398 protein-coding genes, 9 tRNA genes, 3 rRNA genes and 3 pseudogenes (1 of these 413 only partly in view) are annotated in these 457,941 nt (G+C 72.0%); 149 read left to right on the top strand and 264 right to left on the bottom strand.

The genetic code is table 11. The annotated features are described in order from the left end of the window. Positions 1–375 precede the first annotated feature (375 nt). The 9 genes from aroB to OIU81_RS30525 form a co-directional block, all read right to left on the bottom strand. A complete protein-coding gene (gene aroB / locus OIU81_RS30565; protein ID WP_329152989.1) occupies positions 376–1,467 on the bottom strand; it encodes a 3-dehydroquinate synthase in 1,092 nt (363 codons plus the stop codon). Continuing rightward, positions 1,464–2,021: a shikimate kinase gene (locus OIU81_RS30560; protein WP_329152987.1), complete on the bottom strand. Its 558-nt coding sequence runs from the start codon at positions 2,019–2,021 to the stop codon at positions 1,464–1,466. The genes aroB and OIU81_RS30560 overlap by 4 nt, the downstream gene beginning before the upstream one ends. Next, positions 2,018–3,202, bottom strand: coding sequence for a chorismate synthase (gene aroC / locus OIU81_RS30555; protein WP_329152986.1), 1,185 nt, complete (start codon positions 3,200–3,202; stop codon positions 2,018–2,020). The genes OIU81_RS30560 and aroC overlap by 4 nt, the downstream gene beginning before the upstream one ends. A gap of 130 nt (positions 3,203–3,332) precedes the next feature. Then, positions 3,333–4,160, bottom strand: a complete 828-nt coding sequence (locus OIU81_RS30550) for a shikimate dehydrogenase (RefSeq protein WP_329152985.1) — start codon at positions 4,158–4,160, stop codon at positions 3,333–3,335. Further along, complete coding sequence (mltG, locus tag OIU81_RS30545; protein WP_329152983.1) at positions 4,160–5,857, bottom strand: endolytic transglycosylase MltG; 1,698 nt, start codon at positions 5,855–5,857, stop codon at positions 4,160–4,162. The genes OIU81_RS30550 and mltG overlap by 1 nt, the downstream gene beginning before the upstream one ends. A 127-nt stretch (positions 5,858–5,984) precedes the next feature. Next, positions 5,985–6,449: a Holliday junction resolvase RuvX gene (gene ruvX / locus OIU81_RS30540; protein ID WP_329155466.1), complete on the bottom strand. Its 465-nt coding sequence runs from the start codon at positions 6,447–6,449 to the stop codon at positions 5,985–5,987. 14 nt (positions 6,450–6,463) lie between these two features. Then, the gene (gene alaS / locus OIU81_RS30535; protein WP_329152981.1) at positions 6,464–9,133 is read right to left on the bottom strand and encodes an alanine--tRNA ligase; all 2,670 of its coding nucleotides are present in this window, start codon (positions 9,131–9,133) and stop codon (positions 6,464–6,466) included. After that, positions 9,133–9,477 carry a DUF6167 family protein gene (locus tag OIU81_RS30530; RefSeq protein ID WP_329152980.1) on the bottom strand — a complete coding sequence of 115 codons (345 nt, stop codon included), beginning with the start codon at positions 9,475–9,477 and terminating at the stop codon, positions 9,133–9,135. The genes alaS and OIU81_RS30530 overlap by 1 nt, the downstream gene beginning before the upstream one ends. Positions 9,478–9,485: 8 nt before the next feature. Continuing rightward, a complete protein-coding gene (locus OIU81_RS30525; RefSeq protein ID WP_329152978.1) occupies positions 9,486–9,920 on the bottom strand; it encodes a DUF948 domain-containing protein in 435 nt (144 codons plus the stop codon). Positions 9,921–10,099: 179 nt separating this feature from the next. On the opposite strand from OIU81_RS30525, the gene OIU81_RS30520 reads away from it, so the two are divergent. Continuing rightward, positions 10,100–12,373: an ATP-binding protein gene (locus OIU81_RS30520; RefSeq protein WP_329331351.1), complete on the top strand. Its 2,274-nt coding sequence runs from the start codon at positions 10,100–10,102 to the stop codon at positions 12,371–12,373. Between the two features lie 26 nt (positions 12,374–12,399). Here the strand turns inward: OIU81_RS30520 and rpsD are convergent, their stop codons facing one another. Continuing rightward, positions 12,400–13,011: a 30S ribosomal protein S4 gene (gene rpsD, locus OIU81_RS30515; RefSeq protein ID WP_030987289.1), complete on the bottom strand. Its 612-nt coding sequence runs from the start codon at positions 13,009–13,011 to the stop codon at positions 12,400–12,402. A 182-nt stretch (positions 13,012–13,193) separates the two neighbouring features. Between rpsD and OIU81_RS30510 the strand changes: the two genes are divergently transcribed. Further along, a complete protein-coding gene (locus tag OIU81_RS30510; protein ID WP_329152973.1) occupies positions 13,194–13,949 on the top strand; it encodes a DUF2470 domain-containing protein in 756 nt (251 codons plus the stop codon). Between the two features lie 39 nt (positions 13,950–13,988). Here the strand turns inward: OIU81_RS30510 and OIU81_RS30505 are convergent, their stop codons facing one another. The 4 genes from OIU81_RS30505 to OIU81_RS30490 all read right to left on the bottom strand — a co-directional run bounded on the left by OIU81_RS30505 (position 13,989) and on the right by OIU81_RS30490 (position 18,477). Next, positions 13,989–15,413, bottom strand: coding sequence for a replication-associated recombination protein A (locus OIU81_RS30505; protein WP_329152972.1), 1,425 nt, complete (start codon positions 15,411–15,413; stop codon positions 13,989–13,991). 87 nt (positions 15,414–15,500) lie between these two features. Beyond that, positions 15,501–16,142, bottom strand: a complete 642-nt coding sequence (locus OIU81_RS30500; RefSeq protein ID WP_329152971.1) for a vitamin K epoxide reductase family protein — start codon at positions 16,140–16,142, stop codon at positions 15,501–15,503. 347 nt (positions 16,143–16,489) lie between these two features. Further along, positions 16,490–17,752 (bottom strand): histidine--tRNA ligase, encoded by a 1,263-nt coding sequence (gene hisS, locus OIU81_RS30495; RefSeq protein ID WP_329152969.1) that lies wholly within the window; start codon positions 17,750–17,752, stop codon positions 16,490–16,492. Positions 17,753–17,763: 11 nt separating this feature from the next. Further along, complete coding sequence (locus OIU81_RS30490; RefSeq protein ID WP_329152967.1) at positions 17,764–18,477, bottom strand: MBL fold metallo-hydrolase; 714 nt, start codon at positions 18,475–18,477, stop codon at positions 17,764–17,766. A gap of 170 nt (positions 18,478–18,647) precedes the next feature. Here OIU81_RS30490 and OIU81_RS30485 point away from each other — a divergent pair, with 170 nt between their 5' ends. Both OIU81_RS30485 and OIU81_RS30480 read left to right on the top strand, forming a co-directional pair. Further along, complete coding sequence (locus OIU81_RS30485) at positions 18,648–19,469, top strand: peptidylprolyl isomerase (RefSeq protein ID WP_329152966.1); 822 nt, start codon at positions 18,648–18,650, stop codon at positions 19,467–19,469. A gap of 249 nt (positions 19,470–19,718) precedes the next feature. After that, the gene (locus OIU81_RS30480; protein WP_329152965.1) at positions 19,719–20,948 is read left to right on the top strand and encodes a DUF349 domain-containing protein; all 1,230 of its coding nucleotides are present in this window, start codon (positions 19,719–19,721) and stop codon (positions 20,946–20,948) included. 63 nt (positions 20,949–21,011) lie between these two features. Here OIU81_RS30480 and OIU81_RS30475 read toward each other — a convergent pair whose 3' ends face one another. The 15 genes from OIU81_RS30475 to pgsA all read right to left on the bottom strand — a co-directional run bounded on the left by OIU81_RS30475 (position 21,012) and on the right by pgsA (position 37,053). Beyond that, on the bottom strand, positions 21,012–23,654 hold the full coding sequence (locus OIU81_RS30475) for a RelA/SpoT family protein (protein ID WP_329152964.1): 2,643 nt from the start codon (positions 23,652–23,654) through the stop codon (positions 21,012–21,014). A 172-nt stretch (positions 23,655–23,826) separates the two neighbouring features. Next, a complete protein-coding gene (locus tag OIU81_RS30470) occupies positions 23,827–24,375 on the bottom strand; it encodes an adenine phosphoribosyltransferase (RefSeq protein WP_329152963.1) in 549 nt (182 codons plus the stop codon). Beyond that, complete coding sequence (gene secF / locus OIU81_RS30465; RefSeq protein ID WP_329152961.1) at positions 24,372–25,490, bottom strand: protein translocase subunit SecF; 1,119 nt, start codon at positions 25,488–25,490, stop codon at positions 24,372–24,374. Before secF ends, OIU81_RS30470 begins: the two co-directional genes overlap by 4 nt. 1 nt (position 25,491) lies before the next feature. Continuing rightward, positions 25,492–27,276 (bottom strand): protein translocase subunit SecD, encoded by a 1,785-nt coding sequence (gene secD, locus OIU81_RS30460; protein WP_329152958.1) that lies wholly within the window; start codon positions 27,274–27,276, stop codon positions 25,492–25,494. 149 nt (positions 27,277–27,425) lie between these two features. Further along, on the bottom strand, positions 27,426–27,971 hold the full coding sequence (yajC, locus tag OIU81_RS30455; RefSeq protein ID WP_329152956.1) for a preprotein translocase subunit YajC: 546 nt from the start codon (positions 27,969–27,971) through the stop codon (positions 27,426–27,428). A gap of 162 nt (positions 27,972–28,133) precedes the next feature. Then, positions 28,134–29,225 carry a Holliday junction branch migration DNA helicase RuvB gene (gene ruvB / locus OIU81_RS30450; RefSeq protein WP_329152955.1) on the bottom strand — a complete coding sequence of 364 codons (1,092 nt, stop codon included), beginning with the start codon at positions 29,223–29,225 and terminating at the stop codon, positions 28,134–28,136. A gap of 79 nt (positions 29,226–29,304) precedes the next feature. Next, a complete protein-coding gene (gene ruvA, locus OIU81_RS30445; RefSeq protein WP_329152953.1) occupies positions 29,305–29,925 on the bottom strand; it encodes a Holliday junction branch migration protein RuvA in 621 nt (206 codons plus the stop codon). Beyond that, positions 29,922–30,500 (bottom strand): crossover junction endodeoxyribonuclease RuvC, encoded by a 579-nt coding sequence (gene ruvC, locus OIU81_RS30440; RefSeq protein ID WP_329152951.1) that lies wholly within the window; start codon positions 30,498–30,500, stop codon positions 29,922–29,924. The genes ruvA and ruvC overlap by 4 nt, the downstream gene beginning before the upstream one ends. 150 nt (positions 30,501–30,650) lie before the next feature. After that, positions 30,651–31,403, bottom strand: coding sequence for a YebC/PmpR family DNA-binding transcriptional regulator (locus OIU81_RS30435; RefSeq protein WP_329152949.1), 753 nt, complete (start codon positions 31,401–31,403; stop codon positions 30,651–30,653). A 63-nt stretch (positions 31,404–31,466) separates the two neighbouring features. After that, positions 31,467–32,057 (bottom strand): pyridoxal 5'-phosphate synthase glutaminase subunit PdxT, encoded by a 591-nt coding sequence (pdxT, locus tag OIU81_RS30430; RefSeq protein ID WP_329152947.1) that lies wholly within the window; start codon positions 32,055–32,057, stop codon positions 31,467–31,469. An 8-nt stretch (positions 32,058–32,065) separates the two neighbouring features. Then, positions 32,066–32,977: a pyridoxal 5'-phosphate synthase lyase subunit PdxS gene (gene pdxS, locus OIU81_RS30425; protein WP_329152945.1), complete on the bottom strand. Its 912-nt coding sequence runs from the start codon at positions 32,975–32,977 to the stop codon at positions 32,066–32,068. Between the two features lie 96 nt (positions 32,978–33,073). Next, positions 33,074–33,658, bottom strand: coding sequence for a hypothetical protein (locus tag OIU81_RS30420; protein ID WP_329152944.1), 585 nt, complete (start codon positions 33,656–33,658; stop codon positions 33,074–33,076). A 503-nt stretch (positions 33,659–34,161) separates the two neighbouring features. Next, positions 34,162–35,322 carry a glycosyltransferase family 4 protein gene (locus OIU81_RS30415; protein WP_329152943.1) on the bottom strand — a complete coding sequence of 387 codons (1,161 nt, stop codon included), beginning with the start codon at positions 35,320–35,322 and terminating at the stop codon, positions 34,162–34,164. Further along, the gene (locus OIU81_RS30410; RefSeq protein ID WP_329152942.1) at positions 35,319–36,293 is read right to left on the bottom strand and encodes a phosphatidylinositol mannoside acyltransferase; all 975 of its coding nucleotides are present in this window, start codon (positions 36,291–36,293) and stop codon (positions 35,319–35,321) included. The genes OIU81_RS30415 and OIU81_RS30410 overlap by 4 nt, the downstream gene beginning before the upstream one ends. Positions 36,294–36,393: 100 nt before the next feature. Next, positions 36,394–37,053 (bottom strand): phosphatidylinositol phosphate synthase, encoded by a 660-nt coding sequence (gene pgsA, locus OIU81_RS30405; RefSeq protein ID WP_329152941.1) that lies wholly within the window; start codon positions 37,051–37,053, stop codon positions 36,394–36,396. 277 nt (positions 37,054–37,330) lie between these two features. Here pgsA and OIU81_RS30400 point away from each other — a divergent pair, with 277 nt between their 5' ends. The 3 genes from OIU81_RS30400 to OIU81_RS30390 all read left to right on the top strand — a co-directional run bounded on the left by OIU81_RS30400 (position 37,331) and on the right by OIU81_RS30390 (position 43,046). After that, positions 37,331–39,529 carry an elongation factor G-like protein EF-G2 gene (locus OIU81_RS30400; RefSeq protein ID WP_329152940.1) on the top strand — a complete coding sequence of 733 codons (2,199 nt, stop codon included), beginning with the start codon at positions 37,331–37,333 and terminating at the stop codon, positions 39,527–39,529. 186 nt (positions 39,530–39,715) lie between these two features. Further along, a complete protein-coding gene (locus OIU81_RS30395) occupies positions 39,716–41,395 on the top strand; it encodes a hypothetical protein (protein WP_329152938.1) in 1,680 nt (559 codons plus the stop codon). A gap of 70 nt (positions 41,396–41,465) precedes the next feature. Beyond that, positions 41,466–43,046 (top strand): IS1182 family transposase, encoded by a 1,581-nt coding sequence (locus OIU81_RS30390; RefSeq protein ID WP_329154803.1) that lies wholly within the window; start codon positions 41,466–41,468, stop codon positions 43,044–43,046. 117 nt (positions 43,047–43,163) lie between these two features. On the opposite strand, the gene OIU81_RS30385 is transcribed toward OIU81_RS30390, so the two are convergent. The 3 genes from OIU81_RS30385 to OIU81_RS30375 form a co-directional block, all read right to left on the bottom strand. Further along, positions 43,164–44,372: a YncE family protein gene (locus OIU81_RS30385; RefSeq protein ID WP_329152936.1), complete on the bottom strand. Its 1,209-nt coding sequence runs from the start codon at positions 44,370–44,372 to the stop codon at positions 43,164–43,166. Further along, positions 44,372–45,166: a polysaccharide deacetylase family protein gene (locus OIU81_RS30380; protein ID WP_443074070.1), complete on the bottom strand. Its 795-nt coding sequence runs from the start codon at positions 45,164–45,166 to the stop codon at positions 44,372–44,374. The genes OIU81_RS30385 and OIU81_RS30380 overlap by 1 nt, the downstream gene beginning before the upstream one ends. A gap of 103 nt (positions 45,167–45,269) precedes the next feature. Beyond that, a complete protein-coding gene (locus OIU81_RS30375) occupies positions 45,270–45,827 on the bottom strand; it encodes an HIT family protein (protein ID WP_329152934.1) in 558 nt (185 codons plus the stop codon). A gap of 61 nt (positions 45,828–45,888) precedes the next feature. Between OIU81_RS30375 and OIU81_RS30370 the strand changes: the two genes are divergently transcribed. Further along, positions 45,889–46,536: a potassium channel family protein gene (locus OIU81_RS30370; protein WP_329152933.1), complete on the top strand. Its 648-nt coding sequence runs from the start codon at positions 45,889–45,891 to the stop codon at positions 46,534–46,536. A 54-nt stretch (positions 46,537–46,590) separates the two neighbouring features. Here OIU81_RS30370 and thrS read toward each other — a convergent pair whose 3' ends face one another. The 3 genes from thrS to OIU81_RS30355 form a co-directional block, all read right to left on the bottom strand. Next, positions 46,591–48,573: a threonine--tRNA ligase gene (thrS, locus tag OIU81_RS30365; RefSeq protein WP_329152931.1), complete on the bottom strand. Its 1,983-nt coding sequence runs from the start codon at positions 48,571–48,573 to the stop codon at positions 46,591–46,593. 112 nt (positions 48,574–48,685) lie between these two features. After that, entirely contained in the window at positions 48,686–49,864 is a 1,179-nt protein-coding gene (locus tag OIU81_RS30360) for a hypothetical protein (protein ID WP_329152929.1), read from the bottom strand. Then, positions 49,864–50,451 carry a DUF4365 domain-containing protein gene (locus tag OIU81_RS30355; protein WP_329152926.1) on the bottom strand — a complete coding sequence of 196 codons (588 nt, stop codon included), beginning with the start codon at positions 50,449–50,451 and terminating at the stop codon, positions 49,864–49,866. Before OIU81_RS30355 ends, OIU81_RS30360 begins: the two co-directional genes overlap by 1 nt. 200 nt (positions 50,452–50,651) lie before the next feature. Here OIU81_RS30355 and OIU81_RS30350 point away from each other — a divergent pair, with 200 nt between their 5' ends. Beyond that, positions 50,652–51,377, top strand: a complete 726-nt coding sequence (locus OIU81_RS30350) for a 3'-5' exonuclease (RefSeq protein WP_329155463.1) — start codon at positions 50,652–50,654, stop codon at positions 51,375–51,377. 114 nt (positions 51,378–51,491) lie between these two features. Here OIU81_RS30350 and OIU81_RS30345 read toward each other — a convergent pair. The 4 genes from OIU81_RS30345 to OIU81_RS30330 all read right to left on the bottom strand — a co-directional run bounded on the left by OIU81_RS30345 (position 51,492) and on the right by OIU81_RS30330 (position 52,783). Then, positions 51,492–51,563 (bottom strand) — tRNA-Val (locus OIU81_RS30345). A gap of 116 nt (positions 51,564–51,679) precedes the next feature. Beyond that, complete coding sequence (locus tag OIU81_RS30340; RefSeq protein WP_329152925.1) at positions 51,680–52,141, bottom strand: SRPBCC family protein; 462 nt, start codon at positions 52,139–52,141, stop codon at positions 51,680–51,682. 87 nt (positions 52,142–52,228) lie between these two features. Further along, positions 52,229–52,300: transfer RNA gene (locus OIU81_RS30335), tRNA-Val, on the bottom strand. A gap of 54 nt (positions 52,301–52,354) precedes the next feature. Beyond that, on the bottom strand, positions 52,355–52,783 hold the full coding sequence (locus OIU81_RS30330) for a TIGR02611 family protein (RefSeq protein WP_329152924.1): 429 nt from the start codon (positions 52,781–52,783) through the stop codon (positions 52,355–52,357). A 190-nt stretch (positions 52,784–52,973) separates the two neighbouring features. Here OIU81_RS30330 and OIU81_RS30325 point away from each other — a divergent pair, with 190 nt between their 5' ends. Continuing rightward, positions 52,974–53,387, top strand: coding sequence for an SsgA family sporulation/cell division regulator (locus OIU81_RS30325; protein ID WP_003959770.1), 414 nt, complete (start codon positions 52,974–52,976; stop codon positions 53,385–53,387). Positions 53,388–53,614: 227 nt separating this feature from the next. Beyond that, positions 53,615–54,181: a CGNR zinc finger domain-containing protein gene (locus OIU81_RS30320; RefSeq protein ID WP_329152923.1), complete on the top strand. Its 567-nt coding sequence runs from the start codon at positions 53,615–53,617 to the stop codon at positions 54,179–54,181. A gap of 55 nt (positions 54,182–54,236) precedes the next feature. Here the strand turns inward: OIU81_RS30320 and OIU81_RS30315 are convergent, their stop codons facing one another. Both OIU81_RS30315 and OIU81_RS30310 read right to left on the bottom strand, forming a co-directional pair. Beyond that, the gene (locus OIU81_RS30315; RefSeq protein ID WP_006607510.1) at positions 54,237–54,392 is read right to left on the bottom strand and encodes a hypothetical protein; all 156 of its coding nucleotides are present in this window, start codon (positions 54,390–54,392) and stop codon (positions 54,237–54,239) included. A 68-nt stretch (positions 54,393–54,460) separates the two neighbouring features. Continuing rightward, entirely contained in the window at positions 54,461–54,922 is a 462-nt protein-coding gene (locus OIU81_RS30310; protein WP_329152920.1) for a hypothetical protein, read from the bottom strand. 195 nt (positions 54,923–55,117) lie between these two features. On the opposite strand from OIU81_RS30310, the gene OIU81_RS30305 reads away from it, so the two are divergent. After that, positions 55,118–55,645, top strand: a complete 528-nt coding sequence (locus OIU81_RS30305) for a DsbA family protein (RefSeq protein ID WP_329152918.1) — start codon at positions 55,118–55,120, stop codon at positions 55,643–55,645. Between the two features lie 31 nt (positions 55,646–55,676). On the opposite strand, the gene OIU81_RS30300 is transcribed toward OIU81_RS30305, so the two are convergent. Genes OIU81_RS30300 through OIU81_RS30290 form a run of 3 tightly spaced genes read right to left on the bottom strand, consistent with a single transcriptional unit; the run spans position 55,677 to position 58,413 of the window. Beyond that, positions 55,677–56,507, bottom strand: a complete 831-nt coding sequence (locus OIU81_RS30300) for a GNAT family N-acetyltransferase (protein WP_329152915.1) — start codon at positions 56,505–56,507, stop codon at positions 55,677–55,679. A 35-nt stretch (positions 56,508–56,542) separates the two neighbouring features. Then, positions 56,543–57,367 (bottom strand): aminotransferase class IV, encoded by an 825-nt coding sequence (locus OIU81_RS30295; RefSeq protein WP_329152914.1) that lies wholly within the window; start codon positions 57,365–57,367, stop codon positions 56,543–56,545. Beyond that, positions 57,364–58,413 (bottom strand): chorismate-binding protein, encoded by a 1,050-nt coding sequence (locus tag OIU81_RS30290; protein ID WP_329155462.1) that lies wholly within the window; start codon positions 58,411–58,413, stop codon positions 57,364–57,366. Before OIU81_RS30290 ends, OIU81_RS30295 begins: the two co-directional genes overlap by 4 nt. A 196-nt stretch (positions 58,414–58,609) precedes the next feature. Between OIU81_RS30290 and OIU81_RS30285 the strand changes: the two genes are divergently transcribed. The 5 genes from OIU81_RS30285 to OIU81_RS30265 all read left to right on the top strand — a co-directional run bounded on the left by OIU81_RS30285 (position 58,610) and on the right by OIU81_RS30265 (position 59,080). Then, positions 58,610–58,682 (top strand) — tRNA-Gly (locus OIU81_RS30285). 35 nt (positions 58,683–58,717) lie between these two features. Continuing rightward, a tRNA-Cys gene (locus OIU81_RS30280) sits at positions 58,718–58,791 on the top strand. A 1-nt stretch (position 58,792) separates the two neighbouring features. Then, positions 58,793–58,864 (top strand) — tRNA-Val (locus OIU81_RS30275). 38 nt (positions 58,865–58,902) lie between these two features. After that, a tRNA-Val gene (locus OIU81_RS30270) sits at positions 58,903–58,974 on the top strand. A 34-nt stretch (positions 58,975–59,008) separates the two neighbouring features. Next, positions 59,009–59,080 (top strand) — tRNA-Val (locus tag OIU81_RS30265). A 135-nt stretch (positions 59,081–59,215) separates the two neighbouring features. Here OIU81_RS30265 and OIU81_RS30260 read toward each other — a convergent pair. From OIU81_RS30260 to OIU81_RS30250, 3 genes are all read right to left on the bottom strand, one after another. Further along, positions 59,216–59,521, bottom strand: coding sequence for a TFIIB-type zinc ribbon-containing protein (locus OIU81_RS30260; protein WP_329155460.1), 306 nt, complete (start codon positions 59,519–59,521; stop codon positions 59,216–59,218). 74 nt (positions 59,522–59,595) lie between these two features. Then, positions 59,596–60,513, bottom strand: coding sequence for a phosphotransferase family protein (locus tag OIU81_RS30255; RefSeq protein WP_329152912.1), 918 nt, complete (start codon positions 60,511–60,513; stop codon positions 59,596–59,598). 327 nt (positions 60,514–60,840) lie between these two features. Further along, a complete protein-coding gene (locus OIU81_RS30250; protein ID WP_329152910.1) occupies positions 60,841–61,050 on the bottom strand; it encodes a hypothetical protein in 210 nt (69 codons plus the stop codon). A gap of 608 nt (positions 61,051–61,658) precedes the next feature. On the opposite strand from OIU81_RS30250, the gene OIU81_RS30245 reads away from it, so the two are divergent. Beyond that, on the top strand, positions 61,659–62,999 hold the full coding sequence (locus OIU81_RS30245; RefSeq protein ID WP_329152909.1) for a serine/threonine-protein kinase: 1,341 nt from the start codon (positions 61,659–61,661) through the stop codon (positions 62,997–62,999). A 16-nt stretch (positions 63,000–63,015) separates the two neighbouring features. Here the strand turns inward: OIU81_RS30245 and OIU81_RS30240 are convergent. The 13 genes and pseudogenes from OIU81_RS30240 to OIU81_RS30180 form a co-directional block, all read right to left on the bottom strand. Continuing rightward, positions 63,016–63,357, bottom strand: a pseudogene (locus OIU81_RS30240) (TrmH family RNA methyltransferase); the annotation flags it as partial. A gap of 311 nt (positions 63,358–63,668) precedes the next feature. Beyond that, positions 63,669–64,151, bottom strand: a complete 483-nt coding sequence (locus OIU81_RS30235) for a nuclear transport factor 2 family protein (RefSeq protein WP_329152908.1) — start codon at positions 64,149–64,151, stop codon at positions 63,669–63,671. Between the two features lie 9 nt (positions 64,152–64,160). Next, positions 64,161–64,898 (bottom strand): SDR family NAD(P)-dependent oxidoreductase, encoded by a 738-nt coding sequence (locus OIU81_RS30230; protein ID WP_329152907.1) that lies wholly within the window; start codon positions 64,896–64,898, stop codon positions 64,161–64,163. Between the two features lie 242 nt (positions 64,899–65,140). Further along, positions 65,141–65,836, bottom strand: a complete 696-nt coding sequence (locus tag OIU81_RS30225; protein WP_329152905.1) for a type 1 glutamine amidotransferase domain-containing protein — start codon at positions 65,834–65,836, stop codon at positions 65,141–65,143. A 739-nt stretch (positions 65,837–66,575) separates the two neighbouring features. After that, the gene (locus OIU81_RS30220; RefSeq protein WP_329152903.1) at positions 66,576–67,466 is read right to left on the bottom strand and encodes a TrmH family RNA methyltransferase; all 891 of its coding nucleotides are present in this window, start codon (positions 67,464–67,466) and stop codon (positions 66,576–66,578) included. A gap of 55 nt (positions 67,467–67,521) precedes the next feature. After that, entirely contained in the window at positions 67,522–68,760 is a 1,239-nt protein-coding gene (gene cobA, locus OIU81_RS30215; RefSeq protein ID WP_329152901.1) for a uroporphyrinogen-III C-methyltransferase, read from the bottom strand. Between the two features lie 168 nt (positions 68,761–68,928). Next, complete coding sequence (gene cobT, locus OIU81_RS30210) at positions 68,929–73,065, bottom strand: nicotinate-nucleotide--dimethylbenzimidazole phosphoribosyltransferase (RefSeq protein WP_329152899.1); 4,137 nt, start codon at positions 73,063–73,065, stop codon at positions 68,929–68,931. Between the two features lie 236 nt (positions 73,066–73,301). Beyond that, positions 73,302–74,522: a precorrin-6y C5,15-methyltransferase (decarboxylating) subunit CbiE gene (cbiE, locus tag OIU81_RS30205; protein WP_329152898.1), complete on the bottom strand. Its 1,221-nt coding sequence runs from the start codon at positions 74,520–74,522 to the stop codon at positions 73,302–73,304. A gap of 189 nt (positions 74,523–74,711) precedes the next feature. Beyond that, positions 74,712–75,347: a GNAT family N-acetyltransferase gene (locus tag OIU81_RS30200; protein ID WP_329331338.1), complete on the bottom strand. Its 636-nt coding sequence runs from the start codon at positions 75,345–75,347 to the stop codon at positions 74,712–74,714. A gap of 287 nt (positions 75,348–75,634) precedes the next feature. After that, positions 75,635–76,516, bottom strand: coding sequence for a MetQ/NlpA family ABC transporter substrate-binding protein (locus OIU81_RS30195; protein WP_329152894.1), 882 nt, complete (start codon positions 76,514–76,516; stop codon positions 75,635–75,637). 73 nt (positions 76,517–76,589) lie between these two features. After that, complete coding sequence (locus OIU81_RS30190) at positions 76,590–77,324, bottom strand: methionine ABC transporter permease (protein WP_329152892.1); 735 nt, start codon at positions 77,322–77,324, stop codon at positions 76,590–76,592. After that, complete coding sequence (locus tag OIU81_RS30185) at positions 77,321–78,412, bottom strand: methionine ABC transporter ATP-binding protein (RefSeq protein WP_329152890.1); 1,092 nt, start codon at positions 78,410–78,412, stop codon at positions 77,321–77,323. The genes OIU81_RS30190 and OIU81_RS30185 overlap by 4 nt, the downstream gene beginning before the upstream one ends. 381 nt (positions 78,413–78,793) lie before the next feature. Further along, positions 78,794–79,438 (bottom strand): HAD family hydrolase, encoded by a 645-nt coding sequence (locus OIU81_RS30180; RefSeq protein ID WP_329152888.1) that lies wholly within the window; start codon positions 79,436–79,438, stop codon positions 78,794–78,796. Positions 79,439–79,555: 117 nt separating this feature from the next. Here OIU81_RS30180 and OIU81_RS30175 point away from each other — a divergent pair, with 117 nt between their 5' ends. Then, positions 79,556–79,924, top strand: a complete 369-nt coding sequence (locus OIU81_RS30175; protein ID WP_329152886.1) for a hypothetical protein — start codon at positions 79,556–79,558, stop codon at positions 79,922–79,924. Beyond that, the gene (locus tag OIU81_RS30170) at positions 79,917–80,378 is read left to right on the top strand and encodes a hypothetical protein (RefSeq protein WP_329152884.1); all 462 of its coding nucleotides are present in this window, start codon (positions 79,917–79,919) and stop codon (positions 80,376–80,378) included. Before OIU81_RS30175 ends, OIU81_RS30170 begins: the two co-directional genes overlap by 8 nt. Positions 80,379–80,432: 54 nt before the next feature. Here the strand turns inward: OIU81_RS30170 and OIU81_RS30165 are convergent, their stop codons facing one another. Together OIU81_RS30165 and OIU81_RS30160 are read right to left on the bottom strand one after the other, a co-directional pair. Next, positions 80,433–80,975 carry a GNAT family N-acetyltransferase gene (locus OIU81_RS30165; RefSeq protein WP_329152882.1) on the bottom strand — a complete coding sequence of 181 codons (543 nt, stop codon included), beginning with the start codon at positions 80,973–80,975 and terminating at the stop codon, positions 80,433–80,435. 320 nt (positions 80,976–81,295) lie between these two features. Next, complete coding sequence (locus tag OIU81_RS30160) at positions 81,296–82,435, bottom strand: glycerophosphodiester phosphodiesterase (protein ID WP_329152881.1); 1,140 nt, start codon at positions 82,433–82,435, stop codon at positions 81,296–81,298. A gap of 297 nt (positions 82,436–82,732) precedes the next feature. On the opposite strand from OIU81_RS30160, the gene OIU81_RS30155 reads away from it, so the two are divergent. Continuing rightward, positions 82,733–83,401: a lysophospholipid acyltransferase family protein gene (locus OIU81_RS30155; RefSeq protein WP_329152879.1), complete on the top strand. Its 669-nt coding sequence runs from the start codon at positions 82,733–82,735 to the stop codon at positions 83,399–83,401. A 77-nt stretch (positions 83,402–83,478) separates the two neighbouring features. Here OIU81_RS30155 and OIU81_RS30150 read toward each other — a convergent pair whose 3' ends face one another. From OIU81_RS30150 to OIU81_RS30125, 6 genes are all read right to left on the bottom strand, one after another. Beyond that, positions 83,479–85,449: a bifunctional metallophosphatase/5'-nucleotidase gene (locus tag OIU81_RS30150; RefSeq protein ID WP_329152877.1), complete on the bottom strand. Its 1,971-nt coding sequence runs from the start codon at positions 85,447–85,449 to the stop codon at positions 83,479–83,481. 233 nt (positions 85,450–85,682) lie between these two features. Further along, positions 85,683–87,302, bottom strand: a complete 1,620-nt coding sequence (locus tag OIU81_RS30145; protein WP_329152876.1) for an MFS transporter — start codon at positions 87,300–87,302, stop codon at positions 85,683–85,685. After that, complete coding sequence (locus tag OIU81_RS30140; protein ID WP_329152873.1) at positions 87,299–87,850, bottom strand: TetR/AcrR family transcriptional regulator; 552 nt, start codon at positions 87,848–87,850, stop codon at positions 87,299–87,301. The genes OIU81_RS30145 and OIU81_RS30140 overlap by 4 nt, the downstream gene beginning before the upstream one ends. 174 nt (positions 87,851–88,024) lie before the next feature. Continuing rightward, positions 88,025–89,467: an argininosuccinate lyase gene (argH, locus tag OIU81_RS30135; protein WP_329152871.1), complete on the bottom strand. Its 1,443-nt coding sequence runs from the start codon at positions 89,465–89,467 to the stop codon at positions 88,025–88,027. A 150-nt stretch (positions 89,468–89,617) separates the two neighbouring features. Beyond that, the gene (locus OIU81_RS30130) at positions 89,618–90,811 is read right to left on the bottom strand and encodes an argininosuccinate synthase (RefSeq protein WP_329152869.1); all 1,194 of its coding nucleotides are present in this window, start codon (positions 90,809–90,811) and stop codon (positions 89,618–89,620) included. Positions 90,812–90,939: 128 nt separating this feature from the next. Next, positions 90,940–91,317 carry a DUF488 domain-containing protein gene (locus OIU81_RS30125; RefSeq protein ID WP_329152867.1) on the bottom strand — a complete coding sequence of 126 codons (378 nt, stop codon included), beginning with the start codon at positions 91,315–91,317 and terminating at the stop codon, positions 90,940–90,942. Between the two features lie 142 nt (positions 91,318–91,459). On the opposite strand from OIU81_RS30125, the gene OIU81_RS30120 reads away from it, so the two are divergent. Further along, a tRNA-Pro gene (locus tag OIU81_RS30120) sits at positions 91,460–91,533 on the top strand. Positions 91,534–91,710: 177 nt separating this feature from the next. Here the strand turns inward: OIU81_RS30120 and OIU81_RS30115 are convergent. The 7 genes from OIU81_RS30115 to OIU81_RS30085 all read right to left on the bottom strand — a co-directional run bounded on the left by OIU81_RS30115 (position 91,711) and on the right by OIU81_RS30085 (position 99,177). After that, on the bottom strand, positions 91,711–92,787 hold the full coding sequence (locus OIU81_RS30115; protein WP_329152865.1) for a mechanosensitive ion channel family protein: 1,077 nt from the start codon (positions 92,785–92,787) through the stop codon (positions 91,711–91,713). Positions 92,788–93,049: 262 nt separating this feature from the next. Further along, a complete protein-coding gene (locus OIU81_RS30110; RefSeq protein ID WP_329152863.1) occupies positions 93,050–93,592 on the bottom strand; it encodes an arginine repressor in 543 nt (180 codons plus the stop codon). An 8-nt stretch (positions 93,593–93,600) separates the two neighbouring features. Next, positions 93,601–94,836, bottom strand: a complete 1,236-nt coding sequence (locus tag OIU81_RS30105; RefSeq protein WP_329152861.1) for an acetylornithine transaminase — start codon at positions 94,834–94,836, stop codon at positions 93,601–93,603. Further along, positions 94,833–95,780, bottom strand: a complete 948-nt coding sequence (gene argB, locus OIU81_RS30100) for an acetylglutamate kinase (protein ID WP_329152859.1) — start codon at positions 95,778–95,780, stop codon at positions 94,833–94,835. Before argB ends, OIU81_RS30105 begins: the two co-directional genes overlap by 4 nt. Positions 95,781–95,874: 94 nt before the next feature. Continuing rightward, on the bottom strand, positions 95,875–97,053 hold the full coding sequence (argJ, locus tag OIU81_RS30095; protein ID WP_329152857.1) for a bifunctional glutamate N-acetyltransferase/amino-acid acetyltransferase ArgJ: 1,179 nt from the start codon (positions 97,051–97,053) through the stop codon (positions 95,875–95,877). An 82-nt stretch (positions 97,054–97,135) separates the two neighbouring features. Continuing rightward, positions 97,136–98,164 carry an N-acetyl-gamma-glutamyl-phosphate reductase gene (gene argC / locus OIU81_RS30090; protein WP_329152854.1) on the bottom strand — a complete coding sequence of 343 codons (1,029 nt, stop codon included), beginning with the start codon at positions 98,162–98,164 and terminating at the stop codon, positions 97,136–97,138. A gap of 164 nt (positions 98,165–98,328) precedes the next feature. Beyond that, positions 98,329–99,177 carry a helix-turn-helix transcriptional regulator gene (locus OIU81_RS30085; RefSeq protein WP_329152852.1) on the bottom strand — a complete coding sequence of 283 codons (849 nt, stop codon included), beginning with the start codon at positions 99,175–99,177 and terminating at the stop codon, positions 98,329–98,331. 101 nt (positions 99,178–99,278) lie between these two features. On the opposite strand from OIU81_RS30085, the gene OIU81_RS30080 reads away from it, so the two are divergent. Then, positions 99,279–99,992, top strand: a complete 714-nt coding sequence (locus OIU81_RS30080) for an SDR family NAD(P)-dependent oxidoreductase (RefSeq protein ID WP_329152850.1) — start codon at positions 99,279–99,281, stop codon at positions 99,990–99,992. Positions 99,993–100,123: 131 nt separating this feature from the next. Here the strand turns inward: OIU81_RS30080 and OIU81_RS30075 are convergent, their stop codons facing one another. Then, positions 100,124–101,506, bottom strand: coding sequence for a flavin monoamine oxidase family protein (locus OIU81_RS30075; RefSeq protein WP_329152848.1), 1,383 nt, complete (start codon positions 101,504–101,506; stop codon positions 100,124–100,126). A 226-nt stretch (positions 101,507–101,732) separates the two neighbouring features. Then, on the bottom strand, positions 101,733–102,134 hold the full coding sequence (locus OIU81_RS30070; protein ID WP_329152847.1) for a DUF5997 family protein: 402 nt from the start codon (positions 102,132–102,134) through the stop codon (positions 101,733–101,735). A 58-nt stretch (positions 102,135–102,192) separates the two neighbouring features. Here OIU81_RS30070 and OIU81_RS30065 point away from each other — a divergent pair, with 58 nt between their 5' ends. Beyond that, the gene (locus OIU81_RS30065) at positions 102,193–102,990 is read left to right on the top strand and encodes a LysR family transcriptional regulator substrate-binding protein (protein ID WP_329152846.1); all 798 of its coding nucleotides are present in this window, start codon (positions 102,193–102,195) and stop codon (positions 102,988–102,990) included. Between the two features lie 84 nt (positions 102,991–103,074). Here the strand turns inward: OIU81_RS30065 and OIU81_RS30060 are convergent, their stop codons facing one another. Beyond that, positions 103,075–103,266, bottom strand: a complete 192-nt coding sequence (locus OIU81_RS30060; RefSeq protein WP_329152845.1) for a DUF1059 domain-containing protein — start codon at positions 103,264–103,266, stop codon at positions 103,075–103,077. A gap of 172 nt (positions 103,267–103,438) precedes the next feature. On the opposite strand from OIU81_RS30060, the gene OIU81_RS30055 reads away from it, so the two are divergent. From OIU81_RS30055 to OIU81_RS30045, 3 genes are all read left to right on the top strand, one after another. Beyond that, positions 103,439–104,527 carry a class I SAM-dependent methyltransferase gene (locus OIU81_RS30055; RefSeq protein WP_329152844.1) on the top strand — a complete coding sequence of 363 codons (1,089 nt, stop codon included), beginning with the start codon at positions 103,439–103,441 and terminating at the stop codon, positions 104,525–104,527. 137 nt (positions 104,528–104,664) lie between these two features. After that, positions 104,665–105,426 carry a response regulator transcription factor gene (locus OIU81_RS30050; RefSeq protein ID WP_329152842.1) on the top strand — a complete coding sequence of 254 codons (762 nt, stop codon included), beginning with the start codon at positions 104,665–104,667 and terminating at the stop codon, positions 105,424–105,426. Between the two features lie 76 nt (positions 105,427–105,502). Next, a complete protein-coding gene (locus tag OIU81_RS30045) occupies positions 105,503–105,955 on the top strand; it encodes a YybH family protein (protein ID WP_329152840.1) in 453 nt (150 codons plus the stop codon). 29 nt (positions 105,956–105,984) lie between these two features. Here OIU81_RS30045 and OIU81_RS30040 read toward each other — a convergent pair whose 3' ends face one another. From OIU81_RS30040 to OIU81_RS30020, 5 genes are all read right to left on the bottom strand, one after another. Continuing rightward, on the bottom strand, positions 105,985–106,347 hold the full coding sequence (locus OIU81_RS30040) for a DUF4333 domain-containing protein (RefSeq protein WP_329152839.1): 363 nt from the start codon (positions 106,345–106,347) through the stop codon (positions 105,985–105,987). Positions 106,348–106,352: 5 nt separating this feature from the next. Next, positions 106,353–107,132 carry a hypothetical protein gene (locus tag OIU81_RS30035; protein WP_329152837.1) on the bottom strand — a complete coding sequence of 260 codons (780 nt, stop codon included), beginning with the start codon at positions 107,130–107,132 and terminating at the stop codon, positions 106,353–106,355. Between the two features lie 196 nt (positions 107,133–107,328). After that, on the bottom strand, positions 107,329–107,898 hold the full coding sequence (locus OIU81_RS30030; protein WP_329152835.1) for a histidine phosphatase family protein: 570 nt from the start codon (positions 107,896–107,898) through the stop codon (positions 107,329–107,331). A gap of 43 nt (positions 107,899–107,941) precedes the next feature. Further along, positions 107,942–108,394, bottom strand: a complete 453-nt coding sequence (locus tag OIU81_RS30025) for a GNAT family N-acetyltransferase (RefSeq protein ID WP_329152833.1) — start codon at positions 108,392–108,394, stop codon at positions 107,942–107,944. 85 nt (positions 108,395–108,479) lie between these two features. Continuing rightward, positions 108,480–109,973, bottom strand: a complete 1,494-nt coding sequence (locus tag OIU81_RS30020; protein WP_329152831.1) for an aminotransferase-like domain-containing protein — start codon at positions 109,971–109,973, stop codon at positions 108,480–108,482. Between OIU81_RS30020 and OIU81_RS30015 the strand changes: the two genes are divergently transcribed. Both OIU81_RS30015 and OIU81_RS30010 read left to right on the top strand, forming a co-directional pair. Then, positions 109,972–110,928 (top strand): DMT family transporter, encoded by a 957-nt coding sequence (locus tag OIU81_RS30015; protein WP_329152829.1) that lies wholly within the window; start codon positions 109,972–109,974, stop codon positions 110,926–110,928. The two genes, OIU81_RS30020 and OIU81_RS30015, sit on opposite strands and share 2 nt — an antisense overlap. Before the next feature lie 205 nt (positions 110,929–111,133). After that, the gene (locus tag OIU81_RS30010) at positions 111,134–111,343 is read left to right on the top strand and encodes a DUF1918 domain-containing protein (RefSeq protein ID WP_329152827.1); all 210 of its coding nucleotides are present in this window, start codon (positions 111,134–111,136) and stop codon (positions 111,341–111,343) included. A gap of 69 nt (positions 111,344–111,412) precedes the next feature. Here the strand turns inward: OIU81_RS30010 and OIU81_RS30005 are convergent, their stop codons facing one another. Further along, positions 111,413–112,642, bottom strand: coding sequence for a glycoside hydrolase family 10 protein (locus tag OIU81_RS30005; protein ID WP_329152825.1), 1,230 nt, complete (start codon positions 112,640–112,642; stop codon positions 111,413–111,415). Between the two features lie 160 nt (positions 112,643–112,802). On the opposite strand from OIU81_RS30005, the gene OIU81_RS30000 reads away from it, so the two are divergent. Beyond that, a complete protein-coding gene (locus tag OIU81_RS30000) occupies positions 112,803–113,672 on the top strand; it encodes a 3-hydroxybutyryl-CoA dehydrogenase (protein ID WP_329152823.1) in 870 nt (289 codons plus the stop codon). 117 nt (positions 113,673–113,789) lie between these two features. Here the strand turns inward: OIU81_RS30000 and OIU81_RS29995 are convergent, their stop codons facing one another. The 4 genes from OIU81_RS29995 to OIU81_RS29980 are packed head-to-tail and all read right to left on the bottom strand — an operon-like array spanning position 113,790 to position 118,219. Next, positions 113,790–114,809, bottom strand: coding sequence for a 3-oxoacyl-ACP synthase III family protein (locus OIU81_RS29995; RefSeq protein WP_329152821.1), 1,020 nt, complete (start codon positions 114,807–114,809; stop codon positions 113,790–113,792). After that, a complete protein-coding gene (locus OIU81_RS29990; RefSeq protein ID WP_329152819.1) occupies positions 114,806–115,459 on the bottom strand; it encodes an SRPBCC family protein in 654 nt (217 codons plus the stop codon). Before OIU81_RS29990 ends, OIU81_RS29995 begins: the two co-directional genes overlap by 4 nt. After that, positions 115,431–117,203, bottom strand: coding sequence for a thiamine pyrophosphate-binding protein (locus tag OIU81_RS29985; protein WP_329152817.1), 1,773 nt, complete (start codon positions 117,201–117,203; stop codon positions 115,431–115,433). Before OIU81_RS29985 ends, OIU81_RS29990 begins: the two co-directional genes overlap by 29 nt. Further along, positions 117,200–118,219, bottom strand: coding sequence for a GlxA family transcriptional regulator (locus OIU81_RS29980; protein ID WP_329152815.1), 1,020 nt, complete (start codon positions 118,217–118,219; stop codon positions 117,200–117,202). Before OIU81_RS29980 ends, OIU81_RS29985 begins: the two co-directional genes overlap by 4 nt. 581 nt (positions 118,220–118,800) lie before the next feature. Here OIU81_RS29980 and OIU81_RS29975 point away from each other — a divergent pair. Beyond that, positions 118,801–119,058 carry a hypothetical protein gene (locus OIU81_RS29975; RefSeq protein WP_329152813.1) on the top strand — a complete coding sequence of 86 codons (258 nt, stop codon included), beginning with the start codon at positions 118,801–118,803 and terminating at the stop codon, positions 119,056–119,058. Between the two features lie 30 nt (positions 119,059–119,088). Here OIU81_RS29975 and OIU81_RS29970 read toward each other — a convergent pair whose 3' ends face one another. From OIU81_RS29970 to OIU81_RS29960, 3 genes are all read right to left on the bottom strand, one after another. Beyond that, a complete protein-coding gene (locus OIU81_RS29970; RefSeq protein ID WP_329152810.1) occupies positions 119,089–119,619 on the bottom strand; it encodes an NUDIX domain-containing protein in 531 nt (176 codons plus the stop codon). Between the two features lie 60 nt (positions 119,620–119,679). Then, positions 119,680–121,017 carry a transcriptional regulator gene (locus tag OIU81_RS29965; protein ID WP_329152808.1) on the bottom strand — a complete coding sequence of 446 codons (1,338 nt, stop codon included), beginning with the start codon at positions 121,015–121,017 and terminating at the stop codon, positions 119,680–119,682. 125 nt (positions 121,018–121,142) lie between these two features. Beyond that, complete coding sequence (locus OIU81_RS29960) at positions 121,143–121,736, bottom strand: TetR/AcrR family transcriptional regulator (protein WP_329152806.1); 594 nt, start codon at positions 121,734–121,736, stop codon at positions 121,143–121,145. An 81-nt stretch (positions 121,737–121,817) separates the two neighbouring features. On the opposite strand from OIU81_RS29960, the gene OIU81_RS29955 reads away from it, so the two are divergent. Further along, positions 121,818–122,756: an oxidoreductase gene (locus tag OIU81_RS29955; RefSeq protein WP_329152805.1), complete on the top strand. Its 939-nt coding sequence runs from the start codon at positions 121,818–121,820 to the stop codon at positions 122,754–122,756. Here the strand turns inward: OIU81_RS29955 and OIU81_RS29950 are convergent. The 8 genes from OIU81_RS29950 to infC all read right to left on the bottom strand — a co-directional run bounded on the left by OIU81_RS29950 (position 122,731) and on the right by infC (position 131,923). After that, positions 122,731–123,948, bottom strand: a complete 1,218-nt coding sequence (locus OIU81_RS29950; RefSeq protein WP_329152803.1) for a PP2C family protein-serine/threonine phosphatase — start codon at positions 123,946–123,948, stop codon at positions 122,731–122,733. The genes OIU81_RS29955 and OIU81_RS29950 overlap by 26 nt on opposite strands. Before the next feature lie 360 nt (positions 123,949–124,308). Further along, positions 124,309–126,834, bottom strand: coding sequence for a phenylalanine--tRNA ligase subunit beta (gene pheT, locus OIU81_RS29945; RefSeq protein WP_329152801.1), 2,526 nt, complete (start codon positions 126,832–126,834; stop codon positions 124,309–124,311). Next, a complete protein-coding gene (gene pheS / locus OIU81_RS29940; protein ID WP_329152799.1) occupies positions 126,834–127,958 on the bottom strand; it encodes a phenylalanine--tRNA ligase subunit alpha in 1,125 nt (374 codons plus the stop codon). The genes pheT and pheS overlap by 1 nt, the downstream gene beginning before the upstream one ends. Before the next feature lie 217 nt (positions 127,959–128,175). Then, positions 128,176–129,336: a sensor histidine kinase gene (locus tag OIU81_RS29935; protein WP_329152797.1), complete on the bottom strand. Its 1,161-nt coding sequence runs from the start codon at positions 129,334–129,336 to the stop codon at positions 128,176–128,178. Between the two features lie 83 nt (positions 129,337–129,419). After that, positions 129,420–130,274 (bottom strand): TrmH family RNA methyltransferase, encoded by an 855-nt coding sequence (locus OIU81_RS29930; RefSeq protein ID WP_329152795.1) that lies wholly within the window; start codon positions 130,272–130,274, stop codon positions 129,420–129,422. 132 nt (positions 130,275–130,406) lie between these two features. Further along, complete coding sequence (rplT, locus tag OIU81_RS29925; protein WP_329152794.1) at positions 130,407–130,790, bottom strand: 50S ribosomal protein L20; 384 nt, start codon at positions 130,788–130,790, stop codon at positions 130,407–130,409. 104 nt (positions 130,791–130,894) lie between these two features. Further along, positions 130,895–131,089 carry a 50S ribosomal protein L35 gene (gene rpmI, locus OIU81_RS29920; protein ID WP_006607578.1) on the bottom strand — a complete coding sequence of 65 codons (195 nt, stop codon included), beginning with the start codon at positions 131,087–131,089 and terminating at the stop codon, positions 130,895–130,897. 123 nt (positions 131,090–131,212) lie between these two features. Beyond that, positions 131,213–131,923 (bottom strand): translation initiation factor IF-3, encoded by a 711-nt coding sequence (gene infC, locus OIU81_RS29915; protein ID WP_093482313.1) that lies wholly within the window; start codon positions 131,921–131,923, stop codon positions 131,213–131,215. Between the two features lie 332 nt (positions 131,924–132,255). On the opposite strand from infC, the gene OIU81_RS29910 reads away from it, so the two are divergent. Beyond that, entirely contained in the window at positions 132,256–132,636 is a 381-nt protein-coding gene (locus OIU81_RS29910; protein ID WP_329152788.1) for a DUF1844 domain-containing protein, read from the top strand. Between the two features lie 83 nt (positions 132,637–132,719). Here OIU81_RS29910 and OIU81_RS29905 read toward each other — a convergent pair whose 3' ends face one another. From OIU81_RS29905 to OIU81_RS29890, 4 genes are all read right to left on the bottom strand, one after another. Continuing rightward, positions 132,720–133,490, bottom strand: coding sequence for an MIP family channel protein (locus tag OIU81_RS29905; protein WP_329152786.1), 771 nt, complete (start codon positions 133,488–133,490; stop codon positions 132,720–132,722). 117 nt (positions 133,491–133,607) lie between these two features. Then, positions 133,608–134,342 (bottom strand): SseB family protein, encoded by a 735-nt coding sequence (locus OIU81_RS29900; RefSeq protein WP_329152784.1) that lies wholly within the window; start codon positions 134,340–134,342, stop codon positions 133,608–133,610. Between the two features lie 77 nt (positions 134,343–134,419). Continuing rightward, entirely contained in the window at positions 134,420–135,589 is a 1,170-nt protein-coding gene (gene mycP / locus OIU81_RS29895; protein WP_329152782.1) for a type VII secretion-associated serine protease mycosin, read from the bottom strand. Beyond that, positions 135,586–136,878, bottom strand: coding sequence for a hypothetical protein (locus OIU81_RS29890; RefSeq protein WP_329152780.1), 1,293 nt, complete (start codon positions 136,876–136,878; stop codon positions 135,586–135,588). Before OIU81_RS29890 ends, mycP begins: the two co-directional genes overlap by 4 nt. 201 nt (positions 136,879–137,079) lie before the next feature. Here OIU81_RS29890 and OIU81_RS29885 point away from each other — a divergent pair, with 201 nt between their 5' ends. Beyond that, entirely contained in the window at positions 137,080–138,378 is a 1,299-nt protein-coding gene (locus OIU81_RS29885) for an amino acid deaminase/aldolase (protein ID WP_329152778.1), read from the top strand. Positions 138,379–138,409: 31 nt separating this feature from the next. On the opposite strand, the gene OIU81_RS29880 is transcribed toward OIU81_RS29885, so the two are convergent. The 4 genes from OIU81_RS29880 to OIU81_RS29865 all read right to left on the bottom strand — a co-directional run bounded on the left by OIU81_RS29880 (position 138,410) and on the right by OIU81_RS29865 (position 143,414). Further along, positions 138,410–139,678: a haloacid dehalogenase-like hydrolase gene (locus tag OIU81_RS29880; RefSeq protein ID WP_329152775.1), complete on the bottom strand. Its 1,269-nt coding sequence runs from the start codon at positions 139,676–139,678 to the stop codon at positions 138,410–138,412. A gap of 112 nt (positions 139,679–139,790) precedes the next feature. Continuing rightward, a complete protein-coding gene (locus OIU81_RS29875; protein ID WP_329152772.1) occupies positions 139,791–140,576 on the bottom strand; it encodes a 3-oxoacyl-ACP reductase in 786 nt (261 codons plus the stop codon). Positions 140,577–140,661: 85 nt separating this feature from the next. Then, on the bottom strand, positions 140,662–142,035 hold the full coding sequence (locus OIU81_RS29870; protein ID WP_329152771.1) for an aldehyde dehydrogenase family protein: 1,374 nt from the start codon (positions 142,033–142,035) through the stop codon (positions 140,662–140,664). 11 nt (positions 142,036–142,046) lie between these two features. Beyond that, complete coding sequence (locus OIU81_RS29865; RefSeq protein WP_329152769.1) at positions 142,047–143,414, bottom strand: glutamine synthetase family protein; 1,368 nt, start codon at positions 143,412–143,414, stop codon at positions 142,047–142,049. 73 nt (positions 143,415–143,487) lie between these two features. Between OIU81_RS29865 and OIU81_RS29860 the strand changes: the two genes are divergently transcribed. From OIU81_RS29860 to OIU81_RS29850, 3 genes are all read left to right on the top strand, one after another. Further along, a complete protein-coding gene (locus tag OIU81_RS29860; protein WP_329152767.1) occupies positions 143,488–144,219 on the top strand; it encodes a FadR/GntR family transcriptional regulator in 732 nt (243 codons plus the stop codon). Positions 144,220–144,384: 165 nt separating this feature from the next. Then, a complete protein-coding gene (locus OIU81_RS29855; RefSeq protein ID WP_329152765.1) occupies positions 144,385–145,938 on the top strand; it encodes an amino acid permease in 1,554 nt (517 codons plus the stop codon). 13 nt (positions 145,939–145,951) lie between these two features. Then, a complete protein-coding gene (locus OIU81_RS29850) occupies positions 145,952–146,647 on the top strand; it encodes a gamma-glutamyl-gamma-aminobutyrate hydrolase family protein (protein WP_329152764.1) in 696 nt (231 codons plus the stop codon). Between the two features lie 37 nt (positions 146,648–146,684). Here the strand turns inward: OIU81_RS29850 and OIU81_RS29845 are convergent, their stop codons facing one another. Continuing rightward, complete coding sequence (locus OIU81_RS29845) at positions 146,685–147,617, bottom strand: LysR family transcriptional regulator (RefSeq protein WP_329152762.1); 933 nt, start codon at positions 147,615–147,617, stop codon at positions 146,685–146,687. Positions 147,618–147,713: 96 nt separating this feature from the next. Here OIU81_RS29845 and OIU81_RS29840 point away from each other — a divergent pair, with 96 nt between their 5' ends. Then, positions 147,714–148,865 (top strand): TDT family transporter, encoded by a 1,152-nt coding sequence (locus OIU81_RS29840; protein ID WP_329152759.1) that lies wholly within the window; start codon positions 147,714–147,716, stop codon positions 148,863–148,865. A gap of 18 nt (positions 148,866–148,883) precedes the next feature. On the opposite strand, the gene OIU81_RS29835 is transcribed toward OIU81_RS29840, so the two are convergent. The 4 genes from OIU81_RS29835 to OIU81_RS29820 all read right to left on the bottom strand — a co-directional run bounded on the left by OIU81_RS29835 (position 148,884) and on the right by OIU81_RS29820 (position 154,265). Next, positions 148,884–149,621: a helical backbone metal receptor gene (locus tag OIU81_RS29835; protein WP_329152757.1), complete on the bottom strand. Its 738-nt coding sequence runs from the start codon at positions 149,619–149,621 to the stop codon at positions 148,884–148,886. A 75-nt stretch (positions 149,622–149,696) separates the two neighbouring features. Beyond that, positions 149,697–150,128, bottom strand: coding sequence for a hypothetical protein (locus OIU81_RS29830; RefSeq protein ID WP_329152755.1), 432 nt, complete (start codon positions 150,126–150,128; stop codon positions 149,697–149,699). A 320-nt stretch (positions 150,129–150,448) separates the two neighbouring features. Further along, complete coding sequence (locus tag OIU81_RS29825) at positions 150,449–153,049, bottom strand: ABC transporter permease/substrate binding protein (protein ID WP_329152753.1); 2,601 nt, start codon at positions 153,047–153,049, stop codon at positions 150,449–150,451. Then, positions 153,042–154,265 carry a quaternary amine ABC transporter ATP-binding protein gene (locus tag OIU81_RS29820; RefSeq protein WP_329152751.1) on the bottom strand — a complete coding sequence of 408 codons (1,224 nt, stop codon included), beginning with the start codon at positions 154,263–154,265 and terminating at the stop codon, positions 153,042–153,044. Before OIU81_RS29820 ends, OIU81_RS29825 begins: the two co-directional genes overlap by 8 nt. 228 nt (positions 154,266–154,493) lie before the next feature. On the opposite strand from OIU81_RS29820, the gene OIU81_RS29815 reads away from it, so the two are divergent. The 4 genes from OIU81_RS29815 (at position 154,494) to OIU81_RS29800 (ending at position 157,936) form a co-directional block, all read left to right on the top strand. Next, positions 154,494–155,408 carry a 5'-3' exonuclease gene (locus OIU81_RS29815; protein ID WP_329155458.1) on the top strand — a complete coding sequence of 305 codons (915 nt, stop codon included), beginning with the start codon at positions 154,494–154,496 and terminating at the stop codon, positions 155,406–155,408. 48 nt (positions 155,409–155,456) lie between these two features. Next, the gene (locus OIU81_RS29810; protein WP_329152749.1) at positions 155,457–156,314 is read left to right on the top strand and encodes a siderophore-interacting protein; all 858 of its coding nucleotides are present in this window, start codon (positions 155,457–155,459) and stop codon (positions 156,312–156,314) included. Between the two features lie 243 nt (positions 156,315–156,557). Beyond that, positions 156,558–157,199: an ArsR/SmtB family transcription factor gene (locus OIU81_RS29805; protein WP_329152747.1), complete on the top strand. Its 642-nt coding sequence runs from the start codon at positions 156,558–156,560 to the stop codon at positions 157,197–157,199. Positions 157,200–157,201: 2 nt separating this feature from the next. Then, entirely contained in the window at positions 157,202–157,936 is a 735-nt protein-coding gene (locus tag OIU81_RS29800; RefSeq protein WP_329152746.1) for an SRPBCC family protein, read from the top strand. A gap of 131 nt (positions 157,937–158,067) precedes the next feature. On the opposite strand, the gene OIU81_RS29795 is transcribed toward OIU81_RS29800, so the two are convergent. The 11 genes from OIU81_RS29795 to OIU81_RS29745 all read right to left on the bottom strand — a co-directional run bounded on the left by OIU81_RS29795 (position 158,068) and on the right by OIU81_RS29745 (position 169,489). After that, a complete protein-coding gene (locus OIU81_RS29795) occupies positions 158,068–160,884 on the bottom strand; it encodes a DEAD/DEAH box helicase (protein WP_329152745.1) in 2,817 nt (938 codons plus the stop codon). 245 nt (positions 160,885–161,129) lie between these two features. Further along, positions 161,130–162,095: a twin-arginine translocase subunit TatC gene (tatC, locus tag OIU81_RS29790; protein ID WP_329152744.1), complete on the bottom strand. Its 966-nt coding sequence runs from the start codon at positions 162,093–162,095 to the stop codon at positions 161,130–161,132. Positions 162,096–162,158: 63 nt separating this feature from the next. Continuing rightward, on the bottom strand, positions 162,159–162,455 hold the full coding sequence (tatA, locus tag OIU81_RS29785) for a Sec-independent protein translocase subunit TatA (RefSeq protein ID WP_189101385.1): 297 nt from the start codon (positions 162,453–162,455) through the stop codon (positions 162,159–162,161). A gap of 231 nt (positions 162,456–162,686) precedes the next feature. Continuing rightward, on the bottom strand, positions 162,687–162,890 hold the full coding sequence (locus tag OIU81_RS29780; RefSeq protein ID WP_329152742.1) for a hypothetical protein: 204 nt from the start codon (positions 162,888–162,890) through the stop codon (positions 162,687–162,689). Positions 162,891–162,906: 16 nt separating this feature from the next. After that, complete coding sequence (locus OIU81_RS29775) at positions 162,907–163,173, bottom strand: hypothetical protein (protein WP_329152740.1); 267 nt, start codon at positions 163,171–163,173, stop codon at positions 162,907–162,909. Positions 163,174–163,213: 40 nt separating this feature from the next. After that, positions 163,214–164,164, bottom strand: a complete 951-nt coding sequence (locus OIU81_RS29770) for a helix-turn-helix transcriptional regulator (protein ID WP_329152738.1) — start codon at positions 164,162–164,164, stop codon at positions 163,214–163,216. 16 nt (positions 164,165–164,180) lie between these two features. After that, positions 164,181–165,149: a helix-turn-helix transcriptional regulator gene (locus tag OIU81_RS29765; RefSeq protein ID WP_329152737.1), complete on the bottom strand. Its 969-nt coding sequence runs from the start codon at positions 165,147–165,149 to the stop codon at positions 164,181–164,183. Between the two features lie 139 nt (positions 165,150–165,288). Then, a complete protein-coding gene (locus tag OIU81_RS29760) occupies positions 165,289–165,663 on the bottom strand; it encodes an FKBP-type peptidyl-prolyl cis-trans isomerase (protein WP_329152735.1) in 375 nt (124 codons plus the stop codon). 68 nt (positions 165,664–165,731) lie between these two features. Further along, positions 165,732–166,721, bottom strand: a complete 990-nt coding sequence (locus OIU81_RS29755) for an FKBP-type peptidyl-prolyl cis-trans isomerase (RefSeq protein WP_329152733.1) — start codon at positions 166,719–166,721, stop codon at positions 165,732–165,734. 137 nt (positions 166,722–166,858) lie between these two features. Beyond that, positions 166,859–168,220, bottom strand: a complete 1,362-nt coding sequence (gene pafA / locus OIU81_RS29750) for a Pup--protein ligase (protein ID WP_329152731.1) — start codon at positions 168,218–168,220, stop codon at positions 166,859–166,861. 9 nt (positions 168,221–168,229) lie between these two features. After that, positions 168,230–169,489, bottom strand: a complete 1,260-nt coding sequence (locus OIU81_RS29745; protein WP_329152729.1) for an MFS transporter — start codon at positions 169,487–169,489, stop codon at positions 168,230–168,232. A gap of 120 nt (positions 169,490–169,609) precedes the next feature. Here OIU81_RS29745 and OIU81_RS29740 point away from each other — a divergent pair, with 120 nt between their 5' ends. After that, positions 169,610–170,770 (top strand): LacI family DNA-binding transcriptional regulator, encoded by a 1,161-nt coding sequence (locus OIU81_RS29740; RefSeq protein ID WP_443074069.1) that lies wholly within the window; start codon positions 169,610–169,612, stop codon positions 170,768–170,770. Positions 170,771–170,814: 44 nt separating this feature from the next. Here the strand turns inward: OIU81_RS29740 and prcA are convergent, their stop codons facing one another. From prcA to arc, 6 genes are all read right to left on the bottom strand, one after another. After that, the gene (gene prcA, locus OIU81_RS29735; protein WP_329152727.1) at positions 170,815–171,669 is read right to left on the bottom strand and encodes a proteasome subunit alpha; all 855 of its coding nucleotides are present in this window, start codon (positions 171,667–171,669) and stop codon (positions 170,815–170,817) included. A gap of 66 nt (positions 171,670–171,735) precedes the next feature. Next, positions 171,736–172,581: a proteasome subunit beta gene (gene prcB, locus OIU81_RS29730; protein WP_329152725.1), complete on the bottom strand. Its 846-nt coding sequence runs from the start codon at positions 172,579–172,581 to the stop codon at positions 171,736–171,738. Continuing rightward, positions 172,533–172,832 carry an endonuclease VII domain-containing protein gene (locus tag OIU81_RS29725; protein WP_329331318.1) on the bottom strand — a complete coding sequence of 100 codons (300 nt, stop codon included), beginning with the start codon at positions 172,830–172,832 and terminating at the stop codon, positions 172,533–172,535. The genes prcB and OIU81_RS29725 overlap by 49 nt, the downstream gene beginning before the upstream one ends. Before the next feature lie 192 nt (positions 172,833–173,024). After that, positions 173,025–173,243 carry a ubiquitin-like protein Pup gene (locus tag OIU81_RS29720; protein ID WP_189101404.1) on the bottom strand — a complete coding sequence of 73 codons (219 nt, stop codon included), beginning with the start codon at positions 173,241–173,243 and terminating at the stop codon, positions 173,025–173,027. Positions 173,244–173,432: 189 nt separating this feature from the next. Further along, the gene (gene dop, locus OIU81_RS29715; RefSeq protein ID WP_443074068.1) at positions 173,433–174,944 is read right to left on the bottom strand and encodes a depupylase/deamidase Dop; all 1,512 of its coding nucleotides are present in this window, start codon (positions 174,942–174,944) and stop codon (positions 173,433–173,435) included. 279 nt (positions 174,945–175,223) lie between these two features. Beyond that, on the bottom strand, positions 175,224–176,990 hold the full coding sequence (gene arc, locus OIU81_RS29710) for a proteasome ATPase (protein ID WP_329152719.1): 1,767 nt from the start codon (positions 176,988–176,990) through the stop codon (positions 175,224–175,226). Positions 176,991–177,239: 249 nt separating this feature from the next. Here arc and OIU81_RS29705 point away from each other — a divergent pair, with 249 nt between their 5' ends. Next, positions 177,240–177,533 carry a ferredoxin gene (locus tag OIU81_RS29705; RefSeq protein WP_329152717.1) on the top strand — a complete coding sequence of 98 codons (294 nt, stop codon included), beginning with the start codon at positions 177,240–177,242 and terminating at the stop codon, positions 177,531–177,533. A 45-nt stretch (positions 177,534–177,578) separates the two neighbouring features. On the opposite strand, the gene OIU81_RS29700 is transcribed toward OIU81_RS29705, so the two are convergent. From OIU81_RS29700 to OIU81_RS29690, 3 genes are all read right to left on the bottom strand, one after another. Further along, a complete protein-coding gene (locus OIU81_RS29700) occupies positions 177,579–178,163 on the bottom strand; it encodes a hypothetical protein (RefSeq protein ID WP_443074067.1) in 585 nt (194 codons plus the stop codon). 240 nt (positions 178,164–178,403) lie between these two features. Continuing rightward, a complete protein-coding gene (locus OIU81_RS29695) occupies positions 178,404–179,354 on the bottom strand; it encodes a tRNA (adenine-N1)-methyltransferase (RefSeq protein WP_329152715.1) in 951 nt (316 codons plus the stop codon). 89 nt (positions 179,355–179,443) lie between these two features. Further along, the gene (locus OIU81_RS29690) at positions 179,444–180,703 is read right to left on the bottom strand and encodes a site-2 protease family protein (RefSeq protein WP_329152713.1); all 1,260 of its coding nucleotides are present in this window, start codon (positions 180,701–180,703) and stop codon (positions 179,444–179,446) included. Between the two features lie 175 nt (positions 180,704–180,878). Between OIU81_RS29690 and OIU81_RS29685 the strand changes: the two genes are divergently transcribed. After that, entirely contained in the window at positions 180,879–181,967 is a 1,089-nt protein-coding gene (locus OIU81_RS29685; protein WP_329152711.1) for a RecB family exonuclease, read from the top strand. A gap of 68 nt (positions 181,968–182,035) precedes the next feature. After that, a complete protein-coding gene (locus OIU81_RS29680; protein ID WP_329152709.1) occupies positions 182,036–182,707 on the top strand; it encodes a response regulator transcription factor in 672 nt (223 codons plus the stop codon). A gap of 98 nt (positions 182,708–182,805) precedes the next feature. Here the strand turns inward: OIU81_RS29680 and OIU81_RS29675 are convergent, their stop codons facing one another. The 4 genes from OIU81_RS29675 to metH form a co-directional block, all read right to left on the bottom strand. Further along, positions 182,806–184,404, bottom strand: a complete 1,599-nt coding sequence (locus OIU81_RS29675; RefSeq protein ID WP_329152707.1) for an ABC transporter substrate-binding protein — start codon at positions 184,402–184,404, stop codon at positions 182,806–182,808. An 89-nt stretch (positions 184,405–184,493) separates the two neighbouring features. Beyond that, positions 184,494–186,101 (bottom strand): ABC transporter substrate-binding protein, encoded by a 1,608-nt coding sequence (locus tag OIU81_RS29670; protein ID WP_329152705.1) that lies wholly within the window; start codon positions 186,099–186,101, stop codon positions 184,494–184,496. A 363-nt stretch (positions 186,102–186,464) separates the two neighbouring features. After that, on the bottom strand, positions 186,465–187,178 hold the full coding sequence (locus OIU81_RS29665; protein ID WP_329152703.1) for an HAD family hydrolase: 714 nt from the start codon (positions 187,176–187,178) through the stop codon (positions 186,465–186,467). A gap of 206 nt (positions 187,179–187,384) precedes the next feature. Further along, positions 187,385–190,912: a methionine synthase gene (gene metH, locus OIU81_RS29660; protein ID WP_329152701.1), complete on the bottom strand. Its 3,528-nt coding sequence runs from the start codon at positions 190,910–190,912 to the stop codon at positions 187,385–187,387. Between the two features lie 261 nt (positions 190,913–191,173). Here metH and OIU81_RS29655 point away from each other — a divergent pair, with 261 nt between their 5' ends. From OIU81_RS29655 to OIU81_RS29635, 5 genes are all read left to right on the top strand, one after another. Continuing rightward, the gene (locus OIU81_RS29655; protein WP_329152699.1) at positions 191,174–191,938 is read left to right on the top strand and encodes an IclR family transcriptional regulator; all 765 of its coding nucleotides are present in this window, start codon (positions 191,174–191,176) and stop codon (positions 191,936–191,938) included. A 229-nt stretch (positions 191,939–192,167) separates the two neighbouring features. Beyond that, entirely contained in the window at positions 192,168–192,956 is a 789-nt protein-coding gene (locus tag OIU81_RS29650; protein ID WP_329152696.1) for an MIP/aquaporin family protein, read from the top strand. A 49-nt stretch (positions 192,957–193,005) separates the two neighbouring features. Continuing rightward, positions 193,006–194,547: a glycerol kinase GlpK gene (glpK, locus tag OIU81_RS29645; RefSeq protein ID WP_329152694.1), complete on the top strand. Its 1,542-nt coding sequence runs from the start codon at positions 193,006–193,008 to the stop codon at positions 194,545–194,547. Positions 194,548–194,549: 2 nt separating this feature from the next. Then, a complete protein-coding gene (locus OIU81_RS29640) occupies positions 194,550–196,154 on the top strand; it encodes a glycerol-3-phosphate dehydrogenase/oxidase (protein ID WP_329152692.1) in 1,605 nt (534 codons plus the stop codon). Positions 196,155–196,389: 235 nt separating this feature from the next. Continuing rightward, positions 196,390–197,061, top strand: a complete 672-nt coding sequence (locus OIU81_RS29635) for a FadR/GntR family transcriptional regulator (RefSeq protein WP_329152691.1) — start codon at positions 196,390–196,392, stop codon at positions 197,059–197,061. A 34-nt stretch (positions 197,062–197,095) separates the two neighbouring features. Here the strand turns inward: OIU81_RS29635 and OIU81_RS29630 are convergent, their stop codons facing one another. From OIU81_RS29630 to OIU81_RS29600, 7 genes are read right to left on the bottom strand one after another with little or no spacing between them, the layout of a single operon-like run. Beyond that, positions 197,096–197,929 (bottom strand): amidohydrolase family protein, encoded by an 834-nt coding sequence (locus OIU81_RS29630; RefSeq protein ID WP_329152688.1) that lies wholly within the window; start codon positions 197,927–197,929, stop codon positions 197,096–197,098. Continuing rightward, on the bottom strand, positions 197,929–198,924 hold the full coding sequence (locus OIU81_RS29625; protein WP_329155450.1) for an aldo/keto reductase: 996 nt from the start codon (positions 198,922–198,924) through the stop codon (positions 197,929–197,931). Before OIU81_RS29625 ends, OIU81_RS29630 begins: the two co-directional genes overlap by 1 nt. 41 nt (positions 198,925–198,965) lie before the next feature. Continuing rightward, on the bottom strand, positions 198,966–200,000 hold the full coding sequence (locus OIU81_RS29620) for an ABC transporter permease (protein WP_329152686.1): 1,035 nt from the start codon (positions 199,998–200,000) through the stop codon (positions 198,966–198,968). Continuing rightward, the gene (locus OIU81_RS29615; protein WP_329152685.1) at positions 199,997–201,601 is read right to left on the bottom strand and encodes a sugar ABC transporter ATP-binding protein; all 1,605 of its coding nucleotides are present in this window, start codon (positions 201,599–201,601) and stop codon (positions 199,997–199,999) included. Before OIU81_RS29615 ends, OIU81_RS29620 begins: the two co-directional genes overlap by 4 nt. Next, positions 201,601–202,632, bottom strand: coding sequence for a sugar ABC transporter substrate-binding protein (locus OIU81_RS29610; protein WP_329152683.1), 1,032 nt, complete (start codon positions 202,630–202,632; stop codon positions 201,601–201,603). The genes OIU81_RS29615 and OIU81_RS29610 overlap by 1 nt, the downstream gene beginning before the upstream one ends. Before the next feature lie 37 nt (positions 202,633–202,669). Next, entirely contained in the window at positions 202,670–203,467 is a 798-nt protein-coding gene (locus OIU81_RS29605) for an SDR family NAD(P)-dependent oxidoreductase (protein WP_329152681.1), read from the bottom strand. Beyond that, on the bottom strand, positions 203,464–204,822 hold the full coding sequence (locus tag OIU81_RS29600; RefSeq protein ID WP_329152679.1) for an enolase C-terminal domain-like protein: 1,359 nt from the start codon (positions 204,820–204,822) through the stop codon (positions 203,464–203,466). Before OIU81_RS29600 ends, OIU81_RS29605 begins: the two co-directional genes overlap by 4 nt. 261 nt (positions 204,823–205,083) lie before the next feature. On the opposite strand from OIU81_RS29600, the gene OIU81_RS29595 reads away from it, so the two are divergent. Further along, on the top strand, positions 205,084–206,199 hold the full coding sequence (locus OIU81_RS29595) for a PAC2 family protein (RefSeq protein ID WP_329152677.1): 1,116 nt from the start codon (positions 205,084–205,086) through the stop codon (positions 206,197–206,199). A 76-nt stretch (positions 206,200–206,275) separates the two neighbouring features. Here OIU81_RS29595 and OIU81_RS29590 read toward each other — a convergent pair whose 3' ends face one another. The 5 genes from OIU81_RS29590 to OIU81_RS29570 all read right to left on the bottom strand — a co-directional run bounded on the left by OIU81_RS29590 (position 206,276) and on the right by OIU81_RS29570 (position 213,144). Continuing rightward, positions 206,276–209,332, bottom strand: coding sequence for an NPCBM/NEW2 domain-containing protein (locus OIU81_RS29590; protein ID WP_329152675.1), 3,057 nt, complete (start codon positions 209,330–209,332; stop codon positions 206,276–206,278). A 142-nt stretch (positions 209,333–209,474) separates the two neighbouring features. Beyond that, a complete protein-coding gene (gene mshC / locus OIU81_RS29585; RefSeq protein ID WP_329152673.1) occupies positions 209,475–210,704 on the bottom strand; it encodes a cysteine--1-D-myo-inosityl 2-amino-2-deoxy-alpha-D-glucopyranoside ligase in 1,230 nt (409 codons plus the stop codon). Between the two features lie 131 nt (positions 210,705–210,835). Beyond that, positions 210,836–211,771, bottom strand: coding sequence for an SCO1664 family protein (locus OIU81_RS29580; RefSeq protein WP_443074066.1), 936 nt, complete (start codon positions 211,769–211,771; stop codon positions 210,836–210,838). Then, positions 211,735–212,325: a DUF3090 domain-containing protein gene (locus tag OIU81_RS29575; protein WP_329152671.1), complete on the bottom strand. Its 591-nt coding sequence runs from the start codon at positions 212,323–212,325 to the stop codon at positions 211,735–211,737. The genes OIU81_RS29580 and OIU81_RS29575 overlap by 37 nt, the downstream gene beginning before the upstream one ends. Positions 212,326–212,445: 120 nt before the next feature. Further along, positions 212,446–213,144: a histidine phosphatase family protein gene (locus OIU81_RS29570; RefSeq protein WP_329152670.1), complete on the bottom strand. Its 699-nt coding sequence runs from the start codon at positions 213,142–213,144 to the stop codon at positions 212,446–212,448. Between the two features lie 59 nt (positions 213,145–213,203). On the opposite strand from OIU81_RS29570, the gene corA reads away from it, so the two are divergent. Further along, the gene (gene corA / locus OIU81_RS29565) at positions 213,204–214,199 is read left to right on the top strand and encodes a magnesium/cobalt transporter CorA (protein ID WP_329152668.1); all 996 of its coding nucleotides are present in this window, start codon (positions 213,204–213,206) and stop codon (positions 214,197–214,199) included. 36 nt (positions 214,200–214,235) lie between these two features. On the opposite strand, the gene OIU81_RS29560 is transcribed toward corA, so the two are convergent. Beyond that, positions 214,236–215,024, bottom strand: coding sequence for a ferritin-like domain-containing protein (locus tag OIU81_RS29560; protein WP_329152666.1), 789 nt, complete (start codon positions 215,022–215,024; stop codon positions 214,236–214,238). A gap of 284 nt (positions 215,025–215,308) precedes the next feature. After that, complete coding sequence (locus tag OIU81_RS29555) at positions 215,309–216,364, bottom strand: LLM class F420-dependent oxidoreductase (protein WP_329152664.1); 1,056 nt, start codon at positions 216,362–216,364, stop codon at positions 215,309–215,311. Positions 216,365–216,491: 127 nt separating this feature from the next. Between OIU81_RS29555 and OIU81_RS29550 the strand changes: the two genes are divergently transcribed. Together OIU81_RS29550 and OIU81_RS29545 are read left to right on the top strand one after the other, a co-directional pair. Next, positions 216,492–217,475, top strand: a complete 984-nt coding sequence (locus tag OIU81_RS29550; protein WP_329152663.1) for an aldo/keto reductase — start codon at positions 216,492–216,494, stop codon at positions 217,473–217,475. Beyond that, positions 217,472–220,258, top strand: coding sequence for a helix-hairpin-helix domain-containing protein (locus OIU81_RS29545; protein WP_329152661.1), 2,787 nt, complete (start codon positions 217,472–217,474; stop codon positions 220,256–220,258). The genes OIU81_RS29550 and OIU81_RS29545 overlap by 4 nt, the downstream gene beginning before the upstream one ends. Before the next feature lie 136 nt (positions 220,259–220,394). Here the strand turns inward: OIU81_RS29545 and OIU81_RS29540 are convergent, their stop codons facing one another. After that, the gene (locus OIU81_RS29540; RefSeq protein ID WP_329152659.1) at positions 220,395–221,069 is read right to left on the bottom strand and encodes a hypothetical protein; all 675 of its coding nucleotides are present in this window, start codon (positions 221,067–221,069) and stop codon (positions 220,395–220,397) included. Positions 221,070–221,116: 47 nt separating this feature from the next. Between OIU81_RS29540 and OIU81_RS29535 the strand changes: the two genes are divergently transcribed. After that, the gene (locus OIU81_RS29535; RefSeq protein WP_006607658.1) at positions 221,117–221,305 is read left to right on the top strand and encodes a DUF5703 family protein; all 189 of its coding nucleotides are present in this window, start codon (positions 221,117–221,119) and stop codon (positions 221,303–221,305) included. 87 nt (positions 221,306–221,392) lie between these two features. Here OIU81_RS29535 and OIU81_RS29530 read toward each other — a convergent pair whose 3' ends face one another. The 3 genes from OIU81_RS29530 to OIU81_RS29520 form a co-directional block, all read right to left on the bottom strand. Beyond that, positions 221,393–222,187, bottom strand: coding sequence for a chaplin (locus OIU81_RS29530; RefSeq protein WP_329152657.1), 795 nt, complete (start codon positions 222,185–222,187; stop codon positions 221,393–221,395). Between the two features lie 175 nt (positions 222,188–222,362). Beyond that, entirely contained in the window at positions 222,363–222,596 is a 234-nt protein-coding gene (locus tag OIU81_RS29525) for a chaplin (RefSeq protein ID WP_329152655.1), read from the bottom strand. Between the two features lie 142 nt (positions 222,597–222,738). Further along, entirely contained in the window at positions 222,739–224,064 is a 1,326-nt protein-coding gene (locus OIU81_RS29520) for a M20/M25/M40 family metallo-hydrolase (protein ID WP_329152653.1), read from the bottom strand. Between the two features lie 308 nt (positions 224,065–224,372). Here OIU81_RS29520 and OIU81_RS29515 point away from each other — a divergent pair. Beyond that, positions 224,373–224,457 (top strand) — tRNA-Leu (locus OIU81_RS29515). Between the two features lie 75 nt (positions 224,458–224,532). Here the strand turns inward: OIU81_RS29515 and OIU81_RS29510 are convergent. Beyond that, complete coding sequence (locus OIU81_RS29510) at positions 224,533–225,405, bottom strand: helix-turn-helix transcriptional regulator (RefSeq protein WP_329152652.1); 873 nt, start codon at positions 225,403–225,405, stop codon at positions 224,533–224,535. Positions 225,406–225,565: 160 nt separating this feature from the next. On the opposite strand from OIU81_RS29510, the gene OIU81_RS29505 reads away from it, so the two are divergent. The 4 genes from OIU81_RS29505 to OIU81_RS29490 all read left to right on the top strand — a co-directional run bounded on the left by OIU81_RS29505 (position 225,566) and on the right by OIU81_RS29490 (position 229,465). After that, positions 225,566–226,999 carry an MFS transporter gene (locus OIU81_RS29505; protein ID WP_329152651.1) on the top strand — a complete coding sequence of 478 codons (1,434 nt, stop codon included), beginning with the start codon at positions 225,566–225,568 and terminating at the stop codon, positions 226,997–226,999. A gap of 129 nt (positions 227,000–227,128) precedes the next feature. After that, complete coding sequence (locus OIU81_RS29500; RefSeq protein WP_329152650.1) at positions 227,129–228,094, top strand: pseudouridine synthase; 966 nt, start codon at positions 227,129–227,131, stop codon at positions 228,092–228,094. Positions 228,095–228,266: 172 nt separating this feature from the next. Beyond that, a complete protein-coding gene (locus OIU81_RS29495; RefSeq protein WP_329155448.1) occupies positions 228,267–228,941 on the top strand; it encodes an HAD family hydrolase in 675 nt (224 codons plus the stop codon). A gap of 95 nt (positions 228,942–229,036) precedes the next feature. Continuing rightward, positions 229,037–229,465 (top strand): NUDIX hydrolase, encoded by a 429-nt coding sequence (locus OIU81_RS29490; RefSeq protein WP_329152649.1) that lies wholly within the window; start codon positions 229,037–229,039, stop codon positions 229,463–229,465. A 67-nt stretch (positions 229,466–229,532) separates the two neighbouring features. Here the strand turns inward: OIU81_RS29490 and OIU81_RS29485 are convergent, their stop codons facing one another. Continuing rightward, complete coding sequence (locus tag OIU81_RS29485; protein WP_329152647.1) at positions 229,533–231,149, bottom strand: ABC-F family ATP-binding cassette domain-containing protein; 1,617 nt, start codon at positions 231,147–231,149, stop codon at positions 229,533–229,535. 468 nt (positions 231,150–231,617) lie between these two features. Here OIU81_RS29485 and OIU81_RS29480 point away from each other — a divergent pair, with 468 nt between their 5' ends. The 3 genes from OIU81_RS29480 (at position 231,618) to OIU81_RS29470 (ending at position 234,120) form a co-directional block, all read left to right on the top strand. Then, positions 231,618–232,016 carry a (2Fe-2S) ferredoxin domain-containing protein gene (locus tag OIU81_RS29480; protein WP_329152644.1) on the top strand — a complete coding sequence of 133 codons (399 nt, stop codon included), beginning with the start codon at positions 231,618–231,620 and terminating at the stop codon, positions 232,014–232,016. A 143-nt stretch (positions 232,017–232,159) separates the two neighbouring features. Next, complete coding sequence (locus tag OIU81_RS29475) at positions 232,160–232,963, top strand: response regulator transcription factor (protein WP_329152641.1); 804 nt, start codon at positions 232,160–232,162, stop codon at positions 232,961–232,963. Further along, the gene (locus OIU81_RS29470; protein ID WP_329152639.1) at positions 232,960–234,120 is read left to right on the top strand and encodes a sensor histidine kinase; all 1,161 of its coding nucleotides are present in this window, start codon (positions 232,960–232,962) and stop codon (positions 234,118–234,120) included. Before OIU81_RS29475 ends, OIU81_RS29470 begins: the two co-directional genes overlap by 4 nt. Positions 234,121–234,170: 50 nt before the next feature. On the opposite strand, the gene OIU81_RS29465 is transcribed toward OIU81_RS29470, so the two are convergent. The 6 genes from OIU81_RS29465 to OIU81_RS29440 all read right to left on the bottom strand — a co-directional run bounded on the left by OIU81_RS29465 (position 234,171) and on the right by OIU81_RS29440 (position 240,677). Further along, positions 234,171–235,487: an MFS transporter gene (locus tag OIU81_RS29465; protein WP_329152637.1), complete on the bottom strand. Its 1,317-nt coding sequence runs from the start codon at positions 235,485–235,487 to the stop codon at positions 234,171–234,173. Next, entirely contained in the window at positions 235,484–236,107 is a 624-nt protein-coding gene (locus OIU81_RS29460) for a winged helix-turn-helix domain-containing protein (RefSeq protein ID WP_329152636.1), read from the bottom strand. Before OIU81_RS29460 ends, OIU81_RS29465 begins: the two co-directional genes overlap by 4 nt. Positions 236,108–236,194: 87 nt before the next feature. Continuing rightward, a complete protein-coding gene (locus tag OIU81_RS29455; RefSeq protein ID WP_329152634.1) occupies positions 236,195–236,932 on the bottom strand; it encodes a cytochrome b/b6 domain-containing protein in 738 nt (245 codons plus the stop codon). After that, the gene (locus OIU81_RS29450) at positions 236,916–237,668 is read right to left on the bottom strand and encodes a molybdopterin-dependent oxidoreductase (RefSeq protein ID WP_329152632.1); all 753 of its coding nucleotides are present in this window, start codon (positions 237,666–237,668) and stop codon (positions 236,916–236,918) included. Before OIU81_RS29450 ends, OIU81_RS29455 begins: the two co-directional genes overlap by 17 nt. An 81-nt stretch (positions 237,669–237,749) precedes the next feature. Beyond that, on the bottom strand, positions 237,750–238,739 hold the full coding sequence (locus OIU81_RS29445) for a hypothetical protein (protein ID WP_443074065.1): 990 nt from the start codon (positions 238,737–238,739) through the stop codon (positions 237,750–237,752). 282 nt (positions 238,740–239,021) lie between these two features. Then, entirely contained in the window at positions 239,022–240,677 is a 1,656-nt protein-coding gene (locus OIU81_RS29440; RefSeq protein WP_329152629.1) for an FAD-binding dehydrogenase, read from the bottom strand. A gap of 208 nt (positions 240,678–240,885) precedes the next feature. On the opposite strand from OIU81_RS29440, the gene OIU81_RS29435 reads away from it, so the two are divergent. The 7 genes from OIU81_RS29435 (at position 240,886) to OIU81_RS29405 (ending at position 246,842) form a co-directional block, all read left to right on the top strand. After that, positions 240,886–241,779: a DMT family transporter gene (locus OIU81_RS29435; protein WP_329152627.1), complete on the top strand. Its 894-nt coding sequence runs from the start codon at positions 240,886–240,888 to the stop codon at positions 241,777–241,779. A gap of 64 nt (positions 241,780–241,843) precedes the next feature. Then, complete coding sequence (locus OIU81_RS29430) at positions 241,844–242,377, top strand: NUDIX domain-containing protein (protein ID WP_329152625.1); 534 nt, start codon at positions 241,844–241,846, stop codon at positions 242,375–242,377. A gap of 43 nt (positions 242,378–242,420) precedes the next feature. Further along, on the top strand, positions 242,421–242,831 hold the full coding sequence (locus OIU81_RS29425; RefSeq protein WP_329152623.1) for a YidH family protein: 411 nt from the start codon (positions 242,421–242,423) through the stop codon (positions 242,829–242,831). 120 nt (positions 242,832–242,951) lie between these two features. Then, on the top strand, positions 242,952–243,251 hold the full coding sequence (locus OIU81_RS29420) for a DUF202 domain-containing protein (protein ID WP_329155446.1): 300 nt from the start codon (positions 242,952–242,954) through the stop codon (positions 243,249–243,251). A gap of 130 nt (positions 243,252–243,381) precedes the next feature. Continuing rightward, positions 243,382–244,410, top strand: coding sequence for an MBL fold metallo-hydrolase (locus tag OIU81_RS29415; RefSeq protein ID WP_329152622.1), 1,029 nt, complete (start codon positions 243,382–243,384; stop codon positions 244,408–244,410). Positions 244,411–244,567: 157 nt separating this feature from the next. Then, positions 244,568–245,620, top strand: coding sequence for a phosphotransferase family protein (locus OIU81_RS29410; RefSeq protein WP_329152620.1), 1,053 nt, complete (start codon positions 244,568–244,570; stop codon positions 245,618–245,620). A gap of 7 nt (positions 245,621–245,627) precedes the next feature. Beyond that, positions 245,628–246,842, top strand: a complete 1,215-nt coding sequence (locus OIU81_RS29405; protein ID WP_329152618.1) for an acyl-CoA dehydrogenase family protein — start codon at positions 245,628–245,630, stop codon at positions 246,840–246,842. Between the two features lie 67 nt (positions 246,843–246,909). Here the strand turns inward: OIU81_RS29405 and OIU81_RS29400 are convergent, their stop codons facing one another. The 3 genes from OIU81_RS29400 to OIU81_RS29390 all read right to left on the bottom strand — a co-directional run bounded on the left by OIU81_RS29400 (position 246,910) and on the right by OIU81_RS29390 (position 250,111). Beyond that, positions 246,910–247,515, bottom strand: coding sequence for a TetR/AcrR family transcriptional regulator (locus OIU81_RS29400; RefSeq protein ID WP_329155445.1), 606 nt, complete (start codon positions 247,513–247,515; stop codon positions 246,910–246,912). A gap of 29 nt (positions 247,516–247,544) precedes the next feature. Continuing rightward, entirely contained in the window at positions 247,545–249,206 is a 1,662-nt protein-coding gene (locus tag OIU81_RS29395; RefSeq protein ID WP_329152616.1) for an AMP-binding protein, read from the bottom strand. Positions 249,207–249,340: 134 nt separating this feature from the next. Further along, positions 249,341–250,111, bottom strand: a complete 771-nt coding sequence (locus OIU81_RS29390; protein ID WP_329152615.1) for an SDR family oxidoreductase — start codon at positions 250,109–250,111, stop codon at positions 249,341–249,343. Between the two features lie 251 nt (positions 250,112–250,362). Between OIU81_RS29390 and OIU81_RS29385 the strand changes: the two genes are divergently transcribed. Beyond that, positions 250,363–251,640 (top strand): exo-beta-N-acetylmuramidase NamZ family protein, encoded by a 1,278-nt coding sequence (locus tag OIU81_RS29385; RefSeq protein WP_329152614.1) that lies wholly within the window; start codon positions 250,363–250,365, stop codon positions 251,638–251,640. On the opposite strand, the gene lspA is transcribed toward OIU81_RS29385, so the two are convergent. The 3 genes from lspA to OIU81_RS29370 form a co-directional block, all read right to left on the bottom strand. Continuing rightward, positions 251,631–252,224: a signal peptidase II gene (gene lspA / locus OIU81_RS29380; protein WP_443074064.1), complete on the bottom strand. Its 594-nt coding sequence runs from the start codon at positions 252,222–252,224 to the stop codon at positions 251,631–251,633. The two genes, OIU81_RS29385 and lspA, sit on opposite strands and share 10 nt — an antisense overlap. Before the next feature lie 130 nt (positions 252,225–252,354). Beyond that, entirely contained in the window at positions 252,355–253,377 is a 1,023-nt protein-coding gene (locus tag OIU81_RS29375; RefSeq protein ID WP_329152613.1) for a LysR family transcriptional regulator, read from the bottom strand. Positions 253,378–253,661: 284 nt separating this feature from the next. Next, the gene (locus OIU81_RS29370; RefSeq protein ID WP_329152612.1) at positions 253,662–256,487 is read right to left on the bottom strand and encodes a penicillin acylase family protein; all 2,826 of its coding nucleotides are present in this window, start codon (positions 256,485–256,487) and stop codon (positions 253,662–253,664) included. 338 nt (positions 256,488–256,825) lie between these two features. Here OIU81_RS29370 and OIU81_RS29365 point away from each other — a divergent pair, with 338 nt between their 5' ends. The 3 genes from OIU81_RS29365 (at position 256,826) to OIU81_RS29355 (ending at position 259,920) form a co-directional block, all read left to right on the top strand. Further along, the gene (locus OIU81_RS29365) at positions 256,826–257,440 is read left to right on the top strand and encodes a hypothetical protein (protein WP_329152610.1); all 615 of its coding nucleotides are present in this window, start codon (positions 256,826–256,828) and stop codon (positions 257,438–257,440) included. A gap of 89 nt (positions 257,441–257,529) precedes the next feature. Then, positions 257,530–258,237 (top strand): 3-keto-5-aminohexanoate cleavage protein, encoded by a 708-nt coding sequence (locus OIU81_RS29360; protein WP_329152607.1) that lies wholly within the window; start codon positions 257,530–257,532, stop codon positions 258,235–258,237. A 243-nt stretch (positions 258,238–258,480) separates the two neighbouring features. Beyond that, the gene (locus tag OIU81_RS29355; protein ID WP_329152605.1) at positions 258,481–259,920 is read left to right on the top strand and encodes an amidase; all 1,440 of its coding nucleotides are present in this window, start codon (positions 258,481–258,483) and stop codon (positions 259,918–259,920) included. 49 nt (positions 259,921–259,969) lie between these two features. On the opposite strand, the gene soxR is transcribed toward OIU81_RS29355, so the two are convergent. Further along, positions 259,970–260,551 (bottom strand): redox-sensitive transcriptional activator SoxR, encoded by a 582-nt coding sequence (gene soxR / locus OIU81_RS29350; protein ID WP_329152603.1) that lies wholly within the window; start codon positions 260,549–260,551, stop codon positions 259,970–259,972. A gap of 142 nt (positions 260,552–260,693) precedes the next feature. Between soxR and OIU81_RS29345 the strand changes: the two genes are divergently transcribed. Together OIU81_RS29345 and OIU81_RS29340 are read left to right on the top strand one after the other, a co-directional pair. Beyond that, positions 260,694–261,155: a MaoC family dehydratase gene (locus OIU81_RS29345; protein ID WP_329152601.1), complete on the top strand. Its 462-nt coding sequence runs from the start codon at positions 260,694–260,696 to the stop codon at positions 261,153–261,155. A gap of 52 nt (positions 261,156–261,207) precedes the next feature. Next, the gene (locus tag OIU81_RS29340; protein ID WP_329152599.1) at positions 261,208–261,867 is read left to right on the top strand and encodes a DUF4328 domain-containing protein; all 660 of its coding nucleotides are present in this window, start codon (positions 261,208–261,210) and stop codon (positions 261,865–261,867) included. A 16-nt stretch (positions 261,868–261,883) separates the two neighbouring features. On the opposite strand, the gene OIU81_RS29335 is transcribed toward OIU81_RS29340, so the two are convergent. Next, positions 261,884–262,516: a TetR/AcrR family transcriptional regulator gene (locus OIU81_RS29335; protein ID WP_006607696.1), complete on the bottom strand. Its 633-nt coding sequence runs from the start codon at positions 262,514–262,516 to the stop codon at positions 261,884–261,886. Between the two features lie 154 nt (positions 262,517–262,670). Here OIU81_RS29335 and OIU81_RS29330 point away from each other — a divergent pair, with 154 nt between their 5' ends. Then, entirely contained in the window at positions 262,671–263,318 is a 648-nt protein-coding gene (locus OIU81_RS29330) for a TetR/AcrR family transcriptional regulator (protein ID WP_329152594.1), read from the top strand. A gap of 28 nt (positions 263,319–263,346) precedes the next feature. Here OIU81_RS29330 and OIU81_RS29325 read toward each other — a convergent pair whose 3' ends face one another. The 4 genes from OIU81_RS29325 to OIU81_RS29310 form a co-directional block, all read right to left on the bottom strand. Further along, positions 263,347–264,447: a zinc-binding dehydrogenase gene (locus OIU81_RS29325; RefSeq protein ID WP_329152592.1), complete on the bottom strand. Its 1,101-nt coding sequence runs from the start codon at positions 264,445–264,447 to the stop codon at positions 263,347–263,349. A gap of 108 nt (positions 264,448–264,555) precedes the next feature. Next, positions 264,556–265,950 (bottom strand): aldehyde dehydrogenase family protein, encoded by a 1,395-nt coding sequence (locus OIU81_RS29320; protein WP_329152591.1) that lies wholly within the window; start codon positions 265,948–265,950, stop codon positions 264,556–264,558. Between the two features lie 202 nt (positions 265,951–266,152). Then, a complete protein-coding gene (locus OIU81_RS29315) occupies positions 266,153–267,601 on the bottom strand; it encodes a CitMHS family transporter (RefSeq protein ID WP_329152590.1) in 1,449 nt (482 codons plus the stop codon). A gap of 205 nt (positions 267,602–267,806) precedes the next feature. Beyond that, complete coding sequence (locus OIU81_RS29310; protein ID WP_329152588.1) at positions 267,807–268,469, bottom strand: TetR/AcrR family transcriptional regulator; 663 nt, start codon at positions 268,467–268,469, stop codon at positions 267,807–267,809. 139 nt (positions 268,470–268,608) lie between these two features. Here OIU81_RS29310 and hmgA point away from each other — a divergent pair, with 139 nt between their 5' ends. Together hmgA and OIU81_RS29300 are read left to right on the top strand one after the other, a co-directional pair. After that, complete coding sequence (gene hmgA, locus OIU81_RS29305) at positions 268,609–269,964, top strand: homogentisate 1,2-dioxygenase (RefSeq protein WP_329152586.1); 1,356 nt, start codon at positions 268,609–268,611, stop codon at positions 269,962–269,964. A 16-nt stretch (positions 269,965–269,980) separates the two neighbouring features. Then, complete coding sequence (locus tag OIU81_RS29300; protein WP_329152585.1) at positions 269,981–270,727, top strand: GntR family transcriptional regulator; 747 nt, start codon at positions 269,981–269,983, stop codon at positions 270,725–270,727. A 602-nt stretch (positions 270,728–271,329) separates the two neighbouring features. Here the strand turns inward: OIU81_RS29300 and OIU81_RS29295 are convergent. Continuing rightward, positions 271,330–272,721 carry an MFS transporter gene (locus OIU81_RS29295; RefSeq protein WP_329152584.1) on the bottom strand — a complete coding sequence of 464 codons (1,392 nt, stop codon included), beginning with the start codon at positions 272,719–272,721 and terminating at the stop codon, positions 271,330–271,332. 220 nt (positions 272,722–272,941) lie between these two features. Here OIU81_RS29295 and OIU81_RS29290 point away from each other — a divergent pair, with 220 nt between their 5' ends. After that, positions 272,942–274,192, top strand: a complete 1,251-nt coding sequence (locus tag OIU81_RS29290; protein ID WP_329152581.1) for a type ISP restriction/modification enzyme — start codon at positions 272,942–272,944, stop codon at positions 274,190–274,192. Positions 274,193–274,439: 247 nt separating this feature from the next. Here the strand turns inward: OIU81_RS29290 and OIU81_RS29285 are convergent, their stop codons facing one another. The 3 genes from OIU81_RS29285 to OIU81_RS29275 all read right to left on the bottom strand — a co-directional run bounded on the left by OIU81_RS29285 (position 274,440) and on the right by OIU81_RS29275 (position 276,421). After that, positions 274,440–274,703, bottom strand: coding sequence for a hypothetical protein (locus OIU81_RS29285; protein WP_189100352.1), 264 nt, complete (start codon positions 274,701–274,703; stop codon positions 274,440–274,442). A gap of 272 nt (positions 274,704–274,975) precedes the next feature. Then, entirely contained in the window at positions 274,976–275,782 is an 807-nt protein-coding gene (locus tag OIU81_RS29280) for an SGNH/GDSL hydrolase family protein (protein WP_329152577.1), read from the bottom strand. A 243-nt stretch (positions 275,783–276,025) separates the two neighbouring features. After that, entirely contained in the window at positions 276,026–276,421 is a 396-nt protein-coding gene (locus tag OIU81_RS29275) for a cupin domain-containing protein (RefSeq protein ID WP_329152575.1), read from the bottom strand. Between the two features lie 53 nt (positions 276,422–276,474). Between OIU81_RS29275 and OIU81_RS29270 the strand changes: the two genes are divergently transcribed. After that, positions 276,475–277,491 carry a GlxA family transcriptional regulator gene (locus tag OIU81_RS29270; RefSeq protein ID WP_329152573.1) on the top strand — a complete coding sequence of 339 codons (1,017 nt, stop codon included), beginning with the start codon at positions 276,475–276,477 and terminating at the stop codon, positions 277,489–277,491. A gap of 44 nt (positions 277,492–277,535) precedes the next feature. On the opposite strand, the gene OIU81_RS29265 is transcribed toward OIU81_RS29270, so the two are convergent. Further along, positions 277,536–278,246, bottom strand: coding sequence for a YoaK family protein (locus OIU81_RS29265; RefSeq protein ID WP_329152571.1), 711 nt, complete (start codon positions 278,244–278,246; stop codon positions 277,536–277,538). Between the two features lie 247 nt (positions 278,247–278,493). Here OIU81_RS29265 and OIU81_RS29260 point away from each other — a divergent pair, with 247 nt between their 5' ends. From OIU81_RS29260 to OIU81_RS29235, 6 genes are all read left to right on the top strand, one after another. Next, a complete protein-coding gene (locus tag OIU81_RS29260) occupies positions 278,494–278,922 on the top strand; it encodes a hypothetical protein (RefSeq protein WP_329152569.1) in 429 nt (142 codons plus the stop codon). A 1-nt stretch (position 278,923) separates the two neighbouring features. Next, positions 278,924–280,042 carry a GNAT family N-acetyltransferase gene (locus OIU81_RS29255; protein WP_329152568.1) on the top strand — a complete coding sequence of 373 codons (1,119 nt, stop codon included), beginning with the start codon at positions 278,924–278,926 and terminating at the stop codon, positions 280,040–280,042. 451 nt (positions 280,043–280,493) lie between these two features. Continuing rightward, positions 280,494–281,309 carry a glycosyltransferase family 2 protein gene (locus OIU81_RS29250; protein ID WP_329152567.1) on the top strand — a complete coding sequence of 272 codons (816 nt, stop codon included), beginning with the start codon at positions 280,494–280,496 and terminating at the stop codon, positions 281,307–281,309. Then, on the top strand, positions 281,306–282,361 hold the full coding sequence (locus OIU81_RS29245; RefSeq protein WP_329152566.1) for a glycosyltransferase family 2 protein: 1,056 nt from the start codon (positions 281,306–281,308) through the stop codon (positions 282,359–282,361). The genes OIU81_RS29250 and OIU81_RS29245 overlap by 4 nt, the downstream gene beginning before the upstream one ends. A 29-nt stretch (positions 282,362–282,390) precedes the next feature. Next, positions 282,391–283,161, top strand: a complete 771-nt coding sequence (locus OIU81_RS29240) for a polysaccharide deacetylase family protein (protein ID WP_329155443.1) — start codon at positions 282,391–282,393, stop codon at positions 283,159–283,161. Positions 283,162–283,206: 45 nt separating this feature from the next. Beyond that, complete coding sequence (locus OIU81_RS29235) at positions 283,207–286,581, top strand: hypothetical protein (RefSeq protein ID WP_443074063.1); 3,375 nt, start codon at positions 283,207–283,209, stop codon at positions 286,579–286,581. A 45-nt stretch (positions 286,582–286,626) separates the two neighbouring features. Here the strand turns inward: OIU81_RS29235 and OIU81_RS29230 are convergent, their stop codons facing one another. Then, positions 286,627–287,820: a xylan 1,4-beta-xylosidase gene (locus tag OIU81_RS29230; RefSeq protein ID WP_329152565.1), complete on the bottom strand. Its 1,194-nt coding sequence runs from the start codon at positions 287,818–287,820 to the stop codon at positions 286,627–286,629. A 280-nt stretch (positions 287,821–288,100) separates the two neighbouring features. Here OIU81_RS29230 and OIU81_RS29225 point away from each other — a divergent pair, with 280 nt between their 5' ends. Then, entirely contained in the window at positions 288,101–289,213 is a 1,113-nt protein-coding gene (locus tag OIU81_RS29225; RefSeq protein ID WP_329152564.1) for a DUF5925 domain-containing protein, read from the top strand. A gap of 33 nt (positions 289,214–289,246) precedes the next feature. On the opposite strand, the gene mgtA is transcribed toward OIU81_RS29225, so the two are convergent. Both mgtA and OIU81_RS29215 read right to left on the bottom strand, forming a co-directional pair. Then, positions 289,247–290,614 carry a magnesium-translocating P-type ATPase gene (mgtA, locus tag OIU81_RS29220; protein ID WP_329152562.1) on the bottom strand — a complete coding sequence of 456 codons (1,368 nt, stop codon included), beginning with the start codon at positions 290,612–290,614 and terminating at the stop codon, positions 289,247–289,249. Next, a complete protein-coding gene (locus tag OIU81_RS29215) occupies positions 290,551–291,966 on the bottom strand; it encodes an HAD-IC family P-type ATPase (protein WP_329152560.1) in 1,416 nt (471 codons plus the stop codon). Before OIU81_RS29215 ends, mgtA begins: the two co-directional genes overlap by 64 nt. Before the next feature lie 542 nt (positions 291,967–292,508). On the opposite strand from OIU81_RS29215, the gene OIU81_RS29210 reads away from it, so the two are divergent. The 7 genes from OIU81_RS29210 (at position 292,509) to OIU81_RS29180 (ending at position 300,141) form a co-directional block, all read left to right on the top strand. Further along, the gene (locus OIU81_RS29210) at positions 292,509–293,186 is read left to right on the top strand and encodes a response regulator transcription factor (protein WP_329152558.1); all 678 of its coding nucleotides are present in this window, start codon (positions 292,509–292,511) and stop codon (positions 293,184–293,186) included. After that, positions 293,176–294,567, top strand: a complete 1,392-nt coding sequence (locus tag OIU81_RS29205) for a sensor histidine kinase (RefSeq protein ID WP_329152556.1) — start codon at positions 293,176–293,178, stop codon at positions 294,565–294,567. The genes OIU81_RS29210 and OIU81_RS29205 overlap by 11 nt, the downstream gene beginning before the upstream one ends. A gap of 121 nt (positions 294,568–294,688) precedes the next feature. Continuing rightward, positions 294,689–295,957 carry an LCP family protein gene (locus OIU81_RS29200; RefSeq protein ID WP_329152554.1) on the top strand — a complete coding sequence of 423 codons (1,269 nt, stop codon included), beginning with the start codon at positions 294,689–294,691 and terminating at the stop codon, positions 295,955–295,957. Further along, entirely contained in the window at positions 295,945–297,435 is a 1,491-nt protein-coding gene (locus tag OIU81_RS29195; protein WP_443074062.1) for an FtsW/RodA/SpoVE family cell cycle protein, read from the top strand. Before OIU81_RS29200 ends, OIU81_RS29195 begins: the two co-directional genes overlap by 13 nt. Before the next feature lie 171 nt (positions 297,436–297,606). Beyond that, complete coding sequence (locus OIU81_RS29190; RefSeq protein WP_329152551.1) at positions 297,607–298,596, top strand: hypothetical protein; 990 nt, start codon at positions 297,607–297,609, stop codon at positions 298,594–298,596. 20 nt (positions 298,597–298,616) lie between these two features. Continuing rightward, on the top strand, positions 298,617–299,282 hold the full coding sequence (locus tag OIU81_RS29185; RefSeq protein ID WP_329152549.1) for a hypothetical protein: 666 nt from the start codon (positions 298,617–298,619) through the stop codon (positions 299,280–299,282). After that, positions 299,266–300,141, top strand: coding sequence for an inositol monophosphatase family protein (locus tag OIU81_RS29180; RefSeq protein WP_329152547.1), 876 nt, complete (start codon positions 299,266–299,268; stop codon positions 300,139–300,141). The genes OIU81_RS29185 and OIU81_RS29180 overlap by 17 nt, the downstream gene beginning before the upstream one ends. A 19-nt stretch (positions 300,142–300,160) precedes the next feature. Here the strand turns inward: OIU81_RS29180 and OIU81_RS29175 are convergent, their stop codons facing one another. Further along, on the bottom strand, positions 300,161–301,303 hold the full coding sequence (locus OIU81_RS29175; RefSeq protein WP_329155439.1) for an SLC13 family permease: 1,143 nt from the start codon (positions 301,301–301,303) through the stop codon (positions 300,161–300,163). A 120-nt stretch (positions 301,304–301,423) separates the two neighbouring features. On the opposite strand from OIU81_RS29175, the gene OIU81_RS29170 reads away from it, so the two are divergent. From OIU81_RS29170 to OIU81_RS29160, 3 genes are all read left to right on the top strand, one after another. Then, on the top strand, positions 301,424–307,399 hold the full coding sequence (locus OIU81_RS29170; RefSeq protein WP_329152545.1) for a TIR domain-containing protein: 5,976 nt from the start codon (positions 301,424–301,426) through the stop codon (positions 307,397–307,399). A 281-nt stretch (positions 307,400–307,680) separates the two neighbouring features. After that, a complete protein-coding gene (locus tag OIU81_RS29165; RefSeq protein ID WP_329152543.1) occupies positions 307,681–308,508 on the top strand; it encodes an FAD binding domain-containing protein in 828 nt (275 codons plus the stop codon). After that, entirely contained in the window at positions 308,505–311,222 is a 2,718-nt protein-coding gene (locus OIU81_RS29160) for a molybdopterin-dependent oxidoreductase (RefSeq protein WP_329152542.1), read from the top strand. Before OIU81_RS29165 ends, OIU81_RS29160 begins: the two co-directional genes overlap by 4 nt. A gap of 5 nt (positions 311,223–311,227) precedes the next feature. Here OIU81_RS29160 and OIU81_RS29155 read toward each other — a convergent pair whose 3' ends face one another. The 5 genes from OIU81_RS29155 to OIU81_RS29135 all read right to left on the bottom strand — a co-directional run bounded on the left by OIU81_RS29155 (position 311,228) and on the right by OIU81_RS29135 (position 316,469). Then, positions 311,228–312,187, bottom strand: a complete 960-nt coding sequence (locus OIU81_RS29155; protein WP_329152541.1) for a pirin family protein — start codon at positions 312,185–312,187, stop codon at positions 311,228–311,230. 69 nt (positions 312,188–312,256) lie between these two features. Next, positions 312,257–313,033, bottom strand: coding sequence for a dimethylargininase (gene ddaH / locus OIU81_RS29150; RefSeq protein WP_329152540.1), 777 nt, complete (start codon positions 313,031–313,033; stop codon positions 312,257–312,259). A gap of 50 nt (positions 313,034–313,083) precedes the next feature. Then, positions 313,084–313,473, bottom strand: a complete 390-nt coding sequence (locus OIU81_RS29145; RefSeq protein WP_329152538.1) for a GntR family transcriptional regulator — start codon at positions 313,471–313,473, stop codon at positions 313,084–313,086. A gap of 165 nt (positions 313,474–313,638) precedes the next feature. Continuing rightward, on the bottom strand, positions 313,639–315,489 hold the full coding sequence (gene asnB / locus OIU81_RS29140; RefSeq protein ID WP_329152536.1) for an asparagine synthase (glutamine-hydrolyzing): 1,851 nt from the start codon (positions 315,487–315,489) through the stop codon (positions 313,639–313,641). 248 nt (positions 315,490–315,737) lie between these two features. Next, positions 315,738–316,469 carry a class I SAM-dependent methyltransferase gene (locus OIU81_RS29135; RefSeq protein ID WP_329152535.1) on the bottom strand — a complete coding sequence of 244 codons (732 nt, stop codon included), beginning with the start codon at positions 316,467–316,469 and terminating at the stop codon, positions 315,738–315,740. Between the two features lie 193 nt (positions 316,470–316,662). Between OIU81_RS29135 and OIU81_RS29130 the strand changes: the two genes are divergently transcribed. The 4 genes from OIU81_RS29130 to OIU81_RS29115 all read left to right on the top strand — a co-directional run bounded on the left by OIU81_RS29130 (position 316,663) and on the right by OIU81_RS29115 (position 322,854). Further along, complete coding sequence (locus tag OIU81_RS29130) at positions 316,663–319,251, top strand: SpoIIE family protein phosphatase (protein WP_329152533.1); 2,589 nt, start codon at positions 316,663–316,665, stop codon at positions 319,249–319,251. A 115-nt stretch (positions 319,252–319,366) separates the two neighbouring features. Then, positions 319,367–320,722 carry an acyltransferase family protein gene (locus OIU81_RS29125; protein WP_329152531.1) on the top strand — a complete coding sequence of 452 codons (1,356 nt, stop codon included), beginning with the start codon at positions 319,367–319,369 and terminating at the stop codon, positions 320,720–320,722. 356 nt (positions 320,723–321,078) lie between these two features. Then, a complete protein-coding gene (locus OIU81_RS29120) occupies positions 321,079–322,092 on the top strand; it encodes a lytic polysaccharide monooxygenase (protein WP_329152529.1) in 1,014 nt (337 codons plus the stop codon). Positions 322,093–322,266: 174 nt separating this feature from the next. Then, entirely contained in the window at positions 322,267–322,854 is a 588-nt protein-coding gene (locus tag OIU81_RS29115; protein WP_329152527.1) for a TetR/AcrR family transcriptional regulator, read from the top strand. Positions 322,855–322,924: 70 nt separating this feature from the next. Here OIU81_RS29115 and OIU81_RS29110 read toward each other — a convergent pair whose 3' ends face one another. Continuing rightward, the gene (locus OIU81_RS29110) at positions 322,925–323,776 is read right to left on the bottom strand and encodes an esterase/lipase family protein (protein WP_329152525.1); all 852 of its coding nucleotides are present in this window, start codon (positions 323,774–323,776) and stop codon (positions 322,925–322,927) included. Between the two features lie 395 nt (positions 323,777–324,171). On the opposite strand from OIU81_RS29110, the gene OIU81_RS29105 reads away from it, so the two are divergent. Beyond that, on the top strand, positions 324,172–324,828 hold the full coding sequence (locus OIU81_RS29105; protein WP_329152523.1) for a pyridoxamine 5'-phosphate oxidase family protein: 657 nt from the start codon (positions 324,172–324,174) through the stop codon (positions 324,826–324,828). Between the two features lie 78 nt (positions 324,829–324,906). Here the strand turns inward: OIU81_RS29105 and OIU81_RS29100 are convergent, their stop codons facing one another. Together OIU81_RS29100 and OIU81_RS29095 are read right to left on the bottom strand one after the other, a co-directional pair. Beyond that, positions 324,907–326,010 carry a DNA polymerase Y family protein gene (locus OIU81_RS29100; RefSeq protein ID WP_329152521.1) on the bottom strand — a complete coding sequence of 368 codons (1,104 nt, stop codon included), beginning with the start codon at positions 326,008–326,010 and terminating at the stop codon, positions 324,907–324,909. Further along, a complete protein-coding gene (locus OIU81_RS29095; RefSeq protein WP_329152519.1) occupies positions 326,007–329,636 on the bottom strand; it encodes a DNA polymerase III subunit alpha in 3,630 nt (1,209 codons plus the stop codon). Before OIU81_RS29095 ends, OIU81_RS29100 begins: the two co-directional genes overlap by 4 nt. Before the next feature lie 221 nt (positions 329,637–329,857). Between OIU81_RS29095 and OIU81_RS29090 the strand changes: the two genes are divergently transcribed. Then, positions 329,858–330,892, top strand: a complete 1,035-nt coding sequence (locus tag OIU81_RS29090; protein ID WP_329152518.1) for a DUF3533 domain-containing protein — start codon at positions 329,858–329,860, stop codon at positions 330,890–330,892. Next, positions 330,889–331,212 (top strand): nuclear transport factor 2 family protein, encoded by a 324-nt coding sequence (locus tag OIU81_RS29085; protein WP_329152516.1) that lies wholly within the window; start codon positions 330,889–330,891, stop codon positions 331,210–331,212. Before OIU81_RS29090 ends, OIU81_RS29085 begins: the two co-directional genes overlap by 4 nt. Positions 331,213–331,266: 54 nt before the next feature. Here the strand turns inward: OIU81_RS29085 and OIU81_RS29080 are convergent, their stop codons facing one another. After that, a complete protein-coding gene (locus OIU81_RS29080; protein ID WP_329152513.1) occupies positions 331,267–332,037 on the bottom strand; it encodes an SDR family NAD(P)-dependent oxidoreductase in 771 nt (256 codons plus the stop codon). A gap of 104 nt (positions 332,038–332,141) precedes the next feature. Between OIU81_RS29080 and OIU81_RS29075 the strand changes: the two genes are divergently transcribed. Further along, entirely contained in the window at positions 332,142–332,900 is a 759-nt protein-coding gene (locus OIU81_RS29075) for a TetR/AcrR family transcriptional regulator (protein WP_329152510.1), read from the top strand. Between the two features lie 413 nt (positions 332,901–333,313). After that, positions 333,314–333,754 (top strand): subtilase-type protease inhibitor, encoded by a 441-nt coding sequence (locus tag OIU81_RS29070; protein WP_329152508.1) that lies wholly within the window; start codon positions 333,314–333,316, stop codon positions 333,752–333,754. Between the two features lie 89 nt (positions 333,755–333,843). On the opposite strand, the gene OIU81_RS29065 is transcribed toward OIU81_RS29070, so the two are convergent. The 7 genes from OIU81_RS29065 to OIU81_RS29035 all read right to left on the bottom strand — a co-directional run bounded on the left by OIU81_RS29065 (position 333,844) and on the right by OIU81_RS29035 (position 341,695). Further along, complete coding sequence (locus tag OIU81_RS29065; RefSeq protein ID WP_329152506.1) at positions 333,844–334,920, bottom strand: S1 family peptidase; 1,077 nt, start codon at positions 334,918–334,920, stop codon at positions 333,844–333,846. A 501-nt stretch (positions 334,921–335,421) separates the two neighbouring features. Beyond that, positions 335,422–336,366, bottom strand: coding sequence for a slipin family protein (locus tag OIU81_RS29060; protein ID WP_329152504.1), 945 nt, complete (start codon positions 336,364–336,366; stop codon positions 335,422–335,424). A gap of 226 nt (positions 336,367–336,592) precedes the next feature. Then, a complete protein-coding gene (locus tag OIU81_RS29055) occupies positions 336,593–337,501 on the bottom strand; it encodes a S1 family peptidase (protein ID WP_329152502.1) in 909 nt (302 codons plus the stop codon). 310 nt (positions 337,502–337,811) lie between these two features. Next, entirely contained in the window at positions 337,812–338,414 is a 603-nt protein-coding gene (locus tag OIU81_RS29050; RefSeq protein ID WP_329152500.1) for a GTP-binding protein, read from the bottom strand. Then, on the bottom strand, positions 338,398–338,739 hold the full coding sequence (locus OIU81_RS29045; RefSeq protein ID WP_329152499.1) for a DUF742 domain-containing protein: 342 nt from the start codon (positions 338,737–338,739) through the stop codon (positions 338,398–338,400). Before OIU81_RS29045 ends, OIU81_RS29050 begins: the two co-directional genes overlap by 17 nt. Then, positions 338,736–339,161: a roadblock/LC7 domain-containing protein gene (locus tag OIU81_RS29040; RefSeq protein ID WP_329152497.1), complete on the bottom strand. Its 426-nt coding sequence runs from the start codon at positions 339,159–339,161 to the stop codon at positions 338,736–338,738. Before OIU81_RS29040 ends, OIU81_RS29045 begins: the two co-directional genes overlap by 4 nt. Further along, positions 339,158–341,695, bottom strand: a complete 2,538-nt coding sequence (locus OIU81_RS29035) for a sensor histidine kinase (protein ID WP_329152494.1) — start codon at positions 341,693–341,695, stop codon at positions 339,158–339,160. The genes OIU81_RS29040 and OIU81_RS29035 overlap by 4 nt, the downstream gene beginning before the upstream one ends. A gap of 397 nt (positions 341,696–342,092) precedes the next feature. Between OIU81_RS29035 and OIU81_RS29030 the strand changes: the two genes are divergently transcribed. Beyond that, positions 342,093–342,545: a cell division protein SepF gene (locus OIU81_RS29030; protein WP_329152493.1), complete on the top strand. Its 453-nt coding sequence runs from the start codon at positions 342,093–342,095 to the stop codon at positions 342,543–342,545. 120 nt (positions 342,546–342,665) lie between these two features. Here the strand turns inward: OIU81_RS29030 and OIU81_RS29025 are convergent, their stop codons facing one another. After that, entirely contained in the window at positions 342,666–343,889 is a 1,224-nt protein-coding gene (locus OIU81_RS29025) for an acyl-CoA dehydrogenase family protein (RefSeq protein ID WP_329152491.1), read from the bottom strand. Between the two features lie 130 nt (positions 343,890–344,019). Next, positions 344,020–345,660 (bottom strand): MFS transporter, encoded by a 1,641-nt coding sequence (locus OIU81_RS29020; RefSeq protein ID WP_329152489.1) that lies wholly within the window; start codon positions 345,658–345,660, stop codon positions 344,020–344,022. Between the two features lie 210 nt (positions 345,661–345,870). Between OIU81_RS29020 and OIU81_RS29015 the strand changes: the two genes are divergently transcribed. Further along, a complete protein-coding gene (locus OIU81_RS29015) occupies positions 345,871–347,064 on the top strand; it encodes a hypothetical protein (protein WP_329152488.1) in 1,194 nt (397 codons plus the stop codon). Positions 347,065–347,330: 266 nt separating this feature from the next. After that, positions 347,331–348,365, top strand: a complete 1,035-nt coding sequence (locus OIU81_RS29010) for a phosphatase PAP2 family protein (protein ID WP_329152487.1) — start codon at positions 347,331–347,333, stop codon at positions 348,363–348,365. Between the two features lie 104 nt (positions 348,366–348,469). Here the strand turns inward: OIU81_RS29010 and OIU81_RS29005 are convergent, their stop codons facing one another. Next, entirely contained in the window at positions 348,470–348,685 is a 216-nt protein-coding gene (locus OIU81_RS29005; protein ID WP_329152485.1) for an I78 family peptidase inhibitor, read from the bottom strand. Positions 348,686–348,697: 12 nt separating this feature from the next. On the opposite strand from OIU81_RS29005, the gene OIU81_RS42415 reads away from it, so the two are divergent. Next, a complete protein-coding gene (locus OIU81_RS42415; protein ID WP_443074061.1) occupies positions 348,698–348,832 on the top strand; it encodes a twin-arginine translocation signal domain-containing protein in 135 nt (44 codons plus the stop codon). 379 nt (positions 348,833–349,211) lie between these two features. Continuing rightward, positions 349,212–350,891, top strand: coding sequence for an aa3-type cytochrome oxidase subunit I (ctaD, locus tag OIU81_RS29000; RefSeq protein ID WP_329152484.1), 1,680 nt, complete (start codon positions 349,212–349,214; stop codon positions 350,889–350,891). Here ctaD and OIU81_RS28995 read toward each other — a convergent pair. The 4 genes from OIU81_RS28995 to OIU81_RS28980 form a co-directional block, all read right to left on the bottom strand. Further along, positions 350,782–351,813, bottom strand: a complete 1,032-nt coding sequence (locus OIU81_RS28995) for a helix-turn-helix transcriptional regulator (protein ID WP_329152483.1) — start codon at positions 351,811–351,813, stop codon at positions 350,782–350,784. The two genes, ctaD and OIU81_RS28995, sit on opposite strands and share 110 nt — an antisense overlap. A gap of 71 nt (positions 351,814–351,884) precedes the next feature. After that, positions 351,885–352,862, bottom strand: a complete 978-nt coding sequence (locus tag OIU81_RS28990; RefSeq protein WP_329152481.1) for a hypothetical protein — start codon at positions 352,860–352,862, stop codon at positions 351,885–351,887. Continuing rightward, positions 352,859–354,118: a glycosyltransferase family 4 protein gene (locus OIU81_RS28985; RefSeq protein ID WP_329152479.1), complete on the bottom strand. Its 1,260-nt coding sequence runs from the start codon at positions 354,116–354,118 to the stop codon at positions 352,859–352,861. Before OIU81_RS28985 ends, OIU81_RS28990 begins: the two co-directional genes overlap by 4 nt. Positions 354,119–354,540: 422 nt before the next feature. Then, positions 354,541–355,152 (bottom strand): transglycosylase family protein, encoded by a 612-nt coding sequence (locus OIU81_RS28980; protein ID WP_329152478.1) that lies wholly within the window; start codon positions 355,150–355,152, stop codon positions 354,541–354,543. 284 nt (positions 355,153–355,436) lie between these two features. On the opposite strand from OIU81_RS28980, the gene OIU81_RS28975 reads away from it, so the two are divergent. After that, positions 355,437–356,246, top strand: coding sequence for a hypothetical protein (locus OIU81_RS28975; protein ID WP_329152477.1), 810 nt, complete (start codon positions 355,437–355,439; stop codon positions 356,244–356,246). A 119-nt stretch (positions 356,247–356,365) separates the two neighbouring features. Continuing rightward, a complete protein-coding gene (locus OIU81_RS28970) occupies positions 356,366–356,704 on the top strand; it encodes a hypothetical protein (protein WP_329152476.1) in 339 nt (112 codons plus the stop codon). Between the two features lie 25 nt (positions 356,705–356,729). On the opposite strand, the gene der is transcribed toward OIU81_RS28970, so the two are convergent. From der to aroH, 5 genes are all read right to left on the bottom strand, one after another. Continuing rightward, entirely contained in the window at positions 356,730–358,190 is a 1,461-nt protein-coding gene (gene der, locus OIU81_RS28965; protein ID WP_329152474.1) for a ribosome biogenesis GTPase Der, read from the bottom strand. A 70-nt stretch (positions 358,191–358,260) separates the two neighbouring features. Then, positions 358,261–358,941 carry a lysophospholipid acyltransferase family protein gene (locus tag OIU81_RS28960; RefSeq protein WP_329152471.1) on the bottom strand — a complete coding sequence of 227 codons (681 nt, stop codon included), beginning with the start codon at positions 358,939–358,941 and terminating at the stop codon, positions 358,261–358,263. Further along, complete coding sequence (gene cmk, locus OIU81_RS28955; protein ID WP_329152470.1) at positions 358,938–359,678, bottom strand: (d)CMP kinase; 741 nt, start codon at positions 359,676–359,678, stop codon at positions 358,938–358,940. Before cmk ends, OIU81_RS28960 begins: the two co-directional genes overlap by 4 nt. 86 nt (positions 359,679–359,764) lie before the next feature. Then, the gene (locus OIU81_RS28950) at positions 359,765–360,850 is read right to left on the bottom strand and encodes a prephenate dehydrogenase (protein WP_329152468.1); all 1,086 of its coding nucleotides are present in this window, start codon (positions 360,848–360,850) and stop codon (positions 359,765–359,767) included. Further along, on the bottom strand, positions 360,847–361,209 hold the full coding sequence (aroH, locus tag OIU81_RS28945) for a chorismate mutase (protein WP_329152466.1): 363 nt from the start codon (positions 361,207–361,209) through the stop codon (positions 360,847–360,849). The genes OIU81_RS28950 and aroH overlap by 4 nt, the downstream gene beginning before the upstream one ends. On the opposite strand from aroH, the pseudogene OIU81_RS28940 reads away from it, so the two are divergent. Further along, a pseudogene (locus tag OIU81_RS28940) lies at positions 361,153–361,647 on the top strand (nucleotidyltransferase domain-containing protein); the annotation flags it as partial. The gene aroH and the pseudogene OIU81_RS28940 overlap by 57 nt on opposite strands. 13 nt (positions 361,648–361,660) lie before the next feature. Here OIU81_RS28940 and OIU81_RS28935 read toward each other — a convergent pair. The 11 genes from OIU81_RS28935 to OIU81_RS28885 all read right to left on the bottom strand — a co-directional run bounded on the left by OIU81_RS28935 (position 361,661) and on the right by OIU81_RS28885 (position 374,889). Further along, positions 361,661–362,614, bottom strand: a complete 954-nt coding sequence (locus tag OIU81_RS28935) for a nucleotidyltransferase domain-containing protein (protein ID WP_329152464.1) — start codon at positions 362,612–362,614, stop codon at positions 361,661–361,663. Next, a complete protein-coding gene (locus tag OIU81_RS28930) occupies positions 362,607–363,620 on the bottom strand; it encodes an ADP-ribosylglycohydrolase family protein (RefSeq protein WP_329152462.1) in 1,014 nt (337 codons plus the stop codon). Before OIU81_RS28930 ends, OIU81_RS28935 begins: the two co-directional genes overlap by 8 nt. 102 nt (positions 363,621–363,722) lie before the next feature. Further along, positions 363,723–364,931, bottom strand: a complete 1,209-nt coding sequence (locus OIU81_RS28925) for a pseudouridine synthase (protein WP_329152460.1) — start codon at positions 364,929–364,931, stop codon at positions 363,723–363,725. After that, a complete protein-coding gene (gene scpB, locus OIU81_RS28920) occupies positions 364,931–365,635 on the bottom strand; it encodes an SMC-Scp complex subunit ScpB (RefSeq protein ID WP_329152458.1) in 705 nt (234 codons plus the stop codon). The genes OIU81_RS28925 and scpB overlap by 1 nt, the downstream gene beginning before the upstream one ends. Further along, positions 365,632–366,678, bottom strand: coding sequence for a segregation and condensation protein A (locus tag OIU81_RS28915; RefSeq protein ID WP_329152456.1), 1,047 nt, complete (start codon positions 366,676–366,678; stop codon positions 365,632–365,634). The genes scpB and OIU81_RS28915 overlap by 4 nt, the downstream gene beginning before the upstream one ends. Before the next feature lie 93 nt (positions 366,679–366,771). Then, positions 366,772–367,404: a hypothetical protein gene (locus OIU81_RS28910; RefSeq protein WP_329152454.1), complete on the bottom strand. Its 633-nt coding sequence runs from the start codon at positions 367,402–367,404 to the stop codon at positions 366,772–366,774. Next, positions 367,401–368,414: a ParA family protein gene (locus OIU81_RS28905; RefSeq protein ID WP_443074060.1), complete on the bottom strand. Its 1,014-nt coding sequence runs from the start codon at positions 368,412–368,414 to the stop codon at positions 367,401–367,403. Before OIU81_RS28905 ends, OIU81_RS28910 begins: the two co-directional genes overlap by 4 nt. Positions 368,415–368,903: 489 nt before the next feature. Next, positions 368,904–370,019: an alanine dehydrogenase gene (ald, locus tag OIU81_RS28900; protein ID WP_329155437.1), complete on the bottom strand. Its 1,116-nt coding sequence runs from the start codon at positions 370,017–370,019 to the stop codon at positions 368,904–368,906. Positions 370,020–370,187: 168 nt separating this feature from the next. Then, entirely contained in the window at positions 370,188–372,335 is a 2,148-nt protein-coding gene (locus tag OIU81_RS28895) for a tetratricopeptide repeat protein (RefSeq protein ID WP_329152452.1), read from the bottom strand. Between the two features lie 174 nt (positions 372,336–372,509). Beyond that, a complete protein-coding gene (locus tag OIU81_RS28890; RefSeq protein WP_329152451.1) occupies positions 372,510–373,136 on the bottom strand; it encodes an NUDIX hydrolase in 627 nt (208 codons plus the stop codon). 97 nt (positions 373,137–373,233) lie between these two features. Beyond that, a complete protein-coding gene (locus OIU81_RS28885) occupies positions 373,234–374,889 on the bottom strand; it encodes a CTP synthase (protein ID WP_329152449.1) in 1,656 nt (551 codons plus the stop codon). A 408-nt stretch (positions 374,890–375,297) separates the two neighbouring features. On the opposite strand from OIU81_RS28885, the gene OIU81_RS28880 reads away from it, so the two are divergent. Next, on the top strand, positions 375,298–377,139 hold the full coding sequence (locus tag OIU81_RS28880; RefSeq protein ID WP_443074059.1) for a glycoside hydrolase family 15 protein: 1,842 nt from the start codon (positions 375,298–375,300) through the stop codon (positions 377,137–377,139). 70 nt (positions 377,140–377,209) lie between these two features. On the opposite strand, the gene OIU81_RS28875 is transcribed toward OIU81_RS28880, so the two are convergent. After that, positions 377,210–378,388 (bottom strand): beta-1,3-glucanase family protein, encoded by a 1,179-nt coding sequence (locus OIU81_RS28875; protein ID WP_329152447.1) that lies wholly within the window; start codon positions 378,386–378,388, stop codon positions 377,210–377,212. 254 nt (positions 378,389–378,642) lie between these two features. Between OIU81_RS28875 and OIU81_RS28870 the strand changes: the two genes are divergently transcribed. Then, positions 378,643–379,704 carry a LacI family DNA-binding transcriptional regulator gene (locus OIU81_RS28870; RefSeq protein WP_329152445.1) on the top strand — a complete coding sequence of 354 codons (1,062 nt, stop codon included), beginning with the start codon at positions 378,643–378,645 and terminating at the stop codon, positions 379,702–379,704. 86 nt (positions 379,705–379,790) lie between these two features. After that, positions 379,791–381,413 (top strand): PucR family transcriptional regulator, encoded by a 1,623-nt coding sequence (locus OIU81_RS28865; protein WP_329152443.1) that lies wholly within the window; start codon positions 379,791–379,793, stop codon positions 381,411–381,413. Positions 381,414–381,449: 36 nt separating this feature from the next. Here OIU81_RS28865 and OIU81_RS28860 read toward each other — a convergent pair whose 3' ends face one another. The 5 genes from OIU81_RS28860 to recN all read right to left on the bottom strand — a co-directional run bounded on the left by OIU81_RS28860 (position 381,450) and on the right by recN (position 390,008). Beyond that, entirely contained in the window at positions 381,450–382,127 is a 678-nt protein-coding gene (locus OIU81_RS28860; RefSeq protein ID WP_329152441.1) for a LysE family translocator, read from the bottom strand. A 231-nt stretch (positions 382,128–382,358) separates the two neighbouring features. Then, the gene (locus tag OIU81_RS28855) at positions 382,359–383,522 is read right to left on the bottom strand and encodes a glycosyltransferase family 4 protein (protein ID WP_329152440.1); all 1,164 of its coding nucleotides are present in this window, start codon (positions 383,520–383,522) and stop codon (positions 382,359–382,361) included. Positions 383,523–383,888: 366 nt separating this feature from the next. Continuing rightward, the gene (locus tag OIU81_RS28850) at positions 383,889–385,334 is read right to left on the bottom strand and encodes an LCP family protein (protein ID WP_329152438.1); all 1,446 of its coding nucleotides are present in this window, start codon (positions 385,332–385,334) and stop codon (positions 383,889–383,891) included. A gap of 231 nt (positions 385,335–385,565) precedes the next feature. After that, positions 385,566–387,662, bottom strand: coding sequence for a bifunctional polysaccharide deacetylase/glycosyltransferase family 2 protein (locus tag OIU81_RS28845; protein ID WP_329152436.1), 2,097 nt, complete (start codon positions 387,660–387,662; stop codon positions 385,566–385,568). 609 nt (positions 387,663–388,271) lie between these two features. Next, positions 388,272–390,008 (bottom strand): DNA repair protein RecN, encoded by a 1,737-nt coding sequence (recN, locus tag OIU81_RS28840; RefSeq protein ID WP_329155433.1) that lies wholly within the window; start codon positions 390,006–390,008, stop codon positions 388,272–388,274. Positions 390,009–390,320: 312 nt separating this feature from the next. Here recN and OIU81_RS28835 point away from each other — a divergent pair, with 312 nt between their 5' ends. Next, the gene (locus OIU81_RS28835; RefSeq protein ID WP_329152435.1) at positions 390,321–391,859 is read left to right on the top strand and encodes a S41 family peptidase; all 1,539 of its coding nucleotides are present in this window, start codon (positions 390,321–390,323) and stop codon (positions 391,857–391,859) included. A 39-nt stretch (positions 391,860–391,898) separates the two neighbouring features. Here the strand turns inward: OIU81_RS28835 and OIU81_RS28830 are convergent, their stop codons facing one another. Genes OIU81_RS28830 through OIU81_RS28820 form a run of 3 tightly spaced genes read right to left on the bottom strand, consistent with a single transcriptional unit; the run spans position 391,899 to position 394,094 of the window. Then, positions 391,899–392,840: an NAD kinase gene (locus OIU81_RS28830; RefSeq protein WP_443074058.1), complete on the bottom strand. Its 942-nt coding sequence runs from the start codon at positions 392,838–392,840 to the stop codon at positions 391,899–391,901. Continuing rightward, complete coding sequence (locus OIU81_RS28825; RefSeq protein WP_329152433.1) at positions 392,837–393,652, bottom strand: TlyA family RNA methyltransferase; 816 nt, start codon at positions 393,650–393,652, stop codon at positions 392,837–392,839. Before OIU81_RS28825 ends, OIU81_RS28830 begins: the two co-directional genes overlap by 4 nt. Before the next feature lie 7 nt (positions 393,653–393,659). Further along, positions 393,660–394,094, bottom strand: a complete 435-nt coding sequence (locus OIU81_RS28820) for a hypothetical protein (RefSeq protein ID WP_329152431.1) — start codon at positions 394,092–394,094, stop codon at positions 393,660–393,662. A 74-nt stretch (positions 394,095–394,168) separates the two neighbouring features. On the opposite strand from OIU81_RS28820, the gene OIU81_RS28815 reads away from it, so the two are divergent. Further along, positions 394,169–394,516 (top strand): SCP2 sterol-binding domain-containing protein, encoded by a 348-nt coding sequence (locus OIU81_RS28815; protein WP_329152430.1) that lies wholly within the window; start codon positions 394,169–394,171, stop codon positions 394,514–394,516. Here the strand turns inward: OIU81_RS28815 and OIU81_RS28810 are convergent. The 3 genes from OIU81_RS28810 to OIU81_RS28800 form a co-directional block, all read right to left on the bottom strand. Continuing rightward, positions 394,500–395,351, bottom strand: coding sequence for an ABC transporter ATP-binding protein (locus OIU81_RS28810; protein WP_329152429.1), 852 nt, complete (start codon positions 395,349–395,351; stop codon positions 394,500–394,502). The genes OIU81_RS28815 and OIU81_RS28810 overlap by 17 nt on opposite strands. Positions 395,352–395,449: 98 nt before the next feature. After that, entirely contained in the window at positions 395,450–396,469 is a 1,020-nt protein-coding gene (locus OIU81_RS28805; protein WP_329155430.1) for a FecCD family ABC transporter permease, read from the bottom strand. Positions 396,470–396,648: 179 nt separating this feature from the next. Then, on the bottom strand, positions 396,649–397,698 hold the full coding sequence (locus tag OIU81_RS28800) for a FecCD family ABC transporter permease (RefSeq protein ID WP_329152428.1): 1,050 nt from the start codon (positions 397,696–397,698) through the stop codon (positions 396,649–396,651). A 65-nt stretch (positions 397,699–397,763) separates the two neighbouring features. Between OIU81_RS28800 and OIU81_RS28795 the strand changes: the two genes are divergently transcribed. Then, the gene (locus OIU81_RS28795) at positions 397,764–398,792 is read left to right on the top strand and encodes an ABC transporter substrate-binding protein (RefSeq protein ID WP_329152427.1); all 1,029 of its coding nucleotides are present in this window, start codon (positions 397,764–397,766) and stop codon (positions 398,790–398,792) included. A 146-nt stretch (positions 398,793–398,938) separates the two neighbouring features. Further along, a complete protein-coding gene (locus tag OIU81_RS28790; RefSeq protein ID WP_329152425.1) occupies positions 398,939–399,868 on the top strand; it encodes a siderophore-interacting protein in 930 nt (309 codons plus the stop codon). 67 nt (positions 399,869–399,935) lie between these two features. Here OIU81_RS28790 and OIU81_RS28785 read toward each other — a convergent pair whose 3' ends face one another. Continuing rightward, positions 399,936–400,961, bottom strand: a complete 1,026-nt coding sequence (locus tag OIU81_RS28785) for an HAD-IIA family hydrolase (protein ID WP_329152424.1) — start codon at positions 400,959–400,961, stop codon at positions 399,936–399,938. 174 nt (positions 400,962–401,135) lie between these two features. Here OIU81_RS28785 and OIU81_RS28780 point away from each other — a divergent pair, with 174 nt between their 5' ends. From OIU81_RS28780 to OIU81_RS28760, 5 genes and pseudogenes are all read left to right on the top strand, one after another. Then, a complete protein-coding gene (locus OIU81_RS28780) occupies positions 401,136–402,401 on the top strand; it encodes a DUF1015 domain-containing protein (protein WP_329152422.1) in 1,266 nt (421 codons plus the stop codon). Positions 402,402–402,555: 154 nt separating this feature from the next. Further along, on the top strand, positions 402,556–404,088 hold the full coding sequence (locus OIU81_RS28775; RefSeq protein WP_329152421.1) for a pyridoxal phosphate-dependent decarboxylase family protein: 1,533 nt from the start codon (positions 402,556–402,558) through the stop codon (positions 404,086–404,088). Then, positions 404,078–405,441: pseudogene (locus OIU81_RS28770) on the top strand (lysine N(6)-hydroxylase/L-ornithine N(5)-oxygenase family protein). Before OIU81_RS28775 ends, OIU81_RS28770 begins: the two are co-directional and overlap by 11 nt. Then, positions 405,438–406,073, top strand: a complete 636-nt coding sequence (locus OIU81_RS28765; protein WP_329152420.1) for a GNAT family N-acetyltransferase — start codon at positions 405,438–405,440, stop codon at positions 406,071–406,073. The pseudogene OIU81_RS28770 and the gene OIU81_RS28765 overlap by 4 nt, the downstream one beginning before the upstream one ends. Beyond that, a complete protein-coding gene (locus OIU81_RS28760; protein WP_329152419.1) occupies positions 406,070–407,875 on the top strand; it encodes an IucA/IucC family protein in 1,806 nt (601 codons plus the stop codon). Before OIU81_RS28765 ends, OIU81_RS28760 begins: the two co-directional genes overlap by 4 nt. Before the next feature lie 89 nt (positions 407,876–407,964). Here OIU81_RS28760 and OIU81_RS28755 read toward each other — a convergent pair whose 3' ends face one another. The 6 genes from OIU81_RS28755 to OIU81_RS28730 form a co-directional block, all read right to left on the bottom strand. Beyond that, on the bottom strand, positions 407,965–408,723 hold the full coding sequence (locus OIU81_RS28755) for a hypothetical protein (RefSeq protein ID WP_329155427.1): 759 nt from the start codon (positions 408,721–408,723) through the stop codon (positions 407,965–407,967). Further along, complete coding sequence (locus OIU81_RS28750) at positions 408,660–409,910, bottom strand: hypothetical protein (protein WP_329155623.1); 1,251 nt, start codon at positions 409,908–409,910, stop codon at positions 408,660–408,662. Before OIU81_RS28750 ends, OIU81_RS28755 begins: the two co-directional genes overlap by 64 nt. Before the next feature lie 223 nt (positions 409,911–410,133). Next, a 5S ribosomal RNA gene (gene rrf / locus OIU81_RS28745) occupies positions 410,134–410,250 on the bottom strand. A gap of 113 nt (positions 410,251–410,363) precedes the next feature. Next, positions 410,364–413,482 (bottom strand): 23S ribosomal RNA (locus OIU81_RS28740). Positions 413,483–413,785: 303 nt separating this feature from the next. Then, positions 413,786–415,314: ribosomal RNA gene (locus tag OIU81_RS28735) — 16S ribosomal RNA — on the bottom strand. The 16S, 23S and 5S rRNA genes sit together here, the layout of an rRNA operon. Positions 415,315–415,949: 635 nt before the next feature. Further along, positions 415,950–416,600, bottom strand: a complete 651-nt coding sequence (locus OIU81_RS28730; RefSeq protein WP_329152417.1) for a DNA-3-methyladenine glycosylase — start codon at positions 416,598–416,600, stop codon at positions 415,950–415,952. Between the two features lie 167 nt (positions 416,601–416,767). Between OIU81_RS28730 and OIU81_RS28725 the strand changes: the two genes are divergently transcribed. From OIU81_RS28725 to OIU81_RS28715, 3 genes are all read left to right on the top strand, one after another. After that, positions 416,768–417,550, top strand: coding sequence for a sporulation protein (locus OIU81_RS28725; protein ID WP_329152416.1), 783 nt, complete (start codon positions 416,768–416,770; stop codon positions 417,548–417,550). 42 nt (positions 417,551–417,592) lie between these two features. Then, positions 417,593–418,132 (top strand): YbhB/YbcL family Raf kinase inhibitor-like protein, encoded by a 540-nt coding sequence (locus OIU81_RS28720; RefSeq protein WP_329152413.1) that lies wholly within the window; start codon positions 417,593–417,595, stop codon positions 418,130–418,132. 415 nt (positions 418,133–418,547) lie between these two features. Further along, complete coding sequence (locus OIU81_RS28715) at positions 418,548–419,051, top strand: HNH endonuclease (RefSeq protein ID WP_329152411.1); 504 nt, start codon at positions 418,548–418,550, stop codon at positions 419,049–419,051. Positions 419,052–419,099: 48 nt separating this feature from the next. Here OIU81_RS28715 and OIU81_RS28710 read toward each other — a convergent pair whose 3' ends face one another. The 4 genes from OIU81_RS28710 to OIU81_RS28695 form a co-directional block, all read right to left on the bottom strand. Continuing rightward, positions 419,100–419,867, bottom strand: a complete 768-nt coding sequence (locus OIU81_RS28710; RefSeq protein WP_329152408.1) for a sulfite exporter TauE/SafE family protein — start codon at positions 419,865–419,867, stop codon at positions 419,100–419,102. Between the two features lie 63 nt (positions 419,868–419,930). Next, positions 419,931–420,869, bottom strand: a complete 939-nt coding sequence (locus tag OIU81_RS28705; RefSeq protein WP_329152406.1) for an SPFH domain-containing protein — start codon at positions 420,867–420,869, stop codon at positions 419,931–419,933. A 101-nt stretch (positions 420,870–420,970) separates the two neighbouring features. Next, on the bottom strand, positions 420,971–421,384 hold the full coding sequence (locus OIU81_RS28700) for an NfeD family protein (protein ID WP_329155426.1): 414 nt from the start codon (positions 421,382–421,384) through the stop codon (positions 420,971–420,973). A gap of 146 nt (positions 421,385–421,530) precedes the next feature. Further along, on the bottom strand, positions 421,531–422,343 hold the full coding sequence (locus OIU81_RS28695; RefSeq protein ID WP_329152404.1) for an ABC transporter ATP-binding protein: 813 nt from the start codon (positions 422,341–422,343) through the stop codon (positions 421,531–421,533). 90 nt (positions 422,344–422,433) lie between these two features. On the opposite strand from OIU81_RS28695, the gene OIU81_RS28690 reads away from it, so the two are divergent. After that, on the top strand, positions 422,434–423,240 hold the full coding sequence (locus OIU81_RS28690) for a hypothetical protein (RefSeq protein ID WP_329152402.1): 807 nt from the start codon (positions 422,434–422,436) through the stop codon (positions 423,238–423,240). A gap of 123 nt (positions 423,241–423,363) precedes the next feature. Here OIU81_RS28690 and OIU81_RS28685 read toward each other — a convergent pair whose 3' ends face one another. The 4 genes from OIU81_RS28685 to OIU81_RS28670 all read right to left on the bottom strand — a co-directional run bounded on the left by OIU81_RS28685 (position 423,364) and on the right by OIU81_RS28670 (position 426,077). Beyond that, complete coding sequence (locus OIU81_RS28685; RefSeq protein WP_329152400.1) at positions 423,364–423,609, bottom strand: chaplin; 246 nt, start codon at positions 423,607–423,609, stop codon at positions 423,364–423,366. Between the two features lie 156 nt (positions 423,610–423,765). Next, a complete protein-coding gene (locus OIU81_RS28680) occupies positions 423,766–424,011 on the bottom strand; it encodes a chaplin (protein WP_329155424.1) in 246 nt (81 codons plus the stop codon). Between the two features lie 187 nt (positions 424,012–424,198). Continuing rightward, positions 424,199–424,834, bottom strand: a complete 636-nt coding sequence (locus OIU81_RS28675; RefSeq protein WP_329155422.1) for a response regulator transcription factor — start codon at positions 424,832–424,834, stop codon at positions 424,199–424,201. Between the two features lie 85 nt (positions 424,835–424,919). Next, positions 424,920–426,077 (bottom strand): GAF domain-containing sensor histidine kinase, encoded by a 1,158-nt coding sequence (locus OIU81_RS28670; protein WP_329152398.1) that lies wholly within the window; start codon positions 426,075–426,077, stop codon positions 424,920–424,922. 186 nt (positions 426,078–426,263) lie between these two features. On the opposite strand from OIU81_RS28670, the gene OIU81_RS28665 reads away from it, so the two are divergent. The 3 genes from OIU81_RS28665 (at position 426,264) to OIU81_RS28655 (ending at position 429,621) form a co-directional block, all read left to right on the top strand. Beyond that, positions 426,264–427,130, top strand: a complete 867-nt coding sequence (locus OIU81_RS28665; RefSeq protein ID WP_329152396.1) for an SDR family NAD(P)-dependent oxidoreductase — start codon at positions 426,264–426,266, stop codon at positions 427,128–427,130. Continuing rightward, complete coding sequence (locus tag OIU81_RS28660) at positions 427,127–428,245, top strand: S-adenosylmethionine:tRNA ribosyltransferase-isomerase (protein WP_329152394.1); 1,119 nt, start codon at positions 427,127–427,129, stop codon at positions 428,243–428,245. The genes OIU81_RS28665 and OIU81_RS28660 overlap by 4 nt, the downstream gene beginning before the upstream one ends. 596 nt (positions 428,246–428,841) lie before the next feature. After that, positions 428,842–429,621 carry a transglycosylase SLT domain-containing protein gene (locus OIU81_RS28655; protein WP_329152392.1) on the top strand — a complete coding sequence of 260 codons (780 nt, stop codon included), beginning with the start codon at positions 428,842–428,844 and terminating at the stop codon, positions 429,619–429,621. Between the two features lie 97 nt (positions 429,622–429,718). Here OIU81_RS28655 and OIU81_RS28650 read toward each other — a convergent pair whose 3' ends face one another. Continuing rightward, positions 429,719–432,283: an ABC transporter ATP-binding protein/permease gene (locus OIU81_RS28650; RefSeq protein WP_329152390.1), complete on the bottom strand. Its 2,565-nt coding sequence runs from the start codon at positions 432,281–432,283 to the stop codon at positions 429,719–429,721. A gap of 533 nt (positions 432,284–432,816) precedes the next feature. Between OIU81_RS28650 and serB the strand changes: the two genes are divergently transcribed. After that, on the top strand, positions 432,817–434,064 hold the full coding sequence (gene serB / locus OIU81_RS28645; RefSeq protein ID WP_329152388.1) for a phosphoserine phosphatase SerB: 1,248 nt from the start codon (positions 432,817–432,819) through the stop codon (positions 434,062–434,064). Positions 434,065–434,208: 144 nt separating this feature from the next. Here serB and OIU81_RS28640 read toward each other — a convergent pair whose 3' ends face one another. From OIU81_RS28640 to OIU81_RS28625, 4 genes are all read right to left on the bottom strand, one after another. After that, positions 434,209–434,727 (bottom strand): SixA phosphatase family protein, encoded by a 519-nt coding sequence (locus OIU81_RS28640; RefSeq protein WP_329152386.1) that lies wholly within the window; start codon positions 434,725–434,727, stop codon positions 434,209–434,211. Positions 434,728–434,810: 83 nt separating this feature from the next. Continuing rightward, the gene (locus OIU81_RS28635; RefSeq protein ID WP_329152384.1) at positions 434,811–435,071 is read right to left on the bottom strand and encodes a hypothetical protein; all 261 of its coding nucleotides are present in this window, start codon (positions 435,069–435,071) and stop codon (positions 434,811–434,813) included. A 140-nt stretch (positions 435,072–435,211) separates the two neighbouring features. Then, positions 435,212–435,328 carry an SGM_5486 family transporter-associated protein gene (locus OIU81_RS28630; RefSeq protein ID WP_254068946.1) on the bottom strand — a complete coding sequence of 39 codons (117 nt, stop codon included), beginning with the start codon at positions 435,326–435,328 and terminating at the stop codon, positions 435,212–435,214. A 16-nt stretch (positions 435,329–435,344) separates the two neighbouring features. Next, on the bottom strand, positions 435,345–436,703 hold the full coding sequence (locus tag OIU81_RS28625; protein WP_329152380.1) for a CynX/NimT family MFS transporter: 1,359 nt from the start codon (positions 436,701–436,703) through the stop codon (positions 435,345–435,347). Positions 436,704–436,846: 143 nt separating this feature from the next. On the opposite strand from OIU81_RS28625, the gene OIU81_RS28620 reads away from it, so the two are divergent. Next, positions 436,847–437,530 (top strand): FadR/GntR family transcriptional regulator, encoded by a 684-nt coding sequence (locus tag OIU81_RS28620; RefSeq protein ID WP_329152379.1) that lies wholly within the window; start codon positions 436,847–436,849, stop codon positions 437,528–437,530. Positions 437,531–437,702: 172 nt separating this feature from the next. Here OIU81_RS28620 and fabI read toward each other — a convergent pair whose 3' ends face one another. Both fabI and fabG read right to left on the bottom strand, forming a co-directional pair. Then, complete coding sequence (gene fabI / locus OIU81_RS28615; protein WP_329152377.1) at positions 437,703–438,473, bottom strand: enoyl-ACP reductase FabI; 771 nt, start codon at positions 438,471–438,473, stop codon at positions 437,703–437,705. A 5-nt stretch (positions 438,474–438,478) separates the two neighbouring features. After that, a complete protein-coding gene (fabG, locus tag OIU81_RS28610; protein ID WP_329152375.1) occupies positions 438,479–439,183 on the bottom strand; it encodes a 3-oxoacyl-[acyl-carrier-protein] reductase in 705 nt (234 codons plus the stop codon). Positions 439,184–439,465: 282 nt separating this feature from the next. On the opposite strand from fabG, the gene OIU81_RS28605 reads away from it, so the two are divergent. Continuing rightward, positions 439,466–440,998, top strand: a complete 1,533-nt coding sequence (locus OIU81_RS28605; protein WP_329152373.1) for a TldD/PmbA family protein — start codon at positions 439,466–439,468, stop codon at positions 440,996–440,998. 136 nt (positions 440,999–441,134) lie between these two features. Here the strand turns inward: OIU81_RS28605 and OIU81_RS28600 are convergent, their stop codons facing one another. Both OIU81_RS28600 and OIU81_RS28595 read right to left on the bottom strand, forming a co-directional pair. Continuing rightward, the gene (locus tag OIU81_RS28600; RefSeq protein ID WP_329152371.1) at positions 441,135–441,353 is read right to left on the bottom strand and encodes a DUF397 domain-containing protein; all 219 of its coding nucleotides are present in this window, start codon (positions 441,351–441,353) and stop codon (positions 441,135–441,137) included. After that, positions 441,350–442,189 (bottom strand): helix-turn-helix domain-containing protein, encoded by an 840-nt coding sequence (locus tag OIU81_RS28595; protein WP_329152369.1) that lies wholly within the window; start codon positions 442,187–442,189, stop codon positions 441,350–441,352. Before OIU81_RS28595 ends, OIU81_RS28600 begins: the two co-directional genes overlap by 4 nt. Positions 442,190–443,024: 835 nt before the next feature. On the opposite strand from OIU81_RS28595, the gene tgmA reads away from it, so the two are divergent. From tgmA to tyrS, 7 genes are all read left to right on the top strand, one after another. After that, entirely contained in the window at positions 443,025–443,258 is a 234-nt protein-coding gene (gene tgmA, locus OIU81_RS28590) for a putative ATP-grasp-modified RiPP (protein ID WP_329152367.1), read from the top strand. A 1-nt stretch (position 443,259) separates the two neighbouring features. Continuing rightward, a complete protein-coding gene (gene tgmB, locus OIU81_RS28585; protein WP_329152366.1) occupies positions 443,260–444,207 on the top strand; it encodes an ATP-grasp ribosomal peptide maturase in 948 nt (315 codons plus the stop codon). After that, complete coding sequence (locus OIU81_RS28580; RefSeq protein ID WP_329152364.1) at positions 444,204–445,361, top strand: methyltransferase domain-containing protein; 1,158 nt, start codon at positions 444,204–444,206, stop codon at positions 445,359–445,361. Before tgmB ends, OIU81_RS28580 begins: the two co-directional genes overlap by 4 nt. Positions 445,362–445,446: 85 nt before the next feature. Then, positions 445,447–445,797: a hypothetical protein gene (locus OIU81_RS28575; RefSeq protein ID WP_329152363.1), complete on the top strand. Its 351-nt coding sequence runs from the start codon at positions 445,447–445,449 to the stop codon at positions 445,795–445,797. Positions 445,798–446,224: 427 nt separating this feature from the next. Then, complete coding sequence (locus OIU81_RS28570; protein ID WP_329152362.1) at positions 446,225–446,467, top strand: hypothetical protein; 243 nt, start codon at positions 446,225–446,227, stop codon at positions 446,465–446,467. A gap of 263 nt (positions 446,468–446,730) precedes the next feature. Continuing rightward, on the top strand, positions 446,731–448,176 hold the full coding sequence (locus OIU81_RS28565) for a metallopeptidase TldD-related protein (protein WP_329152360.1): 1,446 nt from the start codon (positions 446,731–446,733) through the stop codon (positions 448,174–448,176). A gap of 142 nt (positions 448,177–448,318) precedes the next feature. Continuing rightward, the gene (gene tyrS / locus OIU81_RS28560; RefSeq protein ID WP_329152358.1) at positions 448,319–449,722 is read left to right on the top strand and encodes a tyrosine--tRNA ligase; all 1,404 of its coding nucleotides are present in this window, start codon (positions 448,319–448,321) and stop codon (positions 449,720–449,722) included. Positions 449,723–449,831: 109 nt separating this feature from the next. Here the strand turns inward: tyrS and OIU81_RS28555 are convergent, their stop codons facing one another. Then, the gene (locus tag OIU81_RS28555) at positions 449,832–450,110 is read right to left on the bottom strand and encodes a GlsB/YeaQ/YmgE family stress response membrane protein (protein WP_329152356.1); all 279 of its coding nucleotides are present in this window, start codon (positions 450,108–450,110) and stop codon (positions 449,832–449,834) included. Between the two features lie 211 nt (positions 450,111–450,321). On the opposite strand from OIU81_RS28555, the gene OIU81_RS28550 reads away from it, so the two are divergent. Next, a complete protein-coding gene (locus OIU81_RS28550; protein WP_329152354.1) occupies positions 450,322–450,696 on the top strand; it encodes a DUF3099 domain-containing protein in 375 nt (124 codons plus the stop codon). A gap of 210 nt (positions 450,697–450,906) precedes the next feature. Then, positions 450,907–451,161: a hypothetical protein gene (locus tag OIU81_RS28545; protein WP_329152352.1), complete on the top strand. Its 255-nt coding sequence runs from the start codon at positions 450,907–450,909 to the stop codon at positions 451,159–451,161. A gap of 12 nt (positions 451,162–451,173) precedes the next feature. On the opposite strand, the gene moaA is transcribed toward OIU81_RS28545, so the two are convergent. From moaA to OIU81_RS28530, 3 genes are all read right to left on the bottom strand, one after another. After that, positions 451,174–452,163 (bottom strand): GTP 3',8-cyclase MoaA, encoded by a 990-nt coding sequence (gene moaA, locus OIU81_RS28540; protein WP_329152351.1) that lies wholly within the window; start codon positions 452,161–452,163, stop codon positions 451,174–451,176. Between the two features lie 221 nt (positions 452,164–452,384). Further along, positions 452,385–454,022 (bottom strand): solute symporter family protein, encoded by a 1,638-nt coding sequence (locus OIU81_RS28535; protein WP_329152349.1) that lies wholly within the window; start codon positions 454,020–454,022, stop codon positions 452,385–452,387. After that, entirely contained in the window at positions 454,019–454,363 is a 345-nt protein-coding gene (locus tag OIU81_RS28530; protein WP_329152347.1) for a DUF485 domain-containing protein, read from the bottom strand. The genes OIU81_RS28535 and OIU81_RS28530 overlap by 4 nt, the downstream gene beginning before the upstream one ends. A 219-nt stretch (positions 454,364–454,582) precedes the next feature. Between OIU81_RS28530 and OIU81_RS28525 the strand changes: the two genes are divergently transcribed. Further along, positions 454,583–454,822 carry a hypothetical protein gene (locus OIU81_RS28525; protein ID WP_329152345.1) on the top strand — a complete coding sequence of 80 codons (240 nt, stop codon included), beginning with the start codon at positions 454,583–454,585 and terminating at the stop codon, positions 454,820–454,822. A gap of 142 nt (positions 454,823–454,964) precedes the next feature. Further along, positions 454,965–456,479 carry a S8 family serine peptidase gene (locus tag OIU81_RS28520; protein ID WP_329152344.1) on the top strand — a complete coding sequence of 505 codons (1,515 nt, stop codon included), beginning with the start codon at positions 454,965–454,967 and terminating at the stop codon, positions 456,477–456,479. A gap of 136 nt (positions 456,480–456,615) precedes the next feature. On the opposite strand, the gene OIU81_RS28515 is transcribed toward OIU81_RS28520, so the two are convergent. Further along, positions 456,616–457,659: a zinc-dependent alcohol dehydrogenase family protein gene (locus tag OIU81_RS28515; RefSeq protein WP_329152342.1), complete on the bottom strand. Its 1,044-nt coding sequence runs from the start codon at positions 457,657–457,659 to the stop codon at positions 456,616–456,618. 63 nt (positions 457,660–457,722) lie between these two features. Beyond that, a protein-coding gene (locus tag OIU81_RS28510; protein ID WP_329152340.1) for a lysoplasmalogenase crosses the window boundary here: on the bottom strand, positions 457,723–457,941 show its 3' end. The gene runs 492 nt beyond the window's last position; 219 of the gene's 711 nt are visible here — the last part of the coding sequence; its start codon lies off the right edge, out of view — the gene reads right to left on this strand; its stop codon occupies positions 457,723–457,725.

Genomic DNA, 457,941 nt, shown 5'->3' with positions numbered 1-457,941 from the left:
GCCGTTGTGCCCCACAGCTCGGTGTGGGTGGTGCTGCTGCGAACCGTACCCTCCCGGGCCCGGGAACAGGAGAGATCCCTGCCCCGGCGCTCAGCACATGAACGGCCGGGACAGGACGGAAGTGCCCTGGTGGCGCGTCAGATGTGCGGCCGGACGGCGCACGGAGCAGGAGGAGGCAGGGCGCCGGGATGCCTGGCGCCCGGTTCGTCGCGTACGGGACGCGGGGGCGCCGCCGTCAGCCGGGGGGTGCCTCCCGTGGGCCGTACCCGGAGTGCGGGAGGCACCGGGGTGGGGACGACGGGAGCGGGACGCGGGCCCGAGCGGCCGGAGCCGGGCCCCGGCGCGGTGCCGTACGGGCGCGCCGGGGCGGACGGCTCAGGCCGCGATCTCGGCGTGGGCGGCGAGCAGCATGGCCGGGTCCGGGCCCTCCAGAACGGTCGGCTTGGCCAGGCCGTCCAGAACGATGAAGCGCAGCCGGTCGCCACGGGACTTCTTGTCGACCTTCATCGTCTCCAGCAGCTTGGGCCACTGGTCACCGCGGTAGGTCAGCGGCAGCCCGACAGCCTCCAGGACGGTGCGGTGCCGGTCGGCGGTGGCATCGTCCAGGCGGCCGGCGATCCGGCCGAGTTCGGCGGCGAAGACCATGCCCACGGAGACGGCCGCGCCGTGCCGCCAGTTGTAGCGCTCGTTCTTCTCGATGGCGTGCGCCAGGGTGTGGCCGTAGTTGAGGATCTCGCGCAGGCCGGATTCCTTGAGGTCGGCGGAGACCACCTCGGCCTTGACCCGGATCGCCCGCTCGATCAGCTCGGCGGTGTGCGCCCCGTCCGGGCGCTTGGCACCCTCCGGGTCCGACTCGATCAGGTCGAGGATCGCCGGGTCGGCGATGAAGCCGGCCTTGATGACCTCGGCCAGACCGGAGACGTAGTCGTGCACCGGCAGCGAGTCGAGCGCGGCCAGATCGCAGAGCACCCCGGCCGGCGGGTGGAAGGCGCCGACGAGGTTCTTGCCCTCGGCGGTGTTGATGCCGGTCTTGCCGCCGACCGCCGCGTCCACCATGCCCAGGACCGTGGTCGGCACCGCGATCCAGCGCACCCCGCGCAGCCAGGTCGCGGCGACGAAACCGGCCAGGTCGGTGGTGGCGCCGCCGCCGACGCCCACGAGCACATCGCTGCGGGTGAAGCCGGACTGGCCGAGCGCCTTCCAGCAGTACGCCGCGACCTCGGCGGTCTTGGACTCCTCGGCGTTCGGCAGCTGGATCGCGACGGCCTCGTAGCCCTGGGAGGCCAGGTCCTCGCGCAGCGCCTCACCCGTGGCGGCCAGCGCCTCCGGGTGCAGCACAGCGACCCGCTTGGCCCCCGCACCGATCAGGCCCGGGAGTTCACCGAGCAGCTGCCGCCCGACGAGCACCTCGTACGGGTCGGTGCCCGCCGTGCCGCCGACCTGGATACGGGTGGCCTGCTCCGTCATGCCTGTTCCTCCCTGTGGGCGGCCCGCGGGGCGTCTCCCCCGGCCGGCCGTAGCTCCAAAGCGTCCAGGATCGCCTCGGCGACCTGCTCGGGGGTGCGCTCCCCCGTTTCGATCACGGCGCGCGCGACCTGTGTGTACAGCGGGCGGCGCCGCTCCATCAGCTCGCGCCACTGCTTGCGCGGGTTGACGGCCAGCAGCGGGCGGGGCGCGTCGAGGCCCACCCGCTTGACGGCGTCGGCGAGCTGGACGTCCAGGAAGATCACCGGCAGCCCGGCGAGCAGCGCGCGGGTGCCGTCGTCCAGGATGGCGCCGCCGCCGAGCGAGAGCACGCCCCGGTGACCGTCCAGGGCGTCGCGGACGGCCGCCCGCTCCAGCTCACGGAAGTGCGGCTCGCCCTGGTCGATGAAGATCTCGGCGATCGGCCGACCGGCCGTGGCGACGACATCCGCGTCGGTGTCGCGGTAGCCGACGCCCAGCCGCTCGGCGAGCAGCGCGCCCACCGTGGACTTGCCGGCCCCGGGCGGGCCGATCAACACGACGGCCGGCGACGTCACTTGATCGCCAGGTTGTCGAGGAAGCTGCGCACGTTGCGGCGGGTCTCGGGCACGCTGTCGCCGCCGAACTTCTCCAGTACCGCGTCCGCCAGCACGAGCGCCACCATGGCCTCGGCGACGATGCCGGCGGCCGGCACGGCGCAGACGTCCGAGCGCTGGTGGTGTGCCTTGGTCGCCTCGCCGGTGCTCACATCGATGGTCGCCAGCGCTCGCGGCACCGTCGCGATCGGCTTCATCGCGGCGCGCACCCGCAGCAGCTCGCCGGTGGTCAGCCCGCCCTCGGTGCCGCCGGAGCGGCCCGTGCTGCGCCTGATCCCGTCGTCGGTGGAGACGATCTCGTCGTGGGCCTTCGAGCCCGGCACGCGTGCCAGGTCGAAGCCGTCGCCGACCTCGACGCCCTTGATCGCCTGGATGCCCATGAGGGCCGCGGCCAGCCGGGCGTCCAGTCGCCGGTCCCAGTGGACGTGCGAGCCGAGCCCCACGGGCACGCCGTAGGCCAGCACCTCGACCACACCGCCGAGGGTGTCGCCGTCCTTGTGGGCCTGGTCGATCTCGGCGATCATCGCCTTGCTCGCGTCCGCGTCCAGGCAGCGCACCGGGTCGGCGTCCAGCTTCTCGACGTCGGAGGGCTTGGGGAGGACCCCGTACGGGGCCTTGGCGGCGGCCAGCTCCACGACATGCGAGACGATCTCGATGCCGGCCGTCTCCTTGAGGAAGGACCGGGCGACCGCGCCCAGGGCGACCCGGGCGGCGGTCTCGCGGGCGGAGGCGCGCTCCAGGACCGGACGGGCCTCGTCGAAGCCGTACTTCTGCATGCCGGCGAGGTCGGCGTGGCCGGGGCGGGGGCGGGTCAGCGGCGCGTTACGGGCCAGTGCGTCCAGCACTTCCTGGTCCACCGGGTCGGCCGCCATCACCTGCTCCCACTTGGGCCACTCGGTGTTGCCGACCATCACGGCCACCGGCGAGCCCAGCGACAGACCGTGCCGCACCCCACCCAGGAACGTGACCTCGTCCTGCTCGAACTTCATCCGCGCACCGCGGCCGTAGCCGAGCCGGCGCCTCGCCAGTGCGTCCGCCACCAGCTCCGTGGTGATCGGGACCCCGGCCGGAAGGCCCTCCAGCGTCGCCACGAGTGCGGGGCCGTGCGACTCCCCCGCCGTCAGCCAGCGCAACCTGCTCAACGGTGCTCCTCATGTACTGCTCATCCGCGTACGGTCTCCCCCCGATCCTCCCACGTCGCACCGACAGGGCGGCGCCCAGTCCAGGGTGCGGACCCGTACGTGCGGGGCGGGGCCGGGCGGACCGGGCCGGTCAGCGGGCGGCGAGTGCCGCCTCACCGGCCCGGCGCATCGCGGCGAGCGGCGCCGGCGAGTGCCCCGTCATCTGCTCCACCTGCAGGACGGCCTGGTGGACCAGCAGGTCGAGGCCGCCGACCACGGCGCCGCCGCGGTCGGCCCAGGCCGCGGCCAGCGCCGTCGGCCAAGGCTCGTACAGGACGTCGAAGAGGGTGCCGGGCCGCGCGGGGACGGCGGCGGCGAGCGCGTCGGTGGTACCCGCCGGGGTGGTGGCGACGGTCAGCGGCGCCTCGAAGGCCGCGGCGGCGTCCTCCCAGGGGGCGGTGCGGACCGGGACGCCGAGCCGCTCACCCCAGCCGCGCATCTGTGCGGCGCGGGCGTCGCTGCGGACATACGCGGTGACCTCGCCGGTGCAGATCCGGGCGAGGGCGGCGAGCGCCGAGGAGGCGGTGGCACCGGCCCCCAGCACCGAGGCCCGCTCGACCCGTTCCACGCCGCGCTCGCGCAGTGCGGCGAGCATGCCGGGAATATCCGTGTTGTCGCCGAGGCGGCGCCCGTCGCCGGTGAGGACGACGGTGTTCACCGCCTCCACCGAGGCCGCGGTCGGGGTGATCTCGTCGAGCAGCGGGATCACCGCGCGCTTGAGCGGCATGGTCAGCGACAGACCCGCCCAGGTGGCGTCCAGGCGCTCCATGAAGGCGGGCAGGGCCGCTTCGTCCACGTCGTGGCGACCGTACGTCCAGTCGCCCAGGCCCAATTCCCGGTAGGCGGCGCGGTGCAGCACCGGAGAGAGGGAATGGGCGATCGGGGAGCCGAGCACCGCGGCTCGACGGGTGGTGCTCATTACCTGGCTTTCTCGTGTTCCTTTTCGTAGATGCGCCGGTTGCGCTCATGCTGTTCGTTCGTCTCGGCGAACAGCGTCTTGTCCGGGCTGATCGAGACGAAGTAATACCAATTGCCCTTGGCCGGGTCGATGGCCGACTTGAGCGCCACCTCACCGGGGTTACCGATCGGGCCCGGCGGCAGTCCCTTGAACTTGTAGGTGTTGTACGGGTCGTTGAAATTCCGCAGATTGTCGACGGACCCGGTGTCCAGGGTGCTCTGGGATTTCGCGTAGTTCACCGTCGAGTCGAAGTCCAGCAGACCGTAGGTCTCGGTGTTGTTCGGCTTGAGACGGTTGTAGACGACCCGTGCGACCTTGACGAAGTCGTGCTTGTACTTGCCTTCGGCCTGCGTGAGGCTGGCGACGGTCAGCAGCTGCATCGGCGAGGAGAGATGGAGCTTTCGGGCATTGCCCTCCAAGTCGTACCGCTGGTAGACCTGGTTCGCGCGCGCCACCATCTGCTTGAGCACCGCGGCCGGCTTCGCGTCGCCGCCCACGCTGTAGGTGGACGGATAGAGGAAGCCCTCCAGCGGGTCCTTTATCTTCGAGGAGTCATTCGCCCAGGACGGCAGTCCGAGGTTCTTGGCCTCGCTCTTGGCGACACCCTTGGTCGTGCCCGCCTTGAGACGGAGCTTGGTGTCGATGAGTTTGTAGACCTCGGCGGAGCGCAGGCCTTCCCGGATCGTGAGGCCGTTACGGCTCTTGGGATCCAGCATCATCTCGATGGCCGCGGCGCCCGACATCTTCGTGCGGAGGCTGTACGTCCCCGGTTGCAGGCTCTGCGCCTTCTTGTTCTCCCCGGCCGCCTCGGTGAAGGCACCGGCGCTCTTGATGACGCCCTTGTCCTGGAGAATCTGGCCCATTTCCGAAAGCGGCGAACCGTCCGGAATGTCGACCTGGATCGCGCCGGATCCCTTGCCCTGGTAATCGGGGGCCGAGCCGAAGTGGCTCATGATGAAGTCATAACCGAAATATCCGACGGCGCCCGTGGCCCCGGCGAAGAGCAGGGCGACGACCAGACAGGCCCGGCCGCTGCGCCGTTTGTTCTTCTTTCCGCGGCGCTCGCGCCCGCCCCGGCCGTCCTCGCGGGGATCACGGTCGTCGGGGTCGTCGCGGTCATCGTCGGCATGGTCCGCGAAGAACGCGTGCTCCGGCTCCGGCTCGCGCGGCTCCGGCGCGGCCCGCCAGTCGTCACCGGGGTCCTCGTCGTAGTGCGGCTCCTGCTGCTGCGGATGCGGCGGCGGTGGCTGGTACTGCGGCTGCGGCTGTGTCTGCTGCATCTGCTGGGCCTGGTGCGCCTGCTGGGCCTGCTGGGCCTGCTGGGCCTGCTGACGCAGCGGATCCGGCTGCTGCTGCGGATAGCCGTCCGGCGCGCCGTAGTAGTCGGTGCTCGCGCCGCCGTACGGATCGGCCGGCTGGTACTGCTGCCCGTAGGGGTCGTACGGGTCGTACGGCAGCTGTCCGCCCTGCGAGCCGTCCCAGCCCCCGTGGTACTGCTGCTGGGGGTAGGGGTCCGGCTGCTGCTGGGGGTGCGGGGCGGACTGCGGGCCGCTCCACTGGGGCTGCTGGGCCTGGCCTCCGTGAGGACCCTGGTCTCCGTAGAGCGGGTCCTCGGGGTGCCACGGTTCGGAGCCGTAGCCCCGGCCATACTCGGTCATCGATCCCCTAGAGCCGAGAGGCGGTGCGCTCCGGCCTGGCAGCGCGCTTGCTGTACCTGGTCCGCCTCTACTTGCACGCGCGGCTGTTCGAACGCCGCACATCGCGCGGAACGTTACCGTACCGCGATCAGATGACCACTTCGACGCTCTCTCCCGGAGGAGCCCCCGAGACGCGCTCGGTCTCCAGTGCGCTCTGCAGGATGACCACCGCCGCGGCCTGGTCGACCACCGAGCGGCCCTTCTTGCTCCGCACCCCCGAGGCCCGCAGTCCCTGGGTCGCGGTCACTGTCGACATCCGCTCGTCGACCAGCCGGACCCCTACGGGTGCGACATTCCGGGCCAGCTCCTGGGCGAAGGCCCGGACCTTGGCCGCGGCCGGCCCCTCTCCCCCGTTGAGGGAGCGGGGCAGACCGACCACGACTTCGAGGGGTTCGTACTCCTCGACGATCGCCTTGAGCCGGCGGTGCGCTGAGGGGACATCACGCCCCGGGACGGTCTCGACGGGGGTGGCGAGGACCCCGTCGGGGTCGCACGAGGCGACCCCGATACGGGCATCCCCGACATCCACCGCGATGCGCCGGCCGCGTCGCATCTCACTCACGCGCGTCAGGCCGCCTCGGCCACGAGGCGCTCGACGGCCTCCAGGGCCTCGGGCACCGCGGCGGCGTTCTGACCGCCGCCCTGGGCGACGTCGGGCTTGCCGCCGCCACCGCCGCCGAGCGTCTTGGCGGCGGCACGGACCAGGTCACCGGCCTTGATGCCGCGCTCACGGGCGGCCTCGTTGGTGGCGATGACCGTCACCGGGCGGCCATTGGCCACTGTGAAGAGCGCCACAACGGCGGCCCGGCCGCCCTGGATCCGCCCGCGGACGTCGAGCACCAGCTTGCGCAGGTCGTCGGCGGAGGTGCCGTCGGGGACCTGGCCAGCGGCCAACGCCACGCCGCGGACGTCCTTGGCGCCCTCGGCCAGCCCGGCGGCGGCCTGCAGCACCTTCTCCGCGCGGAACTTCTCGATCTCCTTCTCGGCGTCCTTCAGCTTGGCCAGGACGCCGGAGATCTTCTCCGGGAGCTCCTCCGGACGTCCCTTGACCAGCTCGGTGAGCTGGGAGACGACGGTGTGCTCGCGGGCGAGGAACTTGTAGGCGTCCACGCCGACCAGTGCCTCGACGCGGCGTACGCCGGAGCCGATGGAGGACTCGCCGAGCAGCTTCACCAGGCCCAGCTGGGCGGTGTTGTGGACGTGGGTGCCGCCGCACAGCTCCTTGGAGAAGTCGCCGATGGTGACCACGCGGACCCGGTCGCCGTACTTCTCGCCGAACTCGGCGATGGCGCCCTGCTTCTTGGCGTCCTCCATGCTCATGACCTCGGCGTGCACATCGAGCTCACGGGCCAGCACGTCGTTGATCTTCTGCTCGACGTCGGTGAGGACCGTGCCGGGCACGGCGGCCGGCGAGCCGAAGTCGAAGCGGAAGCGGCCCGGGGAGTTCTCCGAACCGGCCTGGGCGGCCGTCGGGCCGAGGGCGTCACGCAGCGCCTGGTGGGTGAGGTGGGTGGCGCTGTGGGCGCGGGCGATGGCGCGCCGGCGGGTGATGTCGATGATGGCGTACGCGGCGGAGCCGACCACCACCTCACCGACCTGGACGACGCCCTTGTGGACCGTGACGCCGGGCACCGGCTGCTGGACGTCGCGGACCTCGACGACGGCGCCGGAGTCCAGCTTGATCCGGCCGGTGTCGGCGAGCTGGCCGCCGCCCTCGGCATAGAAGGGGGTGCGGTCCAGGACGACCTCGACCTCGTCGCCCTCGTGGGCGGCAGGGGTCGGTACGCCGTTGACCAGCAGGCCCACGACGGCGGACTCGCCCTCGGTGGCGCTGTAGCCGGTGAACTCCGTCGCGCCGGACGTGTCGGCGACCGCGCGGTAGGCGGACAGGTCGGCGTGGCCGCTCTTCTTGGACTGGGCGTCGGCCTTGGCGCGCTCCCGCTGCTCCTTCATCAGGCGGCGGAAGCCGTCCTCGTCCACCGACAGGCCCTGTTCGGCGGCCATTTCGAGGGTGAGGTCGATCGGGAAGCCCCAGGTGTCGTGGAGCAGGAAGGCCTTGTCGCCGGGCAGGACCGTGGAACCGGTGGCCTTGGTGTCCGTGACGGCGGTGTCGAGGATGTTGGTGCCGGCCTTCAGGGTCTTGACGAAGGCGGCCTCCTCGGCGAGGGCGACCGTCTCGATGCGGCGGCGGTCCTCCAGCAGCTCGGGGTACTGCTGGCCCATGGTCTTGATGACCACGTCGAGCAGCTCGCCGACGACCAGCCCGCTCGCGCCGAGCAGGCGCATGTTGCGGATGGCGCGGCGCATGATGCGACGCAGGACGTAGCCGCGGCCCTCGTTGCCCGGGGTGACACCGTCGCCGATGAGCATCGTGGACGTGCGGATGTGGTCGGCGACCACGCGCAGCGAGACGTCACTGTCGTGCGAAGTGCCGTAGTGGACGCCGGTCAGCTCGGTGGCCTTGTCGATGACGACACGCAGGGTGTCCGTCTCGTACATGTTCGGGACGTCCTGCAGGATCATCGCCAGGCGCTCGAGACCGAGGCCGGTGTCGATGTTCTTGCTGGGCAGCTCGCCGAGGATCTCGAAGTCCTCCTTGCTCGTGCCCGCACCCCGCTCGTACTGCATGAAGACGAGGTTCCAGATCTCCACGTACCGCTCGTCGTTGACGGCCGGGCCGCCCTCGACGCCGAACTCCGGACCGCGGTCGTAGTTGATCTCGGAGCACGGACCGCACGGGCCCGGGACGCCCATGGACCAGTAGTTCTCCGTCTTGCCCAGGCGCTGGATGCGCTCCTTGGGCACCCCGACGACCTCGTGCCAGATGCGCTCGGCCTCGTCGTCGTCGAGGTAGACGGTGATCCAGAGCTTCTCCGGGTCGAGGCCGTAGCCGCCGTCGGCCTGCGAGCCGGTCAGCAGCTCCCAGGCGTACTTGATGGCGCCTTCCTTGAAGTAGTCGCCGAAGGAGAAGTTGCCGCACATCTGGAAGAACGTGCCGTGCCGGGTGGTCTTGCCGACCTCTTCGATGTCCGGCGTGCGCACGCACTTCTGCACGCTGGTGGCGCGCGGGGCGGGCGGCTTGACCTCGCCGAGGAAGTACGGCTTGAAGGGGACCATGCCCGCGTTGACCAGCAGCAGCGTCGGGTCGTCCGCGATGAGCGACGCCGACGGCACGACGGTGTGCCCGCGCTCCTCGAAGAAGCGCAGCCAGCGCCTGCGGATTTCAGCCGACTCCATCAGTGGTCCTCTTTCCCAGTCGGTCCGGTCAGACCGTGCGGTCCGGTTGTTCTCGTGGTGCGGTACTGCGGTTCGAGCACCGCGCGACGCGGTGCGGGCAGCTCGTGCACCTCGGCCGGTTCACCGAGTCCGAGGGCTTCGTGCAGCTGCTCTTCACGGTCCGCCATTCCGGTCCGTACGTCCAATGCAAATTGACGCAGCCGGTGTCCGGTCTCGACGGCCTTGTCCGCGGCCTGCGCGGCGAGGCTGTCGGGCTGCAGCTTGCGCAGCTTGCGGTGGACCTTGTTGGTGGCCCACACCCCGGCGGCGGCGCCGGTGGTGAACCAGAATGCGCGGCGGAACATCGCGGTGATCAGTCCTTGGAGCGGCGGTTGCGGCGCCCGCCGCGGCGGGCGCCGGACAGGGTACGGCCGGGGATGACGGTGCGCTGCGGCGCCGGTTCGCCCTTCTTGCCGATCGCGCGGCGCACCCCGTAGCCGAAGGCCGCCATCTTGACCAGCGGGCCCCCGAAGGCGGAGGAGACGGTCGAGGAGAGCGCGGAGGCGTTGGCGGTGACCTCCTGGACGTCGGCGGCGATGGCGTCGACGCGGGCCAGCTGGGAGTGGGCGGAGCGGACGGTCGCGGACGCGTCGGCGAGGAGGGGTACGGCCTTCTCGGACACCTCGGCGACCATCTTGGTGGTCGCCTTGAGCGTCTGCGCGAGCCTCACCAGCACGAGGGCGAGGAACGACACGAGGATCGCCCAGAAGACGGCCACGAGGATCCCGGCCACCTCTCCACCGGACACGTTGGCACCACTCTCCGACTGCTCTGGGTCTGGTTTCGTCCTGCTCGAACGGCAACCTTGACCTTATCGCGCCGCGACGCTCGGCCCGCACCGCGTTCCCGGTGGCGCGCAACGGATGCCGGGGGATTCCGGCAGCGTGATTGTACGGTCCGCATCTCGCCGAGTACGCTCCGTGTGCCATGCGACGCCTCACGCGCCCCGGCCCCGCCGCCCGCCCCTCCCCCGAGCCTCTCCGGGCGCCGGGCAGGCCCGGGAATCTCCCCGCGGAACTCAACCGCTTCATCGGCCGCGACGACGAACTGGCCGCGCTGGCACGGGAGCTGGAATCCGCCCGGCTCGTGACCCTCACCGGCGTCGGCGGCGGCGGGAAGACACGTCTCGCCGGGCATCTCGCCGCGATCTTGCAGGATCGCTTCTGCGATGGGGTGTGGCTGGTCGAACTGGCCTCGTTGCGCGAGGCGCACCTGATGGACCACGCCGTCGCCGAGGTCCTGGCGCCGGCCGGCCTCGGCGGCCGCCCGGTGCGAGCCGCCCTGTGCGAGCAGCTGGCCGACCGTGAGCTGCTGCTCGTCCTCGACGGCTACGAGCACCTGGTCGACGCCTGTGCCGGGCTGACCGCGGAGCTGCTGCGGCGCGCCCCCGGGCTGCGGGTGCTGGCCGCCGGGCGCCGGCCGCTGGGGCTCAGCGGGGAACGGATCGTGCCGCTCGCGCCGATGAACACCGCCGACGCGACGGCTCTGTTCGCCGACCGCGCCGCCTCGGTCGTCGCCGGCTACACCGTCGGGCCGTCCGACGAGGCGGCGGTCGGCGAGCTCTGCGACCGGCTCGACGGCATTCCGCTCGCACTGGAGCTGGCGGCCGGACGGCTGCGCGCCCTGTCCGTGCACCAGGTGCTGCACCGGCTCGACGACCGCTTCCGGCTGCTGACCGGCACCCGCCCGCGGCACTCCCCCGGGCTCTCGGCTCCTCCCGCACTCTCGGCTTCGCTCCAGCGGGCGGTCCCCCCTGCGCAGGGGGGACCCCCGCCCCGCCACCAGACCCTGCGCACCGCGATCGGCTGGAGCCATGAGCTGTGCACCCCCGCGGAACGGCTGCTGTGGGCGCGGCTGTCGGTCTTCGCCGGGCAGTTCGATCTGGAGGCGGCCGAGTACGTCTGCTCGGGCCCGGAGCTGCCGGCCGATGAACTCCTGGACGTCCTCGCGGAGTTGGTCGCCCAGTCGGTACTGGTGCGCGAGGAGACCGCGGCCGGGGTGCGCTACCGGATGCTGGACACCGTACGGGTCTACGGCGCGGGCTGGCTGACGGCGACCGGTGACGGCGAGCGGCTGCGGCGCCGGCACCGCGACTGGTATCTGGGGCTGGCCACCTGGTGCGAGCTGGACTGGTTCAGCCCCCGGCAGGCCGAGATCGCGGCCCGGATCGAGGCCGAACTGCCCAATCTGCGGGTGGCGCTGGAGCAGAGCATGCAGAGCCCCGGCGATTCGCATCTGGGCCAGTATCTGGCCGGAACGCTGTGGTTCTACTGGGTGGCCTGCGGGCGGCTCGCGGAGGGCCGGCACTGGCTGGACCGGGCGCTGGAGCTGGAGAGCGAGCACGACGACGCACGGATGAAGGCGCTGTGGGTGGCCGGTTATGTCGCGGTGCTCCAGGGGGACACCGTCGCGGCCCTGGGGACCCTGCAGGAGTGCCGGGACGAGGCCGAGCGGACCGGCAACGCCACCGCCGCCGCGTACGCGCTGCACCGCACCGGCTGTCTGGCGCTGGTCTGTGACGACATGCCGCGCGCCGAGCGGCTGCTGCGCCGGGCGCTGCGCCGCTACCGGGAGATCGGCGAGCTCAACAGCACCGTGCTGATGGGGCAGGTGGAGCTGGCGATGGCGCTGACCTTCCAGGGCGAGCTGGCGGACGCGGTGCGGCTGTGCGAGGGCGTCCTGGAGGTGTGCGAGGACCACGGAGAGCGCTGGACACTGGCGTACGCCCAGTTCGTGCTGGCCTACGCGGCCTGGTCACGAGGGGACGGCGGGCGGGCGCGGGCGCTGCTGGAGAAGTGCCTGGCCATCGAGCACTCCTTCCGCGATCTGCTGGGTGCGGTGCTGGCGATCGAGCTGCTGGCGCAGGTGACGCTGGGCGAGGGCGATGCGGCGGAGGCGGCGGTGCTGCAGGGCGCCGCGGGACGGCTCTGGTCGTCGGTCGGGCTGCCGCTGTTCGGCTCGCGCCACTTCCATCAGCCGCATGCGCGGTGTGCGGAGCAGGCGCGCGAGCGGCTGGGGTCCGAGCGCTACGAGCACTGCCTGCGGGTGGGCGGGCGGCTCGATCTGGACGCGGCGGTGGCCCGGGCCCTGCGGTCCGCGGGCCCGGCCTCCGCGGGCCGTCGTGCGGAGCGGCACACGGCGCCGGGAAAGCACGAACCCGCCGCCTCCCCCTCCGCGAACGGCGGGGAGACGGCGGGCTGAGCGTGGTGCTGCGCCTGCTGTGGTGCTTAGCGGGCGTAGTACTCGACGACGAGCTGCTCGTCGCAGATCACCGGGATCTCCTTGCGGTTCGGGTCCCGGTCGAGACGGAACGCCAGAGCCGGCAGGTTGACCTCGAGGTAGCGCGGGGTCTCACCGTCGGTGTCGTAGCCACCCTCACGCGCGACCTGGAAGGGGTGCTTCTCGCGGCTGCGCTCGCGGACCATCACGACATCGCCGGGACGGACGCGGAAGGACGGCTTGTCGACCTTGCGGTCGTTCACCGAGATGTGGCCGTGGACGACCATCTGACGAGCCTGGTAGATGGTGCGGGCGATGCCCGACCGCAGGACGAGCGCGTCCAGACGGCGCTCAAGCTCGATGATCAGCGCTTCGCCGGTCTTGCCTTCGACCTTCCGAGCGCGGTCGTAGGCACGCGCCATCTGGCGCTCGCTGATGTCGTACTGCGCACGCAGGCGCTGCTTCTCGAGCAGACGGACCTTGTAGTCACTGCTCTGCTTGCGGCCACGGCCGTGCTCGCCGGGCGGGTAGGGACGGGCCTCGAAGTACTTGACGGCCTTGGGCGTCAGCGCGATGCCGAGCGCGCGGGACTTCTTGACCTTGGGACGCGACTGGTTCACGTGGAACGGACCTCCGTGTAAGTTAGGTGAGGCTTACCTTAGCGCGAGGAGAACGCATGTTTCGACCTGGGATCCCCCTGCCCCGTGCACATCGCACCGAGGCGGGTCAGCCGCGTCCCGTGGAAGACGCCCAGCAGCCCACTGCCGCCGAGCGCGTACGAACCCTCGTCGCATCCCATGCTATGGCGTCCCTGAGCATCCCCGGCATCGAGGACCCCGACGAGATCGGCCTCTCCGCTCCTGTCTGCCGAACCGTGACACCCGGTGGAGACGTGCTGTTGCTGGTTCCTGGCGACTCCGCCGCGGCCCGGGCGGCCGCCCACGCGCAGGACGACGACCTGACAGCCGTGATGGAGATCACGGACGTCGCCCCGGTCTCGGTCCCTCACCGGATCCGCGGACGGGCCTGGATCGCCGGCTGGCTCACCCCGGTACGCAACGAGCAGCGCGCCGAGGCCGCGATGCTGCTGGCGGAGCGGCATCCGGTGGGCGAGCTGCTCGGCATCGGCGAGGCACTGCAGCCGGACCCGGCACCGGGCACGTACGGGCGGACCGCCTGGATGATGCTGCGCCTGGAGGTCGGCGAGGGCGCGGTGGACGATCTGTGGGGCGCCGGGCCCGTCGAGCCGGACGATTTCGCCGACGCGGCGCCCGATCCGCTGGTCGCCCATGAGGCGGAGCTGCTGCAGCATCTGCACGCGGCGCACGGCGGGGAGGTGCGCGGGCTGTGTGCCCTGCTGGGCGGCCGCGAGGCGGTCTGCGGGCCGGGCGATCCGGCGGTGCCGGTGAGCCTGGACCGCTTCGGCCTGCGGGTCCGCTTCACCGACGCCGGGCAGCGCTCCTTCGACGCGCGCTTCGACTTCCCGGAGCCCGTGCGGGACGTGGCCGAGCTGCGGCGGGCGATGCACCGGCTCTTCGAGGCGGCGGGGGCGCAGTAGCCGCGAGGGGCGCGGTCGGGGGTCAGTCGCGGTCGGGGGTCAGTCGGTTGCGCCCTCGCCGCCGGTGCCGTGCAGCCGGGCGCGGACCCGCTCGGCGACCTCGGCGTAGCGGGCCTCGGCGCCGTGCCGGGTCGGGGCGTAGTAGCGCTTGCCGTGCACCTCGTCCGGCGCGTACTGCTGGGCCGCGATGCCGCCCGGCAGGTCGTGCGGATACTGATAGCCCTGGCCGTGGCCGAGCTTCTGGGCGCCCTGGTAGTGGCTGTCGCGCAGATGGGGCGGGACCGCGCCCGCCTGACCGGCCCGGACGTCCGCCAGCGCGGCGTCGATCGCGAGATAGGCGGCATTGGACTTCGGCGCCAGGGCGAGCGCGATGGTGGCCTGGCTGAGGGTGATCCGCGCCTCCGGGAAGCCGATCAGCGCCACGGCCTGGGCGGCGGCGACCGCCGTCTGCAGCGCCGTCGGATCGGCCAGGCCGATGTCCTCGCTCGCCGAGATCATCAGCCGGCGGGCGATGAACCGCGGGTCCTCCCCCGCCTCGATCATGCGCGCGAGGTAATGCAGAGCGGCATCGACGTCCGAGCCGCGGATGGACTTGATCAGTGCGCTGGCGACGTCGTAGTGCTGGTCGCCGTCTCGGTCGTACTTCACCGCCGCCCGGTCGACGGACTCCTCCAGCGTCCGGAGGGTGATCTCCTTCTCGCCCTTGGCCAGCGCGGATCCGGCGCCGGCCTCCAGGGCCGTCAGCGCGCGCCGGGCGTCGCCGCCCGCGATGCGCAGCAGATGCCCCTCGGTGTCCTCGGGGAGGGTCACCGCGCCGGCCAGCCCGCGCGCGTCGGTCAGCGCGCGCCGCAGCAGCCCGCGCAGATCCTCGTCCGTGAGGGGTTCGAGGGTCAGCAGCAGTGAACGGGAGAGCAGCGGCGAGATCACCGAGAAGTACGGGTTCTCGGTCGTCGCGGCGATCAGGGTCACCCAGCGGTTCTCCACGGCGGGCAGCAGGGAGTCCTGCTGGGCCTTGCTGAAGCGGTGGATCTCGTCGAGGAAGAGCACGGTCTCCTTGCCGTAGCCCCCCGAGGCCCGCCGGGCGCCGTCGATGACCGCGCGGACCTCCTTGACGCCCGCCGTGATCGCCGACAGCTCCACGAAGCGCCTGTTCGTCGCCTGGCTGACGACATGGGCGAGGGTCGTCTTCCCGATGCCCGGCGGCCCCCACAGGAACACCGAGGACGGACCCGCCGGTCCGCCTCCCGCCCGTCGTCCGCCGGCGCCCTCGTCCGACGCCCCTCCGGCCCCGCTGCCGCCGACGTCGCCGACCAGCCGGCGCAGCGGCGAGCCCGGCTTGAGCAGATGCTGCTGGCCCACGACCTCGTCGAGGGTGCGCGGACGCATCCGCACGGCGAGCGGGGACCGCGAAGGGTCCTTCTCCTGGCGGTCTTCGGCAGCGGCGGTGAACAGGTCGGGCTCCACGATCACGAGCCTAAGCCACCCCACTGACAACGCCCCGGGCGCCGTCATCGACGGCGGCCGGGGCGTGGGGCCCGCGGTGCGCGGGGCTCAGATCAGGGTGCTCCAGTACGACCACCAGTTGGTGAGGATCAGCAGGGCGATCACGCCGTACCAGAGCACCGGCAGGACCCAGTGGAACTCCAGCACCGCCCGGCGCAGCCCGTCGGGGGCCGGGATGATGCCGTGCTTGAGGTTGTGCACGGTGGTGTACCAGAACATCAGGATCGTGACGCACCAGGTCAGCGTGCACCACAGGCACAGCGAGTTGATGCTGTACAGCGACTGGCTCATCAGCCACATACAGAAGACCGTGGCGAGCCCGGTGCCGAGGTTCAGCCCGATCCAGTACCAGCGGCGGAAGCGGGCACCCGCCAGCAGGGCCATGCCGATCGCGATCACCACGCCGAAGCCGACCAGTCCGGCCATCGGGTTCGGGAAGCCGAAGACATCCGCCTGCTTGCTCTGCATGACGTTGCCGCAGGAGATGATCGGGTTGAGGCTGCAGGCCGGCTTGAAGTTCGGGTCCTTCAGCAGCTCGAACTTGTCCAAGGTGATGACCCAGGCCGCCAGCAGACCCAGTGCACCGGTGATCACCAGGAGCAGGGCGAGCCCGCGGCCGGAGCCGGTGGCGGGCGCGCCGCTCGCGTGGTCGTCGTCGGTGGACACGTCGTCAAGCGCTGTCGTCGTCATATCGCCGTTCCGTCGATCCCTCGGGAGATGTGCCTCAGCAGCCGGGCCGGCAAGCGCGGCCGTCGTTCATTCTGCCCCAACTCCACCATGACCCACTGTGCGATGCACATAAAGACGAACCCCGTTCACACAGCGTGCTCTCAGCTTGGGCGCCGCCCGGGCCCACACCGCCGCGCGCCCGCGGGCGCGCCACCGCCGCCACGGCGCCACCGGAATCCCTCCGCGGGGATGAACGCGCGCGAGGGATTGACACCGCCCGCCCGGCAGCACGAGGGGCAGCAGAAGGGGCCCGGACGGCAGGTCGCCGTCGAGCCCCTCAGCGTCTTTCCGCACGTCCGCCCGCGCGCTCAGCCCAGCGTGCGCCGGATCTGCTCAGCCACGGCGTCCAGCGCGACCGCGGTCTGCTCGCCGCTCTCCAGGTCCTTGAGCTGGACGAGGCCCTCGGCCAGGTCCCGCTCCCCCGCGACGAGCGCCAGCCGCGCGCCGGAGCGGTTGGCGGACTTCATGGCGTTCTTCAGTCCCTTGCCGCCGAACGCGAAGTCGGTGGCGATGCCGGACCGGCGCAGCTCGGTGACCACGCCGAACAGCACCCGTCGGGCCTCCTCGCCGAGCGGTACCGCGTAGACGGCGGTGGCCGAGGGGATGTCGAGCGTGATGCCCTCCGCCTCCAGCGCCAGCACCGTACGGTCGACGCCCAGCGCCCAGCCGACGGACGGCAGCGCGGGGCCGCCGATCATCTCCGAGAGGCCGTCGTAGCGGCCGCCGCCGCCCACCGCGGACTGCGAGCCCAGGCCGTCGTGGACGAACTCGAAGGTGGTGCGGGTGTAGTAGTCCAGGCCGCGCACCAGCTTCTCGTCGTCCTCGAAGGTCACGCCCGCCGCGGTCAGCAGCTCACGCACCTGCTCGTGGTAGGCCTTGCAGGCCTCGCAGAGGTAGTCGCGGAGCCTGGGCGCCCCGTCCAGCTGCTTCTGCACCGCCTCGCGCTTGTCGTCCAGGACGCGCAGCGGGTTGATGTCGACCCGGCGCCGGGTGTCGTCGTCGAGGTCGAGCCCGCGCAGGAAGTCCTGCAGCACGGTCCGGTAGACGGGGCGGCACTCCTTGTCGCCGAGGGAGTTCAACAGGATGCGGAAGTTCCGCAGCCCCAGCGCGCGGTAGGCCTGGTCCGCCAGGATGATCAACTCGGCGTCCAGCGCCGGGTCTTCGGCGCCGATGGCCTCCGCGCCGACCTGGGAGAAGTGGCGGTAGCGGCCCTTCTGCGGACGCTCGTAGCGGTAGTACGAGCCGGAGTACCAGAGCTTGACGGGGAGGTTGCCGGCCTTGTGGAGGTTGGCCTCCAGCGCGGCGCGCAGCACGGAAGCGGTGCCCTCGGGGCGCAGCGCGAGCCGGTCGCCGCCCTTGGTCTCGAAGGCGTACATCTCCTTGGTCACGATGTCGGTGGACTCACCGACACCGCGCGCGAACAGCTCGACGTTCTCGAAGCCGGGCGTCTCGATGTAGCCGTACCCGGAGTTCCGCAGCGGCGCGGAGATCGCCTCGCGCACCGCGAGATACGTGGCGGACTGCGGCGGAATCAGGTCGTACGTGCCCTTGGGGGCCTTGAAGGTGCTCACGGAAGCTCTCGTCACATTCCTCGTCGTGGAGCCGGGCTGAAGCCGTCTCCGAGGCCGGCGGCCACCTCCCGCAGGAAGGGGTTGGTGGCGCGCTCGCGGCCGATGGTGGTCTGGGGGCCGTGGCCGGACAGGACGACGGTGGAGTCCTCCAGCGGCAGGCACACGCGGGCCAGCGACTCAAGGATCTCGCCGTGGTCGCCGCCCGGCAGATCGGTGCGTCCGATGGAGCCGGCGAAGAGCAGGTCGCCCGAGAAGAAGACCGGCGGGATGTCGGCCTGCTCGGGCAGCCTGAACGTCACCGACCCCTTGGTATGGCCCGGTGCGTGCGCGACGGAGAACTCCATCCCGGCGAGCTGCAGGGCGGCGCCGTCGCTCAGCTCCTTGACGTCGTCGGGCTCCCCCACGGTCAGGTCGCCCATCAGCTGCTGCCCGATGGAGCGGCCCATGGCCTTCGCCGGGTCGCTCATCATGTAGCGGTCCTCGGGGTGGATCCAGGCCGGGACACCGTGGGCGCCGCACACCGGAACGACGGAGGCGACATGGTCGATGTGGCCATGGGTGAGGACGACCGCGACGGGCTTGAGCCGATGCTTCGCGACCGCGTCCTCGACTCCTTGGGCCGCTTGATGGCCCGGGTCGATGATGACGCACTCCTCACCGGCGGCGGGGGCGACCAAGTAGCAGTTGGTGCCCCAGGCCCCGGCGGGGAACCCGGCAATCAGCACGTTCGTCCTTAAAGGTCGGTAGGGAGGTCGTGGGGAGTCGGTCCGCAGGGCCGCTCCCGGACATCTCGGCAGCTCCAGAGCCTACCGGCGGGACTCCCGGCAGGGCGAACCCGTATACGGTACGGCCACGGCGCATCACCACGATCGATGATCGGACAAGGAGACGACCGGTGGTCAGCAAGGATCAGCGGCGGCGGCAGCTCGCCCGGGAGAAGTTCGAGCGCCAGGAGCAACGGCGGTCCGCCGCCCGGCGGAAGACCAAACGCCGCAATGTGATCGTCGCGTCCGCCGTCGCCGTCGCACTGGCCGCCGGCGGCGCCGTCTACGCCTCCGTGGGACTGGCCGGCGCGACGTCCGACCGGGCCGCGGCGGACGAGGCCCCGTCGAAGGCCCCGGACCCCTGCAACCGGCCCGCGAAGGGCACACCGTCGGCGAAGACCTGGCAGAAGGAGCCGGCGATGGCGGTCGACACCTCGGCCTCCTACACCGCGAAGCTGGCGACGACCTGCGGCGCGATCACCGTGAAGCTGGACGCCGGCAAGGCCCCGCACACGGTCAACTCCTTCGCCTTCCTGGCCGGTCAGGGCTACTTCGACCACAGCAGGTGCCACCGGCTCGACGAGGGCATCCACGTCCTGCAGTGCGGCGACCCCAAGGGCACCGGCCAGGGGACCCCCGGCTACACCATCCCGGACGAGAACCTCAAGGACTCCCGGCTCAAGGGCGGTGTCTATCCGGCGGGCACGGTCGCGATGGCCAACCGTTACGACGGCAGGAGCAAGGCGACCCGCAACACCGGCGGCAGCCAGTTCTTCCTCGTCTACCAGGACAGCAAGCTGCCGCCGAACTACACCCCCTTCGGCACGATCACCGGCGGCATGGACGTGCTGCGCAAGATCGCCGACGCGGGTGCGCAGCCGGACCAGTCGATCGGCGTCACCGTGCCCAACGCCACCGTCGTGATCAACCGGGCGACCGTCACGAAGTCCTGACCGGCCCGGCAGCCCGGGGGCGGCACCTCGCCGTCCCCGGTGCACACCGCGGAATTCGGTCGCGCTGGATGCGGACAGCCGAGCGCCGTTCGCCTAGATTGGCGTTGTGTAGGGTGCCTGCTCCGACGGCTGCCACCCTCACCGCACATCAGCCCGTCGGACCGGCCAGGGCGTGGCTCTGCCGGACAGAAACTGTGGACGATGCCGGGGGGCCGCACGCCCCCGTCGGCATCATGTGGAGGAGGCGCTGTGAGCAGCGACCCATGGGGCCGCGTCGATGAGACGGGGACCGTGTACGTGCGTACCGCCGACGGCGAGCAGGTCGTCGGATCGTGGCAGGCGGGAACTCCCGAGGAGGCCCTCGCCTACTTCGAGCGCAAGTATGAGGGCCTGGTCGTCGAGATCGGCCTCCTCGAGCGCCGGGTCAAGACCACCGACCTGTCGGCGAAGGACGCGACGACCGCGATCGAGCATCTGCGCACCCAGGTGGACGAACACCATGCGGTGGGCGACCTGGCGGCGCTGCGGGGGCGGCTGGACAAGCTCGTCGAGGCCGTCGAGTCGCGCCGCGAGGAGCGCAAGGTCCAAAAGGCCAAGCAGAGCGACGAGGCCCGGCAGGCCAAGGAGAAGCTGGTCACCGAGGCCGAGGAGCTGGCGGCCAGTGAGCAGTGGCGGGCGGCCGGTGAGCGGCTGCGCGCGCTGGTGGACACCTGGAAGGGCCTGCCGCGGCTCGACCGCAAGGCGGACGACGAGCTGTGGCACCGCTTCTCGCACGCCCGCTCGGCGTTCTCCAAGCGGCGCAAGGCGCACTTCGCGTCGCTGGACGCCCAGCGCGAGGAGTCCCGTAAGGCCAAGGAGAAGCTGGTCACCGAGGCCGAGGCGCTGTCGGGCTCGACGGACTGGGGGGCCACCGCGGCCCGCTACCGCGAGCTGATGGCCGACTGGAAGGCCGCGGGCCGGGCCCAGCGCGAGCACGAGGACGATCTGTGGAACCGCTTCCGCGGCGCCCAGGACATCTTCTTCCAGGCGCGCGGTGAGGTCTTCGCGGAGCGCGACACCGAGCAGCGGGAGAATCTGACCCGCAAGGAGGAGCTGGCCGTGGAGGCCGAGAAGCTGCTCCCGGTCTCGGATCTGAAGGCCGCCCGTGCGGCGTTCCGCGCGATCAACGAGCGGTGGGAGGCCATCGGCCACGTCCCCCGGGACGCCCGCCCGAAGATCGAGGGCCGGATGCACGCCGTCGAGCGCGCTCTCCAGGAGGCCGAGGAGAGCGAGTGGCGCCGTACGAACCCCGAGGCGCGGGCCCGCGCGGCGGGGCTCACCGGCCAGCTCCAGGACGCGGTCGACAAGCTGCAGAAGCAGATCGACACGGCGCGGGCGGCCGGCAACGACGCCAAGGCCGACAAGCTCGGCCGTGAGCTGGAGGGCCGCAAGGCACTGCTGGACCAGGCGCTGAAGGGCCTGGAGGAGTTCGGCGGCTAGCAGCCGGAACGGCGGGCGGCCCCGGTACGGATTCCGTACCGGGGCCGCCCGCTGTCTGCGTCGCTACGGCCGGCGGGCGGAGGTCACCCGGTACACGTCGTAGACACCCTCCACGCTCCGGACCGCCTTCAGAACATGGCCCAGATGCTTGGGGTCGCCCATCTCGAAGGTGAAGCGGGAGGTGGCGACGCGGTCGCGGGAGGTCTGCACGGCCGCCGAGAGGATGTTGACGTGCTGGTCGGACAGGATCCGGGTGACGTCCGACAGGAGCCGGGAGCGGTCCAGCGCCTCGACCTGGATGGCGACCAGGAAGACCGAGGACTGGGTGGGCGCCCACTCGACCTCCAGGATCCGCTCCGGCTGGCGCGACAGCGAGTCCACGTTGACGCAGTCGGCGCGGTGCACCGAGACGCCGTTGCCGCGGGTGACGAAGCCGATGATGGGGTCGCCCGGCACCGGGGTGCAGCAGCGGGCCAGCTTGACCCAGACATCGTCGACGCCCTTGACGACCACGCCGGGGTCGGCGCTGGACCGGCGCTTGGAGCGCGGCCGGATCGGGGTCGACTCGGCGATGTCCTCGGTGGCCTCGTCCTGGCCGCCGAGCGCCTGCACCAGCTTCTGGACGACGCCCTGCGCGGCGACATGGCCCTCGCCGATGGCGGCGTAGAGCGAGGAGATGTCCGGGTAGCGCATCTCGTGTGCGAGGGTGACCAGGGAGTCGCCGGTCAGGATCCGCTGGATGGGCAGGTTCTGCTTGCGCATGGCGCGCGCGATGGCGTCCTTGCCCTGCTCGATCGCCTCGTCGCGGCGCTCCTTGGAGAACCAGCCGCGGATCTTGTTGCGGGCGCGCGGGGACTTGACGAAGCCGAGCCAGTCGCGGGACGGTCCGGCACCCGGCGCCTTGGAGGTGAAGACCTCGACCAAGTCACCGTTGTCCAGGGTCGATTCGAGCGGGACCAGGCGCCCGTTGACCCGGGCCCCTATCGTGCGGTGGCCGACCTCGGTGTGCACCGCGTACGCGAAGTCGACGGGGGTGGCACCGGCCGGCAGCGCTATGACGTCGCCCTTCGGCGTGAACACGAAGACCTCGTTGCGCGACAGGTCGAAGCGCAGCGACTCCAGGAACTCGCCCGGGTCCTCGGTCTCCTTCTGCCAGTCCAGCAACTGCCGCAGCCAGGCCATGTCGTTGACCGTGGCGTTGTCCTTGCCGGCCTTGCCGGCGGTGGTCTTCGGGACATCCGTACGGATCTTGGAGGCGCCGGCCACCGCCTCCTGCTTGTACTTCCAGTGCGCGGCGATGCCGTACTCGGCGCGACGGTGCATGTCGAACGTACGGATCTGGAGCTCAACGGGCTTGCCGCTGGGGCCGATCACGGTCGTGTGCAGCGACTGGTACATGTTGAACTTGGGCATCGCGATGTAGTCCTTGAACCGGCCGGGGACCGGATTCCATCGCGCGTGGATGGTGCCGAGGGCCGCGTAGCAGTCGCGGACCGTGTCGACGAGGACGCGGATACCCACCAGGTCGTAGATCTCGGCGAAGTCGCGTCCGCGGACGATCATCTTCTGGTAGACGCTGTAGTAGTGCTTCGGGCGGCCGGTGACCGTGGCCTTGATCCGGGCGGACCGCAGATCGGCCTGGACCTCGTCGGTCACTATCGCCAGATACTCGTCGCGCTTGGGCGCCCGCTCGGCGACCAGCCGCACGATCTCGTCGTACATCTTGGGGTAGAGGATCGCGAAGGAAAGATCCTCCAGCTCCCACTTGATGGTGTTCATGCCCAGGCGGTGGGCGAGCGGTGCGTAGATCTCCAGCGTCTCGCGGGCCTTCTTCTCCTGCTTCTCCCGCTTGAGGTAGCGCATGGTGCGCATGTTGTGCAGCCGGTCGGCGAGCTTGATGACCAGGACGCGCGGGTCCTTGGCCATCGCGACGACCATCTTGCGGACCGTCTCGGCCTGCGCGGCCTCGCCGAACTTGACGCGGTCGAGCTTGGTGACGCCGTCGACCAGCAGCGCGACCTGGTCACCGAAGTCGCCCCGCAGGGTGTCCAGGCCGTATTCGGTGTCCTCGACGGTGTCGTGCAGCAGGCCGGCCATCAGGGTCGCCGGGTCCATGCCCAGCTCGGCGAGGATCGTCGTCACCGCGAGCGGGTGGGTGATGTACGGGTCGCCGCTCTTGCGCTTCTGGCCGCGGTGCCAGCGCTCGGCGACCTGGTAGGCCCGCTCGATCTGGCGCAGCGTGCCCGTCTCGATCTTGGGGTCGTTGCCGCGGACGGCCCGCAGCAGCGGCTCCAGGACCGGGTTGTACGGGCTGGAGCGCTGGACGCCCAGCCGGGCGAGGCGGGCCCGTACGCGGTTCGGGGAGCCGGAGCGGCCGGCGGGGGTGGGCGGCAGCGGCCGGGACGCGACGGGCTGGTCGGCCTTGGCCGGCGGCTTGGCCGCGTGGGACGGCGCCGGGGCCGGCTTGGCCGAGGGAGCGGCGGAGCCCGTTTCGGGGGCCTTGTCGCGCGGCTCGGCCGGGGAGGCGGACGCGGCGGACCGGTCGGCCGGCGGCCGGGGTTCGGCGGTGCCGTCGGGGACGCCCTGCCGCTCGGACTCGGGCGCGCGGGGGGAAGCCGCGTCCGTGGGCTTCGGCTCATCCGGGCGCGCGGCGTCGGATCCCGCCGGACGCGTTCCGGGGGAGAGCGGCTGGGCCTCGTCTGGCAAGAGCACTCCTCAGGCGGTTCCGGACCCCCGTGCCTCGAACGGGCCGGGGTGCCATCGTATCGACCCCGGGCCCGCAACTCCCCCGCGGCCATGGGTCCGTACATGACACAGCAGCAGGGGCACCCGAATTGTTCCGGGTGCCCCTGCTCCGAAGGTGCGTGAATGTGGCCGGTCAGAGCGTGATCAGGGCCTCCAGCGGAGCGCCCTTCAGCCCCGGCTCCAGCCGCTGCCGCCCGGCCAGGAAGCCGAGCTCCAGCAGCACCGCCACGCCCGCGACCTCGGCGCCCGCACGCCGGATGAGCTGCAGCGACGCATCGGCGGTCCCGCCGGTGGCGAGCACGTCGTCGATCACCAGCACCCGGTCGCCCGGGGCCAGCGCATCGGCGTGCAGCTCGATCTCGGCCGTGCCGTACTCCAGCTCGTAGGCCTGCCCGAGCGTCGCGCCGGGCAGCTTGCCCGCCTTGCGGACGGGGACGAAGCCGACGGCGGCCCGGACCGCGACCGGGGCGGCGAGGATGAAGCCGCGGGCCTCCAAGCCCACGACCTTGTCCACGCGGTGGCGCGCGCACAGATCGACAAAGGCGTCGGTCAGCGCGCCGAAGGCGACCGGGTCGGCCAGCAGCGGGGTGATGTCCTTGAACACCACGCCCGGCTGCGGATGGTCCGGGACGTCCGTTATCCGGCTGAGCAGCAGCTCGCGCAGGGCGGTGGGGGCGCTCATCGGCGCTTGCCCGACGGGCGGCCGCGTCCGCGGTTGCGGGAGGCGGGCTGCTGGCGCGGTCCGACGACCGCCGCGCCATCGGCGTCGTCGTCCTCGGCCAGGGCCCCGTCCTGCGGTTCCTCCTGGTCCGCCCCCTTGGCGGCGGCCGCGGCACGCTTCGCCTTCACCCGCTTGGTCAGCGCCTTCATCTGCGGCTCGCGGCTCTTCAGGTCGGCGACCAGCGGGGTCGCGATGAAGATCGAGGAGTACGCACCGGCGGCGAGACCGACGAACAGGGCCAGCGAGATGTCGTTGAGCATGCCCGCGCCCAGGACACCGCCGCCGACGAACAGCAGACCGGCGACCGGGAGCAGCGCCACGACGGTGGTGTTGATGGAGCGCACCAGGGTGCCGTTGATGGAGCGGTTGGCGATCTCGCTGTAGGTGAAGCGGGTCTGCTTGGTGATGTCCTTGGAGGCTTCCTTGAGGCTGTCGAAGACGACGACCGTGTCGTAGAGGGAGTAACCGAGGATCGTCAGCAGACCGATGACCGTGCCGGGAGTGACCTCGAAGCCGACCAGGGCGTAGACGCCGACCGTGATCGTGAGGTCGTGGATCAGCGCGACCAGGGCGGCCACCGCCATCCGCCACTCGAAGGCGATGGCCAGGTAGAACACCACGAGGACCATGAAGATCCCCAGGCCCAGCCAGGCCTTGTTGGCGATCTGCTCACCCCAGCTCGGACCGACCAGCTGGGTGTTGACGTCCTTGACCTGGACGTTCAGATCCTTGGCGAGCTCTTCCTGGACCGGCACCGCCTGCTTGGTGTCCAGACCGCTGATCTGGATGCGCAGCGCGCCGCTGTTGGCGAGCCGCTGCACCACGGCCTGGTGGCCGCCGGCCGCCGACTCGGCCTTGTGCTGTGCTTCGGAGGTGGACACGGAGGTCTTCGGGGTGGTGAAGACCGCGCCACCGGAGAACTCGATGCCCATGTTCAGGCCGCGCACCGCCAGGCCGACGATGGCCACCACGGTGATGAGGATCGAGACGCCGTACCAGATCTTCCGCTTGCCGATGAAGTCGTAGCCGACCTCGCCGCGGTAGAGCCGGGCGCCGATGTTTCCGAGCTTGGACATCTCACGCCTCCTTCGTCTGGGTGGGGGCGGCGCCACGGCGGCGGCGCAGCGGCGGCTTGGCGCCCAGGCGCTTGGGATCGAGGCCGGACCAGGGGTGGCCGTCGGCGAAGAACTTCCGCCGGGCCAGCAGCGTCATCAGGGGCTTGGTGAAGAAGAAGACCACGACGACGTCCAGGACGGTGGTCAGGCCAAGCGTGAAGGCGAAGCCCTGGACCTTGCCGACGGTGACGATGAACAGCACCGCGGCGGCCAGGAACGACACGAAGTCGGAGACCAGGATCGTACGGCGGGCCCGCGGCCAGCCGCGCTCGACGGCCGGGCGCAACGTGCGTCCCTCGCGGATCTCGTCCCGGATGCGTTCGAAGTAGACGATGAACGAGTCGGCGGTGATACCGATGGCGACGATGGCGCCACAGACCGCCGGGAGGTTCAGCGCGAACCCGATGGCCGGGCCGAGCAAGGTCATGATCGAGTATGTCAGGGCCGCCGAGACGCCCAGGCTCGCCAGCGCGACCAGCGCCAGTCCCCGGTAGTAGGCGACGAGGTAGAGAACGACCAGTGCGAGGCCGATGGCGCCGGCGATCAGACCGGCGTGCAGCTGCTCGCCACCGAGCGCCGCGGTGACCGTGGTCTCGTCGTCGATCTTGAAGGAGAGCGGCAGGGCACCGTAGGACAGCATGTTGCCGAGGTCCTCGGCGGACTGCTGGGTGAAGCCGCCGGAGATGGTGGCGTTGCCGCCGTTGAGCCGCTCGCTGACGCGCGGGTCGGAGACCACCGCGCCGTCCAGGACGATCGCGAACTGGTTCTGCGGCTGCGTCTTGGTGGCGAGCTTGCCGGTGACGTCCGCGAACTTCTTGCCGCCGTCGGAGGTGAAGTCCATCTGGACGATCCAGCCCTGGCCCTGCTGGCTGTCGAAGACGGCCTTGGCGTCCTTGACGTCCGTGCCCTCGACGCCGACCGGGCCGAGCGCGTACTTCTGGGTGCCGTCGTCCTTGCAGGCCACGATCGGGGCGGACGGCAACTCGCCGGCCGCCTTCTCACCTGCGGCGGCACGGCTCTTCTTGGTGGAGCAGTCCAGCGCGTTCAGCTGCTTCTGGAGGGCCGGCGGAAGGGCCGCGCCACCGGGGGGCGGCGGAGGCGTCGCGGGCGTGGACGGCTTGGCCGGACCGGAGGGGGTGGGCCGGCCGGACGGGGCCTTCTTCAGCGCGTCCGTCACGGCACGGCCCTGGGTGGTCGGCTTCGCGTTCGGCGACTGCGAGGAGGAGGCGTTCTGCTGGGTGCCCGGCTGTCCCTTGCCGCCCGCGGCCTTGTCGCCCTTGCCCTTGCCGTTCGCGCCGCTCTGGGAGGGGCTGGGCTTGGGTGCGGGGGTCTTGGCGCCGGCGGTGGTGGTCAGCACCGGCCGGAACCCGAGCTGGGCAGTGGTGCCGACCTGCTTGCGGGCCTGCTTCGCGTCCGTCCCCTTGGGGATGTTCACGATGATGTGGTTGTTGCCCTGCGTCTGGACCTCGGCCTCCGTCACACCGAGACCGTTGACCCGTCGCTCCATGATGCCGGCGGCGGTCCTCATGTTGGTCTCGTTGATCGCGTTGGGCTTGCCCGGCTGGTTCTGGGCCGCCAGCGTGAAGCTGGTGCCGCCTGCCAGGTCGATGCCCAGTCGGGGCGTCATGGTGCCGGAGTAGAACATGCCTCCGATCAGCCCCACGATCGCGATGAGGACCAGGATCAGGGCGCGGCCCGGATGCCCCTGGCTCGCGGGCGCCCTGCGGCCCTTCTTGGGTGCTGCCACCTTCTCGTATCTCCCTGTCCAACCCCTCGGCCCGGGATGCCGGCCGAGCGGCCACGAAGTCTTGTGGGGACCTGCCCCCGCCGGAGCCTAGACCGTCCCGGAACCGCGGTGCACGACACAACGTGTGCTCCGCGGTTCCGTGAGAGGGACTACTTCGGGTCGTCGCCGGACTTCTTGTCTTCCTTGGCGACGTCCGCGTCGGCCTTGGCGACATCCGTGTCGGCCTTGGCGTCCTTGGCGTCCTTGGCGTCCGTGCCGGCCGGGGCCTCGTCGGCGGCGGTCTTGTCGCCGGCCGGGGTCTCGGCCTTGCCCAGGTCGATCTTGTCACCCTTTGCGGTGGCCTCCGCGGCGGCGTCGCCGGTCAGCGAGGAGGCGTCGTCCGGGACGACCGGCTCGTCGGTGTGCAGCGGGTCGGCACCGTCCAGGATGCGGTTGTACTCCTCGTCCGCGAGCACCGCGCCGATGGCGTTCTTGGCGTAGATGGCGTGCACGCCGGGGGCGACCTCGAGGAGGACGGTCTCGTCGTGGACTTCCTTGACGGTGGCGTACATACCGCCGATGGTCCGGACGCCGGTGCCGGCCGCCATCTCGTTGCGCATCTGCGCGGCCGCCTGCTGCTTCTTCTTGGCGGACCGCGTCATCAGGAACATGGCCCCGATGAGGACGATGAAGGGGAGGAGAGTCACGATACTCACGGGACGGAAATCCTTCGCACGACCGCTTGTGGCGCGGTCTCATATACGGGGGTGGGTATGCCGACCGTACGGACGGCATCGGCGGAGTCTAAGCGAGTCCCCACCAGTGGAACAACGCCCAGCATCGCACCGCAGTTCCTGACCGTGCGAGTCCCCGCGCCGTCAGGACCCGAACAAGCCTTGCTGTCCGCTTCCGCCCGATTGCTGCTGCGGTGGGACCAGCCCCAGGTGGGTCCAGGCCGCGGGCGTCGCAATCCGGCCCCGGGGGGTCCTGGCCAGCAGCCCCTCCCGTACGAGGAACGGCTCGGCGACCTCCTCGACCGTCTCACGCTCCTCCCCCACCGCCACCGCCAGGGTGGACAGGCCCACCGGGCCGCCGCCGAACAGCTTGAGCAGGGCCGTGAGCACCGCGCGGTCGAGGCGGTCCAGGCCGCGGGCGTCGACCTCGTAGACCCGCAGGGCCTGGGCGGCGATCTCGCGGGTGATCAGGCCGTCGGCCTTCACCTGGGCGTAGTCGCGGACCCGGCGCAGCAGACGGTTGGCGATACGGGGCGTGCCGCGGGAGCGGCCGGCGATCTCGGCGGCGCCCTCGGCCTCTATCTCGACGTCCAGCAGCCCGGCCGAGCGGTGGATGACCCGCTGCAGCTCGGCGGGGGCGTAGAACTCCATATGGGCGGTGAAGCCGAAGCGGTCGCGCAGCGGGGGCGGCAGCAGACCGGCCCTGGTCGTGGCGCCGACCAGGGTGAACGGCGGTAGCTCGAGCGGGATGGCGGTGGCGCCCGGCCCCTTGCCGACGATCACGTCGACCCGGAAGTCCTCCATCGCCATATAGAGCATTTCCTCGGCGGGCCGCGACATCCGGTGGATCTCGTCGAGGAAGAGGACCTCGCCCTCCTGGAGGGAGGAGAGGATCGCGGCGAGGTCACCGGCGTGCTGGATGGCGGGGCCGGAGGTGATCCGGATCGGGGCACCCATCTCGGCGGCGATGATCATCGAGAGGGTGGTCTTGCCGAGGCCCGGCGCCCCGGACAGCAGGACGTGGTCGGCGGTGGCGCCACGGGCCCGGGCGGCACGCAGCACCAGGTCGAGCTGCTCGCGCACCCGCTCCTGGCCGACGAACTCCTCCAGGTCCTTGGGCCGCAGCGCGGCCTCGACGGCGGTGTCCTCGCCGTCCGCGTCGGCGCCGACCAGCCGGTCGGGGGCGCCCGGGGCGGCGTCGCCGGTGGCGGGTGGTGCGGTGTCGTCCCAGTTCACTGCGGGTTGCCTCGCGGGGTCGGGGCGGCCGGGCCGCCGGGGTGGTCGTGCGGTCGGGGGCGCGGGGCCCGGGCGCCGGTCATCGCGCCCGGTTCAGGGACTGCAGGGCCGCCTTGAGCAGCTGCGGCACCTGGGGCGCGCCGCCGGCGGCGACGGCCGCCTCGGCCTGCGGGGCGACCGCGGTGACCGCTTCGTCCGCCTCACGGGTGGCGTAGCCGAGGCCCATCAGGGCGGCGTGCAGCTGATCGCGCCAGCCGGCCGTGACGGCGCTGCCGACGCCCGCGCGGCCGGTGCCGACCGGCTCGCCGAGCCGGTCCTTGAACTCCAGGAGCAGCTTCTGGGCGCCCTTCTTGCCGATGCCGGGCACGGCGGTCAGGGCCTTCTCGTCACCGGTGGCGACGGCCCGCCGCAGCGCGTCCGGGGAGTGCACCGCGAGCATCGCCTGGGCGAGCCGGGGGCCGACGCCGCTGGCGGTCTGCAGCAGCTCGAAGGTCTGGCGCTCGTCGTCGTCGGCGAAGCCGTAGAGGGTGAGCGAGTCCTCGCGGACGACGAGGGAGGTGGCGAGCTTGGCCTGCTGTCCGATGCGGAGCGTGGAGAGGGTGTCCGGGGTGCACTGGACGGCCATGCCGATGCCGCCGACCTCGACGACGGCGGTGTCCGGTGCGAGGGCCGCGACCGGGCCGGAAACGAAGGCGATCATCGGGTGCCCTTCTGGGGTGCCGCCCGGCGGAGGCCGGCGGTGGGGACGGATGCGGGAGCGGCGCGGCGGGCGGCGGCCTGCGCCTGCTGGAGGCGGTTGACCGCGGGGGCGCGCCAGATGTGGCAGATGGCGAGGGCCAGGGCGTCGGCGGCGTCGGCCGGCTTCGGGGGCGCGTCGAGCCGCAGCAGGCGGGTGACCATGGCGCCGACCTGCGCCTTGTCGGCGCGTCCCGAGCCGGTGACGGCGGCCTTGACCTCGCTGGGGGTGTGCAGCGCGACCGGCAGGCCCCGGCGGGCGGCGCACAGCATGGCGACCGCGCTGGCCTGGGCGGTGCCCATGACCGTACGGACGTTGTGCTGGCTGAACACCCGCTCCACGGCGACGCAGTCGGGGCGGTGCTCGTCGAGCCAGGCGTCTATCCCGCGCTCGATGTCGACGAGACGGAGGGCGATCTCGGCGTCCGCCGGGGTGCGCACGACGCCGACGCCGACCATGGTCAGCGCGCGCCCCGCGACGCCGTCGACCACCCCGACCCCGCAGCGCGTCAGCCCCGGGTCCACCCCCAGCACCTTCATCGCTCCCCGCCCCTCGTCCGCTCGGTCAGCTGTTCCCGCTTCGGGAGCGCATGCCCCCTGATCAGCACAGTAGTGGCTGCCACTGACAAACCGACGGGCCGACGGGGTGTGTCCCCGTCGGCCCGTCAGCCGGCCGCGCGTGTCCGCCCGTCAGGCGTCCACCTTGGCCATCACGTCGTCCGAGACGTCGAAGTTGGCGAAGACGTTCTGCACGTCGTCGCTGTCCTCCAGCGCGTCGATCAGCTTGAAGATCTTGCGCGCGCCCTCTTCCTCCAGCTCGACCTGCATGGTCGGGACGAAGTTGGCGTCCGCCGAGTCGTAGTCGATGCCGGACTCCTGGAGGGCGGTGCGGACCGCGACCAGGTCGGTGGCCTCGCTGAGCACCTCGAAGGACTCACCGAGGTCGTTGACCTCCTCGGCGCCCGCGTCCAGGACCGCGCCCAGGACGTCGTCCTCGCTCAGCTCACCCTTGGGGACGATCACCACGCCCTTGCGGTGGAACAGGTAGGACACCGAGCCCGGGTCGGCCATCGAACCGCCGTTGCGGGTCATGGCGACGCGGACGTCCGAGGCGGCACGGTTGCGGTTGTCGGTGAGGCACTCGATGAGCACCGCGACACCGTTGGGGCCGTAACCCTCGTACATGATCGTCTCGTAGTCGGCGCCGCCGGCTTCGAGGCCCGCACCGCGCTTGACCGCGGAGTCGATGTTCTTGTTGGGCACCGAGCTCTTCTTGGCCTTCTGGATGGCGTCGAAGAGGGTCGGGTTGCCGTCCACATCGGCGCCGCCGGTACGGGCCGCGACCTCGATGTTCTTGATCAGCTTCGCGAAGAGCTTGCCGCGCTTGGCATCGATCACGGCCTTCTTGTGCTTCGTCGTAGCCCATTTAGAGTGGCCGGACATCCGCCTGTCTCCTTCGCGTAACCCATGTCTGAAACGAACGCGTGAGATCCTACCGGGGCCAGATCACACGGCGTGACGCACCATGTCGACGAACAGGGCGTGCACCCGGTGATCGCCGGTGAGCTCCGGATGGAAGCTCGTGGCAAGGACGTTACCCTGCCGCACGGCCACGGTGTGCCCGTCGTACGTCGCCAGCACCTCCGCCTCGGCGCCGACCGACTCGACCCACGGCGCCCGGATGAAGACACCCTCGACCGGACCGCCGGGGATCCCGGCGACATCGATGGCCGCCTCGAACGACTCGTTCTGCCGCCCGAAGGCGTTACGGCGCACGATCATGTCGATCCCGCCGCACGTCTCCTGGTCCTCGCGGGCGTCCAGCAGCTTGTCCGCGACCATGATCATGCCGGCGCAGGTGCCGTAGACCGGCTTGCCCGCGCGCACGAACGCCCGCAGCGGCTCCAGCATGCCGAAGACGACGGCCAGTTTGGACATGGTGGTGGACTCGCCGCCCGGTATGACCAGGCCGTCGACCCCGTCCAGTTCCTCGGCACGGCGCACCGGCCGGCCCTGGGCACCGGCGTCCGCGAGCGCCTTGAGATGCTCGCGGACGTCGCCCTGGAGGGCCAGCACACCGATGGTGGGGGTACTCATCTGCCGTCCTACCAGCCGCGGTTGGCGTAGCGCTCGGCCTCGGGGAGGGTGTCGCAGTTGATGCCGACCATGGCCTCGCCCAGGTTGCGGGAGGCGTCCGCGATGACGGCGGGGTCGTCGTAGAAGGTAGTGGCCTTCACGATCGCGGCGGCGCGCTTGGCGGGGTCGCCGGACTTGAAGATGCCGGAGCCGACGAACACGCCCTCGGCGCCGAGCTGGCGCATCAGCGCGGCGTCGGCCGGGGTGGCCACACCGCCGGCGGAGAACAGCACGACCGGCAGCTTGCCGAGCTCGGCGACCTCCTTGACCAGCTCGTACGGGGCGCGCAGCTCCTTGGCGGCGGCGAACAGCTCGTTGTGGTCACAGCCGCGCAGCTTGGCGATCTCGCCCTTGATCTGGCGCAGGTGGCGGACCGCCTCGACGACGTTGCCGGTGCCGGCCTCACCCTTGGAACGGATCATGGCGGCACCCTCGGCGATCCGGCGCAGCGCCTCGCCCAGGTTGGTGGCACCGCACACGAAGGGGGTGGTGAAGGCCCACTTGTCGGAGTGGTTGACCTCGTCGGCCGGGGTGAGGACCTCGGACTCGTCGATGTAGTCGACACCGAGCGACTGCAGGACCTGGGCCTCGACGACGTGGCCGATCCGGGACTTGGCCATGACCGGGATGGAGACGGCGTTGATGATGCCGTCGATCATGTCGGGGTCCGACATCCGGGCCACGCCGCCGTCCTTGCGGATGTCGGCGGGGACCCGCTCCAGGGCCATGACGGCGACGGCGCCCGCGTCCTCGGCGATCTTCGCCTCTTCCGGCGTGACGACGTCCATGATCACGCCGCCCTTGAGCTGCTCGGCCATACCGCGCTTGACGCGCGCAGTTCCGGTCTCGGGGTTCTGGGGCGTGGTGGGCGTGCTGGACACGTGTGACCTCACTCAGTGCGGGTGCCTGTACTGATGCGCCCACACAACCGTTGGTGAGCGGCCCGGCGAAAGGGCCAATTAGAGGTCAGTGGCTCGTCACCGCTCGGCGTCGCGGCCCGCGACTCCGTCCCCGGACCGGTTCCCGGCCGAGCGGTCGTCCAGGACGGCCGGCGGCTCGTCGTCCATTTCGAAGGCCAGCGGGAAGGGCGCGTGGCCGGCGAGGCGGAGGTAGCGCACCAGCCGGTGGCGGCGGACGGCGCGCGCGGCCCGGACGGCGTCGTTGTGGAAGCGCCGGGCCATCGGCACGCGGCGCACCGCGGCGGTGAGTTCGGCGACCGTCTGCTCGCCGCCGGGAGCCTCCCGTACGGCCTCCAGCTGCGCCGCCTCGGCGAAGATCGCCCGCAGCGCCTGGCTCAGCTCGCTCTCGGCGACCTCGCGGTGGTCCTCCTCGGCCTGCCGGGCCTCGTGCGCGGCCTGGTAGAGGACGATCGAGGCGGCGGGGTCGAGAACCCCCGCGGTACCCAGCTCCTGCGTGACGGACGCGCGCCGCAGCAACTGGGCGTCCAGGGCCGCCCGGGCCGCGTCGATACGGGCGTGCAGACGGTCGAGCCGCCCGGCCGTCCAGCTCAGGTAGATGCCGATGAGGATGATCGCGGCGACGATCCAGATGAACGTGGTCACGACGGGTCACGTTACCCGTCCGCTGCGCTTGGCTTTTTTCCCCACGTTGTTGGCTTTCCCGCCGTGGGGGTTTTTCGCCGTTGCGCCTGCGGCGGGCGGGTCCGCTGCGCGGGGCTGTCGGGTGCGGTGACGGGCCTCCGGGGCCGGTGTGTGGGACTGCTTCGCTTTACGTCCCACACACCGGCCCCTCCGGCCCGCCCCCTCCCGTTGTGGGAGGGGAAAAGGCCAGTGGGGGTGGCGGCAAGTGGTGCGGTGCGCCTGATGCCTCGTAAGGAAACGAACATCCATGGCCCGCCCCCACTCACCTTCACGTACTCCCTCACGGGAGGGGACGGGCCGGAGGGGGTGGGTGTTCGGACGTAAAGCGAAGCAGTCCGAACACCCACCCCCGGAGGCCCGTCACCGCACCCCACACCCACCCGCCCGCCGCAGGCGCAACGGCGAGAAACCACCACGGCGGGACAGCCAACAACGTGGGAAGAAAGCCAAAAACGTGGGAAGCGTCAATCCTTCGCCAGTCGGCGCCGGGCGCGGAGCCCGACTCGTTCGTCCGTGGCCACCGAGGTGGCCCCCGTCGTGACCGTCTCGTAGACGGCGAGGATGTCGGCGCCGACGGTCGACCAGTCGAAGCGGCGGACATGGCGGCTGCCGCGTTCGCGCAGCTCCGCGAGGCGGGCCGGGTCGCCGAGGAGGCGCACCGCGGCGGTGGCCAGCGCGTTCGCGTCCTCGTTGGTGAAGAGTTCACCGGCCTCGCCCTGGTCCAGGACCTGGGCGAACGCGTCGAGGTCGCTGGCCAGGACGGGTGCCCCGGCCGACATCGCCTCGACGAGGATGATGCCGAAGGATTCACCGCCCGTGTTGGGCGCGACGTAGAGATCGACGCTGCGCAGCAGCCGGGCCTTGTCCTCGTCGCTGACCATGCCGAGGAATTCGACGCGGGACCGCATCTGGGCGGGCAGCGCCGCGACGGCCTCCTCCTCGTCGCCGCGGCCCGCGACCAGCAGCCGGGCGTCGGGCACCTCGGCGAGGATCGCGGGCAGCGCCTTCATCAGGACCGGCAGGCCCTTGCGCGGTTCGTCGATCCGGCCGATGAAGCCGATCGTGCGGCCCTGCCACTCCGCCTTCGCCTCGGCCGAGGCGAAGAAGCCGACGTCCACGCCGTTGGGGATGACCACCGCATCGCCGCCGAGGTGTTCGACGAGGGTGCGGCGGGCGTATTCGCTCACCGCGATGCGCGCCCTGATCTTCTCCAGCGCGGGCTGCAGGATCGGATAGGCCGCGATCATCGCCCGCGAGCGCGGGTTGGAGGTGTGGAAGGTGGCCACGATCGGGCCCTGGGCCGCCCAGCAGGTGAGCAGGCCCAGCGAGGGCGAGGCCGGCTCATGGATGTGGATGACGTCGAAGGCGCCGTGCTGGAGCCAGCGGCGTACCCGGGCCGCGGAGAGCAGCCCGAAGTTGAGGCGGGCGACCGAGCCGTTGTACGGGACCGGCACGGCGCGGCCGGCCGAGACGACGTACGGCGGCAGCGGGGTGTCGTCGTCCGCCGGGGCGAGGACGGAGACCTCGTGGCCGAGCCGGATGAGGTGGTCGGCCAGGTCCCGGATGTGGAACTGCACGCCGCCGGGGACGTCCCAGGCGTAGGGGCAGACGATGCCGATCTTCACGCCTGCTCCGTTCCGGGGGCGGTGGCCCCGTCCGGTGTGCCGGGCCGCTCACGCGGCTCCAGATCGGCGAGCCACAGCCGCTGCAGCATGTGCCAGTCCTCGGGGTGGTCGGCGATGCCGGAGGCGAAGGCGTCGGCGAGCGTCTGGGTCATCTGGGCGGCCTTCTCGGTACGGGTGCCGGTCTCGGGGACCTCGATCTCCGGGTGGACCCGGCCGCGCATGACGGGGGTGTCGTCGTACCAGAGGGTGACCGGCAGCAGCATGGCGCCGGTCTGTACGGCGAGCATCGCGGGGCCGACCGGCATCTTCGTCGCCTCGCCGAAGAACTTGACCTCCATCCCGGAGCTGGACAGATCGCGGTCGGCGACCAGGCAGACCAGCCCGCCGTCCCGCAGCCGGCGGGCGAGCGTGCCGAAGGCGGCGCCGCCGGTGTGCGGGAGCACCTCCATGCCCAGGCCCTCGCGGTAGGCGACGAAGCGGTCATAGAGGCTCTCGGGCTTGAGGCGTTCGGCGACGGTGGTGAAGGGGGTATTGAGTTTCGTGGTGACCCAGACGCCCGCGAGGTCGTAGTTGCCCATGTGCGGCAGGGCGAGAATGACGCCGCGGCCGCTCTTGAGCCCGTCCTCCAGGAGGTGGATGTCCACGGCCTCGAAGCCGCCTCTTATCCGCTCCTTGCTCCAGGCCGGCAGCCGGAAGGACTCCATCCAGTAGCGCATGTACGAGCGCATCCCGGCCCGGGAGAGCTCGGCGAGGCGCTGCGGGGAGGCGTCCGGGACCACCCGGGCGAGGTTCGACTCCAGGCGCAGGACGCCCTTGCCCCGGCGCTTCCAGACCGTGTCGGCGATCCGCCGGCCGAGGCGTACGGCCACCCCTTCCGGGAGCTTTTTGACCGTGCTCCAGCCCAGGCCGTAGAGCGCGTCGGTGAGCTTGCCGGGGTCGAGTCCCGGCAGACCGGTCCTGCGTGGGCTCATGCCGGCACCTCGCTTTGCCCGGCCGCGCGCCCGCCCGGCGCGCCCCTCTCGGTGATTCTTCCCCGGCCCCCGGCCGGGAAGACTCCCACGCTGCGTGCGCTCATGCGCCGTTCCCCCCTTGTGCGAGTGCGGCGTCGGCCTCGGCCGACTCCCGGCGTACCGTCACCACGCGCTGGCCCAGGGTGACGGCGCTGCCGATGGCGACGATCCACAGAGCGATCGGCAGCAGGATCTCGACGCCGGGCACCCCGAAGGCGTGCAGGCCCGACAGGCCGCAGGCGACCAGCGTGATCACCAGTCGCTCGGCGCGTTCCACCAGGCCGTTGACGGCCACCGGCAGTCCGATGGCCTCGCCGCGTGCCTTGGTGTAAGAGACCACCTGGCCGCTGGCGAGGCAGAAGATCGCCATCGCGCAGAGCGTCAGGCTGTCGCCGCGGCCCGCGTACCAGAGGGCGAGGCCGCCGAAGATCGCCGAGTCGGCGACCCGGTCGAGGGTGGAGTCGAGAAAGGCCCCCCAGCGGCTGGAGCGGCCCAGCTGCCGTGCCATGTTGCCGTCGACCAGGTCGGAGAAGACGAACAGGGTGATGACGACCGTGCCCCAGAAGAATGCGCCCTGCGGGTAGAAGACCAGGGCGCCGGCCACCACGCCTCCGGTCCCGATGAGGGTGACCGCGTCCGGGCTGACGCCGATACGGATGAGCAGGGCGGCGAACGGCGTGAGAACACGCGTGAAGAATGCACGCGCGTACTTGTTCAGCATGGCCTTCCCGGAGGTCGATTCGGGCCGTGAGGTCAAGGGGCCACCGGCTGGCCCATCGTAGCCAGGCGGCCACGGGGCACTGCGAACGCATCGCGGCGCGAGGTGCATCCCACGGCTCGGGGGCGGCGGCGCGCGCCGCCGGGCACGCCCCCGGGCCCCCGCCGGGCGGCGCCGACGCCCCCTTGGGAGGGCTGGTCCCGTGCGCCATGTATGGACGCAGGATGACCTCGGTGGAAAGCTCGAATCACCGCAAAGTGTCGACCTGGAGGCGAGACACATGAGCGAGAAGTCGAGTACACACCCGGGAGCCGCCCGCAGGGCATCAACGGCCGGCCAGCCCACGGATCTGCGGAATGTGGTGCTGGTCGGCCACTCCGGTGCGGGAAAGACCACCCTGGTCGAGGCCCTCGCGCTGGCGTCCGGCGCGGTCAATCGCGCGGGCCGGGTCGAGGACGGCGGCTGTCTTTCCGACTACGACGAGATCGAGCACCGCCAGCAGCGCTCCGTACAGCTCTCCCTGGTCCCGGTGGACTGGGGCGGAATCAAGATCAACATCTTGGACACCCCCGGATACGCCGATTTCGTCGGGGAACTCAGGGCCGGTCTGCGCGCCGCGGACGCGGCCCTTTTCGTGGTCTCGGCGGCCGACGGGGTGGCCGGGGCGACCCGTATGGTCTGGGACGAGTGCGCGGCCGTCGGCATGCCGCGGGCGCTGGTGATCACGCACCTGGAGGCGTCCCGCGCCGACTTCGACGCGATGACCGAGCACTGCCGCGCCGCGTTCGGCGGCGACGACCCGGACGCGGTGCTCCCCCTCTACCTCCCGCTGTACGGGACGCCCGGCGCCGACGGCCACTCCCCCGTGCACGGCCTGATCGGGCTGCTCTCCCAGCGGGTCTACGACTACTCCTCCGGCGAGCGCACCGAGCGCGCGCCGACCGCGGACGAGCTGCCGCAGATCGAGGCGGCCCGCGCGCGGCTGATCGAGGGCATCATCGCCGAGAGCGAGGACGAGTCCCTCATGGACCGCTATCTCGGCGGCGAGGAGATCGACCTCAAGACCCTCACCGGGGATCTGGAGACCGCGGTCGCCCGCGGCACCTTCCACCCGGTGCTGGCCGCGGCCCCGGCCGCCGAGGGCGCCCGGCAGGGGCTGGGCACCGTGGAGCTGCTGGAGCTGATCACCGGCGGCTTCCCGACCCCGGCCGAGCGCGAGGCACCGGCCGTGACCAGCCCGGACGGCGCCCGGCGGGACGCGCTGCGCTGCGACCCCGAGGGCCCGCTCGCGGCCGAGGTGGTCAAGACCTCCTCCGACCCGTATGTCGGCCGGATCTCGCTCGTACGGGTCTTCTCCGGCACCCTGCGCCCGGACGAGACGGTGCATGTCTCCGGCCACGGTCTGCAGGACCGGGGGCACGAGGACCACGACGTCGACGAGCGGATCGGCGCGCTGTCCGCCCCGTTCGGCAAGCAGCAGCGCCCGCTGCCCCAGGCCATCGCCGGCGATCTGGCCTGTGTGGCGAAGCTGTCCCGTGCCGAGACCGGCGACACCCTGTCCGACAAGGACAGCCCGCTGCTGATGGAGCCCTGGACGATGCCCGACCCGCTGCTGCCGGTCGCCATCGAGGCCCACAGCAAGGCCGACGAGGACAAGCTCTCCCAGGGCCTGGCCCGGCTGGTCGCGGAGGATCCGACGATGCGTCTGGAACACCAGCAGGACACCCATCAGGTGGTCCTGTGGTGTCTGGGCGAGGCGCATGTCGATGTGGCGCTGGAGCGGCTGCGGAACCGTTATGGCGTGCAGGTGGACACCGTCGCCCACAAGGTGTCGCTGCGGGAGACCTTCGCCGCCTCCGCCGCGGGCCGCGGGCGCCATGTGAAGCAGTCCGGCGGGCACGGCCAGTTCGCGATCTGCGAGATCGAGGTCGAGCCGCTGCCGGGCGGCTCCGGCATCGAGTTCGTGGACAAGGTCGTGGGCGGTGCGGTGCCCCGGCAGTTCATCCCGTCCGTGGAGAAGGGCGTACGTGCCCAGGCCGCGCGCGGGGTCGCCGCCGGGCATCCGCTCGTCGACATCCGCGTCACCCTGCTCGACGGCAAGGCGCACTCCGTCGACTCCTCGGACGCCGCCTTCCAGATGGCGGGCGGGCTGGCGCTGCGCGAGGCCGCCGGCGAGGTCCGGATCGACCTGCTCGAACCGGTGTCCGAGGTCAGCGTGATGGTTCCGGACGACTTCGTCGGCCAGGTGATGAGCGATCTGTCGGGGCGCCGCGGACGGGTCGTGGGCACCGAACAGTCGGGCGCGGGCCGCACGGTGGTGCGGGCCGAGGTGCCCGAGATCGAGATCGACCGGTACGCCATCGATCTGCGTTCCCTCTCGCACGGCACCGGGCGGTTCTCCCGCACCCACCTGCGGCATGAGCCGATGCCGCCACAACTCGCCGACAAGTGGCGGGAACAGACGGAGAACGGCGGATAGTAGGCGGCCACCCCGCCCGTACGGCAGCCGCTGTCCGGCTCAACTCCCTTGGGCCGGACAGCGGCTGTACGCTGAGTGCCTGCCGTTGTACGCACCGTCCGACGGCGCAGGAAGAGGTCACGGACCCGAAGACAGGCTCTCAGCAGGTGTGCCGTCAGCGGAAGTCGGGAAGAGCCGCATCATCGGATGCGTGCGGTGTGGGGGGCGGTAGTGGCAGACGGCTTCGACTTCAGTCCGGGGGCACAGGTCCCGCTCTCGGGGAGTGCCGGGCAGACGGCGGCGACCCAGGCGCTGGCCTCGGCCGCCTACCGGGACAGCCCGCTCACCGAGATCTCCAAGGCCGACTCCGAGTCCGGCAAGTCCGAGATCAAGAAACCGAAGCTGTCGCTGTTCGCGCCCAACCTCGGCGAGGCGTTCTCGCGTGCGGTCCAGGTGCGGATGCTGGGCGGCGGCCGCGCGGCGCTCATCCAGTCCTTCGGGACCGAACCGCAGACCATCGTCGAGCACTGTCTGTCCGCCACCCGTATCCGCAAGCAGCGCGACATCAAACTGACGCTGCTGATGGTGCTGTTCGGGGTGTTGTTCCTGCCCGGTGTGCTGGTGTGGCTGGGCGTCTTCCAGCTGCGCAAGATGCTCTCCAAGGACGGGGCGGGCGCGGGCCTGTCCCTGATCGGCGGGGTGCTGCTGACCGTGCTGGCCGGCCTCGGCCTGTTCTTCATGGTCAAGCTGCCGCTCAACGGCTTCTGGCCGATGTACGCCCGCGCCGCCGTCGTCGCCCCGATGATCGGCTGGTGGTGGGCCAAGCAGATCTGCGAGAAGACCGCGGCGGCCATGCGCGAGGCCTGGAAGGGGCTGCTGGAGGGCGGCGGCGTGGCCGCGAAGATCCCCGAGGCGGTGCCGCAGGACCCGAACCAGATCGCCGCGGAGACCCTCCGCCAGAATCTCGCCAAAATCTCCGCCGAGCAGACCAGCAATGTCGTCTTCTACGCCGGCCCCAAGGGGATACTCGGCATGGGCACGCGCTGGGGCAGCTGGCAGCTCGCCGAGGAGCTGACGCCGGCACCGGGGACCGCCGAGATCCACCCGTTCCGCAGCTGGGACGTCATCCGGGCGATCCACGACAAGCTGCGGCTGCTGGAGCGCAGTCCGCTGCACACCGGAGGCTTCCCCACGCCTTCCGTGCGCCACTGGGTCGTCTCCCCGGTCGGCGAGAAGGCCGCCGCCGTCACCCGCCCCGAGGGCACCCATGTGGAGGCGTACCAGATCCGCGGCCACGAGATAGAGCGGATCTGCAACGAGCAGCAGTTCGGCAGCGGCAACCGCCACTACCTCGGCGTCCAGTTCGTCCTGTGGGACGGCCAGCTGGTGATCACCCTGATGATCACCGTCACCGTGCTCCACGAGACCCTGCGCATCGAGGTGACCGGCCATGCCCTCGGCCCGGTCAACGGCCTGTTCACCACGAAACCGGAGCCCAAGACCAAGGACGTCGCCAAGGTCATCAAGTTCTGGGAGACCAGGACCCAGCACCTCCCGCTCATCGAGCCGCAGGAGGTGGTCCGGCTCGCCGCCCGGGCCCCGCTGACGTGGTTCCCGCCGGTCCTGGACTTCCTCGGCGGCAAGCTGGCCCTCCCCGAGCCGTTCGGCCTGCGCCACGTCTGGGCCGACAAGCCCTGGCGCCACCGCTTCATGGCCGATGACGCGCTGCGCGCGGCGACCCCGGTGCTGCGTACGGTCCATGCGGCCGCGATGAGCGTCCTGAAGGAGAACGGCGTGAACACCGAGCGCTTCACCAACCGCTCCCTGGTGCTCAGCGGCGTGATCCAGGGCGTGGAACCGCAGAAGGCGGACGAGTACAACGCCTAGAAGACTCATGAAGATCTTGGAGTTCTGGCCCCGCCGCGTGAGCGGCGGGGCCAGACTGCTTGTTGTGGTGATGGGGGAATGGGCCGGGGAGACGGTCGGGCCGGATGTGTGGGAGACCTGCCGGGATTTGATCCCGGCGGGGAGTGTGTTCGCTTTCCTGGCCGAGCATCGCAGCACGCTGTTCGAAGCGGAGATGTTCGCGGACATGTACCCGTCGGCGAACGGGCGGCCGAGTATGCCGCCGCAGATCCTGGCCTCGGCGATCACGCTGCAGGCCCTGCACGGGCTGTCGGACTTCGAGACGGTCCAGGAACTGCGGTGCGACCTGAGGTGGAAGGCAGCCTGCGGACTGGGCCTTCATGACATGGCGTTCGATCCGTCGTTGCTGGCCTACTTCCGCCGCCGGCTGGCCCGTTCCGCCCGGCCGAACCGGGTGTTCGAGGCTGTGCGGGAGGTCGTGAAGGCCACCGGTGTCCTCAAGGGCAAGCACCGCCGGGCGCTGGATTCCACCGTGCTGGATGACGCGGTGGCCACCCAGGACACCGTCACCCAGATCATCGCCGCCATCCGGGCGGTGATCCGGGACGTCCCCGGGGCCGGCGAGGTGGTCGCGGTGCACTGCACCGCGCACGACTACAACGACCCGGGCAAGCCGAGGATCGCCTGGAACGACGAGCAGGCCCGTGCCGACCTGGTCGACGCCCTGGTCGGTGACGCGCTGCGGCTGCTGGGCCACCTGCCCGAGCAGCAGCTCGGCGAGAAGGCCGCGAACGCGGTCGGCATCCTGGCCCTGGTCGCGGGCCAGGACGTGGAGCCCGCCGAGGACTCCGACGGCCGCGACGGGCGCTGGCGCATCACCCAAGGCACCGCACAGAACCGGATGGTCTCCACTGTCGACCCCGAAGCCCGGCACGTGCACAAGACCCGCACCCACCAGCAGGACGGCTTCAAGGCCCACCTCGCCATTGAGCCCGAGACCGGGTTATACACCGCCGTCGCCCTGCGGCCCGGAGCCGGTCCCGAGCACCACGAGGCGATGGTCGGAATCGACCTGCTCACCGACGAGGACGAGCCCGTTGACGCCTTCGGTGACACCGCCTACTCCACAGGTGACGCCCGCCACAGCCTCGAAACCGCCGGTCACCGGCTGTTCCTCAAACCCGCACCGCTGCGGCCCGCCGTCCCTGGCGGCTTCACCCTCGACGACTTCGTCATCGACACCGTCGCCGCCACCGTGACCTGCCCCGCCGGACACACCGTCCCTTTATCCGCTCCCGCCGGGCAGCACCACCAGCGCAAAGCCTCGTTCAAGGACGTGTGCGCCGGATGCCCCCTTCGTGAGCGGTGCACCAAGGCCAAGGCCGGGCGGATCCTGACCATCCGTCCGCACCACGATCTGCTCGCCGCCGCCCGCCAGCAGGCCGCCACCGATCCCGACTGGCAGGCCGACTACCGGCGCTGGAGACCACCGGTCGAACGTGCCGTCGCCTGGCTCGTCCACCACGGCAACCGCAAACTCCGCTACCGCGGCACCATCAAGAACGACACCTGGCTCCACACCCGAGCAGCCGCCCTCAACCTTCGCCGACTGATCAACCTCGGACTCAACCGAACCAACGGAACCTGGCACCTCGCCCCGGCCAGCACATAGCCGGAGGGGCCGCCCGGCCTGCGGCCGAACGACCCCTCAGCAAGATCTTCATGAGTCTTCTAGCCCGGTACGGCCGGACCCGGACCCGGGGCCGGGTCCGGGTCCGGCCGGCCGCCGCTAGCGGAAGATGCCGGTGTGCCCCAGCGAGTAGCGCCCCGGCTGCGGGTAGACCGCCAGACCGTGCGGGCCCTGGCCGACGGGGATCTTGGCGAGGGTCTTGCCGGTACGGGTGTCCAGCGCGTAGACCTCGGAGTTGTACCGGCCGGACAGCCACAGCACCTTGCCGTCGGTGGACAGCCCGCCCATGTCGGGGCTGCCGCCGCCGCGGATGTGCCACTTGTCGACGAGTTCGCCGGTCTTGAAGTCCAGCAGGGAGATGGAGCCCTCGCCCCGGTTGGAGACGTACATGTACCGCGAGTCGCGGCTGACGTAGAGGCCGTGTGCGCCCTTGCCGGTCGGCATCAGCTTCGGCCGGTCGAACGTGTCGCCGTTCATGACCCAGACGCCGTCGGCCATCATGTCGGCGATGTACCAGGTCTTGCCGTCCGGGGAGATCTTGACGTCCTGGGGCATCGCCCCCTCGAACGGCAGCTTCTCCTGGCCGATCACCTTCATCTTCTCGGTGTCGACCTTGAGCAGTTCGCCGGAGAACTCGCAGGAGACGATGAAGTACCGCCCGTCCGGCGAGAAGTCGGCATGGTTGACGCCGGCGCAGGGCACCGGGAGCGTCTTGCGGATCTCCATGGAGTGCGGGTCGCGGAAGACCAGCTGACGGTCCATCGAGGCCATCACGATCGCGTACTTCCCGTTGGGCGTGAAGTAGAGGTTGTACGGATCGTGGACCCTGACGGGCTCGCCGGCCTTGCCGGTGGCGGGGTCGATCGGGGTGAGGTCGTGCCCCCGGTTGTTGTTGACCCAGAGCGTTTTCAGGTCCCAGGAGGGCACCACGTGCTGCGGCTGGATGCCCACCGGGATGGTTTCGATGACCTTGTAGGTCTTCGGGTCGATGACGCTGACCGTGTCGGAGCCGGTGTTGGGGACGTAGATCCGCGAGGGGTAGTCCTTGACCTGCGGGGACAACCGGCCGGGCCGGTCCGCCGCGTAGAGGTCGTGTGCGTTGAGCGGCGGCGGCATCCCCGGCAGGTCGTTCCTGCCGGCCTTGAGCGGTGCGCGTTCGACCGGCCGCCGCTCGGACGCGGAGGGTGCGGCCTTGCCGCCGCCGTCGCAGCCCGCCGCCAGCAGCGCGCAGGCCACCGCGAGCAGCGCGGCGGCCCGGTGGCGTGCGCGCGGGATCCGGCGGTCGTGGGTACGGTTCCGGTCAGCCATCACGTCACTAGCTCCGTTGTCGTCACCGCGCGCAGACCGCGCCGGCGGAGGCCGTCGAGGATCGGGGGCAGCGCGGCCACCGTGCCGGCGTGCCCGAGGTGGAGGCTCACGACCGAGCCCGGTGCGACCGAGTCCAGGACCGTGCGCCGGACGGCCGGGGCACCGGGGTCGTTCGCGTCGAGGGAGTCCACGTCGTAGGACAGGACGTGCGGATAGCCGGCCTTGCGGGCGAGCCTGGTCACCAGCTCCGGGGCCCGTTGCGCCTGGGAGGGGCGGAACCAGCTGCCGATGGTCCCGGTGAGTGCGCGCAGCCGGTCCGCGCACTGGCTGATCTCGGCGTACGCCTCAGCGGCCGGCAGGGCGCAGATGTTGCGGTGGTGCATGGTGTGGTTGCCCAGCTCATGGCCGCCGTCGAGCACCCGGCGGGCCATCGCGGGCTGCTCGTCGAGCCAGTCGCCGATGGCCAGCACGGTGACCCGGGCACCGGCCCGCTCGGCCTCGCCCAGCAGCGCCCTCGCCAGTTCGGGGTCGCCCCTGCCATGGAAGGTCAGCGCGACCGCGTGGCCGTCGCGCGGCCCGTGGGCGATCTCCACGGGCAGACCGGGCACCCGGGTCGGCGGCCGGGCGGCGTGTGCCGGGGCGGGCACGGGATGGCCCGCCCCGGAAGGGCTCGCCCGGCGGACCGGCCCGGCGCCGGGGTCCTCGTCCCGGTGCGGGTCACAGCCCGCGAGCGCGCCGACGGCCGCGGCCGAGGCGGCCGCGCGCAGCACGGAACGGCGATCTAGGGAAGTCACCACCCCATTAGAGGGGCAATTAATCGGAATGAGGGCGATCTATCCGATTCGCCCTGGTGCGTGTCGCCTCGGACGGCGGTCCCGGGGACCGGGCGACGACGCCCTACGCGGGCCAGGCGTCGGCGAGCATCGCCCGTGTGTCGGCGAGAAGTTGGGGCAGCACCTTGGTGTGGCCGACCACCGGCATGAAGTTGGTGTCCCCGCCCCAGCGCGGGACGACGTGCTGGTGGAGGTGGGCCGCGATGCCGGCGCCGGCGACCGTGCCCTGGTTCATCCCGATGTTGAAGCCGTGCGCCCCGGACGCGGTACGCAGCGCGGTCATCGCCCGCTTGGTGAATTCGGCGAGTTCAGCGGTCTCCGGACCGTCCAGATCGGGGTAGTCGGCGACATGCCGGAACGGGACGATCATGAGGTGCCCGCCGTTGTACGGGTACAGGTTCAGCACCGCGTAGACATGCTCACCGCGCGCGATCACGAGGCCGTCCTCGTCCGATTTCTCGGGGATCGTGCAGAACGGACAGCCGTCGCCGGCCCCCGGGCCGGTCGGCTTGTTCTCCCCCTGGATGTAGGCCATCCGGTGGGGCGTCCACAGGCGCTGGAAGGCGTCCTGCGTCCCTACTCCGATCTGCTGCTCCGGCTCGCTTGTCATACGGGCCAGCATATGGCTTCGCCCATTGGCGCCGTGTCGTTGGGGCACCGGGCAGCACCCGCTCCGCGATGCTGTGGCGGTGGACAGCGAGCAGCGACTGTGGGACTGGGAGCAAGCCGCCCAGCCGTATCTCCTTGTCGCCTCGCTGCTCTTCCTCACCTCCTACGCGGTCCGGGTGCTGGTCCCCGACCTCTCTCCCGGCTGGGAGACCTGGTGGGAGCTGGTCACCGCCGTCAGCTGGGGCTTTTTCGTCGCCGAATATCTGGCGCGACTGGCCTACAGCAACGACCGTCGGCACTTCCTGCGCACCCGCTGGCTGGATCTGATCGTGACCGTGCTGCCCCTGCTGCGGCCGCTGCGGATCGTGGACATGCACGAGCGGATGCAGCGGCGCCGGGACCATCCGCAGCTCATCCTCGAAGCACGGGTGATGCTGTACACGGGGCTCACCTCGCTGCTCCTGGGCTTCGCGGCCAGCCTGGCCGTCTACCACGACGAGCGCTCCGCCCCGGGCGCGAACATCCACAGCTTCGGCGACGCGGTGTGGTGGGCCTGCTCGACCCTGACGACGACGGGGTACGGGGACGCCACCCCCGTCACCCCGCGCGGCCGGGTGGTCGCGGTGGGGCTGATGTTCCTCGGGGTGGCGCTGGTCGGCGCGGTAGTGGGCTCCTTCTCCTCCTGGCTGCTGCGTCGCTTCCGGCAGGACGGCGAGACATGACGGGGCCCCGGGAGCGGATCGCTCGCCGGGGCCCCACCGCTCATCTGCCGGGCGTCACACCTGGAGGCGGCGCTCCACGACGTCCAGGATCTCGGCGATCGCCTCGTCCCGCGGAATGCCGTTCTTCTGCGAACCGTCGCGGTAACGGAAGGAGACCGCGCCGGCCTCCATGTCCTCGTCACCGGCGATGACCATGAACGGGACCTTGGACTTCTGCGCGTTGCGGATCTTCTTCTGCATCCGGTCCGAGGAGGCGTCCACCTCGATGCGCAGCCCCTTGGCCTTCGCCTGGGCGGCGAACTCCTGGAGGTAGGGGACGTGGGCGTCACCGATCGGGATGCAGGTCGCCTGCACCGGCGCCAGCCAGGCCGGGAACGCGCCCGCGTAGTGCTCCAGCAGCACGCCGAAGAAACGCTCGATCGAGCCGAAGAGCGCGCGGTGCAGCATGACCGGCTGCTGCTTGGAGCCGTCCGCCGCGGTGTACTCCAGGCCGAACCGCTTGGGCTGGTTGAAGTCGACCTGCAGAGTCGACATCTGCCAGGACCGCCCGATCGCGTCCTTCGCCTGCACCGAGATCTTCGGGCCGTAGTACGCGGCGCCGCCCGGGTCCGGGACCAGCGGCAGGCCCTGCTTCTCGGCAGCCTGGCGCAGCGCCTCGGTGGCCTCCTCCCAGTCCTCGTCCGAGCCGATGAACTTGTCCGACTCCGGGTCGCGGGTGGACAGCTCCAGCTCGAACTCGTTCAGGCCGTAGTCGCGCAACAGGTCGAGCACGAAGGTGAGGAGCGTGTCGAGCTCCTCCGGCATCTGCTCCTTGGTGCAGTAGATGTGCGAATCGTCCTGGGTGAAGCCGCGCGAGCGGGTCAGGCCATGCACGACGCCCGACTTCTCGTAGCGGTAGACCGTCCCGAACTCGAAGAGACGCAGCGGCAGTTCACGGTAGGAGCGGCCGCGGGACTTGAAGATCAGGTTGTGCATCGGGCAGTTCATCGCCTTGAGGCGGTAGTTCTGCTCGTCGAACTCGATGGCCGGGAACATCGACTCGCCGTAGTGCGGCAGATGCCCGGAGATCTCGAAGAGGCGCTCCTTCGAGAGGTGCGGGGTGTTCACGAACTCGTAGCCGGAGACCTCGTGCCGCCGGCGGGAGTAGTCCTCCATCACCTTGCGGACGACGCCGCCCTTGGGGTGGAAGACGGCGAGGCCCGGGCCGAGCTCCTCCGGGAAGGAGAACAGATCCAGCTCCGACCCCAGCTTGCGGTGATCGCGCTTCTCGGCCTCGGCGAGGAACTCCAGATGCGCCTTGAGCTCGTCCTTGGTCGGCCAGGCGGTGCCGTAGATCCGCTGGAGCTGCTTGTTCTTCTCGCTGCCGCGCCAGTACGCGGCGGCCGAGCGCATCAGCTTGAACGCCGGGATGGCGCGGGTGTTGGGCAGGTGCGGGCCGCGGCAGAGGTCCTTCCAGCACAGCTCGCCGGTCTTGCCATCGAGGTTGTCGTAGATGGTCAGCTCGCCGGCGCCGACCTCGGCGGAGGCGCCCTCGGCGGCGTCCGCGGCGGAGCCCTTGAGCCCGATCAGTTCGAGCTTGTACGGCTCGTCCGCCAGCTCCTCGCGCGCGGCGCCATCGCTGACCGCCCGGCGCGCGAACTTCTGCCCGCGCTTCTGGATCTCCTGCATCTTCTTCTCGATGCGCTTGAGATCGTCCGGGTGGAAGGGGGTCTCGACGTCGAAGTCGTAGTAGAAGCCGTCCTTGATCGGCGGGCCGATGCCGAGCTTCGCCTCCGGGAACAGCTCCTGCACGGCCTGCGCCATCACATGCGCGGTGGAGTGCCGCAGGATGTTCAGACCGTCCTCGGAGGTGATGTCGACGGGCTCGACCTCGTCGCCGTCGGCGATCTCGTACGCGAGGTCCTTCAGCTGCCCGGCCACTCGCGCGGCGACGACACTGCGCTCACCCTGGAAGAGGTCGGCGGCCGTAGTGCCCGTGGTCACCACGCGTTCTTCCCGCTCGGAATCGCGTGGAACGGTCACACGGACGTCTGACACCGGTCTCTCCTGACTCATGTCTCTTGCGCGTCAGCGATTGCTGCGCAGCAGAATCGTACCGAGCCTGCGGACCGGACCGCGAAACGGTTTCACCACCCCCGCGCGCAGGCGCTCAGTCCTCCGCGCCGCAGGCCTCCTCGAAGAAGTCGAGATTCTCCTGGAGGGACTTCAGCAGCCGGTCCCGCTCGGCCTCGTCGACCTGTACGGGCGTGACATCGCGGCCGCCGGTGATCCGGCGGAACCCGCCCCGGCTCTCCAGCCGCCCGGTCACCCGCACCGGCAGCCCCACCAGATGCGCATGCCCGGCGATGCGGTAGTCCTCCTCCCCCAGCGCGACCCGCACCTGCACCACGTCCGCACCGGTGATCACCCGCAGCCGCACCGTGCCGGGCCCGCCCGGGCGCTCCCTGCGCAGCCGTACCACCGCGCCGGTCACCCGCACCGGCAGCGACGGCTCCGCCCGCACGTACCGCTGGGCGGCCTGCTGCAGCGCGGGCAGATCGCCGGGCGAGAACTCCACCGCTTCGGGCCGGGCCGGACAGCCGGCCGGGGCGCCGGCGCCCGGTGACCACTCGACCGAGACCCGCGCCCCTTCCGCGTCCCGCACCAGCGCGATCAGCGCCTGGACCAGCTCATGGCAGACGCCCAGCGCGACCGCCGCGTCGAACGCCTCCATCCCGCCGGTGGCCCGCTGGTAGTCGGTGGCGTCCCGGGCCGCGTGCAGCGCCCGCTGCAACCCGGCGACCGCACCGCGCCCCCCGCGTACCGGGACGAACGCGGTCAGCCGGCGCTCGGCCACCGCCGGACCGACCAGCACCTCGCCCAGGAACGCCTCGGCCTGCCGCCGGTGCCGGGCGCCGTAGTAGCCGGCCCGGCCGTACGTCCCCAGCGCCCCGGCGACCAGCATCGAGCGGGCCGCCCCGCGCAGTTGCTCCTGCGCCGCCCAGTGCGCGGCCCCCGAGCCGCCGTCGGGGACCGCGCGCTCCCAGCGCACCTCGTCACTGGGCACCGCGAGCCCCATCAGCACCTCGCGGGCGGAGGGCGCGGCGCTCTGCGCCAGCGCCGCCAGCGCCTCCGCGAGCAGCTCCCCGCTGTCGGGGAAGCGGCGGTCGTGCGGCACCAGCAGGCTGGTGCCGGCCGCGCCGCCGGGCGGCGTCCACCGGGCGTAGTGGCCGGCGGCCCCGCCCCGGCGACGCCAGCCGTGCCGCGCCAGCAGCGCGCCGAGCACCGCCGGGTCGAGCTGCGCGGGATCCAGCAGCCGCGCATCGTGATCATCGGTCGGCCGGTACATCAGGGTCTCCCTCCCGCCCCGACCCGCGTCATGATCTCGCAGAGCGCGCGGTCGTCGAAGATCCGCGTGGTCGGAATCCGCACGGTGGTCCTGCGCCGGCCGGTCACCGGGTGGCCGGCCAGATTGATCCAGTAGCAGCAATGCCGCAGTTCGAGACGGTCGTGCGAGGCCCTCAGCCAGTCCTCCTGGGTCCGCGGGACCAGCATCACGACCAGGATCTTGTGCACCGTGACGGGGGTACGGGCCAGCTTCACCAGATGGTCGTTGTCGAGGGTGAAGGCGAAGGTCGGCCCCGGCGGGCGGGGTGCGGTCTGGTAGGTGCACTTGAGCTGCACCTTGATGGTGACCTCGTCGTCGACGGTGTGGCCGGGCGCGCCATGGCTGACGTGCCAGTCGATTCCGTTGTCCGGGAAGGGCTGCGCCAGCGAGCATCCGGAGGCGGCGGCGACCGCGTGCAGATATCCCACCTGAAGGGTCTCCATACAGGCGGTGGTCGCGAGTCCGCCGCGCTGCGGGGTGATGGCGGGCTGGGGGTACCTCCCGCTTGCGGGGGACAGCCCGCCCGGTTCGGGCTGCGCGAGCGTCATCGCTCAAGGCCTTCCGGGCTGTACCGATCGATGAGTGGGGCCGACGGGCAGGGGGCTCCTCCGCGCCGGCCCGTCCCTCTGGTTGTCTCCCCGTCAAGTGGTCCGCAAACAAGGACGGTTCGACCACCGGGCCGCTCGGGTATCACCAGGTCGGGATGGCGCGCACGTCATCCGCTGTACGAGCGCGAGGAGTTGGGATGATGCCGTGCTGGTATGACGGTCCGCTTGCCGCCTTCGACACCGAGACCACGGGCATCGACGTCGAGCGGGACCGCATCGTCTCCGCCGCCCTGGTGGTCCAGGAGACCCCGCGCTCCGCGCCCCGGGTCACCCGCTGGCTGATCAACCCGGGCGTCGCGATACCCGAGGCCGCGACGGCCGTGCACGGCCTGACGGCCGACCATCTCGCCCTGCACGGCCGCTGGCCGGCGCCGGTGCTGGAGGAGATCGCGCGCGCCCTGGCCGCCCAGTCGGTGGCCGGCCGCCCGCTGGTCGTGATGAACGCCCCGTTCGACCTCACCCTTCTGCAACGCGAGTTGAGGCGGCACCGCGCCAGCTCGCTCGACGCCTACCTGGGCGGCCATCCGCTGCGCGTCCTGGACCCCCGGGTCCTCGACAAACACCTGGACCGCTACCGCAAGGGCCGCCGGACGCTCACCGATCTGTGTGCGCATTACGAGATCGAGCTGACCGACGCCCATGAGGCCGCCGCCGACGCGCTCGCCGCACTCCTGGTCGTCAGGGCCCTGGGCCACCGCTTCGCCGACCGCCTGGAGGGGCTGCACCCGGCCGAGCTGCACACCCGCCAGGCCGTCTGGCACGCGGCACAGGCCCGTGGACTTCAGGCGTGGTTCGCCCGCAGCGGCAGCCCCGAGACCGTCGATCCCCATTGGCCGGTGCGACCGGATCTCCCTGCCGCGGCCTGATTGCCCCTCAGCGATTTCCGGGCCCGGCCGGCAAAGCCTGGCGGGAATTCCCGGACGGCGTTCTCCAACAAAAAGAACCGGACCGCCTTTTGGCGGCCCGGTTCCTGATCCCGGTGGGCGATACTGGGTTCGAACCAGTGACCTCTTCGGTGTGAACGAAGCGCTCTCCCACTGAGCTAATCGCCCGGGTGTCGGCGGGGCTCCCCCCGCGAACGAGCAGAACAATACAGTCCTCTCGGGCCCGGCATCAAATTCCTCTTCCCGGGCGCCCCCGGGCCGTCCTCCGGGGCGCCCGGCGCGGCTCATCCACGGGCCAGCCAGGCGGCCAGGCCGCGCCGCCCGGCCCGCATCATCAGCGCGTGGTTGGCGAGGAAGGCCGGCCGCCCCAGCAGCGCGAACCGCCGCAGCAGCGGCCTGCAGAGCTCGACGTCCTGCTCGAAGACGACACGGGTGCCGCCCGCCCCGGGCACCACCGTCCAGCGCGCCCAGCCGGCCAGATCCCCGCGCATCGCGATCTCCAGCGTCCCGCTGCCGGGGTCCCGTACCCGCTCGCTCGCCACCACCGTCAGGTCGTAGGGCAGCAGGGACCGGAACCGGACGATCCCGCTGCGGTCGTCGAGCGGGGTCACCTCGCGGACCTGTGGCCACCAGCACGGGTAGGCCTCGGCGCGTTCGAGGACCGCATAGACGACGGTCGGCGACGCGGGGAGCAACCAGACGGTGCGGAAGCGGTAGCGATGCAGACGGCGTGACCAGTCAGACATGATCCCAGTGTGCGCCCCCGGGACGGCGCACCCGTCCAACAAGCGCGACGGCCCGGAGACTTGAAGTCTCCGGGCCGTCGTCCGGGGTGGGCGATACTGGGTTCGAACCAGTGACCTCTTCGGTGTGAACGAAGCGCTCTCCCACTGAGCTAATCGCCCGGGCGCACGGCCAACATTACCCCACGCCGACAGGCACTTCTGACCATTTCCCGGTCACTCGGAAACGTTCCACGGCATCGCGAGGCCGAACTTCCACACATAGACCGCGAGCGCCGCCGCGATGATCACCAGGCCGATGACGGTCAGAATGATGTTGCGCCGGCGCACCTTGGGGTCGAGCGCCTTGTGGGCCGCTTCGGTGACCTTGTGCTTGGTCCAGCGCAGCACCAGCTGGGCCCAGACGAACTCCGTCGCCCAGATCGCCATACCGCCGAAGATCACCAGCCAGCCCGGTCCCGGCAGCGGCAGCATGATCACGCCGGCCACGACGACCGCGAGTCCGACGACGAAGACTCCGACCTGCCAGCTCAGGTGCAGCGGCCGGGAGCGCTTGATGAAGTGCGGCGCTCTGGAGCCGAGCGGCTGCCCGGCCGGAGCGTCCTCCTCCAGGGTTCCCGACCCCCCGTTACTCTGCGTATTCATGCACCCAAACTTACCGGAAGGTGCGGGTTCGCCGGAATTACCGACGAGGACGATCTCGCAATCCGCCGGAAGAGGTACCTGAAGCCACCCAAAACCGTCAGAGGGGTTTACAACGGCACCGTAGGTGGCATGTCGATTTCGCCGACGTGCGAATCCCCGAGCGCACACTGAGCGAAAGGCCCTGGCGCTTATGAACACCACGGTCAGCTGCGAGCTGCACCTGCGCCTCGTTGTGTCGAGCGAGTCCTCACTGCCTGTACCCGCGGGCCTGCGGTATGACACGGCCGATCCCTATGCCGTGCATGCCACCTTCCACACCGGAGCCGAGGAAACCGTCGAATGGGTATTCGCCCGCGACCTCCTCGCCGAGGGCCTGCACCGGCCCACGGGCACCGGAGACGTCCGCGTATGGCCGTCCCGGAGCCACGGACAGGGCGTGGTGTGCATCGCCCTGAGTTCCCCGGAGGGCGAAGCCCTGCTCGAGGCGCCCGCGCGGGCTCTCGAGTCGTTCCTCAAAAGGACCGATGCCGCCGTACCGCCCGGTACGGAGCACCGGCATTTCGATCTCGACACCGAGCTCTCCCACATCCTTGCGGAGAGCTGAGACGCAGACCGGTTACCGAAAGCACTCACCCGCTCACACTTGCGTCCGTCCGACTCGGGGAGACGGCGCAGGACCGACAAGTTCATACGGCACACTTCGGCGTCGTCGCCGCGGACCCACCGCGGAGTCGGCGCTGAAGCTTGTTCGAAGCGCTAGAGTCGGCGACCATTCGGCAACCACACCAGGGGCGGCACCCGTCCGGCCCCACCCTGCCAGGGAGCGGAACCGTGATGATCACCCATGACACCCGGTGCGCACTGGACGCGGTCGTCGATCTGCTGAACACCGCTCCGGAGGGCGAATCGCCCGGAGCGCCCGACAGTCTGACCGATCTTGCGGCCCTCGGGGACTTCGTGCGCCGCAACGGCATCAGTGATGTGGGCACGCTCGGTGCGGGGGATCTGACGGCCGTGCGGTCCCTGCGGGCGCGGTTCGCGCAGATCTTCGCGGCGGGCGACGACCGCACCGCGGCCGAACAGCTGAATTCGCTGGTCGCCTCGGCGGGCACCACCCCACGGCTGACCGATCACGACGGGTTCGACTGGCACGTCCACTACTTCGCGCCGGGCGCCTCGGTCGCCGAGCACCTGGCCGCGGACGGCGGGATGGCGCTGGCGTTCCTCGTCGTGGGCGGGGAGCGCGAGCGGCTGCGGCACTGTGAGGCTCCGGACTGCCGGCATGCCTTCGTCGACCTCTCCCGCAATCGCTCGCGGCGCTACTGCGACAGCCGCACCTGCGGAAACCGGCTGCACGTCGCGGCCTACCGGGCACGGCGGCGGGAGGCCGCGGGCTGAGCCGCTGCCGCGGGGCCCGCCCGGATCGGCCCCGCTCCGCGGCGCACCGGCGGCCTCACAGGATGTAGAGGTCATGCACGGCGCCGAGGAGGAGCAGAAAGCCGATCACGGCGAGGAAGAGCATCAGCGGCGGCTGGGACAGCGCGAACAGGCAACCGCGCGGTTCGGGGGACGGGGCGTCGTCTTGGGCGAGGGCGCACTCATCGTTCATCTCGCGCGCATCATGGCGCAGATGATCGCCCGGGTACGCCCGATCGGCGCCTCAGCAGCGGTAGTTCATCAGATCCCGTGCTTTTTCAGGATCGCTTCGATGTCCGAGAAGTCATCCTTGGGTGCACCGCCCTTGTCCGGAGCGGCCTTCCCCTTGGCGGCCGGCTGCGCGGCGGGGCGGCCCGCGCCGAGGGAGGGGACGGAGGCGGCCGGGGCCACCGCGTCGGGCCGGGCCGCCGACGCGGCCTTGCGCTCCTTGCGGCTGCCGATCCCGCCCCTGCGGCGCTCCGCCGCCCGGCCGACGGCGAACAGCACGAACGAGAGCGCGAGCACGCCGAAGCCGGCCCAGACCGTGGGCTTGAAGACGATGCCGGTGACCCAGTCGATGACGCCCGTCATCACCAGGCCGATGGGGATCAGGGAAAAGGCGGCGATGCGGGTCGCGGCCAGGAACCGCTTGCGGTATGCCGTGATCGCGGCGATGCCCAGGCCCGCTGCCGACACCGCGGCACAGACGGTCGAGGTCAGCATCCGGTCCTCCTGCCGATGGATGGGTGAGCAGGCACTCTGCTCCCTTCCATCCTGCCTTGTCCGCACCCGCGCGGGCCACGTTCCGGCACGTCCTCAGGGACATCTCCGGGTTGCGCTCCTTCGCAGGTCCCGGTTCGGGCACCCGCCGGGGTACCTCCCGGCGTGGGCCGCGGGAGGGCTGGAAGACTGGCCTCCATGAACGACACCCCCTCCGCCGCCGCCCGTCCCGTCCGCCCCGTGCTGGACGTGTGGTGCGAGCTTCAGTGCCCCGACTGTCACGCCGCCCTGGAGGACCTGCGGGCGCTGCGGGCGCGCTACGGCGACCGGCTGGACATCCGGCTGCGCCACTTCCCCCTCCCCAAGCACCAGCACGCCTACGCCGCCGCCCAGGCCGCCGAGGAGGCCGTGGAGCAGGGGCAGGGGTGGCCCTACATCGAGGCGGTGCTGGCGCGCAGCGAGGAGCTCGGCAAGCGCGGCGAAAAGCTGCTGATGGAGGTCGCCGCGGAGCTGGGGCTGGACGCCGAGGAGCTGGACACCGCGCTGATCGACGGGCGGCACCTGCTGATCGTCGACGCGGACCAGGCCGAGGGCAAGGCGATCGGGGTGACCGGGACCCCGACGTATGTGATCGGCGGCGAGCGGCTGGACGGCGGGACGAGCCAGGAGGGGCTGCGGGCCCGTATCGAGGAGATCGCCGACCGGCTGCTGGCGGAACAGGGCTGAGCCCGGCCTCGGCGGAGCCCGCCGGGCGCCGTCACAGGATCGGCTTCCAGAGCAGATAGCCGGTGGGCCGGTAGCGCAGCGAGGTGTAGAGGCCGAGCGCGGGCGCGTTGTCCGCGTAGACGTTCAGTCCGAGGGTGGCGCGGCCGGCGGCCAGGCTCTCGCGCTCGGCGACCAGCATCAGGGTGCGGCCGTGCCCGTGGCCGCGGTGTCCGGGCGCGACCTGCACGTCGACCACATAGCCGCCGGGCTGGTCCGGCATCCGCAGGGCGACCCAGATGCTGCCGACGTCCGCGCCGCCGTGGGCCAGGATGCGCAGCGCCTGGTAGGGCGTGGCGGCGCCCTCGGGAAGCAGGGCGCGATGGCCGGCGGCGGAGGCCTCCTCGGCGCGGGCCCGGGACATCCCCTGGGCCAGCTGCGTACGGAGGTGCTCGGCGAGCGCGGCCTCCCGCCAGGCCGGGTACTCCTCCTCGCCCAGTGCCCGGTCGCTGCTGCCGTCGGGCAGCCGGGGCGGTCCGGTGAGGGGCTTGCTCATCGTGCGGCTGCGCTCGGTGTAGCCCAGCGTCGCCGCGAGCCGCCGGGCGGCCGTGGCGCCGGCCGGTACCGTCAGCTCGATCTGCCGGCACCCCCAGCCGCGCAGCACCTCCTCCGCGGCGAGCGCGGCGACCGTGGCGCGGCCGCGGTGCCGGTCCGCCGCGTCGATGCCCAGGTCCGTGATCCGGCCGGCCGTGGGGCCGAACCGGGCGTCGGTGGTCAGCCGGATCCCGCCGACCCGGCGGCTGTTGACGCAGATGTCGTACGGGCGCGCCCGGCCCCCGTCGTCGTGCCGCTCTTCCGGTCCCGCGGGCCGCAGCGTTGTGGTCACGAGGACTTTCTACCCGCCGGCGCGCGCCGGCGTCATCACCGCGGATCGAAGTCGGCGGCCGACTGCTCGTCGAAGATCCGCATGGCTTCCGCGGTCACCGGGCCGGGCCCGTCGGGGAGTTGGCGGCCGTCGATCCGGGTCACGGCCTGGACGTCGCGCAGGGTGGAGGTCAGGAAGATCTCCTCGGCGCGCTCCAGGGCGTCCAGCGGGAGATCGGTCTCCTTGGCGCCGGCCCAGCTGATCGTCAGGGCGCGGGTGATGCCCGCCAGACAGCCGGAGTGCAGCGGCGGGGTGTGCAGTTCGCCGTCCAGGACGACGAAGACGTTGGAGCCGGTGCCCTCGCAGAGCGCCCCGACGGTGTTGGCGAACAGCGCCTCGGAGGCGCCCTGTTCCCGCGCGCGGGCCAGGGCGACGACGTTCTCGCCGTAGGAGGTCGTCTTCAGGCCGGTGAGCGCGCCGCGCTCGTTGCGGGTCCACGGGACGGTGACGGCGGCCGTGGTGTCGGGGCGGCGGGCGGTCTCGGACAGCGCGATGACCAGCGTGGGGCCGGCGTCGCCGCGGTCCGAGCCGAGCGGGGAGACACCGCCGGTGTAGGTGAGCCGCAGCCGGCCCAGGGCCATCGGGTTGGCCGCCATGACGGCCTCGCAGCCGCGCCGTACCTCGTCGAGGTCGGGATCGGGCAGGCCGAGTCCGCGGGCGGAGGTGGTCAGCCGCTCCAGATGGCGGGTGAGGGCGAAGGCCCGGCCGTGGTCGGCCTTGATGGTCTCGAAGACCCCGTCGCCGACCGTCAGCCCGTGGTCGAAGACCGAGACCCGGGCGCCTTCGGCGTCCCGCAGTCCTCCGTCGAGCCAGATCTTCATCGCGTACCTCCACTCGCCTCGTGCGCGCCCGACGCTACCGCGAGCAGCCTGCGCGCCTTCAACTCCGTCTCCGCCCACTCCCGCTCCGGGTCGGAATCCCAGATGATCCCGGCGCCGGCCCCGAAGCGCAGCACCGGTCCGCCGGGCGGGGTGCGGTCGATCCAGAACGTGCGGATGCCGACCGACAGCTCACCGGTGCGGCGGTCCGCGTCGACCCAGCCGATGCCTCCGCAGTACGGGCCGCGGGGCGCGGTCTCCAGCTCGTCGATGATCCGCAGGGCGCTGGACTTGGGGGCGCCGGTGACCGACCCGGGCGGGAAGGTGGCGTCCAGCAGATCCGCCCAGGCGGTCTTCTCATTCTCCTCGGCCAGTTCACCGCGCACCGTGGAGACGAGGTGGACGAGGCCGGGGTGCTCCTCGATGGCGCACAGTGCCGGGACGGTGACGGTGCCGGTGGCGCAGACCCGGCCGAGATCGTTGCGGACCAGGTCCACGATCATCACGTTCTCCGCCCGGTCCTTCGCCGAGAGGTCCGCCGCGGTCCGGCCGGTGCCCTTGATCGGCCCGGAGTCGATCGTGCGCCCGTCGCGCCGCAGATAGAGCTCCGGGGAGGCGCCGGCGATCTCGACCCCGTGGCCGGGCAGCCGGATCGTGCCCGCGTACGGCGCCGGGTTCCCGCGGGCCAGCACGGCGGACAGCGCGTCGACATCGGCGCTGCCGGGATCGGGCAGCGGTGCGGTCAGGACCCGGCAAAGGTTCACCTGGTAGACGTCGCCGGCCGCGATGTGTTCACGGATGCGCCGCACGCCGCCGGTATAGGCGTCGCGGTCCAGGGAGCTGGTCCAGGCGCCGGGGGCGGGGCCGCGCCAGCCGCCGGGGGCGGGCTCGTCGGCGGCGGTGGCCGGCCGTACGTCGCCGAAGCGGGCGCAGACCACGGCGCCCTCGAAGTCGGCGGCCACCGCCCACCAGCCCGAGGAGTCCAGAGCTGCGGGATCACTGGTCACATCGCGCAGGTCGGTGGCTATCAGGCCGCCGAAGCGGGCCATGGGAGCGAAGTCGTGCACGTCAGCGAGTCTATGGCGGCGGCCCGGACCCCGCCTGTGCCGGGCGGGTCGGCGCAGCACGCTGCACAAACGCGTTTTTGTACTGGCCCCGGAATCCGCTAGAGTTCAACACGTCGCCGGGACGCGAGAGCGCCCCGGGGGCCGAGTAGCTCCCGGACGTAGTCTGGGAGAGACACCTGCGGACGTAGCTCAGTTGGTAGAGCACCACCTTGCCAAGGTGGATGTCGCGAGTTCGAGTCTCGTCGTCCGCTCGATGTGGGGGATCTTCCCGAACCCCCTCACTCCTGGTGGAGTGGCCGAGAGGCGAGGCAACGGCCTGCAAAGCCGTCTACACGGGTTCAAATCCCGTCTCCACCTCCAAGGACGATTAGCTCAGCGGGAGAGCGCTTCCCTGACACGGAAGAGGTCACTGGTTCAATCCCAGTATCGTCCACTGGATCCCCGACTGTGCTTGACCGGGGAATCCGTCCCGCGCGATTAGCTCAGCGGGAGAGCGCTTCCCTGACACGGAAGAGGTCACTGGTTCAATCCCAGTATCGCGCACGCAGCTGCGGATCTTCGTGATCCGCGGTCCCGAGGACGATTAGCTCAGCGGGAGAGCGCTTCCCTGACACGGAAGAGGTCACTGGTTCAATCCCAGTATCGTCCACACCTGATCGAGGGCCGGAGCATTTCGCTCCGGCCCTCGGTCGTTTTCCGGGGCCGGACCGGTCGGGACAAAGCCGGTCGGGTCCATGCCTGTCAGAAGGGGCCGGTCAGAAGGGGCCGGTCGGAAGGAGACCGGTCAGGACGAGAAGAGCATGTGGCCGAAGCTGCGGTGGTGACTCTGGTGGCCGTGGTGACTCTGGTGACCGTAGTGACTCTGGTGACCGTGGTGGCCCTGGTGCGGGGCTCCCCAGGCGGGGGCGGCCGGGTAGGCCTGTGGGGCGGGCGGCGGCGGGGGCTGCTGGATCCACTGGGATTCGAGACGGCTCAGGGCCTCCAGTTCGCCGTAGTCCAGGAAGATCCCCCGGCAGCCGGCGCACTGCTCGATCTGGACGCCATTGCGGTGGTATGTGTGCATCGGTGCATGGCACTTGGGGCACTGCATCGTGGGCTTCACTCCCGCTCATCCGTCACTGCTCGCCGCGGCGCCCGCGGAACGGCCTGCCGGCGGCGAGGGGTTCACCCTACGACGGGCCCGGCGGGCGCCAACTGCTGCGGCAGGGACACCATCCGGGCACAGGCATCGACCATCGCGTCCGCCGCCTCGTCGAGGCGGCGGGCGGCGCGGGCGGCCTTGGCGACGGCGAGGGCCGCGGTCTGCACGGTCAGGGCGCGGGCGGGAATCTCCAGGTCGGGCCAGGGGTCGCCAACCGGGCGGACGGCGGTGCCGCCGGCGGCGCGGTAGGCGGCCAGGAAGCGCGTCCAGATGCCGGGGGCAAGCAGACCGGTGGCGAACCAGGCGGCGGGACGGGCCAGGTCCCAGGCACCGTCACCCAGACCGAGGTCGTCGATGTCGATGAGGAGCCAGGGGCCGTCGGGGGCCGGGTGGCGGACCAGCTGGCCCAGGTGCAGATCGCCGTGGCACAGGGTGTGGGTCCGCGGGGGCGGGGCCGCGCCCCGGGCCCAGGGCGGCAGCAGGGACCAGGCGCGCTCGACGGCCGCGGCGGCCGCGGGCAGCGGTGCGGTGCCGGGTGCCGCGGGGGCCAGGGCGCCGCGTAGCCGGGCCAGGGCGCGGGCGGCCTTGGCGGGGCCGCGCATCGGCGGCACGGGGTCCGGCAGTTGGCAGGGGTCGGTGGTGTGCAGACGGGCCAGCAGGCGGGCGGCGTCCTCCCAGGGCGCGGCGTCGGGGTCGTCGGGCGACACCGGGCTGCCGTAGGGCCGGCGGGTGAGGGCCCGGCCGTCGTCGGTGAGGGTGAGGGTGAGGAAGCCGTCGGGAGCGGTGACCGGAAGCGGGGGCAGCAGGATGCCGCGCAGCAGGGGGTGGGCGGCGATCCTCAGCCGGGCGGCCAGGTCGTGCGGGTCACCGTCGGGGGCGTGGGCCTTGGCGACCGTGTGGCCGCCGCGGACGACGGTGCCGTCGGGGCGGTCGGCGAGCACCTCGGGGGCGGCGTCCGGGGTCCCGGCCGCGGTGCCGGCCGGAGTGGGCGCCGCGGTGAGGGCGGCCGAGCGGTGGTGTGGTCATGGTTCCCCCGAGTCCCGTACGGGCCGGATCGCCGTGGGTGGTGGTGCTGCCCCGTGGGGCCCGGCCTGGGATCGGACGCGTCCACGGGCGGACCGGGCCGGGCGGCGGCCGGAAAAACCCGAAGGCCGGGCATCTCCCCAGATGCCCGGCCGTCGTGCCGTCCGTAGTTACCCCCCGTCCCCACGGGGTGAATCAACCGGAGGTCCCCGTCCCGGGCCGCTCTCCCAGGACGCGGGGCGCTTTCAGTGCCCCAGCATTCCGGCCACGGACGACGCCTGTGTCACGACGGCTTCCCAGCCGCCGAAGACGACGGAGAGCAGGATCGCCAGCGGCAGCACCATGGCCACCGCGACGAGGGGATGGCGAGTGCCGGAGGACTGCTGGCCGCCGAGCACCGCGGCGGCCCTGCGCCCCTGCGCCCGAAGGGCCGTTCGTCCTGAGGTCTCTGCCATCGTCCCGCTCCCGTCGTGTCTGGGGCGGCGGGCGTCTGACCTCGGGGGACGAGTGCTGCGCCCGCCGCTTGAACACCACATTAGGCAGCCGGCCGGCGGCAGGCGTCATGCCGTCGTATCGATTCGTCGGCATCCAGGAGGATGACGCGGCCGCGCGGCGCGTACTCCCCAGGGTGGAGAGAGACGTCCACCACCTGGGGGCATCCCCCAGGGGTACCGGCGGAGCGCGGCGGTGCGGGCACCCCTGAGGGTGACCTCGCTCACGCCGGCCGCTCCCCCGCGCACGGCCGCCCTGCCCCGTCCCCCGCCGCCGCCCGCCGCCTTTTCCGCGCCGGGAGCGTATCCCCGGCATCCCTCGCCAACCGGGCCCGATCACCTTTCATCGTGTCAATCCCCCTTGTCCGAGGGATCATTGGGATGTCCGGCGGGAAGCCGGGCGGGACGGGGTCCGATTCCGGCCCTGTGCTGCGGATTCCGCTCCGGCCACGGACAATCCGGCCGCCGACGCATGCGCGGCCTCTGCGCACAGCGAGCCGTCAATCCGTAAGCTGTGCCACGTCAGACGGTTGGCAGCGGAGGGGGCTCCCCGCCGCAGGTAGGGGACGGACATGGCGATGATGCGGCTCCGACGCGAGGACCCGCGTGTCGTCGGGACGTTCCGGCTGCACCGTCGGCTGGGCGCGGGCGGGATGGGCGTGGTCTATCTCGGCTCGGACAAGCGCGGGCAGCGGGTGGCGCTCAAGGTGATCCGGCCGGATCTGGCGGAGGATCAGGAGTTCCGTTCGCGGTTCGCGCGCGAGGTCTCCGCCGCCCGGCGGATCCGCGGCGGCTGTACGGCGCGGCTGGTGGCCGCCGATCTCGACGCGGACCGGCCGTGGTTCGCCACGCAGTACGTCCCGGGCCCCTCGCTGCACGACAAGGTCAACGAGGAGGGGCCGCTGTCCCCCGCGCAGGTCGCCTCCGTCGGCGCCGCGCTGTCCGAGGGGCTGCTGGCGGTCCATGACGCGGGCGTGGTGCACCGCGATCTGAAGCCGTCGAACATTCTGCTGTCGCCCAAGGGCCCGCGGATCATCGACTTCGGCATCGCCTGGGCGACCGGCGCCAGCACGCTGACGCACGTCGGCACGGCCGTCGGCTCACCGGGCTTTCTGGCGCCGGAGCAGGTGCGCGGGGCCGCCGTGACCCCGGCGACGGACATTTTCGCGCTGGGCGCGACCCTGGCCTACGCCTGCACCGCGGACTCCCCCTTCGGACAGGGAAGTTCGGAGGTCATGCTCTACCGCGTGGTCCACGAGGAGGCGCAGCTGGCCGGGGTGCCGGACGCCCTGGCGCCGCTGCTGGCCTCGTGTCTGGCCAAGGATCCGGCGGACCGCCCCAGCACCCTGTCGCTGTCGCTGCGGCTCAAGGAGATCGCGGCCCGTGAGGCGCACGGGCTGTCGGGCGGGCCGCTGGAGAGCGGGGCGGGTGCCGGGGCCGGCTGGGAGCGCGGCGAGCGCCGCCCCGCGGAGCGGCCGACCGGCCGGCGGGCCGAGGAGTACGCACGGCAGCGCACCGAGCGGCGGACCGGCGGGAGCACTCCGCGTCCGCAACCGCCCCGTCCTCCGGCGCCCCGTGACGCGGTCGCCCGGCCGGCCGCTCCGGCCCCGGCCGTGGGGAAGAAGCCGCGGACCGGCGGGCGTGCCGCACGGGGTGTGCCGGGTGCCCGTCCCCCGGGGCGAAACGGTTCACGTACTCCGGTGCGTACGGCCTCGGGCGGGCGCCGGCCCGGTCCCGACCGCCGGCTGCTGCGTCAGCGCATCATCGTGTTCGTGGTGGTGACGCTGCTGGTGGCGCTGGGGATCGCGGCCGCGCAGGGGTGCCAGGGGCCGACCGGCGGGCGGGGGATGGAGCGGCCCGCGCCGGTCGTCCCGGCCGGGAGCGCGGACGTCCGGCAGGCCGGCTCGGCCTGACCGTCGGGCCGGCGGGTCAGGTCGCCGGGCGGCCCGTCGCCACCGCGTGGAACGCCACCGCGGCGGCCGCTCCGACGTTGAGCGAGTCCACGCCGTGCGCCATCGGGATGCGGACCCACTCGTCGGCGGCGCGCAGTGCACCGGTGCTCAGCCCGCCGCCCTCCGCGCCCAGCATCAGGGCGGCGCGCTCCAGCGTGTGCGGGGCGGCCTCGTCGAGGGCGGTGGCCTTGTCGAGGGCGGTGGCCTTGTCGGCCGGGGTCAGCGCGAGCAGCCGGAAGCCCGCTTCCCGTACGACGGCGAGGTCCCGGGGCCAGTTCTCCAGGCGGGCGTAGGGCACGGAGAACACCGCGCCCATGGAGTGACGTGGTGTCACGACACCCTGGAGTGTTGTTGCTTCGTGTGGTGGCAGCGTGTTTTGGATGGCCTTCTCCCACCTCGCGCCGGTCGCGGTGGAGGAGGTCGCGGTAGGCGACGAGCAAGTGGTTGTTCTGGCACGGACGGTGAACGGTGAGGCGGTCTGCCCGGGGGCGGTGCCGCGTCCCGCCGTGTCCATGACGGGCGGCGGAGTGCAGTCGTCGGACGCTCGTCGAGCAGGTGAACGGGCTGAGCGAGCCGTTCGGGCGGCCAATCCGACACGATCAGACTGTGCAATCGCCCTGCGGCCCTGAGTCAGGCCCTGGCGATATTCCTTCCCGGCATCGGCTCCGCGAGTGCCTTCCGCCCTTCAGGCGCACCAAAGGCGTCCGCGAAGTACTGCGTCTCGTGCACCACATGCCCGTGGGCAAATTCCATCATGCTCACGGAGTAGGTGGGCACCCCGTCGTACGTGATGACACACTCGCTCATCCACAGATCCCCGCTGCCAACGATCCGGTGGACGGTGAATTGCCGACTGGCAGGATGCCCGCCACGTTGCGCTGAAATCGTCGCGCGGCCCCGGAATCGTTCACCTGACTGGGGGTAGTCGAGGATCGCGTCCGCAGCGTAGATGGCGTGCTCGGCGTCGATGTCCCCACGTTCCGATGCCCGCCAGTGTTCCTCGAGTGCGGCCTTCCTGATATCAGGATCCATCGCCTTGTCCCTTCTGCAGGCGGCCTTCCACCTGTTCAGCGCTTCGCGCAGAACCGACTCGGTGTCTGCGGTGTCATTCATGGCCATCTTTCAGTGGCCGGCACTCTGGCCGCCGTCCACATGCAGGACCTCGCCGGTGACGAAGGACGCCTGCTCGAGGTACACGATGGCCTGGACGACGTCGTCGACCTCTTGCATCCGCCCGAGTGGATGGCGACCCACGAGCTCGGGCGTCGTCTCCGGGTTCATCGGCGTACGGACGACTCCGAGCGAGACGGTGTTCACGCGGATGCCGTGCCCCGCGAATTCGATCGCCAACTCCTTGGTGACCGCGTTCAGCCCGCCCTTGGTCAGCGACGCGAGCGCGCAAGGTACCCGTGAATCCGGCTGGTCGACCAGGGAAGTGGAGATGTTCACCAGGTGGCCGCCGCCTTCACCGCGGGAGAGCATCGCGCCGATGGCGCTGCGCGAGACGTTGAAGAATCCGCGCAGGTTCACGCCGACGATCAGGTCGAAGTCCTTGTCCGTGTAGTCGGTGAACGGCTTGCCGATGTAGACACCGGCACTGTTGACCACGGTGTCGATCCGACCGAACCGATCCATCGCCGCCCCTACGATCCGCTCGCCCGCACCGGACTCCACCAGATCGCCGCTGAGGGCGAGCACCTGCGGATCCTCGGATTCCCGCATGGAACGGCTGGTGGCCGCGACGGCGTACCCGAGGCTGCGGTAGGCGGTGACGATGGCGGTGCCGATGCCCCCGTTGGCACCGGTGATGATCGCGACCTTCTGGGGGGTGTCCGCACCCGTCGTGTCGTTCACGCTCACCCCTCGCCTCCTTCGCCTGATCGGCATGCCGCAGGCCGGTGACCCATCCCGGCACACCCGCCGGGACTCAGCGGCCACGGCCATGGCCCGGCCGACAGGTGAACGTTTCCCGGACCTGCCGGGCGGATTGCACCTGGAGCCGCGGTGGGTGCGGGATCAGCGGATTCGGAGCGGGTGCCGGCCCCACGGACACGGCCCGCGTGTGCGGGCACGCGCCTGGGCCGGATCGCCGCGGGACGGCGTCACTTGAGGATTTCCAGCATCCGGTTACCCAGGACCGCGGCCGAGGCCGGGTTCTGCCCGGTGATCAGGTTGCGATCCTCGACCATGTACGGCTCCCAGATCGGGCCGCGGCTGAAGTTGACCCCGACCTTCTCCCGCACATCGGTCTCCAGCAGCCACGGGGCCCTGGAGGCCAGCCCGACGCCTTCCTCCTCGTCGTTGGTGAAGCAGGTGACGTGGAAGCCTTTGAACGGCGACTCGCCGTGAATCCTGGTGGCCAGCATCGAGGCAGGGGCGTGACAGACGATGAACAGCGGGTTGCCCGAGGCCAGCTGCTGCGTCAGCAGCCGTCCGGCATCGGCGTCCCACGCCAGGTCCGCCATCGGACCGTGACCGCCCGGCAAGTACACCGCGTCGTAGTCCTCGAGGCGCACGTCCGACAGTTGCAGCGGCCGACGCATCACCTCCGCGGAACGGATGATGGCCTCCAACTCGAGGGCGCTGTCATTTCCGCCGACCATCTCGGGGCGCAGGCTCATCATGTCGACGTTCGGGGTCACGCCGTTCGGCGTCGCGACGACGACCTCGTGGCCGGCCTCCGTCAAGATCTTGTACGGGTTCGCGAACTCCTCGGCCCAGTAGCCCGTCGCGTACCTCGTGCCGTCCTTCAACACCCAGTAGGTGGCTCCGCTCACGATGAAAAGCACCTTGGCCATGGCAAAGATCCCCTCTCGGGCGCCTATCAAAGGTTCCGCGGGATGAGCCATGAAACCGACTCGCCGCCGCCGGTTTTCCCCTCTTTCGTCAATCTAGCCTCGGTCATTCACGTGCGCGCGCCGAGGTGAGGGGTTCGGCTGGGGTATCCGATTGCCTACAGTTCGCTCTGTGGCGTGATCGCTGCTGGTCAGGTCGGTGGGCCGCGTGTCGTCGCGTGCGGCGTCGGCTTCCACTGGCCGAGGGTGCTGCGGGACTCCTCCCTCCGGTGAGTGGGGGCGGCGGGCCGGCGATCAGCCGGGATCTGGCAGGGGCTGATACGCCCCCACGCGGCGACGGCCCGGTGGGTCGTGGGCCAGGCCGGGTCGAACTTGAGCTCACGGCGGCGGGCATGCTCGGTCAACTTGGCCGGGACGTCGAGGAGTTCGGTGCGGACGGGGGCGCGTTCGGCCTTGGATCAAGCGCATCGCCACCTCAGCCCCCCAAAGTCGACGGCTGGGGCTACTCCGCACAGTGGTGGCACCCCCGGCGGCCACGGCAAGGATTGCGCCGCCCTCGGCGTGTACGGGCACTACATCTCTGTCGATGCCGTGAGCAAGACCGTCATGGTGAATCTCAGCGATTACGGGGACCAGCAAGACGAACGGGAGACCCTCGACGCCCTGCGCGCCCTCGCCCGGACAGGCTGACCTGTGCCTGCCTTGCTGCCACGGGCACGCCTGCACCTGGTCGCGCGAGTTCTTATCGGAGCCTCGTCGCGTAGAAGGCCACGGCGGAGGCTGCGGCGACGTTGAGGGAGTCCACTCCTGCGGCCATCGGGATCCGGACCCATTCATCTGCCGCGCGCAGGGCGTCGACCGACAGCCCGTCGCCTTCGGTGCCGAGCATCAGGGCCAGCTTCTCGTACCGGCGGGCGGCCAGTTCGTCCATCGTGATCGACTTCTCTCCGAGGCACAAGGCAGCCGTGACGAAGCCGTGCTGCCGGAAGAGCTCGATGTCCTTCGGCCAAGAAGTCAGCCGGGTCCAGGGGACGTGGAAGACAGCGCCCATCGACACCTTCACGGACCGCCGGTAGAGAGGGTCAGCGCAGCGTGGCGTGAGGAAGACTGCGTCCAAGCCCAGAGCGGCCGCGTTGCGGAAGGCAGCCCCCAGATTCGCATGATCAACGATGTCCTCGAAGATGGCGACGCGCTGACCTGCACTCTTTTGTAGACCCAAAGGCAACATCGCGCCGATGTCGGTGTGGTCGTCGACCGCTTCCTTGACGACGATGCGCCGGGCCCCGGCGAGGAGTTCGGTGGCGTCCGGCAGCGGCTTGCGCTGCATGGAGGCCAGCGCGCCGCGGTGGACGTGATAGCCCGTCACCCGCTCGGCCAGGTCCGGGCTGACGGCGTAGACCGGTGCCGGGACCTCGTCGATGACATCGCGCATGACATCGACCCACTTCGCCGACAGCAGCATGGAGCGCATCCGGTAGCCGGCGTGCCGGGCTCGCCGGATGACCTTCTCGCCCTCGGCGATGAAGAGCCCTTCGGCCGGCTCGCGGCGGCGCCGCAGTTCGACGTCGGTCAGGCCGGTGTAGTCGGCCAGCCGGGGGTCGTCCGGATCGTCGACGGTGATGATTTCTGCCACGGAAAGAGAGTGCCTTGTCGGTGTCGGGGTTTCCATGCCGCGCAGGGGCGGGTGGTCACCTGGGGGCAGGAGCGGGGGCGACGGTGACGACCTCACCGATCACGATGACCGCCGGGGGGCGCACGCCCTCGGCCCGTACGGTCTCGCCGAGCGTGGCGAGGGTGGCGTCGACGCGGCGCTGGGCCGCGGTGGTCCCCTCCTGGATGACGGCGGCCGGGGTGTCGCCGGCGCGGCCGTGCTCGATGAGCTTGGCGGCGATGGCGCCGCTGTTCTCGACGCCCATCAGGACGACGAGGGTGCCGCGCAGACTGGCGAGCGAGGGCCAGTCCACGAGGGAACGCTCGTCGTCGGGGGCGACATGGCCGCTGACGACGGTGAACTCGTGGGCGACGCCCCGGTGGGTGACGGGGATGCCGGCGGCCCCGGGCACCGAGATGGTGCTGGAGATCCCGGGGACGACCGTGCAGGGGATACCGGCGTCGGCGAGTGCCTGGGCCTCTTCCATGCCGCGGCCGAAGACGAACGGGTCGCCGCCCTTGAGCCGGACCACGGCCTTGCCCGCCTTGGCGTGCTCGATCAGCGCCTGGTTGATCGCCTCCTGTGCCATGAAACGGCCGTAAGGGATCTTGGCGGCGTCGATGACCTCGACATGCGGGGGGAGTTCGGCGAGCAGATCGCGGGGGCCGAGCCGGTCGGCGATCACCACGTCCGCCTCGGCGAGCAGCCGGCGGCCGCGGACGGTGATCAGATCGGGGTCGCCGGGGCCGCCGCCGACCAGGGCCACGCCCGGGGTGTGCGGGCGGCGGTGGTGCGGGGCGGCGATGCTGCCCTCCCGCAGGCCCTCGACGATGGCGTCGCGTACGGCGGCGGAGCGGCGCGGGTCGCGGCCGGTGAGCACGGCGACCGTGACGCCCTCGCTGCGGCCGGTGGCCGGGGTCCAGGCGGTGGCCGCCTCGGCGTCGTCGGAGCGTACGCACCACACCCGGCGGTCCTCGGCCTCCTGGGACGCGGCGGCGTTGGCCCGGGGGTCGTCGGTGGAGATCAGCGCGTACCAGGCGTCGGCGAGGTCGCCGTCCTGGTAGCGGCGGCGCTCCCAGCGGAGCTCGCCGGCGTCCGCCATCGCCTCGACGGACGGGGTGGCGGACGGGGAGATCAGCAGGACATCGGCGCCCGCGGCGAGAAGCGAAGGCAGCCGGCGCTGGGCGACCTGCCCGGCCCCGAGGACGACCACCCGGCGGCCGGACAGCCGCAGTCCGACGGGGTAGGCGGCGTGTTCGGCGGCATGCTCAGCCATGGCGGTACGGCTCCTTGTGCGGATGAGGCGGGATCGACGGCCTGCGCAGCCGCTGCGGCGCTGGAACGGCTGGTGAGAGGTGGTACGGCGGGGCGGCGGGTAAGGCCCCGGCCCACAGCCTATGGGGCTGCGGGCCGGGGGTCATGCGGGGGCGGGTGGCTGCTCCGCTCAGATCTTCTCGGTGACTCCGGCGGAGTCGAAGGTCGCGACCTCGTGCATGGCGCGGGCGGCGCTCTGCACCACGGGGAGCGCCAGCAGGGCGCCGGTGCCCTCGCCGAGGCGCAGATCGAGGTCGACCAGCGGGCGCAGGCCCAGCTTGTTCAGGGCCGCGACATGGCCCGGCTCGGCGCTGCGGTGGCCGGCGATGCAGGCGGCCAGCGCCTCGGGGGCGATGGCGCGGGCCACCAGTGCCGCGGCGCCGGCGCTCACCCCGTCGAGGATCACCGGGGTGCGCAGCGAGGCGCCGCCGAGGATCAGCCCGACGAGGGCGGCATGCTCCAGGCCGCCGATCGCGGCGAGGACACCGATGGGGTCGGCCGGGTCGGGCCGGTGCAGCTCCAGGGCGCGGCGGACCACCTCGACCTTGCGGGCGTGGGTCTCGTCGTTGATGCCGGTGCCGCGGCCGGTGACCTCGACCGGGTCGACGCCGGTGTAGACGGCGATCAGCGCGGCGGAGGTGGTGGTGTTGGCGATGCCCATCTCGCCGGTCAGCAGTGCCTTGTTGCCGGCCGCGACGAGATCGCGGGCGGTGTCGATACCGACCTCGATCGCCTTGAGCACGTCCTCCTGGGTCATCGCCGGGCCCGCCGTGAAGTCGGCGGTGCCGGCGCGGACCTTGCGCGGCAGCAGACCGGGGGTGGCGGGGAGTTCGCTCGCCACGCCGACGTCCACGACACAGACCTCGGCGCCGACCTGGTGGGCGAAGGCGTTGCAGACCGCGCCGCCGCCCAGGAAGTTGGCGACCATCTGGCCGGTGACCTCCTGGGGCCAGGGGGTCACGCCCTGGGCGTGCACACCGTGGTCACCGGCGAAGATCGCGACGGCGGCCGGCTCCGGGATCGGCGGCGGGCACTTGCGGGACAGTCCGCACAGCTGCGCGGAGATGATCTCCAGCATGCCCAGCGCCCCGGCGGGCTTGGTCATCCGCTTCTGCCGCTCCCAGGCCTCGCCGAGCGCCTTGGCGTCCAGCGGGCGGATGCCCTGCAGGGTCTCCTGGAGGAGGTCGTGCGGGCTCTCGCCGGGCAGCGCGCGGCGCCCGTACGTCTCCTCGTGGACCACCCACGACAGCGGACGGCGCTTGGACCAGCCGGCCTGCAGCAGCTCCGGCTCTTCCGGGAACTCGTCGACATAGCCGACGCACAGATAGGCGACGACCTCCAGGTGGTCGGGCAGGTCCAGTTCGCGGACCATCTCCCGCTCGTCGAAGAAGCTGACCCAGCCGACGCCCAGGCCCTCGGCGCGGGCCGCGAGCCAGAGGTTCTCGACGGCGAGCGCGGAGGAGTACGGGGCCATCTGCGGCTGGGTGTGCCGGCCGAGGGTGTGCCGGCCGCCGCGGGTGGAGTCGGCGGTGACGACGATGTTGACCGGCGTCTCCAGGATCGCCTCGATCTTGAGCTCGCGGAACTGCTTGGCGCGCGCCTTGGGCAGCGACTTGGCGTACGCCTCGCGCTGCTGCATGGCGAGCTGGTGCATCTTCTCGCGGGTCTCGGCCGAGCGGATGACGACGAAGTCCCAGGGCTGGGAGTGGCCGACGCTGGGGGCGGTGTGGGCCGCCTCCAGGACGCGCAGCAGCACGTCGTTGGGGATCGGGTCGCTGCGGAAGCCGTTGCGGATGTCACGGCGTTCGCGCATCACGCGGTGGACGGCGGCGCGCTCGGAGTCGTCGTACCCGGCGGCCGGGGACGCGGCGGGGGTGTCGGCACCGTCGCCGTCGGGCGCCGCCGCGGGCGCCCGGTCACCGGACGGCTGCGGCCGGTCGTCCTCTTGGTCCTCGCCGAGCTGGACGAGCGCGGCGGCGTCCTGCTGCCGGGGCGTCTCGTCGAGGGGTGCGCCGGGGACGTCGTCGGGCGCGGGCACGGCGGTCGCGGGCTGTTCACCGGACGCCTGGGCCGGGATGTGGACGACGACGGGCGGGTCTTCGGCGGGCGGGGCGGCGGGCTCGGCGGGGCCGCGGGTCTCCGGCGCCTCGTCGGTTGCGGTGGGCTCGTCAGCCCCCGGGATCTCGTCCGTCACGGTGGCCTCTTCCGTCTCGGCAGGGCCGGCGGTCGCGGGGTCCGTGGCCGGGGCGGTGGGGTCGGTGCCCGGGGCGGCACCGGCCGGGGAGGTGGCGGGCTCGGCGGGGCTCCCGGCGGCGTCCGTCACGGGCTGCTGGTCGGTGCCGGCATCCGGGGCCCGCAGCGCGGCGGCCTCGGCGGTCTGCTGCCCTGCGGCGTCGGCGGGGACACCGGGCCGCGGCTCGTCGGCGGCCGGCTGCTGCGCCTCGGGCGGCTCTATGACGGCCCCTTCCGGGGAAGCGACCTCCTCGGAGGCGCCCTCCTCGGGTGCGGGATCGGCTACGGGAAGGGCAGCGGCAGCCCGGGGCTCGGCGGCCGGTTCCGGGGCGGAGACGGGCTCGGCCACGGGGGGATCGGCCGGAGCGGACTCGGCCGGAGCGGACTCAGCCGGGGCGGACTCCGCCTGGGGCACGGCGCCGGGCTCCGGCTGGGGCGCGTCGACGGCGGGGGCCGGTTCGGCGATGGCCGGTTCAGCGGGCTGCGGCTGGTCGATGGCCTCGGGCGCGGGGGCGGCCTCGGGCACGTCACCGGCCGGGACGTCCGCGGCGGGCTGTGCGGGCAGCGGCGCCGGGGCCTCGTCGGCAGGGGCGGCCGGCGCCTCGGCGGCCGGCCGCTCCGCGTCGGGCCCGACGGGCTGCACGGGCTGCACGGGCTCCACCGGCACCGCGGCCTCGTCCGTCACCGGCACGGCGGGAGCGGGGGCCACGGCCTCGGGCTGCTGGACCACCGCAGCGGCGTCCTGGGCGGCGGGCGCGTCCTGAGCGGCGGCGTCCGGCACAACGACGTCCGGCGTCACGGCCTCTGCCGTAACGGCCTCCGCGGCGGGGGCCTGCGCCACGGCGGCGTCGGGTCCCGTCGCGTCCGCCACGGCATCCGCCGCCCCGGCCGTATCGTCCTGCCCCGGCGCGGCCGCATCCGGGAGCGCCTCCGGCGTCACGTCGGCCACGTCCTGCGGCTGCGCGGGGGCTTCGGCCCGCTCGCCCGGCGCGGCAGCGGGGGCGTCCGCGACGGCGGGCGCGGCGGCGGGCTGCGCGGCGGTCTCGGCCGGCAGCGGCTGCGGCTGTCCGGTGGGCAGGGGTGCGTCCTGCGGTACGGCCTGCACGGCCTCGGGCGCGAGCGGCGCCTCGGGGGAGACCGTTTCTGCAGCCGCCTCCGGCACGGGCTGGGCCGGGGGCTCGCCCCACGGCGTGACCTGCGACGGGATCTCGCCGAGCTGCGGGCCGGGCAACGGGCCCTGGCCCGCGGCGCCGTAGGTCTGCTCGGCGGACCACTGGCCCTCGTAGGGCTGCCCGCCGTACGACGGGGCCGCGAAGCCCTGCGCCGCCGCGTCCCCGAACTGCTGCCCGGGGTGCGGTGCGCCGGCCGGCGGACCCGCCATGGCCTCGGGGGCCCCGGCCGGGGCGTCGAAGTACTCCGGGCCGCCGGTGGGCGGTTCCACCTGCGGCGCGACGGCCTGCGCGGGCGCTTCCGCCGGACCGCGGTCGGCCAGCGAACGGACCACGCCGCCGGTCGCGTCGGGCACCGGCGGGCCCATGTGCAGCGGACGGCGCGGGGGCGTGGCGGGTGCGGCCGCGCGGGCCCGGTCCTGCTGACGGGGTGCCGCGGGCTGCGGAATGCGGACGGCGCCGAGGTCGACGGAACCGGAATCGCGGCCGCCGCTCTCATGGTCACCGATCGGGGCGGACACCGGCTCGAAGCCGGTGGCCCCCTGGGCGGCCGCGTCGTACGGGGCGGCCTGCGGAAGCTGCTGGTCCGGGCCCTGGTGGGTCTCCTGGGGCTGCGGGAGCGACTGAGGCGCCGGCTGCTCGCTCCAGGCGCCCTGGGCACCCGGCATCAGCAGCAGATCGTCGTCCTCGGCGGCGCCGTCGGTCTGGTCGGGATAGGGGTACTCGCCCGGAGGAGGCGCCATGCCCGGCAACGGAGCCGGACCGGCATCGGCAGGGGAGGGAGCGGCCGACGGCTGCGGCTGCCCGGGATGTCCGCCTGCGTTCTCCGGCTGACCCTCGCCCGGGACCTGGCCGGTGTCGGTCATGCGTACCCCTCGCCCATTGGTAGTGCTCCTTCCAACCGCTCGTGCGACGCGCTCGACCGGGGCGCGCCGACGCCCCGATAGCTAGAACGAGCGAGCGCGCCTCGCGGCACGTCCGCTCTCCAGAGCTTCACATTCAGCCAAAACCACGGCACTTTCCGGATATTGGCGTACGAAGCCGAACGCGGAACGGCGGCGCAACGATCCGCCAGCCTACCTCGCGCGGGTTGCCGTGCTGGTCATGGGTGAGAAACGCGATAGCCGCTCAGCAAAAACACCACGGACCGCTCGCGTTCGACCCACGCGGAGGTGTCCAGGTCGACGGACTGCAGCAGTGCGCACTCGACGTCGTAGCCGCCGTCCGCCAGCGCCCGGCCGAGCGATTCGGCCTCGTCGCGGGTGGCCGCGTGGGTGACGATGCGTTCGGGGCGGCGGGCCGCGCAGGCGGTGACGACCTCCGCTCCCCCGCCGCCGACCCGGATGACATCGGGTTCCGGCAGGTCCTCCAGGATCTGCGGCGCCCGGCCGTGGACAACCTGGAGTTGGACGCCGTGCCGGCGGGCGAGGGCGGCGGTGCGCCCACAGGCGTCCGCGTCGGTGTCCACCGCGATGACCGCGGCACCGAAGCGCGCGGCCTCCACCGCGGCGGCCCCGACGCCGGTACCGATGTCCCAGACCAGGTCGCCCACCTGCGGCCCGAGGCGGGCGAGTTGCGCGGTGCGCAACGGGACGGACTCCCCCTCACCGAGGACACCGCCGTAAGCGCCGGCCGGAAGACCCCAGCCGCGCGGGCCCTTCGGGCCGCCCACCTCGCGGCCGGCGATCCAGCCGGTGCCCTGCTCCGCCGCACCACCGGGTGAACCGCCCACCACAATCACGACATTGGGGTCACGCCAGACATGGTCGGCGACCTTGTCCGATGTGAGGACCGTCACCCGCTCCCGGTCGGTGCCCAGGTCCTCGCAGATGACGAAGGTGCGGTGGACGCCGTCGAGCAGCAGGGCGAGTTCGGCCGGCCCGGCGCCGGGCGAGGTGAGCACCGCGACCTTGGTGTGGGCGCGGCAGACGTTCACCGCACGGCGCAGTTCGCGGCTGTGGGCGACCACGATCCGGGCGTCCTCCCAGGGCATGCCGGCCCGGGCGAAGGCGGCCGCGACGGAGGAGACGGCCGGCACCACCTCCACCTCCAGGCCGTGCTCGGGCGCCCGCAGGGTGCGTACGACGCCGAAGAAGCCGGGGTCGCCGTCGGCGAGCACGACGGCGGTGCCGCGGTGCTGGGCGATCCGGCGGGCGGCCAGGGTCACGCTGCCGAGCCGGATCCGCTCGGCGCGCGGCGGGACTTCGGGAAGTGCGAGGTGGTGGGCGGCACCGGCCACGAGGGTCGCGGCGCCGAGGGCGGAGCGGGCGGCGGCGGTCAGCGGAGAGCCGTCCCATCCGATCACCGTGACCCGGTCGGCCATGCTCGTCAGTCTCCTGGGTCTGCTGTGGTTACGCGGGCAGCCGCGGCCGCGGGTGGGCCGCAGGCCGGTGGCGCTGCCGCCGTGGTCCGCCGGTCCGCGCTGGTCGCGCGGGTGCGCGGCAGGCCGAGGGTACCCCGAGAGGTACGGACCTGCGTGCGGGCGTGTGCCGGTCGCCCGCCGGGCGGCGGGTCAGTTCCACTCGGGGTAGGTGAATCCGTTGGCGTCCGCGAGCCGGCCGGGGACCCCGTCGAGGTCCTCGGGCAGCAGGCTCCACACGATCAAGTCAATGCGGATGTCGGTCCAGCCGCCGTCCTCGGTGCGGCTGCGGGCTATGAAGGCGTTGCGCAGCACGCCCTCGCTGATGCAGCCGACCTTCTGGGCGACCTGCTGGGAGGCGGTGTTGCCCGCCGCCGTACGCAGCTCCAGACGCTCGAACTTCTGGTCGTGGAAGACCCACTGAGCGGTGGCGAGCGCCGCCTCGGAGGCATAGCCCTCGCCGCGGGCCCAGGAGGCGACGATGTAGGAGAGCTCGGTGGAGCGCAGCCGCCAGTCGGTGTTGCTCAGCTGGACCACGCCGACCAGGCGCTGGGTGAGGAACTCGGTGACGGCGAAGTCGATTCCGCGGCCGGCGGTGCGTTCGGCGGGCGCGTACCCGGCGACCCAGGAGCGGGCGGCGGCGCGGGTGTAGGGCTGGGGTACCGCGGTCCAGGCCGCGACCAGCTCGTCGTTCATCATGTCGGCCAGCGCCGGCACATCGGCCTCTTCAAGGGGACGCAGCACCAACCGGTCCGTGCTGATGGAGATGTCCGGAAAGGTGGATGTCATGCCGCTGCTCCCACGCCGTTGACTGTGGTGTTCCGGAACGTCGCGGGCTGTGAGACCGCGAGGTCACGGGCCGTCTTGACCGTCTTGAATGCACAGCATGCAGCATCGGCCGTGGGGTGTGCCACGCGCGTGGGCCCCGGCCGCACACTCGGCGGTCCGGGGCCCAGGGGGCGTCCGTGCGGTCGGCCACCCTGCGGTGACCTGCGCGGAAGCGGTGGAATCCGTGCCTGCGCACCCGCCCGCGCCCGGAGAAGGGCGGGCGGATGCGGAACAGCGGACGGAGCGGCTCAGCTACCGGCCGGGCCGAAGGCCGGAATGACCGAACCGTCCTTGTACTTGTCCTCGATGAACTTCTTGACCTCGGGGGAGTTCAGCAGCTTGGCCAGCTTCTTGATCCGCGGGTCGTTCTCGTTGCCCTTCTTGACCGCGAGGAAGTTGGCGTAGGGGTTGCCCTTCGCCTTCTCCAGGGCCAGCGCGTCCTTGGACGGCTTGAGCTGCGCGCCGATGGCGAAGTTGCCGTTGATGACGGCGGCGTCGACGTCGTCGATGCGCGGCGCGGTCTGCGCGGCCTCCAGCTCGGTGATCTTGATGCCCTTGTCGTCCTTGACGTCGGTCAGCTTGGCGTCGGAGCCGACGCCGGGCTTGAGGGTGATCACGCCGTGGTCGGCGAGCAGCTTGAGCGCACGGCCCTCGTTGGAGGGGTCGTTGGGGACCGAGACGGTGCTGCCGGACTTGAGCTCCGAGAGCTTGTGGATCTTCTTGGAGTAGAGGCCCAGCGGCTCGATCAGGACGTTCTGGACGGGCACGATGTGCGTGCCGTTCTCCTTGTTGAAGGTGTCCAGGAACGGCTTGTGCTGGAAGAAGTTGGCGTCGACCTGGCCGTCGTCGGTGACCTTGTTGGGGATCTTGTAGTCGTTGAACGGCTTGACGACCAGCTTGAGACCCGCCTTGGCCGCGAGCTTGTTCTTGACGAAGTCGAGGATGGCGCCGTGGGGGGTGGGGCTGGCGGCGACGACCAGGGGCGCGTTCTTGTCACCCTTGTCGCTGCTGGCGGTGGTGTCGGAGGGGGCCGAGCAGGCGCTCGCGCCGAGGGCGACGGCGGAAGCGGCGGCGACGGCCACGGTGATCTTGACGGTGTTGCGCACGAAGAGTGCCTCTTTCTTGTTCACACACGGGGGTTCATGTGCGGTGTCCGCCCGGCAAAGGGTCCGGGCTCTCGGGTCGGAGCGGGTGGCTCCGGGATCAGGCGGCTTCGGTGACGGCCACCGGCTCCTCGGTGCGCGTGCGGCGCAGGCCGACGCGCAGGGACGAGACGCGGGTGCCACGCTGGGCGAGCCGGCGGACGACGAGGTCGCCGAGCACCTGGACGAGGGTGACCAGGAGGATCAGCTCCACCACGGTGGCGATCATCAGCGAGGTCTCGTACTGCTGGTAGCCGTAGGTGTAGGCGAGGTTGCCCAGACCGCCGCCGCCGACCGCGCCGGCGATGGCGGAGTAGCCGATCAGCTGGATGACCAGGGTGGTGACGCCCGCGATCAGTGCGGGCAGCGCCTGCGGGAGCAGCACCTTGAAGACGATGGTCCAGGTGCCGCCGCCCATGGCGTGGGCGGCCTCGACCAGGCCGTGGTCGACCTCGCGCAGGGCGGCCTCCACCAGCCGGGCGAAGAACGGGATGGCGGCGAGGGCGAGCGGGACCACGGCGCCGGTCGGACCGATGGACACGCCGACCAGGAGTCGGGTGAAGGGGATCAGCACCACGATCAGGATCAGGAACGGGAAGGACCGCCCGATGTTCACGATCGCGCCGAGCACCTTGTTCACGACGATGTTCTGCAGGACGGCGCCGCGCTGGGTCAGATGCAGCAGCACCCCGAGCGGGATGCCGAGGAGCACCGCGTAGAACGTCGACCACCACACCATGAAGAGGGTGTCGAGCGTGTTGTCGTACAGCAGCGGCTGCATCTCGTTCCAGGTCACTTGGCACCTTCCTTCTGCAGCGCGCCGGCGGGCACCGGGGGCGCTGTGTCGTCGGCGGCTTCGGCGGTCACACCGGTGGCCCCCGCCACGTCCGCCACATCCACCTGCAGTCCCTGCTCCCGCAGGAAGCCGATGGGCACGACGTTCTCCTCGAAGCGGCCGGGCAGCTCGATGCGCATCCGGCCGACCTGATTGCCGCCGACGGTGTCCATGGCGGCGCCGAGAATCGAGATGTCGACGTTGTAGGTGCGCGACAGCTCGGAGATCACCGGGCGGGTGGCGGCCGCCCCGTGGAAGGTGATGTCGACGACGGTGCGGTCGTCGGCCGAGGGCTCGCCGCCGACCGGGAACAGCTCGCGGGCCAGCTCAGAGCCGGGCGTGGCGAGCAGCTCGGCGACGGTGCCCTGCTCGACGACCCGGCCGTTCTTCATCAGCGCGGCCGAGTCGCAGATCGACTTGACCACGTCCATCTCATGCGTGATGAGCACGATGGTCAGGCCCAGCTTGCGGTTGAGGTCACGCAGCAGCTGGAGGATGGAGCGGGTGGTCTCCGGGTCCAGGGCGCTGGTGGCCTCGTCGGAGAGCAACACCTTGGGGTCGCCGGCCAGCGCGCGGGCGATGCCGACGCGCTGCTTCTGGCCGCCGGAGAGCTGGGCGGGGTAGGCCTTGGCCTTGTCGGCGAGGCCGACCAGGTCCAGGAGTTCCAGTGCCTTGCGGGAGCGCTCGCGGCGGTCGACCTTGAGGATCTCCAGCGGCAGTTCGACGTTGTCCTGGACGGTGCGCGAGGACAGCAGGTTGAAGTGCTGGAAGACCATGCCGATGTGGCTGCGGGCGGCGCGCAGCGGGGCGCTCGCGCGCTGGCCGCGCCCGGCGAGGGAGGTCAGCTCCTGACCGGCGACGGTGACCGTGCCGGAGGTGGGGCGCTCCAGGAGGTTGAGGCAGCGGATGAGGGTGGATTTGCCGGCGCCGCTCTGGCCGATGACGCCGTACACCTCGCCCTCGCGGACGTGCAGATCGACGCCGTCCAGGGCGGTGACTTCGCGGTCTCCGGAACGGTAGACCTTGGTCAGGCCCGAAGTGGTGATCACAGGGAATTCCGTCACTGTCGAGTGCTCGGCGGTCGCCCGCCGGAGCACGGGGCATTCTTGCGAGTGCGGCAGGGGGGAACGGGCGCGGCGGCGGGCGCGGGGCCCGGCTCCGGGTTCCGGTGACGCGGGGCGGCCGTGGCCGTCGGCTGTCCGGCGAACGGCACATGGCAGTGGGTCTCGCTTCGGGGCGCGAGGCTCAGGCGGGGGCCCTCAGCGGTCACACATTCGACACATGCAACGAGCACCGGGCGTCAGGTACGCCTCGGTCGCAGGGGTGCGGTAGCTCGTCGTGGTCATGGCGGCAAGTAAACCAGACAGCCGTGCGGGCCGATCAAGCCAGTCCGTATGGCGGACATGCCTGACCGACCCGTGGACAGCGCGCTAGCGCGCGACGGTGATCTCCACCGACCCGCCCGTGGCCTGGGCCGATACCGCCGAGAGGTCGGGGACCACGACGTCCGCCGACAGCTCCTCGGCCCGGTGCGTTGTGGCCAACGCCACGGTCGCCATTCCGGCCGCGCGGCCCGCCTCGAGCCCGACGGGGGCGTCCTCGAAGACCACACAGCGGGCCGGGTCCGCCCCCAGCCGCCGGGCGGCCAGCAGGAACGGCTCCGGGTCCGGCTTGCCCCGGCTGATGTCGTCGGCGGCGATCACATTCTTCGGCCGGATCCCGGCCTGGCCGAGCCGGGCCTCCGCCAGCCGGCGGGTGGCCGAGGTGACCACGGCCCACCGCTCGGCCGGCAGGCTCTCCAGCAGGGCGAGCGTGCCGGGCAGCGCCACCACTCCCCCGGCGTCCTCGACCTCCAGCTGCTCGATCCGGGCCACCGCGGCCGGCACGACGTCCGCGGGAAGCAGATCGGCGACTATCTCCGCCGCCGGGCGGCCGTGCAGCGGGACCCGCGCGAAGTGCTCCTCGGTGACGCCGTACTCCCTCGCCCACCGGGACCAGCAGCGGTAGACGGACTCCAGGGAGGAGATGAGGGTGCCGTCATTGTCGAAAAGGAGCGCATCAGCGGTGATCTTCATACTTCACGAGCGTACGTGCCACGGTGGGGCCGGAGACGGCCGCCCGCCCCCGGGCGATTAGCATCACTCCATGCTCCACAACCCCACGGCGCACCGGCATGCCGCCCGGAGGCCCCGGTGATCGACGCGCTGACGGTCGCGGTCGCGGTGACCGCTCTCGCCCTCGCCTGCTGGTGCGGCTTCGCCGCCTTCCGTGACCAGCCCACCAAGGACTGGCACTTCATCGGTATGGCCCTGGTGTCGCTGCTCGGCATCGTCCAACTGGTCATCGCCGTCGTGCAGTTGGCGGGCGGACACTCGCCGGACAAGGGCACCGCGCTCTTCGTGGCGTATCTGCTCGGCGCCGCCGCCTGTGTGCCGGCGACCGGGTTCATGTCGCTCTCGGAGCGCACCCGCTGGGGTTCGGCCACCGCCGCCGCGGGCGCCGTGGTGCTGGCTGTACTGGAAGTGCGACTGTTCGACATCTGGGGAGGCGGCAGTGCCTGAGACCACCACGGCCCGCGGCACGGCGGGCACCGTGCCGGCGAAGCGTTCCCTGGGCACCGGCCCCGGGCGGCTGCTGGTCGCGCTCTACGGCGTCTTCACCGTCGCGGCCGCGTCCCGCTCGCTCTACCAGCTCCTCGCCCAGTTCGACCGGGCCCCGCTGGCGTACAGCCTCTCGGCCCTCTCCGCGGTCGTCTACGCGTTCATCCTCTTCTCGCTGGTGCGCGGCGGTGAGGGCGCCCGCCGGGCCGCGCTGGCCTGCTGTGCGCTGGAGCTGGCCGGGGTGCTCGGCGTCGGCACCTGGACCCTGCTCGACCCCTCCGCGTTCCCCGACGCCACGGTCTGGTCGGACTACGGCATGGGCTATCTGTTCATCCCGGTCATCCTGCCCGTCACCGGGCTGCTGTGGCTGCGCCGGGCCCGTACGGAGCAGCCGGCCGCCCCGGTACAGGACTGAGGGCGGGCCCGCAGCCGGGCCCGCCCCCTGTGTTCCGCCGGTTCCCGTGTTCCGCTACGCCTGCGCGGCGAGCGCGCCCACGCCCGGTCCGGCGGGCGCCGCCACCGGGGCGACCTCCTGGCCCGGTTCCTTCTCCAGCGTCACCACGCCCCTGCGGGAGCCGGACTGCTCGGTGGCCACGGGCGTATAGCCGTGGCTGCGGTAGAGCCGCAGGTTGCCGTCGCCGCGGTGCCCGGTGAACAGGCGGTAGCGCAGGGCCGCGTGCTCGTCCGCGAGCCGCCGCTCGACCGCGTCGAGCAGCCGTCCGCCCAGGCCGTGCCGCTGCATCCGCGGGTGCACGATGAGCTTGGCGATCCGTGCGGTGCCGTCCTCGCCGACCGTGCCGCGCACGGACCCGACCACCTCCTCGCCGAGTCTGGCGACCACGACGCAGCCCTCGCCCAGCTCGGCGCGCAGCGCCTGGAGCGTCTGGGTGAGCGGCTCGATGCCGTAGTCGTCGTGGAGCGCGGCTTCCTGCTGGTAGCAGAGGTACTGGAGTTTGAGGATCTGCTCGGCGTCCTGGTCGGTCGCCGCAGAGATGGTCACACTCGTGCCCATGCGCCTATGCCTCCCCTATTCGGTTCGCTGGCCCGGGCGCGCTGAGGGTGTAAGGGGTGCGCCCGGAACGATGTGCCCTGACAGGCGGCTCCGCGGGGTACCCGGCGCCGCCGTGGCGGGGCTGACACTGCTCCTTCCGGACTCCCCGGAATGTGGCAGCGGCAATCTCCGCCGCGAGCATTCTGCGCAGGCGCACCGGACGAGCGGAACGGACCGGCACCGAGCTCTCCTGTGACATTCCCAACTCAGATGAGAGTGCGGTGAGGTGGTGCCGGTCCGGGCGGGCCCGCCGCGGCGGCGGCCGGGCCCCGGCGCTCGGCTCAGTGCTTGCGGAACTCCGCGGCGGCCAGCAGCGCGGTGTCGCAGTTATCGGAGAACAGGCCGTCGATGCCGGTGCCCAGCAGCGCCTTGAAGTAGGCGAAGGAGTCGCCGTAGGCGTTCGGGTCGGAGCCGCGGCGCAGGTCGGTGGGCAGGAAGGTGTTCTCGTTGCGGACCGTGTACGGGTGCAGCACCAGCCCCGCGGCGTGGGCGTCCTTGACGACGGAGGTGGGCGTGCCCAGCTTGCCGTCCTTGTCCCGCGGGATGATCACCGTGAGGTCCGGGCCGATGCCCTGGGCGAAGCCGGCGATCCACTTCAGGCCCTCGGGCTTGATGAGATCGGCGACCGTGCGCGGGTCACCCGCCTCGACGAAGTCCCAGGACCGGGTGTCGGGCGTGCCCAGCAGGACGATCTTCGGGCAGCCGACGAGCCTGCCCAGGCGCTGGAGGCTGCTGGGCTCGAAGGACTGCAGGAAGTTCGGGGAGTCCTTACGGTGCCGCCCGTGGGCGCGCAGCGCCTTGGCCACCCGCTCCTCCAGCGGCAGGCCGAGCTTCCGGAAGTAGGTGGGGTGCTTGGTCTCGATGTGCAGCCAGACCCGGCGGCCCCGCTTGCGGCCCTCGCGCTCGGCCCACTCCAGGACCTCCTCGAACGTCGGCACCTCCCACCGGCCGTCGTAGAGGGTGTTGTGCTGCCGGGTTCCCGGTATGCGCTCCTTGGCGCGCAGCGTCTTGAGCTCAGCGAGCGTGAAGTCCTCGGTGAACCAGCCGGTCAGCTTCACCCCGTCGACGGTCTTGGTGGTCTTGCGGCCGGCGAACTCGGGGTGCGCGGAGACATCGGTGGTGGCGGTGATGTCGTTCTCGTGACGGCACACGAGGTGGCCGTCCTTGGTGGGGACGAGGTCCTGTTCGATGACGTCCGCGCCCATGTCGAGGGCGAGTTGGTAGGAGCCGAAGGTGTGCTCGGGGCGGTAGCCGCTGGCGCCGCGGTGACCGATGATCAGCGGCACCGGCAGGTCCCGGGCTGTCTCGCCACCGCGTTCGCGGGCACTGGCCTGGCCGGCCCCGCCGAACACCGCCGCTCCCGCCCCGAGGGCCGCCGCCCCCAGCAGTGTCCGCCGTCCCGGCTGCTCCCGCTTGTGCATACGCACGCTCCTTCGATTGAGATGTTCTGTCGTCCTGCAGGTGCTTCCGGGTGTTTTCCGGCGTGCGGTGAGGCGTGTTGCACCCCGGCCCACGGAACCAGGCCGATCGTAAGCACGGACGGGTGATGCCGGGGAGACGCACGCGAAGTTCAGGGGGAACATTGGTGGTAACACACGTCAACTGTGTGTATCGACCTCGTAAACCCGATGTGCGCGCGGGAGTGACCCGCGAGTATCGTCCTGGGCTGCAGAGTTCTGCGCCTGCTCGACGTTGACCACCACGACCCGGAGGACCCGTTGTCCCGCATTGTGCTGAAGGCGATTCTCGGATTCGTCATGCGTGTCCTGTACCGCCCGAAGGTGGAGGGCATGGAGCGCATTCCGGCGACCGGGCCGGTGATCCTGGCCGGGAACCACGTCACGTTCATCGACTCGCTCTTCCTGAGCCTGGTGGTCAAGCGCCCGGTGTACTTCATCGGCAAGGACGAGTACGTCACCGGCAAGGGCCTCAAGGGCCGGGCGATGGCCTGGTTCTTCACCAGCTCCGGCATGATCCCGGTGGACCGGGACGGCGGGCACGGCGGGGTCGCCGCGCTGATGACCGGCCGCCGGATCCTGGAGGAGGGCAGCGTCTTCGGCATCTACCCGGAGGGCACCCGCTCCCCCGACGGCCGGCTCTACCGCGGCCGTACGGGCATCGCCCGGCTGACCCTGATGACCGGCGCGCCCGTCCTCCCGTTCGCGATGATCGGCACGGACAAGGTGCAGCCCGGCGGCAAGGGCCGCCCGCACATCGCGCCGGTGACGGTGCGCTTCGGCGCGCCGCTGGACTTCTCCCGCTACGACGGCATGGACCGCGACCGCTATGTGCTGCGGGCCGTCACCGACGAGGTGATGAGCGAGGTCATGGAGCTGTCCGGCCAGGAGTACGTCGACATCTACGCCACCAAGGCCCGGGCCGCCTGACCGCTCGCCGCCGTACAGCGGGCCCCCTCCGTTCCGCGGAGGGGGCCCGTTCGTACAGGTGCCCGGTCGTGCGCAGGTCAGCAGGGTACCCGGAAGCCGCCGGGGCCGCGCCGTCCCTCGCCGCTGCCGGGCCGCGCCGTGCGCAGCGCCGCCTCGGGCCGCGGGACCAGGCTGCCGTCGGCCTGGAGCAGCTGCTGGTGACGGGCGACGGTGCCGGTGCGGGCGCCGGGCACCCCCGCGTTCTTGACCGACACCCGGTTCAACGGTGCGGGAGACAGCTGTTTCTTGGCCCGGACGAAGGAGACGAAGCTCTCGAAGTCACGGGTGTGGCGGACCGGTGCGGTGAATCCGGTGAAGGCGCTGAAGCCGTCCTGGTTGATCAGGGTGTAGGAGGGGGCGGCGAGGCGGTAGCGGCGGGTGAGGTTGAGGGCGGTGCCGTCGATGAAGACATCGGACGGGTCGATCCGCCGGCCGACCGGCCCCGCGGCATCGAAGGTGTAGCGGACATTGGCGGAGACGGCCAGCGGCGAGTAGCCGAGGCCGCCGCCGGCGGTCGGCGCCCACTGTTCCTCCAGCGCGTCGTGGATCTGCCGGCCGGTGACCGTGACGGTCATGATCGGGTCGCCGAAGCCGACGGAGTTCCAGGCCTGCGCGAAGGTGACGGTGCCGCCCGACGCCTCGTCACGGATCAGATCGCCGGCGATCACGGCCTGGCCGACGCGCGGTGCGACCGCGATGACGGCGAGGTCGGCGGGGGTGTTGGGGTGCTCCGCGGGGTCGTCCATCGGGCCGTGCTCCTGGCGGCCCGCCCACAGGGCCCAGTCGGCCACGAGGTTGCCCATGGTGCTCTCCCCCGCGGCGTCGCGCCGCCGGGTGAAGGAGGCCGTCTGGGTGCCCAGGCTGCTGCGGGCGCGCCGGCTGCCGTAGTCCGCCCAGTAGCCGGCGATCGACCGCAGCTCGGGGTCCGGCGTCACATCGCGGGTGTTGGGGTGGTTGACGGAGGTGGTCAGCTCGCGGACCACCGAGCCGGTGGCGGGGTCCAGCCGCAGATTGATCTCGTTGATGAGCTGGCCGTAGCAGCCGGCCTCGACGAACGGCCGGGGGTCGCCGTTGGGGTCGGGCAGCATCATGGTGAAGGCGCAGTGCCAGTGGCCGGTGACGATGGCGTCGATGTCCGGGGAGGCGCGCAGCGCGAGTTCGTAGGCGGGCCCCGAGGGGTTCTTGCCGCTGGAGAAGTCGCTGCCGGCCACCGCGCCGTCGTGCATGCTGAGCACGATCGCGTTGACGCCGCGTTTCTTGAGTTCCGCGGCGCAGCGGTTGGCGGTCTCCAGCTCGTCCAGGGTGCGCAGGCCCGGCTGGTAGGAGCCGGGGAAGGACTCGGTGCCGATGGCGGTCAGATGGATGAAGCCGACCGGCAGCCGGCGGCCGCCGCCGGCGTCCACCTGCACGATGTTGTACGGCGGCAGCACCAGTTCGCCGTTGGAGTGCCAGACCATGTTGGCGCTGTAGTAGGGGAACTCGGCGCCACGGAAGCGGTGGCCGGTGGAGTCCTTGAAGTCGTCGTCGCGGCCGGTGACCGGGTAGCTGTCGCCGTCCTCCATGTGCGAGGTGAGGTAGGTCGCGGACTTGTCGAACTCGTGGTTGCCGGCCGAGGCGAAGTCCAGGCCCATGGCGTTGAGGGCCTCGATGGTGGGCTCGTCGGCGAAGGAGGCGGCGTCGAACTCCCAGCCGGAGAACAGGTCGCCGGGGGCGAAGAAGAGGGAGTTGCGGCGGCCGTCGCGCAGCCGCTCCAGGTGGGCGGCCATGGAGGCGACGCCCCCGACGGTGTAGGTCTTCCCGCCGGCTCCGGTGATGATCGAGTGGGCGCCCGGGGCGCCCTGCAGATAGCCGTGCAGGTCGGTGATGTTGAGGAGTTGGACGTCTACGTACTCGTCGGCCGTGGCCGCGTCGCGGGCGTGGCCGGTGGCGTAGGCGTTGCTGCCGATGGCGCTCGCGGTGGCCAGAGCCCCCGCGGCGGTGAAGAAGGAGCGTCGTCCGATGTCGCGCACTGCGTCACTCTCCTGAGCGGGCCGTCCGTGAGGGGACGACGGGAGAGTCAAGCAAGCCGCTCGGGACGGCCGGTCACCACGACGCGTACCGGGCGTGAACGGGCGGGGGACAGTCGCCCCCAGGGCGTGTCCCGTGGATCATGCAGGGTGCGTGGCACCTGATCCACGGGACACGCCCTGGGGCGCGGTGTGTGCCCGCCGTCCGGCGGATCGGCCGTTCGGCGAGACGGGTGTTACGGGCGCTCGGCCGGGCCGGGCCGCTGGGGCTCCTGCCCGGCCGTGGCGAAGGCCGCGGTGTCGGCCCCGGCCTGGCTGCTGCCCAGCTCCTGGCCGCGGAGCAGGAACCAGGCGGCTCCCGAGGCGGCCAGCAGGACCGCCGCGCCCACCCCGGCCGCGACGTCCACGCCGTTCACGAAGGAGTCCTGAGCGGCCTTCAGCAGCGCCCCGCCCTGTCCGCCGGGGAGTTGGCCGGCGATCACGACGGCGCCGCCGAGCGACTCCCGGGCGGCATCGGCGGCGGGCTCGGACACCCCGCCGGGTGTCGGGAATCCCCGGTAGATGCTGGTGACGATGGAGCCGAGCAGGGCGATGCCGAGGGCCGCGCCGAGTTCGTAGGCCGTCTCGGAGACCGCGGAGGCGGCGCCCGCCTCCTCCTTGGGCACATTGGAGAGGATCACATCGGCGGTGACGGTGAACGAGAAACCGGCGCCGACCCCGACGATGAAGAGGATGAAGCACAGCGCCGCGGTACCGGTGTCGGCGTGCAGGGTGGTGCAGCCGACCAGCGACAGCCCGACCACCGCGAGACCGCCGGCCACCACGATCCGTACGGACAGCTTCCGGGCGACCCAGCCGGCCGCCAGGCCCGCGCCCACCGCGCCGACCGCGGCCGGGAGTTCGACCAGCCCGGCGTTCAGCGGCGAGCGCTGCTGCACCATCTGGAGGAACTGGGAGAGGAAGAAGACCAGTCCGGACAGCCCGAGGATGGTCAGCAGATCCGCCAGCACCGCCCCGGAGAAGCCGCGGTGGGCGAAGAGCTTCATGTTCAGCAGCGGCGAGGGCAGGGTGAGCTGCCGGCGGACGAACCAGACCAGCGCGAGCACACCGAGGACGGCCGCGAGGGCGATGTCCCAGCGGTAGCCCTCCACCGCCGCTTCCTTGACGGCGTAGACGACGGCGACGATGCCGACGAGGGAGAGCCCGACGCTGGGGATGTCCCAGGGCCCGGGGTCCGGATTGCGCGACTCCGGGATGACCTTGGCGCCGACGGCGACCAGCAGCGCCATCACCGGCAGGTTGATCAGGAAGACCGAGCCCCACCAGAAGTGCCCCAGCAGAAAGCCGCCGAGGACCGGCCCGACGGCCATGCCGGCCGAGGCCATCGCGCCCCAGATGCCGATGGCGAGGCTGCGTTCTCTGGGGTCGTGGAAGAGGTTGCGGATCAGCGCGAGGGTGGCGGGCATCAGCGTCGCACCGGCCACGCCCTGGAGGGCACGCGCGGCGATCATCATTTCCGGGCTGGAGGCGTACGCGGCGAGCACCGACATCGCGCCGAAGCCGACGGAGCCGATCAGCAGCAGTTTCTTGCGGCCGACGCGGTCGCCGAGGCTGCCCATGGACACCAGCAGACCGGCGATGACGAAGGAGTAGATGTCACCGATCCACAGCAGCTGGGTGCCCGAGGGGCGCAGGTCTTCGCTCAGGAAGGGAGTGGCGAGGCCGAGAACCGTGGCATCGACGCCGACCAGCAGAACGGCGAGGACGAGGACGGCCAGTGCGAGCCAGCGGCCCGGCCGGGGCTGGTCGTCCACATGGGCCGAACCGGCCGGTCCTGACGCTATGGTCTCGGTCATTTCTCCATGCTCCGTCGGATGCCGCCGAGCAGCAGCTCGGCGATCGAGTGGTTGAGGTCGTTGCGGGCGACCCGTCCTTCGTGGACGGCCCAGGCGCCGGCGCCGATCAGTCCGTAGAGCGCCTCGGTGAGCCAGGCGGCGCTCAGCTCGATCCGGAAGTCGCCCTCTGCCTGGCCGCGCCGGAAGAGGGCGGTGATCCGGGCGTCGAGCTCTGCCCAGCCGGCGTTGATCTCGCCGTCCTCGAAGAGCTGGTTCTCGGTGAAGAGGAAGGCGAGTACGGCAGCGACCGGTTCGGCCGCCTCGATCAGCCGGCGCAGCGCGTCGGCCGCGTCCCCCTCGGCCAGCCGGGCCCGGTCGATGGCCTGCGCGAACTGCGCTATCCCCTGCTCCTCCAGCGCCTTGATCAGCGCGTCACGCCCGGCGAAGTGCCGGTGCAGGGTCGCCCTGCTGATGCCCGCCGCGCGGGCGATCTCGTCCATCGAGGTCGTCGCCCGCCGCGTGAGCAACGCGGCGGCCTCCTTGAGTACCTGCTCCCGATCCACAGCCATGAGACATACAGTACCCGAATGAGACACTGATGTCTCACACTGTCTCACGCCCTCGCCTTCCCTGCCGTGGTCCCGCACCGACGGGGGGGGGTGGCCCCCACTCCCCCGCGGCAACGACGGCGGCCCGCCCCCGGTCTCTCCCGGGGGCGGGCCGCCGTCGTACGCCTCGGAGGGCTAGGACCGCTTCAGGGGCCGCTTGGCCGCCGCCCACTCCTGCTGCCCGACCAGATCGGCCCGCACCTCGGCGAGCTGGACCGCCACCGCCGAGGGAGCGGTGCCGCCGCGGCCGCTGCGTGCGGCAAGCGCACCCTGGACGTTCAGCACACCGCGCACCTCCGGGGTCAGATGCGGCGAGATCTTCGCGAACTGCTCATCGGTGAGCTGGTCCAGCTCGATGCCGTGCGCCTCGCACTCCTTGACGCACTCCCCCGCGACCTCGTGCGCCACCCGGAACGGCACGCCCTGCTTGACCAGCCACTCCGCGATGTCGGTGGCCAGCGAGAAACCGGCCGGGGCCAGCTCCTCCATGCGCTCACGGTTGACCGTCAGGGTCGCCATCATGCCGGTGAACGCCGGGAGCAGCACCTCCAGTTGGTCGCAGGAGTCGAAGACCGGCTCCTTGTCCTCCTGGAGGTCGCGGTTGTACGCGAGCGGCAGCGCCTTGAGCGTGGCCAGCAGCCCGGTCAGATTGCCGATGAGGCGGCCGGACTTGCCCCGCGCCAGCTCCGCGATGTCCGGGTTCTTCTTCTGCGGCATGATCGACGAGCCGGTCGAGAAGGCGTCGTGCAGGGTCACGAAGGAGAACTCCTTCGTGTTCCAGAGGATGATCTCCTCCGCGATCCGCGAGAGGTTGACCCCGGCCATCGCCGTGATGAAGGCGAATTCGGCGACGAAGTCACGCGAGGCCGTGCCGTCGATGGAGTTGCCGGCCGAGCCGTGCTCGAAGCCGAGGTCGGCGGCGACCGCCTCCGGGTCGAGGCCGAGCGAGGATCCGGCCAGCGCGCCCGAGCCGTACGGGGAGACGGCGGTGCGGTCGTCCCACTGCCGCAGCCGCTCCGCGTCCCGCGACAGCGACTGCACATGCGCCAGGACGTGGTGGGCGAAGAGCACCGGCTGGGCGTGCTGAAGGTGGGTGCGGCCCGGCATCGCGACGTCCGGGTGGGCCTCGGCAAGGCCGATCAGCGCCTCCTGGAGGTCGGCGAGCAGCCCGCCGATGATCCGGGCGTGGTCGCGCAGGTACATCCGGAAGAGCGTGGCGACCTGGTCGTTGCGCGACCGGCCGGCCCGCAGCTTGCCGCCGAGGTCCGGGCCGAGCCGCTCCAGCAGACCCCGCTCCAGGGCGGAGTGGACGTCCTCATCGGCGACGGTGCCGGTGAACGAGCCGTCGGCGACATCGGCTTCGAGCCGGTCGAGCCCGGCGAGCATCCGGGTCAGCTCGTCCTCGGTGAGCAGGCCCGCCGTGTGGAGCGCACGGGCGTGCGCGCGGGAGCCGGCGATGTCGTACGGGGCCAGCCGCCAGTCGAAGTGGACCGACGCCGACAGCTGGGCCAGGGCCTCGGCGGGTCCGTCGGCGAAACGGCCGCCCCAGAGCCGGACGTCACCGCTGTTGCTGCTCACTGCTGCTCCTCAAGGCTGCTGTGACGGGCATTCCGGGACACAACCCGGGCCCCCTGTGCCGCCTCCCCCAAGGTCTTGAGGACCAGGGGGGACCCCCACCCCACCGCGAGGGCAGGGGGGCGGCGCTTGTACGAAGGTAACGAGGCGGGATCAGGCCAGGTCGCGCTTGGCCGCAATCTTGCTCGACATTCCGAAGAGCTCGATGAAGCCCTTCGACAGCGACTGGTCGAAGGTGTCGCCGGTGTCGTACGTCGCCAGGTTGAAGTCATAGAGCGACTTGTCGGACTTCCGGCCGGTGACGACCGCGCGGCCGCCGTGCAGAGTCATCCGGATGTCGCCGCTGACCTGCTGGTTGGCCTCGTTGATGAAGCCGTCCAGGGCGCGCTTGAGCGGGGAGAACCACAGGCCGTCGTAGACCAGCTCGCCCCAGCGCTGCTCGACCTGCCGCTTGTAGCGGGCCAGTTCGCGCTCGACGGTGACGCTCTCCAGCTCCTGGTGCGCGGTGATCAGCGCGATGGCGCCGGGCGCCTCGTACACCTCGCGGGACTTGATGCCGACCAGCCGGTCCTCGACCATGTCGATCCGGCCGATGCCCTGGGCGCCGGCCCGCTCGTTGAGCTGCTGGATGGCCTGGAGGACGGTGACGGGCTTGCCGTCGATGGCGACCGGGACACCCTCCTTGAAGGAGATGATGACCTCGTCGGCCTCCCGCTGGGTGGCGGGGTTCTCCGTGTACTCGTACACGTCCTCGATCGGCGCGTTCCAGATGTCCTCCAGGAAGCCGGTCTCCACGGCCCGCCCGAAGACGTTCTGGTCGATGGAGTACGGCGACTTCTTGGTGGTCGCGATCGGGAGGTTCTTCTCCTCGCAGAAGGCGATCGCCTTGTCCCGGGTCATCGCGTAGTCACGGACCGGGGCGATGCACTTCAGGTCGGGGGCGAGGGAGGAGATACCGGCCTCGAAGCGGACCTGGTCGTTGCCCTTGCCGGTGCAGCCGTGGGCGACGGTGGTGGCGCCGTGCTTCTTGGCGGCGGCGACCAGGTGCTTGACGATGGTCGGCCGGGAGAGCGCGGAGACCAGCGGGTAGCGGTCCATGTACAGGGCATTGGCCTTGATCGCCGGGAGGCAGTACTCGTCGGCGAATTCGTCCTTGGCATCCGCGACCTCGGCCTCGACCGCGCCGCAGGCAAGCGCACGCTTGCGGATGACGTCCAGGTCCTCGCCGCCCTGGCCGACGTCCACGGCAACGGCGATGACCTCGGCGCCCGTCTCCTCGGCGATCCAGCCGATACAGACGGAGGTGTCCAGGCCGCCCGAGTAGGCGAGTACGACGCGCTCGGTCACGGGTTTCTCCTTACGGTGCATACGCTGATGGGTATAAGTATGCACTCCACCGTATGTTTCGTCAACGCATCGGAGAACTTGCAGGTCAGCGGCGTGTCGACGGTGTGGCGCGAGGCCTTAGATAGATTTCAGAGGTCCTCCTGGAGCACCTCGGCGAGCACTGCCGCATGACTGGAGGAGGCATCCTTCGTGGCCGTCAGCAGCGTCAGCGGCCCCTCGGCGGCGAGCCCCCGCAGTCGCTCCAGCGCCTCCTGGGCGCCCTCCTGCGCCAGCTCCGCGCGATAGCGCTCGGCGAAACGCTCGAACCGCTCCCCCCGATGGCCGTACCAGCGCCGCAGCTCGGTCGAGGGCGCCACGTCCTTGCACCACTCGGTGAGCTGCGCGTCCGCCTTGGACAGCCCGCGCGGCCAGAGCCGGTCGATCAGCACCCGCGCCCCGTCCGCCGGCTCCGGCGTCTCGTACACCCGGCGCACCCGGAGGACGTCCTTCGGGGATATTTCACCCATACCTCATCGAACCACGGGCTCAAGCCCCCCGCCCGGAGGCCGGGACGCACCACCTGTGGGCCCCGCTTTGGATTCATGGCCCGGGACAGGGTATTTTTCTTCTGCACACCCCGGCCGGGCATCTTCCGGCCGGTACGGGCACCGGGACGTGGCGCAGCTTGGTAGCGCACTTGACTGGGGGTCAAGGGGTCGCAGGTTCAAATCCTGTCGTCCCGACGGTGTTTTTGCAGGTCAAAGGCCGCTTCCGAAGATCGGGAGCGGCCTTTGCCGTGTGCGGTGTCCGCTCCGGTGCGTGCGGGAGCCCGGCCGGGGCCGCGGCGGGCCCGGCCGGGCGGCGGCCGGCCCCGGTCGGCCTACCCGGCTACCCGGCTACCCGCCTGCCCGCCTGCCCGCCTACGGCACCGTGTCCGACAGATCGCGCTGGTGCGGAATCGCGATCTCCTCCGGCTTCTGCAGGGCCACGGTCCGTGCCGGGGAGGGGATCCGGATGCCCTCGTCCCGGTAGCGACGGTGCAGGCGCTTGATGAACTCGTGCTTGATGCGGTACTGGTCGCTGAACTCGCCGACGCCCAGGATCACCGTGAAGCCGATGCGGGAGTCACCGAAGGTGTGGAAGCGGACGGCCGCTTCGTGGTCGGGGTCGCCGCCGTTGACGTCCTTCATCACGCACTCGACGACCTCGGTGGTGACCCGCTCGACGTGGTCGAGGTCGCTGTCGTAGCCGACCCCCACCTGCACCAGGATCGTCAACTTCTGTTCCGGACGGGTGAAGTTGGTCATGTTGGTGCCGGCCAGCTGGGCGTTGGAGATGATCACCAGGTTGTTGGAGAGCTGACGCACCACGGTGTTGCGCCAGTTGACGTCGACGACATAGCCCTCCTCCCCGCTGCTGAGCCGGATGTAGTCGCCGGGCTGCACCGTCTTGGAGGCGAGGATGTGCACGCCCGCGAAGAGGTTGGCGAGGGTGTCCTGGAGTGCCAGGGCGACCGCGAGGCCGCCCACGCCGAGCGCGGTCAGCAGCGGGGCGATGGAGATGCCCAGGGTCTGCAGGACGACGAGGAAACCCATCGCCAGGACGATGATGCGGGTGATGTTGGCGAAGATGGTCGCCGAGCCGGCCACCCCGGAGCGGGACTGCGCAAGGGACTTCACCAGCCCGGTGATCACCCGGGCCGCGGTGAGCGTGACGACCAGGATGAGCAGCACGGTCAGCGTCCGGTTGACGGTGTGTCCGATCACCGGTGTCAGCGGCAGGGCGGCGGTCGCCGCCGCCAGCCCGCCGGCGACCGCGCCCCAGGGCACCACGGCCCGCAGGGCGTCGACGAGGACATCGTCCCCGCTCCACCGGGTGCGCAGCGCGTGTTTGCCCAGCCACCGCAGGACAACGCGCAGCAGCAGTCCGGCCACGATGCCGGCGGCCAGCGCCGCTCCGGCCACGATCAGGTCGTGCAGTGTCACAGCGCGGTTCACCGGCCGGCTCCTCCCGCGACCGGAAGGAGCGGCCCTGCTATGAACCCGATGTGATGTCTCGTCACCATGCCACCTGCTTGTCTCTAGGGCTGCGAAGGCGCCGGGACATCCGTGGACGTCCCGGCGCGAACTGCCATCCTGCCGTATGAGGTTCGGCAGGCAGCGGGTGGCTCGGGTGGATTGCACGCACGGCCGCCGACCGCGGCGGGGCGGGGCACTCCGGGTGGTGACGAAGGGCGCCGGGGAGCGTCGCGGGGCAGCCTCAGTGCGCCTTCTGCGCCAGCCGCAGCAGATGGTCGGCGAGGGCCTGGCCGCCCGCCGGGTCGCGGCTGATGAGCATCAGGGTGTCGTCGCCGGCGATGGTGCCGAGGATGTCGTGCAGCTCGGCCTGGTCGATGGCCGAGGCCAGGAACTGGGCGGCGCCCGGCGGGGTGCGCAGGACAACGAGGTTGGCGGAGGCCTCGGCGGAGATGAGGAGTTCGCCGGAGAGGCGGCGCATCCGCTCCTCCTTGGCCGACTCGCCCAGCGGCGCCCGCGGCTTGCGGTCGCCGCCCTCGCTGGGCACCGCGTAGATCAGCTCACCACCGGTGTTGCGGATCTTCACCGCGCCCAGCTCGTCCAGGTCGCGCGAGAGCGTCGCCTGGGTGACGGACAGGCCGTCGTCGGCGAGCAGCTTGGCGAGCTGGCTCTGGGAGCGGACCGGCAGCCGGTTGAGGATGTCCACGATCCGGCGGTGGCGGGCGGTGCGGGTCTGCGGTACGGCCTGGCCGCCGTTGAGCGACTCGTTGTCCTGCGGCTCGGTCATCGTTGTCGTCAGTCTCCGGCTCGTCGTTCCCCGTCGGCCCCTTGGCGGGCCGTGTTGAGGACGGCGGGCAGCTTCCGGAGGAACTCATCCGCTTCGTCGTCGGAGACGATCAGCGGCGGGGCGAGCCGGACGACGTCCGGCGCGACCGCGTTCACCAGGAGGCCCGCGTCCTGAGCCGCCTGCTGCACCTGCGGCGCGAGCGACTCCGTCAAGACGATACCCAGGAGCAGCCCCGCACCGCGGACCTGCCCGACCAAGGGGTGCCCCAGGGCCTCGGTCCCCTCGCGCAGCCGCTCGCCGACGCGCTTGACGTGGTCGAGGATGCCGTCCTTCTCGATGGTGTCCAGGACGGCCAGGGCGCCGGCACAGACGACCGGGTTGCCGCTGAACGTCGACCCGTGCGAACCGGGGGTGAGCAGGTCGGCGGCAGGGCCGAAGGCGAGGGTGGCGCCGATGGGGAGGCCGCCGCCCAGGCCCTTGGCGAGGGTGACAATGTCCGCCTCGACGCCCTGGGCCCGGGACTCCAGCCAGTGTCCGGTCCGGCCGATGCCGGTCTGGATCTCGTCGAGGACCAGCAGGGTGCCGGTGGCGGCGGTGATCTCGCGGGCGGCCTGGAGATAGCCGGGCGGGGGCACGACGACACCGTTCTCGCCCTGGACGGGCTCCAGGATGACGAAGGCGGTGTCGGTGGTGACGGCGGCGCGGAGGGCCTCGGTGTCGCCGTACGGGACGTGGTCGACGTCGCCGGGCAGCGGGGCGAACGGGGCCTGCTTGCCGGGCTGGCCGGTGAGCGCGAGGGCGCCCATGGTGCGGCCGTGGAATCCGCCGGCCGTGGAGACCATGTGGGTGCGTCCGGTCAGCCGGCCGATCTTGAAGGCGGCCTCGTTGGCCTCGGCGCCGGAGTTGGAGAAGTAGACCCGGCCGGGCCGCCCGGCCAGCGCGAGCAGCCGCTCGGCCAGGGCGACGGTGGGCTCGCTGACGAAGAAGTTGGAGACATGGCCGAGCGTGGCGACCTGGTCGGAGACCGCGCGCACCACCGCGGGGTGGGCATGGCCGAGGGAGTTGACCGCGATGCCGCCGAGGAAGTCGAGGTACTCCTTGCCGTCGGCGTCCCACACCCTGGCGCCCTCGCCGCGTACGAGCGGGACGCGGGGGGTGCCGAAGTTGTCCATCATGGCGCCCTGCCAGCGCCCGGTGAGGCCCGCGTTGGTCACCGGACCGTGGCCGTGTGCCGCCTCGCTCATGTCGCCCCCTCGATCGTGTTCGCGTCCGGCACGACCATCGTGCCGATTCCTTCGTCGGTGAAGATCTCCAGCAGGATCGCGTGCTGGACCCGCCCGTCGATGACCCGGGCGGTGTGCACGCCGTTGCGGACGGCGTGCAGACAGCCGCGCATCTTGGGGACCATGCCGCTGGCCAGGTCGGGCAGCAGCTTCTCCAGTTCCGTGGCGGTGAGGCGGGAGATCACCTCGTCGCTGTTCGGCCAGTCCTCGTAGAGGCCCTCGACGTCGGTGAGGACCATCAGGGTCTCGGCGCCGAGGGCCGCGGCGAGTGCGGCCGCGGCGGTGTCGGCGTTGACGTTGAAGATGCCGGACGCCCCGGAGGCTCCTGCGGCCGCGGAAGCTGAGTCCTCCTCGTCGCTGCTGCGGGCGATGGAGGAGATGACCGGGATCCGGCCGTCGTCCAGGAGCGCGTGGACCGCGCCGGGGTCGATGGCGGTGATCTCGCCGACCCGGCCGATGTCCACCCGCTCCCCGTCGATGTCGGCGTAGTGCTTGGTGGCCGCCATCAGATGGGCGTCCTCGCCGGTCATGCCGACGGCGAGCGGGCCGTGCTCGTTGAGCAGCCCGACCAGCTCCCGCTGCACCTGACCGGCCAGCACCATCCGTACGACGTTCATCGCCTCGGGCGTGGTGACCCGCAGGCCGCCCTTGAACTCCGACTCCAGACCGAGCAGCTGGAGCTGGGCGCTGATCTGCGGGCCGCCGCCGTGCACGACGACGGGGCGCAGCCCGGCGTGCCGCAGGAAGACCACGTCCTGGGCGAAGGCGCGCTTGAGCTCCTCGTCGATCATGGCGTTGCCACCGAACTTGATGACGACGGTCTTGCCGTGGTGCCGGGTCAGCCAGGGCAGCGCCTCGATGAGGGTGCGCGCCTTGGGAAGTGCGGTGTGCTTGCGGGTGCTCATGCCGGTCCGGCCTCGTTTCTCCCCCACGCTTCGCGCGGGAGGTACCCCCGGGCGGACTGTGCACACAGCGCGCGCCGGAGCCTCGGGTGCGCGCTCATGACGCGTACGCGCTGTTCTCGTGGACGTAATCGGCGGTGAGGTCGTTGGCCCAGATGACCGCGGACTCGGTGCCGGCGGCGAGGTCGGCGGTGATCCGCACCTCCCGGTAGCGCATGTCGACCAGGTCGCGGTCCTCGCCCACCGAGCCGTTCTTGCAGACCCAGATGTCGTTGATGGCGACGTTCAGCTGGTCGGGTTCGAAGACGGCGGACGTGGTGCCGATGGCCGAGAGCACCCGGCCCCAGTTGGGGTCCTCGCCGTGCAGGGCGCACTTGAGGAGGTTGTTGCGGGCGATCGAGCGGCCGACCTCCACCGCGTCGTCCTCGCTGGCCGCGCCGACGACCTCGATCCGGATGTCCTTGCTGGCGCCCTCGGCGTCCCCGATCAGCTGCCGGGCGAGGTCGGCGCAGACGGTGCGCACCGCCTCGGCGAAGTCGCCGGTGTCCGGCACGGTGCCGGAGGCGCCGGAGGCCAGCAGCAGCACCGTGTCATTGGTCGACATGCAGCCGTCGGAGTCGACCCGGTCGAAGGTGGTGCGGGTGGCCGCGCGCAGCGCCGCGTCGAGCTCGGCCGACGGCAGATCGGCGTCGGTGGTCAGCACCACGAGCATGGTGGCCAGGCCCGGGGCGAGCATGCCGGCGCCCTTGGCCATCCCTCCCACGGTCCAGTTGTCCTGGCTCACCTGCGCCGTCTTGTGCACGCTGTCGGTGGTCTTGATGGCGATGGCGGCCTTCTCGCCGCCGTGCGGGGTGAGTTGGGCGACCGCCTTGTCGACGCCGGGCAGCAGCTTGTCCATCGGCAGCGTGACGCCGATCAGGCCCGTCGAGCACACGGCGATCAGGCCCGCCTGGTGCCCGCCGGTCTCGTCGTACCCCGCGGTGTTCAGCGACTCGGCGACCTTCTCCGCGGTGGCGTGGGTGTCCTGGAAGCCCTTCGGGCCCGTACAGGCATTGGCGCCACCGGAGTTGAGGACGACGGCGGACAGCTCTCCGCTCTTCAGCACCTGTTCCGACCAGAGCACCGGCGCCGCCTTGACGCGGTTGGAGGTGAAGACACCGGCGGCAGCGCTCCGGGGCCCGGTGTTCACCACGAGGGCCAGGTCCGGGTTGCCATTCGCCTTGATCCCGGCCGCGATGCCCGCCGCCGTGAATCCCTGTGCTGCCGTGACGCTCACTGCGTGTCCTCCGTCGTTGTTCCGGCCCCGCCGGTCCTGCCCAGCTGTCCCTGCCCCTGCCCCTGCTCCCGGTCCACGGAGGTCACGGGGCGACCCCGACCTTCGGCAGGCCCGTCTCCTCGGGGAGTCCCAGGGCGAGGTTCATGCTCTGCACCGCGCCGCCCGCGGTCCCCTTGGTGAGGTTGTCGAGGGCGCTGATCGCGATGATGCGGCCGGCCGCGGCATCGAGGGTCACCTGGATCTGCGCGGTGTTGGAGCCGTACACGGAGGCGGTCGACGGCCACTGGCCCTCGGGCAGCAGCCGCACGAACGGCTCGTCGGCCAGCGCCTTGTCGTACGCGGCCCGTACGGCGGCGGCGTCCACACCGGGCTTCGCCCGGGCCGAGCAGGTGGCGAGGATGCCGCGGGACATGGGGGCGAGGGTCGGGGTGAAGGAGACCCCGACACGCTCGCCGGCCACCGCACTGAGGTTCTGGATCATCTCGGGGGTGTGCCGGTGCCCGCCGCCGACGCCGTACGGGCTCATCGCGCCCATGACCTCGGAACCCAGCAGATGCGGTTTGAGCGCCTTGCCGGCGCCGGAGGTGCCGGTGGCCGCCACGATGACGGCCTCGGGCTCGGCGAGCCGGTCCGCGTAGGCGGGGAACAGTGCGAGCGAGACGGCGGTCGGGTAGCAGCCCGGGACCGCGATGCGCCGCGTCCCCTGGAGCGCGGCGCGGCCCCCGGGCAGCTCGGGAAGCCCGTACGGCCAGGTGCCCGCGTGGCCCGTGCCGTAGAACGCCTCCCAGTCCGCGGCGTCGGTGAGCCGGAAGTCGGCTCCGCAGTCGACGACCAGCACCTCGGGCCCGAGCTCCTCGGCGACCGCGGCGGACTGCCCGTGCGGCAGCGCGAGAAAGACGACATCGTGCCCGGCCAGGACCTCGGCGGTGGTCGGCGCCAGCTCCCGGTCGGCCAGCGGAAGCAGCTGCGGCTGCAGCGCCCCCAGACGCTGCCCCGCGTGGGAGTACCCGGTCACCGCGCCGATCTCCACCTCCGGATGCCCCAGAAGCAGACGCAGCACCTCACCCCCCGCGTACCCACTCGCCCCGGCCACTGCCGCTCGCACCGTCATGGACCCTCCTTGTTCATGGCATGACTATACGGATAGCGGCAGGGTTATGCAATGAGGTGGGGTGGTCCCCGCCCGGAGTCCGGCACACCCCCGTCCGGACACCGGTGCCGCCGGCCGCATCGAGGCGGGTCGAGGCGGGTCGAGGCCGTAGCCGGCGGGACGCTTCAGGTGCCGGGGCCGACGAGGTCCTGGGTGCCGAGGACGGTCAGGAGGGCGAGGCGTTCGGCGTCCTCGGTGCCGGGCTCGACGGTGTAGACCATGATCCGCAGGTCGCTGCCCGCCACCGTGAGGACGTCGCAGTCCAGCGTCACGGGCCCGACCCGCGGATGGTCGATCGTCTTGCGCGTGGCCTCGCGACGGCCGGCGGCACCCGCGTCCCACAGCTCGGCGAACCGCTGGCTGCCCGCGCGCAGTTCCGCGATCAGCCGCTGCAACGAACGGTCGGCCGGGTAGCGTTCGGCGGCCGCGCGCAGGTCGGCGACGAGCACGGCTTCGTGGTCGCGCTGAGCCTGCGGCGTGCGGCGGGCGCCGGTGCCGGGACCGAGGAAGTGGCGCCACACGCCGTTGCGTTCGTTGCCGCGCCGGGCGGACGGGTCGCCCATCAGAGCCGCGTACGGGGCGTTGGCCACGAGCAGGGTCCAGCCGGCGTCGAAGACCGCCACGGGCGTCGCCGTCAGCCGGTCCAGCAGCCGCTGGACGCTCGGGGTGAGATACGCGGGCACCGTCTCCGGTCCCGGCGGTGCGAGCCCGGCCAGCCGGAAGAGGTGCGCGCGTTCCTCCGTGGACAGCCGCAGCGCGCGGGCGAGGGCTTCGACGACCTGGGTCGAGGGGTGGGTGGCGCGGCCTTGCTCAAGCCGGGTGACGTAGTCGACGGAGACCCCGGCGAGCATGGCCAACTCCTCGCGGCGCAGGCCGGCCGCGCGCCGCTGCCCGCCGGCCGGCAGCCCGGCGGCCTCGGGTGGGACGCGGTCCCGCCAGCGACGCACCGCCTTGCCGAACTCCGCCGTCGCCATACGGCCAGTGTGCCGCGTCGGCCGCGCCTCTGCCTGGTACCGCCGGTCCCAGGAAGGCGGGACTCCTGGCTGTCCGGGCGGGCGGGACGGAGGGTGGAGGCATGACGACCACACTGATCACAGGAGCGAACAAGGGACTCGGTTTCGAGACCGCCCGCCGGCTCCTCGCCGCGGGCCACACCGTCTACATCGGCAGCCGGAACGCGGCCCGCGGCCGCCGCGCGGCCGGGCAACTGGGCGCGCGGGCACGGTTCGTGCAGCTCGACATCACCGACGACGCGTCCGTCGCGGCCGCGGTGACGACGATCGCGGCCGACGGCGGCCTTGACGTGCTGGTCAACAACGCCGGCATCGAGGCGCGGGGCGAGAACAACACGGTGGCCGGGGCCGCGGACGTCACCGCCGACACGATGCGGGAGGTCTTCGAGACCAACGTCTTCGGCACGGTACGCGTCACGCACGCCTTCCTGCCGCTGCTGCAGCGGTCCACCGCCCCGGTCGTGGTCAACGTCAGCAGCGGCCTGGCCTCGCTCGCACACGCGGCCGAGCCGGGCCACCCGGCCGCCGCCTACCCCGGCATCGCGTACCCGGCATCGAAGACCGTGATCAACATGATCACCGTGCGGTACGCGAAGGCGTTTCCCACCCTGCGGATCAACGCGGTGGAGCCCGGCTTCACCAAGACCGACCTGAACGGGAACACCGGCGTCCAGACGGTCGAAGAGGGCGCCGAGATCATCGTCCGCATGGCACAGGTGGGCCCGGACGGCCCCACCGGCGGGTACGTCGATGCAGCAGGGCCCCTGCCCTGGTAAGCGTCCCGAACACCGGCGATCGGACACCCTGCCCGAGCGTTTCACCTGGCGCTTCCCCGGCTGGGCCGCCCTACCGCCCGCGGGCCGTTCGTCCGGGTCAGCAGGGACGGTTGCGGCAAACCGTCACGGGCTTATCCGCCGACGGGGAGGCGGGCGGGCGACAGTGCGGTCAGGGCTTCCTGGGCGGCTCGCTCGCCGGAGCGTACGGCGCCCTCCATCAGCCCGTGCATATGTGTGGCCGACTCGGTGCTGGCCCAGTGGATCCGGCCGACCGGCGCGCGCAGTGCGCTGCCGTAGGTGGTCAGGGTGCCGGGCGGGAAGTGGCCGATCATCCCGCCCAGCGACCACTGCTGGGCGGACCAGTCGGTCTCCAGGTAGTGGGCGGGGTGGCGGGCCCGGGGGCCGAACCGCTCGGCCAGCGCGTCCAGCCAGATCTCTCGCCGTTCGGCCGGGCCCAGCCGCCCCATGTGCAGGGCTCCGGTGCTGAACGCGTAGCTGCTGAGCACTCCCGGCCGGCCCGCCGGCGGCGTCTGGTCGATGGTGATCGGGACCGGCGACCGGGGCGCGAGTGTCTGCCCCGAGAGGTCCTGTTCGCGCCAGAACGGCTCGGGGTACACCGTGTGCACCCGGATGATCGCCCCTGGCACCACGCGCTGGAGCAGATGACCGCACGCGGTGGGAAGCGGCGGGTCGAAGGCGATCCGCCCCGCCAGCACCGGCGGCGTCGCCACGATCACGCGCTGCGCCCGCACGGTGAGCCCGTCGGAGACGACCGTCACGCAGGTGCCGTCGTGGGTGATCCGCTGCACGGGGCTGGACAGGCGCACCCGTTCCCCCAGCTGCTCGGCCATGCGTCTGGCCAGTTCGGGGACGCCGCCGTCCACGAGGTGGGTCTCGGTCCTGCGGGAGTCGGTGTAGTAGCCGAAGCCGCCGCCGCCACGGGCCAGGGTGAGGGCGCCCAGCAGGGAGACCTCCGCCGGGTCGGCGCAGAACAGCAGATTCATGGTCGATCTGAGCAGCGTGCGGGCGGCGGCCGTGGGCACGTTCAGCGGGTCGGAGAGCCACTGCCCGAGCGTGCGGGCGTCCCACGACCGGGCGCTCCGGGCGCGCCACGGGGCGTCCGCCGGGAGACGCCGCGCCATCAGGTTCAGACGCGCCAGCGCCAGGCCGAGGCCCATCAGTGTCCCTGGTCCGGCGGCGGGGATGCCACCGCGGTAACGGTGATTGACGCCGTCCAGGGACAAGAGGTGCTCGCCCCGCTCGTACTGCGGGTACACCTCGAGTCCCAGTTCCCGGCAGAGCTGGAACATCCGGTCCTGGCCCTTGCCCAGCCAGGTGCCGCCGGCGGATACGACGGTCCCGTCGGGCAGCTCACGGTTCCAGACCCGTCCGCCCACCCGGTCCCTGGCCTCGAGCACCACCACCTCGTGGCCGGCCTGATCCAGTCGTCTCGCAGCGGCGAGACCGGCGAAACCGGCCCCCACCACGCACACGTCCGCCTGCATCTGATCCATGACCCACCTCCACGGCTCAGCGTCACCCACCGGACCCGGCTCCGCCCGGCGAGTGCGCCATAGGGCGGGACGGGTGGGTCGCGGCGGCGACGTGAGGGGTGCGGTGGCAGGGGCGTGGGTGTGCCCGCAGGGGTGCGGGCCAGGGGTGCGGGCGGTGCGGCCTCGGGGCCGGCAGGGCCGCCGTCAGGAGGCTTGCCAGAAGGTCGTCAGGACCGTATCAACGGGGTCACTCGTCCCCCTTCGCGTCCTTCTCCTTCTCCTTGGCCTTCTCCTTGATGCGCACGGTCTCCTTGCGGACCTCGGCCTGGGTGGCGCGTTCCTTCTGCAGCCACTCGGGGAGCTCCTGCTTCAGCGCCTCGATCTGTTCGGTGGTGAGCGCGTCGGTGATACCGCCGCGGGCCAGGCCCGAGATGGAGACGCCGAGCTTCGCCGCGACCACCGGGCGGGGGTGCGGGCCGGTGCGCCGCAGCTCGACCAGCCACTCCGGCGGATCGGCCTGCAGCGCGTTGAGCTCGCTGCGCGAGACGACACCCTCCTGGAACTCGGCGGGTGTGGCCTCGAGGTACACACCCAGCTTCTTTGCCGCGGTCGCGGGCTTCATGGTCTGGGTGGTCTGGTGCGACGTCATGGTGTCCAGGGTAGCGAGCGTGTGCGATACCTCCGACCACGACCGGTAACCTGGCGGCGTGACAGGCTCCGATACACCCCCTTCGTTCCGGCTCGCGTACGTACCGGGCGTGACGCCGGCCAAGTGGGTGCGTATCTGGCACGAGCGGCAGCCCGGCATCCCGCTGACCCTGGTCGCGGTGACCGCCGACGAAGCCTCCGGCACGCTGCGGGACGGCGCCGCCGACGCGGGATTCGTGCGGCTGCCGGTCGACCGGACGGCCTTCAGCGCGATCCCGCTCTACACCGAGACGACGGTGGTCGTGGTCCCGAAGGACCACCTCGTGGCGGCGGTCGACGAGGTGTCCGCCGAGGACCTGGCCGACGACATCGTGCTGCATCCCCTCGACGACACCCTGGAGTGGGAGACCCTCCCGGGCCGGCCCGCGATCGAGCGTCCCGCCACGACCGCGGACGCCATCGAGCTGGTGGCGGCCGGGGTGGGTGTGCTCGTCGTCCCGCAGTCGCTCGCGCGGCTGCACCACCGCAGGGATCTCACCTACCGGCCGGTCACGGACGCCCCGCAGTCGCAGATCGCGCTGTCCTGGCCGGAGGACGCGACCACCGACCTGGTGGAGGACTTCATCGGGATCGTGCGCGGGCGGACCGTCAACAGCACCCGCGGCCGCGGCACCGCCGCAGCGGCGGAGCCGAAGCAGGCCGAGCGGGCGCCGGCCGGTGCGGCACGGCGCAAGCCCGGGGCCGCCAAAGCGGGCGGCAAAGCAGGCGGCAGGAACCCGCGGGGCGGTGCCGGCGGGTCCAAGGGCGGCAAGCCCAACAAGCCCAACAAGCACGGCAAGCCCCGCCGCAGGTCGTAGCCCCGACTGCGGTCGCAGCCCCGGGGCGTGCGGCCCGGCGCGGCGCGCGGCCGCCCCGCGCCGGGCGGGGTATCGCCGTACGGGTCAGGCGTGCTGCGGAACCTCGTCCTTCAGGGCGGCCTTGATCTGTTCCCGCAGTTCGGCGCTGTCCGCGTGGCCGTGGACGGATACCGCGTGCTCGGTGGCGGCGCGGATCACCTCGTCCTCCTCGCCGGCGATGACGAGGCTGCAGTTCATCTCGCTCGGGTGATCCCGGCAGTCGACCTTCTTGCGCATGGTGCACCTCCTCCGCATCCAGTGTGGAAGCCGGTCTCCAGTGGGGGCCGGTCTCCAGTGTCCGCCGGTGCCGTTCCCCCGCCGAATACGGCGAATCCCGTATGGCGCGCGCGGCGGCCGCGCTGCTGCAGTGGAAGGCACCAGGAAGAGCGCACCAGGGAGGTGAGCACGCATGGCGACCTCCGCCGACGTCACACCCGGTGGTGCCCTCGACGAGGAACGGGTGCAGCAGTTCCTGGAGCGAGTGATCTCGGACAGCGCCGCCGCGGTCGCCGGCTTGTGCACCTCGCTCGGCGACCGGCTCGGGCTGTACGCGGCCATGGCCGGTGCCGGACCGCTCACCTCCGCACAGCTCGCCGAACGCACCGGGCTGGCCGAACGCTATGTGCGCGAATGGCTGGCCGCCCAGGTGGCCGGCGAATACGTCCGCTACACGCCCGGCATCGACACCTATCTGCTGCCCGACGAGCACGCCGCCGTCCTGGCGGACCGGGAAGCGCCCACGTACGCGGCCGGTTTCTTCACCCTGCTGCAGGCCCTCTACGCCACGGAGGACGCCCTCGCGGCGGCTTTTCGCACCGGGGAAGGCATCGGCTGGGGGGACCACGGGCCGGAGCTGTTCGCCGGCACCGCGACGTTCTTCCGCCCCGGCTATGCGGCCGCGCTGGTACCGGAGTGGCTGACCGCGCTGGACGGTGTGGTGGAGAAGCTGGAACACGGCGCGCGCGTGGCGGACATCGGATGCGGTTACGGCTACTCCACGGCGCTGATGGCGCAGGCCTTCCCCCGGTCACGGTTCCGGGGCTTCGACTTCCACCGCCCGTCCGTCGAGGCGGCCCGCGGCATCGCGGCCGAGCGCGGACTGGACGACCGGGTCAGCTTCGAGGTCGCCACCGCCCAGGACTTCCCCGGCGAGGACTTCGACCTGATCACGTTCTTCGACTGTCTGCACGACACCGGCGATCCGGGCGGCGCACTGCACCACGCCGAGGAGGCGCTGGCCGACGGCGGGACCTGCATGCTCGTCGAGCCGAACGTCTCGGCGCACGTCGAGGAGAACGCCCACCCCATCGGCCGGGCGATGACCGCCGCTTCGGTCGCCGTCTGCCTGCCGTCCGCGCTGGCCCAGCACGGGCCGCAGGCACTGGGAAACCACGCGGGTGAGGAGGCGATGCGGGAGATCGCCGACGACGCCGGCCTCCACCACTGGCGACTCGCCGCACAGACCCCCGTCAACCGCGTCTATGCCGTCGGGCGCTGAGGCGCCTGACGCACCCGGCCGGTCTTCCCCCGGCCGGCCGGGTGGCCCCGCGCCGCCCGGCGGACACCGCCCGCCGGGCGGCCCTCGCTCGACTGCCCGCGCTTGACTGCCCTCTGCCACCTCGGCACGCTGGACGTATGAGCGCGGCCGCGGAGGCCGGCCTGCGGCGCATTCTCGCCGTCGTGGACCTTCTGATCGATGCCGTCGACGAGGAGTCCCTCGTTCCGGCCCTGCTCCCGCTGCTGCTCACCGCCGTACCGGGCGACAGCATCGTCTGGGCCCCCCGTGCCGGCAGCGCCGACCGCCCGCTCACCCTGCCCGCCGGCCTGCTGACCGACGACATCCGGGAGGCGTTCGCCCGGGAGGCGGCCGCCGACGCCCTCGTCGCCCACACCGCGCGGGGCCCCGGCACCCCGATGCGCCGCTCCACGCTGCAGACCCGCGGTGAGTTCCACGCCCTCGCCGCCTACACCGACGTCTACCGCCCGTGCGGCAGCGAGCATCAGCTGGCGATGTCCTTCCCCGCGGGCCGTGCGGACGGGGTGCCGCGGAAGGTGTGTGTGGCCTTCAGCCGCAGCGGCAGCGGCAGCGACTTCTGCGACGACGACGTGGCGGCCGCCGCGCTGCTGCGCACCCGGCTCGGCCACGTGCTCGGCCGGCTCGCCCCGCCGGTGCCCGCGCCGTGCCCGGTCACCCGCCGCGAGTCCGCCGTCCTCGCCCTGCTCGCCCGGGGCCTGACGAACCAGCAGATCGCCCGCCGGCTGGCGATCAGCCCGCGCACCGTCGACAAGCATCTGGAGCACGCCTACGCCAAGCTCCGGGTGGGCGGCCGCGTCGAGGCGGCGAACGCCTGGCTGACCCGCGGCCCGGCGGCGGCACGGCTCGCGCCGCACCGGTGAATTCCTCCGGCCGCCGGCGTCTACCCGTTGCACGGCGAATCCGGGCGCTTCGGCGCCCGCCGACGGGAGGACCCTCATGACGACCGACAGCGCACGGACGACGGACGAGGAACGGATCCGGGAGGTGCTGGAGGACCGGGCGGCCGCGACAAAGGCCCGGGACGCCCGGCGGTTCCTGTCCCACACCACGCCGGACCTCGTGGAATTCAGCCTGGCGCCGCCGCTGCAGTATCAGGGGCCCCAGGCGCGGGACCCGCAGGCCATCGAGGCCTGGTACGCGACCTGGCAGGGACCGGTCGAGGTGACGCTGACCCAGCTGGAGATCACGGTCGGCGGCGATGTCGCGTTCTGCCACAGCATCAACCAGATGCGCGGGACGAAGGCGGACGGCTTCGAGGTGGAGCTGTGGAGCCGGGCCACCGTCGGACTCCGCAGGATCGACGGCACCTGGAAGATCACGCACGCCCATGACTCGGTGCCGTTCCTGATGGACGGATCGGGGCGGGCGGCGCTGGACCTGAAGCCGTAGCGGGACGGTCGCGGCGGCTTCGGCGCCCGTCAGCGGTGCAGCAGGTGGCGCCGGTAGGTGACCATGTTGTGGCGGACGCGGGTGACCTCGACGGTCAGTTGGCGGTCCAGCCCGATGGGGAAGTGGGCCGTGCAGCGCACCGCGTCGTACGGCACGGGCCGCAGGTCGCCGTAGCAGTGCACCGTGTCGGGCCCGCTGCGGAACGGCAGGGTGAGCTGGCCGCTGAGGGCCCGGGCGATCTCGGTGCGGAGCACGGTGTGGGTGCCGTCGTCGACCTCGCTGGTGGCCTCGCGGTCGTAGAGCCGGACGGCGGTGAACGCCAGCGCACCCGCCGTGACCAGGGCCGTGAGGAGGCCGATGAGGAGGCCGGGCCGGAGCGGGCGGGTGCGCACCGCCGTCAGCTCCGGGTGCCGCGGGCGCCCCGGCGGCGGGCGAGGGCGCCCCAGCCGGCCGCGGCCAACAGCAGCAGACCGCCGGCCGTTGTGGACGTCCGGCCGGTGCCGGCCGCGCCGCCGAGGCCGGTGTCGGCGCCGCCGCGGGGGACGGTGCCGTCGGCGCCCCCGGAGACGATCATGGTGCCGGTGAGGGGCCCCCGGCCGTCACCGGAGTCCTTGCCGCGCCCTCGTGCGGTGTCCCCGGCGTCACCGGCGGCCCCGGCACCGTCGCCGTGATCGGTGCCGCGGTCCGTGCCGTGCTCCGTGCCGTCCTCGGCGCCCTGGCCCGTGCCGTGCTCCGTGCCGTCCTCGGCGCCGTTCCGGCCGGATTCCAGGGCGCTCGGCCGGGCGCCGGCGGTGCCGTCACAGGTGAGGGTGACCGTGTACGCACCGGGCGCCGTGCCCTCCGGGAGGATCGCGGTGCCCTCGGTCCGGCCGCTCAGGGCTGACAGCTGCATCGCGGGGATGTCCGCGTCGCCGAAGGACGCGGTGGCGGAGGCGCCACGGCAGCTGCCGCCGTCGTGGACGGAGAAGGCGGTGCCCGGTGCCACCGGGTCGGGCTGTACGACCACCGCGCCGGGGGTGTCCCGGTCGGCGGGCGCGGCCTGGTTGACGGCGTCGCTCACCGCCCCGCCAACGGCCTCGGTGGCGGCGTCCGTACCGTCGCCGTCGCCGGTGAGCAGGGCGGCCACCACCAGGGCGGCGGCCCCCAGGGCGTACAGCGATATGTGGCGTATGTGCATAACCCGAGACAAGCGCCCGGTCACGCTCCGCGCACCTCGATCGGGCGCCGCACCGGGGGCGAACTGCCCGGGAAGCCGTCCAGACACTCATCGTTTCCGCAGGTCACGCGGGTGCGCACGCCCCGGACGGCGGAACGCGCAGGCTGGGCTTTCCGGGTGGTGCGCGCCGGCGCGCAGCTCACTCCATGGGGGCGGTTCAGGCCTCCAGTTGGAGGTCCCAGCCGCCGGACCGGCTGGTGAGGGTAATCACCGACAGCGGCTGCACATCGATCCGCCAGAACGCGTGCGGGGGCGCCTGGAGCACATAGACCAGGGCGGCGCGGATGACGCCGGGCTCGGCGACCGCGAGCAGCCCGGCGGCGTCGTCGGCCGGCCGGGTGTCGAGCCAGCCGCCGACCCGGGAGATGAACGCCGGCAGCGACTCCCCGCCGTGCGGTGCGGAGCGCGGATCGGCCAGCCAGGCTTCGACCGCGCGCGGTTCGACGGCGGTCACCTCGCCCAGTGTGCGGCCGCGCCAGCGCCCCATGTCGCAGTCGCGCAGTGCCGGTTGGGCCAGCGGGCGCAGGCCGAGCGCCTCGCCGGTCTCCCGGCAGCGGGCGGACGGCGAGCAGTAGCGCAGTTCGGCGGCGGCGAGCCGGCACAGGACGGGGGCGGCCCGCTCGGCCTCGTACCAGCCGGCGGCGTCGAGCGGTCGGTCGTCGTCGAACCGCGTTTCGAGCAGCGAGGAGCTGCGACCGGCGGCGAGCAGCTTGAGTCGAACGCTCATTCGCTGATGGTAAGAGCCGTGCCGTTCCGGCGGCACCGGTTGATCACAATTCGACAGGACCCGGATCGATCAGCCCCAGAGTCATCCATTGCTCCGGCGACACCAGGGGCCGGAAGCCGATCTTCTCGTACACCCCGTGGGCGTCCTGCGTGGCGAGGGTCAGCCGGCTGAGGCCGCTGGGCGCCATGTGGTCGGCGACGGCCTCGACCAGGGCCGTGCCCAGCCCCTTGCCGCGGTCGTCGCGGCAGATGTAGACGTCGCAGAGCCAGGCGAAGGTGGCGTGGTCGGTGACCAGCCGGGCGTAGCCGGCCTGACGGCCCGAACCGGCCGCGTACAGACCGAAGTTGAGCGAGCCCGCCACGGCGCGGTCGTGCAGCTCCCGGGGGCGGCCCACGGCCCAGTAGGCGTCGGTGGCCAGCCAGTGGTGGACCAGGTGGGCGTCCAGGCGGGCCGGGTCGGTGGAGATCTCGTAGCCGTCGAGGGGGTGCGCGCTCATGCCGCGAGAGTGGCAGAGCGGTGGGGCGGAGTCGAACCGGTCGGCGGGCGCGGGTGTCCGGGGCGGCCGGTGAGCGCCCGGGCCCTCAGTCCACCTCCACCCCCAGCTCCGTGCACGCCGTACGGAGCCTGCGCACGCCCTCGGCGATCTCGCCGGTGCCGGACGCCGCCGCGAAGCTCAGCCGCAGACAGGCGCCGGGCGGCTCGGCGGCGAAATACGGCCGGCCGGCCGCGACCGCCACCCCCGCCCGCAGCGCCGCACCGGTCAGCGCCGCCTCGTCGATGCCCTCGGGCAGCCGCAGCCAGAGGTGGAAGCCGCCCGGCGGGACGTACGGACCGCCGGGGGCGGGGTCGTGGCCGGGCACCGGCCGGTGCGCGGTGAACGCGGGCAGCTGCCGGTGCAGCGCGGCGGTCAGCGCGTCGCGGCGGGCGGTCAGCTCACCGGCGATCAGCCGCAGATGGCGCGGCCAGGCGGGCGAGCCGACGAGTTCCAGGGCGGCTTCCTGGAGCGGCCGGGGCACGAAGAAGCTGTCGACGACCTGGATGGCGCGCAGCCGGTCGAGGACGGGCCCGCGGGCGGCCAGGGCGCCCACCCGCAGATTGGGCGAACTGGCCTTGGTGAGCGAGCGGACGTGAACGACGGTGCCGTCCCGGTCCTCCGCCATCAGGGTCGGCGGGAGCGGGGGGCCGTCGGCGTGGGACAGCAGCCGCGCGAAGTCGTCCTCGATCACGAAGGCGCCGGCCGCGCGGGCCACCCGCAGCACCTCGCGCCGCCGCTCGGCGGCGAGCACCGCGCCGGTCGGGTTCTGGAACAGCGGCTGACAGACGAAGAGCCGGGCGCCGCTGGCGCGGAAGGCCTCGGCGAGCAGATCCGTCCGGACCCCGTCCGCGTCGAGGGGTACCGGCACCGGCCGCAGCCCCGAGGCGCGGGCGACGGCCAGCACCCCCGGGTAGGTCGGGGACTCGACGAGCACCGGGGCGCCGGGCGCGGCGAGCGCGCGCAGCGCCGCGGTCAGCGCGCTCTGGCCGCCGCCGGTGATCAGCACGTCATTGGCGCCGAGCGGGCCGCCGGAGCCGGCGATCTCCCGGGCGAACCAGGCCCGCAGCTCCGGTACGCCGCCGACCGGCGGGCGGCTCCAGGCACCGGGGCGCCGGCCGGCCCGTGCCAGTGCGGCGGACAGGGCGCGTTCGGGCTGCAGATCGGAGTGCAGGTAGCCGCCGTCGAACTCGATGACGCCCGGCGCGGGGGCGGCGAGGGTGGCCAGTACGCCGGTGGCGTCGACGCTCCGCGGCACCTGGTCACCGGCCGGCTCCGCGCTCAGCGCGATCTCCTGCCAGGAGGTGTCGACGGGGCGCGGCGCCTCGGCGTGCGGTGCGGCCCGGAAGGCCCCGGCGCCGGGCCGGGTGACGACCAGGCCCTCCGCGGCCAGCTGGGCGAGCGCCCGGGAGACGGTCACCGGGCTGACGCGATGCCGTTCGACGAGGGCGCGACTGGACGGCAGCTTCTCACCTGGAGAGTAGCGCTCCAGCTCTCTTCTCAGGCTCGCGGCCAGTTCGGCACCACTGCTACGCTCTTGCATGAAGCCCAACGATAGCGCTATCGCCACCGCCGGGATAGCGGTCAGCACCCCGGATCTCACCGGCCCGGGCCTCCCGGAGGCCGCCGCCCGCGGCTCCCACGTCGGCCGTGGCCTGCTGCTCGCCGCCCTCGGTGTCGCCGCCTTCTCGCTCACCTTCCCGGCGACCGCCTGGGGACTGGAAGGCATGGGCCCGTGGACCGTGGTGATGCTGCGCAGCGTGCTGGCCACCGTGCCGGCCGGCGCCGCGCTCCTCGCGCTGCGGGTCCGCCCGCCGGAGCGTCGCCACTGGACGGGCATCGCCGTGGTCGCGGGCGGTGTCGTGCTCGGCTTCCCGCTGCTGACCACCCTGGCCCTGGAGACCTCCACCACCTCGCACGCCGCCGTCGTGATCGGTCTGCTGCCGCTGACCACCGCGGCCTGCTCGGCCGTACGGACCGGCGCCCGGCCCTCCCGTACGTTCTGGATCGCCTCGCTGGTCGGCGCCGTCGTCGTGATCGGCTTCGCGGTGCAGCAGAGCGGCGGGGTACCCAACCGCAGCGATCTGCTGCTGTTCGCCGCGCTGCTGGTGTGCGCGGCGGGCTACACCGAGGGCGGCCGGCTGGCCCGCCACATGCCGGGCTGGCAGGTGATCGGCTGGGCGCTGGTGCTGGCGCTGCCCGTGACGGCGGCGGGCGCCGCGCTCGCGCTGTCCGCCGAGCCGCTGACGCTGACGGTGCACTCGGTCGCCGGGGTGCTGTGGCTGGCGGTCGGCTCCCAGTTCCTCGGGATGGTCGCCTGGTACCGCGGGATGGCCGTGATCGGTATCTCCCGGGCGAGCCAGCTGCAGCTCGCCCAGCCGCTGCTGACCCTGGTGTGGTCGGTGCTGCTGCTCGGCGAGCGGCTGCCGCCGGCCGCGCCCGTCGCGGCGCTGGCCGTCCTGCTGTGCATCGCCGTCACCCAGCGGTCCCGCGGGTGACCGGCGGGCCGCGGGGATGGAACAAACCCACACACAGCGGGTGCGCCGGAGGGCTGCGGACGTAAACTTGCGGCGATGGCGGATACCGCCGTCCGGGCCCGGGAAAGGCCCGTCACCCGTTGAATCCGTTGGCCGTTCAACCGCTGGCCGGCGCACGGTCGGCCACACCGGTCGCACGGCCGCCCCGAAGCGGGGAGGAGCCCTGATGCACGCGAACAGGGGCGACCGGCTGGTGGTGCACGGCAGGACCGTCGGGCATCACGACCGGGTCGTCGAGATCATCGAGGTCATCGGCACGGACGGCGATCCGCCCTACCGCGTCCGCGGCGAGGACGGGCACGAGGCGATCATGTCCCCCGGCCCCGACTCCGTCGTCCGGCACGTCAAGTCCACGGGCAAGAAGTCCGGCCGCTGACCCGGCCCCGTCCACGGACCGGCGGCAGGCACGCCCGCGCGGCCGGTCCGTACGGCCGCCGGGCCGCCGCTACGCCCGTGCCGCGCTGGCGTAGTGGTCACGCACCACCCGCGCCATGGCGCCGGACGGGTCCTTGCCGACCACCTTCGCCGAGAAGTAGACATGGCCGCCGACCTGCGGGTACCCGCGGGCGAAGGTGAGGTGGCGGGAGATCTCGGCCGGGTCCTTCCAGGCGACGGGCTCCGTCTCGCCCGCCTTGTAGAGCGCCTCGCCGATGTAGAGGTCCACTCCGGTGCCGTCGACGGTCCGCGCCCACCAGGGCACGAGTTCCGCGTAGTCGGCGGCCTTGGTGCCCAGCGGCCAGTAGACCTGCGGCACGATGTAGTCCAGCCAGCCCTCGCGCACCCAGCGACGGGTGTCGGCATACAGGTCGTCGTAGGTCTGCACCCCCGCCTGGGTGCGGGAGCCCTGCTGGTCGGTGCTGTGGTTGCGCCACACCGCGAACGGGCTGACCCCGAACCGCAGTCGGCGCCCGGCCCGCCCGCTCTCCTCGCGGAGCCGGCCGGCCATTTCCTGGATCAGCCGGTCGATGTTGTTCCGCCGCCAGGCGTCCCGGCTCTCGAAGCTGTCGCCGTACTCCTGGAACGCCGCGTCGTCGTCGAAGTGCCCGCCGGCGACCGGATACGGATAGAAGTAGTCGTCGAAGTGCGCCCCGTCGACGGGGTAGCGCCGCACCGCGTCGAACATCGCGTCCTGGACGAAGGCCCGGACCTCCGGCAGCCCCGGGTTGTAGTAGAGCTTGCCGCCGTACGGCAGGACCCACTGCGGGTGCCGGCGGGCCGGGTGGTCCGCGACGAGCCGGCCGGGGTCGGTGTGGTTGGCGACCCGGTACGGGTTGAACCAGGCGTGCAGCTCCAGATCGCGCCGGTGCGCCTCGCGGACCGCGAAGTCCAGCGGGTCCCAGCCCGGGTCACGGCCCTGCTGCCCGGTCAGATACTGCGCCCACGGCTCGTACGGGGAGGGCCACAGGGCGTCGGCGGTGGACCGCACCTGGAAGAAGACCGTGTTGAGTTTGCGGGCGACGGCGGTGTCGAGGAGGGCGCGCAGTTCGCGCTGCTGGTCGGCCGGCGTGAGCCGTGCGCGGGAGGGCCAGTCGAGGTTGGCCACGGTCGCCAGCCACATCCCGCGCATCTCGCGCCGCGGCGCGCCGGCCGCGGGCGCCGCCGACCCCGTGGTGAGCAGTGCGGAGGCCGCGCCCAGTGCGGTCACCGCGAACCCTCTTCGTGTGATCCGTCGCATCAAAAGTCCCCAAGTTGTCTGGTTCGTCCCGTCTTGAGGGCTCAGAATGCCCGCCCCGGGGCCCGTAGCCCAGCACCTCGCGGAGTAACGTCGGGACCGAAAGCGGGCGTCGCACCTTACGGCGCACCGCCGGTTCCTGAAGATCAGCGAAAGGCACGAGGTGACGGACACATTTGCCGACATTGCACGCGTCGGAGTGGTCGGCTGCGGCCAGATGGGCGCAGGCATCGCCGAGGTGTGCGCCCGCGCCGGGCTGGACGTCATGGTCGCCGAGACCACCGGCGAAGCACTGGAGCTGGGGCGCACCCGCTTGACCAACTCCCTCGGCAAGGCCGCCGAACGCGGCAAGATCACCGACGAGGAGCGCGACACCACGCTCGGCCGGCTCAGCTTCACCACCGACCTCGGCGAATTCGCCGACCGTGATCTCGTCATCGAGGCCGTGGTGGAGAACGAGCAGGTCAAGACCGAGATCTTCCAGATCCTCGACCAGGTGATCACCCGGCCGGACGCCATCCTGGCCTCCAACACCTCGTCCATCCCCCTGGTGAAGCTGGCGGTCGCCACCTCCCGCCCCGACCAGGTCATCGGGATCCACTTCTTCAACCCGGCGCCGGTCCAGAAGCTGGTCGAGCTGATCCCCGCGCTGACCACCGGCGAGGAGACCATCAAGCGCTCCGAGGGACTGGTCCAGGACATCCTGGGCAAGCATGCGATCCGCGCCCAGGACCGCTCGGGCTTCGTCGTCAACGCCCTGCTCATCCCGTATCTGCTCTCCGCGATCCGGATGTTCGAGTCGGGCATCGCCAGCCGCGAGGACATCGACAACGGCATGGAAATGGGCTGCGCCCACCCGATGGGCCCGCTCAAGCTGAGCGACCTGATCGGCCTGGACACCGTGGCCTCGGTCGCCGCCTCCATGTACGAGGAGTACAAGGAGCCGCTCTACGCCGCTCCCCCGCTGCTCGCCCGCATGGTCGACGCGGGCCGCCTGGGGCGGAAGTCCGGTTCGGGCTTCTACCCGTACTAGGAAGTCTCGCGAAGCCGTCAACTGGCGCTGTTCCAGGGTGAGTTCACCTGGAGCAGCGCCAGCGGGCCGTGCGGCGCCCGAGCGGGCTCACGCGTGCTGTCCGGCGAGGTCCAGCGCTCAGTTCCGTCCACCGTGCCAGCGGACGGCGACGGCACCGGCGAAGTCGCCCGCGTGGGCGAATCCTCCGAGCACCACCAGATCGCCGTCCTCGACCTGCCGGGAGCAGATCGCGTGGTCCAGGGTGATCGGGATCGCCGCGCCGAACAGATTCCCGTACGCGTCGAAGGTGTTCAGGTGCCGCTCGTCCGGTAGTTGCAGTGCCTCCCGCCAGTTCCGTAGAAAGGTGCGGTTGGGCTGGTTGGTGATGAGGACGTCGATGTCGGTGGTCGCCACGCCGAGCCGCCGGCACAGATCGGTGACCACCTCCGGAACGAGGCGGTTCCCGCGTGCCAGGACCTTGGCGACGCTGGCGTCGGTGAACCCGATCCGCAGCTGGGACTCTCCCGGCTCCCAGTACTTGCGACCGTCGTCGACCGCCAGGGTCATGTCCCCGGCGTAACCGCCGATGTGCCGGGTCTCCACGTCGAGGACCGGTGCGCCGGACGACGTCGTCACATACCCCACACCGCAGCCGTCTCCCGGTATCGCGGCCTGAGCGAGCCGGCGCACCTGGGACTGGGTGAACCACTGACCCGCGGCGCTTTGGGCATTGCAGATCAGGGCGCTCCTCGCGTCGGTGGTGGTGAGGATCTGCCGGGCCAGCTTCAGCATGTACACGAAGGAGGCGCAGCCCGCGTTGGCCACGTCGACGAGCCACTCCGGGTTCAGGCCGAGGCGGCGCGCCACCTCGGTGCCGGCACCCACGAACGGCAGGTCCGGCAACTGACTGTGCACCAACAGCACGTCGACGCCGCGGATCTCCTGCCTGCCGTGCCGTTCGATCAGAGGCTGTACGGCGCGTTCGACCATGTCCGCGTTCGTCTCGTCCGAGGCCACGTGGTGGCGTGACGGCGGGACCTTGAACATGGGGTGGTCACGGAGTTTGTCCTCGGCTCCGGGGTACTCGGTGTAGAACTCCGCGGGCACCGGTTCGCCGGGAAGGTAGCTCGCGACGTCGGTGAGGCTGACCGTCGTCACTGCGCCACCGCCCTTGACGGAGCCACGCTGACCGGCAGGCCGTTGCGGTGACGGTGTTCCAGGATCGCCTTGAGGTTGTTCATCTCCACGGTGTGCCCCGCGTAGAAGAGGTCCCAGTAGTCGCCCACCCAGGGCCGGTCCGAGCGGGGCGCCTTCTCGGGATGCGGGTTGGTGTCGTAGTAGGGGTGGCGGCAGTTGGTCCAGGTGATCACCGAACCTGGCTCGTCCAGCACCAGCCGGGCCGGGACGACGCGCATCAGGTAGATCATCCACAGCTTCTCGCCCTGGTCCCACGAGCAGTGGTAGTCCACGGTCATGGCCTCGGGGCGGGCGACCACCTCGCAGTAGATCCTGGTGTCGTCCTCGAGCCGGTCGCGGCCGACCCACAGCCCCGGCGTGCCGGAGGGCGCGAAGTCCCGCAGGCTGCAGGTCCACTCCTGAAGGTGGTGCCCCTGACGCAGGTAGTCGTAGGCCGCCTCCGGGGGGCAGTCGACGTACTCGTGGATGGTGCAGTACCGCCCGTAGACCTGATGGTGGGGGTAGACGGCGTGGGTGAGTTCCATGCAGTGGGCGGTCAGTTCCTCCTTGCCGGCGTTCTCGATCCGTAGCAGACCGGGGATGTCAGCCAACGTGGACGACTCCTCGCTCATCCGAACTCTCCTCGTTCTCGGTGCCGTTGACGCTCTCGGCGATGTGGGTGAAGGACTGGAAGGGGAGGAACGGCGGGATCTCCCGCGGGTCGCAGTCCACCGCGACGAACGCGGGACCGCCGCCCGCATTGCCGCGCAGCAGCGCCGTGCGCAGCTGCGCCGCGTCGCGGGCCCCGGTGGCATCCAGGGACGGGAAGGCGGCGGCCACTCCGGCGGCGAGGTCGGTCCGGGCGAACAGGTCGTCGTCGCGGACGCCGCCCTGCAAGAACTCCTCGCGCAGCGCGCACATGGCGTGGGCGTTGTTGTTGAAGATCACGAAGGTCACGGGCGCGGCGTACTCCACGGCGGTGTGCACTTCCATCCCGTGCATGAAGAAGGCCCCGTCCCCGGCGAGGACGTAGGTGCGTCGGCCGGTGGCGAGCGCGGCGCCGATGCCGGCACCGAAGGTGTAGCCCATGCCACCCATGCCGAGTGCCACCACGAAGCGGCCGCGGCGCGGTGCCGGGAGCAGATGGATGGCGCTGGCCCCCGCGTTGCCGGCATCCACGAAGACGTGTGCGTCCTGGGGCAGCGCCGCCTCCACCGCGGCGACCGCCTGACGGTAGGGGAGGGTTCGCCCACGGGCCCGGGAAAGCGGGCCCGGCATGGAGGTGGGAAGGGGACCGGCGTGCGGCGGGCAGGGACGTGGACCGGGCGGCAGGCGGGCGGTCACCGCGCGCAGCGCGTCCCGCAGGTTCCCGCCCAGCGCGGTGCCTGCCACGAACGGCGGTTCGGGGCCGAGGCAGACGACGTCGGTGGTGGCCAGGGCCCGGTCGAGTCCGCCGCGTGCCAGGAGCGGCAGCCGGGTACCGACCAGCAGGCATACGTCGGCCCGCCGCAGACAGTCTTCGACGTTGGCGTGGCCCATCACCCCGGCCACGCCTGCGAATCGGGGATCACGGTTGTCGAAGACGTCCTTGGCGTCCGGGGTGACCGCGACCCATGCCCCGAGGCGCCGGGCCAGTTCGGCCAGCTCCGTACGCGCGTGCGCGGCGGCGAGATCCTCACCGGCGATCACCAGGACGCGGCCGGCCTTGCGAAGGGTGTCCGACACGGTGGTGAGAGCGGCTCCGTCGATCCGCGCGGTCGGCGCGGTCGGCGCCGGCACGCACGGTGCCGGGACCGCGCCACGGCCGGGCACCCGGATCTGTGCCTGCTGCACGTCCTTGGGTAACAGCAGTACGGCCGGCCCGCGCGGATCGGCCTGGGCCGCCGCCACTGCCCGGGGCAGCAACTGCACGAGCGAGTCCGCGTCATCCACCCGGACGCAGAACCGGGAGACGGGGGCGAAAACCTCCCGCGCGTCGAAGGAGCCCGCCTTGCCGCTGGAGTCCTGGAACGCCCCCCGGCCTTCCTGACCGGTCGGCGGCTGGCCCACCAGGGCCAGCACGGGCACCCGCGAGGCATGGGCCTCCGCCAGGCCCGGTACGAGATTCATCGCCCCACCACCCGAGGTGGCGGCAACGACGCCGAGGCGCCCGGTGGTGCGGGCGTATCCGTCGGCCATGGTGACGGCGGAGAACTCGTGTTTGGCGACGACGCCACGGACGGTGCCGCAGCGGTGCACGGCGTCATACAGGTCCTCGATGTTCGCGCCGCCGACGCCGAATAAGTGGGTGACGCCGGCCCTGGCGAGTTCCGCGACCAGATGGTCGACCAGGCGTACCGTTTCCGCGTCGCGCAGGTTCGCGGTCGTGCTGGTCATACGGGGCTCCTGTCCCTCTCGTGGTGCCGGTCGTCGACGAGGCCGGCCGGCGAGATGACCTGAAAGCGGTGCCGGTATTCCCTGGGGGTGAGTCCCAGGGTTCGCGCGAAGGAACGGAAGAAGGTCTCGGGGGCGGCGAATCCGCAGCGGCCCGCGATCTGGCCGATCGTCAGTTCGGTGGTCTCCAGCAGTTCGCGTGCGTGGGCGATGCGCGTCCGCTCGACGTACTGGCCGGGTGTCGTGCCCACCTCGCGCCGGAAGACACGGGCGAAGTTGCGCTCACTCATGTGGGCCTGCCGGGCGATCTCGGCCACCGGCAGCGGGTTGTGCAGGTTGCCGAGAATCCACTCCTGCGCAGCCCTGATCGGCGGATGATCGGCCAACTGGGCGTCGAGCACTGCGCTGTACTGGGACTGCCCTCCGTGCCGTTTGAGGAACAGCACCAGAAACCGTGCCGTCTCCAGCGCGAGGGCCGCACCGTGATCGGCCTCCACCAGAGCCAGCGCCATGTCGATACCCGTCGACACGCCCGCGGAGGTCACGAAGGGGCCGTCCCAGACGAAGATCGGCTCGGCGTCCACCGTCACCTCCGGATAGCGGCCCGCCATCGCTTCGCTGTACGCCCAGTGGGTGGTGGCGCGTCTGCCGTCGAGGAGGCCCGCCTCGGCCAGCAGAAAGGATCCGCCGCACACGGAGGCGACTCTGCGCGACCGGGCCGCCGCCCCGCCGATCCAGGAGATCAGTCCCCGGTCAAGCAGTGCGTCGTGCAGACTCCAGCCGCCCGGCACGAGGAGCGTGTCGATCGGCCCCTGTCCCGCCTCCAGGGGCGCGGCTGCCACCACCACTCCTGAACTCGTGCGCACCAGCGGCGCGTCGGCGGAGACGAAGTCGACACGGTAGGGGGCGCCCGACGGGCCCAGGAGCCGGTTGGCGGTATCGAACACTTCAATCGGTCCGGTGATGTCCAGGGCCATCGCCCCCGCGTACACCACCACAACAACACGTCGCTCGAACACGATCACAGCCTGTATTGACCCTCACACTGGCTGCAATGACATATTACTGACGTATCCAGCCAACAAGCGGTCGGTGGAGGGGGAAGACGGGCGCTGGCCAGGCAATTGACGTGCGCGAGCGGCCGGCGGTGAGTGACGCAGCTCACAGGGCGTAGGTGCGATGGTGCGCCGCACCCGCTCCGTTGCCTCCGGATCACGTCCGGCTCGAGACGTCACCTCACCGCGGATCATTCGGCCGAGGCCGAGGGCCCGCGGGGCGCCCACCCGCCGCTCGGGGGAAAACCGGCGGGCGGGCCCCGGGCCGGCGGGCGCCCGTCCGCCGGCGTCGGCCCCCGTGGCACCTTGGAGTCAACTCCCGTGCGGGCGCGAGGGGGAGAGTGTGAACCGCCCCGGTGGGGGTGCGCGATTCACACCCCGTACGAACCCCCCGCGCCGCCCGTCACCCCGGGTCACTTCACACGGGGTGTGAAACTCGGACCAGCATCTCCCCGCCGCACACGCTCCCGCCCGTCGCCGCAGCGCAGTTGACTGTTCTCCGTATGGACAACGCACTCGCGACACGAAGGAATGAGGAGCGGACCGTGACCGCCCACCCCCGAACCGATCCGGTGATCGCCGACTTAGCCGAGTTGAGACGCCTCCACGACGTCGGCAACGCCCGGGTCGACGGTCAACTCGCGCTGCTGGCACAGCGCTCGGCGCAGCAGGCGCGTGACGCGGAGGAACTGCAGGTGCGCATCACGCAGCTGGAGAGCGCCCGCTGGCCACTGCCCTCCCTCGCCGCACTCACGGGACTCGCGGCGCTGGCGGTGGCGGTGTGGCAGGCCATGGGCCGGTGACCGCCGGCCACGGTCACCGGCCGTCGGCGGTCAGCCGAGCCGGATGTGATGCAGCATCAGCAGGGCGGCGGCCATGTTGGCGGCCGGCACCTCCCCTCGCGCCACCATGTCGGGCACCAGCTTCAACGACACCCACTCCCGCCGCTCGGACTCGAAACCGTCCAGAGGCGGACCGGTGTACTCAGCCTGGTCGGACCAGTAGATGTGATGCCGCGCATCGGTGAGGCCGTTGGACGGCTCGACCGTGAGGAGATGGTGGAGGGGTCCCGGGCGCCACCCGGTCTCCTCCTCCATCTCCCGGGCGGCCGCCGCCGCGAGGTCCTCGCCGTCCTCGACGACACCGGCGGCCAGCTCCCAGCCCCAGGTGTCGGTGATGAACCGGTGCCGCCACAGCAGCAGCACCTCGTTGGCCTCATTGACCACTGTGGCGATGGCGACGGGCCGCATCCGGATCAGATAGTGATCCAGGTGACGGCCGTCCGGCAGCTCCACATCGGCCAGATTGACCCGGAACCAGGGATTCGCATAGACGGGCTTTTCGCTGAGATTGTTCCAACGCACGTAACTGCCACCTTCCGCTGTGGTGCCGGCAAAGGTGACACGAGCCCGGGCAGACAATCCCTACAGCGGAACGCGCAGCACCTCGTCGATGAGATCGGCAGCCGCGTCCGTCGCGGAGCTCCCGGTCCTGGCCAGATGCTCGCGCACCGCCCGCAGCCGGTCCCGCAGCCGGTGCGACTCCATGCCCCGAGCCTGCTCCGTCATCTGCGCGGCATCGGCCACGGCCCGGTCCGCGTCGCCTTGGCGCAGCTCGATATGGGTGAGCATGGCCAGCCGGTGGACCCGGCCGCGGTCGTGTGCGGGGGTGTCGACGGCGGCGTCCGCCTGTTCCCGGGCGGCCCGCAGGTCGCCGAGGCTCAGCAGCGCCTCCGCCACTTGTACGTTCACCAGGCCGGGCTGGACATAGCCCGTCTCGGCCGGCTCCTGCCCGGGCCGGATGCGCTCCGCGGCCGCCTCCGCACGCCGGATGCACGACAGCGCGCTGGCGCCGTCGCCGAGCCGGGCGTAGGACTTGGCCTGCATCGCGTAGAGGTCCGCGGCGAGCGCCGGGGTGATCTGCGGGCCCGCGGCCCGCAGCGCCGCCTCCGCGAAGGCGACCGCCTGGCGGTATTCCCGTACGAAGAGGGACTGATTGACCAGCAGCGCGATGACATACGCGCCGAGGCCGCGGTCCCCGCTGGCCTTGGCCAGCCGCAGCGCCTGATGGAAGTAGCGCTGGGCCAGCCCGAGAGCGTCCGAGTCGTACGCGCAGATGCCGGCGACCGCGACCAGTCCACCGGTCGCCCGGTGGAGCTGACGCCCCGTCGCATCGCTGTAGCTGCCCCGCAGCAGCGGCGCCGCCTCGGCGTTGAGGAATCCCACGATGCGTGCTCTGGTAGCGATACCACCCGCCTTCCGGTACATCGTCTCGTAGTGCGTCCGGGCGGCGCGCAGCATCTCGATGTCGGCCATGCCGACGCGCGTCAGCCCGTCGCGGGACACATCGGAGTCCTCGGGCGGGTTCTCCCACTCCCATACGGGGATGACCGCCGAGGTACCGGTCAGCGCGGGCGCGTCGAGGATGTGCGGCCGCTGCTGCTCGTCGGAGCGCCACAGCGCGGTGGCCCGCTCGACGAATCCGGAGAGCGGGGTGTCCGCGCTGCTCCGGGCGCCCGGTCCGCTCAGCCCGATGTCGTCCAGCCCGACCGGCCGGTGCAGCCGTTCGCCGAGGATCTCGCAGATCAGGTCCGGTACCTGCCCGCGCGGCCGCTGGCCCTTCAGCCACCGGGCCACCGCGGTGTGTTCGTACCGCAGCGCCAGTCCGCGACGGCGGCCGAGCTGGTTGATCCGTGCGGCCAGCCCCGCGTGCGAGATGCCGGCCTCGTCGAGAACCGCGTCGAGCAGGGTATTGGGCTCCATACCGGCCTCCCGGTGAGCCGGGCCCGCCCACGGACCATCAGCTCATGGCCTTGTCGACTTCACCACTCCGTCAGATGAGCGTAGTGAAGCGCCCCTCACACGGGGTGTGAAGGGGGCCGGCCACCTCAACTCGGGGCGCAGCCCCGCAACATGTAGGCGATCACCGCGTCGAGGCCGGAGCGGACCTCCTCGGGGGAGAGCACGCTGCTCACCGCGAAGCTGGCGTAGCCGTGCAGGGTGGTGAACACCGGCATCGCGATGCTGTCGACGGGCCCCTGACGCACCTCACCGCCGCGCTGACCCTCCGCCACCATCTCCTCGGCCATGGCGCCCAGTTGATGCGCGGCCGTGATCAGCGCCTCGGACGCCGCCGGGTCGTGCTTGACGGTGTACATGAGGTCGAGCAGCTCGGCGTTGTCGACGGCGAAGTCCACATACGCGCGCACCAGTGCGGCGAGCCGGTCGGCGAACGCCTCGCCCGCCGCCTCCCGGGATCCGGTCAGGGCCGTCTCCAGCCGCTCGAAACCGGCCAGCGCCAGCGCGTCGAGCAGCGCCTGCTTGTCCTTGAAGTGCCGGCTCGGCGCGGCATGGCTGACGCCGAGGTCGCGGGCGAGTTCCCGCAGGGACAGTGCACCGGGCCCCTTCTCGCGGAGCGTCTGCTCGGCGCGGGTGAGCAGCGCGGCGCGCAGGTCTCCGTGGTGGTAACGACGAGTGTGCATGACGGCCATCCTATCCCCCATGTATTCACTGGCTACATTGTTGGCATTGACATCATTGTTGGCGTTGCCTACATTGAAGCCATGGCTCACACCCCGAAATGGAACGCAACCGACCTCCCCGACCAGAGCGGCCGCACCGCCGTGGTGACCGGCGCCAACAGCGGACTCGGCCTCGCCACCGTCGACGCCCTCGCCCGGGCCGGCGCCCATGTGGTGCTCGCCGTACGGGACACCGGGCGCGGCGAGACCGCGGCCGACACCGTGCGGGGCGCCCGCGGCAGCGTCGAGGTCCGCCGTCTCGACCTGGCCGACCTGGCCTCCGTGCGCGCGTTCGCCGCCGGCTGGCAGGGTCCGCTCGATCTGCTGATCAACAACGCCGGTGTCATGAACATCCCGGAGTCCCGCACCAAGGACGGCTTCGAGATGCAGTTCGGCACCAACCACCTCGGCCACTTCGCCCTGACCAACCTGCTGCTGCCGCACGTCACCGACCGCGTGGTGACCGTGTCGTCCGGCGCCCACCGGCTGCCCGGCAACCGCATCCACTTCGACAACCTGAACCTCACCGACGCCTACCGCCCCATCACCGCCTACAGCCAGTCCAAGCTGGCCAATCTGCTGTTCACCCTGGAGCTGCAACGGCGCCTCGCCGCCGCGGGATCGCCGGTGCGCGCCCTCGCCGCCCACCCGGGCTGGGCCGCCACCAACCTCCAGAGCGCCGACGCCAGCGTGGTGCGGCGGGTGGTGATGCGGGTGGGCAACCGCGTGGTCGCGCAGGACAACCGGGCCGGTGCGCTCCCCACGCTCTACGCCGCCACCCAGGACCTGCCCGGCGCCTCCTACCTCGGCCCCGACGGGCTCGGCGAGATGCGCGGCGCACCGACGATGGTCGGCAGGACGGCCGCGGCCAGCGACACCGGGACCGCCGGCCGGCTGTGGCAGGCGTCCGAGGAGCTGACCGGCGTCACCTTCCCGTCGCTGGACGGCTGGGAGGTCACGGCGAAATCCGCCCGCCCGTAGCCGTGGTGCCGGCCGCCCCGGCCGGCACCCGCACCCGGTCGTTGCTCAGCATCACCAGTGCCACGTCGTCGGTGAGGCGCCCGCCCGCATGCCGCAGCAGCGCCGCCCGCACCTCCCCGACGACCCCCGCCGGCGAGGGTCCGCACGGCGCCGCGGCCGCCTCGACACCGCTGCGCAGCGCCTGCGCCAGCGGAAAGAACTCCCCCGCCGCATCCCGCGCATCGGCCGCCCCGTCGGTGTGCAGAAACAGCCCCTCGCCGGGCCGCAGCCGTCCGCCCCGCACCGCGCACAGCTCCTCGGGCAGCGGAAACAGCCCCAGCGGCGGCATCGGCTCGGCCCGCGCGAGCGGGGCGACCGCCTGGCAGGCGACGCGGTACGGCCACGGATGCCCGCAGTTCAGCGCCGTGACCGAGCCGTCCTGCGCCACCTCCACCAGCAGCAGGGTCACGAACTCCTCCGCGAGCTGCCCCGCCGGCTCCCCGCCGTCCGCCTGCTGCCCGTCCCCCGCCCGCTCCCGCAGATGCCGCTGGTGCGACCGCTCCAGCCGCCGCAGCACATCGCCGAGTTCGGGCTCGTCATGCGCCCCTTCGCGGAAGCTGCCGAGCATCGCGGCAACGGTGCTGATCGCCTCCAGCCCGTGTCCGCGCACATCCCCGATCACCGCGCGCAGGCCGTGCCGGGTCCCCACGACCTCGTACAGATCCCCGCCGACGTCGGCCCCCTCGCTCGCGGAGAGGTGGTCGGCCGCCAGCAGCACCCCGTCGATCCGCCGCGGCAGCGGCCGCAGCACCACCCGCTGAGCGGCGACGGCGACCTCCCGGGCCCGCGCCAGCTCCCGTAACAGCCGCAGTCGCCGGCCGGCGGTCAGATAGCTGGCACCGATCACCGCGAGGATCGCACCGCAGGTCGTCACGCGGGTGGCCGGCCCGGACCCGGGCGCCACCGGTCCGAACGGCACCAGCGCGAGCAGTGCGCACACCCCGCCGAGCAGGACGCACTTGCGGCGGCCGGTGCCCGCGCAGGCGATGGCCGGCGCGGCGGCGAGGAGCGGCAGCAGCTGCCCGCCGGTCGGGCGGCACAGCTCCCAGGCCACCACGCCGAGCACCCAGAGGCCGGGCAGGACGAAGACGAAGGCGCGCCGGGCGTGTGCCGCCCCGGCGCGTACGCCGCTCCGCGCCCAGGTTCGGATCATGCCGATGGTCCCCCTAGCCGGTGGTCCCCTGGCAGGCGTTGAGCGGGTCGGTGCGGCCCGCCGCCGCGGTCACGCGGGCCGCCCGGACCCGACCGATTCTGGCGACGTTCCGTGTTCCTTTGGCGACGATGTGTGCATGTTCACCCGATGGAGTGATGGTGTACGGATCTGATGGTCTCCCCGGGACGGCGTGCCCTGCCGCCACCGCCCCACGCGCGTCTCCCGCACCCCCGGCCCGCCCCGCCCCTCTCACGGGACCCACCCGTCACACAGCACAAAGGCCGGGGGCGCAGACGGTCATACCGTCTGCGCCCCCGGCCTTCAGCACGCCGTTGCGGCGGTCGCGGGCAGCGCCCACGCTCAGCCGCGCAGCACCGCCCCGGTCCGCTCCACGGCCACCGCGACCGCCGCGTCACGGGCCGCCGAGGCCTCCTCCGCGGTCAGCGTCCGGTCCGCGGCGCGGAAGCGCAGCGCATACGCCAGCGACTTCTTGCCCGCGCCGAGCTGCTCGCCGGTGAAGACGTCGAACAGCCGCAGCGACTCCAGCAGTTCACCCGCACCGTCGCGCAGCGCGCTCTCGACCTCCGCCGCGGGGACGGTGCCCTCGACCACCAGCGCGACATCCTGGGTCGCGACCGGGAAGGCCGAGATCTTCGGGGCGCGCAGTGCTCCGGTGCCGGCCTGCTCCAGACGGTCCAGGTCGATCTCCATCGCGCAGGTGCGCTCCGGCAGGGCCAGCGTCTTGATGACCCGCGGGTGCAGCTCACCGGCGTTGCCGACGAGGATCTCCTCGCCGTCGACGAGGGCGAGCAGCGCCGCACAGCGGCCCGGGTGGAACGGGGCGTGCTGGTCCTGACGGATGATCAGCTCGACTCCGGCCTCCCGCGCGACCGTACGGCCCGCCTCGATGGCGTCCGCCCAGATCGCGGGGCGTGCGCCGCCCCACCAGCCGGCCTGCTCCCGGCCCCCGGCGAGCACCACGGCGGCGCGCCGCGGCTGCTGCGGCAGCGACACGTCCAGCGAGGCGATCTCGTCATCGGTCGGCCGGCGGTCGACGACCAGCCGGGTGGCCGGCTTCTCGTCCCCGGTCGCCCGAAAGACCGGCCCGGTCTCGAAGAGCGCCAGATCGTGCGAGCCGCGGCCGTGGTTGCGGCGCAGCGCGTGCAGCAGGCCCGGGATGAGCGTGGTGCGGAGGTCGGGCTCCTCGTCGGAGAGCGGGTTGACGAGGGTGACCGCCGCGCGCCGCGGGTCGTCCTGCTCGATGCCGAGCTGGTCGAGCACGTGCGAGCCGGTGAACGGGTAGTTCAGCGCCTCGACATAGCCCGCGCCGGCCAGTGCCCGGCCGACCCGGCGGTGCAGCCGCTGACGCTCGGTCAGCCCGCGGCCGGCCGGCGGCTTCGGGAGGGTGGAGGGCAGGTTCTCGTAGCCCTCCAGCCGGATGACCTCTTCGGCCAGGTCGTTGGGGTCGCCGAGGTCCGGACGCCAGGAGGGCACGGTCACGACCAGCTCGTCCTGGCCGTAGACATCGCAGCCGACCTGCTGGAGGCGGCGGACGACGGTCTCCCGGCCGTAGGCGACACCGGCGACCTTGTCGGGGTGGTCGGCGGAGACGGTGATCGTGCGCGGCCCGCGGGGCGTGACGATCTCCGTGACGCCTTCCTCCGCGGTGCCGCCCGCGAGCAGCACCAGCAGATCGACGGCGCGCTGGGCCGCGGCGGACGCGGCCTCCGGGTCGACGCCGCGCTCGAAGCGCTTGGCGGCCTCCGAGGACAGCTTGTGCCGGCGGGCCGTACGGGCGATGGAGAGCGCGTCGAAGTGCGCGGCCTCGATCACGACATCGGTGGTGCCGCGCATCCGGCCGGTGCCGGGGTCGGCGACCGCGCCGGCGATCTCGGTGTTCGCGCCGCCCATCACGCCGGCGAGCCCGATGGGTCCGCGGTTGTCGGTGATGACCAGATCCGCCGCGTCCAGCACCCGCTTGGTGCCGTCGAGGGTGGTCAGCTGCTCGCCCGGGGTCGCCCGCCGGACGCCGATCGGGCCGGCCACCGTGGTCCGGTCGTAGGCGTGCAGCGGCTGGCCGAGCTCCAGCATCACGTAGTTGGTGATGTCGACGGCCAGCGAGACCGGGCGCATCCCGGCCTTCTGCAGCCGGCGCTGCATCCACAGCGGGGTGCGCGCCTCGGGCTCCAGGCCGGCGACCGTCCGGGCGGTGAAGCGGTCGCAGCCCATCGGGTCGGAGACCTGGACGGGGTAGCCGCCGGCGTTCGGCGGCGGGACGTCGAGCAGCGCCGGGTCGCGCAGCGGCAGACCGTAGGCGGTGGCGGTCTCGCGGGCGACGCCGCGCATCGACAGGCAGTAGCCGCGGTCCGGGGTGACGGCGATGTCCAGCACCTCGTCGACGAGTTCCAGCAGCTCGATGGCGTCGGTGCCGACCTCGTACTCGGGCGGCAGCACGATGATGCCGTGCGTACCGTCATCGCCCATGCCCAGCTCGTCGCCGGAGCAGATCATGCCGTGCGAGGTCTTGCCGTACGTCTTGCGGGCGGCGATCTTGAAGTCGCCGGGCAGGACGGCGCCGGGGAGGACGACCACGACCTTGTCGCCGACGGCGAAGTTGCGCGCACCGCAGACGATTTCCTGGGGCTCGCCGGTGCCGTTGGCCCGGCCGACGTCGACCGTGCAGAAGCGGATCGGCTTCTTGAAGCCCTCCAGCTCCTCGATGGTCAGCACCTGACCGACGACGAGCGGGCCCTTGAGGCCCTCGCCGAGGCGCTCGACGGTCTCGACCTCCAGGCCGACGGCAATGAGCTTGGCCTGTACGTCACGGCCGGTCTCCGTCGCCGGCAGGTCGACGTACTCCCGCAGCCAAGAAAGCGGGACCCGCATCAGATCTCCATCCCGAACGGCCGGGTGAACCGGACGTCGCCTTCGAACATGTCACGCATGTCTTCCACGTTGTGCCGGAACATCAGCATCCGGTCGATGCCGAACCCGAAGGCGAAGCCGCTGTACTTCTCGGGGTCGACGCCGCAGGCGATGAGCACCTTGGGGTTGACCATTCCGCAGCCGCCGAGCTCGATCCAGCCCTCGCTGGAGCAGGTGCGGCAGGGGCGGTCGGGGTTGCCCACGGACTCGCCACGGCAGACGTAGCAGACCATGTCCATCTCGGCGGACGGCTCGGTGAACGGGAAGTAGTTCGGCCGCAGCCGGGTCTTCATGTCCGGACCGAACAGCGCCCGGACCATGTGGTCGAGGGTGCCCTTGAGGTCCGCCATGGTCAGGCCCTCGTCGACGGCGAGCAGCTCGATCTGGTGGAAGACCGGGGAGTGCGTGGCGTCCAGCTCGTCGGTGCGGTAGACCCGCCCCGGGCAGACGACGTACACCGGCGGCTCGCGGTCGACGAGCGTACGGGCCTGCACCGGCGAGGTGTGGGTGCGCAGCACGACGCCGCTCTCGTCGCCCTCGGTGCCCCCACCCTGGACGAAGAAGGTGTCCTGCATCTGGCGCGCCGGGTGGTCGGGCACGAAGTTCAGGGCGTCGAAGTTGAACCACTCCGCCTCGACCTCGGGGCCCTCGGCGACCTCGTAGCCCATCGCCACGAAGACGTCCGCGACCCGCTCCATGAACGTGGTCAGCGGGTGCCGGGCGCCGGCCGGGATGCGGTCGTAGGGCAGCGTGACGTCCACGGCCTCCTCGACCAGGACGCGCGTGTCGCGCTCCGCCTCCAGCTCCTCCTGGCGGGCCTTGAGCGCCTGGTTCACCCGGCCGCGGGCCTGGCCGACGCGCTTGCCGGCGTCCGCCTTGGCGTGCGGGGGCAGGGCGCCGATCTCGCGGTTGGCGAGGGCGAGCGGCGAGCGGTCGCCGGTGTGCACGACCTTCACCTCACGCAGCGCCTCCAGGTCGCCCGCGGCGGCGATGGCGGCCAGCGCCTCGTCCAGCCGGGCGGCGATCTCTTCCGGTTTCAGGGCTTCGACCTCGACAGGGTCGTACGACTTATTGGGTGCGGACATCTCTTCCCGTGCTTCCGGTGGACTGGCTTGGCTTGGCTCGCGTCGCCTCGGCTCCTCGATCACAAAGGTCGGATGCCGAGCCCGCGCTGTGCCCGCGATGCCTGTGCGCCAGAGGTGCCAAAGGTCAAGTCTAAGGGGGACGGGCCACGCGACGGGCCCGCGCCCCTGCGGGGCGCCCACCCCCACCCTTCACAGGACGCTTCGCGGCCCCTCCTGGCTACGCCATGAAGGCGGGGGCCGCGACGGGCAGGCTGAATCGGAACTGTGCGCCGCCGGCGGGGGCCCGGCCGACCGTGATCGTGCCGCCGTGGGCCTCGACGATGCCCTTGACGATGTAAAGGCCCAGGCCCGTGCCGCCGCGCTTGCTGCCCCGCCAGAAACGGGTGAAGACGCGGCTCATCGACTCCTCGGGGATGCCGGGGCCCTCATCGCTCACGGTGACGCTCGTCCCCTCCGTGCTGGTCGTATCCGATACCGGTCCGACCTCGATGGTGACGGTTCCCTCGCCGTGGCGCACCGCATTTTCCAGCAGGTTGCCCAGGACCTGGTCGACCTTGTCCGGGTCCGCCCACAGATCGGGCAGCGGTGCCAGCATCCGGATCAAAAAGCGGTCGGGGCGCTGGCCGGCGGTGGTCTGCGCCTGGACGTGCCGGCGGACCGCGGCGCTCATGTCGACCCGCTGCCGGCGCACCTCCAGCCGCCCGGAGTCGATCCGGGAGATGTCCAGCAGCTCGGCGATCAGCCGGGTGACGCGGTTGGCGTCGGCGTCCACCGTCTCCAGCATCAGCCGCTTCTGGTCGTCGGTGAAGCGCTCCCACTTCTGGAGGAGGGTGGCGGTGAACCCCTTGACGGAGGTCAGCGGCGAGCGCAGCTCATGGGCGACGGTGGCGATCAGCTCGGCGTGGCTGAGCTCCGTGCGCCGCCGCGCCTCGGTGCCGCGCAGCGCGATCACCAACCGCTCGACGGGCCCGGTCGGCACACTGCGGACATAGCGGGCGGAGACCAGCACCTCGCGGCCGCCGAGCAGCAGATTGCGCTCCGGCTGGCCCCGGCGGATGGCCAGCCCGCCATAGGGGTCGGTGAGCCGCCACCAGCCGCGGCCTTCGATGTCCTGCAGCGGCAGGGCCTGTTCGAGGCTGTGGCCGAGCGCGGCCGCGGGGGCGATGCCGGTGATCCTGGCCGCCGCGGCGTTGAAGCAGACCACCCGGCCCGTCTCGTCGGCGACCACCAGGCCGTCGGGCAGATCATCGGGGTCCAGCCCGAGACCGGCCCCCAGGGCGTCCGCGCCGCCGGCCGTGGCGGGCGACGGCGCGCGCGCCGGCCCGCCGGACGGGCGGCCGTCAGCGGTGGCTGTGGTGCCGGAAGTCCTCACACTCATCCCCGTTACCCCCTTCCGGGCCCCCGGGCACGCAAGCCTACTAGCTCACACCCCACGTGCCACGAGGATCCGGGGTACGCCCCTCAGGCGGGTGACACCGCACGGCATCCCCCGGTGCCGCGCTGCGCGCGGGCGGAGGCGTAGAGGCAGACCGCGGCGGCGGTCGCGAGGTTGAGGCTCTCGGCCCTGCCGTGGATCGGGACCCGTACGACGGCGTCGGCCAGCGCCCGGGTCTGCTCCGGCAGCCCCCAGGCCTCGTTGCCGAAGACCCAGGCGGAGGGCCCGCCCATGGAGCCGGAGTCCAGCTCGGCGTCCAGGTCGCGGTCGCCCGCCCCGTCGGCGGCGAGGATCCGTACCCCGGCGCCCCGCAGTCCGTCCACCACCCGCTCGACGGGTACGCCCACCGCGACCGGGAGGTGGAAGAGCGAACCGACCGACGCCCGCACCGACTTGGGGTTGTACAGGTCCACGGAGGCGTCGGTGAGCACCACCGCGTCCGCGCCGGCGGCGTCCGCGCAGCGCAGCACGGTGCCGGCGTTGCCGGGGTCCCGGACGTTGGCGAGCACCGCGATCAGCTGCGGGCGGGCCGCGAGGATCTCCTCGAACGGCGAGTCGAGGAAGCGGCAGACGCCGAGCAGGCCCTGGGGGGTGACGGTCTGCGAGATGTCGGCGACGGTCCGGTCGTCGGCGAAGTGCACCCGCACCCCGGCCGCGTGGGCCGCCTCGACGATCTCGGCATGCCGCTCGGCGGCCTCGACGGTGGCGAACAGCTCGATCAGGGTGGGGACCCCGTCCCTGCGGTGCGCGATGGCCTCCCGTACGGCCTGCGGCCCCTCGGCGATGAACCGGCACTCCTTGCCGCGGAAGGCGCGGCGGGCCAGCCGCCGGGCGGCGGTGACACGCGGGGAACGCGGGGAGATCAGCTCGGGGGTGCCCATGGGCGGCGGCTCGCTTCTGTTGTTCGGTGCGGGTGGGAACCGCGGCGCGGGACGAGTGCGCCGGTTCCGGAAAAGCGGCGGACCCGCAGGCCGGGGCCTGCGGGTCCGCTCACCACGTCGTCAGGCTGAAGTTCAGGCAGCCTTCGGGGCGTTGACGTCGCTCGGAAGCGCCTTCTGGGCGACCTCGATGAGCGCGGCGAACGCGTTGGCGTCCGTCACCGCGAGGTCGGCCAGGATCTTGCGGTCCACCTCGACGTTGGCGGCCTTCAGACCCTGGATGAAGCGGTTGTAGGTCATGCCGTTGGCGCGGGCAGCGGCGTTGATGCGCTGGATCCACAGCTGACGGAAGTCGCCCTTGCGCTTCTTGCGGTCGTTGTAGTTGTAGACGAGGGAGTGGGTGACCTGCTCCTTCGCCTTGCGGTACAGGCGGGAGCGCTGGCCACGGTAGCCGCTGGCCTGCTCGAGGATCGCCCGGCGCTTCTTGTGGGCGTTGACTGCCCGCTTGACGCGTGCCACTTGTTAACTCCTTGTAGCGGGGCCGTGGTTGTCTTCACACGGCCCGGTTCGATTGAGTCCCGGTCCGAGTCGCGCGCCCCCTCCAGTCAGTGGGGCGCGGCGACTCACTTGCCGAGAAGCTTCTTGATCTTCGCGGCGTCGCCCGGGGCCATCTCGGCGTTGCCGGTGAGGCGACGCGTCACGCGGGACGACTTGTGCTCGAGCAGGTGGCGCTTGCCGGCGCGCTCACGCAGCACCTTGCCGGAGCCGGTGATCTTGAAGCGCTTGCTGGCACCGCTGTGCGTCTTGTTCTTCGGCATGCGCCGTTCTCTCCTCGTCAGTGGCGCCCCCACCGGCACGGACCGGGCAGGCGGGAGCGTCATGTATCGATTGGTGTCCGGGGCGAGGCGCCCCGGCGGCAGCCGGGGCTCACGCCTCGGGGATCACGCCTGGGCGTGCTCCTCGGTGGGCTCCTCGGCGGGCTCCTCCACGGACTGGTCCGCGGCGACTCCGCCCTGGCGCTCCGCCTTGCGGGCGGCCTGCGCCTCGCGGGCCTCGGCCATCGCCTCGGTCTTCTTCTTGTGCGGACCGAGGACCATGATCATGTTTCGGCCGTCCTGCTTCGGATTCGACTCGATGAAGCCGAGGTCCTCCACGTCGGACGCGAGCCGCTGCAGCAGCCGGAAGCCCAGCTCGGGGCGGGACTGCTCGCGACCACGGAACATGATCGTGATCTTGACCTTGTCACCCTGCTTGAGGAACCGGACGACGTGACCCTTTTTGGTGTCGTAGTCGTGCGGGTCGATCTTCGGCCGGAGCTTCATCTCCTTGATGACCGTGTGCGCCTGGTTCTTGCGCGCCTCACGGGCCTTCATGGCCGACTCGTACTTGAACTTCCCGTAGTCCATGAGCTTGCAGACGGGCGGGCGAGCGTTCGCCGCCACCTCGACCAGGTCGAGGTCGTACTCCTGAGCAAGCTCAAGGGCCTTGGCAAGCGGAACAATCCCGACCTGCTCGCCGCTGGGACCGACAAGTCGCACTTCGGGAACGCGAATCCGGTCGTTGATGCGGGGCTCGGCGCTGATGGATCCTCCTCGGTAGCACCACGCGACGGCCTGGCGGACTGCCGCGTAACGTCTTCTTGGTGTGACCAACCGCGCGGTACATGAAAAATGCCCCGGACGGGACACAGGCGGGGCTCCACATAGATCTGGAGCACCGTCGCGAAGTCTCCGCGGGGCGCAGCCGGACCGTTGACCCGCCAGCCCCATGGGCCGGTCAGGTGGGAGATCGGAGCCTCCACTTGTGGGCCGGTCACATGCGTGTCCGGCCGGTCGGAACACCAGAATACACGAGTCAAGGGGTGGCACCCACTCCTGCGCGGTCGCCGCAGGCCCGGCGCGCGCGAGGGCACTCCCGCACGCGGGGCCCGAACACCTCGGCCATAGGCTGGAGGCGTCCCCCTGAGCAGGAAGAAGCCCGAGACATGAGTGACCAGACCCCGCAGCAGCCCGACGCCCCGAACGCGGCGAGCCCCGACTTCGACGCCATGACCCGAGACATCGCGGAGGTGCCGGCGGTCGAGGTGATCACCACGGTCGCGGTGCATCTGATGAGTTCGGCGGCGGTCAATCTCGGGCTCGCCGAGGAGGGCGCGGCGCACAAGGACCTGGACGAGGCGCGCAAGCTCATCCAGGCGCTGGCCGGGCTGGTCACCGCCAGCGCCACCGAGATCGGCTCGTACCACGCGGCGCCGCTGCGGGACGGGCTGAAGTCGCTCCAGCTGGCGTTCCGCGAGGCCTCGGTCGTGCCCGACGAGCCGGGCCAGGGCCCCGGGGAGAAGTACACCGGCCCCGTCCACGGCTAGAACGGGCGGCGACACCGCACACGACGGGCCCCGGCCGGGATGCGGCCGGGGCCCGTCCGTGCGCGGAGAGCGGGCGGCGGGCGTCAGATCGGCTCGCCGGGCTCCGTCGGGGCACCGTGCGGCATCGCCTCGTCGGCGATGAGGAAGGGCTCGTGCGGCGGGTGGGTGACCTGGTGGACGGCCGCCGCGAGGGCGCCGCCGATCAGTGGCGCGACGATGAACAGCCACAGCTGGGTGATGGCCGCGCCGCCCGCGACGAGGGCCGGGCCGATGGAGCGCGCCGGGTTCACGGACGTGCCGTCGAGCGGGATGCCGATGAGGTGGACGGTGGCCAGCGTCAGACCGATCGCCAGGCCGCCGAAGCCGATCACCGCCACCTTGTGGGTGACCGCCAGCCACACATAGACGAGCAGGAAGGTCATCACCATCTCGGCGACGAACGCGCCGCCGAGGTTGAGATGCACCGCCGAGCGGTCGCCCCAGCCGTTGGTACCGAAGGACGCGTGGGTCTGCAGGCCCGGGACCTGCTTGGCGACCAGGAAGAGCAGGGCCGCGCCGACGATGCCGCCGACGACCTGGGCGATCCAGTACTCGGCGGCCGTGCGCAGCGTGATCCGGCGGGCCAGCAGCATGCCCAGGGTCACCGCGGGGTTGAGGTGGCTGCCCGAGATCGGGCCGAGCGCATAGGCCAGCGCCAGCATGGTGAAGCCGAAGGCCAGGGCGATGCCGAAGGTGCCGATGTATTCGCCCGCCAGCACCGCCGAGCCGACGGCGAAGAACACCAGGAGCAGCGTGCCGAGGAACTCGGATACGACCGGGCGGGTCAATACCGTCGAGATCTCCGTTTTCTCCATGGGGGCTCTCCTCGCGTGGATCTTGAGCTCTCCTCCGCATTGTGCGGCCCTGGAGACGAACCCGCCCGTCGGCGGACCGGGGCCCGGCGACGGGCGGCGGGCCCCGGCGGTGGGGTGTCAGCGCCGGAAGAGCGCCTGCTCGTCGGTGGCGGCGCCGGGCGGCAGCAGGGCCAGATCCAGCCCGCGCACGAGCCGGGCGCGCAGCACCTCGTCGGCGGCCACCGCCCGGGCCAGCCGCTGGGCGACGCCGGCCGGGTCCGTGTCGGGGGCGAGGCCGAGGGCGAGGGTGGCGTCGGTCTCCGCGGACGGCACGAGAGAGGCCAGCAGCACCGCCGGCTCGGCCTCGAGCAGGGCGCGCAGGGCGTCGGTGACGGCCGGGTCGGCGAGCGGGTCGGCGCTGGTACGGCCCTCGGCGAGCGCGCGCAGGGCGGGGCCGGTGAGCTGGTAGGTGACCGGGCCGGCCAGGTCGACGACGACGGTGTCCGCCTGCTCGTGGGACGCGGCCAGCAGTGCCTGCGGGAGCGGGACCGCGACGGGGCGGGCGTCGGCGCGCCAGCGCTGGAGGGTGTCCATGGAGGTGAAGGCGGGCAGGGCCCGGCGGCCGTCCGGGGCCTGGAGGGTGGGGACGGCCATGTCGCTGGTCTTCTCGCGGCGCAGGCCGTCGGGGCCGGTCTCCGTCTCGCCGAGCACGGCCACCACGGGGACCAGGACACGCGCCCCGGCGAGCGCCGCCAGGAGCTCCGGCTCGGTGCCGCGGTCCCGTTCGTAGGCCGCAAGGGCCGCGGTCAGTGCCGGGTCGGCGCTGCCGTCGTCGTCGGCGAATCCGGGGTCGGGGATGTTCTTCTGCACCACGTGAGCGTATCGGCCGGGGGTGCGGGGTCGGCGGGGCGGGCCGGTGGGGTGCGGGGTCGGCGCGGGCGGGTGCGGCGTCAGGGCCGGGTCCGGCGGCCGCGCCAGAGGACGACGGCGGTCGCGACCAGGGCCAGTCCGGCGGCGCCGGCGGTCCAGGGGAGCCAGTTGACCGGGCCGTCCGCGGCTTCGCCGGCGGTGGGACCGGGGCCGAAGTAGCGGTCGGCGTAGGCGGCGGGGGACGGCTTCTGCGGGGTGGGTTTGACGTCTCCCGCGGCCTTGATCGCGGCGGCGGGGTCGATCAGGCCGGCGCCGTAGGCGTCGTCCCGGCCGCCCTCGGGGCTGTCCTGGGCGGTGGCGGTGAGCAGCCGGCGGATCTGGGCCGGGCTCAGGTCGGGGTGGGCGGAGCGGATCAGGGCGATGGCGCCGGAGACGAAGGCGGCGGCGGGGCTGGTGCCCCAGCCCGAGAGATAGCCGCTTCCGGTGTCGGCCATGACGATGTCGAAGCCGGGGGCGCTGACCGTGGCGTACCAGTGGCGGGTGGAGAAGCGGGCGCGTGCGCCCACGTGGGTGACGGCGGTGGCGGCGATGACGCCCGGGTAGGCGGCGGGGTAGGAGACGTGGTCGCCCTTCTGGCCGCCGTTGCCCGCCGAGGCGACGACCGGGATGCCCTTGCCGAGGGCGTACTGGATCGCGGCGTCCTCGCGGGGTTCGGGGTGTGCGGACTCGCTGTCGTCGCCCAGGGACATGTTGATCACGTCGGCGCCGTGGTCGGCGGCCCAGCGGATGCCGTCGGCGAGGGCCCCCGCCTTCTGGGTGCGGGACCGCTCGCGCTGCGGGTCGTCGTCCTCCAGGATCACCCGGACCGGCAGGATCTTGGCTTCCGGGGCGAGCCCGAGCACGCCGTCCTGGCGGCCGGCCCCGTGGCCGTGGCCCGCGATGATGCTGGCCATTCCGGTGCCGTGCTGTGCCCAGGCGGTGTCTCCGGGCCCGGCGCCGAAGCCGACCAGGTCCTGTTCGGGCAGCACCTGCCCGTCGAGGTCGGGGTGGTTGGCGTCCACGCCGGTGTCCAGGACGGCGACGGTGACGCCCTTGCCCTTGGTGGTGCGCCAGGCCTGCTGGGCGTGGACGGCCTGCAGGGCCCATTCCTGGGCGCGCAGGGCATCGGCCTGTGCGGGGACGGCGGGCAGCACCGCGAGCGCGGCGCAGGCCAGTGCGACGGCGGCGGCGCGCGGCACGGTCCTCGTCATGACGAGGCCTCCGTGGTCCGCGGGAGGCTGCCGGCGGCCTTGCGGAAGTCCGTCCCGATACGGTCCGCCAGGCCCTTGGCGTCATGGCCCAGGCCGGATTCGGCCGGGGCGGTGGTGGCGCCCGGGCGGGTGGCGGCCTCGGCGGGCTGCGGCTCGGCGAAGGTGCGGCCGTCGGCGAAGCCGGAGACGGCGTAGACCACGACCGGGAGGTCGGTGAGCACCCGGACGGTCCAGCTGACCCGCTGGGCACGTCCGAAGTCCTGGGCCGGGGTGTCCCGGGCGGCGTACGGCAGCGGCATCAGGTCGGTGCGGGTGCCCAGATTCCCGGTGCTGAAGCGGGTGTTGAGGGCCATCATCCCGGGCTGGTCGGCCTTGGTGATCTGCGCCCCGACGGTGATGACGCTGCTGCGGGTGGCGTCGACGTAGGTGGCGCGCAGCAGGCGGACGCAGCCCGCGCGGGCGAGCGCGTCGGCGAGCCTGGGGTCGTAGGCGCCGGCGCAGCCGCCGTCGGGGGCGACGGCGATCCGGCTCCAGGTCCGGTCGGCGCCGCCGGGACCGGCGCCGAAGCCGTTGACGGTACGCGGGAAGAGGGTGTCGACGGGGGTGCTGTGCCAGACGTCGCGGCCCTTGGCGAAGGCGGCCGCGGCGTCGGGGGTGGCGCCGGCGGCCTCGTCGGTGAGCCAACTGCCCGCCGCCGCGCCGCCGATGAGGCCGACGCCGAGGACGAGGCAGGCCGCGGCGGCCAGCGCCCGGGCGCCGGGGCGGCCCGGTGCGGGGCGGTGCGCGAGCCCGCCCGGCGCGGGGGCGGCGGTCTGCGGAGGCAGCGGGGCGGACCACGGTGGCCGGGGCGGGCGCGCGGGTGCGCCGGGCGCCGTCCGCGGGGTGGCCGGGGCGGGTTCGCCGGTGCCCGACGGGGCGCCCGGGCCGCTCCACAGGTCCTGGCTGTGGGCCAGGTGGAAGGCGGCGGTGTCGCGGAAGGCGTCGGGGCGGGCGGTGGATTGCGGCGGGACGGCGCGGGACGGCGTGCCGGGCGCGCGGTCCGGGTGAGGCGGCAGCGGGGCGCCGGCGGCGGGTGGCTGCGCACCCGTCGGGGCGGGCGGTGGCACGGCGGGGCGGGGCGGGACGGCGGGTGCACCCGGGGCGGAGGGCTCGGCCGGCACCCGGCGCAGGACGGCCGTGTGCGGGTCCCCCGCAGGCATGGGGGGTGCGGACGGAGCGGGCCGCCGGGGCGGCTGCGGGGGTATGGGCGGGATGCGCCGCGCATCGGCGAATTCGGCGTCGGTGCTCACCCGCGCTCCCCCTTGCGCCGCTGGCCGCCACACCCGATCCGGAATCGGGGCACGGTGGTTCGTATCCGGACAACACGCCGCTGACCTGCCGGTTGCGGTGTCGAGCCACTCTAAGGGCTGGCGGTGTCCGTGCTCCAACCCCTGTCCGGTCTGTGGCCACTCCCCCTACCCAGTGGTAGGAGGTTCTGGCAGGCTGCGGCCATGTCACCGCAGACTGCCGACGCGTATGGCGACGGGCCCCTTCCCCCGGCTCCCGGCTCCTCCCCCACTCTCGGCTCCGCTCGCGCGGGGGGACCCCCGCGCGCAGGTGAGACCCCCTTCGACCGGGCCACCGCGCACCTCGACGCCCCGCTGGCCGTCGTCGATCTGCGGGCCTTCGACGCCAACGCCGCCGATCTGGTGCGCCGTTCGAAGGGCAAGCCGATCCGGGTGGCCAGCAAGTCGGTGCGCTGCCGGGCGCTGCTGGAGCGGGTGCTGGCGCGGGAGGGCTTCGCGGGGATCATGAGTTTCACGCTGGCCGAGTCGCTGTGGCTGGCCCGCTCGGGCTTCCGCGACATCCTGCTGGCCTATCCGACGGCGGACCGGGCGGGCCTGGCCGAGCTGACCGCCGATCCCCAACTGGCGGCCGCGGTCACGGTGATGGCCGACGACCCCGCGCAGCTGGATCTGATCGACGCGGCCCGCCCCGACGGCGGTCGCGGCGGCGCGCGGGTGCGGGTGTGCCTGGAGCTGGACACCTCCTTCCGGCTGCTGGGCGGGGCGGTCCGGGTCGGCGCGCGCCGCTCCCCGCTGCGCACGCCGGACCGACTGGCCGCGCTGGCCCGGGCGGTGGTGCGCCGCCCCGGGTTCGAGCTGGTGGGGCTGATGGCGTACGAGGGGCATCTGGCGGGGGTGGGCGACGACATCGCCGGCAAACCGGTGTTCTCGCGGACGGTCCGGGTGATGCAGGCGGCGGCACGCAAGGAGCTGGCGCGGCGGCGCTGGGAGGCGGTGCGCGCGGTGCGGGCGGTGGCGCCGCGGCTGGAGTTCGTCAACGGCGGCGGGACCGGCAGTGTGCAGCACACCGCGGCGGAGGCGGCGGTCACCGAGATCGCTGCCGGTTCGGGGCTGTACGTCCCGCGGCTGTTCGACAACTTCCGTTCGTTCAGCGGGCGTCCGGCGGCGCTGTTCGCCCAGCCGGTGGTGCGCCGCCCCGGCCCCGGAGTGGTGACGGTGCTGGGCGGCGGCTATCCGGCGTCGGGGGTGGCGGGCGCGGACCGGCTGCCGGTGCCGCATCTGCCGGCCGGGCTGCGCTACGACCCGCAGGAGGGCCCCGGCGAGGTGCAGACGCCGCTGCTGGGGCCGGCCGCCGACGGGCTGGAGATCGGCGACAAGGTGTGGTTCCGGCATGCGAAGGCCGGTGAGCTGTGCGAGCGGTTCACCGCGCTGCACCTGATCGACGGGGACCGGGTGGTGGACACGGTGCCGACGTACCGCGGGGAGGGCCACGCCTTTCTCTGACCGGCGCGGCCCTCCCCGGTGAAGGGTGTGCTCAGTACACCGTGTCCTTCTGGTCCGGGATCACCGAGCCGTCGGGGCGGTGGACCGGGGCGAGGGTGCCGTCCGGCCGGGTGTAGCCCGTGGTCGCGCACGGGTACGGGTCGGCCTGACGCTTCTTCGGCGCGATGAACATCGGGTTGACCAGCCAGCGGTGGTCGCTGTTGTCGTACGCCCGGCACATCAGCTCGGCCTTGTTGCGGTTGATGGCCAGGTGCCCGGAGGTGGCGTCGCCGACGAACGTCACATCGGTCTCGGCGTCGCCCGCCGCGAAGGCCGGGCGGTGCGCCGGGTCCTGCTGCTGCCAGGCCTTGGCGCCCTTGACGTGGTAGATCTCCTGGTTGATCCAGCAGCGCTTGCCGTCCATGTACGTCAGGACCTCGCCGTGGGTGTCCTTGACGTCGCCGCAGCCCTGGACGCCGGTGGTGAGGCGGCCGTCGCGGACGAGGTTGCGGATGCCGATGGTGTGCGCGCGGTCGATGCCCACGCCGGGCGCCCAGGCGCGGACCAGCGGCTCGGCCGAGGCGGAGACGATGTAGACGTCGAAGTCGGCCTTCTTCAGGGTGCGGATGAGGTCGCGCTGCTGGTCGTAGTAGCGGACGTACCCCTCCATCGTGTGCGTGCCGACCTTCTGCTCGGTGCCGATCGGCGCGGCGAGGTTCTGGGCACGCGCGGCGCGGGCGAACTGGGTCAGCCGCGCGGGGCTGTGGCCGGCGAACAGCTGGGTGATCCAGACGTACGAGGGCACCGTGCGGCGGTGGTTCCACTCGCCGGCGAACGCGGTCTTGCCGGTGGAGGTCTTCTCATCCTGGTAGATGTCGAGGATCTCGTCGGTGCAGCCGGTGTCGGTCGAGGTCGGCAGCGGCCGGCCGGCCGGCACGGAGGTGCCGCAGGCCTTGGTGAGCGCGCGGGCCGCGTCCTCGGTCAGCCACTTGTTGGTGGCCTTCCAGCTGGCGGGGCGCAGCACCTTGTCGTGCCGCAGCATCCAGGCCAGCGTGGCGTCGGAGATGTCGTTCTTGACGACGGTGTTGTCCCAGTCGAAGGTCGCGACCGGCCGCGCGCCCCCGGCTCCGGAGCAGCTGCCGCGCTCGTCGATCATCTTCTGCAGCTTGGCACGGTTGTCGCCGTACCAGCCCTTGGAGACATGAAGGGTGGGGCATTGACGTGGTGCCGGGCCCGCCATGGCCGTCTGGGCGGCCGCGACGCCGCCTCCCACGACCGCGAGGGCGGTACCCGCTGCGAGCCAGCGACGCTTGTTGAGCATGGAACGCACTCCTGTCGAACGAAGATCCGAAGGCGGACGCTAGCGCATGGTGGCCGGGCGTCGTGCGACGTCCGGCCACCATGGCGATGGCGCAGAGGTGAACAGCGGGCGGTTACACCGGGGTGACGTACGCGCCCGCGATCCCTCCGTCGACCAGGAATTCGGCGGCGTTGACGAACGAGGAGTCGTCGCTGGCGAGGAAGGCGACCGCGGAGGCGATCTCCTCGGGCTCGGCGAACCGGCCCACCGGGACGTGCACCAGACGGCGCGCGGCGCGCTCGGGGTCCTTGGCGAACAGCTCCTTGAGCAGCGGGGTGTTCACCGGTCCCGGGCACAGGGCGTTGACCCGGATGCCCTCGCGGGCGAACTGCACGCCCAGTTCACGGGACATGGACAGCACACCGCCCTTGGAGGCCGTGTAGCTGATCTGGGAGGTGGCGGCGCCCATGACGGCCACGAAGGACGCGGTGTTGATGATGGATCCCCTGCCCTGCCGCTGCATGTAGGGCAGGGCGTGCTTGCAGCAGAGGTAGACCGAGGTGAGGTTGACCTCCTGCACGCGCTTCCAGGCGTCCAGGCCGGTGGTGAGGATCGAGTCGTCGTCCGGCGGGGAGATCCCGGCGTTGTTGAAGGCGATGTCCACCGAGCCGTAGGTGTCGAAGGCGGTCTTGTAGAGCGCCTCGACCTGGTCGGAGTCGGTCACATCGACCCGGACGAAGGTGCCGCCGACCTCCTCGGCGGCGGCCTTGCCCGCCACCTCGTCGATGTCGGCGCAGACGATGTGGGCGCCTTCGGAGGCCAGTCGGCGGGCGGTGGCCAGGCCGATGCCGCTGCCGGCTCCGGTGATCACGGCGGTACGGCCGACGAGGCGGCGGCACACTGCGGTCTGGTCGGTCACTTCGGGGGCCTTTCTCTGGGGTGGCGGGGGACACTGCCGGGCTCGCACCCGGCCGGCTGAGGTCCGGGGGCGGGCCCCCGGGGTGTCAGCCCTCGGTGCTGAAGAAGATGTTCTTGGTCTCGGTGAAGGCGGTCAGCGCGTCCGGGCCGAGTTCACGGCCGAGGCCGGACTGCTTGAACCCACCGAAGGGGGTCCAATAGCGCACGCTGCTGTGGGAGTTGACGGAGAGGTTGCCGGCCGCCACCGCGCGCGAGACCCGCAGGGCGCGGCTCACGTCACGGGTCCACAGCGAGCCGGACAGGCCGTAGTCGCTGGCGTTGGCGATCCGGACCGCGTCGGCCTCGTCGTCGAAGGGCAGGACCACGGCGACCGGGCCGAAGATCTCCTCGACGGCCGTACGGTCCTCGGGGCGCCCCTCCAGGACGGTGGCCGGGTACCAGAAGCCCTTGCCGGCGGGCGCCTCGCCGCGGATGGCGGCCGGGGCGTCCTCGGGGACGTAGGACCGTACCCGCGCGCGCTGGGCGGCGGAGATCAGCGGGCCCATCTGGGTGGCCGGATCCGCCGGGTCGCCGACGGTGAACGCCTTGACGGCGGGCTCCAGCAGCTCCATGAACCGGTCGTAGACGCCGCGCTGGACGAGGATGCGGCTGCGGGCGCAGCAGTCCTGGCCGGTGTTGTCGAGGAAGGAGCCGGGGGCGGCGGCCGCGGCGGCCTCGACATCCGCGTCGGCGAAGACGATGTTGGGGCTCTTGCCGCCGAGTTCCAGGGTGAGCCGCTTGGTCTGCGCCGCGCAGCGGGCGGCGATCTGCCGGCCGGTGGCGGTGGAGCCGGTGAAGACGACCTTGGCGACGCCCGGGTGCTCGACCAGCGCGGTGCCGGTGACCGGCCCCTCGCCGGTCAGGACCTGGAAGAGGCCCTCGGGCAGGCCGGCCTCCAGGGCGAGTTCGGCGAGCTGGAGCGCGGTGAGCGGGGTGGTCTCGGCGGGCTTGAGGAGGACCGCGTTGCCGGCCGCGAGCGCGGGGGCGGTGCCCCAGGCGGCGATCGGCATCGGGAAGTTCCAGGGCGCGATGACGGCGACCACGCCGAGCGGCTCCTGGACGGTGAGGTTCAGGCCGCCGGCGACCGGGATCTGGGTGCCGTTCAGGCGCTCCACTCCCCCGGCCGCGTAGTGCAGCAGATCGCGGACGTTGCCCGCCTCCCACCGGGCGTTGTCCAGGGGGTGGCCGGCTTCTTTCAGTTCGAGTGCGGCGAGCGGCTCGATATGGGCGTCGACGACGTCGGCGAAGCGCCGCAGCAGCCGGGCCCGGTCGCCGGGTGCCACCGCGGCCCAGGCCTGCTGGGCTCTGGCTGCCCGCCGGACCGCGGCGTCGACCTCGTCGGGGGAGGTGGTGGGCACGGTGGCCACCACCTCCTCGGTCGCCGGGTTGAGAATCGTCAGCTCGTGCAGACCATGGGACACGTGCGGGTTCCTTACATGCGCTCGAAGGAGCGGAAGCGCTCCCAGTCCGTGACGGCCGCGTCGTAGGCGTCCTGCTCGACGCGGGCCATGTGGCGGTAGTGGTCGACGACCTCGTCGCCGAAGGCCTCCCGGGCGATCGGGCTGTGCTCCCACAGCTCGGCGGCCTCGCGGAGGGTGGTGGGGACGTGCGCGGCGTCGCCGTTGTAGGCGTTGCCGGTGGTCGCCTCGGGGAGCTCCAGCTCGTGCTCGATGCCGTACAGGCCCGCCGCGACCATGCCGGCGACCGCGAGGTAGGGGTTCACATCGCCACCGGGCAGCCGGTTCTCCAGGCGGTGGGCGCGGCCGTGGCCGACCACCCGCAGGGCGCAGGTGCGGTTGTCGGGGCCCCAGGCGACGGCGGTGGGCGCGAAGGAGCCGGGGCGGAAGCGCTTGTAGGAGTTGATGTTGGGCGCGTAGAAGAGCGTGAAGTCACGCATCGCGGCGACCTGGCCCGCCAGGAAGTGCTGCATGGTCTTCGACATGCCGTACGGGCCGTTGTCGTCGGCCAGCACCGGCCGGCCGTCCTCGTCCTGCAGCGAGAGGTGGATATGACAGGAGTTGCCCTCGCGCTCGTCGTACTTCGCCATGAAGGTGAGCGACATGCCCTCCTGGGCGGCGATCTCCTTGGCGCCGGTCTTGTAGATGCTGTGCTGGTCGCAGGTGGTGAGCGCCTCGTCGTAGACGAACACGATCTCGTGCTGGCCGAGGTTGCACTCGCCCTTGGCGGACTCGACGGTCATCCCGGCCGCGCCCATCTCGTTGCGGATCCGGCGCAGGACGGGCTCGACGCGGCCGGTGCCGAGGACGGAGTAGTCGCCGTTCCACTGGTTGGCGGGGTTCATCTCGCGGTAGCCGCGGGACCAGGCGTCCTCGTAGGAGTCCTTGAAGAGCATGAACTCCAGCTCGGTGCCGGCGTACGCGCTCCAGCCCCGCTCGGCGAGACGGTCGAGCTGGCGCCGCAGGATCTGCCGGGGCGAGGCGACGACCGGGGAGCGGTCGTGCCAGGCGAGGTCGGCGGTGATCAGGGCGGTGCCGGCGTTCCAGGGGATGCGGCGCAGGGTGGCGACATCGCCGTGCATGGCGAAGTCTCCGTAGCCGCGTTCCCACGAGGACATCGCGTAGCCCTCGACGGTGTTGAGGTCGACGTCGACGGCGAGGAGGTAGTTGCAGCCCTCCGTGCCGTGGTCGAGGACGGTGTCGAGGAAATATCGGGCCGCGAACCGCTTGCCCTGAAGCCTGCCTTGCATATCGGTGAAGGCGAGGACGACAGTGTCGATCTCCCCGGCGTCGACGAGGACCCTGAGTTCCTCGACGGAGAGTGGGGGCGTGCGTTCTGCCACGGTATTGCCTCCTGTCACTGCATCCGGAGGTCATAAGGTAGGCACACGAACCATTGATTGGGAAGGGGTGGCGATGGACGGTACGGATGACCGGCTGGCACCCGTGCTGCGGCCGGTGCGGGCGGGCAATGGTTTCGAGGAGGCCCTGGAGCAGATACTCCAGATCGTCCGGCTCGGTCTGGTGCCCCAGGGCGAACGGCTGCCCGCGGAACGGGAACTGGCGGAGCGACTGCAGATCAGCCGGGTCACCCTGCGCGAGGTGCTCAAGGTGCTCCAGGACGAGGGCCTGGTGGAGAGCCGGCGCGGGCGCTACGGCGGCACCTTCGTCCGGGTGCGGGCCAAGAATCCCGGCGAGGCCGAGCTGCGGCGCCGGATCGGGAAGATCGACGTCGAGGACACCCTGCGTTTCCGGGAGGTGCTGGAGGTGGGCGCGGCCGGGCTGTGCGCCGCCCACGGGCTGTCCGACGTGCAGCAGGGCCGGCTGCGGGGGGCGCTCGCGGCGACCCAGGAGGCCCCGCTGGCCGACTACCGCCGCCGCGACACCCTGCTGCACCTGACGCTCGCCGAGCTGTCCGGCTCCTCGTCGCTGGCGGCGCAGTACGCGGCGGTGCGGGCGCGCGTGAACGACCTGCTGGACTGCATCCCGCTGCTGGTGCGCAATCTGGAGCACTCCCAGGCCCAGCACGGCGCGCTGGTCGAGGCGGTGCTGGAGGGCGACGCGGACGGTGCGCGCGAGGTGATGCGCGAGCACTGCTGCGGGACCGCGGCGCTGCTACGCGGCTTCCTGACGGCCCCCGCGCCCTGAGCCCCGCCCCGCGCCGTGAGCGCGCGTTCACCATTCTTTTACGCACAGGTCTTGCGCTCAGCCGCCCTGGGAGCAAAGGTATCGCCCCATACCTTTATTGCGAGGCAGGAGCGGTTCGCCGAACGCCGTACCCGCCACGGACTCCCGAAGGCCCTCGGAGGCGTTGTGTCACTCGACAAGCACGCGACGGACCCAGACCAGGAACATCACACTCCGCAGCTCTCCAGCGACGAAGAGCGCCTCCACCAACTCGGTTACGCTCAGGAACTCGCCCGCTCCATGTCGGCGTTCTCCAACTTCGCCGTCTCGTTCAGCATCATCTCGGTCCTCTCCGGCTGTCTGACGCTGTACGGCTTCGGCATGAACACCGGGGGACCCGCTCTGATCACCTGGGGCTGGCCGCTGGTCGGCACCATGACCCTGTTCGTGGGCCTGGCGATGGCCGAGGTCTGCTCCAGCTACCCGACAGCGGGCGGCCTGTACTACTGGGCGGCGAAGCTGGCCCCCTCGCGCGGCCCGGCCTGGTCCTGGTTCACCGGCTGGTTCAACTTCCTCGGCCAGGTCGCGGTGACCGCGGGCGTCGACTTCGGGGCCGCGTCCTTCCTGAACGCGCTGCTGGACCTGCAGTTCGGCTTCACCGCCACCCCGGCACACACCATCATGCTGTTCGGACTGGTCCTGCTGGCGCACGGCCTGCTGAACACCCTCGGCGTGAAGCTGGTCTCCCTGCTCAACAACGTCAGCGTGTGGTGGCACGTCTTCGGTGTGCTGGTCATCGTGGGCGCGTTGGTCGTCGTGCCGTCGAAGCACCAGTCCGCCTCCTACGTCTTCACGCACGTCGTCAACAACACCGGCTGGCACTCCAGCCTCTACGTCGGGCTGCTGGGACTGCTGCTCGCGCAGTACACCTTCACCGGCTACGACGCCTCGGCACATATGACCGAGGAGACCCACGACGCGGCGAAGGCCGGGCCGCGCGGCATCGTGATGTCGATCCTCGTCTCGCTGGTCGCCGGCTGGATCCTGCTGGTCGGCATCACCTTCGCCATCCAGGACTACGACGGCGCACTGAACAGCAAGACCGGCGTCCCCCCGGCGCAGATCTTCATCGACGCCCTCGGCAGCACCGGCGGCAAGCTGCTCCTGCTGATCGCCATCGGCGCCCAGTTCTTCTGCGGCATGGCGTCGGTCACCGCCAACTCGCGCATGATCTACGCCTTCTCCCGGGACGGCGCGCTGCCCGGCTCCCGGCTGTGGCACCGCATCAACAAGCGGACCAAGACCCCGACCAACGCGGTCTGGCTGTCCGCCGGCGGTGCCTTCCTGCTGGGCCTGCCCTACCTGTGGAACACCACGGCGTACGCGGCCGTCACCTCGATCGCCGTGATCGGCCTGTACATCGCCTACGTCCTGCCCATCTTCCTCCGCCTGCTGCAGGGCGACCGGTTCGAGCGCGGCCCGTGGCACCTCGGCCGCTGGAGCAAGATCGTCGGCATCATCGCCGTCGGCTGGACCCTGGTCATCTCCGTACTCTTCATGCTCCCGACGAGCAGCCCGGTCACGGCGGACACCTTCAACTACACCCCGCTCGCCGTCCTCGTCGTCCTCGGCTTCGCCGGCATCTGGTGGCTGGTATCGGCCCGCAAGTGGTTCACCGGCCCGAAGGTCCAGGGCTCGGCCGAGGAGCTGGCCGCCATTGAGCACGAACTGGATATCTGAAGGGACGGGATCCGTGTCCAAGCCTCTCATCGGCATCAGCACCTACCAGCAGGAAGCCAGCTGGGGGGTCTGGACGCTGCCGGCCGCGCTGGTGCCCGCCGGATATCCGCGGCTGGTGCAGCGCTCGGGCGGGCTCCCCGTGCTGCTGCCGCCGGGCGATCCGGCGGCCGCCGCCGCGACGGTCGCCCGGCTGGACGCGGTGGTGATCGCCGGCGGCGCGGATGTGGCCCCGGCGCGGTACGGCGCGGAGCCGCACCCCCGCACCGGGCCGCCGTCCCTGGACCGGGACGCCTGGGAACTGGCCCTGATCGAGGCCGCGTTGGCGGGCGGGGTACCGCTGCTGGGCATCTGCCGCGGCCTGCAGCTGCTGAACGTGGCGCGGGGCGGCACCCTCGTCCAGCACCTCGACGGCCATGCCGGCGCCCCCGGGGTCTTCGAACGGCACGACATCAAGCCGGTTCCCGGGACGCTGCTGGCCCGCACCCTGCCCGAGCCGGTCTCCGTACCGACGTACCACCACCAGGCCGTGGACCGGCTCGGCCGCGGACTGCTGGCCTCGGCCCACGCGGAGGACGGCACCATCGAAGCGCTGGAGCTGCCGGACACGCCCGGCTTCACGCTGGCGGTGCAGTGGCATCCGGAGGCCGGCGACGACACCCGGGTGATGGAAGCGCTGGTGGCGGCGAGCACGGCGGCCGCGGCGAGGTGATCCCGCGCGCGGGGCGGCCCACCGGCGCGGCCGCCGCTCAGGCCGCCGCGCGGGTCAGTCCCAGCAGCTGGCGGGCCGGGCCCACCGGGCGCTGACCGGCCGGCCACACGGCGCGCAGCTCCCGTCCCAGCCGCAGCCCGCCGACCGGAATCTCCACCAGCCGGCGCGCGGTCAGCTCCTCACCGACGGCGAGTTCACTCAGGACGGACGGTGCCGCCTCGCTCACCACCGCCGCCTTCACGGCGGTGGTCGAGGCGAGTTCGAGGAGCGGCGCGGCCAGGCCGCCGTGGCGGGCCAGCGCCGCGTCCAGCACCGCCCGGGTCCCCGAACCGCGCTCGCGCAGGATCAGCGGGGTGGCGGCGAGTTCGGCGGCGGTCAGCTGCGTACGCCGCCGGGCCCAGGGGTGGGACGGCGCGGCCACCACGAGCAGCCGGTCGTGCCCGATGACCGTCCCGTCCAGCCCCGCCGGTACCTCCAGCCCCTCCACGAAACCGAGGTCGGCCGCGCCCGTCAGCAGCCGTTCGGCGACCGCGCGGGAATTGCCGGCGAGCAGCGAGACGGCGGTCCCGGGCCGCTGGGCGCGCAGCGCGATCAGCCACCCCGGCAGCAGATACTCGGCGATCGTCATGCTGGCCGCGACCCGCAGCCGCGAATCGCGCTGCCCGCGCAGGGCCTGCGCCCCCGCGTCGAACGCCTCGGCCGCCTCCACCACCCGCCGCGCCCAGTCCGTCACCAGCGCCCCGGCGTCCGTCAGCCGGGAGCCGCGCGGCGAGCGTTCGAGCAGCCCGACCCCCAACTGCCGCTCCATGGACCGGATCCGGCTGCTGGCGGCGGGCTGGCTGATGCCCTGCGCACGGGCGGCCCGCCCCAGACTGCCGAGCCGGGCGACGGCGAGCAGCAGCTCCAGCGCGCCGAGATCCGGTACCCGGTGCGCCAGCGACACGACCGGCTCGTCCTCCTCGGCCCTCACTCCCCCACCACCTGCTCACTGCACATAACCCCAGCTTATGCCCTCATAGACACGATGCCCCTGGTGACGGCGGTCCCGGGCGACAATCCTGAAGGCATGGCAACCCTTGCGCACGCACCTTCCCGTACCACCACCGGCTCCGGCGCCCCCGGTTCCGGCACCCCCGGTCCCGCACGCTCGGTCCGCCATCTCGGTCCCAACTGGTATGCCGCCGTCATGGGGACGGCGATCGTCGCCAACGCCGGCGCGGTCCTGCCGTTCACCGCGGCCGCGCCCCGGATCGCCTGCCAGGCCGTCTGGGCACTGTCGGCGCTGATGCTGCTGACCTTGACGGCCGCCCGGGGTGTGCACTGGGCCCGCCACGGGGACCAGGCGCGCCGCCATCTGCTGGACCCGGCGGTCGCCCCCTTCTACGGCTGTACGGCGATGGCACTGCTGGCGGTCGGCGCCGGCACGCTGGCCGTGGGCCGGGAGGTCATCGGCGAGCCCGCGGCCCTCGCCGCCGACGCCGTCCTGTGGAGCCTGGGCACCCTCATCGGCCTCGCGGCGGCCGCGGCGGTCCCGTATCTGATGGTGACCCGGCACCGCATCGACCCCGGCAGCGCCTCCCCCGTCTGGCTGCTGCCGCTGGTCGCCCCCATGGTCTCGGCGGCGACGGGCCCGGCCCTGGTCCCGCATCTGCCGGCCGGCCCGTGGCAGCAGACCCTGCTGTTGGCCTGCTACGCGCTGTTCGGGATGTCCCTGCTGGCCACACTGCTGGTGCTGCCGCTCGTGGTGTCCCGGCTGATCCACCACGGCCCGCTCCCGCTCGCCCTGACCCCCACGCTGTTCCTCGTCCTCGGCCCGCTGGGCCAGTCCACCACGGCGGTCACCAACCTCGCCCACCTCGCCCCGGGCGTCGTGAGCGCGCCCCTGGCACACGCCATGGCTGCCTTCGCGGTGCTCTACGGCGTCCCGGTGATGGGCTTCGCGCTGCTGTGGCTCGTGCTCGCGACGGCGATGGTGGTCCGCGCGTTCCGCCACGGCATGGGCTTCTCGATGACCTGGTGGGGCTTCACCTTCCCCCTGGGGACCTGTGTCACGGGGGCGGCGGGCCTGGCCGGGCAGACCGGTCTCGGCGTCTTCGACGGGCTCGCGGCGGTCCTCTACGCCTCGCTCGTGACCGCGGTCGCGGTGGCCTTCACCCGCACCGCCCTCGGTCTGGCCCGCGGCACTCTGCCGGCGCCGCCCCGGCCGGTGGCCCCGTAGCGGCCGCCGCCCGTACGTTCAGCGGGCCGCCGCCAGCGCCTCGGCCAGCACCGCGGGCGCCTCCACCAGCGACGGCCCGTACCAGGTCAGATGCCGGCCGCTGACCAGCGCCGCGGGCAGGGCGGGAAACGCCTCGGGGCCGTCGTCGGCGGTGAAGCGGTACGGCTCGTCGGGCAGCACCACGAGATCGGCGCCGGCGGTGCGGAGGTCCTCCGGCGCGACCCGGGGATAGCGCTCGGCATGGCCCGCGTACCGGTTGCGCACCCCGAGCCGTGCGAGGAGGTCGCCGGCGAAGGTGTCCCGGCCCAGCACCCTCCACGGCCGGCGCCAGATGGGCACCACGGCCGTCCGCTGCGCGGCCGGGGCCGGCAGCTCCCGCCAGGCGTCCTCGGCGTCCGCCAGCCACCCGGGCCGGGGCAGCCCGCAGCCGTCCACCAGCACCCGGGTCAGCTCATGCCACGCCTGGTCCAGCGTCCGCACCTCGGTGACCAGGACCTTTGCCCCCGCGGCGCGGAGCGCGGCCAGATCCTGCGGACGGTTCTCCTCCTCGTTGGCGAGGACCAGTCCGGGCGCCAGCGCGGCGATCGCGCCGAGGTCGGGATTCTTGGTGCCGCCGATGCGGGTGGCGTCGAGCCCGGCGGGGTGGCTGCACCAGTCGGTGACCCCGACCAGCAGCTCGGGCGCGCAGGCGACCACCGCCTCGGTGAGAGAGGGCACCAGGGACACCACGCGCCGGGGGGAACGAGGACCGGTCATCCGCCCACGGTACCCGCCCGCCACCGGTCCGGCCGGGGAACGGCGCCCGGCCTCCACCAGTCAACTCGGGTTCGGTCAGCGCCTGTTGGCGGTGCGGCGCAGCCAGTACGCCGCGCCCCCGGCCAGGGCGAACAGCGCCAGGCCGCCGGCCGCCTGACCGGCGTCGACCCCGTCGACCCGGCCGTCGCGCACGGTGACGGTCTCGGTGAACCGCGCCCCGCCCGGCCCGCATTCGACGGTGACCGGGTAGCGGCCCGGGGCCGCCCCCTCGGCGACCTCGGCGTCGGCGGCCATCCCGCGCCGCCCCGGCCGCAGCGCCACCGACCCGAACAGCGGCGAGGACGCCCGCGCCGCGGCGGCCGCGGTACACCGGCTGCCGTCGCTCACGCGCACCCGCTGCCCGGCCACCATGGGATCCGGTTCGACACGGGCCCACGCGGCGGGCGCGGCGAGTCCCAGGACGGTGGCGCCGAGCAGGGCGGCAGCGGCGGCGTGCGCAGGCTTCACGATCCTCTCCTCCGGCGTCCGCGACCGCTGCGGCCGTGGGCGGACCACGGCGACCGCCAAGGAAATACCGTCATACACCAGAGCGAATCACCCGCCCCGTTCCGCCGCGCAGCACACGCGGCCGGTCAGGTGAGCCGTGCGGAGATCTGGCCGTACCGGCCGCGTGCGGGGGCGACGGCCGTCCACGCCGGCCGCCGCCGCACGGTCACCCGGCCCGGGCGCCCATGCGGTGGGCCCCGCCGCCGGCCGCTGCCGGGGACGGGGCCCACCGCACCATGAGGTGAGGGAAGCGTACGGCGTGCCGGGCACGCCCCACTCGCCTACTTCACCGGCGCCATCTTGTCGACGATGCCCGGGTGGTCACCGATCCACTTCTCGACGCCCTTGTTCTCGTTGCCCTTGCCGGCGTCCTGGATGTCCTTCTCCAGGCTGCCGAGCTGTTCGGCGTCCATCTTCCAGTTCTTCAGCCAGCCGGCGAACTCCGGGAACTTCTTCGGGAAGCTCTTGTTGCCGAGTGTCTTGATCTGGTTGTTGGCGCCCCAGGTGCCCTGGGGATCCGCGAGCTTGGTGAGCTTGTACTTGCTGTAGGCCCAGTGCGGCGACCACAGCACCACGGCGATGGGCTCCTTCTTGTGGTACGCCCGGTCCAGCTCCGTCAGCATGGCGCTGGTGCCGGCCGAGGTGACGTCGAAGCCCTTGAGGCCGTACGCCGGGGCGACGGTGTCCTTGAGGCGCTTCATCTCGCCGGTGCCGGGCTCGATCCCGATGATCTTGCCGCCGAACTCGTCCTTGTGCTTGCGCAGATCGTCGAGGGTCTTGACGCCCTTGACGTAGGACGGGACCGCGATCTCCAGCGAGGTCTTGTCGTACCAGGCCCCGACGTCGACGAGATCCTTCTTGTACTTGTCCCAGTACTGTTTCTGCGCCACCGGCAGCCAGCCGTCGGTCTCCACATCGATCTGGCCCGTGGACAGCCCGGTCCACATCGGCCCGACGTCGAGGTTGCGGATGTTCGGCTGGTAGCCGCGCTTCTCCAGGACGTTCTTCCACAGGTACGTGGTGGCGATGCCCTCGTCCCAGGCGGGGTAGCCGATGTTCGGGGCCTTGCCCGCGTCCTTGCCCTTGGCGTAGGAGGCGTCGGCGGACGGCGCGACCTTGTCGACCAGGCCGGGGTTCTTCTTGAGCCAGGTGCGCACCCCGTCCTGCTCATGGCCGTCACCGGCGCTCTTGATGTCGCTCTCGAGGCTGGTGAGCTGCTTCTCGTCCAGGTGGAAGTTCTTCATCCACTTGGCGACCTGGGGCTCGTCCTTGGCGAAGCCCTTGCGGCCCAGCATGTGCAGGCCGTCTCCGGAACCGAAGGAGCCCTTGGGGTCCTTGAGCTTGGTGAGCTTGTACTTGTCGTACGCCCAGTGCGGCGACCACAGCGTGACGGCGATCGGCTTCTTGGCGTGGATCGAGCGGTCCAGCTCGCTGAGCATCGACGCGGTGCTGGACTCCTGGACCTTGTACTCGCCGCCCAGGCCGTAGTCCTTGAGGACCTTGTCCTTGAGGATCTTCATCTCGCCGGCGCCCGGCTCAATGCCGGTGATCTTGCCGCCGAACTCGCCGGCCTTGCCCTTGAGGTCGTCGAGGGACGTGATGTCCTTCATGTACGACGGGACCGCGATCTCCAGCGAGGTCTTGTCGTACCAGGCGCCGAGGTCCTCCAGCTTGTTCTTGTACTTCTTCCAGTACGAGGCGTGGGTGGTCGGCAGCCAGGCGTTGGTCTGGACGTCGATGTCACCGCGGGCCTGCCCGGCGAACAGCGGGCCGGCCTCCAGGGCCTGGACCTTGGGCTTGTAGCCCCGCTCCTCCAGGATCTCCTTCCACAGGTACGTGGTGGCCTTGCCCTCGTCCCAGTTGACGTAGCCGAGGCTGATCGGCCGGCCGTTGCCGCCGCCGGAGCCGGAGCCGGCCTTGCCGAAGTAGCTCATCCCGCCGGCGAGCAGCGCGAGGACGACCACCCCGACCATCGCCACGGAGGTGGCGGGCCGCCAGTGCAGGAACTTCCACCCGCCGAGCGCCGCCTGCGCCTTGGCCAGCGCGCGCCGGCCGAGCGGGGAGACCCGCTGGTTGAGCGCGCCGGTCATCCGGTCCAGGTACATGGCGAGAATGACGACCGCGAGTCCGGCCTCGGCGCCGAGCGCCACGTCGACCGAGCTGATCGCGTTGTAGACGGACGCGCCGAGGCCGCCGCCGCCGACCATGCCGGCGATGACGACCATGGACAGCGCCAGCATGATGACCTGGTTGATACCGGCCATGATCGTGGGCAGGGCCAGGGGCAGCTGCACCCGGAAGAGCGTGCTCCGCGGGTGGGTGCCGAACGCCTCGGCCGCCTCGACCAGCTCCTCGTCGACCTGCCGGATGCCGAGCTCGGTCATCCGGACCGCGGGCGGCATGGAGAAGACGATGGTGGCGACGATGCCGGGCACCACGCCGAGGCCGAAGAAGAGGATGCCGGGGATGAGGTAGACCATCGCCGGCATCGTCTGCATCAGGTCCAGGACCGGGCGCAGCGCCCCGCCGACGACCCGGCTGCGGGCCGCCCAGATACCGAGCGGCACGGCGATCACGACGGTGATCAGACAGGCCACCAGCACCAGGGAGAGCGACTCGATGGTCGGGCCCCACTGCTCGACCGACTCGATCAGCGCGAAGCCGAGGAAGGTGAGCACGGCGGCCGGCAGCCCGCGCAGCCACCACGCGAGCACCGCGAGGATGCCGGCCAGCAGCAGCGGTTCGGGCCCGGACAGGACCGTGTGAATGGCGTCGTAGAGGCCGTTCAGCACCTTCGTGATGAGGGTGAACAGCCAGTCGAGGTTGTCGCGGAGCCAGTTGACGGCGTCATCGGCCCAGCTGCCTATCGGGATCCTAGGCACCGGTGATCACCTTGTTCTCGGGCTCGTCGTCCCCGGGCGCGGCCGCGGAGCTCTCCGCCGCCGGGTCCTGGTCGGGCTGCTTGTCGAGCCGCGTCGCCGTGGCGTGCGCGGCCGGGTCCTGGGCGGGGACACCGGGGACCGGGTCCCGCTCCGCGGACTCGCCGAGGACGGCGAGCAGCCGCTCGGCCGGTACGGCGCCGGTCAGCTCACCGTGCTCATCGGTCACGGCGACCGGCACGGTGCTGGTCGAGCAGGGGGCGAACAGCTCGGCGAGCGGGGTGTCGACGCCGACCGTCGCGGGCGCGGCGGCGCGGAACTCCGCGGCGGTGGTGAGCGTCCGGCCGTCAGGAGTGGTGGCGCCGAGGACGGTGCCGACCTCGGTCATCACCGCGCCGGCGGTGAGCACCCGGCTGCGGTCGACGTCCTGGATGAAGGACGCCACATAGTCGTTGGCGGGCCGCAGGAGGATGTCCTCGGCGCTGCCGATCTGGACGATCCGGCCGTCCCGCATCACCGCGATCCGGTCGCCGAGGCGCATCGCCTCGTTGAGGTCGTGGGTGATGAAGACGATGGTCTTCTTGAGGCTCTTCTGCAGTTCCAGCAGCTGGTCCTGCATGTCCCGCCGGATCAGCGGGTCGAGGGCGCTGAAGGACTCGTCCATCAGCAGCAGATCGGCGTTGGTGGCCAGCGCCCGGGCCAGGCCCACGCGCTGCTGCATCCCGCCGGAGAGCTCGTCCGGCCAGGACTTCTCCCAGCCCTTGAGGCCGGTGAGTTCCAGCGCCTCGGTGGCGCGCCGGGTGCGCTCGGCGCGCGGTATGCCCTGCACCTCGAGGCCGTAGGCGGCGTTCTCCAGCACGCTGCGGTGCGGGAAGAGCGCGAAGTGCTGGAAGACCATGGAGATCTTCTCGGAGCGGACCTTGCGCAACTCCTTGTCGCTGAGCGAGGTGAGGTCCTGGCCGTCGAACCGCACGGTGCCCGCGGTGGGCTCCAGCAGTCCGTTGAGGGTGCGCAGCAGTGTGGACTTCCCGGATCCGGACAGGCCCATGACGACGAAGATCTGACCCTCGTCCACCTCGATCGAGGCGTCGATCACGGCCGCGGTGGTGCCTTCGTCGCGCAGTTCCCCGCGGCCGGCACCGGCCTGGAGCCTGCGGACCGCTTCCTCGGGACTTCTGCCGAACACCTTGTACAGGTGCTCGGCTTGCAGCCTGGCCACATATGCCTCTCTTGTCGCACGAGAAACGACCTGTCTCCCCCATGGACAGGTCGTGGAGCGACAACGGGGTCGGCCCGCCATGCCCGGTGGAATACGTGCATCCGTGACCGGGCAGCTCCGCGGGCGCGCCTGCCCGCCTTTATCTGTCCCAAACACGACGGTGCTTTAGATCACATCGATGTGACGTATGGGGCATACGGCATCATGCGAGGTGTGACTCGACGCCTGATGCTTCTCGACACCGCCTCGCTCTACTTCCGCGCCTATTTCGGGGTACCGGAATCGGTCAAGGCCCCGGACGGCACTCCCGTGAACGCCGTGCGCGGACTGCTGGACTTCATCGCCCGGCTCGTCCAGGACCACCACCCCGACGACCTGGTCGCGTGCATGGACTTCGACTGGCGCCCGCAGTGGCGGGTCGACCTGATCCCCTCGTACAAGGCGCACCGGGTCGCCGAGGAGGCCCCCGCCGGGTCCGCGGAGCCCGACGAGGAGGAGGTCCCCGACACCCTCTCGCCGCAGGTCCCGGTCATCGAGGAGGTCCTGGACGCCCTGGGCATCGCCCGTGTCGGCGCGGCCGGTTACGAGGCCGACGACGTCATCGGCACCCTGACCGCCCAGGCGACGGGGCCGGTGGACATCGTCACCGGCGACCGCGACCTCTTCCAGCTCGTCGACGACCGGCGCGGTATCCGCATCCTGTATCCGCTCAAGGGCGTCGGCACCCTCCAGCTCACCGACGAGGCGCTGCTGCGCGCGAAGTACGGCGTGGACGGCCCCGGTTACGCCGATCTGGCGCTGCTGCGCGGCGACCCCAGCGACGGCCTGCCCGGTGTGCCCGGCATCGGCGAGAAGACCGCCGCCAAGCTGCTGGCCACCTACGGCGACCTGGCGGGCATCATGGCCGCCGCCGACGACCCGGCCTCGAAGGTGACCCCCGCCCAGCGCACCCGGCTGCTGGAGTCCCGCCCCTACCTGGCGGTCGCCCCGAAGGTCGTGAAGGTGGCCACCGACGTGCCCGTCCCCGCTCTCGACCACGCCCTCCCCACGGAGCCGGCCGACCCCGAGCGGCTGGAGGCGCTGGCCGCGCGGTGGGGTCTGGGCGGGGCGCTGCAGCGACTGCTCCTCACGCTCCGCCCGTGAGCTGTTAAGTTAGGTAAACCTAACAACGACAGATCAGGGGAGATTGCCGTGGCTGCAGAGCGTCCGTCCCGCCAGAAGCCCGTCGTGCACCACGCCCGGGTGCAGCGCACCGAGCGGCTCACCCCCCACATGGTCCGCGTGGTGCTGGGCGAGGTGGGGCCGGGGGAGTTCGCGCCGGGCGAGTTCTCCGACCACTACATCAAGCTGCTCTTCCCGGTGCCCGGCGTGGAGTACCCCGAGCCGTTCGACATCGCCCGGATCCGTGCCGAGTTCCCACGCAACCGGTGGCCCAGGACGCGTACCTACACCGTCCGCGCCTGGGATGCCGGCACCGGTGAACTGACCGTGGACTTCGTGGTGCACGGCGACGAGGGCCTGGCCGGCCCCTGGGCGGCCGCGGCACGGCCGGGCGACGAGATCCGCTTCCTCGGCCCCGGCGGCGCCTATGTCCCGGAGGCCGGCGCCGACTGGCATCTGCTGGCGGGCGACGAGAGCGCCCTGCCGGCCATCGCGGCCTCCCTCGGCCGGATGCCCGCGGGGGTGCCGGTGCACGCCTTCATCGAGGTGGCGGACGCCCAGGAGCACCAGGACCTGCCGGCCCCGGCGGGCGCCCGGATCCACTGGCTCCACCGCGGTGACGCCCCCGTCGGCCGCGAACTGGTCGCGGCCGTCAGCGCGTGGGAGTTCCCGGCCGGCCAGGTCCAGGCGTTCGTGCACGGCGAGGCCGGCTTCGTGAAGGAGCTGCGCCGGCTGCTGCGCGTCGAGCGGGAGATCCCCCGCGAGGCACTGTCCATCTCCGGCTACTGGCGCGCCGGGCACGACGAGGACGGCTGGCAGGCCTCCAAGCGGGACTGGAACCAGCGCGTCGAGGCCGAGCAGGAGTCCCCGGCGGCGACGACCTCCTGAACCCCGGGGCGAGCGCCCCGCCACGACGAGGTCCCGCACGGACGAGGACCACCTGCACCCCGGCGGGCCCGGAGCAACTGCCCCTCAGCTCCGGGCCCTTGGCATGCCCCACCCCGGCCCCGCGACCACCACCCCCGCCCGCACGAGCCGGCGCCCCTGCACCGTCTCCACCCTCCGACGCCCCGGGCATCCGACAAGTTCTCCTTTCTTGACAAGAATAATTGTCGGATGCACTCTGGTGAGGTGATCGATGTAGCAGTGATCGACGATCCGGCCGCCGCCGGGGTCTCGCTGGATCCGGTGCGGGCGCGGCTGCTGGCCGTGCTCGCCGAGCCCGGTTCGGCGACGACGCTGGCCGCGCAGGTCGGCCTGTCCCGGCAGAAGGTCAACTACCACCTGCGGGCCCTGGAGCGGCACGGCCTGGTCGAGCTGGTCGAGGAGCGCCGCAAGGGCAATGTGACGGAGCGGATCGTGCGGGCGACGGCCGCGTCCTATGTGATCTCGCCCGCCGCGCTGGCCTCGGTCGCGCCCGACCCCGGCCGGGCGCCGGACCAGCTCTCCGCCCGCTGGCTGCTGGCCCTCGCGGCCCGGCTGGTGCGTGAGGTGGGCGAGCTCATCACGCGCTCGGCGAAGGCGCGGCAGCGGCTGGCGACCTTCGCCGTGGACGGCGAGATCCGGTTCGCCTCGGCCGCCGACCGGGCCGCCTTCGCCGAGGAGCTCGGCACGACCGTGAACCACCTCGTCGCCAAGTACCACGACGAGAACGCGGCCGGCGGGCGCGCGCACCGGCTGATCGTCGCCCTCCACCCCAGCCTCACCCGTGACGCCGACGAACCCGCGCCGGCGGCCCCGGCGCACGGGCCCACCGCACCGACCGAGGAGTAGCCATGCCCAAAGAGTTCGAGATCCGCCGGGAGGTCGTGCTGCCGGCCGCTCCCGAAGACGTCTTCGCGGCCGTCACCAGCGGTACGGGGGCGTGGATGTTCCCCAAGGAGAAGGTCGCCGCGGTCGGGGGCAGTGACGCGGAGGACGACGCGGTCACCGTCTGGGAGCCGCCGCACCGCTTCGAGGTCCGGATGGACGGCGAGGACGGCTGGTTCAACGCGCTGGAGTACGTCATCGAGGCCCGCGACGGCGGCACCGCCGTACTGCGGTACGTGCACAGCGGCGTCATGAGCGACGAGAACTGGGACGGCCAGTACGACGGCGCCCGCCTGCACACCGACTTCTATCTGCACACCCTCGGGCAGTACCTGACGTACTTCACCGGCCGCCCGGCGGCCTTCGCCGACGTCCAGGGCCCGGCGGCCTCCCGCACGCCCGACGGGTTCGAGAGGCTGCTGCGCGCCCTCGGCGTCACCGCCTCGACGGCGGTGGGCGACCGGCTGCGCCTCGAATTGCCGGGCACCGCCCCGCTGGACGCGGTCGTCGACTACCGCACCGAGCACTTCCTGGGCCTGCGCACCGACGGCGCGCTGTACCGCTTCTTCGGACGCAATGCCTTCGGGGCGCCGGTCGGCATCACCCTCCACCTCTTCGACGGCGACACCGACGCCGAGAAGGCCGGCCGGGCCTGGCAGAGCCGGCTGGACGGGCTGTACCCCACGGACGCCACCGGCTGACCGCCCGCCCCCGCGTCGCGTCGTCCCCGCACGGCACGACGCGCTGGGCACGGATCACGCACACGGCGCCGCGCCCCCTCAACACGGGGGGGGCGCGGCGCGGTGAACCGGCCCGGAGGGGGCCCTACCGCTCAGCCGACCGACGAATAGGCCACCACGCCCCGCAGCACCCCGTCCATGGCGCGGCGGGCCGTGCGCGAGACCGTTCCCTCGGGCGGGGCCGCGGCCGCGATCTGACCGAGCACGTCGATCAGCTGCTTGCACCAGCGGACGAAGTCGCCGGCGGGCATCTCCGCCTCGCGGAGCACCTCGTCGAGCCCGAAGCCGGAAGCCCAGCGGTACGCGGCCCAGGCGAAGCCCAGGTCGGGTTCGCGCTGGCCGACGCCCTCGGCCTGGTTGATCCGGTGGTCCTCCTCCAGGGCATCGAGCCGGCCCCAGATGCGGACCATCTCGCCCAGGGCGTCCCGGGCCTTGCCGGCCGGCAGCTTGGGGGCCACCGCGTCATCGGCCTGGCGCGCCTCGTACACCAGCGCCGAGGCGCAGGCCGCCAGCTCCGCCGGGCCCAGCCCCTCCCAGACGCCCTCGCGCAGACACTCGCTCGCCAGCAGATCCAGTTCGCCGTAGAGCCGGGCCAGCCGGCGGCCCTCGTCGGTGACGGTGTCCCCTTCGAGGTAGTCCAGCTCGGTGAGCAGGGCGCAGATCCGGTCGAAGGTGCGGGCGATGGTGTTCGTCCGTCCCTCGATGCGGCGCTCCAACTGGCGGGTGTCGCGCAGCAGTCGGTGATAGCGCTCCGCCCAGCGGGCGTGGTCCTCCCGCTCGTCGCAGCCGTGGCAGGGGTGCGCGCGCAGGGCCGTACGCAGCCGGGTGATCTCCCCGTCGTCGGCCGCCGCAGCGCGGGGCTTGCGGTGCCGCGACGGGACGAGATGGCCGGCCTTGGTGCGCAGCGCGGACGCCAGATCGCGGCGCGACTGCGGACTGCGGGCGTTGAAGGACTTGGGGATGTGCATCCGGTCCAGCGCCTCGACCGGCACCGGGAAGTCGATCGAGGCCAGCCGCTTGACCTGCCGCTCGGCGGTCAGCACCAGCGGCCGCGGACCGTCCTGCGCGTCGAAGCCGCGGTGACCGTTCGTCCGCCCCGAGGGCATCCCGGGGTCGAGGACCAGTGCCAGGCCCGCGAACTTGCCGGTCGGCACATGGATGACATCACCGGGCTTGAGCTTCTCCAGTGCCGCCGCGGCCGCCACCCGCCGCTGCGCCGTGCCCTGCCGGGCCAGCTCCGTCTCACGGTCCTTCAGCTCCCGCCGGAGCCGGGAGTATTCCTCGAAGTCGCCGAGGTGGCAGGTCATCGAGCCGCGGTAGCCCGTCAGCCCCTCCTCGTGCTTCTGCACCTGCCGCGAGATCCCGACCACCGACTTGTCGGCCTGGAACTGCGCGAAGGACATCTCCAGCAGCTCCCGCGAACGGTGCCGGCCGAACTGGGAGACGAGGTTGACCGCCATGTTGTACGACGGCTTGAAGGAGGACCGCAGCGGATAGGTACGCGTCCCGGCGAGCCCGGCGAGCGCTCCCGGGTCCATCCCGCGCTGCCACAGCACGACCGCATGGCCCTCGATGTCGATGCCGCGGCGCCCGGCCCGGCCGGTCAGCTGGGTGTACTCGCCGGGGGTGATGTCGGCGTGCTGCTCGCCGTTCCACTTCACCAGCTTCTCCAACACCACCGAACGCGCGGGCATGTTGATGCCCAGCGCCAGCGTCTCGGTGGCGAAGACGGCCTTGACCAGGCCCTTGACGAACAGCTCCTCGACGACCTCCTTGAACGTCGGCAGCATGCCCGCGTGATGCGCCGCGATGCCCCGCTCCAGGGCCTCCAGCCACTCGAAGTAGCCCAGCACATGGAGGTCGTCGTCCGCGATCCCGGCCGTCCGCGCCTCGACTATGCGGCGGACCTGCTCACGGCCCTCCTGGTCGTTGAGCCGCAGGCCCGAATACAGGCACTGCTGGACGGCGGCCTCGCAGCCGGCGCGGCTGAAGATGAAGGTGATCGCGGGCAACAGGCCCTCGTTGTCGAGGCGGTCGATGACCTCGGGACGGCTCGGCGTCCAGATCCGCGACCGCTGGCGCCGCTCGCGCTCGCGGTCCGCCTCGCGCAGGGTGCGGCCCCGGCGCTTGTCCCGGCCGAACGTCGGCCGGGAGTTCTCCATCCGCGCCAGCCGCTCCAGGTCGGGGTTGACCTCGCGGCGCCCGCCGCTCTGCCCGTCCCGCTCCTCGAACAGGTCATATATGCGGCGGCCCGCGAGGACGTGCTGCCACAACGGGACCGGGCGGTGCTCGGAGACGATCACCTCGGTGTCCCCGCGGACGGTGTCCAGCCAGTCGCCGAACTCCTCGGCGTTGGAGACCGTCGCCGACAGTGACACCAGGGTCACCGAATCGGGGAGATGGATGATCACCTCCTCCCAGACGGCGCCCCGGAAGCGGTCGGAGAGGTAGTGCACCTCGTCCATGACCACATAGCCGAGGCCGGCCAGCGACCGGGAACCGGCATAGAGCATGTTGCGCAGCACCTCGGTGGTCATCACGACCACCGGGGCTTCGGAGTTGACGCTGTTGTCGCCGGTCAGCAGACCGACCTTGTCGGCGCCGTAACGCTTGGCCAGATCCTGGTACTTCTGGTTGGACAGCGCCTTGATGGGCGTGGTGTAGAAGCATTTGCGGCCCTGCTCCAGGGCCAGGTGGACGGCGAATTCGCCGACGATCGTCTTGCCGGATCCAGTGGGGGCCGCGACCAGCACGCCCTTGCCGGCCTCCAGGGCCTCGCACGCCTCGACCTGGAACGGATCCAGGCCGAAGTCGTACATCTCTCGGAAAGGGGCGAGTGCGGTGGCCTGCTCGGCCGCCCGGAGCTTGGCGGCGGCATAGCGCTCAGCAGGGGACATGTCCTCGGTCATCGTGTCTACGAGCCTACCGGCCACCTCTGACAACGACCCGATCTTTATGGCGGCCCTTTACCGAGCGGGCCCGGACCGCCGGTCAGCCGGCCGCTCCGTGCGGCGCGTCCGGCCGCCCGGAACGCCGACGGCCCCCGGCGCGCTGCGCACGGGGGCCGTCGGGGACCCGGCCGGTCCGCCCCGACTCACACCGGGTCACGGTCCGTCACGCCAGGCTACCCCCGGTCATATCGGGTCACATCGGGTCAGGTCACGTCGTCGTAGCCGCCGGGGCGCCGCGGCCCGTCATCGGACCGGTCGCCGCCGGCCTGTTCGGGCAGCATCCGCCCGGAGGAGACCGGCTCGATCTCCCCGAGCGAGGACGGCGTCAGATCCAGCTCCGAGGCCTCGTCATCGTCCAGTCCGGCGTCCGGGTTGCCCCGCTTGCGGCGACGGTCGTTGAACAGGCAGATGCCGGCGGCACCGAAGTACAGCACCACGATCGGCGCGGCCAGCAGACTCATGGTCAGCGGGTCACCGGTCGGGGTGGCGATGGCCGAGAAGATCGTGATGCCCAGCACCATGAACCGCCACCAGCTCATGATCCGGCGGCCGGTGACCACACCGCCGAAGTTGAGCAGCACCAGGAGCAGCGGGAGTTCGAAGGCGAGGCCGAAGACCACGACCATGCGCGTGACGATGTCGAAGAACTCGTCGGCCGGGAAGAGGTTGGCCCAGTCGTCGGGGGTCAGCCCGACCAGGGCGCCCGCGGTGGTCGGCAGCACCGCGTAGGCGAGGTAGGCGCCGCCGAGGAAGAGCGGGACGCCGGCGGCGACGAAGCTCAGCGCGTACTTCTTCTCGTGCCGGTGCAGGCCCGGCGCGAGGAAGGCCCAGAGCTGGTAGAGCCAGATCGGGCTGGCGCCGACGACGCCCACCGTGAGGGACAGCTTGAGCAGGATGGTGAAGGGCGCCAGCAGACCGTTGGCGGTGACCTCCGCACACGGGTGGCTGCGCGGTCCGGCGGCCGCGGTGTTGTGGGGGCAGCCGACCGCGTCGATCACCGGCCCCGTGATGAAGTGGGCGATCGCGTCGTACTGCCACATCGCCACCGCGGTGATCACGCAGACGGCGAGCACCGACTTCAGCAGCCGGTTGCGCAGCTCACGCAGATGCGCGGCGAGGGGCATCCGCCCCTCGGGGTCCTTCTCCTGCTTGCGGGCAGACTTGGGCAACCCACGTCCTCGTCTCGTGCATCAGCCCTTGCCGGCCGGACCGGCCGACGGGATCGGTTCGGGTCAGCTCTGCTTGGTGGTGTGCTGCGGCTCGGCCACGGGGCGCGAGCTGTTCACATCACCGGGAGCCGCCTGGATCGTACGAGGAGCCTGCTGGGCACCGTCGGAGGCCTCGGACGAGCCGGCACCGGCACCGCCCTCGGTCTCGCCCTCCTTCTTCATGGCCTTGGCCTCGCTCTTGAGAATGCGGGCCGACTTGCCGAGCGAACGCGCCATGTCCGGAAGCTTCTTCGCGCCGAACAGCAGCACAATAACGACGAGGATCAGAATGATCTCGGAGGGCCTCAGGTTGCTGAGCATGTGCGACTACCTTCTCGCCGGGGCGGCGTCTGCTGTGGTGCCTGCCGATGGGTCGGACTGGCGTCCTGGTGCTCACTCGATCGTAACGTTCGGTGGTGAACGCCGGGCAATGCCCGCACGTCGTCCCGATTGCCTCGACCGCCGCTCTGTACGCACCGCGAATCAGCGTACCCCTCCGGCCGCCGGGGCAGCAGGGCACCGCCGTCTGCGGCGACGTCTCGCCGCCCGCGGTCAGTCCCGGCCGGCCTCGGACATCCGGGAGGCGAGCGGTGTCGCCGCCCGCTCCAGGTCCTCGGCGGCCCGCTGGATCCGCTCGGAGGTCGCCCCGACCTGACGGGCCAGCCGCCGCACCTCGGCGAAGACGCGGACGGCCAGGACGCCGAGCACGGCGATCCCGGCGAAGCCGAGGGCGATTGCGATCATGGGCCAGAGCATGCGGCGAGCCTACCGGTCAGCCCGTGTGCAGCCGCAGCGTGCGGACCCCGCCGCCGGTGAGCAGCTCGATGATCCGCTCGCCGGCCGGTTTGCGCACCGCGCGCCGGCAGTCGGGACAGGTGAAGGAGTAGAAGGTGGTGCGGCTGCTGGCGCCGATCGCCAGCCGGAAGGCGTCGGAGGCGAGCTCGAAGCGGCCCCGGCAGTCCGGGCAGGCGGCCTTGAAGAGCACCGGGGCGGCCAGGCCCACCAGGCCGGCGGCCGTCTTCGTCTTCGTCTTCGTCATCCCTCGCTGCCTCCTCCTTCTCCCCGCGGCGGTGCGGGGCTCACTCGCCGTATGCCGCGAGTGCCTGGTCGGCGGCCTGCCGTGCGCTGTCCGCGAGCGCCTGCGGCGTCACGATCCGGCCGTCCCGGCCCAGCCGCAGCGCCAGCCGCCGCAGCGAGGCCGGGTCGGGGGTGCGCAGGGTGATCCGCAGACCGCCGTCGGGAAGCTCCTCGGCGCTGTCGTGCGGGTAGTACTCGGCGACCCAGCGGCCGCCGGGTCCGACCTCGATGCAGACCTCGGGGTCCTCGGCCGCGGGCTGCACCAGGCCCTCCGACAGATCACGCAGCTCGACCGGCGGCGGGTCGGACGGCGCGTCCAGCAGCTTGATCTCGGCGACCCGGTCGAGCCGGAAGGTGCGGCGGGCCTCCGAGAGCCGGCACCACGCCTCCATATAGGTGTGACCGACGGCGAACAGCCGGATCGGGTCGACCTCGCGCTCGGTCAGCTCGTCGCGCGCCGGTGAGTAGTAGCGCAGCCACAGCCGGCGCCGCTCGGCGATGGCGCGGTCGACGTCGGCGAAGACCCCGCCCTCGGACTCGAAGGTCACCGAGAGCCGGGAGCTGGCGCCGGCCGCCTCCCCGGCCGCCGCCTCCAGCTTGGCGGTGGCGCGCAGCAGCGCCTGGCGGTCGCCCTCGCGCAGTCCGGGCAGGGTGGCCACCGCACGGGCCGCGACCAGCAGCGCGGTCGCCTCGTCGGCGGCCAGCCGCAGCGGCTCGGCGACGTCGTCGGGGTTGTGCCACCAGATGCGGTCGCCGTCGGTGTCGATGTCCAGGAGGTCGCCGCCGCGGAAGCTCGTCCCGCACATCGGCAGGACGTCGAGGTCGGCGATCAGCTCGTCCTCGGTGATGCCGAAGGCGCGGGCGACGTCCCCGACGCGGGCGCCGGGGCGCTCGCGCAGATAGGTCACCAGGGACAGCATCCGGCGGGTCTGGTCGATCGCGTTCGTCGCCATGGGTCTCGTATCCCTCTCAGCCCTTGGCCACGGCACGCAGCCGGTCGATGACCTCGGCGCGCAGTTCCGCGGGTTCCAGTACGACCACGTCGGGCCCGAACTCCACGAGCCAGGCGTCGAGTCCGTGGCCGCTGGGGATCTCCAGCTCGTCCCAGCCGTCGCCCAGCGCCTGGACGGTGAGCGCCCGGGCGCGCAGCGGATAGCCGTGCTCGGCACGGAGCTTGATGCGGGCGGTGCCGGTGGCGGTCTCCCCGGCCCAGCTCTCGACGGTCTCGCGGACCGTGACGTGATCGGGCACCGGAGCGGTGAACTTCCCTTGCCGGGAACGGACCTTGCCGGTGATGCGGGAGAGCCGGAAGACCCGCTCCGCCGCGCGCTCGCGGTCCCAGCCGGCGACGTACCAGTGCCCCCGCCAGCACTCCAGGATCCAGGGTTCGACCTGCCGCTGCTCGGGGTGGGCCGCGGTGGACTTGCGGTAGTCGAAGACGACCGGCCGGCGGTCGCGGCAGGCCAGCATCAGCGGCTCGAACGCGGCCTCGTGGGCGGGGATCCGCGGCTCCAGCGCGCTGTGCGGCTGCCCGGCGTCGTAGTCCGCGCCCTCGCCGGCCAGCGGCATCCCTGCCGCGCGCAGCTTCTGCAGCGCGCCGGAGGCGGCGCCGGCCAGCCGGGCCTGCTGCCAGATCTTCGCGGCGAGCCCGAGGGCGGCGGCCTCCGCGGCGTCCAGCGTGATCGGGGGCAGGCGGTTGCTGTCGCGCCGGGCGAGGTAGCCGATATCGCCCTCGATGCCCTCGACGGTTTCGATGACGAGGCCGAGCTCGCGCAGATCGTCCTTGTCCCGCTCGAACATGCGGTTGAACGAATCGTCGTTGCCGGCCTCGATATAGGCCTCGATGGACGACCTGAGCTCACGCTTGGTCAGCGGGCGTCGCGTCCCCAGCAGGCACAGCGCCAGGTTCATCAGCCGCTCGGCCTTGGCAATGGCCATCGACGCCCTTTCTCGTTGAACTCCCGATCGTTGACCGTACCGCTCGGGGTGGTCAGGGCAAAAGCCGAGAGCCCGTGCCATCGCGGCACGGGCCCTGGGGTGCGTCAGCCGTGGCCCCGCGGGGCGACCGGCAGTGGCCTCAGACGGAGACCAGGTCGCAGACGAAGATCAGCGTCTCACCCGGGGCGATCCGGCCGCCGCCGGCGCCACGGTCGCCGTAGGCGAGGTGCGACGGGATGGTCAGCCGGCGGCGGCCGCCGACCTTCATGCCCTGCACGCCCTGGTCCCAGCCGGCGATGACCTGGCCGGCGCCCAGCTGGAACTGCAGCGGCTTGCCGCGGTTCCAGCTCGCGTCGAACTCCTCGCCGGTGCTGAAGGACACGCCGACGTAGTGGACGGAGACGGTGTCCCCGGCCTTGGCGACCGGCCCATCGCCCTCCGTCAGGTCCACGATCTCGAGCTCGGTGGGAGCCGGGCCCTCAGGAAAGTCGATCTCGGGCTTGTCGATGCTCACGGATGTGCTCCTACTTACGAATCTTTACGATTACCGGGCCAGTCTTGCAGATCTTGCCGGTGCCGCTGTCAGACCGTGCCGACGATGTCGACCGAGAAGACCAGGGTGTTCTTGTCCAGCCCGCTCTGCGGGTTCCCGCCGTAGGCCAGCTTCGGCGGAATCACGATCTCGACCCGGTCACCGACGTGCTTGCCCACCAGCGCCTTGTCCCAGCCCGGGACGACCTGGCCGGCGCCGATCTGGAACGCGGTCGCGCCACCGTGGTCCCAGGAGGAGTCGAACTTCTTGCCGTCCTCCCACTTCACACCGGTGTACTGCGCGATCAGGCCCTGGCCGGCCTTCACCTCGGGGCCCTTGCCCTTGATCAGGACCTGCTGCTTGAGGTCCTTGGGCGCCTTCTCCCCCTTGGGCACGGTGATCTTCGCGGCCTTCGCGTCCTCGGCCGTCACCTCGGGCATCCCGCTCTCCGGAGCCGCCTGCTTGCCCTCGGCCTTCGCCTTCTTGTCGACCTTCTTGGCCCCGACGACATCGAGGACCCACACCAGGCCGTCGGTCGGCTTGATGCCGATCTTCGGGTTCAGGCCCGCACCGATCAGCGCCTTGGCGGTGCCCTCGACCTCGACGCGGCTGCCGACCTTCTGCCCGGCGACCGCGGCCAGCACCTTCGGCGGCAGCTGCTGCTGCTGGACCTGGTCGTTGATCTCGGTGACGATCTGGGGACGCGGGCCACCGGGCTTGGCGCCGGGCTGCGGCGTCCAGCTGCTGCCGAGGTTCTGGCCCTTCATCGACTGTCCCGAGTAGTCCAGCCGGACCAGGTCGCCCTTGTTGACGGTGGCGCCCTTGCCCTCGCTGAGGGTCTTGGTGACGACCTTGTCGGCCGGTTTGGCGCCCTTGGGCACCGTGATCTTGGGCTGCGCCCCTGCCTTGCCGTCGACCTTGGCGACCGCGCCGCCCGCCGAGCTCTTGCCGTCGTCGGACCCGCAGGCGGCGGTGAACAGCAGGACGGGCACGGTCAGCGCTGCTGCGGCGGCGCGACAGGTGTTCTTCGTGAGGTTCATCAGTCCAACTCGGGCTCGTGGGGTGAGTGGGCAATGCCCGCCACTCTACGACCTGTGCCGCCGGACGCTTCCCGGCACAACAAAGCAATGTGCCGGGAGCCGCACGGCTCCCGGCACACCTCCGCATTCCCCGCGGGTCACATTCCGGCGATCAGCTTCTCCACCCGGTCATCGACGGACCGGAAGGGGTCCTTGCACAGGACCGTGCGCTGCGCCTGGTCATTGAGCTTGAGATGCACCCAGTCGACCGTGAAATCACGGCGTTGCTCCTGGGCACGGCGGATGAAGTCGCCGCGCAGCCGCGCGCGGGTGGTCTGCGGGGGCACCGACTTACCCTCGAAGATCTTCAGGTCGTTGCAGATCCGCGCGGCCTGACCCTTCCGCTCCAGGAGGTAGTAGAGCCCCCGGCGGCGGTGGATGTCGTGATACGCGAGGTCTATCTGCGCCACTCGTGGGTGGGACATGGTGATGTTGTTCTTTGTCCGATACCGCTCGATGAGCTGATGTTTCATCACCCAGTCGATCTCGGTCGAGATGCGGTCCAGCTCCTGGTCCCGGATCGCCTCCAGCGTGCGGCCCCACAGCTCCAGCACCTGCTCGACGATGCCCGTACGGATGCCGCGGCGGTCGCAGAAGTCCACGGCCTTGTCGTAGTACTCCTGCTGGACCTCCAGCGCCGAGGCCTCGCGCCCGCTGGCCAGCCGCACCTTGCGCTGCCCCGTGATGTCGTGACTGACCTCACGGATGGCCCGGATCGGGTTCTCCAGCGTCAGATCGCGCATCACCGTGCCCGCCTCGATCATGCGCAGCACGAGATCGGTGGCACCGACCTTCAGCATCATGGTCGTCTCGGACATGTTGGAGTCGCCGACGATGACATGCAGCCGCCGGTAGCGCTCGGCGTCCGCATGCGGTTCGTCGCGCGTGTTGATGATCGGCCGGGACCGCGTGGTCGCCGAGGAGACGCCCTCCCAGATGTGCTCCGCGCGCTGGCTGACGCAGTAGACGGCGCCCCTGGGGGTCTGCAGCACCTTGCCCGCGCCGCACAGCAGCTGACGGGTGACCAGGAACGGAATGAGGATGTCCGCGAGCCGGGAGAACTCACCATGACGGGCGACGAGATAATTCTCGTGACAGCCGTAGGAGTTACCCGCCGAATCGGTGTTGTTCTTGAACAGATAGACGTCGCCCGCGATTCCCTCCTCATGCAGGCGGCGCTCGGCGTCGACGAGCAGGCCCTCGAGAATGCGCTCGCCGGCCTTGTCGTGCGTGACCAGCTCGGTCACGTTGTCGCACTCAGGAGTTGCGTATTCCGGGTGCGAACCCACGTCCAAGTACAGGCGGGCGCCGTTCCGCAGGAAGACATTGCTGCTGCGGCCCCATGACACGACACGGCGGAAGAGGTAGCGCGCCACTTCGTCAGGCGACAGTCGGCGCTGTCCCCTGAACGTGCACGTGACGCCGTACTCGTTCTCCAGCCCGAAAATGCGGCGGTCCATGACTGAACATTACGCCTGACGGCCTGCTCTGAAACCGGGTTCGACGGCCCCGTTTCGATCATTTTCCGTCGTGCGCGTATCAGCTGTGGGCTGGACGGGATCCCCGAGGAATCGCTTCGTCGACAAAAGGACCAGCACCGCGGCGAGCCCGCCGGCCGCGGCCACCGCGAAACCCGCCACCGCGCCACCGCGCTCGACCGCCGGCCCCACCACCGAGGCACCCATCGCCGATCCGACCCCGAACGTCGTCACCAGCCACGAAAACGCCTCCGTCACGGTGCCCTTGGGCGCATGCCGGTCCACGACCACGAACGCGCAGGCCAGCGCCGGCGCCAGGAAGACCCCGGCGACCGCCGTCAGCAGCGTCATCCCGACGACGCCCGGCACCAGCACCAGCGGCAGATACCCCAGCGCAAGCATGCCGATCAGCAGCCGCAGCCGCCCCTCCGGCCGCCCGGGCCACTCGCGGGCGCCGTAGACCACCCCGCCGACCAGCGCACCGACGCCCAGCGCGGAGAGCAGCCAGCTGGAGATCATGCCGCCGCCGTGCTCATCGGCGTACGCGACCGACGCGACCGCGATCGACCCCAGCGCCAGCCCCACGAAGAAGAACGCCCCGATCAGCACCAGCAGCCCCTTGGAGCGCAGCGCCCCCAGCCAGTGCGCCTCGCGCGGGCCGCTGCGCCACTGCCGGGAGGGCTCGGAGACCACGACGGAGAGCGCACCGAGCACCCCGATCAGGTTGATCACCAGCAGCGCGCCCCCCGCCGACCAGACCGCCACGCACAGCGTCACCAGCAACGGGCCCACCGCGAACATGACTTCCTGCGCGACCGCGTCCAGCGCGTAGGCGGCATGCACCCGGTCCGCGCGACGCAGGACGCCGGGCCACAGCGCCCGCAGACCGCCCTCCAGGGGCGGGGTGAAGAAGCCGGCGATCACCATGGCGGCGTAGGCGAGCCACCGCACGTCCAGGCCGACGGCCGTGAGCAGTGCGGCGCCGAGCGCCGAGACGACCGAGGCGGGCAGCATCACCCGTGGCTGGCCCCAGAGGTCCACCGCCCGGCCGAGAAGCGGCTGGCCGAGGGCGTTGCACAGGCCGTAGACCGCGGAGAGCGCACCGGCCAGGGCATAGCTGCCGCCCTCGGCCCGCACGAAGAGGACCACCGCCAGCGCGGCGGTGGCGTTCGGCAGCCGGCCGGCCAGCGTCCCCGCCAGGAGCCGGGCCGCATGCCGGGTTCTGAGCAGCTCCGCATATCCCGCGGCCATCCCCGCCCCCTTCGGTCCGGCCGGACCGGACATGATACGTATAACTTCCGGGGTTATACGTATCATGACGGCACGCCGCGGTCCACCCGCGGCGGCCGAACACAAGGAGCGAAACAGCCGGTGACCAGCAACGAGGCCCCCACGCCCCCCGGTGCAGGCACCATTCCCCCAGCTCACGAATCCGCTCGAGCGGGGGAAGCCCCCCACACCGGAGCGGCCGGCGCCGCGCACCCCGGCAGCCCGGCCACCGCCCGCACCACCAGCCGGGACGTCGCCCGCCTCGCCGGCGTGTCCCAGGCCGCGGTCTCCCTCGTTCTGGGCGACAAGTGGCACGGCAGGGTCTCCCCCGGCAAGGCCGAGGCCGTCCGCGACGCCGCCCGCGCACTGGGCTACCGCCCCAATCTCGCCGCCCGCAGCCTGCGCATGGGCCGCACCCGCACCGCGCTCCTCGTCGTCCCCGCCCTGACCACGGAATTCTTCGCCCGCGTCTACACCGGCGCGGCCCGGGTAGCCGCCGACCACGGCTTCGGCGTGGTCCTCTACCCTTCCCCTGAGGGCATCGGCCCCGCCCGCGACCCCTTCGACTCCGCCGCGGCGGCCCTCGACGGCGTGATCGCCTCCTCCATGGCCGCCGACGCCCTCACCACCCTCCGCGACGCCGGCCTGCCACTGGTCATGCTGGACAGCGACCCCGACGACCACCGGGCCACCGCCACCGTCAACCTCGACATCGCCGACGGCGTACGGCAGCTGACCACCCATCTGGTCGCCTTCGGGCACCGCCACATCACCCATCTCGCGGCCGAGGTGCGCTCCTGGACCTTCGAGGTCCGCTCCCGCGCCCTCACCGACGCCCTCCACGACGTCCCGGGGGCACAGCTGCGGCGCGAGCCGGCCACCCTGGACATCGACGCCGGGCTGCGGGCCGCACACGCCGCCCTGACCGGCCCCGGCCCCCGCCCCACGGCCCTGCTCTGCGACGACGACATCATCGCCGCGGGCGCCTGCAAGGCCGTGCGCCGGCTCGGGCTGCGGATCCCCGAAGACGTCTCCGTGACCGGATTCGACGATCTGGCCCTGGCGGTCGCCGTCGAGCCGGAGCTGACGACCGTACGGCTGCCCGCCGAGGAGTTCGGCGAGGCCGGGATGCGGGCCCTGATGGCGGTGCTCGACGGTCGCCCGGCGCCGGCCCCCGCCCTGCCGGTGGAACTGGTCACCCGGGGCTCCACCGCCCCGCCCGCGGACGCCCCCGGCAACGCCGCGCGCCCCGGCGGGGGATGACCCACCGGGGCGCGCGATCCGGGATGCGGCCCGGACACCGTGTCTCAGAGCAGCGGGCCGGACTCCCCCTCGGAGTCGTCCTTGCCGCCGGTCTTCTTGCCCTTGGCGCCCTTGTCGGACGCCCCGGACTCCCCGGCACCGGCGCCCGCGTCCGCCTCCGCGTCGGCTGCGTCGCCGGCGCCTGCGGCCTCCTCGGCGGCGTGCTCGTCCAGCAGCCGCGAGAGCTGCCGTCCCAGGATCCGCTTGAACTTGCGCTGCTGCGGTCGCGTACGGTCCAGCGTCGCGACCTCCAGCTGCTCGGCGGTCAGGGTGCGCTCACCGCCGTTGTTGTCCCGCGACAGTGACTCCACCGCCAGCTTGAGCGCCTCGGCCAGCGTCATACCGTCGCGGTGGCGCTGGTCGAGATAGCTGCTGATCTGGTCGGCGTTGCCGCCCACCGCCACCGAACCGTGCTCGTCCACGATCGAGCCGTCGTGCGGCAGCCGGTAGATCTGGTCGTCCTCGGGGGCACTGCCCACCTCGGCCACGATCAGCTCGACCTCATACGGCTTCTCGGCGGCGCTGGAGAAGATCGTGCCGAGCGTCTGGGCGTAGACATTCGCCAGGCCCCGTGCGGTCACGTCCTCACGGTCGTACGTATAGCCCCGCAGATCCGCGTAGCGCACGCCGCCGATCCGCAGATTCTCGAACTCGTTGTATTTGCCGACCGCCGCGAAGGCGATCCGGTCGTAGATCTCGCTGACCTTGTGCAGGGCGCGGGAGGGATTCTCGGCGACGAAGACCACGCCGTCGATGTACTGCAGCACCACGACGCTGCGCCCACGCGCGATGCCCTTGCGGGCGTACTCGGCGCGGTCGGCCATGGCCTGCTGGGGTGAGACATAGAACGGCGTCGACACCGGCTATCCGTCCCTTCCTGTCAAAAGCTCTCTCACTGGCGAATGCATAGCGGACCATCCGTCCCGTCAGAGCAGCGCCGCGCGCGGGCCGTCGGGCTGTTCCAGGCGGCGCTCGTACACGGCACGGGCGATCTCCGCGACCTCCGTCTCGGCCAGCCTGCGGAAGCCGCCCTCGGTGATCACCGTGACGATGGGGTAGATCCGCCGCGCCATATCGGGCCCGCCCGTCGCCGAGTCGTCGTCCGCGGCGTCGTAGAGCGCCTGGACGACGGCCGTGGCCGCCTGATCCTCCGTGAAGTCTTCCCTGAAGAGCTTCTTGAGGGCACTGCGGGCGAACACCGAGCCGGAACCCGTCGCCGCGAAACCGTGCTCCTCCGAGCGCCCGCCGGTCACGTCGTACGAGAAGATACGGCCCTTCTCGCGGTCGAGGTCGTAGCCGGCGAACAACGGCACCACGGCCAGGCCCTGCATGGCCATGCCGAGGTTGCTGCGAATCATCGTCGACAGACGGTTCGCCTTGCCCTCCAGGGAGAGTTGGGCGCCCTCGACCTTCTCGAAGTGCTCCAGCTCCAGCTGGAAGAGCTTCACCATCTCCACCGCGAGACCCGCCGTGCCCGCGATACCGACCGCCGAATACTCGTCGGCCGGGAAAACCTTCTCGATATCCCGCTGCGCGATGACATTGCCCATCGTCGCCCGCCGGTCGCCGGCGAGCACCACGCCCCCCGGGAACGCCGCGGCCACGATCGTCGTGCCGTGCGGCGCCTCGATGGCACCCTGCACCGGCGGCAACGGGCGGCTGCCCGGCAGCAGATCGGGCGAGTGCGCACCGAGAAAGTCCATGAACGACGAGGAGCCAGGCGTCAGGAAGGCAGCTGGTAGACGCCCGATGCTTCGAGTGTTGGCTTCCACACGTTTCCTTCCAGATACTCGGCCGCCCGCCTCAAGACGTCCGGCCGATCCTTGAATTGACCCAAGGCTGCGTTACAGCTGAAGCACAGTACGCCTCGGACCCTACCCGTCTCGTGATCGTGATCCACATGTACGGGGTCGGCATCCAGGCAGATCGGGCACATCCAGCGCTGCTCCCTGATGAGCGCCTCGCGCTCAGCTTCGCTCATGCCGTAGTGGCGCTTCAGGTGACCTGCGCGCCCCTTGGCCACCCGACGAGGCTGGTGGTACGCGGACGCGCACCCCCGGCGATAGACCTGCAGCCCATCACGCATCGCCTTATTCCTTGCGGAGGCTGTCCGCGGCTTGTCCTGCTCGCACCGCGGACAGCGCTTCACACCTTGTTCTTCTGGCACTCGAAGCCCCCGCCGCTCGAAAGCCTTCGATCCTAAGGGAATTTAGGCCTACTGCCCGCCCTTTTGTACGAAGGAGCGCACGAAATCCTCTGCGTTCTCCTCGAGGACATCGTCGATCTCGTCCAGTACCGAGTCCACGTCGTCGCTCAACTTCTCCTGGCGTTCCTTGAGGTCGTCCGTGGCCTGCGCGTCCTCGGTCTGTTCCTCGACCTCTTCGGTGGAACGCGTGGCCTTGGCCTGTCCGCCGCCGCTGTCCTTGGTCGCCATGTCCCTCACCCCGCTCGGTTCGCCCCGCTCGATGTGACCTTCAAGATCCGACCCTACAAGCAGGGTCCGACATCGGCCCTGCACTTGCTGCAACGCCCGGGAGTCACCTCGATGATTCCCGCACCGCGGCAATTTCAGCCCCGGATCGGCTGCGGATCGCCGGGAATTTTGTCGTGCCCCTGTCGTGGTTCAGCGGCCGGAAAGCGTCCTCACCAGCTCCTCTGCGGTACGGCAGCGGTCCAGGAGCTCCTTGACGTGCTTACGGGTCCCCCGCAGCGGCTCCAGTGTGGGAACCCGTTGCAGGGAGTCACGACCGGGCAGGTCGAAGATGACCGAATCCCAGGAGGCGGCCGCGACGTCGTCCGCGTACTGCTCCAGGCAGCGGCCGCGGAAATACGCCCTGGTGTCCTCTGGCGGCTTGTGCTCGGCCCGCTCGACCGTCGGCTCGTCCAGGAGCCGCTTCATCTTGCCGCGGGCCGCCAGACGGTTGTACAGGCCCTTCTCCGGCCGTACGTCGGCGTACTGCAGGTCGATGAGGTGCAGGCGCGCGGCGTCCCAGTCCAGGCCGTCGCGGCGGCGGTAGCCCTCCATCAGCTCCCGCTTGGCGACCCAGTCCAGCTCGCCGGACAGGCTCATCGGGTCGTTCTCCAGCCGGCCGAGCACGTCCTCCCACCTGGTCAGGACGTCCTTGGTCTGCTCGTCCGCATCCGCTCCGTAACGGTCCTCGACATATTTGCGGGCCAGCTCGAAGTACTCCATCTGGAGCTGGACACCCGTGAGGGTGCGGCCGCTGCGGAGCGTGATCAGATGCTGCAGGGTGGGGTCATGCGAGACCTGGTGGAGGGTGCGGACGGGCTGATCGACGGCCAGGTCGACGGCGATGAAGCCGTCCTCGATCATGGAGAGCACCAGTGAGGTGGTGCCCAGCTTCAGATACGTCGAGATCTCGGAGAGGTTGGCGTCCCCGATGATCACGTGGAGCCGGCGGTACTTCTCCGCGTCCGCGTGCGGCTCGTCGCGGGTGTTGATGATGGGCCGCTTGAGGGTCGTCTCGAGGCCGACCTCCACCTCGAAGTAGTCGGCGCGCTGGCTGAGCTGGAAGCCGTGCTCATGGCCGTCCTGGCCGATTCCGACCCGGCCGGCGCCGGTGATCACCTGACGGGAGACGAAGAACGGCGTCAGGTGCCGCACGATGTCCGAGAACGGGGTCTCCCGCTTCATCAGGTAGTTCTCATGGGTGCCGTAGGAGGCGCCCTTGTTGTCGGTGTTGTTCTTGTAGAGGTGGATGGGCTGGGCGCCGGGGACCTGGGCGGCCCGTTCGGCGGCCTCGGCCATGATCCGCTCGCCGGCCTTGTCCCACAGCACGGCGTCCCGCGGATTGGTGACCTCCGGGGCGCTGTACTCGGGGTGGGCGTGGTCGACGTAGAGCCGGGCGCCGTTGGTCAGGATCACATTGGCCAGGCCGATGTCCTCGTCGGTGAGCTGGCTGGCGTCGGCGTTTTCCCGTGCGAGGTCGAAGCCGCGGGCGTCCCGCAGCGGGTTCTCCTCCTCGAAGTCCCAGCGGGCACGGCGTGCCCGGTGCATCGCGGCCGCGTAGGCGTTGACGACCTGGGATGAGGTGAGCATGGCATTGGCGTTCGGGTGGCCGGGGACGGAGATCCCGTACTCCGTCTCGATTCCCATTACTCGCCGTACGGTCATGCGGCCCTCCTAGCCCGGCGGCGCCCCTGGAAGGGGGCGGCGCTCAAGTACCGCTGTGCCTCCGGTCCCTGTGCGTGCCCCACGCCCGCACAGCGTGACGTAGCGGTAGTACCGAAGAGCCTAGAACGCCTTGGCGGCGCTGGGGAGATCATTACAGTCATTGCTCCAGTCCGGTTTTCCCTGATCCATCGCGCTCTTATGGGGAGCGGTTCCGGTGCTCCCGGAAATGCGTCCGGCTGCGGACGCCCCGTGCAGGACATCCGCAGCCGGAGAGCGGTGTTACAGGTATTGGCCGGTATTCGCCACCGTGTCGATGGAGCGGCCGGTGTCCGCGCCCTGCTTTCCGGTGACCAGCGTGCGGATGTATACGATCCGCTCGCCCTTCTTTCCGGAGATCCGGGCCCAGTCGTCCGGGTTGGTGGTGTTGGGCAGGTCCTCGTTCTCCTTGAACTCATCCACGCAGGCCTGGAGGAGATGGGAGACCCGCAGGCCCTTCTGATTGTGTTCGAGGAAGGCCTTGATGGCCATCTTCTTCGCGCGTCCCACGATGTTTTCGATCATCGCACCGGAGTTGAAGTCCTTGAAATAGAGGACTTCCTTGTCACCATTGGCGTAGGTGACCTCCAGGAAGCGATTCTCCTCGGATTCCGCGTACATCTGCTCGACCACGGACTGGATCATCCCGCTCACTGCGGCCTTCCGCGATTCGCCGTGTTCGGCGAGATCGTCGGAGTGCAGCGGCAGCCTTTCCGTGAGGTACTTCGAGAAGATGTCCTTGGCGGCCTCCGCGTCCGGACGCTCGATCTTGATCTTCACGTCGAGCCGGCCGGGGCGCAGGATGGCCGGGTCGATCATGTCCTCGCGGTTCGAGGCACCGATCACGATCACGTTTTCCAGGCCCTCGACGCCGTCGATCTCGGAGAGCAGCTGCGGGACGATGGTGTTCTCCACGTCCGAGCTGACGCCGGATCCACGGGTGCGGAAGAGCGAGTCCATCTCGTCGAAGAAGACGATGACGGGGGTGCCCTCGCTCGCCTTCTCTCTGGCGCGCTGGAAGACCAGCCGGATGTGCCGCTCCGTCTCACCGACGTACTTGTTGAGCAGCTCGGGGCCCTTGATGTTGAGGAAGAAGCTCTTCCCCGCGGGCTGCCCGGTCACCTCGGCGACCTTCTTGGCAAGGGAGTTGGCGACCGCCTTGGCGATGAGGGTCTTGCCACACCCGGGCGGGCCGTAGAGCAAGACGCCCTTGGGCGGGCGGAGTTCGTGCTCCTTGAAGAGGTCGGGGTAGAGGTAGGGGAGCTCGACCGCGTCCCGGATCAGTTCGATCTGGCCGCCCAGACCACCGATCTTGGTGTAGTCGATGTCCGGCACCTCTTCGAGGACGAGTTCCTCGACCTCGCTCTTCGGGATGACCTCGTAGACGTAGCCGGAGCGGGGCTCGAGGAGCAGGGCGTCGCCGGGGCGGATGGTGATGTCCAGCAGCGGCTCGGCGAGCCTGACCACCCGCTCCTCGTCGGTGTGCCCGATCACCAGGGCCCGCTCGCCGTCCTCCAGGATTTCCTTGAGGGTGACGATGTCGCCGGCGCTCTCGTACTTCATGGCCTCGACCACGTTGAGCGCTTCGTTGAGCATGACCTCCTGGCCGCGCCGGAGGTCCTCGGTCTCCACACTCGGGCTGACATTGACCCGGAGTTTTCTGCCTCCGGTGAAAATGTCGACCGTGTCGTCCTCGTTCGCCTGCAGGAAGACACCGAAGCCGGCCGGCGGCTGCGCGAGCCGGTCGACCTCCTCCTTGAGTGCGACGATCTGGTCGCGGGCCTCGCGGAGAGTATTGGCGAGACGCTCATTCTGTGCCGAGACGCCGGCCAGGTTGGTCTGCAGCTCGACGATCCGCTCTTCGAGAATCCTCGTGTGCCGCGGAGAGTCGGCGAGCTTGCGTCGCAGGACGGCGATCTCCTGCTCGAGATAGGCAACCTGACCGGCGGGATCTTCAGACCCTCGCCCCGGCCGGATGCCGCGGTTGATGTCGTCGTCGTGGGCTGCCACGGTCCTCACCTCCTCCAAGGAGCTGGACGCTTCCTGACCCTACCTGGGCCGGTGCAGGTTGAAACCCCTAGATCGAAAAGACTGTCGGGGTGTGTCCGATCTTCACCCTTGCGCACGTCCTCACGCCAAGGGAATACCCACCCAACAACATCGGAAAGCGAGCGGTTGTATCGTCGAGTCGGTCAACACCCGTCAGGGCTGGCGCCACTTAGACAAAAACGGTTCACGTACGCAGGGACGGCAGACGAGATGACCGCGCAGGACGAAGCCCCAGAGCTGGAAGTATGGATCGACCAGGATCTGTGCACCGGGGACGGCATCTGTGCGCAGTACGCGCCGGAGGTCTTCGAGCTCGACATCGACGGGCTGGCCTATGTGAAGAGCCCCGAGGACGAGCTGCTCCAGGACCAGGGGGCGGCCACGCCCGTCCCGCTGAAACTGCTCGCCGAAGTGCGGGACTCGGCGAAGGAGTGCCCCGGGGACTGCATCCACGTCCGCCGGGTCACCGACCGCGTCGAGGTCTACGGCCCGGACGCGGAGTAGCCGGCGGGGCGCGGAACGCGTCCGCCGGCCACATCATGTGACAGATCACGCACGCGTGGTGCCCATGGCGGCGGGGAGTTCGCTCTGAACGAACTTCCCGCCCTTCCATTGCCACTTGAGCCCCTTGTGCACGTCCGGGCAGCAGCGGGGCACATCGAGGGTGGAGTAGCCCAGGAACGCCGCCGAGATCGCGCCATCCCTGACCGCGAGGGTTTGGACGGTGAGCTGCTGGGAGGGGGCGACGAGGGTCGCCACGACCCGGGGTGCCGCGCCTGCCTTGGCCGGCCGGGCCAGGACGTAGACGCCGGTGGGCGGGGTGCCGGTCCCGCTGTGGCAGCGGACCGCGGCGACCGTCTCGGTCGTCCCGTCGCCGTCGAGGTCGGCGGCGGCCTTCTTCACCACGTCGAGGCGGTTGGGGCCGCAGTCGACCGGAAAGCTGGCCCTGGCCGGGTCGGGGGCCGCCGCGGCGGGCCGGCCGGCAGCCCCGTCATGGGAGGTCGTGGCCGTGGCGTCGGCGGGCTGGAGGAAGGACGCGGCCGCGACGACCGCCGAGACGGCGGTGGCGGTGGCGAGCCAGTGCATGGGGCGCGGCTGGGTGTGCAAGAGGTCCTGGCCTGCCAAGGGCTGCACGCGGGGTAACTCCTGTGAGGTGCTGTGGCGGTGGGAGTGGCCAGCATCGTTCCACAGGAGGGGGCACCAAGGAACCGGCCGGACGGGAGTTTTCCGTGCCGATCCGGCGGAGTTTTCCGTGGGGATCCCGGGGGGAATCGCAACGGCGCCGCCGGCGGTTCCCCGTACGGGAACTCGTCGGCGGCGCCGGAGGGTTCGGTGGCCGGATCTGCGCGGTCGGCCGGGGCCCGGTGGCGTCGGTCAGCCGCGCTCGGCGGAGCTGTCGCCGGAGGCCGCCGCCTGGTCCTTTCCAGGGGCTGCCTTCTCCCGCCCGCCCGGCCCTGTGTAGTCGTCGCCGTAGGCGCCCTTGGCGGGGCGGCGGCGGCGCAGCGGGGGCTCGACGCCGTCGGCGAGGCGGCGGGCGGTCAGCAGGAAGCCGGTGTGGCCGATCATCCGGTGGTCGGGGCGGACGGCGAGGCCCTCGACGTGCCAGGTGCGGACCATGGTCTCCCAGGCCGACGGCTCGTTGAAGGTGCCGTGCTCGCGGATCGCCTCGACGGTGCGGGCCAGCTGCGTCGTCGTCGCGACGTAGGCGCAGAGGATGCCGCCGGGGACCAGGGCCTTGGAGACGGCCTCCAGGCACTCCCAGGGGGCGAGCATGTCGAGGATGACGCGGTCGACGTCGGCATCGGAGAGGTTGTCCTGGAGGTCACCGACGGTCAGCGTCCACGCGGGGTGCGGGCCGCCGAAGTAGCGCTCGACGTTCTGGGTGGCGATCTCGGCGAAGTCGGCGCGGCGCTCGTAGGAGTGCAGCATGCCGTCGTCGCCGATGGCGCGCAGCAGGAAGCTGCTGAGCGAGCCGGAGCCCACACCCGCCTCGACGACGCGGGCGCCGGGGAAGATGTCGGCCATCGCCAGGATCTGCCCCGCGTCCTTGGGGTAGACCACGGCGGCGCCGCGGGGCATGGACAGGACGTAGTCGGGGAGCAGCGGGCGCAGCGCGAGGTAGGCGACGTTCCCGGTGGTACGGACAACACTGCCCTCGGGAGCACCGATCAGCTCGTCGTGGGGGAAGGCTCCCTTGTGGGTGTGGAAGCTTTTTCCCTCTTCGAGCGTGAAGGTGTAGTGGCGTCCCTTGGGGTCGGTGAGCTGGACCTGGTCCCCGACCTTGAAGGGCCCACGACGGCGGGCGGCACCGGTCGGTTCGGACATGTGACCAGCCTACCGGGCCGTGGGTGCGCCGCGGACCAGTGGGCGGCCGCCGGGCGGCCCGGGAGGCGGTGGGCGGGCCGCGCGCGACGTCAGGGGCGGCGGGCCATGGCGGAGACGAAGGCCCGCTCGACGTCGGCGGTGGATAGCACACCGTAGATCTCGCCGGTCTCCTCGACGACGAGGTATTCGGTGGCGGGGGTGGCGCGCAGGTATTCCAGGAGATCCTCGCCGGCGAGCTCGGCGGAGACCCGCATCCCGTCCCTGAGGTCCTGGGCGAGGGTGCCCACGGCGACCCAGGGGCGGCGGTGGTCGGGGACGCCGACGATGGCGGCCTCGCGGACGAGCGCGGTGGGCCGGCCCTGGACGTCGACGACGACCAGGGCACGGGCGCCGGCGTCGTTGGCGCGGCGGAGCCCTTCGGAGAGCGGGGTGTCGGCCTCGACGGGGACGGCACGCCGGGTCAGGGTGCGGGCGGTGAGGTCGGGGAGGCGTTCGCGCAGCCGGGCCATGCGCAGGCTGTTGCCGGCGCCGGTCCAGATGATGGCGGCGAGGATGGCGGCGAGCAGGGCGTCGGTGAGCGAGTCGGCGCCGCCGATCTCGGGGCGGGCGTTGCCCAGGGCGCCGGTGTGGGTGAGCAGCGGCAGGCCGATCAGGACGGTGACGGCGAGCGCGCGGCCGACCCAGGCGGCGGCGACGGTACCGCTCATGGGCCGGCCGGTGATCTTCCAGACGACGGCGCGCAGCATCCGGCCGCCGTCCAGGGGGAGGCCGGGCAGCAGGTTGAAGATCGCGACGATGAGGTTGGAGACCATCAGGCCGGTGAGCAGCACCCCGGGGACCGTGTCGGCTTCGACGAACTGCATCCCGGCGTAGAAGACACCGGCGAGGACGAGGGAGAGCAGCGGGCCGACGAAGGCCAGGACGAACTCCCTGCCCGGCGTCTCGGTCTCCTTCTCGATCTCCGAGACGCCGCCGAAGAACTGGAGCTGGATACGGCGTACGGGGAGCTTGAAGCGGAGGGCGGCGACGGTGTGCGCCAGCTCGTGGACGAGCACCGAGGCGTAGAAGGCGACGGCGAAGAAGAGCGAGACGAGGTAGCGGGCGGCGCCGAGCTCGGGCAGCACCCGTTCCAGCTGGCCGCCGAAGACCCAGGTGATCAGGGCGGCGACGAGGAACCAGCTGGGGGCCACGTACACGGGCACGCCGAAGGGACGGCCCATCAGGATGCCGCCTCCGCTGCCCTTCCTGCCCGGCGTGGGTGCCTTGGGCGGGTCATGGTGCTCGGGCGGTTCGGGCGGCTGAGGCCGCACGGACTCCTGGGGGTCCTGCGACTTCCCGCTCTGGTCCACGGCGTCCCCTCATCGACTACGGCATTCGCCCTGTCCGGCCTGGTATCTCGATCATCCAGGGCGAAAGGGTCCAGCGTCGATGGTATGCGGAGTGCCCCGGCCCGACCTGCTGCGGGGCCCTTGCGGCTACCGCGGCGTCGGGGCCTGTCAGTGGCGGGCCGTAGGGTTTTGCGGCATGGGATGGAGCGCGGAGCAGACCGAGGCGGTCACGCAGGGCGGACCCGGCGGGCCGGGGACGGACACCGCCGGGGCGGGGACCGGGCCCGCCGGGGCGACGGCGGAGGCTGCCGGGGCGACGGCGGAGGCTGCCGGGCCGGGGGCGGAGACCGCAGGAGCCGGTGGCGGGGCCGGGAGCGGGGAGGGGCCGCGTGCGCCGGTGGCGCTGTCGCCGTCGCGGGCCGGCGATTTCATGCAGTGTCCGCTGCTGTACCGCTTCCGGGTGATCGACCGGCTGCCGGAGAAGCCGAGCGCGGCGGCGACGCGTGGCACGGTCGTCCATGCGGTGCTGGAGCGGCTCTTCGACGCTCCGGCGGCGGAGCGTACGGCGGCCGGGGCGCGGGCGATGGTGCCCGGCGAGTGGGAGAAGCTGCTCGCCAAGCGGCCGGAGCTGGCCGGACTGTTCGCGGACGCCGCGTCGGACGCCGCCTCGCACGACACCGCGCCCGCCGCCTCGCACGACGCCGCGGGCGAGCGGCTGGCGACCTGGCTGGCGGAGGCCGAGGCGCTGGTGGAGCGGTGGTTCACGCTGGAGGATCCGACGCGTCTGGAGCCGGCCGACCGTGAGCTGTATGTGGAGACGGTGCTGGATTCGGGGCTGCGGCTGAGGGGGTTCATCGACCGGGTGGACGTCGCGCCGACGGGCGAAGTGCGGATCGTCGACTACAAGACCGGCAAGGCGCCGCGGCCGCAGTTCGCCGAGGGCGCGCTGTTCCAGATGAAGTTCTACGCGCTGGTGATGTGGCGGCTGCGCGGGGTGGTGCCGCGGCGGCTGCAGCTGGTCTATCTGGGCAGCGGCGATGTGGTGACGTACGACCCGGGGGAGGCCGACCTGCGGGGCGTGGAGCGGAAGTTGCTGGCGCTGTGGGAGGCGATCCAGCGGGCGACGGCGACGGGCGACTGGCGGCCGCGGCCGACCAAGCTGTGCGGCTGGTGCGACCACCAGGCGCACTGCCCGGAATTCGGCGGCACTCCCCCGGTGTACCCCCTGGAGGTGCGCCCGCCGGACGGCGCCGTGGTGCCGCAGGGCAGAATGGAAGAGATCTAGTAAGCCCACTCCGGGCGATCGGGGCCGGGCCCGCGATGGCCCGGAGTGGGCCTGACGAAGGAGAGCTCGTGGCCATCCGCGTCCTGCTGGTCGACGACCAGCCCCTGCTGCGTACGGGATTCCGGATGATTCTGGAGGCGGAGCAGGATCTGGCGGTGGTCGGGGAGGCCGGTGACGGTCTCCAGGCGCTGGAGCAGGTGCGGGCGCTGCAGCCGGACGTGGTGCTGATGGACATCCGGATGCCCCGGATGGACGGGGTCGAGGCGACCCGCCAGATCACCGGCCCGGCGAAGGACGGCCCGGCGAAGGTGCTGGTGTTGACGACCTTCGATCTGGACGAGTACGTCGTCGAGGCGCTGCGGGCGGGCGCCAGCGGCTTTCTGCTCAAGGACGCGCCGGCCGATGAGCTGGTCCAGGCGATCCGGGTGGTGGCAGGGGGCGAGGCGATGCTGGCGCCGAGCATCACGCGCCGGCTGCTGGACAAGTACGCGGGCCATCTGCCCTCCGGCGAGGAGCCGGTGCCGGACACCCTGCACACCCTCACCGAGCGTGAGGTGGAGGTGCTGAAGCTGGTGGCGCGCGGGCTGTCGAACGCGGAGATCGCGGCCGATCTGTTCGTGAGCGAGACCACCGTCAAGACCCATGTGGGGCACGTGCTGACGAAGCTGGGGCTGCGGGACCGGGTGCAGGCGGCGGTGTACGCGTACGAGAGCGGGCTGGTGCGGCCGGGCGCGCAGTAGCCGGGCGCGCAGTAGCCGGCCACGGCCCGGCGGAGAGACGGCGGCGGGGCCGGCCCGGGAGTTCCCGGACCGGCCCCGCCGCCGTGTGCGCAGACCCCTCAGGCCCCGGCGGGCTTGCTGATCTCCCAGAACCGGAAGACGGTCGAGGAGTCCAGGGTCCATTGCAGGCCGGAGACGCCGTCACGGGCGACCGCGTACTGCTTGCCCTGCCATATCGGTATGACCGGCACGTCCTGGGCGATGATGTTCTGCAGCTCCCGGAAGGCGGCCTTGGTGGCGCCGCGGTCCGGCTGGTCGGCCGTCTTGGGCAGCAGGTGGCTCGTGATGGTGGGCGAGCTGTAGTGGTTGGACAGGACGCTGTCCTTGCCGAAGAACGGCTGGGTGAAGTTGTCCGGATCCGGATAGTCGGGAACCCAGCCCTTGACGTAGACGCCGAACCGGCCGGCGGCCACGCCCTGCTCGTACTCCTTGGTGGGCACACTGCGCACCTTGGCGTCGAACAGGCCGCTGGCGTTGAGCTGTTGGGCGATCTCCTGGAAGGCGGGGACGGTGCCGGGGCCGAACCGGTCGGGGGTCGCCCACAGGGTGAGCGGCACCTTGCCCCGGTAGCCGGCGCCGCGCAGTGCTTCCTTCGCCTTGTCGGGATTGGGCTGGTCGCCGTAGGTGTCGAAGAAGGCGGTGTTGTGGCCGGTGATGCCGGCCGGGACGACCGAGTAGAGCGGTTCGGCGGTGTGCTGGTAGACGTCCCGGACGAGCGACGAACGGTCCAGGAGGTAGGCGATGGCCTTGCGGACCCCGAGCTTGCCGGCGACCGGGTCCTTGAGGTTGAAGACCAGGTGCATCACCTCGGCGCTGCCGCCCTCGACCACCTGGGTGCCGTGCTGCTGGTGCAGGGAGGCGCTGTCCAGTGCGGCGATGTCCTTCATGGACAGGCCGCGGTAGGCCACATCGACGTCGCCCTTCTCCACGGCCGTCTTCAGCTTCTCGGCGCCGTTGAAGAACTTCACGGTCATTCCGGAGTTCTTGACCTTCGCCGGACCCTTGTAGGAACCGTTGACCGCGAAGGCGGCCTTGTGGGGGCCGTACTCCTTGAGCGTGTAGACGCCGGACCCGGTGGCCTTGCCGTCGCTGCGCAGCCGGTCGGCCGGGTAGTCGGCGTGGTCGACGATGGAGCCGGCACCCGAGGCGATCTTCATCGGGAAGGTGGCGTCGGGCGTCTTCAGGCGGAAGACCACGGTCTTGGCGTCCGGTGCCTCGACCTTGTCGAGCGCGGAGAACATCACGGCGGGGCCGTTCTTGTCCTTGATGCGCCGGGTGCGGTCGAAGGAGAACTTGACGTCCTTGGAGGTCAGCGCGTCACCGTTGCTGAACTTGAGGCCGTCCTTGAGGGTGCACCGGTAGGTCGTGCTCTGGCCGTCGGTGAAGGCGCAGTGCTGGGCGGCCTCCGGCTCGGGGGTGGTGCCGCCCTTGGGGAAGCTCAGCAGCGACTGGAAGACGTTGTTGAACAACAGCCAGGAGTCGGGGTCGTAACCGGCTGCCGGGTCGGTGGCCATGGTCGTGTTCGTCATCCCCATGACCACGGGCTCGCCGGTACCGGCTGCTTCCGGGTCGTCCGAGCTGCACCCGGCGAGCGCGAGCAGAGCTGTCGCCAGCCCCGCTCCGATCGGGGCAGCCAGCCGCGGGTCACGCTTCCTCACTAAGTGTTCCTCACGTTCTGGGTGGTGCCTGTCGGGCCGCGGTGCGGTGACCGCGGCGGATATGTGCCGCATCGGTCGGATGCGCATGATCAGTCGGCCACGCCGCGGCCGAGCTCCCACATCTGCAGCGACGAGGAGGAGTTGAGGGCCCATTCCACACCGGTGACGTCGTCGCGGGCGGCGACGTACTGCTTGCCCTGCCACAGCGGGAGCAGCGGGACATCGTCGGCGAATGTGTCCTGCGCCTGCTTGAAGCCGGCCGCGGCGGCGTTGCGGTCGGTCTGCTGCCGGGTCTCCGGGATCACCTGGGACTCGATCGAGGAGCTGCGGTAGGGGGAGTTGAGGAAGTTCCCCTTGCCGACGAACGGCGCGATGTAGTTGTCCGCGTCCGGGAAGTCGGGGAACCAGCCCATGCCGTAGGCGGTGTACTTGCCGGCCGTGGAGTCGGTGCGGAACTGCTGCCAGCCGTCGATGCCCTTGATGTCGACGTCGAAGAGCTTGCTCTGGTTGAGCTGGCGCTGCAGCGTACGGAACTCCTGGACGGTGCTGGAGCCGTAGTGGTGGGTGGTGTACGTGAGCGTGAACTTCACCGGGGTGTTGATGTGCGCCTGCTGAAGGGTCTTGCGGGCGGCGGACACACTGGGGTTCCCGTACTTGGTGAAGAAGGAGTTGATGTGGCCGGTGAGGCCGGTGGGGACGATCGAGTAGAGCGGGTCACCGGTGTAGGAGTAGACGTCCCGGACCAACTCGGAGCGGTTGACCAGCTGCGCCATCGCCTGCCGCACGGCCTTGTTGGACACCGCCGGCTCCTTCGTGTTGAAGGCGAGGTAGCGGATCTCCTGGCCGGGCATCTCCTGCAGCACGATGTGGTTGTTGCGGGAGTTCTCCAGGCCCCTGACCTGGGTGGGCGACAGACCACGGTTCATCAGGTCGATGCTGCCCGAGCGCAGCGCCTTCTCCATGTCGGAGGAGTCGTCGAAGAAGCGCATCTCGACCGCGTCGCTCTTCGGCTTCTCCCCGCCCTTGTACGAGGGGTTCTTGGTGAAGACCGCCTTGGTGACACGGCCCTGCTTGCGCTCGGTCTTGAGCGTGTAGGGGCCGGAGCCGACCACGTTGAAGCCGTTGTAGAGGCGGGTCTTGGGGTAGACCTCGCTGTCGACGATGGCGGCGGCCGGCGTCGCGAGCTTCTGCGGGAAGGTGGCGTCCGGCTTCTTGAGGTGGAAGACCACCTCGGAGTCGCTGGGCGCCTCGACCTTGTCGATGCCGCTGAGCAGCGACACGGGACCGTTGCCGTCGTTGATGGCACGCATCCGGTCGATGGAGAACTTCACGTCCTGCGCGGTCAGGGCATGGCCGTTGGAGAACTTCAGCCCGCTGCGCAGGGTGCAGCGGTACTGCTCGTTCTGGGTGTCGCGGAACCCGCAGGACTCGGCCGCCTCGGGCACCGGAGCGGTGCCGCTCCGGGGCAGGCGCATCAGGGTCTGGAAGGTGCTGCGCAGCACGTTCCAGGCGTCGACGTCATAGGCCTGTGCCGGGTCGAGGGGGGCGGGCGCTGCCTTGGTTGCCTCGATCTGGGAGGCGACTCCCACGACGATGGGATTGCCGCCGTCGCCCGCGCCGCCCGTACCGCCGCAGGCAGTGAGGACGGGGGCCAGGAGTCCGGCCAGCGCCGGCAGCACCAAGGTCTTGCGATTCATCGTCGGCAGGTTCCTTATCAGCGCAGAGGTGTTGCTCGCGTCGAGATTAGTAGGAACGGCCAGCCGCGCTGAGACACAAAGGAGTTGAATCGATATGGCGTATGGATAACGGAGGCGGCAGAACCGATATCCGGATGGGGGAACGATTCGCGCGTTGCTCCACCAATCCGGACACTTACCCCCGTAGAAACCCCCTCGGGAACCCCCTGGATCACCTGTCGGGCCCGCTGTCGATGGCCTGGCGCGTGAGAAACGTCACGCATTTGCCGCTCCGCGGCGCTGCCGCAATTCGATCAGCCCATTCGTCACGGAAAATGAGCGGGCCGTTCCCCTCGGTTCCCGGGGGCTTTCTCCGGGACACGCTCAGTGCACGGTCCGGCGGCTTTCCGTGATGAGCGTCCGGAGAAATGGCAGATCGACTTCTTCCAGCGACGGCACGATCGTGCGGCCCGCCGCCGGGGGGACCGGCGCCACCGACGGCACGGCGACGACCGGGCAGCCCGCCGCCTCACCTGCCGCCACGCCCGTCAGGGTGTCCTCGATGACGGCACAGCGCGCCGGGTCCACGCCCAGTCGCGCGGCGGCGGTCAGATACGGGTCCGGGTGCGGCTTGGTGCGCGGCAGGTCGTCGCCCGCGAGGGTCAGCCGGAAGTTCTCCGGGCCCAGGGAGTACAGCATCTGGTCGACGATGGCGCGGTGCGAGGCGGAGACCAGCGCGGTGGGCACGTCGTGGGCGGCGAGTTCGGCCAGCAGTCTGCGGGCGCCCGGCATCAGCGGGACGCCGCGGCCGATCCGGGCCAGGAAAGCGGCGTTGAGCAGCACGCTCAGCTCGGTCAGGCTGAGGTCGACGCCGGTGACCTGGAGGAGATAGCCGGCGCTGCGGGTCATCGGGCCACCGACCACGACCTCGCGGTGCGCGTCGTCGAGGATGTGCCCGAGCTCGGCGAAGACTTCCGCCTCGGCCTCCCACCAGAACCCCTCGGTGTCGACGAGGGTCCCGTCCAGATCGAGGAAGACGGCCTGGAGGGTCGCGGCTTCGGCCGTTCGGGTGCCGACTGCGGGGATGCTGCTGGTCATCCATCCACCTCCGTTGCCACGTCCCCGAAGGGACGAAAGGGCCGGCCGCCCACCCCGGCGGGGGGAACGACCGGCCACTACCGGACCGATAAGTGTACGACGGTGCGCGCCGGAATGGGTGGTGCTCCTGGTCACGGCCCTCCGCGGCCGGCGCACGCGGCGCCGCGCACCGCACGGAGCCGGGGACCGCCTCCGTGCACGGCCGGCTACCGCGCGTTGAAGTACTTGGCCTCCGGGTGATGGATCACGATGGCGTCGGTGGACTGCTCGGGGTGCAGCTGGAACTCCTCGGAGAGCTCGACGCCGATCCGCTCCGGCTGCAGCAGGTCCGCGATCTTCGCGCGGTCCTCCAGGTCGGGGCAGGCGCCGTAGCCCAGCGAGAAGCGCGCGCCGCGGTACTTGAGCGCGAACATGTCCTCGACGTCGGCCGGGTCCTCACCGGCGAAGCCCAGCTCGGAGCGGACCCGGGCGTGCCAGTACTCGGCGAGCGCCTCGGCCAGCTGGACGGACAGGCCGTGCAGTTCGAGATAGTCGCGGTAGGAGTTGGCCTCGAAGAGTTCGGCGGTGGCGGCGCCGATCCTCGAGCCGACGGTGACGACCTGGAGTCCCACGACGTCGGTCTCGCCGGACTCCTCCGGGCGGAAGTAGTCGGCCAGGCACAGGCGGCGGCCGCGGCGCTGGCGGGGGAAGGTGAAGCGGGTGCGCTCGGTGCCGTCCTCGTTCAGCAGGATCAGGTCGTCGCCCTTGGAGTGGCAGGGGAAGTAGCCGTGGACGACGGCGGCTTCGAGGAGGTTCTCGGTCTGCAGCTTGTCCAGCCAGCCCCGCAGCCGCGGGCGGCCCTCGGTCTCGACCAGTTCCTCGTACGTCGGACCGTCGCCGGTGCGGGCCTGCTTGAGGCCCCACTGGCCCTTGAACAGCGCGCCCTCGTCCAGCCAGGACGCGTAGTCGGCGAGCTGGATGCCCTTGACCACCCGGGTCCCCCAGAACGGCGGCTCGGGGACCGGGTTGTCGACGGCGACGTCCGAACGCACCGCGCCCTCGGGCTCCTCCCTCTCCGGCACCGCGGTGTCCCGCTTGGGCACGCGGCGCTGCTTGAGTTCGGGGAGGGTGGCGCCGGGTACTCCGCGCTTGACGGCGATCAGGGCGTCCATCAGCCGCAGGCCCTCGAACGCGTCACGGGCGTAGCGGACCTCGCCTTCGTAGATCTCGTGGAGGTCCTGCTCGACATAGGCGCGGGTGAGGGCGGCGCCGCCGAGGATGACGGGGAAGTCGGCGGCCATCTTGCGCTGGTTGAGCTCCTCCAGGTTCTCCTTCATGATCACCGTGGACTTCACCAGCAGGCCGGACATCCCGATGACATCGGCGCGGTGCTCCTCGGCGGCCTCCAGGATCGCCGAGACCGGCTGCTTGATGCCGAGGTTGACCACGTTGTAGCCGTTGTTGGACAGGATGATGTCGACGAGGTTCTTGCCGATGTCGTGCACATCGCCGCGGACGGTGGCCAGCACGATGGTGCCCTTGCCCTCGTCGTCGGACTTCTCCATGTGCGGCTCCAGATGCGCCACCGCGGTCTTCATCACCTCGGCCGACTGGAGCACGAACGGCAGCTGCATCTGGCCGGAGCCGAACAGCTCGCCGACGACCTTCATCCCCTCCAGCAGGGTCTGGTTGACGATGTCCAGCGCGGGGCGGTCCTGCAGGGCGGTGTCGAGGTCGGCCTCCAGGCCGTTCTTCTCGCCGTCGATGATCCGGCGCTGCAGCCGCTCGTCCAGCGGCAGGGCGGCCAGTTCCTCGGCCTTGCCCGCCTTCAGCGACTTGGCCGTCGCCCCCTCGAACAGCTCCATCAGCTTCTGCAGCGGGTCGTAGGCCGGTTCGTCCCCCTGCGCGGGGCGACGCCGGTCGTAGACGAGGTCGAGAGCGGTCTTGACCTGCTCCTCCTCCAGCCGTGCGATCGGCAGGATCTTCGAGGCGTGCACGATCGCGGAGTCCAGGCCGGCCTTGACGCACTCGTCGAGGAAGACGGAGTTGAGCACGATCCGGGCGGCCGGGTTGAGGCCGAAGGAGATGTTGGAGAGGCCGAGCGTGGTCTGCACCTCGGGGTGGCGCTTCTTCAGCTCCCGGATCGCCTCGATGGTGGCGATCCCGTCGCCCCGGGACTCCTCCTGGCCGGTGCAGATCGTGAACGTCAGACAGTCGATGAGGATGTCCGACTCGTGGATGCCCCAGTTGCCGGTCAGGTCCTCGATCAGCCGCTCGGCGATGGCGACCTTGTGCTCGACGGTACGGGCCTGGCCCTCCTCGTCGATGGTCAGCGCGATCAGCGCCGCACCGTGCTCGGCCGCCAGCGCGGTGACCTTCGCGAAGCGCGACTCGGGTCCGTCACCGTCCTCGTAGTTGACGGAGTTGAGGACCGCGCGGCCGCCGAGCTTCTCCAACCCGGCCTGCAGGACGTTGAGTTCGGTGGAGTCCAGCACGATCGGGAGGGTGGAGGCGGTGGCGAACCGCCCGGCCAGCTCCTCCATGTCCGCGACGCCGTCCCGCCCCACGTAGTCGACGCACAGGTCGAGCATGTGCGCGCCCTCGCGGATCTGGTCGCGGGCCATCTCGACGCAGTCGTCCCAGCGGGCGTCCAGCATCGCCTCACGGAACTTCTTCGATCCGTTGGCGTTGGTCCGCTCCCCGATCGCCAGATACGAGGTGTCCTGCCGGAACGGCACCGTCTGGTAGAGGGAGGCGGCACCGGGCTCGGGGCGCGGCGCACGCGCGGGCGGGACGATGCCGCGCACCCGCTCGACGACCTGCCGCAGATGCTCCGGCGTCGTTCCGCAGCAGCCGCCCACCAGCGAGAGGCCGTACTCGGCGACGAAGGTCTCCTGGGCGTCGGCCAGCTCACCGGCCGTCAGCGGATAGTGCGCGCCGTTCTTGCCCAGCACCGGCAGGCCCGCGTTCGGCATGCACGCCAGCGGGATGCGCGAGTGGCGGGCGAGGTAGCGCAGGTGCTCGCTCATCTCGGCCGGTCCGGTGGCGCAGTTCAGGCCGATCATGTCGATGCCCAGCGGCTCCAGCGCCGTCAGCGCCGCCCCGATCTCCGAGCCCAGCAGCATGGTGCCGGTCGTCTCGACGGTCACCGAGCAGATCACCGGGAGGTTGCTGCCGGTGGCCTTCAGGGCGCGGCGGGCGCCGAGCACGGCGGCCTTGGTCTGCAGCAGATCCTGCGTGGTCTCCACCAGCAGCGCGTCCGCACCACCGGCGATCATGCCCTCCGCGTTCTGCTGGTAGGCGTCGCGCAGCGTCACATACGGGGCGTGCCCCAGCGTCGGCAGCTTGGTGCCCGGGCCCATCGAGCCCAGGACGTAGCGCTGCTGCCCCGTGGAGGCCGTGAACTCGTCCGCCACCTCGCGTGCCAGCCGGGCACCGGACTCGGACAGCTCGAAGACCCGCTCGGGAATGTCGTACTCGGCCAGCGCGGCGAAATTCGCGCCGAACGTATTGGTCTCGACGCAGTCGACGCCGACCGCGAAGTACTCCTCGTGCACCGACCGCACGATGTCGGGCCGGGTGACGTTGAGGATCTCGTTGCAGCCCTCCAGCTGCTGGAAGTCCTCCATGGTCGGATCCTGCGCCTGCAGCATGGTCCCCATCGCGCCGTCCGCGACGACCACCCGCGAGGCCAGGGCCTCGCGGAACGATTCGACGCGGGTGGTGCTGATGGGCGATGGCGTGTTCGAGGCCATGGAGATGCTCCCGTGGTTGCGACGGCTGTCGGCTTTGCACCCTCCTCCAGAGGGCGCACCCGGCCAGCCTAGCTGCCGGTCCGGTACACGTGTTCCCCGTTCCACGCCCTGGACAGCACCGCGCCACCCCACTGCGGGCACGACGCGTGATCGTTGGCAGACTCCAGCTTCTCTCACCAAGTCGCGTCAGTTCGCTGACTCCAGTCGGCATGGACCGATATCGTTCAGCATTGTCGAACCGCACACTTCGGAGGTTGCCCGATGGCACGCACCATCCAGTCGCTGGAGCGCGCCGCAGCGATGCTGCGGCTGCTCGCAGGAGGGGAACGGCGACTGGGACTCTCCGACATCTCCTCCTCACTGGGACTGGCGAAGGGCACCGCCCACGGAATCCTGCGGACACTGCAGCAGGAGGGCTTCGTCGAGCAGGACGCCGCCTCCGGCCGCTACCAGCTGGGCGCGGAGCTGCTGCGGCTGGGCAACAGCTACCTGGACGTGCACGAGCTGCGCGCCCGCGCCCTGGTGTGGACCGACGACCTGGCCCGCTCCAGCGGCGAGGCCGTCTACCTGGGCGTGCTGCACCAGCAGGGCGTACTGGTCGTCCACCACGTCTTCCGGCCGGACGACAGCCGGCAGGTGCTGGAGGTGGGCGCGATGCACCCGCTGCACAGCACCGCGCTGGGCAAGGTGCTGTGCGCGTACGACCCGGTCGCGCACAGCGAGGTCGTCGAGGCGGAGCGGGAGGCGATCACCCCGCGCACGGTGACCGGCCTGGGGGACCTCGAGGGGCTGATGGACCTGACCCGGGCGCGCGGCTGGGCGGCGGACGTGGAGGAGACCTGGGAGGGCGTGGCCTCGGTGGCCGCGCCGATCCACGACCGGCGGCGGATGCCGGTGGGTGCGGTGGGGGTCACAGGGGCGGTGGAACGGGTCTGCCAGGAGGGCGAACTGCGGCCGGAAATCATCGCTGCTGTGAGGGATTGCGCACGCGCCGTGTCCCGGGATCTTGGTGCAGGGCGATTCTGACCGGATTCTCCCCATAAGTTCACCTAAGTTTTTGGCCACGGAACCCTTGACGGGGTTCTGACGGTGAACAAAACTGCCGTTCGTCGGTCGGCATTGTCGAACACCTAACGGCAATATTCGCTATGGTGGGGCACTGCCGCGGGCCGACCACCGCCCTCTAGGAGGGTGCGGACCACCGGACGGGACCCGGGGTTCGCCTTCCCCTGGACGAAGGACAAAGGAGTCGCGGGTGTCCAGCTCCGACATCTTCATCAGCGAGACCATCGGTACCGCTGTTCTGATCTTGCTCGGCGGTGGCGTCTGCGCCGCCGTCACATTCAAGCGCTCCAAGGCGTTCAACGCCGGATGGGTCGCCATCGCCTTCGGGTGGGGCTTCGCCGTCCTCACGGGTGCCTACATCGCCGCGAAGTCCGGCGCCAACCTCAACCCCGCGGTCACCATCGGCCTCGCCATCAAGGGCGGGATCCAGTGGAGCCAGGTGCCGGTGTACTTCGCCGGCGAGATGCTCGGCGCCATGATCGGCGCCGTGCTGGTGTGGATCGTGTACTACGGGCAGTTCCGTGCGCATCTGACCGACCCCGAGGTGCTGGCTGATCACACCAGCCATGAGGGCCTGGTCGACCAGGCCACCGCGCCGCAGGCCGGCCCGGTGCTGGGCATCTTCTCCACCGGCCCGGAGATCCGCCACGCCGTGCAGAACCTGGCCACCGAGATCATCGCCACCGTCGTGCTGGTGCTCTCGATCCTGACGCTCGGTCTGAGCGACAACGGGAAGGGTGTCGGCGTCATCGGCACGCTGCTGGTCGCGCTGGTCGTCACCGGTATCGGTCTGTCGCTGGGCGGCCCGACCGGGTATGCCATCAACCCGGTCCGCGACCTCGGTCCGCGCATCGTGCACGCGTTGCTGCCGCTGCCGAACAAGGGCGGTTCAGACTGGGGCTACGCCTGGATCCCGGTCGTCGGTCCGCTGATCGGCGGAGCCATCGCCGGGGGCCTCTACCAGGTGGCTTTCGCCTGAGCCGCCTGACCGCCCCGTCCGCCCGCACAGACTTCTTGGAGCACACACCATGAGCGACACCCCCAGCACCTCCTCCCACGGGCACGGTCCGTTCATCGCGGCCATCGACCAGGGGACGACCTCCAGCCGCTGCATCGTCTTCGACAAGGACGGCCGGATCGTCTCGGTCGACCAGAAGGAGCACGAGCAGATCTTCCCGAAGCCGGGCTGGGTCGAGCACGACGCCACCGAGATCTGGACCAACGTCAAGGAGGTCGTCGACAGCGCGGTCCACAAGGCCGGGCTGAGCGCCGCCGACGTCAAGGCCATCGGCATCACCAACCAGCGCGAGACCACCGTGCTGTGGGACCGCACCACCGGTGAGCCGGTCCACAACGCCATCGTCTGGCAGGACACCCGCACCGACGCGCTCTGCAAGGAGCTCGGCCGCAATGTCGGCCAGGACCGCTTCCGCCGCGAGACCGGCCTGCCGCTGGCCTCGTACTTCGCCGGTCCGAAGATCCGCTGGCTGCTCGACAACGTCGAGGGCCTGCGCGAGCGCGCCGAGCGCGGCGACATCCTCTTCGGCACGATGGACTCCTGGGTCATCTGGAACCTCACCGGCGGCGTCGACGGGGGTGTGCACGTCACCGACGTCACCAACGCCTCGCGCACCATGCTGATGAACCTGCACGGCCTCCAGTGGGACGAGAAGATCCTCGCCTCGATGGACATTCCGGCCGCCCTGCTGCCGGAGATCAAGTCCTCCGCCGAGGTCTACGGCCGCACCGTCGGCGGCGTGCTGGCAGGCGTCCCGGTCGCCTCGGCGCTCGGTGACCAGCAGGCCGCGCTGTTCGGCCAGACCTGCTTCGAGCAGGGCGAGGCCAAGTCCACGTACGGCACCGGCACCTTCATGCTGATGAACACCGGCCACGAGCCGGTCAACTCCTACAACGGGCTGCTGACTACCGTCGGCTACCGCATCGGCGACCAGCAGCCGGTCTACGCCCTGGAAGGCTCCATCGCCGTCACCGGCTCGCTCGTCCAGTGGATGCGCGACCAGATGGGCCTGATCAACAGCGCGGCCGAGATCGAGACCCTGGCCAGCACGGTCGAGGACAACGGCGGCGCGTACTTCGTGCCGGCCTTCTCCGGCCTGTTCGCCCCCTACTGGCGCTCGGACGCGCGCGGTGTCATCGCGGGCCTGACCCGCTACGTCACCAAGGCGCACATCGCGCGTGCCGTGCTCGAGGCCACCGCCTGGCAGACCCGCGAGATCACCGACGCCATGACCAAGGACTCCGGCGTCGAGCTGACCGCGCTCAAGGTCGACGGCGGAATGACCTCCAACAACCTGCTGATGCAGACCATCTCGGACTTCCTGGACGCGCCCGTGGTGCGCCCGATGGTCGCCGAGACGACCTGCCTCGGCGCTGCCTACGCGGCCGGACTGGCCGTCGGCTTCTGGTCCAGCACCGACGAGCTGCGCGCCAACTGGCGCCGGGCCGCCGAGTGGACCCCCCGGATGGATGCGGCCACCCGTGACCGCGAGTACAAGAGCTGGCTCAAGGCCGTCGAGCGGACCATGGGCTGGATCGAGGACGAGGAGTAAACATGAGCACCCTGCAGAGCGTCCCGGCACTCGGGACGCACCCGGCCAATGGTTCGCACGCGAGCCGCGCCGAGACTCGGGAGCAGCTTTCCAAGGCGACGTACGACCTCCTGGTGATCGGCGGCGGCATCCTGGGCATCTCCACCGCCTGGCACGCCGCGCAGGCCGGACTGCGGGTGGCCCTGGTGGACGCCGGTGACTTCGCCGGCGCCACCTCCTCCGCCTCCTCCAAGCTGCTCCACGGCGGTCTGCGCTACCTGCAGACCGGCGCGGTCAAGCTGGTGGCGGAGAACCACTTCGAGCGGCGTGCGGTGTCCCGCCAGGTGGCACCGCACCTCGCCAACCCCCTGACCTTCTACCTGCCCGTCTACAAGGGCGGCCCGCACGGCGCGGCCAAGCTGGGCGCGGGCGTCTTCGCCTACTCGGCGCTGTCCGCGTTCGGCGACGGCGTCGGCCACGTCATATCCCCGGCCAAGGCCCAGCGGGACGTGCCGGAGCTGCGGACGGACAACCTCAAGGCCGTGGCCGTGTACGGCGACGACCAGATGAACGACTCCCGGATGGCCCTGATGACCGTCCGTGCGGCGGTCGCGGCCGGCGCCACGGTCCTCAACCATGCCGAGGTCACCGGGCTGCGCTTCACCCAGGGCCGGGTCACCGGCGCCGAGCTCAAGGACCGGATGGAGGGCGAGGAGTTCGGCGTCAACGCCCGCCTGGTGCTCAACGCCACCGGCCCGTGGGTGGACCACCTGCGCAAGATGGAGGACGCGAACGCGGCCCCCTCCATCCGGCTGTCGAAGGGCGCGCACCTGGTCCTCAAGCGCACCGCCCCCTGGAAGGCCGCGCTGGCCACCCCGATCGACAAGTACCGCATCACCTTCGCCCTCCCGTGGGAGGACATGCTGCTGCTGGGCACCACGGACGAGGAGTTCGAGGGCGACCCGGCGGACGTCGCGGTCACCGAGAAGGACACCGCCCAGATCCTGGACGAGGCGGCCTTCTCCGTCCGTGACCAGCAGCTGTCGCGCGATCTGATCACGTACTCCTTCGCGGGTCTGCGGGTGCTGCCCGGCGGCCCCGGCAACACCTCCAAGGCCAAGCGCGAGACGGTCGTGACCGAGGGCAGCGGCGGCATGCTGTCGGTGGCCGGCGGCAAGTGGACGACCTTCCGGCACATCGGCCGTACGGTCATGAACAAGCTCGCCGCGCTGCCCGGCCACCCGCTGGCCGAGGACATGGAGCCGATCGCGCATCTGCCGAAGAAGCTCCCGCTGCCCGGTATCGCCAACCCGAACGCGGTGGCGCACCGGCTGCTCATCGACGGCGGCACGCCCGGCCCGCGGATGGCCCCGGAGACCGCCCGGCACCTCGCCACCCACTACGGTTCGCTGTCCTTCGACATCGCCCGGCTGGCGAACGAGAACCCGGCGCTGGCCGAGCGCATCCACCCCGAGGCGCCGGAGATCTGGGCGCAGGTCGCCTACGCCCGCGACCACGAGTGGGCCGAGACGGTCGACGACGTGCTGCGCCGCCGCACCACCCTGATGATCCGCGGCCTGGACACGGAGGACGTCCGGACGAAGGTCAAGGACATGCTGGCGGGCTGAGCAGGGGCGTCGGCGCCGGCCCGGGAGCCGGCACCTGACAGCGCGTCATGGTGACGTACGCCGCGCGCCGAGGGGGCGGTCCACAGGGGCCGCCCCCTCGGCGTCCCCCGCGTTCTCCCCCTCGTCAGCCCTCGTGGTCTCCGGGCATCACCGGCCATAATGGGCTCAGACATCGGAGGTCTGAGCCGGGCGTCCGGAGGGCGAGATCCGGACGGATCCGGGCGGGGAGGTCGGCATGGCGGTCACCGACGAGGCCATCGAGAAGATCAAGGGCATGATCGTCTCCGGCGCGCTGCGGCCGGGCGACCGGCTGCCGAAGGAGAGCGAGCTGGCGGCCGAGCTCGGCCTGTCCCGCAACTCCCTGCGGGAGGCCGTGCGCGCGCTCTCGCTGATCCGCATCCTGGACGTGCGCCAGGGCGACGGCACCTATGTCACCAGCCTGGACCCCACACTCCTGCTGGAGGCCATGAGCTTCGTGGTGGACTTCCACCGCGACGACACGGTGCTGGAGTTCCTCGCCGTCCGCCGGATCCTGGAGCCGGCCGCCACGGCCATGGCGGCGGGCCGGATCCAGGAGGAAGAACTGGACGTCCTGGAGGCTCAGTTGAACGCGCTGGGGCCGTCTCCCTCCGTCGAGGAGCTGGTCGCCTGCGATCTGGAGTTCCACCGCGGAATCGTGGCGGCCACCGGCAACTCCGTGCTCTGCTCCCTGCTGGAGGGGCTGTCCGGGCCGACCACCCGGGCCCGGGTCTGGCGGGGGCTGACGCAGAAGGACGCCGTGGCGCGCACCCTCACCGAACACCGGGCGATCCTCCGTGCGCTGCGCGACCGGGACGCGGAGGCGGCGCGGGCCTGGGCGACGGTGCACATCGCCAGCGTGGAGCAGTGGTTGCGCTCCTCGCTGTGAGGTCCCGGCGCCGCGCGCTCCCGCCGGACGGTCCCTACGGCGCCCTGACCCCGTACACCCGCCCGGCCGTGCCGCCGAAGACGGCCGCCCGCTCCTCCTCGGTGAGCTGGCCGGTGGCCGACTCCGCGAGCGCGACCACGTCCTCATAGCCGGCGGCCAGCGTGCACACCGGCCAGTCGGAGCCGAACATCACCCGGCCCGGGCCGAAGGCGTCCAGCACATGCCGGGCATAGGGCAGGATCTGCTGCGGCCGCCAGGCCTCCCAGTCGGCCTCGGTGACCAGGCCGGACAGCTTGCAGCTGACGTTCGGCAGTGCGGCCAGCGCGGTGATCTGGGCCGCCCACGGCTGCCAGTCCCCTTTCGCCACGGCCGGCTTGGCGGCGTGGTCCAGGACGAAGGCCAGCTGCGGCAGGGCGCGGACGGCGGCGTGGGCGGCGGGCAGTTCGCGCGGGGTGACCAGCAGGTCGTAGACCAGCCCGGCGTCGGCCAGCGTGCCCAGGCCGCGCAGGACGCCGGGGCGGGTGAGCCAGTCGGGGTCCGGTTCGTCCTGTACCTGGTGCCGGACGCCCACGAGACCGGCGGGCAGCGCCGCCAGGACCCCGTCGAGCGCCGGGTCGCACAGGTCCGCCCAGCCGACGACGCCGGCGACCGGCCCCTCCCCCGCGGCGAGGGCGAGCAGTTCGGCGGTCTCCTCGTACGAGGGCGAGGACTGGACCACGAGCGTGGCGTCGATGCCGTGCCCGGACAGCTGCGGGGTGAGGTCGGACAGCGGGTAGCTGCGGCGGATCGGATCGGCCCAGGGCCCGTCCATCCACGGCTGACCGCGCCGGCTGAGGTCCCACAGGTGGTGATGGGCGTCGATACGCATCAGGGGAGCGCTCCGGGGCGGGCTCGGTCGTTCAGGGGCAGCGGCAGATCGGGGTCGAGCAGGCCGCGGGCGACGAGCGTATGCCACAGCGCGTCCGGGATCCGACGGGCGAACAGTGCGGCGTTCTCGGTCATCTCCTCGGGCGTGGCCGCACCGACGACGGCCGAGACGACGGCGGGGTGACCGAAGGGGAAGCGCAGCGCCGCCGCTTTGAGCGGGACGCCGAACTCCTCGCACACCGCGTCGAGTTGTTGCGCACGGTCGAGCAACCCGGCGGGGGCGGGGGCGTAGTTGTAGGGCGCGCCCGGTGACGGGTTCGCCAGCAGGCCGGAGTTGTAGACCCCGCCGACGACCACGGAGGTGCCGCGCCGGGTGCACACCGGCAGCAGATCGTCGAAGGCGGTGCGCTCCAGCAGGGTCCAGCGGCCGGCGCAGAGCACCACATCGACATCGAGGTCGGCGACCAGCCGGGCCAGCGGACCGCTGTGGTTCATGCCGAAGCCGATCGCCCGCACCATCCGCTGGGCGCGCAGCTCGGCCAGGGCCGGGAAGCCGGTCTCGTACACCTCCGGCAGATGGTCCTCGACGTCGTGCAGATAGACGAGGTCGACGGCGTCCACCCCGAGCCGCTCCAGGGACGCCTCCAGCGTGGCGCGGATTCCGTCGCGGGAGTGGTCCCGGACCCGGGCCCGTGCGGGGGCGCCGACGAAGCCCTCGCCGGACGCCTCCTCCCCCGGACGGAGCGGCCGCAGCCGGCGGCCGACCTTGGTGGACAGGGTGTAGGTGGCGCGGTCGCGGCCGCGCAGGGCCCGGCCGAGCCGTTCCTCGGACAGGCCGGCGCCGTAGTGCGGTGCGGTGTCGAAGTGGCCGGCGCCGGCGGCGAACGCGGCGCGGACGACCTCGTGCGCCTGCCGCTCCGGAACGGCGCGGTAGAGGTTGCCGAGCGGCGCGCAGCCCAGGCCCAGCGGCGGCACGACGACCCCGGTGCGCCCCAACTCGACTCCCCCGTACGGGTGATGGTCCGTCACGGCGGCGCTCAGTCCTGCTTCTCGCCGCCGGTGAAGCGGGAGATGACCAGGGCGACGATGATGATCAGGCCGTTGAGGAACTGCGTCCACAGGGGCGGCACCCCGGCCAGCGTCATCACATTGATGACGAGCTGGAGGGTGAGGACACCGGTGAGCGCGCCGAAGAGGGTGCCCCGGCCGCCCTTGAGGCCGATGCCGCCGATCACCGCGGCGGCGAAGACCTGGAAGATCCAGCCGCTGCCCTGGCTCGCGGAGACCGCGCCATAGTGGCCGGTGTAGAGAATCCCCGCAAAGGCGGCGAGCACCCCGCCGAGCGTCAGCACGGTCCAGGTCAGGCGGTCCACCCGGATGCCGGCCGCGCGGGCCGCCTCCGGGTTGCCGCCGATCGCGTACAGCGCCCGCCCGGACCGCAGAAAGCCCAGGGCCGCGCCGCCGAGGGCGAAGAGGGCGAGGCAGATCCATACGGCGGCCGGGACGCCCAGCCAGTCGGCCCGGCCCAGATAGGCGAAGGAGCGGGGGACATCGCCGATGGACTGCCCCTCGGAGATGCCCAGGTGCAGGCCCCGCAGCATGGTCAGCATGCCGAGGGTGGCGATGAAGCCGTTGACCCGCAGGGTGAGGATGAGGAAGCCGTTGGCGGCGCCGACGGCCGCGCCCACGGCCAGACAGAGCGGGACCGCGGTCCAGGCGGGCAGCAGGCCCAGCCCGGTGAAGCGGGCGCCGTGCGCGGGCATCACCAGCCACAGGGCGACCACCGGGGCCAGACCGATGGTCGATTCCAGCGACAGATCCATCCGCCCGCTGATCAGGACGAGCGCCTCGGCCAGCACCAGCAGGCCCAGTTCCGTGGACTGCTGGACGACGCCGATGAGGTTGTCGGCGGTGAGGAACGCGGGCGACACGATGAAGCCGATGACACCCAGCACGACGATCACCGGCACCAGGGAGAGGTCCCGCCAGGGGCCCGGGACGGTCCGGGCCCTGCGGCGCGGGGCGGCGGTGCCGGGGCCGCCGGTGGCCGGCGGCGAGGCGGTCTCGGTCATGGCGCGGTCCCTTCCGTGGCGTCGGTGGCGGGGGTGCCGGGTGCGGCGGGCCGGGCGGTGTCCGGCGGTCCGCCCGGGCCGCCCGGCCCGCCGGTGCCCGCCACGCCCTCCATGGCGGCGACCAGGTCGTGGTCGTGCCAGCCGGCGGCGAACTCGGCGGTCACCCGGCCGTGGAAGACCGTCAGCACCCGGTCGCAGATCCGCAGGTCGTCCAGCTCGTCGGAGACGATCACGGCGCCGCTGCCCCGGTCGGCGACCTCCCGTACGACGCCCAGCAGCGCCTCCTTGGACCGGACGTCGACGCCGTTGGTGGGCCGGACGGCCACCAGCACCGCCGGATCGCGGGCCAGCGCGCGGGCGATCACCACCTTCTGCTGGTTGCCGCCGGAGAGCCCGTACACCGGCTGGCCGGGCCCGGTCGTCGTGATGTCCAGTGCCGTGATCATCCGCCGGGCGAACTCGCGGGTCCGGGAGGGCAGGACGGTGCCCAGCGGCCCGAGCCGGCCGGTGACGGTCAGGGTGGCGTTCTCGGCGACGCTGCGGCCCGGAACGAGTCCCTCGCGGTGCCGGTCCTCGGGGACGTAGCCGATCCCCGCGTCGAGGGCGTGCGGCACGCTGCCGGTGCGCACCGGCCGCCCCCGGACCGTGATCCGGCCGCCGTCCGGGGCGCGCAGCCCCGCCAGGGTCTCCCCGATCGCGGTGCCGCCGCCGGCCGCGCCGCCCGCGAGCCCCACCACTTCGCCGCCGCGCACGGTCAGATCCAGCGGTGCGAAGTGCCCGGCGACGGCCAGTCCTTCGGTCCGCAGCACCGCCTCCCCCGCCGGCCGCGCGCCGCCCGCCCGCGGCCGGCGCGCGGCGCCCGCCTCCTCCCCCGTCATCGCCGCCACCAGCGCGTCCTCGCTCAGTGCGGGGACCGGCGCGGTCAGTACGTGCCGGGCGTCACGGAAGACGGTGACGGTGTCGCACAGCTCGTGGACCTCCCGCAGATGGTGCGAGATGAACAGGAAGGCCACTCCCTGGTCGCGCAGTTCCCGCAGCTTGCCGAAGAGCCGGGCGATGCCGCGGGCGTCCAGCCGGGCGGTGGGTTCGTCGAGGACGATCAGCCGGGCGCCGCACGACAGCGCGCGGGCGATCTCCACGAACTGGCGCTGCTCGACGCCGAGATCCTTGATCCGGGCGGCCGGGTCGGCCTCGACGCCGTACGCGGCGAGCACGGCGCGGGCCCGCTCGCGCAGCGCCCGCCAGCGGAGGGTGCGGCCGCCCGGGAAGCGGCCCAGGTAGAGGTTCTCCGCGACGGTCAGCTCCGGCACGGTCATCGGCTTCTGGTGGACGCAGGCGACCCTGCGCCGCCAGGCGGCACTGTCGCCCCAGGCGGGTGCGGGCGCGCCGCCGAAGGTGACGCGGCCGGCGTCCGGGCGTGTCATACCGGTCAGCACGGACACCAGCGTCGACTTGCCGGCGCCGTTGCGGCCGACGAGGGCGTGCGCCTCGCCGGGCCACACGGTCAGCCGGACACCGTCGAGGGCGACGGTGGGGCCGTAGCGTTTGACGATTCCCTCGGCGTGCACGGCCGCCGGCCACTCTTCGTCCTCCGCGGCCATCACCGCTTCTTCTCCAGCTGGTTGGCCCAGAGCGCCGGGTCGTCGACGTTCTTCTTGGTGACCAGGGGTGCGGGCAGCTGGTCCTCCAGGCCGTTCTTGATCTTCACGAGGGTCGAGCCGTGATCGGTGCGTCCCGGCCGGAACGTCTTCCCGGCCAGCGCGGCCCTGGCGTAGTACAGCGCGTACTTGGCGTAGAGGTCGGCGGGCTGGGAGAGGGTGGCGTCGATCTTTCCGGCACGGATGGCGTCCAGCTCGTCCGGTATGCCGTCGTTGGAGATGATGGTGAGGTGTCCGGCGGAGCCGGCCGGCCTGAGCAGCCTCTTCTGCTCCAGGAGGGCGAGCGTCGGCTGCAGGAAGGCGCCGCCGGCCTGCAGGTAGAGGCCGTCGAGGTCCGGGTGCTGGGCGAGCAGGCTCTGCAGCTTGCCGGAGGCGACCTCGCCCTTCCAGTCGGTGGCCAGCTCGTGCACGGTGATCCGGGGGAACTGCCGCCGCATGCAGGACGCGAACGCCTCCGACCGGTCCCGGCCGTTGACCGAGCTGAGGTCACCCTGGAGTTCGGCGACCCGGCCCCGGCCGCCCAGGCGCCGGCCGAGATACTCGCAGGACTTCTCCCCGTAGGCGCGGTTGTCGGCGCGCACGACCATGTAGACGCGGCCCTCGTCGGGACGGGTGTCCACGCTCACCACCGGGATCTTCTTCTCCGCCAGGCGCCGCAGTTCGGCGGTGATGGCGCCGGTGTCCTGCGGGGCCATCACGATCGCCCTGGCCCCCTGTCCGGTCAGTGCCTGCACATCGGCGACGACCTTGGCGATGTCGTTCTGCGAGTTGGACAGGGGCAGCGCGGCCGGGCCGCCGTGGTCCAGGTCCCTTTCGAGGTACTGCTGGTAGGAGTTCCAGAAGTCGGTGTCCGTACGGGGCACATCGATGCCGATCCTGCCGCCCGCGGTGTCGCTGCCGCGGTTGCAGCCGGTGAGCGCGGCGGTGGCGAGCACCGCGGCACAGGCGGCCGCGCCGGTGGTACGCAGTCTCATGGGTGATCCCTCGGTCGTGGTGTGCGGACGGGCCGGTTCAGGTGGCGGGCCGCAGCCGCAGCCCCTGCATCCCCCCGTCCACGGCGAGTGCCGTCCCGGTGATACCGGAGGCCGCCGGGGACGCCAGCGAGGCGATGGCGGCAGCCACTTCGCCGGCGGTGACCATCCGGCCCATCGGCTGACGGGCGTGCAGCGCGGCGCGCTCGGCGGCCGGGTCGTCGGCGCCCGCCAGCAGCCGGCCGATCCACGGGGTGTCGGCGGTGCCCGAGTTGACGCAGTTGACGCGGATGCCCTCACGAAGGTGGTCGGCGGCCATGGCGAGGGTCAGCGAGAGGACCGCGCCCTTGGCGGCGGCGTACAGCGCGCGCCGCGGCAGCCCGGCGGTGGCGGCGATGGAACAGGTGTGGGTGACGGACACCCGGCCCGGGGCCCCGGCGGCGGCGCGGCGCAGTGCCGGGAGCGCGGCGCGGGCGCAGCGCACCAGGCCCAGCACGTTCACGTCCAGGACCCGGTGCCACTCGGCGTCGTCGTTGTCCTCGACGGTGCCGACGGCGCCGATGCCGGCGTTGCCGACGAGGGTGTGCAGCGCGCCGAGTTCGGCCACCGCCCGGGCGACGCCGTCCCGTACCGCGCCGTCGTCGGTGACATCGGCCGGGATCCGGATCGTCCCGGCGGGGGCGCCGGAGGGGTCACGGTCCAGGACGGCGACCCGGGCGCCGCGGTCGCGCAGGAGTGCGGCGGTGGCCGCGCCGATGCCGGAGGCGCCGCCGGTGACGAGGGCGGCCAGGCCCGTGAAGTCGGCCGGCGGCCGGCCGGTGGGTGGTGCGGTACTCATGCGGTGACCTCCTGGGTGCCGGGCTCCTGGGTGCCGGGCCGGCCCGGCCGCAACCGGCGGGCGCGCCACAGGGGCCCGTCGGGAAAGCGGTGGGCGGCGAGCGAGGCGGGCTTCATCCGGGCCGAGAAGCCGGGGGCGGCCGGGGCGCGGTAGCGGCCGCGCTCGAGGACGACCGGATCGCTGAAGTGGTCGTGGAGGTGGTCGACATACTCGATCACCCGGTCCTCCCAGGTCCCGGAGACCGCCACGAAGTCGAACATCGCGAGGTGCTGCACCAGCTCGCACAGCCCCACCCCGCCCGCGTGCGGGCAGACCGGAACGCCGTACTTCGCGGCCAGCAGCAGGATCGCGAGGTTGTCGTTGACCCCGGCCACCCGCGCCGCGTCGATCTGCACGAAGTCCACGGCGCCGGCCTGCAACAGCTGCTTGAAGAGCACCCGGTTGGCGACATGCTCCCCGGTGGCGACCTTCACCGGCTGGCCGGCGCGCACCGCGGCGTGCCCCAGGACGTCGTCCGGGCTGGTGGGTTCCTCGATCCAGTAGGGGGCGTACGGCGCCAGCGCGGTCATCCAGCGCACGGCCTCGGGCACGTCCCAGCGCTGGTTGGCGTCGACCGCGATCCGTACGCCGGGGCCGACCGCGTCCCGGGCGAGCCGCAGCCGCCGCCGGTCGTCGTCGAGGTTCGCGCCCACCTTCAGCTTGATCTGTCCGAAGCCGGCGGCCACCGCCTCGCGCGCCAGCCGCACCAGCGTGCGGTCGTCGTGGCCGAGCCAGCCGGGCGAGGTGGTGTAGGCGGGGTAGCCCTCGGCCCGGAGGCGGGCGGTGCGCTGAGCCCGGCCCGGTGCGGCGGCGCGCAGGAGGGCGAGGGCCTCGCCGGGGGTCAGCGCGTCAGAGAGGTAGCGGAAGTCGACGAGCGAGACCAGCTCCTCGGGGGTCAGCGTGGCCAGGAACTCCCACACCGGCAGGCCGGCCCGGCGGGCGGCCAGGTCCCAGGCGGCGTTGACCACCGCGCCGGTCGCCATCTGCATCACGCCTTTTTCGGGGCCGAGCCAGCGCAGCTGGGAGTCATGGGTGAGGTCGTGGTGGAGCGCGGCGAGATCGGCGGCGGTGGCGGGCGCGGGGCGGCCGGCGAGGTGCGGTGCGAGCGACCGGATCGCGGCGGCCATGACCTCGTTGCCGCGTCCTATGGTGAAGCAGAGGCCGTGTCCCTGCGGGCCGCCGGTGGTGCGGAGCACGACATAGGCGGCGGAGTAGTCGGGGTCCGGGTTCATGGCGTCCGAGCCGTCGAGCCGGTCCGAGGTGGGGAAGCGGATGTCGTGGCATTCGAGCGCGGTGAGGGTATCGGAACCGGCCATGCGCATGCCCCCTGAGATGGTGGGGAAGAACATCGGACCTTTCCGGGTCATCCGATGTATAGCCCTCCTCGCATGGCGACGTCCAGACCGCGTACGGAAGTTGGGCGGGAAGAACCCTGGACAGGTCGGATGAATCACCACCCCTTCCTGGAAAGGGGCTGCAGAGGGGCACCACAGAAGCCGTAGTGTTGGGACCGCACGCAATGGAACTGCTGCCGGCGGCCGCCCCAGGTGGCCGGACCGGTCGGAAGGAGGCGCTGGGTGATCGAGCTCGAGGGGGTGCCCGAGCTGATCGACCCGGTCATGGTGGCCGCGTTCGAAGGCTGGAACGACGCCGGCGACGCCGCCTCCGCCGCGGTCGCACATCTGGACCGGGAGTGGAAGGGCGAGGTCTTCGCCGCGCTCGACGCGGAGGACTATTACGACTTCCAGGTGAACCGTCCCACCGTCTTCCTGGACGGCGGCGTACGCAAGATCACGTGGCCCACGACCCGGCTCTCCGTCGTCCGTATCGGCGACGCGAACGGCAAGGGGCGGGCACGCGACCTCGTCCTGGTCCGCGGTATCGAGCCCAGCATGCGCTGGCGCTCGTTCTGCAACGAGATCCTCGGTTTCGCCCATGAGCTGGGTGTGGAGATGCTGGTGGTGCTGGGCTCGCTGCTCGGCGACACCCCGCACACCCGCCCGGTCCCGGTCAGCGGAGTCACCTCCGACGCGGAACTCGCGAGCCGCCTGGACCTGGAGGAGTCCCGTTACGAGGGCCCGACGGGCATCGTCGGCATCCTCCAGGAGGCGTGCACCCATGCCGGCGTCCCGGCGGTGAGCCTGTGGGCCGCGGTACCGCACTATGTGTCGCAGCCGCCCAACCCGAAGGCCAGCCTCGCCCTGCTCAACCGCCTGGAGGACCTCCTCGACGTGCGTATCCCGCTCGGCGAGCTGAGCGAGGACGCCCGCGCCTGGCAGCTGGGCGTGGACCAGCTGGCGGCCGAGGACGGTGAGGTCGCCGAGTACGTCCAGTCCCTGGAGGAGGCGCGGGACACCGCGGATCTGCCGGAGGCGTCCGGTGAGGCCATCGCCCGCGAGTTCGAGCGCTATCTGCGCCGCCGGGACCCGCAGGCCGGCCCGGGAGTGGCGACCGAGGGCGGGCTCGCCGACGGCTCCTTCCACCGCGACCCCACCGGCGGCCGCACCCGCCCGCCCCGTCCGGCGCCCAAGGAGCCGCGCGAGCACCGTCCCGGCGACGACACCGGCGCCGGCCCCCAGGACCCGGGCCCCGACAAGGGCGCCACGGACTCCGACGGCGCGGCCGCGGCCGGCGGTGCGGACGCCGCCGACTCCGCGAAACCGGAGGACGGCCCCGAGGACAGCGGGAGCTGACCCGGTACGCCGGGGCGCCGGACCGGCCGTCACGCCGGTCCGGCGCCCCGCGTGCGTGCGCGGAAGCGGGCCGCGCTCAGCGCGCACAGTGGAAGCGCGCCCCCGCCCAGTCGCCGTGATCGCCGGACTTCTTGCCGTCGGTGTCGGTCACCTTGAGCCGCACGTGCCGGGCGCCGCCGAGCGGCACGTCCACCGCCACCGGCGCCGAGGTCCCGGTCAGTTTCGGTGAGGTCCACAGCACCTTGCCGTCCGCCTCCACCGAGAAGGCGACCTCGCCGTAGTCGGCGATCTCGTCGTCGACGCCCACGTCCGCGGTGACGGACGAACAGCGCCCGCCGGTGAAGAACTCCAGGTCCGAGTCGGCGTGCGCCCCGATGCCCTTGGCGTAGGTCTTCCCGGCGAGGGTGAGCGGAGCGCCGTCCGCCGCCCCCGACTCCCCGTTACTGCGGTCGCGTTCGGCCGGACCGTATCCGTTGGTGGCGCTCAGCCACTCCAGATCGCTCGCCCAGGTGTCCCCGGCGGGTGCCCGCGGTACGGCCCGTACCTCGAACCGGTGCACCGCCGTCCGCCATGCCCCGGCCGCGCGGTAGCGGACGGTCGCGGTGACGGTGACCGGGTCCGCGCTGACGGCGTCCTGGGGCGCGGTGAGCGTCTGCGTCTCGTGCAGGGTGGTGCCGGCCGCGATCCGCCGCTGGTGCACCGGCGCCGAGGCGGTCCAGCCCCTGGGGGCGGACAGCGTCACCGAGACGTCCCGTGCGTCACGGGTGCCGGCGGTCACGGCGGTCCGTACGGCCGTCGGCGCGCCCTTGGTCACCTCCTGGCCGCCGGGGGTGTCCACGACGGCCGCGGCGCCCGGTGTCCTGCCGCCGACGGCGCTCGCGCCCTTCAGCGTCAGGGCGAAGGCACGGCCGGTGGTGCGCACGGCGGTCTTGATCTGTACGACGCCCGCGCGGTCCGCGGGGTCGTAGCGCCAGCCCTCGTCGGCCGCCCGGAACGCCCGTGCGGAGCGCAGGTGTGGCAGCGGCCGCCCGGCCAGTTCGACGGCGCGCGGCGCGTCCCCGGTGTGCACGGTGAATCGGTAGGGCCGGGACGTCTGCATGCCGTGGTACGCGCCCCGCAGGGCGCCCACCTCGATCCGGACATCGCCGCCGCCGGAGCGCGGCGCCGCCACCCGCACCCGCTGGGTGGCGCTGCCGCCCCGCCGGTGCGCGCGGGTGACACCGTCGTCCTCGTAGAGCGTGAAGGAGGAACGGCCCTGCGGATAGACGTCCCAGGCGAGCGGCGAGTGTGCCGTGCGGTCCTGGTACGACCTGATGCCGGGCCACATGGGGACGGCAGCACCGGCCCTGACGAACAGCGGCAGGGTGTCCAGCGGGGCGCTGTAGCCGTTGACGGTCGTCGGGCCCCGGTAGACGCGGCCGGACCAGTAGTCGGTCCAGGTGCCCTTCGGCAGATAGATGCCGTCGCGGGTGTCGGTGTCCCGGTAGACGGGCGCGACGAGGAAATCCCGCCCGGAGAGGAATTCGTACTTCGCCGCGTCGGTGCCGGCTTTCGGGTCACCGGGGTATTCGAGCCACAGCGGACGTACCGGACCGACGCCGGTACGGGTCGCCTCCGCCGCGTGGGAATACATGTAGGGCAGCAGCGACTCCTTGAGCTTCAGGTACTTCCGGTTGACGGAGGTATAGGGCTCGCCCTGGCGGTAGGGCTGTTTGTCATGGGCCGCCCAGCCGTCCATCGTCATCATCGCCGGGAGAAAGGACTTCCACTGCAGATCGCGGGCGTACGTCTTGGGGCTGCCGCCGAAGATGCCGTCCACGTCACCGGTCGTGTAGGCGAGTCCGGACATGGTGGCGCCGGCATAGGTGGGAATCTGCCAGCGGATGTAGTCCCAGCTGCCGCTCTGGTCGCCGGACCACTGGACGCCGCAGCGCTGGGCTCCCGACCAGCTCTCCGGGGCCCAGGTGAAGCCCCGCGCATCGCTGTTGTCCTCGATGCCCCGGTAGGCGTCCTTGCAGCCGTCCAGGGCGAATTTGTAGCCGTCGCCGACCCAGGCGACATCGAGTTTCGCGATCCGCTGGCCCGCCTTGACCTGGTCGCCGAGTTTGGCGATACCGTCCTCGGTCCACAGCCCGAGTTTCATCTTCCGTGCGCCGAGGCCCTGTGCGGTCTCGGCGAGGTGCTCATAGCCGCAGCCGTAGCCGTCGTTGACCAGCATCCAGCCGTTGGGCAGGTCGTTCTCCGTATAGCCGTCGGCGACCTTCAGCGCGTCGAGGGTGTGCCGCTCGCCGCGGTTCGCATTGTGCAGATAGCAGTCCGAATCGCCGATCTCCAGGCCGTACAGCGGTGGCAGAAAGGGCTTTCCGGTCAGCGAGGTGTACTGGCCGATGACGTCCTTGGCGCTCGGCCCGGCGAAGTAGTAGGCGTCGAAGCGCCGTTCCCGCGCGCTCGTCGTCACCGGGTCGTGGAAGGCATAGGTGTTGGGCGCGTAGGTGTTGCGGAAGACGCCGTAGCCGGCGGAGGAGAGGTAGAACGGGACGGAGTTCGGGTGTCCGCCGTCGTCCCAGTGGTAGTCCACCCCGACCTCGGTGGTGTGGCCGCGGTGGGAGGTGTTGCCGCGGCCGTTCTGCATGCCGGCGCCGTAGAACTGCTCGTCGGCGCCGCGCGCGAGGGTCTGGGTGGTGGTCTTGTCGTCCCAGCTCAGCCCCTTCGACTCGGACCACACCAGCGAGCCGTCGGCCCGCCGCAGCTCGAAGCGCAGCGGCGCCTTGAAGGCCCGCAGGGTGACCTGGGAGGTGCTGAGTTCATAGGCGTCGCCGGCGTCCCGCCAGTGGGTGGGGGGCGGTGCGCCCTGGGGCAGCACAATGTCCTTGCCGGTGGGGTCGGAGAAGGTGCCGTCGGGGGCGAGTTCGAGACGGAAGGTGCGCGGGGTGACGAAGCTGACGCGGGCCTCGGCGCGGCCCGCGTGCAGATGGTAGACGGGCCCGTCCGCCGCGAAGCCGGTGATGTCGCCGACGGTCTGTGCGGGCGCCCCGGCGTCGGCCCGTACGCTGCCCGCCGGCCCCGCGACGGTCATCGCGAGCCCGAGCAGCGCGGCAACGACCGCGGCCCGCAGTCCTGTTGGTGTCCTCATGACCGCAAGCTCTAGCCCGCCCGCGGGGCCCGCCACCATGGACTCTTGCGGCGGACTGCTGGATTTCCGGTCCCGCCGCCCACGAGAAGGGGCGCCTTCACCGGCCGGTGAAGGCGCCCCTGGGAGCGGAGAACGGAGAGTTTTACAGGGCCACGCCGAGGAGTGCGTCGACCGCGCGGGAGGCGAGCCCGGGGGCTCCCTCGTCGGTGCCGCCGCCGTCCTGCTGGGCCGCGGCCCAGCGGTCCACGGCCGCCAGCGCCGCCGGGGAGTCCAGGTCGTCGGCGAGCGCCGTACGGATCTCCTCGACAAGGGCGTCGGCGGACGGGCCGTCGGGACGGGAGACGGCGGCACGCCAGCGCGCCAGCCGCTCCCCGGCCTGTTCCAGCACGGCGTCGGTCCACTCCCAGTCGGCGCGGTAGTGGTGGGCGAGCAGCGCCAGCCGGATCGCGGCGGGGTCGGTGCCGTCGCGCCGCACCGTCGAGACGAAGACGAGGTTGCCCTTGGACTTGGACATCTTCTCGCCGTTCAGGCCCACCATCCCGGCATGCACATACGCCTTGGCGAACGGGTGCTCACCGGTGAGCGTCTGGGCGTGCGAGGCGCCCATCTCGTGGTGCGGGAAGGCGAGATCGGAGCCGCCGCCCTGGACGTCGAAGCCCATGCCGAGGTGGTCCAGCGCGATGGCGACACACTCGATGTGCCAGCCGGGCCGGCCGCGGCCCAGCGAGCCGCCGTCCCAGCTCGGCTCGCCGTCCCGGGCCGCCATCCACAGCATCGGGTCGAGCGGGTTCTTCTTGCCTTCGCGCTCCGGGTCGCCGCCGCGCTCGGCGGACAGCAGCCGCATCGCCTCGGCATCCAGCCGGGAGACCTCGCCGAAGTGCGGGTCGGACTCGACGGAGAAGTAGATGTCGCCGTCCAGCTCGTAGGCGGCGCCGGCCTCGCGCAGCCGCTCCACCAGGGGGACGATGCCGGGTATCGACTCGACCGCGCCGATGTAGTGGCGGGGCGGCAGCATCCGCAGGGCCGTCATGTCCTCGCGGAAGAGGGCGGTCTCGCGCTCGGCGAGCGCCGTCCAGTCGTCGCCGGTGGCCACGGCCCGCTCCAGCAGCGGGTCGTCGACATCGGTGACGTTCTGCACGTAGTGCACCTGGCGCTTCGTGTCGAGCCACACGCGCTGAACCAGGTCGAACGCGTTGTAGGTCGCCGCGTGCCCCATGTGGGTGGCGTCGTACGGCGTGATGCCGCAGACATAGATACGGGCGACGGGACCGGGGGCGAGGGTCACCCGTCCGCCGGTCGCGGTGTCGTGGATCCTCAGGTCGCGGCCCTGGCCGGGCAGGGCGGGGACCTCAGAAGCGGGCCATGCATGCATGCCTTGAGCCTAACCGGACGGATGTTCCGCATACGAACCGGACCGGGACTCTTGGCCGGAAAGGCGGTCTTGTGTTCGACGGACGGGCATGCCATGAGGCGGCCCGGCTCCCCCGCGCGGTGCCCGCCCGGTCAGACGGGCGGCCAGGGGATGGCGGGCCACTCGCCGCTCGGCTCCGGGTGCCGGCCGCTGTGCAGCAGCCGGGCCACCCGCGCCCGCAGCGCCTCGGTCTCGTGGTCCGTGATCAGTTCGGCCAGTCGGGCGGCGAGCGGACCGCCGTCCTCCAGCGACGTACGCAGGTCCCCGAGGACCGCGAGCGCCTCCTCGGTCAGCGGCTCCCCCGCCCACCCCCACAGCAGCGTGCGCAGCTTGTCCTCGGCGTGGAAGCTCACGCCGTGATCGATGGCGAAGAACTCCCCGCCGGCGCCGGGCAGCAGATGACCGCCCTTGCGGTCACCGTTGTTGATCACCGCGTCGAGCACCGCGAGCCGCCGCAGCCGCGGGTCATCGGCGTGCACCAGCAGCGCCGTACCGCCCTCGCCGGTCTGCGCGAGGCCGACCGCCTTCCACCCCGGCCCCGGCTCCTCGTCCTCGACCAGGGCCAGCAGCTCGGGCACCGCGTCGCCGCTCTCCGGCGGATCGATCCACTCCTGGACCATGCCGGTGCCGTACGGCCCCTCCCGCAGCACCGTCGGCGGGATCAGATCCCAGCCGCAGGCCCGGGAGACCTCGTACGCGGCCACCTCACGCTGGGCGAGGGTGCCGTCGGGGAAGTCCCATAGCGGGCGCTCGCCGGCGACCGGCTTGTAGACACAGGCGGCGCCGGTCCCGTCGTACGCGACCGTGCAGTAGAGCACGGCGTTGGACGCCTCCTGGATGCGGCCGCGCACCGTCAGCTCCCCCTCGGCGAGGAGGACGTCGCGGGGGTCCGGGGCGGCGGGCGGCGCGGCCGGTCGTGCCCTTGACGGGGACTGCGGATCGGCGGGACCGGGCACCGGCGCGGCCGGGCGGGCGGCGGGCTCCATGGCGCTCAGGCGTCCCGCCGGTATCCGTTCTGGCGCGGGCATACGTGTCCCTCCGGGTCGAGCGGCAGGCTGCACAGCGGGCATGGCGGGCGGCCGGCGTTGACGACCTCCAGCGCCCGCTTGGCGAAGGCCCTGGCCATGGTTCCGGTGAGGCGTACCCGCAGCATCGGCGGACCGTTCTCGTCGTCCTGGAGCAGCCGCTCCTCGGCGTCGGCGAGCTCCTCGTCATCGTCCGCGTCCAGCTCGACCAGGGCCTGTGCCTCGACGATCATCCGCTCGTCCTCGCCGTCCCAGGCCAGCGCCATCGTGCCGACCCGGAATTCCTCCTCGACCGGGGTCTCCAGCGGGGCGGCGTCGGCCAGCTCGGCGGGCGAGACCGCGGGCACCGGCGCATTGCCGCCGCTGCGCCGTACGACCTCGTCCAGCAGCTCGTCGATCCGCTCGGCGAGGGCTGCGACCTGGGTCTTCTCCAGGGCGACGCTGGTGGTGCGGCCGGCCGCGGTGGCCTGGAGGTAGAAGCTACGGCGGCCAGGCAGCCCGACCGTACCGGCCACGAAGCGGTCCGGCGCGTCGTAGAAGAACACCTGACGGGACAACGTCCTGCTCCGATTGCTCGACTGCGGGGTCACTGCGGTCGCTGCACGTCCTGCGGTCACTGCGCGGATCGCAGGGGCGTGGCGGGCAGCGCCGTCGCACCACCCTACTGCGCCGACTGATCACGCTGCTCCCGCACCACCGCCGACGGCCGCGTCCCGGTCGGCCGCCGCGCTGCCCCCATCGTCCCGGGGTGCGAGCGATCCGAAATCACCGGTGTCCCCGAGCCGTACGAGGTAGGGGCGCAGCCGCGTGAAGCGGATCGCGGTGACCGAGCAGGGCTCGACGGAGATCCGCTGGAAGAGGTCGAGGTGCATGCCCAGGGCGTCGGCGACCAGCGCCTTGATGATGTCGCCGTGCGCGCACATGGCGTAGGTGGCCTCGGGGCCGTGTGCCTCCTCGATCCGGGCGTTCCAGTCGCGTACCGCGTCCACCGCCCGCGCCTGCATCGCCCGCATCGACTCACCCCCGGGGAAGGCGGCCGCGGAGGGGTGCCGCTGGACGACCTCCATCAGCGGCTCGTCGCTCAGTTCGGCGAGTTTGCGGCCCGACCAGTCGCCGTAGTCGCATTCGTTGATCCGGTCCTCGATGTGCAGGGTCAGCCACGGGCGGGCGTCCAGCAGCGGCTGCACGGTCTCCCGGCAGCGCTGCAGCGGGCTGGAGACGACGGCGGTCAGCGGCACCTGGGCCAGGCGGGCGGGCAGCGCGGCGGACTGGGCGGCGCCGCGCTCGTCGAGGGCGACTCCGGGCGCGCGCCCGGCGAGCACCCCGGCGGTGTTGGCGGTGGAGCGGCCGTGCCGCACCAGGATCAGCGTGGGCATGGCCGCCAGCCTACGTTCCGCGGACGCCTTTCTGGCAGGTGGCCGGGCGAGGGGCGAGAATGCCAGGTGTGATCGTGGACTGTGCCATCTACCGGGAAGGCCGTCGCAACGAGTGCGCGACGGACTTCTCCGATGCCCTGCGCGCCGCACGGGCCGAGGGGCGGTCCTTCCTGTGGCTGGGGATGCACGAGCCGACGGAGGAGGAGTTCGCGCGCGTCAGGTCCGAGTTCGCCCTGCATCCGCTGGCGATCGAGGACGCCCTCAAGGCGCACCAACGGCCCAAGCTGGAGGTCTACGACGATTCCCTGTTCATGGTGCTGAAGCCGGTCACCTACGACGACCGCGCGGACACGGTGACCGCGTCGGAGCTGATGGTCTTCGTGGGCGACTCGTTCGTGGTGACCGTCCGCCACGGGGAGGCCAGCCCGCTGGCCGCGGTGCGCCACCGGCTGGAGGAGCACCCGGAGATCCTGCGGCACGGCCCGGGGGCGGTGCTCTACGCGGTCAGCGACGCGGTGGTGGACCACTACATCGAGGTGGCGGCCGAACTCCAGGTGGATCTGGAGGAGTTGGAGGCTGAGGTGTTCGCCCCGGTGCGTGGCCAGGACACCAGGAACACCGCCGCCGAGATCTACGCGTTCAAGCGCGAGGTGCTCGAATTCCGCCGGGCGACCGGCCCGTTGGCGGAGCCGATGGCCCGTCTGCAGAACCCCGGGGTGCCGTTCGTGCACGATCATGCGCGCCCGTTCTTCCGCGATGTCGAGGACCATCTCACCCGCGCCAACGAGTCGGTGGAGGGCCTGGACCGACTGCTCTCGGACATCCTCGCCGCCCATCTCGCGCAGATGGGCGTACGGCAGAACGACGACATGCGCAAGATCTCGGCCTGGGCGGCACTGGCGGCCGTCCCCACGCTGATCGCCGGCATCTACGGCATGAACTTCCACGACATGCCGGAGCTGTCATGGCACCTGGGGTACCCGGCCATCCTGGGGCTGATGGTCGTCATCGAGGTGTCGCTCTACCGGCTCTTCAAGCGCCGCGGCTGGCTGTGACACCGGCGGCGCCGCGGACCCGTCCGGGCACCGGCCTCAGGCGAACTCCGGCGCCGAGGCCGCCGGGCCGCCCAGCGCGTCGCGCCGCTCGGGCATCCGGAGGCTGACCATCCGCCGCCAGCCGCCCAGCCGCTCATAGCCGTGCATCGCCCGGATCCCGGTGGCGAGCGCGGCGGATTTCGCCCTCGGCCAGGTCAGGATGCGGCCCATGTGGTCCATCACGGCCAGGCTGACGTCCCGGTAGACGACGATCTCGGCACGGGCGCACTCGTGCAGGATCCGCTGAATGGTCCGGCCGTGCCCGGCGCCGGCCAGCCGCAGCAGCTCCTCGTGGCAGTAGTCGAGGTGGTTCTCCTCGTCATGGGAGATCATCCGGATCGCCCTGCCCACCTCGGGGTGGTCGCCGAAGTGCCGGGTGAGCATCTCCATCTGGTCGGCGGCGCGCTGTTCGGTGACCCGGCTGTGGGCGAGGTAGGTGATGATGTCGAGCTCGGTGAGCGGCACGTTGCGGCGCAGCTTGTCGTGCGCCAGACCGATGCCGTGCCGCTCCAGCAGGGCGGTGTAGTCGGTCTCGTCGGGGACGAGGGCGGGCGTCAGGCCGCGCTTGCGCAGCAGGGCGTGGAAGATCCGGCCGTGTTTGTCCTCGTCGGCGCCGTGCCGGGTGACCTTGGGCGCCAGGGTGCGCATGGACGCGGGGAGCAGTGCGGCGATCCGGCCGTTCTCCCAGCCGCCCTGAGCCTCGCCGCTCGCCGCGATGGAGCAGAACAGTCGGTAGGAGTCGTCGTTGTCGACGATCTCCTGGAACAGGCTTCGGGCCGAGAACATCTGCGCCACCTCCGAACGGACACACCCGCGAAGACCGAGTCAAGTGGGGTGTTCGGCGGGCGGCAACCGCAGTCGCGGTCCCTTGCGCCGTTCGGGCGGGACCTGCCCCCGCTGCGGGCGTAACCGGCCCACCCGTCACGGCGTTGTGCAGCGCGACGGCCGTGGCGGGGAGGACCCCCGAGCCCCCACCACGGCCGCGGCGTATGTCCGGTCCGGCGTCCTGGCGCCGGACCGCGACGGGCCGGGCGGCACAGCGACCGGACGGCGGCGCCCCTGACGGTCTCCTACGCCAGTCCGGCGCGCTCCAGGGCCTCGGTGCCCGCCCGCAGCGACGCCAGCCGGTCCTCCAGGGCGAAGCCCGCCGGAGCCAGCGTCAAGGTGGTCACGCCCGCCGCCGCGTAGGCCTGCATCCGCTCGGCGATCCGCTCGACGGAACCGAGCAGCGTGGTCTGGTCGATCAGCCGCTCCGGGATCGCGGCGGCCGCGCCCTCCTTGTCGCCGGCCAGGTACTTGTCCTGGATCTCGGCGGCTTCCTTCTCGTATCCCATGCGCCGGGCCAGCTGGTTGTAGAAGTTCTGCTTCCGGCTCCCCATACCGCCGACGTACAGGGCGGTGTACGGGCGGAACATGTCGGCCAGCGCGCTGACGTCCTTGTCCGCGCCCAGGGCCAGCGGCAGCGTCGGACAGATGTCGAAGCCCTCCAGCGTCTTGCCCGCCTTCTCGCGGCTGGCGCGGAGGTGGGTGACCGCGGTGTCCTCCAGATGCTCGGCGGCGGGGAAGATCAGCAGCGCGCCGTCGGCGATCTCGCCGGTCTGCGTCAGGTTCTTCGGGCCGATCGCGGCGATGTAGAGCGGGATGTGCTCGCGCTGCGGGTGCACGGTGAGCTTCAGCGGCTTGCCGGGGCCGCCGGGCAGCGGCAGGGTCCAGTGCTCGCCCTCGTAGGACAGCCGCTCGCGGGTCATGGCCTTGCGGACGATGTCCACGTACTCGCGGGTGCGGGCCAGCGGCTTGTCGAACTTGACGCCGTACCAGCCCTCGGAGACCTGCGGGCCCGAGACGCCCAGGCCGAGCCGGAAGCGGCCGCCGGAGAGCGAGTCCAGGGTCGCGGCCGTCATCGCGGTCATGGCGGGCGCCCGCGCCGGGATCTGGAAGATCGCCGAACCGATGTCGATGCGCTCGGTCTGGGCGGCGACCCAGGAGAGCACCGTGGGGGCGTCGGAGCCATAGGCCTCGGCGGCCCAGCAGACGGAATATCCGAGGCGGTCGGCCTCCTGCGCCACCGCGAGATTGTCGGAGTCCATCCCGGCGCCCCAGTAGCCGAGGTTGATGCCAAGCCTCATGCCGCTCCCCTTACCGATCGGTAACGTCGCTGTTCCGGGGACTGTAGCGCGCGCCCGCGCCGGCCGTCATCGGCGGGTTGTCCACAGGTCCCCTGATCCTCGCGCGCGGCCAGTAATCTCAAGGCTCATGGAGCAAAGGCACCTCGGCCGTACGGGCCTGCGCGTGACCCGCCTCGGGCTCGGCACCCTGAACTGGGCCCGCGACACGGACGAGCAGGAAGCCGCCGACCAGCTCAAGGCGTTCTGGGAGGCCGGCGGCACCCTCGTGGACACCGCCGACATCTACGCCGACGGCGGTGCCGAATACCTCCTGGGCCGCCTGACCGAAGACCTCGTGCCGCGCGCCGACCTGGTGATCGCCACCAAGGCCGGCAGCGTCCTGGAGGCGGACCGCCGGGTCGACTGCTCCCGCCGCCATCTCCTCGCCGCCCTGGACGCGTCACTGGAGCGGCTGGGCACGGACTATGTCGACCTCTGGCAGCTGCACGCCTTCGATCCGCACACGCCGCTGGAGGAGACCCTGGCGGCCCTCGACCTCGCCGTCAGCAGCGGCCGGGCGCGCTATGTGGGGGTGTCTAACTTCTCCGGCTGGCAGCTCGCCAAGGCCGGCACCTGGCAGCTCGCGGCGCCCGGGGTGCGCAACCGCCTGGCGAGCACACAGATGGAGTACTCCCTGCTCCAGCGCGGAGTGGAGCGGGAGGTGCTGCCCGCGGCGCTCGATCTCGGCATCGGTCTGCTGCCGTCGTCGCCGCTGGGCCGCGGTGTGCTGACGGCCAAGTACCGCCATGGGACCCCGGCCGGTTCGCGGGGCGGATCGGAGCACATGGCGCCGTTCGTCGCGCCGTACCTCGACGAGACGGCCGGCCGGGTCGTGGACGCGGTCGCCACCGCCGCCGACGGACTGGCCGTCACCCCCCTCCAGGTCGCGCTCTCCTGGGTCCGCGACCGTCCCGGAGTGACCGCGCCGATCCTCGGCGCCCGCACGGCACAGCAGCTCGGCGCGGCGTTGTCAGTGGAGGCCCTTAGTCTTCCTGACGAGATCCGCCGGGCGCTGGACGATGTATCGGCTCCGGTGCACCACTACCCCGATCAGGACTGGAGCACGCTGTGAGTACCGACCGCCTCGCCGGCGACACCGCGCCCGAGCAGGAGGCCGCGCCCGGGACCGCGGATGCCCAGGCGTCCGGCCCCGCGGCGGCGCCGGACGGGACCACTGACCCCGCGGCACACGCAGCTGCCCCGAGCGGAGAAGCAGCGGCTCCCGTGGCGGCCACGGCGTCCGGCGACGGCACGACGGCCCCGGAGGACGGCACCCCGGCCAAGGCTCCGGGTCACGGCGCTCCGGCAGAGGCTCCGGGCGACGGTGAGTCGGCAGAGGCTCCGGGCGACGCCCCCGCGGCAGCGGACGGTAGGACGCCCCCGCAGGACGCTGCCGGGGTGGGCGAGGACGCGGCGGCGGGCGGTTCAGAGGCCGCAGCACCCGGTCCCGAGTCCCCTGCCGCTCCGGCCGGCGCAGCCCGCGGCACCGGGGCGTCCGAATCGGCCAAGGCGACCGCGGAGACGCTGGCCGCGGCGGTGCGGGCCGTGGAGACCGGCGAGCGCTCGGCCGCCTCCTTCTTCGCCGACGCCCCGCGCCCCGCCAAGCCGGCCGCACCCGCCGGCCGGCCCGCCGACGGCCCCCCGTCCTCCGGCGGCCCCGCACCGCAGCACCGCCCGGCGAGCCCGGCCCCGGAACCGTCCCCGCCGCATCCCGCACCCGAGGCCGGCGGGCCGGCCCGTCCCTCCGTCGTGGACGGCGGCGCCACGGGCCCGTCCGCCGGGGCGACCGCCCCCACCGGCTCCGCGGCGACTCCCGGGCCGGCTGCGTACGCGCCCGGAGCCGACGGCGTACGGCAGGTCCTCGCGGCCGGCGGCGCCCCCGAGTCGCTGGCGGACCGGGCCGCGGAGGTGCTCGGGGAGCGGGCCGCCGAGGCGCTGCACGAGGACCCCTGGCAGCTGCTCGCCGTGCCCGGGGTACGCCCCGAGCAGGCCGACGGCTTCGCCCGCGCGCTGCTCGGCCCCGCCTGCGGGCCGGACGACGAGCGGCGCGCACAGGCGCTGGTCGGCTGGCTGCTGGAGCAGGCCGCGGTCGCGGGGCACTCCGCCCTGGAGGCATCCGCGCTGCGTGCGGCGCTCGCCCAGCGCGCGGTGCCCGACCCCGACGAGGCCCTGCAGACCGCCATCGCGGACGGTGCCGTGCTCGTCTTCCAGGACGCGATCGAGGAGCCGGGCAGGCCCCGCCCCGTCACGGGCGAGGACGAGGAGGCGGCGCAGCCGGTCCGGATCCTGCTCGGTCTGGATCGCTTCGCGATGGCCGAGGAGAGCGTCGCCGACGGCCTGGCACGACTGCTGAACACCTTCGAAGCGGTCGCCGGTCCGGAGGCGGAGACGGCGGACGCCCCACCGCCGGCCGAGGACGCCACGACCGCGGCGGAACCGGCAGCGGCAGCGGCAGCCGACGAGGACCACGCGACCGCCGGGTCCGAGACAGCCCCGGCGTCCGACACCCACACCGGTACCGGGTCCGGGGCCGGGGCCGGGCCCGAGGCGCCCGCCGGGTCCGACCCTGCCTCCGGCCACACCGACGACACCACCACCCGCCCCGTCCGGCCCTCCGCCGCCGCGTGGGAGGCCGCCGCGGCCGCCGCCCCGTCGCCCTCGGCCGCGGAGCTCCTGCGCGCCGCCGCCCACAGCGGCGTGGTGGCGCACACGGGCGCCGAGGCGGCCCGCGCCGAACCGGCCGCGCTGCTCGCCGCGGCCCGCGCCTTGGGCCTGCGGGCCTTCGGCGCCACGCATACCGAGAACGGCCGCCGGCGCCTGGCCGCGGACCTCGCCGCGGGCGCGCCCGACGCGGTGGACCCCGGCACAGCCCCCGACCCGGCCGCCGTGACCGTCTCCGGCCTGCTGTCCGGGCAGCAGGGCCCCGGCCGGGATGCGGACGGCGCCCTCGCACTCGATCTGCTGGTGGTGCTGGACGCCCCGCAGCTGGATCTGGAGACCGCCGCACTCCTCGTCGAATCGCTGCCCGACGGGACCCGGCTGGTGCTCAGCGGCGACCCGGGCGTCCTGTGGTCGGCCGGCCCCGGACGACTGTTCGCCGATCTGCTCGCGGCCCGCTTCTGCCCCCAGGTCGCCTCCCGCACCCCGGACTTCGGGCCGATCGGCGAGCTGGTGTCCGGCATCGGCATCGGCGAGCTGAGCCAGGTCGAGGCGCCCGGCAAGGAGGTGGTGATCGTCCCGGCGCGGGATGCCGGTGAGGCGGTGCACCGCACCGTCCAGCTGGTCGCCGACTCCGTGCCCCGGGCGCTGGGGGTCCCCGCGGACCGGACACAGGTGATCACGGTCGGACACGGCGGCGCGGCCGGCACCCGCGCGCTGAACACCGCCCTCAAGGAGCGGCTCAACCCCGGCCCCGGCCGGTTCGGCGGCTTCGACCCCGGCGACCGCGTGGCCTACGCCCCCGCCCCCGGCCGTACGGTGCCCGGCACGGTCACCGGCGCGGACGCGTCCGGACTGCGGCTCGACTGCGACGGCGCCGCGGTCGTGGTGCCGCGCGAGCAGGTCGGCGCGGGAGCCGTGCGCCACGGCTGGGCGCTCACCGCGCACCAGGCCGCCGGAATGCGCTGGCCCGCCGCGGTGGTCGTGCTCCCCGGGGATGCCGCCGGCGGCCTGACCCGCGCCTGGGTCTACACCGCCTTCAGCCGTGGCGAGCGCCATCTGTCGGTGGTCCAGGGCGTCGACCAGGCGCTGGCCCGGGCGGTCGCCGAGGTGCCCGTCAAGGAGCGCACCACCCGGCTGCGCACCCTCCTCCAGCAGAGCGCGCAGACCACTCAGGAGCCCTCGGCGGACGGCTGAGTCCGGCCCGCCGCCGGTCCCCTACGCCCGCTACGCCCGCTGCCCCGGCCGTCGGCAGAATCCTGCCGACGGCCGGGGCAGCGTCGTCACCGGAGCAGGGTGGGTGCGCCGCCGCGGCGGCGCACCCACCCCTCGCTCACCGCTCGTGGTCGAGCGGCTCCATCAGATCGTCGTCGCCGAGTTCCTCGTCGAAGACCGCGCTGACGTCGAAGCGGCAGACGACCCGCTGGGGATCGGCCTGGTCGAACGGTGCGGACAGCCACTCCCCCGGCTCGGCCGGATCGTCGGCGGCCGCCACCCACAGGGTGGAATCGCCCTCCTCCAGGCCGAACTCCTTGTGCCGGGAAGCGATCTCGTCCGGTTCGAACTCGCCGAACAGCACCCCCAGCGCGGCATGCACGCTGGTGCCGACGACCGCGGCGGCGTCGGCACCCCCGGCCGCGGCCTCGTCGGCGGCGTCCGGATCAAGATCGGCGACGCGCTGGGCCTGGTGCAGCAGCCGCTGCGGTTCGGCGACGGTGTAGTCGCGCCGGATCAGCACGCTCAGCGCACTCGGCTCCTCCGGGCCCGCATAGGCGGGCAGCGCCTCGTTCCCGGGGATCTCGAAGGGGGTGACCTCGTCGTAGGTGTCGTACAGCAGCTCGTCATAGACCTCAGCCGCCGCGGCGAGCTCGTCGAACGCGGCGTAGACGGCCGGATCGTCCTCCCCCGAGCGGCGTTCGACCGCGTCGAGGTGACGGTCCAGCGCGGCTTTGACCGCCTCGGCGGCGGCACGTACCTCGGCAGCGGAAGGCTGCGCAGCATCAGACATAGTGCAGACGCTATCCGTACCGGGGCCGGTCCCGCACAATAGATGCGATGCCGGAATACGAATTCTGCGATGTGTATGTGCCCCGGGGCGTCTCCCGGAAGGCTGCCACACGCCTGCTGACCGACCATGCCGAGTACGGACACTGGGAGTTGGACCGCCTGCGTCTGAATCCCGACGGGAGCCGCAAGGTGAGGCTGCGCCGCCGGATCATCCGGCAGCTGCGCGCCACGTGGTGACCGTCTCCGGCGGCTGAGGACAGCAGAGCGGGCCCCGCCGAGGCGGGGCCCGCTCCGTCGTGCGCCTGGTGCGCTATCCGCGGCCGGTCACCGGCGCGCGGCACGCGCCCTGCGGTAGAGCACGGCGCCCCCGAGCAGCAGCCCGGCACTGGCCGGCACCGCGTACCCGATCGAGCCCGCGCCGGTGTGCGCGAGCTGCCCGACGGGCTTGGCGGGCTTGGCCGGCGTCACGTGCGGGGTGTGCCCCCCGGTCTGCGGGTGGGTACCCGGCGTGTGCGGGGTGTGCTGGCCCGGCGTGCCCGGGTGGTGCGGCGTCCCCGGGTGCTCCGGCTTGCCCGGGTGGTGGGGCTTGCCCGGGTGGTGCGGCGTCCCCGGGTGCTCCGGCTTGCCCGGGTGGTGGGGCCTGCCGGGGTGCTGCGGCACACCCGGGCGGGTCGGCGTCTCGTTGGCGCAGTGGTTGCCGAAGGCGGGGTTCAGCAGCCCGCCCCCCGAGACCTGGTTGCCGCAGGCGTTCACCGGAACGTCGACCGGGGCCTGGACATTGTTGCCCGACACGACGCCCGGCGAGTTCGACGCCTGGCCTGCCGCGCCCGCACCGCCGCCACCACCGTGGTGGCGGCCGCCGTGGAATGCGCCACCGCCGCCGTTGGCGCAGCGGTTGCCGAACGCGGGGTTGAGCAGCCCGACGACATTGACGGTGTTACCGCAGGCGTTCACCGGTACATGGACCGGAACCTGGACGTTGTTGCCGGATCCCACACCGGGCGAGTTGGCCGCGCCTCCGGCGGCTCCCGCGTCGGCGTGTGCATAGCCGGCGGCCAGGGCGAGTACGCCACTGGCGGCCGCCGCGGTGATCAGGCCCTTTCGTGCGACCTGTCTCATAGGTAGTTCCCCTGCCTAGTGCCTTACAGGAATGCGGACGGGTGACGATCCTCGAGAAAATCCACCCGTCCGCCTAAATATCCTCAGCGGCTCCGGAATGCAGAATTCGCCTTCCGCAGCTGGACCGAGTCGGACCCTTACGGGTGCAAGTACAACGCCAAAGGACGTCGGAAAGTCACTTGTTGACGCAGTTCTCGCCGAAGGAGGGGTTCATCAGGCCGACCACGGAGACCGTGTTGCCGCAGGCGTTCACCGGAACGTGCACCGGTACCTGGACCGTGTTGCCGGACACCACACCGGGGGAGTTCAGTGACGCACCCTGGGCACCCGAGTCCGCAACGGCCAGACCCGCACCGGCGAGTACGACACCACCGGCCAGTGCCGCAGCAGCGGCGACCTTCTTGATCATTATTCCTCCTTGTAGGCAAGTACGATCCCAGCCGCGGACCGCACTCACTGCAACGAAGAAAAGACCGTTGAAGCTACGAACACATCGGGGTGTTCACTCGTTTCAGCGAACTCGGCGTAAAGGCAGGAAATTCGGGCCGAATTCAGCTCTGGTCGATGAACCGATCGAGCACCCTCACCCCGAACTTCAGTCCGTCCACCGGCACCCGCTCGTCCACCCCGTGGAACATTCCTGCGAAGTCCAGCTCCGGCGGAAGTTTCAGCGGGGCGAAACCGAATCCGCGGATCCCGAGATCGTCGAAGGACTTGGCGTCCGTACCGGCGGAGAGCATGTACGGCACGGCCCGGGCGATCGGGTCCTCGGCCTGCAGCGCCGACTGCATCGCGTCGACCAGCGCGCCGTCGAAGGTGGTCTCCAGCGCCTTGTCGGCGTGCACGTCCTCACGCTTGACCCGCGGGCCCAGGATCCGGTCCAGGTCGGCCAGGAACTCCTCCTCATGGCCCGGCAGGAACCGGCCGTCGACGTGCGCGGTGGCCTGGCCCGGGATGACGTTGACCTTGTAGCCGGCGCCCAGCTGGGTCGGGTTGGCGGTGTTCTTGAGCGAGGCGCCGATCAGCTTGGCGATCCCGCCGAGCTTGGCCAGCGTGGCGTCCATGTTCTCGGGGTCGAGCTCGGTGCCCAGCGCGTCCCCGAGCTGGTCGAGGAAGGACCGCAGCGTTTTGGTCACCCGCACCGGGAACTCGTGGCGGCCCAACCGGCCGACCGCCTCGGACAGTTCGGTGATGGCGTTGTCCTTGTGGATCATCGATCCGTGGCCGGCGTTGCCGTCCACGGTCAGCTTCATCCAGTGCATGCCCTTCTGGGCCGTCTCGATGAGGTAGAGCCGCACCTTCTCGTTGACGGTGAAGGAGAAGCCGCCGACCTCGCTGATCGCCTCCGTGACGCCCTCGAAGAGGTGCGGGTGGTGATCGACGAGATAGCGCGCGCCGTAGGTGCCGCCCGCCTCCTCGTCGGCGAGGAACGCCAGCACGATGTCGCGCGGGGGCTTGCGCCCGGTGCGCAGCCGGTCACGGACGACGGCCAGCGTCATCGCGTCCATGTCCTTCATGTCGACCGCGCCGCGGCCCCAGACGCACCCGTCGGCGATCTCGCCGGAGAAGGGGTGGTGGGTCCAGTCCTCGGCGTTGGCCGGCACGACGTCGGTGTGCCCGTGGATGAGCAGCGCGGGCCGCGAGCGGTCCTCGCCCTCGATACGGGCGACGGTCGAGGCACGGCCCTTGTGGGACTCGAAGATCTGCGGCTCCAGGCCGACCTCGGCGAGCTTCTCCGCGACGTACTCGGCGGCGGCCCGCTCCCCCGGGCCCGAGTGGTCGCCGTAGTTGCTGGTGTCGATCCTGATCAGGTCCCGGCACAGGTCGACGACCTCGTCCTCGCCGGTGACCGTACGGCCCGACTGCGACTCGCTCATGCCGCAACCTCGCTTCGCTCGGCCTTGCATGCGCGGGGCTCGCACCTTTCCACGGTTCGCTCGCGGTGCTCGCTCACACTGCCTCCTCTGGGTTCACGGCCGCGTCTCGCGCCCCCGGGGAGCACGGCCCGCGGCGGGGTCCACCGCCATCCTCCACCCGCCACCGCCTGTGCCCAAGGGCGCCATACTCCCGACATGCCCTGGTCACAGCCGCGCATGGGGCGCCTGGTGCGGGTGATCGACCACCCGCGAAGGTTTGCTATTGTTTTCCACGTCGGAACGGCCCAGGCCGCACCGGCAGACACCTTGTCCGGGTGGCGGAATGGCAGACGCGCTAGCTTGAGGTGCTAGTGCCCTTTATCGGGCGTGGGGGTTCAAGTCCCCCCTCGGACACAGCGAAGCACACAGTTCAGCGGGCGGTGACCGTACGGTCACCGCCCGCTGAACTGTTTCCGCACGTCCGGGCGGCTACCGCTCGGCCCCCTCGGCGGGCGCCGCCTCCCTGGGGCTGGCCATGTCGAGCAGCAGCATCGCGTCGTGGTCGGGGGTGCCGGGCGGAGCCTGGTAGCTGACCAGGCGCTGGCCGTTCGTGCGGAAGATCTCCATCACCTCGAAGCTGAGGCACATCGAGCCCACCTCCGGGTGCTGGAAGTGCTTCCGGCCGCCGCCGCGCGCCCGTACGTCGTACCGCTCCCACAGTCGGGCGAACTCCGGGCTCTTCAGCACGAGTTCGCCGACCAGCTGGGCCAGCTCCGGCATGTCCGGGTCGGCGCCGGCGATCGCCCGCAGGTGGGCCGCGCTGTGCGCCGCCATCGCCTCCCAGTCGCGGTACAGGCCGCGGCCCATGGGGTGCAGGAACATGTAGCGGGTGAGGTTGCGGCGCTCCGGCGGCCAGTCCGTGATGCCGGGGTGGAGCCGCAGGCCGGGCCGATTGGCGGCCAGCAGGTCATTGGCGCGGCTGACGACGTACGCCGGTGAGGGGCGCAGCGTCTCCAGCAGGGTGCGCACCGACTCCCGCACCGCGCGCGCCGGACCCGGGGACGGCGCCGGTGCCTGGCCCGCGGCGAGCGCCACCAGCTCGTGCAGCCGCCGCAGCGCGTCGGGGGAGAGCTGGAGCACCTCGCCGAGCGCGGCGACGACGGCGGGCGAGGGCCGGGTCTCGCGGCCGCGCTCCAGCCGCGTGTAGTAGTCGACGCTGACCCCGGCGAGCGTCGCCAGCTCCTCGCGGCGCAGCCCCGGAGTGCGGCGGATGCCCGTGCCGGCGGGCAGGCCCACGTCCCGCGGGCGGATCTGCCCGCGGCGGGCGCGGAGGAAGCGGCCCAGTTCCGTGCCTTCGCTCATCCGCCAAGTGTCGCAAAGGGTGACGCGTCCAGGGGGGCCGTGTCAGGGCCAGGAACGCCGCTCCCCCGTACGGCTCGGTCTACCGGAGATCGCGCACGCCGAGCAGGCTGCCTTCCGTAGCCGCATCCGGTGGGGACGGGGCAGGGAGGGGCAGAGGACGATGGGTGTGACGCGATCCGTGGCGGACGCGGAACGGGAAGCGGGGGCCGGCGCCCGGGGCGGGAGAGCGGAGACCCTGGGTGCGGCGGAGCGGCCGGGATCCGCCGGCGCGGCGTTGACCGCCGCCGTCCTCGGCTTCTTCGTGATCACGATCGATGTCTCCGGCGTCAATGTCGCGCTGCCCGCCGTCGGGCACGCATTCGGCGGCTCGCTGGCGGGGCTCCAGTGGGTCGCTGACAGCTACACGCTGATGTTCGCGGCACTGATGCTCTCCGCCGGTGCGCTCTCGGACGCGGTCGGCGCGCGGCGCGCGTACGGCTGGGGGCTCGGCGTCTTCACCCTCGCCTCGCTGGCCTGCGGGGCGGCGCCCACGCTCGGGGCGCTGACGGCGGCACGGGTGGTGCAGGGGAGCGCGGCGGCGGTGATGGTGCCTGCCTCGCTGGCGCTGATCCGGCAGGCGTTCCCCGAGCCGGGGGCCCGGGCGCGGGGCATCGCGCTGTGGACCGTCGGCGGCGCGGTGGCCATCGCTGCGGGGCCCGTTCTGGGCGGGCTGCTCACGACGGTGTGGACCTGGCGCGCCGTGTTCTGCCTCAACGCACCGGCCGGGATCGCCGCGTTCTTGATCCTGCTGCGGGCGGCGCGCTCCCCGCGCCACCGTGCCGCGTTCGACCTGCCGGGGCAGCTGACGGCGGTCCTCGCGCTGGCCGCACTGACCTTCGCCGTGATCGAGGGCGGGCACAGCGGGCTCACCGGCACCGTGGCCGTCGCCGCCGGGGTCGCGGTGGTGTCCGGGGCCGGTTTCGTGGCCGTGGAGGCACGGCGGCGTGCGCCGATGCTGCCGCTGGAGCTGTTCCGGCAGCGCGGCGTCGTCGTGCCGGTCCTCGCCGGCTTCGCCCTCAACACCGCTTTCTACGGCGGGGTGTTCGTGCTGGGTCTCTTCTTCCAGGAGCAGCGGGGGCAGTCGGCGCTGTCGGCGGGGCTGATGTTCGTGCCGATGGCGGCGGTCACCGCGTACTTCAACTACCTCTCGCCGCGGGCGGTCTCCCGCTTCGGCCCGCGGGCGGTGGTCGTCCCGGGCCTGCTGACCTGCGCGCTGGGCTGCGGCGAGCTGCTCGCCGTCGGCACCGGCACGCCCGCGTGGGCGGTCGCCCTGCTGATGGTCCCGCTGGGCGTCGGAGGCTCCCTCGCCATGCCGGCGCTGACCTCCCTGATGCTCGACAGCCTCGCCGCCGAGCGGGCCGGCACGGCGGCGGCGCTGCTCAACACCGCCCGCCAGACGGGCGGAGCGCTCAGCATCGCCGTCTTCGGCGCGCTCCTCGCGGGGAACTTCACGGCGGGTATGCGGGAGAGCCTGTTGCTCGCCGCCGCCCTGCTGGTGGCCGTGGCGGTGGGTGCGGCGGCGCTGCTGCCGCGGCGGGGAGGACGGCTGCGGTGAGGACGGCTGCGCTGAATCGAGGCCGGAGCGGGCCGGGCCGCGGGGGCGTCGGTCGTTCGCCCCTCCCCCGCCGGCCCGCGCCGCCGGCCGCGACTTGAGCCGGCAGCCCTCTCGGTGTTCCCTTGCCAGGTGAGACGCAGATCCCCCCTTCCCCCTGCCCCGCTCCCCCAGCGCGACGGCATCGATCCCGTACGGGTGCGGCTGCCCGCCGATCCGGAGGGGTTGTGGGGCACCGTCCGGGAACATCTCGTCGACCGGTTCGAGGGGGCGATCGGGGCCGGGCGGGTGGACGCGATGCTGGCGGCGGGGCGGTTCGTCGGGGTGGACGGGGTGCTCAGTGGCGACGAGCCGTATGTGCCGGGACGCCATGTCTGGTTCCACCGGGACTTCGCGCCGGAGGTGCCGGTTCCGTTCGAGGTGGGGATCGTCCACCGGGACGACCGGATCGTGATCGCCGACAAACCGCACTTTCTGGCCACGACGCCGCGCGGGCGGCACATCACCGAGACGGCGCTGGCCCGGCTGCGCCGTGAGCTCGGGCTGCCCGCGCTGCAGCCCGCGCACCGGCTCGACCGGCTGACGGCGGGGCTGGCGCTGTTCGTCGTACGGCCCGAGGACCGGGGCGCGTATCAGAGTCTGTTCAGCGGGCGGCGGGTGCGCAAGGAGTACGAGGCGGTGGCGCCGTACGACGGGCGGGTGGCGCTGCCGGTGACCGTGCACAGCCGGATCGTGAAGGAGCGCGGGGTGATCGCCGCGCGCGAGGAGGCCGGTGCGGCCAACGCGGAGAGCCGGATCGAGCTGATCGAGCGGCGCGGCGGGCTCGGGCGGTACCGGCTGCTGCCCACCACCGGCCGTACACATCAGCTGCGGGTGCACATGAACGGTCTCGGGCTGCCGATCCTCCACGATCCGGTCTATCCGGTGGTCCGGGATCCGGCCCCGGACGATTTCTCCGCGCCGCTGCAACTGCTCGCCAGGGTGCTGGAGTTCACCGATCCGGTCGACGGGCGGGCGCGGCGGTTCGAGAGCGGGCTGCGGCTGGCGGAGTGGGCGGAGTGGGCGGAGGGGGACGACGGCGCGTTGCCGCGGTCGTGAGGTCTGGGCGGGGGCGCTGCCCGGTCCGGTCCGGTGGGTGTGCGTCCGGGGGGCGAGCCGGGGGCCGGGGCCGGGCCCGTTCGCCCCGCTCGCAGCGAATATCCGGTGCGGGCGGGCCGGGTGCGTGCGTAGGGTGCGCGGGTCGGTGACATGGGGAAAGGGCTGGCTGCGGATGCTGATCTTCGATGCGGATGACACGTTGTGGGAGAACAACGTGATCTATGAGCGGGTCATCGACGAGTTCCTGGAGTGGATGTCCGCTCCCGGACTCGACCCGGCCGGGGTGCGGGCCGTGCTCGACGGGATCGAGGCGGCGAACGCGGTGACCCTCGGCTACGGCAGCAAGGTCTTCCTGCACAGCCTCGGGCAGTGTGTGGCGGAGCTGCGGGGGCGGGCCGCGACGGCTGCGGAGTCGGCGCGGATCTCCGGCTGGGCGGCGGCCTTCGCCGGGGACCGGGTGGAGCTGATGCCCGGGGTGGCCGAGACCCTGTCCGAGCTGGCCCGGCGGCATGAGCTGCTGCTGCTGACCAAGGGCGACACCGAGGAGCAGCAGCGGAAGGTGACGGTGTCCGGGCTGACCGGGCACTTCCGGGGCGTGCACATCGTGGCCGAGAAGAACACCGCGACCTACGAGGAGCTGATCCGCGCCTACGATCTGGTGCCGGCCGCCACCTGGATGATCGGGAACTCCCCGAAGTCGGACATCCTGCCGGCCCGTTCCGCCGGCCTCAATGCGGTGTTCATCCCCCACCAGCACACCTGGGTGCTGGAGCACGGCGACCTCGATCCGGCCGACAAGAAGGTGCTGCGGCTGTCGGCGTTCGGTGAGCTGCTGCGGCACTTCTGAGACGGGAGCGGGGAGAGAGATGGGGGAGGAGAGGGAGGAGAGGGAGGAGAGGAGGCGTGGTTGCGGTGGGAAGCACGGGATTTGAGGGGCCCAAGGTGTCCTGTGTCTTCGTGTGCCATGACGGCGGTGGGCGGGTGTTGCTGGCCCGGCGCGGTGTGGGGGCCCGGGACGAGCCGGGGACCTGGGACTGCGGCGCGGGGGCGCTGGAGTTCGGTGAGTCCTTCGAGACGGCCGTGGCGCGGGAGGTGCACGAGGAGTACGGCGTGCGGCCGCTCGGCATCGAGCAGCTCGGGGTGCGCAATGTGCTGCGCGGTGATCCGGTCGACTCGCACTGGGTCGCGGTGGTCTTCGCCGTACGGGTGGAGCCGGACGAGGTGACGATCGGCGAACCGCACAAGTTCGATGCGCTCGCCTGGTTCACTCCCGACGCCCTGCCGGTGCCGCTGCATTCGCAGTGCGGGGCGACTCTGGAGCTGGTCGGCACGGCTGCCCGGGAACGGTGGCCCGGTCGCCGGCAGGGCTGAGCGCCGTGGTGGATGGATCGGTGCGGGGGGGGCGGGACACCCGCCGCCCCCCGCACCGTCCGAGGGCTTACAGCGGTACGGTGCCGGTCAGTTCACCGTCCTCCAGCGTCAGCCATCGCGTGATGCCGATCTCCCCCAGGAACGCCGGGTCGTGGCTGACGACGACCAGGGCGCCCTCGTAGGACTCCAGGGCCGTGACGAGCCGGCGGACCGAGGCGATGTCGAGGTTGTTGGTCGGCTCGTCGAGCAGCAGCAGCTGCGGGGACGGTTCGGCGAGCAGCAGCGCGGCGAGTGAGGCTCGGAAGCGTTCGCCGCCGGAGAGCGTGCCGGCCGGCTGGTCGGCACGGGACCCCTTGAACAGAAAGCGGGCAAGCCGGGCCCGGATGTGGTTGTTGGTGGCGTCCGGGGCGAAGCAGGCGACGTTCTCGGCGACGGTCAGCGCATCGTCGAGGACATCGAGGCGCTGCGGCAGGAAGCGGTGGGGAACGTCGACCCGGGCCGTGCCGGACGCCGGCGGGATCTCGCCGGCGACGGTGCGCAGCAAGGTGGTCTTGCCGGAGCCGTTGCGACCGGTGAGCGCGATCCGTTCGGGGCCGCGGACCTCCAGGTCGGCGGGGGCGCCGTAGCGGGTTCGCAGGGCGTCGAGGCGGAGCACGGTCCGGCCGGGGGGTACGGCGGTGTGCGGCAGGTCGATACGGATCTCGTCGTCGTCCCGGACGGCCTCGGCGGCCTCGTCGAGACGTTCCCTGGCCTCCTTCAGGCGTTCGGTGTGCAAAGTGCGGTGCTTGCCGGCGGAGACCTGGGCCGCCCTCTTGCGCTCGTTCATGACGATCTTCGGCTCGCGCTTGGCGGCGGACATCTTGTTGCCGTAGCGGACCCGGCGGGCCAACTTGACCTGGGCGTCGGAAAGTTCGCGTTTCTGGCGCTGGACGTCGGCCTCGGCGACGCGCAGCATCCGTTCGGCCGCCTCCTGTTCGACGGCCAGGGCCTGTTCGTAGGCCTGGAAGTTGCCGCCGTACCAGTGGACCTCTCCGTCGCGCAGGTCGGCGATCCGGTCGACCAGCTGGAGGAGTTCGCGGTCGTGGCTGACCACGACGAGCACCTTGGACCAGCCGTCGACCGCGGTGTACAGCCGCTCCCGGGCCGCCCGGTCGAGGTTGTTGGTGGGTTCGTCGAGCAGCAGCACGTCCGGCCGGCGCAGCAGCAGGGCCGCCAGCCGCAGCAGGACGCACTCGCCGCCGGACACCTCGCCGATGGTGCGGTCGAGGTCGAGACCGGGCAGCCCGAGCTGGTCGAGGGTGGCGCGGGCGCGTTCCTCGACGTCCCAGTCGTCGCCGAGGGCGGTGAAGTGCTCCTCGCGTGCGTCGCCGCCCTCGATGGCGTGCAGGGCGGCGCGGGCCCCGGCGATGCCGAGGACCTCGTCGACCCGCAGATGGGTGTCGAGCGGGGCGTGCTGCGGGAGGTAGCCGACCTCGCCGGCGACCTTGACGCCGCCGGCGGACGGGGTCAGCTCGCCCGCGATGAGCTTCAACAGGGTGGACTTTCCGGCCCCGTTGAGGCCGATCAGGCCGGTTCGGCCGGGGCCGACGGTCAGGGGGAAGTCCTCCAGGACGGGGGTGCCGTCGGGCCAGGCGAAGTCGAGGCCGGTGCAGACGATGGAGGCGGCGGCGGGGGGCACGGACATACGGGTCTCCTGAGCGCGGGGGAAAGGACGGGGACTGCGCGGGGAGACACCGCGTCATACACGCGGGGTGCGCCGGGGTACGCGGTTGCGGTACGCCGAGGTCACGGACAGGCTGCGCCGGGCATGATCCGCCGCTCCGGAATGCGGGAGCACAGGGCGGATTCGCCTCTTACGGGCGCGGTGTCTCAGGACCTCAGACGAGCAACGGCCTTCTCCGATCGGCGGCAATGGAACGAGCTCGACAGTACGGGGGACGGCGGCGAAACGCAAACGCATTTATTGTTGCGTTTGTGCTTGCCGTCTCCCGGGTCGGTATCCGGTCCGTCCGGGGTGGGCGGGCCGCGCCGTGGGGGCCTGCGGGAGTCGTCGGCGCCTCGTGTCCCCGCGCCGTGCCCCGATCCCGTGCCCCGATCCCGTGCCCCGGATCCCCGTACCGTGCGCCGGGGCGGCCCCCGTAGCATGAGCCGGATGATCAACAAGCGTGCCGGCCGGGCGGCCACCGCTGCCCCGTGCCGGGTCACCGTGTGCCGCGGCTGCTGCTGCGGCGACGCGGCCAAGATTCCGGGAGTCGACCACGCCGGGCAGATACCGCGGTTGCGCGCCACGCTTCCCGGGGTTGCCGTGCGGGCCTCGGAGTGCCTGGATGTCTGCGACCAGGCGAACGTGGTCGTGGTCCAGCCGTCGGCCGCGGGGCGGGCGGCCGGCGGGCGGCCCGTCTGGCTGGGACTGGTCAACGACGACGACGCGCTGGCGGACATCGCCGCCTGGATCCGCGCCGGCGGCCCCGGCCTCGCGGAGCCGCCGGGCATCCTCGACCTGTACGCGATCACGGTGTCGCGGCGGGTACGGGAGGGGCTGGAGGGCTGAGCGGCCGGGCCGCCCGGCCGCCGCGTCCGCCCGCCGCCACCGCTAACCGAAGTCTTACGGATGCCGCCCCGCCCGCCCGCCGCCGCCCGTGCTGGTGTTGGCTGGGGCCATGACCCGCCTCCCGGGAAAGGCAGGCTGACCCCGTGCACCCCGCCACCCCGTCCTCCGCGCCGCCGCCCGTCCCCGCCGCCGGGCCGCCGCGCCGTGTCCTGGTCGTCGAGGACGATCCGACCGTCGCCGAGGTCGTCACCGGCTATCTCTCCCGCGCCGGTTACACCACCGAGCACGCCGCCGACGGTTTCGCCGCCCTCGACCGGGCCGCGGACTTCCGCCCGCATCTCGTCGTGCTCGATCTGATGCTGCCGGGCCTGGACGGCCTGGAGGTGTGCCGACGGCTGCGCCGGTCCGCCGACGGCCCCGCCGTGCCGGTGGTGATGCTCACCGCACGGGGCGAGGAGGCGGACCGCATCCTGGGCCTGGAGCTGGGCGCGGACGACTATGTGACCAAGCCGTTCAGCCCGCGGGAGCTGGTGCTGCGGATCGGCTCGGTGCTGCGCCGTGCGGAGTCCGCGCCGCCGGCCGCGGCGGCCGCCGCCGTGCTGCGGGCCGGGGACCTCAGCGCGGACCCGGCCGGCCGGCGGGCCGCCCGCGGGGGACGCGCGCTCTCCCTCACCACCCGCGAGTTCGATCTGCTGGTCTTCCTGATGCGGCACCCCGGGCAGGTCTTCGCGCGGGAGGCACTGCTGCAGCGGGTCTGGGGCTGGGAGTTCGGCGATCTGTCCACGGTGACCGTGCATGTGCGGCGGCTGCGCGAGAAGATCGAGGCGGACCCGGCCGCGCCCCGGCTGGTGACGACGGTCTGGGGCGCCGGCTACCGCTTCGACCCCGCGCGCGAGGAGCCGCCGCAGGGGGACGGTCCGTTGCTGGGAGGCGACCTGCTGTCATGAAGGATTTCCTGGTCATCGTGGCCCTGGCGGCGCTCGGTGCGACAGTGGCCGGGCTGGTCGCCGCGCCCGCGGTACGGGCCCTGCGGCGGCGCTCGGTCGCGCTGTCGCTGTTCGCGGTGGCGGCGCTGGCGGTGGCCGCGATGGCGGCGGGCACGGTGGCGGTCGCCCAGGCGATGTTCCTGTCGGGGCACGACCTGGGCGTGGTGATGGCCGTGGTGGCCGTCTCCGGTGTGGTGTCGCTGGCGGCCGCGCTGCTCTTCGGGCGGCGGATCGCGGCGGGCAGCCGGGAGCTGGCGCGTTCGGCCCGTACGGTCGGCAGCGAGGGCGGCTTCGTGGCGCCCGCCGAACCGCCCACCGCCGAACTGGCCGCGCTGTCCGGGGCGCTGGAGGAGACCAGCGGGCGGCTCGCCGAGGCGCGGGAGCGCGAGCGGGCGCTGGAGGCCTCCCGGCGGGAGCTGATCGCCGGGATCTCGCACGATCTGCGCACCCCGCTCGCCGGGCTGCGGGCGATGGCCGAGGCGCTGGAGGACGGGGTCGCCGAGGACACCGCGCGCTACCACGCACGGATGCGGATCGAGGTGGACCGGCTGGCCGCCATGGTCGACGACCTCTTCGAACTCTCCCGGATCCAGGCCGGGGCGCTGGCCCTGACGCTGTCGCGGGTGTCGGTCTACGACCTGGTGGACGAGGCGCTCGCGGGCGCCGGGCCGCTGGCGCGGAAGAGCGGGGTGCGGCTGGTGGACGGCGGGGTGGTGCCGCTGCCGGTGCACGTGGACGCCCAGCAGATCACCCGTGTCCTGGGCAATCTGCTGGTCAACGCGATCCGCGCGACCCCGGCCGACGGGACCGTCGCGGTCAGCGCACGGCACGAGCAGGGCCGGGTGGTGCTGGCGGTGGAGGACGGCTGCGGCGGCATCCCGGCGGAGGATCTGGGACGGGTCTTCGACACCGGCTGGCGCGGCGGCGCGGCGCGTACGCCCCGTGCGGACGGCGAGAGCGGCGCCGGGCTGGGGCTGGCGATCGTGCGCGGCATCGTGGAGGCGCACCAGGGCCGGACGACGGTGCGCAATGCCGGGACGGGCTGCCGCTTCGAGGTCGAACTGCCCGCCGCCGGACCGCCGGCCGCGGACGCGCCGGCCCCGCAGCCGGTCGGGTGAGGGACCGCCCGCGACGGCCCCGCGCCTCAACAGGCCCCCGGGCAGGGGCGTCAGGCCCCCGGCAGCGGAGTCACCTCGGCCCGCCCGTCCGGCTCCGGCCCGCAAGCACCTGCCGCCGGCCGCTCCTCCCGGGCGGGGCGTACCGGCAGGTCGCGCGCTCTGCCGACCGGTGAGAAGAGCAGGATCAGGCCGGCCAGCGGCACTCCGGCGGTCATGATCCACATTGCCGGGCGGACGCCGAGCACCGAGCCGAGCGTCCCGCCGAGCAGCGCCCCCAGGGGCAGCGTCCCGTAGGTGAGGAAGGCGCTGCCGGCGATCAGCCGGCCGAGCAGGGCGGGCGGGCAGTACCGCTGCTGGAAGCTCACCTTGAGGACGTTGCCGGCGACCACCCCCGCACTGACGCCGAAGCTGCCCGCGACGTAGAGCAGTGCCCCGGCGCCGTGGACGGCGAGCGGCATGAGCAACGCGGCGCAGGACAGGCCGAGTTCGCACAGCAGCAGGGCGCGGGCGGTGCCGAACCGGCCGGCGGCCCGGCGCGCCAGGAAGGCCCCCGCGATGCCGCCCGAGGCGCCCAGCGCCAGCAGCCCGCCGACCGCGCCGGGGGCCAGGCCCACCTCGCGGACCAGGAAGACCGCCGCGATCGACTGATAGCCCATGAGCGCGAGGTTGGAGGCGGCGCCGAACAGCGTCAGCGTACGGAACCACACATCGCCGGCGACCAGCCGCATGCCCTCGGCGACCTCCGCGGCCATGGTCCGCAGACCGCGCTCCCGTGCCGCCGGGCGCGGCTCGCGGTGCCGGATGCCCCGCAGGCACAGCAGCGCGATCAGGAAGGTGGCGGCGTTGACGGACAACGCGTGGACCGCACCGGCGAGTTGGGCGAGGAGGCCGCCGGTCCCCTGCCCGGCGATCTGTGCCGCCGAGGCGCTGCCGTGCAGCTTGGCGTTGCCCTCGGCCCGGTCGGCCGGCGCGAGCAGCGTGGGCAGATAGGCGCTGTAGGCGGTCTGGAAGACCACCGCAGACGTACCGGCCAGCAGGGCCACGGCGAGCAGCAGCCCGAGCGAGAGCCCGCCGTACCGGGCGAGGAGCGGGACGGCGGCGAAGAGCACCAGCGAGAGACCGGCGGCGCCCAGCATCAGGGGACGGCGCCGCAGCCGGTCCACCCATGCGCCGACCGGCAGGCCGATGAGCAGCCACGGCAGCCAGCCGCAGGCGCCGAGCAGCCCGACCGCGAAGGTGGAGGCGTGGAGGGTGGACACCGCCACCAGCGGCAGCGCCACATTGGTGACCGCCGCCCCGAATTTGCCCGCCGTCTCACCGCACCACAGCAGCCGGAAGTCCCGGTGCCGGCGCAGCAGTCCGCTCATCGGGCGCCACGTTCCTTGCGCGGGAAGGACTGCAGCTGGACGATGACCGGCTGCCCGTCCGGCGTCCCGGCCCCGGACGCGGTGTGGGCCGCCGCCCGGTGCCGGGCGACGACCTCGGCCAGCTCCGCGTTCATCGCCGCCAACTGCTCGGGGCCGAGCCGCAGGTCGTGCCACTGGGTGAGGGTGCCGGCGTGGCGCCACGCGGCGTCCCAGTCCTCGGTGAGGTAGTCGACGACGCGGTGGAAGTGCTGCTGCACCAGTTCGTGCACATAGACGGACAGCGCGCCGCGGGTGTCCGGATCGTCGCGGAACTCGGCGGTGTTGAGGTTGTTGCCGACCCGGACCGCCCGCCACCAGCGTTCGCGCCGGGTGCCGCGGTCGGTCTCCTCCTCGATGAAGCCGTGTGCGGCGAGGTGCCGCAGATGCCAGCTGACCGTGCCGGTGTTCTCGCCGAGGCGGCCGCCGAGCCCGGTGGCGGTGTCCGGGCCGTCGAGCCTCAGCAGTTCCAGGATGCGCATGCGCAGGGGGTGGGCGAGGCCGCGCAGGCTGCGGGCGTCCATCTGCCGGGTGGGTGGCGCACCGGATGCGGCCGGCCGCGGCGGCTCCGAGGTGTCGGTCATGGACGTCAGCGTAGGGGTGCAGAGGACTCTCTGCACAGGGTTCTCTGCACAGAAGTCTCGGCACGGAAGTCTCGGCAAGTGGCCGCGTCAGGACCGGGGTTCGCGCCGCTCCGCGTCCCGCTCCCCGCCGTGCTCGCCGTCCTCTTCCCCGCCCCGCTCCCCGTCCTCAGGGCGCCACAGCGGATGCTCGCGCCGGGCCCACCGCGCATCGACGGAACCCGTCCGCATCCCGCGGCGCGACTCGGGATCGCCGTACGCCTTCCCGACATGACCGGCGATCACGAGGATCACGGCGAGCGCGAGCCAGTCGTGGACGAACGTGGCACCGGTGCGCCACACCAGGGGCACGGGTGTCCCCGCCCGGACGAGGCCGAGGGCCTGCGGGAGGGTGGACCACATCAGCAGACCGGTGGCGAGCATCACCAGCACGGCGCCGGCGATCCAGGCGGCGTAGAGCTTCTGGCCGGCGTTGAACTTTCCGGCCGGGCGGCCGCCGCGGCGGCGCAGGGCGGACCGCAGCCAATGGCGGTCGTGCGGGCCGTAGCGGTTGAGCCGGGTGAGGTCGGCGCGCAGGGCCCGGGAGAAGAGGCCCAGCAGCACGGGCACCGGCAGCAGGATGCCGGACCACTCGTGGACGGTGACCATCAGGGCGCGGCGGCCGACGAGTTCGGCGAGGAAGGGGAGGTAGAGACAGCCCGCGGTGAGCACACAGACCGCCATCAGGGCGGCGGTGGCCTGATGGACCCGGTGTTCGGCGGGGCTGAAGCGCCGCACCCGGGGGCGGGTGGCGGCGGGTGCGGACGGCGCGTCAGGTGGTGGGGGCATCGTCACGTCCGTTCGACCGGCCGACCCAGGCATCGACGTCATATCCGAGGTTCTCCCAGTATCCGGGCGCGACATGGTCGGTGACGGTGATCCCGGAGAGCCACTTCGCCGACTTGTAGAAGTACATGGGCGCGACGTAGAGGCGGACCGGGCCGCCGTGCGCGTGGGCCAGCGGCTTGTCCTGCATCCGCAGGGCGACCAGGACGTCGTCCCGGCGGGCCTGGGCGAGGGTGAGGGACTCGCTGTAGGCGCCGTCGAAGCAGGTGAAGCGGACCGCCCTGGCCTCGGGGCGGACACCGGCGGCGTCGAGGAGCGCCGAGAGCCGGACGCCCTCGAAGGGGGTGCCGGGCACCCGCCAGCCGGTGACGCACTGGACGTCCCGCACGAGCCGGGTCTGCGGCATGCGGCGCAGGTCGTCGAGGCGGTAGCTGGTGCGGTGGCGGACCAGGCCGTCGACCGTGAGGCGGTAGCTGTGGGCGTCCTTGTCGGGTACCGAACCGGTCACCGAGTAGTAGCGGAAGCCGCCGCCGGCCGGGAGCAGACCGGACAGCCCGGTGGGGTCCTTCTGGGCGGCGGCGCCGAGCGTCTCGTCGTAGGCGCGTTGCAGGAAGGGAGCCGCGGCGACGCCGGCGGCACCGGCGGCGAGCATGCCGAGCACGACGCGGCGGCCCACGGGGGTGCCGCGCCCGTCCTCGCCGCCGTCCGCCGCGCGGGCCGGATTCGCGTCCTTGGTCATACCCCGATTCGAACACCGCGCGGCCGCCGGGGCCAGCGTCCGGGCCCCGGCGTCAGACTTTCGTCATCAGCCGCCGCGGGCTCACCGCGCCGCGGTGTCCCGGGCGCGGCGCAGCGCGGTGGCGCGGGCGGCCCGGAACGCGACCTCGGCGTCGCGGCCCGCGTACGACCACGGGGCGCGGGTGGGGTGCGGGCCGATGCGCTGGAAGAGCGCGGCGGCCTCGGCCATCCGTCCCTCGTGGAACAGCGCGTGGGCGAGGAAGTTGAGATCGATCGTGCGGCGCGGGTGGTCCTCGCCCTCCCACTCCAGCCACCAGTCGAAGGCGGCCCGCAGGACCTGGTGGGCGTGCGGGGTGGACCAGTGGCCCGAGTCCGCGGGGTCGGGCGGGGCCAGGCCGGCGGCGGCCTGTGCGCGGTAGCGCTCGGTGTGCGCCACGACGGGCAGCAGGGCGAGCGGGGAGTCGGCGGGGGCGCGTTCCGCGGCGCGGGCGGCGAAGGCGTGGGCCGGGTGCCGCGGGCTGTCGCCGCCGTCCGGCCGGCGTTCGGCCAGTGCGGCCGTCATCAGGTGGTGTGCGTGATGGTGGTCGCGGTGGCGGGCGCGGATTTGCCGGAAGGCGTGCTCCTGTCCGTCCGGTGTGCCGCAGCGGCGGGCGAGGATCAGCGCACCGAGCCAGGGGGTGGGGTCGTCGGGCAGCATCCCGGCGGCGGTGGCACAGGCCCGGGCGGCGGCCGCGGTGCTGCTCGCGCCGCGCAGCGCGAGCCGGACGGTGGCGAGGGCCAGAAGGGTGGCGGCGTCGCCGCTGGCCGGTTCGGCGAGCAGCCAGTCGGCGGCCCAGGCGGCGCTGCCGGGAGAGGTGGCCAGGACGGTTAATCGGTGGCCTCGCAGGTCCCAGTCGGTGCCGGTCCCGGTGAGCAGGGTGCGCACCCTGGCCCATTGGCCGAGCGCCAGCGCGTCGGCGGTGATGGCCAGTTCGGCATCGCCCAGGGCCGGGGCGAGGGCCCGGAGGTCGGGGCAGGGGGTGTGCGCCACGGGTGGCGACGGGGACGGTGGGGTCGGGGTAATCGAGATCACGGGTCAGCGGGCTCCATGACGCGCCGCACCGGCCGCTCGCCGCGCCGAGCCGTCCTCGGCGGGGTGGGACCGGATCTGCACGCGCCTCTACAGAGGGTGATGACTTGGTCCGCACCAGTCATCACGGACAGCAAAGCGGTACGCAGAGCTGCGCGTCAAGACAAGAAGGGGAATGGCTGGATCCGCCAACCCCCTTTACGTATCACGGTATTGGGCGCGCGAGCCACCCGAACCCGCTGCCGCCCGCCCCGTCCCGTCCGCCCCTCCCCCGGTCCGCCGCGCTCAGGAGACCGCCCGGGCCGCCGCCCGCCCCGCCGTCCGCCCGGAGAAGAGGCAGCCGCCGAGGAACGTGCCCTCCAGCGAGCGGTAGCCGTGCACCCCGCCACCGCCGAACCCGGCCGCCTCACCGGCCGCGTACACGCCCGGCAGCGGTGTGCCGCCCTCGGTCATCACCCGCGAGGAGAGATCGGTCTCCAGACCGCCGAGCGTCTTGCGGGTGAGGATGTGCAGCCGGACCGCGATCAGCGGGCCGGCCTTGGGGTCGAGCAGCCGGTGCGGCACGGCGGTGCGGATCAGCCGGTCGCCGAGGTACTTGCGGGCCCCGCGCACCGCGGTCACCTGGAGGTCCTTGGTGAAGGCGTGGGCGATCTCCCGGTCGCGCGCCACGATCTCGCCGCGCAGCGCCTCCTCCGTGAGCAGCGGCTCCACGGTCAGTTCGTTCATCCGCCGCACCAGGTCCGTCAGCGACCGCTCGACGACGAAGTCCGCGCCCCGGTCCATGAACGCCTGGACCGGTCCGGGCGCGCCGGACCGGGCCCGGCCCAGCACCCCGCGGATGCTCTTTCCGGTCAGATCCGGGTTCTGCTCGGAGCCGGAGAGGGTGAACTCCTTCTCAATGATCTTCTGGGTGAGCACGAACCAGGTGTGGTCATAGCCGGTCGACATGATGTGTTCCAGGGTGCCGAGGGTGTCGAAGCCGGGGAACAGCGGCACCGGCAGCCGCCTGCCGCGGGCGTCCAGCCACAGCGGGGACGGCCCGGACAGGATCCGGATGCCGTGCTGCGGCCAGATGGGGTTCCAGTTCTCGATGCCCTCGGTGTAGTGCCACATCCGGTCACGGTTGACGATCCGGCCGCCGGCCGCCTCGGCGATGCCCAGCATCCTGCCGTCCACATGCGCCGGCACGCCGGAGAGCATCCGGCGCGGGGGCTTGCCGAGCCGCTCGGGCCAGTTGGCGCGCACCAGCCCGTGGTTGCCGCCGATCCCGCCCGACGTGACGATCACCGCCTGGGCCCGCAGCTCGAAGGCGCCGGCCACCTCACGGCTGCTGGGCCGGCCGCGGGCGACGTCCGAGGGCTCCAGGACCTCGCCGCTGACGGTGTCCACCGCCCCGGCGCTGCGCGACAGTCCGGTCACCCGGTGGCGGAAGCGCAGCTCGACCAGTCCGCGGGCGGCACCGGCCCGCACCCGCCGCAGGAACGGGGCGAGCAGCCCCGGTCCGGTGCCCCAGGTGATGTGGAAGCGGGGGACGGAGTTGCCGTGCCCCGTCGCGCCGTAACCCCCGCGCTCGGCCCAGCCGACGACGGGAAAGAACCGCACGCCCTGCCGGTGCAGCCACGAGCGCTTCTCCCCGGCCGCGAAGTCGACGTAGGCCTCGGCCCACTTGCGCGGCCAGTGGTCCTCGGGCCGGTCGAACCCGGCGGTGCCCAGCCAGTCCTGCCAGGCCAGCTCCTGGCTGTCGCGGATCCGCAGCCGGCGCTGTTCGGGGGAATCCACCAGGAAGAGGCCGCCGAAGGACCAGTGGGCCTGCCCGCCGAGGGACTGCTCGGGCTCCTGGTCGAGCAGGATCACCGTGCGCCCGGCATCCACCAGTTCCGCGGTGGCCGCCAGCCCCGCGAGCCCCGCTCCGATCACGATCACATCAGCGTCGTACGCCATCTGCTTCTCCTCAACGGGGCACGCCCGGCGCCCCGGCCGCCTTGGTGGAACGATCCTCAGCGCACCCGACTGCCGCGTCAACCACGGGTTACTGCGCGGTACACCGCGACGCGCGGGAGAATGGTGGGTGACGAGGGCCACCCCACGCCCGACGCCGGATGACTATCCTCAGGCGCAATCCCCCACCCCGCGCGATACGAGGTGCGACGTGACGGTGATACTGCTCGCCCTTGGGGCGGCCTGCTGTCTGGGACTCGGCTTCGTGTTCCAGCAGGCCGCGGCGCAGCACGCCCCGATGAAGGACTTCCTCTCGGTGCGGCTGCTGCTCGATCTGGTGCGGATGCCGCTGTGGGTGGCCGGTATCGGGCTGATGGTGGTCGGGATGGCGCTCGGCGCGATCGCGCTGGGGATGGGCGACATCACTCTCGTCGAGCCGCTGCTGGCGACCAATCTGCTGTTCGCGATGGCGCTGTCCCGGCGGCTGACCCGCCAGCGGCTCGGCCGCAGCGGCTGGGCGGGGCTGTGGCTGCTGGCGGGCGGGGTGACGGCCTTCATCGTGGCCGGCCGTCCGCAGGGCGGGCGCAGCAGCGCCGACCAGACCTGGCAGTGGCTGATCATGGGCGTGGTGCTGGGCTCCGCCCTGCTGCTGGCGACGGTCGCCAAGCGGGAGCGGGTGCATGTGAGCCTGGAGGCCGCCCTGCTGGGCATCGCCGCCGGGCTGATCTACGGCCTCCAGGACGCGCTGACCCGGATCAGCGGGGAGCGCTTCGGGCACGGCGGCTGGAGCGCCCTGCTGACCAGCTGGCAGCCGTACGCCATCGTCGTGCTCGGGGTGCTGGCACTGGTGCTGGTGCAGAGCGCCTTCGAGTCGGCGCCGCTGCGGCTCTCACTGCCCGCGCTGACCGCCGCCCAGCCGCTCGCCGGGATCGCCTGCGGGGTCGGTTTCCTCGGCGACCGGCTGCAGGTGACGGCCGGGGCGCTGGCCTGGGAGGTGGCCGGGATCGTGGCCGTCGTCGCGGGCATCGTGCTGATCGGCAGCCATCCGGCGATGCCCCCGGGAGCCGGCCGGCGGACGGACGAGCGGGAGTTGGAGCCGCGCTGAGGCCGTGCGGCGGGGCCGGCGCCCCGCCGGGTGCGGCCCCCGCTCCTGGTGGTTGCATGGCTCCATGACCGATCAGCAACCGCTCAACGCGGACGAGATCCTCGACGTCGTGGACGAGAACGATCAGGTCGTGGGGCAGGCCCCACGCGGTGCGGCCTACGCCCGCAGGATGCGCACCCGCTGCGCCTTCGTCCTGGCCCGGGACGCCGAGGACCGGATCTTCGTGCACCGCCGCACCCCGCAGAAGCTGGTCTTCCCCTCGCACTACGACATGTTCGTGGGCGGGGTGGTCGGCACCGGCGAGAGCTATGACGAGGCGGCGCTGCGCGAGGCGGAGGAGGAGCTGGGCGTGCGGGGGCTGCCGCGGCCGGAGCCGCTGTTCAAGTTCCTCTACGAGACGGCCGAGCACACCTGGTGGTCGGCCGTCTACCAGGTGCGCTGCACCCTGCCGGTCGCCCCGCAGGAGTCGGAGATCGACTGGTACGCGTTCCTGACCGAGGAGGAGCTCACCCGGGAGCTCGGTGTCCGGCCGTGGACGCCGGACGGGCTGGCCGCCTACCGGGAGCTGCTCGCCCGGCGGGAGGCGGGGGACCTCTGAGGCGACCGGTGCACGGGGCGGGACGGCCGCTAGGGTTTCGGCCATGATCCTCATTGAAGGGCTGCGGTCGGCCGGCCAGGCCGTGCGGCTGTGGTGCGCGCCCGCGCGGATCCGCGAGGAGGGCACGACCCCCGACTACCGCTTCTCGCTGGCCAACGAACGCACCTTTCTCGCCTGGCTGCGCACCGGGCTGGCGCTGATCGGCGGCGGGTTCGCGGTGGATCAGTTCCTGCCCCGGCTGCACCCGTGGCTGCGGCTGACGTTCACCGTGGTGCTGCTGGTGGGCGGGGCGCTGTGTGCGCTGCGGGCGGTCAATCACTGGGTGCGCTGCGAGCGTGCGATGCGGCGCGGCGAGGACCTGCCGGCCACCCGCTTCCCCACGGCGCTGGCGCTGGCCGTCGGCGCGCTGGCGGTGGCGCTGGTCGTGCTGGTGCTGCTCGGCCGGACCGGCTGACCGGTGGCGGGCGCGGCGCGGCCGGCGGAGCCGGAGGAGCCGGATGAGCCGGATGAGCCGGATGAGCCGGAGGAGCCGGAGGGGGGAGCACCGCGGTCGGCTCCCGACCGGGACCCGGGGCTGCAGCCGGAGCGGACCAGGCTGGCGTGGCGGCGTACGACGCTGTCGGCCACCGCGATGGCGGTGCTGGCCGGCCGCCAGCTGCTGAGCAACCGGGCACCGGGGGCGGTGGAGGTGGTCCTGGTGGTGCTGATGGGGCTGCTGTGGCTCGCCTTCGTCACGCTTGCGCACCGCCGGATGCGGGCGATGGCCACCGGCCGCCCGCCGGCCCTGCCGCCGCGGACCGCCCTGCTGCTGGTCGGCTGCACCCTCGCGCCGGCGCTGTGCGGCGGGGTGCTCCTGGCGCGGCCCGGGTGGTGACGCCGGGGGCGCGGCGCCGCCGCGGCGGCCGGTGACGGTACCGTGACGCGACCCCCGCGGCCACGGGGTGTGCCCGCACCCCGGCCGGGCCACGGGGGTGACGGGTCATCGGACGAGGGGACACACCCGCATGGGCGACGAGACGGCAGGAACCACACCGGCGCGGCACTCCGTGGACCCGGACCCGGCCCGGACCACCAGGCCGGAGGCCGCCCGGCCCGGCCCGGAGGGGCCGCCCGCCGCCGGGGCCGCCCTCCCCGAGCCGTACCTCACCGAACTGGCCGCCGGGGTCCATGCGTTCATCCAGCCGGACGGCGGCTGGTGTCTGAACAACGCGGGCTTCGTCACCGACGGGGACGCCACCCTGGTCGTGGACACCGCGGCCACCGAGCGCCGGGCCCGTCTGCTGCGCCGGCGGATCGCCGCCTGCGGCGCGCCGGCGCCCCGCACGCTGGTCAACACCCATCACCACGGCGACCACACCTACGGCAACGCCGTCTTCGCCCCGGAGGCGACGGTCGTCGGGCACGCCTCCTGCCGCCGTGAGCTGCTGGCCGCCGGGCACCAACTGCACGCGGTGTGGCCGGAGGTGGAGTACGGCGACATCCGCCTGACGCCCCCGGAGGTCACCTACACCGACGAACTGACCCTGCACACCGGCGACATCGAGGTGCACCTGATCCACCCGGGCGTGGCCCACACCACGGGCGACACCCTGGTCTGGCTGCCCCGGCAGCGCATCGTCTTCGCCGGTGACCTGGTCTTCCACGGCGGCACCCCGTTCGTCCTGATGGGGTCGCTGACCGGATCGCTGCGCGCGATGGAGCTGCTGCGCTCCCTGGACGCGGTCACCGTCGTCCCCGGGCACGGCCCGGTGACCGGCCCCGAGGTGTACGACGGCATCGAGCGCTATCTGCGGTTCGTCGGGCAGCTGGCACAGGAGGGCCGGGCGGCCGGCCGTACGCCGCTGGAGGTGGCGCGCGGGGCGGATCTCGGGCCGTTCGCCGAGCTGGCCGAGAGCGAGCGGCTGGTGGCCAATCTGCACCGGGCGTACGCGGAGCTGGCGGGCAGGGCGCCGGGGGCACCGCTCGATCCGATCGCCGCCTTCGGCGATATGACGGCGCTGAACGGCGGGGTGCCGATGGCCTGTCACGCCTGAGTCCGGCCGTTCCGCCGCCGTCCCCGGGGCGGCGGCGATGGCGGGAAATCCCCTGCGTGACGGACGCCCCACGCCGGGCCACTGGACTCCATACCGACTAGTCGGCATGATCGTGGCCAGCGACTGATGGACCGTCCACTCCGCATGGAGGAGCACGATGAGCAAGGGCACCCCTCCCCCGCCGGACCCGGGCCGGGAACAGCCTCCCGGCCTCGACCTGGAACGATTGCGCGCGCATCTGGACCGGGAGCGGCCGGGGCTGGCCGGCGGGCCGCTGCGGGCCCAGCTGATCGAGGGCGGGCGGTCCAATCTCACCTACCGGGTCACCGACGGCACCGGCTCCTGGGTGGTGCGCCGCCCGCCGCTGGGCCACGTCCTCGCGACCGCGCACGACATGCGGCGCGAGCACCGGGTCATCAGCGCGCTGCACGAGACGCCGGTACCGGTGCCCGAGACGCTGCTGCTGTGCGAGGACGAGTCGGTCATCGGCGCGCCCTTCTACGTGATGGAGCTGGTGGCGGGCACCCCGTACCGCACGGCCGCGCAGCTCGCGCCGCTCGGCCCCGAGCGCACCCGCGCGGTGGTCCTCTCCCTGGTGGACACGCTCGTGGAGCTGCACGCGGTGGACCCGCAGGCGGCCGGGCTCGGCGACTTCGGCCGGCCGGACGGCTTCCTGGAGCGCCAGCTGCGGCGCTGGGGAAAGCAGCTGGCCGCCTCGAAGAACCGTGCGCTGCCGGGGATCGAGGAGCTGCACGCGGCACTCGGCCGGGCGCTGCCCGCCTCCCCGGCGCCCACCGTCGTGCACGGCGACTACCGCCTGGACAACGTCCTGGTCGGCGCCGGGGACACCATCGAGGCCGTCCTGGACTGGGAGATGTCCACACTCGGCGATCCGCTGACCGACCTCGGGCTGCTGGCGATGTACAGCTCCGACCTGGGCCTGCCGCAGTCCCCGGTGAGCACCACCAGCGGCGCCCCGGGCCACCCCTCGCCGGCCGAGCTGATCGAGCGGTACGCGGCCCGCTCCGGCCGGGACGTCTCGGCCCTCGCCTGGTACACCGCGTTCGCCTGGTTCAAGCTCGCGGTGATCCTCGAGGGCATCCACTACCGCTTCACGCTCGGCCAGACCGTCGGCGCCGGGTTCGACCGGATCGGCGAGCTCGTCCCGGTCTTCATCGAGCACGGACTCACCACCCTCAAGGAAGGCTGAGGCACCCATGGACTTCGCATTCGACGCCCGGACCGAGGAACTGCGCGCACGGCTCCTGACCTTCATGGACGAGCACGTGTACCCGGCCGAGCAGACCGCCCATGAGCAGCGGGCCGCGCTCGCCTCGCCGTGGGACACCCCGGCGATCGTCGAGGAGCTGAAGGCCGAGGCCCGGCGGCAGGGGCTGTGGAACCTCTTCCTCCCGGACGCGGAGCACGGCGCGGGGCTGACCAATCTCCAGTACGCGCCGCTGGCCGAAATCACCGGCCGCAGCCCCCAGTTGGCGCCCACCGCGCTGAACTGCGCGGCGCCGGACACCGGCAACATGGAGGTGCTGGCGCAGTTCGGCAACGAGGCGCAGCAGAAGCAGTGGCTGGCGCCGCTGCTGGCCGGTGAGATCCGGTCGGCGTTCGCGATGACCGAGCCGGAGGTCGCCTCGTCGGACGCCACCAACATCGAGACGCGTATCGCGCGGGACGGCGACCAGTACGTCATCAACGGCCGTAAGTGGTACATCTCCGGCGCGATGAACCCGCTGTGCCAGATCTTCATCGTGATGGGCAAGACCGACCCGGACGGCGCGGACCCGCGCCGCCAGCAGTCGATGATCCTGGTCCCGCGCGACACCCCCGGCGTGGAGGTGAAGCGCGCCATGCAGGTCTACGGCTACGAGGACCACTACCACGGCGGCCATGCCGAGGTGGTCTTCCACGACGTGCGGGTGCCGGCGGGCAATCTGATCGGCGAGGAGGGCGGCGGCTTCGCCATCGCCCAGGCCCGGCTCGGTCCCGGCCGGATCCACCACTGCATGCGGCTGATCGGCATGGCCGAGCGCGCCATCGAGCTGATGTGCCGCCGCGCGGTGACCCGTACGGCCTTCGGCAAGCCGCTGGCGCAACAGGGCGTGGTCCAGGAGTGGATCGCGGACGCCCGGGTGGCGGTGGAGCAGCTGCGGCTGCTGGTGCTGAAGACCGCCTGGCTGATGGACACCGTCGGCAACAAGGGCGCGCACACCGAGATCCAGGCCATCAAGATCGCCACCCCGCGCACGGTCGTGGACATCCTCGACAAGGCGGTGCAGCTGCACGGCGCCGGCGGGGTCAGCCAGGACTTCCCGCTGGCGGAGCTGTGGGCCGGGGCCCGGACCCTCCAGCTGGCGGACGGTCCGGACGAGGTGCACCAGCGGTCGCTGGCGCGCCGTGAGCTGAAGAAGTACCTCTAGCCGGCAGCCGCCACAGGGCGGCGAAGGCCCGCGACCGCCGGTGGTCGCGGGCCTTCGCCGTGCGCGCTCAGGGCCGCAGCGCCCGCAGCAGCAGCTCCGCGAGGTGGTCGGCGACCTGCTGCGGGCTGAGCGGGCCGTCCTCGCGGTACCACGTGCCCAGGTGGTGCACGGAGCCGAAGTGGTAGTCCACGACGAGGTCGGCGGGGATGTCGGCGGCGAACACGCCGGTGCGCTGGCCCTCCTCCACCAGGGCGCGGAACCGTTCGTGATAGCGCCGCCGTTCGGCGCGTACCTGCTTGTCCTTCTCCGGGCCGAGCTGGTGCATCGAGCGGAAGAAGATCTTGGTGTCGTCGAGGTTCTCGATGGTGGTGACGACGACATCGGCGGCGGCGTCCCGCAGTCGCGTCTCGACCGGCGCGTCGGCGTCGGCGAAGTGGTCGAGCCGCTCCTGCTGGAGCCGCAGCACCCGGCCGTAGACCTCGTGCAGCAGATCGTCCTTGGAGCCGAAGTAGTGGTAGAGGGCGCCCTTGGTGACGCCCGCCGCATCGACGATCTCCTGGACGGAGGTGCGGTCGTAGCCCTGCTCCGCGAAGAGCCGGGTGGCGGTGGCCAGCAGTCGCTGGGCCACCGGCTTCGCCCCGCCGTTGCCGTTGCCGTCCTTTGTGCCGGCCATCGCCCTCACCTGCTCCTTCGTGCTCTCGTTCATGCGCGGTGGCGCAGCTCCCGTCGGAGGATCTTGCCACTCGTGGTCTTCGGAAGCTCGGCCAGGATCTCCACCTCACGGGGATATTTGTACGCCGCGAGCCGCTCCTTGCAGTACGCGGCCAGCTCGGCGGGTTGCGGGGCGCTGCCCGGCCGCAGGCTGACGTACGCCTTGACCGACTCGCCGCGGTAGGCGTCGGGCACCCCGACGACCGCCGCCTCACGCACCGCGGGATGGCTGTAGAGCACGTCCTCGACCTCCCGCGGCCACACCTTGAAGCCGGACGCGTTGATCATGTCCTTCTTGCGGTCGACGACATAGAGCCAGCCCTCGGTGTCCATGAAGCCGATGTCGCCGGTCCGCAGCTCACCGTCCGGGATGCCCTGGGCGGTGGCGTCCGGGCGGCGCCAGTAGCCGGGGACGACCTGGGGGCCGCGCACCGCGATCTCGCCCTGCTCGCCGAACGGCAGGTCCCGGCCCTGCTCGTCGATGATCCGGACGACGGTGTCGGGGCCGGGGACGCCGACGGCGAGGGTGCCGGAGACCTTGTCGACCGGCGCCTGCCGGCCGGGCGGCACGCTGGCGCAGGGGGCGGTGCACTCGGTCAGGCCGTAGCCGTTGTGGAGGTAGGGGCCGAAGCCGGTGCGGAAGGTCTCGACGAGGGCGGGCGGCAGCGGTGCGCCGCCGGAGGACAGGGTCGTGAAGGACGCGAAGTGCTCGCGGGTGACCTCGGGGTGGGCCATCAGCGCCATGTAGGCGGTGGAGGGGCCGACGGTGTAGGCGGGCCGGTGCTCCAGGAAGGCGTCCAGGACGACGCCGGCCTCGAAGCGGTAGGCGAGGGCGAGGGTGCCGGCGTTGGCGAGGCAGGCCGCGAGCTCGCAGACCAGGCCGGTGATGTGGAAGAGCGGGGCGAGCGCGAAGTAGGTGGCGCCGTCGGGCAGGCCCAGGCCGGTGCGCTGGCGTTCGGCGTTGTACGTGATGTTGCCGTGGGTGTTGGTCGCGCCCTTGGGGGTGCCGCTGGTGCCGGAGGTGTAGCTGATCAGCGCGAGGTCGTCGGCGGTGAGTCCCGGGTCGGCCGGCACCGCGCGGATCGGTCCCGTGGTGCGGGCGACGGTCAGCAGATCATCGGCGCCCTCCTGCGGCCCGAGCCGCTCGCCGCGCAGCACCCGCCGGTCGTCGCGGGTCTGCAGATCCCGTTCCCACGCGGTGAGCGCGATCCGTACGGACGGTGCCCCGTCGGCGATCAGGCGCAGAAAGCCGTCCCAGGTGCGGTCGGCGCAGATGACGGCGGTGACCTCGGCGTCGTCCAGGATGTGCCGCATCTCGGCGGACTTGTACATGGGGTTGACCGGGACCACCACCCCGCCGGCCTTCCAGACGCCGAGCACGGCGAGCACGAAGTGCGGGGTGTTCTGCAGCATGACCGCGGCCCGGTCACCGCGCCGGAAGCCGCGCCCGGCGAGATGGGCGGCGATGCCGTCGGAGAGCGCGTCGGTCTCGGCGTAGGACAGCCGGCCGTCGAAGTAGGCGAGCGCCGTGCGGTCGGGGGCCCGGCCGACCGCGGCCCGGAAGGCGTGCAGCGTCGAGGGGGGCGGCTGGACGGGGGCGCGCTGGGCGTCGGTGAGCTGTGTCAGCCACGGCTTGTCCTGGTAGGAGGTCATCGGGGTGCGGCCCTTTCTTCCTGATCGCCTGATCATCCCTGCGGGGGAACACCTGGGGTGTGGCGGGGGGCGCACCGGACCCGGCCGGTGCGCCCCGTCCGTACGGCGGAATCCGCTCCGGGGCGCTCCCTTGGTCAGGAGCGGCCCTCGGCCTGCTCCAGCTTCTGCTGGAGGTGGTTCATCCCGGTCAGCCAGCGGTCGGGCTCGGCGGCCCGGGTGGCGTAGTAGTCGCCGACCTCCGGATGCGGCAGGACCAGGAAGCGGCCCTCGGCCATGGCCGCGAAGAGCGCCTCGGCGACGTCCTCGGGCTCCACGGCGGTGGGCGTGAGCACCAGGTCGCCGGCGGCGCCGGTGGCGGCCAGCATGTCGGTGCGGACGCCCTGGGGGCAGATGGCGTGGACGTCGATGCCGCGGTGGCGGTAGGTCAGCGAGAGCCACTCGGCGAAGGCGTAGGCACCGTGCTTGGTGACGCTGTAGGGGGCCGCGGCGACCATGGTCAGCAGGCCCGCGGCGGACACCGTGGAGATGAAGCGCCCGCTGCCGCGCTCCAGCCACTCGGGCAGCAGCGCACGGGCGGCCCGGACATGCGCCATGACATTGACGTCCCAGGCCAGCGTCCAGTCCTCCTCGGGGGCCTCGGGTCCGCCGCCGGTGCCGACCCCGGCGTTGGCGCAGAAGATGTCGATGGCGCCGCCGAGCGCCTCCCGCGCGGCCGGGACGACCCCGGAGGCGTCCCCGGCGACCGCGAGCGCCCCGATCTCCGCGGCGGTCCGCTCCGCCTTGGCCTTGTCGAGATCGTTGACCACGACCCGGGCGCCCTCGGCGGCGAACCGGCGGGCCAGCGCGGCGCCGATCCCCCCGCCCGCCCCGGTCACGACAACGGCCTTGTCCCGTACGGCTTCCACTGCGGTATCTCCCTCGGTCGCGCCGGATCGGCTGGAGGCAGACTAACCAGTCGGTATGTCCTGGCGGAAGGGGCCCGTTCCCGTCACGGCCGGGTCGCTCGCGCCACGGAGGGGCTGACCACGACCGGGACCGTGCGCCACGGGACGGGTGTGCGTACGGCCGGGTCCGTTCCCCGGCGGGCCGGTGCGCGTTAGCGTGCACACGACACGTATCCGGTGGATTTCTGACTGCTGATCACGGAGGTGTGCGGATGGCTCTGTCGAGACGCGTTCTGCTCGGGCGGCTGGCGGCGACCGGAGCGGCCGGGGCGGCCCTGACCGTGGCGGCGGGCGGCCCGGCCGCCGCGCGGCCCGCGCCCGGCACCCGGCGACGGGTGCACACCGGCTTCGACCGGCTCGCCGCCGACGGCTACCGCCTCCTGGACGGCCGGCGGGTCGGCATCGTCACCAACCCCACCGGGGTCACCCGCGACCTGCGGCACCTCGTCGATGTGATGCACGCCGACGACCGGGTGCGACTGACCGCGGTCTTCGGCCCCGAGCACGGCTTCCGGGGCACCGCCCAGGCCGGCGGCTCCGAGGGGCGCTACGACGATCCGGCCACCGGGCTGCCGGTCTACGACACCTACAACAAGAGCGGGAGGGAACTCGCCGCCGTCTTCACCGCCTCCGGAGTGGACACCGTCGTCTTCGACATCCAGGACGTCGGCGCACGCTTCTACACCTACATCTGGACGCTCTACGACTGCATGGTGGCGGCGGTCCTCGCCGGCAAGCGCTTCGTGGTGCTCGACCGGCCGAACCCGGTCACCGGCCGCGCGGCCACCGGCCCGGTGCTCGACAAGGCCTACACCTCGTTCATCGGCCGGGAGCCGATCTCCCAGGCACACGGAATGACGGTGGCCGAGCTGGCGCTGCTGTTCAACGGCGAGTTCGTCCCGCGGGCCGCCGGGCGCCCGGTGGAGCTGGAGACCGTGGCGATGACCGGCTGGCGCCGCGACGACTTCTTCGGGGCGACCGGCCTGCCCTGGGTGCCGCCGAGCCCCAACATGCCCACCCCCGACACCGCCCTCGTCTACGCCGGCACCTGCCTCTTCGAGGGCACGAACCTTTCCGAGGGACGCGGCACCACCCGGCCCTTCGAGCTGCTGGGCGCGGACGGTATCGACCGGCGGTGGGCCGCGGCCGCCACGGAACTGGGCCTGCCCGGCGTCCACTTCCGGGAGGCGTACTTCGCCCCCACCTTCTCCAAGTTCCAGGGCACCACGATCGGCGGCGTCCAGCTGCACGTCCACGACCCCGAGGCGTTCGACCCGGTTCGCACCGGCATCGGCCTCCTGGTGACCGCGAAACGGATCTGGAAGGACTTCGCCTGGCGGCCGGACCACGGCATCGACCGGCTCACCGGCTCCTCGGCCGTACGGACGATGACCGACGCGGGCGCGGGGCCGGACGAGATCGTCGCGGCCTGGCAGGAGGGGCTGGGGCGCTTTAGGACGGTGCGGGCGCGCTATCTGCGCTACCGCTGAGAGCGCGCCGGGGAGGTCCGGCGGCTGCCCTGACTCCGGTGGACGGTGCCGTCGGGGTCCAGTCCGCGGAAGGCGAGCAGCACCACCAGGAATCCTCCGCAGCAGATCGACACATCGGCGAGATTGAGGACGGCGAAGTGGGCGGGGGCGATGAAGTCGACCACCCCGCCCTGGAATCCGCCGGGCGCGCGGAAGAGCCGGTCGGTGAGGTTGCCCAGCGCCCCGCCCAGCAGCAGGCCGAGCGCCAGGGCCCACGGCACGCTGTAGAGCTTGCGGGCCAGGCGCACTATCACGGTGATCACCACCGCGGCGATGACGGTGAAGATTATGGTCATCGCCTCGCCGAAGCCGAAGGCCGCGCCGCGGTTACGGATGACCCGCAGCTGGAGCAGGGTGCCGACGACCTGCACCGCGTCGTGGTGCTCCAGCTTCGCGACCACCAGCAGTTTGCTGCCCAGATCGAGGAGGTAGGCCAGCGCGGCGACCGCGCACAGCACCGGGATGAGCCGCTTGCGCCGCACCCCGCCGCGCGCGTCGGCGCCGTCCGCCGCGGGCACCTCGGTGGTCTGCTGAGTTTCTGTCACGGGAGTCCCCCCAATGTTGTCCCGCCCCAGGCCCCCCTGGTCGGGAATGAGCGTACGGCACCCCGGTGCGCCACCGGGCGGGCGCCACGACCGGATTCTGACGGCACGTCGGAACGGCGGACACGGCGCCTCACGACCGGAACCACCACCGGCCGCTCTCCCACGACAGGGCCTCCCACAGGAGGTTGAGGGGGTGGCCGGGGGCGTAGGAGCCGCGCTCCCCGCGGCGGGTGAACACCCCGACCAGTACCTCGGTCCTGGGGCCCACCGCCCCGACGAGTTCCAGGGTGCGCAGTCCGCCGGCCTCCGGCAGCCGGCCGTCCGCGGCCGCCTCCCCGATGCCCCGGGTGACCAGCATCGCCCCGCTCACCACCCCGGACCGCAGCAGCTCGAAGCCGTAGTGGGCGGCCTCGATCTCGGCCGCTATGGACAGCTTCTGCCGGTAGTCCGGGCCGTACCAGGAGGTCAGGAAGCGGTCGATCAGGCCGCGCGCCGAGACCACCAGGGGCAGCCCGGGCAGTTCACGGGCGTCGAAGGAGGTCCCGGGGAGCTTCTCCGGCGGCAGGTTCGTCAGCAGGGAAAGCCCGCTGCGGCGCCATTCCAGGACCTCGTACGGACCAAACAATTCCGCTTCTTTGCCCTCGGTGACGACCACGCTGCCGCAGACCAGATCCAGCTCCTTGGCACGCAATTTGGCGAAGAGGTCGCCGGTGCGGACATGCGTCACTTTCAGATCGACGTCATCGCGCTCGAAATCCTCACTGACGCGTTCCACCGCGTCCAGCAGAAAGCCGAGCGTATAGCGGGTGGTGCCGACGGACAGCGTCCGGCCCAGCCGGCGGCGGGCGTCGCGCACCCCGTCCGACCACTCCCCCAGGGTGCGCCGCGCCAGCTCCACCAGCGCCTCGCCGGTCGCGGTGAACAGGGCGTCCCTCCCGCGCCCCTGCTTGAGCACCAACTCCTCGCCGCACAGCCCGGAGAAGGTGCGGTTCATGGTGTCCAGTTGCTTTTGCACACTGGACTGTTCCCTGCCCAGCCGGCGCGCGGCACCCAGCGCGGTGCCCGTCTCGTGGACGACGATCAGCGTGCGCAGCTGGTCCATGGTGGTGTCCAGCAACTCCGTCGGGTACTGCTGCGGAACTGACAAAGCCATGCGCCCCTACTCGCTTTCCCATCCCTGGAATGCAGAACGGTGCAGCATAACCCCAGGAAAAACCCGGCCGGGCACCGCCGGGATTACTGGGGGTTTCTTCCGGAAAATGCGGGATGCGTTCTCGGTGACCATGGAATGGTCAAGTAAATCCCGGCTTTTCCGCACGCGGTCCGTCCCGGCGTACGGGCCCGGGGCGTTCGGCGGCCCCCGGACGTACGGCAGCAGGCCCCGGGCGCGCGCCCGGGGCCTGCTGCCGTACGTCCGCTGCGGCTGCCGTGCGTCCGCTACCGGTGCGCGGGGAACTCCACGACCTGCTGATAGGTCGGCCGGTTCTGCCAGCTGATGGTGTCGTGGGTCAGACCGCCCACCGCACGCTGGATGATCGCATCCGCACACCACTGGTCGCCGGCCTTGCAGCTGCCGTCGCCGGGGTAGACCTGCTCCGCGGTCTTCCCGGCCGCCTGCTGAAGGGTGGTCAGCAGGGTGTCGCGGCAGGCGGACAGGTCACCGCCGCCGCAGTACGGCTCCGCGAGCGGGCCCTGCACCGGGTCGCCGAGCACCGACCGCAGGTCCTTGTCCGCATAGCTCCACCAGCCGTACTGGAAGGCCGAACCGGCATGCCCGCCGGTCGGGCCGTGGCCGGCGGACGGCGATTCGTCGAGGGCGAGGTTGGCCCGCAGCGCGTCGTAGAGATCGCCGCCCAGCCCGGGCTTGAAGACCGCCTCGGCCATCAGCGGCCACCAGGCGTCCATCAGGCGGACCGCGTCGGGGTGGGTGTAGGTGTGCGAACCGGCGGCGGTCTCCCGTCGCTGGGCGCCGTCCTTGCGCCAGGCCTCCAGCTGCTGGACCGCGGTCTTCAGCGCCGGGTCGGTGACGGGCTTGCTGTTCAGTACCCGCAGCAGCTCGGGCAGCACGTCCTCACCGCGCAGATCGGTGACGGCGGCCTCCCCCATGGCGCGGGTCAGCGCCGCCCGGGTCACCCCGCCGCCCTTGGTCAGCGCGCGCACCCGGTCGTCCAGCAGATTGCCGCGGTGCACCGAGCCGTTGCCGAAGCCCGCCGAGTCGTAGTCCTTGGCCTGCTTGTTGTTCCAGGAGATGTAGTAGTCCTGGTCGACGGACTGCGGGTGCTGGGCGGGCGGGGTGTAGTCGGTGGTGTTGGTGGCGGGGTCGTAGCCCTTCCACTCATAGGCGTCGTCCGCCGTGACCGGCAGCGACGGATCGACGTCCGGGTTGCGGACCGGGTTGAGGCCGCTGTTGTAGTACGCGATGTCCCGGGAGTCGGCGTAGAACCAGTTGAAGGCGTAGCCGATGTGCGCGGCGGCCTTCTGGAAGGACGCGGCGTCGGTGACGTAGGACGGGTCGTTGAACATCTGGAAGCCGATGATCGAGTCGGCCTCGTGGCGGTAGGTGGAGCGCTGCGCGGTGTAGGCGACGGGTTTGCCGTCGACGGTGGCGCGGTGGGTGACGATGCCGTACTTCGTCCGGAAGACCTGCATCCGGTAGGAGCCGGCCGCGGTCGGGTCGGCGACGGTGGGCTTCCAGGAGTTGGTCCGCTCCATCTTCTCCATGGGGACGCAGCCGCCGCGGTAGCGGTAGGAGGTGGAGTCCTTGGTGGGCGCGGAGCCGTCCGCGTTGCACAGCTCGGCGGCGTAGGTGTCGGTAATGTCCTGGCCGGCGGAGGTGGCGCTCCAGGCGTAGTCCTGGCCGCGGCCGAGCTGGACGTACATCCCCACCCCCGCGAAGGACGCCCCGCGGGCGCTGATGCCGGGCCCCTGGATCTCCTGGAGCATCAGCAGCTGGGGCGCGAAGTAGCCGGTCTGCGGGCCGAAGACGGCGACGGGGTGGCCGCTGGCGGTGTGCTTGCCGGACACCAGCAGGGCATTGGACATCCCGCGGTGCTGTGTGGGGTCGAAGCTGCCCTTGGGCAGCACCCCGTCCTTGAAGAGGCCCTCCAGCTTCTTGTACTTCTTGGGGGCCTTGACCGGGTCCCGCGGCGGGGTGCCGCTCTTGACGGTGGCCGCGCCGGTGCGGTCGAAGACCAGCGGCTCGGCGGTGACCGAGCCGCGGTCGGGCAGCGCGGTGCCCTTGGCCTTGGCCGGCTTGACCGCGTACGGGAAGCTGCTGCCGTCGTGCAGGGTCTTGGCGGCCTCGGGGTCGTTGCGCTCGCGGAAGGACTCCCAGACCGCGGTGCCCTTCTCCACGCCGTACTTCTGCTGGGCGGAGAGCAGCGCGAGGGCCGAGGGGACCTCGCCGCCACCTCCGTTGCCGAAGAGCCCGCCGACGACGGAGGCCAGGGCTATCAGGTCGGTGAGCTTGAAGGGCTGGATCTCACCGGCGTTCGTGATCGCGTCGACATGGCCGGTGAGGACGTACTCGCCGGGGAAGTAGCGGCCGTTCTTGGACTGTTCGCGGTAGGCGTTGATGCCGTCGATGTAGGCCTGGGCGTCGGCCATGGCCTGCTTGCCGCGCTCGCCGTTGTGGTCCCGGATGTAGTCGACCTGCTGTTGCAGGTCCTCCTCGGTGTACGGCGCCTGCGGCCAGAACTGCTGCTCCAGGCCCTGGTTGGCGAGTGCGCCGCCGGCGAAGGAGGTCAGCTCGCCGCGGCCGATGTGGCGGAAGAGGTCCATCAGCCAGAGGCGGTCCTGGCCCGCGGCGTAGCCGGCGCCGTATTCGGTTCCGTAACGGGTGGTGCCCTTGATGTGCGGGACACCGGTCTTCTTGTCCCGGGTGATGGTCACGTCGTCGCGGGGCGTGGTGACCTTGCCGACCTGGTCCTGGGGGACGCCGAAGGAGGCGTCGTTGAAGAACCGGGTGAGGGTGTCGTCGGTGAGTGACTGATAGCCGCCGGCCAGTGCGCTGTAGGGGCCGAGCTGGTCGGTGGAGTGCTCGGGGTGGGTACCGAACAGCTTGTTGCCGAGAATCTCGACCAAGGTGGCGTTGCCGGTGGCGCCGGGCGGCAGGATGTCGGCGCACTGGCCCTGGCAGTAGTCGTGGGCATCGTCGGGTGCAAGGGCCGCGGCCGCAGTGGGGGGCGGTGCCAAGAGCATGGCACCCAAGGCGAACAGGGCCGCCGCGGCGGCGGTCCTGAGCCTTCCGGTACGTCGTCGCATACCTGCTCCTCGGTGGGGGTCCCCCCTGCTCTTCCGGAGCCTGGGGAAGGGTGGGCGGGACGTTACCGGCGGTTATCCCCGGCCGGAAGATGAACAACAGTCAACTTTTCATCTCTCCGGGGGACTTCGAAGCGGCGGCACCGTCACTCTCCGGGCGGACGGCGCCACCGCCCCTCCGGTTCGCACCCCGGGACACCCCGAGACCGGGCCCCGACTCGCCCCGGCCCCCGCCCGGATCCCGCCCCGCCAAAACCGCAAAAAAGTTCGATGGATCCAAGTGGGGATCGGTTACGTCTCATCCCCGTCCAGTCGGATCCTCCCCACGGAGGTGGGATGAAATGGCCGGTTTCAGAGCCCTCGCAGAGCAGGTCCGCAATCCACGACTCGTCGCGACCCAGCGACGCACCGCGCTGCGCAAGTGCCTCGAACGCTTCGCCCCTTACGGGCACCGGGCGACCTGGCACCATCTGTGCACCCGGGCCGGTATCGCGACCCAGGACCGCGACCCGGATCCGGAGCGGCTGGTGGCCGCGCTGAGCGAGTTGGAGGAGGCCCGCACCCTCTGGCTCGCGTACGAGGAGGAGTTCGCCGCCCGGCGCCGCAAGGAGAAGCACGACGGCATCCGGCAGCCCGGCGCCCTCGACGAGTGGCACCGGCGGACGTGGGGAGGCTGTGACATCGTGCCGTGCGAGTCGCCGCAACGGCACCCCGCGGCCCCGCTCACGGTGGTGCTCCGCAACATGATCGTCGCGATGGAGGCGGGCCGGCCGCGCCGCGACTGCCCGGTGTGCGGCGGCACCCGCTTCAGCTGGCTCCCGCAGTCCATGAACCACCCGGCGGCCGGACCGGCCTGCCGGCAGTGCGGGGTGCTCGCACCGGTGTCCGTGCTCACGCCCGAGGCGCTGATGGCCGCCGACCGCATCCGCGGCGCGGGGGCGTTCGCGGCGGCCTGAGCGGCGGCCCGAAGCCGCCGGGCACGGCGGGCGCCGGGGAAGGGCCGCGGTCCGGGAGCATTGTCAGACCCTTCTGCCATCATCGGAGCATGCTTCAGGTCTGCCTCAACGGCCCCCGGACCGCGGCCGGTTCAGGTGCGCTGCCGATGTCACCGGCCGCGCTCGCCGCTGCCGCACGGCAGGCGGTGGCGGCCGGCGCCGAGGATGTCCATGTCCATCCGAAGACCCCGTGCGGCCAGGATTCGCTCGCGCCGCGGGTGGTGGCCGCGGCCGTGGAGGCGATCCGCGCGGTGGTGGACGTCCCGGTCGGGGTGACGACCGGCGCCTGGGCCGAGCCGGACCCCGTGCGCCGGGTGGCGCGGGTCGGGTCCTGGACGGCGCTGCCCGATCACGCCTCGGTGAACTGGCACGAGCCCGGCGCGGAGGCGCTCGCCGCGGCCCTGCTGGAGCGCGGCGTCGGCATCGAGGCCGGCATCTGGTCGGGCACCGCCGGCGCCCGGTTGTTCGCCCGCTCCCCGCTCGCGCCCCGGGTGCTGCGAGTGCTGGCGGAGGTGACCGACACCGACGCCGGTTCCGCGCCGGCCACCGCGCGCGAGCTGCTGGCCGCGCTGGCCGGCGCCGCGCCCGGCCGCCCGGTGCTGCTCCACGGCCAGGACGGCGGGGCCTGGCCGGTGCTGCGGCTGGCCGGCGCCCTGGGCCTGGACACCCGCATCGGCCTGGAGGACACCCTCCTGCTGCCCGACGGCGGGCCGGCCCGCGACAACGCCCAGCTGATACGCGCCGCGGCGGCGCGGTGAGCGGCCCTCTCGGTGCCCGAACCGTCCGTTCATATACGGCCTTTACGGTCCGACCAGGAAACTGAACCACCAGAAACCGAACAACGGAAGCAACGGAAACCACTGTGCACGGGGCTGACCACCCGCACCGGCCTCACGCCCGGCGGGCAGCGGCCTTCCCGCCCGTACGGCACCAGGCCGCACGGGCACCCTCTCCCCTGCCGTGAGGGCATGGGAGGCACTCCCAGGAGAAGGTGGACGTCCATGGCCGAACTGCACGATCTGACCGCGCTCGAGCAGGCCGAGGGGATCCGGTCCGGTGACATCTCCCCCGTGGAGCTCACCGAGCACTATCTGGCGCGGATCGAGCGGCTCGACGAGACACTCGGCGCGTTCCTCACCCGCACCCCGGAGATCGCCCGCAAGCAGGCCTCGGAGGCGGAGAGCGAGGCCGCCGCGGCCCGCCGCGAGGGCCGCGCGCTGCCCCCGCTGCACGGCGTCCCCGTCCCGGTGAAGGACCTCAACCAGGTCGCCGGGGTGCGCTGCACGATGGGTTCCCGGGCGCTGGACGGGAATGTTCCGGTGCTCGACGACCATCTGGTCGGCAAGCTGCGGACGGGCGGCACGATCCTGCTCGGCAAGACCAACACCCCCGAGTTCGGGCTGCCCTGCTACACGGAGAACGGCCTCGCGCCGCCCGCCCGCACCCCCTGGAACCCGGAGCTCTCGGCGGGCGGCTCCAGCGGCGGGGCGGCCGCGGCCGTGGCCGGCGGCTTGGCCCCGCTCGCGCATGCCAGCGACGGCGGCGGCTCGATCCGCATTCCGGCGTCCGTCTGCGGGCTGTTCGGCATCAAGCCCAGCCGGGGCCGGATCAGCAGCGGCCCCCTGTTGCACGACGTCTCCGGCCTGGCCACCTCGGGCCCGCTGGCCCGTACGGTCGCCGATGCGGCCACCCTGCTGGACGTCCTGGCGGGCCCCATGCCCGGCGACCCGTTCGCGGCACCGTCACTGCCGCCCGGCGACACCTTCGCCGCGTACGCCCGCCGGGAGCCGGGACGGCTGCGGATCGCCTGCCTCACCGAGCCGCCCGTCCCCGGGGTCGAGGTCCACCCCGACTGCCGTACGGCCACCACCGACACCGCCGCCCTGCTCACCGGACTCGGCCACGAGGTCGAGGAGTTGACGCTGCCGTCCGACGACGGCATCCTCCTCGCCTTCACCCGCGTCTGGTCGGTGCTGGCCGCGAGCCGCCCCGTGCCGCCGGAGGGCGAGGAGCTGCTGATGCCGCTCACCCGCTATCTGCGCGCCCGCGGCGCCGAGGTCTCCGGCACGGAATTCGCCCGGTCGCTGCACGCCTTCCGGATGCTCGCCCAGTCCCTCGCGGACGGGCTGATGCCGCCGGGCGGCTATGACGTGATCCTCTCCCCGACCGTCGCCGCGCCTCCGGTGGCGGTCGGCGCGCTGCGCAACGACGCCGATCCGCAGGCCGAGTTCGCCGCCATCGGCGCCTTCACCCCGTTCACCGCGCTCTACAACGCCACCGGCCAGCCCGCGGTGAGCGTCCCGCTCCAGTGGAATGCCCAGGGCCTGCCGATCGGGGTGATGCTGGCCGGCCGGTACGGCGAGGAGGCCACCTTGATCGCGCTCTCCGCCCAGCTGGAGCAGGCCCGCCCGTGGGCGGCCCGCAAGCCGTCCATGTGGTGACGCCGAGGTACGGGCGGGCGCCCCACGCCGGGGGCGCCCGCCCGCACCCTCACCTCTCGCCCGGACAGCACTCCTGACCGCCCGCCGCACTCTTCCGGCTCGGCCCGCTCGGCCCGGCCGCGCTCCCCTGCGGGTCGTCGGCCCACCGCTGTGCCCCCGCCGGGTCCTTGACGCTCCGGTCGACCCGCAGCCGGCGCGCGCCGGGCCCCTGTTCGCCGAGGCTGTCGTACGGGTTGGACAGCGCACAGGTCTCCAGCGAGAGACAGCCGCAGCCGATGCAGTCGCTCAACCGGTCGCGCAGTTCCATGAGTTGACTGATCCGCTCGTCCAGCTCGGCACGCCAGACCTCGGAGAGTCCGGCCCAGTCGGCCCGGTTGGGGGTGCGCTCGTCGGGCAGCTCCGCCAGCGCGTCACGGATCACGGCGAGCGGAATCCCGACCCGCTGCGCCGCCCGTACGAACGCGACCCGGCGCAGCGCGTCACGGGGGTAGCGGCGCTGGTTGCCCGCCGTCCGGGTGCTGCTGATCAGCCCTTTGGACTCGTAGAAGTGCAGCGCGGAGACCGCGGCGCCGCTGCGCGCGGAGAGCTGACCGACGGAGAGTTCATGAACCTTGTACGGAAGCTGGGGCACGGTTCCACCCTAGGGGGACGTGCCCGGTGGCCCTGAGGCGTTGACAGTGGGTACCCCCACTCCGCATGCTGAGCAAGCGCTTAGTAAGCGCCCCCGGCCGGTGTGCGACAGCGGCGGATGGATCCCGAGGAGGCAGACGGAGATGGCACAGCCCCGAGTATTCGGATCGCTCGACGAACTGCGGGCCGCGGTCGGTGAGGAGTTGGGCACCAGCGACTGGCTGGAGATCGACCAGAAGCGGATCGATCTGTTCGCGGACGCCACCGGCGATCACCAGTGGATCCATGTGGACCCGGAGAAGGCGGCGGCCGGCCCCTTCGGCACCACCATCGCGCACGGCTATCTCACGCTGTCGCTGCTGCCCGCCCTCGTACCGCAGCTGATGCGCGTCGACAACGTGAAGATGGGCCTCAACTACGGCTCCAACAAGGTGCGCTTCCCGGCCACCGTCCCGGTCGGCTCCCGGCTGCGCGCCACGGGCCGGATCGCGGAGGTGGCCGAGGTGTCCGGCGGCGTCCAGCTCACCACGGTCGTGACCGTCGAGCGCGAGGGCGGCGAAAAGCCCGTGTGCGTCGCGGAGACGGTCAGCCGCTTCTACCTGTAGACCGAGGATCATGGCCTGGCCTCAGGCGCTTGCCGTAGGTCAGGATGGCCGGGTGAATAACGACACCACGCACCCCGCTCTGCATCCGGTCAGGGGCGCGGCCCGTTCCGCGATCGCCGGCTTCACCCTCGCCGGCGCCGCCTGGGTGGCCCGGGCCGCCTGGCAGATCCGGCTTGCCACGGCGGGGCTGCCGTCCTCCGGACCCCCGGACCAGGGCGACGGCCGACACCGCACGCTGACCGGGCTGGAGAACACATACCACCTCGTGAGCACCTTGGGGAATGCGGCCACAGTGCTGTGCGCGGCCGCCTTCCTCGTGTGGCTGTTGCGCGTGCGGGACAACGCGCTCGTCCTTTCGGGACAAGCGCCGCGCTACGCCTGGCCGTGGGTCTACGCGGGCTGGATCGTACCGATCATGAACCTGTGGGTGCCCCGCGGAATCGTCGCGGACGTCCACCAGAAGATCGCCCCGGGCGAGCCGCTGCCGCGCGCCGTGAACTGGTGGTGGGGGTTGTGGCTGGCCGGGATGCTGAGCGGGCTGGGACTGATGTACACCGGCTCCACGGACGACATCATCGCGCGTGCCTACACGGACGTGCAGTTCCTGGTGATAGCCGATGCAACCGTCGTGGGCGCGGCCGTGGCCGGCATCTTCGTCGTCCGCGCACTCACCGCGGCGCAGCAGCAACGCATGGGTGCAGCGGGAAAGTAACGAGAAAGCCCACGGCCTAGGGTCTGTCCGGCGCCCCCACCATCCGCAGTACGAGATCGGCATAGAGGGTGCCCACCTCGTCCGGCGTGCGCGGGCCGTCGGCCGTGAACCAGCGGGCGACGTCCACGCACAGCGACAGCACCGCGAGGGTGGTGCCGGGGACGTCGTCGGCCCGGAACTCCCCGCTGTCCGCGCCGTCCTGGATGATCTGCCGCAGCAGCCGGTCGGTCTTGCGACGCAGGCCGGTGATCTCGGTGTAGTGCTCGGGGCTCAGCGCCTGCAGCTCGTACTGGATGACCCGGGCGGTGGTGTGGTGCTCGGCGTGCCAGCGGGCGAAGGTGCGCACGGCGTCGCGCAGCCGCTCGGTGGCGCTGCCCCCGGCCTCGGCGGCGGCGCCCATGATGCGCAGCGCCTTTTCGTGGCCGATGCCGCTGATGCGGTAGAGCAGTTCTTCCTTGGTCTTGTAGTGGATGTAGAGCGCGGCCGGGCTCATACCGGCGCGGCCGGCGATGTCACGGGTGGTGGTCGCGTGGTAGCCACGCTCCGCGAAGGCCTCGACGGCGGCACCGACCAGCCGTCGCGCGGCGTCCGGGGTCACCCCGGCCCACTCCTCGTTCTCCTCTTCGGCCCGTTCCGCCGCCGCACCCATCGCGCTCCCCGCTCCTCGATCCACCAGGGACCCTCCACTGACGGATCGAACACCATATCGCGCCGCTGAGCAAGCGCTTAGGGTCCGGCGGATGCGGACCGGACGGTTAATGAGCACTGCTAGTTTTCGGCAAACGGCCCCTACTATGTGCGTCATGGCCCGACCCCGTAAGCCCCTGCTGAGCCGCGAACGCATCGTCTCCACGGCGCTGGCGCTCATCGACTCCGAGGGGCTGCCGGCGCTCTCCACCCGGCGTCTGGCGGCGGAACTGGGCGTCAGCGGCCCCTCCCTCTACAACCACTTCACGACCAAGGACGAGATCCTCGACGCGGTGGCCGACACGGTCATCGCCCAGGTCGATGTGTCGGCGCTGGAGGCGGGCGGGGACTGGCGCGCCGGGCTGCTCGGCTGGGCCCGCTCCTATCGCGCGGCGCTCGCCGCCCATCCGCACATCGTGCCGTTCCTCGCCCAGGGGCCCGGCCGCCGGCCGGCCGGACTGAAGATGGCCGACGCGGCGTTCGGCGGCATGGTCGAGGCGGGCTGGCCACCCGCCCAGGCCACCCGGGTCTGTGCGATGGTCCGCTACTTCGTCGCCGGCTCCGCGCTGGGCTCGTTCGCCCGCGGCTTCGTCGACGACCCGGGCGCCTACGACCCCGCCGACTACCCGCATCTGGGCCAGGCACATCTGCTGGCGGAGCATCAACGGCAGGTGGACGAGGGCGCGTTCGAGACCGGGCTGCGCGCGCTGGTGGACGGTCTGGCGCTGGCGCACCCCGACCTCGTCCCGCCGGACGGCGGCTGACCGGTCGCCCGGCACCGCCCGCCCCGCCTCAGAAGACGACCAGCGCCCGCCCGCCCTTGCCCGCCAGCATCGCGTCGAAGGCCGCCGGGATGCCGTCGAGGCCGATCCGCTCGGTGACCAGCGCGGCGAGATCGAGCGCGCCGGAGCGGACGTGGCCGGCGATGACCGGGAGATCGCGGGCGGGGTCGCTGTTGCCGTAGACGCAGCCGGAGAGCGTCCGGCCGAAGTAGAAGAGTTCCAGGGCGGAGAAGGTCACCTGCTGCTCCTGGCCGCCGATGCCGACGACCGTCGTACGGCCGCCGCGTCGGGTCGCCGACCAGGCGGCGCGGATGGTGTCGGCGCGGCCCACGCATTCGATGGCGACATCGGCACCGATTCCCCCGGTGAGCCTGCGGATCCGCTTGGCGCCCTCCTTCTCGAAGAACGCGGCGTCCCCGGCCACCAGGAACTCGGTGGCGCCGGCCGCGCGGGCCAGCTCCTCCTTCGCCGGCGAGACGTCCACCGCCACGATCGGGCCGGCGCCCGCGATCCGTGCCGCCTGCAGCGTGGCCAGGCCCACCCCGCCGACGCCGAAGACCACGACCGACTCCCCCGCCCGCACCCGGGCGCTGTGGTGGACGGCGCCCCAGCCGGTGAGCACCGCGCAGCCCAGCAGCGCGGCGTCGGCGAGCGGCACCCCGTCCGGCAGCGGCAGCGCGGCGTGTGCGGGCACCACCGTCTCCTCGGCGAACGCGGCGGTGCCCAGGCCGGGGTAGAGCGCGGTGGCGCCGTCGGCGAGGGTGGCGTACGGGGAGTTCGCGGCGAGGCCCGCACCGGCGCACAGCCACGGCTCGGCCAGCCCGCAGAAATGGCAGTCGCCGCAGGACGGCGCCCAGTTGAGGACGACCTGGTCGCCGGGGGCCACCGTGGTCACGTCGGGGCCGACCGCGGTCACGGTGCCTGCGCCCTCGTGTCCGAGGACGGCGGGGGCGGGCTGGCGCAGGGTCCCGTTGGACAGCGACAGATCCGAGTGGCAGACACCGGCGGCGGCGAGCTTGATGCGGACCTGACCGGGGCCGGGTGCGGGCAGATCGATCTCGGTGACCTGGAGCGGGGCGTTGACGGCGGACAGTACGGCGGCGCGAACCACAGGATCTCCTCGGTGCGGAGGACGGGGCGGGGGAGGTGCCGGGCGGCGGGCGGGCTGCCGGGCGGCGGGCGGCAGGGCCTCCCGCCGCCCGACTCCCGCCCGGCCGGCTCAGAACTGGAGCGACTTGGTCTGCAGATATTCGGCCAGGCCGTGCGGGCCCAGTTCCCGGCCGATGCCGGACTGCTTGTAACCGCCGAACGGGGCGAGGGGGTTGAAGCGGCCGCCGTTGATGTCGACCTGCCCGGTGTCCAGACGGCGGGCGAACGCGGCCGCCTCGGCGTCGTCGCCCGCCCAGACCGCGCCGGCCAGACCGTAGACGGTGCCGTTGGCGATCCGCGCGGCGTCGTCCTCGTCCTCGTACTCCAGCAGCGCCAGGACCGGGCCGAAGATCTCCTCCTGGGCGAGGGTCATCTCCGGGGTGACGTCCGCGAAGACCGTCGGCCGGACGTAGTAGCCGGGCCCGTCGAGCGCCTCCGGGCCGCCCGCCACGACGCGCGCCCCCTGGGCGATGCCCTGCTCGATGTAGCCGCGGACCCGGCCCTGCTGGCGGGCGTTGACCAGCGGACCGACGCGCTCACCGGGCACGTATTTGGCCGCCGCGGCGGCCGCCAGCTCGACGGCCTCGGCGTAGCGGTCCCTGTGGACCAGCATCCGGGTCCAGGCGCTGCAGGTCTGGCCGGAGTTGGCCATGACGTTGGCGACGCCCACCCCGACCGCCTTCGCCAGGTCGGCACCGGGCAGGATGACATTGGCGGACTTGCCGCCGAGTTCCAGCGCCACCCGCTTGACCGCGGCGCCCGCGAGCGCACCGATCCGCCGTCCGACGGCCGTCGAGCCGGTGAAGGACACCAGGTCGACGCCTTCGTGCGCGGCGAGGGCCTGCCCGGCGACCGGGCCGAGGCCGGTGACGAGGTTGAAGACCCCGGCGGGTATCCGGGCCTCGTCGACGCACTCGGCGAACAGCTGGGCGACCAGCGGGGTGTCCTCGGCCGGTTTGAGCACCACCGTGCAGCCCGCCGCGAGAGCCGGGGCCACCTTGGCGACGATCTGGTGCAGCGGGTAGTTCCAGGGCGTGATCGCGCCCACCACCCCGACCGGTTCGTGCAGCACGGTGGAGTTGCCGATCTTCTCCTCGAAGGCATACGTACGGGCGAGTTCGGCGTAGGAGGCGCAGACCGCGAGCGGCACCCCGGCGTGCACCGCCTTGCTGAAGGCGAGCGGCGCGCCGAGTTCGGCGGTGACGGTCTCGGCGATCTCGTCGGCGCGCTCGGTGAGCCGGCCGTGCAGCGCGGCCAGCCGGTCCGCGCGCTCCCCGGGCGGGGTGGCGGCCCAGCCCGGCAGGGCGGCGCGGGCGGCGTGAACGGCGGCGTCCACATCCGGCGCGGAGCCGGCCGGGACGGTGGCGATGACCCGTTCGTCGGCCGGGTTGACGACCTCGATCGTCTCGCTGCCCGCGGCGGGCCGCCAGCTTCCGTCGATGTACATCGCGTCGTGCTGCTTCACGTCGTGATCCTCCCGTGGCGCCGGTCGTCGTCCCCCCAAACTAGCGCCGGTAGTTTTGCGGGCGCCAGGGAGCCCGCCGCCCCCCGGCCCGGGTGACGGCGGGCACGAGCCTACGAGATGCCCGCGACCTCCCTTTATGAGGTGGGGGCGCGGCCGCCATCGACCGCCCCCGTCCAACCCGTCCGGCCCGTCCGGCCCGCCCCTAGAGGATGCCGAAGAGCAGACCCGCCCCCAGGACCACCAGGGAGGTCAGCGCGGCCCATTTGACGGTGAACCTGGTGTGGTCGCCGAACTCGACCTTGGCCATGCCGACGAGGACGTACACCGCGGGGACCAGCGGGCTGGACATGTGCAGGGCCTGGCCGACGAGCGAGGCCCGGGCGATCTCGACGGGGGTCACGCCGTGGGCGGCACCGGCCTCGGCGAGGATCGGCACGATGCCGAAGTAGAAGCCGTCGTTGGACATGAAGTAGGTCAGCGGGATGCTGAGCACGCCGGTGACGAGGCCCATGTGCGGGCCGAGCGCGTCGGGGATGCCGCTGACCAGCCAGCGGGCCATGTGCTCGACCATGCCGGTGCCGGTGAGCACCCCGGTGAAGACGGCGGCGGCGAAGACCATGCCGGAGACGTTGAGGACGTTCTCGGCGTGCGCCGCGACCCGGGCCTTCTGGTCCTTCATGTGCGGGAAGTTGACGGTGAGCGCGAGGGCGGCACCGAGCAGGAACAGCACCGGGATCGGCAGCGCCTGCAGGATCAGCAGGGTGAGCAGCGCGACGGTGAGCGCGGCATTGAACCAGTAGAGCTTGGGGCGCAGGGTGGCGCGCTGCGGGTCCAGCGTCTGGAGACCGGCCTCGTCCGCGCCCTCCGGGGAGCCGGCGGACCCGGCGGCTCCGGAATCGGTGCCGGCGCCGCCCGGGGTGCGCGGGCCACCGGCCGGGGCGCCGCCCGTGCCGACGGCGCCCGCGCCGACCAGGACCGGCTCGCTCTCCTTGACGTCCAGGTCCTCGGTCACCAGCCGGGTGTCGCCGAGGGCCAGCACGCCCAGCCGCTTGCGCTCACGCCGGCCGAGGACGTACGCGAGGACGAAGACCGCGACCAGGCCGACGGCCAGGGCGGGGATCATCGGGACGAAGATGTCGCCGGCGTCGAGCTTGAGGGCGGTGGCGGCGCGGGCGGTCGGGCCGCCCCAGGGGAGGGTGTTCATCACGCCGTTGGCGGTGGCGGCGACGCCGGTCATCACCACCAGGCTCATCTTCAGCCGCTTGTACAGCGGGTAGAGCGCCGAGACGGTGATCATGAAGGTGGTGGAGCCGTCGCCGTCGAGCGAGACGATCGCGGCGAGCAGCGCCGTGCCGATCACGACGCGGACCGGGTCGGCCTTGCAGAACTTCAGGATCCCGCGGACGATCGGGTCGAAGAGCCCGACATCGATCATCACCCCGAAGTAAATGATGGCGAACATCAGCATCGCGGCCGTGGGGGCCAGGTCGCCGATGCCCTTGAGGACGTAGTCGCCCAGGTGCGCGCCCTGTCCGACCAGGACACAGAACAGCGCGGGAATCAGCACGAGCGCTGCCATCGGTGACATCTTCTTCACCATGATCAGCGCCAGGAAGGTGGCGATCATGACAAATCCGAGGATTGTCAGCATCAGTGGTACCTCACGTTCGCCCTTGAACATTTACCGGGGGTGGCGGTTCGGCTGACGTTAGGTGCCGCAAACTTTTGTTAACAAGGGCTTGACGCGCGAGCAATACGAGCAAAACCCCAGGTCAATGCGGATCTCTCCGAACGGGCCGCCGCGCCGTCGCGCCGTGGCCGCCCGTGCCCCCGCCGGGCCACGGCGGACCGCGCACTCATTCGTGGCCGGCGTCCGCCCCGCCGCCGTCCAGATAGCGCACCAGATAGGCCCGCAGCAGCAGCTTGGTCTCCCCGACGATCGCGGGATCCCCTTCCGGATCCGTACGGAAGGCGAGCTGAAGCAGGGCGTCGGCGGTCTCGACGCCCACCAGGAAGGCGGTGCGCAGCCGCTCGTCGGCGGGGTCCAGGCTCAGCGGTCCGGCGAAGAGGCCGAGCAGCCGGTCGGCCACCTCGTAGTTGGCCTGGCGGGAGGCGCGCGGGGCGGGAACGGTGAACTCCACCAGGGCGAAGCCCGGCACCGTGCGCTTCATGGCGAGGTATTCGTCGATCACCACGTCCATCGCGCGGTGCCACTGCGACGACGCGGGGGCCGGTGTGGCCAGCCGGGCGGTGATGCGGTCCGCGTAGGCGTCGAGATTGCGCCGGGCGAGGGCCTCGGCCATGGCGCGCTTGTTGGGGAAGAAGCGGTAGACGGAGCCGATCGGGACGCCGGCGCGGACGGCCACGGACCGGGTGCTCAGATTCTCGTAGCCGGTCTCCTCCAGCACATGGGCGCAGGCGTCGAGGATCCGGGCCAGGCGCTGGGCGCTGCGCTGCTGGACGGGGGCGCGGCGGAGGGAGCCGAGCGGCGGGGCGGGGCGCGGGGTGGGCTGCTGCACCCGTCCATCCTGCCCGGCGACCGGGCCGGCGGCGGGTAACCGTGACGTTCCGGCCGCGCGGCCGGGAGTCTTACGTTGACGGCCCCCTGCCGGAATCCTAATGTCTTGCATAGGATTCCTTGAGTGGCGGGAGCACGCGATGACAGGCACGGGCAACGAGCAGGCGCGGAAAACGGCCGAGGCGCTGGCGTACACCACCGGCTTCGGCAATGAGCACAGCTCGGAGGCCGTCCCGGGGGCACTGCCGACCGGTCGCAACTCCCCCCAGCGCGCCCCGCTCGGCCTCTACGCCGAGCAGCTCAGCGGCTCGGCGTTCACCGAACCGCGCGGGACCAACCACCGCTCCTGGCTCTACCGCATCCGCCCGTCGGCCGCCCACCCGCCGTTCACCCGCGCCGCGCAGGGCGCCCTGCGCTCGGCGCCGTTCACCGACTGCGTCCCCGACCCCAACCGGCTGCGCTGGAACCCGCTGCCCGAGCCCGCGGGCCCGGCCGACTTCCTCGACGGCCTGTGGACCCTGGGCGGCAACGGCGACCCCACCCAGCGCACCGGCATGGCCGTGCACCTGTACTGCGCCAACACCTCCATGGACCGGCGGGTGTTCAGCACCGCCGACGGCGAGCTGCTGATCGTCCCGGAGCGCGGCGCGCTGCTGCTGCGCACCGAACTCGGCCTGCTGCGCGCCGAACCGGGCGAGGTGGCCCTCATCCCGCGCGGTGTCCGCTTCCGCGTCGAGCTGCTGGACGCCGCGTCCGACGGACAGGGCCCGACCGCGCGCGGCTATGTCTGCGAGAACCACGGACGGCCCTTCCAGCTCCCCGACCTCGGCCCGATCGGCGCCAACGGCCTCGCGAACACCCGGGACTTCCGCGCGCCGGTCGCCGCCTACGAGGATGTCGAGGGCCCCGTCGAGGTCGTCAACAAGTTCTGCGGCCACCTCTGGACCGCGACCTACGACCACTCACCGCTGGATGTCGTCGCCTGGCACGGCAACCACGTCCCGTACGTCTACGACCTGCGCCGCTTCAATGTCCTCGGCTCGATCAGCTACGACCACCCCGACCCGTCGATCTTCACCGTCCTCACCTCCCCCTCCGACACCCCGGGGCTGGCGGGCGTGGACTTCGTGGTCTTCGCACCGCGCTGGCTGGTCGGCGAGGACACCTTCCGCCCGCCGTACTTCCACCGCAATGTGATGACCGAGTACATGGGTCTGATCGAGGGCGCCTACGACGCGAAGGCGGCCGGCGAAGGCGGCTTCGTCCCGGGCGGCGGCTCACTGCACAACATGATGTCGGCGCACGGGCCGGACCGGGAGACCTTCGACCGCGCGAGCGACGCCGAGCTCCAGCCGCAGAAGGTCGACGACGGCCTGGCCTTCATGTTCGAGACCCGCTGGCCGCTGACGCTCACCGAACAGGCCCGGGACGCCGGCCATCTGCAGCGGGGTTACGACGACGTATGGCAGGGTCTCCAGCGCCATTTCCGCCCGTGACACCGGGGAAGACCTCGTGACCACCTTCGCTCCCGACTCGCTCGACCTGAACCGCAAGCTGCCGCTGTGGTACCAGGTCTCGCAGTCGCTGCGCGCCTCCATACTCGGCCGCTCCCCCGAGGCGCCGCTGCGGCTGCCCACCGAGGATGCACTCGCCGCGCACTACGGCGTGAGCGTCCTGACCATGCGCCAGGCCCTCAAGGAGCTGGAGACGGAGGGGCTGATCAGCCGGCACCGGCGCCGCGGCACCTTCATCGAGCCGAGCGCTCAGCGCGGTGCGCCGGTGCGGCTGCTGGGTTCCGTGGACGCGATCGTGGCCCAGCAGTCCGGGATGAGCACCGAGCTGCTGGGCCACGGCCCCACCACCGTGCCGGCCGAACTGTCCGGGTACTTCCCCGGCATGGCCGAGGTGACGGGCTTCCGCCGGCTGCGCGGCGACGAGGAGACCGGCGAGCCGACCAACCACGCCCACAACTACGTACGTCCCGAGATCGCCGCCCGGATCGACCCGGCGGACCTGACCCGCTGGCCGATGACGAAGGTGCTGCGGGACGTGGTGGGCGTACGGATCAGCCGGATCACCGACACCGTCGAGGCGCGACTGGCCGACCCGGAGACCGCCCGGCTGCTGCGGATCCCGCTGCTCAGCCCGATCCTGCACTACACGGGCATCACCTACGACGAGGACGGCCACGCAGTCGATGTGGCCCGAATCCACTACAGGGGCGACCGCTTCTCCTTCACGGTGTCGCTTGACGCTTAGCTTTCTTCCCACGTTGTTGGCTTTCCCGCCGTGGTGGCTTGTCGCCGTTGCGCCTGCGGCGGGCGGGTGGGTGTCGGGTGCGGTGACGGGCCTCCGGGGGTGGGTGTTCGGACTGCTTCGCTTTACGTCCGAACACCCACCCCCTCCGGCCCGTCCCCTCCCGTGAGGGGAGAAGTATCGGTGAGTGGGGGCGGGCCATGGATGCTCGTTTCCTTACGAGGCACCAGGCGCACCGCACCACTTGCCGCCACCCCCACCGGCCTTCTTCCCCTCCCACAACGGGAGGGGGCGGGCCGGAGGGGCCGGTGTGTGGGACGTAAAGCGAAGCAGTCCCACACACCGGCCCCGGAGGCCCGTCACCGCACCCCGACAGCCCCGCGCAGCGGACCCCCGCCCGCCGCAGGCGCAACGGCGAGACGAACCACGACGCCGCAGACGACAACGCGGGAACCAGCCCCGCGCAGCGGAGAGGCGCAACGACGGGAAATCCAAAATCGGGCCGAGACAAAGCGCAGCGAACAGGCAACGGCGAGCGCACCGCGAAGCGGGCGACAAACGGCGAGCAACCAACACGGCGGGAAAGCCAAAAACGCGGGAAGCCCTCAAATCCGCTCGAGGCTGAGCCCCGTCGTGCGCGGCCCCAGCAGCGCCACGTCCAGGCACAGCAGCAGCATCAGGCCCGCCGAGCCGGTGAACACCGCGGCCGCCCCGAAGTCGTCGAGCACGCTCAGCGCGACGAACGGCAGTACGACCGAGGTGAGCCGGGACAGCGAGTAGGCGATACCGATGGCGCTGCTGCGCAGGGCGGTCGGGAAGAGCTCGGTCTGGTAGACGTGGAAGGCGTTGGAGAAGATGTTGCTGCACACCGTCAGCAGAAAGCCGAAGGTGACGACGGCCCAGGCCGCGGTGGCGAATCCGAAGGCCAGACCACAGCCGGCGATGCCGAGCGCCGAGGCGATGATCAGCGTCCGGCGCTCGACCCGGTCGATCAGCGGGACCGACAGCGCGGAGCCGGCCGGATAGCCGCAGAAGCTCAGCGCCGCGTACAGCAGCGACTCGGTGACGGTGTGCCCCTTCGCGGTGAGCACCACCGGCGCCAGCGACCCGAAGCCGTAGTAGCCGACGGTCTGCAGCACCTGGAAGAGCCACCACATCACGGTCCGCCGCCGCCAGGTGCCCCGGAACATCTCCCCCAGCGGCACCCGCCGTTCCCAGACGGTCTCCGTCTCGGGTACCGACGGCAGGCTGCCGCCGCTCTCCCGGGCCACCCGCTCCTCCAGCTCCGCCACGATCCGTTCGGCCTCCGCGTCGCGGCCCTGCACCGCCAGCCACCGCGGTGACTCCGGAAGCCGGCGCCGCATCAGCTGAAGGAACGCGGCGCCCAGCGCACCGGCGAGCAGCAGCCAGCGCCAGCCCTCGAGGCCCAGCAGCCGGTGGGCGGCCACCAGGCGGGCCCCGAGCAGCGCGGCGACCGGCACGCCCACGAAGCCGATGGTGTAGGCCCAGGCGAGGTAGCGCCCGCGCACCGCCCGGGGCAGGAACTCGGCGAGATAGGTGTCCACCAGCACGAGTTCGGCGCCGAGCCCCAGCCCGGCCGCGAAGCGCAGCGGCAGCAGCCACGACAGATCCGGCGCACCGGCGCTCAGCAGCGAGAAGAACGAGTAGGCGGCCAGATTGACCAGGAACATCCGGCGCCGCCCGAAGCGGTCGGCGAGCACCGAGAGCACATTCGCGCCGACGAACATCCCGAGGAAGCCGGACGCGATCACCCAGGACGTCGCGGTGTGCCCCAGGTGCCACTGCCCGGCCAGCACCGCGGCCAGCACCCCGCCCAGAAACAGCTCGTAGAGGTCGAAGAAGGCACCGATGCCGACGACGAGGGTGAGACGGCGGTGCCACCGCGACGGCGGCAGCCGGTCGAGCCGTGCGGCGGCCCGGGTGCCGAGGGCCGTCCCCCCGCGCCGGTCCGGCGTGGGCGAGGTGGTGTCCCGCATGACGCTCCTCCCCTGAGCAGGTCCCGGCACACCGCACGGAGCCAGGTCCGCACCGTGTGGCCGGGCGTACGGCGAGGACCGTACTCCGCCAAGATCAGCAAGCGGAAGACCGCGGGGAGACCCGCCCCCAAGGAGTGGCGTGACCGGCGGAGGCGGTACGCCCGCCGGGCCCCGTGGTTACCATGCCGGGGTCAACCGAACGGTCCGGGAGGGGCTCCGCGTGACGGCGAAGCAGGACGCGCCACGGCTGTCCGATCTCATGCCGTGGTCCGTGGCGCCGCTGCGGCTCGGCCGTTCCTGGGTGCGCTCGCCGGACCCGGCGACCCTGCGGGCCCGCTGGACGGCGCTGGTGGAAGCCGGCGACACGGCCGCCCGCGAGCGCCTGTTCCGGCCGTCCCGGGCCCGCACCCTGCACTCCGCCGTCGGCCAGCTGCCGGGCCAGGCCACCCCGACCGGGCGGCTCCACCGCGCGAGCGGGCCCTGTCCCGAGCCGGTACGGATCCTGCACGGCCCGTTCGACCAGCAGTGGCTGCTGCCCGACCACCGGCTGATCGACGGGGCCCGGCCGGAGCTGTGGCGGGTGGCCGACGAACGGCAGCTGTTCGTCGTCGAGTGGGGCCAGGTCCCGCAGCTGCCCGGGCCTCCGGTGGTGTGCACCACGCTGCTGCCCGACGGACGCTCCCCGGCCGGCCGCCCCGGCCGGATCCGCCCGTTCTACCGGCGGCCCGGCGGCCAGGAGCCGAACCTCGCGCCCGGCCTGCTCGCCCTGCTCGGCCGGCGCCTGGACCGCGCGGTGCGCCCCGCCGACCTGCTCGCCTGGCTCACCGCGAGCGCCCGGCACTCCCCCGACGGCTGCACGGTGCCGCTCACCGCCGACCCGGAGGTCTGGGAGCGCGGTGTCGCGCTCGGCGGGCGGCTGCTGTGGCTGTGGACCCGGGGCGCCCACGCCGTCGGGACCCCGGGCGGGCCCGGCGTCGAGCGGCCCCGGATGCCCGGCGGCCGCCGCCCCTACGTCCGTTCCGCGCTCCCCGCCCACGGGCTGCCCCCGTCGCCCGGCTACGACCCGCAGGAGGAGGCGCTGCTGCTGGGCGACGGCCGGATCTCCCCGGTGCCCGCGGGCGCCTGGGACTTCCACGCGGGTGGGCTGCGTGTCCTTGAGACCTGGTGCGCCGAGCGCACCGGCACCGCCGCGGAAGAGCCGGAGCCCGGCTCCCTGGCGGCGCTGCGCCCCACGAGCTGGCTCCAGGAGTGGACCTCGGAGCTGCTGGAGCTGCTGACCGTGCTGGCGCTGCTGGCCGAACTCGTTCCACAATGTGCGGAGTTGCACCGTGCCACGGACGAGGGCCCGCAGCTCGCGGCGGGTGAACTCCGGGCGGCCGGCATCCTGCCCGCGCCGGTCCACGCACACCGGCCGGCCTCGGTGCTCGATCATCACGAGGAGGGGCCGGAGGGGCAGTTCGCGCTGCTGTGAGCGCGCGGCCGACCGGGTGCGCACACAAGAAACCACCCGTCGCGGCGCAACGGGTGGTGGGGAGTCCTGCGCCGGCCGGGTGGGGACGGGGCCGGACGAGTGGGCGGCTCAGGGCATCCGCAGGGCAGGGGTTCCCGCCCCGGCGAGCACACCGACAACCTGCCGACGCCCTGGGCCCGATGAGCGAGTGGACCGCAGTGCCGCGCCGGGACGGTGTGATCGCCCGAGATGCCGCTTCAGCAGCGGATCAGCCGTGCCCCCCGAACAGCGAGCGCCGCAGCCTGCGCAGCGGCGCGAACAGCGACACCCTGGCGCCGCGGCTGTTCCTCGAACGCGAACGATCACGCGCGGTCAGCTCCTGCATCAGCGAGGTCGCGCCCTCCACCTCACGCTGCGGGATGGCTGGGCCACCCAATACGGCGAAATGGCGGTCGAGGCGCGCACTGGACGCACTGCTCCCGCAGTTGATGGCAGGGACTCGCGCCCTGCTACGCACTGTTATCTGTTCCATGACTCTCCCCACCCTACGAGGGCACCCGGCCCGGGCAGGGTAACCCTATCTCTCTCTCAGGACACGCGCGCAGACCGGTCATCGGATTCACCTGCCCCGCTTTGACGTTGACGCACACCATACGGAATGTCACCTACACCGCGTGGACCAGGGCGAGTTGAGCGACCACCGGGCCTCAGGGGCGGCCCGGCGGGGTGCCTGACGGGCCGCCGGGACGCACAAGGAGAGACGGGGATCTCATCACCCCTCCCCGGCGCCCGGCGGACGGGTGCTCACGCAGCGGAGGCGAACACCGGAAGATAGCCGCCGGACTGGCCGGCGGCGGTGGGGTGGTAGGACTCGTCGACGGGGAAGGTCACGCTGTGCAACCAGGCGCTGCCGGAGCACAGCTCATGTCCGGAAAAGGTGGCGTTGACATCGGCGAAGGAGAAGCCGTGGTCGGCGGCCCGCTTCGCGGTGACGCCGTTGATGTCGTCGGCCGCGGCGTTGATCGCGGCACGGGACCGCTCGGAGAGGCCGGCGAGACAGGTGCCGTTGAGCTTGTAGAAGTGCGGATAGCCCAGGACGACCACACGGGCGGCCGGGGCCTTCTGGGAGATGGCGTCGTACACCCCGTCGAGCCGGCCGGGCAGGGTGCCGTCGATGAAGGTCCTGGCCTGGGCGATCCGGGCCAGACAGGCGCTCTCGCCCTGGAGCGCACAGGTCGTCATGGTGTCGGCGAACCCGGCGTCATTGCCGCCGATGGTGATGCTCACCAGCCCCGTGGAGCTGCCGAGCGGCCCGAGCTGACTGCTGAGAACATCACCCGTTCGGGCGCCGGAACAGGCGGTGAAGCGGAACGAGGAGGGGGAGTGCGCGGCGGCCCAGAGGGCCGGGTAGGACTTGGCGCTGCGCTTGCAGGAGCCGCTGGCACTGTCGTAGCTGCCGGCCCCGACACCGGAGGAGTAGGAGTCGCCGAGGGCCACATAGCCGGTGGCGGTGGAGAGTTGGGCGGACGCGGCGGCGCTCGCGCCGGTGAGCGCGAGCGCCGAGGTGACGAAGAAGGCGGACGTCAAGGCCGCGAATCGGGACAGTTTCATGGAACCTCCCTTAGCAGGAGCTCTGCCACATCCGTCGTAGCAAGACTCGCGGGTAGCCGGAAGTGTCCATGCCAAAACTCATCGCCAGTTCGCGGCAAATCTCCCGATCCGAGGCGATGTTCCCCCCGATATCACCCCTTCGCCCTGCCCCGGCCGACACGTCCATGTCCACCCCGATGGCGCACCGCGGAGCACGCGGCCGCGGACGGTTGCTCGGCCGGCGGCCGGCGACGTACGGGGGTCTCAGGAGCGGAGCGCGTGCCCTGTCGTCGCGTCCACATGGTCCGGGATCTCGTCGTGACGATCCCCGACCGTCGCCGTCCCGGTGGGCTCGAACATGAGGATCGCGGCGCCGGACGGGGCGTACGGCTTGTGTTCCGTACCTCGTGGGACGGTGAACACCGTGCCCTGGGGGAGCACGACCGTGCGCTCCCCCGCAGGCTCACGGAGCGCGAGGTGCAGTTCGCCGTCGAGCACCAGAAAGAACTCATCGGTGTGGTCGTGGGCGTGCCAGAGATGCTCGCCGTCGACCTTGGCGACGCGTACGTCGTAGTCGTTGACGCGTGTGACGATGCGGGGGCTCCACAGGGCATCGAAGGAGGCCAGGGCCGTGCCGAGGGCAATGGGTTCGTTGGTCATGAGCGCCATCATTTCCGGTGACGCCTGGTCAGCGTGAGTGCTAGGAATCGCATATGCCGCAAGAATCCTCGCACGCCGCCCCTGCCGCCGGCCCGCACCGCGTCGTCGTCATCGTGGACGAGAACTCGAACCCCTTCGAGCTCGGTTGCGCGACCGAGATCTTCGGCCTGCGCAGACCCGAGATCGGCCGTGAGCTCTACGACTTCAGGCTCTGCTCGCCCGGTCCTCACACGCTGATGCGGGACGGATTCTTCACGCTCACGGGAGTCGAGGACCTGACAGCGGCCGACTCTGCGGACACCTTGATCGTCCCCAACCGGCCGGATGTCGAGGTGCCTCGCCGCCCGGCCGTGCTCGATGCCGTCCGGCGGGCACACGCGCGTGGTGCGCGCCTGGTCGGTTTCTGCAGCGGCGCCTTCACCCTGGCCGAGGCCGGGGTCCTCAACGGACGCCGGGCCACCGCGCACTGGCAGTGGGCCGACGCCTTCCGGGCCCGCTTCCCGGCTGTCCGGCTCGCCTCGGACGTACTGTTCGTGGACGACGGTGACATCCTCACCGCCGCGGGCAGTGCGGCCGCCCTCGACCTCGGACTGCACGTGGTCCGCCGCGACCACGGCGCGGAGGTCGCCAACACGGTGAGCCGGCGGCTGGTCTTCGCCGCCCACCGGGACGGCGGCCAGCGGCAGTTCGTGGAGCGGCCGGTGCCGGACCTGCCGGATGAGTCCCTGGCGTCGGTCCTGGCCTGGGCGCAGGAGCGACTGGACGCACCGCTGACGGTGTCCGGTCTCGCGGCACGTGCGGCGGTCAGTCCGGCGACGCTGCACCGCCGCTTCCAGGCGCAACTGGGCACGACGCCGCTGGCGTGGCTCACGGCGGAACGGGTGTCCCTGGCCTGCCGCCTGATCGAGCGGGGGGAGTCACGCTTCGACGTGGTCGCGCGGCGCAGCGGACTGGGCACCGCCGCCAACCTGCGCGCGCTGATGCGTCGCGAGACCGGGCTCACTCCCTCGGCGTACCGGCGCCGGTTCGGTCCGGAGGCCGGCTGGACTCCGGGCATCGTCCACCGGTGAACCACCCGGATCCGTGCGGCAGCACCAGCTTTCGCCGAGGTCTGTCAGTCCTCGGTGGCCGTGCGCCGGCGGGCCATGCCGGGGACCAGGAAGGCGGTGGCCGCGACGGATACCGCTACCAGGGCGATCACCAGTATCGGGCGGGTGCCCAGGCCGAGGAGGCCGGCGCCCAGGAGGCCGCCGGCGAACATCGCGCCGACCGAGGCCAGGCGGCGGCCCGCGACGTGGCTGCCGTAGCCCAGTCGCTTGTCGTGCCCCACCGGTGAGCCGCTGATCAGGGCCGTCATCGCCCGGGTCTCGACGGTGGTGGTGAGGTCGGGCGAGGCGATGCGCAGGGCGGTGACGTTGCGCATGCCTATCGCCACCGCCATCAGACCGACGATGACGTAGCGGCGGCCCGGCGGCAGCCCGCGGGCCGGACCCGACTGCCAGGCCGCCGCAGCGGCGGCGGCCAGCAGCACCGCCTCCGCGACCAGTGCGACCGGGAACCACGGGCGCCGGAGGCGGGCCAGCCCCGACTCCACCCGGGCCCCGAGCGCCGCCCCCAGCACGAAGGCGCCGAGCGAGACGACCGTCGCCGCCACCGGCACACCGCCCTGCCCGGCGATACCGAAGCCGAGGAAGAGCAGATTGCCGGTCTGGGTGGCGGTGAAGACGTGACCGAGCGCCAGAAAGCTGACGGCATCGAGCATTCCGGTGGCCACGGTCAGACACACCATGATCACCGTCAGGGCGGTTCCGCTCGGCGGCTCCACGGACGCGGCTCCTTCCGGCGGGTCACCGCACCTCGCGGCGCGTCCCCCCAGTCTCCGGACGGCGGCCCCGCGGCGGCGCCATTGCGCCGTCTGTGGGCGGCTCACCGGCAGCGCACCGGCACCACACAGACACCGCACCGCCGTCCGGTTACGCCGTTTTCCGGCCGTCTTCGCGTCTTGACGGTGCTCCGAACGCTGCGCGACATTGAGGCCCGGCATCCGGTGCTTATGGGGGGCAAAGCAGCCAATGCACACCAAGACCATCCCGCACGTGGACGCGTACGACCGGCCGCCGTCCGGCGCACGACGCCCGGTGAGCACCACCGCCTCGCTGGCGCTCGGCGCGGCCGCCGGCGCCGGCATCCTGGGGGCCGTCCTGGCGCTCGCCGACATCGGCTCGCCACTGCGCGCACCGCTCACCCTCTTCTTCCTCCTGACGGCACCGGGCGCCGCGATCGCCACGGCGCTGGGCCGGATGGATCCGCTCGGCCGTGCGGTCGTCGCCGGGGCCGGGGCGCTCGCCGTCGATCTGCTGGTGGCCCAGGCCATGCTCACGCTGCATCTGTGGTCGATACGCGGCGGTGTGGCGGCGGTGGCGGTGTTCAGCGTCGCACTGCCGCTGGTCGGCGCGCTGCTGCGCCGGGTCGGCCGGGCGCCCGGAAGGCGGGCGGGCTGACATGGACGTCGCGGTGTACCGCCCCGGCGAGCTGACCGGGGCCGACCGGAGCGCCTGGACGGCCCTGCAGTCCCGGGCACCCGCCCTGGGGGCGCCGCAGCTGGCGAACCCCTTCCTCTCCCCCGAGTTCGCCGGGGCCGTCGACCGCTGCCGCGGCGGGGTGCGGGTCGCGGTGCTCCACCAGGACGGCGGGCCGGCCGCGTTTCTGCCCTTCCAGCGTTCGGCGCTGGGCATCGGCCGGGCGGTGGGCCTCGGCGTCTCCGACGCGCAGGGCCTGGTGCACCGGCCCGGGTTCGCATGGGACGCCCGGGAACTGCTGCGCGGCTGCGGCCTGTCGGTGCTGGAGTTCGATCATCTGGTGGCCGGTCAGCAGCCGTTCGAGACGGCCTCCTCCGTCCGTCACGCCTCGCCCGTCATCGAGGTGGACCAGGGCTTCGAGGCGTATCTGGCAGGGCTGCGGGAACGGTCGCCGAAGTTCACCCGGACCACCCTCGCCAAGGAACGCAAGCTCGGCCGGGACATCGGGCCGGTGCGCTACGTCCATGACGAGCGGGACCCGGCGGCGCTGCCGGCGCTGATGCGGTGGAAGTCGGCGCAGTACCGCAGGACGGGGCGCAGCGACCGCTTCGCACACCCCTGGATCGTCCGGCTCGTCCGCCACCTCTTCCACACCCGCACCGACTCCTTCGCGGGCCTGCTGTCGGTGCTCTACGCGGGCGAGCGGCCGGTCGCGGCGCACTTCGGGCTGCGTTCGGACGCCGTGCTCGCCTGCTGGTTCCCGGCCTATGACCCGGAGTTCGCGAAGTTCTCCCCCGGGCTGGTGCTGCATCTGCGGATGGCGCAGGCGGCGGCCACGGAATCCCTGGCGTATCTCGATCTGGGGCGGGGCGCCAAGGACTACAAGGACTCCCTTAAAACGCGTGAACTCACGGTGTCCGAGGGGTGGGTGATGCGGCCCCACCCGGTGGCGCTCGGGCACCGGGCCCGGCGCGCGCCGGTGCGTGCGCTGCGCAATGCGGTGCTGGCCAGGCCCGAGCTGTTCGCGTCCGCCGACCGTGTCCTCAAGCAGTGGGGGCGCCTCCGGTCGGGGGGCGGGGACGCATCTGCCGCGCGCCGCTGACGTGGGGGTTCACAGGTCTTTGCGCAACGGCGCAACGGGGCGTGCGCCGGTGCATAAATACCGGCGTGCCTCGGTATGTGACGGTGAATTACGGCAAAGGGCATTTCCGACGGAAGATCTTGTCCTACAGTCCCATTTATCAATACCGACGCACATCCACCCGCAACGGACGATCATCGCAAGACGGCTCCTGGGGAGGGCCCCGGCGACACGATGAACCGTTCGGTGCGGTGCGCGGTGGGGGGGTCCCGTGCCCGGTCTTCGCTTGCCGATCGCTGCCTGCCGATGACCGGGGCACGAGCCGCGCAGCCGTCCGACGTATGCCAGCTCGCCCTGCTCGGACGGTGATCGCCGCCGTGCCGACCGGGGTGTGAACCCCCCTTTCGACCCGGATACCCAGCACGGAACCGCCCGGGGGTGGGCGGTCCACCGGACGAGAGGGCAAGAAATCATGAGCGCGTTCCTTCGCCCGGCCGACGCGGACGAACCACCGCTGACGCTGCTGCCGGACCAGTCCGCCTACCGGCCCGTTTCCTCGCATCTGGCCATCGCACCGCCGGTCAGTGTCGTCATTCCGGCGATGAATGAAGCGGAGAATCTCCCGTATGTCTTCAAGACCCTGCCGGACTGGATTCATGAAGTGGTCCTGGTCGACGGGAATTCCACCGATGACACGGTCCGGGTCGCCCGCGAGCTGTGGCCCGGCGTCACGGTCGTACCGCAGCGCGGCAGAGGCAAGGGGGACGCGCTGATCAGCGGATTCGCGGCCTGCACCGGCGAGATCATCGTGATGGTCGACGCGGACGGATCGGCCGACGGCGCCGAGATCGTCAGTTATGTCTCGGCGCTGGTGTCCGGGGCCGATTTCGCCAAGGGCTCCCGGTTCGCCAACGGCGGCGGCACGGATGACATGACGGCCATCCGCAAGCTCGGCAACCGTGTGCTGACCGCCGTTGTCAATGCCAAATTCGGGGCCCGCTATACCGATCTTTGTTATGGATACAACGCCTTCTGGCGGCACTGCCTGGACCACATCGCCCTGGACTGCGCGGGGTTCGAGGTCGAGACGCTGATGAACATCCGGGTGGTCAAGGCGGGGCTGCGGGTGCAGGAGATCCCCAGCCACGAGTACAACCGCATCCACGGCGTCAGCAATCTGCGGGCGGTGCGGGACGGGCTGCGGGTGCTGAAGGTGATCCTGCGGGAGCGGGGCAGCCGAAAGAACCGTCCGGTCCGGCCGGCGCTGATCACCGGGGATGCGCGATGAGCCCGGCGCCGCGGATCTCCGTGGTCGTCTGTGTGCACACCGAGGACCGCTGGGACGACATCCTGGCCGCGGTGACCTCGGTGCACGGCCAGTCCCGTCCCGCCCATGAGCTGCTGCTCGTGGTGGACCACCACCCCGCGCTCCTCGCGCGGCTCGGGGAGCACTTCGGGGGCGCTCGCGCGGGCGCATCCACTCCCGGTGCTCCCGCAACTCCCTTGCGGATCATGGCCAATTCCGGACCCCGCGGGCTGTCCGCGGGCCGGAACACCGGTATCGCCGCGGCCGGGGGCGAGGTCATCGCCTTCCTCGACGACGACGCGGTGGCCGAGCGGGACTGGCTGCGGCACTTCGCCGAGGCGTATGCGGATCCGGCGGTGATGGCGGTCGGCGGACGCACCGAGCCGGTCTGGGCGGCCGGCCGCCGCCCCGTGTGGTTCCCCGAGGAGTTCGACTGGGTGGTGGGCTGTACGTACCGCGGTCTGCCGCCGGGCAGGGTGCGGGTGCGCAATGTCCTGGGCGGCAACGCGTCCTTCCGCAGGACCGCCTTCGACCTCGTCGGCGGGTTCGCCGTCGGCATCGGCCGGGATGCCGGCCGGCGGCCGCTGGGCGGCGAAGAGACCGAGCTGTGCATCCGCATCACCCAGGCGGTGCCCGGTGCCGTGCTGCTGCTCGACGACCGGTCGGTCATCCATCACCGGGTGCCGGCCGAGCGGCAGCGGTTCGGCTACTTCCGCAGCCGGGCGTATGCGGAGGGTCTGTCCAAGGCGCTGGTGGCGCGGAGCGTCGGCGCCCGGGACGGGCTGGCGACCGAACGGCGCTACGCGACCCGGGTGCTGCCCGCCGGGGTGCTGCGCGGGGTACGGGACGCCCTGCTGCGCCGGCCGGGCGGCGCCGGCCGCGCGGGCGCGATCGTCGCCGGGGTGGCGGCCGCCGCGGGCGGCTATGCGCGAGGCACCGCGAGAGCCAGAAGAGGGTCAATATCCTTAAGACATAACGGAGTTGAGGGTGACGGGAACGGCGCGGGCGTGGTGCGTGAGGGGGCGGCGGCGTGAGCGCGCACCCGCCTGCGGTGCCGGTGCTGATGTACCACGCGGTCGCCGTGGCCCCGGCGCCCGCCGTGCGCGGACTGTCCGTCCCGCCCGAGGCGTTCGCGGCGCACATGGCGGTGCTGGCCGACGGCGGGTTCACCCCGCTGACCACCGCCGGGCTCGCCGCGGCCTGGCGGGCGGGCGGCCCGCTGCCCGAGCGGCCCGTGCTGATCACCTTCGACGACGGCTACGAAGGGGTGTACCGCCATGCGCTGCCCCTCCTTGCCCGGCACGGGTTTTCGGCCACCCTCTTCGTGACGACCGGCTGGCTGCGCGGTCCGTACGACACCGGGGGCGCGCCCGACACCATGCTCGACTGGGACCAGGTGCGGGAGCTGGCCGCGGCCGGGGTGGAGATCGGCGGGCACAGCCACGGCCATCCACCGCTGGACGACCTCGGCGACGAGCGGCTGCGGCGCGAGGTGCTGCGCTGCAAGGAGATCATCGCCGCGGAGACCGGGGCGATGCCGGAGTCCTTCGCCTACCCCTACGGGCACTCCGGCCGGCGGGTGCGGCGGACGGTGCGCGGCGCGGGATTCCGGCAGGCGCTCGCGGTGGGCAACGCGCTCGCCGACCGCCGTCAGGGGCCGTACGCCCTGGCCCGGATGACGGTGCGGCGCGGGACGGGAATCGAGGAGTTCACCCGGATCGTCGAGGGCCGCGGGGTGGTCCGCGCCTTCGCCCGGGACCGGGTGCTCACCAAGGGGTACGCGGTGGTCCGCAGAACGCGGCAGGCGGTCCGGCTGTGCGCACCGGGCAGCTGAGCGCACCGCGGCGGTCCCGCGGCGGAGGAGAGGGCGACAGAGCCGGTGTCTGACACGACCATCCAGACCGAGGAGCGTACGGAACCGGAGCCGCGGCCGCAGGACGGCCACGGGACGCGCCCGGGGTGGCGCGGCGGCGGCAGCCCGCTGTTCCGCAACGCCTATGCGCTGATGCTCAACACCGGCGTCTCCGGGCTGCTCGGTCTGGGGTTCTGGCTGGTCGCGGCCCGCTGTTACACGGAGTCCGCGGTCGGCCGGGGCTCGGCGGCGATCGCCGCGATGAAGCTGCTCGCGGGGCTGACGGCGCTGACCCTGACCGGTGCGCTGGCCCGCTTCCTCCCGGTCGCCGGGCGGGGCACCGCACGGCTGGTGCGGCGGGCCTACGCGGGCAGTTCGGTGGTGGTGGCCGTGGCCGCGGCCGTCTTCCTGCTGACCCTCGACACCTGGGGTTCCTCGTACGGCTTTCTGCACGGCCCGCTGCCGGGGCTGGGCTTCGCCCTGGCCGTGGTCGCCTGGTCGCTGCTCACCCTGCAGGACGGCGTGCTGACCGGACTGCGCAGCGCCCTGTGGGTGCCGGCCGGCAACCTCGCCTTCTCCACGGTGAAGTTGGGGCTGCTGGTGGCGTTCGCCGCCCTCCTCCCCACGGCCGGGGTGTTCGTCTCCTGGGCCGCGGCGATCGCGGTGTCGGTGCTTCCGCTGGGCTGGCTGGTGTTCCGGCGGCTGGTGCCCCGGCATGTGGCGGCCACCCACCGGACCGCCCGGCCGCCGTCGCTCGGGGAGATGGGCCGGTTCCTGGCCGGCGACTCCACCGGGTCGCTGTTCTCGCTGGCCGTGGTCTATCTCGTGCCGGTACTGGTGGCCGCGCAGGTGGACGCGGCGGACAACGCCTACTTCTACATCACCACCACCATCGCCGGCACGGTCAATCTGCTCGCCCTCAACATGGGCGCCTCGCTGACCGTCGAGGGCGCGCACGACCCGGCGCAGCTGGCCCGGCACACCCGGGCCGCACTGGGGCGGATGGCCCGCATCATGCTGCCGGTCTGTCTCACCCTTTTCCTCCTCGCGCCCTACCTCCTGGGGATCTTCGGCCCGGGATACGCGCAGGCGGCGACGCCGCTGCTGCGCTGGTTCGCGGTGGGAGCCGCGCTGCGGGTGGCGATGGAGGTCTACTTCGCGGTACTGCGCGCCCAGAGCCGCACCACCGAACTCGCCGTCCTCCAGGGTCTGTTGTGTGTGCTGGTGCTCGGCCTGACGCTGGTCCTGCTGCCTCGGACGGGGCTGACCGGGGCCGGGGTCGCCGAGATCTCCAGCCTGGCGGTGATCGTGACGGTCGCGGGCGTCCGGCTGCGGCGGGTGCTGCGCGGGGAGCTGCCCGCGCCCCGCTCCCCCGCCCGGCGCGCGCCCTTGGACCGTCCGCCGTTCCTCGCGCGGCTGCGGAGCCGCCCCGACCTCGCCGTCTGGGTGCTGTTCGCCGCCGCGCTCGCTCTGTTCTGGCTGCCGCTGCGCGGGATGGGCGATGCGGCGCTGGACCGGATGAGCGGGCTGGGGCTGATCTCGGTGCTGCCGGCGCTCACCCTCGCCGGGCTCGCCCTGCTGGTGGCGGCGTACGGCGCGGCGCTGTGGCTCGCCCGGCCGCGGCGTGTGCTGCTCACCGTCGTCCTGCTGGCCACGGTGGTGACGCTGCACGCACTGCCGGCCGTGCTGGAGAGCGAGCCGCGCTTCCCGACGGCCTGGCAGCATCTGGGCTTCCTGGACCACCTGGCCCGGACCGGCACCGCCGTGCCCGACCTGGACGCCCGCTGGAGCTGGCCGGGCTTCTTCGCCGGGGTGCAGTTCCTCGCCGGAGCCTGCGGCGTCACCGACTTCACCGAGGTGCTGCGCTGGTGGCCGACGGTGCTCCAACTGCTCTGTCTGGCACCGCTGTTCCTGTTGTTGCGGGCGATCCGGGCGAGCTGGCGGGCGACGTGGTGTGCGGCGTGGCTGTTCGCGCTGTGCGGCTGGGTCGGCCAGGACTACTTCTCCCCGCAGGGGTTCACCTACCTCCTCTACCTCGCGTTCGTGGCGATCCTGCTGGTGTGGTTCCGCGCACCGCGCCCGCTGGGCGGCCGGCGGCTGCCGGGCGAGCGGGAGGTGCGGGCGGCCGGCCGCGGCCGGCTGGTGGTGCTGCTCGGGGTGCTGATCGCGCTGTTCGTGGCGTCGGTGGCGGGCCATCAGCTCACCCCGTTCGTGATGCTCGGTGTGCTGACCGCCCTCGTGCTGGTCCACCGCTCCAGCCTCCCCGGCCTTCCGCTGCTGCTGGGCGTGCTGGTCGTGGCCTGGGTCGGGTTTCTGGCGGAGCCCTACTGGTCGGGGCATCTGGGCGAGCTGTTCGGCGGGCTCGGCGGTGTCGGCGGCAATCTGTCCTCCTCCGTCACGGACCGGATCGCCGGCGATCCCACGCACAAGCTGGTGCTCTACACCCGGGTGGCGCTGGCCGGCGGGGTGCTGGCGCTGGCCTGCTGGGGGGTGCTGCGGCGGCGGGCGGCGGGCTTCACGGAGCGTGCGCTGCTGGTGCTGACGTGCGTGCCGTTCCTCGCCTTCGGGATGCAGTCCTACGGCGGCGAAATGGCGCTGCGGGTCTTTCTGTTCGCGCTGCCGGGCGCCTGTGTGCTGGCGGCGCTGGCCCTGTTCCCGCGCGGTGCGGACCGGCGTGGGCTGGGGCCGCTCGCCGCGCTGCTGACGGGGCTGGTGCTGGCCGTCGGCTTTCTCGTCGCCCGCTGGGGCAACGAGCCGTTCGAACGGATCCGGCCGGGTGAGGTCGCGGCGATGGACTACGTCTACGCCCATGACCGGCCGACGGTGCGGCTGCTGTGGCTGAGCGACGACCCGGTCAACAGCGTCACCCCGGACATGCCCTGGGGCGCCAGGGACATGGAGCGGGTGCAGTACGAACCGGTCCTGGCGCCGCGCGCCCCGGACCGCGTCGGCCCGCTGCTCTCCGCGCTGCGGCACGCGGGACCGCAGTCGTACCTCCTCGTCAACCACGGGCAGGCGGAGTCGCTGCGGCTGGATTCCGGCTACCGCCCGGGCTGGGAGGGGCGGCTGCGCGGTGCGCTGGACGGGCGCCCCGAACTGCGGCGGGTGCTGTCCAACCGGCATGCGGCGGTGTACGAGCTGACCCGGCAGCCGGCGGGCACGGCGCCCCCGCCCCGCCCCGGCCGGCCCGGCCCGCAGGTGACCTGGACGCCGTGGTCGGTGCTCGGGGCGCTGGCGGGGCTCGCGCTGGTCCTGGTACTGACGGCCCGTGAGGTGCTCCGGGTCGCGGTCCTGCCGAGTCCGCGTCAACTGCACTGGATGCAGGGGATGTTCTGGTTCTCGCTGCCGCTGCTGGTGGTGTTCCTGGCGTCGCTGGTACAGCGGTTCCTGACGATGTCATGAGGCCGGGAGGAGGGGCTCGGGACGGGCCCGGCCCCTCAGCAGGGGTCACGGGCGGTCGAGCCACCGCACGTCATACCCCGCCAGGGTGACGCTCCTGCCGTCCACCGTCACCGTGGAGCGCCGCGTGCCGGTGTTGACCAGCAGCGCGGTGCGGTCGTCGGCCAGGCCCCGGATCTCCGGTCGGCCGGTGTCGAGGTCGTGCGGGCCGCTCCCCGGCGGAAAGGCGCGCGCGAAGCGGGACAGCAGCGTCATCATCGGCAGTTCCTTGCCCCCGTCGTCGAGCCGGGTGCTGGTCCACAGGCATCCGGGGCAGTCGGCGCCCGCAGTCTCCGGGTTCCAGTAGAAGCCGCCGGCGGCACCGCCGGCCGTCATCTCGATCAGGGCGGTGGCCTGCGCGGCGATACGGGTGCGCTCGCTCCACCGGGCCCGGTCGTCGTTCTCGTCGGCGACCTCCACGTACCACTCCGCCCACCACAGCGGCAGCCCGCTCTCCTTGCGCAGCCGACGCCCCACATCGGCGAACTTCTGGGCGGCGGCGAACGGGTCGGGGGCGTAGCGGTCGTCCTTGCTGTAGCTGGAGCCGTCGACGGCCACGAAATCCGCGCCGGTCTTGTGGCGGTTCCAGTAGGTGAAGGCATCGAGGGTGCGCCGGTCGATGCTTCCCCAGGGGCCCTTGAGGTCGGAGGCGTAGGTGTCGTCGCCCGGAACATGGCTGTCCATCACCAGATAGGGGCCGCCCACCTGATTGCCGCTGTTCACCTTCTTCACCGCGCGGTAGACGAGGTTGTAGAGGCGGGTGTAACCCTCGTAATTCCAGCGGCCCTTGGTGTCGTCGAAGAATCCCTTGAATTCATTCCAGACGACATAGTGGCGGACGTCGGGAAATCGCTGGGCGATCTTTCCGGCGAGGGCGGCGAAGTCCCCGTAATGCTGCGGGTCGGGCGCCTTTTCCAGGGCGCTCCAGTCGGTGTGACCGGCCTTGCCGCCCTTCATCCAGTCGGGCGCGCAGCACAGGGTCAGCACGGGCGTGCCGCCGGTGCGCCGGATCAGCGCGAGACGACGGTCCAGGTCGGCGAAGTCGTAGTGCCCGGGGCTCGGCTCGGGGTTGTCCGCGCCCCAGCCCATGATGTGCTGGTTCTGCGGCATCGGACGGTCGTGCAGCAGCTGGGCGGCCCGGGCGGTGGACGCGTCGGTTCCGGTGTCCGCGCTGAATTGCGTATGGGTGAATCCCCAGCCCACGGCGGGCCCTGTGACACCCGGCCGGGCGGGCCGTTTCCCGTCCTGTTCCCGGTCCCCCGGAAGGGAACAGATGACCACCAGTATCGCCAGCACCGCCACCCCGGCAGCGATGACAAAGGACCTGCTCTGACGTTCCCCACCACGACGGCGCACAATGAGCAGATTAGCCAGTGAACCACCCGGTACACCGGGCTTTCTGAGTAACAGTTCTGTTCTGGTACCGGGAAAACGCCGGGATAATCCGTGTACGCGCGGGGCCGTCGTGACCGATCATGGCGGTATGTGTGCCGATCATGTCCAGCCGTCCGCCACCGAGGAGTCCCTTCCGCTCCGGCTGACCATGGACGACAGCGATTCACCGTCCGATGTCGTCGATGCGCTCTTCCTGGGACGGTTCGCCAAGGGGGAACAGCCCTTCGCCCGGAGCCGGTCCGTGGACCGGGTGCGGTTCGGGCTGACGCTGCTGCCACCGGGCGCCCGGATCCTGCGCGCGGCGCGGGACGAGGACCGCAGCGCCACGCTCGCCGAGGGTGACGGCTACACGCTGCTGGTCTCCCGCTGGAACCGCGGCGCCGATGTGACGGTCACCGCCGTCACCGACGACCTCGCCGAGACGGTGCTGGGGCAGGCCACGGACGGCGTCGAGGACGAGCCGGCCCCGCAGCCGGAGAACGTCCCGATGGGCTTTTGGTACTTCTCCCCGCGCCGCGGGCCGCACCGCACCTCCCGGCAGATCTCGGCCGGCACCTGGGAGGACATCCGGCCCAACTACACCGCGCCGGTGGCCGAGGCGATGGACCGGCTGATGAAGGTGGCGCCCGAGGAGATCGCCGGCCGGCTGCTGTTGCTGCACGGCCCGCCCGGCACGGGCAAGACCTCCGCGCTGCGCACCCTGGCCCGCTCCTGGCGCGACTGGTGCCAGGTGGACTGCGTACTGGACCCGGAGCGGCTGTTCAACGACGTCGGCTATCTGATGGACATCGCGATCGGCGAGGACGACAGCACCGGCAAGGGCCGCTGGCGGCTGCTGCTCCTGGAGGACTGCGACGAACTGATCCGCGGCGAGGCCAAGCACGCCGCCGGGCAGGCGCTGTCGCGGCTGCTCAATCTGACGGACGGGCTGCTGGGCCAGGGCCGCAACGTCCTGGTCGGGGTGACCACCAATGAGGACCTGGAGCGGATGCACCCGGCGGTGGTCCGCCCCGGCCGCTGTCTGGCCCGGATCGAGGTCGGCCCGCTGAGCCGTGCGGAAGCGGTGCACTGGCTCGGCACGGACCAGGGCATCGGACGCGAGGGCGCCTCGCTGGCCGAGCTGTACGCGCTGCGCCGCGGCACCCGTCCGGCGTCGGTCCCGGCCCAGGACGCGGGGGCCGACGCGGGGCTCTATCTCTGACCCTCCAGCCCCCGCGCCGCGGCCCTCGCGGGTCTACAGCCAGCTGTGGAACCTGCGGATGTACCAGGTCTTCACCCACTGGGTGAGGGCGCAGTACGCGAGCAGGACCGCGATCAGCCAGGGGAAGTAGCTCATCGGCAGCGCCACCATGCCCAGCCCGGCGGCGAGCGGCGAGAAGGGCAGGAACAGCCCGGTGGCCATCGCGAGGACCGTCATCACCATGACGGGCCAGGACGCGCGGGACTGCAGGAAGGGGATCTTGCGGGTGCGGATCATATGGACGATCAGGGTCTGCGACAGCAGTCCCTCGATGAACCAGCCGGACTGGAAGAGCGCCTGATGGGCCTCGTTGTCGGCACCGAAGACATTCCACATGATCAGGAACATGGAGATGTCGAAGACGGAGCTGATCGGTCCGATGGTGACCATGAACCGGCCGATGCCCTTCGCGTCCCAGTTCCGCGGCGTGCGCAGATACTCGGGGTCCATCCGGTCCCACGGGGTGGCCAGCTGTGAGATGTCGTAGACCAGGTTCTGGATGAGCAGGTGGATCGCCAGCATCGGCTGGAAGGGGATGAACGCGGAGGCGACCAGGACGGAGAAGACGTTCCCGAAGTTCGAACTGGCCGTCATCTTCAGGTACTTGATGGTGTTGCCGAAGGTGGTCCGCCCCTGGGAGACGCCGTCGCCCAGGACGGTGAGGTTCTTCTCCAGCAGGATGATGTCCGCGGACTCCTTGGCGATGTCCACCGCGGTGTCCACCGAGATGCCGACATCGGCGTCGCGCAGCGCGGCCGCGTCGTTGACGCCGTCGCCGAGAAAGCCGACCGTGTGCCCGTCGGCCTGCAGCGCCCGCACGAGGCGGGCCTTCTGGACCGGGGTGACCTTGGCGAACACCGTGGTACGGGCGGCCAGTTCACCCAGTTCGGCGTCGGGGAGGCCGTCGAGCGCGGCCCCGGAGACGACCTCGCCCACGGTGAGGCCGACCTCCGCGCAGACCCGGGCGGCGACGAGTTCGTTGTCGCCGGTGATCACCTTGACGGCGATGCCCTGGTCCGCCAGACCCTCCAGGGCGGCCGCGGCGTCCGCCTTGGGCGGGTCGAGGAAGGCCAGGAAGCCGATCAGGACGAGCCGGTCCTCGTCCGCGACGCCGTAAGTGTCACGGGGGTCGTCGAGGGTCCGGGTGGCGACGGCCAGGACCCGCAGGCCCTGCCGGTTGTGCTCCTCGGCGATCCGGCCGGCGTGCCACCGCAGCTGGTCGGTGAGGGCGACCGTCTCGCCGCGGTCCCTCAGGTGGGTGCACAGGCCCAGGACTTCCTCGACCGCGCCCTTGGTGATCAGGACGTGCTCAGGGCCGCGCTCCCCGCCCGCCAGGGTGTTGCGGCGCAGGACGACCGACATCCGCCGGCGGGCGAAGTCGAAGGGGATCTCGTCGACCGGCGTGAAGCTGCGTCGACGACAACCTCCTCGGCCTCGTCGACCCGGTCGATGACGGCCTGGTCCAGCAGGTTCTTCAGCCCGGTCTGGAAGTGGCTGTTGAGGTAGGCGTACTCCAGGACCTCGGAGTCCTGCCTGCCGTGCACATCGAGGTAGCGGTCCAGGACGACGCGGTCCTCGGTGAGGGTGCCGGTCTTGTCCGTGCACAGCACGTCCATGGCGCCCAGGTTCTGGATCGCGTTGAGCCGCTTGACGACGACCTTGCGGCGGGACAGCGCGACCGCGCCGCGCGCCAGGTTGGTGGTGACGACCATCGGCAGCATCTCGGGCGTGAGCCCGACCGCGACCGCGACGCCGAACTCGAAGGCGCCCTTCCAGTCGCCCTTGGTCAGCCCGTTGACGGCGAACACGGCGGGGACCATGACCAGCATGAAGCGGATCAGCAGGAAGCTGACCTTGCGGACGCCGTGGTCGAAGTTGGTCTGCGGGCGGTCGCCGACCAGTGAGCCGGCCATCGAACCGAAGTAGGTGTCCGCGCCGGTCGCCACGACCACGCCGGTCGCGGTGCCGGAGGTCACCGACGTGCCCATCAGGCAGAGGTTGCCGGCCTCCACCGGGTCCGTCGTGGCACGCTGCCCCTGGTCGTCGCCGCGGATGTCGTCCTTGGCGACCGGCAGCGACTCCCCCGACAACGCGGCCTGCCCGACCATCAGGTCCTTGGCCGCGATCAGCCGCAGATCGGCGGGGACGAGGTCGCCCGCGGCGAGCTTGACGAGGTCACCGGGGACCACCTGGTCCATCGGCACCTCAAGGGTGGTGGGCAGCGACGAACGGCCGGCCCGGCGCTGGACCGCGCAGGTCGTGGTCACCAGCCGGCCGAGGGCGTCGGCGGCCCGGCCGGAGCGGAATTCCTGCCAGAAGCGCAGCAGTCCGCTGATCGCCACCATGACGGAGAGGATGAGGACGCCCGGGTCCTCGGGGTCCTGTACGTACATGACGGCGGCGAGCAGCACCAGGACGGCGATGAACGGGTTCGCAAAGGCCTTGGCCAGCTGAACGCCCCAGTTCGGCGCCTTCTCGTGAGCGACGGTATTGGGCCCGAAACGCTCCTGGCGCTCGGTGACATCGGAATACTTCAGGCCGTCGCGCCTGGCGTGCACGTCCTGCAGGACCTGTGCGGCGGGGCGCGCGCTGACGTGGGCGAGCTTTTCGCCCGCGATACGGGTACGGGTCTCGAATTCGGCGGCTTTTCTCGCACGGCGGCCGCGGGGTCCGCGGCCGGGCGGAGCGAGCTTCTCCGGGGCGAGCGTGGTCATGGTGAATTCCCCTTTCCGCGCATGACGGCAGGGCGGAACCGCGCCGGCGTACGGAGTGGTGGATGAAGGAAGCGGGCGGGCGGCAAGGGCCCCTCCCGCGGTGCAGAAGAAGGTGGAAATGCGTGCGCGTGGCGCACGGGAATCAGGGCGCGGCAGCGTGCCACGCGCCGCGGGCCAGCGGCACGGCGGCGCTCAGGGAGCGGTCAGCCGGCCGGCAGGGCGCGGTGAGGACTTCGACCGGGTGGCATCCCGATCACCTCCTCAACTCGCAGGGCACGGCCCGGACACACGTACCGCCGGATCACACCACTGGCGGCACCTGAAGGAAAGTAACACGCCGTTCCGGGGAGGGAGAAACCTGAATCCGTCTTCAGGAATTTCAGTTTCGGTTCAGCGGTCTCGGCTCAGGATTGATTCCTGGGGGGTGTTGTTGCGGTGCTCGCCGAGGCAGGTTTGCGGAATGATGGCGCTCTTACGGAAATCGCCTCTCGCCGGGTGGGCGGAAAGGCAATTCCCTTAAGGGATATGCCATCCTTGCCGGTATGCGCATTCTGGTGGTCGAGGACGAGGAGGGGCTGGCCGACAGCCTGCGGCGGGGGCTGTCCCTCGAAGGCCACTGGGTCGATGTCACCCATGACGGTCACCGCGGCCTCGAGCTCGCCCGTGTCCGTGACTACGACGCCCTCGTCCTGGACGTGATGCTCCCCGGCCTGAACGGGTACGAGGTGTGCCGCCGGCTGCGGGACGCGGGTGACACCACCCCCATTCTCATGCTGACCGCCAAGGACGGTGAGCACGATGTGGCCGAGGGCCTCGACTCGGGCGCCGACGACTACCTCACCAAGCCGTTCTCGTTCGTCGTCCTGCTGGCGCGGCTGCGGGCGCTGAGCCGTCGTGCGCAGCAGGTGCAGTCCACCACCCTGCAGGCCGGGGACCTCGTCGTCGACACGGTCGCGCGCCGCTGCCGGCGGGGGGACACCGAGATCGAGCTCACCGCCCGTGAACTCGCCGTCCTGGCCTGTGTGATGGCGGGGGACGGCGGCACGGTCGCCAAGCTGCACATCCTGCACGACATCTGGGACTCCCCGCTGGACATGGATCCCAACATCGTCGAGGTCTACATCAGCTCGCTGCGCAAGAAGGTCGATGTCCCCTTCCGGCGCCGGGCCATCCGTACGGTGCGCGGCCTCGGGTACCGGATCGCTCCCGATGGCGGCTGACCGGCTGCGCGCGCTGGTGCGTGCGCTGCCGCTGCCGCGCAGCGTACGGGCGCGGGCGGCCACGGCGGCCGCCCTGGTCACGGCCATGGTCCTGGCCGTGGGCGGCGCCTGGCTGTACATGACGCTGACCGACAACCTCCTGGACAACACCCAGGACCGCACCGAACTGGCCGCCCGCAAGGTGGCCGCCCACACCGGCCCGCTCCCCCGTCATCTGCCGCAGCCGGCCGGCGGCGTCGATGCCGTCGTCGTCCTGGGGTCCCGGGGGCAGGCGCTCGCCGGCACCGGCCCGGACCCGACGGCCGGCGCCGCCGGCCTCGCCGGCTTCCGGCCGGGCCCGGGCAGGGAGGCGAGCAGCAAGGTCCTGCCCGGCACGGCGGCGTCCGGCCAGCGCAGCCTGGCGGTCGTCGTGCGGGCGGACTCCACGCAGGGCACCCGGTACGTCTACGCGCTCACCACGCTGGCCGACCTCAACGACGCCACCCGTGCGCTGGGCGTGACCCTGCTGGCGGGCGGTCCGCTGCTGATGGCGCTGGCCGCCCTCATCGCCTGGGCGGTGACCGGACTCGCGCTGCGCCCCGTGGAGGCCATCCGTGCCGAGCTCGCGTCCGTGACGGCGAGCGAACTGGACCGGCGGGTGCCCGACCCCAAGGGCAAGGACGAGATCACGCAGCTGGCCCGTACGGTCAACCTCACCCTCGACCGCCTGGAACAAGCCGTCTCGCGGCAACGGCAGTTCACCGCCGACGCCTCCCACGAGCTGCGCAACCCGATCGCCGCCCTGCGGACCGAACTGGAGGTGGCGCTGCTCGCCGCGCAGGCCCCGGAGTCGGCCGCCTCCGTACGGCAGGCGCTGGACGCCGCCGTGCGCCTCCAGCGGATCGCCGACGATCTGCTGCTGCTCGCCCGTCTCGACACCCACCCGGCGCCCGCCGGGGACCCGGCCGATCTGGCGCTGCTGTGCGCGGAGGAGATCGCCCGGCGGCGCAGCCCCCGGGTGCCGCTGGTGCTGGACGCGGCGGCCCCGGTGCCCGTACGGGGCGACGCCGTGCAGCTGGAACGCCTGCTGGCCAACCTCGTCGACAACGCCCTGCGGCACGCGTCCCACGAGGTCCGCCTCAGCGCCACCGTCGAACCCGCCACCGGGCAGGCGGTGCTGCGGGTCGCCGATGACGGGCCGGGCATCCCGCCGGAGGCCGCCGAGCAGGTCTTCGAGCGCTTCACCCGGCTGCACGCCGCGCGCCACCGCCGCGGCGGCGGCACCGGACTGGGCCTGGCCATCGCGCGGGACATCGCACGGGCCCACGGCGGCAGCCTGCGGGTGGAGCCCGGTGCGCGCGGCGCCCTCCTGGTGGCCCGCTTCCCCGCCCGGGGAGCCTGAAGACGCCGTCAGGAACCTCAGCATTCCTTCAGCCGGCCCTGCCCACAATCGGGACTCGCCCCCAGCGCCCGTGGCCCTCGCCCGCCGAGAGCCGCCGGGACGAGACCGACAGGACGCCCGTATGCACCACCGCCGTCACGCCTCCCCCGGGCCGGCCGGGACCGACGCCCCCCGCACCCGCCGCCACCGGCGCAGACGGACCCGGGCCGGCCGTCTCGTGCTCACGTTCCTCGCGCTGCTGCTGGTGGTGGCCGGATTCGGCGGCTGGTACGTCTACCACGACGTCTTCGGCCGCATGGGCAGCTCCCGTGCCCTGGACGGTGCGGCGCCCAAGTCCACCGACGGAGCGACGAACATCCTGCTCATGGGGCTGGACAGCCGCAAGGACCAGAACGGCGAGGACCTCCCCCCTGCGGTGCTGGACAAACTCCACGCCGGCAGCTCCGAGATCGGGGGCTACAACACCAACACCCTGATCCTGCTGCACGTACCGGCCGGCGGCGGCCGGGCCACCGCGTTCTCGGTACCGCGCGACGATCTGGTCGACATCCCCGGCTTCCCCCGCGACAAGATCAAAAAGGCGTACGGGCTGGCCAAGGCCCACAGCGAGAGTCTCCTCGCCGGGCAGGGCAGTGCGGATCGCCGTGCCCTGGAACAGGCCGGGCGCGAGGCGGGGCGGCGGGCGGCGATCAAGACCGTCTCGCAGTTCCTGGGCGTGCCCATCGACCACTTCGCCGAAGTGAACCTCGCCGGCTTCTACCACCTGGCCGATTCCCTGGGGGGCGTACCGGTCTGTCTCAAGCACCCGGTCAAGGACCGCTATTCCGGGGCCGATTTCCCCGCGGGCCGTCAGACGCTGGACGGCGCCCAGTCCCTCGCCTTCGTCCGGCAGCGCCACGGTCTGCCGCGCGGAGACCTGGACCGCACCCGCCGGCAGCAGGCGTTCCTCGCCTCGGCGCTGCACAAGCTCGACAGCGCCGAGACGTTCACGGACCCGGCCCGGCTGCTGCGCCTGCTCGATGCCGCCAAACAGGACGTGGTCATCGACCAGGGCTGGGACCTGCCCGCCTTCCTCCGGCAGGCGAAGGACCTCTCGGGCGGCAACGTCGAGTTCTCGACGCTGCCCATCACCGGATTCGCCAAGCACCACGGGGAGGACGTGAATCTGGTCGACCCCGCAACGATCCGACGGCTGGTGCGGGAACGCATCGGCCCCGGAACCGACGGCAAGGAAGCCGACGGCAAGGGATCTGACGGAAAGGGGCCGGACAAGGGGGCGGGCGGCAGCGTCGGTCCGCCCGCGGCTGACCGCTCCGGCGCTCCCCCGTCGTCCGGTGCCGCTCCAGGGCGGGAGACGGTCGAGGGAGGCGGTGTCCCGTGCGTGGACTGACCCTCCCGGCCCGGCGGGCCACCGGCCCCGGCGGCCCGGCACGGCCTCCGGGAGGACCGGTCGCGCGCCGGACGGAGGCACTGCTGCTGGGGCTGGTCGTGGTCATCGTGCTCTTCGGCTACCTCGCGGTCGGCATGGCGACCGGGGGCGCCGTGCCGGACGGGATCGCCGAGTTCGCGCTCGCGATGTGCTGCCTCGCCGTCACCCCGCATCTCGCGCTGCGCCGCTTCGCCCCGTACGCGGACCCGCTGATCCTGCCGACGGCCACCCTGCTCACCGGTCTCGGCCTGGTCCTCCTGCACCGCCTCGACCACGCCTACCGCACCCCGCCCGCCGCCGGGCAGCAACTCCTGTGGACCGTCATCGGCGTGGCCGCCTGCATCCTGACGATGGCCCTGCTCAAGGACTACCGGCGGCTTCAGCGCTATATCTACGTCACCATGGCCGCCGCGCTCGTGCTGCTGATCGCCCCGGCCCTCTACCCCGGGGACACCTACGGGGCCAAGCGCTGGGTGTATCTGGGGCCGGCGTCCTTTCAGCCGGGTGAGTTCGTGAAGGTCATGATCGCCGTGTTCTTCGCCGGCTATCTCGTGATCCACCGTGATGCCCTGGCGCTGGCCGGCCGGCGGACCCTGGGCGTGCGGCTGCCGCCCGGCCGGCAGCTCGGCCCGATCGTCGCCGTCTGGATCGCGAGCCTGCTGGTCCTGGTCCTGGAGCGGGACCTGGGAACGTCGCTGATCTTCTTCGGTCTGTTCATCGTGATGCTCTACGTCGCGACCGGGCGCGGCAGTTGGGTGGTGTGCGGCGCGCTCATGGCCGTGGCCGGCGCGGCCGTCGTCGGCTCCACCGAACCCCATGTCAAGGGCCGGATCGAGGCTTGGCTCCACCCCTTCGCCATCTTCCTTCCCCCCGACCGTCGCCCACCGGGCCTGATCTCCGACCAGGCCGCACAGGCCCTGTTCAGCTTCGGCTCCGGCGGCATGACCGGCACCGGCCTCGGCCTGGGCCACCCCGAACTGATCGGCTTCGCCGGCCGCTCCGACTTCATCCTCACCGCCGTCGGTGAGGAGCTCGGCCTCGCCGGGCTGATGGCGGTGTTCCTCCTCTACGCCCTGCTGGCCGAGCGGGGCCTGCGCGCGGCGCTCCTGTCCCGGGACCCGTTCGGCAAACTGCTCGCCATGGGACTGGCCTCGGCGCTGGCCCTCCAGGTCTTCGTCGTCGCGGCCGGCGTGACCGGCCTCATGCCGCTCACGGGCAAGGCGCTGCCGTTCCTCGCCCAGGGCGGCTCGTCGATGCTCGCCAACTGGGTGCTCGTCGCCCTGCTGCTCAAGGTCAGCGATCACGCCCAACGCGCCGCCGGCGCGCCGCCCCACGACGACCGCGAGGACGACCACGAGGACGACCACGGCGAACGGGCGGCAGGGTCGGGGGCCGGGGGGACGCTCCTCCCCGCGCAAAGGTGCCACCCCCCGTCCTGACGACGGGAGTGCACCGCCCGGACCGTGCCGCCGGGCTTCCGTGCCACGTCCCCACCCCACGCCTCGCCCCCGTGCGGAGGTGGCGCAGAAGATATGGTCAACGGCCCTTTTCCTGGCCGCCGGGCTCGGCTCGCTCCTACGATGCCGGTACCCGGGGGAGAGGTTGTGGGCGTGGCACGCAGGCCGGCACAGACAGGGCAGTCAGGGCGGACAGGGCAGACACGACACAGCGTCGAGAATTCCGTCGCCTGGACCCTCCGCAATCTCGACAGCGTCGTCGCGCTCGGCGCCGCGCTGGTGATCGGGCTGCTGGACGTCTTCGGCGGGGCGATCCAGGACAACGTCACCTCCGGCGCGACCCTGCTGGTGCTCGCCGCGCTGGTCTTCGGGACGCTGACCGAGCGCAGACGCCGGGTGGCCGACATCCAGGGCGCGATGTCGGCGACGCACCGGGCCCTGGAAGACCTCACCATGGTGCGGTCGTTGACCGGCGCCGAGCTCGAACAGGCCCTGGACCGGGCCCGCCACCACACCGACCGCTGGGTGTTCAAGGGCGGCACCGGAACCTATCTGCGGGCGGTCACCCTGCCGGTCTGCGTCCGGGAGGCGCAGCTCCAGCGCCGTTCGCTCACCGTCAAGATCGACATCATCAACCCGGCGGACGAGCAGGCCTGCGCCGCCTACGCACGCTTCCGGCAGACCTTCGCCCACCGCCTGGACGTCGTACCGCCGGACAGCTGGAGCGCCGACCGGACCCGCAAGGAATCGTTCGCCACGGTGCTCGCGGCCTGCTGGCACCGGCAGCGGCTCGACACGCTGGAGATCGATGTGCATCTGTCCTCGGTCGTGCCCACCCTGCGCTTCGACCTCTCCGCCTCGTGCCTGATCATCACTCAGGACGACCCCCGGCGGGTCAACCTCCTCGTGGAACGGGACCGGCCGCTCTACGACTACTACGTCACCGAACTCCACCAGAGCCGGGAGCAGGCCGTCGCGCTCGACCTGCGGCGCACCGTGCCGCTGAGCGAGGAGCCGACGGTCGACGAGACCCACCGGCTCTTCGAGGGTCTCGGGCTCCCGCTTCCCACGTCCTTCACCGACAGAGACGTCAGCGAGGTCATCGAGAAGGCGTTGCACGCGGAGAATCCGTACCGGAGGTGAGCTGCCGAGTGCACAGCCCCATGGATCACCGACAGCTCGAAGAGGCCATGCACCGGCAGGGCGCGCCCACGGAGATCTTCGAGGCGGCCGCCTCGGTCCTGGAAGAGATCGCCTCCGGCCGCCGCGGACTGCGCGCCGTGCGGCATCCGCTCGGCTTCCTCTGCTTCCCGGTGGAGCGCGTCGGCGACCGCGGCGTCTGCGTGCACGCCTTCGGCGGCGAGGCGGACGAGCAGGCGGCGCGGCCGACCACCTCTCCGGTGCACTCGCACAGCTGGGAGCTGACCAGTTGTGTGCTGTACGGGGCGGTGGGCAATCTGCGCGTACGGGTCGTCGAGCGGCCCGCCGACCCCACCCACCGGGTGTTCGAGGTCCTCAGCCGCCCCTCGGGCGTGGACGATATTCAGCCGACTTCCCGGCTGGTGAGCTGCGAGCCGGGCCCCGAACAGACCAGCCACCGCGGCACCGTCTACACCCTGCCGGCGGGAGAGTTCCACACCACGGTCGTCCCGGAGGGCCGCTCCGCCGCCACGCTGGTGCTCGGCCGGACCCTGCCCGGGCGCTTCGACCTTTCCCTCGGACCGCTGCACGGCACCGGCCATCAAGTGGTACGACAGGCATGCGACGCCGAGCAGACCGCCCGGACCGCCCGGACCGTCCTCAGGAGGATCCATGACCCCCGCCCCTGAAGACCCCTCGGCGCGGTTCGCGGCCGAGCGGGAACTGGCCGTCGCCGCCGCGCGGGAGGCCGGCGCCCTGCTGCGCTCCCGTTTCCAGGACGACTGCGACGACTACGGAGCGCGGGCCAAGGGCGACGACGGAGACGTGGTCACCGAACTCGACATGATGGCCGAGGACCTGATCGTCCGCCGGATCCGGGAACGCTATCCGCACGACCGGATCCTCGCCGAGGAGGCCGGGGCGCTGGAAGGCGACCGCGACGGCGGCCACGACACCCCGCGCACCTGGCTGGTCGACCCGCTCGACGGCAGCAACAACGTCGTCATCGGCCTGCCCGCGTATGTCGTCGGCATCGCCCTGTGCGTCGGCGACGCGACCGCCGTCGGCGTCGTGCACGACCCGGTCACCGACCGGACCTGGACCGCGCTCGCCGGCTGCGGCGCGTACGGGCCGCAGGGCCGGATGACCGGCCCGGGGCGCACGCTGTCGCCCGCGGGGCCGCTGCTCGCCTGGACCCAGGGGCACGGCGTCGCCCGCGACGATCCGACGGCGGGGGCCCTGAAGGAGGTGCTGGAGGTCCGCTCCCGGCGCCTGCTCCAGCTGTGGGCGCCCCTGCTGACCTGGGCGATGCTCGCCCGCGGTGCGATCGACGGCTTCGTCGGCTACCGCGCGGAGGCCGTCGACCTGCCCGCGGGCGCCCTGCTCGCCACGGAGGCGGGCGTGGAGATCCGGGCCCTCGACGGCGGTCCCTTCCGCGGGACCGCCACCGGCCCGGACACCGACCGCAGTTTCGTCGCCGGGCGGCCGGACGCGATGCCGTATCTGCTGGATCTGGTCGCGCGCGGCGCGGCGGCCGGCGTCCGCTGAGCGGCCCCCGGCGGGGCGTCTAACCGGCCACCGCGAGCGCGACGGTGGCGGCCGGCAGGGCCCCGGCGGCGAGCAGCGCCCCGGTGCCCATGAAGCTCATCATCGACACCCGCACCCCCTGGGCATGGCAGCGCTCGAACCACAGCAGCGTCGCCAGCGAGGCCCACGGGGTCACCACCGGACCGACGTTCGTCCCGATGAGCAGCGCCAGCAGCTGGTGATGGTTGCCGGCCGGCACGGCGGCCTCGCCGGCCAGGTAGACGGGCAGGTTGTTGAGCACGTTGGACAGCCCCCCGCCGACGGACGCGGCGCGCAGCATGCCGAGCAGCCCGCCGTCCGTGCCGATGGCGGCCGCCAGCAACTCGTGGAGCCCGTTCGCGTCCACCGTCTCGATCACCAGGAACAGTCCCGGCACCAGGACCAGCAGCCGCCACGGGACGAGCGACAGCCGCAGCACGTCCCGGCGGCGCACCGCGAACGCCGCCACGGCCACCCCGGCGGCCGCCGCCGACGCCACCCACAGCGGGGTGTCGGCGAGCAGGATGGCCAGCAGGAAGCCCACGCAGGCCAGCCCGCAGACGCGGAAGAGCGTACGGTCCGCGGGCCGGTGCGGCGCGGGAGGCGAGTAGCTCTGCGCACCGCGCCTGCCGGCGCGCCAGAAGAACAGCCACAGGCAGCCCATGGTGACCGCGATGGCCGCCAGCTGGGGAGCCCACATCGTCGCCGCCAGCCCGGCGGGGGTGAGCGCGACGCGGTCCGCCGCCAGCAGATTCGTCAGGTTCGACACGGGCAGCAGCAGGCTCGCCGTATTGGCCAGCCACACGGTCGTCATGGCCAGCGGCACGGGGGCGATCCCCACCCGGGTGGCGAGTGCCAGCATGACGGGGGTGAGCAGCACCGCCGTCGTGTCGAGGTTGAGGGTGAGGGTGGTGAGCGAGGCGAAGGCCACGCACAGCACGAACAGCGCGGCGTAACTCCCCCGCCCGGCGCGCGCCACACCGGCGGCGACCACGTCGAACACCTCCGCCGCGCTGGTGAGTTCGGCGAGGACGATCACCGTCCCGAGGAAGGCGAGCAGCGGGGCGACGCGGAGCATGGCGTCCCCGGCGGGCTCGGCCGGCAGCAGCCCGGTGGCAAGGCACAGCAGACCGCAGGCGAGCATCCCCCCGGCCAGCCAGTCCAGCACATGGAGACGTTGTATGGCGGCACGCACCCGCAAAGCATGGCACACCGTTTGTGCGAACCCGGTGCCCGCCGGGGACCGGCTCCCTAGGATGGCGTCATGGCCGGGCGTCAGGAACTTTCGGGGGAAACACAGCTGTTGGACTTCTTCATCAGCTACTCACCAGCCGACGAACGATGGGCTTCCTGGATCGCCTGGACGCTGGAGGAGGCCGGTTACCGAACCGTCGTGCAGGCCTGGGATTTCGTGGCCGGCACGAACTTCGTCGACTTCATGGACCGCGGGGTCAGCGAGTCCGCCGCCGTCATCGCCGTCCTCTCCCGCAACTACGAGCGCTCCCGGTACGGGCGGATGGAGTGGCAGGCCGCGTTACGCGCCGACCCCGACGCCCCGGAGCGCAGGCTGATCACCGTCCGTACCGAGGACATTCCCGTCGAGGGCCTGCTCGCCACCATCACGTACGTCGACCTGGTGGGCGTCAGTGACACCGCGGCCGCCCGCGACCTGCTGCTCACCCGGGTCGGCCAGGCGCTGGAGGGCCGGGCCCGGCCCACCGCACGCCCCGGCTTCCCCGGCGGACCGCCCGCGCTGTCCGCACCGGCCGCTGCCGTACCGAGCATCCCGCGGCCGTCCTCGAACCGCCCGCTCGGACAACCGGGCTGGGCGGGGCGCCGGCGGCCCGCGGTGCCGCCCCGCTACCCGCAGGCCGTGGAGGCGAGCCCGTCCCGGGAAGCCGTCTCGGTGCTGCACCTCGCCGGGCCGTGCTTCGGCCGCGGCGCCGAACCGGCCGCGCTGCAGGCGGCGATCTGGGGCGACCTCGTCGAACTCGCCGATGCCGGGGCGCCCGAGCCCGACCTCCTGGTCGTCACCGGCGACCTCACGGCGTCCGGCAGTCCACGGGAGTGCGAACAGGCGCTCAGCTTCCTGACCGGACTGCGCTCACGGCTCGGTCTCGATCCCGACCGGCTCGCCGTCGTCCCCGGCGGGCAGGACGTCAGCCAGGCCGCCTGCCGGGCCTACTTCAGCACCTGCGAAGCCGACGAGATGCAGCCCAGGCCGCCCTACTGGCCGAAGTGGCGGCACTACCACCGGCTGTTCCAGGAGCTCTACCAAGGGCTCGACGTCGTCTTCGACGGCGACCAGCCCTGGAGCCTGTTCCCCGTCCCCGCCCTGCGGACCGTCATCGCCGGGCTCAACTCCTCGATGGCGTACAGCCATCGGCCCGACGACCGCTACGGCCTGCTCGGGCCCGAGCAGGCCGCCTGGTTCGCCCAGGCCCTGCGCCCGTACGAGCAGGAGGGGTGGCTGCGGATCGGGGCCCTGCGGCACCCGGTGGGGGCGGACCGGCCGCTCGCCTCCGGCGACGGGTCCGACGCGGTGGACGGCGACCGGAGCCCGCGCCGCGGGGGCGGTCAGGACACCGCGCCCGGTGCCGGGCCGGTCCGCGACGGCGACGTCCTCGCCCGGCTCACCGGCCCGCGGCTGCACCTCCTGCTGCACGGGCCCGCCGGCAGCCCCCGGGCCGCGTCCGCCGCGCCCACCGCCACCGCGCTCCCCCTCGCCGCCGGCGAGCTGCCGGTCTTCGGCGCCGCCGCACCGGCCCGGCACCAGCTGCTGCGGATCACCGGCGAGGGCGTCACCCGCTGGCCGGAGCGGTCCGACGGGCAGCCGCGGAGCTTCGCGACCGGATGGGGCGGCAGCCGGCGCGTCTTCGGCGGTCAGGAGCCGTCGCCCGCCCCGGGCGGCGAGGCGGCCGGCGCCACGGACGCGGCCCTCCTGGCCGAGGCCGGCGCCGCGGTGCCCGCGCCGGAGGCCAGCCGCACCGTCGAGGACCCGCTCGACACCCTGATCGCCCGGGTCACCGAGGTCTGCCGCACCCGCCACGAGGGCGCCCAGCTCCGCCGGGTGCCCGGCGAGGTGCCACAACTGCTCGTCACCTGGACGGAATCGGGGTTCGTCCGGCAGCAGCGGGTGGCGGTCTGCGCCGGCACACCGCAGCCGGATTTCGTCGACCGCTTCCTCGACCACCTCCACGCCTCCGATTCGCTGCCCGACGCCGAACTCGTCCACGACGGCCCGCCCCCGCCGCCGGAGCTGCGGGAGCGGGCCCGCCGCCGCGGGGTCCGGGTGCGCAGCTTCACCGAGTTCCAGGGGCTGCTGGATCTGCGCGGCTATGTGACCCGCCAGACCGAGCGGCTCAGCACCGATCTCCCCTACCACCCGAGCCTGTATCTGCCGCAGCGCTACCGCGAGGTGGAGCGGCCCGGCGGAGCGGAGCGGGACGGACTCGTCGAGGACATGCTGCGGCTGCTCGACGCCGACCACGGCCGCTTCGTCCTGCTCCTCGGCGACTTCGGCCACGGCAAGACCTTCGCCCTGCGCGAGCTGGCCCGCCGCCTGCCCGAGGAACTCCCCCAGGCCGTACCCCTGCTGATCGAGCTGAGCACCCTCGACAAGGCCCACACCATCGACGGCCTGGTGGCGGCCCATCTGGCGAGCCACGGCGTCGACACCATCGATCTGCGGGCCTTCCGCTACATGCTCCGCCAGGGCCGCATCGTGCTGCTCTTCGACGGGTTCGACGAACTGGTCAACCAGGTCAGCTACGAGCGCGCCGCCGACCATCTGCAGATGCTGCTGGACGCCGCGGTGGACAACGCCAAGATCGTGGTCAGCAGCCGCACCCAGCACTTCCGGTCGCAGGCCCAGGTGCTGACCGCGCTCGGGGAACGCGTCGGGCTGCTGCCGCAGCGCCGCGTCCTGGCCGTCCAGGAGTTCTCGCCCCAGCAGATCCGCACCTACCTGGTGAACCGCTACGGGGACGAGCACGCCGCCGAACGCCGGGTCCATCTGCTCGAAGGCATCCCCGACCTGCTCGCGATGTGCCGCAACCCGCGTCTGCTCAGCTTCGTCGCCGACCTCGACCACGAGCGGCTGCGCGCCGTCGCGGGCGCCGGCCGCGCCCTGAGCCCCGCGGGGCTGTACGAGGAGGTGTTCACCTCCTGGCTGCGCTACGAGGAACGCCGTGGCCAGGGCGGTCCCGGCAGCCTGCCCGGGCTGAGCGAACGGCAGCTGTGGCGGGGCGTGACGACCCTTGCGCTGCGCCTGTGGGAGAGCGGCCGCAGCGCGCTGCGGCTGGACGAACTCAACGACGTGGGCGAGGTGCTGACCGGTCTCGCCGACAGCAGGCTGTCCGTGCCGCAGGCCGCGCACGCCGTCGGCTCGGGCAGTCTGCTGCTGCGCACCGAGGACGGCCTGTTCCAGTTCATCCACGGCTCCGTGATCGAGTGGCTGGTGGCGCGGGAGGCCGCCGCGCAGCTGGCGCACGCGGGCCCCGGGGACAGCGGTCTGCTCGCCCGCCGCCCGCTGAGCCAGCTGGCGGTGGAGTTCCTGTGCGACCTCGCCGACCACCGCACCTGCCAGCAGTGGGCCGAACGCGTCCTGGCCGACGGTGCCGACGGGACGGACCGCGAACAGGACACCGCCCGGGAGGGCGACGAAGCCGCCCGGGCGAACGCGGTCAAGGTCCTCAGCCGTCTGAGGGTGCCGGCCCACACGGATCTGCGGGGCGCCGTCCTCGCCGGGGAGGACCTCTCCTACCGTGACTTCTCCGGCGTCGACCTCACCCGTGCCGACCTCACCGACGCCGGCCTCGTCGGCGCGGACTTCTCCGGAGCCGTGCTGCGCGACGCCTGCCTGGCCGGGGCCCGTCTCGACGAGGCGAAGCTCACCGGCGCCGATCTGCGCGGCGCCGATCTGCGGATGGCCCGGCTGATCGGCGCCGAACTGCGCGGCGCCCGGGTGGCCGGCAGCCACTGGCACCGCGCCGCCCTCATCAACGCGGTCGCCGACGACGCCACGCTGGACACGCCGGAGCTGCGGGCGGCGGCGACCGCTCCCGGCATGCCCGTCGAGGCCGGCTTCCGGCCGTCCGCGGTCGGCGTGCCGTACGGCTTCGACATGCGCACCAGCAGACTCCCCGAGCCGGTCTCCTACAGCCCCGACGGCGAACTCCTCGCGGTGGGCAGCGAGGACGGCGGAGTGCTGGTGTGCGACGCCGCCACCGGTACGGCGGTGCGCACCCTCCAGGGGCACACGGGCCGGGTCTATGCGGTGAAGTTCCGCGACCGGGTGCTGGCCACCGGCGGCGCGGACGGCACCGTACGGCTGTGGGACCCGGTCGCCGGCACCTGTCTGCACCAGCTCGAGGTGCACCCGGACGGAGTGTGGCCGGTGTCCCTGGACGTCGCCGGGGCGCAGCTCGCGACCGGCGACCGCGAGGGCACGGTCACCGTGTGGGAGGTGGCGACCGGGACCCCGCGGCACCGGCTGTACGGCCACGCCGCGCCCGTCTACACCGCGGGGTTCAGCCCCGACGGCCGCACCCTCGTCACGGGCGACGCGGCCGGGGCCGTACGCCTGTGGGACACCGCCTCCGGCCGGCTCCTCGGCGCCCTCGACGGCCATCAGGGGCCGGCCTACCGCGCGCAGTTCAGCCCGGACGGCGCCCTCCTGGCCACCGGTGACATGGGCGAGGACGACCATGGCACGGTGCGCGTCTGGAACGTGGCCGAGCTGCGGTTGCGCCACGAGTTCACCGGCCACACGGGGCGGGTCTACACCCTCGACTTCCACCCCGGCGGCCGGCTGCTCGCCAGCGGCGACACCACCGGACAGGTACGGCTGTGGGACCCGGTGACCGGGGCCGCCGCCGGGGCGCCGGCCGAGGGCGGCGGTCATGTGTACCAAGTGGTCTTCGACCCCGAGGGGAGCATGCTGGCCGCGGGCAGCAGCGACGGATCGGTCCGCCTGTGGCGGGTGGCGCAGGGGTCCGCCGGCTGGACGGTGACCTCGCTGCGGCAGCAGCCCGCGGACCATCAGGGGTCGGTCTGGGCCTGCCGGTTCCGGCCCCGGAGCCGCTTCGGCGCCCGGGATTCCGACCCGATGCTGGTGACCATCGGCAACGAGGGCCTGGTGCGGCTGTGGGACACGTCCACCGGCCAGGGCAGGCGGATCCTCCGCGGCCACGGACGGCGGGTCGCCAGCCTGGCGTTCAGCCCCGACGGGACGCACCTGGCGGCCTGCGGCAACGACGGCGTGGCCCGGCTGTGGGAGTCCGCGACCGGCCGCCGCACACGGGAGTTCGCCGGCGACCACGACCGCCTGGTCTCGGCGCTGTTCGTCCCCGGCAGCCACCAACTGGCCACCGCCAGCAGCGACGGCGACCTCTACCTCTGGAACGCCCGCACCGGTGAGTACCAGCGGGAGATCGACGCCGAGACCGACCATGTGTGGGCCGAGGCGTTCAGCAACGACGGCGAGATCCTCGCCACCGCCAACGACGACGACACCGTGGCGCTGTGGTACCGCGGTACCGGGGCCCGGTTGACCACGCTCGCCGAGCACCGGGGCCGGGTGCGGTCGATCGCGTTCCGTGCGGACGGGACGGGCCTGGCCACCGGCTGCGACGACCGGTACGTACGGCTGTGGGACCTCGCCGAGGGCCGCCTCGTCGCCGAACTCGCGGGCCACGCCTCGCGGGTGTACGCGGTGGCCTACGGCCCCGGTGACGCCTGGCTGGCGAGCGCGTCCTGGGACGGCGAGGCCCTCGTCTGGCAGGACGGCGCACTCCGGCACCGGCTCCGGGGCCACGTCGGCCGGCTGTGGACCGCCGCCGCCCACCCGAGCCGGCCGCTGCTGGCCACGGCGGGCGACGACCGCACCGTACGCCTCTGGAACCCGCTGGAGGGCCGGGAGACGGCCCGGCTGACCGGCCACACCAGCCGCATCCTCACCGTGGCGTTCAGCCCGGACGGCTCGCTGCTGGCCAGCGGCGGCGAGGACGGCACGGTCCGGCTGTGGAACGTACCGGCCGACGGCGAGCCGACCCCCCGGGCCACGCTGATCGGCGTACCGGGCGGCTGGGCGGCGCTGTCCCCCTCGGGCGGCTACAAGTACGACGGTGACATCGCGGGCGAGTTCTGGCACGTGGTGGGCATGTGCCGGTTCGAACCCGGCGAACTCGACGCACATCTGCCGGGGGTCCGGCGTCTTTCGCTGGACGACCCGATCTGAGCCCACGGACCTCACCGAAACGCCCGCGGATGCACTGCGCATGCTCTGCGCGATAAACGGCTATTCGCCGAGATAGGCAATTCGGCAGGTGCAGCCCCCAGGGCGGCGAGCCGAATGGCCGCGGCCCTTTCCCCCTTTCCTTCCTTACCCTCCCTTTTCTGCCATAATAACAAGATCGGGGAGATGTCGGCCTTGCCGCGGACGCGGGCAGTGCGCCCTGGTGGGGCAGGTTCGGCAGGCGGTCCGTCGCACGATTGTCGTCGCCAGGGAGATCGGTTCCCATGGACCTCAACACCATCACCGAAGTCATCCGGCGACCGGCCGACCGTCCGGGCCGGCAGTGGCGCGAAGGCGATGCCTGGCTGGCAGGCGGCACGTGGCTGTTCTCCGTGGAGCAGCCGGCCCTGCGCCGCCTGATCGACGTGACGGCGTTGCGCTGGGTCCCCCTCGTCCCGAGTGACAACGGCCTCGAAATCGGCGCCACCTGCACCATCCGCGACCTGTACGCCTTTCCGCTGCCGGATGACTGGAGCGCGGGTACCCTTTTCGCGCCGAGCTGCGAGGCATTCCTGTCCTCGTTCAAAGTCTGGAACTCGGCGACCGTCGGCGGCAATATCTGTATGTCCTTGCCCGCCGGCCCCATGATCACGCTGACGGTCGCGCTCGAGGCGAGGTACGAACTGTGGGCTCCTGACGGTTCGGTGCGCCTCGTCGAGGCCCTCGATTTCGTGACCGGCGACCATCGGAACGTACTCGCTCCCGGGGAGATACTGCGGCGTATCGCCATTCCGGCGCGCGCTCTGAGAAAGCGTGCCGCGCACCGCCGCTTCGCCCTGACCCACCTCGGCCGTTCCACGGTCTTTCTGATCGGTACTCATGCGCCGGGTGCGGACGATCTGCTGCTCACCGTCACCGCCGGCACCACGCGGCCCGTGCGCTTCGCTTTCGACGCCATGCCCGATGCCCGCACGCTCCAGCAGAGCATCGACGCCCTGCCCGCCGACATCTGGTTCGCGGATCCCAACGGATCGCCCGACCACCGTCGCCATCTGACCCGGCACTTCGCCGAAGAGATCCGCCGCGAACTCACGGCTGGGGGCCCGGCATGACCTATCTGGTGAACGGCGAGCGTTTCGACGAAGCACCGGACCCCGGCCAGTGCCTGCGCACCTTCCTCCGCGCACTCGGCCATTACGGCGTCAAAAAGGGGTGCGACTCGGGCGATTGCGGCGCGTGCACGGTGTGGCTGGACGGCGATCCGGTCCACAGCTGCATCACCCCCGCGTTCCGCGCGGAGGGCCATGAGGTGACAACGATCGAGGGACTCGGCTCTCCCGGCCATCTGCATCCGATGCAGCGGCAGTTCCGCGACGCCCCGGGCTTCCAGTGCGGTTTCTGCACCGCCGGAATGATCATGACGGCGACCACGCTCACCGAGGCCCAGAAAGCCGACCTGCCGCGGGCGTTGAAGGGCAATCTCTGCCGCTGCACCGGATATCGGGGGATCGAGGACGCCGTGCGGGGCGTCGTCGGCGTGGAGAGAGCCGCGCCGGGAAAGGCCGTCGGGACGAGCGTCGGCCCGCCGGCGGCCGACGACGTGGTCACCGGTCGCGCCGAATTCACGATGGACACGCACCTCGACGGCATGCTGTATCTCAAGGTGCTGCACTCACCCCACGCGCACGCCCGGATCCTCGCGATCGACAAGACCGCGGCCCTCGCGGTGCCCGGCGTGCACCGGGTCTACACCTGGGAAGATGTGCCGCGCAGGCGCTTCACCACGGCGATCCACACCGATCATCTCGTCGATCCCGACGACACCCGCATCCTCGACGACACGGTCCGCTTCGTCGGCCAGCGCGTCGTCGCCGTCCTGGCCGATACCCCGGGGGCGGCGGAAGAGGGCTGCCGGAGGGTCGAGGTGGAGTACGAGGTGCTGCCGGCGGTGTTCGACCCGGAAGAGGCGATGGCACCGGGCGCGCTACAACTCCACGGCTCGCACGATCCCTTCGTCCGCGACCCCGTGCGCAACATCCTGCTCGAAATCCATTCCCACCTCGGCGATATCGACGCGGGGTTCGCCGAGGCCGATGTGATCCACGAAGGCACGTACTTCTCACCGCGGGTGCAGCACGCGCATCTCGAGACCCATGGCTCGATCGCCTGGATGGAGGACGGCCGGCTGCACGTCCGCACCAGTTCGCAGTCGCCGTCGATCGCGAAGGTCAAACTCTCCCATCTGTTCGCGCTGCGTCCGGACCAGCTCCGGGTGTTCTGCAAGCGCGTGGGCGGCGGTTTCGGCGGCAAACAGGAAGTGATTTCGGAGGATCTGGTCGCGCTCGCCACCCTGGACACCGGACGGCCGGCCTGCTTCGAGTACACCCGTGAGGAGGAGTTCACCACGGCCTCGCCACGGCATCCGATGACGTTGACGGTCACGCTCGGCGCGAAGGCCGACGGCACGCTCACGGCGTTCCAGGTCCGCAATGTGTCGAACACGGGCGCCTACGGCAACCACGGCGGCGAAACGCTGTACGCGGGCGGCGCCGCCGTCATGATCTACCGCTGCCCCCACAAGAAGTACGACGCGTTCTCCGTCTACACGAACACCGTCCCGAGCGGGGCGCTGCGCGGTTACGGGATGACGCAACCGGCGTTCGCCGTGGAATCGGCCATGGACGAACTCGCGCTCGCCCTGCACCTCGATCCGCTCGCCCTGCGGCGACGCAATATCGTGCGACCGGGCGATCCGCTGCTCTCCATGGCTGCCGGCCCCGACGACGTGGTGTTCACCGAGGACGGACTCGCGAAATGCCTCGACCTGGTGGAGGAGGCCATGGCGCGTACGGCCGATACGCCGTCGCCCGGTCCCGGGTGGCTCGTCGGGGCCGGTGTCGCGAGTTCCCTGCACGAGACCGCTCCCCCGACCGAGCATCTCTCCGAGGCCTGGGTCACGCTCGGCGACGACCTCGTGTACGAATTGGCCGTCGGGACGGTCGAATTCGGTGAGGGCACGTCGACCGCGCATGTCCAGATCGCGGCCCACCAGCTGGGCACGACGCCGTCACGTATCCGTCTGGTGCAATCCGACACCGACCGCACGGGATTCGACACCGGCGCCTTCGCGAGCGCGGGTCTCTTCGTGGCGGGCAACGCGGTACTCCGTGCGGCCAACGCGGTGCGCGACCGCATCCTGGAATTCGCCGCCGCTCACACGGGCGTCCATCCCGTCCTGTGCTCGATGGAGGACGAGAGCGTCGTCTGCGGCGATCAGCGCGCGTCGCTGGCCGAACTCGTCGCCTCGGCCCGGGCGCGCGGGATCCGGTTCACCGCCGCCCGCAAGGCCTACGGCTCGCCCCGCAGCGTCACCTCCAATACGCAGGGCTTCCGCATCGCCGTCCATCGGGTGACGGGTGAGATCCGCATCCTTTACAGCGTCCAGGCGACCGACGCCGCCGTGGTCATCAACCCCGCGCAGGTCCGGGGACAGGTGGAAGGCGGAGTCGCCCAGGGGATCGGCTTCACGCTGACCGAGAATTACCAGGTCGACGGGGACGGCGTCATGGTCAACCCGAACCTCCGCAACTACCGCATTCCCAGCTGTGCCGATATCCCGCGCACCGATGTGCTCCTGGTGAACTCGACGGATTCCGTGGGGCCCCTGCGGTCGAAGGGGATAGCGGAATGCTGTATCAACCCCGTGGCCCCCGCACTGGCGAATGCGCTCCGCGACGCCACGGGCGTCCGCTACCGCGCGCTGCCCCTGACTCCGGAACGGATCTACCACCGGCTCACCGAAAGCCGGCCGGCGCCGAGGACCTGACGCCGTCAGCGCTCCCTGCCCCGGGGCTTCAGCGCCACCGGCGGCAGCGCCGGAGCCGCCAGCCGGTCGCCGTCGTAGCCCTTCACCTCGCCGAAGCGCGAGCCCGACATCCAGGCCGACCGGGCCTCCTCGACGTCCGCCTGCGACCGCCCCACGAAGTTCCACCACATCACGATCTTCTCCTCGAACGGCTCGCCGCCCAGGAGCAGCAGGCTGCTGTCGGAGTCGGCGCGCAGCGGCAGTTCGCCGCGGCCGCAGCCGAGGTAGAGGAGGGCGCCGGGGCCCAGGCGGACGCCGTCGACCTCGCTCTCGCCGGAGATGGTCAGCGCCGCGTACTCGAAGTCGGGGTCGACGGGAAGCCGGGTGTCGGTGCCGGCGGCGAGCGTGAGGTCGGCGCCGACCAGCGGGGAGTAGGTGGTGCCGGGCGAGGCGGCGCCGGCCAGTTCGCCGAGGAGGACGGTGGCGGACAGCCCGCCGCCGTCGATCACCGGCAGGTCGGTGTGGTGGGCGAAGGCGGGGGCGGCATCGCGGTGTTCGTCGGGGAGGGCGACCCACAGCTGGGCGCCGTGCAGGAACGGGCCGTGGCCGTGCGGGGATTCCTCGGAGTGGGCGATGGCCCGGCCCGAGGTCATCAGGCCCAGCTCCCGGGCCCGTACGGTCTGCAGGCTGCCGAGGCTGTCGCGGTGCAGCACCTCGCCCTGGTGGAGCCAGGTGACGGTCTGCAGACCCATGTGCGGATGCGGCGGCACCTGCATACCGGGCTCGGCAACGATGTCGTCGGGGCCGTAGTGGTCGACGAAGCACCAGGCGCCGACCATCCGCCGGCCGAGGTTCGGCAGCAGCCTGCGGACAACGGTGCTCTCGCCGAGGGGCACCTGTTTGCCGGGCTGGACATCGCGTACCGGGCCGGTGCGGCCGGTGCCGCCGCACACGCTGGGCGCGGGTCTGAGGTCGAGGTTGCTCATGGCGTCACGATAGGCGCGGTCGGGTGTGCGGTCCGGGCAGGCGCACGTCGCGCCGCGCGAGGGCGCCCGTCACGCATACAGCTCGCGCAGCCGTACCGAGAGGCAGGTCACGCAGCCCTCCAGCTTCTCGAATTCGCCGATGTCCACGAGGACCGGCTGATATCCGAGGCCGGCGAGGAGCTCCGCGCTCTTCGGTGCGCCGGCGGCCATCAGCAGCTTGCCGCCGCCGAGCAGGACGACATGGGCGCCGGACTCCTCCGGGACGGGCAGGAAGCGGGGGAAGAGGGCGGGGTCGTCGACCAGCGGCGGGTAGCCGATGACGGTGCCGTCCGGGAGGGCGGTGACCGCGGATTTGAGGTGCAGTACGCGGCTGACCGGTACGGCGACCACGCGGGCACCCAACGGTTCGAAGGCGGCGCGGAGTTGGCGGATGCCCTCGGCGTCGGTGCGGCCGCCGCGGCCGACGTAGACGGTGTCGCCGACCTTGAGGACGTCGCCGCCGTCCAGGGTGCCGGGGGCCCGGATCTCGTTGACGGAGCAGCCGAGGGCTTCCACCGCGGCGCGTGCGGCGGGCACCTCGGGGCGGCGGGAGCCGGCGCCGGGGCGGGTGAGGAGCGCGACATTGCGGAACATGACCACGGCGTCCTCGACGAAGACCGCGTCGGGGCAGTCGTCGGCGGGGGCGACCTCGGTGGTCTGCCAGCCGTGGTCGCGCAGCGCCTGGACGTAGGACTCCCACTGGCGCAGGGCGAGCGCGGGGTCGACCGGCTGGCGGTCGATATGGGTGACGAGGCCCTCGGCGAGGCGGGGGCCGGGGCGGCGTATGAGCGCGTGCCGGCTGGGCATGCGGATCCTTTCGGGCGGCGGTGGGGGTACGGGCGGGTCAGGCGCCGGTGTCAGGCGTCGGTGCCGTAGGTGGCGCGCAGGGCGTTGTCGACGGCGGCGAGGGCGGCGCGGTGGTCCAGGCCAAGGCGCCGGGCGCGGCGGGCATAGGTCTCGGCGGCCGCGGCGGCCTCCTTGTCGGCGGCCTCGCCGGCCGCCGCGATGAAGCTGCCGTTGCGGCCGCGGGTCTCGATCACCCCGTCGGTCTCCAGTGCGCGGTAGGCCTTGGCGACGGTGTTGGCGGCCAGCCCGAGGTCCTCCGCCAGGCCGCGGACGGTGGGGAGCTTGTAGCCGACCGGCAGGCCGCCGTCCCTGGCCTGATCCGCGATCTGGGTGCGTACCTGCTCGAACGGCGCGGCGGACGCCGCCGGGTCGATGGTGAGGGACAAGGGCTGCGGGGACACGGGGGCGCTCCTGTTGCTGGTGGTGGGGCGGGTGCGCGACGCCTCGTCTCCCGGGGTCCTCCCGGGATGCGTGACGTGTGCCTACCCGCCGGTGCGCTTGTTTGTCGCATCCATTGTGCGTCAGGAGCGCCCGCCGTGCCGGGAAGTGCTATCCCCCGGGGGTGGTCACAGTGCGAGGGTGGTGCCGGTCGTGCGCAGCCAGGCGTTCATGCCGAGGACGAGTTCGGCGGCCGGACGGATGTCGGCGGCCGCCCCGTCGGCGGTGGCATGCGCGGTGGCGGCGGCATCCAGCAGCGGCCGCACGGGGGCGTCGCGGTCGGCGCACAGGGCCTTCAGCTCGGTGCGCAGCGCCTCGTTGTAGCGCGGGTCCTGGGTACTGGGGTAGGGGCTCTTGACCCGGTCGGCGACCAGGTCGGGGAGCACCTCGCGGGTGGCGGCGCGCAGCAGCGACTTCTCCCGGCCGTCGAAGGTCTTCATCGCCCAGGGGGTGTTGAAGACGTAGTCGACGAGGCGGTGGTCGCAGAACGGGACGCGGACCTCCAGGCCGACGGCCATACTGGCCCGGTCCTTGCGGTCGAGCAGGACCTGCACGAAGCGGGTCAGATGCAGATAGCTGATCTCGCGCATCCGGCGCTGCAGGCCGGTGTCGCTGTCGAGGAAGGGCACTTCGGCGAGCGCGTCGCGATAGCGGCGCCGCTCGTATCCGGGCAGGTCGAGCTTGCCGAGCAGCCCGTGGTCGAGCAGGGCCTCGCGGCCGGTGTTGCCGCCGGCGAAGCGGCCGGCGATGCCGGCGGCGATCCAGGGGAACGTATCGGCGTGCACGGCCGCGGGGTCGTGGAACCAGCGGTAGCCGCCGAAGACCTCGTCCGCGGATTCGCCGGACAGGGCGACCGTGGACCGTTCGCGGACGGCCTTGAACAGCAGGTAGAGGGAGGTGTCGCCGTCGCCGAAGCCGTTGGGCAGATCGCGGGCGGCGAGCACGGCGGCACGGTGGCCGGGGTCCATCAGGTCGGCGGTGTCCAGGACGATGTCGCGGTGGTCGGAGCCGACATGCTCGGCCAGGGCGTGGGCGTAGGGCCCGTCGGGGGTGCCGCGCAGATCGTCGGGCGTGAAGTTCTCGGTGTAGCCGGTGAAGTCGACGGCGAACGAGCGAACCGGTCCGCTGCCCTGCTCCGCCAGCGCCTTGGCGGCCAGCGCGGTGATGGCGGAGGAGTCCAGGCCACCCGAGAGCAGGGTGCACAGCGGCACATCGGCGATCAGCTGACGGGCCACGATGTCGTCGAGGAGGTCCCGTATGTGCGCGATGGTGGTGTCGAGGCCGTCGGTGTGCTCACGGGCCTCCAGGGCCCAGTAGCGCGTGGCGCGCACGCCGGTGCGGCCGACCCGGACGACATGGCCGGGGCGCACCTCGTGCATGCCCTTGTAGACGGCGTGGCCGGGGGTCTTGGTGAAGGTGATGAGTTCGGCGAGGCCCTCGGCGTCGACGGTGGGCCGTACCGAGGGGTGGGCGAGGATCGCCTTGGGCTCGGAGCCGAACAGCACGCCGTCGGGGGTGGGGTGGTAGTAGAGCGGCTTGATGCCCATCCGGTCGCGGATCAGCAGCAGTTCCTCGGTGCGCGGGTCCCAGAGCGCGAAGGCGTACATGCCGTTGAGGTGCTCGGCGCACGCCTCGCCCCACTGGAGGTAGGCGTGCAGCACCACTTCGGTGTCGCTGTGGGTACGGAAGGTGTGGCCCAGCCCGGTCAGTTCGCTGCGCAGCTCACGGTAGTTGTAGACCTCGCCGCTGTAGGTGGTGACGACCAGGGTGCGGCCGTCGTGGTCCACCGTCATGGGCTGCGCGCCGCCGTCGAGGTCGATGACGGCGAGCCGGCGGTGGCCGAACGCGGCGTGGGTGTCGAGCCAGACTCCGGCCGCGTCGGGCCCGCGGCAGGCCATGGTCCTGGTCATCGTCTCCAGCGTGCGGCGCTGGGCGGTGAGGTCGTTGTCGTAGGAGATCCATCCGGTGATTCCGCACATGAAGCGGCTCCTCCTTCGTGGCATCGGCGGACCTCCGCGCCACTGCGGCGGCCCGCGGCAGCACCGTACGCGCGAATAGATGTAACGGCCACTGAAACCGTGCGGCGGCCGTACGGAATGAGCCAACCGGGCATCGGGGCGCCGCGGGAGGGGTGGGCACCACGTCTTCGGCTACCGGCCGTTCGCCGGGGAGTGGCGGTGTGTCCGCGCGCTGCGCGAGGGCTGAGGCACCGTCCGTGCCCGCCGCCTCACCCGGGCGGCGGCGCGAGCGGGACACCGCTCACCGCGGCGCCCCGGCCCGGGAGTTCGGCGATCAGCGCATAGCGCTCGTCGGTCACCTCCTTGCCCCACAGCGCCGGCTCGTCCACCAGGCTCTCCACCCGTATCCCCGCGGCCAACGGCGCGACGAGGGCGGTGAGTTCGGCGGCCGGCAGACCTATGGGCTCGGCCTCGCCCCAGCGGCCCTCCACCAGCACCAGCCGGCCGCCGGGAGCGAGCAGACCGGCCCAGCGGCGCAGCGCGGCAGGGGCATCGGGCAGCGCCCACAGGACATGGCGCACCAGCACGGCATCGAACCGCCGCTCCCCCACGGGCGGTTCGGCGGCGTCACCGACCAGGAACGCAGCCTCCTGGCCGGCGAGCTTGGCACGCGCCCGGGCGATCATGCGCGGTGAGCGGTCGACGCCCGTGACGCGATGCCCCTGTTCGGCGGCGAGCAGCGCCAGGCTGCCCGTACCGCAGCCCAGGTCGAGGACGGCGGCGGGCCCGGACGGCAGCCAGGTGCGCAGCCGGGCGGCCCAGGCGGCGCGGACGTCCGGGTCGCGCAGGCCGTGGTCGGGCTCGTCGTCGAACGAGGCGGCGGCCGCTTCCCAGTAGGCGGCGTCGGCGGTCGGCAGGGGCGATTCCCGCCGGCGGACACCGGGGTTGGCGGGTGCGTCGCAGGGCCGGCGGGACCGGTCGGCAGGGGCGTCGGTGCTCATGTTCCGAGGATGACAGCGACCACTGACAACGCCGGGCGCACACGGTTCCCGGGCAGGCTCCGCGGGCCACGGGCCGGTGCCGGGAAGAGCGCCCGGCGAGGGTGAGGGAGTACCGTGGAAGGGCCGGTACGGTGCGTCGAGGACGTCCGAGAAGGGCGTCCGGCGCAGGTGGTACCGGCATTGGACCGGTCATATGAGCGCGCCCCAGAGCAGCCGTGTCTCCGGAGACGGCGTCTTCGACCTCACGCGGACGGCCGTGGTGGTGACGGATCGCGCGGGGATGACGCAGGGCTGGACCGAGGGGGCCGAGCGCCTGCTCGGCTACCGGGTGTCCGAGGCCGTCGGAAAGCCCTTGGCAAACCTGTTCACCGGAGTGGACCCCGGCCCGGATCCGGAGAGCAAGTGGCGGACCCGGCTGGCGGCGGCGGACGGCTGGAGCGGCCTGGAGGCGGTACGCCACAAGGACGGGCACCGGCTCGACCTGGAACTGCGCATCCTGCCGGTCAGGGACACCGCGCACGGCTCCGCACGTCTCGTCCTCGCCGCCGAGATGGCACAGACACCCTGGTCAGGAGCGAGCCGGTCGTTCCTGGAGGGGATTTTGGGCATGTCCCCGATCGGCGTGGCCATGGTGAACGCCGATCTGCAGTTCGTGTGGCTGAACGACGCGCTGGAGCGGATGGGCGGCATCAGCCGCGAGGCGCGCCTGGGCAAGCGCCTGGGGGACGTCCAGCCGGGCCTGGCCGTGGAGGCCATCGAGGCGGAGATGCGCCGGGTGCTGCGCACCGGTCTCCCCTCGGTCGGCTACGAATACCTGGGACAGCCGCAGTCCGATCCGCAGCGGGAGCACGCCTACTCCACCTCGTTCTTCCGCCTGGAGGACGGCGCCGGCCAGGTGCTCGGCGTCTGCTACATGGTGCTCGACGTCACGGAGAGCTACCGGTCGCGGCAGCGGATGGCGCTGCTGAACAGGGCCGCGGAGCGCATCGGCAGCTCGCTGGACGTCTGGCAGACCGCGCAGGAGCTGTCCGACGCGGCGGTGCCGGATCTCGCCGACTTCGTCACCGTCGATCTGCTCGACGCGCTGCTCGGCGGGGAGCAGCCGGCCGCAGGACCGGTCGATGCCACGGCGCTGTTCTCCATGCGCCGGGCGGGCCAGCAGTCCGTGCGCGAGGGCTGCCCGGAGGCGGTGGTCGCGGTCGGGGAGCGGGCCTCCTACCCTCCGTCGGCGCCCGTGGTGCTGAGTCTCACCGAAGGCAACTCCACGCTGCTGCAGACACTCGACCTGGCCGACGGCGACTGGGCGGCCGAGGACCCGGTCCACGCCGCGCATCTGCGCGGGCTCGGCTTCCACTCCCTGATGGTGGTGCCGCTGCGGGCGCGGGGGGTCTTCCTGGGAGCGGCCGCGTTCGCCCGCTGGCAGCACACCGGGCCCTTCCAGCCCGACGACCTGGTGCTCGCCGAGGAATTCGTCACCCGCGCCGCGATGGCCATCGACAACGCCCGCAGATACACCCGTGAGCACACCACGGCCCTCGCCCTCCAGCACAGCCTGCTGCCGCGCGACCTTCCCGACCAGTGCGCGGTGGACGCGGCCTACCGCTATCTGCCGGCCGACTCGCTCAGTGGTGTCGGCGGCGACTGGTTCGATGTGATCCCGCTGTCCGGGGCCCGGGTCGCGCTGGTGGTGGGCGACGTGGTCGGCCACGGGGTGCACGCCGCGGCCACGATGGGCCGGCTGCGCGCCGCCGTACAGGCGCTGGCCGATCTTCCGCTGTCCCCGGAAGAGGTGCTGGCGCACCTCGACGACATGGTCAACCGGGTCGCCGACGACGCGAACACCGGCCCCGCCGACACCGCCGGCACCCCGGGCACCGCCGGCACCCCGGGCACCGCCGGTGGCGCCGACACCGCCGGCAACGGAGTCGTCGGCGCCACCTGTCTGTACGCGGTCTACGACCCGGTCGCCTGCAGTTGCACGCTGGCCCGCGCCGGTCACCCCGCGCCGCTGCTGGTGAGCCCCACCGGCGCCGCCGAACTGCTGGAGCTGCCGACCGGGCCGCCGCTGGGGCTGGGCGGGATGCCCTTCGAATCCGTCGAAGTGCCCCTGCCCGAAGGGAGTTTGCTGGCGCTCTACACCAACGGGCTGCTGATGGGGAAGGCCCTCGACCTCGACGGGGGCATCGCCCGGCTGCGCGGCGCCCTGGCCGATCCGCAGGCACCGCTGGAGAGCCTCTGCGACGCGGTGGTCGAGGGCCTGCCGGGTGCCCGGCCGGTCGACGACGTGGCGCTGCTGCTGGCACGCACCCGGGCCCTGCCCCATACCCAGCTGGCCACGTGGGAGATCCCCGCCGATCCGTCGGCGGTCGGCGAGGCGCGCAGGGCGGCGGCCGCCCGGCTGGCGGAGTGGGGCCTGGAGGAGCTCGGCTACTCCACCGAACTGATCGTCAGCGAGCTGGTCACCAACGCCATCCGGCACGCGACCGGACCGATCAGCCTGCGGATGATCCGGGCACGGGCGCTGATCTGCGAGGTGTCCGACGCCGGCAGCACCGCACCGCACCTCCGCCATGCGCGGACCACCGACGAGGGCGGCCGCGGGCTGTTCCTCATCGCCCGGTTCGCCCAGCGGTGGGGCACCCGCCACACCTCCCAGGGAAAGATCATCTGGGCCGAACTACCCCTCCGCGCAGCCCCCTTGAGCGCCGCGGCGAACGACCTGAGCGCCCTCGCCGCGGACCTCGGCGACCCGTCGGCGTTCTCCACTGCGGACGAGCAGTGACGTGGGGGCCGGCCGGCGGCGACACCGGTCACAAAACGGTCATACGGTCGTCAACGTACCGGAAAGGTGCGCTTCTACCTTCGCTTGAGAACGAAGAGCCGAAGGAAGGAACCGCATGGCCAGCACGACCGCCCAGGCGCGCACTCCCCGAGAAGCGCACGCCGAAGGTGACGACGCAACGGACCGGCCGGCCCCGAAAGGGCGGATGCTGGGGATCGACGTACTGCGCGCGCTCGCGATCCTCGGCATGGTCTGGCTGCATTTCACGCTGACCGGTTGGGGGAGCCCCGCGCCGCCGGGGCAGCCCGCCGATTCCTCGCTGAACTGGATCAACGGGCTCCTGGGCACCCGCTCTCGGGAGATCTTCTTCCTTCTGGCAGGGGTGACGGTCGCCTTGCTGACCGGCGGTACGTCCGTACGCCGCGGCCGGGAGCGGGTCACCGCCTGGAAGCGGGTGACGGTCCGTGCGGGAATGCTGTTCGTGCTGGCACTGGTGCTGGGCGAGCTCGGCGTGTGGGAACTGCAGATCCTGCACTACTACGCCCTGTGGCTGCTGCTCCTCCTTCCCCTGTCGGTGCTGCGGGTCAGGACCCTGCTGATCATCGCCGGTGTGCTGGCGGTGGCCTGCCCGGTATTCAAGATCGCTGCCGACCACGCGGGAGCGAGCTGGGGATTCCTGCCGGGCATGTCCCCGGGCATGCTCCCGAAGGAGTCCGTGGGCGGCTTCGCCCTGCTCATCCACCCGGGCGAATGGCTGCCCACCCTCCAGAACGTCATCTTCGGCTTGGGAAACACAGGCCAGGACACCCTCTCCGTGCTCCCGTTCCTGACACTCGGGCTCGCGCTGGGCAAGCTGGACCTGCGCGCGGCCGCGGTACGGCGACGGATGATGGTGGCCGGCGCGGGAACGGCTGTGGCCGCACTCCTGCTGTCGCTGGTCTCGATGTATCCGCTGGGTGCCGTGGAGACGGTCAACGCGTACAAGAATCCGCCGGCGGCCGCGACGGCTGCGCCCGGCAGTGCACCGTCCGCACCTCCCAAGCTGCCCAAGGCACCCTGGGAGTCGCTCGTCACCATGGGCCACCCCGGCCCCGCCGACAAGCAATTCAGCGCCACCGAGGGCACCTTCATGCTCGGCACGATCACCGCACTGCTCGGCGGCCTGCTCACGCTGATGGACAAGCGCCTGTGGCGGCGGCTGCTCCGCCCCGTCGCCGCCTTTGGCAGCATGGCTCTGACCTGGTACTTCGGTCACTTCCTCTGGCTCAATTACCTCGCGCCGGTCAAGGCGGCCGAAGGCGGGACGGCCGGCCGTTCCTTCCTGTCCTTCGCCGTCTTCGCCGTGGTCTCGCTCACCGTGTCCCTGCTGTGGCGGAAATGGCTGCGCCGCGGCCCTCTGGAATGGCTGGTGCACCAAGCCGTCACCGTCGCGGTACCGGGCCGACGCCACCGCGCGGGCCGCTCCCGCTGAGGCACGCCACGCGCGAACCCTGATTGCCGACGGCGGCCAACGGGCCTCCCCTCCCCCACGCCGGGTCGGGCAAGGCCCGTCGGCCGGGGGCGCGGTGCCCGTTTCCTCCCCGCCTGCCTGTGCCCCCGCTTAGCCGTGTCTTAAGCGCACCATAACGATCTCCCGCATCGCCCTTCGGGCCGTAAATCCGCTGCTCAGCGGGGCTAGCGTGCTTCTCGCAAGGCGGCGTTGCGCGGCGCCGGCGCCGTTCACCGGGGGGCGGTGCCGACGTGCGCATCCCGACCCCCCACCACGGTGCCGCCCTTGCTTCCCCCCCTGCCCCGGCTGGATGCCCACTGATGAAGGAGACCCCCACGATGACCGCTCGTCGTAAGGCCACCGGGATCGCGCTGGCCGGTGTCGCGCCGCTCGTGCTCACCGTGCTCACCGCGAGCCCGGCCGCCGCGCACGGTTCGATGACGGATCCGGTGAGCCGGGTCTCGGCCTGCTACGCGGAGGGGCCGGAGAGCCCGCAGTCCGCGGCGTGCAAGGCCGCCGTGCAGGTCGGCGGAGCACAGGCGCTCTACGACTGGAACGGGGTGCGGGACGGCAACGCCGGCGGCAAGTCGAGGACGAGGATCCCGGACGGCAAGCTGTGCAGCGCCAACAACCCCGCGTACAAGGGCCTGGACCTGGCGCGCGCCGACTGGCCGTCCTCCCGTATGCGGGCCGGGACGCACACGTTCCACTACAAGGCCACCGCTCCGCACAAGGGTTCCTTCGAGCTGTACCTCACCAAGAAGGGCTATGACCCGGCCGAGCCGCTGAAGTGGTCCGACCTGGAGTCGAAGCCGTTCGTGAAGGTCACCGACCCGAAGCTGACCCATGGCGAGTACGTCTTCAGCGGGAAGGTGCCGGCGCGGTCCGGGCGCCATCTGATCTACAGCGTCTGGCAGCGGTCGGACAGCCCGGAGGCGTTCTACACCTGCTCCGACGTCGTGTTCGGGAAGGGCGGCGGGGCCGCAAGCGCCGCCGTGAAGTCCGCGCCCCTGGCCTCCGCGCCGACCGACAGCCAGATCGCGGCGGGCGCCGCGAAGTCGTCGATGGACATGAGCCACCACGACCACCAGGGCGCCGGTGCGGACGGCCACCCGGGCACCGTGCGGTCGGCGAGCGCCGACAGCCCCGCGGCGGGCGGGAGCCCGGACGCTTCCGGCAACGCCCCGCGGCCCGACGGCGGCGCCCGCCCGGCCGGCACCCGGCAGCTGGCGGAGACCGGTGGTGACAGCTCCACCGCCCCGCTGGCCGCCACCGGCGCCGCCGTCCTGGCCCTGGGTGCCGGCGTGCTCCTCGCCACCACCCGCCGCAAGGCCGCCCGGTCCCGCGGCTGACCGGTCCCGCGCCGGATCGGCCCCTGGCTGATCCGGCGGCCCGGCCGCCGGGGAAACGGCGCCGCCTCCCCGTCCGACGCACGGGGAGGCGGCGCCGACTCGGTCCCCTCCCCCACCCGCTCCGACCCATTTTGGAGGGATATCTCCAATAATGTGGAGAGTACCCTCTAGAACATGGCCAGGCCACCGCGCTTCGACACCCCGCAGCTGCTCGACGCCGCCGTACGGCTGGCGGCCGGGTCCGGGCCCTCGGGGGTCACCATGTCCGCGGTCGCGGCGGCCGTCGGCGCGCCCAGCGGCTCGCTCTACCACCGCTTCCCCGGCCGCTCGGCGCTGCTCGCCGAGGTGTGGCTGCGGACCGTCGAGGGCTTCCAGGAGGGTTACTTCGAGGCCCTGGAGTCGTCGAACGATCCCCGCGCCGGGGCCCGCGCCGCCGCCCGGCACGTCGTGGCGTGGAGCCGCGCCCACCCACAGGAGGCCGCACTGCTGCTGTACGGGGCCCACGACTTCGGCCACGACGACTGGCCGGACGAACATCTGCTGCGGGCCGAGAACGGGAACATGCAGGTCCGGGCCGCCATGGCGGCGCTCGCGGGGGCGCTCGGGATGCACGGCCGCCCCGGCCTGGACCGGGTGACGCTCGCGGTCATCGACCTCCCGCTGGCGCTGGTACGCCGCCATCTGCGCGGCGGCTCCCCGCTGCCCGCGCACGCCGAGGACCTCGCCGAACAGTGCACCGCCGCCCTGCTGGCCGGCGAATGACCGCGGCGGGCGCCCGCGGTACACAGCCGGTCCGGCCCCCTCGCCGACGGGGGGCCGGGCCGGCTCCCGGTCAGCCCGACGTGCAGGTCGTCCGGGTGGCGTGGGCCGGGTCGAGGGCGTTGGCCGTCTCGTGGAAGGCGACGCGGTCGAGGAGTCCGATGGCCACGTGCTCGGAGAGGTCGAGCGCACACAGGTCCTGGAGCACGACATTGTGCACATCGGGGCCGTCGAGGAACTGGGTCCGGTAGGGCGTGACGACCTCGTCGTACCGGGTGGCGAGCACGGTGTAGTGGACCCCGGGGACGGTGTCGCCGCCCTCGTTGAGGCGGCGCAGGATGTCGGAGCCGACGATCTGGTCCGACAGCCCCGGGGTCGACTTGTCGAGGTATTGCTCGGCGCCGGGGAAGTACGGCAGCAGGCGGGTCAGCCCGTCCAGGTCGGTGCCGTGGTTGTCGGGAGCCAGCCCGACCAGCGTGTGCACCTTGTCCGCGCCGCCGTGGAACTTCAGGTACACCCGCGCCATCATGCCGCCCTGCGAGTGGCCGACGAGGTCGGCCTGCCGCGTCCCGGTGGCGGCCAGCACCCGGTCGACGAAGTCGGCGAGCTGCCCTGCGGACGCGTCGACCGGGCCCAGCCCGTGGAAGAACGGGACGCCGGGCAGCTGGCCGTAGTCCAGGGAGAAGACGCAGTAGCCGCGGGCCACCAAGTAGGGCGCGAGACCCAGCCAGTTGTCGACGGAGTTGCCGAGGGTGCCGTGCACCAGGACCACCGGCCGGGGGTGGTCGGCGGAGGGCTTGCAGGAGTAGTTGTTCCAGCCGCTGCTGACGGTGGGGGCGTCGGCGGCGGCGGGAACGGTGGCGGCCCCGAAGGCCAGGGCGAGGGCGGAGAGGAAGGTGAGCGATCTTGACCAGCGCAGCTTCATACGATGCTCCTTGCGGGGTGAGGGGGACTCCGAAGTGCTCGGTGAGCCGTTCACGCGATCCGGATCGCAAGGGCCAACGCAGTTGACTGGCAAGTAAGTTACGGCTGGGTAAGCGGGATGTGCCAGCGGCGTGACGGTGAAGGAAACACCACACAATCCTCACCGGATGTCCGGGGCGCACCACGGCCGGACCGTGCTGTGCGCGGCGTCGCACGACGGCGCTTCCCCTGTCCCGCCGCCCGGGCGACCCGTCGCGGTGGGTAACCCGGTTTGCTCCAGGGCCCGTTGGGGCTCCGGTGGTGCCGCGAGCCCGGTCCGGCCGGAGGACGGTCGATTGTCGGTGGCATCGCGTACATTCGGTGATGCCTTGACCAAGCGAGTGAGGGGAGACGCCGATGGGGACGGCGGAAGCGACGGGGGCGGCGGACGCGGCCGGCCTGGTGGAGATCTCGTCGGCGGCGGAGCTGCGCGAACTGATCGGTGAGCCCTCCTCCCATGCCGCGCACAAGACCCGGCACCGGCTGCACGAACTCGACCGGCAGTGGCTGGCCCGCTCGCCGTTCTGCATGCTGGCCACCGCGGATGCGCAGGGCCGCTGCGATGTCTCACCCAAGGGCGACCCCGCGGGTTTCACCCATGTCCTGGACGACACCACCCTCGTGATCCCCGACCGCCCCGGCAATAAGCGCCTGGACGGCCTGATGAACGTCCTGGCCAATCCGTATGTCGGGCTGGACTACGTCCTTCCGGGGCGCGGCGACACCCTGCGGATCAACGGCCGCGCCCGGCTGCTGCGCGATGCCCCGTTCTTCGACGAGCTGATCGTCAAGGGGAACCGCCCGCGGCTGGCGCTGCTGGTGGAGGTCGAGGAGGTCTTCTACCACTGCTCCAAGGCCTTTCTGCGCTCGGAGCTGTGGAAGCCGGAGACCTGGCAGCCGGACGCCCTGCCGTCGCGGGCCCGGATAGTCAAGGGCGTCGAGGCCCAGGACCTGCCCCTGGAGGAGCTGGAGCGGCACTACGGCCCGCGGTATGCGGAGCGGCTGTACGGCTGAGAGGCCGGGGCGCGACCGGGCGCCGGGGCCGGACCCCGCAGGACCGAAGCCGGGTGCCGGGGCACCGTGGCCGGTGTGTCACGGCCGGGTGGCACCGGGGCCGGGGGGTTTCGCGCCCGGGAGCGGGGGCGGACGGCCGACTCCGCCGAGGGCCGCCGCGGGCCGTATGCTCCCGGTCCCGAAGCGGGCCCTGGCCCGGTCGACGGCCGCCTCGATGCGGTGCGCCCTGTCGTCGGACGGGTCGAAAGACAGCTGACGGGCGGCGAGTTCGGCGCGGCACAGGTCCTCCGCACGCAGCGCCACCGACCGCACCCGCGCCCGCTGCAGCCCGAGCGCGGCGTGCAGGGCGTATGCCGCCTCGGTCAGCGCGGGGCCGTGCGCGGTCGGCCCGTCCAGCCGCCGGGTGCGGGTGGTGGTGGAGCGGTCGGCGTAGCGGACGGTGAGGGTGAGCGCACGGGCCACCTGTCCGCTCGCCCGCATCCGGGCCCCGAGGCCGTCGGCGAGCGAGAGCAGCGCCCGCCGTCGGCGGTCCGGGTCCAGTTCGTCGTGGGCGAAGCGGTGTTCCGCCGCCATCGAGCGGGCCGCGGCGTTGGGGGTCACCGGCGTCGGGTCGATGCCATGGGCCCGCTCGTACACCACCCGGCCGGTCCGCGCGCCGAGGATCCGTTGCAGGGTCGCGGGCGGTGCGGCGGCGACCCTGCCGACGCTGTCGAGCCCGTACGCACACAGGGCGCGCGCGGTCGCCGGGCCGACGCCGTGCAGCGCCGAGGCCGGCCGGCGGTCGAGGAACGCGGCGACGGCGACGGCGTCATCGGGGACGACCCTGATCTCTCCCGGGGCCGCTCCCTGGGCCGCCATCCGGGCGAGCAGCGGGTTGGCGGCGATCCCGATCGTGCACCGTACGCCGTGCCAGGCCAGCGCGCGCAGCCGCACCAGTTCGGCGAGGCCCGCCGCGTCCCGGTCGAAGTAGCGCAGCGCACCGCGGACGTCCGCCAGCGCGGCGTCCGGCGGCAGCACCTCGATCACCGGGGTGAACTGCGCCAGCAGCCGCAGCAGTTGCTCGAAGCATCCGGCGCTCGGCGGGGTGCCGTCGGCGGCCCGGAAGCGGATGTGGAGCACGCCCGGCTGCCGCCCGGCGGGGGCGGCCGCTCGGCCGGATCCGGTGCCCGCGCCGGGGGTCATCCCGCGCTCCCGGGGCTGGAGTGCCACAACTTGCGTCCGGTGGCGGCGCGTTCGCCCGGGGGCTGGAGGTCGGCCCACGGGTGCAGCTCGTAGCCGGTCTCCAGGCGGATGGTGCGGCCCGGGGCGCCGGCCGGCTCGGGCTCCCCGCCGGCGCCGGGCTCCCCGCCGGGCCCTCGGCCCGCCCCGGCCTCCCCGGTGTCCGGCACGGCGGCTCCCCCGTCCGGCCCGGTCGCGAGCCGGGCGGCGACCGCCTCCAGCCCGCCCTCGTGGCGAAGTTCGGCCAGTTCGGCGAGGTTCCAGGCGGCCGCGCCGACCACGCTGAGGCTGCGCGGCCCGCGCCGCTGGACGGTACCGCGCACCAGCAGCAGCCAGGAGTGGAAAATCGTGTGTGCGCACACCTGAACGGGGCTGGGGGTACCTCCCGGGCCGCCAGGGCCCGGGGGAGCGTCGAAGAAGGCGCAGTCGACCAGGCCCGTGCTGTCGTCGAGGGTGGTGAAGATGACCCGCCGGCCGGAGCGGATCGGTGGCGTCTGGGTGGCCGCCTTGGCGCCGGCGACCAGCACCGTCTCCCCGTGCCGGGCCTCTTGCAGCAGCCGGGCCGGCAGCGCCCCCAGCTCCGCGAGGAACTCCTGGTGGTCGGCCATCAGATGACGGGAGGCGTCCATGCCGAGGACGCCCAGCTCGGCGCTGAGCCGTTCGACCTCGCTGAGGTCGGGCAGCCCCGCGGGCTCGACCGGATCGGCCGCCGCCCCCGGCTCCGCGCCCGCCCCGTCGAGGGCCCGGCCCGGCAGCGTCAGCTGGCCGCCGGACGCCTGCCGCCCGTGGTGGTGCAGCTCGGCGACATGCAGCAGCAGATCCCGCCGGTTCGCGCCGAAGGCGTCCAACGCACCCACCCGGGCGAGGCGTTCGGCCACCGGGCGGCCCGGCCTGGCCCGCTGCCACAGGTCCTGGAGCGAGTGGTAGGGCTGCCCCGCCTCGATCCGCAGCGCCTCGGCCTCGCTCATGCCGTGCACATCGCAGAACGCGAGCCGCAGCCCCCAGACCGCGCCGGACCGGCCCCCGGAACCGCCGGAACGGGACCCGGCACCGGACACCAGTTCGATTCGATGAGCGAGGGCCGAGCGGTTCACATCCAGCGGCAGCACCGGCACCCCGCGCCGCCGCGCGTCCGCGAGCAGCAGCCGCTTCGGGTACATCCCGGGGTCATGGGTGAGCAGCCCGGCGTAGAAGGCCGCGGGGTGGTGCGCCTTGAGCCAGGCCGACTGGTAGGTGGGGACCGCGAAGGCCACCGCGTGCGCCTTGCAGAAGCCGTACGAGCCGAAGGCCTCGACGATCTCCCAGGTGCGGGCGATAACTTCGGGCGGATAGCCGCGCCGCCCGGCGCACTGCGCGAACCAGGCGCGGACCCTGCCCTGCAGTTCGGGGTGCGACAGGGCCCGCCGCTTCTCGTCCGCCTCGTCCCGCAAACAGCCCGTCATGATCCGCAGCAGCTCGATGATCTGCTCGTGGAACACCACCACCCCATAGGTCTCGCGCAGCGGTTCCTCCAGGTCGGGGTGCGGATAGCGGACCGCCTTGCGGCCGTGCCGGGCCTCGATGAAGGGCCGCACCATATCGGCGGCGACCGGCCCCGGCCGGAAGAGGGAGATGTCGACGACCAGATCGTGGAAGGTGGCGGGCTGCAGCCTGCCGACCAGATCGCGCTGGCCCGGCGACTCGATCTGGAAGCAGCCGAGGGTCTCGGCCGAGCGGATCAGCTCGTACGTCGCCTCGTCGCCGGGCGGCACCTGCGCGGGGTCGTCGAGGTCGATCCGGCGTCCGGTGGCCCGGCCGATCTCGGCGACCGCGTGCGCCATCGCGGACTGCATCCGCACGCCCAGCACATCGAGCTTGAGCAGTCCCATCTCCTCCACGTCGTCCTTGTCGAACTGGGACATCGCGAAGCCTTCGCCGCTGGTGGGCACGACGGGCGTACGGTCCAGCAGCGTGGCGTCGGAGAGCAGCACCCCGCACGGGTGCATGGCGATCCCGCGCGGCAGCGCGTCCAGCGCCTCGACCAGCTGCCACAGCCGCTCGTCGCCGGCCTCCCGCACCCCGCGCAGCTCCGGCAGTTCGGCCAGCGCCGCCCGCGCGTCACGGGCGCGGATGTGCGGAAAGGCCTTGGCCAGCCGGTCCACCCGCGCCGGGTCCATGCCCAGCGCCGCGCCCACGTCCCGTACGGCGTGCCGCACCCGGTAGGTCTCGGGCATCGAGACCGTCGCGACCCGCTCCACGCCGAAACGGTCGAAGATCGCGCGGTAGACCTCCAGCCGGCGGGCGGATTCCACGTCGATGTCGATGTCCGGCAGCGCCGCCCGCCGCTCGGACAGGAAGCGCTCCATCAGCAGCCCGTGGGCGACCGGGTCGGCGTGGGCGATGCCCAGGAGGTGGTTGACCAGGGACCCGGCGCCGGACCCCCGGGCCGCGACCCGGATCCCCCGCTCCCTGATGTCCGCCACGACCTGAGCGACCGTCAGGAAGTACGAGGGAAAGCCCAGCCGTTCGATCGTGCGCAGCTCGTCCTCCAGCCGCGCCCAGCGCGCACGGTCGCGGTCGTATCCGCGCAGCACCATCCCGGCGGCGCAGTGTGAGCGCAGCACCCGGGCGGCGGTGCGGTGTTCCGCGCCGACCAGCCGCGGCTCGGGGAAGTGGACGCGGCCGAGCCCGATGTCGTCCTGCGGGTCGACCAGGCACTCACCGGCGGTCTCCTCGGTCATGGCGAGCAGCCGGTGGGCGAGATCGCGCCGGAAGCCGGCCGCCTCGGCGATCCGCCCGGCGGTGCGGTGCATCGCGGCGGCGTCCTTGAGCCAGCGCTCACCGGTGTCCCAGGTCCCGGGCCGGTGCCGGTCCACCGGCACCAGACGGCGGGCGGAATCCAGGACGTCGGCGACCGGGCCCTGGCCGGGGTCGGCATAGCGGACCGCGTTGGTCAGGACGGCGCGGATGCCCTGGTCGACGGCGAAGCCGAGGGTGCGGGCGGCCAGCCGCGCCGAGCCGGGTCCGCTGCCGGGCCGCCCGTGGTCGACGACCTCCAGGCGCAGCCCCTCGCCGTACAGCTCCCGCCAGGGGGCGACGAGCCGGGCGGCGCGGTCCGGGCGGCCGGCGGCCAGCGCCCGGCCGACCTCGGAGTCCGGTCCCAGCAGCACGGTCAGTCCGTCCGCGGCGGATTCCAGGGAGCTCCACGGGAGGACGGGCTGCTCGGCCCCGCCCGCGTGGGCGGCCGAGACCAGCCGGCACAGGGCGGCCCAGCCGGCCGCTCCGTCGCGGGCCAGGAAGACGGCGCGGGCGGCGGACTCGTCGAGGAAGGCGCCGCCGCGCACCGGGGTGCGCCGCCGCACGGTGGCGTTGCCGGCCGGGGGGTGCGATACGTGCTCCGCCACGGCGAGTTCGCTGCCGAACAGCGGGCGGACGCCGGCTCCGGCGGCGGCCTTGGCGAACCGTACGGCCCCGGAGAGCCCGTCCCGGTCGGTCAGCGCGAGGGCGTCCATCCCGCGTTCGGCGGCGCGCTCGGCGAGGCGCTCCGGGTGGGAGGCGCCGTAGCGCAGGGAGAAGCCCGAAGCGGTGTGCAGATGCGTGAACCCTGGCATCCGCACCTCCCGCACCTCATCCGCCCCGACCGACCCTGTGTCCCCCGTTCCTCTCTTCCACCATACCCGTCCATCGAACATTCGTACGAAGAGGCGCCGAAGATCACCGCCCCGCCCGTCCGCCGATCGGCCCCACCCGCTCTGCACGACCCCCTCACCGACCGGAGGATAGGGGGACAAAAGCACCGGACCGCCCGCCGCGAGGTGGGAGGGAGCGCTCCATGGCCACGACGGACGACGGCACCCGCACCACCTTCCTCGCGGAGGTGAAGAGCGCGGTGACGCCGCACGCCGCGCTGCTGGTGCTCGGCGTGCTGGGGCTGATGACCGCGTTCATCACGTCGTACACCGGCGCCTTCCACCACCCCCGGCCGACCGGGGTGCCGCTCGCCGTGGTCGCCCCCGCACCGGCCGGCGGGCAGCTGGTGGACACCCTGGACCGGCTGCCCGGCTCCCCCCTGGCCCCGCGCGCGGTGCCCACCGAGCGGCAGGCGCGGCAGCGGATCGCGGACCGGACGGTCGCCGGTGCGCTGATCGTCGATCCGCACGGTGGCACCGACCGGCTGCTGGTGGCCGGTGGCGGCGGCACCTCCCTCGCCCAGGCGCTCGAACTGGTCGTCCGCCCGGTGGAGAAGGCCCGGCACCGCACCGTCCGCACGGTGGACGTGCGCCCGGTCGCACCGGGCGACGGCCGCAGCCTGTCGTCCTTCTACCTCGTCGTCGGCTGGTGCGTCGGCGGCTATCTGTGCGCCGCGATCCTGGCGATCAGCGCCGGGGCGCGCCCTTCCAACGGGTACCGGGCGGTCATCCGGCTGGCCGCGCTGGCGCTGTACGCGATCGCCGCCGGACTGGCCGGCGCGCTCGTCGTCGGGCCGGTCCTCGACGCCCTGCCCGGCACCTTCTTCGGGCTGTGGGGGCTGGGCGCCCTGGTCGTCTTCGCGGTGGGCGCCACCACCCTGGCCTGCCAGGCCCTGCTGGGCATCCTCGGCATCGGCCTGGCGATCCTGCTGATCGTCATCCTGGGCAACCCGAGCGCGGGCGGCGCCTACCCCTACCCCCTGCTGCCCCCGTTCTGGCGCGCCATCGGCCCCGCCCTGCCGCCGGGCGCGGGCACCTGGGCGGCGCGCTCCCTCGCCTACTTCCGGGGCAATGCCCTCACCGGCCCGCTCCTGGTGCTCTCCGCCTGGGCGGTGGGCGGCACCCTGCTCACCCTCGCTCTGTCGGTCTTCCGCACGAAGGATGTGACGCCCTCATGACCATCTCCGCCGGCCGGCTGTCCCACCCCGCGGTCCGTTCCCTGGTCACGGCCCTCAACAACCATGACGAGCAGGCGTTCTTCGGCGCCCTGACCGCCGACGCCACGATGTCCGACGACGGATCCGACCGGGATCTGCGGGAGTGGTGCGACCGGGAGATCTTCGCCACGCGGGGCCACCTGGACGTGCAGTCCGAATCGGACCAGGGGCTGTCCCTCGTCGCCAACTACCGCAACGACACCTGGGGCGAGATGCGGACGCGCTGGAGGTTCACGGTGGCGGACGGCAAGGTCAGCCGCTTCGAAACCGGGCAGGCGTGAGGCCCGTCCCCCGGCCTGCCGTCGCGTGCGGCGCCCCGCCCGCCGGCGGCCGGCTCACATGTGTGTGCCGCCGTCGATCCGGATCTCCGTGCCGGTGATGAACGCACCGTCCTGCGAAGCGAGCATCGCGACCACGCCCGCGACCGTTTCCGGGGCCGCGAAGCCCTCACCGAGGGCCGGGGTGAGCTTGGTGAAGAGGGACATATCGGCGTCGTCGGGCAGCCCCGGGCCGCGTCCGTGGGTCATCCCGCTGGCGATCGAGCCCGGCGCCACGCACACCGCGCGCAGCCCCTGCTTGCCGTACTCGCCGGCGATGGCGTGCGTCATGGACTGGACGCCGCCCTTGCTCGCCGCGTAGGCCGCCATGTACGGGTGCGCGAACGCGGCGGACGTGGAGCTGAAGTTGACCACGACCGGCGATCGGCCCTCCAGGAGGGCGGGCAGCGCTTCGCGGATCATCAGGAACGTACCGGTCAGATTGATCGAGATGATCTTGTTGAAGAGGTCCAGGCCGGTCTCGTGGGTGTGCGCGGAACGCAGGATGCCGGCCGCGTTGACCAGGACGTCCAGACCTCCGAGGCCGGCCACCGCGGCGGCGACGCCGGAGCGGACCGCCGCCTCGTCGGCTATGTCCAGCACCGCCGTCTCCAGCCGGCCGGCCGTCCCGTCCCCGGCGGCGCGGGCGGCGGTGCTCCGCAGCCCCTCCGCGTCGATGTCCGCGGCGACCACCCGGGCCCCCTCGGCGAGGAGCCGGTGGACGGTGGCCTGCCCGATGCCCGAGCCGGCTCCGGTGATCAGAACGCGGCGTCCGTCAAAGCGATCCATGGTCAAGCTCCGTTCTCAGGGTCTCCGGCACGCTAACCCCAAGGTGGCACATTGTGCCAATGTCACATGCTGTGCCGATACGGCATGCCACGTAGGCTGACCTCATGCCACCGGCGCCCGGACCCGCCCCGCTCCCCCGCCCCTCGCTCACCGCGCGGCGCAAGGCCGAGACCCAGCTGGAGATCGCCCGGACCGCGGCCACCCTGTTCGCGGAGCGCGGCACCGCCGTCACCGCCGACGAGATCGCGCGCGCGTCGGGGGTCGCGCTGCGCACCTTCTACCGCTACTTCCGCACCAAGGAGGAGGCGGTGGTGCCGCTGCTCGCCGCCGGGGTGCGGGAGTGGGTCGACGATCTGGCGGCGTCACCGGCCGGTCCGGACGCGCCGCCCGTGTGCGAGGCGCTGGAGCGGGCGGCCCGCCGGGCGCTGACCCCCGCGGACGCGCCGGCCGCCGAGGCGCTGCGCCGGACCCGCGGGCTGCTGCGGGCGATGCCGGGCGACCCGGCGCTGCGCGCGGTCTGGCACCGGGTGCACCACGACGCCGAGGAGGCGCTGATGCCGGTCCTGGAGCGGCTGACCGGCGCCGGCCCGCTGGAGGTACGGCTGGCCGCGGCGGCCGCGAACACCGCGATGCGGGTCGCCGTCGAGCAGTGGGCGGCGGGCGACGAGCCGCCGGACGGCCCCCGGGGGCCGGCGGAGCTGGTGGCGCGGAGCATGCGGGCACTGACGGCGGGGATGCCGGAGCTGACCGGGGCGCGCGGACCGGCAGGGAGTCGCGGACGGGCGGGGGCGGAGAAGTCCGGCCGCACGGCGCGGGGACGGCGTGGCGACGGGCCGGCAGGCACGGAGAAACCGGGCCGGTAGAGCCCCGGGGGGCGTGCGGCGAGGGGCCGCCGGCGGGCCGGTAAGGCGACCCGTGGCGGGCCGGTTCTTACCTCGTCGGACGCCCGGCACCGCTCGGAGGGACCCTCCGGCCCCCCTCTTCGGCCAATCGCCGGAGATCGAAACCCGCCCGAACGGCCGGTCGGTGGCCGGATCCCGGCACACCGGAGACCGCCACCCCTTGCCAGGAGCATGGCGAACGGGGCAACCCCGCTGGCCGCACGGCACTTTCACCCACCCCTGCCGCACCCTCTCCGGCCCGTTCGCGCCATTACCCTCAGCTTTCGAGCAACGACTCAAAGTGAACGCTTCAGGCGCACTCAAGGTGCTTTCGGGATGCGGTTGGGCCAGACTCCCGTCCGGTATCTGCACCTTCGAGATAGGGAGTGTTCGTCATGCGGTACATCACTGGGGCGGTCGCGCTCGGCGCGGCACTGGTTCTGGGCACCCTGGCCACCACGGCGCAGGCCGTGGCCGCCCCGGCGCAGCCCGCGCGGACCGGTGGCCTGTATGCCCCGAGTGAACTGGTGCTGACGGTGGGCCAGGGCGACAGCCGTGCGACCGCCACGGTGCAGCGTGCGGTGACGCTCACCTGCATGCCGAAGTCCGGCGGCAGCCACCCGAACGCGATAGCCGCCTGCGACCAACTGCGCACGGTGGCCGGCGACTTCAGCGCGGTGACCGCCGCACCGTCACAGCGACTGTGTACCAAGGAGTGGGCTCCCGTCGTGGTCACCGCGGACGGCGTCTGGCAGGGCAAGCGGGTGTCGTACAGCTACACCTTCGCCAACCCCTGCACGATGACCGACGGCCGCGGTTCGGTGTTCGACTTCTGACCGGACCGTTCGCGATCCCCGGGCACCGGACGGCGGTGCCCGGGGATCGTCATGTCCGGCAGGTCAGGGCCTCCCGGACCGCGGACCGGTCAGCCGATCTCGGCGCCGTAGGCCTTCAGGGCCTCCGGCACCGGCTGGAAGAAGGTCTCGCCGCCCTTGGTGCAGTCGCCGCTGCCGCCGGAGGTGAGGCCGATCGCGGCGTCCCCGTCGAAGAGCGCGCCACCGCTGTCGCCGGGCTCGGCGCAGACATCGGTCTGGATCAGACCGTCGACCGTGCCCTCCTGGTAGTTGACGCTGGCGTTCAGTGCCTTGACGGTGCCGTCGTGCACCTGGGTGGTGCTGCCGCTGCGCTGCACCTTCTCACCGACGGTGGCCTCCGCGGCCTTGGTGATCTTCTGCGTGCTGCCGTTGTAGAGGTCGACCTCGCTGGGGTGCGGGGTGTCGCCGGTGTACTTGGCGAGGGAGAAGTCGTGGCCCGGGAACGTCGAGGCCTCGGTGGTCGCGATCGCCGAGCCGCCCTGCTGGTCGGACCAGCTCTTGATCTCGTTGCCGCAGTGGCCGGCCGTCAGGAAGTACGGCTTGCCGTCCTTGACCACGTTGAAGCCGAGCGAGCAGCGGGCACCGCTCCCCCAGATCGCGTCGCCGCCGCCGATGAAGGGTTTGAACTCCCCCTTGCTGTGCCGGAGCTCGACCTTGTCACCGAGGCCCTGCGCGACCTTGGCCAGGCGGTCCAGCTTGGCGCCCTTGACCGTGCGGTCGGCGGTCACCACGACCTTGTTGCTCTGCGGGTCGATCCCCCAGGACGTACCGGGGATGGTCGCCTTCGACTTCAGGGTCTGCCGGGCCGAGTCGAGCTGGGCGAAGGTGTGCTTGACGAATCTGGCTTCCGCCCCCTTCGCCCGCGCGGCCCTGGCCTGCGCCTGGTTCACGACATTGACCACCAGCTTCTTGGCCTTGGCGTCGTAGAACGCACCCGCGGTGTCCGTCTTGAGGTGGGAGGCGAGGGCGGTCGCCGCGGCGGAGGTCAGCTTGGCGAGGGCGGGGGTGGCAGGCGGCGCCGGGGACGCGTTGGCATTGGCCAGGGCCACGGTGGCGGTGGCGGCGAGTGCGAGTGCTCCCGCACCCGCGATCACGGCGCGTCGGTTGGGTATGCGACGGTGCTTCAACTCGGGGCCTCCCGTGGGGGGAAGAGCCCGGAAACCGTGGGGAGTTGCCCGGGCCCGGAGAGTGAGGGATGGATACACGGACGGTCCCCCCGGGATGCCGCATCCCTGGAAGCCGCGTCCATGCCGACGTGTGCGCGGCCGAGTATCCCCATCCGCCTCACTCGTGCACAAGACCGAGTACCGGTCTCACATACGGGAGTTCACCATTTCGCCACACGGCGGTCACACCTGTGTCCGCGCCCCTCGGTGCGGAGTGCGGACATCAGCGGGCGTCCGGAAGCTCGGCGGCCTCGCCACGTGTGAGGACTATAGCTGGCCGGAAAACGCCGACCGGAAGCCGCCCCCGGACAACGGAAACCGCCGTACACACCGGCATCAACAGGCATATACGGCGGCCAACGGGACCTCAGGAAAACCGGCAACTCCACCCTGGGGCAAGCCCCCGCGGCAAGCCCTCCACCCCTGCGACAGACCCGCCGCCCCCGCGGCAGGCTCTCCGCCCTACGTCAGGTCCTCCGTCCGGTCCGGCAGGTCCTCCGCCTCCGGGAGGTCCTCCAGCTCCGGCGGCCGCTCGCCCTCCGCCTCACGCTCCACGGCCGCGGGCGAGTCGTCGGACACCTCGGGGGCGGCCGGCCGCTGCGCGCGCCCTCGCACGGCCTCGGCCGCCGCGGTCTCCGCCTGGGCCTGCAGCCCGGAGCGCTCCAGGAACCGCAGCAGTTCGACCGGGAAAGGCAGGACAAGGGTGGAATTCTTCTCGGCGGCGACCGCCACCACGGTCTGCAGCAGCCGCAGTTGCAGCGCGGCGGGCTGGTCGGACATCGCCTCGGCCGCCTCGGCCAGCTTCTTCGAGGCCTGCAGCTCGGCATCGGCGTTGATCACCCGGGCCCGCCGGTCACGGGTCGCCTCCGCCTGGCGGGCCATCGAGCGTTTCATCGTCTCCGGCAGGGAGACGTCCTTGATCTCCACCCGGTCGACGCTCACGCCCCAGCCGATGGCCGGGCTGTCCATCATCAGCTCCAGGCCCTGGTTGAGCTTCTCGCGGTTCGACAGCAGATCGTCCAGTTCGCTCTTGCCGATGATCGACCGCAGCGAGGTCTGTGCCATCTGCGAGACCGCGAAGCGGTAGTCCTCGACCCGGATGACCGCGTCGGCGGCGTCCACGACCTTGAAATAGACGACCGCGTCGACCCGCACGGTGACGTTGTCCCGGGTGATGCCCTCCTGGGCGGGCACCGGCATCGTGACGATCTGCATGTTGACCTTGCGCAGTCGGTCGACGAACGGAACGATCATGGTAAATCCCGGCTCGCGCACCTCGGAGGCCAGCCGCCCCAGCCGGAGCACCACCCCGCGCTCGTACTGCTTGACCACCCGCGCCGCCGCGGCGAGATACACCGCACCCACCGAGGCCAGCGCCACCCCGGTCGCCACCAGCTCTCCGACCATCACAGCTCCCTGGGTGTGCCCTGCGCCATCCGAATTGCCTTGTTTACCATGGTATGCCCGGCTTGGAAGGCGGTCGAGGCTCGCGGTGGGCGGGGCAGGGCCCCTGTCCGCCGGCGGACAGGGGCGGGACGCGCCGCGGACCGCCGGAACCGGCTCCGGCGGTCCGCGGTGCGTACGTCCCCGCGGACCGGGGCCCGCGGCCCGCAGGGACGTCAGCAGGCCGGCGTCAGTAGACGCTCACGCCGTATGCGCTCAGCGCCTCGGTGACGGGCTGGAAGAACGTCGTGCCGCCGGACGTGCAGTCGCCGCTGCCGCCGGAGGTCAGGCCGAGGGCCTTGGTCCCGGAGTAGAGCGGCCCGCCGCTGTCGCCGGGCTCGGCGCAGACGGTGGTCTGGATGAGTCCGGAGACGATGTCGCCGCTGCCGTAGTTGACGGTGGCGTTCAGCGCGGTGACCTTGCCGCTGTGGACGCCGGTGGTCGAGCCGCGGCGGGTGACCGTCTGGCCGACACTGGGGGTGCCGGCGCTGGTGATGTCCTGGCTGCCGACCGTCCCGGGGTGTGCCAGGGAACTGTTGGTGTACTTCACGATGCCGTAGTCGTTGCCCGGGAAGCTGGAGCCGGTGGTCGGGCCGATGCTCGTGGAGTCCGAGGAGTTGGTGTACCAGGGCGGGCTGCCCTCGGTGCAGTGACCGGCCGTCAGGAAGTAATAGGTGCTGCCGCTGCGGACGTTGAAGCCCAGTGAGCAGCGCCAGCTGGGCGTGTAGATGGCGTCGCCGCCGGCGATGAACTTGCGGAAGGTGCCCTGGATGCGGTCGATGCGGACCGCCTCGGCGTTGCTGCCGGCGGCCCGCTCGATCTTGGCGATCCCGGCCGGGGAGACCGTGCGGTCGGCGGTGACGACCAGGGTGTGGGTGGCACTGTCGACCCGCCAGGCGGTGCCGGCGACATCCGCGGCACGGACCGCGCTTCCGGCGGCGCTGAGCTGGGTGGCGCTGAACGTCTTCGCGGGTGCGGGGTTCTGGGCGCTGGCGGTGGGGACGGCGATGGCTCCGACGGCCACCAGTCCGGACGCCACGGCGATCAGCCGGGTACGTCTCGCCACGCCGCTGTGGGGGTTGGTGCGCGCGTTCCTCACTGATTCCTCCGAGGGGGATCGGGAGGCCGCCGGTGGGCAGCCCGTGAGGCGCAGCCGAGGGGCAGGCCGGAATCCGCACGTCCCTTTTCGGCGTGCCCCTGACAAGCGCTGAGCGGAGTGTCGGGCGCACCGCCCCCACAGCGCAAGAGGGGTGACACCCACGTCTTGTGTCCGGCACACGGACGGCACCCCGTTGGGGCCCTCAACACCGTTCTCCGGAGGCTTGGTTGGCGACTCACGTCCGGGGTGCGGGGCGGCGGTCCGGCCGGGCGTGGGGCGGGCGGTCCGGCCGGTCCGCCCGCCCCTGCCGTCAGCGGGCGAGCGCGCCCGCCCGCGCCGGGCCGCCGGCCGTGTGCCGCCGTACGACCTCGTCCATCAGCGCGGCCAGCACCTCGCGTACGGACCGGCGCCCCCGTGCGTCACAGGCGAGCGCCGGGACCCCGGAGTCGATGCCCAGCGCCTCACGGACCTCGTCCAGCTCGAAGTGCCGGGCGCCGTCGAAGCGGTTGACCGCCAGCACGAACGGGGTGCCGCGCTCCTCGAAATAGTCCAGCGCCGGGAACGAGTCCTCGATCCGCCGGGTGTCGACCAGCACGATCGAGCCCAGGGCGCCCTCGACCAGGTCGTCCCAGAGGAAGGAGAAGCGGTCCTGACCCGGGGTGCCGAAGAGGTAGAGCACGAGGGTGGGGTCGAGCGTGATCCGGCCGAAGTCCAGCGCGACCGTCGTGGTGGTCTTGTCCTCCACCCCGGCCAGCGAGTCCACTCCGACGGAGACCTGGGTGATGGCGGCCTCGGTGTCCAGCGGCTCGATCTCGGAGATCGCACCGATGAACGTGGTCTTGCCGACGCCGAGACCGCCGCTGATCACGATCTTCACGGCGAGCGGTGCGGCTTTGTCAGAGCGCCCTGACATGGTCCCTGATCCTCTCCAGGACATGGAGCGGCAGCTCCTTGGGTTGTTGACAGACCAGCAGTCCGGCGACGACCAGATCGGCGATGAGCACCTTGGCCACGCCCAGCGGCACCCCGGTCTTCTGCGCGACCTCTGCCACCATCGTCGGCCGGGCGCACAGCGCCACGATCCGGCGACGCTCGAACTCCAGGCCCGCGAGCGACGCGTCGGGCCCGGCGACCACCAGCGTCTCCAGGCGCAGCCCGTCGTGCATCGGCTCGGCCCGGCCGCCGGTCATGATGAACGGACGGACGAACAGCTCCTCCGCATCGGCTTCCTCGCTCATCGCGGCAGGACCTGCCGCAGATCCGCGATCAGCGCCGGGTTGAGCAGATCCCCGGCCCGCTCGGCCAGCACCGCCATCTCGTAGCCGACCAGGCCGAGTTCGCCGGTGCTGTCGGCGAGTACGCCCAGGCAGCTGCCGTCCCGGATCGCCGAGACCAGCAGAAAGCCGCGGCCCATCTCGATCATGATGAGTTTGACGCCGTCGAACTCATAGCGGCGCGAGGCGCTGCGCGCCAGGCTCGACAGGCCCGAGACCACCGCCGCCAGATGATCGGCGTCGGTCCGGCCCAGGCCGTCGGAGACCGCGATCAGCAGCCCGTCCGAGGAGACGGCCACCGCGTCGCGCACCCCGTCCGTCTTGCGGACGAAGCTGGCCAGCAGCCAGTTGAAGGTCTGTGAATCGCTGTGGAGATCGACGCTCACTTCTCGTCACCCTTCGTCGCCGTCCCGGCCGTCTCCGGCAGGGCGTCCTGACCGCTGTCCTGACCGCTGTCCCGACCGCTGTCCTGCCCGGGCTCCGCCGCGCCCGTCGCCTGTTCCGTCGCCTGTTCCTTCTCGCGCTCCTTCTCCACGCTGATCCCGCCGCGCATATGGGCGCTGCGGAGCGTGGCGAGCATGCCGGACACCTCGTCGGGGCTGCGGTCCGGAGTGGGGGCGGCCTGCTGCTGCCAGCGCGGGGCCGCCGCCTCGTTCACCGCTGACTGGATGGCGCTGCGCCGGGCGCGCTTGACCAGCCCGTTGCGGGTACGGGACCCGGCCGAGCCGCGGGCCGCGGCCGGGGTCGTGGCCACGGCTGGGGTCGTGGCCGTTGATTCCTGCGAGGCGCGCGGGTGCGGCAGCGCCTCGGCGGCCCGGTCGTCCGCGGCGGGTCCGGCCGCGGGCTGCGGCTCGGCGGGGGCGTCGGCCGCGTCGTGCCGCTCGGCGCCGTCGTCCGCGCGGGGTCCGGCCGCCGGCCGGCTCTTCTCCGGCGTCGCGGCCCGCTGCCCGTCCCGTGTGCCGGGGGCGTCCGCCGCGGCCGCCGCCGCGGACGGCTCGGTGATCAGGCTGCCCGGGACGAGCACCCGGGCGACGGTGCCGGCGGCCGGTGCCTCGCCGAGCCGGACCTCGATACCGCACCTGCGGGCCAGCGCGCCGACCACGAAGTGCCCCAGGAAGCGGGTCGGTTCGGCCATGAAGCCGGCCATGCCGGAGAGCCGCACATTGGCCTCGGCCATCGCCGGGGCGGTCATGCCGGTGCCGTGGTCGACGATCGCGATGAGGTAGCCGGCGCTGGTGCGGCGGCCCTCGACCTCCACCTCGGTGTCCGGGGGCGAGAAGCTCAGCGCGTTCTCGACCAGTTCGGCCAGCAGATGGGCGATCTCGGAGGCCACCGCACCGCTGAGGAAGCCGGCGTCGACCCGACGCAGCGTGACCCGGCGGTACTCCTCCACCTCGGAGAGCGCCGCCCGGATCACGTCGGTGACGGACAGCGGGGTGGCCGAGGTGCGCGGGCTGGCCTCACCGGCGAGCACCAGCAGGCTCTCGGCGTTGCGGCGCATCCGGGTGGCGAGGTGGTCCAGCTCGAAGAGGTTGGCCAGCGTCCCCGGGTCGGCGTCCTCGTGCTCCAGCCGGTTGATGAAGCTGATCTGACGCCGCACCAGGTTCTGGTTGCGGCGGCCGAGGTTGACCAGCGACTCGGTGGCGTTGCGGCGCAGTACGGCCTGCTCGGTGGCCAGGTCGTAGGCCACCTTCTGCATCTGGTCGAAGGCGTCGGCCAGCTGCTGGACCTCGGTGCCCGCACCCCGCGGAACGGTCAGCGGGCCGGGAGGTGCGGGCGAGCCGTCCCCGGACTGCACCCGGGCGACGGCGTCGGGCAGCCGCTCGCCGGCGACCTCACGGGCCTGGCGGGTGAGCGAGCCGAGCGGCCCGGAGACCGAGCGGGCGGCGCCCACGGCCAGCGCGCCGAGGGCCAGCACCGAGCCGAGGGCCAGCAGCCCGAAGAGCACCAGGGTCCGGGTGGCCTCGTCCTGCAGGGCCGAGGCGCGGTCCGTGATGTCCCCGCCCAGGGCGATCTGGACGGTGCGCAGCCCGTTGATGGTGGCGGTCGCCGCGTCGTACCAGGCGGTCGGCGGCACCGTCGCGGGCGCCGGCATCGCGCCGCGCCCCTCGACGATGACCTTCTCGTAGCCGAAGAGCCGCCGGGCGACCGGGGTCGAGAGCGCCTCGTCCACCTCCCGCCGCTGCTTCGCGGAGGCCCACGCGGGATAGGAATCCAGGGCCGCCAGCCGCCCGGAGCGGGCGGTCATGAAGCGGGTGTAGTCCTCGCCGTGGAACCGCCGGGCGTGCAGCGAGCCGAGCACGACGGCCCGCTCCTGGCCGGTGAACTCCTTTGCCGTGCCGAGGACTTGCAGCGCCTGGTAGTCGGAGCGCAGCTCGCCGTCGCGGACCTCGACCAGACCGAGCCCGAGCCGGTTCAGGGCGACATCGGTCTCGGTGAAGTAGTCGTAGGTGCGCTCGACCTTGCCGGAGCCGCGGTCCGCGGCGGTGCGGATGTCCCGCAGGGCGTTGACGCGGACCAGGGCGGCGCGCACGGCGCCGGCGGCGCGGTCGTGACGGCCGGCGAGCGCGTGGTCCACCGTGCGGCGCGCGGCGTCGGTGAGCGTGCGCTGGGCGAGCATCCGGTCGTGGAACTCCCGGATGCCGCCGACGTAGCCGGTGGTCAGGCCGCGTTCCTTCTGGTGCTCATGGATGAAGCCCTGGAGGGCGTCGGAGAGCCGGGCGTCGGCCGCGGTGATGCCGGCGTTCTCGTAGTCGCCCACCTGTCGCGCCGCGGAGAAGCCCAGCAGGGCCAGGAGTATCGCGAGGGAGACGGCCAGGATGCGGATGAGCTTGGCGCGGATGGTGCGCGGCGCCACGACGGTGGCCGTCAGCGTCCGCCGGAGGCGCCGGTACCCGGCGCGGGTGGTCTGAGATTCCACGTACAGAACTTTCGAGGGAAGTTGATGCGGTGCGCAGATCACGATCTGCTGCCGTGTCAACGACCCTCGGATGGGCCAGTCACCCGATCATCGTCCTATTTCCCGGTGGTGCGCCGGCGCCTTTGGCATTTGCCCTGGTCCCGTGCACGAACCTACCCGGGGGTTCGCTCCGCCTTTCACCGGCCACTTTTCGACATCAGGCCGGTAAAATACCTACCGTCACGTTCTTCATACTGTCAGTTTCCCTATGGGGCGCGTAAGCTGATGCCGCGCCACCCTCTTTGCACCAGATGTGTCACGAACCCCCCGTGCGGCGGCTATCCACTTGGCACACCCTCCGCCTCATGGACGACGATAGGGGCGGACACGCAGAGACCGCGGGTGAGAGGAGGCGTCAATGGGATCGGTGCGCAAGGCGAGTGCCTGGCTTGGCCTCGTCGACGACAGTGATGACGAGCGCTACTACGACGACGACTACGCCGAGGGACCCGATGCCGGTGACTCGGGTGACAACCACCCGTGGGTCACCGACCCCCGGGTGCGGGTGGCCGATGAGGCCGCCCAGGACCAGGGCACCCGCATCGCCACGGTCTCTCCGGAGAGCTTCCGGGACGCCCGCGGTATCGGCGAGCTGTTCCGGGACGGCGTCCCGGTCATCGTCAATCTGACGTCCATGGACTCCGCCGACGCCAAGCGGGTGGTGGACTTCGCGGCCGGGCTGACCTTCGGTCTGCGCGGTTCGATCGAGCGCGTCGCGACCCGGGTGTTCCTGCTGACCCCCGCCGACTACAAGGTGCTCAGCGGCGAGGCCCGCGGCCACCGCAACGGCGGTTTCTTCAACCAGAGTTGAGCGGACCCGGGCCTGCGCACAGGGCCGGGGACCGCGGCGGCCGCCGCCGGCGTGTCCCGGCCCACAAGGGCCGGGCGGCGGCCGCCCGCATCACCGCACGGCATCACCGCACGGAGCCGGTCACCGGAAGGCGTCCAGACCGGTCAGCGCCTTGCCCAGCACCAGCTGGTGCATCTCAACGGTCCCCTCGTAGGTGAGCACCGACTCGAGGTTGGTGGCGTGCCGCATGACGGGGTACTCCAGCGAGATCCCGTTGGCGCCGAGGATGGTCCGGGCCGTGCGGCAGATCTCGATCGCCTCCCGGACGTTGTTCAGCTTGCCGAAGCTGACCTGCTCGGGGCGCAGCCGCCCCGCGTCCATCCGCAGTCCCAGGTGATGGGCGAGCAGGATCCCCTTGTGCAGTTCGACGGCCATGTCGGCGAGCTTGGCCTGGGTGAGCTGGAAGCCGCCGATGGGCTTGCCGAACTGCTCGCGCGTCTTCGCGTAGTCCAGCGCCGCCTCGAAGCTGGCGCGCGCGGCGCCCATCGATCCCCAGACGATGCCGTAGCGGGCGTGGCTGAGGCAGCCGAGCGGGCCGCGCAGTCCGGTGGCCCCGGGGAGCACGGCATCGGCCGGCAGCCGCACCTCGTCCAGGACGAGTTCGCTGGTCACCGAGGCCCGCAGGGACCACTTGTGCTTGATTTCGGGGGCCGAGAACCCCGGGGCGTCGGTGGGGACGACAAAGCCCCGGATGCCGTCGTCGGTACGGGCCCAGACCACCGCGACCCCGGCCACCGAACCATTGGTGATCCACATCTTGCGGCCGTTGAGCACCCAGTCGGTCCCGTCGCGCTTGGCGTGCGTGCGCATCGCGGCGGGGTCGGAGCCGATGTCGGGCTCGGTCAGGCCGAAACAGCCGAGGATCTCGCCGGCCGCCATCCGCGGCAGCCACTGCTGCTTCTGCTCCTCGGAGCCGAAGCGCCAGATCGCGTACATGGCCAGCGAGCCCTGCACGGAGACCAGCGAGCGGATGCCGGAGTCGGCGGCCTCCAGCTCCAGACAGGCCAGGCCGTACTGGATCGCGGAGGCACCGGCGCAGCCGTAGCCGGTCAGGGACATCCCGAGGGCGCCGATCGACCCCAGTTCCCGGGCGAGTTCGCGGATGCCGGGGAGTTCGCCGCGCTCGTACCAGTCGGCGATCGAGGGCAGGATCCGCTCGGCGGTCCACCGGCGGACGGTGGCGCGGACGGCGCGGTCCTCGTCGGTCAGCAGATCGTCGATGCCCAGCGGGTCGCCGGCGTCGAACGGCGGGACCGTCAAGGACGCTGCGGACGCTGAAGACTCTGCGGACGGCGTTGCGGACATGGCGGGGCCTCCGGCGGCGAAAACTAGCAGTGGTAGTTATGCCCTTCCGACGGTACGTCCCGCCGTGCCGCCCGGCAAGGGTCACCGCCGTGCGCCACGCGGGCGCACGGCGGGACGAAGAACCGGCCGCTCAGCGCCCGGAGCGCGCCGTGGCGGGCGTACCGCAGCCGGCCGGCCGGTCGCCCGGGGCCGCCTCGCCGTCCGCCTCCGCCCGCTCCGTGGACTCCGCCGCCCGGCGCGGCAGCCGCAGCGCGATCCCCGCGCCGATCAGCAGCAGCACGGCACTGGCGACCAGGGTGATGTGCAGCCCGCGGACGAAGGACTCCCGGGCGGCCTCGCGCAGCGCGGCCCGGGCCGTGTCCCCCAGTCCGGCGGCGACCTTGTAGGCCTCGCCGAGGGAGTGCGCGGCCGAGGCGGAGGCGCGCGCGGGAACGCCGTCGACCCGGTCCAGGCCGGGGGCGTAGGCGGCGTTCATGACACTGCCGAGGAGGGCGACGCCGATGCCGGCACCGAGCTGGTAGGAGGTCTCGCCGATCGCGGCGGCACCGCCCGACTGCTCGGCGGGCGCCTCGCTGAGCATCGACTCGTACGCCCCGAACAGCGTGGACTGGAAGCCGAAGCCGAGCAGCACGAAGCCCAGGGACAGCAGCCAGGGGCGGTCCTGGCTGCTCATCGCCGTCAGGCAGAGCACCGCGACGGCGGTCAGCACGAAGCCGAGGGACACCATGGCGCGCGGGCCGAGGAGTTGCAGCATCTTGGAGCCGGTCAGGCCGGCCGCCATCGCGGCGAAGACCAGCGGCAGCATCCGCAGTCCGGTCTGCAGCGGGCTCAGTCCGAGGACGAGCTGGAGGTACTGCACAGCGATCAGCTGCAGGCCCACCAGCGCGAGCATGGCCAGCACGATGCAGCCGACGGAGGTACCGAACGCGGGCCGGGCGAACAGCCGCATGTCGATCAGCGGGTGGGTGCGCCGGTGCTGACGGCGGACGAAGAGGATCAGCAGCGCGATGCCGAGAAGGATGGGCAGCAGGGTCGTCCAGCCCACCACCGGGGCGCCGCTGCCGATCCGCTTCACCCCGAGGACCACGCCCAGCACACCGAGCGCCGCGACGATCGCGCCGATCACGTCCCAGGGACCGTTGCGCTCACCGCGCGACTCCGGCAGCAGCCATCGGCCTATCGGCAGCATGGCCGCCATCATCGGGATGTTGATGAGGAAGACCGAGCCCCACCAGAAGTTCTCGACGAGGAAGCCGCCGAGGACCGGACCGACCGCGGCACCGACCGCGGCCACCGCGCTCCACACGCCGATGGCGACCGCGCGCTCGCGCCGGTCGGGGAAGACCTGCCGCAGGATCGACAGCGTGGCCGGCATGATCATGGCGCCGCCGATGCCGAGCAGGGCACGGGCCACCATCAGGATCTGCGGGTTGGGCGCGAGCGCGGCGGCGGCCGAGGCGAGCCCGAAGAGGCCGTAGCCGAGCAGGAGGACGCGCCGGCGTCCGACGCGGTCGCCGAGGGTGCCGAAGAGGATCAGCAGCGAGGCCGCGATCAGCGGATAGACATCCACGATCCACAGCAGTTCGACCGGTCCCGGCCGCAGGTCCTCGGTGACCGAGGGCACGGCGACGTACAGGATGGTGGTGTCCAGCGCGACGAAGAGCAGGCTGACGCAGAGCACGATGAGCACGGTCCAGCGGTTCACACTGCCAGCTGAAAGCCGGGGAACTCCAGCCGTCCGTCCACTGCCGGACGCGGACGTCCCTGACATGCAGCACCTCCAGTCATGCTCTCGCTGCCGCGGATCAGGGCGCGAAAGCGCCCCGGGGGAACCGGCGGCACGGGCGAGTAGAGACGTCAGACTACGCGAGTCCCCCGCTACCCTGCGTGGTTCACCTCACGATGAGACGCGCATCGCAGCGCCTCGCGTTCCCCCACCCGCCGTCGACCGTCGTTCTTCGGCCACGGGATAATCGCCGGGATGAACGATCTTGCGCCCGCCGCCGTACCCGGCCCGACCCGGTGCGCCGCCCCCGCCACGGGGACCTGGCTGCGCCGGGCCGCGCCCGCGCTGGCGGCGTACGCGGCGATCCGGCTGCTGGGCGTGCTCGTGCTCGCGGTGTGGTCGGCGGCCGATGGCAAGGACTGGCACACCTTGCTGACCGCCCGCTGGGACTCGCTCTGGTACACCCGGGTCGCCGAGCAGGGCTACGGCTACACGGTGACGATGCCCAACGGCGACGTCCACTCCAACCTGGCGTTCTTCCCGCTGCTGCCGTGGCTGGAGCGGGGGTTGTCGGCACTGCTGCCGCTGTCGCCCGCCGACGCCGGGATGGCGGTCGCCTGGCTCGCCTCGGCGGCCGCGGCCTGCGCCCTGTACGCGACCGGTGAGCGGCTGTACGGGCCGCGGGCCGGGATCGCCCTGGCCGCGCTGTGGGCCGCGCTGCCGGTCGGGATCGTGCAGTCGATGGCGTACTCGGAGTCGCTGTTCACCGCGCTCGCGGCCTGGGGCGTGTACGCCGTGCTGACCGGGCGCTGGGTGGCGGCGGGGGTGTGCGCGTCCCTGGCCGGGCTGACCCGCCCGGTGGGTGCCGCGGTGGTCGCGGCGGTGTGGCTCACCGCGGCGGTGACGCTGTGGCGCGAGCGGAACGGTGGCGTCCGGCTGCGCGCGGCGCTCCGTGCGCATCCTGGCCTGCTGCCCGGGGTGCTGCTGTCACCGCTCGGCTGGTGCGGCTACTTCCTGTGGGTGGGCGCGCGGCAGGGCTCGTTCGCCGGATATCTCGACGTCCAGGGCGGCTGGGGCAACGGCTTCGACGGGGGGCTGGCGTTCGGCTCGTTCGTCTGGGGCCTGCTGTCGGGACCCGCCGCCGTGGCCGGACTCGGACTGCTCCTCGGCGTCGGCCTGGTGGGCTGGCTGTACGTGCGCGGCGTACGCCAGGGCCAGCCGCTGCCGCTGGCGGTCTACGGCGGGACGGTGCTGCTGCTCGCGCTGACGGCCAAGGGCTACTTCGGGTCCAAGCCACGGCTGATGATGCCGGCCTATCCGCTGCTGCTGCCCCTGGCCGCGGCACTGGCACGTCGGCGCCCGGTGTGGTCGTGGCTGGTCATCGGCGCTGCGGCGGCGGGCTCCGCGGTCTACGGGGCGTTCTGGCTGAACGGTTCGGGCCCGCCGTGACCGGCCGGTACCGCTCCGTGAGCGCCACTGCGGGGAAACGCCACGGGGCCTGGCGGCGAATGGCGGATAAACTCCCTCCGGAGAAAAGCAGATAAGGCACTCGGGGTGCCGACACGCGGATGGCGGGAAGCGATTGAGAATCGCCAGGAATTCCCTTGCAAATCCCTTCGGTGAAGCCTCGTTTGAGACACATTCCACATCACATCGTCATTACAAAGCGCACAGTTTGACCAAGCACCTACATCACACGCGGTAACGTCGATTGAGTGCGTACCGATGACAAGCTCGACCAGATGGAGGAGCGCCCGACCGATCGCGCCCGACCACCCCGCATGACCCGGACCCGCCTGTGGCTGTTCTGGGGCACGCTGGCGGTGTACCTCGCGATCGTGGTCGGAGTGCTGGTCACTTCATGGCTGGTCACGTTCGACTGGCAAGTCATGTTCTTCAGGCCGTACAAGCAGTGGCCTGAGATCCATGCCTTCCTCGACTACTTCGTTGTACTGGGGCAGCGCGGGCCGACCGCGGTGGCCGTGGCGGCCTGGCTGGGCTGGCGCTGCTGGCGGCAGCGCAACCTCCACCCGCTGCTGGTGCTCGGCGCCTCGCTGCTGCTGCTGAACATCACCGTGGGCGCCGCCAAGCTCGGCATGGGCCGGCTCGGCCCGCACTACGCGACCGTGGTCGGCGCCAACGAGATGTACCTGGGCGGCGACATATTCCCCTCGGGCCACACCGCGAACGCCGTGGTCACCTGGGGCGTGCTGGCCTACCTCGCCACCACCTCGCTGCGCCGCCGCACGCTGTCGGTGATCGCCGCGCTCGGCGCGCTCGGCGTCGGGATGACCACCGTCTACCTCGGCACGCACTGGGTCAGCGATGTCCTGCTCGGCTGGGCCGCGGGGCTGTTGGTGCTGCTGGCGATGCCCTGGCTGGAGCCCGGCATCACCTGGTTCGAGGACCGGCTCATGGGCATCCTGCTGCGGCTGTGGCTGCGGCTGCGCCCCAATTCGCTGCGCGGCCCGCTGCCGGCCGGCGCGCTGGCTCCCGGGGTCTCCCGGCAGCGCATCGCGCCCGACGGCGAGGTGCTGGTGCGCGAGGCGGTCCCCGCCGGCACGGGCGGCCGCTCGGCCGGCCACTCCCCGGACAGCTGGCCGCACCACCCGGCACGGCCGTACACGATCCGCTCGGAGCGCGCCCCGGTCACCCCGGCCGGCACCCGGCGCCCGCCGCACGCGGACCGGATGCCCCGCACCACGCCGCTGAGCCCGTCCTCCTGGCGCGGCCGCAACGACGGCGGCTGACCGCCGCACGGACCGCGGGGCCGGTACGCACACCCCCACCCCGCAGCGAAGGCCCCGGCCGCTCCCGAGGGAGCGGCCGGGGCCTTCGTCGTCCGTCGCGGCGCTCAGCCCTGCCAGCTGCGGTGCACCGTGCCGTCCTTGACCTCGAAGTTGAGCCGGCCGGACAGGTACTCCATGGTGATGATCGCGCCCGGCGGCAGGGAGCGGACGGTGGTCCAGCCACGCGCTCTGGCCCGCTCCTCGGCGCTCTCCTGCGCGAGGCCGACATATGCCTCGATGTCGTCCTCGGGGTTGTCCGGAAGATTCGGTAGGTCAGCCATGACAGCCACCGTATGCGGCCGCGGCGGCCCGTGGAAGCCCGGCCTGTGCATACCCCGGTGACCGTCCGGTCCGTCCTTGGTCACACTTGTGTCACAGCCTGCGTTGGTGCGATCGCCGGACTTCCGTCACCCGTACGCGCCGTGTGACCGCGCAACCGGGTGGACTTTTCCGGCAGCAGAAATTCCACCTTGATCGAATACAAAACGGGCACACGCGTTCCGGGCCGCGCGCCGCGGCGCCCGAAAACAATCCCCCGGCAGTACCGGATTTCCGTTGCTCATTGCCGTTTATCGGTCGTCCGGAAATTGACCAACGAGACACACTCCACACACATTTCCCGCACATCGCCCCGATTGCCGGGCGCGTGCACTTCCCGGCCCACCCCCGCCGGCGCCCCGGCGGGCCCGCCGGACCGGGCCCGCCGGATCCCACCGGAACGGCCCGGAGCGCCCTCTCGCACTGCGCCGCGGCCGCGGGGATCATGTCCCGGGCCCCAGTACACCCTCGACGAACGAGGTGCAGCGGATGGTTACGGACACCGGCCGGGCGGACCTGCGGCCTCCCGGGGCGCGGAGCCGCGGGGCGGTGCTGGTCGACTGGCTGACGACCACCGACCACAAGAAGATCGGCCACCTCTACCTGATCACGTCGTTCGGGTTCTTCCTGGTGGGCGGGGTGCTGGCGCTGGTGATGCGGGCCGAACTGGCCCGTCCGGGGCTGCAGATCGTCGGCCCCGAGCAGTTCAACCAGGCGGTGACCATGCACGGCACGATCATGCTGCTGCTGTTCGCCACGCCCGCCTTCGCCGGCTTCGCCAACGAGATCATGCCGCTGCAGATCGGCTCGCCGGACGTGGCCTTCCCGCGGCTGAACATGCTCTCGTACTGGTTCTTCCTCTTCGGCGGCCTGATCGTGCTGGGCAGCTTCCTCACCCCGGACGGCGGCCCCAGCTTCGGCTGGACGGCCTACGCGCCGCTGAACTCGCTGACCCGCTCCCCCGGCACCGGCCCCGATCTGTGGATCATGGGGCTGGCGCTGGCCGGCTTCGGCACCATCCTCGGCGCGGTCAACTTCATCACCACGGTGATCACGCTGCGGGCGCCCGGCATGACGATGTTCAGGATGCCGGTGTTCACCTGGAACGTCCTCTTCACCTCGATCCTGGTGCTGATGGCGTTCCCGGTGCTGGCGGCCGCGCTGCTGGTGCTGGAGGCGGACCGGCAGTTCGGGACGGTGGTGTTCGAGGCCCAGTGGGGCGGCGCACTGTTGTGGCAGCACCTGTTCTGGTTCTTCGGGCATCCCGAGGTCTACATCATCGCGCTGCCGTTCTTCGGCATCATCACGGAGATCATCCCGGTCTTCTCCCGCAAGCCGATCTTCGGGTACGTCATGCTGGTCGGCGCGACGATGGCCATCACGGCCCTGTCGGTGATGGTCTGGGCGCACCACATGTTCGCGACCGGGGCGGTGCTGCTGCCGTTCTTCTCCCTCATGTCGTTCCTGATCGCGGCGCCGACCGGGGTGAAGTTCTTCAACTGGATCGGCACCATGTGGCACGGCTCGGTGTCCTTCGAGACGCCGATGCTGTGGTCGGTCGGATTCCTGGTGAGCTTTCTGTTCGGCGGGCTGACCGGCGTCATCCTGGCCTCGCCGCCGATGGACTTCCACGTCACCGACACCTACTTCGTCGTCGGCCACTTCCACTACGTCGTCTTCGGGACGGTGGTGTTCGCGACGTACGCGGGCTTCTACTTCTGGTGGCCGAAATTCACCGGCAAGATGCTCGACGAACGCCTCGGGAAGATCCACTTCTGGACGCTGTTCATCGGCTTCCACACCACCTTCCTCGTCCAGCACTGGCTGGGGGTGGAGGGCATGCCGCGGCGCTACGCCGACTATCTGGCGGCCGACGGCTTCACGGCCCTGAACACCCTCTCCACCATCGGCTCCTTCCTGCTCGGGCTGTCCACCCTGCCCTTCCTCTACAACGTCTGGAAGACCACGCGCTACGGCGCCAAGGTCACGGTGGACGACCCCTGGGGCTTCGGCCGGTCCCTGGAGTGGGCGACCTCCTCACCGCCGCCGCGGCACAACTTCACGACCCTGCCGAAGATCCGCTCCGAGTCCCCGGCGTTCGATCTGCACCACCCGGAGGTGGGTCAGCAGCCGGCGCCGCTGCCAGTGCCCGGGACAGCCGGTCCCTGATCTCCCGTACGTGACCGAGCAGTTCGGGCGGCTCACGGATCTCGAAGTCGAAGCCCATCAGGACCAGGTGCACCACCATCACGTCGAGGCTGTGGGCTCCGGTGTGCAGCAGGCAGCGCTGCGCGTCGACCGCCTCGAGCGTCCCGGCGGCCGGGCCGATGCGCTCCGCGGCCCGCTCCAGCGGGGCGTGCACCAGCACGGTCGCCTGCCGGGCATAGGCGCCGGTGGAGATGCCGTGGGAGACGTACGCGGCCAGGTCCTCGGCCGGCGGGGGGCGCGGGGTGAAGCGCGGGCCGTGCGGCGGGGTGGGGGTGATGCGGTCGACGCGGTAGGTACGCCAGTCCGCGCGGTCGGTGTCCCAGGCGACGAGGTACCAGTGGCGCCGGGCGCAGACCAGGCGGTGCGGTTCCACGGTGCGGCGGGAGCGCGTGCCGTCATGGGTGGTGTAGTCGAAGCGGAGCCGCCGGCAGTCCCGGCAGGCGTGCGCGAGCTCGGTGAGGGTGTTCGGGTCCACCCGGGGGCCGCCGCCGAGCATCGGCACGGTGAAGGCGTTCAGCGCGCCGACCCGGCGCTGCAGCCGGTGCGGCAGCACCTGCTCCAGCTTCGCCAGCGCGCGAACGGAGGTCTCCTCGATGCCCTCGATCCCGCCGGCCGCGGCGGTGCGCAGTCCCACCGCGACCGCCACCGCCTCGTCGTCGTCCAGCAGCAGCGGCGGGAGTTCGGCGCCGGCGCCGAGGCGGTAGCCGCCCGCCGTCCCGGACGCGGAGTGGACGGGGTAGCCCAGCTCGCGCAGCCGGTCGATGTCCCGGCGCACCGTGCGCGCGGTGACATCGAGCCGGTCGGCGAGCTGGGCGCCGGACCACTCCCGGTGGGACTGCAGCAGGGAAAGCAGGCGGAGCAGCCGTGCCGAGGTCTCCAACATGACAGGAGTCTCGCAGCCTTTGCGGACAGGTACGGTCCTCGTTGCGCCCCGGCCGGGCGGGCCGCTTCCCGTCAGCTCCCGGCCGGTCCCGCGATCCGCAGGGCCAGGTCGTTGTCGAGCGTGTAGTACGGACCGGCCCTCAGGTGTCCCGCGGCGGTCGGCACCGGCATCGCGGGGTAGGTGAAGATCTGCTTCTTGTCGGCGACGTCGTCCAGGAGGCGGGCGATCCGCACCGGCCGGGCGCCCTCCGCCGGGCGCAGCCACAGGTCCCACGGCTCACTGCCGTCCTCCCAGTGACCGGCCGGCTCGGCGTAGGGCAGCGTGAAGCTGAATTCCGCGCCCTCGACGGTCAGCGGGACGGTGACCGTGACCGCGGGGGCTTCCGCGGACGCCGCGGTGCGGCGCAGCCATGCCTCCGCCCGGGCGCCGGCCGCCGGTGCGGCGCCGTAGAGCCGGCCGGAGACCGTCATGCCGTCGGGCGTGACGAGGATGTCGCCGGCCTCGGCGTGCGGGCCGCGCAGCCAGCTGCGCAGCGCGAGATTGCCGAACTTGGTCGCGTACGGGATGCGCACGCCGAGCCGGCCGATGCCCGCCAGCGGCCGGCGGTCCACCAGCGAGCGCAGATCGTTGATGCCCGGCAGCAGGCGCCGGGGGTCCTCGCCGTCGCCGAGGTCGGCGTAGGCGTTCCAGCGGCCCTCGGCGAGCGCGACGGTACTGGGCAGCACGGCACGCAGCCGGCCGGCGCCGTTCGGCCCGAGCGGCAGCCGTACCGCGTCGTCCGCACCGTCGCCGCCGCGCAGCCGCAGCACCAGCGCCGCGCTCCAGGTGGTGTGCAGGTCCTGAGGGACGCTCAGATCGAAGGTGAGACCGCCCGCGGAGTCCGCGATGCAGTCGGCCCGCAGCTCCGCCGGCGCCGTCCCTGCGTCCCGCTCCGGCGGCGGTTCGGTGCCGTCGGGCCCCGGTCTGTCCGGCGCCTCGGGTTCCTGGTCGATGGCGGAGGACTCCTTCGTGTTGTGTCCGGTCACGGTCAGCTGGCTCGGCGCCGTCATACCGTCCGCACCCCTCTCAGCGCGGCGCGGGCCGCATCCTTGGTGGCGTACGCGCCGCTGAGCAGGGCTCCCCGGGCGCGATGCAGGCCGCACTGCAGCCGGCTTCCCCGGCGGCGGGCGAGCAGTTCCCCGAAAAGGTCCTCGTAGCGCCCGGCGACCGTGGCGGGGTCGAAGCGGGCGGAGGAGGCCAGCGCGGCGCCGCCCATCCGTATGCGGGCGTCATCGTCGTTGATCAGCGTGAGCAGGGAGCCGGCGAGCGCCTGCGGGTCGCCGACCGGCACCAGCTTGCCGTCCACCCCGTCGGCGATGATTTCGCCGGGGCCGTGCGGGCAGTTGGTGGCGACGACCGGCAGTCCGCAGCGCATGGCCTCGACGATCGTCATCCCGAAGGACTCCAGGCTGGAGGAGACGGCCGCGATCGAGCCCTTGGCCCACTCGGCCTCCAGGGGGTTGGCCGGGCCCATCAGGAAGACGTGGTTGTACAGGCCGAGTTCCTCGATCAGCGCGCGCAGCGCGGCCTTCTCCGCGCCGCCGCCGTATATCCGCAGCCGCCAGTCGGGGCGCGCGGCGACGACCTGGGCGAAGGCGCGGATGAGCACGTCGTAGCGCTTGACGCGGGTGAGCCGGCCGGCGGCGACGACCCACTTGCCGCTGCCGTCGGCGGCCTCGACGGCGGGCGCCGGCACGCTGTTGGGCACCGCCTCGATGCGCACACCGGGCAGCCGCAGCGTACGGCGGTAGGCGCGGGCGTCGGCCTCGGTGACGGTGGTGACCGCGTCGAGGCGCGGATAGGCGCTGCGCAGCGCCAGCTTGAGCTCCGGGTGATGGGTGTCCAGGGTGAGGTGCTCCTGGCCCATGCGGACCGGGCCGCGGCGCGCCTGCTTGGCGATGTGCACATTGAGTCCGGGCCGGGTGCCGACCAGGACATCGGCCTCGGTGCGGCCCAGATGCTGGGCGATCCGCCGGTCGGTGAGCTCGCTGTACTGGCGGTAGCGGACCTCGGCGGCGGGGAAGACCCTGGCCGGGCGGGCGTGCGCGGGATCCGCGCCCTCGTAGCCGGGGCCGCTCTCCCTGATGTCCACGAGGTGCCGCAGCGCGACCCGCGGGCCGAGGTCGAAGACCGGCGCGTCGCGGTGGCGCAGGACGGAGACGATCTCGACGTCGTGCTGGTCGGCGAGCGTGCGGGCCAGGTTGAACGTGGTGCGGATCGTCCCCCCTATCCCGTACGCGTTGTGAATCAGGAATGAGATGTGCATCCGTCCCCGTATCCCCTGGTCTTCCGGTCCGTGCTGGTCTCCCCGTGGGTGACGTCGCGCTCCTTTCCTGTAGGGCGCGACGTATCCCCCTGCTGAACGGAAGGACCCCGAAAGGAGGTTCCGGGTTGGGGGGTTACGCCAAGTTGTTCCGAAAGAGTTAGGACATCGGTAACGGCTTGATGGAACCGCATAGCCGTGAATTCCCTCCACCTCCGGTGAACTGGAATATCCAATTCCAGAAGCTGCCGCCGCCTGTCCTTACGGAGACCGGGCGGGAGTTGCTCACCTCACGGGGGCGCCGGCCAGCGGGCACACCGGAGCGGTGGGAGGTACGGGAGGCACGGGAGGTACGGGAGGGCACGAGAGTACGGCAGGGCCCGGGAAGCACGAGCGGTACGAGCCACCCGGGACGGCCGGGGGCGTCACCGCCCGCTGTCCGGCCGTCCCAGGATCAGGCCCTGGGGAACCCGCAGCCTGGTGCCGACCGACAGCCGGTTCGGGTTGTCCCCGAGGGCCGTCCGGTTGGCCTGGTGGAGCGCCTGCCAACCACCCTTCACCCGGTACTTGCGGGCGATCTTGCCGAGCGTCTCCCCGGGCCGTACGACATGGCTCCGCTCCCCGTCACCCGTCAGCCCGTAGCGCCGGGCGCACTCGGGCCAGGCGCCCCAGCCCTGGGCCGCCTGCACCCTCTTGGCGATCTCGATCTGCTCATCCCGGGTGGCGAGGTCCGCCCGCGGGGCGAACTCCAGGCCGCCGAAGGCCTCCCAGGTGGGCTGCCAGAACTGCAGTCCGCCGTAGAAGGTGTTGCCGGTGTTGATGTGCCAGTCACCGCTGCTCTCGCACTCCGCGAGGCAGCCCCATGGCCACTGGTCGCCGGCGCACGCGTGCCCGGCCTTGCCGCCGCCCGTGCCGTTGCCGTCCGGCCCGTCGGCGGCGGCACCACCGGGCAGACACAGGACCAGGGCGGCGGCCGCCGAGGCGAGAAGTCCGACGGATCCCGCGAAGCGCCGTGGCGACGAAGAGTTGTCCGACATAGCCGGTGACGGTAGGCAGCCGTCCGCCGTTGACCAGCGCGCCACGCCCTCACCGGCCCGTTGCCACCCGGTCCGGCGTACGGAACGGCCCCGACTGCGCCAAGTTCTGCGCAAGAGCTGGCGCTATGTGACCGCTTGCGGGGCGGCTTTCCGTTGATTTCCACTGTGCGGCGATTGGTTCGATTCTGTTCCCGTCCTCGCGTGACTCCTGCCGCAGGTCACCCGTTGTCCTGGTACGAGCCGGGAGACCACCCGGCAGACGCACAGAGATCGAGGAGCCACCCGTGCCGCGCATGCTCGACGTCAGTGACGACGTTCGCGCCGAGATCGGCGACGACGAAGCCGACCGCCTGCTGGCCGGTGGCGACGCCCCCGGCAGCTATGACTGCACCTCCTGCCGGACCCCCGGAGACAGCGACCAGGAGCGCACCAGCACCGTCCTGTTCGTGGGCGAGGAGACCGCGGTGCTCGCGTTCGCCCATGCCACCTGCATCCCGTCGCAGGTCGTCCCGGTGTCGGAGGAGCAGCTCCAGGGAGCCGTGCGCTCCATCACCGGAGAGGACGCCGCCGCCCGTGTGCCGGGAGCGCAGCCCGCGCCGGCCACCCCGGTCCCCACCACCCCGCGCCAGGCGACCCTCGGGATCACCTGCGGCCTGGTGCTGATCGAGGGCGATCTGCGCCCGGCCCTGGTGGTCGAGCCGGACGGCCCGATCGCCCGCCCCGGCTCGGCCCGCCCGGACGACGACTTCCTCCCGCTGCTCCTGGAGCAGGGTTTCCACCCGGTGACGGACATGAACCAGCTCCCCGGCCCGAACCCGGGCTGGTCCGCGCTGCTGGCCATGGGCAAGCTGCACGCCGTCCTCCAGCCGGGCGGCGCCGGCAACCAGGCCGCCTGGTGGCAGGCCCACCAGCCGCTGGCCGTCTCCGACGGCTGGCGCGCCGCGGCCAACAAGGCGCAGTCGGTGCTGATGTACGCCGCGCCGGCCGGCACCATCGGCCACCAGCCGCGCGAGGACCTGATGCGGCAGGCGCTGGAGAACGCCGCGGCGAAGGGCGCCCTGGTCGCCGCGGAGATGCCGCTGGCCGGCACCTGACCGCCGCTCGGTACCCGATCGCGGGGACAGGACCGCCCTTCCGGACGGTCATGCCCTCGCGATCAGCCATTTCCGCGCGAAAGCCGCATCCCGCGGCCATCGGGGTCGTTGGCACATACGTGCACGCATACGACGCCTCCTCCCGCGCCCCGTACACCCACCCGATCCCCGGCATGCGCCCGTCGTACGAACACGGGACGGCGCACACCACGGAGCACGGCTCGGCCACCCCGATCTATGACGCGCTGTACGCCGAGTACCGCCGCTCCTTCCGGGCACTGCCCGGGGACCGTACGGACGAGCCGGAGCTCCCGGAGGTGCTGCGCGGGGCCGGGGACTGGGGCGCGGCGGCGCCCGCCGGCCACTGGGAGGTCGTGAACCGGCAGCCCTACCACCGCCGGGGCCACGCACCGGCGCTGCCGCCGGCGCAGCGCGACACCCGGCCGCACGGACGCTGATCCGCCCGCGCGGCCCCGGGAGCCGCTACTTCTTCTTGCTGCGCTTCTCGCGCACCCGCACGGAGATGTGGATCGGCGTCCCGTCGAAGCTGAACTCCTCGCGCAGCCGGCGCTCGACGAAGCGGCGGTAGCCGGCCTCCAGGAAGCCGGAGGCGAAGAGGACGAAGCGCGGCGGCTTGGTGCCCGCCTGCGTGCCGAAGAGGATGCGGGGCTGCTTGCCGCCGCGGATCGGGTGCGGGTGCGAGGCGACGATCTCGCCGAGGAAGGCGTTCAGCCGCCCGGTGGGGATCCGGGTCTCCCAGCCGGCCAGCGCGGTCTCGATCGCCGGGACCAGCTTCTCCATGTGGCGGCCGGTGCGCGCGGAGACGTTCACCCGCATCGCCCACGGGATCTGCACGAGGTCCCGCTCGATCTCCCGCTCCAGGTAGAAGCGGCGCTCCTCGTCGAGGGTGTCCCACTTGTTGTAGGCGATGACCAGGGCGCGGCCGGCCTCGACGGCCATGGTGATGATGCGCTGGTCCTGGACGCTGATGGACTCGGACGCGTCGATCAGGACGACGGCGACCTCGGCCTTCTCCACGGCCGCCGCGGTGCGCAGCGAGGCGTAGTAGTCGGCGCCTTCCTGGAGGTGCACCCGGCGGCGGATACCGGCGGTGTCCACGAACTTCCAGGTCTTGCCGCCGAGTTCGATCATCTCGTCGACCGGGTCACGGGTGGTGCCGGCCACCTCGTTGACGACCACCCGCTCCTCGCCGGCGACCTTGTTCAGCAGCGACGACTTGCCCACGTTCGGGCGGCCGATCAGCGCGATCCGCCGGGGGCCGCCCAGCGCGGCGCCGAAGGTCTGCGCGGGCGCCTCGGGCAGGGCGTCCAGTGCGGCGTCGAGCATGTCGCCGGTGCCCCGGCCGTGGAGGGCGGAGACCGGGTGCGGCTCGCCGAGGCCGAGCGACCACAGCATGGCGGCGTCGGCCTCGCCCGACGGGCCGTCCACCTTGTTGGCGACCAGGACCACGGGCTTGCCGGCGCGGCGCAGCAGCTTGACGACGGCCTCGTCGGTGTCGGTCGCGCCGACCTTGGCGTCGACGACGAAGACCACCGCGTCGGCGGCCTCGATGGCGAACTCGGCCTGCATCGCCACGGAGGCGTCGATGCCGAGGACGTCCTGCTCCCAGCCGCCGGTGTCGACGACCTTGAAGCGGCGGCCGTTCCAGTCGGCCTCGTAGGTGACGCGGTCGCGGGTGACGCCCGGCCGGTCCTCGACGACCGCCTCACGGCGGCCGATGATGCGGTTCACCAGCGTCGACTTGCCGACGTTGGGGCGGCCGATGACGGCGAGGACGGGCAGCGGGCCGTGGCCGGCCGCGGCGATGTCGCCCCCGACCTCCTCCAGGTCGAAGCCCTCTTCCGCGGCGAGCTCCATGAACTCCGCGTACTCGGCGTCGCCAAGCGCACCGTGCTCGTCGCCGGTGGGGTTCTGGTCGTTCATGAAGTCCGTTCCTCGTTCATCATCGTGGTCGGTGGGCCGCTCGTCCGCGGCCCACTACTCAAGTGTGGGGTCAGCGCCCGGTCAGGCGCCGGGCCCGGTCCAGGTGGGCGGTCAGCCGCTCCTGGATCCGTACGGTCGCCTCGTCGAGCGCCTTACGGGTGCGCCGGCCGGTGCCCGCCTGCCGCCCGTCACCGGCGCCTTCCTGTGCCTCGAAGGCGTCACCGAAGACGACATCGACACGGGCGCGCAGCGGCGGTACGGCCGGGGTCAGCCGGCTGTGGCGGTCCGTGCTGCCGAGCACCGCCACCGGCACGACCGGGGCGCCGGAGCGCACCGCGAAGTACGCCAGGCCGGACCGCAGGGAGGCGAAGTCGCCCTCGCCCCGGGTGCCTTCCGGGAAGATCCCCAGCACCCCGCCGTTCTTCAGCACCCCGAGCGCGTCGGTGATCGCCTTGCGGTCGGCGGTGCTGCGGTCCACCTTCACCTGCCCGATGCCCCGCAGAAACGGGTCCAGCGGGCCGGCGAAGGCTTCCTTCTTGATCAGGAAGTGCACCGGCCGCGGCGCGGTGCCCATCAGCATCGGGCCGTCGATGCCGTGCGAGTGGTTGACGGCGAGGATCACCGGGCCGGCCGAGGGCACCCGCCAGGCGCCCAGCACCCGCGGCCGCCACAGCCCGTACATCAGGCCGATGCCGATCCGCCGGCCGACCGCGGCGCCTGCCGCGCTCGGCGCACTGCCGCTGTCGGTCACCGGGTGACCCGCCCCGCCTTCTCGGCGCCGGCGCCCTCGATGAGGGTGACCACGCACTCGATGACCTGCTCCAGGGTCAGCTCGGTGGTGTCCACCTCGACCGCGTCGTCCGCCTTGGCCAGCGGCGAGGTCTTCCGGCCGGAGTCGGCGGCGTCCCGCTTGATCAGCGCCTCGCGGGTGGCGGCCAGGTCGGTCGCCTGCGGGTCCTTGCCCTTGAGCTCGCCGCTGCGGCGGGCCGCCCGGGCCTCGGGGGAGGCGGTCAGGAAGATCTTGAGGTCGGCGTCCGGCAGGACGGTGATGCCGATGTCCCGGCCCTCGACGACGATGCCGTGCGGCGCCTCGGCGGCGATGGAGCGCTGGAGGTCGGTGATCAGCGCCCGCACCTCGGGAACGGCGCTCACGGCGCTGACCGCGGCGGTGACCTCCTGGGTGCGGATCGGGCCCGCGGCGTCCAGGCCGTCGACCGTGATGGTCGGGGCGGCCGGGTCGGTACCGGAGACGATCACGGGCTTGGCGGCGGCGTCGGCCACCGCGATCGCGTCATTGACGTCGATGCCGTTGTTCAGCATCCACCAGGTGATCGCGCGGTACTGGGCGCCGGTGTCGAGGTAGCCGAGGCCGAGCCCTGCGGCGACGGCCTTGGACGTGCTGGACTTGCCCGTGCCTGCGGGGCCGTCGATGGCGACAATCACTGCTGCCGGTGCGGTCCGAGCGGCGGTTTCCACGGTGACGAACACCTTTCTTGTACACGGGGCGGGGGTCCAAGGGCCATAAGGGCCTCGGACAAGGTTACTGGCTCACCCGCACCGCCCCGTCCACGGTCTCACTGCCGGATGGACCAGCCCCGCTCCCGCAGCTCCGCGGTCAGCACCGGCACGGCCTGCGGCTCGACCATGAGCTGGATGAAGCCCGCCTGCTGACCGGTGGCGTGCTCGATGCGGACGTCCTCGATGTTGACCCCCACCCGGCCGGCGTCGGCGAAGATCCGGGCCAGCTCACCGGGCTGGTCGCCGATGTGGACGGCGACGATCTCGTAGGTGGCCGGGGCGGCGCCGTGCTTGCCGGGCACCCGGTCCCGGCCGGCGTTGCCGCGGCGGAGCACGTCCTCGATGCCGAGGGCGCCGCCGCCGCGCTTCTCCTCGTCGGCGGACTCCAGGGCCCGCAGCGACCGCACGGTCTCGTCGAGATCGGCGGCGACCTCGGACAGCACATCGGCGACCGGGCCCGGGTTGGCGGACAGGATGTCGATCCACATCCCCGGGTCGGAGGCCGCGATCCGCGTCACATCCCGGATGCCCTGGCCGCAGAGGCGCACGGCGGTCTCGTCGGCGCCCTTGAGGCGGGCGGCGACGAGGCTGGAGAGCAGCTGGGGGGTGTGCGAGACCAGGGCGACGGCGCGGTCGTGCGCGTCCGCGTCCATCACGACCGGGACGGCCCGGCACAGCGCGACCAGCTCCAGCGCGAGATTGAGCACCTCGGTGTTGCCGTCGCGGGTGGGGGTGAGCACCCAGGGGCGGCCCTCGAAGAGATCGGCGGTGGCGGCCAGCGGGCCGGAGCGCTCCTTGCCGGCCATCGGGTGGGTGCCGAGGTAGCCGGACAGCTCGCAGCCCGACGCCTCCAGCTCACGGCGCGGGCCGCCCTTGACGCTGGCGACGTCGATGTACGCACGGGCCACGCCGCGCCGCATCGCCTCCGCCAGGGCCGAGGCGACATGGGCCGGCGGGACGGCCACGATCGCCAGATCGACCGGTGCCCCGGGGGCCTCGGCGGTGCCCGCGCCGAGCGCGGCGGCGGTGCGGGCCTGGGCCGGGTCGTGGTCCTCCAGGAAGACCTGCACGCCCCGTGCGTGCAGCGCGAGCGCGGCCGAGGTGCCGATCAGGCCCGTTCCGATGACGAGGGCGGTCCTCACTGCGCGATGTCCTTCCGCAACGCCCCGGCCGCGCCGAGGTAGACATGGGCGATCCCGGCCTTGGACAGGTCGGTCTCGACATGGGCGAGCACCCGCACCACGCGCTCCATGGCGCCGGTGATGTCCAGCTCCTGGGCGCAGATCAGCGGGACGTCCATGATGCCCAGGGCGCGTGCGGCGGCGGCCGGGAAGTCGCTGTGCAGATCGGGGGTGGCGGTGAACCACACGCTGATGAGGTCGTCCGCCAGCAGGCCGTTGCGCTCCAGGATGGCGGTGAGCAGCTCGCTGACCTGCTCCTGCATGTGCTGCGCGTCGTCCCGCTCCAGCTGGACGGCCCCGCGGACCGCTCGTACCGCCACGTCACTGCTCCCCTGCGTCCTGTGCCGCCGCACGCACCCGCGCGCGTCCCGATCAGCGTAACCAGCCGCACCCGCGGGGTCTATCTCGCACCCACCCCGCTCTTCTGGGGCTTCGAGAAGCCGCCCACCCATGTGGAGGGTCCGCGCGAGGAGGAGTTCTCCTGGGAGCTGGAACGCTTCTGCCAGCTGGGGCTGCGCGCGAACCCGACCGTCCTGGAGTGTCTGCACTCCCCCTTGGTGGAACGCGTCGACCCCGTCGGGCGGGAGCTGCTCGCGCTGCGCGAGGCGTTCCTGTCCCGGCAGGCCCACCGCACCTTCGCGGGCTACGCCACCGGCCAGCTCAAGCAGCTGCGGGCCGACGTCCGGCAGCACGGCGCGCCCCGCTGGAAGCACGCCATGCATCTGCTGCGACTGCTGGCCGCCTCGCGCGATCTGCTCCGTACGGGCGTGCTCACCCTGGACGTCGGCGAGGACCGGGAGGCGCTGCTGGCGGTCCGGCGCGGTGAGGTGGCCTGGGCCACGGTGGAGCGGCGGATGGCGCGGCTGTCCGAGGAGGCCGAGGCGGCGGTGTCCGGCTCGCCCCTGCCGGCCGAGCCGGACTCGGGCCGGGTGGCGGACTTCCTCTTCCGGGCCCGGCGGGCCTCCGCGCTGGGCTGAGGCGGGCCGCGGCCCCCGGTCGGACCCTCCTGGCCCGGCCGCCCGCCCTCGGCCCCTCCGGACGCCCCCAGCCTGCCGCCTGCCCGCTCAGCCCAGCCGGGCCCTGCTCCTTGGCCGCGATCAGCTCCGGCAGGTAGGCGGGTGCGGACAATTCGCCGGTCAGGGTGGGCAGATGGGGCTGCACCCGGCCGCCGGCCATGAGGTGGATGCCGGTGAGCAGCACCCGCAGCGTGTACAGCAGCGGCTTCAGCTCGCCGGTCTTCTCGAAGAGCCGCCACTGGGTCGTGGCGAAGCCGCGGTAGTGGTGGGCGTGGTGGGAGGTGAGCAGGCCCGGGGCCGGCGCGGTCAGTTCGGCGTGCACGGGGGTGGTGTGCACGACCAGCGGGGAGAGCAGCTGCTCCAGGACGTAGCCGTTGCGGCGCAGCAGGAGGCGGGCGAATTTCCGCAGGTCGTGCGAGACCAGATCCATTTCGACGCCGTCCCGCTCCCACATCAGGGTGCGGGTCTGCGCCGGCTCGTGCAGGCCGACGAGGGCGGCCGTGGGCAGCAGGTGGGCGCCGCGCAGATCGACGTCGGAGTCCCGGGACGCAAAGCCGTACAGATGCGCGCCGGAGACCGTCGCGAAGACCGGTGGATCGTGCTGTTCCGCCACCACGGCGCCCAGGTCGACGGCGCGCAGTCCGGCCGCCCGGAGGACGGCCGCCCGGAGGACGGCCTCCCGTGCCGTGCCGGAAGGGTTCTCACACATCCCAGGCCTCCCCCAGTGCCAGCAGTTCGTCGCGGTTCTCGATACGGGAGGACCACTCCTCGGGCCAGGCGCCGGCCCCCAGGTGGGCGCCCGCGAAGACGCCCGTGAGGCAGGCGATCGAGTCGGAGTCGCCGGAGGTGCAGGCGGCCCGGCGCAGCGCGGTGAGCGGCTCGTCGGGGAAGAGCAGGAAGCACAGCAGGCCGGTGGCCAGCGCCTCCTCGGCGATCCAGCCGGCGCCGGTGGCCAGGCAGGGGTCGGCCTCCCGGTCGGGTGCGCCGAGCGCGGCGTCCAGCCGGTCCAGGGCGCCGAGGCACTCGTCCCAGCCGGGCGTGAGGAAGGTCTGCGGGGAGGTGCCGTGGGCGCGCCGCCACAGGTCGCCGAGCCAGTCCTCCTGGTAGACGGTGCGCCGGTCCTGGGCGTACGCCCGCAGCAGGCCGGGCAGTTGGGCGGGCGGTGTGCCGTCGGCGAGGGCGCGTACGGCGCGGGCGGTCAGATCGCTCGCGGCCAGCGCGGTCGGGTGCCCGTGGGTCAGCGCGGACTGCAGCTGCGCGGCGCCGGAGCGCTGCTGCGGGCTCAGCCCCGGCGCGAGCCCGATCGGCGCGACCCGCATATTGGCGCCGCAGCCCTTGGAATCGGTCCGGGAGGCCGCGGCCCAGGGCCGGCCGGGATCGCTGAGCAGCTCGCAGGCCCGCAGGCAGGTGCCGCCGGGCGCGCGGTTGTTGTCGGGCGAGCGCCACCAGTCGACGTAGGCGGCACGCACCGGCCCGACGAGTTCCGCCGGCGTCAGCGGCCCGCGCGCCATGGCCGTACGCAGCCCGTGCCCCAGCGCCAGCGTCATCTGGGTGTCGTCGCTGACGAGGGCGGGGTCGGGCAGCGCCATCCGCCGCCACGGCCCGTATCTGGCCACGATCGCCGGCACCCCGCTGAACTCCGTCGGAAAGCCGAGCGCATCGCCCAGCGCCAGCCCGATCAGCGAGCCGGTAGCGGAAGCCCCCGTGGACACCATGAAAAGAACCACCCCTTAACGTCATGGTGACGTTAAGGGGTGGCGGGGCCGCGCCGCAAGGGAATTGGCGCCTGCGCGCAGCCCTGCGGCGGGCCCGGGAGCCTAGAGCTCCACCTCGCGCATCAGCATGCCGACCTCGGTGTTGGTCATCCGGCGCAGCCAGCCCGACTTCTGGTCGCCCAGCGCGATCGGGCCGAAGGCCGTGCGCACCAGCTTGTCGACCGGGAAGCCGGCCTCGGCCAGCATCCGGCGCACGATGTGCTTGCGGCCCTCGTGCAGGCTCACCTCGACGAGGTAGTTCTTGCCGGTGTTCTCCACGACCCGGAAGTGGTCGGCGCGGGCGTAGCCGTCCTCCAGCTGGATGCCCTCCTTGAGCTGCTTGCCCAGGTCACGCGGCAGCGGGCCCTGGATCGCGGCCAGGTAGGTCTTCTTGACGCCGTAGCGCGGGTGCGTCAGACGGTGGGCCAGCTCGCCGTGGTTGGTGAGCAGGATGATGCCCTCGGTCTCGGTGTCCAGCCGGCCGACGTGGAACAGCCGCGTCTCGCGGTTGGTGACGTAGTCGCCCAGGCACTGGCGGCCGTCGGGGTCCTCCATCGTGGAGACGACACCGGCCGGCTTGTTCAGCGCGAAGAAGAGGTAGGACTGGGTGGCGACCGTCAGGCCGTCGACCTTGATCTCGTCCTTCTCCGGGTCGACCCGGACGCCCTGCTCCATGACGATCTGGCCGTTGACCTCGACCCGCGCCTGGTCGATCAGCTCCTCGCAGGCCCGGCGTGAGCCCATACCGGCCCTGGCCAGCACCTTCTGCAGCCGCTCGCCCTCCTGCTCGCCGAAGGTCTTGGGGGTCTTGACCTGCGGCTTGCTGTGGCGGGCGCGGTTGCGCTCCTCCACCTGGGCGTCGTACTCACGGGGGCGTGCGGGCGCCTGGCCCCGGCCGCGCGGGGCGCCGCCCTTGCCGCCCGGGCGGGCACCCTTGGACGCCGCACCGGTACGGGGGCCGCCCTTGGCGCCGCCACGGGCCGCCGCGCCCCGGCTGCCGCTGCTCTTGGCAGCGCCGCTCTTGGGACCGCCGCTCTTGGCGCCGCCGCCGGTGCGCTCGTCCTTGCGGCCCGAGGAGCCGCCGGAACCACCGGAGCCGCCGGAGCCGCCGGAGCCGCCCACGTCGTAGCGGCGCTCCTCGGGACGGGGGCGGCCCGCGCGCTGCTGCTTGTCGTCCCGCTTTCCTCCAGCCTTCGGCCGGGCGGGGCTTCCCTCGGCTCCGCGGTGGTCGCCCCGCCCGCTGTCCCTGCTGTTCCTGCCGCTGCTTCGCATCAATGATCCGTCTGAGAGTCGCCGCTGTCGTCTACGTCGAACGACGGGATACCTTCCGGGGAGTCGCCCTCGACCGCTTCCGCCTCCGGGAGGAAGGGTGCGAGCTCAGGGAGCTCGTCCAGGCCGCGCAGGCCCATCCGCTCCAGAAAGTAATTCGTCGTCCTGTACAGGATCGCACCTGTTTCAGGTTCCGTCCCCGCCTCCTCCACCAGGCCGCGCTGGAGGAGCGTGCGCATCACACCGTCACAGTTCACGCCGCGTACGGCCGAGACTCGGGAACGGCTGACCGGCTGACGGTACGCGACCACGGCCAGAGTCTCCAATGCGGCCTGGGTGAGACGGGCCTGCTGCCCGTCCAGAACGAAGCTCTCCACCGCGTCCGCATACTCGGCGCGGGAGGAGAAGCGCCAGCCGCCGGCGACCAGCCGGAGGTCGAAACCGCGCCCCTGGCGGGTGTAGTCGTCGGACAGCTCGCGCAGCGCCAGCGCCACCGCACGGCGGGGCCGCTGGAGCACCCTGGCCAGGTGCTCCTCGGTCGCGGGCTCGTCGACGACCATGAGGACGGCCTCCAGCGCGGGCTTCAGCGCCAGCCCGTCGACGCCCGGCGCCCCGGCCGGCGCCCCGGGCTCACCGTCCGTCCCGGTCCGCGGGTGCGCACCCGCCTCCGTGACGTCGTACGCCTCACCACCGGTCACACCGCTCATGCCTGTTCCTCCTCCGCCTGCTCCGCGGGCTCTTCCGCGTCGGCCCGCTGCCCCGGCTCCCGGTCGAACTCGTCCGTGACGCGCGGCGCGGCCCCCTCGGTGCCCGTCCAGCGGACCAGCAGCTCGCCCAGGGCCTCCTCCTGCTCCAGGGCCACCACCCGCTCCCGGTAGAGCTCCAGCAGGGCCAGGAAGCGCGCCACGACGGTGAGGGTGTCCGGTGCGTCGGCGACCAGCTTGCCGAAGCTGGCCTCGCCCGCCTCCCGCAGCCACGCCATCACCACCTCGGCCTGCTCGCGCACGCTCACCAGCGGCGCGTGGATGTGGTCGACATAGACCTGCGGTCTGGCCTTGGGCTGCATCGCCTTCACCGCCAGCTGGGCGAAGCCCTCCGCGCCGATGCTGATGACGACCTCGGGCAGCAGCTCGGCGAGGTGCGGCTCCAGCCCGACCGTACGGGGATACCGCCGGCTCTCGTCCGCCAGCCGGCCGCTGAAGATGTCCGCGATCCGCTTGTAGGCGCGGTACTGCAGCAGCCGGGCGAAGAGCAGGTCACGGGCCTCCAGCAGCGCCAGGTCCGCCTCGTCCTCCACCTCGGCCACGGGCAGCAGCCGGGCCGCCTTGAGGTCCAGCAGGGTCGCCGCGACGACCAGGAACTCGGTGGTCTGGTCCAGGTCCCAGTCCGGCCCCATGGCGCGGATGTGCGCCATGAAGTCGTCGGTGACCTTCGACAGGGCGACCTCGGTGACATCCAGCTTGTGTCGGGAGATCAGCTGCAACAGGAGGTCGAAGGGGCCCTCGAAGTTGTCCAGCCGGAGGGTGAAGGTGCCCTCGCCGCCTCTGCCGCCGTCCGCCGGCGCGGCCACGGCGGAACCGGCCTGCGGGATCTCTTCCGCCGCGACGGCCGCCGGAGCCGGGATGCGGGCGGCGTCCTCGGACCGCGCCGGCGTCTCGGGTGCCACCGGCTCCGTCGCTGCCTCGGCCGGCCCGGGCCCGAGTGATCTGCGGGCGCGGGGCCGGGGGGCGTCGTCGTGGGTCGTCGGCATCGCGGTCCATGCTGCGGAGGTCCCGCGCCGGGGGCGACGGGCTGGTCACGGGCGGGACACCCCGCCGAGTGGGCAGGTTATCCCGTATCCGCCCTAACGCCCGCGCAGCCGCCGCACCAGGATGCTGGCGTCGCCGCGCGACTCCAGGTCGGCGAGGACGACGGCGACCGCCTCGCGGACGATCCGGCCGCGGTCGACGGCGAGGCCGTGCTCGCCGCGCAGCACCAGCCGGGCATGTTCGAGGTCCATGAGCTCCTCAGCGGAGACATAGACGGTGATCTTCTCGTCGTGCCGTTCCCGGCCGCTGGGGCGGCGGTTGGCGCCACGGCCGCCACCGCGCCGGCGGCCCTGGCCGCCGGCCTGCTGCGCGGCCGCCGCCGCGTCCGTCCCGGCCTGACCCCGGTGGTTCCTGGCCGCGTCGCCGTCCGTCTCGCGGCCGCTGTGCTCGGCCGGCGCGCCCACGGCGGGCACCCGCGGCGGGGTGGCAGGTCCGCCGTCACCGGCCGTGGCCGCGGGGGTGTCCGCGCCGGTTCCGGGCCGGCGCGGGCGGACCGCGGTGGCCGCCTCCGGCCCGTCCGCCGCCGGATCGGGTTCGCCGGCCGGTGCGGGCACGCGGGGCGCCTCGCCGGGCGCCGCCGAGCCGTTCGCCGGCCGGCGGGGGCTGGAGGGCTGCAGCCCCACTCCCCCAGTGGTACGGAACAGTTCGTCGGCTCCCGGAAGACTCACTCGGCGTGACACCGGGCGAGCACCTCCCTGGCGAGCTGGCGATAGGCGGCGGCCCCGACGGAGTTGGAGGCGTAGGTGGTGATCGGCTCGCCCGCGACGGTGGTCTCGGGGAAGCGGACCGTACGGCCGATGACGGTGTGGTAGACGTGATCGTCGAAGGCCTCGACGACGCGCGCCAGGACCTCACGGCTGTGGACGGTGCGGGAGTCGTACATCGTCGCCAGGATGCCGTCCAGCTCCAGCTCGGGGTTGAGCCGCTCCTGCACCTTCTCGATCGTCTCGGTGAGCAGCGCGACACCACGCAGCGCGAAGAACTCGCACTCCAGCGGCACGATGACCTTGTGAGCCGCCGTCAGGGCGTTCACCGTGAGCAGGCCGAGGGAGGGCTGGCAGTCGATGACGATGTAGTCGTAGTCGGCCAGCAGCGGCTTCAGCGCGCGCTGCAGGGTCGACTCGCGCGCGACCTCGCTGACCAACTGCACCTCTGCCGCTGACAAATCGATATTGCTGGGCAGCAGGTCCATGTTGGGGACCGCGGTCTTCAGGAGCACCTCGTCGGCCGACATCCCCCGCTCCATGAGCAGGTTGTAGACCGTCAGGTCGAGCTCCATCGGGTTGACGCCGAGTCCGACCGACAGGGCACCCTGCGGGTCGAAGTCGACGAGCAGCACCCGTCGGCCGTATTCGGCGAGCGCGGCACCCAGGTTGATGGTCGAGGTGGTCTTGCCGACCCCGCCCTTCTGGTTGCACATCGCGATGATTTTGGCCGGGCCGTGGTCCGACAGCGGTCCGGGGATGGGGAAGTAAGGGAGCGGGCGTCCGGTCGGGCCGACGCGTTCGCGGCGCTGTCGCGCGGCGTCCGGCGCGAGCGTCGCGGCGTATTCGGGGTCCGGCTCGTACTCCGCGTCCGGATCGTAGAAGTGCCCCTGGGGCAGGTCGTAGTCGGCGAGACGGGCGGGTTCTCCACTGCCCCGGTCGCCGGCCATGGCGTTCACGTGATGGCCGTCCATGCTCTGGTGGGCTGTCGTGGAAATGCTCTGGTGGGCTGCGGAGGTGTGGACCGCGACGGAGCCGACAGCCTCGCGCCCCGAGGGACCCTGGCCCCGTGCAACCACTCCTGGTTGACCACCTCCGGGAGAAAATGTCGACTCATTCACAAGTCGTCTTACCTCCTTGGATGTGACCAGGAAACTTTATCGATAGGTCAGCGTGGCACCATGCCGACGGTTGGCGACTCTATGGCGTGTCGGGCGTCCGCAGCAACACAATCCACCGGACCCGGCACGATGTGTCGGTAACCGGACCCCCCGATGTCAAGGGCGCAGGCGGTATCGCACCGATGTTTTGGGGGTGCGCGAATCGGTTAAAGGGTTACGTTCGCGGCGAGTTGAGAGCAGGCGTTCCGGAACGCATGATTCCGCTGGTCGGACATGCGACCGGCCGGGCCCTGTGACCAGGACCCGGCCGGATGTGCGGCGTTGACGCGTGTCGTTGACGCCTCAGCCGAGGAGGGTGCGCAGCTCGATGTGCTCCAGGTCGTGCGCCTCGGCGACCGGGCCGTAGACGACCTTGCCGTCGTGCGTGTTCAGGCCCTTGGCCAGCGCCGGGTCACGGCGCAGCGCCTCGACCCAGCCACGGTTCGCCAGCTCCACGATGTAGGGCAGCGTGGCGTTGGTGAGCGCGTAGGTGGAGGTGTTCGGCACCGCGCCGGGCATGTTGGCGACGCAGTAGAAGACCGAGTTGTGGACCGGGAAGGTCGGCTCGGCGTGCGTGGTGGGACGCGAGTCCTCGAAGCAGCCGCCCTGGTCGATCGCGATGTCGACAAGAACACTTCCGGGCTTCATCTTCGCGACGAGCTCGTTGGTGACCAGCTTGGGGGCCTTGGCACCGGGGATCAGGACGGCACCGACGACGAGGTCGGCCTCGACGACGGCCTTCTCCAGCTCGTAGGCGTTGGAGACGATCGTCTGCACCTTGGTGCCGAAGATCTTGTCGGCCTCGCGGAGCTTGTTGATGTCCTTGTCGAGCAGGGTGACGTGGAAGCCGAGGCCCACGGCGATCTGCAGCGCGTTCCAGCCGGAGACGCCACCGCCGATGATGACGGCCTTGCCCGCGGCGACACCGGGGACACCGCCGGGCAGCACACCGCGGCCGCCGGCCTGGCGCATCAGGTGGTAGGCACCGACCTGCGGGGCGATACGGCCCGCGACCTCGGACATCGGGGCCAGCAGCGGCAGCTGGCGGCCGGCGGTCTCGACGGTCTCGTAGGCGATGGCGGTGGTGCCGGACTCCAGCAGCGCGTCCGTGCACTCCCGGGACGCGGCCAGGTGCAGGTAGGTGAAGAGCGTCTGGTCCTTGCGGAGGCGGTGGTACTCCTCCGCGATCGGCTCCTTGACCTTCAGCAGCAGGTCAGCGGTGCCCCAGACCTCATCGGCGGTGTCGAGGATGCCGGCGCCGGCGGCGACGTACTCCTCGTTCGTGATGGACGACCCGAGACCGGCGTCCTTCTCGATGAAGACCTGGTGGCCGTGGCGGACGAGTTCGTGGACTCCGGCGGGCGTGATGGCCACGCGGAACTCGTTGTTCTTGACCTCGCGGGGGATGCCGACCTTCACGTCGATCACGGTCCTTGAAAGAGAGGGTGCGGGAGGAATTATCCCCTCATGCGCTGCATGACGGAACTGACCGCGCCGTACGCGGCCCAGCCAGTCTATTGAAGGAGCTCATCTTGTCTAGCCTTGCAAAGCATTAATCTTTCGGAGTAGCACTACCGATTTCGTAGGTCACTCGGGGTAATCTTCGAGGAGTCGTTCTCCCACGGAGCGGTGCAGGCGTGCCGCCGCGGGATCGCCGAGCCGCTCGAGGGTGTCCGCGATCCGCAGCTGCAGTGCCGCCTCCAGCCGTCCGTCGTCCGCCTTTCGGGCGAGATCGAGGGCCTCCAGGCAGGTCCGCAGCGCCTCCTCGGGCCGCCCCGCGTACTCCCGCACCCGGGCCATCTCCCCCGTCGCCCGCGCCTGACCGGACACCTCACCGAGCCGGCGGAAGGTCCGGGCAGCCGCCCGCCAGGACGTGAGCGCCTCGTCCCAACGGCCCGCGCAGGAGTGCGCGCCGCCGATCCGGCCGTACAGCCGCGCCGCGTCGGCGCCCTCGCCGCGGGCCAGCCGCAGCTCCAGCGCCCGGCCGTACCAGTCGGCGGCCCGCTGCCAGTCGCCCAGCTCGGTGTACGTGCAGCCCAGGGACTCCAGCGCGCGGCCGGTGGCCACCGGGTCCGGCACCGAGCGGGCCGCCTCCAGCGCCTGCCGGTAGCGGGTGAGCGCCTGTGCGGTACGGCCCGCCCGGCCGTCCAGGTCGGCGAGGTTGAGCAGCGCGGCGGCCCGCTCCCGGGCCAGCCCGCGCCGTTCGGCGACCCGCAGGACGAGCCCGTGCAGCGCGTAGAGGTCCGGCGCGGCGGCCTCGGGGCCCTGGTGCGCGAGCAGCGTGCGGGTCAGCGCGGCCATCAACCGCCGGTCCAGGGTGTCGAGTTCGCCGTCCGCGACGGCCATCGCGGCGGCGTCGAGCAGCGCGCCGCGGCGGCTGTGCAGCCAGTGCGCGGCCGCCGCCTTCGAGGCGAAGCGCAGGGAGCGCGGCAGCCCGGCAACCTTCTTCCGGGCGGGCGAGTCGGCCGGCTCCCCCATGGCACGGCAGGACTGCAGCAGCCGTACGGTCCGCTCCAGCATCCGGGCGCGGGCCAGCTGGACCTCCGCCGGGCGCTCGTGTTCCGGCAGAGTTGCGCGCACCAGCGGATCGAGGCAGCCGGGCAGGCGGTACGGGGGGTGCATGGCGGCATCGGGCGTACGGGTGCCCGCGGATCCGCTGCCCTCGGCCTGCGGTGCGGCGAGCGGGCGCAGCAGGCCGAGGGCGGCGAAGTCGTCCAGGGTCGTGGCGGCCGCGGCCACCGAGCAGCCGGCCAGCGCGGAGGCGATGTGGGCGTCCACCAGGCCGCCCGGCGCCAGGGTGAGCAGCCGCAGTATCCGGGCGGCGGGCGCCGGCAGCGCGTCATGGGCGAGCCGGAAGGCGCGGCACAGCGGGCGGACGCCGGTGGGCAGGTCCTCGGGCAGTGCGATGTCGTGCAGCGCCTGGCGCAGATCGGCGACCGAGGACATGGGGCGGGCGGCGAGCCAGGCACCGGCCAGCACCAGGGCGGCGGGCTGGCCGCCGCACTCCTCCACGACGCTGTCGGCGGTCCGGGGGTCGACGGTGATCCGGGTCGGCCCGGCGTACCGGCTGAGGATCTCGACGCCGGCCGCGCTGTCCAGCCCGCCCAGGGCACACGGCCGGACGTCCGGAATGCCGGTCAGCGGGCCCTGGGAGACCACCACGACCAGGCAGTCCGGGGCGTCCGGGAGCAGCGGTTCGACCTGTTCGGCACCGGGGGCGTCGTCCAGGAAGAGCAGGGCGCTGCGCCCGGCGAGCGCCCCGCGCAGCTGCGCGGTCAGCTCGTCCTCGGCGGCGCCCGGCGGGGCCTCGGCGCCCAGGGCGGCCAGCAGCTCACGGGCGGTACGGCCGGTGTCGGCCGGTTCGCCGCCCGGCCCGGTCAGCGTGGCCCGCAGCACCCCGTCGGGGTGGTCGCCGGCCAGCTCGCGCAGCAGCTGCTCGGCCAGGGCCGTCCGCCCGGAACCGGGGCGGCCGGCGATCAGCAGGACCCGGCTGCGGGTGCCCTTGCGGCCGGAGAGGGTGTCCAGGCCGGCCCGGGCGATGTCGGCGTGCAGCTCCTTGAGTTCACGGCGGCGCCCGGCGAAGTGCGGGGCGGCGGCCCCGGCGGCGGGGGCGGCGGGGCGGGCGGCGGCGCCCTCCGGGCGGGCTCCCGGGGCGCGCCTGCCGGGTGCCGGCGCGGCCGGCGCCTCCCCCGTCTCCGGCAGGAAGGGTCCCCCGCCCACCGCCTGGTCCGTCACCGGTCACGCTCCCGTCCACCTGCGCGTACGAGTCCGCCGCTGGGGCGCGGACGGCACGCTGCCGAGGGTAGTTCACGGCCCGTCACGTCCGGTGCGGAGCAGGGCGGTTGCGTCACCCGATCGGATCGGCGGATCATCCGACAGACCTGCGGCGCGCGGGGGCGGCCCGGCGGCTCAGCCCTCGAAGGGACGGGCCGGCCACGGCGCGTCGGCGGGGCGGAGCGCGTCCAGGCCGGCGCCTCCCCGGGCCGCGGTGAGCGCCAGCACCCCCACGACGAGGCAGTTGTTGTGCAGTTCACCGGCGAGCGCCCCGCGCACCAGCTCCTCCTGCGGCACCCGCGCCAGCTCCATGTCGGCCTCCTCCTCGGAGACCTCGAAGCGCTCCCCCTCCGCCTCGGACAGCCCGCGGGCGAGGAAGATCCGTACGGCCTCGTCGCAGCCGCCGGGCGTGGTGTAGACATCGGTCAGCACCCGCCAGTCGCCGGCCTTGACGTGCGCCTCCTCGTACAGCTCGCGCTGCGCCGCGTGCAGCGGGTTCTCGCCGGGGACGTCGAGCAGCCCGGCGGGGATCTCCCACAGCTTCTGGCGTACGGGGTGGCGGTACTGGCGCAGGACCAGCACGCGGCCCTCGTCGTCGAGCGCGACCACGGCCACGGAACCGGGGTGGACCTGGTAGTCCCGCGAGACGGTGGACCCGTCCGGCATGACGACCTGGTCGGTGCGCACGCTGGTCTTGTTCCCGGTGAACGGCGTCGTGGTCGCGGTGACCGTCCACTCCTCGGGGGTGTCCTTGATCGCCATGGCGCGTCCTCCTGTATATGCCTCTACAGCGCAGAAACCGGGGTACGGCCTCGAAGAACGAGGCCGTACCCCGGCAACCGTATCCGTCGCGGTGCGGCTACTTCGCCGCGCCCGTCTTGCGCGCGACCGCGGCCTTCACCAGTCCGGCGAAGAGCGGGTGCGGGCGGGTCGGGCGGGAGCGCAGCTCGGGGTGCGCCTGGGTGGCGACGAGGTAGGGGTGCACCTCGCGCGGGTACTCGACGTACTCGACGAGCTTGTTGTCCGGAGAGGTGCCGGAGAACTGCAGCCCGGCCTTCTTCTCCAGCTCACCGCGGTAGGCGTTGTTGACCTCGTAGCGGTGGCGGTGGCGCTCCTCGACGTAGGGCTGGTCGTCGTAGACCTCACGGACGATCGAGCCCTCGGCGAGCTTGGCCGGGTACATGCCCAGTCGCATCGTGCCGCCCATATCGCCCTCACCGGCGACGATGTCCATCTGCTCGGCCATCGTGGAGATGACCGGGTCGGCCGCGGCCGGGTCGAACTCGGTGGAGTTCGCGCCCTCGATGCCGGCGAGGTTGCGGGCCGCCTCGATGACCACGCACTGCAGGCCCAGGCACAGGCCGAGCAGCGGGAGCTTGTTCTCCCGGGCGTAGGTGATCGCGCCGACCTTGCCGTCCACGCCACGGTCGCCGAAGCCGCCGGGGATGCAGACCGCGTCACAGTCCGCGAGCTGCTGGGCGGCGCCGGCCGGGGTCTTGCAGTCGTCGGAGGTGACCCACTTCAGCTTCACCCGGGTCTTGTTCGCGAAGCCGCCGGCCCGCAGCGCCTCGGTGACCGAGAGATAGGCGTCCGGCAGGTCGATGTACTTGCCGACCAGCGCGACCCTGACCTCGTGGTCGGGGTTGTGGACGCGGTCCAGCAGGTCCTCCCACTGGGTCCAGTTCACATCGCGGAACGGCAGGTCCAGCTTCCGTACGACATAGGCGTCCAGGCCCTCGGTGTGCAGGACCTTGGGGATGTCGTAGATCGACGGGGCGTCGATCGCGGCGACGACCGCGGCCTCGTCGACGTCGCACATCAGCGAGATCTTGCGCTTGATGGCGGTGGGGACCTCGCGGTCGGCGCGCAGCACGATGGCGTCGGGCTGGATACCGATGTTGCGCAGCGCCGCGACCGAGTGCTGGGTCGGCTTGGTCTTCAGCTCACCGGACGGGCCGATGTAGGGGAGCAGCGAGATGTGCACGACGAAGACGTTGTCCCGGCCGACCTCGTGGCGGACCTGGCGGACGGTCTCCAGGAACGGCAGCGACTCGATGTCGCCGACGGTGCCGCCGACCTCGGTGATGACGACGTCGACGTCCTCGGTCGCCATCCGCCGGATGCGGTGCTTGATCTCGTTGGTGATGTGCGGGATGACCTGCACGGTGTCACCGAGGTACTCGCCGCGCCGCTCCTTGGCGATCACGGTGTTGTAGACCTGGCCGGTGGTGACGTTCGCGGAGCCGTCGAGGTCGACGTCGAGGAACCGCTCGTAGTGGCCGATGTCCAGGTCGGTCTCGGCACCGTCATTGGTGACGAAGACCTCACCGTGCTGGAACGGGTTCATCGTTCCCGGGTCGACGTTCAGATACGGGTCGAGCTTCTGCATCGTGACCCGCAGGCCGCGCGCCTTGAGAAGGGCACCCAGGCTGGAGGCGGTGAGCCCCTTGCCGAGAGAGGAGGCGACGCCCCCGGTGACGAAGAGGTGCTTGGTCGTCGTGGATTTGGGCGGCATGGCCAAGAGGGGGCTCCCGTGGTCGCGAGGTGGAGAGGTGCGAAGCGGCGCCGGCCTGGGGTTTCAGGGGTGCCTCGCTGCGGCTCGGGGGTGCCTTCACCACTGCCGTGACGTCTCTGGGCGGCCCACCGGTCCACGGGGTACCAGGCTATCAGCGACCAGGGGTGGTCGCGCCCGGCCGGAGGGGGATTCCGTGCGGCGGCGGCACCGATGCCGCGGTCACGTGACGGAGGCCACCCGTTCGGACCATGTTCCTCGTCGCGAGGGTCGCGCGGATCACCCACGTGCGTCGTATCCTGCTCGGACACTCGCTACGAGCCGTCCGGGAAGGCACCACCCCCGCCGCCCGATTTCCGGTCCCGCTGCTCGGCGACGTTTCATGGGCAGGACGGACAATCACAACGTCCCATGGGGGGCGTGACTCCAGTTCGACGGGAGACGCACGTGGCCGGGCGCATCGAGGACTACGCACTTATCGGCGATATGCAAACCGCCGCTCTAGTGTGCCGGGACGGCACGGTGGACTGGCTGTGCCTGCCCCGCTTCGACTCGCCGGCGGTCTTTGCCGGGCTGCTGGGTACCGAGGAGCACGGTTTCTGGCGGATGGGGCCGGTCAACGGGCCCGGGGGCCGCCCGGTGCCGGCCGACCGCCGGCGCTACCGGGGCGATTCGCTGGTGCTGGAATCGGAGTGGGACACCCCGCGCGGCACGGTCCGGGTGATCGACTTCATGCCGCCGCGCGATGGCGCGCCGCAGCTGATCCGCATCGTGGAGGGCGTCAGCGGCCGGGTGCCGATGCGCTCGGAACTGCGGATGCGCTTCTCCTACGGCTGGGTCGTGCCGTGGGTGCACAAGGTGGACAGCCGTACCGTCGCGGTCGCGGGCCCCGATTCGGTGTGGCTGGACACCGAGGCGGAGACCTACGGCAAGAATCTGACGACGTTCTCCGACTTCACGGTCTCGCCGGGTGAGCGGATCGCGTTCACGATCAGCTGGGAGCCGTCGCACAAGAAGCCGCCGGCCGTGGCGGACCCGGAGGGGTCGCTGGAGGCCACCGAGGAGTTCTGGCGCGAGTGGGTCGAGCACTGCACGTACCACGGCCCCTACCGCGACGCGGTGGTGCGTTCGCTGATCACGCTCAAGGCGCTGACCTACGCGCCGACCGGCGGGATCGTGGCGGCGCCGACGACCTCGCTGCCGGAGTGCCTGGGCGGGGTGCGCAACTGGGACTACCGCTTCACCTGGCTGCGGGACGCGGCGATCACCCTGTCCTCCCTGCTGCGCACCGGCTACCGCGAAGAGGCCCGGGCCTGGCGGGAGTGGCTGCTGCGGGCGGTGGCCGGTGACCCGGAGAACCTCCAGATCATGTACGGCATCGCCGGTGAGCGGGAGTTGGGCGAGAACGAGCTCAACTGGCTTCCGGGGTACGAGAATTCCCGTCCGGTACGGGTCGGCAACGGCGCCGCGGGGCAGCTCCAGCTCGATGTCTACGGCGAGGTCACCGAGGCGCTGCACCTGGCGCACATGACGGGGCTGGCCCGTAACGACTACGCCTCGCTGCTCCAGCTCAAGCTGATCCAGTGGGTGGAGAAGCACTGGGACGAGCCGGACGAGGGCATCTGGGAGGTCCGTGGTCCGCGCCGGCACTTCGTGCACTCCAAGGTCATGACCTGGGTCGCGGTCGACCGCACGGTCAAGCTGATCGAGTCCGGGGACGTCGACGGTCCGCTGGAGCGCTGGAGGGACCTGCGCGAGACCATCCACCGGGACGTCTGCGAGAACGGCTACGACAAGGAACGCAACACCTTCACCCAGTCCTACGGCTCGCAGGAGCTGGACGCCTCGCTGCTGCTGATCCCGCAGATGGGCTTTCTGCCGCCGGACGACAAGCGCGTCATCGGCACCATCGAGGCGATTCAGCGGGAGCTGTCCACCCCGGACGGCTTCGTGCTGCGCTACCCGACGTCCGGCGCGGACGATCTCGGGGTGGACGGCCTGGAGGGCGAGGAAGGGGCCTTCCTGGCGTGCTCGTTCTGGCTCGCCGACGACCTCGCGATGATCGGCCGGGTGGACGAGGCCCGCAAGCTCTTCGAGAAGCTGCTCTCGCTCCGCAACGACCTGGGCCTGCTCGCGGAGGAGTGGGACCCCAAGGCCCAGCGGCAGGTGGGCAACTTCCCGCAGGCGTTCAGCCACGTTCCGCTGATCGACACCGCGCTGCGGCTGACGGCCAGCGGGGCGTACGGAGGCTAGCGCCCCTTCGGGGCGCCAGCCTCCCGGCGTTCTTGGGTGCCACTCGGTTTCCGGGTGGCACCTCTCCTTGTCAGAAGGGGGTCAGAGTGAGGGTGATCTCCGTCGGGGCGGGGTCCTCGATGTAGGAGGCGAAGCCGCCGACGTCGTCGAAGGCGAAGCCGTAGGCCTTGCCGTCGCGGGTCGCGGCGTGCATGGCCTTGGCGTAGTGGTTGGTCAGCGGCCGCTGGTAGAAGGCGGCCGGGTCGGTGGTGGGCTGGCTCGCGTGTCCGGCGAGGGTGGAGCGATTGAGAGCGGCGCCCAGGACGGCGGCGACGGGGCCGAGCACCCCGTCGTTGGGGGCGGCCAGGGTGCCGTCGCAGAAGAGGACGTCGCGGGTGGAGGGCTTGCCGAAGGAGACCGTGCGGGGGCCGGTGAAGGTCAGGGTGGTGCCGCGGGTCCGGCCGGTGAAGGTGCCCGCGCCGGTGGTGACGGTCAGGTCCTTGTTCCCGTAGGCGGCCCAGGCCTCGTCGATGGCCGGGGCGAGACGGTCCCGGTCGAACAGTCCGCTGTCGAGGCCGTGTCCGGGGGCGATGACCCGTTTGTCATCGATCACCAGGCGTGCGAAGCCCTCGGCCTGCCGGAGTGCGGCGAAGACCGCGGCGCGGGCGCCGTCCTTGAGCGTGCCGGTGGTCTGCTGCCGGGCTCCGGTGAGTGTGAGCGCGAGCGGCACGCTGAACATGTCGACCATGGTGGTGTTGCAGTACATTCCGCCGGCGTGGAACGTGAACTCGGCGCAGTCGTGCACCACTCCGTAGTTGGGGTCGCCGGCCACCCAGCCCGCCGGGTAGGCGAGCGCGGGTCTACCGTCGCCGTCCTGGACCGCCTTGAGCTTCAGCTTGCCGCCCAGTGCGGTGTAGATCCGGCCGGACATCGGGGGGAGCCGGAGGGTGGTGGTGCCGCTCGCGGCGAGCGGGATGGCGTAGTCGGTGAAGCCGTCCGGCCCGTTGTCGGCCAGGGCGACGGGCCGCAGCGCACCGTCCGGGGTGACGTGCACCTGCTGGGTGCCGTCGTTGCCGACGACATAGACCCGGACCGAGGAGTTGGCGAAGGCTCCGGAGTGGTTGACGAGGTGCAGGGGGATTCCGTCGGCGGACGGGGCGGAGCCGCCGGCCGGGGCGGGGGCGCCGAGGGCGTGGCCGGCTCGGCCGAGGCCGAGGCCGGCGGCTGCGCCGGCGGTGAGTCCGCCGAGCAGGCGGCGACGGGTGATCATGAGACCACTCCTGGGCGGAACTGCGTGCTCATGACATTCTCTCCTCGATGTGGTGGGGGGTGGTGAGGAGTTCCGTGGAGCGTGAGCGCGGTGCGGAGTTCCGCACGGGAAGTTCCCGGCCGGTGCGGGCCCGGGGTGGCCGGGGGCATGACACGGGGTGCGAGCGCCGGGTGAGAGCGCTCTCACATCCTTCGCGGTGAACCCTGCCGACCCGACGGCCGCCCGTCAAGTCACCGCGTGATAAAAGGAGTTGGATGAGGTCTCAGCCGAACGGCCCCCGGCCGACGCTGGAGGCGGTCGCGGCGGTCGCCGGGGTCTCCCGCGCCACGGCGTCCCGCGTGATCAACGGCGGCGCGGGCGTGCGGCCCGTCGTCCAGGAACGGGTCCACCGGGCGGTGGCCGAGCTCGGTTACGTACCGAACAGCGCGGCCCGCTCCCTGGTCACCCGCCGCACCGGCGCGGTCGCCGTGATCATCGCCGAGCCGGAGAGCCGGGTCTTCAGCGACCCGTTCTTCGGGCGCCAACTACGCGGCATCAGCCGGGCGCTGGCCGGTGCCGACACCCAGCTCCTGCTGATGTTCGTCGAGGGCCCCGCCGACCACGACCGCATCGGCCGCTGGCTGTCGGCCGGGCACGTCGACGGGGCGCTGATGTTCTCCCTGCACCGCGACGATCCGCTGCCCGCCCTCGCCGAGCGCGCCGGCCTGCCCACCGTCTACGGCGGCCGGCCGGACTGGGCGGGCGCCGGCCGCACACCGCGGCCGCTGTACGTCGACACCGACAACCGCGGCGGCGCCCGTCAGGCCGTACGCCATCTCCTGGGCCGCGGCCGCCGCCGGATCGCGGTGATCACCGGGCCGCTCGACCAGGCCTCGGCGGTGGACCGTCTCGACGGCTACCGCGACGCGCTGGGCACGGCCGAGCCGGATCCGCGGCTGATCGCGGACGGGGGGTTCACCGCGCACGGCGGCGAGCGGGCGATGGCCGCGCTCCTGCGGGCCGCACCGGATCTGGACGCCGTCTTCGCCTGCTCCGACCTCATGGCGAACGGGGCGCTGCGCACGCTGCGGGCGCACGGGCGGCGGGTGCCGGACGACGTGGCGGTGGTGGGCTTCGACGATCTGGAGCCGGCGGCCTGGGCGGATCCGCCGCTGACGACGGTGCGGCAGGACGTGGAGGAGATGGGGCGGCTGATGGCGCAGTTGCTGCTGCGGCTGCTGGACCGGGAGAAGGCGGGCACGGCGGAGGGGCCGGACGCGGCGGAGCCGGCGCCGATCATCACCGAGGCACGGCTGGTGGTGCGGGAGTCGACGTGAGGGGCGGGGCCCCCACCCGGGCACACGCCCCCGTGACACCGGACCTCCCCGCTCCGGAAAGCGGACTGCGGGTACCGTTCCTGGCCATGGGGCCGGAAGCGAAGAGGGAGACCGAGATCACGGTGCGCAGGGCGCTCGAGCTGCCCGCGCTGCGCCGCGGCCTGCCGGAGGTACTGGCCGGCGGCGACCGGCTGGACCGTCCGGTGCGCTGGGTGCACGCGGGCGAGGTCCCGCACATCGCCTCGCTGCTCAAGGGCGGCGAGCTGCTGCTGACCACCGGCCTGGGGCTGGGTGCCCGGCCCTCCGAGCAGCGTGCCTTCATCCGCAAGCTCGCGGACCGCGAGATCGCCGCCCTCGTCGTGGAGCTGGGCTCGCGCTTCGCCTCGCTGCCCACCGCCCTGGTCGAGGCCGCTCGGGACTGCGGGCTGCCGCTGATCCAGCTGCACCGCGAGGTCGCGTACGTCACGGTCACCGAGGCGATCCACACCGAGATCGTCAACAGCCACTACGCGATGCTGCGGCGCGCCGACGAGGTCCTGCGGCGCTGCACCGACGTGCTGCTGCGCGGCGGCGGTGCCCCGGAGGTGCTGCGACTGCTGGCCGGCTTCACCGGCAACCCGCTCTGCCTGGAGGCCCCCGACGGCAGCCCGCTGTACGCGGCGGGGCCGGAGGGGGAGGACGGCCCGGCGGACGCCGATCCGCTGCTGGCCTGGGAGGGGCTGCGCGACACCGGCGCCCGCATCGATGTCCCCGGTGGCGGCCACGGCCCCGACGCGGTCCGTGCCCGGCTCGTCCTGCTGCCCGTCAACACCCCGCTGGCGCCGGTGCACCGCATCGCCGCCGAACGCGCCGCCGACCTCCTCGCCGTCGTCATGCTCCAGTCCCGCCAGGAGGAGGTGCTCGCCGCCCGGGGCCGCGGTGACTTCCTCGCCGATCTGGCGGAGGGCCGCATCACCGCGGCCGAGGCGCCCGCACAGGCCCGCCTGCTGGGTTTCCGCCCCGGTACCGACCCGGTCCTCCCGGTGGTGATGCGGCTGCCCACGGGCCTGCCGTCCCCCGGCAGCTGGGCGCTGCTCGCCCAGGCCCTGCGCGAGGAACTGGCCGGCCCCGGGGTGCCGGTGCTGCTCGGCGTACGTCCCGTGGAGAGCCGGGTCCCGGTGCTCGTCGCGCTGCGCACCGGCCAGGACCGTGCGGCGCTCGCCGACCGGATCGCCGAGGCCCTGCACGCCGGCGTGGTCCGCGCCGGCCTGGACCGGCCGGCCGCGCACCGCCCGGTGGTCGTCGTCGGCACACCGGGCGACTGGGCGGCCGCCGGCCCCGGTCTGCGGCACGCGGCACAGGCGGCGGCCGCGGCCCAGGGACTGCCGGAGGCGCCCTGGTACGACGCGCGCCGGCTGGACATCGAGCTGCTGCTGTGGCGGATGCGCGAACACGGCGAGCAGGGCGTCCTCACCGACTTCGTGGAGCGCGCCATCGGGCCGCTGCTCGCGCACGACCGCGGCGCCCGCCAGCCGCTGCTGCCGACGCTGGAGGCCTATCTGGCCAGCGCGGGCCGCAAGGCGGAAACCGCCCGCGATCTGAACGTGAACCGGCAGACGCTGTACGACCGGCTGGCCCGCATCGCCCAGCTGCTCGGCACGGACCTGGACGATCCGCAGACGGTCCTGGGCCTGCGGCTGGCCCTGCGCGCCAGACGCCACACGGACTAGGTCAATACCACCGGGGCGGCGGTCAGCGGGGGCGCGTCATCCGGTGACCGTCTCGGCCGCCGTCCCCGCGCCGAGCGCGATCAGCACCCCGCCCGTGGCGCGCTCCAGAGTGCGGTGCACCCGGGGGCGCCGCAGTTGGCTCAGCAGCCGGCCCGCGCAGACCACGACCAGCAGCAGCCAGCCCGCGGCGATCAGCGCGTCGACGGCGCCCAGCAGCAGCGTGGCACCGAGCACCGAGTGCCCCTCGGGCAGGAACTGCGGCACCACGGCGACGAAGAAGATCCCGACCTTGGGGTTGAGCAGACAGCTGAGCAGCCCCTGCCGGAAGGCGCGTACGGGCGCGAGGGGTGCCTCGGCGCGGCCGTCCGGCTCCGGGGCGGCAACGAAATCCGGGCTGCCCGGGCCGGGCGCGGCGGGTGCCGCGGCCGACCGCCGGTGCGTCCAGAGCGCCTGCGCGCCGAGCACCACCAGGTAGGCGGCGCCCGCCAGCCGTACGACGGTGAACGCCGCGTCCCAGCGCTGGAGTGCCGCCGCCAGCCCGACCGCGGCGGCCACCGCCCAGGCGAGCGAGCCGACGGCGGCACCGACGGCCGTGGCGGCACCCGTGCGCCGGCCGCCGCGCACACAGTTGCGCAGCACCAGCAGGGTGTCCGGGCCGGGTGCCATCGTCACCAGTAGGGCGAACAGTGCGAAGCCCGCTACCGCAGCTGTCACGGCGTTCTCCTGTCGTGCGTGCGCCCCGTGGATCGCACGGATCACCCACGGAGCGTCGTTGGTACATGGTCATCCCCGTGTCCGGGGGGGGGACGGCCCGGGGCCGGGCCCGCCGGTTCACGGGCCCGCACGCGCCGTCGGCCGGCCTTGGCGTGCGATGCGGGGACCCTACCGGCCGGCCCGGCGGCTCGGAGCGAAGGAGCCGGACCGGGCTACACCGGCTGGATCGGGCTAGACCGGCTGAATCGGCTGGGCCAGCTCGTCGTAGACGCTCAGGACCTGGGTGACGGTGTCGTTCTCGCTGGGCCAGCCGGCCGCCTGGGCCCGGCCCGCCTCGGCGAGCACCGTCCGCCGTACGGGGTCGGCGAGCAGCGCGAGCACGCTGCGGGCCAGGGCGGCGGCATCCCCGTAGGGGACCAGTTCCGCGGCCCGACCGACCAGTTCGCGGGTGCCGCCGGTGTCGGTGGCGACCAGCGGCACCCCGGCGCGCAGCGCCTCCTGGGCGATCAGTGAGCGCGCCTCCCATCTGCTGGGCAGCACCACCAGGTCCGCCGCGGCGAGGAGTTCGGGCACGTCGTCGCGGCGGCCGAGCAGCTGGACGGGCAACCGCTCGTGGTCGATCCGGCGCTGGAGTGCGGCCCGCTGCTCGCCCTCCCCCGCGATGGCGACCAGCGGCTGCGGATCGAGCGCGCACCAGGCGTGTGCCGCGTCCAGCAGCAGGTCATGGCCCTGGCTCGGGTCCAGCCGGCCGACCGCGAGCAGCAGCGGACGGTCCACCGCGCCCAGCTCGGCCCGCTCCTTGTCGCGCGTCCGGTCCTGGTCCTCGGGCTCGCCCGGGGCACCACCGGACCGGGGGCCCGGAATGGCGACCGGTGCCAGCCGGGCATCGCGCGCACCCCGCTCGCGTGCCCGGTCCACCAGGTCGGAACAGGCCCCCAGGACAACGGCGGCGGCCCGCGCCACCCGCCGCTCCATCAGATGCACCAGTCCGGCCCGCGCGCCCTCGGTGTGTGCCTTGGTGTGCCAGGTGATGACCAGCGGGACCCGTCCGCCGCCCCGGGGGCCGCGCAACCCGCGCAGCGCCATCGAGGCGCGCATCCCGGCCCGCAGGCCGTGCGCGTGGACGAGGTCGGCATCCCAGCAGGCGCTGCGCAACGAGGCCACACTCGCCGGGTCCATCCGCGGCGGGACATGCACGAAGCGGGCGCCGGTGCCCGCGAAGTCGTAGGCCTCCTCGGCCTCCGGCGTGGCGCAGACCGTCACCCGCACCCCGCGGGCGACCAGCCCCTCGGCCAGCGAGCGGACGTGCGCGGCGCTGCCGGCGCTGCCGTGCCCCAGCACCTGGACCGTGCGCAGCGGCGACAGCCCGTGCGCCGAGGTCGGGGTGCTGATCACGTGATCGGGGCTCCTGGGTCGGGACGGAACGGACCGTGGGGGCGGGCCGGTCCGGTTGCTGTGGGGTGCTACGGCGTGCGAGCCGCGTCCTCCCGCCTGCCCGGAGGACGGGCCGGCGGCGGCGAGTCCGCCCGGGTTCGCGCACCGCGCCCAGGATGCCAGTCCGGCGACGTCAGTTCGGCACCGTCGCCCCGCCGTTCCGGTGGGAAGTCTCACTCCAGCGCCCACCAGATCACCCACATGGGCGACAAACCGCCCGCGCGTGTGGACGGTTCGTGGGGTGCGTCCCCTCTCCGGAGTGCGCCTGCCGCCACCCTGAGAGGCGCGTGCGCCGGGCAGAGACGGCTGCCCCCACGCAACGCGCGTCTAGCCCTTTGCCCCGGCCGTCACCGGCCGGTCGTCGCGCAGTTCCCCGAAGAGCTTCGCCGCCCGCTTCGCGTCCCACTGCACGGCGCTGCCCTTGGGGGTCTGGAAGCCGAGGCTGGAGACGGGGACATGGAGGCGGGCGCCGTCGCCGGCCGAGACGCTCTTCATCGCTTCGAAGAGCGACGTGAGGTTCCACAGGCTCATGTGCTTGTCGACGATGAGCGTGTCGAGGCCCGCGTTCATCGTGGGGTAGACCTTGGACGGGTTGAGCAGGATGCCGGGTGTGACCGTCTTGTGGGAGAGCGCGGCCAGGAACTTCTGCTGGTTCGCGCTGCGCCCGAGGTCACCCTGGGCCTCTTGGTGGCGCTGGCGGACGAATGCGAGCGCGGCGTGGCCGTCGAGCGTATGGCAGCCCTTGGTGAGGTTTTCGCCGGACTTCTGGTCCTTGACGGCCTTGTTCAGGCACATCGGCACCCCGCCGACCGCGTCCACGATGCCGACGAAGCCCGCGAACCCGATCTCCGTGTAATGCCCGATGCGCAGGCCCGTGTTGTGCTCGATGGTCCGGACGAGCAGCTCGGGACCGCCGCGCGAGAACGCCGCGTTGAGCTTGTCCTTCGACGCGGCGTAGTGCTTGCCGGTTTCGGGACGGATGTACGGCGGGATGGTCACCCAGGAGTCACGCGGCAGGCTCATCATCGTGGTGCCGTGGGCGCCGGTGTGCAGCAGGATCATCGAGTCGGTGCGGCGGCCCGCGTCCGCCGAGCCGCCGGTGTGCAGGTCCTTCAGCTGCTTTCCGGACAGGCCCTGGCGGCTGTCGGAGCCCACGATCAGATAGTTGGCGCCCTTGCCCGGTACCGGCCGGCCGGCGAGCTTGCCGAGGTCGACGTCGCGCTCCAGCTTGGTGTCGGCCCAGGTGTAGGTGCCGACGGAGGTGAGCAGGGACACGATGACCAGGAGGCCCGCGAGCCGCAGAATCCGGCGGCGGCGGGTGGGGCGGGTGGCGGGGCGCCGGGTGGGGCGCCTGCGCATGGGCCCGCCGGGGTCTCCGTAGGAGCCGATGCCGCCGTTCAGGCCGGGGCCGCCGTGCGCGCCGTCCCCGCCACCCGGGAATGCCGGGCCGGCCGGAGGGGCGTCGGCCCGGGCCGGGGCGCTCGGTGCGGAGGAGAGGGCCGGGTCGTAGGGGACGGCCCGGTCATACCTGCCCTGCGCGCCGTACGGGACATCCGAGCCGTACGACTCCTGCGCGCCGTACGCGCCATACGTGCCCTGCGCGCCATATGCGCCGTACGGATCGTCGCCGGGCTCTCCGAGCAGCGGTCTGGCGGGTACCGGTTGTGGCGGGTAGGGGGCGTGCTTCCCCGTCTGCCCCGTGACGGCGTGCGCCGGCTCCGCTTCGCCGCCGTAACGGTTGATGTCGGGGTCCCCGTTCAACCAGTCATTCATGGGCGGACAGTCTGCATGCCCACGAGCCCTTCACCAAATGGCCTGTAATTCCGCACCAAAGGAAGCGCTTTCGGCGGGAGGAAAGCGGATTTTTCGTGTGGTCGGGCGATGGATACGGGCGGGTTCGTCATGCGAAAGCCGGGGTGCACGGGGGTCAGAGGGGCGCGCGACGGCGCCCGCCCGGAGGCGGGGTGGGCCCCGTGTGACGGAGCCCACCCCCAGCCGGCTCGCTCACCGCGACGACAGGCTCTCGTACGCCACCGGCTGCCCGATCTGTTGCGCAGCGGTCCCCGAGCGGTGCATCCGGTGCCACTTCAGGCGGGTGCCGAGCAGGAAGGCCACCACGGACTGGATGACGACGAGATACATCAACTGCCGGTAGACCAGCAGCTGGAACGGCATCGCCCACAGCACGCGCATCTTCTCGCCGTCCAGCCTCAGCGCGTATCCGGCGCAGACCAGTTGCACGACCAGGAAGCCGCACCAGACGCCGGCCGACTGCCAGGGGCCGAGGAACATCAGCCCGTACAGCGCGAAGATGTCGACGATCGGCGCGAACAGCGGCAGGGCGACCTGGAACAGGGCGAGATAGCTCAGCCCGCGGCGGCCGAAGCGCCCGGCCGGGCCCATTTCGACGACGGCCCCACGGTGCTTCCACATGGCCTGGATCGTGCCGTAGCACCAGCGGTAGCGCTGCCGCCACAGCTGGCGCAGCGAGGTGGGCACCTCGGTCCAGGCGACGGCGGACTCCTCGTAGACCACCCGCCAGCCCGCCCGCCACAGGGCCATCGTCAGGTCGGTGTCCTCGGCAAGCGTGTCCTCGCTGACCCCGCCGATGCCCAGCAGCGCATCCCGGCGGAAGGCGCCGATGGCACCGGGGACGGTCGGCATGCACTCCAGCACCTCGAACATCCGGCGGTCGAGGTTGAACCCGAAGACGTACTCCAGATGCTGCCATCTGCCCAGCAGACGGCGCCGGTTGCCGACCTTGGTGTTGCCGCTGACCGCGCCGACGGCCGGGTGGGCAAGCGGCTGGATGAGGCGCTGGATGGCGTCCCGCTCGAAGACGGTGTCGGCGTCGACCATGACCACGATGTCGTACCGGGCGTGCGCCAGACCGGTGTTGAGCGCGGCCGCCTTGCCGGCGTTGGGCTGCCGGATCACCCTCACCCGGGGATCGTCGATCCAGGTGGCGAGGTCCGCCGTCCGGTCCGTCGACCCGTCGTCGATCACGATGACCTGCAACTGCCGGTGGGTCGAGGCGAGCAGCGAACGGACGGTGGACTCGATGCCCGCCTCTTCGTTGTAGGCGGGGACGAGGATCGTCACCGGGTCGGTGACCTCGCGCAGCCAGGGCGATCCGGGACGGAATCGGGTCAGCCGCCGGACGTGGGCACGGGCGAGGAACACCAGCATCGCCAGCCGCAACAGCCCCAGCCCGCCGGCGATGGCGAGCACCCAGGCCATCCCGCTGACGAAGGCGTGCCCCAGGGCCTTGGCCCAGATCAGGGCGGTACCCGTCCAGCGCTCCACAGCGGAGACCCGCTCGTCGGGCGAGGGCTGCCGGACGCCCTCCGACACGGTGGTGAACTTCGCGACCCTCGGGTTGTCGAGCAGCTCCTTGGTACCCAGGTACGCGAGATCGTTCTGGCTGAACTGCCGGATCACGCCCTGCGACGGCTTGCGGTACCACCTGTCGGCGGCGACCAGGGTGTACCCCTGCGCGCCGGCCTTCTCGGCGGCCTTCCATTCGGCGCCGCACAGGGTGTCCACCGCGGTGGTCTGCGGCAGCCGCAGCAGCTTGGTGTGGATGCCCGCGCTGCCCGCCAGTGCCTTCTGGGTCAGCGACAGCTCCAGCGAGGCGCGTACCGGCGAGGACTCGCCCATGGCGGCGCCGGTGTAGGTGTTCGAGCCGATCTCATGGCCCTCGGCCCGGATCCGCCGCACCAGGTCCGGGTGTTGGGCCGCCTGGGCGCCACGGAGGAAGAACGTGGCGTGGGCGTGGTGCGCGCGCAGCAGGTCGAGCAGCCGGGGTGTCCATACGGGGTCGGGTCCGCCGTCGTAGGTGAGCGCCACCGTACGGGCCGGCACCGCGGACGAGGCCACCTTGCCGTCGTGGAACCGCAGCACCGGGCCGCCCTTGTCGACGGACCCGGGCACGGGGCTGGTGCAGTCCTTGCGCGTCTTCGCGGCGTCGACCTCATGCGTGGTCCAGCCCTCGAAGAGCAGGGCGCCGAACATCACCGGGAGGACCATGCACAGCAGCAGCCAGTGGCCGCGCGGGTCGCGGGACTGCCGGTGCCGGGCACGGTTCGCGCGGCGCCTCACATCGCCCCCGGGACGCCGGAGGCAGGCGTCGCTGTAGCCCCTCTTCTGACAACAAATGTCTGGTGCGGGGCATTTACCCCGATAGCGAGCAGATTCCGCAGAATCCTCGCGCGCCAGATGGAAGCATCGGCGCATGGTCGGTCATCGGATATTTTGTGGCGTTTTGTATACCGTCTGGCCTCACACATGGTGGGCGAGTGTACTCACGACCCGGTCGGGGTAAGCGCCGCCGACCATCAGCGCCCCGGCCGTGCGCAGGGGTTTTGTCACGCCGGCGCAAGCGGCGGCGCAGAGAGGGGAGCGGGTGGTCGATGTCGCAGCGGGCGGGCCGTGATCAACGCCATCCGGCAGAGCCGGTCACCGGCCGTCGCCGGGCTGCGGTCCGGGGGTGCGCGTGCCCCTCCCGGTGGTGCGGCAAGTGTTCCCGCCGGCCGCCGACGGCTCCGGCCGGGAAGAGACACTGATCACATCCCGGGGCCGAGGGGAGCAACGGCTGGGTCCGCGCCCGTGCGCGCCGGCCAACGGCCCCCGGAGCGACGCCCGGACGCTCCGGACGAAGGGGCCTGGGTGCACCGCACCGGAGCGTTGTTCACACAGCTGATCGGTGGATCAGGCCTGATTCCCCGTACGCGCCGTCTCCAGCAGTTCCTCGGCGTGCGCGCGGGCCGTCTCGGAGTCCTCCTGGCCGGCCAGCATCCGGGAGAGTTCGCGGACCCGTTCCTCGCCCTCCAGGACGGTGACGCCGCTCCTGGTGACCGAGCCGTCGTTCGTCTTGGCCACCAGCAGCTGGCGGTCCGCGAACGCCGCGACCTGCGGGAGGTGCGTGACCACCACGACCTGCGCCGACTTCGCGAGCCGGGCCAGCCGCCTGCCGACCTCGACCGCCGCCTTGCCGCCGACCCCCGCGTCGACCTCGTCGAACAGATAGGTCGGTACGGGGTCGGAACCGGCGAAGACCACCTCGACGGCGAGCATCACCCGGGAGAGCTCACCGCCGGAGGCCCCCTTGGCGATCGGCCGGGGCGGCGCGCCCGGGTGCGGTGCCAGCAGGAGTTCGACCTCGTCGGCACCGGCCGGTCCGTAGGCCACGGTGCGGCCGCCGACCTCGACGCCGTCGGCGTCGTCCCCGGTCACCTCGGTCTGGCGGATCTCGACGGTCACCCGGGCGTGCGGCATGGCGAGTTCGGCGAGTTCCGCGGTGACCGCGTCGGCAAAGCGCGCGGCCGAGGCGGTGCGGGCGTCGGTCAATGTCTGGGCAAGCTCGCCCAGTTCGGTGCGCAGCGCGTCCCGCTCGGCGGTCAGCTCACCGATCCGGTCGTCGTCGCCGTCCAGTTCCGCGCACCGGGCGGCGCTCTCCTGGGACCAGGCGAGCACCGCGGTGATGTCCTGGCCGTACTTGCGGGTCAGGTGGTTGAGGGCGGCGCGGCGCTCCTCGACGGCGGCCAGCCGCAGCGGGTCGGCGTCCAGGCCGTCCGCGTAACTGGCCAGTTCACCGGCCACGTCCGCCATCAGGATGCCGATCTCGCCGAGCCGCTCGGCGAGCGTGGCGAGCTCCTGGTCGTGGCTGCGGACGGCCTCCAGGGCGCGGTGGGCGCCGGCGACCAGGGTGGTGGCGTCGATGCCCTCGGGGTCCTCGGGGTTGCCGGCCAGTGCGGCGTGCGCGGCGGTCGCGGCGGAGGCCAGTGCCTCGGCGTGGCCGAGCCGCTCGGCCTCGGCGGCGAGTTCGGTGTCCTCACCGGGCTGGGGTTCGGCCGCCGCGATCTCGTCGAGGCCGAAGCGCAGCAGATCGGCTTCCTGGGAACGCTCCCGGGCCCGCGTCGTCAGCTCGTCCAGCTCGGTGGCGACGGCACGCAGCCGGCGGTGCGCCGCGGTGTACTTCGCGAGCGGGACGGCGACCGCGTCCCCGGCGTAGCGGTCCAGGGCCTGGCGCTGCCGGGCCGGCCGCAGCAGGCCCTGCTGGTCGGTCTGGCCGTGCACGGCGACCAGGTCGTCGGCGAGCTCCGCCAGCAGGCCGACCGGTACCGAGCGGCCGCCGACATGGGCGCGCGAGCGGCCCTCCGCGGAGAGGGTGCGGCTGATCAGCAGCGCCCCGTCGTCCAGCTCCGCGCCGGCCTCCTCGGCACGTATCGCGGCCGGGGCGCGGGAGGCGACGCTGATCCTGCCCTCCACGACGGCCGACTTGGCGCCGATCCGCACCAGGGCGGGGTCGGCGCGCCCGCCGAGCAGCAGGCCGAGGCTGGTGACGACCATGGTCTTGCCGGCGCCCGTCTCGCCGGTCACCGCCGTGAAGCCAGGGGACAGCTCGACAACGGCGTCATCAATGACACCCAGGGACCGGATCCGCATCTCCTCCAACACGGATACGACCTTACGAGGTCCCGGGGCCGCCCCGCGACGGCCTCCCCTCACTCCGGCCCCCGGCCCTGCGGAAAACCCCACCCCACCACGGGTGGATGCCGCATGGTGCGGGCCCGGTCCCGGCCGTCACGCTGATCACCGTCCACACCGGACGAGGTGCTCATGTCCGGCGGATCGGTGCATACGGCGGTGTGCGGCCCCCGGCTCGCGCCGCCACCGGCCCTGGCCACGAGCACTGCCGTGCACCGCCTGACCCGGCCCGGCCCCGCCACTCAGACACCCCCACACGAGGGATTTCCCATGAACGACCCCGGCACCCGTTCCCGGCGCCCCCACCGCCCCCGCGGCACGGCGGCGTTACTGCTCACCGCCCTGACCGCCACCACCGCCCTGGCCGCCACCACGGCCTGCGCCGGCCCGGCCCGCTCGGAGCGCTCCGCAGCGCCGGTCCGGGCGGCCTCGGCGGACCCGGCGGCGGTCCGGCCGGCCCGCACCCCGGCCGGCTCCCTGCGAGGCGTCTGGCGGATGGACGGCTACGGCACCCTCGTCACCCTCGACGGCCACGGCCTGCGGACGTACGAGACCACCGGCATCAGCTGTCTGCCCGGCTCCGTCACGGGCACCCGCACCGGCCCTCCCGGCGCGCACGGCAGCCTGCGCTTCACGGTCCCGGGCTCGGCCCCGGTCACCGTGGCGCCGGCCGGCGCCGGCCGCGCCCGGCTGACCATCGAGGACGACGCCGGCCGGCGCACCCTGCACCGCGTCGGCGCTCTGCCCGCCCGCTGCACCCGGCCCACGCCGCACGACCCCCGGACGGTCTTCGACATCTTCTGGCGGACCTATGCCGAGAACTACCCCTTCTTCCGTGCGAAGAGGACCGACTGGGCGGCGGTCCGCGACCGGTTCCGTCCGCAGATCACGGCGAGGACCACCGGGGACGAACTCTTCGCGGTGTTCCGCAAGATGATCGAGCCGCTGCACGACGCCCACACCCGCGTCGTCGTCAGCAAGGACAAGTGGTTCGCGGGCAGGCGTCCCGGCACGGTCCTGCCCACGCGCGATTCCATGGCCCGCATCGACCAGGCGATCGCCGCGAACCTGGGCCCCGGCGTCACCCGCCGCCAGTGGGCCGGTGGCCGGCTCGGCTACGCGGATCTGCCCGGCCGCATCGGCTACTTCCGTGTCACCTCGTTCGCGCAGTACACGAGGAAGGGCGACTACGCCGGTGACGTCGCCGCGCTCGACCGCGCCCTGGACGCCGTGTTCACCCCCGCCCGTACGCGGGGCCCGGCCGCCCTGCGCGGCCTGATCATCGACGTCCGGCTCAACGGCGGCGGCGCGGACCCGCTCGGTCTGCGGATCGCCTCCCGGCTCACCGGCCGCCCGTATCTCGCGTACCGCAAGCGGGCACGGAACGACCCCCGCGACCCGGCCCGGTTCACCACGCCGCAGCCGATCCGGATCGGCCCGCACCGGGGCCCGGTCCACACGGGGCCGGTCGCCGTGCTCACCGGCCGCCTCACCGTCAGCGCGGGCGAGACCTTCACCCAGGCCCTGATGGGCCGCTCCCCCGCCCCACTCCGCATCGGCGAGAACACCCAGGGCGTGTTCTCCGACGTCCTGGGCCGCACCCTCCCGAACGGCTGGACCTTCGGCCTGCCCAACGAGGAGTTCCTGACCGCCGACGGCCGCACCTTCGACGGCCCCGGCATTCCGCCCGCCGTCCGCACCCCGGTCTTCACCGACGCCGAGCTCTCCGCCCGGCGCGACTCCGCCCTCACCCGCGCCAGGGCCCTCCTCGCGCACGGGGCAGCGAGGGAGACCGCCGGGCAGCCCTGACCCGCCGGACAGGCCGGAGCCCGTCCGGCGGGTGAGTCCCTACTGCGGGGCGCCGCGCCAGCCCGCCACCGGAAGCGCGAACTTGGCGACCAGGCGGTCGGTGAAGGAGGCGTGGTGCAGCCGGGCCAGGCGTACGGGGACGGCGCCGCGGCGGACCTCGACGCGGGCGCCGGCGGGGAGTTCGACGCTGCGGCGGCCGTCGCACCACAGGACGCCGTGCGGGGTCTTCGGCTGGACCTCGACGGCGAGCACCGAACGCGGCGAGGTCACCAGCGGCTTGGCGAACAGCGCGTGGGCGCTGATCGGGACCATCAGCAGGGCCTCGACCTCGGGCCAGACCACCGGACCGCCGGCCGAGAAGGCGTAGGCGGTGGAGCCGGTCGGGGTCGCACAGACCACCCCGTCGCCGCCGAAGCGTGAGACGGGCCGGCCATCGACCTCGGTCACCACCTCCAGCATCCGCTCCCGGGCGGCCTTCTCCACCGACGCCTCGTTCAGGGCCCAGTCGGTGTGCACCACATTGCCGTTGTTGCGGACGAGCACATCGAGCGTCATCCGTTCCTCGACCTCGTAGGCGCGGGTGACGACCCGGTCGACGACCTTGTCGAGATCGTCCCGTTCGGCCTCCGCGAGGAAGCCCACCCGGCCGAGGTTGACGCCGAGCATCGGGACCCCGGACGTCCGGGCGAAGTCGGCGCCGCGCAGCAGCGTGCCGTCCCCGCCCAGGACCACCAGCAGCTCGCAGCCCTCGGCCGCGCACTGCTCGGATTCGACGCGCTCGACCGACGGCGGCAGCGGCAGGTCCGCCGCTTCCTCCGCCAGGACCCGCACCCCGATGCCGCAGCGCAACAGGCCCTGGACGACGAGTTCGGCGCTGCGGATGGCCGCCGGGCGGCCCGTGTGCGCGAGCAGGAACACCGTCCGCCCGGCGCCGCTGTTCTCGTGTGCTGCGCTGCCTTCAACTGCCTGGGTAGTGGTCAACGAGGCCCCTCCGCCACTGCACGGTCGACGTCCGCCGGGTCGAGTGCAGGCGCCCCGGCGCGCAGCCACAGAAAGTACTCGACATTCCCCGAAGGACCCGGCAGCGGGCTCGCAGTTACGCCAAGTACGCCAAATCCGAGTGCGGCCGCCCGCTCGGCGACGGCACACACCGCCTCGGCCCGCAGCTGCGCACTGCGCACCACCCCGCCGCTGCCCAGCCGCTCCTTGCCGACCTCGAACTGCGGCTTGACCATCAGCACCAGGTCCGCGTCGGGCGCCGCGCAGGCGGCCAGCGCGGGCAGGACGAGTCCCAGCGGGATGAACGAGAGGTCGCCGACGACGAGGTCGACGGGCTGCGCGTCGATCTGGTCGAGGGTCAGTTCCCGTACGTTGGTGCGGTCCTTCACGGTGACCCGCTCATCGCTCTGCAGCGACCAGGCGAGCTGTCCGTACCCGACGTCGACGGCGACGACATGACCGGCGCCGGCCCTCAGCAGGACATCGGTGAAGCCACCGGTCGAGGCGCCGGCGTCGAGCGCCCGGCGGCCCTCGATCTTCAGGCCGAGCGGAACGAACGCGGCGAGGGCTCCGGCGAGCTTGTGCCCGCCGCGCGAGACATAGTCCGGATCGCTCTCGTCCGCGCGGACGACCACGGCCGCGCTGGTCTCGACCTGGGTGGCCGGTTTCGTCGCGGTCGCACCGCCCACGGTCACCCGGCCCGCGGCGATCAGCTGGCTGGCGTGCTCGCGCGAACGGGCCAGCTTGCGGCGCACCAGCTCCGCGTCGAGTCGGCGTCGTGCCACTCCTGCCACCTGTGGTTCAGCTCCTGTTGTCGTGCGTCGGAAAAGTCGAGAAGGCCGCGAAGGCCGCGAAGGCCGCGGAAGCCGAGGAAGCCGCGGGCGGTGCGGGCGGCCCGGGGTGCTGGTCGAGGGCGGCCAGCACGTCGCGCAGCCCACGGTGCACATCCTCGTACACCTGCAGATGTCCCTCGGCAGGGAGGTGGTCGGCATCGGCCAGCCGCCGCAGCCGGGCGTCGACCGCGGCCTGGCCGGTGGGGGTCACGCCCACCCCGAGGGGCTGCGGTCCGGCGGGCCCGTCAGGCTCGGCGGCCGGGCCCGCCCCGGCGGCCCGCGTCTCTTCCCCCGCTTCGCGGTCCCGGGGCTCCACGGGCTCCACGGACTCCTCCGGTTCCCCGGTCCCGGCGGGTGCGGGTGCCTCCGGCTCCGGCTCCGGGCCGGACATCGGCTGTTCCATGCCCCCGACGCTACCCCGGCGAGGGGCATCGAGGACGAACGAGCCGTCCCCGACCTGGCGTATCGTCGCTTCCGATGGCAACCCTCGACCAGTGCCGCGCCGCTCTCGACCGGCTGGCCCAGAACATGTCCTCGGCCGACGGCAGGGTCCGCGGCGCCACCGCGGTCCACCGTTCCCTCAGCTGCCGCATCACCGACCTCGATGTGACTTTCGTCGGGCGGCTGGCCGACGGCACCATCCAGGACGTGACCCACGTCCCCGGCCCGCCCCCGCACAAGGCCGACATCCGTCTGACCATGACCGGCGACGATCTGGTGGCCCTGGTGGACGGGAAGCTGAACTTCGCCAGGGCGTGGAGCAGCGGCCGCGTCAAGCTGGAAGCCGGCCTGCGCGACCTGCTGCGGCTCAGGACGCTGCTGTAGCCGCCGCCCCGCCCGGTGCCGGTTGCGCCACGGCCCGGCCGCCGCGGTGCCGGGACCGGCGGGCGGCGGGGACGACCAGCGGGGTGCCGGTCTCCGGGTCCTCGATGATCTGGCAGCCGAGCCCGAAGACCCGCTCCACCAGCTCCGCCGTGACGATGTCGCCCGGCGCGCCCTCCGCGACGACGGCGCCGTCCTTCATGGCGATGAGATGGGTCGCGTACCGGGCCGCGTGGTTGAGGTCGTGCAGTACCGCGACCAGGGTGCGTCCCTGCTCCTCGTGGAGTTCCGCGCACAGGTCCAGCACCTCGATCTGATGCTGGATGTCCAGATAGGTCGTCGGCTCGTCCAGCAGGAACAGCGGTGTCTGCTGGGCGAGCGCCATCGCGATCCACACCCGTTGGCGCTGCCCGCCGGACAGCTCGTCGACACAGCGCTCGGCCAGAGTCTCCACACCGGTGGCCGCCATCGACTCCCGGACGATCCGCTCGTCCTGCGCCGACCACTGCCGCAGCAGGCCCTGGTGCGGGTAGCGGCCGCGCGCGACCAGGTCGGCCACGGTGATCCCGTCGGGGGCGAGGGAGGACTGCGGGAGCAGTCCGAGCGTCCTGGCGACCTTCTTGGCCGGCTGCGAGGAGATCGCCGAGCCGTCCAGCAGCACCGAGCCGGCGGCCGGCTTGAGCATCCGCGACAGTGCGCGCAGCAGCGTGGACTTGCCGCAGGCGTTCGGGCCGACGATGACCGTGAAGGAGCGGTCGGGGATGGCGACCGAGAGGTTCTCGGCGATGACCCGCTGGTCGTAGGCGAGGGTGACCTGCTCGGCCGTGAGGCGGCTCACGTCTGCACTCCTGGGGGTTGTCGTGTCACTGCTGTGCTCCGGTACGGACCGCACCGTCGTCCGGGCCGTCCGGCGGCGGGGTCCGGCCGCTGCGCCGCTCATATCCGTCCCGCCCTGCGCTCCGTGGCCAGCAGCCACAGCAGGTAGCCGCCGCCGAGGATGCCGGTGAGCACCCCCACCGGCAGCTGGTCCGCGCCGAAGAGCCGCTGTGAGGACCAGTCGGCGGCGACCAGCAGCACGGCTCCCATCAGGGCGGAGGGCAGCAGGTTGGGGCCGGGCGCCCTGGTGAGCCGGCGGGCCAGCTGGGGTGCGCTGAGCGCCACGAAGGAGATCGGCCCGGCCGCGGCGGTGGCCGCGGCGACCAGCACGACCGCCGCGATCAGCACGACGACGCGGACCCGGCCGACCCGTACGCCCAGCGCGCAGGCCGCGTCATCGCCCATCTCCAGCATGCGCAGCCCGCGCCCGTGGCCCAGCAGCAGCGGCACGAGGACGGCGCAGACGGCGGCCAGCGGCCAGACCTGGCCCCAGTCACGGCCGTTGAGGGACCCGGTCATCCAGGTGGTGGCCCGGGTCGCCTCGACGATGTTCGCCTTGGTCAGGAGGTAGAGCACCACCGCGTAGAGCATCGCGCCGGCTCCGATGCCGACCAGCACGAAGCGGTAGCCGTGGATGCCGCGCTGCCAGGCGAGCAGGAAGATGGCGAGACCGGTGACCAGGCCGCCGACGACCGCTCCGGCGGCGACCGCGAAACTGCCGCCCTGGAAGAAGACGATGACGACCAGAGCGCCGACGGACGAGCCCTGGGCGAAGCCGAGGACGTCCGGACTGCCCAGCGGATTGCGGGAGACGGACTGGAAGACCGCCCCGGACATCCCGAACGCGGCGCCGACCAGCAGCCCCACCAGCACCCGCGGCAGCCGCAGGTCCTGCACGATGAACCGCTGGCCGGCGTCGCCGCCGCCGCTCAGGGTGGCGATCACCTCGGCCGGGGTCATCGGGTAATCGCCGGAGCCGATCAGCGCGACGCCGGCGGCCAGCGCGAGGGCCAGCAGCAGCAGTCCGGTCCACAGGGCGCGCGGGGCCAGGCGCAGCGAGAGCCCGCCCGCGGTGCGCACCGTCCAGGCCCGCCGGGCCGCTCCCGTTCCGGCCTTCTTCTTCCGCGCCTGTTCGGCGTCGTGCCCGGTGTTCTGCCCGGTGTTCTGCGCGGTGTTCTGCGCGGTGTTCTGCGCGGTGTTCTGCGCGGTGTTCTGCCCGGTGGTCTGCTCGGTGGTCTGTCCGGATTTCACGGTCGCGCTCACAGCTGGGCCATCCTCCGACGCCGTACGAGAAAGATGAAGACCGGCCCGCCGACGAGAGCCGTGACGATGCCGACCTGTAGCTCGCCGGGCCGGGCCACCACCCGGCCGAGCACATCCGCACCGACCAGCAGCACCGGTGAGAGCACCGCGGAGTACGGCAGGATCCAGCGCAGATCGGGTCCGGTGAGCGCCCGTACGGCATGCGGAACCATCAGGCCCACATAGACGATCGGGCCGCAGGCGGCGGTCGCCCCGCCGCACAGCAGGGTGACGGTGAGCATCGCCAGCACCCGGGTGCGGGTCAGCCGGGTGCCCAGCGCCCGCGCCTGGTCGTCGCCGAGCGCGAGGGCGTTCAGCGGCCGGGCGAGCAGCAGCGCGAGGACGGCGCCCACCGCCAGGAACGGCGCGATCCGGGTGACCGTCGGCAGGGTGGCCGCGGCCAGCGAACCCACCGTCCAAAAGCGCATCTTGTCCAGCGCCGCGGTGTCCAGCAGGTTGACCGCGTTGATGTAGCCGACGAGGACGGCGGTCAGCGCGGTGCCGGCGAGGGCGAGCCGGACCGGCGTGGCGCTGCGGGTGCCGCCGAGGACGTACACCGCGACGGAGACCGCCGCGGCGCCGGCGAACGCCCACCACACATAGCCGGCCAGCGAGGTGACACCGAAGAAGCTGATGGCGGTGACGACCGCGGCCGAGGCGCCGGCGTTGATGCCGAGAACTCCGGGGTCCGCCAGGGGATTTCGGGTCAGCGCCTGCATGACCGTGCCGGCCAGGCCGAGGGCGGCGCCGACCAGCAGGCCGAGCAGGGTGCGGGGGAAGCGGACATCGCGGATGACCACATCGGTGTCGGAGCCGGAGTAGTGGAACACCCCGTGCCACACCTGGTCGAGGGGGATCTGTTTCGCGCCGACGGCGATGCCGAGGACGGCGACGACGGCCAGTACGGCCACGGAGGCGACCAGCCCCGCAAAGCGCAGGGCCTGCCGTCGCCGTGGTGGCACCGGGGCCGGGGCGGCCGGTGCTTCGGGGGGACTGTCAACCAACACGTTAGTTAGGTTAGCCTACCCTCACACGCTCCGTGCAGGCCCTCCCAGAGAGAAGCGCAGCCACCATGAGTTCCTCCCGAAGCACCTCTTTGTCCCGTCGCGGCATCCTGGCCGCGGGCGGCGCCGTCGGTATCGGTGCCCTGCTGGCCGCCTGTGGCGGGGGCAAGGGGCCGGGAGGCACCAACGGCGCCGGCGGGAAAGGCTCCTGGACCTTCACCGACGACCGCGGGAAGAAGGTGTCCCTGGCGGGCAGACCGCGGCGCATCGTCGCCTTCACCGGCACCGCGGCCGCGCTGCACGACTTCGGGATCGACGACCAGATCGTCGGCGTCTTCGGCCCCACCAGGCTGAAGAACGGCAAGCCCGACCCGCAGGCCGGTGACCTGGACATCCAGAAGGTCACCATCCTGGGCAACGCCTACAACCAGTTCAACGTCGAGAAATACGCGTCCCTGCGCCCCGATCTGCTGGTCACCAACATGTACGAGCCGGGCGCGCTGTGGTTCGTACCGGACGACAGCAAGGACAAGATCACCTCGCTCGCGAAGACGGTGGCCCTCACCTCGTCCCGCACTCCGCTCATCAAGATCATCGAGCGCTGTGCCGAGCTGGCGGAGTCGCTCGGCGCCGACCTCCGCGCCAAGAAGGTCACCGACGCCAAGGCCCGCTTCGAGAGGGCCTCCGAGTCGCTGCGCAAGGCCGCCAAGGCGCACCCGGTCAAGGTGCTCGCCTGCTCCGGCAGCCCGGATCTCTTCTACGCCTCCAACCCGGGCATCAACGCCGACCTCATGTACTACAAGTCCCTCGGCGTCGACCTGGTCGTCCCCGACCACCTGGACAAGCAAGGCTACTTCGAGAGCCTGAGCTGGGAGAACGCCGACAAGTACCGAGCCGATGTCCTGCTGCTGGACAACCGGACCGCCACCCTCCAGCCCAAGGACCTGGCCGCCAAGCCCTCCTGGGCCAAGCTGCCGGCCGTCAAGGCCCACCAGATCACCCCGTGGTCGAGCGAGCCGCGCTTCTCCTACGCGGGCGCCGCCCCGCTCATCGAGTCGCTCACCAAGGCGATCGAGAGCGCCAGGAAGGTCAACTGACGTACGGCTGCGGCGACTTGGCGGCCGGGTCGCGGCCACCCCGGCCGCCCACCCGGCCGGCGCACTCCGCCGCGACAGCACCGCACACCCACCGCCCCGCACCCCCACCGTCGCACCACCGCAGTCCGTCCCGGGAGGTTCCCCGCATGACCACGACCGCCGCCCCCGCCACCACGCCGTTCCGCTTCTTCGAGGTCCAGGTCGTCCGCGCCCGGCGGCTGGGGCCGTCCATGGTGCGGGTCACCTTCGGCGGCGAACGGCTGGCCCAGCTCGCCTCCGGCGGTCGCGACCAGCGCTTCAAGCTCTTCCTCCCGCAACCCCACCAGGACCGCCCGGTCCTCCACGACACCGGCGACGGCTGGTACACCTCCTGGCGGGCGCAGGATCCGGCCGAGCGGCCGGTGATGCGTTCGTACACGATCCGCGAACAGCGCCACGACCCGGCGGAGTTCGATGTCGACTTCGCCCTGCACGGCGCGGAGCCGGGCGCCTCCCCCAAGCTCTCCACTCCGTTCGAGCAGGGAGGCGCCCCCACCACCGCGGGCGGACCGGCCTCCCGATGGGCGGCCCGGGCCCGGCCCGGCGACCGGCTGACCGTGCTCGCCCCGGCCGTCGAGGACAACGGCGGGGTCGACTTCCGGCCGCCGGACGGCACCGACTGGATCCTGCTCACCGGCGACACCACGGCGCTGCCCGCGATCGCCGGCATCCTGTCCTGGCTCTCCCCCGGCACCCGCGCCAAGGTGTGGATCGAGATCGCGCACGAGGACGACCGGCAGCAGCTGCCGTCCTTCGCCGACACCGACCTCACCTGGCTGGTCCGCGACGGGGCGGGTGCCGCACCGGGTGCGCCGGTGCTCGACGCGCTGCGCGCCGCCGACCTGCCCGAGGGCACCCCCTACGCCTGGGTCGCCGGCGAGGCCGGGACCGTCAAGGCGGTGCGCCGCCATCTGGTCCGCGAGCGCGGCCTCGACCGCCGGGCCGTCACGTTCACCGGCTACTGGCGGCGCGGCGCCACCGAGGAGGACCTGATCGCGGAGCTGACGGCCACGGCGGCCACGCGCCAGGACGGCTGAGCCGCCCGCACGCGACGCCGCGGTCGAGGGCCCACAACGGCCGGGGCGCACCGCCGGGGCCCGGCCCTCACACCCCGATCCGGGCCAGCGCCTTGCCCGCGTCCGCCCCGCAACTGCCGTTCCCCGCAGCGGTCCAGGCCGCCGCACACAGGGCCCGCAGCCCGTCCAGCGGGGTCCCCTCGCCCGTCACCGCGAGGGTGTCCCCGGACACCTCGGCCCGCCAGCCGCCGCACCGGAAGCCGTCCCCGTCCGCGGTCACCTCGGGCTGCGGGGTGAGCAGTCCGCGCAGATCCGCGTCCACATACGCGGGACGGTGCGGCGGCGGGGCGGCCAGCAGCGCGGCGGGGGTGGTGACGCCGGTGAGCACCAGCAGCGAGTCGACCCCGCCGTTGCAGGCGCCCTCGATGTCCGTGTCGAGCCGGTCGCCGATCACCAGCGGCCGCCGCGCGCCGGTGCGCAGTACCGTCTCCCGGTGCATCGGCGGCTGCGGCTTGCCCGCCACCTGCGGCGATCCTCCCGCCGCGATCCGCACCGCCTCGATCAACGCGCCGTTGCCCGGGGCGATCCCGCGCTCCTTGGGGATGGTGAGATCGGTGTTGGACGCGAACCACGGCACCCCGCGCTGCACCGCGTACGCCGCCTCCGCCAGCCGCGTCCAGTCCAGCGTGGGGTCGAAGCCCTGCACCACCGCCGCCGGATCGTCGTCCGCGGAGGTGACGGGCTCCAGACCGCGCTCGCGCAGCGCCACCAGCAGCCCCTCGCCGCCGATCGCCAGCACCCGCGCGCCCGGCGGCACCTGCTCGGAGATCAGCCGGGCGACCGCCTGCGCCGAGGTGATCACGTCCTCGGCACCGGTCGGCAACCCGAAACCGGACAGCTGGCCGGCCACGGCCTGCGGTGTCCGGGCGGCGTTATTGGTCACATAGGCGAGGTGCATCCCCCCGTCCCGTGCGGTGGTCAGCGACGGGACCGCATGCGCGATGGCCTGTCCGCCGGCGTAGACGACCCCGTCCAGATCCAGCAGCGCGGTGTCATACGCCTCGCTCAGCGCGCGCCGGCACCCGTCGGGCTGCCTGCGAATCTGCTCGTTCATGCCGTCTCGCTCCTCGCTCCCACGCGTCCGCGAAGGATCCGCCGCCCCGCCGGGGGCGCACTCGCCGCCCGGGACCGGTGCGCGGCCCTCCGCTTGGCACCTACCGGTATTTCCAGCCATGCACCGGCTGTCCCCCGATCTTCCCTCATCGGCCGGGCGGCATAGCATTCTTCAATGACCCGTACCGACGGCCTCCGCCTCCTCCCGTTCCGCGGACTGCGTTACGACCGGGACCGCGTCAGCAGCCTGACCGCCGTGACCTCCCCGCCGTACGACGTGGTGGTCCGGCCGGACGGCGTGCGCCATCTGGAGACCGCCGATCCGTACAACATCGTCCGGCTGATCCTCCCGCACGCCCCGGACCCCACCACCCGCCACCGCCAGGCCGCCGACACCCTGCGCCGCTGGCGCGCGGAGGGCGTGCTGAGGCAGGACGCCGAGCCCGCACTGTACGTCTACGAGCAGCGCGCCGGTGCGGTGCTGCAGCGCGGACTGATCGGGGCGCTGCGGCTGGACGGCCCGGTGCTGCCGCACGAGGGCGTCATCCCGGAGGTGGTCGAGGACCGGGCCGCGCTGATGCGCGCGGCGGCCGCCAACTTCGAACCGCTGCTGCTGTCCTACCGCGGCCAGGGCACCGCGACCGGCGCCGCCGCGGTCATCGAGCGCGTGGTGCAGGAGGATCCGCTGCTCGCGACCGTCACCGAGGACGGCTTCGCGCACCGCCTGTGGGCGCTCACCGACCCCGCCGATCTCGCCGCCGTCGACGACGATCTCACCGGCCGGCAGGCCCTGATCGCCGACGGCCACCACCGCTGGGCGACCTACCAGCGGCTGTACGAGCAGCAGCCCGGCGCCGGCGACGCCTCCCCCTGGGCGTCCGGCCTGGTGCTGCTGGTCGACACCGCCCGCTATCCGCTCCAGGTCCGTGCCATCCACCGGGTACTGCCGCATCTGCCGCCGGCCAAGGCGCTGGCGGACCTGGCCGGTTCCTTCCGTGCCCGTACGCTCCCGGGCGAGCTGTCCGCCGCTCTGGAGGCGCTGGAGGAGACGCCCGGCACCGCCTTCGTCCTCGCCGGCGGCCCGGACTCCTTCCATCTGCTGGACCGCCCCGACCCCGCTCTGCTGGACCGTACGATCCGCCGGGACCGGCCCGAGGCCTGGCGGCAGCTGGACGCCACGGTGCTGCACTCCGTTCTGCTGGACGAGGTCTGGCACATCCCCGACCACCCGTCGGACATCGGCTATCTGCATCACACCGGGGCCGCGGTCGAACAGGCCGCCCGGCACGGCGGCACCGCGGTCCTGATGCGCGCCACCTCCGAGGAGACGGTCCGTCAGCTCGCGGAGCGGGGCGTGACGATGCCACGGAAGTCCACGTCCTTCGGCCCCAAGCCCGCCACCGGCCTGGTCCTGCGCACCCTGGACGACACCGGCAACTGAACCCCCGCGCCGCCGCGCCGCGGCACCGCACACCCCTCCCGCGATCGAGTTAGGTTAGGCTTACCTAACCACGTCGCGGGCGGGCCTCCCTGCCCCTGCGCACACCCCACCCTGCGCAGAACGTGGTCAACTCCGCACCAGGGAGGACTTCGTCATGAGTCTCCTCGCACACCCCACCGAGGATCCGGCCGACAGCCGGACACATCTGCTCCACAACGGCACGGCGCACCACTACCACCGCGCGGTCACCGAGACCGTCACCCGGATCAGCGCCAAAATCGCCGGCACCACCCGCCCGTTCACCGGCGTCACCGTCGACGGCCTCACCCCCACCGTCTCCGGCGTCGACCTGGACGCACCGCTGTACGACGCGGCCGCCGCGCTCGACGAACTCGAGGACGTCTACCTCCGCGACGCCGTCTACTTCCACCACCCGCGCTACCTCGCCCACCTCAACTGCCCCGTGGTGATCCCCGCCCTGGTCGGCGAGGCCGTGCTCTCCGCCGTCAACTCCTCCCTGGACACCTGGGACCAGAGCGCCGGCGGCACCCTCATCGAGCGCCGGCTGATCGACTGGACGGCCGAGCGGATCGGCCTCGGCGAGCGGGCCGACGGCATCTTCACCAGCGGCGGCAGCCAGTCCAACCTCCAGGCCATGCTGCTCGCCCGCGACGAGGCCTGCCGCCGCGCGCTCACCGGCGGCGAGCTGCCCGACGACGCCCGGCCCTGCGACATCCTGCCGCGGCTGCGCATCCTCACCTCCGCCTGCAGCCACTTCAGCATCCACAAAGCGGCCACCCTCCTCGGCCTGGGCGCGGACGCCGTCATCGCCGTCCCCTGCGACGAGCAGAAGCGGATGCGCACCACCGACCTCGCCGCGGAACTGGCGCGCTGCCGCCGCGAGGGCCTGATACCCATGGCCGTCGTCGCGACGGCCGGCACCACCGACTTCGGCTCGATCGACCCGCTCCGCGAGATCGCCGGCCTGTGCGCCGGGTACGGCGCCTGGATGCACGTCGACGCCGCCTACGGCTGCGGCCTGCTGGTCTCCCGCCGCCGCGAGCTGCTGGGCGGCATCGAGCACGCCGACTCGGTGACCGTCGACTACCACAAGTCCTTCTTCCAGCCGGTCAGTTCGAGCGCCGTCCTGGTCCGCGACCGCGCCACCCTGCGGCATGTCACCTACCACGCGGACTACCTCAACCCGCGCCGGATGGTGGAACAGCGCATCCCCAACCAGGTCGACAAATCGCTCCAGACCACCCGCCGCTTCGACGCCCTCAAGCTCTGGCTCACCCTGCGCGTCATGGGCGCCCCCGCCATCGGCGCGCTCTTCGACGAGGTCATCGACCGCGCCGCCGACGCCTGGAAGCTGCTGGCCGACGACCCCCGCTTCGAGGTCGTCGTCGAGCCCCGGCTGAGCACCCTGGTCTTCCGCTACGTCCCCAGCACCGACCAGGACCCCGACCTCGGCGACCGGGTCAATCTGCACGCCCGGGAAGCCCTGTTCGCCTCCGGCGACGCGATCGTCGCGGGCACCACCGTCGACGGCCGCCACTACCTGAAGTTCACCCTGCTCAACCCGGAGACCACGCTGGAGGACATCGCCACCGTCCTCGATCTGATCGCCGAGCACGCCGGCAGCTTCCTCGCCGCACGTCCCCGGCCGACCCTCAGTGCGCGCTGATCCTCCACACCGCCGACACCCCATCGGAGCCCCCGTGTCCGCCCCTTACGACTTCATCGCCATCGGCCTCGGCCCGTTCAACCTGGGCCTGGCCTGTCTGACCGAGCCGATCGACGCACTCGACGGCCTGTTCCTGGACGAGAAGCCGGCCTTCGACTGGCACCCCGGCATGATGCTCGACAGCACCCATCTCCAGGTGCCGTTCCTGGCTGACCTGGTCACCCTCGCCGACCCCACCTCCCCCTTCTCGTTCCTGAACTACCTCAAGGAATCGGGCCGGCTCTACCCCTTCTACATCCGCGAGAGCTTCTATCCGCTGCGCGCGGAGTTCAACGACTACTGCCGCTGGGCGGCCGGCAAACTCGACACCGTCCGCTTCTCCCGGCGGGTCACCACCGTCGAGTACGACCCGGCCGCGCAGCTGTACGTCGTCCACGCCGAGCACCTCCCCACCGGCGAGGTCACCGCCCACCGCGCCCGCAAGCTCGTCCTGGGCACCGGCACCCCGCCGCACCTCCCCGACCCTGCCAGGGCCTGGGCGGCGATCTGCTGCACAACTCCGACTACCTCGACGCCAAGGCGGCCCTCCAGGCCAAGGAGAGCATCACCCTGATCGGCAGCGGCCAGAGCGCCGCCGAGATCTACCACGACCTCCTCCAGGACATCGACAGCCACGGCTACCACCTGACCTGGGCGACCCGCTCCCCGCGCTTCTTCCCCCTCGAATACACCAAGCTCACCCTGGAGATGACCTCTCCCGAGTACGTGGACTACTTCCACGCGCTCCCCGCCGCCACCCGCGACCGCCTCAACGCCACCCAGAAGCACCTCTACAAGGGCATCGACTCCGCCCTGATCAACGACATCTTCGATCTGCTCTACCAGAAGAACCTCAGCGGCCCCGTCCCCACCAGGCTGCTCACCAACACCGCCCTGCACCACGCCCGCCACGACGAGGCCGCCGGCACCTACACCCTCGGCCTGCGCCAGGAGGAACAGGGCGCGGACTTCACCCTCGACACCCAGGGCCTGATCCTCGCCACCGGCTACCGCTACCGCGTCCCGGACTTCCTCGCCCCGGTCCACGACCGCATCGCCTGGGACGACGCCGGCCGCTACGACGTGGCCCGTAACTACAGCATCGACACCACCGGCCACGGCATCTACGTGCAGAACGCCGAGCTGCACACCCACGGCTTCGTCACCCCCGACCTCGGCATGGCCGCCTACCGCAACTCGTGCCTGGTGCGCGAGCTGCTCGGCCGCGAGCACTACCCGGTCGAAAAGGCCATCGCCTTTCAGGAGTTCGCCGCCCCCGCCGGCATGCACCACCCCATGGAGATCTCCGCATGAACGAGCACAGCGCGCGCATACCCGGACAGCGCCCGCCGAGCGCCTCCGAGGCCGGGCCCGGCGAGCGGCCGGCCCTCTTCACCCGCACCGACGCCGCGCTCGGGGAGTTCGCCCTGCGCCCCGTCGATCCGGCCGCCGACGCCGAGCTGCTGCACGGCTGGGTCACCCACCCCAAAGCCGTCTTCTGGCTGATGCAGGACTGCGACCTCGCCGCCGTCGAGCAGGAATTCACCCGGATCGCCGCCGATCCCTTCCACGACGCCTTCCTCGGCCTGCACCACGGCACCCCGGCCTTCCTCATGGAGCGCTACGACCCGGCCCACCGGGAGCTGGTCGGCATCCACACCGCCGAGCCCGGCGACGTCGGCATGCACTTCCTCACCGCCCCCAGCGCCACCCCCCTGCACGGCTTCACCCGCGCCGTGCTCACCACCGTCATGGAGATGCTCTTCGCCGACCCGGCCACCCGCCGCGTCGTCGTCGAACCCGACACCCGCAACACCGCCGTCCAGGCCCTGAACAAGGCCGTCGGCTTCGAGGTCCTGCGCACCGTCTCGCTGCCCGCCAAAGACGCCTGCCTCAGCACCTGCACCCGCGAGCAGTTCCTGGCCACCCGAGGAGACCACCGATGACCGCCGCCGGCCGGCCCACCGCCCAGGAAGCCGTCGCCCACCTCACCCCCGCGCGGTGGGCCCGCGCCAACCGCCTGCTGCTGCGCAAGGCCCTCGCCGAGTTCACCCATGAACGGCTGCTCACCCCCAGGCGCCTGCCGCCGGACGGCCGGTACGCGCTGCGCAGCGACGACGACACCACCGAATACCGCTTCGCCGCCCGCAGACAGGCACTGGACCACTGGCAGATCGACGCCGACAGCATCACCCGCCACCGCGACGACGCCGAACTCCCCCTGGACTCCCTGGAGTTCTTCCTCGAATTCCGCGACTCCCTGGGCCTCGACGCCACAGTCCTCCCCGTCTACCTGGAGGAGATCAGCTCCACGCTCTCCGGCACCGCCTACCAACTCGCCGCGAAGCAGCCCACCGCCGCCGAACTCGCCCGCTCCGGCTTCCAGGACATTGAGACCGGGATGACCGAGGGCCATCCCTGCTTCGTCGCCAACAACGGCCGCCTCGGCTTCGGCATCCACGAGTACCACGCCTACGCCCCGGAGACCGCCAGCCCCCTCCAGCTGATCTGGCTGGCCGCCCGCCGCGACCGCGCCACCTTCACCGCCGGCGCCGGCCTCGACTACGACACCCTGATACGCGGCGAACTCCCCCGCCACACCCGCGACCGCTTCACCACCACCCTCACCGGCCTCGGTCTCGATCCCGACGACTACTACCTCTTCCCCACCCACCCCTGGCAGTGGTGGAACAAGCTCTCCGTCACCTTCGCCGCCGAGGTCGCCCAGCAGCATCTGGTGTGCCTGGGCCCCGGCGACGACACCTACCTCGCCCAGCAGTCCCTGCGCACCTTCTTCAACACCACCACCCCCACCGGCCACTACGTCAAAACGGCGCTCTCGGTGCTCAACATGGGCTTCATGCGCGGCCTGTCCGCCTCCTACATGGAGGCCACCCCGGCCATCAACGACTGGCTCGCCCGCCTGATCGCCGCCGACGACACCTTCCGGGCCGCCCGGTTCTCGATCATCCGCGAGCGCGCCGCCATCGGCTACCACCACCGCGCCTACGAGGCCGCCACCGCCAAGGGCTCCCCGTACCGCAAAATGCTCGCCGCCCTCTGGCGCGAAAGCCCCGTCGCCACCCTCGAACCGGGCCGGCGGCTCGCCACGATGGCGTCCCTCCTCCACACCGACGACGAGGGCGGGTCCTTCGCCGCGGCCCTCATCGAGGAGTCCGGCCTGGCCCCCGCCACCTGGCTGCGCCGCTACCTCGACGCGTACCTGACCCCGGTCCTGCACGCCTTCTACGCCTACGACCTGGTCTTCATGCCCCACGGCGAGAACGCCATCCTGGTCCTCGAGGACGGCGCCGTGGCCCGGGTCGTCTTCAAGGACATCGCCGAGGAAATCGCCGTCATGGACCCCGACGCGGTCCTGCCCCCGGCCGTCGAACGCATCCGCGCCGACGTCCCCGAGGACAAAAAGCTCCTCTCGGTCTTCACCGATGTCTTCGACTGCTTCTTCCGCTTCCTGAGCGGCACCCTCGACGACCGCGGCCTCCTCGACGAGGGCACCTTCTGGCGCACGGTCGCCGAGTGCGTCCTCGACTACCAGGCGTCCGCGCCCCACCTCGCCGACAAGTTCGCCCGGTACGACTTGTTCGCCGAGGAGTTCGCCCTCTCCTGCCTCAACCGCCTCCAGCTGCGCAACAACCAGGAGATGGTCGACCTCCAGGACCCCGCGGGCGCCCTCCAGCTCATCGGCACCCTCCGCAACCCGCTCGCCCCCCACGCACCGGCCTCCTGACCCACCCCACTCATGACGAAGGGCGGGACCCCCACGGGTCCCGCCCTTCGTCATTCTCGTCAGCTCAGCCCACGGCAGCGGCGGCCGGCTCAGCCCTGCGCGGCACCCGCTTCGCCCTGCGCGCCGTCGTCGCCGGCCTCGTCGCCCTCGGCCGCGTCCGCCTCGGAGTCGTCCAGCGCGTCGGTGAACTCCACCCCGTCCAGCTCCGCGAGCCGGTCCGAGGCATCCGTCGTGCCACCCTGGTCGGCCTCCAGCGCCCTGGCGAACCAGTCACGCGCGTCGTCCTCACGCCCGACCTCCAGCAGCGCGTCCGCGTAGGCGTACCGCAGCCGCGCGGTCCACGGGTGCACGGCGCTCGAAGCGAGCTCGGGGCTCTGCAGCGTCACCACCGCCGCGTCGGCCTGCCCCATGTCCCGCCGGGCACCCGCCGCGACCAGCCGCATCTCGACCTGTCCGGCCCGGTCCAGCTTCTGCACCTCGGGCTCACCGGCCATCGCCATCGCCTTCTCCGGCCGCCCGAGCCCGCGCTCGCAGTCGGCCATGACGGGCCACAGCTCCACACTGCCGGTCATCCGCCGCGCCGCGCGGAACTCCGCCAGCGCCTCGCTGTACTTGCCGACCGCGTACGCCGCGAAGCCCGCGGCCTCCCGCACCGCCGCCACCCTGGACGCCAGCCGCAGCGCCACCCGGGAGTACCCGTACGCCCGCTCCGGCTCCTCGTCCAGCAGCTTCGCCACCATCACCAGGTTCTTGGCGACGTCCTCGGCGAGCGTCTTCGGCAGGCTCAGCAGCTCCTGACGCACATCCTTGTCGATCTCGTCACCGGTGACGTCCTCCGGAATCGGCAGCCGCTTGATCGGCTCCCGCTCCCGGTCCCGCCGGTCATCCCGCCGGTCGTCCCGCCGGTCATCACGCCCACGCCCGCCGCCCCCATAAGGCCGGCGCCCCCCACGCTCGTCATCCCTGCGGAACCCACCACGGTCGCCACCGCGGTCATCACGCCGGTCACCACCGCGGAACCCACCACGGTCGTCCCGCCGGTCACCGCCACGGTCATCCCTGCGGAAGCCCCCGCGGTCGCCACCCGACGGACGGTCATCCCTGCGGAACCCACCACGGTCACCACCGCGATCGTCCCGACGGTCACCGCCACGGAATCCACCACGGTCACCGCCGGACGGACGGTCATCACGCCGGAAACCACCACGGTCGCCGCCACGGTCGTCCCGACGGTCACCACCGCGGTCGTCCCTGCGGAACCCGCCCCGATCGCCACCCGACGGACGATCATCACGGCGGAAACCACCACGGTCACCGCCCGACGGACGGTCATCCCTGCGGAAGCCACCACGGTCGCCACCGCGATCATCACGGCGCTCACCACCGCGGTACCCACCACGGTCACCACCGGACGGACGGTCATCACGCCGGAACCCACCACGGTCGCCACCGCGGTCGTCCCGGCGCTCACCACCGCGGTCGTCCCTGCGGAACCCGCCCCGATCGCCACCCGACGGACGATCATCACGCCGGAACCCACCACGGTCGCCCCCGCGGTCGCCGCCCGACGGACGGTCATCCCTGCGGAACCCGCCACGGTCACCACCGCGATCATCCCGGCGCTCACCGCCACGGAATCCCCCGCGGTCGCCGCCCGACGGACGGTCATCCCTGCGGAACCCGCCGCGGTCGCCGCCACGGTCGTCCCGACGGTCACCACCGCGGTCGTCCCTGCGGAACCCGCCCCGATCGCCACCCGACGGACGGTCATCCCTGCGGAAGCCACCACGGTCGCCACCGCGATCATCCCGACGGTCACCACCGCGGTACCCACCACGGTCACCACCGGACGGACGGTCATCACGCCGGAATCCACCACGGTCGCCGCCCGACGGACGGTCATCCCTGCGGAACCCACCACGGTCGCCACCGCGATCATCCCGGCGCTCACCGCCACGGGACCCACCACGGTCACCACCGGACGGACGGTCATCACGCCGGAAACCACCGCGGTCTCCACCACGGTTGGCGCCACGGGCGCCCCGGTCATCACGCCGGAAACCACCGCGGTCGCCGTCGTCGCGCCGCTGCGGCCGGCGCTCCGAACGATCGTCGGAAGAGTTGGTGGACATCGACGTGACTCCTGTCTTCGGTACTGCATTCATTCTCGCGCACCGACCACTTCGGCGCGCTTCGGCAAAAACAAAAAGGACCCTTGGTCCCAGCATGAACGCTGGGACCAAGGGTCCTGAAAGATTGTTCGGCGGCGTCCTACTCTCCCACAGGGTCCCCCCTGCAGTACCATCGGCGCGGAAAGGCTTAGCTTCCGGGTTCGGAATGTAACCGGGCGTTTCCCTAACGCTATGACCACCGAAACCCTATCGGGTTCTAGCGAACAAGCACACTTTTTAGTTAAGAGTGAAACTTGGTTCAACCAGCGATTGCGACTGTTCGCAACCCGGGAACCACACAGTGGACGCGAGCAACTGAGGACAAGCCCTCGGCCTATTAGTACCAGTCAACTCCACACCTTACGGTGCTTCCATATCTGGCCTATCAACCCAGTCGTCTACTGGGAGCCTTAACCCCTCAAGGGGGTGGGAGCCCTCATCTCGAAGCAGGCTTCCCGCTTAGATGCTTTCAGCGGTTATCCTTTCCGAACGTAGCCAACCAGCCATGCCCTTGGCAGGACAACTGGCACACCAGAGGTTCGTCCGTCCCGGTCCTCTCGTACTAGGGACAGCCCTTCTCAAGACTCCTACGCGCACAGCGGATAGGGACCGAACTGTCTCACGACGTTCTAAACCCAGCTCGCGTACCGCTTTAATGGGCGAACAGCCCAACCCTTGGGACCGACTCCAGCCCCAGGATGCGACGAGCCGACATCGAGGTGCCAAACCATCCCGTCGATATGGACTCTTGGGGAAGATCAGCCTGTTATCCCCGGGGTACCTTTTATCCGTTGAGCGACGGCGCTTCCACAAGCCACCGCCGGATCACTAGTCCCTACTTTCGTACCTGCTCGACCCGTCAGTCTCACAGTCAAGCTCCCTTGTGCACTTACACTCAACACCTGATTACCAACCAGGCTGAGGGAACCTTTGGGCGCCTCCGTTACTCTTTAGGAGGCAACCGCCCCAGTTAAACTACCCACCAGACACTGTCCCTGATCCGGATCACGGACCCAGGTTAGACATCCAGCACGACCAGAGTGGTATTTCAACAATGACTCCACAACCACTGGCGTGGCCGCTTCAAAGTCTCCCACCTATCCTACACAAGCCGAACCGAACACCAATATCAAGCTATAGTAAAGGTCCCGGGGTCTTTCCGTCCTGCTGCGCGAAACGAGCATCTTTACTCGTAATGCAATTTCACCGGGCCTATGGTTGAGACAGTCGAGAAGTCGTTACGCCATTCGTGCAGGTCGGAACTTACCCGACAAGGAATTTCGCTACCTTAGGATGGTTATAGTTACCACCGCCGTTTACTGGCGCTTAAGTTCTCAGCTTCGCCATGACGAATCATGACTAACCGGTCCCCTTAACGTTCCAGCACCGGGCAGGCGTCAGTCCGTATACATCGCCTTACGGCTTCGCACGGACCTGTGTTTTTAGTAAACAGTCGCTTCTCGCTGGTCTCTGCGGCCACCACCAGCTCACACTGCAAAAGTGATCACCAGCAATGGCCCCCCTTCTCCCGAAGTTACGGGGGCATTTTGCCGAGTTCCTTAACCATAGTTCACCCGAACGCCTCGGTATTCTCTACCTGACCACCTGAGTCGGTTTAGGGTACGGGCCGCCATGAAACTCGCTAGAGGCTTTTCTCGACAGCATAGGATCATCCACTTCACCACAATCGGCTCGGCATCAGGTCTCAGGCACATGCTGTCCGGATTTGCCTAGACAACGCCCTACACCCTTACCCCGGGACAACCACCGCCCGGGCTGGACTACCTTCCTGCGTCACCCCATCGCTTACCTACTACCACCTTGGATCGGCGGCTCCACCACGTCCCTTTGTCCGAAGACTCCAGGCCGGCTTCACGGCCTTAGCATTAATGGATTCGATACTGGGCGTTTCAAAGCGGGTACCGGAATATCAACCGGTTGTCCATCGACTACGCCTGTCGGCCTCGCCTTAGGTCCCGACTTACCCTGGGCAGATCAGCTTGACCCAGGAACCCTTAGTCAATCGGCGCACACGTTTCCCACGTGTGTATCGCTACTCATGCCTGCATTCTCACTCGTGAACCGTCCACAACTCGTTTCCACGGCTGCTTCACCCGGCACACGACGCTCCCCTACCCATCACAGCCTCCGTTGGGAGTATTGCTGCAATGACACGACTTCGGCGGTGTGCTTGAGCCCCGCTACATTGTCGGCGCGGAATCACTTGACCAGTGAGCTATTACGCACTCTTTCAAGGGTGGCTGCTTCTAAGCCAACCTCCTGGTTGTCTCTGCGACTCCACATCCTTTCCCACTTAGCACACGCTTAGGGGCCTTAGTCGATGCTCTGGGCTGTTTCCCTCTCGACCATGGAGCTTATCCCCCACAGTCTCACTGCCGCGCTCTCACTTACCGGCATTCGGAGTTTGGCTAAGGTCAGTAACCCGGTAGGGCCCATCGCCTATCCAGTGCTCTACCTCCGGCAAGAAACACACGACGCTGCACCTAAATGCATTTCGGGGAGAACCAGCTATCACGGAGTTTGATTGGCCTTTCACCCCTAACCACAGGTCATCCCCCAGGTTTTCAACCCTGGTGGGTTCGGTCCTCCACGAAGTCTTACCTCCGCTTCAACCTGCCCATGGCTAGATCACTCCGCTTCGGGTCTTGGGCACGCTACTCAACGCCCTATTCGGACTCGCTTTCGCTACGGCTTCCCCACACGGGTTAACCTCGCAACATACCGCAAACTCGCAGGCTCATTCTTCAAAAGGCACGCAGTCACGACACAGAGACAAGTCTCTGTGCGACGCTCCCACGGCTTGTAGGCACACGGTTTCAGGTACTATTTCACTCCGCTCCCGCGGTACTTTTCACCATTCCCTCACGGTACTATCCGCTATCGGTCACCAGGGAATATTTAGGCTTAACGGGTGGTCCCGCCAGATTCACACGGGATTTCTCGGGCCCCGTGCTACTTGGGTGGTTCTCAAACGAGCCGTTAATGTTTCAGCTACGGGGGTCTTACCCTCTACGCCGGACCTTTCGCATGTCCTTCGCCTACATCAACGGTTTCTGACTCGTCTCACAGCCGGCAGACTGCAAAAGAGAACTCCCACAACCCCAACCACGCAACCCCTGCCGGGTATCACACGTGACTGGTTTGGCCTCATCCGGTTTCGCTCGCCACTACTCCCGGAATCACGGTTGTTTTCTCTTCCTGCGGGTACTGAGATGTTTCACTTCCCCGCGTTCCCTCCACACTGCCTATGTGTTCAGCAGCGGGTGACAGCCCATGACGACTGCCGGGTTTCCCCATTCGGACACCCCCGGATCAAAGCTTGGTTGACAGCTCCCCGGGGCCTATCGTGGCCTCCCACGTCCTTCATCGGTTCCTGGTGCCAAGGCATCCACCGTGCGCCCTTAAAAACTTGGCCACAGATGCTCGCGTCCACTGTGCAGTTCTCAAGCAACGACCAGCCACCCGTCACACACCCTTACCAGGATGCTTCACCGGGGCCGGCATCGCGAAGGTCCAGACAACAGTCCGTACCCTCAGATACCCAACAGCGCGCCCGGCACGACCAGTCGAATCCTGTGTTCCACGCCGAAGCAGTACTAACAGTCCTCATCTGACCGTGCCGAATAGTCAACGTTCCACCCATGAGCAACCAGCATCAGACATTCGCTGATGTACTGGCCTCTGACCCGGACAAGTCCGAGTAAGAAGTGCTCCTTAGAAAGGAGGTGATCCAGCCGCACCTTCCGGTACGGCTACCTTGTTACGACTTCGTCCCAATCGCCAGTCCCACCTTCGACGATTCCCTCCCACAAGGGGTTGGGCCACCGGCTTCGGGTGTTACCGACTTTCGTGACGTGACGGGCGGTGTGTACAAGGCCCGGGAACGTATTCACCGCAGCAATGCTGATCTGCGATTACTAGCAACTCCGACTTCATGGGGTCGAGTTGCAGACCCCAATCCGAACTGAGACCGGCTTTTTGAGATTCGCTCCACCTCGCGGTATCGCAGCTCATTGTACCGGCCATTGTAGCACGTGTGCAGCCCAAGACATAAGGGGCATGATGACTTGACGTCGTCCCCACCTTCCTCCGAGTTGACCCCGGCAGTCTCCTGTGAGTCCCCATCACCCCGAAGGGCATGCTGGCAACACAGAACAAGGGTTGCGCTCGTTGCGGGACTTAACCCAACATCTCACGACACGAGCTGACGACAGCCATGCACCACCTGTACACCGACCACAAGGGGGCGCCTGTCTCCAGACGTTTCCGGTGTATGTCAAGCCTTGGTAAGGTTCTTCGCGTTGCGTCGAATTAAGCCACATGCTCCGCTGCTTGTGCGGGCCCCCGTCAATTCCTTTGAGTTTTAGCCTTGCGGCCGTACTCCCCAGGCGGGGAACTTAATGCGTTAGCTGCGGCACGGACGACGTGGAATGTCGCCCACACCTAGTTCCCAACGTTTACGGCGTGGACTACCAGGGTATCTAATCCTGTTCGCTCCCCACGCTTTCGCTCCTCAGCGTCAGTATCGGCCCAGAGATCCGCCTTCGCCACCGGTGTTCCTCCTGATATCTGCGCATTTCACCGCTACACCAGGAATTCCGATCTCCCCTACCGAACTCTAGCCTGCCCGTATCGAATGCAGACCCGGGGTTAAGCCCCGGGCTTTCACATCCGACGTGACAAGCCGCCTACGAGCTCTTTACGCCCAATAATTCCGGACAACGCTTGCGCCCTACGTATTACCGCGGCTGCTGGCACGTAGTTAGCCGGCGCTTCTTCTGCAGGTACCGTCACTCTCGCTTCTTCCCTGCTGAAAGAGGTTTACAACCCGAAGGCCGTCATCCCTCACGCGGCGTCGCTGCATCAGGCTTTCGCCCATTGTGCAATATTCCCCACTGCTGCCTCCCGTAGGAGTCTGGGCCGTGTCTCAGTCCCAGTGTGGCCGGTCGCCCTCTCAGGCCGGCTACCCGTCGTCGCCTTGGTAGGCCATCACCCCACCAACAAGCTGATAGGCCGCGGGCTCATCCTTCACCGCCGGAGCTTTCCACACACAGACCATGCGGTCGTGTGTCATATCCGGTATTAGACCCCGTTTCCAGGGCTTGTCCCAGAGTGAAGGGCAGATTGCCCACGTGTTACTCACCCGTTCGCCACTAATCCCCTCCCGAAGGAGGTTCATCGTTCGACTTGCATGTGTTAAGCACGCCGCCAGCGTTCGTCCTGAGCCAGGATCAAACTCTCCGTGAATGTTTTCCCGACTGCGTTTAATTAAAAACTGCGGGTGAAACACACACGAGAGCGGAACGACTAGACGGAATAGGTCCGGTCGTTCACAGCGTCCTCGCTGTGTGTGCCATCCGCACCACATGGGCGCCGATGGACTTTCAAAGGAACCTCATCCACCGAAGTGGACGGGGTATCAACATATCTGGCGTTGACTTTTGGCACGCTGTTGAGTTCTCAAGGAACGGACGCTTCCTTTACGCCTGTTTCACCAGGCTCTCCGGGCGCTTCCCTTCGGTCTTGCGTTTCCGACTCTATCAGATCCTTGCGGGCCCGATTTTCGCCGGTGGGTTTCCGCCTTTCGGCTTCTTCGCGTTTCCGACTCTATCAGATCCGGTTTCTTGTCGATTCCGGTTCCGATTTTCGTCGGAGGCCGCCTTGGAGCAGTTATTCGCTGCTGCCGTTCGGCGTGGTTACTACTTTAACGGTTTTCCCTGGCGACTCATAATCGAGTCGGCGGGGTCTGAATTTCGGCAACGCGAAAGAAGACCCGTCAGGGAATCGTGCGGAGTAGTTGGTTGCGCCGCCTCCGGCCCACGCACAATAGCGTTGCCCGTCTCAAGCGGCTCGGGCTACGTTAGGCGGTTGGCGACACGGAGTCAAGTAGCGGTGGTCGTGCGGCGCCGGGGGACGTGCGGGCGGTAGGGACTGACCGTGGGATCGTCGGCGATCCAGTAACGCCAGGGGTGGTCGGCTCCGTCTCCGCCGACGCCGGTGCGCGGGCCGTTACGCACCAGTTCCGGGGCAGGCGGGCGGCCGTGCAGCAGGGAGAGCGGGGCATCGCCGCCGGCGCACAGGTCGGTGCCGTCGAGACTGCGGTCGATGTCGAGGGCGGTGGCCAGGCGGGCGGGGCCCTTGGCCAATTCCCTGGCGTTGCGGGCCTTGGGGCGGCGGCCGGCCGCCAACTCCGCGCCCGTGACGATCTCGCCGGCCCGCAGCAGCACTCCGCTCGCCTTGCCCTCGGGGCAGCAGACGGCGTTGAGGCTGAACCACATGCCGTAGATGAAGTAGACGTACGCATGGCCGGGCGGGCCGAACATGGTGGCGTTGCGTGCGGTGCGGCCGCGGTAGGCGTGGGAGCCGGGGTCGTTCTCGCCGTCGTAGGCCTCGGCCTCGGTCAGCCGGAGTTCGATCGGGCCGTCGGGGGTGTTGCGGAGGAGGGTGCGGCCCAGCAGGTCGGGGGCCACCTCCACGACGGGACGGGCGAAGAAGTCGCGGGTGAGGGGCATTCGTTCCGGTACGTCGGCCATGCGGACCGAGGGTAGTGCAGCCGTGCGGAAGGCGGCTGGCCATGGAGGCGTCGCTGTTGGGAAGGTGTGGGCCGTGGAACCGGGTCGCGCGGTTCCGCGTTCGTAGGAAGCGCACCGGGAACACGGTGCGCCACAGGACACAGGCGTTCCGCCTGGGGAGGACGAGCATGGGATTCAAGAAGCTGCTGGCGAGCCTGGGGGCCGGGGGCGCGTCGGTGGAGACGGTGCTCTTCGAGGAGAACGTCGTCCCGGGCGGGGTCGTGCAGGGCGAGGTGCGGATTCAGGGCGGGTCCGTGGCACAGCAGGTCGAGGGGCTCTCGGTCGGGCTGCAGGCGCGCGTCGAGGTCGAGAGCGGCGACGAGGAGTACAAGCGGAACATCGAGTTCACCAAGGTGCAGCTGGGCGGTGCGTTCGAGGTGCAGCCGGGTGCGGCGCACAATGTGCCGTTCGGGCTGGAGATTCCGTGGGAGACCCCGGTCACCACGTTCCTGGGCACGCATCTGCACGGGATGAACGTCGGGGTGACGACGGAGCTGGCGATCGCCCGCGCCGTGGACTCCAGTGACCTCGACCCGGTGAATGTGCACCCGCTGCCGGCGCAGCAGGCGATCCTGGACGCGTTCGGGCGGCTCGGGTTCCGCTTCAAGGCGGCCGATCTGGAGAAGGGGCACATCCGGGGGACGCGACAGCGGCTGCCCTTCTACCAGGAGATCGAGTTCCATGCGCCGCAGCAGTACCGCGGGCTGAACCAGGTCGAGCTGTCGTTCGTGGCGGACGACCGGGAGATGGACGTCGTCCTGGAGATGGACAAGAAGCCGGGGCTGTTCACGGAGGGGTCGGACACCTACCGGTCGTTCACGGTGGGGCTGAACGACTTCGAGGGGACCGACTGGGCGGCATACCTCAACCAGTGGCTGGCGGAGGTCGGCGGCAAGCGGAACTGGCTCTAACCTGGCCGGACAGGTATCAGCAAGCGATCAGGAGGTGTTGTGGTGTCCGAGCTGAAGCGGCGGCCGCTCCCGCACGATTTCCATCCGCCGGTGCCGTCGTTCACGGTGCTGAGCGAGGAGATGGAAGAGGGCGGGACGCTGCGCGCCGAGCAGATCTTCGCCGAGGGGAACCGTTCGCCGCAGCTGCGGTGGGAAGGTGCGCCCGCGGGGACGAAGAGCTACGCCGTCACCTGCTACGACCCGGACGCGCCGACGGGCAGCGGCTTTTGGCACTGGACGCTGTTCGACATCCCGGCGTCGGTGACGGAGCTGCCGGCCGGTGCCGGGTCCGGCGAGATGAAGGGGCTGCCCGAGGGCGCCGTTCATGTCCGTAACGACTACGGGACGCGGGACTTCGGGGGCGCGGCGCCGCCGCCCGGGGACGGTCCGCACCGCTATGTGTTCACGGTGTACGCGGTGGACCAGGAGAAGCTCGGTCCGGACGCGGATGCCTCACCGGCCGTGGTGGGCTTCAATCTGCGGTTCCACACCATCGGGCGGGCCCAGCTGATCGCGGAGCACGAGGTGCCCGCGGCGGGCTGAGCGCCGTAATTCCGTTGCGCCCCGGCGCTTCCGCACGCACAGTGGTGTCCGTGCCGCCGCCCCTCACCGGGCGGCGGGCAGTCGGTACCGCAGTGGCGGGAGCGGCGGGGCGCAGGTGTGTCGTCCGCCTCCCCCATGCCTCACGGGCATGGGAGGTGCCCCCACCCTGAGCCCGCATCGTGCCGGGCGTCCTCGCCGGCTGCCGTTCGCTCCGGGTCCCGTATGTTCACGGGGGTGGGACCCGGGGCGCACTCATTCCGCGGTGCGCGCGTCGCCGCGGCACCTCCTTTTCATCTGCCGATCGCTCTCCATTTCCCTTGTGGCATACGGAAATTGCGTTGTTCGGGGAATACCTGCCGCTGCACAGTGGAGCAACTTCGCCACGGGGGCGGAGCGGGTCCGGGAGGTGGACGGGATGCGCGAGACGCTGGTGCTGAATGCGAGCTTCGAGCCGCTGTCGACGGTGTCGCTGCGGCGTGCGGTGGTGCTGGTCATGCAGGACAAGGCCGTCGTCGAGCACGCGCATCCGGGGCTGCGCATCCGTGCCGCTTCGGTGGACGTCCCGGTGCCGCAGGTGATCAGGCTCAGCAGATACGTACGGGTGCCGTTCCGAAGACGGGCGCCCTGGTCGCGTAGGGGTGTGCTGGTGCGTGACCAGCACCGGTGTGCGTACTGCGGGCGCCGGGCGACGACCGTGGACCATGTCGTGCCGCGGTCGCACGGCGGAGGGGACACCTGGCTGAATACCGTCGCCTCGTGTGCGGAGGACAACCACCGCAAGGCGGACCGTACGCCCGAGCAGGCGGGGATGCAGCTGCTGCGGCGGCCGTTCGAGCCGACGCCGGCGGATGCGCTGCTGTCGACGCTGGGGGTGTCGGTGCGGGACGGGCTGCCGGAGTGGCTGCCGCTGCCCGCGTAGGCCGCGGCCGGCCGGTCCGTCCCGTAGCGGGCCGTCGCCCGACTCGCCTTATTTCAGGAGGAGTTGGGCGATGGCCAGCAGGCCGACGATGACGATGACGGCACGCAGGGCGATGGGCGGCAGCCGGCGGCCCACCCTGGCGCCGAGCTGGCCGCCGAGGGTGGAGCCGACCGCGATCAGGGCGACGGCGGTCCAGTCGAAGTGGGCGACGAAGAGGAAGAAGACCGCCGCGACGCCGTTGACGATCGCGGCGAGGACGTTCTTGAGGGCGTTGACGCGCTGCAGGTCCTCGCTGAGCAGCAGGCCCATCAGGGAGAGGTAGAGCACGCCCTGGGCGGCGCCGAAGTAGCCGCCGTAGGCGCTGGCGAGCAGCAGCCCGAGCAGCAGGGCCCAGCCGCCGTCGCGGGCGGCGGTGGTGCCGTTGCGCTCGCGGCGGGCGCGGAGTGCGGCGGCGAGCCGGGGCTGGGCGATGACGAGCACCAGCGCGACGGCGATCAGCACGGGGACGATCGTGTCGAAGGCCTTCGAGGGCAGGGCGAGCAGCAGGATGGCGCCGCCCAGTCCGCCGATCAGTGCGGTCAGGCCGAAGCGCAGCACGCGGCGGCGCTGGCCGACGAGTTCCCGGCGGTAGCCGAAGGCGCCGCTCAGCGAGCCGGGCACCAGGCCGAGGGTGTTGGAGACATTGGCGGTGACCGGGGGCAGGCCGAAGGCGAGCAGCACCGGGAAGGTGATCAGGGTGCCCGAGCCGACGATGGTGTTGATCGTGCCGGCGCCGAGTCCCGCGGCGAAGACGGCGACTGCTTCCCAGATGGTCACGCGGAGTCCCCCCGTGCATGAGCGGTGTGATTGCCGACCGATCATGCACCAGGGGGCGCGGGGTCAGTCGATCGGGGGCGTCTCGTGGTGGGGCGAGCTGGGCTTGGGGATGGAGCCGCCGCCGGTCGGCGGGGCGAAGTTGCCGAGGGCGCCGCCGAGGCCCTTGAGGGCGTCGCCGATCTCGCTGGGCACGATCCAGAGCTTGTTGGCGTCGCCTTCGGCGATCTTCGGGAGCATCTGGAGGTACTGGTAGGAGAGCAGCTTCTGGTCCGGGTCGCCCGCGTGGATGGACTCGAAGACCACCCGGATCGCCTGGGCCTCACCCTCGGCGCGCAGGGCCGCGGCCTTGGCCTCACCCTCGGCGCGCAGGATCGAGGACTGCTTCTCACCTTCGGCGGTGAGGATCTGGGACTGCCGGACACCTTCGGCCTGGAGGATGGCGGCGCGCTTGTCACGGTCGGCGCGCATCTGCTTCTCCATCGAGTCCTGGATGGAGGTCGGCGGCTCGATGGCCTTCAGCTCGACGCGGTTGACGCGGATGCCCCACTTGCCGGTGGCCTCGTCGAGGACGCCGCGCAGGGCCGCGTTGATCTCCTCACGGGAGGTCAGGGTCCGCTCCAGGTCCATGCCGCCGATGATGTTCCGCAGGGTGGTGACGGTGAGCTGCTCGATGGCCTGGATGTAGCTGGCGACCTCGTAGGTCGCGGCGCGGGCGTCGGTGACCTGGTAGTAGATCACCGTGTCGATGTTGACGACGAGGTTGTCCTGGGTGATCACCGGCTGCGGCGGGAACGGCACGACCTGCTCGCGGAGGTCGATGCGGTTGCGGATGGAGTCGATGAACGGGACGACGATGTTCAGGCCGGCGTTGAGCGTGCGGGTGTAGCGCCCGAAGCGTTCCACGATGGCGGCGCTGGCCTGTGGGATGACCTGGATCGTTTTGATGAGTGCGATGAACACGAGCACCACCAGGATGATCAGGACGATGATGATCGGTTCCACAGCGGCTCCCGTGCCCTTCGTTGCTGGTCCGTGCCGGCCGGCGACCGGCTTGCCGTTGATCAGTCTTTCAGAGACATGGCTCGTCGCGCAGCGCGTTGGGGTCAGATGACGACGGCGGTGGCGCCTTCGATCTCGACGACGTCGACCTGCTGGCCGGGCTCGTAGACCTGATTGCCGTCGAGCGCGCGGGCCGACCAGACTTCGCCGGCGAGTTTGATGCGGCCGCCCGTCCCGCCGTCGACGCGCTCCAGGACCGTGGCGCTCTTGCCCTTCAGCGCGTCGATTCCGGAGGCGAGGGCGGGACTCTGGCCGCGATGACGGTTGGCGAGGGGACGTACGACGGCGATCAGCGCGACCGATACCGCGACGAACACCAGGAATTGCGGCACGATGCCGGCACCGATGCCCGCGGTGACGGCACCGGCGACGGCACCGACCGCGAGCATCCCGAATTCGGGCATCGCGGTCACGACGAGCGGAATGCCCAGCCCTACGGCGGCGATCAGCCACCACACCCATGGATCCACGGCTTCATGGTAGATCCGTGCGGCGGCGCGGGACAGGGGACGATCGGTCAGCGACCGGAGTTATGCGCCGCGATGGGCCCCGGACGACGTCCGGTGAAGGTGCTTTCACAGGGGCGGCCGGGCGGCGGGCCGGCTCAGGTCAGGGGCAGACCCTGCGCCGTCCAGCGGTCGTTGCCGTTGCGCTCGACGATCAGCGGAAGGCCGAAGCAGTGGGAGAGGTTGCTGGAGGTCAGTTCCAGCTCGAGCGGGCCGGCCGCCAGGACCTTGCCCTGACGGATCATCAGGACGTGGGTGAAGCCCGGGGCGATCTCCTCGACGTGGTGGGTCACCATGATCATCGAGGGGGCGTACGGGTCACGGGCGAGGCGGCCCAGGCGGCGCACCAGGTCCTCGCGGCCGCCCAGGTCGAGGCCGGCGGCCGGCTCGTCCAGCAGCAGCAGCTCGGGGTCGGTCATCATCGCGCGGGCGATCAGGGTGCGCTTGCGCTCGCCCTCGGAGAGGGTGCCGAACTTCCGGTCGAGGTAGGCGGTCATGCCGAGACGGTCGAGGAAGGCGCGGGCGCGCTGCTCGTCGATCTCGTCGTAGTTCTCCTGCCAGCTCGCGGTCATGCCGTACGCGGCGGTGAGCACGGTCTGCAGCACGCTCTGGCTGCGCGGCAGCTTGTCGGCGAGCGCGATGCCGGCGACGCCGATGCGCGGGCGCAGGTCGAAGACGTCGACCTTGCCGAGCTGCTCACCGAGGATCGACGCGCTGCCGGAGCTCGGGAAGAGGTAGCTGGAGGCGAGATTCAGCAGGGTGGTCTTGCCGGCGCCGTTGGGGCCGAGGATCACCCAGCGCTCCCCCTCCTTCACCGACCAGGAGACCTGGTCCACCAGAGCCCGTCCTTCGCGGACCACGGATACGTCCACCAGCTCCAGCACATCGCTCATGAGCGCGATCTCTCCCATTGCTTCTCGGTCGTCGTGTGCACCGGTAGGCGCAGCCCCCCTGCAAACCTACGCCACTCGTTGTCGGTGCCGTTCCCTAGGCTGGGGGGCATGCTCGATGAACCTCGTTCGGGACGGCTGGCGGCATGGGGAAATGCCCTTTTGGCCGGACTTGTCTCACCTGATGAAGCCGCGGACCGTATCGCGGACGACGACGCGGTGCACCGCGTGGAGGGCCTGCCCGGGGAGGAGAAGCCGGTCGGGCTGACCCTCGCGCTGGGGCGGCTGCGGGCGCTGGGGGCGGTCGGCCTGCGGGTGGCGCTGCCGGTGCCCGGCCATCCGCTGGGGCTGTGCGGCCCGCCGGAATTCAATGCGCGGGCGCTGGAGGCTGAGGAGGCGGTGCTCGCCTCGGGTGCGGGGCTCGGACTGGTTCCGGAGACGTACGAGGCCGGGCCGGAGGGCGGCGCCGGACCCGATGTGCATGTGGAGGTGGTCTGGCGCTGTCTTCCGGTGCGCGAGGCGCCGCCGGCCGATGTGCCGTCGCTGGGCGAGGCGGAGCGGGAGCTGGCGGAGGCGCTGCGGGAGGCGACCGAGCTGCTCTCGACGCTGGATGTGGCCGGGGCCGGGCCGGTGGCGCAGGCGGCGCTGGAGGCGTACCGGGCGCGGGCGGAGGCCGGCCGGCGAATGCTGGCGCCCGGGTATCCGCCGCGTGCGGTGCGGGTGCTGGAGCTGGCGCAGCGCGTCGGTGCGCTCATCGACATCGCCCAGCAGGCCGGCGGGGAGCACGGCGGCGCGGTCAGCTCCTCGCAGATCGCGGCCCGCGCCGAGGCGCTGCGGCCGGTGGAGCGTACGGCCCGGCGGGCGCAGGTGGCGGCGTACAACTCCGCGGTCGAGGAGCGGGAGCGGCACCGGGGGTGAACGGGACGGGCCCCGCCGGACCATTGTGTGGTCCGGCGGGGCCCTAGGGGGTGTCCGCCCCCTAACCGACCGGGGCCGAACGCCTCTGGGCAGGCGAAGCCGTTCGGCCCGGGTCGGACAACCTCAGTTGTTCGTAGTGAAGTTGCCGACGGCGGGGTTGAGCACACCGATGACGTTGACCGTGTCGCCGCCGACGTTCACCGGGACGTGCACGGGGACCTGGACGAGGTTGCCCGAACCGATGCCGGGGGACTGCATCGCCGCACCGGCGGCCTGCGGGCCGCTGGTGGCGAAGGCGGAACCGGCTGCCGCACCGAGGGCGAGACCGGTGGTGGCGAGAACGAGGGCGGCCTTCTTGGCGGTGTTCATGGGGCGTGTTCCTCACGTGGTGGCACAGTGCCGGAAGGACAGTGTCTGAGGGAGGGGACCGGCCGCGCGTCCATGGGGGGACGGGGCCGGTCCGGCGTGACCCGCGCGGAGCATGGCGTCGGGCGGGTCAGGCGGATGCTGCGGACGTGCCTGCGCTCAGTAGTTGACGCAGGGGTCGCCGAAGGTGGGGTTGAGCGCACCGATGACGGTGGCGGTGACACCGCAGGCGTTCACGGGCACGTGCACCGGAACCTGGACGGTGTTGCCGGAGACGATGCCCGGGGAGTGCACCGCGCCGCCGACGGCCTGCGGTCCGGACTGCGCCGAGGCCACGCCGGCGCCCGCGAGGGCGAGACCGCTCGCCGCCATGGTGATGGCCGCTGCCCGCTTGATGTTCTTCACTTCTGTCTCCTCCTTGCCGTTGCCGTGGCCAGCCGCCACGACTGCACTGGACAACGGCCGGGCGCGGGAAGGGATGCGCCGAACGGGCTACAGCTACACGACAGTATGAATCTCGGATCTGAAGACGACATTCCGCTTGTCGTCCCTGTACGGGAGCACGGGCCTCGGCGGTGCCCCCGTACGGAGTTCAGGCGCCGATGCCGTGCCGTACGGCCCACAGGGCGGCCTGGGTGCGGTCGGCGACGTCGAGCTTCATGAGGATGTTGGAGACATGGGTCTTGACGGTCTTCTCGGACAGCACCAGGGCGCGGGCGATCTCGCGGTTGGAGCGGCCGTCCGCGATCAGGGCGAGCACCTCGCGCTCCCGGTCGGTCAGTGAGGTCCCGCGCCCCTGGCTGCCGTTGTTGTTGCCCTCCTCCTGGGCGAGCAGTGCGCCGGCGACCTCGGGCTGCAGCAGGACATGGCCCGCGTGGACGGAGCGGATGGCGCCGGCCAGCGCGTCCGGGTCGATGTCCTTGTAGACGTAGCCGGCCGCGCCTGCGCGCAGCGCCGGGACGACGGTGCGCTGTTCGGTGAAGCTGGTCACCACCAGCACCCGGGCGGGGTTCGCCAGTTCGCGCAGCTTGCGGAGCGCCTCGATGCCGTCCATGCCGGGCATCTTGACGTCCATCAGGACGACGTCCGGGTGCAGTTCCTCGGCGGCGGCGATGCCCTCGGCCCCGTCGGAGGCCTCCCCCACGACCTCGATGTCGTCCTGGACCTCCAGGAAGGTCCGCAGCCCGCGGCGCACGACCTGGTGATCGTCCACGAGCAGGACCCGGATCGCCGGGCCCGCGGCCCGTGCTCCGCCGCCGGCGCTCCCGCTGCCGTTTTCCGGGGGACGCGTCCCCGCACCGTCCCGTTCCCTGTCAGCCACCGGGCACCTCCATCTCGACAGCGGTGCCCTTGCCGGGCTCCGACTCCACCCTGAGCATTCCGCCGACACCGCCGGCGCGGTCATGCATCGACACCAGGCCGAGATGGCGGCCGGCCCGGCGGACGAGTGCCGGGTCGAAGCCGCAGCCGTCGTCGGCGATCCGCAGCAGCGCGCCCGGGCCGCTCCGGGTGAGGGTCACCTCGACGCGCCCGGCTCCGGAGTGCCGCAGGGCATTGTGCAGCGCCTCCTGGGCGACGCGGAGCACGGCCTCCTCCTGGGCGGCGGGCAGGGCCCGGACGCTGTGGGCCGCGAAGGTGACGTGTGCGGAGTGGGCGCGGTCGAGGACCTGGACCTGGGAGCGCAGGGTGGCGATCAGGCCGTCCTCGTCCAGGGCCGCGGGCCGCAGCTCGATGACGGCGGCCCGCAGTTCGTCGGCGGCCTCCGCGGCCAGCGCGGCGACCTGGTGCAGCTCGTCCTTGGCGCGGGCCGGGTCGCGGTCGACCAGGGCGGTGGCCGCCTGGGCGGTGAGGCGGAGCGAGAAGAGCTTCTGGGCCACCGCGTCGTGCAGCTCGTGGGCGAGCCGGGCGCGCTCCCCGGCGATGGTCAGCTCGCGGCTGCGTTCGTAGAGACGGGCGTTGGTCAGTGCGATGGCGGCGTGCTGGGCGAGTATGCCGAGCAGCCGCTCGTCGTCCTCGGTGAAGCGGCAGCCGCCCTCGCGGGCAGGAGCGGGCTCGGAGCAGCGCTTGTTGGCCAGGAAGAGGGCGCCGAGGATCTCGTCGCCGTCGGCGACCGGCAGGCCGAGGAAGTCGGACATGTCCGGGTGCGCGGCCGGCCAGCCGCCGAAGCGGGGGTCCTCGCGGACGTCGGCGAGCCGCTCGGGGGTGGCGTTGTGCAGCATCGCGGCGAGGATGCCGTGCTGGCGGGGCAGCGGACCGATGGCCTTCCACTGCTCGGCGCTCACGCCGTCCACCACGAACTGGGCGAAGCCGCCGTGATCGTCGGGCACCCCCAGGGCGGCGTATTCGGCGTCCAGCAACTCGCGGGCCGAGGCCACGATCGTCTTGAGGACGTCGCGCACCTCCAGATGCCGGCTCATCGCCAGGATCGCGGTGCTCACCGCGGGGATCCCCGCTCCCGGTCCGTTGGTCATGGGATCACGGTACCGGCGGGGCGACCTGCCCGTATCGGTCCGGCGGCGGCCGCCTCCTACGCCCCCGGGCCTAGGCCGAACGCCCTGGCCACGGCCGGTCCGGCGGCCGACGCCCCGGGGGCGGCGGCGTTCCTACCGTGAGGGCGAGGGCCGGGTGCGGACCCGGCCGGACAAGGGGACGTGATCATGCCGGTGGCGATCATCACGGGGGCATCGAAGGGGCTGGGCCGGGCGCTCGCCGGGGCGCTGGCCCGGCGCGGCTGGGATCTGGTGGTGGACGCCAGGTCGGCCGGGCCGCTGGAGGAGGCGGCGCGGGAGCTGCGCGGGGCGGGGGCGCGGGTGGCGGCGCTGCCCGGGGACGTGACGGACGGCGGGCACCGGGCGGCGCTGGTGGCCGCGGCCCGGGAGCTGGGCGGGCTCGATCTGCTGGTGAACAACGCCAGTGCGCTGGGGGCCGAGCCGCTGGTGCGGCTGGCGGACCAGTCGCTGGAGGGGCTGCGGAGGGCGCTGGAGGTGAATGTGGTGGCGCCGCTGGGGCTCGTCCAGGAAGCATTGTCGCTCTTGCGCAGTTCCTCCTATCTGCCCTCGTATGAAGAAGTCACCCCTTATATAGGTGAGGCTCCTTATATAGGGGTTGTAGGGAATGGGAATACATACGATCCGTACCCTAATTCCGAGAATTCCCAAAACACCAGATTGTCCGATTCGCCCACTTATGTAGCGGCGGGTGGCGCGGTGCTCACCATCAGCTCGGACGCCGCCGTCGAGGCCTACCCCACCTGGGGCGGCTACGGGGCGGCGAAGGCGGCGCTGGACCAGCAGTCGGCGGTGCTCGCGGTCGAGGAGCCGGCGCTGCGGGTGTGGCGGGTGGACCCGGGTGACATGCGGACCGACCTGTACGCGGCCGCCGTCCCGGACGACGACGATTCCGGGCGGCCGCTGCCGGAGACGGTCGTCCCGGCGCTGCTGCGGCTGCTGGACCGCGCGGCCCCCAGCGGGCGGTACACGGCGGCAGCGGCAGCGGCCGTACCCGAGGGGGCGGGCCCCCGGTGACCGTGGCGCCGCACATCCCGCAGGAACTGTCGGCCCCGGTGCCGGCCGAGCAGCGGGGCCCCGGCCTGGACCGGGACGCCGTACGGCTGCTGGTGAGCCGGGGGACGGCCGAGCCCGGCCATCACGACTTCGGTGCCCTGCCCGAGCTGCTGACGGCGGGCGACGTCCTGGTGGTGAACACCTCACGGACGCTGCCGGCGGCGGTGGACGGCCGGATCGGGGACGGCCGGGGGCGCGGCGAGCCGGTGGTGGTGCACTTCTCGACCCGGGCGGACCGGTGGCATCCGGCGGGCCGCGCGGTGGCCGGGTGCTGGGCGGTGGAGCTGCGGAGCCCGGACGGACGGGGCAGCACCCGGCCACGGGCGGGCGGCCCGGCCGGCCTGGAGGTGCGGCTGCCGGGCGGGGCCCGGCTGACGCTTGCGGCCCCGCTGGACGCCGGGAGCGCCCGGCTGTGGTGGGCGCGGGTGACGGGCGCGGGCGTGGCGGAGCTGATGCGGCGCCACGGGCGGCCGATCCGCTACGGCTACACCCGGCGGGACCAGCCGCTGGCCGCCTACCAGACGGTGTTCGCGCTGGACGGGCCCGGCGGCAGCGCGGAGATGCCGAGCGCGGCCCGTCCCTTCACCACGGAGACGGTGACGCGGCTGGTCAGCAAGGGGGTGCAGTTCGCGCCGGTCTCGCTGCACACGGGGGTCGCGTCCGCGGAGGCGTTCGAGCCCCCGTATCCGGAGCGGTTCGTGGTGCCGCCGGCCACCGCATGGCTGGTGAACGCCGTACGGGCGCGACGGACGGCCGCCGGGCGGCGCCGTGCGGCGCGGGGCGGGCGGATCGTGGCGGTGGGGACCACGGCCGTACGGGCGCTGGAGTCGGCGGCCGGCGCGGACGGGCGGGTGCGGGCCGCGGCCGGCTGGACGGACCTGGTGGTGACGCCGCAGCGCGGGGTCCGGGCGGTGGACGGCCTGCTCACCGGGCTGCACGAGCCCACCGCCTCGCATCTGCTGATGCTGGAGGCGGTGGCGGACGCACAGGTGCTGCGGCGCGCGTACGCGGCGGCGCTGGAGCGGCGCTATCTGTGGCACGAATTCGGCGATCTGCACCTCGTGCTGCCGGACTGAGGGCCGGGCCTGCCGGTCCCGGGGCGGGGTGCCCGTCCCGGCGCCGACGGGTCCCGCGGGGGCCGGCGGTCTCGCGCGCGGGCACGGGGGTTTCGCGCGCAGGCGCCTGGGCGGGGAGTCAGCAGCGCGTCGCCGTCACCGTTCCCGGCGTATCCCCGGTGGGGACGGGCCGGGAGAACGGGCGACACCCCGGGATTCCGGCCCCGTTTCGCCGCCGCAGAATGCGAAGTGCCCGATTTGCCCCGAACGTGCCCCGGTCAGGCCATGGTTGGTGATTTCCGCATACCGACTGTGCGTTTGCAATTACTTCCGGCGAGATAAACCTCGCCGCATTGTGACGCCGGACATAGGACGCAGGTCACTTACGAGCCGGGTTAGTGGACCCAGGAATACATCGTGAGCTGGGAAGCTCTTATCCGGGACGCAATATTCCCGCACTGGGTTCCACTAACTCGGATCGTACGTCACACCTTTGCCGTGGGAATTTCCGGCCGCTAAGAATGGCCCCGTCGCTCGGCGCCGTAACCAGAACTCGGCGTTTGCCGCCGCTCACAGGCCCGGGCGATGTCCCCCCATCGGAAGAGGTCGTCCCCGCCATGCCCAAGCACGCCAATTCTGGTCTCCCCCGCCTGACCCGGACCCATAAGCTCTCCGTTGCCGGTATTGCCGCTGCCGGTGCGGCCGCGCTGGCCCTTTCCGTCGTGCCGGGCACTGCCGACCACGGCAAGACCCAGGCCGCCGCCGTCGAGAACGTGAAGCCGGCCGCCTTCAGCGCCGTCGACACCGCCGCCAGGACCCAGCAGGCCACGATCGCCCGGCAGGCCGACACCTCCGCCGCCAAGGGGAAGGCCGAGGCCGCCGCGAAGAAGGTCGCCGCCCAGAAGGCCGCGGCAGCGAAGGCAGCCAAGGTGAAGGTCGCCGCCGCGAAGGCCAAGGCCGAGAAGGCGCGTGCCGTGAAGGCCGCCGCGAGCCGTTCCGCCGTGCGCACCGCGATACCCGCCGCCGCCCCGAAGCCGGCCGCCAAGCCCGTGGTCAAGCCGGTCGTGAAGACCTACCCGAACAACCTGGACGGCTGGATCCGCGAGTCGCTGGACGTCATGGCCAAGAAGGGCATCCCGGGTTCGTACAACGGCATCTACCGCAACCTGATGCGTGAGTCGTCCGGCAACCCGAACGCGATCAACCTCTGGGACATCAACGCCCAGAACGGCATCCCGTCCAAGGGTCTGCTCCAGGTCATCGACCCGACCTTCAGGACGTACCACGTCCCCGGCACCTCGTGGAACATCTACGACCCGGTCGCCAACATCACCGCCGCCTGCAACTACGCGGCCGCCACGTACGGCTCGATGGACAACGTGAACTCGGCCTACTGAGCCGCGGGGACGGCCCCAGCGCGCCGCGCACACACCGCCGAGGGGCGGCACCCGATGTCGGGTGCCGCCCCTCTGGCGTGGCGGTGAGGGGGCGCGCTTACTTGCGCATGACCTCCGGCTCGTGGCGGCGCAGCAGTCGCGCGACGACGAAGGCGAGCGCGACACCCAGGGTGATCAGGATGATCATGTCCATCACATAGACACCGGTCTGGTGCTTCCACAGCGGGTCCGGGTTGCCCGGCTCCCACGGCAGCAGGGTGTTCATGTCGGCGGTCGCGCCCATCGCGGCGACGGCCCAGCGCGACGGCATCAGCCAGGCGAACTGGGCGACGCCCACGGTGTCGAAGAGCTGGAAGAGCACGCCGGTGAAGACGACCTGGACGATGGCGAACATGACCAGCAGCGGCATGGTCTTCTCGGCGGTCTTGACCAGCGCGGAGATGATCAGGCCGAACATCATCGAGGTGAAGCCGAGCGCGATGATCGCCAGCGCCATCTCGACCGCCGGGGCCTTCGCCACGATGAGGCCCTCGCTGGGCATGTTCCGGGTGGAGAAGCCGATCGCCGCGATGATCACGCCCTGGAAGGCCGTGACCACGCCGAGGACGATCACCTTGGACATCAGATACGCCGACCGCGACAGGCCGGTGGCCCGTTCGCGCTCGTAGATGACCCGCTCCTTGATCAGCTCACGGACCGAGTTGGCGGCGCCCGAGAAGCACATGCCGACCGCGAGGATCAGCATGATCGTGCTCGCGTCGCGGTTGGTGCGGTGCTTCTCCAACGGGCCGTATCCGAGGCCGAAGTCGCTGGGGATCAGCATCGAGACCACACCGAGCACCGCGGGCAGGATCAGCATCAGTCCCAGGAAGCCCCGGTCGGAGGCGAGCACCGAGACATAGCGGCGCATCAGTGTCCAGAGCTGGGAGCCCCAGCTCTGGGACTTCTGTATCCGGGCCGGCGGCGCCTGGACATTGACCGACTGCGGGGCGACGGCGTCGAAGTCCGCCGCGTACAACTGGAAATGCGGGGAGCCGCGCCAGCGCCCCATCCAGTCGTAGTCGCGGTAGTTCTCGAACGCGGAGAAGACATCCGCCCAGGTGTCGTACTGGAAGAAGTTGAGCGCCTCCGCGGGCGGGCCGAAGTAGGCCACGCCACCGCCCGGGGCCATCACCAGCAGCTTGTCGCACAGACCGAGTTCGGCCACCGAGTGGGTGACGACCAGGACCGTGCGGCCGTCGTCGGCCAGGCCGCGCAGCAGCTGCATGACATCGCGGTCCATGCCCGGGTCCAGGCCCGAGGTCGGCTCGTCCAGGAAGATCAGCGATGGCTTGGTCAGCAGCTCCAGGGCCACCGACACCCGCTTGCGCTGGCCGCCGGAGAGCGAGGTGACCTTCTTGTCCTTGTGGACGTGGAGCTTGAGCTCGTGCAGCACCTCGTCGATCCGGGCCTCGCGCTCGGCCTCCGCGGTGTCGCCGGGGAAGCGGAGCTTGGCCGCGTACTTGAGCGCCTTCTGGACGGTCAGTTCCTTGTGCAGGATGTCGTCCTGCGGGACCAGACCGATGCGCTGGCGCAGTTCGGCGAACTGCTTGTAGAGGTTCCGGTTGTCGTAGAGGACATCGCCCTCGTTGGCGGGGCGGTAGCCGGTCAGCGCCTTGAGCAGCGTCGACTTGCCGGAGCCGGAGGGGCCGATGACCGCGATCAGCGACTTCTCCGGGACGCCGAAGGAGACGTCCTTGAGGATCTGCTTGCCGCCGTCGACGGTGACCGTGAGGTGGCGGGCCGAGAAGGAGACCTCGCCGGTGTCGACGAACTCCTCCAGGCGGTCGCCGACCAGCCGGAAGGTGGAGTGGCCGACGCCGATGATGTCGTTCGGGCCGATCACCTTGGTGCCGGACTTGGTGACCGGCTGGCCGTTGACATAGGTGCCGTTGTGGCTGCCCAGGTCGCGGATCTCGAAGCGGCCGTCGGGGGTGGCGCGGAACTCGGCGTGGTGGCGGGAGACCTGGAGGTCGGAGACGACCAGCTCGTTCTCCAGCGCACGGCCGATGCGCATCACCCGGCCCGTGTCGAGGCGGTGGAAGGTGGTCGGGCTGCGGTCGCCGCCGACCGGGGCGCCGCCCGCCTGCGGCCCGCGGGCCTGCTGCGGGGGCACGGCCTGCTGCGGCTGCGGGGCCTGCTGGGCCTGCTGGGCCTGCTGGGCCTGCTGGGGCGGGGCGTACGGCGGCCGGTCGCCCTGCGGCGGGGCCTGCCGGCCCTGCTGGGCGGGCGGCTGCTGGGCGGGCGGGGCCTGCCAGCCCTGCGCGGCCTGCTGCTGCGGTGCCCGGGCCGGTTGCGCGCCGAAGGCGTCGGCGGCCGGCGGGGCGGACAGGGTCACCCGGGGGCCGTCGGTGGCGTTGCCCAGATGCACGGTCGAGCCGGCGCCGACCTCCATCTGGTGGATCCGCCGGCCCTGGACATAGGTGCCGTTGGTGCTGCCCTGGTCTTCGATGATCCAGCTGCGGCCGGCCCATCGGACGGTGGCGTGCCGCCAGGAGACCCTGGCGTCGTCGAGCACCATGTCGCCCTGCGGATCACGTCCCACGTTGTAGGACCGGGACGGGTCGAGCGTCCAGGTCCTTCCGTTCAATTCGAGTACGAGTTCAGGCACTCCATGCCCCATTACATAGTCCCCCGAGTGACGCCCTGTATGGGAATCCAGGGTTGGCGAACATCGTAGGAACTATTTCAGGCTGAGCCCACCGACCGGAAACCGGGACGCGACAGGGCCGCACGGGCCTCGCCGGCGTGCCCGCCAAACACTCCCGGAGCACGGGAAGAGCCCTGGACGGACAGAGAACATCTGATTCCGGATGTTCCGGGCGGACCGGCCCCCGTCCGGGCGCGGGCCGCCTGCGCCGGGGCGCCATGCGGGTCCGTGGCGCAGGCGGCATGATGGAGGGGACGGACACCTTCCGGCCAGGCGGTCCGTCGCGGCCGCGGGGTGCCGCCCGGCCGAACGCACCGGCCCGCCACGGACATTGGTCCGCCCGCCCGGGCCCACAGGCCGGCCGGCCGGACACGACTGCATAACGATCAACGGGGCGCCCTCGGCCCGGGGTGACGGGGGGTGGGTACGGCGGCCCGGGGCCGCGCCGTTCCGAACCCCGGACACGCGTACGGAAACGGCCGCCCGACGGTTACCGTAAGGGCACCATGAGCGCATCGCAGATCCCGCCTGCCACCGCCGTACCGGGCGATGACGTCCCGACCCTGCTCGTAAAGATCTTCGGGAAGGACCGTCCCGGCATCACCGCTGGTCTCTTCGACACCCTCGCCGCCTACTCCGTCGATGTCGTGGACATCGAACAGGTCGTGACCCGGGGACGCATCACGTTGTGCGCGCTGGTCACGGCCCCCTCCCCCGCCCAGGGCTCCACCGGCTCCGCCGAGGGGGACCTGCGGGCCACCGTGCACAGCTGGGCCGAGTCGATGAGCCTCCAGGCGGAGATCATCTCCGGCCGGGGCGACAACCGCCCGCGCGGCACCGGACGTTCGCACGTCACCGTGCTGGGGCATCCGCTCACCGCGGAGACGACGGCCGCGGTCGCCGCCGCCATAACGGCCACCGGCGGCAACATCGACCGCATCTTCCGGCTGGCCAAGTATCCGGTGACGGCCGTCGAGTTCGCGGTCTCCGGCGCGCAGACCGCGACCCTGCGCAGCGTGCTGGCTCCCGAGGCCGCGCAGCTCGGGGTGGATGTCGCGGTGGTCGCGGCGGGGCTGCAGCGCCGGGCCCAGCGGCTGGTCGTGATGGACGTCGACTCGACGCTGATCCAGGACGAGGTCATCGAGCTGTTCGCGGCGCACGCCGGCTGTGAGGCCGAGGTCGCCGAGGTCACCGCGGCCGCGATGCGCGGTGAGCTGGACTTCGAGCAGTCCCTGCACGCCCGGGTCGAGCTGCTCGGCGGGCTGGACGCGTCCGTGGTCGAGGCGGTCCGCAAGGAGGTACGGCTCACCCCCGGCGCCCGCACCCTGGTGCGGACCCTCAAGCGGCTGGGCTACCAAGTCGGCGTCGTCTCGGGCGGTTTCACGCAGGTCACCGACGCTCTCCAGGAGGAGCTGGGGCTGGACTTCGCCTCCGCCAACACCCTGGAGATCATCGACGGCAAGCTCACCGGCCGGGTCACCGGTGAGATCGTCGACCGGGCCGGCAAGGCCAGGCTGCTGCGCAGCTTCGCCCAGCAGGCCGGGGTGCCGCTGTCCCAGACCGTGGCGATCGGTGACGGTGCCAACGATCTCGACATGCTCAACACCGCCGGGCTCGGTGTCGCCTTCAACGCCAAGCCGGTGGTGCGGGAGGCGGCGCACACCGCTGTGAACGTGCCGTTCCTGGACACCGTGCTGTATCTGCTGGGCATCACCCGCGAAGAGGTCGAGGCGGCGGAGACGCACGTCGGCTGAGCGGGGCCGGGCCAGGCGCGGGCCGGTGGCTCCCCGCCGGCCGGGGCCCGTCCCCCGCACACGAGGCCCCGGCAGCGGACAGCTGCCGGGGCCTCGTCGCATCCGGCCCGCCCCGCGCGCACGGCGCGGGAGGGGGCTCCGGGATCAGTCGTGCGGGGTCCAGTACGCGATCAGCCGGGCGGCGCCGTGCTCCACCGACTTCCAGGATCCGTTGAAGCTGAGCACGGCCAGCGAGGCGGTCGGGAATCCGCTGCGGTTCATCCGCGGCAGCAGATTGCCCTCGGCCTCGCCCGAGAGCGCCTCGGCGAGGGCGTGCACACCCGGGTTGTGTCCGACCAGCATCAGGTCGGACACGTCGTCGGAGGTCTCGTTGAGCAGCGCGAGGAGCTCCCCGAGGGAGGCCTCGTAGATCCGCTCCTCATAGACGGTCTTGGGCCGCTGTGGCAGCTCGTGGACGGCGAGCTTCCATGTCTCACGGGTGCGTGCGGACGTCGAGCACAGGGTCAGATCGGGGGTGATCCCGGCTCCGGCCAGCCAGCGGCCGGCGACCGGGGCATCCTTGCGGCCGCGCTCGGCGAGCGGACGCTCATGGTCGCTGGACTCCGACCATTCGGCCTTGGCGTGTCGGAGGAGGACAATCCGGCGTGGTGTATCGGCGCTCATGCGTCCCAGCTTCGCACGAAAGGCGGCGCGGGGCGCGGGGTGTTGAACTGCTGATTCCGCCTCTTGGCAGGGCCCATGGGCGGTCATCCGGCAACACTGCGGACAATCCTGGCCAAGATCTCCAGCAGCGCGGCCAGGCCCTGCGGGACGTCGGCGGCGCTGGCCCTGGAGGAGCCGGCGACGAGCGCCAGCAGGGCCACGAAGCAGACCACCGGAAGCGCCAGCGCCCACCACGGCAGCCGCGGCCGCAGACGCGGGGTCCCGGCGGCGGGTGACCGGCGGAAGGCGGCGGGCATGCGGATCGCCTCCGTGGCGGCGCGAAGGGCGGCGCGGCCGCTGATCACGGTGCGCCCACCGCGGGGTGCGGTGTTCTTCGACGCTACGGATCCGCAGCCGCCGTTCCCATCCGGGAAACCACCCACTCGCCCCTGACGCCTACCCCCTAGGGGACGGTGGGGCGGCCCCCACCCCGTCCCCGTGGGCCCTACGGGGCGGCGATACTCGCGATGATCGCGACGAGAACGGTCACCCCGAGCATGGCACCCAGGACGAGGAGCAGCTTCTTGTGGCTGTTCTGCGGATTCGGTTCGAGCACTGGCATGGGCCCAGTGTCGCACTCAGGCCTCGTCCTCGATCCGGCGGTCCCGGCCGGCCAGCACCCCCACCACGATCTGCGGCACCATCAGCCCTGCCATCAGGGCGATCGGCAGCCCCCAGCCACCACTGTTCTGGTACAGCGTGCCCACCAGCAGCGGTCCGGGGAGGGAGAGCAGGTAGCCCACGCACTGCACGAAGGCCGACAGCTTGCCGACCCCGGCGGCGCTGGTCGCGCGCATCCCGATCATCGTCAGGGCCAACGGGAAGGCGCAGTTGGAGATGCCCATCAGCAGCGCCCAGGCCCAGGCGCCGGCGGCCGGTGCCAGCCACAGCCCGGCGTACCCGGCCAGGCCGCACAGGCCGAGCAGCACCACGACCGGACCCTGATGCCGCATCCGGGACGCCAGCCGCGGCAGGACGAAGGAGAGCGGGACGCCCACCGCCATGGTCACCGCGAGCAGCACCCCCGCGGTGCCCGCCGAGACCCCCGCGTCGCGGAAGATCTGCGGCATCCAGCCCATGGTGATGTACGCGGCGGTGGCCTGCAGGCCGAAGAAGAGGGCGAGCCACCAGGCGGTCGGCGAGGACGCGATCCGCAGGGGGGCCTCCTCGGTGCGTACCGCGGCGCCGGCGGACGGTCCGGCGGCGGCCCCGCGCTGGCGCGCGATCACGAGCCAGGGCAGCACGGCGACGGCGGCCGGCACCGCCCACCCCGCCAGTCCGACCCGCCAACTGCCGCCCAGCGCCCCGGTCATGGGCACGGTGAGGGCCGCGGCGAGCGAGGTGCCCAGGGCCAGCGCCATGGAGTAGAGCCCGGTCATCGAGCCGACCCGGTCGGGGAACCAGGCCTTGATCACGACCGGGATCAGCACATTGCTGACCGCGATACCGGCCAGGGCGACCGCGCTGGCGGCGACGAAGCCGCCGGTGCCGCCGGCGAACGGGCGCGCCGCGACGCCCAGGGTGATCCCGGCCAGCCCGGCGCAGACGACCGTGCCGGGCCCCCAGCGCCTGGCCAGCCGGGGCGCGGCGATACCGAAGACGGCGAAGCACAGGGCGGGCACGGAGGTCAGCAGCCCGGCGACGGTGCCGCTCATGCCGAGGCCGTCGCGGACCTCCTCCATGAGCGCGCCGAGGCTGGTGATGGGCGGGCGGAGGGTGAGCGCGGCGAGGACGAGTCCGGCCGTCACGATCCGCAGCAGCCAGCGGGCGGCCGGTGCGCCCGCCGTCGGGCCCGGAGGTTCGCCGGATGTCGAGCCGGGGGGTCTGCCCCGGACAGGGCCGGACTCGGGGTGGTCCCGGCCCTCGGCCGGGCGGGCGGAAGGGGCCGTGGCGGGCTCGGCGTCGGGGCCGAGCGTCTCGGTGTCGTCGTGTGCCATTCGCCCATCATAGAATCATGGGATGAATGCCTGTCCAGTGGAAATCGATACCCTCTGCTGGCCCGCCGCGGCGCCGGGGACCAGCCGGGTCCACCGCGCCGCACGGCGACCGTCCGACTCCCCTCCCACCCCGGAGCGCACCCATGCCCCTGTCCTCGCCCCACCGGTCCGCGCTGGCCGACCAGGTGATCACGCAGCTGCGCGCCCAGATCACCTCCGGTGAGTGGCCGGTGGGCTCCCGTATCCCGACCGAGCCGGAGCTGGTCGAGCAGCTCGGGGTGGCCCGGAACACCGTCCGCGAGGCCGTCCGGGCGCTGGCCCACAACGGGCTGCTGGACATCCGGCAGGGCTCGGGCACGTACGTGGTGGCGACCAGCGAACTGGCCGGGGTGATGAACCGGCGGTTCGCGGCCGCCGAGCCCCGCCACATCGCCGAGCTGCGCAGCGCCCTGGAGGCGTCCGCCGCCCGGCTCGCCGCCCGCCGTCGCACCGCCCATGACCTGCGGCAGCTCGACACCCTGCTGGAGCGGCGCGAGCGGGCCTGGGAGTCCGGTGCGGCGGAGGCCTTCGTGGAGGCGGACGCGACCTTGCACATGGCGATCGTGGCGGCCGCGCACAACGAGGTGCTGGCCGAGATCTATGCCGACCTCGGGGGCGTCCTGCGCGACTTCCTGCGGGCGGATGTGGGCGAGGAGCTGCGGCCCGAGAGCCTCATGGACCACGACCGGCTGGTGGCGGCGATCCGTGCGGGCGACGGCGACCGGGCCGCCGCCGAGGCCGGTGCGCACCCCTTCGGCTGCCGGCTCGGCGGCCCGGAAGCGGACTGACCGCCGGCGGGCTGACCACCGGCGGGCGCTCCCCGGCGCGGACCCGCCGCCCCGGACATCGCGGACGCCGTGGCACCGCGGGCCGGCCGTACGCGCCTCCCCCGCCCCGGAAACCACATACCGCCCGCCCCGGCGAACCGGGACGGGCGGTACGAAGTCGTACGGGCGGGCGTCAGGCGCCCATCATGTGCACACCGCCGTCGACGTGCACGATCTCGCCGGTCGTCCGCGGGAAGAAGTCGGACAGCATGCCGACGACACCGCGGCCGGCCGGCTCCGGGTCGGCCAGGTCCCAGCCGATCGGGGCGCGGTGGTTCCACACGTCCGCCAGCTCCTCGAATCCGGGGATGGACTTGGCGGCCATCGACTTGATCGGGCCCGCCGAGACCAGGTTGCAGCGGATGTTCCGGGGGCCGAGGTCACGCGCCAGGTAGCGGTTGGTGCTCTCCAGCGCGGCCTTGGCCACGCCCATCCAGTCGTACTTCGGCCAGGCGATCTGCGCGTCGAAGGTGAGGCCGACGACCGCGCCGCCGTGCTCCATCAGCGGCAGGCAGGCCATCGTCAGCGACTTGTACGAGTACGCCGAGACCTGGACCGCGGTGCCCACGTCGGACCACTCCGCCTCCAGGAAGTTGAAGGCGCCCTGCGGGCCGAAGGCGATGGAGTGCACGATGCCGTCGAGACGGGCGCCCTCGCCCTGGTGCTCGCGGATCTTGTCGGCCAGCCCGTCCAGGTGCTCCTGGTTGGTGACGTCCAGCTCGATGACCGGCGCGGGCTTGGGCAGCCGCTTGGCGATCCGCTCGACGAGCGAGAGCCGGCCGAAGCCGGTGAGGATGACCTCGGCGCCCTCGTTCTGGGCGACCTTGGCCGCCTGGAACGCGATCGACGACTCGGTCAGGACTCCCGTGACCAGGATCCGCTTGCCTGCGAGGATTCCACTCATGCTGATCAGTGACCCATGCCCAATCCGCCGTCGACAGGAATGACGGCTCCGGTGATGTAAGCGGCCTCGTCGGAGGCCAGGAAGCGAACCGAGGCGGCGATCTCCTCGGGCTGCGCATACCGCGCGAGCGGTACCTGCTTGACGATGCCCTCCCGCTGCTCATCGGTGAGCACACGGGTCATGTCGGTGTCGACGAAGCCGGGGGCGACGACGTTGACGGTGATGTTGCGGCTGCCCAGCTCCCGGGCGAGCGAGCGGGCGAAGCCCACCAGCCCGGCCTTGGAGGCGGCGTAGTTCGCCTGGCCCGGAGCACCCATCAGGCCCACGACGGACGAGATCAGCACGACCCGGCCCTTGCGGGCCCGCAGCATCGCGCGGTTGGCGCGCTTGACCACCCGGAACGTGCCGGTGAGGTTGGTCTCCAGTACCGAGGTGAAGTCCTCCTCGGACATCCGCATCAGCAGCTGGTCACGGGTGACGCCGGCGTTGGCCACCAGCACCTCGACCGGACCCTGCTTCTCCTCGATCTCCTTGTACGCCTGCTCGACCTGCTCGCTGTCCGTGATGTCGCACTTCACGGCCAAAAACCCCGCGGGCGGCTCGCCCGAGCGGTAGGTGATGGCGACCTGGTCGCCTGCCTCGGCGAAGGCACGGGCAATGGCGAGGCCGATGCCGCGGTTACCTCCGGTGACCAGAACCGAGCGGCTCAAGAGATCACCCTTTCCGTTTCCTGTCCGTCCTGCGTTCGATACGAAACTATCGGTCACGGGGCGCATCCGTGGAATCGAGCACGGACAGGCACGTGCGCCGGTGACTGTCGGGATCCCACAGAACCACGCCCCGGGCGCCACACCCCGCGAGCCCCGGCGGGCCGTGTCGCCCCGGGCCCGGCGCCGCCCCGCCCGGCCGACGCACCGTGCCCCGCCCCGCCGCGCACTGGGCCGCGGGCGCGCCGCAGGGCATGATGCAGGCGCCGACCACGGGAGGAACCCTTGCCTGCACGCCACGCCCTCGACGACTCGTTCCTGGCGCTGCCGCTGCGCGCGCTGGCCGACGCCGCGCTGGCCCGGGCCCGCGCACTGGGCGCCGACCACGCGGACTTCCGCCTGGAGCGGATCCGCAGCGCCGCCTGGCGGCTGCGGGACGCCCGGACCTCCGGGACCTCCGACACCACCGACCTCGGGTACGCGGTGCGGGTGGTGCACGGCGGGTCCTGGGGCTTCGCGTCCGGGGTGGATCTGACGATGGACGCGGCGGCGCGGGTGGCCGCGCAGGCCGTGGCGATGGCGAAGCTGTCGGCGAAGGTGAGCCGCGCCGCGGGCTCCGACGAGAGGGTGGAGCTGGCGCCGGAGCCCGCGCATCCGGACCGCACCTGGGTCTCCTCGTACGAGATCAACCCGTTCGACGTGCCGGACGGCGAGAAGACCGGGCTGCTGGCCGACTGGAGCGCGCGGCTGCTGGCCGACAAGGGCGTGGCCCACGCCGACGCCTCGCTGCTGACCGTCCAGGAGAACAAGTTCTACGCGGACACCGCGGGCACCAGCACCACCCAGCAGCGGGTGCGGCTGCACCCCGAGCTGACGGCCGTCGCCGTGGACCCGGTGAGCGGCGACTTCGACTCGATGCGCACCCTCGCCCCGCCGGCCGGTCGCGGCTGGGAGTACCTGACCGGCGGCCACCACGACTGGGACGCGGAACTCGCCCGCCTCCCGGAGCACCTCGCCGAGAAGATGCGCGCACCCGGCGTCGAGGCCGGCACCTACGACCTGGTGGTGGATCCCTCCAACCTCTGGCTGACGATCCATGAGTCGATCGGCCACGCCACCGAGCTGGACCGCGCACTGGGCTACGAGGCGGCGTACGCGGGCACCTCGTTCGCCACCTTCGACCAGCTCGGCACGCTGGCGTACGGCTCCGCGCTGATGAACGTGACCGGCGACCGGACCGCCGAGCACGGCCTCGCCACGATCGGCTACGACGACGAGGGGGTGGCCGCCCAGTCCTGGGACCTGATCAAGGACGGCACCCTGGTCGGCTATCAACTCGACCGCAGAATCGCCAAGTTGACCGGCTTCTCCCGCTCCAACGGATGCGCCTACGCGGACTCCCCGGACCATGTACCGGTCCAGCGGATGGCGAACGTCTCCCTGCAGCCGGCACCGGACGGACCGTCCACCGACGCACTGATCTCGGGCGTGGAACGCGGCATCTACGTCGTCGGCGACCGCTCCTGGTCCATCGACATGCAGCGGTACAACTTCCAGTTCACCCAGCAGCGCGCCTACGCGATCCGGAACGGGCGGCTGGCCGGGCAGCTGCGCGACGTGGCCTACCAGGCGACCACCACCGACTTCTGGGGCTCCATGACGGGGGTCGGCGGACCGCAGACGTACGTGCTCGGCGGCGCCTTCAACTGCGGAAAGGCCCAACCCGGCCAGGTCGCCGCGGTCTCCCACGGCTGCCCCTCGGCACTGTTCCGGGGTGTGAACATCCTGAACACCGCGAAGGAGTCAGGGCGTTCCTGAGCGGGAGTAAATCGAGGCACCGAGTCCGCACGAAGTCTGCACGGGGATGCGCCATGTCGGCAGCGCATGCGCATGCCCCGGCCGCCCGCGTAGGGTCAACGGGCAGTCGGGGCAGGGCAGGCGCGGCAGCGGGTGGTCAGACGGTGCCGAACTCTCCAGCCTTGACGCCTGCCACGAAGGAAGAAAACGAGTCGGACGGGAAGCTCAGAACCGGTCCACTCGTGGCCTTGGAGTCACGGACGGGAACGTCGCCGCGCGAGGCGGCGAGGTTCGTGGCGACCTCGATGCAATCGCCGCCGTTGCTGCTGTAGGAGGACTTGAACCAGCGGGGAGAATCCGGGGATTCGGTCGTCACGGGATGCCCTTTCGCAACTGCTCGATCATGGCCACAGACGTCGCCTGCGACAGCGCTTCGGCCTGCAACTGATGGTATGCGGTCAGCATGGACACCACGGAACTGCCCTCGCGCTCCAAGTGCCCGCGTGCTTGTGACTCCGCGTAGGCGACCACTGATCGGTCAGCCAGAGTCAAGAGGTTGACCGGCAGGTTGAATGACCGCCTTGCGCCTATGCCGAAGGGTGCCACTTGCAGTACCCAGTTGGGGCGCGATGCGACATCGACCAGTTGCCTCAACTGATCCTTCATGACCTCGGCTCCGCCTACCTCATGCCGGAGACAGCTTTCGTCCATCACCACAAGCACCATCGGCGGCCGGGTGCGCACAAGTGCATCTTGCCTCGCCACAAGGAAAGAGACTCGTTCCTCGGCTTGTTCGGATGTGATGGCCCCGCGCTGGACATCGCCATCAGCCACCGTCCGCGCGTACTCCGACGTCTGTAACAGACCGGGGACCAGTCCGATCTGGAACAGGCGAATCTCTACCGCCCGGCCCTCGTACCCCACGTACTCCGGGAAGCCTTCCAACAGGCTGCCGTGTTTGATCTCGCGGTACTGACGCTCGAATGTGTCCGCTGTCTCCTCGATGCCGAAGGCGCGGTCTGCGCTACGCGAGAAACGCAGGGTTGGCGGTTTCCGAGCAGTTTCAACAGCCGAAATGTGCTGGCTGGAATATTCCATGATCCCGGCTAGATCTTCCTGCCCCCACCCGCGCTCCTCCCGCAACCTGCGCAGACGGGCCCCGTAGGCCGCTTCCGGGCTACTTTCAGGCTCCAACTCCCTGCGGTTGACCATGACTTCCCCAACCCCTCCTTCGGTTCTGATTACTTGAAGGGTTCCCGACTCTAGGCCACGCTGAGTCGCCTTGGTAGTTGAATGACTACAGAGAGGAGCGAGCGTTGGTACGGAAGCGCACTCCCCCACAGCCCCGCGCTCGGCGAGCGGCGGGCGAGGGGAGGACGAGTGACCCCGACTCTCCCGAACGCGGTGAGCCACCGAGTGACTGCGGGCACCCGAGGTGCCCGTTCGCGAAGAGCCCGGATGACGGTGTACAGCCGGAGCACGAGCGAGCCGGCGACAACGACAGTGAGTCGTTGAACCGCCTTCGCGCGCGGATGCACCAGGACTACGAACGGCGCCAACGGTACGGACCTCTGGGGCGCTCACTGTGACCTGCTTCAAAATGCCAGAAGCTGCGAGCCGAATTGGCGGAAGCCAAACGGGCCGGCGACCAATCGAAGGCCACTGACTGCCGGGTATTGCTGCGGAGGCACACCCAGCACGACGGCGTACCGGTTGAAGCTCCCCTCACCTTCCCTCTCCCTAACGCAGCCGCAATGGCGGTTTCCGATGGGAGGACGCAGACGTGAAGCGTGCATACCAAGTGGCCGCCGCCTTTACGGGGCCGCTGCTCATCATCATGGTCAGCAGCTCATGTGGATTCGTCATCGGAGCCACCTTCCGCCTCTAGGTTCCCGCCCTCTCCGACGCCAAAGACTCCGCCCTTGCCACATTGATTCGCTCTGCGGTAAAGGCGGGTTCCACCCCGGCCGGTTGCCTGCGTGACGGTCGGCAACCAACCGGTTCTGTAAGAGCACCAAATGACCTGACGACGCAGGAGGAATGCAGTATGACCACCGCTACTACTACGCCCGTCCCGTTCGGCGTCCGACACCTGTTGTCACCGGCTCCGACGAACTGCGAAGCGCCCGTCATCACGTACAGCGACACGCTTCAACTGAACGTCTCCGCCGAGGGCAACCCGTGGCACGCGATCACGGCGGAGATGCCCGAGACGCAAACGGAGACAAGCAACGGTGACGGTTCGTCCCCGGGGTCCGACAGCGGAACCGACCTCTACTGACATGCGATCCATCCTCATCCTGACCGGCCGGGACGACCTCACGGCCGACGCAGTGGTGGAGGATCTGGTGACACGCGGTGAGCGCGTCGTCAGGTACGACACTGCCGACTTTCCCACCGCTTCCCGTCTGGCCGTCTCCCTTACCGGGGACGGTTGGACGGGCCCTCTCACCGGCTCCCGAAGAGTCCGCCTGGAATCCATCAAGTCCGTGTGGTGGCGTCGGCCCAACGAGTTCAGGACCCCCGATGACTGGCCCGGACACGCCCGCGCACTCGCGGTCTCGGAAGCACGCTCAGGGCTACTCGGCGTACTCGGCTCTCTGCCCGTCCGATGGATCAACCACCCCGCCGACGACGCGGCAGCGAACTACAAACCCAAGCAACTTGCCGCCGCCGCCCGATGTGGACTGAACGTGCCCCGTTCCGTGATCACTTCGGACCCCGAACACGCCCGTACGTTCATGGGGGATGACACCGTCGTATACAAGGGACTCGGTGGTGGCGTACTCGGCCCCAACGGGAAACGGCAGTTCCTCCCCGTGGCTCTTGTTTCCGCAGACCAGGTGGATGACGGCGTAAGCGGTACCGCGCACCTATTTCAGGAACGCGTGGCCAAGGCTTACGAAGTGCGCTTGACCGTGATCGGTGGGCGCATGTTCCCCGTCGCCATCCATACGGACAGCGAAGCCGCGCAACTCGACTGGCGAACCGACTACCGCTCGCACACATATGAGGTGGTGGACCTGCCTCCGGAAGTCGAGCAAGGGGTCCGCCTGCTCATGGACGAACTCGGCTTATTCTTCGGCGCATTGGATTTCGCCGTCACGCCGGACGGGCGTTGGGTGTTCTTCGAGGTGAACCCCAACGGTCAATGGCACTGGCTTGCCGTCAAGGCCGGTGTTCCGCTCGTTGAAGCCATGGCCGATGCTCTGCAAGGAGAAACCGCATGACCGAGGCCTTCACATGGACCGAAGCCGCCAAGGAGCTGGCGGACAAGGTGACCGCCGGCGCGCCTGAGTGGCACGACTCGGTGAGCAATACCCCCCGTCATCGGCTGATCCCGCGCTGGTGGCAGCGCATCCCCGACAGCCCCACGCAGGAATGGGAGTTGGTAGACCTTCCCGACGCCTCACCCGAGCGGCTGCACGCCGCATACGCCGACGAAACGCTGGTGACCCGGGTCGGTCCCACTCACGCTGACCACGCCACCCGAGGCGAGCGCGGCAAGGGCGATCCCACCTCGTCGTCCACTCTGCCGGGGCTCATCGTGTCCATGGCGCACCGGCTCGACGTGAGGCCCGGGCACAAGGTGTTGGACGTGGGCACGGGGTCGGGATACTCCGCCGGTCTGTTCGCCCGCCGCTTCGGGGACGAGAACGTGACCAGCGTGGACGTGGATCCGTACGTGGTCGAGGCTGCTCGCACGCGACTCGCCGAGTTCGGGCGCACTCCGCGCGTGGAAGCCATCGACGCCACCGGAGAACTCCCGGAGCCGGAATATGACCGCATCATGGCAACCGTTTCCGTGCGGCCCGTCCCTGCGCCGTGGCTCCGCGCTCTGCGTCCCGGCGGACGGCTCGTGACGACCGTCGCGCACACCGCACTTCTGATCACGGCGGACATGGGAAGCGATGGCGTCGCACGGGGCACCGTGCAGCCCGACCCGGCGACCTTCATGGCGGCCCGGCAGGCTGTCGACTACCCGGCGAAGCTGAACGACATCTTCGTGTCCGCGCGCGTACGGGAAGGGGAGGACGTTCGGCCCACGGACGGAGCGATTCCCGACCTATGGCAGGAATGGCCGCTTCGGTGGCTGTACGAGCTGGAGACACCCGGAGTCGAGACCCGCGCGGCCACCTACCCGGACGACGGGCGGCGCGTGGTGTGGCTCCTCGCAGCGGACGGATCATGGGCACGTGCTGAGGACGGGGCCACACCCCTGGTTCACCAGGGCGGTCCCCGCCGGCTCTGGGATGGCCTGGAACGGGTCCGCCGCACATGGGAGCAGAACAACCGCTTCCCCCTGCACACGCTGCGGGCCGAACTCACCGCCGAGGGCGGCTCCCTCCTGTCCCCGGACGGGTCGTGGTCCTTCCCCATCTGATGACCGGACGCATACGGCCCGTCCGGCTTCTCCCCACTCACAGGGCAGCCGGACGGGACCTTGCTCCTCTGACGGAGAGGTAACCGTGGACCACTGCAACCTGTCCGCCCGCGCGCCTTGGATCGGGCTGATGTACACGCGCCGGAACGACGATGCTCCGCTCGCGGGCTTCCCCGACCCTGAGCACCCGCACGCACAGGTTGTCTGCGAGTTGGCCAAGGGGCACGGCGAGGTGCACGCCGACTTCCTGGAGGAGATGGACGCCGATTACCAGGTCTGGGTCCGGTGGGAGGGCGTGCACTTCACGTACGTCTGTGTCAGACCGTGCGAAATGGTCGATCCCACCGTTGACCCCGTGAAGCAGTCAGCGTGCATGCTGTACGCGGAGCACCCATCGCACCATTCGTGGGAGCTCACGGACCTGCCGCACGACTAGACCGTGTCTTGCGGACGGCCCCCGGCCTTCGACCCTGCCGCCCACAAGCAGCGGAGCAGCTGCACACCACCCCCGCCATACGGTCCCGTCCGGACGCTCGCCGCCTCACCCACCGAACCGGCAGAGCATGAGGATGTTGCTGGAGGTGAGGAAACCTCCCGGGACGGGATGGTTGCGGTGGAGCCGAGGCCGCTTTGCACGGGGTTGATGATGCCCTTGCAGGTGGCGTTGCCGTTGCTGTCGGCCACAGCGGTGCACAGGACAGGCCCATTGGCTTCGCCGGAGTGGAAGGTGATCACTGCCCCGGGATTGCGCCGGTGACAGTGACCGGCCGGGACGTGATGTTGGTGCAGGGGCAGGGGCCCCGGCGGCGGTGGCCGTCGCGGTGACGGCGGCGGTGCCTGGGGTGGTGAAGGTGGCCGTGCCGGTGGCTACTCCGGAGGCGTTGGTGATCGCGAAGCCGATGAGGGTGTGGTTGCTGTTGAAGGTCACCACGTTGGGCACCGGCACCCCGTTGCACGTCACCGTGGCGGACAGCGTCGTGGGCCGGCCCACGGTCACCGTTCCCGAGGGAGGCGTCAAAGCGGTGCCGCAGGACCGTGCCCTGCTGCGCTTCGACCGTGCGGCGCTGGCGACCGAGCCCGGTGAGGTGAGCGCCTTCAAACACTGAACAGGACGGGCATCACTGCCGTCTCCACCCGTGCGCGGGCCGCCGATAAGCTCTGCTCCCGGGTCGACGCCGCAGCATCGCCGGAGCCCGCGGAGTCCGGGGCGCACCGGTACGGACAGGGAGTGAGGGTAACCCATGAAGAGCCGCCTGAGCCGTCTGACCTGCACAGATGCCGGGCGGAGGGGGCGGGCCGTGCACGGAGCCCGGCTCTTTCGGGACGTGCCCCCCGTGACCATGCCGCACACGACGCAGGAGGCCGGTCGATGAGCCGTCGCACCCGTACACCGCACGAGATCGTCGAGCGGGCCCTGGAGCTCTCCCGGGCCGACGGCTGTGTGGTCATCGCCGACGAGCACTCCAGCGCCAATCTGCGCTGGGCGGGCAATGCGCTCACCACCAACGGCGTCACCCGCGGCCGCACCCTCACCGTCGTGGCGACCGTCGACGGTAGCCAGGGCACCGCCTCCGGCGTCGTGACGCGCTCCGCGGTGACGGCGGACGAGCTGGAGCCGCTGGTCCGGGCCGCCGAGGCGGCGGCCCGGGAGGCCGGACCGGCCGAGGACGCGCAGCCGCTGGTGGGCGGCGAGAAGACGTCCGCGGACTTCACCGAGGCGCCCGCCGAGACCTCCTCGGAGGTGTTCGCGGCGTTCGCGCCGGCGCTGGGCGAGGCCTTCCGGCAGGCCCGCTCCGGCGGCCGGGAGCTGTACGGCTTCGCCCACCACGGCGTCGTCTCGTCGTATCTGGGCACCTCGGCCGGGCTGCGGCTGCGGCACGACCAGCCCACCGGGACGCTGGAGCTGAACGCCAAGTCGGCCGGGGGCGCGGCCGAACCCCGCTCGGCCTGGGCGGGGCGGGCGACCCGTGACTTCACCGACGTCGATCCGCGGGAGATGGACGCCGAGCTGAGCCGGCGGCTGGGCTGGGCGCGGCGGCGGGTCGAGCTGCCCGCCGGGCGGTACGAGACGCTGCTGCCGCCGACCGCCGTCGCCGACCTGCTGATCTACCAGATGTGGTCGTCCGGGGCCCGCGACGCCGCGGAGGGCCGTACGGTCTTCTCCCGGCCGGCCGACGCGAGCGACGCGGACCGGGCCCGGCCCGGCGCGGGCACCCGGCTGGGCGAGCGGCTCAGCGCGCTGCCGCTGACGCTGCGCAGCGACCCCCGGGCGGCCGGTCTGGAGTGCGCCCCATTCGTTCTGGCGCACTCCTCCGGGGACGACGCCTCGGTGTTCGACAACGGGCTGCCGCTCGCACCCACCGAGTGGATCCGCGAGGGCGTCCTGCACCGGCTGCCGACCACCCGGCACAGCGCCGGGCTGACCGGCCTCCCGGTGGCGCCGGGTATCGACAACCTCCTCCTGGAGGGCGGCGGTTCGCGCTCGCTGGACGAGATGGTGGCGGCCTCCGGGCACGACGGTCCCACGCTGCTGCTGACCTGTCTGTGGTACATCCGCGAGGTGGACCCGGCGACGCTGCTGCTGACCGGGCTGACCCGGGACGGCGTCTACCTCGTCGAGAACGGCGAGGTGACCGGCGAGGTCAACAACTTCCGGTTCAACGAGTCGCCGGTGGATCTGCTGTCCCGGGCGGTGGAGGCGGGCCGTACGGAGCGGACCCTGCCGCGCGAGTGGGGCGACTACTTCACCCGGGCCGCGATGCCGGCCCTGCGCGTCGCCGACTTCCACATGAGTTCGGTCAGCCGGGGGGTGTGACGGGGCCGGGCGCGCCCGGCCCCGGGCCCCGCGCGCACAAACCCGTGTGTGGGGCCCGCCGCGCTGGCCATAGACTTCTGCCCGGTCCCTTACGGGACACCCTGTCCTCCCTCACGGGAAATACCGATCGATCAGGAACGCCATGACACGCCTCGGCGAATCCGTCGCCCGCGCCAGCACGCTGCTCTCCGCCGACCTCTCCTCGGACGCCACGGTCCAGGAGCTGCTCCAGGAGACGGGCGCGCGGCGCTATCTCGACCTGACGGACCTGCCCGCCAAGGAGCAGGCCGAGCTGATCGCGGCCCGTACGGTCGAGGTCCTGCCGGGCGTGGCGGCGCTGGCCGAGCGGATCGAGGAGCGCCGGGCGGCCGGCGGCGGCCTGCACATCAAGCTGGGCATCGACCCGACGGCAACCGATGTGCACCTCGGGCACGCCGTCCCGCTGATCGTGCTGAGCCGGTTCCAGCGGCTGGGCCATGACGTCACGCTGATCATCGGTGACTTCACCGCCAAGATCGGCGACCCCTCGGGCCGTACCGCCGAGCGCCCGCCGCTGACCGACGAGGACATCGCGCACAACCTCGCCACCTACCGCGAACAGGTGCGCCCCTTCTTCGACTTCGAGAAGGTCAGCTTCCGGCAGAACAGCGAGTGGCTGGCGCCGTACACCTTCCCGGAGCTGCTCTCGCTGCTCGCCCAGGTGCCGGCCTCGCAGCTGCTGCAGCGCGAGGACTTCCGCAACCGGCTGGCCGCCGGGTCCGGTCTGACCATGACGGAGCTGCTCTACCCCATCGCGCAGGGCCTGGACTCGGTGGCGCTGGAGTGCGATGTGGAGCTGGGCGGCTCCGACCAGCTGCTGAATCTGCAGATGGGCCGCAAGCTGATGGAGCTGCGCGGGCAGCGTCCGCAGCTGGTGGTGACCATGCCGCTGATCGAGGGCACGGACGGCACGGGCGCCAAGATGTCCAAGTCCAAGGGCAATTACGTCGGGCTGGGCGCGCCCGCCGACGATGTCTTCGGCAAGATCATGTCGGTGCCGGACCGGCTGATGGAGCCGTACCTCAAGGCCTGGACGGAGTGGACCGACGAGGAGATCGGGCTCGCCCTGGGCCGGATCGCGGACCGCTCGCTGCACCCGATGGACCTGAAGAAGGTCCTCGCGGGCGAGGTCGTGGCCGCGCTGTACGGCCTGGAGGCGGCGATGGCGGCGCGCGCCGGGTTCATCGCGCAGTTCTCCAAGAAGTCGTTCTCCGATGTGGAGTCGCTGCCGGTCGTCGAGGTCGCCGCGCACGCCGCCGAGACGGTGGCGACGGTGCTGACGAGCGTGCTGGAGTTCACCCCGAGCGCCTCGGCGGCGCGGCGGCTGGCCAAGCAGAACGCGCTGCGGCTGGTCGTGGAGGGTGCGGACGGTCAGCGGACCGTGGTGCTCGCCGAGGCCGATGCCGTCCGCCCGCTGGGCGAGGTGCTGGCCGAGAAGCTGACGGACACCACCGGGGTGGCGTACCTGAAGGCCGGACGGAAGCTGGCGCAGCTCGACGGCCGCTGAGCCGGTAAAGCGGTGGGCGGCCGGTGCGCGCGGGTGCGCGCCGGCCGCCCCTGTCGTGCCATCGGTCCGGCGTCCGGCCCCACCGGCCGGACGCAGCCGCCGATCGTCCTTAGGTCGCGTGTCTCTTGTGGCCGCGCAGGGAGACCCACAGCCGGTCCCCGAGGGCGACGATGACGACGGCGCCGGCCAGTTGCAGCAGGTGCCGGATCCAGTCGATGCCCCGGGTGTCGGCGACCCCGAGGCCGGTGGCGGCCCAGTTGCCCAGGACGCTGCCCAGCATGCCGAAGATCACGGTCAGCCAGAGCGGGATCTGTTGCTTGCCCGGGATGATGGCCTTGGCGATCAGGCCCAGCACCAGGCCCACGATGATGGCCCACAACCACGTCATGACGCCTCCTCTTGCGGCACGGTGCAGATGCTCGCCCCTCAGTGTCGCTCCGCGGCGTCCCGGGCGCACCCCGGAGCCGGGCGGGTACACGGGGGGGGCCGGGCGGTGTGGGGCACGACCCGGTCTCGTCGGCGGCGCGGCCGCGGCGTACCGTGGAATCCGACCGGATATCGGGGAGAATCCGGCACGACTGAGCAGGTGGTGGAACGTGATGCGGAAGCAGAGCAGCGGCCAGGCCTTCCGGATCACGGGGGCCCGGCAGGGGCTGTCCGACGACGTCCGCGGGCGGCAGCGCCGGTATGTGATCTCGATGGTGGTGCGGACGGTGGCCGTGGTGCTGACCGTGGTGCTGTGGAACGTCGAGCGGCCCGTGGCGATCGCGACGCTGGTGCTGGGTCTGGCGCTGCCCTATATCGCGGTGGTGATCGCCAACGCGGGCCGGGAGAACGCCACTTCACTCCCGAAGACCTTCATCGCGGCGCCCACCAGGCCGATGCTGACGCGGGAGGGCTCCGACGCCCCCGCCCCGTCCGTTCCGAAGCGGCCGGCGACGGGCGCATCCGGCGCGCGGCCCGGTCCCGACTGATCATCGCGCGGTCTGCAAAGCTCAAGAAAAGCTCAGATCAATCATGGAGTTCCGGTGCACCGGGCCCCCTACCCCGTGACATACTGCGTACGCGCTCCGCATCCCCCGTCGGAGCGACGGACCGACGCCGGGCGGCTCCCCCCGTGGCTGCCCGGCGTCGTCATGTCCGTGGCCCAGGAACGGCCGTGCACAGGACGTAGGGTTGAGGCCGTGAACTCCCCGAATCCCCAGGATCCCGCCGCCCGGGACGACAGCGCCGTCATCTGCTCCGCGAAGGGCTGCCGCACCGCCGCCGTGTGGGTGCTGGCCTGGAACAACCCGAAGCTGCACACTCCGGACCGGCGCAAGACCTGGCTGGCGTGCGAGGAGCACCGGGAGCATCTGTCGCAGTTCCTCGGGGTGCGCGGCTTCCTCAAGGACGTGGTCACGCTGGCGGAGTGGGAGGCGGCGGCCGCCGGCCGCTGACGCCGCTCCGGCTCAGCCGCCGATCGCGGACATCGGGCGCTCGGGCTGCAGGAAGGACGGGTCGTCCAGGCCGGAGCCCGCCTTCTTGCCCCACATCGCGGCCGTCCACAGACGGGCGATCTCGTCGTCGGGGGCCCCGGAGCGCAGCGCCGTCCGCAGGTCCGTCTCCTCGGTGGCGAACAGGCAGGTGCGCACCTGGCCGTCGGCCGTGAGCCGGGTGCGGTCGCAGGCCCGGCAGAACGGGCGGGTGACGGAGGCGATCACGCCGACGCGGTGCGGGCCGCCGTCCACCAGCCAGCGCTCGGCGGGTGCGGAGCCGCGTTCGTCGCTGCCCTCGGGGGTGAGCGTGAAGCGGGTGCGCAGCGAGGTGAGGATGTCACCTGCCGTGATCATGCCGTCGCGCTTCCAGCCGTGCTGGGCGTCCAGGGGCATCTGCTCGATGAAGCGGAGCTCGTAGTCGTGGGCGACGGCCCAGGCCAGGAGGTCGGGGGCCTCGTCGTCGTTGAGGCCCGGCATCAGGACGGCGTTGACCTTGATGGGGGTCAGACCGGCCGCGCGGGCCGCCTCCAGACCGCGTAGTACGTCGTCGTGCCGCTTGCGGCGGGTCAGGGCCTGGAAGACCTCCGGCCGCAGGGTGTCCAGCGAGACGTTGACGCGGTCGAGCCCGGCGTCGCGCAGCGCGGCCGCCGTGCGTTGCAGACCTATGCCGTTGGTGGTCAGCGACATCTGGGGGCGTGGGGTGAGGGCGGCGACGCGCTCGATGATGCCGGGCAGGCCGGGGCGGAGCAGTGGTTCCCCGCCGGTGAAGCGGACCTCGTCGATGCCCAGGTCCCGCACGGCGAGGGTGATCAGCCGGACGATTTCGTCGTCGGTGAGCAGATCGGGCTTGGCGAGCCACTGCAGGCCCTCTTCCGGCATGCAGTACGTGCACCGCAGATTGCAGCGGTCGGTGAGCGAAACGCGCAGGTCGGTGGCCACACGACCGTAGGTATCGATGAGCACAGGGCCCCCTCCCCGAGAGATGTCGGCGCAGGAAGTCCGCCTGTCGCGGGCAGCTGCGTCGTCTGTGTCGTCTGTGTCTTCTGCGGGTTGTACGTCTTCGAGCCTACGCGATGGGTGTGACAGCGAGCAGGCGGCAGAAGCACGAGGTGGGCGGGGTGGCCTCGTAGCTCTCTACGACGCCACCCCGCCCGTGCCCTGTAGGGACGGCCCAGCGGTCCGCGTCAGTGCGCCCCGGTCCCGGTCAGCGACCGGACCTCCAGCTCGGCGTACTTCGCGGCGTCCGGCTCCTCCGTGGAGAGCACGGATCCCAGCCAGCCGAGCAGGAAGCCCAGCGGGATGGAGATCAGGCCGGGGTTCTCCAGCGGGAAGAAGCCGAAGTGGGCACCGGGGAACATCGAGGTCTCCTTGCCGGAGACGACCGGGGAGAAGAGCACCAGCAGAACGGAGGAGGCGAGGCCGCCGTAGATGGACCAGAGCGCGCCGCGGGTGGTGAAGCGCTTCCAGAACAGGCTGTAGAGGAGGGTCGGAAGGTTGGCGGAGGCGGCGACCGCGAAGGCCAGCGCCACCAGACCCGCGACGTTCAGCCCGCGGGCGAAGACCCCCAGGACGATGGCGACACCGCCGATGCCGACGGTCGCCCAGCGGGCCGCGCCGATCTCCTCCTTCTCGGTGGCCCGGCCCTTGCGCAGGACGTTGACATACAGGTCGTGGGCGAAGGACGAGGAGGAGGCGAGGGTGAGTCCGGCGACCACCGCGAGGATGGTGGCGAAGGCCACGGCGGAGATCACGGCCAGCAGGACGGCGCCGCCGGTGGAGCCGGGGCCGCCGCCGATCTGCTGGGCGAGCAGCGGCGCCGCGGTGTTGCCCGCCTTGTTGGACGCGATGATCGTGGCGGGCTTGAGGAGGGCGGCGGCGCCGAAGCCGAGCGCGATGGTCATCAGATAGAAGCCGCCGATGATGGCGATCGCCCAGTTCACGGACTTCCGGGCAGCCTTGGCGGTGGGGACCGTGTAGAAGCGGATGAGGATGTGCGGCAGGCCCGCGGTGCCCAGGACGAGGGCGAGGCCCAGCGAGATGAAGTCGATCTTCGAGGTGGCGGTGGCCCCGTATTTGAGGCCGGGCTCCAGGAAGGCGGAGCCCTTGCCGCTGTTCTCGGCGGCGGCGCCGAGCAGCGTGGAGATGTTGAAGTGGAACTTCAGCGCCACCAGGATCGTGATCAGCAGGGTGCCGGCGATCAGCAGCACCGCCTTGACCATCTGGACCCAGGTGGTGCCCTTCATCCCGCCGATGGCGACGTAGAGGATCATCATGACGCCGACCAGCACGACGACCAGGATCTTGCCCGCCTCGCTGGTGATGCCCAGGAGCAGGGTGACCAGGGCGCCCGCGCCCGCCATCTGGGCGAGCAGGTAGAAGATCGAGACGACGATGGTGGAGATGCCGGCGGCGGTACGGACCGGGCGCCGGCGCATCCGGTAGGCGAGCACGTCCCCCATGGTGAACCGGCCGGAGTTGCGCAGCGGTTCGGCGACCAGGAGCAGGGCGACGAGCCAGGCGACCAGGAAGCCGATGGAGTAGAGGAAGCCGTCGTAGCCGAAGAGGGCGATGGCGCCGGCGATGCCGAGGAAGGACGCGGCGGACATGTAGTCGCCGGAGATGGCCAGGCCGTTCTGGAAGCCGCTGAACTGCCGGCCGCCGGCGTAGAAGTCCTCCGCGCCCTTCGTCTGCCGGCCGGCCCGGACCGTGAGTCCCAGGGTGGCGGCGACAAAGGCCGCGAAGAGGGTGATGATCAGGGTGCGGTGCTCGCTCGCGCCGCCGGCCGCGAGCGGGAGCGCGAGCGGGTCGGGGGTGAGGTTCATGCGTCGCCCTCCAGGCGGGACTTGATGGCCTCGGCCCTGGGGTCGAGACGGGCGGCGGCGTGCCGGGAGTACCACCAGGCGATGAGGAAGGTCGTCATGAACTGGGCGAGACCGAGGACGAAGGCGACGTTGAGGTGGCCGAGGACCTTACGGGCCATGAAGCCGCCGGCGTAGCTCGACAGCAGTACGTAGCCGAGGTACCAGACGAGGAAGGCGACGGTGACCGGAAAGGCGAACGAGCGGTGTGCGCGGCGGAGTTCACCGAATTCCGCGCTCGACTGCACTTGGAGGTAGTCGGGCGGCTCGTGTGTCCCCGGGTCGAGGGTCGGTGCGGCGCTCACGGAATCTCCTGACACGAAGGGGCGGGTTCCCGGTGCCGGTCCGGCGGCGCTCCACCGAGGGAGCCGGGCCGACGGTAAAACTCAGGTAAGTGAGGTAGATCACGCATGGTAGAGGTGCGTCATACGATGCGACAGGGGGTCGTTGGTTGCCTCGCAGAAGAATCCGTGCAATGGCCGCGGCGGCCGCCACCGTGCACGGGGCGCTTCGTTGAGCCCGGTGTGAACCCGCCGCCACAGCAGGCCCCGCAGCCCCCCGCTCCCCGCCGGCGCCCCTACGGCAGTGTCCGGCTGCCGGCGCCGCTCCCCGTCGCCCCGCCGGAGCCGCACTCCGGCCCGGCCGCCGCCGCGCGCCGCTGGTACGGCCCGCGGATCGCCCTGCCGCTGCTGAGCATCGCCGCCCTGCGGCGCGACGTCCGATCTGCCGTGACGCCCCCTCAAAACCGCCGCGGACCGGCCTGACACGCACTCAATTCGCCGCTCCTGACAGGTTTTCTCCCCGTTCCATTGCTGTGGGCCGGTGATCGCCGATAACTTCACGTCTCATGTATCCGCCCGTGCGCAATCCGTGCACGGGCGGTCTCACGGATGATGTGGAGTACCCATGGCTCATCCCCGTTCCAGACGCATGCGGGCGCTGGCCGTTCCGCTCGGACTGGCTCTGACGGCGTCCCTCGGTTTCCTGCCGACCGCAGCCACCGCCGCGTCCGCGGACACCACCCCGGCCGCCGCCGCCTCGGACAGCGGCCCGCTGCTGTCGTACGTCGTGAACGCCACGCCCGGCCACACCATGGCCGGCCGGATCGCGAAGGCGATAACCAAGGCCGGCGGGAAGGTGGTCATCGCCCATGAGCGGATAGGCGTGACCGTCGTCCACTCGGCCAACCCGCAGTTCGCCGCCGTGATGCGCGCGGTGCCGGGTGTGCAGTCGGCGGGCGCGACCCGCACCGCGCCGCTGAAGGCGCAGGGCACCACCGACGTCGGCAAGCCGCAGCGGATCGACCTGTCGAAGGCGCAGCTCAAGGCGGCCGGCAGCGCGGCGAAGGCGAACGGCGAGGAGCCGCTCGAGCCGCTGCAGTGGGACCTGCCCGCCATCAAGGCCGACAAGGCCGCGAAGGTGAACCCCGGCAGCAGGAACGTCACCGTCGGCATCATCGACACCGGGGTGGACGACACCCACCCCGATCTGAAGCCCAACTTCTCCGCGAAGCAGTCCGCCAACTGCGTGGGCGGCGTGGCCGACACCTCCAAGGGCGCCTGGCGTCCCTGGAACCCGGACGAGGACTACCACGGCACCCATGTCGCGGGCACCATCGCCGCGGCCCGTAACGGCATCGGCGTGGCGGGGGTCGCCCCGGGCGTGAAGATCGCCGCCCTGAAGGTCAGCGAGCCGGAGACCAGCCTCTTCTACGCCGAGAGCGTGGTGTGCGCGTTCGTCTTCGCCGCCGACCACGGCATCGCGGTCACGAACAACAGCTATTACGTCGACCCGTGGATGTTCAACTGCAAGGACGACGCGGACCAGGCCGCCATCATCGACGCGGTCGGCCGTGCGGCGAGCTACGCCCAGCGCAAGGGCGTGCTCAATATCGCCGCGGCGGGCAACTCCGCCCTCGACCTGGCGGCTCCCCAGCTGCCCGACGCCTCCAGCCCGAACGACTCCACCCCGGTCGAGCGCACCGTCAACCCCAAGACCTGCTGGGACGTGCCCACCCAGCTGCCGGGCACGGTGACGGTCGCGGCGACGGGCGTGCACCAGCTCAAGTCGTACTACTCGAACTACGGCCTGGGCCAGATCAATGTGGCCGCGCCGGGCGGTGACTCCCGGCAGGTGCCGGAGCTGCCCGCCAAGAACGGCAACATCCTCTCCACCATGCCGGGCGGCGACTGGGCCTACCTGGCCGGCACCTCCATGGCGACCCCGCACGTCGCCGGCGTCGCGGCGCTGCTCAAGAGCGCCCACCCGAAGTCCAGCCCGCAGGAGCTCCAGTGGCTCCTCAAGGAGCAGGCGGACAACCCCGGCTGCCCCACGGGGGACGCCACCTGCACCGGCACCAAGCACGTCAACAGCCACTTCGGCTACGGCATCGTCGATGCCCTGGACGCGGTGAAGAAGTAACTCCCGGGCCGGTCACGGCCGTTGCGGGAGGGGCCGGGTGGCGCGGGTGCCACCCGGCCCGACGCGTCGCGGGACGCGCGGGTCCGCCGGTCAGGCCGGTCCGCGGCGCTCGCGCCGGGCCGCACCGGCCCGTCGTTCAGGGCTTGACCAGCACCTTCAGGGCGGTGCGGTCGTCCATGGCGCGGTAGCCGTCGGGGACGCCCGCCAGGTCGACGGTGAGGTCGAAGACCGGGGCGGGGTCGAGGGTGCCGTCCAGGATGTCGGGGAGGAGCTCGGGTATGTAGCTGCGGACCGGGGCGACACCGCCGCGGACGGCGATGTTGTGGTTGAAGAGGGCGCGCATGTCCAGGCCGTTGCCGCTGCCGTGCGGGACGCCGACCCAGCCGATGGCGCCGCCGGGGCGGGTGATGCCGACCGCGGTGCGCATCGACTGCTCGGTGCCGACCGCCTCGATGACGGCGGGGGCGCCCTGGCCGCGGGTGAGTTCGCGGACCGCGGCGACGGCCGCCTCGCCGCGCTCGGCGACCACGTCGGTGGCGCCGAAGGTGCGGGCGAGGTCGGTACGGGCCCGGTGCCGGCCGAGGGCGATGATCCGCTCGGCGCCCAGTCGCCTGGCGGCCAGCACCGCGCACAGTCCCACCGCGCCGTCGCCGACCACCGCGACCGTGGAGCCGGGCCGCACGCCCGCGCCGAGGGCGGCGTGGTGGCCGGTGCCCAGGACGTCGGTGAGCGCCAGCAGGCCGGTCAGCAGCCGGTCGTCGCCCGCGGCCTCGGCGGGCAGCTTGACGAGGGTGGCGTCGGCGTACGGCACCCGGACGGCCTCGCCCTGGCCGCCGTCGGAGCCCGGATCGCCCCAGAAGCCACCGTCCACACACGAGGTGGTCAGCCCGTCGGCGCAGTATTCGCAGTCGCCGTCGGACCACATGAAGGGGGCCACGACCAGGTCGCCCACGGTAAGGCCGGTGACCTCGGCGCCGGTCTCGGCGATCACCCCGAGGAATTCGTGCCCGATCCGCTGGCCCTTCTCGCGCGCCGCCGTACCGCGGTACGCCCACAGGTCGCTGCCGCAGATACAGGCCCGCAGCACCTGGACGACGGCGTCGTGGGGCTTGCGGACGGCGGCATCGGGGACGTCGTCGACGCGGATGTCATGGGCGGCGTGGATGGTGGTGGCGCGCATGCGGGGGCGTTCCTCGTTCTGCTCGGGGCTCGGTGGACGTACCCGCCGTACGCTACGCCGGTGCTACGGAACGCCTGCCCCTGGGAGCGCCGGGGCCGGCCGGGGTGCGGGCTGCCGGTCCGCGCCGATGAGCTTCCGCAACACCCCCTCGGCCAGGGCGTACTGGGCCGCGGCATAGGTGAACATGATCCAGAACTGGGGCAGCGGCAGCTGCGGCCAGTGAGCGATGCCACTGGCGATGAGGGTGTCGGAGAGCAGGAAGAGCAGCCCGCCGAGCGCGGC

The organism is Streptomyces sp. NBC_01454 (genome assembly GCF_036227565.1).
Classification (GTDB): Bacteria; Actinomycetota; Actinomycetes; order Streptomycetales; family Streptomycetaceae; genus Streptomyces.
This window is presented reverse-complemented; position numbering and strand designations above follow the sequence as displayed.

Bases quoted from the DNA above. Each gene is read 5' to 3' on its own strand.
- aroB (WP_329152989.1), bottom strand. From the start codon at position 1,467: ATGACGGAGCAGGCCACCCGTATCCAGGTCGGCGGCACGGCGGGCACC.
- OIU81_RS30550 (WP_329152985.1), bottom strand. From the start codon at position 4,160: ATGAGCACCACCCGTCGAGCCGCGGTGCTCGGCTCCCCGATCGCCCAT.
- mltG (WP_329152983.1), bottom strand. From the start codon at position 5,857: ATGACCGAGTATGGCCGGGGCTACGGCTCCGAACCGTGGCACCCCGAG.
- ruvX (WP_329155466.1), bottom strand. From the start codon at position 6,449: ATGCGACGCGGCCGGCGCATCGCGGTGGATGTCGGGGATGCCCGTATC.
- alaS (WP_329152981.1), bottom strand. From the start codon at position 9,133: ATGGAGTCGGCTGAAATCCGCAGGCGCTGGCTGCGCTTCTTCGAGGAG.
- OIU81_RS30530 (WP_329152980.1), bottom strand. From the start codon at position 9,477: ATGTTCCGCCGCGCATTCTGGTTCACCACCGGCGCCGCCGCCGGGGTG.
- OIU81_RS30520 (WP_329331351.1), top strand. From the start codon at position 10,100: ATGCGACGCCTCACGCGCCCCGGCCCCGCCGCCCGCCCCTCCCCCGAG.
- OIU81_RS30510 (WP_329152973.1), top strand. From the start codon at position 13,194: ATGGCGTCCCTGAGCATCCCCGGCATCGAGGACCCCGACGAGATCGGC.
- OIU81_RS30500 (WP_329152971.1), bottom strand. From the start codon at position 16,142: ATGACGACGACAGCGCTTGACGACGTGTCCACCGACGACGACCACGCG.
- OIU81_RS30470 (WP_329152963.1), bottom strand. From the start codon at position 24,375: ATGAGCGCCCCCACCGCCCTGCGCGAGCTGCTGCTCAGCCGGATAACG.
- secF (WP_329152961.1), bottom strand. From the start codon at position 25,490: ATGTCCAAGCTCGGAAACATCGGCGCCCGGCTCTACCGCGGCGAGGTC.
- ruvA (WP_329152953.1), bottom strand. From the start codon at position 29,925: ATGATCGCCTTCGTTTCCGGCCCGGTCGCGGCCCTCGCACCGGACACC.
- ruvC (WP_329152951.1), bottom strand. From the start codon at position 30,500: ATGAAGGTGCTGGGGGTGGACCCGGGGCTGACGCGCTGCGGGGTCGGG.
- OIU81_RS30435 (WP_329152949.1), bottom strand. From the start codon at position 31,403: ATGTCCGGCCACTCTAAATGGGCTACGACGAAGCACAAGAAGGCCGTG.
- pdxT (WP_329152947.1), bottom strand. From the start codon at position 32,057: ATGAGTACCCCCACCATCGGTGTGCTGGCCCTCCAGGGCGACGTCCGC.
- OIU81_RS30410 (WP_329152942.1), bottom strand. From the start codon at position 36,293: ATGAGCCCACGCAGGACCGGTCTGCCGGGACTCGACCCCGGCAAGCTC.
- pgsA (WP_329152941.1), bottom strand. From the start codon at position 37,053: ATGCTGAACAAGTACGCGCGTGCATTCTTCACGCGTGTTCTCACGCCG.
- OIU81_RS30400 (WP_329152940.1), top strand. From the start codon at position 37,331: ATGAGCGAGAAGTCGAGTACACACCCGGGAGCCGCCCGCAGGGCATCA.
- OIU81_RS30395 (WP_329152938.1), top strand. From the start codon at position 39,716: ATGCGTGCGGTGTGGGGGGCGGTAGTGGCAGACGGCTTCGACTTCAGT.
- OIU81_RS30390 (WP_329154803.1), top strand. From the start codon at position 41,466: ATGGGGGAATGGGCCGGGGAGACGGTCGGGCCGGATGTGTGGGAGACC.
- OIU81_RS30385 (WP_329152936.1), bottom strand. From the start codon at position 44,372: ATGGCTGACCGGAACCGTACCCACGACCGCCGGATCCCGCGCGCACGC.
- OIU81_RS30375 (WP_329152934.1), bottom strand. From the start codon at position 45,827: ATGCTGGCCCGTATGACAAGCGAGCCGGAGCAGCAGATCGGAGTAGGG.
- OIU81_RS30360 (WP_329152929.1), bottom strand. From the start codon at position 49,864: ATGTACCGGCCGACCGATGATCACGATGCGCGGCTGCTGGATCCCGCG.
- OIU81_RS30355 (WP_329152926.1), bottom strand. From the start codon at position 50,451: ATGACGCTCGCGCAGCCCGAACCGGGCGGGCTGTCCCCCGCAAGCGGG.
- OIU81_RS30350 (WP_329155463.1), top strand. From the start codon at position 50,652: ATGCCGTGCTGGTATGACGGTCCGCTTGCCGCCTTCGACACCGAGACC.
- OIU81_RS30340 (WP_329152925.1), bottom strand. From the start codon at position 52,141: ATGTCTGACTGGTCACGCCGTCTGCATCGCTACCGCTTCCGCACCGTC.
- OIU81_RS30330 (WP_329152924.1), bottom strand. From the start codon at position 52,783: ATGAATACGCAGAGTAACGGGGGGTCGGGAACCCTGGAGGAGGACGCT.
- OIU81_RS30325 (WP_003959770.1), top strand. From the start codon at position 52,974: ATGAACACCACGGTCAGCTGCGAGCTGCACCTGCGCCTCGTTGTGTCG.
- OIU81_RS30315 (WP_006607510.1), bottom strand. From the start codon at position 54,392: ATGAACGATGAGTGCGCCCTCGCCCAAGACGACGCCCCGTCCCCCGAA.
- OIU81_RS30310 (WP_329152920.1), bottom strand. From the start codon at position 54,922: ATGCTGACCTCGACCGTCTGTGCCGCGGTGTCGGCAGCGGGCCTGGGC.
- OIU81_RS30305 (WP_329152918.1), top strand. From the start codon at position 55,118: ATGAACGACACCCCCTCCGCCGCCGCCCGTCCCGTCCGCCCCGTGCTG.
- OIU81_RS30295 (WP_329152914.1), bottom strand. From the start codon at position 57,367: ATGAAGATCTGGCTCGACGGAGGACTGCGGGACGCCGAAGGCGCCCGG.
- OIU81_RS30290 (WP_329155462.1), bottom strand. From the start codon at position 58,413: ATGGCCCGCTTCGGCGGCCTGATAGCCACCGACCTGCGCGATGTGACC.
- OIU81_RS30260 (WP_329155460.1), bottom strand. From the start codon at position 59,521: ATGCAGTGCCCCAAGTGCCATGCACCGATGCACACATACCACCGCAAT.
- OIU81_RS30250 (WP_329152910.1), bottom strand. From the start codon at position 61,050: ATGGCAGAGACCTCAGGACGAACGGCCCTTCGGGCGCAGGGGCGCAGG.
- OIU81_RS30245 (WP_329152909.1), top strand. From the start codon at position 61,659: ATGGCGATGATGCGGCTCCGACGCGAGGACCCGCGTGTCGTCGGGACG.
- OIU81_RS30235 (WP_329152908.1), bottom strand. From the start codon at position 64,151: ATGAATGACACCGCAGACACCGAGTCGGTTCTGCGCGAAGCGCTGAAC.
- OIU81_RS30225 (WP_329152905.1), bottom strand. From the start codon at position 65,836: ATGGCCAAGGTGCTTTTCATCGTGAGCGGAGCCACCTACTGGGTGTTG.
- cobA (WP_329152901.1), bottom strand. From the start codon at position 68,760: ATGGCTGAGCATGCCGCCGAACACGCCGCCTACCCCGTCGGACTGCGG.
- cobT (WP_329152899.1), bottom strand. From the start codon at position 73,065: ATGACCGACACCGGCCAGGTCCCGGGCGAGGGTCAGCCGGAGAACGCA.
- cbiE (WP_329152898.1), bottom strand. From the start codon at position 74,522: ATGGCCGACCGGGTCACGGTGATCGGATGGGACGGCTCTCCGCTGACC.
- OIU81_RS30200 (WP_329331338.1), bottom strand. From the start codon at position 75,347: ATGACATCCACCTTTCCGGACATCTCCATCAGCACGGACCGGTTGGTG.
- OIU81_RS30180 (WP_329152888.1), bottom strand. From the start codon at position 79,438: ATGAAGATCACCGCTGATGCGCTCCTTTTCGACAATGACGGCACCCTC.
- OIU81_RS30165 (WP_329152882.1), bottom strand. From the start codon at position 80,975: ATGGGCACGAGTGTGACCATCTCTGCGGCGACCGACCAGGACGCCGAG.
- OIU81_RS30160 (WP_329152881.1), bottom strand. From the start codon at position 82,435: ATGCACAAGCGGGAGCAGCCGGGACGGCGGACACTGCTGGGGGCGGCG.
- OIU81_RS30145 (WP_329152876.1), bottom strand. From the start codon at position 87,302: ATGACCGAGACCATAGCGTCAGGACCGGCCGGTTCGGCCCATGTGGAC.
- OIU81_RS30140 (WP_329152873.1), bottom strand. From the start codon at position 87,850: ATGGCTGTGGATCGGGAGCAGGTACTCAAGGAGGCCGCCGCGTTGCTC.
- OIU81_RS30125 (WP_329152867.1), bottom strand. From the start codon at position 91,317: ATGGGTGAAATATCCCCGAAGGACGTCCTCCGGGTGCGCCGGGTGTAC.
- OIU81_RS30110 (WP_329152863.1), bottom strand. From the start codon at position 93,592: ATGACCGAGCCGCAGGACAACGAGTCGCTCAACGGCGGCCAGGCCGTA.
- OIU81_RS30105 (WP_329152861.1), bottom strand. From the start codon at position 94,836: ATGAGCGAGGCGGCACACGGCCACGGTCCGGTGACCAACGCGGGCCTC.
- argB (WP_329152859.1), bottom strand. From the start codon at position 95,780: ATGAGCACCCGCAAGCACACCGCACTTCCCAAGGCGCGCACCCTCATC.
- argC (WP_329152854.1), bottom strand. From the start codon at position 98,164: ATGACGGTGCGAGCGGCAGTGGCCGGGGCGAGTGGGTACGCGGGGGGT.
- OIU81_RS30085 (WP_329152852.1), bottom strand. From the start codon at position 99,177: ATGGCGACGGCGGAGTTCGGCAAGGCGGTGCGTCGCTGGCGGGACCGC.
- OIU81_RS30080 (WP_329152850.1), top strand. From the start codon at position 99,279: ATGACGACCACACTGATCACAGGAGCGAACAAGGGACTCGGTTTCGAG.
- OIU81_RS30075 (WP_329152848.1), bottom strand. From the start codon at position 101,506: ATGGATCAGATGCAGGCGGACGTGTGCGTGGTGGGGGCCGGTTTCGCC.
- OIU81_RS30070 (WP_329152847.1), bottom strand. From the start codon at position 102,134: ATGACGTCGCACCAGACCACCCAGACCATGAAGCCCGCGACCGCGGCA.
- OIU81_RS30060 (WP_329152845.1), bottom strand. From the start codon at position 103,266: ATGCGCAAGAAGGTCGACTGCCGGGATCACCCGAGCGAGATGAACTGC.
- OIU81_RS30055 (WP_329152844.1), top strand. From the start codon at position 103,439: ATGGCGACCTCCGCCGACGTCACACCCGGTGGTGCCCTCGACGAGGAA.
- OIU81_RS30050 (WP_329152842.1), top strand. From the start codon at position 104,665: ATGAGCGCGGCCGCGGAGGCCGGCCTGCGGCGCATTCTCGCCGTCGTG.
- OIU81_RS30045 (WP_329152840.1), top strand. From the start codon at position 105,503: ATGACGACCGACAGCGCACGGACGACGGACGAGGAACGGATCCGGGAG.
- OIU81_RS30035 (WP_329152837.1), bottom strand. From the start codon at position 107,132: ATGCACATACGCCACATATCGCTGTACGCCCTGGGGGCCGCCGCCCTG.
- OIU81_RS30030 (WP_329152835.1), bottom strand. From the start codon at position 107,898: ATGAGCGTTCGACTCAAGCTGCTCGCCGCCGGTCGCAGCTCCTCGCTG.
- OIU81_RS30025 (WP_329152833.1), bottom strand. From the start codon at position 108,394: ATGAGCGCGCACCCCCTCGACGGCTACGAGATCTCCACCGACCCGGCC.
- OIU81_RS30015 (WP_329152829.1), top strand. From the start codon at position 109,972: ATGAAGCCCAACGATAGCGCTATCGCCACCGCCGGGATAGCGGTCAGC.
- OIU81_RS30020 (WP_329152831.1), bottom strand. From the start codon at position 109,973: ATGCAAGAGCGTAGCAGTGGTGCCGAACTGGCCGCGAGCCTGAGAAGA.
- OIU81_RS30010 (WP_329152827.1), top strand. From the start codon at position 111,134: ATGCACGCGAACAGGGGCGACCGGCTGGTGGTGCACGGCAGGACCGTC.
- OIU81_RS30005 (WP_329152825.1), bottom strand. From the start codon at position 112,642: ATGCGACGGATCACACGAAGAGGGTTCGCGGTGACCGCACTGGGCGCG.
- OIU81_RS29990 (WP_329152819.1), bottom strand. From the start codon at position 115,459: ATGAGCGAGGAGTCGTCCACGTTGGCTGACATCCCCGGTCTGCTACGG.
- OIU81_RS29985 (WP_329152817.1), bottom strand. From the start codon at position 117,203: ATGACCAGCACGACCGCGAACCTGCGCGACGCGGAAACGGTACGCCTG.
- OIU81_RS29965 (WP_329152808.1), bottom strand. From the start codon at position 121,017: ATGGAGCCCAATACCCTGCTCGACGCGGTTCTCGACGAGGCCGGCATC.
- OIU81_RS29960 (WP_329152806.1), bottom strand. From the start codon at position 121,736: ATGCACACTCGTCGTTACCACCACGGAGACCTGCGCGCCGCGCTGCTC.
- OIU81_RS29955 (WP_329152805.1), top strand. From the start codon at position 121,818: ATGGCTCACACCCCGAAATGGAACGCAACCGACCTCCCCGACCAGAGC.
- OIU81_RS29950 (WP_329152803.1), bottom strand. From the start codon at position 123,948: ATGATCCGAACCTGGGCGCGGAGCGGCGTACGCGCCGGGGCGGCACAC.
- pheT (WP_329152801.1), bottom strand. From the start codon at position 126,834: ATGCGGGTCCCGCTTTCTTGGCTGCGGGAGTACGTCGACCTGCCGGCG.
- pheS (WP_329152799.1), bottom strand. From the start codon at position 127,958: ATGTCCGCACCCAATAAGTCGTACGACCCTGTCGAGGTCGAAGCCCTG.
- OIU81_RS29935 (WP_329152797.1), bottom strand. From the start codon at position 129,336: ATGAGTGTGAGGACTTCCGGCACCACAGCCACCGCTGACGGCCGCCCG.
- OIU81_RS29930 (WP_329152795.1), bottom strand. From the start codon at position 130,274: ATGGGCACCCCCGAGCTGATCTCCCCGCGTTCCCCGCGTGTCACCGCC.
- rpmI (WP_006607578.1), bottom strand. From the start codon at position 131,089: ATGCCGAAGAACAAGACGCACAGCGGTGCCAGCAAGCGCTTCAAGATC.
- OIU81_RS29910 (WP_329152788.1), top strand. From the start codon at position 132,256: ATGAGTGACCAGACCCCGCAGCAGCCCGACGCCCCGAACGCGGCGAGC.
- OIU81_RS29905 (WP_329152786.1), bottom strand. From the start codon at position 133,490: ATGGAGAAAACGGAGATCTCGACGGTATTGACCCGCCCGGTCGTATCC.
- mycP (WP_329152782.1), bottom strand. From the start codon at position 135,589: ATGACGAGGACCGTGCCGCGCGCCGCCGCCGTCGCACTGGCCTGCGCC.
- OIU81_RS29885 (WP_329152778.1), top strand. From the start codon at position 137,080: ATGTCACCGCAGACTGCCGACGCGTATGGCGACGGGCCCCTTCCCCCG.
- OIU81_RS29880 (WP_329152775.1), bottom strand. From the start codon at position 139,678: ATGCTCAACAAGCGTCGCTGGCTCGCAGCGGGTACCGCCCTCGCGGTC.
- OIU81_RS29860 (WP_329152767.1), top strand. From the start codon at position 143,488: ATGGACGGTACGGATGACCGGCTGGCACCCGTGCTGCGGCCGGTGCGG.
- OIU81_RS29840 (WP_329152759.1), top strand. From the start codon at position 147,714: ATGGCAACCCTTGCGCACGCACCTTCCCGTACCACCACCGGCTCCGGC.
- OIU81_RS29835 (WP_329152757.1), bottom strand. From the start codon at position 149,621: ATGACCGGTCCTCGTTCCCCCCGGCGCGTGGTGTCCCTGGTGCCCTCT.
- OIU81_RS29815 (WP_329155458.1), top strand. From the start codon at position 154,494: ATGCTTCTCGACACCGCCTCGCTCTACTTCCGCGCCTATTTCGGGGTA.
- OIU81_RS29800 (WP_329152746.1), top strand. From the start codon at position 157,202: ATGCCCAAAGAGTTCGAGATCCGCCGGGAGGTCGTGCTGCCGGCCGCT.
- OIU81_RS29795 (WP_329152745.1), bottom strand. From the start codon at position 160,884: ATGACCGAGGACATGTCCCCTGCTGAGCGCTATGCCGCCGCCAAGCTC.
- tatA (WP_189101385.1), bottom strand. From the start codon at position 162,455: ATGCTCAGCAACCTGAGGCCCTCCGAGATCATTCTGATCCTCGTCGTT.
- OIU81_RS29780 (WP_329152742.1), bottom strand. From the start codon at position 162,890: ATGCTCTGGCCCATGATCGCAATCGCCCTCGGCTTCGCCGGGATCGCC.
- OIU81_RS29775 (WP_329152740.1), bottom strand. From the start codon at position 163,173: ATGACGAAGACGAAGACGAAGACGGCCGCCGGCCTGGTGGGCCTGGCC.
- OIU81_RS29770 (WP_329152738.1), bottom strand. From the start codon at position 164,164: ATGGCGACGAACGCGATCGACCAGACCCGCCGGATGCTGTCCCTGGTG.
- OIU81_RS29765 (WP_329152737.1), bottom strand. From the start codon at position 165,149: ATGGCCATTGCCAAGGCCGAGCGGCTGATGAACCTGGCGCTGTGCCTG.
- OIU81_RS29755 (WP_329152733.1), bottom strand. From the start codon at position 166,721: ATGAACCTCACGAAGAACACCTGTCGCGCCGCCGCAGCAGCGCTGACC.
- pafA (WP_329152731.1), bottom strand. From the start codon at position 168,220: ATGGACCGCCGCATTTTCGGGCTGGAGAACGAGTACGGCGTCACGTGC.
- OIU81_RS29745 (WP_329152729.1), bottom strand. From the start codon at position 169,489: ATGGCCGCGGGATATGCGGAGCTGCTCAGAACCCGGCATGCGGCCCGG.
- OIU81_RS29720 (WP_189101404.1), bottom strand. From the start codon at position 173,243: ATGGCGACCAAGGACAGCGGCGGCGGACAGGCCAAGGCCACGCGTTCC.
- dop (WP_443074068.1), bottom strand. From the start codon at position 174,944: ATGACCGTACGGCGAGTAATGGGAATCGAGACGGAGTACGGGATCTCC.
- OIU81_RS29705 (WP_329152717.1), top strand. From the start codon at position 177,240: ATGACCGCGCAGGACGAAGCCCCAGAGCTGGAAGTATGGATCGACCAG.
- OIU81_RS29695 (WP_329152715.1), bottom strand. From the start codon at position 179,354: ATGTCCGAACCGACCGGTGCCGCCCGCCGTCGTGGGCCCTTCAAGGTC.
- OIU81_RS29685 (WP_329152711.1), top strand. From the start codon at position 180,879: ATGGGATGGAGCGCGGAGCAGACCGAGGCGGTCACGCAGGGCGGACCC.
- OIU81_RS29670 (WP_329152705.1), bottom strand. From the start codon at position 186,101: ATGAATCGCAAGACCTTGGTGCTGCCGGCGCTGGCCGGACTCCTGGCC.
- OIU81_RS29665 (WP_329152703.1), bottom strand. From the start codon at position 187,178: ATGACCAGCAGCATCCCCGCAGTCGGCACCCGAACGGCCGAAGCCGCG.
- metH (WP_329152701.1), bottom strand. From the start codon at position 190,912: ATGGCCTCGAACACGCCATCGCCCATCAGCACCACCCGCGTCGAATCG.
- OIU81_RS29655 (WP_329152699.1), top strand. From the start codon at position 191,174: ATGGCACGCACCATCCAGTCGCTGGAGCGCGCCGCAGCGATGCTGCGG.
- glpK (WP_329152694.1), top strand. From the start codon at position 193,006: ATGAGCGACACCCCCAGCACCTCCTCCCACGGGCACGGTCCGTTCATC.
- OIU81_RS29640 (WP_329152692.1), top strand. From the start codon at position 194,550: ATGAGCACCCTGCAGAGCGTCCCGGCACTCGGGACGCACCCGGCCAAT.
- OIU81_RS29635 (WP_329152691.1), top strand. From the start codon at position 196,390: ATGGCGGTCACCGACGAGGCCATCGAGAAGATCAAGGGCATGATCGTC.
- OIU81_RS29630 (WP_329152688.1), bottom strand. From the start codon at position 197,929: ATGCGTATCGACGCCCATCACCACCTGTGGGACCTCAGCCGGCGCGGT.
- OIU81_RS29620 (WP_329152686.1), bottom strand. From the start codon at position 200,000: ATGACCGAGACCGCCTCGCCGCCGGCCACCGGCGGCCCCGGCACCGCC.
- OIU81_RS29615 (WP_329152685.1), bottom strand. From the start codon at position 201,601: ATGGCCGCGGAGGACGAAGAGTGGCCGGCGGCCGTGCACGCCGAGGGA.
- OIU81_RS29610 (WP_329152683.1), bottom strand. From the start codon at position 202,632: ATGAGACTGCGTACCACCGGCGCGGCCGCCTGTGCCGCGGTGCTCGCC.
- OIU81_RS29605 (WP_329152681.1), bottom strand. From the start codon at position 203,467: ATGAGTACCGCACCACCCACCGGCCGGCCGCCGGCCGACTTCACGGGC.
- OIU81_RS29600 (WP_329152679.1), bottom strand. From the start codon at position 204,822: ATGGCCGGTTCCGATACCCTCACCGCGCTCGAATGCCACGACATCCGC.
- OIU81_RS29590 (WP_329152675.1), bottom strand. From the start codon at position 209,332: ATGAGGACACCAACAGGACTGCGGGCCGCGGTCGTTGCCGCGCTGCTC.
- mshC (WP_329152673.1), bottom strand. From the start codon at position 210,704: ATGCATGCATGGCCCGCTTCTGAGGTCCCCGCCCTGCCCGGCCAGGGC.
- OIU81_RS29580 (WP_443074066.1), bottom strand. From the start codon at position 211,771: ATGCCCGCGCCAGAACGGATACCGGCGGGACGCCTGAGCGCCATGGAG.
- OIU81_RS29570 (WP_329152670.1), bottom strand. From the start codon at position 213,144: ATGCCCACGCTGATCCTGGTGCGGCACGGCCGCTCCACCGCCAACACC.
- corA (WP_329152668.1), top strand. From the start codon at position 213,204: ATGCCAGGTGTGATCGTGGACTGTGCCATCTACCGGGAAGGCCGTCGC.
- OIU81_RS29560 (WP_329152666.1), bottom strand. From the start codon at position 215,024: ATGTTCTCGGCCCGAAGCCTGTTCCAGGAGATCGTCGACAACGACGAC.
- OIU81_RS29555 (WP_329152664.1), bottom strand. From the start codon at position 216,364: ATGAGGCTTGGCATCAACCTCGGCTACTGGGGCGCCGGGATGGACTCC.
- OIU81_RS29550 (WP_329152663.1), top strand. From the start codon at position 216,492: ATGGAGCAAAGGCACCTCGGCCGTACGGGCCTGCGCGTGACCCGCCTC.
- OIU81_RS29540 (WP_329152659.1), bottom strand. From the start codon at position 221,069: ATGTCTGATGCTGCGCAGCCTTCCGCTGCCGAGGTACGTGCCGCCGCC.
- OIU81_RS29535 (WP_006607658.1), top strand. From the start codon at position 221,117: ATGCCGGAATACGAATTCTGCGATGTGTATGTGCCCCGGGGCGTCTCC.
- OIU81_RS29530 (WP_329152657.1), bottom strand. From the start codon at position 222,187: ATGAGACAGGTCGCACGAAAGGGCCTGATCACCGCGGCGGCCGCCAGT.
- OIU81_RS29525 (WP_329152655.1), bottom strand. From the start codon at position 222,596: ATGATCAAGAAGGTCGCCGCTGCTGCGGCACTGGCCGGTGGTGTCGTA.
- OIU81_RS29520 (WP_329152653.1), bottom strand. From the start codon at position 224,064: ATGAGCGAGTCGCAGTCGGGCCGTACGGTCACCGGCGAGGACGAGGTC.
- OIU81_RS29510 (WP_329152652.1), bottom strand. From the start codon at position 225,405: ATGAGCGAAGGCACGGAACTGGGCCGCTTCCTCCGCGCCCGCCGCGGG.
- OIU81_RS29505 (WP_329152651.1), top strand. From the start codon at position 225,566: ATGGGTGTGACGCGATCCGTGGCGGACGCGGAACGGGAAGCGGGGGCC.
- OIU81_RS29495 (WP_329155448.1), top strand. From the start codon at position 228,267: ATGCTGATCTTCGATGCGGATGACACGTTGTGGGAGAACAACGTGATC.
- OIU81_RS29485 (WP_329152647.1), bottom strand. From the start codon at position 231,149: ATGTCCGTGCCCCCCGCCGCCGCCTCCATCGTCTGCACCGGCCTCGAC.
- OIU81_RS29480 (WP_329152644.1), top strand. From the start codon at position 231,618: ATGATCAACAAGCGTGCCGGCCGGGCGGCCACCGCTGCCCCGTGCCGG.
- OIU81_RS29470 (WP_329152639.1), top strand. From the start codon at position 232,960: ATGAAGGATTTCCTGGTCATCGTGGCCCTGGCGGCGCTCGGTGCGACA.
- OIU81_RS29465 (WP_329152637.1), bottom strand. From the start codon at position 235,487: ATGAGCGGACTGCTGCGCCGGCACCGGGACTTCCGGCTGCTGTGGTGC.
- OIU81_RS29460 (WP_329152636.1), bottom strand. From the start codon at position 236,107: ATGACCGACACCTCGGAGCCGCCGCGGCCGGCCGCATCCGGTGCGCCA.
- OIU81_RS29455 (WP_329152634.1), bottom strand. From the start codon at position 236,932: ATGCCCCCACCACCTGACGCGCCGTCCGCACCCGCCGCCACCCGCCCC.
- OIU81_RS29450 (WP_329152632.1), bottom strand. From the start codon at position 237,668: ATGACCAAGGACGCGAATCCGGCCCGCGCGGCGGACGGCGGCGAGGAC.
- OIU81_RS29440 (WP_329152629.1), bottom strand. From the start codon at position 240,677: ATGGCGTACGACGCTGATGTGATCGTGATCGGAGCGGGGCTCGCGGGG.
- OIU81_RS29430 (WP_329152625.1), top strand. From the start codon at position 241,844: ATGACCGATCAGCAACCGCTCAACGCGGACGAGATCCTCGACGTCGTG.
- OIU81_RS29425 (WP_329152623.1), top strand. From the start codon at position 242,421: ATGATCCTCATTGAAGGGCTGCGGTCGGCCGGCCAGGCCGTGCGGCTG.
- OIU81_RS29415 (WP_329152622.1), top strand. From the start codon at position 243,382: ATGGGCGACGAGACGGCAGGAACCACACCGGCGCGGCACTCCGTGGAC.
- OIU81_RS29410 (WP_329152620.1), top strand. From the start codon at position 244,568: ATGAGCAAGGGCACCCCTCCCCCGCCGGACCCGGGCCGGGAACAGCCT.
- OIU81_RS29405 (WP_329152618.1), top strand. From the start codon at position 245,628: ATGGACTTCGCATTCGACGCCCGGACCGAGGAACTGCGCGCACGGCTC.
- OIU81_RS29400 (WP_329155445.1), bottom strand. From the start codon at position 247,515: ATGGCCGGCACAAAGGACGGCAACGGCAACGGCGGGGCGAAGCCGGTG.
- OIU81_RS29395 (WP_329152616.1), bottom strand. From the start codon at position 249,206: ATGACCTCCTACCAGGACAAGCCGTGGCTGACACAGCTCACCGACGCC.
- OIU81_RS29385 (WP_329152614.1), top strand. From the start codon at position 250,363: ATGGCTCTGTCGAGACGCGTTCTGCTCGGGCGGCTGGCGGCGACCGGA.
- OIU81_RS29375 (WP_329152613.1), bottom strand. From the start codon at position 253,377: ATGGCTTTGTCAGTTCCGCAGCAGTACCCGACGGAGTTGCTGGACACC.
- OIU81_RS29370 (WP_329152612.1), bottom strand. From the start codon at position 256,487: ATGCGACGACGTACCGGAAGGCTCAGGACCGCCGCCGCGGCGGCCCTG.
- OIU81_RS29365 (WP_329152610.1), top strand. From the start codon at position 256,826: ATGGCCGGTTTCAGAGCCCTCGCAGAGCAGGTCCGCAATCCACGACTC.
- OIU81_RS29360 (WP_329152607.1), top strand. From the start codon at position 257,530: ATGCTTCAGGTCTGCCTCAACGGCCCCCGGACCGCGGCCGGTTCAGGT.
- OIU81_RS29355 (WP_329152605.1), top strand. From the start codon at position 258,481: ATGGCCGAACTGCACGATCTGACCGCGCTCGAGCAGGCCGAGGGGATC.
- OIU81_RS29345 (WP_329152601.1), top strand. From the start codon at position 260,694: ATGGCACAGCCCCGAGTATTCGGATCGCTCGACGAACTGCGGGCCGCG.
- OIU81_RS29335 (WP_006607696.1), bottom strand. From the start codon at position 262,516: ATGGGTGCGGCGGCGGAACGGGCCGAAGAGGAGAACGAGGAGTGGGCC.
- OIU81_RS29330 (WP_329152594.1), top strand. From the start codon at position 262,671: ATGGCCCGACCCCGTAAGCCCCTGCTGAGCCGCGAACGCATCGTCTCC.
- OIU81_RS29315 (WP_329152590.1), bottom strand. From the start codon at position 267,601: ATGCTGACAATCCTCGGATTTGTCATGATCGCCACCTTCCTGGCGCTG.
- hmgA (WP_329152586.1), top strand. From the start codon at position 268,609: ATGACAGGCACGGGCAACGAGCAGGCGCGGAAAACGGCCGAGGCGCTG.
- OIU81_RS29295 (WP_329152584.1), bottom strand. From the start codon at position 272,721: ATGCGGGACACCACCTCGCCCACGCCGGACCGGCGCGGGGGGACGGCC.
- OIU81_RS29285 (WP_189100352.1), bottom strand. From the start codon at position 274,703: ATGGAACAGATAACAGTGCGTAGCAGGGCGCGAGTCCCTGCCATCAAC.
- OIU81_RS29280 (WP_329152577.1), bottom strand. From the start codon at position 275,782: ATGAAACTGTCCCGATTCGCGGCCTTGACGTCCGCCTTCTTCGTCACC.
- OIU81_RS29275 (WP_329152575.1), bottom strand. From the start codon at position 276,421: ATGACCAACGAACCCATTGCCCTCGGCACGGCCCTGGCCTCCTTCGAT.
- OIU81_RS29270 (WP_329152573.1), top strand. From the start codon at position 276,475: ATGCCGCAAGAATCCTCGCACGCCGCCCCTGCCGCCGGCCCGCACCGC.
- OIU81_RS29260 (WP_329152569.1), top strand. From the start codon at position 278,494: ATGCACACCAAGACCATCCCGCACGTGGACGCGTACGACCGGCCGCCG.
- OIU81_RS29255 (WP_329152568.1), top strand. From the start codon at position 278,924: ATGGACGTCGCGGTGTACCGCCCCGGCGAGCTGACCGGGGCCGACCGG.
- OIU81_RS29250 (WP_329152567.1), top strand. From the start codon at position 280,494: ATGAGCGCGTTCCTTCGCCCGGCCGACGCGGACGAACCACCGCTGACG.
- OIU81_RS29245 (WP_329152566.1), top strand. From the start codon at position 281,306: ATGAGCCCGGCGCCGCGGATCTCCGTGGTCGTCTGTGTGCACACCGAG.
- OIU81_RS29240 (WP_329155443.1), top strand. From the start codon at position 282,391: ATGTACCACGCGGTCGCCGTGGCCCCGGCGCCCGCCGTGCGCGGACTG.
- OIU81_RS29225 (WP_329152564.1), top strand. From the start codon at position 288,101: ATGTGTGCCGATCATGTCCAGCCGTCCGCCACCGAGGAGTCCCTTCCG.
- mgtA (WP_329152562.1), bottom strand. From the start codon at position 290,614: ATGTCGGTCGTCCTGCGCCGCAACACCCTGGCGGGCGGGGAGCGCGGC.
- OIU81_RS29215 (WP_329152560.1), bottom strand. From the start codon at position 291,966: ATGACCACGCTCGCCCCGGAGAAGCTCGCTCCGCCCGGCCGCGGACCC.
- OIU81_RS29210 (WP_329152558.1), top strand. From the start codon at position 292,509: ATGCGCATTCTGGTGGTCGAGGACGAGGAGGGGCTGGCCGACAGCCTG.
- OIU81_RS29205 (WP_329152556.1), top strand. From the start codon at position 293,176: ATGGCGGCTGACCGGCTGCGCGCGCTGGTGCGTGCGCTGCCGCTGCCG.
- OIU81_RS29200 (WP_329152554.1), top strand. From the start codon at position 294,689: ATGCACCACCGCCGTCACGCCTCCCCCGGGCCGGCCGGGACCGACGCC.
- OIU81_RS29185 (WP_329152549.1), top strand. From the start codon at position 298,617: ATGGATCACCGACAGCTCGAAGAGGCCATGCACCGGCAGGGCGCGCCC.
- OIU81_RS29180 (WP_329152547.1), top strand. From the start codon at position 299,266: ATGACCCCCGCCCCTGAAGACCCCTCGGCGCGGTTCGCGGCCGAGCGG.
- OIU81_RS29175 (WP_329155439.1), bottom strand. From the start codon at position 301,303: ATGCTCGCCTGCGGTCTGCTGTGCCTTGCCACCGGGCTGCTGCCGGCC.
- OIU81_RS29170 (WP_329152545.1), top strand. From the start codon at position 301,424: ATGGCCGGGCGTCAGGAACTTTCGGGGGAAACACAGCTGTTGGACTTC.
- OIU81_RS29165 (WP_329152543.1), top strand. From the start codon at position 307,681: ATGGACCTCAACACCATCACCGAAGTCATCCGGCGACCGGCCGACCGT.
- OIU81_RS29160 (WP_329152542.1), top strand. From the start codon at position 308,505: ATGACCTATCTGGTGAACGGCGAGCGTTTCGACGAAGCACCGGACCCC.
- OIU81_RS29155 (WP_329152541.1), bottom strand. From the start codon at position 312,187: ATGAGCAACCTCGACCTCAGACCCGCGCCCAGCGTGTGCGGCGGCACC.
- ddaH (WP_329152540.1), bottom strand. From the start codon at position 313,033: ATGCCCAGCCGGCACGCGCTCATACGCCGCCCCGGCCCCCGCCTCGCC.
- asnB (WP_329152536.1), bottom strand. From the start codon at position 315,489: ATGTGCGGAATCACCGGATGGATCTCCTACGACAACGACCTCACCGCC.
- OIU81_RS29135 (WP_329152535.1), bottom strand. From the start codon at position 316,469: ATGAGCACCGACGCCCCTGCCGACCGGTCCCGCCGGCCCTGCGACGCA.
- OIU81_RS29130 (WP_329152533.1), top strand. From the start codon at position 316,663: ATGAGCGCGCCCCAGAGCAGCCGTGTCTCCGGAGACGGCGTCTTCGAC.
- OIU81_RS29125 (WP_329152531.1), top strand. From the start codon at position 319,367: ATGGCCAGCACGACCGCCCAGGCGCGCACTCCCCGAGAAGCGCACGCC.
- OIU81_RS29120 (WP_329152529.1), top strand. From the start codon at position 321,079: ATGACCGCTCGTCGTAAGGCCACCGGGATCGCGCTGGCCGGTGTCGCG.
- OIU81_RS29115 (WP_329152527.1), top strand. From the start codon at position 322,267: ATGGCCAGGCCACCGCGCTTCGACACCCCGCAGCTGCTCGACGCCGCC.
- OIU81_RS29110 (WP_329152525.1), bottom strand. From the start codon at position 323,776: ATGAAGCTGCGCTGGTCAAGATCGCTCACCTTCCTCTCCGCCCTCGCC.
- OIU81_RS29105 (WP_329152523.1), top strand. From the start codon at position 324,172: ATGGGGACGGCGGAAGCGACGGGGGCGGCGGACGCGGCCGGCCTGGTG.
- OIU81_RS29100 (WP_329152521.1), bottom strand. From the start codon at position 326,010: ATGACCCCCGGCGCGGGCACCGGATCCGGCCGAGCGGCCGCCCCCGCC.
- OIU81_RS29095 (WP_329152519.1), bottom strand. From the start codon at position 329,636: ATGCCAGGGTTCACGCATCTGCACACCGCTTCGGGCTTCTCCCTGCGC.
- OIU81_RS29090 (WP_329152518.1), top strand. From the start codon at position 329,858: ATGGCCACGACGGACGACGGCACCCGCACCACCTTCCTCGCGGAGGTG.
- OIU81_RS29085 (WP_329152516.1), top strand. From the start codon at position 330,889: ATGACCATCTCCGCCGGCCGGCTGTCCCACCCCGCGGTCCGTTCCCTG.
- OIU81_RS29080 (WP_329152513.1), bottom strand. From the start codon at position 332,037: ATGGATCGCTTTGACGGACGCCGCGTTCTGATCACCGGAGCCGGCTCG.
- OIU81_RS29075 (WP_329152510.1), top strand. From the start codon at position 332,142: ATGCCACCGGCGCCCGGACCCGCCCCGCTCCCCCGCCCCTCGCTCACC.
- OIU81_RS29070 (WP_329152508.1), top strand. From the start codon at position 333,314: ATGCGGTACATCACTGGGGCGGTCGCGCTCGGCGCGGCACTGGTTCTG.
- OIU81_RS29060 (WP_329152504.1), bottom strand. From the start codon at position 336,366: ATGGTCGGAGAGCTGGTGGCGACCGGGGTGGCGCTGGCCTCGGTGGGT.
- OIU81_RS29050 (WP_329152500.1), bottom strand. From the start codon at position 338,414: ATGTCAGGGCGCTCTGACAAAGCCGCACCGCTCGCCGTGAAGATCGTG.
- OIU81_RS29045 (WP_329152499.1), bottom strand. From the start codon at position 338,739: ATGAGCGAGGAAGCCGATGCGGAGGAGCTGTTCGTCCGTCCGTTCATC.
- OIU81_RS29030 (WP_329152493.1), top strand. From the start codon at position 342,093: ATGGGATCGGTGCGCAAGGCGAGTGCCTGGCTTGGCCTCGTCGACGAC.
- OIU81_RS29025 (WP_329152491.1), bottom strand. From the start codon at position 343,889: ATGTCCGCAACGCCGTCCGCAGAGTCTTCAGCGTCCGCAGCGTCCTTG.
- OIU81_RS29020 (WP_329152489.1), bottom strand. From the start codon at position 345,660: ATGTCAGGGACGTCCGCGTCCGGCAGTGGACGGACGGCTGGAGTTCCC.
- OIU81_RS29015 (WP_329152488.1), top strand. From the start codon at position 345,871: ATGAACGATCTTGCGCCCGCCGCCGTACCCGGCCCGACCCGGTGCGCC.
- OIU81_RS29005 (WP_329152485.1), bottom strand. From the start codon at position 348,685: ATGGCTGACCTACCGAATCTTCCGGACAACCCCGAGGACGACATCGAG.
- OIU81_RS42415 (WP_443074061.1), top strand. From the start codon at position 348,698: ATGCGGCCGCGGCGGCCCGTGGAAGCCCGGCCTGTGCATACCCCGGTG.
- ctaD (WP_329152484.1), top strand. From the start codon at position 349,212: ATGGTTACGGACACCGGCCGGGCGGACCTGCGGCCTCCCGGGGCGCGG.
- OIU81_RS28995 (WP_329152483.1), bottom strand. From the start codon at position 351,813: ATGTTGGAGACCTCGGCACGGCTGCTCCGCCTGCTTTCCCTGCTGCAG.
- OIU81_RS28990 (WP_329152481.1), bottom strand. From the start codon at position 352,862: ATGACGGCGCCGAGCCAGCTGACCGTGACCGGACACAACACGAAGGAG.
- OIU81_RS28985 (WP_329152479.1), bottom strand. From the start codon at position 354,118: ATGCACATCTCATTCCTGATTCACAACGCGTACGGGATAGGGGGGACG.
- OIU81_RS28980 (WP_329152478.1), bottom strand. From the start codon at position 355,152: ATGTCGGACAACTCTTCGTCGCCACGGCGCTTCGCGGGATCCGTCGGA.
- der (WP_329152474.1), bottom strand. From the start codon at position 358,190: ATGAACGACCAGAACCCCACCGGCGACGAGCACGGTGCGCTTGGCGAC.
- OIU81_RS28935 (WP_329152464.1), bottom strand. From the start codon at position 362,614: ATGTGTGAGAACCCTTCCGGCACGGCACGGGAGGCCGTCCTCCGGGCG.
- OIU81_RS28930 (WP_329152462.1), bottom strand. From the start codon at position 363,620: ATGGTGTCCACGGGGGCTTCCGCTACCGGCTCGCTGATCGGGCTGGCG.
- OIU81_RS28925 (WP_329152460.1), bottom strand. From the start codon at position 364,931: ATGCGAAGCAGCGGCAGGAACAGCAGGGACAGCGGGCGGGGCGACCAC.
- scpB (WP_329152458.1), bottom strand. From the start codon at position 365,635: ATGAGCGGTGTGACCGGTGGTGAGGCGTACGACGTCACGGAGGCGGGT.
- OIU81_RS28915 (WP_329152456.1), bottom strand. From the start codon at position 366,678: ATGCCGACGACCCACGACGACGCCCCCCGGCCCCGCGCCCGCAGATCA.
- OIU81_RS28905 (WP_443074060.1), bottom strand. From the start codon at position 368,414: ATGGACGGCCATCACGTGAACGCCATGGCCGGCGACCGGGGCAGTGGA.
- OIU81_RS28890 (WP_329152451.1), bottom strand. From the start codon at position 373,136: ATGGCGATCAAGGACACCCCCGAGGAGTGGACGGTCACCGCGACCACG.
- OIU81_RS28885 (WP_329152449.1), bottom strand. From the start codon at position 374,889: ATGCCGCCCAAATCCACGACGACCAAGCACCTCTTCGTCACCGGGGGC.
- OIU81_RS28880 (WP_443074059.1), top strand. From the start codon at position 375,298: ATGGGGGGCGTGACTCCAGTTCGACGGGAGACGCACGTGGCCGGGCGC.
- OIU81_RS28875 (WP_329152447.1), bottom strand. From the start codon at position 378,388: ATGATCACCCGTCGCCGCCTGCTCGGCGGACTCACCGCCGGCGCAGCC.
- OIU81_RS28870 (WP_329152445.1), top strand. From the start codon at position 378,643: ATGAGGTCTCAGCCGAACGGCCCCCGGCCGACGCTGGAGGCGGTCGCG.
- OIU81_RS28865 (WP_329152443.1), top strand. From the start codon at position 379,791: ATGGGGCCGGAAGCGAAGAGGGAGACCGAGATCACGGTGCGCAGGGCG.
- OIU81_RS28850 (WP_329152438.1), bottom strand. From the start codon at position 385,334: ATGAATGACTGGTTGAACGGGGACCCCGACATCAACCGTTACGGCGGC.
- recN (WP_329155433.1), bottom strand. From the start codon at position 390,008: ATGCGGATCCGGTCCCTGGGTGTCATTGATGACGCCGTTGTCGAGCTG.
- OIU81_RS28835 (WP_329152435.1), top strand. From the start codon at position 390,321: ATGAACGACCCCGGCACCCGTTCCCGGCGCCCCCACCGCCCCCGCGGC.
- OIU81_RS28820 (WP_329152431.1), bottom strand. From the start codon at position 394,094: ATGGAACAGCCGATGTCCGGCCCGGAGCCGGAGCCGGAGGCACCCGCA.
- OIU81_RS28815 (WP_329152430.1), top strand. From the start codon at position 394,169: ATGGCAACCCTCGACCAGTGCCGCGCCGCTCTCGACCGGCTGGCCCAG.
- OIU81_RS28795 (WP_329152427.1), top strand. From the start codon at position 397,764: ATGAGTTCCTCCCGAAGCACCTCTTTGTCCCGTCGCGGCATCCTGGCC.
- OIU81_RS28790 (WP_329152425.1), top strand. From the start codon at position 398,939: ATGACCACGACCGCCGCCCCCGCCACCACGCCGTTCCGCTTCTTCGAG.
- OIU81_RS28785 (WP_329152424.1), bottom strand. From the start codon at position 400,961: ATGAACGAGCAGATTCGCAGGCAGCCCGACGGGTGCCGGCGCGCGCTG.
- OIU81_RS28780 (WP_329152422.1), top strand. From the start codon at position 401,136: ATGACCCGTACCGACGGCCTCCGCCTCCTCCCGTTCCGCGGACTGCGT.
- OIU81_RS28775 (WP_329152421.1), top strand. From the start codon at position 402,556: ATGAGTCTCCTCGCACACCCCACCGAGGATCCGGCCGACAGCCGGACA.
- OIU81_RS28765 (WP_329152420.1), top strand. From the start codon at position 405,438: ATGAACGAGCACAGCGCGCGCATACCCGGACAGCGCCCGCCGAGCGCC.
- OIU81_RS28760 (WP_329152419.1), top strand. From the start codon at position 406,070: ATGACCGCCGCCGGCCGGCCCACCGCCCAGGAAGCCGTCGCCCACCTC.
- OIU81_RS28730 (WP_329152417.1), bottom strand. From the start codon at position 416,600: ATGGCCGACGTACCGGAACGAATGCCCCTCACCCGCGACTTCTTCGCC.
- OIU81_RS28725 (WP_329152416.1), top strand. From the start codon at position 416,768: ATGGGATTCAAGAAGCTGCTGGCGAGCCTGGGGGCCGGGGGCGCGTCG.
- OIU81_RS28715 (WP_329152411.1), top strand. From the start codon at position 418,548: ATGCGCGAGACGCTGGTGCTGAATGCGAGCTTCGAGCCGCTGTCGACG.
- OIU81_RS28695 (WP_329152404.1), bottom strand. From the start codon at position 422,343: ATGGGAGAGATCGCGCTCATGAGCGATGTGCTGGAGCTGGTGGACGTA.
- OIU81_RS28690 (WP_329152402.1), top strand. From the start codon at position 422,434: ATGCTCGATGAACCTCGTTCGGGACGGCTGGCGGCATGGGGAAATGCC.
- OIU81_RS28685 (WP_329152400.1), bottom strand. From the start codon at position 423,609: ATGAACACCGCCAAGAAGGCCGCCCTCGTTCTCGCCACCACCGGTCTC.
- OIU81_RS28670 (WP_329152398.1), bottom strand. From the start codon at position 426,077: ATGACCAACGGACCGGGAGCGGGGATCCCCGCGGTGAGCACCGCGATC.
- OIU81_RS28665 (WP_329152396.1), top strand. From the start codon at position 426,264: ATGCCGGTGGCGATCATCACGGGGGCATCGAAGGGGCTGGGCCGGGCG.
- OIU81_RS28655 (WP_329152392.1), top strand. From the start codon at position 428,842: ATGCCCAAGCACGCCAATTCTGGTCTCCCCCGCCTGACCCGGACCCAT.
- OIU81_RS28650 (WP_329152390.1), bottom strand. From the start codon at position 432,283: ATGGGGCATGGAGTGCCTGAACTCGTACTCGAATTGAACGGAAGGACC.
- serB (WP_329152388.1), top strand. From the start codon at position 432,817: ATGAGCGCATCGCAGATCCCGCCTGCCACCGCCGTACCGGGCGATGAC.
- OIU81_RS28640 (WP_329152386.1), bottom strand. From the start codon at position 434,727: ATGAGCGCCGATACACCACGCCGGATTGTCCTCCTCCGACACGCCAAG.
- OIU81_RS28630 (WP_254068946.1), bottom strand. From the start codon at position 435,328: ATGCCAGTGCTCGAACCGAATCCGCAGAACAGCCACAAGAAGCTGCTC.
- OIU81_RS28625 (WP_329152380.1), bottom strand. From the start codon at position 436,703: ATGGCACACGACGACACCGAGACGCTCGGCCCCGACGCCGAGCCCGCC.
- OIU81_RS28620 (WP_329152379.1), top strand. From the start codon at position 436,847: ATGCCCCTGTCCTCGCCCCACCGGTCCGCGCTGGCCGACCAGGTGATC.
- fabI (WP_329152377.1), bottom strand. From the start codon at position 438,473: ATGAGTGGAATCCTCGCAGGCAAGCGGATCCTGGTCACGGGAGTCCTG.
- OIU81_RS28595 (WP_329152369.1), bottom strand. From the start codon at position 442,189: ATGGTCAACCGCAGGGAGTTGGAGCCTGAAAGTAGCCCGGAAGCGGCC.
- tgmA (WP_329152367.1), top strand. From the start codon at position 443,025: ATGACCACCGCTACTACTACGCCCGTCCCGTTCGGCGTCCGACACCTG.
- tgmB (WP_329152366.1), top strand. From the start codon at position 443,260: ATGCGATCCATCCTCATCCTGACCGGCCGGGACGACCTCACGGCCGAC.
- OIU81_RS28580 (WP_329152364.1), top strand. From the start codon at position 444,204: ATGACCGAGGCCTTCACATGGACCGAAGCCGCCAAGGAGCTGGCGGAC.
- OIU81_RS28565 (WP_329152360.1), top strand. From the start codon at position 446,731: ATGAGCCGTCGCACCCGTACACCGCACGAGATCGTCGAGCGGGCCCTG.
- tyrS (WP_329152358.1), top strand. From the start codon at position 448,319: ATGACACGCCTCGGCGAATCCGTCGCCCGCGCCAGCACGCTGCTCTCC.
- OIU81_RS28555 (WP_329152356.1), bottom strand. From the start codon at position 450,110: ATGACGTGGTTGTGGGCCATCATCGTGGGCCTGGTGCTGGGCCTGATC.
- OIU81_RS28550 (WP_329152354.1), top strand. From the start codon at position 450,322: ATGCGGAAGCAGAGCAGCGGCCAGGCCTTCCGGATCACGGGGGCCCGG.
- OIU81_RS28535 (WP_329152349.1), bottom strand. From the start codon at position 454,022: ATGAACCTCACCCCCGACCCGCTCGCGCTCCCGCTCGCGGCCGGCGGC.
- OIU81_RS28520 (WP_329152344.1), top strand. From the start codon at position 454,965: ATGGCTCATCCCCGTTCCAGACGCATGCGGGCGCTGGCCGTTCCGCTC.
- OIU81_RS28515 (WP_329152342.1), bottom strand. From the start codon at position 457,659: ATGCGCGCCACCACCATCCACGCCGCCCATGACATCCGCGTCGACGAC.